This window comes from Exiguobacterium sp. s145, from assembly GCF_018618835.1.
In the GTDB taxonomy this organism is placed as follows: domain Bacteria; phylum Bacillota; class Bacilli; order Exiguobacteriales; family Exiguobacteriaceae; genus Exiguobacterium_A; species Exiguobacterium_A artemiae.
Genome location: NZ_JACSMV010000001.1, coordinates 57672 through 519044 on the forward strand (window position 1 = coordinate 57672; position 461373 = coordinate 519044).

At 47.2% G+C, this 461373-nt stretch carries 460 protein-coding genes, 2 tRNA genes, 1 other RNA gene, 2 pseudogenes, 1 riboswitch and 6 other annotated features (2 of these 472 running past the window's edge); of the genes and pseudogenes, 398 read left to right on the forward strand and 67 right to left on the reverse strand.

Annotation, left to right across the window (positions count from 1 at the left end):
• From pheS to KNQ07_RS00300, 4 genes are all read left to right on the forward strand, one after another.
• Nucleotides 1-725, forward strand: the 3' portion of a protein-coding gene (gene pheS / locus KNQ07_RS00285) for a phenylalanine--tRNA ligase subunit alpha (RefSeq protein ID WP_012371053.1). Its footprint begins 298 nt before the window's first position; 725 of the gene's 1023 nt are visible here — the last part of the coding sequence; its start codon lies beyond the left edge, outside the window; the stop codon is at nucleotides 723-725.
• A 12-nt stretch (nucleotides 726-737) separates the two neighbouring features.
• Nucleotides 738-3134: a phenylalanine--tRNA ligase subunit beta gene (pheT, locus tag KNQ07_RS00290; RefSeq protein WP_214763383.1), complete on the forward strand. Its 2397-nt coding sequence runs from the start codon at nucleotides 738-740 to the stop codon at nucleotides 3132-3134.
• 183 nt (nucleotides 3135-3317) lie between these two features.
• A complete protein-coding gene (locus KNQ07_RS00295) occupies nucleotides 3318-4745 on the forward strand; it encodes an ABC transporter permease (RefSeq protein ID WP_214763384.1) in 1428 nt (475 codons plus the stop codon).
• 4 nt (nucleotides 4746-4749) lie between these two features.
• Nucleotides 4750-5442, forward strand: coding sequence for an ABC transporter ATP-binding protein (locus KNQ07_RS00300; RefSeq protein ID WP_214763385.1), 693 nt, complete (start codon nucleotides 4750-4752; stop codon nucleotides 5440-5442).
• A gap of 171 nt (nucleotides 5443-5613) precedes the next feature.
• Here the strand turns inward: KNQ07_RS00300 and KNQ07_RS00305 are convergent, their stop codons facing one another.
• From KNQ07_RS00305 to KNQ07_RS00320, 4 genes are all read right to left on the reverse strand, one after another.
• Nucleotides 5614-6798, reverse strand: a complete 1185-nt coding sequence (locus tag KNQ07_RS00305; protein ID WP_214763386.1) for an MFS transporter — start codon at nucleotides 6796-6798, stop codon at nucleotides 5614-5616.
• Nucleotides 6795-7232: a MarR family winged helix-turn-helix transcriptional regulator gene (locus KNQ07_RS00310; RefSeq protein ID WP_012371048.1), complete on the reverse strand. Its 438-nt coding sequence runs from the start codon at nucleotides 7230-7232 to the stop codon at nucleotides 6795-6797. Before KNQ07_RS00310 ends, KNQ07_RS00305 begins: the two co-directional genes overlap by 4 nt.
• A 68-nt stretch (nucleotides 7233-7300) precedes the next feature.
• Nucleotides 7301-8704, reverse strand: coding sequence for a HAMP domain-containing sensor histidine kinase (locus KNQ07_RS00315; RefSeq protein ID WP_214763388.1), 1404 nt, complete (start codon nucleotides 8702-8704; stop codon nucleotides 7301-7303).
• Nucleotides 8688-9350, reverse strand: coding sequence for a response regulator transcription factor (locus tag KNQ07_RS00320; protein ID WP_012371046.1), 663 nt, complete (start codon nucleotides 9348-9350; stop codon nucleotides 8688-8690). The genes KNQ07_RS00315 and KNQ07_RS00320 overlap by 17 nt, the downstream gene beginning before the upstream one ends.
• Nucleotides 9351-9626: 276 nt before the next feature.
• Here KNQ07_RS00320 and KNQ07_RS00325 point away from each other — a divergent pair, with 276 nt between their 5' ends.
• Nucleotides 9627-11096: a UDP-N-acetylmuramoyl-L-alanyl-D-glutamate--2,6-diaminopimelate ligase gene (locus KNQ07_RS00325; protein ID WP_214763389.1), complete on the forward strand. Its 1470-nt coding sequence runs from the start codon at nucleotides 9627-9629 to the stop codon at nucleotides 11094-11096.
• 18 nt (nucleotides 11097-11114) lie between these two features.
• Here KNQ07_RS00325 and rnhC read toward each other — a convergent pair whose 3' ends face one another.
• Nucleotides 11115-12035 (reverse strand): ribonuclease HIII, encoded by a 921-nt coding sequence (gene rnhC, locus KNQ07_RS00330; RefSeq protein ID WP_214763390.1) that lies wholly within the window; start codon nucleotides 12033-12035, stop codon nucleotides 11115-11117.
• Between the two features lie 119 nt (nucleotides 12036-12154).
• Between rnhC and zapA the strand changes: the two genes are divergently transcribed.
• The 11 genes from zapA (at nucleotide 12155) to trxA (ending at nucleotide 23372) form a co-directional block, all read left to right on the forward strand.
• A complete protein-coding gene (gene zapA / locus KNQ07_RS00335) occupies nucleotides 12155-12391 on the forward strand; it encodes a cell division protein ZapA (RefSeq protein WP_012371043.1) in 237 nt (78 codons plus the stop codon).
• Between the two features lie 2 nt (nucleotides 12392-12393).
• The gene (locus KNQ07_RS00340; RefSeq protein WP_214763391.1) at nucleotides 12394-12942 is read left to right on the forward strand and encodes a CvpA family protein; all 549 of its coding nucleotides are present in this window, start codon (nucleotides 12394-12396) and stop codon (nucleotides 12940-12942) included.
• A gap of 45 nt (nucleotides 12943-12987) precedes the next feature.
• Nucleotides 12988-14703, forward strand: coding sequence for a DNA polymerase/3'-5' exonuclease PolX (gene polX, locus KNQ07_RS00345; protein ID WP_214763393.1), 1716 nt, complete (start codon nucleotides 12988-12990; stop codon nucleotides 14701-14703).
• Complete coding sequence (locus KNQ07_RS00350) at nucleotides 14704-17070, forward strand: endonuclease MutS2 (RefSeq protein ID WP_214763397.1); 2367 nt, start codon at nucleotides 14704-14706, stop codon at nucleotides 17068-17070.
• 11 nt (nucleotides 17071-17081) lie between these two features.
• On the forward strand, nucleotides 17082-17489 hold the full coding sequence (locus tag KNQ07_RS00355; protein WP_012371039.1) for a DUF350 domain-containing protein: 408 nt from the start codon (nucleotides 17082-17084) through the stop codon (nucleotides 17487-17489).
• A 184-nt stretch (nucleotides 17490-17673) separates the two neighbouring features.
• On the forward strand, nucleotides 17674-18567 hold the full coding sequence (locus tag KNQ07_RS00360) for a YitT family protein (protein ID WP_012371038.1): 894 nt from the start codon (nucleotides 17674-17676) through the stop codon (nucleotides 18565-18567).
• Nucleotides 18568-18736: 169 nt separating this feature from the next.
• Complete coding sequence (locus KNQ07_RS00365; RefSeq protein WP_214763398.1) at nucleotides 18737-20410, forward strand: AMP-binding protein; 1674 nt, start codon at nucleotides 18737-18739, stop codon at nucleotides 20408-20410.
• Nucleotides 20411-20481: 71 nt separating this feature from the next.
• Nucleotides 20482-21060, forward strand: coding sequence for a fatty acid metabolism transcriptional regulator FadR (locus tag KNQ07_RS00370; protein ID WP_214763401.1), 579 nt, complete (start codon nucleotides 20482-20484; stop codon nucleotides 21058-21060).
• 82 nt (nucleotides 21061-21142) lie between these two features.
• Nucleotides 21143-21916 (forward strand): electron transfer flavoprotein subunit beta/FixA family protein, encoded by a 774-nt coding sequence (locus tag KNQ07_RS00375; RefSeq protein WP_214763403.1) that lies wholly within the window; start codon nucleotides 21143-21145, stop codon nucleotides 21914-21916.
• Between the two features lie 15 nt (nucleotides 21917-21931).
• Nucleotides 21932-22894, forward strand: coding sequence for an electron transfer flavoprotein subunit alpha/FixB family protein (locus KNQ07_RS00380; RefSeq protein ID WP_012371034.1), 963 nt, complete (start codon nucleotides 21932-21934; stop codon nucleotides 22892-22894).
• A gap of 166 nt (nucleotides 22895-23060) precedes the next feature.
• Nucleotides 23061-23372, forward strand: a complete 312-nt coding sequence (gene trxA / locus KNQ07_RS00385) for a thioredoxin (protein WP_012371033.1) — start codon at nucleotides 23061-23063, stop codon at nucleotides 23370-23372.
• Between the two features lie 59 nt (nucleotides 23373-23431).
• Here the strand turns inward: trxA and KNQ07_RS00390 are convergent, their stop codons facing one another.
• Entirely contained in the window at nucleotides 23432-23809 is a 378-nt protein-coding gene (locus KNQ07_RS00390) for a VOC family protein (RefSeq protein ID WP_214763406.1), read from the reverse strand.
• Nucleotides 23810-23831: 22 nt separating this feature from the next.
• The gene (locus KNQ07_RS00395) at nucleotides 23832-25154 is read right to left on the reverse strand and encodes a dihydrolipoyl dehydrogenase family protein (protein WP_214763408.1); all 1323 of its coding nucleotides are present in this window, start codon (nucleotides 25152-25154) and stop codon (nucleotides 23832-23834) included.
• 82 nt (nucleotides 25155-25236) lie between these two features.
• Between KNQ07_RS00395 and uvrC the strand changes: the two genes are divergently transcribed.
• Nucleotides 25237-27021 (forward strand): excinuclease ABC subunit UvrC, encoded by a 1785-nt coding sequence (uvrC, locus tag KNQ07_RS00400; protein WP_214763412.1) that lies wholly within the window; start codon nucleotides 25237-25239, stop codon nucleotides 27019-27021.
• Between the two features lie 109 nt (nucleotides 27022-27130).
• Here the strand turns inward: uvrC and KNQ07_RS00405 are convergent, their stop codons facing one another.
• The 3 genes from KNQ07_RS00405 to KNQ07_RS00415 all read right to left on the reverse strand — a co-directional run bounded on the left by KNQ07_RS00405 (nucleotide 27131) and on the right by KNQ07_RS00415 (nucleotide 28496).
• Nucleotides 27131-27286 (reverse strand): hypothetical protein, encoded by a 156-nt coding sequence (locus tag KNQ07_RS00405; protein ID WP_214763414.1) that lies wholly within the window; start codon nucleotides 27284-27286, stop codon nucleotides 27131-27133.
• Between the two features lie 66 nt (nucleotides 27287-27352).
• Nucleotides 27353-27967 (reverse strand): PH domain-containing protein, encoded by a 615-nt coding sequence (locus KNQ07_RS00410; protein WP_026832382.1) that lies wholly within the window; start codon nucleotides 27965-27967, stop codon nucleotides 27353-27355.
• 109 nt (nucleotides 27968-28076) lie between these two features.
• Nucleotides 28077-28496: a YslB family protein gene (locus tag KNQ07_RS00415; protein WP_214763416.1), complete on the reverse strand. Its 420-nt coding sequence runs from the start codon at nucleotides 28494-28496 to the stop codon at nucleotides 28077-28079.
• Between the two features lie 224 nt (nucleotides 28497-28720).
• Here KNQ07_RS00415 and KNQ07_RS00420 point away from each other — a divergent pair, with 224 nt between their 5' ends.
• The 31 genes from KNQ07_RS00420 to KNQ07_RS00565 all read left to right on the forward strand — a co-directional run bounded on the left by KNQ07_RS00420 (nucleotide 28721) and on the right by KNQ07_RS00565 (nucleotide 64947).
• Complete coding sequence (locus KNQ07_RS00420; RefSeq protein ID WP_012371027.1) at nucleotides 28721-29338, forward strand: succinate dehydrogenase cytochrome b558 subunit; 618 nt, start codon at nucleotides 28721-28723, stop codon at nucleotides 29336-29338.
• Between the two features lie 19 nt (nucleotides 29339-29357).
• Entirely contained in the window at nucleotides 29358-31121 is a 1764-nt protein-coding gene (gene sdhA / locus KNQ07_RS00425) for a succinate dehydrogenase flavoprotein subunit (protein WP_012371026.1), read from the forward strand.
• The gene (gene sdhB / locus KNQ07_RS00430; RefSeq protein ID WP_012371025.1) at nucleotides 31121-31927 is read left to right on the forward strand and encodes a succinate dehydrogenase iron-sulfur subunit; all 807 of its coding nucleotides are present in this window, start codon (nucleotides 31121-31123) and stop codon (nucleotides 31925-31927) included. The genes sdhA and sdhB overlap by 1 nt, the downstream gene beginning before the upstream one ends.
• Before the next feature lie 60 nt (nucleotides 31928-31987).
• Complete coding sequence (locus KNQ07_RS00435; RefSeq protein WP_051525124.1) at nucleotides 31988-32449, forward strand: acyl-CoA thioesterase; 462 nt, start codon at nucleotides 31988-31990, stop codon at nucleotides 32447-32449.
• Between the two features lie 65 nt (nucleotides 32450-32514).
• Nucleotides 32515-32778 carry a phosphocarrier protein HPr gene (locus KNQ07_RS00440; RefSeq protein WP_012371023.1) on the forward strand — a complete coding sequence of 88 codons (264 nt, stop codon included), beginning with the start codon at nucleotides 32515-32517 and terminating at the stop codon, nucleotides 32776-32778.
• An 87-nt stretch (nucleotides 32779-32865) separates the two neighbouring features.
• Nucleotides 32866-33681: a glutamate racemase gene (racE, locus tag KNQ07_RS00445; protein ID WP_214763419.1), complete on the forward strand. Its 816-nt coding sequence runs from the start codon at nucleotides 32866-32868 to the stop codon at nucleotides 33679-33681.
• On the forward strand, nucleotides 33672-34424 hold the full coding sequence (gene rph / locus KNQ07_RS00450) for a ribonuclease PH (protein ID WP_012371021.1): 753 nt from the start codon (nucleotides 33672-33674) through the stop codon (nucleotides 34422-34424). The genes racE and rph overlap by 10 nt, the downstream gene beginning before the upstream one ends.
• Nucleotides 34421-35017, forward strand: a complete 597-nt coding sequence (locus KNQ07_RS00455; RefSeq protein ID WP_214763421.1) for an XTP/dITP diphosphatase — start codon at nucleotides 34421-34423, stop codon at nucleotides 35015-35017. Before rph ends, KNQ07_RS00455 begins: the two co-directional genes overlap by 4 nt.
• Nucleotides 35018-35023: 6 nt before the next feature.
• The gene (locus KNQ07_RS00460; RefSeq protein ID WP_214763424.1) at nucleotides 35024-35530 is read left to right on the forward strand and encodes a metallophosphoesterase family protein; all 507 of its coding nucleotides are present in this window, start codon (nucleotides 35024-35026) and stop codon (nucleotides 35528-35530) included.
• Between the two features lie 66 nt (nucleotides 35531-35596).
• A tRNA-Arg gene (locus tag KNQ07_RS00465) sits at nucleotides 35597-35670 on the forward strand.
• A gap of 114 nt (nucleotides 35671-35784) precedes the next feature.
• Nucleotides 35785-36297: a hypothetical protein gene (locus KNQ07_RS00470; protein WP_251139421.1), complete on the forward strand. Its 513-nt coding sequence runs from the start codon at nucleotides 35785-35787 to the stop codon at nucleotides 36295-36297.
• A 29-nt stretch (nucleotides 36298-36326) separates the two neighbouring features.
• Nucleotides 36327-37349 (forward strand): hypothetical protein, encoded by a 1023-nt coding sequence (locus KNQ07_RS00475; RefSeq protein WP_214763428.1) that lies wholly within the window; start codon nucleotides 36327-36329, stop codon nucleotides 37347-37349.
• A gap of 108 nt (nucleotides 37350-37457) precedes the next feature.
• Entirely contained in the window at nucleotides 37458-38750 is a 1293-nt protein-coding gene (tig, locus tag KNQ07_RS00480; protein WP_012371016.1) for a trigger factor, read from the forward strand.
• A gap of 233 nt (nucleotides 38751-38983) precedes the next feature.
• A complete protein-coding gene (gene clpX / locus KNQ07_RS00485; protein ID WP_012371015.1) occupies nucleotides 38984-40249 on the forward strand; it encodes an ATP-dependent protease ATP-binding subunit ClpX in 1266 nt (421 codons plus the stop codon).
• Between the two features lie 71 nt (nucleotides 40250-40320).
• A complete protein-coding gene (lon, locus tag KNQ07_RS00490) occupies nucleotides 40321-42630 on the forward strand; it encodes an endopeptidase La (protein ID WP_214763430.1) in 2310 nt (769 codons plus the stop codon).
• Nucleotide 42631: 1 nt separating this feature from the next.
• The gene (gene yihA / locus KNQ07_RS00495; protein WP_012371013.1) at nucleotides 42632-43213 is read left to right on the forward strand and encodes a ribosome biogenesis GTP-binding protein YihA/YsxC; all 582 of its coding nucleotides are present in this window, start codon (nucleotides 42632-42634) and stop codon (nucleotides 43211-43213) included.
• A 150-nt stretch (nucleotides 43214-43363) separates the two neighbouring features.
• Nucleotides 43364-46411, forward strand: coding sequence for a hypothetical protein (locus KNQ07_RS00500; protein WP_214763433.1), 3048 nt, complete (start codon nucleotides 43364-43366; stop codon nucleotides 46409-46411).
• Complete coding sequence (locus KNQ07_RS00505; RefSeq protein WP_214763437.1) at nucleotides 46412-47164, forward strand: response regulator; 753 nt, start codon at nucleotides 46412-46414, stop codon at nucleotides 47162-47164.
• On the forward strand, nucleotides 47161-48183 hold the full coding sequence (locus KNQ07_RS00510) for a HEAT repeat domain-containing protein (protein ID WP_214763441.1): 1023 nt from the start codon (nucleotides 47161-47163) through the stop codon (nucleotides 48181-48183). The genes KNQ07_RS00505 and KNQ07_RS00510 overlap by 4 nt, the downstream gene beginning before the upstream one ends.
• Nucleotides 48170-49618, forward strand: coding sequence for a glycosyltransferase family 2 protein (locus KNQ07_RS00515; protein WP_214763446.1), 1449 nt, complete (start codon nucleotides 48170-48172; stop codon nucleotides 49616-49618). Before KNQ07_RS00510 ends, KNQ07_RS00515 begins: the two co-directional genes overlap by 14 nt.
• A gap of 25 nt (nucleotides 49619-49643) precedes the next feature.
• Complete coding sequence (locus KNQ07_RS00520; protein ID WP_214763449.1) at nucleotides 49644-50792, forward strand: AI-2E family transporter; 1149 nt, start codon at nucleotides 49644-49646, stop codon at nucleotides 50790-50792.
• A gap of 204 nt (nucleotides 50793-50996) precedes the next feature.
• Nucleotides 50997-52337 carry a glutamyl-tRNA reductase gene (hemA, locus tag KNQ07_RS00525; RefSeq protein ID WP_214763456.1) on the forward strand — a complete coding sequence of 447 codons (1341 nt, stop codon included), beginning with the start codon at nucleotides 50997-50999 and terminating at the stop codon, nucleotides 52335-52337.
• Between the two features lie 82 nt (nucleotides 52338-52419).
• A complete protein-coding gene (gene hemC, locus KNQ07_RS00530; protein WP_214763459.1) occupies nucleotides 52420-53346 on the forward strand; it encodes a hydroxymethylbilane synthase in 927 nt (308 codons plus the stop codon).
• Nucleotides 53312-54022, forward strand: a complete 711-nt coding sequence (locus KNQ07_RS00535) for a uroporphyrinogen-III synthase (protein ID WP_353048618.1) — start codon at nucleotides 53312-53314, stop codon at nucleotides 54020-54022. Before hemC ends, KNQ07_RS00535 begins: the two co-directional genes overlap by 35 nt.
• Entirely contained in the window at nucleotides 54019-55008 is a 990-nt protein-coding gene (gene hemB / locus KNQ07_RS00540; RefSeq protein ID WP_012371004.1) for a porphobilinogen synthase, read from the forward strand. Before KNQ07_RS00535 ends, hemB begins: the two co-directional genes overlap by 4 nt.
• Complete coding sequence (gene hemL / locus KNQ07_RS00545) at nucleotides 55005-56315, forward strand: glutamate-1-semialdehyde 2,1-aminomutase (protein ID WP_214763461.1); 1311 nt, start codon at nucleotides 55005-55007, stop codon at nucleotides 56313-56315. Before hemB ends, hemL begins: the two co-directional genes overlap by 4 nt.
• A 55-nt stretch (nucleotides 56316-56370) precedes the next feature.
• Nucleotides 56371-56600, forward strand: a binding site (T-box leader).
• Nucleotides 56601-56642: 42 nt separating this feature from the next.
• The gene (locus KNQ07_RS00550) at nucleotides 56643-59285 is read left to right on the forward strand and encodes a valine--tRNA ligase (RefSeq protein WP_214764728.1); all 2643 of its coding nucleotides are present in this window, start codon (nucleotides 56643-56645) and stop codon (nucleotides 59283-59285) included.
• 56 nt (nucleotides 59286-59341) lie between these two features.
• On the forward strand, nucleotides 59342-60592 hold the full coding sequence (locus tag KNQ07_RS00555) for a bifunctional folylpolyglutamate synthase/dihydrofolate synthase (protein ID WP_214763466.1): 1251 nt from the start codon (nucleotides 59342-59344) through the stop codon (nucleotides 60590-60592).
• A gap of 72 nt (nucleotides 60593-60664) precedes the next feature.
• A complete protein-coding gene (locus KNQ07_RS16065) occupies nucleotides 60665-61486 on the forward strand; it encodes a hypothetical protein (RefSeq protein ID WP_251139422.1) in 822 nt (273 codons plus the stop codon).
• 53 nt (nucleotides 61487-61539) lie between these two features.
• Nucleotides 61540-64242 carry a DUF5057 domain-containing protein gene (locus KNQ07_RS00560; RefSeq protein WP_483297836.1) on the forward strand — a complete coding sequence of 901 codons (2703 nt, stop codon included), beginning with the start codon at nucleotides 61540-61542 and terminating at the stop codon, nucleotides 64240-64242.
• A 15-nt stretch (nucleotides 64243-64257) separates the two neighbouring features.
• Entirely contained in the window at nucleotides 64258-64947 is a 690-nt protein-coding gene (locus KNQ07_RS00565) for an ankyrin repeat domain-containing protein (protein ID WP_214763469.1), read from the forward strand.
• Nucleotides 64948-64993: 46 nt separating this feature from the next.
• Here KNQ07_RS00565 and KNQ07_RS00570 read toward each other — a convergent pair whose 3' ends face one another.
• The 3 genes from KNQ07_RS00570 to KNQ07_RS00580 are packed head-to-tail and all read right to left on the reverse strand — an operon-like array spanning nucleotide 64994 to nucleotide 67672.
• On the reverse strand, nucleotides 64994-66562 hold the full coding sequence (locus KNQ07_RS00570) for a type II secretion system protein (RefSeq protein WP_214763476.1): 1569 nt from the start codon (nucleotides 66560-66562) through the stop codon (nucleotides 64994-64996).
• Nucleotides 66563-66579: 17 nt separating this feature from the next.
• Nucleotides 66580-67185, reverse strand: a complete 606-nt coding sequence (locus tag KNQ07_RS00575) for a PilW family protein (RefSeq protein ID WP_214763481.1) — start codon at nucleotides 67183-67185, stop codon at nucleotides 66580-66582.
• A complete protein-coding gene (locus tag KNQ07_RS00580) occupies nucleotides 67148-67672 on the reverse strand; it encodes a prepilin-type N-terminal cleavage/methylation domain-containing protein (RefSeq protein WP_214763483.1) in 525 nt (174 codons plus the stop codon). Before KNQ07_RS00580 ends, KNQ07_RS00575 begins: the two co-directional genes overlap by 38 nt.
• Nucleotides 67673-67848: 176 nt before the next feature.
• Between KNQ07_RS00580 and KNQ07_RS00585 the strand changes: the two genes are divergently transcribed.
• The 23 genes from KNQ07_RS00585 to KNQ07_RS00695 all read left to right on the forward strand — a co-directional run bounded on the left by KNQ07_RS00585 (nucleotide 67849) and on the right by KNQ07_RS00695 (nucleotide 88602).
• Complete coding sequence (locus tag KNQ07_RS00585) at nucleotides 67849-69210, forward strand: G5 domain-containing protein (RefSeq protein WP_214763492.1); 1362 nt, start codon at nucleotides 67849-67851, stop codon at nucleotides 69208-69210.
• Between the two features lie 27 nt (nucleotides 69211-69237).
• Nucleotides 69238-69552 carry a hypothetical protein gene (locus KNQ07_RS00590; protein WP_214763494.1) on the forward strand — a complete coding sequence of 105 codons (315 nt, stop codon included), beginning with the start codon at nucleotides 69238-69240 and terminating at the stop codon, nucleotides 69550-69552.
• Between the two features lie 8 nt (nucleotides 69553-69560).
• Nucleotides 69561-71225 carry a GspE/PulE family protein gene (locus KNQ07_RS00595; protein ID WP_214763497.1) on the forward strand — a complete coding sequence of 555 codons (1665 nt, stop codon included), beginning with the start codon at nucleotides 69561-69563 and terminating at the stop codon, nucleotides 71223-71225.
• A complete protein-coding gene (locus KNQ07_RS00600) occupies nucleotides 71222-72265 on the forward strand; it encodes a type IV pilus twitching motility protein PilT (RefSeq protein WP_214763503.1) in 1044 nt (347 codons plus the stop codon). Before KNQ07_RS00595 ends, KNQ07_RS00600 begins: the two co-directional genes overlap by 4 nt.
• Before the next feature lie 4 nt (nucleotides 72266-72269).
• Nucleotides 72270-73487 (forward strand): type II secretion system F family protein, encoded by a 1218-nt coding sequence (locus KNQ07_RS00605; protein WP_214763505.1) that lies wholly within the window; start codon nucleotides 72270-72272, stop codon nucleotides 73485-73487.
• Nucleotides 73488-73625: 138 nt separating this feature from the next.
• Nucleotides 73626-74105, forward strand: a complete 480-nt coding sequence (locus KNQ07_RS00610; protein WP_214763509.1) for a type II secretion system protein — start codon at nucleotides 73626-73628, stop codon at nucleotides 74103-74105.
• Between the two features lie 57 nt (nucleotides 74106-74162).
• On the forward strand, nucleotides 74163-74921 hold the full coding sequence (locus tag KNQ07_RS00615; protein ID WP_214763511.1) for a prepilin peptidase: 759 nt from the start codon (nucleotides 74163-74165) through the stop codon (nucleotides 74919-74921).
• A gap of 18 nt (nucleotides 74922-74939) precedes the next feature.
• Nucleotides 74940-76685 (forward strand): type IV pilus biogenesis protein PilM, encoded by a 1746-nt coding sequence (locus tag KNQ07_RS00620; protein ID WP_214763516.1) that lies wholly within the window; start codon nucleotides 74940-74942, stop codon nucleotides 76683-76685.
• Nucleotides 76682-77413, forward strand: a complete 732-nt coding sequence (locus KNQ07_RS00625; protein ID WP_214763517.1) for a hypothetical protein — start codon at nucleotides 76682-76684, stop codon at nucleotides 77411-77413. The genes KNQ07_RS00620 and KNQ07_RS00625 overlap by 4 nt, the downstream gene beginning before the upstream one ends.
• Nucleotides 77414-77520: 107 nt before the next feature.
• A complete protein-coding gene (locus KNQ07_RS00630; protein ID WP_214764729.1) occupies nucleotides 77521-78099 on the forward strand; it encodes a Maf family protein in 579 nt (192 codons plus the stop codon).
• Between the two features lie 47 nt (nucleotides 78100-78146).
• The gene (gene radC / locus KNQ07_RS00635) at nucleotides 78147-78779 is read left to right on the forward strand and encodes a RadC family protein (RefSeq protein ID WP_214764730.1); all 633 of its coding nucleotides are present in this window, start codon (nucleotides 78147-78149) and stop codon (nucleotides 78777-78779) included.
• Between the two features lie 161 nt (nucleotides 78780-78940).
• Nucleotides 78941-79975 carry a rod shape-determining protein gene (locus KNQ07_RS00640; protein ID WP_012370984.1) on the forward strand — a complete coding sequence of 345 codons (1035 nt, stop codon included), beginning with the start codon at nucleotides 78941-78943 and terminating at the stop codon, nucleotides 79973-79975.
• A 14-nt stretch (nucleotides 79976-79989) separates the two neighbouring features.
• Entirely contained in the window at nucleotides 79990-80874 is an 885-nt protein-coding gene (gene mreC / locus KNQ07_RS00645) for a rod shape-determining protein MreC (RefSeq protein WP_012370983.1), read from the forward strand.
• Entirely contained in the window at nucleotides 80867-81370 is a 504-nt protein-coding gene (gene mreD, locus KNQ07_RS00650) for a rod shape-determining protein MreD (protein WP_214763519.1), read from the forward strand. Before mreC ends, mreD begins: the two co-directional genes overlap by 8 nt.
• Nucleotides 81371-81373: 3 nt before the next feature.
• Nucleotides 81374-82048, forward strand: a complete 675-nt coding sequence (locus KNQ07_RS00655; RefSeq protein WP_012370981.1) for a septum site-determining protein MinC — start codon at nucleotides 81374-81376, stop codon at nucleotides 82046-82048.
• Between the two features lie 50 nt (nucleotides 82049-82098).
• A complete protein-coding gene (gene minD / locus KNQ07_RS00660; RefSeq protein ID WP_041261996.1) occupies nucleotides 82099-82902 on the forward strand; it encodes a septum site-determining protein MinD in 804 nt (267 codons plus the stop codon).
• A gap of 64 nt (nucleotides 82903-82966) precedes the next feature.
• Nucleotides 82967-84304: a ribonuclease E/G gene (locus tag KNQ07_RS00665; protein ID WP_214763521.1), complete on the forward strand. Its 1338-nt coding sequence runs from the start codon at nucleotides 82967-82969 to the stop codon at nucleotides 84302-84304.
• Nucleotides 84305-84382: 78 nt separating this feature from the next.
• Nucleotides 84383-84452, forward strand: a sequence feature (ribosomal protein L21 leader region).
• Between the two features lie 15 nt (nucleotides 84453-84467).
• On the forward strand, nucleotides 84468-84776 hold the full coding sequence (rplU, locus tag KNQ07_RS00670; protein ID WP_012370978.1) for a 50S ribosomal protein L21: 309 nt from the start codon (nucleotides 84468-84470) through the stop codon (nucleotides 84774-84776).
• 3 nt (nucleotides 84777-84779) lie between these two features.
• On the forward strand, nucleotides 84780-85118 hold the full coding sequence (locus KNQ07_RS00675) for a ribosomal-processing cysteine protease Prp (protein WP_012370977.1): 339 nt from the start codon (nucleotides 84780-84782) through the stop codon (nucleotides 85116-85118).
• Between the two features lie 14 nt (nucleotides 85119-85132).
• Nucleotides 85133-85411, forward strand: coding sequence for a 50S ribosomal protein L27 (gene rpmA / locus KNQ07_RS00680; RefSeq protein ID WP_012370976.1), 279 nt, complete (start codon nucleotides 85133-85135; stop codon nucleotides 85409-85411).
• A gap of 69 nt (nucleotides 85412-85480) precedes the next feature.
• Nucleotides 85481-85966, forward strand: coding sequence for a Spo0B domain-containing protein (locus KNQ07_RS00685; RefSeq protein WP_012370975.1), 486 nt, complete (start codon nucleotides 85481-85483; stop codon nucleotides 85964-85966).
• Nucleotides 85967-85981: 15 nt separating this feature from the next.
• A complete protein-coding gene (gene obgE, locus KNQ07_RS00690) occupies nucleotides 85982-87277 on the forward strand; it encodes a GTPase ObgE (RefSeq protein ID WP_012370974.1) in 1296 nt (431 codons plus the stop codon).
• Between the two features lie 41 nt (nucleotides 87278-87318).
• Nucleotides 87319-88602 carry a hemolysin family protein gene (locus KNQ07_RS00695; protein ID WP_214763523.1) on the forward strand — a complete coding sequence of 428 codons (1284 nt, stop codon included), beginning with the start codon at nucleotides 87319-87321 and terminating at the stop codon, nucleotides 88600-88602.
• 80 nt (nucleotides 88603-88682) lie between these two features.
• Here the strand turns inward: KNQ07_RS00695 and KNQ07_RS00700 are convergent, their stop codons facing one another.
• Both KNQ07_RS00700 and KNQ07_RS00705 read right to left on the reverse strand, forming a co-directional pair.
• On the reverse strand, nucleotides 88683-89225 hold the full coding sequence (locus KNQ07_RS00700; RefSeq protein WP_214763524.1) for a transcription repressor NadR: 543 nt from the start codon (nucleotides 89223-89225) through the stop codon (nucleotides 88683-88685).
• Between the two features lie 20 nt (nucleotides 89226-89245).
• On the reverse strand, nucleotides 89246-90337 hold the full coding sequence (locus tag KNQ07_RS00705; protein WP_214763525.1) for a cysteine desulfurase family protein: 1092 nt from the start codon (nucleotides 90335-90337) through the stop codon (nucleotides 89246-89248).
• A gap of 97 nt (nucleotides 90338-90434) precedes the next feature.
• Between KNQ07_RS00705 and KNQ07_RS00710 the strand changes: the two genes are divergently transcribed.
• The 16 genes and pseudogenes from KNQ07_RS00710 to KNQ07_RS00790 all read left to right on the forward strand — a co-directional run bounded on the left by KNQ07_RS00710 (nucleotide 90435) and on the right by KNQ07_RS00790 (nucleotide 110163).
• Nucleotides 90435-91865: an L-aspartate oxidase gene (locus KNQ07_RS00710; RefSeq protein WP_214763528.1), complete on the forward strand. Its 1431-nt coding sequence runs from the start codon at nucleotides 90435-90437 to the stop codon at nucleotides 91863-91865.
• Nucleotides 91834-92676, forward strand: a complete 843-nt coding sequence (gene nadC, locus KNQ07_RS00715; RefSeq protein ID WP_214763531.1) for a carboxylating nicotinate-nucleotide diphosphorylase — start codon at nucleotides 91834-91836, stop codon at nucleotides 92674-92676. The genes KNQ07_RS00710 and nadC overlap by 32 nt, the downstream gene beginning before the upstream one ends.
• A complete protein-coding gene (nadA, locus tag KNQ07_RS00720) occupies nucleotides 92666-93763 on the forward strand; it encodes a quinolinate synthase NadA (RefSeq protein ID WP_214763532.1) in 1098 nt (365 codons plus the stop codon). Before nadC ends, nadA begins: the two co-directional genes overlap by 11 nt.
• A gap of 215 nt (nucleotides 93764-93978) precedes the next feature.
• On the forward strand, nucleotides 93979-94572 hold the full coding sequence (ruvA, locus tag KNQ07_RS00725) for a Holliday junction branch migration protein RuvA (protein WP_012370967.1): 594 nt from the start codon (nucleotides 93979-93981) through the stop codon (nucleotides 94570-94572).
• A 4-nt stretch (nucleotides 94573-94576) separates the two neighbouring features.
• Nucleotides 94577-95572, forward strand: coding sequence for a Holliday junction branch migration DNA helicase RuvB (gene ruvB / locus KNQ07_RS00730; protein ID WP_214763533.1), 996 nt, complete (start codon nucleotides 94577-94579; stop codon nucleotides 95570-95572).
• A gap of 2 nt (nucleotides 95573-95574) precedes the next feature.
• The gene (queA, locus tag KNQ07_RS00735; protein WP_012370965.1) at nucleotides 95575-96618 is read left to right on the forward strand and encodes a tRNA preQ1(34) S-adenosylmethionine ribosyltransferase-isomerase QueA; all 1044 of its coding nucleotides are present in this window, start codon (nucleotides 95575-95577) and stop codon (nucleotides 96616-96618) included.
• On the forward strand, nucleotides 96615-97760 hold the full coding sequence (gene tgt, locus KNQ07_RS00740) for a tRNA guanosine(34) transglycosylase Tgt (RefSeq protein ID WP_026827829.1): 1146 nt from the start codon (nucleotides 96615-96617) through the stop codon (nucleotides 97758-97760). The genes queA and tgt overlap by 4 nt, the downstream gene beginning before the upstream one ends.
• 71 nt (nucleotides 97761-97831) lie before the next feature.
• Nucleotides 97832-98122, forward strand: coding sequence for a preprotein translocase subunit YajC (gene yajC, locus KNQ07_RS00745; protein ID WP_012370963.1), 291 nt, complete (start codon nucleotides 97832-97834; stop codon nucleotides 98120-98122).
• A gap of 153 nt (nucleotides 98123-98275) precedes the next feature.
• Nucleotides 98276-100487: pseudogene (gene secD, locus KNQ07_RS16070) on the forward strand (protein translocase subunit SecD).
• 69 nt (nucleotides 100488-100556) lie between these two features.
• The gene (gene recJ, locus KNQ07_RS00760; protein WP_214763537.1) at nucleotides 100557-102866 is read left to right on the forward strand and encodes a single-stranded-DNA-specific exonuclease RecJ; all 2310 of its coding nucleotides are present in this window, start codon (nucleotides 100557-100559) and stop codon (nucleotides 102864-102866) included.
• Nucleotides 102845-103363: an adenine phosphoribosyltransferase gene (locus KNQ07_RS00765; protein WP_012370959.1), complete on the forward strand. Its 519-nt coding sequence runs from the start codon at nucleotides 102845-102847 to the stop codon at nucleotides 103361-103363. The genes recJ and KNQ07_RS00765 overlap by 22 nt, the downstream gene beginning before the upstream one ends.
• Before the next feature lie 139 nt (nucleotides 103364-103502).
• A complete protein-coding gene (locus tag KNQ07_RS00770) occupies nucleotides 103503-105701 on the forward strand; it encodes a RelA/SpoT family protein (protein ID WP_214763538.1) in 2199 nt (732 codons plus the stop codon).
• Nucleotides 105702-105714: 13 nt separating this feature from the next.
• Complete coding sequence (gene dtd, locus KNQ07_RS00775) at nucleotides 105715-106152, forward strand: D-aminoacyl-tRNA deacylase (RefSeq protein ID WP_214763542.1); 438 nt, start codon at nucleotides 105715-105717, stop codon at nucleotides 106150-106152.
• Nucleotides 106153-106208: 56 nt separating this feature from the next.
• Nucleotides 106209-106432, forward strand: a binding site (T-box leader).
• 40 nt (nucleotides 106433-106472) lie between these two features.
• The gene (hisS, locus tag KNQ07_RS00780) at nucleotides 106473-107753 is read left to right on the forward strand and encodes a histidine--tRNA ligase (RefSeq protein ID WP_251139424.1); all 1281 of its coding nucleotides are present in this window, start codon (nucleotides 106473-106475) and stop codon (nucleotides 107751-107753) included.
• Nucleotides 107750-109516 (forward strand): aspartate--tRNA ligase, encoded by a 1767-nt coding sequence (aspS, locus tag KNQ07_RS00785; protein WP_012370955.1) that lies wholly within the window; start codon nucleotides 107750-107752, stop codon nucleotides 109514-109516. The genes hisS and aspS overlap by 4 nt, the downstream gene beginning before the upstream one ends.
• A gap of 59 nt (nucleotides 109517-109575) precedes the next feature.
• Nucleotides 109576-110163: a DNA-3-methyladenine glycosylase gene (locus KNQ07_RS00790; protein ID WP_012370954.1), complete on the forward strand. Its 588-nt coding sequence runs from the start codon at nucleotides 109576-109578 to the stop codon at nucleotides 110161-110163.
• Nucleotides 110164-110248: 85 nt separating this feature from the next.
• Here the strand turns inward: KNQ07_RS00790 and KNQ07_RS16205 are convergent, their stop codons facing one another.
• Complete coding sequence (locus tag KNQ07_RS16205) at nucleotides 110249-110371, reverse strand: hypothetical protein (protein ID WP_012370953.1); 123 nt, start codon at nucleotides 110369-110371, stop codon at nucleotides 110249-110251.
• Between the two features lie 140 nt (nucleotides 110372-110511).
• On the opposite strand from KNQ07_RS16205, the gene KNQ07_RS00795 reads away from it, so the two are divergent.
• From KNQ07_RS00795 to KNQ07_RS00805, 3 genes are all read left to right on the forward strand, one after another.
• Entirely contained in the window at nucleotides 110512-111714 is a 1203-nt protein-coding gene (locus KNQ07_RS00795) for a DASH family cryptochrome (protein WP_214763544.1), read from the forward strand.
• 67 nt (nucleotides 111715-111781) lie between these two features.
• A non-coding RNA gene (ssrS, locus tag KNQ07_RS00800) (6S RNA) lies at nucleotides 111782-111971 on the forward strand.
• A gap of 97 nt (nucleotides 111972-112068) precedes the next feature.
• Nucleotides 112069-112833, forward strand: a complete 765-nt coding sequence (locus KNQ07_RS00805; RefSeq protein WP_214763546.1) for a tRNA threonylcarbamoyladenosine dehydratase — start codon at nucleotides 112069-112071, stop codon at nucleotides 112831-112833.
• 36 nt (nucleotides 112834-112869) lie between these two features.
• Here the strand turns inward: KNQ07_RS00805 and KNQ07_RS00810 are convergent, their stop codons facing one another.
• A complete protein-coding gene (locus KNQ07_RS00810) occupies nucleotides 112870-114183 on the reverse strand; it encodes a replication-associated recombination protein A (protein ID WP_214763548.1) in 1314 nt (437 codons plus the stop codon).
• Nucleotides 114184-114246: 63 nt separating this feature from the next.
• Here KNQ07_RS00810 and cymR point away from each other — a divergent pair, with 63 nt between their 5' ends.
• From cymR to KNQ07_RS00830, 4 genes are read left to right on the forward strand one after another with little or no spacing between them, the layout of a single operon-like run.
• Nucleotides 114247-114654, forward strand: a complete 408-nt coding sequence (gene cymR, locus KNQ07_RS00815; protein ID WP_041261991.1) for a cysteine metabolism transcriptional regulator CymR — start codon at nucleotides 114247-114249, stop codon at nucleotides 114652-114654.
• A 14-nt stretch (nucleotides 114655-114668) separates the two neighbouring features.
• Complete coding sequence (locus KNQ07_RS00820) at nucleotides 114669-115799, forward strand: cysteine desulfurase family protein (protein WP_214763550.1); 1131 nt, start codon at nucleotides 114669-114671, stop codon at nucleotides 115797-115799.
• 12 nt (nucleotides 115800-115811) lie between these two features.
• A complete protein-coding gene (mnmA, locus tag KNQ07_RS00825; protein ID WP_214763553.1) occupies nucleotides 115812-116936 on the forward strand; it encodes a tRNA 2-thiouridine(34) synthase MnmA in 1125 nt (374 codons plus the stop codon).
• A gap of 13 nt (nucleotides 116937-116949) precedes the next feature.
• Nucleotides 116950-117606, forward strand: a complete 657-nt coding sequence (locus KNQ07_RS00830; protein ID WP_012370946.1) for a tetratricopeptide repeat protein — start codon at nucleotides 116950-116952, stop codon at nucleotides 117604-117606.
• Nucleotides 117607-117662: 56 nt separating this feature from the next.
• Here the strand turns inward: KNQ07_RS00830 and KNQ07_RS00835 are convergent, their stop codons facing one another.
• On the reverse strand, nucleotides 117663-118211 hold the full coding sequence (locus tag KNQ07_RS00835) for a VOC family protein (protein WP_214763555.1): 549 nt from the start codon (nucleotides 118209-118211) through the stop codon (nucleotides 117663-117665).
• A gap of 116 nt (nucleotides 118212-118327) precedes the next feature.
• Between KNQ07_RS00835 and recD2 the strand changes: the two genes are divergently transcribed.
• The 14 genes from recD2 to KNQ07_RS00905 all read left to right on the forward strand — a co-directional run bounded on the left by recD2 (nucleotide 118328) and on the right by KNQ07_RS00905 (nucleotide 132971).
• Nucleotides 118328-120553, forward strand: coding sequence for an SF1B family DNA helicase RecD2 (recD2, locus tag KNQ07_RS00840; RefSeq protein ID WP_214763558.1), 2226 nt, complete (start codon nucleotides 118328-118330; stop codon nucleotides 120551-120553).
• A 42-nt stretch (nucleotides 120554-120595) separates the two neighbouring features.
• Nucleotides 120596-120813, forward strand: a binding site (T-box leader).
• 61 nt (nucleotides 120814-120874) lie between these two features.
• Nucleotides 120875-123517, forward strand: a complete 2643-nt coding sequence (gene alaS, locus KNQ07_RS00845; RefSeq protein WP_214763561.1) for an alanine--tRNA ligase — start codon at nucleotides 120875-120877, stop codon at nucleotides 123515-123517.
• 34 nt (nucleotides 123518-123551) lie between these two features.
• Nucleotides 123552-123821 (forward strand): IreB family regulatory phosphoprotein, encoded by a 270-nt coding sequence (locus KNQ07_RS00850; protein WP_026827846.1) that lies wholly within the window; start codon nucleotides 123552-123554, stop codon nucleotides 123819-123821.
• A complete protein-coding gene (ruvX, locus tag KNQ07_RS00855; RefSeq protein WP_214763563.1) occupies nucleotides 123818-124240 on the forward strand; it encodes a Holliday junction resolvase RuvX in 423 nt (140 codons plus the stop codon). Before KNQ07_RS00850 ends, ruvX begins: the two co-directional genes overlap by 4 nt.
• A gap of 12 nt (nucleotides 124241-124252) precedes the next feature.
• Nucleotides 124253-124540, forward strand: coding sequence for a DUF1292 domain-containing protein (locus tag KNQ07_RS00860; RefSeq protein WP_012370940.1), 288 nt, complete (start codon nucleotides 124253-124255; stop codon nucleotides 124538-124540).
• Nucleotides 124527-124820 carry a DUF1292 domain-containing protein gene (locus KNQ07_RS00865; RefSeq protein ID WP_012370939.1) on the forward strand — a complete coding sequence of 98 codons (294 nt, stop codon included), beginning with the start codon at nucleotides 124527-124529 and terminating at the stop codon, nucleotides 124818-124820. The genes KNQ07_RS00860 and KNQ07_RS00865 overlap by 14 nt, the downstream gene beginning before the upstream one ends.
• An 81-nt stretch (nucleotides 124821-124901) precedes the next feature.
• Nucleotides 124902-126050, forward strand: a complete 1149-nt coding sequence (gene mltG, locus KNQ07_RS00870) for an endolytic transglycosylase MltG (RefSeq protein ID WP_012370938.1) — start codon at nucleotides 124902-124904, stop codon at nucleotides 126048-126050.
• A 72-nt stretch (nucleotides 126051-126122) separates the two neighbouring features.
• The gene (locus tag KNQ07_RS00875; RefSeq protein ID WP_214763564.1) at nucleotides 126123-126764 is read left to right on the forward strand and encodes an O-methyltransferase; all 642 of its coding nucleotides are present in this window, start codon (nucleotides 126123-126125) and stop codon (nucleotides 126762-126764) included.
• 20 nt (nucleotides 126765-126784) lie between these two features.
• Entirely contained in the window at nucleotides 126785-127432 is a 648-nt protein-coding gene (gene udk, locus KNQ07_RS00880; protein ID WP_012370936.1) for a uridine kinase, read from the forward strand.
• Nucleotides 127433-127488: 56 nt separating this feature from the next.
• Nucleotides 127489-127962, forward strand: a complete 474-nt coding sequence (greA, locus tag KNQ07_RS00885) for a transcription elongation factor GreA (RefSeq protein ID WP_012370935.1) — start codon at nucleotides 127489-127491, stop codon at nucleotides 127960-127962.
• Between the two features lie 58 nt (nucleotides 127963-128020).
• Nucleotides 128021-128725, forward strand: a complete 705-nt coding sequence (gene mtnN, locus KNQ07_RS00890) for a 5'-methylthioadenosine/S-adenosylhomocysteine nucleosidase (protein WP_131502701.1) — start codon at nucleotides 128021-128023, stop codon at nucleotides 128723-128725.
• Nucleotides 128726-128836: 111 nt separating this feature from the next.
• Complete coding sequence (locus KNQ07_RS00895; RefSeq protein WP_214763570.1) at nucleotides 128837-129781, forward strand: beta-ketoacyl-ACP synthase III; 945 nt, start codon at nucleotides 128837-128839, stop codon at nucleotides 129779-129781.
• Between the two features lies 1 nt (nucleotide 129782).
• The gene (fabF, locus tag KNQ07_RS00900) at nucleotides 129783-131021 is read left to right on the forward strand and encodes a beta-ketoacyl-ACP synthase II (RefSeq protein ID WP_214763572.1); all 1239 of its coding nucleotides are present in this window, start codon (nucleotides 129783-129785) and stop codon (nucleotides 131019-131021) included.
• Between the two features lie 303 nt (nucleotides 131022-131324).
• On the forward strand, nucleotides 131325-132971 hold the full coding sequence (locus tag KNQ07_RS00905; protein WP_214763574.1) for a peptide ABC transporter substrate-binding protein: 1647 nt from the start codon (nucleotides 131325-131327) through the stop codon (nucleotides 132969-132971).
• 137 nt (nucleotides 132972-133108) lie between these two features.
• Here KNQ07_RS00905 and trpS read toward each other — a convergent pair whose 3' ends face one another.
• Both trpS and KNQ07_RS00915 read right to left on the reverse strand, forming a co-directional pair.
• Complete coding sequence (gene trpS / locus KNQ07_RS00910) at nucleotides 133109-134110, reverse strand: tryptophan--tRNA ligase (RefSeq protein ID WP_214763576.1); 1002 nt, start codon at nucleotides 134108-134110, stop codon at nucleotides 133109-133111.
• A gap of 52 nt (nucleotides 134111-134162) precedes the next feature.
• Nucleotides 134163-134367, reverse strand: a binding site (T-box leader).
• Nucleotides 134368-134422: 55 nt separating this feature from the next.
• Entirely contained in the window at nucleotides 134423-134803 is a 381-nt protein-coding gene (locus tag KNQ07_RS00915) for a DUF3899 domain-containing protein (protein WP_214763577.1), read from the reverse strand.
• Nucleotides 134804-135074: 271 nt separating this feature from the next.
• Here KNQ07_RS00915 and KNQ07_RS00920 point away from each other — a divergent pair, with 271 nt between their 5' ends.
• From KNQ07_RS00920 to KNQ07_RS00940, 5 genes are all read left to right on the forward strand, one after another.
• Nucleotides 135075-136691, forward strand: a complete 1617-nt coding sequence (locus KNQ07_RS00920) for a peptide ABC transporter substrate-binding protein (RefSeq protein WP_214763578.1) — start codon at nucleotides 135075-135077, stop codon at nucleotides 136689-136691.
• A 339-nt stretch (nucleotides 136692-137030) separates the two neighbouring features.
• Nucleotides 137031-137957 (forward strand): oligopeptide ABC transporter permease, encoded by a 927-nt coding sequence (gene opp3b, locus KNQ07_RS00925; RefSeq protein ID WP_012370926.1) that lies wholly within the window; start codon nucleotides 137031-137033, stop codon nucleotides 137955-137957.
• On the forward strand, nucleotides 137957-138988 hold the full coding sequence (gene opp3C / locus KNQ07_RS00930) for an oligopeptide ABC transporter permease (RefSeq protein ID WP_012370925.1): 1032 nt from the start codon (nucleotides 137957-137959) through the stop codon (nucleotides 138986-138988). The genes opp3b and opp3C overlap by 1 nt, the downstream gene beginning before the upstream one ends.
• Nucleotides 138989-139015: 27 nt before the next feature.
• On the forward strand, nucleotides 139016-140089 hold the full coding sequence (locus KNQ07_RS00935) for an ABC transporter ATP-binding protein (protein ID WP_012370924.1): 1074 nt from the start codon (nucleotides 139016-139018) through the stop codon (nucleotides 140087-140089).
• Nucleotides 140089-141042, forward strand: a complete 954-nt coding sequence (locus tag KNQ07_RS00940; RefSeq protein ID WP_214763580.1) for an ABC transporter ATP-binding protein — start codon at nucleotides 140089-140091, stop codon at nucleotides 141040-141042. Before KNQ07_RS00935 ends, KNQ07_RS00940 begins: the two co-directional genes overlap by 1 nt.
• Nucleotides 141043-141091: 49 nt before the next feature.
• Here the strand turns inward: KNQ07_RS00940 and KNQ07_RS00945 are convergent, their stop codons facing one another.
• Nucleotides 141092-141625 carry an HD domain-containing protein gene (locus KNQ07_RS00945; protein ID WP_214763584.1) on the reverse strand — a complete coding sequence of 178 codons (534 nt, stop codon included), beginning with the start codon at nucleotides 141623-141625 and terminating at the stop codon, nucleotides 141092-141094.
• A gap of 224 nt (nucleotides 141626-141849) precedes the next feature.
• Here KNQ07_RS00945 and KNQ07_RS00950 point away from each other — a divergent pair, with 224 nt between their 5' ends.
• The 3 genes from KNQ07_RS00950 to mecA all read left to right on the forward strand — a co-directional run bounded on the left by KNQ07_RS00950 (nucleotide 141850) and on the right by mecA (nucleotide 143356).
• Complete coding sequence (locus KNQ07_RS00950) at nucleotides 141850-141987, forward strand: hypothetical protein (RefSeq protein ID WP_012370921.1); 138 nt, start codon at nucleotides 141850-141852, stop codon at nucleotides 141985-141987.
• A gap of 174 nt (nucleotides 141988-142161) precedes the next feature.
• Nucleotides 142162-142560 carry a transcriptional regulator SpxA gene (gene spxA / locus KNQ07_RS00955; protein WP_012370920.1) on the forward strand — a complete coding sequence of 133 codons (399 nt, stop codon included), beginning with the start codon at nucleotides 142162-142164 and terminating at the stop codon, nucleotides 142558-142560.
• A gap of 160 nt (nucleotides 142561-142720) precedes the next feature.
• The gene (gene mecA / locus KNQ07_RS00960) at nucleotides 142721-143356 is read left to right on the forward strand and encodes an adaptor protein MecA (RefSeq protein WP_353048619.1); all 636 of its coding nucleotides are present in this window, start codon (nucleotides 142721-142723) and stop codon (nucleotides 143354-143356) included.
• A gap of 70 nt (nucleotides 143357-143426) precedes the next feature.
• On the opposite strand, the gene KNQ07_RS00965 is transcribed toward mecA, so the two are convergent.
• Nucleotides 143427-144149: an SDR family NAD(P)-dependent oxidoreductase gene (locus tag KNQ07_RS00965; RefSeq protein WP_214763588.1), complete on the reverse strand. Its 723-nt coding sequence runs from the start codon at nucleotides 144147-144149 to the stop codon at nucleotides 143427-143429.
• Nucleotides 144150-144210: 61 nt separating this feature from the next.
• Between KNQ07_RS00965 and cls the strand changes: the two genes are divergently transcribed.
• The 3 genes from cls to pepF are packed head-to-tail and all read left to right on the forward strand — an operon-like array spanning nucleotide 144211 to nucleotide 148609.
• Nucleotides 144211-145722, forward strand: a complete 1512-nt coding sequence (gene cls / locus KNQ07_RS00970) for a cardiolipin synthase (RefSeq protein ID WP_214763591.1) — start codon at nucleotides 144211-144213, stop codon at nucleotides 145720-145722.
• Between the two features lie 11 nt (nucleotides 145723-145733).
• Entirely contained in the window at nucleotides 145734-146801 is a 1068-nt protein-coding gene (locus KNQ07_RS00975; RefSeq protein WP_214763592.1) for a competence protein CoiA, read from the forward strand.
• 5 nt (nucleotides 146802-146806) lie between these two features.
• Nucleotides 146807-148609, forward strand: coding sequence for an oligoendopeptidase F (gene pepF, locus KNQ07_RS00980; protein ID WP_012370915.1), 1803 nt, complete (start codon nucleotides 146807-146809; stop codon nucleotides 148607-148609).
• A 169-nt stretch (nucleotides 148610-148778) separates the two neighbouring features.
• Here pepF and KNQ07_RS00985 read toward each other — a convergent pair whose 3' ends face one another.
• Together KNQ07_RS00985 and KNQ07_RS00990 are read right to left on the reverse strand one after the other, a co-directional pair.
• A complete protein-coding gene (locus tag KNQ07_RS00985) occupies nucleotides 148779-149570 on the reverse strand; it encodes a DsbA family protein (protein ID WP_214763593.1) in 792 nt (263 codons plus the stop codon).
• Between the two features lie 91 nt (nucleotides 149571-149661).
• Nucleotides 149662-150237, reverse strand: coding sequence for a CYTH domain-containing protein (locus tag KNQ07_RS00990; RefSeq protein WP_251139425.1), 576 nt, complete (start codon nucleotides 150235-150237; stop codon nucleotides 149662-149664).
• 105 nt (nucleotides 150238-150342) lie between these two features.
• On the opposite strand from KNQ07_RS00990, the gene yjbM reads away from it, so the two are divergent.
• The 3 genes from yjbM to KNQ07_RS01005 are packed head-to-tail and all read left to right on the forward strand — an operon-like array spanning nucleotide 150343 to nucleotide 152706.
• Nucleotides 150343-150993 carry a GTP diphosphokinase gene (yjbM, locus tag KNQ07_RS00995; protein WP_012370912.1) on the forward strand — a complete coding sequence of 217 codons (651 nt, stop codon included), beginning with the start codon at nucleotides 150343-150345 and terminating at the stop codon, nucleotides 150991-150993.
• A 10-nt stretch (nucleotides 150994-151003) separates the two neighbouring features.
• Nucleotides 151004-151807 carry an NAD kinase gene (locus tag KNQ07_RS01000; protein WP_012370911.1) on the forward strand — a complete coding sequence of 268 codons (804 nt, stop codon included), beginning with the start codon at nucleotides 151004-151006 and terminating at the stop codon, nucleotides 151805-151807.
• Between the two features lie 17 nt (nucleotides 151808-151824).
• Nucleotides 151825-152706: an RluA family pseudouridine synthase gene (locus KNQ07_RS01005; protein WP_214763596.1), complete on the forward strand. Its 882-nt coding sequence runs from the start codon at nucleotides 151825-151827 to the stop codon at nucleotides 152704-152706.
• A 45-nt stretch (nucleotides 152707-152751) separates the two neighbouring features.
• Here KNQ07_RS01005 and KNQ07_RS01010 read toward each other — a convergent pair whose 3' ends face one another.
• Complete coding sequence (locus tag KNQ07_RS01010; protein ID WP_012370909.1) at nucleotides 152752-153921, reverse strand: FtsW/RodA/SpoVE family cell cycle protein; 1170 nt, start codon at nucleotides 153919-153921, stop codon at nucleotides 152752-152754.
• 144 nt (nucleotides 153922-154065) lie between these two features.
• Here KNQ07_RS01010 and fabI point away from each other — a divergent pair, with 144 nt between their 5' ends.
• Nucleotides 154066-154839 carry an enoyl-ACP reductase FabI gene (gene fabI / locus KNQ07_RS01015; RefSeq protein WP_012370908.1) on the forward strand — a complete coding sequence of 258 codons (774 nt, stop codon included), beginning with the start codon at nucleotides 154066-154068 and terminating at the stop codon, nucleotides 154837-154839.
• A gap of 127 nt (nucleotides 154840-154966) precedes the next feature.
• The gene (locus KNQ07_RS01020; protein WP_012370907.1) at nucleotides 154967-155170 is read left to right on the forward strand and encodes a hypothetical protein; all 204 of its coding nucleotides are present in this window, start codon (nucleotides 154967-154969) and stop codon (nucleotides 155168-155170) included.
• 2 nt (nucleotides 155171-155172) lie between these two features.
• Here the strand turns inward: KNQ07_RS01020 and KNQ07_RS01025 are convergent, their stop codons facing one another.
• On the reverse strand, nucleotides 155173-155685 hold the full coding sequence (locus tag KNQ07_RS01025) for a YjcG family protein (RefSeq protein WP_012370906.1): 513 nt from the start codon (nucleotides 155683-155685) through the stop codon (nucleotides 155173-155175).
• A gap of 145 nt (nucleotides 155686-155830) precedes the next feature.
• On the opposite strand from KNQ07_RS01025, the gene KNQ07_RS01030 reads away from it, so the two are divergent.
• The 3 genes from KNQ07_RS01030 to KNQ07_RS01040 are packed head-to-tail and all read left to right on the forward strand — an operon-like array spanning nucleotide 155831 to nucleotide 157492.
• On the forward strand, nucleotides 155831-156376 hold the full coding sequence (locus KNQ07_RS01030; RefSeq protein ID WP_214763598.1) for a phosphatidylglycerophosphatase A family protein: 546 nt from the start codon (nucleotides 155831-155833) through the stop codon (nucleotides 156374-156376).
• Nucleotides 156376-157011: a phosphatase PAP2 family protein gene (locus tag KNQ07_RS01035; RefSeq protein ID WP_214763600.1), complete on the forward strand. Its 636-nt coding sequence runs from the start codon at nucleotides 156376-156378 to the stop codon at nucleotides 157009-157011. Before KNQ07_RS01030 ends, KNQ07_RS01035 begins: the two co-directional genes overlap by 1 nt.
• Nucleotides 156998-157492 carry an HAD family hydrolase gene (locus KNQ07_RS01040; RefSeq protein ID WP_214763602.1) on the forward strand — a complete coding sequence of 165 codons (495 nt, stop codon included), beginning with the start codon at nucleotides 156998-157000 and terminating at the stop codon, nucleotides 157490-157492. Before KNQ07_RS01035 ends, KNQ07_RS01040 begins: the two co-directional genes overlap by 14 nt.
• A 181-nt stretch (nucleotides 157493-157673) precedes the next feature.
• Here KNQ07_RS01040 and KNQ07_RS01045 read toward each other — a convergent pair whose 3' ends face one another.
• The 3 genes from KNQ07_RS01045 to KNQ07_RS01055 all read right to left on the reverse strand — a co-directional run bounded on the left by KNQ07_RS01045 (nucleotide 157674) and on the right by KNQ07_RS01055 (nucleotide 160051).
• A complete protein-coding gene (locus KNQ07_RS01045; protein ID WP_214763603.1) occupies nucleotides 157674-158546 on the reverse strand; it encodes a DegV family protein in 873 nt (290 codons plus the stop codon).
• Between the two features lie 228 nt (nucleotides 158547-158774).
• Entirely contained in the window at nucleotides 158775-159068 is a 294-nt protein-coding gene (locus KNQ07_RS01050; protein WP_012370900.1) for a hypothetical protein, read from the reverse strand.
• A gap of 251 nt (nucleotides 159069-159319) precedes the next feature.
• The gene (locus KNQ07_RS01055) at nucleotides 159320-160051 is read right to left on the reverse strand and encodes a hypothetical protein (protein ID WP_214763604.1); all 732 of its coding nucleotides are present in this window, start codon (nucleotides 160049-160051) and stop codon (nucleotides 159320-159322) included.
• A 122-nt stretch (nucleotides 160052-160173) separates the two neighbouring features.
• Here KNQ07_RS01055 and KNQ07_RS01060 point away from each other — a divergent pair, with 122 nt between their 5' ends.
• From KNQ07_RS01060 to KNQ07_RS01090, 7 genes are all read left to right on the forward strand, one after another.
• The gene (locus tag KNQ07_RS01060) at nucleotides 160174-160731 is read left to right on the forward strand and encodes a GNAT family N-acetyltransferase (RefSeq protein ID WP_012370898.1); all 558 of its coding nucleotides are present in this window, start codon (nucleotides 160174-160176) and stop codon (nucleotides 160729-160731) included.
• 8 nt (nucleotides 160732-160739) lie between these two features.
• Nucleotides 160740-161465 carry an alpha/beta fold hydrolase gene (locus tag KNQ07_RS01065; protein WP_012370897.1) on the forward strand — a complete coding sequence of 242 codons (726 nt, stop codon included), beginning with the start codon at nucleotides 160740-160742 and terminating at the stop codon, nucleotides 161463-161465.
• 133 nt (nucleotides 161466-161598) lie between these two features.
• On the forward strand, nucleotides 161599-162690 hold the full coding sequence (locus KNQ07_RS01070) for a virulence factor (protein ID WP_012370896.1): 1092 nt from the start codon (nucleotides 161599-161601) through the stop codon (nucleotides 162688-162690).
• A 357-nt stretch (nucleotides 162691-163047) separates the two neighbouring features.
• A complete protein-coding gene (locus KNQ07_RS01075) occupies nucleotides 163048-163260 on the forward strand; it encodes a hypothetical protein (RefSeq protein WP_012370895.1) in 213 nt (70 codons plus the stop codon).
• Nucleotides 163261-163351: 91 nt separating this feature from the next.
• Complete coding sequence (locus tag KNQ07_RS01080) at nucleotides 163352-163813, forward strand: BsuPI-related putative proteinase inhibitor (protein WP_012370894.1); 462 nt, start codon at nucleotides 163352-163354, stop codon at nucleotides 163811-163813.
• 38 nt (nucleotides 163814-163851) lie between these two features.
• A complete protein-coding gene (nadE, locus tag KNQ07_RS01085; protein ID WP_012370893.1) occupies nucleotides 163852-164667 on the forward strand; it encodes an ammonia-dependent NAD(+) synthetase in 816 nt (271 codons plus the stop codon).
• Between the two features lie 110 nt (nucleotides 164668-164777).
• The gene (locus KNQ07_RS01090; RefSeq protein WP_012370892.1) at nucleotides 164778-166058 is read left to right on the forward strand and encodes a protoporphyrinogen/coproporphyrinogen oxidase; all 1281 of its coding nucleotides are present in this window, start codon (nucleotides 164778-164780) and stop codon (nucleotides 166056-166058) included.
• A gap of 9 nt (nucleotides 166059-166067) precedes the next feature.
• Here the strand turns inward: KNQ07_RS01090 and KNQ07_RS01095 are convergent, their stop codons facing one another.
• Complete coding sequence (locus KNQ07_RS01095; RefSeq protein WP_012370891.1) at nucleotides 166068-166460, reverse strand: disulfide bond formation protein B; 393 nt, start codon at nucleotides 166458-166460, stop codon at nucleotides 166068-166070.
• Nucleotides 166461-166525: 65 nt separating this feature from the next.
• On the opposite strand from KNQ07_RS01095, the gene KNQ07_RS01100 reads away from it, so the two are divergent.
• The 5 genes from KNQ07_RS01100 to KNQ07_RS01120 all read left to right on the forward strand — a co-directional run bounded on the left by KNQ07_RS01100 (nucleotide 166526) and on the right by KNQ07_RS01120 (nucleotide 172137).
• Nucleotides 166526-167416 carry a transcriptional regulator CcpC gene (locus KNQ07_RS01100; protein ID WP_012370890.1) on the forward strand — a complete coding sequence of 297 codons (891 nt, stop codon included), beginning with the start codon at nucleotides 166526-166528 and terminating at the stop codon, nucleotides 167414-167416.
• Complete coding sequence (locus KNQ07_RS01105) at nucleotides 167400-168512, forward strand: N-acetyldiaminopimelate deacetylase (RefSeq protein WP_012370889.1); 1113 nt, start codon at nucleotides 167400-167402, stop codon at nucleotides 168510-168512. The genes KNQ07_RS01100 and KNQ07_RS01105 overlap by 17 nt, the downstream gene beginning before the upstream one ends.
• A 221-nt stretch (nucleotides 168513-168733) precedes the next feature.
• Nucleotides 168734-170122 (forward strand): cytochrome ubiquinol oxidase subunit I, encoded by a 1389-nt coding sequence (locus tag KNQ07_RS01110; RefSeq protein ID WP_012370888.1) that lies wholly within the window; start codon nucleotides 168734-168736, stop codon nucleotides 170120-170122.
• A gap of 12 nt (nucleotides 170123-170134) precedes the next feature.
• On the forward strand, nucleotides 170135-171157 hold the full coding sequence (locus KNQ07_RS01115) for a cytochrome d ubiquinol oxidase subunit II (protein WP_012370887.1): 1023 nt from the start codon (nucleotides 170135-170137) through the stop codon (nucleotides 171155-171157).
• Between the two features lie 311 nt (nucleotides 171158-171468).
• Entirely contained in the window at nucleotides 171469-172137 is a 669-nt protein-coding gene (locus KNQ07_RS01120) for a potassium channel family protein (protein WP_012370886.1), read from the forward strand.
• A gap of 43 nt (nucleotides 172138-172180) precedes the next feature.
• Here KNQ07_RS01120 and KNQ07_RS01125 read toward each other — a convergent pair whose 3' ends face one another.
• On the reverse strand, nucleotides 172181-172957 hold the full coding sequence (locus KNQ07_RS01125) for a Cof-type HAD-IIB family hydrolase (RefSeq protein WP_214763608.1): 777 nt from the start codon (nucleotides 172955-172957) through the stop codon (nucleotides 172181-172183).
• Between the two features lie 170 nt (nucleotides 172958-173127).
• Here KNQ07_RS01125 and KNQ07_RS01130 point away from each other — a divergent pair, with 170 nt between their 5' ends.
• Both KNQ07_RS01130 and rnjA read left to right on the forward strand, forming a co-directional pair.
• Nucleotides 173128-173346: a DNA-dependent RNA polymerase subunit epsilon gene (locus tag KNQ07_RS01130; RefSeq protein ID WP_012370884.1), complete on the forward strand. Its 219-nt coding sequence runs from the start codon at nucleotides 173128-173130 to the stop codon at nucleotides 173344-173346.
• Complete coding sequence (gene rnjA, locus KNQ07_RS01135; RefSeq protein ID WP_012370883.1) at nucleotides 173343-175010, forward strand: ribonuclease J1; 1668 nt, start codon at nucleotides 173343-173345, stop codon at nucleotides 175008-175010. The genes KNQ07_RS01130 and rnjA overlap by 4 nt, the downstream gene beginning before the upstream one ends.
• Nucleotides 175011-175066: 56 nt before the next feature.
• Here rnjA and def (KNQ07_RS01140) read toward each other — a convergent pair whose 3' ends face one another.
• A complete protein-coding gene (gene def, locus KNQ07_RS01140; protein WP_012370882.1) occupies nucleotides 175067-175606 on the reverse strand; it encodes a peptide deformylase in 540 nt (179 codons plus the stop codon).
• A gap of 377 nt (nucleotides 175607-175983) precedes the next feature.
• Between def (KNQ07_RS01140) and pdhA the strand changes: the two genes are divergently transcribed.
• The 5 genes from pdhA (at nucleotide 175984) to KNQ07_RS01165 (ending at nucleotide 181272) form a co-directional block, all read left to right on the forward strand.
• Entirely contained in the window at nucleotides 175984-177066 is a 1083-nt protein-coding gene (pdhA, locus tag KNQ07_RS01145; protein ID WP_012370881.1) for a pyruvate dehydrogenase (acetyl-transferring) E1 component subunit alpha, read from the forward strand.
• A gap of 3 nt (nucleotides 177067-177069) precedes the next feature.
• Nucleotides 177070-178047, forward strand: coding sequence for an alpha-ketoacid dehydrogenase subunit beta (locus KNQ07_RS01150; RefSeq protein WP_131502667.1), 978 nt, complete (start codon nucleotides 177070-177072; stop codon nucleotides 178045-178047).
• Between the two features lie 98 nt (nucleotides 178048-178145).
• Nucleotides 178146-179444: a dihydrolipoamide acetyltransferase family protein gene (locus KNQ07_RS01155; protein WP_214763613.1), complete on the forward strand. Its 1299-nt coding sequence runs from the start codon at nucleotides 178146-178148 to the stop codon at nucleotides 179442-179444.
• Between the two features lie 3 nt (nucleotides 179445-179447).
• Entirely contained in the window at nucleotides 179448-180860 is a 1413-nt protein-coding gene (gene lpdA, locus KNQ07_RS01160) for a dihydrolipoyl dehydrogenase (RefSeq protein ID WP_114595397.1), read from the forward strand.
• Between the two features lie 103 nt (nucleotides 180861-180963).
• Nucleotides 180964-181272: an SAV0927 family protein gene (locus KNQ07_RS01165; protein ID WP_012370877.1), complete on the forward strand. Its 309-nt coding sequence runs from the start codon at nucleotides 180964-180966 to the stop codon at nucleotides 181270-181272.
• 124 nt (nucleotides 181273-181396) lie between these two features.
• Here KNQ07_RS01165 and KNQ07_RS01170 read toward each other — a convergent pair whose 3' ends face one another.
• The gene (locus KNQ07_RS01170) at nucleotides 181397-182884 is read right to left on the reverse strand and encodes an aminotransferase class I/II-fold pyridoxal phosphate-dependent enzyme (protein WP_214763615.1); all 1488 of its coding nucleotides are present in this window, start codon (nucleotides 182882-182884) and stop codon (nucleotides 181397-181399) included.
• A gap of 132 nt (nucleotides 182885-183016) precedes the next feature.
• Here KNQ07_RS01170 and KNQ07_RS01175 point away from each other — a divergent pair, with 132 nt between their 5' ends.
• From KNQ07_RS01175 to KNQ07_RS01185, 3 genes are all read left to right on the forward strand, one after another.
• Nucleotides 183017-183289 (forward strand): UPF0223 family protein, encoded by a 273-nt coding sequence (locus KNQ07_RS01175; RefSeq protein WP_214763618.1) that lies wholly within the window; start codon nucleotides 183017-183019, stop codon nucleotides 183287-183289.
• A gap of 234 nt (nucleotides 183290-183523) precedes the next feature.
• Entirely contained in the window at nucleotides 183524-183712 is a 189-nt protein-coding gene (locus KNQ07_RS01180; RefSeq protein WP_012370874.1) for a hypothetical protein, read from the forward strand.
• Nucleotides 183713-183849: 137 nt separating this feature from the next.
• On the forward strand, nucleotides 183850-184629 hold the full coding sequence (locus tag KNQ07_RS01185; protein WP_214764733.1) for an inositol monophosphatase family protein: 780 nt from the start codon (nucleotides 183850-183852) through the stop codon (nucleotides 184627-184629).
• An 18-nt stretch (nucleotides 184630-184647) separates the two neighbouring features.
• Here KNQ07_RS01185 and KNQ07_RS01190 read toward each other — a convergent pair whose 3' ends face one another.
• Nucleotides 184648-184818: a DUF5325 family protein gene (locus KNQ07_RS01190; RefSeq protein ID WP_012370872.1), complete on the reverse strand. Its 171-nt coding sequence runs from the start codon at nucleotides 184816-184818 to the stop codon at nucleotides 184648-184650.
• Nucleotides 184819-185005: 187 nt separating this feature from the next.
• Between KNQ07_RS01190 and typA the strand changes: the two genes are divergently transcribed.
• The 3 genes from typA (at nucleotide 185006) to KNQ07_RS01205 (ending at nucleotide 188422) form a co-directional block, all read left to right on the forward strand.
• Nucleotides 185006-186853, forward strand: coding sequence for a translational GTPase TypA (gene typA / locus KNQ07_RS01195; RefSeq protein ID WP_012370871.1), 1848 nt, complete (start codon nucleotides 185006-185008; stop codon nucleotides 186851-186853).
• Between the two features lie 27 nt (nucleotides 186854-186880).
• Nucleotides 186881-187234, forward strand: a complete 354-nt coding sequence (locus KNQ07_RS01200) for a YlaH-like family protein (RefSeq protein WP_012370870.1) — start codon at nucleotides 186881-186883, stop codon at nucleotides 187232-187234.
• 138 nt (nucleotides 187235-187372) lie between these two features.
• Nucleotides 187373-188422, forward strand: coding sequence for a PQQ-dependent sugar dehydrogenase (locus KNQ07_RS01205; protein ID WP_214763621.1), 1050 nt, complete (start codon nucleotides 187373-187375; stop codon nucleotides 188420-188422).
• 28 nt (nucleotides 188423-188450) lie between these two features.
• Here the strand turns inward: KNQ07_RS01205 and KNQ07_RS01210 are convergent, their stop codons facing one another.
• Complete coding sequence (locus KNQ07_RS01210; RefSeq protein ID WP_012370868.1) at nucleotides 188451-188654, reverse strand: YlaI family protein; 204 nt, start codon at nucleotides 188652-188654, stop codon at nucleotides 188451-188453.
• A 116-nt stretch (nucleotides 188655-188770) separates the two neighbouring features.
• On the opposite strand from KNQ07_RS01210, the gene KNQ07_RS01215 reads away from it, so the two are divergent.
• Nucleotides 188771-189223: a PNPOx family protein gene (locus KNQ07_RS01215; RefSeq protein WP_214763625.1), complete on the forward strand. Its 453-nt coding sequence runs from the start codon at nucleotides 188771-188773 to the stop codon at nucleotides 189221-189223.
• A gap of 39 nt (nucleotides 189224-189262) precedes the next feature.
• Nucleotides 189263-190579 (forward strand): PhoH family protein, encoded by a 1317-nt coding sequence (locus tag KNQ07_RS01220; RefSeq protein WP_012370866.1) that lies wholly within the window; start codon nucleotides 189263-189265, stop codon nucleotides 190577-190579.
• Nucleotides 190580-190652: 73 nt separating this feature from the next.
• On the opposite strand, the gene KNQ07_RS01225 is transcribed toward KNQ07_RS01220, so the two are convergent.
• Nucleotides 190653-191114, reverse strand: a complete 462-nt coding sequence (locus tag KNQ07_RS01225) for a hypothetical protein (protein WP_214763630.1) — start codon at nucleotides 191112-191114, stop codon at nucleotides 190653-190655.
• 122 nt (nucleotides 191115-191236) lie between these two features.
• Between KNQ07_RS01225 and KNQ07_RS01230 the strand changes: the two genes are divergently transcribed.
• From KNQ07_RS01230 to KNQ07_RS01245, 4 genes are all read left to right on the forward strand, one after another.
• Entirely contained in the window at nucleotides 191237-191515 is a 279-nt protein-coding gene (locus KNQ07_RS01230) for an Fpa/YlaN family protein (protein ID WP_014970798.1), read from the forward strand.
• Between the two features lie 77 nt (nucleotides 191516-191592).
• A complete protein-coding gene (locus KNQ07_RS01235; RefSeq protein WP_214763631.1) occupies nucleotides 191593-192864 on the forward strand; it encodes an FtsW/RodA/SpoVE family cell cycle protein in 1272 nt (423 codons plus the stop codon).
• The gene (locus KNQ07_RS01240; protein ID WP_214763633.1) at nucleotides 192857-196291 is read left to right on the forward strand and encodes a pyruvate carboxylase; all 3435 of its coding nucleotides are present in this window, start codon (nucleotides 192857-192859) and stop codon (nucleotides 196289-196291) included. Before KNQ07_RS01235 ends, KNQ07_RS01240 begins: the two co-directional genes overlap by 8 nt.
• 103 nt (nucleotides 196292-196394) lie before the next feature.
• Nucleotides 196395-197750 (forward strand): cryptochrome/photolyase family protein, encoded by a 1356-nt coding sequence (locus tag KNQ07_RS01245; protein WP_214763638.1) that lies wholly within the window; start codon nucleotides 196395-196397, stop codon nucleotides 197748-197750.
• Nucleotides 197751-197813: 63 nt separating this feature from the next.
• Here the strand turns inward: KNQ07_RS01245 and KNQ07_RS01250 are convergent, their stop codons facing one another.
• Nucleotides 197814-198707 carry a COX15/CtaA family protein gene (locus KNQ07_RS01250; RefSeq protein ID WP_214763644.1) on the reverse strand — a complete coding sequence of 298 codons (894 nt, stop codon included), beginning with the start codon at nucleotides 198705-198707 and terminating at the stop codon, nucleotides 197814-197816.
• A gap of 324 nt (nucleotides 198708-199031) precedes the next feature.
• Between KNQ07_RS01250 and cyoE the strand changes: the two genes are divergently transcribed.
• The 9 genes from cyoE to KNQ07_RS01295 all read left to right on the forward strand — a co-directional run bounded on the left by cyoE (nucleotide 199032) and on the right by KNQ07_RS01295 (nucleotide 206327).
• Nucleotides 199032-199964: a heme o synthase gene (cyoE, locus tag KNQ07_RS01255; RefSeq protein ID WP_214763646.1), complete on the forward strand. Its 933-nt coding sequence runs from the start codon at nucleotides 199032-199034 to the stop codon at nucleotides 199962-199964.
• 65 nt (nucleotides 199965-200029) lie between these two features.
• Nucleotides 200030-201061: a cytochrome c oxidase subunit II gene (gene coxB, locus KNQ07_RS01260; protein ID WP_012370858.1), complete on the forward strand. Its 1032-nt coding sequence runs from the start codon at nucleotides 200030-200032 to the stop codon at nucleotides 201059-201061.
• A gap of 34 nt (nucleotides 201062-201095) precedes the next feature.
• Entirely contained in the window at nucleotides 201096-202964 is a 1869-nt protein-coding gene (gene ctaD, locus KNQ07_RS01265) for a cytochrome c oxidase subunit I (RefSeq protein WP_026827913.1), read from the forward strand.
• A 1-nt stretch (nucleotide 202965) separates the two neighbouring features.
• The gene (locus tag KNQ07_RS01270) at nucleotides 202966-203595 is read left to right on the forward strand and encodes a cytochrome (ubi)quinol oxidase subunit III (protein ID WP_012370856.1); all 630 of its coding nucleotides are present in this window, start codon (nucleotides 202966-202968) and stop codon (nucleotides 203593-203595) included.
• Between the two features lies 1 nt (nucleotide 203596).
• A complete protein-coding gene (locus KNQ07_RS01275) occupies nucleotides 203597-203926 on the forward strand; it encodes a cytochrome C oxidase subunit IV family protein (RefSeq protein WP_026827914.1) in 330 nt (109 codons plus the stop codon).
• A gap of 131 nt (nucleotides 203927-204057) precedes the next feature.
• Nucleotides 204058-204963, forward strand: a complete 906-nt coding sequence (gene ctaG, locus KNQ07_RS01280) for a cytochrome c oxidase assembly factor CtaG (RefSeq protein WP_214763648.1) — start codon at nucleotides 204058-204060, stop codon at nucleotides 204961-204963.
• An 18-nt stretch (nucleotides 204964-204981) separates the two neighbouring features.
• On the forward strand, nucleotides 204982-205443 hold the full coding sequence (locus KNQ07_RS01285; protein ID WP_012370853.1) for a DUF420 domain-containing protein: 462 nt from the start codon (nucleotides 204982-204984) through the stop codon (nucleotides 205441-205443).
• Nucleotides 205444-205455: 12 nt separating this feature from the next.
• Nucleotides 205456-206061 carry an SCO family protein gene (locus KNQ07_RS01290; protein WP_114595415.1) on the forward strand — a complete coding sequence of 202 codons (606 nt, stop codon included), beginning with the start codon at nucleotides 205456-205458 and terminating at the stop codon, nucleotides 206059-206061.
• 8 nt (nucleotides 206062-206069) lie between these two features.
• Nucleotides 206070-206327, forward strand: a complete 258-nt coding sequence (locus KNQ07_RS01295; RefSeq protein ID WP_012370851.1) for a hypothetical protein — start codon at nucleotides 206070-206072, stop codon at nucleotides 206325-206327.
• Between the two features lie 146 nt (nucleotides 206328-206473).
• Here the strand turns inward: KNQ07_RS01295 and KNQ07_RS01300 are convergent, their stop codons facing one another.
• Both KNQ07_RS01300 and KNQ07_RS01305 read right to left on the reverse strand, forming a co-directional pair.
• Complete coding sequence (locus KNQ07_RS01300; protein ID WP_012370850.1) at nucleotides 206474-206824, reverse strand: YugN family protein; 351 nt, start codon at nucleotides 206822-206824, stop codon at nucleotides 206474-206476.
• A 110-nt stretch (nucleotides 206825-206934) separates the two neighbouring features.
• Entirely contained in the window at nucleotides 206935-207702 is a 768-nt protein-coding gene (locus tag KNQ07_RS01305) for an ATP-grasp domain-containing protein (RefSeq protein WP_234944529.1), read from the reverse strand.
• Between the two features lie 101 nt (nucleotides 207703-207803).
• On the opposite strand from KNQ07_RS01305, the gene KNQ07_RS01310 reads away from it, so the two are divergent.
• From KNQ07_RS01310 to KNQ07_RS01330, 5 genes are read left to right on the forward strand one after another with little or no spacing between them, the layout of a single operon-like run.
• Entirely contained in the window at nucleotides 207804-208244 is a 441-nt protein-coding gene (locus KNQ07_RS01310) for a YlbF/YmcA family competence regulator (RefSeq protein ID WP_012370848.1), read from the forward strand.
• A 25-nt stretch (nucleotides 208245-208269) separates the two neighbouring features.
• A complete protein-coding gene (locus tag KNQ07_RS16210) occupies nucleotides 208270-208527 on the forward strand; it encodes a YlbG family protein (protein WP_214763652.1) in 258 nt (85 codons plus the stop codon).
• Nucleotides 208528-208581: 54 nt separating this feature from the next.
• Complete coding sequence (gene rsmD, locus KNQ07_RS01320) at nucleotides 208582-209151, forward strand: 16S rRNA (guanine(966)-N(2))-methyltransferase RsmD (RefSeq protein ID WP_214763653.1); 570 nt, start codon at nucleotides 208582-208584, stop codon at nucleotides 209149-209151.
• On the forward strand, nucleotides 209148-209642 hold the full coding sequence (gene coaD, locus KNQ07_RS01325) for a pantetheine-phosphate adenylyltransferase (protein ID WP_012370845.1): 495 nt from the start codon (nucleotides 209148-209150) through the stop codon (nucleotides 209640-209642). The genes rsmD and coaD overlap by 4 nt, the downstream gene beginning before the upstream one ends.
• Complete coding sequence (locus KNQ07_RS01330; RefSeq protein WP_214763654.1) at nucleotides 209639-210637, forward strand: SepM family pheromone-processing serine protease; 999 nt, start codon at nucleotides 209639-209641, stop codon at nucleotides 210635-210637. The genes coaD and KNQ07_RS01330 overlap by 4 nt, the downstream gene beginning before the upstream one ends.
• Here KNQ07_RS01330 and KNQ07_RS01335 read toward each other — a convergent pair.
• The gene (locus tag KNQ07_RS01335) at nucleotides 210610-211761 is read right to left on the reverse strand and encodes a tRNA(Met) cytidine acetate ligase (protein WP_214763659.1); all 1152 of its coding nucleotides are present in this window, start codon (nucleotides 211759-211761) and stop codon (nucleotides 210610-210612) included. The genes KNQ07_RS01330 and KNQ07_RS01335 overlap by 28 nt on opposite strands.
• A 155-nt stretch (nucleotides 211762-211916) precedes the next feature.
• Here KNQ07_RS01335 and KNQ07_RS01340 point away from each other — a divergent pair, with 155 nt between their 5' ends.
• The 35 genes from KNQ07_RS01340 to KNQ07_RS01510 all read left to right on the forward strand — a co-directional run bounded on the left by KNQ07_RS01340 (nucleotide 211917) and on the right by KNQ07_RS01510 (nucleotide 248346).
• Complete coding sequence (locus tag KNQ07_RS01340; RefSeq protein ID WP_012370842.1) at nucleotides 211917-212441, forward strand: YceD family protein; 525 nt, start codon at nucleotides 211917-211919, stop codon at nucleotides 212439-212441.
• Between the two features lie 47 nt (nucleotides 212442-212488).
• Complete coding sequence (gene rpmF, locus KNQ07_RS01345; RefSeq protein WP_012370841.1) at nucleotides 212489-212662, forward strand: 50S ribosomal protein L32; 174 nt, start codon at nucleotides 212489-212491, stop codon at nucleotides 212660-212662.
• An 87-nt stretch (nucleotides 212663-212749) separates the two neighbouring features.
• A complete protein-coding gene (locus KNQ07_RS01350; RefSeq protein WP_214763662.1) occupies nucleotides 212750-213571 on the forward strand; it encodes a ketopantoate reductase family protein in 822 nt (273 codons plus the stop codon).
• Entirely contained in the window at nucleotides 213568-213924 is a 357-nt protein-coding gene (locus KNQ07_RS01355) for a DUF3397 domain-containing protein (RefSeq protein ID WP_012370839.1), read from the forward strand. The genes KNQ07_RS01350 and KNQ07_RS01355 overlap by 4 nt, the downstream gene beginning before the upstream one ends.
• 25 nt (nucleotides 213925-213949) lie before the next feature.
• A complete protein-coding gene (bshC, locus tag KNQ07_RS01360; RefSeq protein ID WP_214763664.1) occupies nucleotides 213950-215509 on the forward strand; it encodes a bacillithiol biosynthesis cysteine-adding enzyme BshC in 1560 nt (519 codons plus the stop codon).
• Nucleotides 215510-215669: 160 nt separating this feature from the next.
• Nucleotides 215670-216608 carry a 16S rRNA (cytosine(1402)-N(4))-methyltransferase RsmH gene (rsmH, locus tag KNQ07_RS01365; RefSeq protein WP_214763670.1) on the forward strand — a complete coding sequence of 313 codons (939 nt, stop codon included), beginning with the start codon at nucleotides 215670-215672 and terminating at the stop codon, nucleotides 216606-216608.
• Between the two features lie 13 nt (nucleotides 216609-216621).
• Entirely contained in the window at nucleotides 216622-217008 is a 387-nt protein-coding gene (gene ftsL, locus KNQ07_RS01370) for a cell division protein FtsL (protein WP_012370836.1), read from the forward strand.
• Nucleotides 217005-219143: a penicillin-binding protein gene (locus KNQ07_RS01375; protein ID WP_214763674.1), complete on the forward strand. Its 2139-nt coding sequence runs from the start codon at nucleotides 217005-217007 to the stop codon at nucleotides 219141-219143. Before ftsL ends, KNQ07_RS01375 begins: the two co-directional genes overlap by 4 nt.
• A 104-nt stretch (nucleotides 219144-219247) precedes the next feature.
• Nucleotides 219248-220567 carry a UDP-N-acetylmuramoyl-tripeptide--D-alanyl-D-alanine ligase gene (locus KNQ07_RS01380; protein ID WP_214763679.1) on the forward strand — a complete coding sequence of 440 codons (1320 nt, stop codon included), beginning with the start codon at nucleotides 219248-219250 and terminating at the stop codon, nucleotides 220565-220567.
• Nucleotides 220568-220589: 22 nt separating this feature from the next.
• Nucleotides 220590-221552 carry a phospho-N-acetylmuramoyl-pentapeptide-transferase gene (mraY, locus tag KNQ07_RS01385; RefSeq protein WP_012370833.1) on the forward strand — a complete coding sequence of 321 codons (963 nt, stop codon included), beginning with the start codon at nucleotides 220590-220592 and terminating at the stop codon, nucleotides 221550-221552.
• 33 nt (nucleotides 221553-221585) lie between these two features.
• Nucleotides 221586-222935 (forward strand): UDP-N-acetylmuramoyl-L-alanine--D-glutamate ligase, encoded by a 1350-nt coding sequence (gene murD, locus KNQ07_RS01390; RefSeq protein ID WP_214763682.1) that lies wholly within the window; start codon nucleotides 221586-221588, stop codon nucleotides 222933-222935.
• Nucleotides 222932-224026 carry an undecaprenyldiphospho-muramoylpentapeptide beta-N-acetylglucosaminyltransferase gene (murG, locus tag KNQ07_RS01395; RefSeq protein ID WP_214763684.1) on the forward strand — a complete coding sequence of 365 codons (1095 nt, stop codon included), beginning with the start codon at nucleotides 222932-222934 and terminating at the stop codon, nucleotides 224024-224026. The genes murD and murG overlap by 4 nt, the downstream gene beginning before the upstream one ends.
• Before the next feature lie 61 nt (nucleotides 224027-224087).
• Nucleotides 224088-224867: a cell division protein FtsQ/DivIB gene (locus KNQ07_RS01400; protein WP_214763687.1), complete on the forward strand. Its 780-nt coding sequence runs from the start codon at nucleotides 224088-224090 to the stop codon at nucleotides 224865-224867.
• Nucleotides 224868-225096: 229 nt separating this feature from the next.
• A complete protein-coding gene (gene ftsA / locus KNQ07_RS01405) occupies nucleotides 225097-226401 on the forward strand; it encodes a cell division protein FtsA (protein WP_214763703.1) in 1305 nt (434 codons plus the stop codon).
• A 38-nt stretch (nucleotides 226402-226439) separates the two neighbouring features.
• Nucleotides 226440-227600 carry a cell division protein FtsZ gene (gene ftsZ, locus KNQ07_RS01410; protein ID WP_012370828.1) on the forward strand — a complete coding sequence of 387 codons (1161 nt, stop codon included), beginning with the start codon at nucleotides 226440-226442 and terminating at the stop codon, nucleotides 227598-227600.
• An 82-nt stretch (nucleotides 227601-227682) separates the two neighbouring features.
• Nucleotides 227683-228459, forward strand: a complete 777-nt coding sequence (gene pgeF, locus KNQ07_RS01415; protein ID WP_214763710.1) for a peptidoglycan editing factor PgeF — start codon at nucleotides 227683-227685, stop codon at nucleotides 228457-228459.
• The gene (locus tag KNQ07_RS01420; RefSeq protein ID WP_012370826.1) at nucleotides 228446-229117 is read left to right on the forward strand and encodes a YggS family pyridoxal phosphate-dependent enzyme; all 672 of its coding nucleotides are present in this window, start codon (nucleotides 228446-228448) and stop codon (nucleotides 229115-229117) included. The genes pgeF and KNQ07_RS01420 overlap by 14 nt, the downstream gene beginning before the upstream one ends.
• Before the next feature lie 201 nt (nucleotides 229118-229318).
• Complete coding sequence (locus KNQ07_RS01425) at nucleotides 229319-229642, forward strand: cell division protein SepF (RefSeq protein WP_233550664.1); 324 nt, start codon at nucleotides 229319-229321, stop codon at nucleotides 229640-229642.
• Between the two features lie 2 nt (nucleotides 229643-229644).
• On the forward strand, nucleotides 229645-229917 hold the full coding sequence (locus KNQ07_RS01430; RefSeq protein WP_012370824.1) for a YggT family protein: 273 nt from the start codon (nucleotides 229645-229647) through the stop codon (nucleotides 229915-229917).
• A complete protein-coding gene (locus KNQ07_RS01435; RefSeq protein WP_012370823.1) occupies nucleotides 229917-230690 on the forward strand; it encodes a YlmH family RNA-binding protein in 774 nt (257 codons plus the stop codon). Before KNQ07_RS01430 ends, KNQ07_RS01435 begins: the two co-directional genes overlap by 1 nt.
• A 26-nt stretch (nucleotides 230691-230716) precedes the next feature.
• Complete coding sequence (locus tag KNQ07_RS01440; RefSeq protein ID WP_012370822.1) at nucleotides 230717-231238, forward strand: DivIVA domain-containing protein; 522 nt, start codon at nucleotides 230717-230719, stop codon at nucleotides 231236-231238.
• Nucleotides 231239-231466 (forward strand) — a binding site (T-box leader).
• A gap of 57 nt (nucleotides 231467-231523) precedes the next feature.
• Nucleotides 231524-234259 carry an isoleucine--tRNA ligase gene (ileS, locus tag KNQ07_RS01445; RefSeq protein WP_012370821.1) on the forward strand — a complete coding sequence of 912 codons (2736 nt, stop codon included), beginning with the start codon at nucleotides 231524-231526 and terminating at the stop codon, nucleotides 234257-234259.
• 72 nt (nucleotides 234260-234331) lie between these two features.
• The gene (gene lspA, locus KNQ07_RS01450; RefSeq protein WP_012370820.1) at nucleotides 234332-234805 is read left to right on the forward strand and encodes a signal peptidase II; all 474 of its coding nucleotides are present in this window, start codon (nucleotides 234332-234334) and stop codon (nucleotides 234803-234805) included.
• Nucleotides 234806-235729 carry an RluA family pseudouridine synthase gene (locus KNQ07_RS01455; protein WP_012370819.1) on the forward strand — a complete coding sequence of 308 codons (924 nt, stop codon included), beginning with the start codon at nucleotides 234806-234808 and terminating at the stop codon, nucleotides 235727-235729.
• Between the two features lie 244 nt (nucleotides 235730-235973).
• Entirely contained in the window at nucleotides 235974-236504 is a 531-nt protein-coding gene (gene pyrR, locus KNQ07_RS01460) for a bifunctional pyr operon transcriptional regulator/uracil phosphoribosyltransferase PyrR (RefSeq protein WP_012370818.1), read from the forward strand.
• Between the two features lie 51 nt (nucleotides 236505-236555).
• Nucleotides 236556-237872 (forward strand): uracil-xanthine permease family protein, encoded by a 1317-nt coding sequence (locus KNQ07_RS01465; RefSeq protein ID WP_214763724.1) that lies wholly within the window; start codon nucleotides 236556-236558, stop codon nucleotides 237870-237872.
• A 138-nt stretch (nucleotides 237873-238010) separates the two neighbouring features.
• A complete protein-coding gene (locus KNQ07_RS01470) occupies nucleotides 238011-238910 on the forward strand; it encodes an aspartate carbamoyltransferase catalytic subunit (RefSeq protein ID WP_214764734.1) in 900 nt (299 codons plus the stop codon).
• A gap of 1 nt (nucleotide 238911) precedes the next feature.
• A complete protein-coding gene (locus KNQ07_RS01475; protein WP_214763738.1) occupies nucleotides 238912-240183 on the forward strand; it encodes a dihydroorotase in 1272 nt (423 codons plus the stop codon).
• Nucleotides 240176-241264, forward strand: a complete 1089-nt coding sequence (locus KNQ07_RS01480) for a carbamoyl phosphate synthase small subunit (RefSeq protein WP_214763745.1) — start codon at nucleotides 240176-240178, stop codon at nucleotides 241262-241264. The genes KNQ07_RS01475 and KNQ07_RS01480 overlap by 8 nt, the downstream gene beginning before the upstream one ends.
• Nucleotides 241257-244469, forward strand: a complete 3213-nt coding sequence (carB, locus tag KNQ07_RS01485) for a carbamoyl-phosphate synthase large subunit (RefSeq protein ID WP_214763753.1) — start codon at nucleotides 241257-241259, stop codon at nucleotides 244467-244469. Before KNQ07_RS01480 ends, carB begins: the two co-directional genes overlap by 8 nt.
• Nucleotides 244466-245197, forward strand: a complete 732-nt coding sequence (locus KNQ07_RS01490; protein WP_012370812.1) for a dihydroorotate dehydrogenase electron transfer subunit — start codon at nucleotides 244466-244468, stop codon at nucleotides 245195-245197. The genes carB and KNQ07_RS01490 overlap by 4 nt, the downstream gene beginning before the upstream one ends.
• A complete protein-coding gene (locus tag KNQ07_RS01495) occupies nucleotides 245194-246123 on the forward strand; it encodes a dihydroorotate dehydrogenase (RefSeq protein ID WP_214763763.1) in 930 nt (309 codons plus the stop codon). Before KNQ07_RS01490 ends, KNQ07_RS01495 begins: the two co-directional genes overlap by 4 nt.
• The gene (gene pyrF / locus KNQ07_RS01500; RefSeq protein ID WP_214763771.1) at nucleotides 246098-246796 is read left to right on the forward strand and encodes an orotidine-5'-phosphate decarboxylase; all 699 of its coding nucleotides are present in this window, start codon (nucleotides 246098-246100) and stop codon (nucleotides 246794-246796) included. Before KNQ07_RS01495 ends, pyrF begins: the two co-directional genes overlap by 26 nt.
• Nucleotides 246793-247437 (forward strand): orotate phosphoribosyltransferase, encoded by a 645-nt coding sequence (gene pyrE / locus KNQ07_RS01505; RefSeq protein ID WP_214763780.1) that lies wholly within the window; start codon nucleotides 246793-246795, stop codon nucleotides 247435-247437. Before pyrF ends, pyrE begins: the two co-directional genes overlap by 4 nt.
• 99 nt (nucleotides 247438-247536) lie before the next feature.
• Complete coding sequence (locus KNQ07_RS01510) at nucleotides 247537-248346, forward strand: GNAT family N-acetyltransferase (protein ID WP_214763783.1); 810 nt, start codon at nucleotides 247537-247539, stop codon at nucleotides 248344-248346.
• A gap of 80 nt (nucleotides 248347-248426) precedes the next feature.
• Here KNQ07_RS01510 and KNQ07_RS01515 read toward each other — a convergent pair whose 3' ends face one another.
• Both KNQ07_RS01515 and KNQ07_RS01520 read right to left on the reverse strand, forming a co-directional pair.
• Nucleotides 248427-249398 carry a zinc-binding dehydrogenase gene (locus tag KNQ07_RS01515; protein WP_214763794.1) on the reverse strand — a complete coding sequence of 324 codons (972 nt, stop codon included), beginning with the start codon at nucleotides 249396-249398 and terminating at the stop codon, nucleotides 248427-248429.
• A gap of 2 nt (nucleotides 249399-249400) precedes the next feature.
• Nucleotides 249401-249892, reverse strand: a complete 492-nt coding sequence (locus tag KNQ07_RS01520; RefSeq protein ID WP_012370806.1) for a lactoylglutathione lyase family protein — start codon at nucleotides 249890-249892, stop codon at nucleotides 249401-249403.
• A gap of 106 nt (nucleotides 249893-249998) precedes the next feature.
• Between KNQ07_RS01520 and KNQ07_RS01525 the strand changes: the two genes are divergently transcribed.
• The 4 genes from KNQ07_RS01525 to KNQ07_RS01540 all read left to right on the forward strand — a co-directional run bounded on the left by KNQ07_RS01525 (nucleotide 249999) and on the right by KNQ07_RS01540 (nucleotide 253041).
• Complete coding sequence (locus tag KNQ07_RS01525; protein ID WP_214763801.1) at nucleotides 249999-250298, forward strand: winged helix-turn-helix transcriptional regulator; 300 nt, start codon at nucleotides 249999-250001, stop codon at nucleotides 250296-250298.
• 40 nt (nucleotides 250299-250338) lie between these two features.
• Entirely contained in the window at nucleotides 250339-251028 is a 690-nt protein-coding gene (locus tag KNQ07_RS01530) for a metal-dependent hydrolase (RefSeq protein ID WP_214763811.1), read from the forward strand.
• Nucleotides 251029-251233: 205 nt separating this feature from the next.
• A complete protein-coding gene (locus tag KNQ07_RS01535) occupies nucleotides 251234-252133 on the forward strand; it encodes a DUF4097 family beta strand repeat-containing protein (RefSeq protein WP_214763827.1) in 900 nt (299 codons plus the stop codon).
• Nucleotides 252130-253041 carry an FUSC family protein gene (locus KNQ07_RS01540; protein WP_012370802.1) on the forward strand — a complete coding sequence of 304 codons (912 nt, stop codon included), beginning with the start codon at nucleotides 252130-252132 and terminating at the stop codon, nucleotides 253039-253041. The genes KNQ07_RS01535 and KNQ07_RS01540 overlap by 4 nt, the downstream gene beginning before the upstream one ends.
• A 58-nt stretch (nucleotides 253042-253099) precedes the next feature.
• On the opposite strand, the gene KNQ07_RS01545 is transcribed toward KNQ07_RS01540, so the two are convergent.
• Nucleotides 253100-254794, reverse strand: a complete 1695-nt coding sequence (locus KNQ07_RS01545) for an Rqc2 family fibronectin-binding protein (RefSeq protein WP_214763833.1) — start codon at nucleotides 254792-254794, stop codon at nucleotides 253100-253102.
• A gap of 168 nt (nucleotides 254795-254962) precedes the next feature.
• Between KNQ07_RS01545 and gmk the strand changes: the two genes are divergently transcribed.
• The 13 genes and pseudogenes from gmk to KNQ07_RS01605 all read left to right on the forward strand — a co-directional run bounded on the left by gmk (nucleotide 254963) and on the right by KNQ07_RS01605 (nucleotide 267737).
• Nucleotides 254963-255580 carry a guanylate kinase gene (gmk, locus tag KNQ07_RS01550; protein WP_188005445.1) on the forward strand — a complete coding sequence of 206 codons (618 nt, stop codon included), beginning with the start codon at nucleotides 254963-254965 and terminating at the stop codon, nucleotides 255578-255580.
• A 1-nt stretch (nucleotide 255581) separates the two neighbouring features.
• Nucleotides 255582-255785 (forward strand): DNA-directed RNA polymerase subunit omega, encoded by a 204-nt coding sequence (rpoZ, locus tag KNQ07_RS01555; RefSeq protein ID WP_012370799.1) that lies wholly within the window; start codon nucleotides 255582-255584, stop codon nucleotides 255783-255785.
• A gap of 56 nt (nucleotides 255786-255841) precedes the next feature.
• A complete protein-coding gene (gene coaBC, locus KNQ07_RS01560; RefSeq protein ID WP_214763846.1) occupies nucleotides 255842-257032 on the forward strand; it encodes a bifunctional phosphopantothenoylcysteine decarboxylase/phosphopantothenate--cysteine ligase CoaBC in 1191 nt (396 codons plus the stop codon).
• Nucleotides 257029-259353 (forward strand): primosomal protein N', encoded by a 2325-nt coding sequence (gene priA, locus KNQ07_RS01565; protein WP_214763855.1) that lies wholly within the window; start codon nucleotides 257029-257031, stop codon nucleotides 259351-259353. Before coaBC ends, priA begins: the two co-directional genes overlap by 4 nt.
• A gap of 11 nt (nucleotides 259354-259364) precedes the next feature.
• Nucleotides 259365-259796 (forward strand): annotated as a pseudogene (gene def / locus KNQ07_RS16075) (peptide deformylase); the annotation flags it as partial.
• Between the two features lie 33 nt (nucleotides 259797-259829).
• On the forward strand, nucleotides 259830-260750 hold the full coding sequence (gene fmt, locus KNQ07_RS01570) for a methionyl-tRNA formyltransferase (RefSeq protein WP_251139438.1): 921 nt from the start codon (nucleotides 259830-259832) through the stop codon (nucleotides 260748-260750).
• Nucleotides 260747-262087 carry a 16S rRNA (cytosine(967)-C(5))-methyltransferase RsmB gene (rsmB, locus tag KNQ07_RS01575; protein WP_214763871.1) on the forward strand — a complete coding sequence of 447 codons (1341 nt, stop codon included), beginning with the start codon at nucleotides 260747-260749 and terminating at the stop codon, nucleotides 262085-262087. The genes fmt and rsmB overlap by 4 nt, the downstream gene beginning before the upstream one ends.
• A gap of 24 nt (nucleotides 262088-262111) precedes the next feature.
• Nucleotides 262112-262846, forward strand: coding sequence for a Stp1/IreP family PP2C-type Ser/Thr phosphatase (locus KNQ07_RS01580; protein WP_214763886.1), 735 nt, complete (start codon nucleotides 262112-262114; stop codon nucleotides 262844-262846).
• Nucleotides 262847-262848: 2 nt separating this feature from the next.
• Nucleotides 262849-264774 (forward strand): Stk1 family PASTA domain-containing Ser/Thr kinase, encoded by a 1926-nt coding sequence (pknB, locus tag KNQ07_RS01585; protein ID WP_214763894.1) that lies wholly within the window; start codon nucleotides 262849-262851, stop codon nucleotides 264772-264774.
• Nucleotides 264775-264811: 37 nt separating this feature from the next.
• On the forward strand, nucleotides 264812-265717 hold the full coding sequence (gene rsgA, locus KNQ07_RS01590; protein WP_114595466.1) for a ribosome small subunit-dependent GTPase A: 906 nt from the start codon (nucleotides 264812-264814) through the stop codon (nucleotides 265715-265717).
• A gap of 1 nt (nucleotide 265718) precedes the next feature.
• Nucleotides 265719-266375 (forward strand): ribulose-phosphate 3-epimerase, encoded by a 657-nt coding sequence (gene rpe / locus KNQ07_RS01595; RefSeq protein ID WP_114595467.1) that lies wholly within the window; start codon nucleotides 265719-265721, stop codon nucleotides 266373-266375.
• Nucleotides 266376-266398: 23 nt separating this feature from the next.
• Nucleotides 266399-266505: riboswitch (TPP riboswitch) on the forward strand.
• A gap of 63 nt (nucleotides 266506-266568) precedes the next feature.
• Entirely contained in the window at nucleotides 266569-267129 is a 561-nt protein-coding gene (gene thiT, locus KNQ07_RS01600; RefSeq protein WP_214763902.1) for an energy-coupled thiamine transporter ThiT, read from the forward strand.
• Complete coding sequence (locus tag KNQ07_RS01605; protein ID WP_214763909.1) at nucleotides 267129-267737, forward strand: thiamine diphosphokinase; 609 nt, start codon at nucleotides 267129-267131, stop codon at nucleotides 267735-267737. Before thiT ends, KNQ07_RS01605 begins: the two co-directional genes overlap by 1 nt.
• A 60-nt stretch (nucleotides 267738-267797) precedes the next feature.
• On the opposite strand, the gene KNQ07_RS01610 is transcribed toward KNQ07_RS01605, so the two are convergent.
• On the reverse strand, nucleotides 267798-269201 hold the full coding sequence (locus tag KNQ07_RS01610) for an amino acid permease (protein ID WP_214763911.1): 1404 nt from the start codon (nucleotides 269199-269201) through the stop codon (nucleotides 267798-267800).
• Between the two features lie 141 nt (nucleotides 269202-269342).
• The gene (gene rpmB / locus KNQ07_RS01615; RefSeq protein WP_012370787.1) at nucleotides 269343-269531 is read right to left on the reverse strand and encodes a 50S ribosomal protein L28; all 189 of its coding nucleotides are present in this window, start codon (nucleotides 269529-269531) and stop codon (nucleotides 269343-269345) included.
• Nucleotides 269532-269814: 283 nt separating this feature from the next.
• Between rpmB and KNQ07_RS01620 the strand changes: the two genes are divergently transcribed.
• From KNQ07_RS01620 to rnc, 11 genes are all read left to right on the forward strand, one after another.
• Nucleotides 269815-270177 (forward strand): Asp23/Gls24 family envelope stress response protein, encoded by a 363-nt coding sequence (locus KNQ07_RS01620; RefSeq protein ID WP_026827974.1) that lies wholly within the window; start codon nucleotides 269815-269817, stop codon nucleotides 270175-270177.
• A gap of 25 nt (nucleotides 270178-270202) precedes the next feature.
• A complete protein-coding gene (locus tag KNQ07_RS01625) occupies nucleotides 270203-271876 on the forward strand; it encodes a DAK2 domain-containing protein (RefSeq protein WP_376778095.1) in 1674 nt (557 codons plus the stop codon).
• Between the two features lie 91 nt (nucleotides 271877-271967).
• The gene (gene sdaAB, locus KNQ07_RS01630; RefSeq protein WP_012370784.1) at nucleotides 271968-272630 is read left to right on the forward strand and encodes an L-serine ammonia-lyase, iron-sulfur-dependent subunit beta; all 663 of its coding nucleotides are present in this window, start codon (nucleotides 271968-271970) and stop codon (nucleotides 272628-272630) included.
• 4 nt (nucleotides 272631-272634) lie between these two features.
• Nucleotides 272635-273531: an L-serine ammonia-lyase, iron-sulfur-dependent, subunit alpha gene (gene sdaAA, locus KNQ07_RS01635; protein WP_012370783.1), complete on the forward strand. Its 897-nt coding sequence runs from the start codon at nucleotides 272635-272637 to the stop codon at nucleotides 273529-273531.
• Nucleotides 273515-275545, forward strand: a complete 2031-nt coding sequence (recG, locus tag KNQ07_RS01640) for an ATP-dependent DNA helicase RecG (RefSeq protein WP_214763915.1) — start codon at nucleotides 273515-273517, stop codon at nucleotides 275543-275545. Before sdaAA ends, recG begins: the two co-directional genes overlap by 17 nt.
• 85 nt (nucleotides 275546-275630) lie before the next feature.
• Nucleotides 275631-276200, forward strand: a complete 570-nt coding sequence (gene fapR, locus KNQ07_RS01645) for a transcription factor FapR (protein WP_214763916.1) — start codon at nucleotides 275631-275633, stop codon at nucleotides 276198-276200.
• Entirely contained in the window at nucleotides 276197-277192 is a 996-nt protein-coding gene (gene plsX / locus KNQ07_RS01650) for a phosphate acyltransferase PlsX (protein ID WP_012370780.1), read from the forward strand. Before fapR ends, plsX begins: the two co-directional genes overlap by 4 nt.
• 13 nt (nucleotides 277193-277205) lie before the next feature.
• Entirely contained in the window at nucleotides 277206-278126 is a 921-nt protein-coding gene (gene fabD / locus KNQ07_RS01655; protein WP_012370779.1) for an ACP S-malonyltransferase, read from the forward strand.
• Nucleotides 278123-278854: a 3-oxoacyl-[acyl-carrier-protein] reductase gene (fabG, locus tag KNQ07_RS01660; RefSeq protein ID WP_012370778.1), complete on the forward strand. Its 732-nt coding sequence runs from the start codon at nucleotides 278123-278125 to the stop codon at nucleotides 278852-278854. Before fabD ends, fabG begins: the two co-directional genes overlap by 4 nt.
• A gap of 69 nt (nucleotides 278855-278923) precedes the next feature.
• Nucleotides 278924-279163 carry an acyl carrier protein gene (gene acpP / locus KNQ07_RS01665; protein WP_012370777.1) on the forward strand — a complete coding sequence of 80 codons (240 nt, stop codon included), beginning with the start codon at nucleotides 278924-278926 and terminating at the stop codon, nucleotides 279161-279163.
• A gap of 58 nt (nucleotides 279164-279221) precedes the next feature.
• Complete coding sequence (rnc, locus tag KNQ07_RS01670; protein WP_012370776.1) at nucleotides 279222-279992, forward strand: ribonuclease III; 771 nt, start codon at nucleotides 279222-279224, stop codon at nucleotides 279990-279992.
• Between the two features lie 50 nt (nucleotides 279993-280042).
• On the opposite strand, the gene KNQ07_RS01675 is transcribed toward rnc, so the two are convergent.
• Nucleotides 280043-280243 carry a DUF1128 family protein gene (locus tag KNQ07_RS01675; RefSeq protein WP_012370775.1) on the reverse strand — a complete coding sequence of 67 codons (201 nt, stop codon included), beginning with the start codon at nucleotides 280241-280243 and terminating at the stop codon, nucleotides 280043-280045.
• Between the two features lie 126 nt (nucleotides 280244-280369).
• On the opposite strand from KNQ07_RS01675, the gene smc reads away from it, so the two are divergent.
• The 85 genes from smc to KNQ07_RS02100 all read left to right on the forward strand — a co-directional run bounded on the left by smc (nucleotide 280370) and on the right by KNQ07_RS02100 (nucleotide 366372).
• Nucleotides 280370-283939, forward strand: coding sequence for a chromosome segregation protein SMC (gene smc / locus KNQ07_RS01680; RefSeq protein WP_214763924.1), 3570 nt, complete (start codon nucleotides 280370-280372; stop codon nucleotides 283937-283939).
• Nucleotides 283936-284940 (forward strand): signal recognition particle-docking protein FtsY, encoded by a 1005-nt coding sequence (gene ftsY / locus KNQ07_RS01685; protein WP_214763931.1) that lies wholly within the window; start codon nucleotides 283936-283938, stop codon nucleotides 284938-284940. Before smc ends, ftsY begins: the two co-directional genes overlap by 4 nt.
• A gap of 101 nt (nucleotides 284941-285041) precedes the next feature.
• Nucleotides 285042-285362 carry a putative DNA-binding protein gene (locus KNQ07_RS01690; RefSeq protein ID WP_012370772.1) on the forward strand — a complete coding sequence of 107 codons (321 nt, stop codon included), beginning with the start codon at nucleotides 285042-285044 and terminating at the stop codon, nucleotides 285360-285362.
• Between the two features lie 11 nt (nucleotides 285363-285373).
• Nucleotides 285374-286726, forward strand: a complete 1353-nt coding sequence (ffh, locus tag KNQ07_RS01695; protein ID WP_012370771.1) for a signal recognition particle protein — start codon at nucleotides 285374-285376, stop codon at nucleotides 286724-286726.
• 95 nt (nucleotides 286727-286821) lie between these two features.
• Entirely contained in the window at nucleotides 286822-287097 is a 276-nt protein-coding gene (gene rpsP, locus KNQ07_RS01700; protein WP_012370770.1) for a 30S ribosomal protein S16, read from the forward strand.
• 89 nt (nucleotides 287098-287186) lie between these two features.
• Nucleotides 287187-287696: a ribosome maturation factor RimM gene (gene rimM, locus KNQ07_RS01705; RefSeq protein WP_214763942.1), complete on the forward strand. Its 510-nt coding sequence runs from the start codon at nucleotides 287187-287189 to the stop codon at nucleotides 287694-287696.
• Nucleotides 287693-288421: a tRNA (guanosine(37)-N1)-methyltransferase TrmD gene (gene trmD, locus KNQ07_RS01710; protein ID WP_012370768.1), complete on the forward strand. Its 729-nt coding sequence runs from the start codon at nucleotides 287693-287695 to the stop codon at nucleotides 288419-288421. The genes rimM and trmD overlap by 4 nt, the downstream gene beginning before the upstream one ends.
• A 112-nt stretch (nucleotides 288422-288533) precedes the next feature.
• Nucleotides 288534-288887: a 50S ribosomal protein L19 gene (gene rplS, locus KNQ07_RS01715; protein ID WP_012370767.1), complete on the forward strand. Its 354-nt coding sequence runs from the start codon at nucleotides 288534-288536 to the stop codon at nucleotides 288885-288887.
• Between the two features lie 100 nt (nucleotides 288888-288987).
• Nucleotides 288988-289527: a signal peptidase I gene (gene lepB / locus KNQ07_RS01720; RefSeq protein ID WP_012370766.1), complete on the forward strand. Its 540-nt coding sequence runs from the start codon at nucleotides 288988-288990 to the stop codon at nucleotides 289525-289527.
• 214 nt (nucleotides 289528-289741) lie between these two features.
• The gene (gene ylqF / locus KNQ07_RS01725) at nucleotides 289742-290608 is read left to right on the forward strand and encodes a ribosome biogenesis GTPase YlqF (protein WP_214763955.1); all 867 of its coding nucleotides are present in this window, start codon (nucleotides 289742-289744) and stop codon (nucleotides 290606-290608) included.
• Between the two features lie 59 nt (nucleotides 290609-290667).
• Nucleotides 290668-291420, forward strand: coding sequence for a ribonuclease HII (locus KNQ07_RS01730; protein ID WP_214763971.1), 753 nt, complete (start codon nucleotides 290668-290670; stop codon nucleotides 291418-291420).
• A gap of 13 nt (nucleotides 291421-291433) precedes the next feature.
• Complete coding sequence (locus KNQ07_RS01735) at nucleotides 291434-292312, forward strand: hypothetical protein (RefSeq protein WP_214763973.1); 879 nt, start codon at nucleotides 291434-291436, stop codon at nucleotides 292310-292312.
• Nucleotides 292309-292569 (forward strand): EscU/YscU/HrcU family type III secretion system export apparatus switch protein, encoded by a 261-nt coding sequence (locus KNQ07_RS01740; protein WP_214763980.1) that lies wholly within the window; start codon nucleotides 292309-292311, stop codon nucleotides 292567-292569. Before KNQ07_RS01735 ends, KNQ07_RS01740 begins: the two co-directional genes overlap by 4 nt.
• An 88-nt stretch (nucleotides 292570-292657) precedes the next feature.
• Nucleotides 292658-293818: an ADP-forming succinate--CoA ligase subunit beta gene (sucC, locus tag KNQ07_RS01745; protein WP_012370761.1), complete on the forward strand. Its 1161-nt coding sequence runs from the start codon at nucleotides 292658-292660 to the stop codon at nucleotides 293816-293818.
• 13 nt (nucleotides 293819-293831) lie between these two features.
• Nucleotides 293832-294746 (forward strand): succinate--CoA ligase subunit alpha, encoded by a 915-nt coding sequence (gene sucD, locus KNQ07_RS01750; RefSeq protein WP_214763987.1) that lies wholly within the window; start codon nucleotides 293832-293834, stop codon nucleotides 294744-294746.
• 64 nt (nucleotides 294747-294810) lie between these two features.
• Nucleotides 294811-295638, forward strand: coding sequence for a DNA-processing protein DprA (gene dprA, locus KNQ07_RS01755; protein ID WP_012370759.1), 828 nt, complete (start codon nucleotides 294811-294813; stop codon nucleotides 295636-295638).
• 47 nt (nucleotides 295639-295685) lie between these two features.
• The gene (topA, locus tag KNQ07_RS01760) at nucleotides 295686-297782 is read left to right on the forward strand and encodes a type I DNA topoisomerase (protein ID WP_214763995.1); all 2097 of its coding nucleotides are present in this window, start codon (nucleotides 295686-295688) and stop codon (nucleotides 297780-297782) included.
• Between the two features lie 3 nt (nucleotides 297783-297785).
• Nucleotides 297786-299090 (forward strand): FADH(2)-oxidizing methylenetetrahydrofolate--tRNA-(uracil(54)-C(5))-methyltransferase TrmFO, encoded by a 1305-nt coding sequence (gene trmFO, locus KNQ07_RS01765; protein WP_012370757.1) that lies wholly within the window; start codon nucleotides 297786-297788, stop codon nucleotides 299088-299090.
• A 171-nt stretch (nucleotides 299091-299261) separates the two neighbouring features.
• Entirely contained in the window at nucleotides 299262-300140 is an 879-nt protein-coding gene (locus KNQ07_RS01770) for a tyrosine-type recombinase/integrase (protein ID WP_214764003.1), read from the forward strand.
• A 13-nt stretch (nucleotides 300141-300153) separates the two neighbouring features.
• Nucleotides 300154-300705 (forward strand): ATP-dependent protease subunit HslV, encoded by a 552-nt coding sequence (gene hslV / locus KNQ07_RS01775; protein ID WP_012370755.1) that lies wholly within the window; start codon nucleotides 300154-300156, stop codon nucleotides 300703-300705.
• Nucleotides 300698-302068: an ATP-dependent protease ATPase subunit HslU gene (hslU, locus tag KNQ07_RS01780; RefSeq protein ID WP_012370754.1), complete on the forward strand. Its 1371-nt coding sequence runs from the start codon at nucleotides 300698-300700 to the stop codon at nucleotides 302066-302068. The genes hslV and hslU overlap by 8 nt, the downstream gene beginning before the upstream one ends.
• A 16-nt stretch (nucleotides 302069-302084) precedes the next feature.
• Complete coding sequence (gene codY / locus KNQ07_RS01785) at nucleotides 302085-302864, forward strand: GTP-sensing pleiotropic transcriptional regulator CodY (RefSeq protein WP_012370753.1); 780 nt, start codon at nucleotides 302085-302087, stop codon at nucleotides 302862-302864.
• A 249-nt stretch (nucleotides 302865-303113) separates the two neighbouring features.
• Complete coding sequence (flgB, locus tag KNQ07_RS01790) at nucleotides 303114-303476, forward strand: flagellar basal body rod protein FlgB (protein WP_214764735.1); 363 nt, start codon at nucleotides 303114-303116, stop codon at nucleotides 303474-303476.
• Nucleotides 303477-303479: 3 nt separating this feature from the next.
• On the forward strand, nucleotides 303480-303878 hold the full coding sequence (gene flgC, locus KNQ07_RS01795) for a flagellar basal body rod protein FlgC (protein WP_214764012.1): 399 nt from the start codon (nucleotides 303480-303482) through the stop codon (nucleotides 303876-303878).
• Nucleotides 303879-303894: 16 nt separating this feature from the next.
• Nucleotides 303895-304182: a flagellar hook-basal body complex protein FliE gene (fliE, locus tag KNQ07_RS01800; RefSeq protein ID WP_026828005.1), complete on the forward strand. Its 288-nt coding sequence runs from the start codon at nucleotides 303895-303897 to the stop codon at nucleotides 304180-304182.
• A gap of 28 nt (nucleotides 304183-304210) precedes the next feature.
• On the forward strand, nucleotides 304211-305779 hold the full coding sequence (gene fliF, locus KNQ07_RS01805; RefSeq protein ID WP_114595496.1) for a flagellar basal-body MS-ring/collar protein FliF: 1569 nt from the start codon (nucleotides 304211-304213) through the stop codon (nucleotides 305777-305779).
• A 4-nt stretch (nucleotides 305780-305783) separates the two neighbouring features.
• On the forward strand, nucleotides 305784-306791 hold the full coding sequence (gene fliG / locus KNQ07_RS01810) for a flagellar motor switch protein FliG (protein ID WP_114595497.1): 1008 nt from the start codon (nucleotides 305784-305786) through the stop codon (nucleotides 306789-306791).
• On the forward strand, nucleotides 306775-307500 hold the full coding sequence (locus KNQ07_RS01815; protein ID WP_114595498.1) for a FliH/SctL family protein: 726 nt from the start codon (nucleotides 306775-306777) through the stop codon (nucleotides 307498-307500). Before fliG ends, KNQ07_RS01815 begins: the two co-directional genes overlap by 17 nt.
• Nucleotides 307493-308806: a flagellar protein export ATPase FliI gene (fliI, locus tag KNQ07_RS01820; RefSeq protein WP_114595499.1), complete on the forward strand. Its 1314-nt coding sequence runs from the start codon at nucleotides 307493-307495 to the stop codon at nucleotides 308804-308806. Before KNQ07_RS01815 ends, fliI begins: the two co-directional genes overlap by 8 nt.
• A 13-nt stretch (nucleotides 308807-308819) precedes the next feature.
• Nucleotides 308820-309254 carry a flagellar export protein FliJ gene (locus KNQ07_RS01825; RefSeq protein ID WP_214764013.1) on the forward strand — a complete coding sequence of 145 codons (435 nt, stop codon included), beginning with the start codon at nucleotides 308820-308822 and terminating at the stop codon, nucleotides 309252-309254.
• The gene (locus tag KNQ07_RS01830; protein WP_114595501.1) at nucleotides 309251-309805 is read left to right on the forward strand and encodes a MotE family protein; all 555 of its coding nucleotides are present in this window, start codon (nucleotides 309251-309253) and stop codon (nucleotides 309803-309805) included. The genes KNQ07_RS01825 and KNQ07_RS01830 overlap by 4 nt, the downstream gene beginning before the upstream one ends.
• A 16-nt stretch (nucleotides 309806-309821) precedes the next feature.
• Nucleotides 309822-311018 carry a flagellar hook-length control protein FliK gene (locus KNQ07_RS01835; RefSeq protein WP_214764026.1) on the forward strand — a complete coding sequence of 399 codons (1197 nt, stop codon included), beginning with the start codon at nucleotides 309822-309824 and terminating at the stop codon, nucleotides 311016-311018.
• Entirely contained in the window at nucleotides 311011-311481 is a 471-nt protein-coding gene (locus KNQ07_RS01840) for a flagellar hook capping FlgD N-terminal domain-containing protein (RefSeq protein WP_114595503.1), read from the forward strand. The genes KNQ07_RS01835 and KNQ07_RS01840 overlap by 8 nt, the downstream gene beginning before the upstream one ends.
• Nucleotides 311481-312377: a flagellar basal body rod protein FlgG gene (gene flgG / locus KNQ07_RS01845; protein ID WP_014970679.1), complete on the forward strand. Its 897-nt coding sequence runs from the start codon at nucleotides 311481-311483 to the stop codon at nucleotides 312375-312377. Before KNQ07_RS01840 ends, flgG begins: the two co-directional genes overlap by 1 nt.
• Nucleotides 312374-312610: a flagellar FlbD family protein gene (locus KNQ07_RS01850; protein WP_026828015.1), complete on the forward strand. Its 237-nt coding sequence runs from the start codon at nucleotides 312374-312376 to the stop codon at nucleotides 312608-312610. Before flgG ends, KNQ07_RS01850 begins: the two co-directional genes overlap by 4 nt.
• Entirely contained in the window at nucleotides 312585-313034 is a 450-nt protein-coding gene (locus KNQ07_RS01855) for a flagellar basal body-associated FliL family protein (protein ID WP_026828016.1), read from the forward strand. The genes KNQ07_RS01850 and KNQ07_RS01855 overlap by 26 nt, the downstream gene beginning before the upstream one ends.
• Before the next feature lie 9 nt (nucleotides 313035-313043).
• Entirely contained in the window at nucleotides 313044-314027 is a 984-nt protein-coding gene (gene fliM / locus KNQ07_RS01860) for a flagellar motor switch protein FliM (protein ID WP_012370738.1), read from the forward strand.
• A 1-nt stretch (nucleotide 314028) separates the two neighbouring features.
• Entirely contained in the window at nucleotides 314029-315159 is a 1131-nt protein-coding gene (fliY, locus tag KNQ07_RS01865; protein WP_114595504.1) for a flagellar motor switch phosphatase FliY, read from the forward strand.
• A 12-nt stretch (nucleotides 315160-315171) separates the two neighbouring features.
• Entirely contained in the window at nucleotides 315172-315537 is a 366-nt protein-coding gene (locus tag KNQ07_RS01870; protein ID WP_012370736.1) for a response regulator, read from the forward strand.
• 14 nt (nucleotides 315538-315551) lie between these two features.
• Nucleotides 315552-316028 (forward strand): flagellar biosynthetic protein FliO, encoded by a 477-nt coding sequence (locus KNQ07_RS01875; RefSeq protein ID WP_251135899.1) that lies wholly within the window; start codon nucleotides 315552-315554, stop codon nucleotides 316026-316028.
• On the forward strand, nucleotides 316025-316693 hold the full coding sequence (fliP, locus tag KNQ07_RS01880) for a flagellar type III secretion system pore protein FliP (RefSeq protein WP_114595506.1): 669 nt from the start codon (nucleotides 316025-316027) through the stop codon (nucleotides 316691-316693). Before KNQ07_RS01875 ends, fliP begins: the two co-directional genes overlap by 4 nt.
• A gap of 11 nt (nucleotides 316694-316704) precedes the next feature.
• Nucleotides 316705-316977: a flagellar biosynthesis protein FliQ gene (fliQ, locus tag KNQ07_RS01885; RefSeq protein ID WP_012370733.1), complete on the forward strand. Its 273-nt coding sequence runs from the start codon at nucleotides 316705-316707 to the stop codon at nucleotides 316975-316977.
• Nucleotides 316974-317741, forward strand: a complete 768-nt coding sequence (fliR, locus tag KNQ07_RS01890; protein WP_214764042.1) for a flagellar biosynthetic protein FliR — start codon at nucleotides 316974-316976, stop codon at nucleotides 317739-317741. The genes fliQ and fliR overlap by 4 nt, the downstream gene beginning before the upstream one ends.
• Nucleotide 317742: 1 nt before the next feature.
• Complete coding sequence (gene flhB / locus KNQ07_RS01895) at nucleotides 317743-318834, forward strand: flagellar biosynthesis protein FlhB (protein WP_114595508.1); 1092 nt, start codon at nucleotides 317743-317745, stop codon at nucleotides 318832-318834.
• Nucleotides 318835-318848: 14 nt separating this feature from the next.
• Nucleotides 318849-320873 (forward strand): flagellar biosynthesis protein FlhA, encoded by a 2025-nt coding sequence (flhA, locus tag KNQ07_RS01900; protein ID WP_214764049.1) that lies wholly within the window; start codon nucleotides 318849-318851, stop codon nucleotides 320871-320873.
• Nucleotides 320874-320876: 3 nt separating this feature from the next.
• Nucleotides 320877-321944 carry a flagellar biosynthesis protein FlhF gene (locus KNQ07_RS01905; RefSeq protein WP_214764057.1) on the forward strand — a complete coding sequence of 356 codons (1068 nt, stop codon included), beginning with the start codon at nucleotides 320877-320879 and terminating at the stop codon, nucleotides 321942-321944.
• Complete coding sequence (locus KNQ07_RS01910; protein WP_114595511.1) at nucleotides 321941-322795, forward strand: MinD/ParA family protein; 855 nt, start codon at nucleotides 321941-321943, stop codon at nucleotides 322793-322795. The genes KNQ07_RS01905 and KNQ07_RS01910 overlap by 4 nt, the downstream gene beginning before the upstream one ends.
• A 21-nt stretch (nucleotides 322796-322816) precedes the next feature.
• On the forward strand, nucleotides 322817-324805 hold the full coding sequence (locus tag KNQ07_RS01915; RefSeq protein ID WP_214764067.1) for a chemotaxis protein CheA: 1989 nt from the start codon (nucleotides 322817-322819) through the stop codon (nucleotides 324803-324805).
• Nucleotides 324806-324816: 11 nt separating this feature from the next.
• Nucleotides 324817-325245: a chemotaxis protein CheW gene (locus KNQ07_RS01920; RefSeq protein WP_114595513.1), complete on the forward strand. Its 429-nt coding sequence runs from the start codon at nucleotides 324817-324819 to the stop codon at nucleotides 325243-325245.
• Nucleotides 325238-325846: a chemotaxis protein CheC gene (locus KNQ07_RS01925; protein WP_114595514.1), complete on the forward strand. Its 609-nt coding sequence runs from the start codon at nucleotides 325238-325240 to the stop codon at nucleotides 325844-325846. The genes KNQ07_RS01920 and KNQ07_RS01925 overlap by 8 nt, the downstream gene beginning before the upstream one ends.
• Nucleotides 325839-326321: a chemotaxis protein CheD gene (locus KNQ07_RS01930; protein ID WP_114595515.1), complete on the forward strand. Its 483-nt coding sequence runs from the start codon at nucleotides 325839-325841 to the stop codon at nucleotides 326319-326321. Before KNQ07_RS01925 ends, KNQ07_RS01930 begins: the two co-directional genes overlap by 8 nt.
• 13 nt (nucleotides 326322-326334) lie before the next feature.
• The gene (locus KNQ07_RS01935) at nucleotides 326335-327108 is read left to right on the forward strand and encodes a FliA/WhiG family RNA polymerase sigma factor (RefSeq protein ID WP_114595516.1); all 774 of its coding nucleotides are present in this window, start codon (nucleotides 326335-326337) and stop codon (nucleotides 327106-327108) included.
• A gap of 11 nt (nucleotides 327109-327119) precedes the next feature.
• Nucleotides 327120-327575, forward strand: coding sequence for a hypothetical protein (locus KNQ07_RS01940; protein ID WP_214764069.1), 456 nt, complete (start codon nucleotides 327120-327122; stop codon nucleotides 327573-327575).
• A gap of 129 nt (nucleotides 327576-327704) precedes the next feature.
• Complete coding sequence (rpsB, locus tag KNQ07_RS01945) at nucleotides 327705-328439, forward strand: 30S ribosomal protein S2 (protein WP_012370721.1); 735 nt, start codon at nucleotides 327705-327707, stop codon at nucleotides 328437-328439.
• 82 nt (nucleotides 328440-328521) lie between these two features.
• On the forward strand, nucleotides 328522-329403 hold the full coding sequence (gene tsf, locus KNQ07_RS01950; protein WP_012370720.1) for a translation elongation factor Ts: 882 nt from the start codon (nucleotides 328522-328524) through the stop codon (nucleotides 329401-329403).
• A gap of 110 nt (nucleotides 329404-329513) precedes the next feature.
• Nucleotides 329514-330233 (forward strand): UMP kinase, encoded by a 720-nt coding sequence (pyrH, locus tag KNQ07_RS01955; protein ID WP_012370719.1) that lies wholly within the window; start codon nucleotides 329514-329516, stop codon nucleotides 330231-330233.
• A gap of 1 nt (nucleotide 330234) precedes the next feature.
• The gene (gene frr, locus KNQ07_RS01960) at nucleotides 330235-330792 is read left to right on the forward strand and encodes a ribosome recycling factor (protein ID WP_012370718.1); all 558 of its coding nucleotides are present in this window, start codon (nucleotides 330235-330237) and stop codon (nucleotides 330790-330792) included.
• Nucleotides 330793-330875: 83 nt separating this feature from the next.
• The gene (locus KNQ07_RS01965) at nucleotides 330876-331613 is read left to right on the forward strand and encodes an undecaprenyl pyrophosphate synthase (protein WP_012370717.1); all 738 of its coding nucleotides are present in this window, start codon (nucleotides 330876-330878) and stop codon (nucleotides 331611-331613) included.
• Between the two features lie 19 nt (nucleotides 331614-331632).
• Nucleotides 331633-332433, forward strand: coding sequence for a phosphatidate cytidylyltransferase (locus KNQ07_RS01970; protein WP_214764082.1), 801 nt, complete (start codon nucleotides 331633-331635; stop codon nucleotides 332431-332433).
• A gap of 12 nt (nucleotides 332434-332445) precedes the next feature.
• Nucleotides 332446-333600 (forward strand): 1-deoxy-D-xylulose-5-phosphate reductoisomerase, encoded by a 1155-nt coding sequence (locus tag KNQ07_RS01975; protein ID WP_214764091.1) that lies wholly within the window; start codon nucleotides 332446-332448, stop codon nucleotides 333598-333600.
• Nucleotides 333601-333613: 13 nt separating this feature from the next.
• Nucleotides 333614-334855: an RIP metalloprotease RseP gene (gene rseP, locus KNQ07_RS01980; RefSeq protein ID WP_214764098.1), complete on the forward strand. Its 1242-nt coding sequence runs from the start codon at nucleotides 333614-333616 to the stop codon at nucleotides 334853-334855.
• Between the two features lie 29 nt (nucleotides 334856-334884).
• Entirely contained in the window at nucleotides 334885-336585 is a 1701-nt protein-coding gene (locus KNQ07_RS01985) for a proline--tRNA ligase (protein ID WP_214764105.1), read from the forward strand.
• Between the two features lie 124 nt (nucleotides 336586-336709).
• Nucleotides 336710-341005: a PolC-type DNA polymerase III gene (locus KNQ07_RS01990; protein WP_214764112.1), complete on the forward strand. Its 4296-nt coding sequence runs from the start codon at nucleotides 336710-336712 to the stop codon at nucleotides 341003-341005.
• A gap of 129 nt (nucleotides 341006-341134) precedes the next feature.
• Complete coding sequence (gene rimP, locus KNQ07_RS01995; protein ID WP_012370711.1) at nucleotides 341135-341602, forward strand: ribosome maturation factor RimP; 468 nt, start codon at nucleotides 341135-341137, stop codon at nucleotides 341600-341602.
• Nucleotides 341603-341618: 16 nt separating this feature from the next.
• Nucleotides 341619-342746 (forward strand): transcription termination factor NusA, encoded by a 1128-nt coding sequence (gene nusA / locus KNQ07_RS02000; RefSeq protein ID WP_214764120.1) that lies wholly within the window; start codon nucleotides 341619-341621, stop codon nucleotides 342744-342746.
• A gap of 3 nt (nucleotides 342747-342749) precedes the next feature.
• Entirely contained in the window at nucleotides 342750-343019 is a 270-nt protein-coding gene (gene rnpM, locus KNQ07_RS02005; RefSeq protein ID WP_214764127.1) for an RNase P modulator RnpM, read from the forward strand.
• Nucleotides 343012-343314, forward strand: a complete 303-nt coding sequence (locus tag KNQ07_RS02010) for a YlxQ family RNA-binding protein (RefSeq protein WP_012370708.1) — start codon at nucleotides 343012-343014, stop codon at nucleotides 343312-343314. Before rnpM ends, KNQ07_RS02010 begins: the two co-directional genes overlap by 8 nt.
• Nucleotides 343315-343329: 15 nt before the next feature.
• Entirely contained in the window at nucleotides 343330-345498 is a 2169-nt protein-coding gene (gene infB / locus KNQ07_RS02015; protein WP_012370707.1) for a translation initiation factor IF-2, read from the forward strand.
• 36 nt (nucleotides 345499-345534) lie between these two features.
• A complete protein-coding gene (gene rbfA / locus KNQ07_RS02020) occupies nucleotides 345535-345876 on the forward strand; it encodes a 30S ribosome-binding factor RbfA (protein WP_012370706.1) in 342 nt (113 codons plus the stop codon).
• Between the two features lie 51 nt (nucleotides 345877-345927).
• On the forward strand, nucleotides 345928-346836 hold the full coding sequence (gene truB, locus KNQ07_RS02025) for a tRNA pseudouridine(55) synthase TruB (RefSeq protein ID WP_214764140.1): 909 nt from the start codon (nucleotides 345928-345930) through the stop codon (nucleotides 346834-346836).
• A gap of 17 nt (nucleotides 346837-346853) precedes the next feature.
• Nucleotides 346854-347783, forward strand: a complete 930-nt coding sequence (locus KNQ07_RS02030) for a bifunctional riboflavin kinase/FAD synthetase (protein WP_012370704.1) — start codon at nucleotides 346854-346856, stop codon at nucleotides 347781-347783.
• A gap of 123 nt (nucleotides 347784-347906) precedes the next feature.
• Nucleotides 347907-348176 carry a 30S ribosomal protein S15 gene (gene rpsO / locus KNQ07_RS02035; protein WP_012370703.1) on the forward strand — a complete coding sequence of 90 codons (270 nt, stop codon included), beginning with the start codon at nucleotides 347907-347909 and terminating at the stop codon, nucleotides 348174-348176.
• 135 nt (nucleotides 348177-348311) lie between these two features.
• Nucleotides 348312-350531, forward strand: coding sequence for a polyribonucleotide nucleotidyltransferase (gene pnp / locus KNQ07_RS02040; protein WP_214764152.1), 2220 nt, complete (start codon nucleotides 348312-348314; stop codon nucleotides 350529-350531).
• Between the two features lie 78 nt (nucleotides 350532-350609).
• On the forward strand, nucleotides 350610-351851 hold the full coding sequence (locus KNQ07_RS02045) for a M16 family metallopeptidase (RefSeq protein WP_214764159.1): 1242 nt from the start codon (nucleotides 350610-350612) through the stop codon (nucleotides 351849-351851).
• A gap of 64 nt (nucleotides 351852-351915) precedes the next feature.
• Nucleotides 351916-353379 (forward strand): UDP-N-acetylmuramoyl-L-alanyl-D-glutamate--2,6-diaminopimelate ligase, encoded by a 1464-nt coding sequence (locus KNQ07_RS02050; protein WP_012370700.1) that lies wholly within the window; start codon nucleotides 351916-351918, stop codon nucleotides 353377-353379.
• Nucleotides 353376-354635, forward strand: coding sequence for a lipid II:glycine glycyltransferase FemX (locus KNQ07_RS02055; RefSeq protein WP_214764166.1), 1260 nt, complete (start codon nucleotides 353376-353378; stop codon nucleotides 354633-354635). Before KNQ07_RS02050 ends, KNQ07_RS02055 begins: the two co-directional genes overlap by 4 nt.
• Nucleotides 354635-355297 carry a M15 family metallopeptidase gene (locus tag KNQ07_RS02060; protein WP_214764173.1) on the forward strand — a complete coding sequence of 221 codons (663 nt, stop codon included), beginning with the start codon at nucleotides 354635-354637 and terminating at the stop codon, nucleotides 355295-355297. The genes KNQ07_RS02055 and KNQ07_RS02060 overlap by 1 nt, the downstream gene beginning before the upstream one ends.
• 153 nt (nucleotides 355298-355450) lie before the next feature.
• Nucleotides 355451-357115 carry a ribonuclease J gene (locus KNQ07_RS02065; protein ID WP_214764178.1) on the forward strand — a complete coding sequence of 555 codons (1665 nt, stop codon included), beginning with the start codon at nucleotides 355451-355453 and terminating at the stop codon, nucleotides 357113-357115.
• 72 nt (nucleotides 357116-357187) lie between these two features.
• A complete protein-coding gene (locus tag KNQ07_RS02070; protein ID WP_214764186.1) occupies nucleotides 357188-359353 on the forward strand; it encodes a DNA translocase FtsK in 2166 nt (721 codons plus the stop codon).
• 231 nt (nucleotides 359354-359584) lie between these two features.
• Nucleotides 359585-360604 carry a BMP family lipoprotein gene (locus tag KNQ07_RS02075; RefSeq protein ID WP_214764193.1) on the forward strand — a complete coding sequence of 340 codons (1020 nt, stop codon included), beginning with the start codon at nucleotides 359585-359587 and terminating at the stop codon, nucleotides 360602-360604.
• 222 nt (nucleotides 360605-360826) lie between these two features.
• Complete coding sequence (locus tag KNQ07_RS02080) at nucleotides 360827-361546, forward strand: GntR family transcriptional regulator (RefSeq protein ID WP_012370694.1); 720 nt, start codon at nucleotides 360827-360829, stop codon at nucleotides 361544-361546.
• A 128-nt stretch (nucleotides 361547-361674) separates the two neighbouring features.
• Entirely contained in the window at nucleotides 361675-362748 is a 1074-nt protein-coding gene (locus KNQ07_RS02085; protein ID WP_012370693.1) for a BMP family lipoprotein, read from the forward strand.
• A gap of 65 nt (nucleotides 362749-362813) precedes the next feature.
• Entirely contained in the window at nucleotides 362814-364343 is a 1530-nt protein-coding gene (locus tag KNQ07_RS02090; RefSeq protein ID WP_012370692.1) for an ABC transporter ATP-binding protein, read from the forward strand.
• Entirely contained in the window at nucleotides 364340-365413 is a 1074-nt protein-coding gene (locus KNQ07_RS02095) for an ABC transporter permease (RefSeq protein WP_214764201.1), read from the forward strand. The genes KNQ07_RS02090 and KNQ07_RS02095 overlap by 4 nt, the downstream gene beginning before the upstream one ends.
• Nucleotides 365413-366372, forward strand: a complete 960-nt coding sequence (locus KNQ07_RS02100) for an ABC transporter permease (RefSeq protein ID WP_012370690.1) — start codon at nucleotides 365413-365415, stop codon at nucleotides 366370-366372. Before KNQ07_RS02095 ends, KNQ07_RS02100 begins: the two co-directional genes overlap by 1 nt.
• A gap of 100 nt (nucleotides 366373-366472) precedes the next feature.
• Here KNQ07_RS02100 and KNQ07_RS02105 read toward each other — a convergent pair whose 3' ends face one another.
• Nucleotides 366473-366721: a ferredoxin gene (locus KNQ07_RS02105; protein ID WP_012370689.1), complete on the reverse strand. Its 249-nt coding sequence runs from the start codon at nucleotides 366719-366721 to the stop codon at nucleotides 366473-366475.
• Between the two features lie 285 nt (nucleotides 366722-367006).
• On the opposite strand from KNQ07_RS02105, the gene KNQ07_RS02110 reads away from it, so the two are divergent.
• From KNQ07_RS02110 to KNQ07_RS02145, 8 genes are all read left to right on the forward strand, one after another.
• Nucleotides 367007-368020: a YpbB family protein gene (locus KNQ07_RS02110; RefSeq protein ID WP_214764208.1), complete on the forward strand. Its 1014-nt coding sequence runs from the start codon at nucleotides 367007-367009 to the stop codon at nucleotides 368018-368020.
• Entirely contained in the window at nucleotides 368017-369450 is a 1434-nt protein-coding gene (locus KNQ07_RS02115; protein ID WP_214764210.1) for a RecQ family ATP-dependent DNA helicase, read from the forward strand. Before KNQ07_RS02110 ends, KNQ07_RS02115 begins: the two co-directional genes overlap by 4 nt.
• 39 nt (nucleotides 369451-369489) lie before the next feature.
• On the forward strand, nucleotides 369490-369687 hold the full coding sequence (locus tag KNQ07_RS02120) for a hypothetical protein (protein WP_041261653.1): 198 nt from the start codon (nucleotides 369490-369492) through the stop codon (nucleotides 369685-369687).
• Between the two features lie 71 nt (nucleotides 369688-369758).
• Nucleotides 369759-370643, forward strand: coding sequence for a MerR family transcriptional regulator (locus tag KNQ07_RS02125; protein WP_012370686.1), 885 nt, complete (start codon nucleotides 369759-369761; stop codon nucleotides 370641-370643).
• A 59-nt stretch (nucleotides 370644-370702) separates the two neighbouring features.
• A complete protein-coding gene (locus KNQ07_RS02130) occupies nucleotides 370703-371293 on the forward strand; it encodes an adaptor protein MecA (protein ID WP_012370685.1) in 591 nt (196 codons plus the stop codon).
• A 177-nt stretch (nucleotides 371294-371470) separates the two neighbouring features.
• Nucleotides 371471-372418 carry a D-alanine--D-alanine ligase gene (locus tag KNQ07_RS02135; RefSeq protein ID WP_012370684.1) on the forward strand — a complete coding sequence of 316 codons (948 nt, stop codon included), beginning with the start codon at nucleotides 371471-371473 and terminating at the stop codon, nucleotides 372416-372418.
• A 131-nt stretch (nucleotides 372419-372549) separates the two neighbouring features.
• Nucleotides 372550-373815 (forward strand): Glu/Leu/Phe/Val family dehydrogenase, encoded by a 1266-nt coding sequence (locus KNQ07_RS02140; RefSeq protein ID WP_012370683.1) that lies wholly within the window; start codon nucleotides 372550-372552, stop codon nucleotides 373813-373815.
• A gap of 113 nt (nucleotides 373816-373928) precedes the next feature.
• Nucleotides 373929-374918 (forward strand): YpdA family putative bacillithiol disulfide reductase, encoded by a 990-nt coding sequence (locus tag KNQ07_RS02145; protein WP_214764217.1) that lies wholly within the window; start codon nucleotides 373929-373931, stop codon nucleotides 374916-374918.
• 60 nt (nucleotides 374919-374978) lie between these two features.
• Here KNQ07_RS02145 and KNQ07_RS02150 read toward each other — a convergent pair whose 3' ends face one another.
• The gene (locus tag KNQ07_RS02150) at nucleotides 374979-375947 is read right to left on the reverse strand and encodes an asparaginase (protein WP_041261650.1); all 969 of its coding nucleotides are present in this window, start codon (nucleotides 375945-375947) and stop codon (nucleotides 374979-374981) included.
• Nucleotides 375948-376098: 151 nt separating this feature from the next.
• On the opposite strand from KNQ07_RS02150, the gene prsW reads away from it, so the two are divergent.
• The 26 genes from prsW to KNQ07_RS02280 all read left to right on the forward strand — a co-directional run bounded on the left by prsW (nucleotide 376099) and on the right by KNQ07_RS02280 (nucleotide 397110).
• Complete coding sequence (prsW, locus tag KNQ07_RS02155) at nucleotides 376099-376758, forward strand: glutamic-type intramembrane protease PrsW (RefSeq protein WP_012370680.1); 660 nt, start codon at nucleotides 376099-376101, stop codon at nucleotides 376756-376758.
• Between the two features lie 25 nt (nucleotides 376759-376783).
• Nucleotides 376784-377440: a flagellar brake protein gene (locus KNQ07_RS02160; RefSeq protein WP_214764230.1), complete on the forward strand. Its 657-nt coding sequence runs from the start codon at nucleotides 376784-376786 to the stop codon at nucleotides 377438-377440.
• A 77-nt stretch (nucleotides 377441-377517) separates the two neighbouring features.
• Nucleotides 377518-378189: a (d)CMP kinase gene (gene cmk / locus KNQ07_RS02165; protein WP_012370678.1), complete on the forward strand. Its 672-nt coding sequence runs from the start codon at nucleotides 377518-377520 to the stop codon at nucleotides 378187-378189.
• Entirely contained in the window at nucleotides 378186-378785 is a 600-nt protein-coding gene (locus KNQ07_RS02170) for a lysophospholipid acyltransferase family protein (RefSeq protein WP_214764238.1), read from the forward strand. The genes cmk and KNQ07_RS02170 overlap by 4 nt, the downstream gene beginning before the upstream one ends.
• Nucleotides 378786-378878: 93 nt before the next feature.
• Nucleotides 378879-380012 carry a 30S ribosomal protein S1 gene (gene rpsA / locus KNQ07_RS02175; RefSeq protein ID WP_012370676.1) on the forward strand — a complete coding sequence of 378 codons (1134 nt, stop codon included), beginning with the start codon at nucleotides 378879-378881 and terminating at the stop codon, nucleotides 380010-380012.
• 122 nt (nucleotides 380013-380134) lie between these two features.
• The gene (der, locus tag KNQ07_RS02180; RefSeq protein ID WP_214764251.1) at nucleotides 380135-381445 is read left to right on the forward strand and encodes a ribosome biogenesis GTPase Der; all 1311 of its coding nucleotides are present in this window, start codon (nucleotides 380135-380137) and stop codon (nucleotides 381443-381445) included.
• 17 nt (nucleotides 381446-381462) lie between these two features.
• Nucleotides 381463-382488 (forward strand): NAD(P)H-dependent glycerol-3-phosphate dehydrogenase, encoded by a 1026-nt coding sequence (locus KNQ07_RS02185; protein ID WP_214764258.1) that lies wholly within the window; start codon nucleotides 381463-381465, stop codon nucleotides 382486-382488.
• 18 nt (nucleotides 382489-382506) lie between these two features.
• Nucleotides 382507-382704, forward strand: a complete 198-nt coding sequence (locus tag KNQ07_RS02190) for a DUF2768 domain-containing protein (protein ID WP_251135900.1) — start codon at nucleotides 382507-382509, stop codon at nucleotides 382702-382704.
• On the forward strand, nucleotides 382701-383435 hold the full coding sequence (locus tag KNQ07_RS02195; RefSeq protein ID WP_012370672.1) for a hypothetical protein: 735 nt from the start codon (nucleotides 382701-382703) through the stop codon (nucleotides 383433-383435). Before KNQ07_RS02190 ends, KNQ07_RS02195 begins: the two co-directional genes overlap by 4 nt.
• A gap of 85 nt (nucleotides 383436-383520) precedes the next feature.
• Nucleotides 383521-383793, forward strand: a complete 273-nt coding sequence (locus KNQ07_RS02200; protein ID WP_012370671.1) for an HU family DNA-binding protein — start codon at nucleotides 383521-383523, stop codon at nucleotides 383791-383793.
• A 142-nt stretch (nucleotides 383794-383935) separates the two neighbouring features.
• Nucleotides 383936-384514, forward strand: coding sequence for a heptaprenyl diphosphate synthase component 1 (locus KNQ07_RS02205; protein WP_012370670.1), 579 nt, complete (start codon nucleotides 383936-383938; stop codon nucleotides 384512-384514).
• A gap of 22 nt (nucleotides 384515-384536) precedes the next feature.
• On the forward strand, nucleotides 384537-385244 hold the full coding sequence (locus KNQ07_RS02210; protein ID WP_012370669.1) for a demethylmenaquinone methyltransferase: 708 nt from the start codon (nucleotides 384537-384539) through the stop codon (nucleotides 385242-385244).
• Nucleotide 385245: 1 nt separating this feature from the next.
• Entirely contained in the window at nucleotides 385246-386208 is a 963-nt protein-coding gene (locus KNQ07_RS02215) for a polyprenyl synthetase family protein (RefSeq protein ID WP_214764266.1), read from the forward strand.
• Nucleotides 386209-386302: 94 nt separating this feature from the next.
• Nucleotides 386303-386719, forward strand: a complete 417-nt coding sequence (gene ndk / locus KNQ07_RS02220; protein WP_214764275.1) for a nucleoside-diphosphate kinase — start codon at nucleotides 386303-386305, stop codon at nucleotides 386717-386719.
• A 139-nt stretch (nucleotides 386720-386858) separates the two neighbouring features.
• Nucleotides 386859-387632: a CheR family methyltransferase gene (locus tag KNQ07_RS02225; protein WP_012370666.1), complete on the forward strand. Its 774-nt coding sequence runs from the start codon at nucleotides 386859-386861 to the stop codon at nucleotides 387630-387632.
• 23 nt (nucleotides 387633-387655) lie between these two features.
• Nucleotides 387656-388810 (forward strand): chorismate synthase, encoded by a 1155-nt coding sequence (gene aroC / locus KNQ07_RS02230; protein WP_214764286.1) that lies wholly within the window; start codon nucleotides 387656-387658, stop codon nucleotides 388808-388810.
• Nucleotides 388807-389865, forward strand: coding sequence for a 3-dehydroquinate synthase (gene aroB, locus KNQ07_RS02235; RefSeq protein ID WP_012370664.1), 1059 nt, complete (start codon nucleotides 388807-388809; stop codon nucleotides 389863-389865). The genes aroC and aroB overlap by 4 nt, the downstream gene beginning before the upstream one ends.
• Nucleotides 389856-391109, forward strand: a complete 1254-nt coding sequence (gene aroA / locus KNQ07_RS02240; RefSeq protein ID WP_214764290.1) for a 3-phosphoshikimate 1-carboxyvinyltransferase — start codon at nucleotides 389856-389858, stop codon at nucleotides 391107-391109. The genes aroB and aroA overlap by 10 nt, the downstream gene beginning before the upstream one ends.
• Before the next feature lie 43 nt (nucleotides 391110-391152).
• The gene (locus tag KNQ07_RS02245) at nucleotides 391153-392415 is read left to right on the forward strand and encodes a tetratricopeptide repeat protein (RefSeq protein ID WP_012370662.1); all 1263 of its coding nucleotides are present in this window, start codon (nucleotides 391153-391155) and stop codon (nucleotides 392413-392415) included.
• 28 nt (nucleotides 392416-392443) lie between these two features.
• Nucleotides 392444-392971 (forward strand): ReoY family proteolytic degradation factor, encoded by a 528-nt coding sequence (locus KNQ07_RS02250; RefSeq protein ID WP_012370661.1) that lies wholly within the window; start codon nucleotides 392444-392446, stop codon nucleotides 392969-392971.
• Nucleotides 392972-393167: 196 nt separating this feature from the next.
• A complete protein-coding gene (locus KNQ07_RS02255; RefSeq protein ID WP_012370660.1) occupies nucleotides 393168-393608 on the forward strand; it encodes a DUF2487 family protein in 441 nt (146 codons plus the stop codon).
• Between the two features lie 104 nt (nucleotides 393609-393712).
• A complete protein-coding gene (locus tag KNQ07_RS02260) occupies nucleotides 393713-394219 on the forward strand; it encodes a ubiquinol-cytochrome c reductase iron-sulfur subunit (protein WP_026828085.1) in 507 nt (168 codons plus the stop codon).
• A 3-nt stretch (nucleotides 394220-394222) separates the two neighbouring features.
• The gene (qcrB, locus tag KNQ07_RS02265) at nucleotides 394223-394894 is read left to right on the forward strand and encodes a menaquinol-cytochrome c reductase cytochrome b subunit (RefSeq protein ID WP_012370658.1); all 672 of its coding nucleotides are present in this window, start codon (nucleotides 394223-394225) and stop codon (nucleotides 394892-394894) included.
• 41 nt (nucleotides 394895-394935) lie between these two features.
• Complete coding sequence (locus tag KNQ07_RS02270) at nucleotides 394936-395727, forward strand: menaquinol-cytochrome c reductase cytochrome b/c subunit (protein ID WP_214764312.1); 792 nt, start codon at nucleotides 394936-394938, stop codon at nucleotides 395725-395727.
• A 56-nt stretch (nucleotides 395728-395783) separates the two neighbouring features.
• The gene (locus KNQ07_RS02275) at nucleotides 395784-396383 is read left to right on the forward strand and encodes a DUF1405 domain-containing protein (protein WP_214764331.1); all 600 of its coding nucleotides are present in this window, start codon (nucleotides 395784-395786) and stop codon (nucleotides 396381-396383) included.
• A 46-nt stretch (nucleotides 396384-396429) separates the two neighbouring features.
• Complete coding sequence (locus KNQ07_RS02280) at nucleotides 396430-397110, forward strand: zinc metallopeptidase (RefSeq protein ID WP_012370655.1); 681 nt, start codon at nucleotides 396430-396432, stop codon at nucleotides 397108-397110.
• Between the two features lie 67 nt (nucleotides 397111-397177).
• On the opposite strand, the gene KNQ07_RS02285 is transcribed toward KNQ07_RS02280, so the two are convergent.
• A complete protein-coding gene (locus KNQ07_RS02285; protein WP_012370654.1) occupies nucleotides 397178-398065 on the reverse strand; it encodes a YitT family protein in 888 nt (295 codons plus the stop codon).
• A gap of 185 nt (nucleotides 398066-398250) precedes the next feature.
• Between KNQ07_RS02285 and bshA the strand changes: the two genes are divergently transcribed.
• From bshA to nth, 13 genes are all read left to right on the forward strand, one after another.
• Complete coding sequence (bshA, locus tag KNQ07_RS02290; RefSeq protein ID WP_214764340.1) at nucleotides 398251-399393, forward strand: N-acetyl-alpha-D-glucosaminyl L-malate synthase BshA; 1143 nt, start codon at nucleotides 398251-398253, stop codon at nucleotides 399391-399393.
• Entirely contained in the window at nucleotides 399380-400525 is a 1146-nt protein-coding gene (locus KNQ07_RS02295) for a CCA tRNA nucleotidyltransferase (protein WP_041261641.1), read from the forward strand. The genes bshA and KNQ07_RS02295 overlap by 14 nt, the downstream gene beginning before the upstream one ends.
• A complete protein-coding gene (locus KNQ07_RS02300) occupies nucleotides 400486-401457 on the forward strand; it encodes a biotin--[acetyl-CoA-carboxylase] ligase (protein ID WP_214764348.1) in 972 nt (323 codons plus the stop codon). Before KNQ07_RS02295 ends, KNQ07_RS02300 begins: the two co-directional genes overlap by 40 nt.
• A 238-nt stretch (nucleotides 401458-401695) precedes the next feature.
• A complete protein-coding gene (gene panB / locus KNQ07_RS02305; RefSeq protein WP_214764361.1) occupies nucleotides 401696-402535 on the forward strand; it encodes a 3-methyl-2-oxobutanoate hydroxymethyltransferase in 840 nt (279 codons plus the stop codon).
• Nucleotides 402532-403362, forward strand: a complete 831-nt coding sequence (gene panC, locus KNQ07_RS02310; protein WP_214764372.1) for a pantoate--beta-alanine ligase — start codon at nucleotides 402532-402534, stop codon at nucleotides 403360-403362. The genes panB and panC overlap by 4 nt, the downstream gene beginning before the upstream one ends.
• 2 nt (nucleotides 403363-403364) lie before the next feature.
• The gene (panD, locus tag KNQ07_RS02315) at nucleotides 403365-403748 is read left to right on the forward strand and encodes an aspartate 1-decarboxylase (RefSeq protein ID WP_012370648.1); all 384 of its coding nucleotides are present in this window, start codon (nucleotides 403365-403367) and stop codon (nucleotides 403746-403748) included.
• 100 nt (nucleotides 403749-403848) lie between these two features.
• Nucleotides 403849-406662: an ATP-dependent DNA helicase DinG gene (gene dinG, locus KNQ07_RS02320; protein ID WP_214764379.1), complete on the forward strand. Its 2814-nt coding sequence runs from the start codon at nucleotides 403849-403851 to the stop codon at nucleotides 406660-406662.
• Between the two features lie 61 nt (nucleotides 406663-406723).
• Nucleotides 406724-406894: a YpmA family protein gene (locus KNQ07_RS02325; protein WP_012370646.1), complete on the forward strand. Its 171-nt coding sequence runs from the start codon at nucleotides 406724-406726 to the stop codon at nucleotides 406892-406894.
• Nucleotides 406891-407358 (forward strand): hypothetical protein, encoded by a 468-nt coding sequence (locus KNQ07_RS02330; RefSeq protein WP_214764380.1) that lies wholly within the window; start codon nucleotides 406891-406893, stop codon nucleotides 407356-407358. The genes KNQ07_RS02325 and KNQ07_RS02330 overlap by 4 nt, the downstream gene beginning before the upstream one ends.
• 15 nt (nucleotides 407359-407373) lie before the next feature.
• Nucleotides 407374-408555, forward strand: a complete 1182-nt coding sequence (locus KNQ07_RS02335; RefSeq protein WP_012370644.1) for a pyridoxal phosphate-dependent aminotransferase — start codon at nucleotides 407374-407376, stop codon at nucleotides 408553-408555.
• 29 nt (nucleotides 408556-408584) lie between these two features.
• A complete protein-coding gene (asnS, locus tag KNQ07_RS02340) occupies nucleotides 408585-409874 on the forward strand; it encodes an asparagine--tRNA ligase (protein ID WP_285801119.1) in 1290 nt (429 codons plus the stop codon).
• A 71-nt stretch (nucleotides 409875-409945) separates the two neighbouring features.
• Complete coding sequence (locus KNQ07_RS02345; protein WP_012370642.1) at nucleotides 409946-410524, forward strand: DnaD domain-containing protein; 579 nt, start codon at nucleotides 409946-409948, stop codon at nucleotides 410522-410524.
• Nucleotides 410525-410527: 3 nt separating this feature from the next.
• Entirely contained in the window at nucleotides 410528-411196 is a 669-nt protein-coding gene (nth, locus tag KNQ07_RS02350) for an endonuclease III (protein WP_214764395.1), read from the forward strand.
• Nucleotides 411197-411241: 45 nt separating this feature from the next.
• Here nth and KNQ07_RS02355 read toward each other — a convergent pair whose 3' ends face one another.
• From KNQ07_RS02355 to KNQ07_RS02365, 3 genes are all read right to left on the reverse strand, one after another.
• On the reverse strand, nucleotides 411242-412132 hold the full coding sequence (locus KNQ07_RS02355) for a DUF3800 domain-containing protein (protein ID WP_261966304.1): 891 nt from the start codon (nucleotides 412130-412132) through the stop codon (nucleotides 411242-411244).
• A 395-nt stretch (nucleotides 412133-412527) separates the two neighbouring features.
• Nucleotides 412528-412773 carry a hypothetical protein gene (locus KNQ07_RS02360; RefSeq protein ID WP_214764401.1) on the reverse strand — a complete coding sequence of 82 codons (246 nt, stop codon included), beginning with the start codon at nucleotides 412771-412773 and terminating at the stop codon, nucleotides 412528-412530.
• A gap of 169 nt (nucleotides 412774-412942) precedes the next feature.
• A complete protein-coding gene (locus KNQ07_RS02365; RefSeq protein WP_214764403.1) occupies nucleotides 412943-413236 on the reverse strand; it encodes a DUF1798 family protein in 294 nt (97 codons plus the stop codon).
• A 74-nt stretch (nucleotides 413237-413310) separates the two neighbouring features.
• On the opposite strand from KNQ07_RS02365, the gene recU reads away from it, so the two are divergent.
• The 6 genes from recU (at nucleotide 413311) to gpsB (ending at nucleotide 421088) form a co-directional block, all read left to right on the forward strand.
• Nucleotides 413311-413925 (forward strand): Holliday junction resolvase RecU, encoded by a 615-nt coding sequence (gene recU / locus KNQ07_RS02370; protein WP_041261972.1) that lies wholly within the window; start codon nucleotides 413311-413313, stop codon nucleotides 413923-413925.
• Nucleotides 413926-413958: 33 nt separating this feature from the next.
• Nucleotides 413959-416652, forward strand: coding sequence for a transglycosylase domain-containing protein (locus tag KNQ07_RS02375; RefSeq protein ID WP_214764408.1), 2694 nt, complete (start codon nucleotides 413959-413961; stop codon nucleotides 416650-416652).
• 107 nt (nucleotides 416653-416759) lie between these two features.
• Nucleotides 416760-419024, forward strand: coding sequence for a DEAD/DEAH box helicase (locus KNQ07_RS02380; RefSeq protein WP_214764419.1), 2265 nt, complete (start codon nucleotides 416760-416762; stop codon nucleotides 419022-419024).
• Entirely contained in the window at nucleotides 419021-420202 is a 1182-nt protein-coding gene (locus KNQ07_RS02385; protein ID WP_214764426.1) for a ribonuclease H-like domain-containing protein, read from the forward strand. Before KNQ07_RS02380 ends, KNQ07_RS02385 begins: the two co-directional genes overlap by 4 nt.
• Nucleotides 420199-420759 (forward strand): SLOG family protein, encoded by a 561-nt coding sequence (locus tag KNQ07_RS02390; RefSeq protein ID WP_214764433.1) that lies wholly within the window; start codon nucleotides 420199-420201, stop codon nucleotides 420757-420759. The genes KNQ07_RS02385 and KNQ07_RS02390 overlap by 4 nt, the downstream gene beginning before the upstream one ends.
• 5 nt (nucleotides 420760-420764) lie before the next feature.
• Nucleotides 420765-421088 carry a cell division regulator GpsB gene (gpsB, locus tag KNQ07_RS02395; protein ID WP_214764442.1) on the forward strand — a complete coding sequence of 108 codons (324 nt, stop codon included), beginning with the start codon at nucleotides 420765-420767 and terminating at the stop codon, nucleotides 421086-421088.
• Between the two features lie 75 nt (nucleotides 421089-421163).
• Here gpsB and KNQ07_RS02400 read toward each other — a convergent pair whose 3' ends face one another.
• The gene (locus KNQ07_RS02400) at nucleotides 421164-421472 is read right to left on the reverse strand and encodes a hypothetical protein (protein ID WP_012370631.1); all 309 of its coding nucleotides are present in this window, start codon (nucleotides 421470-421472) and stop codon (nucleotides 421164-421166) included.
• Nucleotides 421473-421505: 33 nt separating this feature from the next.
• Nucleotides 421506-423080, reverse strand: a complete 1575-nt coding sequence (locus KNQ07_RS02405) for an FAD-dependent monooxygenase (protein ID WP_012370630.1) — start codon at nucleotides 423078-423080, stop codon at nucleotides 421506-421508.
• 80 nt (nucleotides 423081-423160) lie between these two features.
• Between KNQ07_RS02405 and yvfG the strand changes: the two genes are divergently transcribed.
• The 10 genes from yvfG (at nucleotide 423161) to KNQ07_RS02455 (ending at nucleotide 431949) form a co-directional block, all read left to right on the forward strand.
• Nucleotides 423161-423391, forward strand: a complete 231-nt coding sequence (gene yvfG / locus KNQ07_RS02410; RefSeq protein ID WP_233494521.1) for a protein YvfG — start codon at nucleotides 423161-423163, stop codon at nucleotides 423389-423391.
• The gene (locus KNQ07_RS02415) at nucleotides 423388-423999 is read left to right on the forward strand and encodes an NUDIX hydrolase (protein ID WP_214764444.1); all 612 of its coding nucleotides are present in this window, start codon (nucleotides 423388-423390) and stop codon (nucleotides 423997-423999) included. The genes yvfG and KNQ07_RS02415 overlap by 4 nt, the downstream gene beginning before the upstream one ends.
• A gap of 60 nt (nucleotides 424000-424059) precedes the next feature.
• Nucleotides 424060-424266 (forward strand): hypothetical protein, encoded by a 207-nt coding sequence (locus KNQ07_RS02420; protein ID WP_012370627.1) that lies wholly within the window; start codon nucleotides 424060-424062, stop codon nucleotides 424264-424266.
• 144 nt (nucleotides 424267-424410) lie between these two features.
• Entirely contained in the window at nucleotides 424411-425142 is a 732-nt protein-coding gene (locus tag KNQ07_RS02425) for an ABC transporter ATP-binding protein (RefSeq protein WP_012370626.1), read from the forward strand.
• On the forward strand, nucleotides 425139-426656 hold the full coding sequence (locus KNQ07_RS02430) for an ABC transporter permease/substrate-binding protein (RefSeq protein ID WP_214764446.1): 1518 nt from the start codon (nucleotides 425139-425141) through the stop codon (nucleotides 426654-426656). Before KNQ07_RS02425 ends, KNQ07_RS02430 begins: the two co-directional genes overlap by 4 nt.
• Nucleotides 426653-427537 carry a diacylglycerol/lipid kinase family protein gene (locus tag KNQ07_RS02435; RefSeq protein WP_012370624.1) on the forward strand — a complete coding sequence of 295 codons (885 nt, stop codon included), beginning with the start codon at nucleotides 426653-426655 and terminating at the stop codon, nucleotides 427535-427537. The genes KNQ07_RS02430 and KNQ07_RS02435 overlap by 4 nt, the downstream gene beginning before the upstream one ends.
• 201 nt (nucleotides 427538-427738) lie before the next feature.
• On the forward strand, nucleotides 427739-429085 hold the full coding sequence (locus tag KNQ07_RS02440) for a sodium-dependent transporter (protein ID WP_214764453.1): 1347 nt from the start codon (nucleotides 427739-427741) through the stop codon (nucleotides 429083-429085).
• A 273-nt stretch (nucleotides 429086-429358) separates the two neighbouring features.
• Nucleotides 429359-430105, forward strand: a complete 747-nt coding sequence (locus tag KNQ07_RS02445; RefSeq protein ID WP_012370622.1) for a 5-bromo-4-chloroindolyl phosphate hydrolysis family protein — start codon at nucleotides 429359-429361, stop codon at nucleotides 430103-430105.
• Complete coding sequence (locus tag KNQ07_RS02450; RefSeq protein WP_214764455.1) at nucleotides 430092-431312, forward strand: toxic anion resistance protein; 1221 nt, start codon at nucleotides 430092-430094, stop codon at nucleotides 431310-431312. The genes KNQ07_RS02445 and KNQ07_RS02450 overlap by 14 nt, the downstream gene beginning before the upstream one ends.
• A 64-nt stretch (nucleotides 431313-431376) precedes the next feature.
• Nucleotides 431377-431949, forward strand: coding sequence for a deoxycytidylate deaminase (locus KNQ07_RS02455; RefSeq protein ID WP_214764736.1), 573 nt, complete (start codon nucleotides 431377-431379; stop codon nucleotides 431947-431949).
• A 259-nt stretch (nucleotides 431950-432208) separates the two neighbouring features.
• Here the strand turns inward: KNQ07_RS02455 and KNQ07_RS02460 are convergent, their stop codons facing one another.
• On the reverse strand, nucleotides 432209-432691 hold the full coding sequence (locus tag KNQ07_RS02460; RefSeq protein ID WP_214764457.1) for a hypothetical protein: 483 nt from the start codon (nucleotides 432689-432691) through the stop codon (nucleotides 432209-432211).
• Between the two features lie 147 nt (nucleotides 432692-432838).
• Between KNQ07_RS02460 and KNQ07_RS02465 the strand changes: the two genes are divergently transcribed.
• Genes KNQ07_RS02465 through KNQ07_RS02475 form a run of 3 tightly spaced genes read left to right on the forward strand, consistent with a single transcriptional unit; the run spans nucleotide 432839 to nucleotide 435388 of the window.
• Entirely contained in the window at nucleotides 432839-434029 is a 1191-nt protein-coding gene (locus KNQ07_RS02465) for an HD domain-containing protein (protein ID WP_214764464.1), read from the forward strand.
• An 11-nt stretch (nucleotides 434030-434040) separates the two neighbouring features.
• Nucleotides 434041-435000 carry a CobW family GTP-binding protein gene (locus tag KNQ07_RS02470; protein ID WP_214764479.1) on the forward strand — a complete coding sequence of 320 codons (960 nt, stop codon included), beginning with the start codon at nucleotides 434041-434043 and terminating at the stop codon, nucleotides 434998-435000.
• Entirely contained in the window at nucleotides 434993-435388 is a 396-nt protein-coding gene (locus KNQ07_RS02475; protein WP_214764487.1) for a ribonuclease HI family protein, read from the forward strand. Before KNQ07_RS02470 ends, KNQ07_RS02475 begins: the two co-directional genes overlap by 8 nt.
• 41 nt (nucleotides 435389-435429) lie before the next feature.
• On the opposite strand, the gene KNQ07_RS02480 is transcribed toward KNQ07_RS02475, so the two are convergent.
• On the reverse strand, nucleotides 435430-436737 hold the full coding sequence (locus tag KNQ07_RS02480; RefSeq protein WP_214764493.1) for a hemolysin family protein: 1308 nt from the start codon (nucleotides 436735-436737) through the stop codon (nucleotides 435430-435432).
• A 116-nt stretch (nucleotides 436738-436853) separates the two neighbouring features.
• On the opposite strand from KNQ07_RS02480, the gene fumC reads away from it, so the two are divergent.
• Nucleotides 436854-438248, forward strand: a complete 1395-nt coding sequence (gene fumC / locus KNQ07_RS02485; protein WP_012370614.1) for a class II fumarate hydratase — start codon at nucleotides 436854-436856, stop codon at nucleotides 438246-438248.
• A gap of 78 nt (nucleotides 438249-438326) precedes the next feature.
• Nucleotides 438327-439847, forward strand: a complete 1521-nt coding sequence (locus KNQ07_RS02490) for a diguanylate cyclase (protein WP_214764501.1) — start codon at nucleotides 438327-438329, stop codon at nucleotides 439845-439847.
• 77 nt (nucleotides 439848-439924) lie between these two features.
• On the opposite strand, the gene KNQ07_RS02495 is transcribed toward KNQ07_RS02490, so the two are convergent.
• From KNQ07_RS02495 to KNQ07_RS02505, 3 genes are read right to left on the reverse strand one after another with little or no spacing between them, the layout of a single operon-like run.
• Nucleotides 439925-440410, reverse strand: a complete 486-nt coding sequence (locus KNQ07_RS02495) for a dihydrofolate reductase (protein ID WP_012370612.1) — start codon at nucleotides 440408-440410, stop codon at nucleotides 439925-439927.
• Nucleotides 440407-441201, reverse strand: coding sequence for a thymidylate synthase (locus KNQ07_RS02500; protein WP_214764508.1), 795 nt, complete (start codon nucleotides 441199-441201; stop codon nucleotides 440407-440409). The genes KNQ07_RS02495 and KNQ07_RS02500 overlap by 4 nt, the downstream gene beginning before the upstream one ends.
• A 58-nt stretch (nucleotides 441202-441259) precedes the next feature.
• A complete protein-coding gene (locus KNQ07_RS02505) occupies nucleotides 441260-441877 on the reverse strand; it encodes a hypothetical protein (protein WP_214764515.1) in 618 nt (205 codons plus the stop codon).
• A 210-nt stretch (nucleotides 441878-442087) separates the two neighbouring features.
• Between KNQ07_RS02505 and KNQ07_RS02510 the strand changes: the two genes are divergently transcribed.
• Entirely contained in the window at nucleotides 442088-443761 is a 1674-nt protein-coding gene (locus KNQ07_RS02510) for a glycoside hydrolase family 13 protein (protein ID WP_214764523.1), read from the forward strand.
• Nucleotides 443762-443888: 127 nt separating this feature from the next.
• Here the strand turns inward: KNQ07_RS02510 and KNQ07_RS02515 are convergent, their stop codons facing one another.
• From KNQ07_RS02515 to KNQ07_RS02525, 3 genes are all read right to left on the reverse strand, one after another.
• Nucleotides 443889-444248 carry a PilZ domain-containing protein gene (locus tag KNQ07_RS02515; RefSeq protein WP_214764530.1) on the reverse strand — a complete coding sequence of 120 codons (360 nt, stop codon included), beginning with the start codon at nucleotides 444246-444248 and terminating at the stop codon, nucleotides 443889-443891.
• An 81-nt stretch (nucleotides 444249-444329) separates the two neighbouring features.
• Nucleotides 444330-445028 carry a queuosine precursor transporter gene (locus KNQ07_RS02520; RefSeq protein WP_012370607.1) on the reverse strand — a complete coding sequence of 233 codons (699 nt, stop codon included), beginning with the start codon at nucleotides 445026-445028 and terminating at the stop codon, nucleotides 444330-444332.
• Between the two features lie 95 nt (nucleotides 445029-445123).
• The gene (locus KNQ07_RS02525) at nucleotides 445124-445603 is read right to left on the reverse strand and encodes a GNAT family N-acetyltransferase (RefSeq protein WP_012370606.1); all 480 of its coding nucleotides are present in this window, start codon (nucleotides 445601-445603) and stop codon (nucleotides 445124-445126) included.
• 215 nt (nucleotides 445604-445818) lie between these two features.
• Here KNQ07_RS02525 and KNQ07_RS02530 point away from each other — a divergent pair, with 215 nt between their 5' ends.
• Nucleotides 445819-446133, forward strand: coding sequence for a hypothetical protein (locus KNQ07_RS02530; RefSeq protein WP_012370605.1), 315 nt, complete (start codon nucleotides 445819-445821; stop codon nucleotides 446131-446133).
• Nucleotides 446134-446190: 57 nt separating this feature from the next.
• Nucleotides 446191-446973 (forward strand): class I SAM-dependent methyltransferase, encoded by a 783-nt coding sequence (locus tag KNQ07_RS02535; RefSeq protein WP_041261962.1) that lies wholly within the window; start codon nucleotides 446191-446193, stop codon nucleotides 446971-446973.
• Between the two features lie 54 nt (nucleotides 446974-447027).
• Here the strand turns inward: KNQ07_RS02535 and putP are convergent, their stop codons facing one another.
• Together putP and KNQ07_RS02545 are read right to left on the reverse strand one after the other, a co-directional pair.
• Entirely contained in the window at nucleotides 447028-448500 is a 1473-nt protein-coding gene (gene putP, locus KNQ07_RS02540) for a sodium/proline symporter PutP (RefSeq protein ID WP_214764539.1), read from the reverse strand.
• 338 nt (nucleotides 448501-448838) lie between these two features.
• Nucleotides 448839-450017 (reverse strand): MalY/PatB family protein, encoded by a 1179-nt coding sequence (locus KNQ07_RS02545; RefSeq protein ID WP_214764546.1) that lies wholly within the window; start codon nucleotides 450015-450017, stop codon nucleotides 448839-448841.
• Nucleotides 450018-450166: 149 nt separating this feature from the next.
• Between KNQ07_RS02545 and KNQ07_RS02550 the strand changes: the two genes are divergently transcribed.
• The 5 genes from KNQ07_RS02550 (at nucleotide 450167) to KNQ07_RS02570 (ending at nucleotide 453328) form a co-directional block, all read left to right on the forward strand.
• Nucleotides 450167-450364 (forward strand): hypothetical protein, encoded by a 198-nt coding sequence (locus KNQ07_RS02550; RefSeq protein ID WP_012370601.1) that lies wholly within the window; start codon nucleotides 450167-450169, stop codon nucleotides 450362-450364.
• 112 nt (nucleotides 450365-450476) lie between these two features.
• Nucleotides 450477-450547, forward strand: a tRNA-Thr gene (locus KNQ07_RS02555).
• Between the two features lie 94 nt (nucleotides 450548-450641).
• Nucleotides 450642-451505, forward strand: coding sequence for a helix-turn-helix domain-containing protein (locus KNQ07_RS02560; RefSeq protein WP_214764555.1), 864 nt, complete (start codon nucleotides 450642-450644; stop codon nucleotides 451503-451505).
• A 45-nt stretch (nucleotides 451506-451550) separates the two neighbouring features.
• Nucleotides 451551-452429, forward strand: coding sequence for a helix-turn-helix domain-containing protein (locus tag KNQ07_RS02565; protein WP_214764563.1), 879 nt, complete (start codon nucleotides 451551-451553; stop codon nucleotides 452427-452429).
• 23 nt (nucleotides 452430-452452) lie between these two features.
• The gene (locus KNQ07_RS02570) at nucleotides 452453-453328 is read left to right on the forward strand and encodes a helix-turn-helix domain-containing protein (protein ID WP_214764569.1); all 876 of its coding nucleotides are present in this window, start codon (nucleotides 452453-452455) and stop codon (nucleotides 453326-453328) included.
• Here KNQ07_RS02570 and KNQ07_RS02575 read toward each other — a convergent pair.
• Nucleotides 453325-453954 carry an FMN-dependent NADH-azoreductase gene (locus tag KNQ07_RS02575; RefSeq protein WP_214764578.1) on the reverse strand — a complete coding sequence of 210 codons (630 nt, stop codon included), beginning with the start codon at nucleotides 453952-453954 and terminating at the stop codon, nucleotides 453325-453327. The genes KNQ07_RS02570 and KNQ07_RS02575 overlap by 4 nt on opposite strands.
• A 155-nt stretch (nucleotides 453955-454109) precedes the next feature.
• Here KNQ07_RS02575 and KNQ07_RS02580 point away from each other — a divergent pair, with 155 nt between their 5' ends.
• On the forward strand, nucleotides 454110-455942 hold the full coding sequence (locus KNQ07_RS02580) for a putative bifunctional diguanylate cyclase/phosphodiesterase (protein ID WP_214764587.1): 1833 nt from the start codon (nucleotides 454110-454112) through the stop codon (nucleotides 455940-455942).
• A 478-nt stretch (nucleotides 455943-456420) separates the two neighbouring features.
• On the opposite strand, the gene KNQ07_RS02585 is transcribed toward KNQ07_RS02580, so the two are convergent.
• Together KNQ07_RS02585 and KNQ07_RS02590 are read right to left on the reverse strand one after the other, a co-directional pair.
• Nucleotides 456421-457107, reverse strand: a complete 687-nt coding sequence (locus KNQ07_RS02585; RefSeq protein WP_012370596.1) for an amino acid ABC transporter permease — start codon at nucleotides 457105-457107, stop codon at nucleotides 456421-456423.
• A complete protein-coding gene (locus tag KNQ07_RS02590; RefSeq protein ID WP_012370595.1) occupies nucleotides 457104-457946 on the reverse strand; it encodes a transporter substrate-binding domain-containing protein in 843 nt (280 codons plus the stop codon). The genes KNQ07_RS02585 and KNQ07_RS02590 overlap by 4 nt, the downstream gene beginning before the upstream one ends.
• A gap of 284 nt (nucleotides 457947-458230) precedes the next feature.
• Between KNQ07_RS02590 and gltB the strand changes: the two genes are divergently transcribed.
• Nucleotides 458231-461373, forward strand: the 5' portion of a protein-coding gene (gene gltB / locus KNQ07_RS02595; protein ID WP_214764601.1) for a glutamate synthase large subunit. 1336 nt of this gene lie beyond the right edge of the window; 3143 of the gene's 4479 nt are visible here — the first part of the coding sequence; it begins with the start codon at nucleotides 458231-458233; its stop codon lies off the right edge, out of view.

Genomic DNA, 461373 nt, shown 5'->3' on the forward strand with positions numbered 1-461373 from the left:
GTCCGAAACAGGTCGGTCAAGCCCATTTACTGCAACAAGTGACAGATGAAATCGAAGATATCTTTGTCGGTCTCGGTTATACGATTGCCGAAGGTCCGGAAGTCGAACAGGATCTGTTCAACTTCGAAATGTTGAACTTACCGAAAGATCACCCGGCCCGCGATATGCAGGATTCGTTTTACATCACGGATGAGATTTTGATGCGGACGCATACTTCACCGGTACAAGCCCGGACGATGCTCGCTTCAAAAGGTGAACCGATCCGGATTCTTTGTCCCGGAAAAGTGTACCGCCGAGACGAAGATGATGCGACACACTCGCACCAATTCATGCAGGTGGAAGGACTGGTCGTCGGTGAAGAGATTTCAATGGCAGACTTAAAAGGAACACTTGAAGCATTCGTTAAACAAATGTTCGGTGAAGCACGCGAAATCCGGTTACGTCCGAGCTTCTTCCCGTTCACGGAACCATCGGTCGAAGTCGATGTATCGTGCTTCAAATGTGGCGGTAAAGGATGCAACATCTGTAAACAGACAGGTTGGATTGAAATCTTGGGCGCAGGAATGGTTCACCCTCACGTGCTTGAAATGGCGGAATATGACAGTACGAAAATGTCTGGTTTCGCCTTCGGAATGGGGATTGAACGAATCGCCATGTTGAAATATGGTGTTGATGATATTCGCCACTTCTATACGAATGACGTTCGCTTCAGCGAACAGTTTTAAGGGGGAAAACAGATGTTAGTCTCAAAACAATGGTTGCAGGAATTTGTTGATGTTCGTCATAAGACAGGTCAGGAATTGGCTGACTTGATTACAAAAAGCGGGATTGAAGTCGAAGGTGTCGAGGTTCGGGACGCTGACTTGAACAATATCGTCGTCGGTCGTGTCCTGACGAAAGAAAAACATCCGGAAGCGGATAAATTAAATGTCACGACAGTCGATATCGGACAAGAAGAGCCGGTTCAAATCGTTTGCGGTGCACCGAATGTCGATGCCGGACAAGATGTCATCGTTGCCCGCGTCGGAGCCCGTCTGCCGGGCATTAAAATCAAGCGTGCCAAACTGCGTGGTGTTGTTTCGGAAGGAATGATTTGTTCCCTTGAAGAACTCGGTTTCGAGAAGAAGTACATCCGGGAAGATGAACAGGACGGCATTCATACGTTCCGTGAACCGGTCACACCCGGGCAAGATGTCCTCGAATTGCTTGGACTCCACGATGAAGTACTGGAACTCGGGTTGACGCCAAACCGTTCTGATTGTTTGAGCATGTATGGTGTAGCGCATGAAGTAGCCGGCATCTTGAACACTACACCTGTTTTTCCGTCTGTCGAAGTACCGGAAGCAGCATCGTCGACTGCAGTAACTGTTCAACTGGATTCGGAAGCCTGTACGTTTTATGCGGCCCGTGAAATTCGCGATATTACAATCGGGGAATCGCCGCTCTGGTTAAAAAATCGTCTAATCGCGAACGGAATCCGCCCGATCAACAACGTCGTCGACATCACGAACTTCGTTTTGCTGGAGACGGGGCAGCCGTTGCATGCGTTTGATGCCAACAAACTGGGGCAACAAATCGTCGTTCGCCAGGCAAAAGCCGGTGAAACGTTCCAAACTCTTGATGAAGTCGAACGGACACTTGATCCGTCGATGCTCGTCATCACAGACGGTGAACGTCCAGTGGCGCTTGCCGGTGTCATGGGGGGCGCGAATACGGAAGTGGATTCTGCGACGACGTCCATCGTCCTTGAGTCTGCCTATTTTGCACCGACATCGGTTCGGAAAACAAGCCGTGTTCTCGGTCTTCGATCAGATTCGAGCTCACGTTTTGAAAAAGGTGTCGATCCGCGTCGTGTCGTGTTAGCGCTGGACCGGGCCGCGATGCTGATTGCTGAACTGGCAGGAGGTACAGTATTATCCGGAACGGCTGAAGCCGGTACGCTTCAACTGGAGGATCATCTGATTGAAGGCAGTGTTTCGTACATCAATCACCGCCTTGGTATGGAAATCGAAGGAACGGTCATGAAGGATCTGCTCGAGCGTCTTGGTCTTGAAGTCGAATTGTCGGCAGATGCATTGACAGTCAGTGTCCCGACACGTCGTCAAGACTTGATGATTCCGGCCGATTTAGCGGAAGAGGTTGCCCGTCTTTACGGATATGATGCGCTGACGTCGAGCCTGCCGCGCGAAGCAAGCCGCGGTTTCTTACCAAAACGTAACCAACACCGTCGTAAGATGCGTCAGCTTCTTCAAGGTGCTGGTCTTTCACAAGCCATCACGTACTCGTTGACAAGTGAGCAACGTGCAATGCAATTCAATGAACAGCAAGATTTGCATCCGGTTAAATTGGCGATGCCGATCAGTGAAGCCCGTTCCACGCTTCGGACATCCTTGATTCCGGGACTGCTGGAAGTCGCACAACATAATGTGGCACGACAACATGCTGATCTTGCCTACTACGAACTCGGAAGTGTTTATCTGCAACGTGATGCCTCACTTGAGACATTACCGCTTGAACAGGAAATGCTCGCAGGCATCATGGTCGGTCTGGCAGAGCAACATCGTGTTCACGGAACGCACGTCAAAACGGACTTCTTTGTCATAAAAGGAATCGTCGAGACGCTGGCTGAGGCGCTTGATGTGCCGTTAACGTATGAAGCGGCAGCAATGCAGTCGATGCACCCGGGCCGGACGGCACGAATTCTCCTTGACGGGGAAGCGATTGGATTTGTCGGACAAGTTCACCCCGGCTTATCGAAAGAAGAATACGGTCTGAAGGAAGTCTATGTCTTCGAACTCGATGCGATGGCACTGCACTCTAAAGCAGCCCGTGTCTATCAGGAAATTTCACGTTTCCCGTCAATGACGCGTGACGTCGCGATTGTTCTCGACCGTTCTGTATCTGCGAGCGAAGTCGAAGCCGTCATCATGCAAGCTGCAGGACCATTATTGAAGCAAGTGGAACTGTTTGATGTCTATACCGGTGATAATGTTGGAGCGGATCAGAAGTCGTTTGCCTTCTCGCTCCGTTATCAAAATAAAGAACGGACACTCGTCGATGAAGAGGTCACGACAGCTCATCAACAAGTCATTGAAGCCCTTCAATCATCGTTTAAAGCCGAATTGCGTTCTTAATCGTTTATACCTTTTTAAAAGTGAATGATTACCCGGAAAAGGGAGCTGGATGAATCAAAATCCAGCTCCCTTTTTGATATGTCTATAAGCTATTTTTTTCTTCGCTTGAGATACAGTCGGACTACAGGTTGGCTACAGGTCCGCTCGATAAGATGAAGTCAGAAGAAAAAGGGAGGCTTATATATGAATTTTTTAAAACGGGCAGGAAAAAGTATTATTGCACGAAAAGGAAAGACGCTGATCATGCTGATCATCTTGACAGTGATTGGGTCACTTGTGCTATCCGGATTTGCCATCCAGGAAGCTGCAAAAAATGCAGGGGAAGAAGCACGAAAAGAACTCGGAGCGACCGTCACCCTTCAAGTCGACCGACAAAAACAGATGCAGGAACGACAAGCATCCGGAGAACGGGGACGACCTGAACAACAGGCGATTAGTCTGAAAGAGATTGAAGCGGTTGCTAATCTCAGCGAAGTCAAATCTGTCAATTACTTATCACAAGCAACCGCCACTTCCAGTAGTGTCGATCCAGTAACCAGTGAATCGACGGAAACGTCTGATTCCGAACAAAAAGGTCCTGGTACGATGGAGATGCCGGAAGGGATGACAACACCTGACTTTTCCCTGAACGGTGTCACGAGTATGGAACTGATAAATGCCTACACGGAAGGGACCTTAACAGTAGTCGAGGGGGAAGCGTTGACCACCGATTCACCTGAAAACAGTGTCGTCATTGATGAAAACTTAGCATCAGAAAACGATTTAAAGGTCGGGGATACGATTAAATTAAAAGCAACGACTACAAAACAATCTCAAAAATTGACGATTATCGGTCTGTCGTCATCGACGGAAGCGACATCCGATGCTGGTTTCCAGGCCGCCGGTTTCATGGATCCGATGAACCAGATGTATGTCTCGAATGATACGTTAGCTGATTTTGCGACAGAAGATGGAGAAGTCAGTGTATCGAGTGTTGTGTATACATTAAAAGATCCGGCAACGATTGCGACCTTTAAAAAAGAAGCGCAACTTGCAGCAAGTGATTTGGACTGGGATACGTATATGCTTGATGCCAATGATGCGGCTTATCAAAAGATGGTCGGACCAATCGAACAGGTTGCTTCGTTTTCTAAATCGGTTGTATATCTCGTCAGCATTGCAGGAGGATTGATTTTAGCGTTGTTGATTTTATTGTCTGTTCGTGAACGCCGGAAAGAAATGGGGATTTTACTTGCGATGGGTGAAAAACGTTCCAAATTGATGGGACAATTGTTGATTGAGACGTTTGCGGTTGCAGCGGTTGCTTTCCTGATCACATATGCAACAGGCGGCATGACCTCTCAGTTTATGACAGATCAACTGCTCAGCCGAGAAGTGACGGAAGCAACAAGTACGGTTGCGACACAAACCGGATTTGGAGGTCCGGGCGGTCCCGGACAACAAATGCTGAACAGTATCCCGCAAATCACCGAAATGACGACTAATATCGACTGGGTGACACTGATTCAGGTAATGGAAATCGGAAGCTTGATCGTCTTCTTGTCCGTTCTGTTCCCATCAGTCGCCTTACTGCGTATGAATCCAAAAGAAATTTTATTACGGGAGGATTAATCCAATGACTATCTTAAAAATGAATGATGTCTCGTATGCCTATACATCGGGAAGTAAGATTCAACATATCTTAAAAAATGTATCGATTGAATTTAAAGCCGGTCACTTTTACGCTGTTCTTGGCGAATCGGGATCTGGGAAAACGACTGCACTCAGTTTGCTGAGTGGTCTCGATTCACCTACCGAAGGACAAATTGAGTATGATGGACGAGACTTGCGAAAAATTGGTTTAACAAGATACCGCTCACGTCATGCTGCAACCGTATTTCAAGCCTTTAATTTACTGACATATCTGAATGCGATTGACAATATTATCGTGGCGCTGGAATTGAGTGGGAGAAAGGTCAAATCGAAAAGAAGTCACGCTTTAGATCTGCTCGCTCAAGTCGGACTAGATGAAACACATGCCGAGAAAAAAGTGCTTCAACTAAGTGGCGGTCAACAGCAACGTGTAGCTATTGCCCGTGCACTGGCAACGGAGGCGCCGATCATTTTGGCAGATGAGCCGACCGGTGCTTTTGATGAAAAAACAGCTGCCGATATCATTGAACTGTTTAAACGACTTGCACATGAATCGAATCGTTGTATTATTACCGTGACACATTCAGCGGAAGTTGCCCGTGCAGCAGATCATATCATCGAATTGAAACAACAACACTTCCGAATCAGAACAAATGCCGAGCCTCAGACGGTATGACCATTATTCCGGGAGACAGAATACACCGGCCATCTTCTTGTTCTTGACAGAACAGGAAGGCAGCCGGTGCTTTTTTGTATATACCCCAATTAGGTGAGAGGACTGCCGATTCTAAACGAAAAGAAAGTGGGAGGTGAACCACCGATCTTCTTTCCGGATAAAATCTAAACATCATGAAGCAAGTTCCTGCTCATGCGGTGGTTCGTTTCGACGATTGAAAATGAAGTAGATGAAACCACTTGTAAGAACGATGATACTGCAAAACAAAAACATGTTCGAGTAACCGATTTTGGCAGCAAGGCCCGACAGTAATAATGCGCCAAGACCAAATCCGCTGTCATAAGCCAAGAAAAAGGTAGAAATGGCTTTTCCTTTTTGATGTGGTGCAGCGTAGGTCAGCATGACCGTCTGGAGTCCGGGGAAAATCGAAGCAGATCCGATTCCGATGATGAGTGCAGCCAAAAGTAACCCGGGTAACGAAGGGAAAACGCCTAAGAGAATAAAACCTAGACTATACAGCAGGAAAGAAGGAAATAAAACGAAACCCGGTCCTTTTTGGTCAAACCATCTGCCGGCAAGCGGACGGATTGCTACCATGCCAAGTGCGACGAGGGCATAAAAGTAAGACGCGTAGGAAATGTGACCAATTGAATCCGTATACAATGAAATGAAAGCCGCTGTACTGGAGATGGCGACACCGGCTAAAACAGTGGCAAACAATAATAACGGACGGGATAAGAAAAGTGATTGATGAAGCCGGAAGACACGCGTATTCGGTACATGTTGACTCGTTAACGGTAAGCGAATCATCAGAACGAATGAAACGAATGCGAGCGATGCGACCGTGATGAAATAAAGGAAAAAGGCATCATGCTGAATCAAACTAAGTCCGATGACCGGTCCGAGAACAGAGGCAAGATTCATGGATAAAACAAAATACCCCATCCCTTCACCTTGACGGGTTTTCGGAATAAGTGTCGTTACGGCCAAGCTGATGGATGAAGACAACATTCCGAAGCTAAAACCATGAAAAATACGGACGATGATGAGATACAAAAAAGAATTCAAGGGAAGAACCAACAGATACAAAACACTCATCATTGTAAACAATGATGCAGAAATCAACAGCATCCGTTTGACATCGTGGCGATCAAGCCAATGACCAATCAAGGGTCGGGAACAAACGGTTGCTAAAATAAAGCTGGTGACGACCCAACCCAGTGCAGCCTGTGAAACATCAAATTGTTTAGCGGCAAGTAAAGGAAGTGAAGCATTGAGTAAATAAAACGTAATGAATAACAACAGATTGATCAATAAAGTCAGTACGTAATGACGATGAAATAAACGGTTTTTCAAAGTGAATCCTCCTGTTCATCTGGACGGTGTGTTGCGAGTAACTGTGTCATGACTGCCGCAATGATGCTTTGATCGTCGAATGATACAGATTGCAGAAATGCATGATGAGCCGACTGGACGGCCTGATCGATTTCACGATAAGCGTGACGGGCGGAAGGCGTTAAAGTAATCAGACGTTTACGTCCAGAACCCGTTCGCGTGATGTAGCCTAACTCTTCAAGACGTGCAACCGTCTTGGTGACGGCGGGTTTTTCAATGACTAAGTATTTGGATAAGGCAACTTGCGAGACGGGTTCGAGAATGGCGACCGCTTTGATTAACCCCCATTGTCCGGTGTGCAACGAAAAAGGCAGAAGCGCCGCATCGATGTCACGTTTTGCGAGGCGTGCTACTTTGGATAACTGTCCTAACAGATCTTCTTGAAACGTGGTCATATAAAAAACTCCTTTAAGTTAACTAGTTAACTTAAAGGAGTATACCGAATCGGTAACACGATGACAAGTTATTTTTCGGAAGGAAGCGGAAAGACGGCTTGAAACGTGACCTGATTGATTGAGCCGTTGATTTGAGTAATGATTTCGAGCCGGTCCATGATTTGACGAACGAGGAACAGACCCAAACCGCTCCCGCCATGAATCCGATTTCTGGATTGCTCCGAACGAACGAGAGGATCAAACCAGTTTGCGGTTTCACTTGTATCTTGAACGGTTGGTTCATTGGTAATCGTCAAGACGACAGCTGTATCCGTTGTGTCTGTCGAAATTTGGATGTTTCCCGTGACAGCGGTGTAAGAGACGGCGTTCATGAGGACATTATGAAGGGCACGACCCAACAAAGAAGGATCACTCTGAATCCAAGCATCATTTCCGGTTACTGTGACGTCCAGTCGACGCTCCGTAATCAGGTTCTCAAGTGGTCGTAGTTGTTGCTGTAGGATTTCATGCAGAGAGATATCATGTTTTTTGACTTCTATTTGTTCGACGCGGGCGACTTCAAGAAGTTCTGCAACCAATCGCTCCATATTTTCAATGACTTGTCCGGCGCGTTCCAAATAATAATCGCGATCCCGGTAAGCTCCTAGATTGAGTGACATCCCTTCAACCTGTCCTTTTATGATTGTTAACGGTGTCTTCAGCTCATGTGAGATGGCTAAAAATAAATTACGCCGTTCCGCATCACGTTGCCGATCTTTTTCAGATTCGAGACGCAAGCGTTCGTTCGAAGTATGCAGCGACTGCATCGTCGATTCCAGTTTTGTTGCCAGACGATTGATGTTTTCTGATAAATCGCCTAATTCATCGGACGAGGTATGGTGTGTCCGTACCGAAAAATTCAAGTGGGCGAGTTCTTTTGTAGCTTGATTGATCGTCAGTAAAGGGCGTGAAATGGTTCGAGAATACAAAAAAGCGGCTAATGCAGCAAGTAACAGCAACGGAAGAACGATATAGGGGGCAAGATTCAAAATCACACTTTTCACTTCATCAATCGGTTGAATCATTTGATTGGCCTCTAAAATCAAAGTCTGGTCAGTCAAGTCGAGCGTCAAGGATTCTTGAATCATACCTTTTGGCGCATTGTCAGAAACAGGACGCGCTTGCCGGAGAGGACTCCGTTCAAAGCCGGGTGCATAATACAACTGATTGGTTTCCGTCCAAAGAGAAAAACGAATTCCTTGATCCGATAGACGGTCGAGCTCCGTAATCAATTGGGCACTGGATTTTTTTTGAGCGGTCTGTTGGATCGTTAACATCGTTGTATGAAACTGATCTTCCCGGTAGCTTTGATAATAAGACGGTAATGTTGCATATAGAAAGCCGACAGTCGACAGGACGGCAATCATCAGCAAACTAACCGTTAATGAAAACAACTTCCACGTTATCCGATGGCGTTTAATTAGTCGCTTCAAGTTTATATCCGACTCCTTTTACGGTCTGAATGTAGGGAACGTTGATTTTTTTGCGAAGGTTTTTAATGTGTGTATCTAAAAAACGTGTATCCCCAAAAGCGTCAAATCCCCATAATTGTTGAATCAGTTGTTCTCGTTCCAGTACTCGACCTGGATTTTCCAACAATAAATGAAGGATTTGAAACTCTTTTAACGTCAAAATAACAGCGTTACCAGAAATTAAAACGTTATAGCTTGCCGGAAATAGGGTAATTTCACGGAAAGAGAGCTGTTCTTCGTCATTCGTCCGGATTCGTCGAATGACGGCTTCGATTCTGCGCAATAAAATGCGTAAGGAAAAGGGTTTGGCAATATAGTCATCGATCCCAAGGTCAAACCCTTTTACTTGATTGTCTTCATCTTGTAAAGCGGTCAAAAAGATAATCGGCGTTTGAGACGTTTTTCGAACCTGTTGCGCGACTTCAAAACCGTCCAGATAAGGCATCATGATATCCAGTATCATCAAATCGAATGTCGCTGACTGATGCAGCTTAAGTGCCTCCATTCCGTTAGCGGCACTTGTGACATGATAGCCGCTCGATTCAAGCAGTTCAGTTAAGAGTTCGCGGATATCAAATTCATCTTCCGCAATTAAAATATGTGTCATTTTTTTCACCTCATACTTAGTTGTACCATCATTATCTGAAGTTTAACTGAATTTAGCGAGAATTCTCCCACCTCTAAGCGTCTCAGGGCGAAGCCCAGCATAGGTGGGAGATGAATCGCCCTGTTTTTCAAGACTGAGATTGTTGGATACAATCAGTGTAACGAATCAAAAGGAAACTTCAATTTGCGAAGCAAATAAGTGGTGAGTAGTTCACCGGTAAAGCCCGTCAGAATACTGTCGCTGTTCGTTTAAACTCAGGAGGAGAGAACATACATCATGAATCGTTTAGATAAACACCTGTCCGAATTAATTGCGCCATTTCATCTCACATGCGAAGTAAATCCTTCCATCACGGGCATCGCAACAGACTCGCGTGAAGTGACAAAAGGCTGTCTGTTTATTTGTGTCCGCGGCTATACCGTTGATGGACACCGGTACGCTGAAGAGGCCGTTGCAAACGGAGCCGTTGCGATTTTAGCGGAAGAACCCATCGACGGAGTGGAAGTTCCCATCGTCCTATTACAGGATACAAAACATGCTGCCGGAAAAGTGGCGGATTTATTTTACGATCATCCGAGTCACAAGTTGAAGATTTATGGAATAACGGGTACGAACGGGAAAACGACGACGACCAAACTGACATACGATTTATTTCGTGCTGCCGGACAGAAGGCAGGGATGATCAGCACAATCGGAGCGATGATTGACGGAGAAATGATCGATACACCGAATACAACACCGGAAGCTATCATTTTGCATCGTCTGTTATACCAAATGGTCGAGCAGGGGGTCACCGATTGTGTACTCGAGGTTTCTTCGCACGCTTTAATGGAAGGTCGCGTGGAAGGGGTAAAGTTTCATGCCGCAGCGTTTACGAACCTGACACACGATCACCTTGATTACCATGCCTCGATGGAGGAATACGCGCAGGCAAAAGCCTTGTTGTTCAAACAAGTTGCAACGAGCGGAGGGCAAGCGGTCATTCTAAATGAGGCTGATCCGAAGAGTCGAGTCATGGAAAAAGCGGCAGAAGGCGTGCCTGTCATCTGGTACGCAACAAAAGCGCTGTCTGAAGCACCAATCACAGTGGAGTGGAAAGAGGAGACTGTCAGTGTCCGGATTGACGGGACAGTGACGGAAGTTCCTTTCTTTCTTCTCGGCGATTTCAATGCTGCGAATCTTGCGGCGGCCATCGGACTGATGCAGGCAGGTAACGTTAATATGTATCAGCTGATCCGCCATATACCGGAACTTCGTCTTCCGAAAGGACGTTTGGAACAGATTCCGTTTGAAGGGTGCGAAGTATACATTGATTATGCGCACACACCGGACGGATTGGAGAAGTGTTTGAAAGCATTGTCTGTTCCGGGCGAACCTTTATATATGGTGCTGAGTGCAGCAGGGGAACGAGATCGTTCCAAACGAGCGGTGATGGGACGGATTGCCGGTCAGTATTGCGAGGGAATCATCGTGACGGTACATGATCCGAGGCGGGAACAGCCGCAACAAATCATTAAAGAGCTTCTGGTAGAGATACCGCCTCGAAAAATCATCACCTGTCATGAGTCGCGAAAAGAAGCACTCCAGATTGCAGCAAAGGTTGCATTGACCGGGAAGCGGATGGTCATTGTCGGGAAAGGGCATGAACGGTTCGAACAGATTGGGACGGAGCACGTGCCGTTCGATGAAGTCAAGATTTTAACCGATGAACTGATTCGGTTATCCGGTCAGGAGACGGCCATGTAAAAAACCGACCATTTTTCATTATGGTCGGTTTCTTTTCTTAGCTAAAGCTTCCGCTTTTTTAGTATTGGCGAAATGATATTTTGTCCATTCCTGTAAACGTTCAGGACCGTATCTTAATAAGAGCGAAGCAGCGACCTGATCGACTTTTGCACCGGCACCTTTCGGGATCTCCGTCCCGGTCTGGCGGCTCAACTGATCCATCTCTTTTAAGAAGATGGCCCGTGCCAAAATTGAGGCGGCGGCGACGGCGACGTGGATTCCTTCCGCCTTCGTCGAAAAGTAGACGTTGTCCTTGACCTGGTTCGTCTCTCCGGAAAGATGTTTGTAGTAGACAGCTTTTTCAGCGAATTGATCAATCAGGATGGCTTGCGGCGGTTCATCCAGTCGAGTGAGTAATCCATTGAGCGCGGAATTATGAAGCAGGGCGGTCATCTTGCCCTGTGTCATCGTCCGTTGCATTCGATTGTAATCCGGATTGTGCAGGATCCGGTATTCATAAGGAATCACAGCATGCAAATCACGAGCAATCGTTCGGATTTCCGGATCGGAGACGTTTTTAGAGTCGCGGACTCCGAGCTCCCGGACCAGTTCGATTTTCGTTTTGTCAACGTAAGCGGCAACGACGACTAAAGGACCAAAAAAGTCACCTTTTCCGACTTCGTCACTGCCGACGACCGACCAGTTGGCAAATCCTTCTGGTAAAGAGCCGCTTGCCGGAGAAACGTTTTTTTTTGCTATCGGCGAACCGTAACGTACAGCGACAGTTTCAGCTTCCTGTCCTTGAAACATGACTTTTCCCGAGTTATAGACGGTCACGATACATCCGGCCGTTCGTGCGGCGAATCGTGCATAAGGCGGAGGCGAAACTTGATGACGCGTGAAATTTGAAATGACGGTTTCCTGTTTTTCTTTTGTTAGCTTTAAAACGACTGTTCCCATGACATGATCACCCTTTCGAAAATAAGCATACCATCCTTAAGTCGGATGGTGGACTTCTTTTCCTATTTCAAAAATGATGGTACTATATGAAAGAAGCAAAGTATGAGGAGGACAGGAAAATGGCTGATTCAGAAGGGTTGAACCGGACGACGATTCATATTGCAGGAAATGATTATACGATTGTCGGAACGGAGTCACCTGAACATGTTCGCGAAGTGGGTCTCCTCGTGGATACAAAAATTCGTGAAATCAGAGACCAGGCACCACAACTCGACGTGCGACAAATTGCTGTTCTAGCAGCTCTCAATATCGGTAGTGACTATGTCAAAATCAAAAAGAATTTGGGTGAACTTTAAACATGATTTCTCTTGTTATCTTACTGTTTTTAGCTTTAGGCACGATGACGGGTGTCCGTCGGGGTGTTGTGTTACAGGCAGGTCATTTATTAAGCCTGATCATCTCGTTTATTGTCGCTTTGTCGTTTTACGATGAGTTGGCCGAGAAGTTCAAGTTATGGATTCCTTACCCATCAACGCTGGATGATGCCGGAATTGATTTAACGATGTTCTCCATCCCGAGTTCGGTTGGTTTGGATGAAGTATTTTATAAAGCCTTTTGGTTCATCGTCTTGTTTTTTGCGACGAAAATCGTGTTATCGATTATCATCGCAATGTTTGATTCACTGACGAACATTCCAGTTCTCAAGCAGGTCAAAGGTCTCTTGGGAGGTATCTTCGGATTCATCGAGATGTATATCTTCATCTTCCTGGTTTTGTTCCTGGCAGCCTTTGCACCGGTTCAGTCCATTCAAGATGCCATTGCAGATTCAAGTTTAGCGTCATTTATGATTCAACATACACCGGTCCTCGCAGATTGGTTAATGCAAAAAGTCGGTTTGATAAAATAACGTGCTCCCGTTGAATGGGAGCTTTTTTTGAGGGGAGAATTGAACATGCGGACGACACAAGATGCGATTCGACATTTGGAACGAATTTCAGTTTATCTCGAAGTAAAAGGTGAAAACCCGTTTAAGATCAATGCGTTTCGAAAGGCAGCAAGTCTGCTCGAAGCAGCGGAACTTGATTTCATGGCGATCGAAGACTTTACAGCGATGAAAGGAATCGGAAAAGGAACGGCAACGGTCCTTGAGGAATTCCGTGAAACCGGAACGAGTACCGCATTGACGGAACTTGAGCAACAGGTCCCGGAAGGATTGATTGCCTTACTGAAGATTCCGGGACTTGGTGGAAAGAAACTCGCGAAACTGCATGAAGTCGGTGTCATTGATGCAGATTCCTTCGCTGAGAAACTGGCAGATGGTACAGTGGAAGCAATGCCGGGCTTCGGGAAAAAGACCGTGGAAAAATACAGTAAGGCACTGGAAACATTTGAGATACGGCCGGAACGGTTACCGTACGGTGTCATGCGAAAGAGTGTCAGTGAGCTGGAGCGGACGTTAGCCGGGATCGATCAAATCATCCGTTTTGAAGTCGGGGGCAGTTTCCGGCGCGCGGAAGAGACGTGTAAGGATCTCGATTTCATCATCTCGACGGACCATCCAAAAGAAGTGAAGGCGCAATTACTTGAAATTGAACAAATCGATGAAATCATTGCTGCCGGGGACACCAAAGTCTCAATCGTTTTGAAGCGGGATGATGCTTACATCGCAGTTGATTTCCGATTAGTGGACGACTTGGCATTTGCTTCGACGTTACATCACTTTACGGGATCAAAAGATCATAATGTCCGGATGCGGCAACTGGCGAAAGAACGCGGTGAAAGTATCTCGGAATACGGAGTCGAAACGAAAGACGGACTGTTCCAACCGAAAACGGAACAGGAACTGTTTGCCCGTTATGACCTGCCGTTCATCCCGCCGGAACTGCGGGTAGGACGTCAGGAGTTCGAAGCGGATTTAAATATGTTGATTCAGGAAAAGGACATTCAAGCAGATGTCCATATGCATACAACGTGGTCGGACGGTACGTTATCCGTTGATGAACTGGTTGATGCCTGTGCGGCATGGGGATACTCCTGGATGGCCATTACCGATCACAGTAAATATATGAAGTTCGTCAATGGATTGACGGAAGAACGATTGCGGAAACAGCGCGTCGAAATTGAAGCGGCACGAAAGAAACATCCGGAGATGACGATTTTATGCGGTGTTGAGATGGATATTCTACCGGACGGATCACTCGATTATGAGGATGACTTCTTAAAAGAAATGGATTACGTCATCGCTTCGATCCATTCGAAGTTTGATCAAACGGAAGAGGAAATCATGCAACGTCTTGAAAATGCCTGCCGCAATCCGTATGTCTCTTTGATTGCCCATCCGACCGGACGTATTATCGGACGCCGGGATGGATATGCAGTCAACATCGATCGACTGGTCGAACTGGCGGCTGAAACCGGGACGGCACTGGAAATGAATGCGAATCCCGGACGGTTTGATTTAACCGCCTCGTCACTGGCGAAAGCGAAGGCAGCTGGAGTCAAACTGATGATCAACACCGATACCCATCGTCCGGAAATGTTGGAAGATATGAAACTTGGGGTCCTTCATGCACGTAAAGCATATTTGGAACCATCTGATGTCATCAATACGTGGACTGCCAAAGAAGCACGTGCCTTTTTTGACCGAAAACGTTTAGGAGTGAAGTAAATGAATGCCAATGCACTACGTGTATTAGAATACGATAAATTAAAAGAACTACTCGCCAAACAAACCGCCAGTTCACTGGGGGCTCAGTTCGTGCGGAAAATGGAGCCGGCGGAAGATTTTGAGCAGGTGAAAGCGTTACTCGCTTTGACGACAGAAGCGACGACCGTTTACCGATTGCGCGACCGTTATCCATTTGGCGGACTGACGGATGTCCGCAGTGAAGTCAAGCGGGCGGAAATCGGATCTGTTCTCTCAACCAGTGAGTTACTTGCAGTGGCAGACGTCGTCTATTCCGGACGTCAAGTCAAGGCTTTCCAGGAACGTCTGCATGAAGATCATCCGGATCTCCGCTTACCGGCGCTTGACAGCCGGATTGAGCAGATTACAAAGCTGGTGGAAATCGAACAGGGTATTCGTCATGCGATTGATGACCAGGGAACGGTTCAAGACTCGGCAAGCGACAAACTTCGGGCTTTACGGAGTCAGCTTCGCTCACTCGAAGGTCAAGTCCGGTCGAAAATCGACGGCGTCTTACGCAGTAAGTCGAAGATGTTGTCCGATGCCATCGTCACGATGCGAAATGACCGTTACTGTGTGCCGGTCAAGCAGGAGTACCGTCAAGCCTTTGGCGGAATCGTCCATGACCAATCGGCATCCGGTGCGACACTGTTCATCGAACCGCAAGCCGTCGTTGCGGCCAACAATGAAATCCAGGAAGCACGCCTCAAAGAGCGGGCAGAAATCGAACGGATTTTAGCTCAACTTTCAGCGCTTGTCGGCTCAGTCGGCGATTCGCTTCGCATCAACGTCGACGTCCTGGCGGAGCTCGATTTCATCATGGCAAAAGCGTTATACGGACACACGATTCGTGCCGTCGAACCACGTTTAAATGAAAATCGCCACATCGTCCTGAAAGAAGCGCGTCATCCGTTCATTCCGGATGATGAGGTCGTTCCGATTACCGTGTCGCTTGGCGGGGAATTCACCTCACTCGTCATCACCGGACCGAACACCGGCGGGAAAACCGTCACGTTGAAAACGATTGGACTACTGCAATTGATGGTTCAATCCGGTTTATACGTTCCGGCAGCGGACGAGACGGAGTTGAGTGTCTTTGATGCGATTTATGCCGACATCGGAGATGAACAGTCCATTGAACAAAACTTGTCGACGTTTAGTTCTCATATGACGAACATCGTTTCAATGATGGGGAAAATTGATTTCATGAGTCTTGTCCTGTTTGATGAACTCGGTGCGGGAACGGATCCGACAGAAGGGGCGGCGCTTGCGATTGCCATCTTGGATGAAGTGAAACGACGCGGGGCGCGTGTCGCTGCGACGACTCACTATTCGGAGCTGAAAGCATACGGTTACAACCGGGAAGGTGTCGTGAACGCCTCGATGGAGTTTGATGTCGAGTCGCTTAGTCCAACGTACCGGTTACTGATTGGTGTACCTGGACGTTCCAATGCCTTTGAAATTTCGAAACGGCTTGGGCTAGAGGACCGTGTCATCGATGCGGCCCGTGATCAAGTTGGAACGGATGCGCAGTCCGTTGAAACGATGATCGGACGGCTGGAAGAAGCGAAACAACGTGCTGAATCCTTGGAACGGGAATTGCTGCAGGAACAACAACGATTGGTGGAAGAACGGGAAGAGTTCGAGCGGGAACAGGCGGAGATTCATCAAGAGAAAAATGAAATTCTCGCCAAAGCAGAAGAAAAAGCAACGCGTGCCGTCGAACGGGCACAAAAAGAAGCAGAAGCTGTCATTAAGCGCCTGAAAGAATTACGGGACGCGGGAGCTGTCAAAGAGCACGAACTGATTGAAGCCCGGAAACAGCTCGAGCAAGCGAAACCTTCGTTACAAGATCAACGGATTGCCAAGGTCAAAGCAAAAACCAATCAGGCTCCGGTCTTTGCCAAAGGCGAAGAAGTAAAAGTAACGACCTTTAACCAAAAAGGATATATCATCAATCAAAATTCAAATGGTGAATATACAGTACAGGTCGGAATCATGAAAGTAAACGTCAAGCCGAGTGATTTAGCCAAGGTCGGGGAAGTCAAATCGGCTTCGAAAACCAAAAAACGATCTGGCGGAACAAGTATCACGAAGCAGTCTGCTGCTTCAGCCGAGTTGGATTTACGCGGTGTCCGGGTCGAGGAAGGACTGGCAAAACTCGATCGGTTCATGGATCAGGCACTGCTGTCCAACTACGAACAGATTCGTGTCATCCATGGTCTTGGAACAGGAGCGATGCGTCAAGGAGTACAAGAATACCTTCGTGGAAACCGTCATGTCAAAACCCATCGCTTAGGCGGTCAGGGTGAAGGTGGACATGGTGTGACAATCATCGAATTGAAATGAGGCGCGGTTAGGTGAATATTTTTGAAAACGTCTATGTCTACACGACAGCTTTATATTCGGTTGCGGGACTGTTAATCATCATGGGGTTGGCACTTTTTGAGTTGACAACCCGGTACCGGAACTGGGAACATATCAAGAGTGGAAACATTGCTGTTGCTCTCGCGACCGGCGGGAAAATCATCGGTTTGGCAAATATCGTCCATTTTGCCGTCCAAAGTGAACAGCGTGTCGGGGCGATTTTTTTAGAAAGTGCCTTCGGATTTTTACTGTTGATTTCGACCTATTGGATTTTTGAATTCTTAACTCCGAATCTTCCGGTCGACCGGGAGATCGAAAAAGGAAATATCGCTGTCGGCATCATCTCCTGTTCGTTATCGATCGGGATGTCTTATGTGATCGGTTCAGCGTTAGTGGGGTGAACAGGTGTTAGAACGATTAGCGAAAATCATGTTTGGCGTATCGATTGCCTTTTTGGTCGTCGGTCTGCTGTGGGTTTTTATGAATTAAAAGAACTGGCTCTGCTAAGTGATTATTCCGTACTGAGATCGATTCAGTACGGAATTTTTATTGGCAGGACACAAAAAAATGAAGGAGGAGACGACTATGAACGTCAAAAAAACCAATACCAATGAAATACGGCGCCGCGCCTTTGAAGCGATGCAACTGATTTCCTGGAAAGATATTTTTTGGGTGATCATCGGTTCAGCTATCCTGGCGTTCGGCATCAACTACTTTACGATTCCGAATGATTTGTCAGAAGGAGGGTTGATCGGGATTACGGTCATCTTCTACTACCTGTATGGATGGGATACCGGCTTAGTCTCGTTACTTGCCAATGCGTTATTGTTTGTCGTCGGCTACCGCTTCTTAAGTCGGAAAACGATGATCTATTCCGTCATTTCCGTCGCGACGACCTCGTTCGTCTTGTCGTCAACGGCATCACTCGCGACGAGTTCCGACAACCGGCTGATCGGGACGGTCTATGCCGGAATCTTGATTGGTCTTGGAATCGGTCTTGTCATCCGGGCAGGCGGGACGACCGGCGGCGGTGTCATCATCGCTCGGCTAATGAATAAGTATTTGAACTTAGGGATTGCCGTGTCGATGTTCATCATCGACGTGACGGTCGTCGGAGCCTCCGGATTTTTGTTTGGGGAAGAAACGATGCTTTATACGTTGATTGCAATCATCATTGGTTCGTATTTGATTGATTTGGTCAGCGAAGGATTGAATGTCCGTGAAGCCGTGACGATCATCAGTCACCGCCAGGAAGAAATCGCGACGATTTTGACCGAGACACTCGGACGCAGTGCGACCGTCATCCACAGCCACGGTCATTTTACAAAACAGAAAAACGATATGTTATATATGATCGTCGACAAGCGCCAGCTCGCGCCACTGAAACAAATCGTCGAGGCAGCGGATCCGCGTGCCTTTGTCGTTATTCATAAAGTACGGGAAGTCATCGGGGAAGGATTTACCTATCCATCCCGTTAAACCGATTTAAAAGACCACTTGTGAAACAGCGCAAGTGGTCTTTTTGATGAGTTTCAAATATCTATTATTTGGAAAAAATGAAATTTATTTTAACAGAAGACTAGCCGTGTTAGCTGAAATACACGTATAATAAAAATGAATAGTAATTCAGTTACAGGGAGGGAATGGAATGGATTCAGCATGGTTAAAGGATTATCCGGAACAAGTACCTGCATCGATCAACTATCGTGAAGTACCGCTTTATCAAGCACTCGAGGAGGCGGCAAATGAATTTCCGGAGCGGAGAGCGCTTAGTTTTCTCGGGAAACGAATGACGTTCCAGGAAGTGCGCCATGAAGCGCGGAGCTTTGCAAAAGTCCTGCAGGATGCCGGTCTTGAGAAGGGCGACCGGATCGGTTTGATGTTGCCGAACTGTCCACAGTATATGATCAGTTACTACGCGGTGTTGTACGCCGGTGGAATCGTCGTTCAGGTCAATCCGTTGTATACCGACCGCGAACTGGAACAGATTTTGGACGATTCAGGGGCGAAGATGCTCGTCACACTCGATTTGCTGTATCCGAAAGCATCGCGTGTCAAAGCAAAGACGTCTTTAAAAACCGTTGTCACGACAAGCATTGCTGACTACCTTTCATTTCCTAAAAATAAACTGTATCCGATCAAGTCCCGTAAAGACAATAACATCATCATTGATACGACGGGATCCATTCCGTTTCTGTCTCATCGCGGAAGTACGATGATTGAACCGGTGAACATCAACCCAAAAGAAGATATCGCAGTGTTACAATATACAGGTGGAACGACCGGTGCGCCTAAAGGTGTTATGTTGACGCACTTTAATCTCAGTGCCAATGTCGAGCAGATCAGTCATTGGTTCTATAAATATTCTCGGGGAGACGGGCGGAAATTGTTGGCAGTCGTCCCATACTTCCATGTCTACGGAATGACGTGTAACCTGAACTTCGGTATGTTCAATGCGTACGAACAAATCATTTTGCCGAAATTCGACTTGGAACAGGTCCTGAAGACGATTGATAAAGAAAAACCGAGTCTGTTTCCCGGCGCTCCGACGATGTATGTCGGACTGTTAAATCATCCGAAACTAAAGAAATATGATTTATCCTCGATCGAAGCATGTATTTCCGGATCAGCACCGCTTCCGGTCGAAGTACAAGAGAAGTTTGAACAGGTGACAGGCGGACGGATCGTCGAAGGGTACGGCTTGTCGGAAACAAGTCCCGTGACGCATACGAACTGTATCTGGGATAAACGTGTTCCCGGAACAGTCGGAATTCCGGTTCCGGATACAATCGCTAAAATCGTTCAACCGGACGGAGAGACGCCTGCTGCACCTGGAGAGATCGGAGAGATTCTTGTCCGTGGCCCGCAAGTTATGAAAGGATATTGGAAACGTCCTGAAGATACACAGGCTGTTCTGCGTGACGGATGGTTGCATACGGGAGATCTTGGATATGTCGGCGAGGATCATTATTTCCGGATTGTCGATCGGAAAAAAGATTTAATTATCGCATCAGGATTCAATATCTATCCACGGGAAGTCGAAGAGATTTTGTACGAACATCCGGCGGTCAAAGAAGCGGTCGTCATCGGTGTACCGGATGCTTACCGGGGTGAAACCGTCAAAGCCTTCATCGTTCTGAAAGATGACGTGCAGACGACGGAAGAGGAACTGGATCAGTTTTGCCGGAAAAGTTTAGCATCATTCAAAGTGCCGAAACAATATGAGTTCAGACAAGAGTTGCCGAAAACGTTTGTCGGGAAAATCCTGCGTCGTGTCTTAGTCGAGGAAGAACGGACAAAACAACTGGAAGAAAGCAGTTGACAGCTCAAAATGACATGTTAGAATAAATATGAATGAACCATCATTCATTTTATGTGTTAGGAGATAGCCTTATGAAAAGAACGATGTCTAAGAGTGATCGCATCATTGATGCGGCAGTAAAGGTGATTGCGAAAAACGGCTACCACGGTGCCAAAGTGACAGCTATCGCAAAAGAAGCAGGCGTAGCGGATGGAACGATTTATCTTTACTTTAAGAACAAGGAGCACTTATTAATTTCTTTGTTCCAAGCCAAGATGGGCAGTTTCATCGAGTATTCGGAAGCACAGATCGCACATCATCAGTCAGCGACACAACAACTGGCAGGGCTCATCGAAGCGCACCTTGAACAGTTATCGGTTGATTATGATTTGGCTGTCGTCACGCAAATCGAGTTACGCCAATCGAATCAAGAGATGCGGCATAATATCGCAACGGTTTTAAAACCGTATCTTCATCTGATTGATCGTGTGATTCGAAACGGGATGGAATCGGGAGAGTTCTCAAACGAGCTGGATTATCGTTTGGCGCGGCAAATGGTGTTCGGCACGATTGACGAGGTCGTGACGAGCTGGATGGCGAGCGGATTTAAATACGAGTTGCTCGAAACGCGTCACGGGATTCATCGCATGTTAATTAAAGGGCTGAGTTAAGCCCTTTTCATGAAAAACTTTTTTGTAAGCGGATACAAAAATGATGGTGGTCAATAGAAGTTGATACGAGGGGGAACGAAGAATGGAAATCTACGTCTTGTTAAAACGAACATTTGATACGGAAGAAGCAATCCAGCTCGAAAATGGTCAAATCGAAGAGGATGGTGCGGAATTCATCATCAACCCTTATGACGAATATGCAGTCGAAGAAGCCATCCGTGTACGGGATGCCCATTCCGGAACCGTGACGGTCGTGACCGTCGGACCGGAAGATGCGGACAAAGAACTTCGGACGGCGCTTGCGATGGGAGCCGATCAAGCAGTCCGGATTTCGATTGAAGATGATATCGAAGAAGCCGATCATTATTCGATTTCAGAAGTGTTGGCCGGATATCTCAAGGAACAGACTGTCGATTTAATTATCGCCGGAAACGTCGCGGTTGACGGCGGAAGCGGACAAGTCGCTCCACGTGTCGCAGAACTGCTTGATATTCCGTACGTCACGACAATCACGAAGCTCGAGTTAAACGGAACGGATGCCGTCGTGACACGTGACTCAGAAGGGGATACGGAAGTCATTAAAACATCGTTGCCGTTGCTCGTAACAGCCCAACAAGGATTAAATGAACCCCGTTATCCAAGCCTTCCGGGTATCATGAAGGCGAAAAAGAAACCGCTCGAAGAACTTGAATTATCGGATCTGGAATTAGACGAGGACGAGTTGGCACCGCGTCTTGAGACGATTGAACGCTTTTTGCCGCCAAATAAAGCAGCCGGTAAAATTCTAGAAGGTGATTTGTCGACACAAGTCCAGGAACTCGCTTCATTATTACGCAACGAAGCAAAAGTTGTTTAAGGGGGAAGAAACGATATGTCAAAAGCACTTGTACTTGCAGAATCACGGGACGGGAATTTACGAAATGTGTCATTTGAAGCGATTGCAGCGGCAAACTTAGTTGCAGACGAAGTCGTGGTTGCCTTAATCGGACAAAATGTGGCGGCAGATGCCGCGCAACTCGCGACACGGGGGGCACATCAGGTTCTCGTCGTTGAAGACGAACGCTTGCAGCATTATACACCGGACGGGTACGGACAAGTCTTCATGCAGTTGTTGGAACGTGTTGCGCCGGACGTCATCGTCTTTGGTCATACCTCACTTGGTAAAGATCTGTCACCGAAAATCGCAGCGAAACTGCAGGCAGGATTAATCAGTGATGTGACGTCGATCGAAGGCAGCGGAGCAGATGCTTCTTTCATCCGACCGATCTATTCCGGAAAAGCCTTTGAAAAAGTAAAAGTTTCAGAAGGAAAAACGCTCTTCACCGTCCGCCCGAACAATATCGAGCCGTTGGCGGAAGGAACTTCAGAAGGAACGGTTGAATCCGTAACCGTTGAGTTGAAGGATCTGCGTACTATCGTTTCAGAAGTCGTCCGAAAAGCAACGGGTGGTGTCGATCTGTCGGAAGCGAAAGTCATTGTCGCAGGCGGTCGTGGTGTCAAGAGTTCAGACGGTTTTGCACCCCTTCAAGAGTTGGCGGATTTGCTCGGTGGTGCAGTCGGTGCATCACGTGGAGCGTGTGATGCAGACTATTGCGATTACGCGTTGCAAATCGGTCAGACGGGGAAAGTGGTCACACCGGACTTATACATCGCTTGCGGTATTTCCGGTGCGATTCAACATTTAGCCGGGATGTCGAATGCGAAAGTCATCGTCGCCATCAACAAAGATCCGGAAGCGAATATCTTCTCGGTCGCAGATTACGGAATCGTCGGCGATTTGTTTGATGTCGTGCCGTTACTAACGGCAGAATTCAAAAAAATGCTTGTTCATTAAGAAGCGGGGGAAGAAGCAAAGAGCAACTTCTTTGCTTCTTTTTTTGCGTATAACTTGTCTGAGCAGTTTCGTTTGCTGTAAGGTAGGGCTGTGCTATACTCAAGTCAGTAAAAAGATGGGTTGGATTCACAAGTCGATCCCGTCTAAAAATAGGAGGTTTTTCTCAATGGCAATCGTACACGCAACTAGCCAATCGTTTAAAGAAGATACACAAGAAGGTCTCGTTCTCGTTGATTTCTGGGCAACATGGTGCGGACCTTGTCGCATGCTTGCTCCGGTTCTCGAAGAACTTGATGCAGACATGGAAAACGTTAAAATTGTTAAAGTCGACGTTGACGCTAACCCGGAAGTCGCTGGAGCTTTCCAAGTCCAAAGTATTCCGACGCTCGTCTTATTCAAAGACGGTCAACCGGTCAACAAAACAATGGGCTTCATGCCTAAAGATGCTTTAAAAGAATTCGTTGAAACATCTAACTAATTCTAAACGCTATTCAAAAGGCATTCCGTCAATCGACGGAATGCCTTTTTTGTATTGAATCAACCTATCGGTGAACAAAGTTCAATCAGATGACCGTCCGGGTCAAGCACATAGGCGACTGTTTGCCCCCACGGTTTTTCAGTCGGAGGTAACACGGTTTGGTGACCTGCATTCTTGATCTGCTCATACACATGAGCGACATCTTCCGTCACAAAACCGAGCTCGATCGATTGTTGACCGGTTTTGTCCGGGATTTCATAGGGAATCATGGAACGGACGTCTTCTTTTGTGTTGAAGGCAAGAATTGTCGATCCGGTATCAAACTCCGTATAACTTCCGTGCTCCGCTTTAATCGGCAGACCAAGCAGACCGTGGTAGAACAGACGTGTTTTTACGGGGTCCGTAATGTAAAGAATCGTATAGCCGTAATCAACCATGTCAACTCCTCGCTTTCAGTTGTCAGTCTTCCAGTAATGATGCAATGTCAGATGCGGGTGTCGGATAAGCAAAACTCGTTTTCTGAAGAGCAGAGCTCGGAATCCGGTGCTGCATGGCAAACGAAAAATAGTTAGCCAGTTCGGCGGCATGCACACCGATGAAGTGAGCACCCAGAATCTGATCGTCTTCCCCAATCAATACTTTTGCCCGGGCGAACGGATCTTTGATCCGGACATTTGTTTGCCAACTCGAGGTATCAATTAATTTTCCGCGGTATCTTGTATTGTTTTGTTTTAGACTGGCTTCCGTCTGTCCGACTTTTGCCAGATTCGGCGTAGTGAAGACGATGCTCGGCACAGGAAGTAATTCCAGTCGGCGTGTATTACCCTCCAGCATATTACAGGCAGCTAGACGTCCTTCCGTTCCTGCAAAAGGAGTCAAGGCAGGATTTCCGCTGACTGCTACGTCACCTGCTGCATAGATGTTCGAAGCGGAAGACTGGAGGTAATCGTTCACATGTATGCCTTTTTCTTCATAGATGACACCGGCTTTTTCCAATTGCAAATGCTTGATGCTTGCGATACGGCCTGTCGCATTCAAGACGACATCGGCTTCCAGACGTGTTCCGTCAGAAAGCGTCAATGTCGTATCCGAGTAAGAAACCGCTTCTGTTTCATGAAGAATTTGAATGCCGAGTGCTTGTGTCGCTTCAAGCAAGACAGAAACCAATTCCTGCTCAAATTGTTTCAGGGCACTGGAACGAAGCAGAATCGTCACTTCAGCCCCAGCGATTCGTGCCAGGTGAGCGAATTCAAACGAAATGTAGCCTCCACCGATACAGACCAGACGACGGGGGACATCACGCAATTCCAAAAACTCATTGCTGTTGAGGAAACGTTCGCTTCCGGGAACGGATAACTCGCGTGGTCGGAGTCCTGTCGCAATCAAAAATTGTTCGGCTTCCAGCTCGATGTCATCGACCACAAGTTTTTTATTCGACAGGAAACGGGGTTCCCCGTGGTAATAGTCAATCCCCAACTCATCGTACTGATTTCGGGTTTGTTCCGGGATGGCGCGTGTGTATTCATTTTTCCGTTCCATCAGTTGACGCCAGTCGATGGAGACAAGCCCTTTCAGGCCGTAACCGAGTAAACGTTCCACGGCGTCCTTTGCTTCACTGCCGGTTAAAAGAATCTTTTTAGCATCACAACCGCGCTGAGCGCATGTTCCGCCCGGCGTGAAGTTTTCAATAATGGCAACGTTTAGTCCTTTTTCAGCAAATTTATAAGCCGCTTGGTTACCGGCTGACCCTGTACCTATTACAATGCAATCGTATGTACGCATTTTTTATCCCCCATGTGTCATAATCAATGTATGATATTTACCCTATAACGTAAAACTAGAAACGGTGGAAGGAGACATTTTTGTGAGTCATCAAGAACATATTAAGGCGAAATTATCCCTTTTACCTGACGAACCAGGTTGTTATCTGCATAAAAATCAATTTGGCGAGGTCATTTATGTCGGAAAAGCTAAAAATTTAAAGAATCGTGTCCGGTCTTATTTTACCGGTGCACACGATTTAAAGACAGAACGACTTGTCGCCGATATTCGGGACTTCGAATACATCATCACCGGAAGTGAGCTCGAAGCACTGCTTCTTGAGATGACACTGATTAAAAAATACGATCCGAAATATAACATCATGCTCAAGGATGACAAATCCTATCCGTATCTCAAAATTACGAATGAGACGTACCCGCGTCTGATTACGACACGGAAATTAAAAAAAGACGGCGGACATTACTTTGGTCCTTATCCGAACGCTTATGCCGCCAATGAAACTAAACGCCTGCTCGACCGGCTGTATCCGCTCCGTAAGTGCCAGCCGATGCCGAAGAAACTATGTTTGTATTACCACATCGGTCAGTGTCTCGGACCTTGTGAAATCCCTAATCTCGAAGGGGATCAAAAAGAGATCGTCTCGGAAATCCGCCGTTTCTTATCGGGAGAAACAAAAGAATTGGTCCAGTCGTTGCAACACAAGATGAGCGGTGCAGCGGAAGCAATGGAATTCGAACGGGCTGGAGAACTGCGCGATCAAATTCGGGCGATTGAATCGATCATGAACAAACAGAATATGATTACGGCAGATCTGACCTCGCGGGATGTCTTCGGAATTTATGTCGACAAGGGATGGATGTGTGTGCAGGTCTTTTTCCTGCGCGGCGGAAAAATGATTGAGCGTGATGTCTCGCTGTTTCCGATTTACGGGACACCGGCGGAAGAACTTGAAAGTTTTATCGTCCAGTTCTATGAAAAAAATATCAAGCCAAGCGAGATTTATGTCCCGCCCCTCGTCAATCAGATGCTGCTCAAAGAGGCGCTTAATGTACGTGTCCATGTGCCGGTACGCGGATCAAAACGCAAATTGCTCGATCTTGCGACGAAAAATGCCGAAAATGCAATCGGGGAACGGTTCGAATTGATCGCCCGGGATGAAAAGAAAACCGTTCAAGCCGTTCAGGAACTCGCTGATGCGATTGACGTCCATCCGCTATCGCGGATCGAAATCATTGATAATGCGAACATTCAAGGAGCGGATGCCGTCTCGGCCCTTGTCGTGTTTGAAGACGGGAAACCGCTCAAAAAAGAATACCGGAAATTTAAAATCAAAACCGTCAAAGGGCCGGACGACTATGAATCGATGCGGGAAATCGTCAGACGGCGCTACCGGCGTTTATTGCTCGAAGGCGCACGGTTGCCGGATCTTGTCCTGATTGACGGCGGGCTCGGTCAATTAAATGCGGCACTTGAAGTCATTCAAGATGAATTAGGGTTATCCCTGCCGGTCGGTTCACTGAAAAAAGACGATAAACACCGGACAAGTCAACTCTTATTCGGGGAAGGCGGGCAGTTGATTGAGCTCCATCCGCGTTCGAGTGCATTTTATTTGCTGCAACGTATGCAGGACGAGGTCCACCGGTTTGCCATCACGTTCCACCGTTCACTGCGCTCAAAAGGAATGACCCGCTCGCTGCTTGACGACATTCCTGGAGTGGGACCGAAACGTCGTCAACAACTGATCCGTCATTTCGGATCGATGCGGAGCTTAAAAAAAGCGAACATCGAACAGCTGACGGAGGCCGGTTTACCGGTCAAATTGGCAGAAACCGTAGCGGAATATCTCAGTCAGACGAATGAGGAATAAACTTAGAATTGAAGAAGCAGACAAAGAGGCGAACCCGGCTATCACTCAATAGCGGGTTCGCCTCTTTTTTGTAACCGGAAGAAAGCTGTACAATCCAAGCCGTATGTAATTATTTTGTGAACCACCAGATCAGAAATAATATAGCAGCGGTTACAAAGACAATCAAAAAGGCAGAGTGCTTTTTGGTGGCCTTTTTCTGAGAAGTTGCTACTGACACGCTGGTGATCAAAACAACGGCAATCGCGAACCATGTCCAAAAGCTCATTATTTACCTCCAGTCCCTATACACAATCAGGTACACCGAAAATTCGGTGTACCTGATTTAAATTGTTCAGTTATTGATATATTTTTCGTAGAACGAACCAAAGTCTTTTTGATTCCACTTGTAATAATGGCCTTGTAACCAGTCGAATGACTCCTGGGACAAATCTTTGAACGTTTGCGGTACGTTCATATCGCCTTGGCGTAAACCACCGAGAATCGTCACGGAATGATTCAGGGAATTGTTCGCGAACTCAAGCATCTTTTGTCCTTCGTATTGCTTTTCGGCAATGGCGAGAAGCGCTTTGTAGAGATCTTTCACATGTTCGAGCTGTTTTTTATCGACATCAATCGAATAATGTTTTCCGCCGATTTCGAACTTGATTTCGACATCAAGATCGACGGTACCGGCTGTTTCAAACATGACATGACGAATCGGATAATGTGCATATGGATAACGATAGAGGACACGTTTTGAACTGACGGCACTTTCGCCATCAAGATGGACAAGCGCCAGATTCGTAAAGCAGTACTCATCTGTTTTCGATTTGATTAAAAAATAAATTTTTTCGCCGTCTTCGTGTAAGACATAGTCATCTGCGGCGGCCTTGTCAAAATCGTCCGGGTGAATCACTTGCCCAATATCACTGAATCCTGTTAAATCGGCTGCGAGTTTCTTGAACATAAAAAATTCCTCCTTTGGTAGATGCGACTGAGTATTGATACGGCGATCAAACGAAAAAGGTTTCATGTTTCAAGAATTCGCGGTCCGACTTCAAACTCCTGTCCGGATTTCAAAGTGAGCGTTCAATCGGGTCTTTTGGATCGATCTCAATCAAGATATGTACGTGAGTTTTGTTTAATTCAGCATATCCTTCAGCGACGCAGCCGTTCAGTCGGGAGAATTGTTCCGCCAAAAACCCGGCTTCCAACTGGAAGTAGCCTGCCGGTCGGTCGAGACGCGTTGATTCAGGAGGGGTTAACAAAAAACTCAAAGAGTTCCCTTTTTGTTTTTTTAGTTCGAGATGTCCCCAACCAGCTTCTTGGAAAAAGGGAGGTGCTTCTTCGGCACTCAAGACCGGAAATTCACGTGCCAGTCGCTTTCCTGCCCAATAGATGACATGGCGGTAATCTGTTCCTAATAAATCCATCAGCACATAGTCACGAATCAGTTCGATTCCGAATGTGGAAGAGGGGGTTGGTACTGAATCCATCAACAATCACTCCTATCTCTGAAACTATTATAGCGGGGTAATTCTCCTCGGTCATTGTTTTCCTAAAAAAATTTGCAGTTATTTGCAGTTAAATGCAACAGCTCGGGTTGTCTTATAAAAAGGACAGGAGTAGAATAAGTGATGAAAAGACGAATTTCCTTATGAAAGCGCTTTTCTACCAAAATGCGCCAACGTTTGATTGGCAAACAAAAGGGGGGATTTGGATGGCGAATCATCGTGATTTCGTGGGGCGTAAAATACACTCACTGCTCGGCGTCATTCCAATCGGGTTATTTTTACTTTCTCATTTTACGACGAACTATTTCATCGTTCGTGGGGAGGAAGACTTTAATAAGGCTGCGGAAGTCGTGGGGAGCGTTCCGTATCGGTTGTTCTTGGAAGTGTTTGTCATCTTCATTCCAATCATCCTACACGGTATCTACGGTGTTTACATCGCGTTTACAGGTTCCGCGAACACAGGTCGTTATACATACTTCCGGAACTGGATGTATGTGCTACAACGCTTCTCAGGTATTTTCCTTGTCGTGTTCATCACATGGCACGTTTGGGAAACACGGATTGCCGCAGCAATGGGTACGGAAGTTGATGCGAGCATGATGCAAAATATCGTCGATAACGGATTCATGCTTGCCTTCTACATCGTCGGGATCCTGGCGACGACGTTCCACTTGGCAAACGGACTCTGGACGTTCTGCATCACATGGGGAATCACACAGTCACCCGCTTCTCAAAAAGCGATGTCTTATGTGGCAGCCCTCGTATTCATCGGATTATCGTTTGTAGGCGTACGCTCGATCTTGACGTTTGCAGGCGTGTTGTAAGGAAAGGGGAACTAACAACATGGCGAATAAGAATCTTGTCATCATCGGCGGAGGACTTGCCGGTTTGATGGCTACGATAAAAGCAGCAGAACAAGGTGTACCCGTCAAATTATTTTCTCTCGTGCCAGTCAAACGTTCACACTCCGTTTGTGCACAAGGAGGAATCAACGGGGCCGTCAATACAAAAGGAGAAGGTGACTCACCTTACCAGCATTTGGACGATACGGTGTACGGCGGTGATTTCTTAGCCAACCAGCCACCGGTTCAAAAAATGACGGAAGCGGCACCGAAAATCATCCACATGTTCGACCGGATGGGCGTCATGTTTAACCGGACACCGGAAGGATTACTTGATTTCCGTCGTTTTGGAGGAACATTGCATCACCGGACGGCTTATGCCGGTGCAACGACAGGACAACAATTGTTGTATGCACTTGATGAACAGGTCCGTAAATTTGAAGCGCAAGGTTTGGTAGAAAAATATGAAGGATGGGAATTCCTTCGTGCGATCATTGATGAAGAAGGGATTTGTCGTGGTGCGGTATGTCAAAACTTACGTTCGATGGAAATCGAAGCGTTTGCAGCTGACTCAGTCATTTTAGCAACAGGCGGTCCGGGTGTTATTTTCGGAAAATCAACCAACTCGGTCATCAACACAGGACAGGCAGCAGCAGCGGTTTACCGCCAAGGTGCTATTTACGCGAACGGGGAGTTCATTCAGATTCACCCGACAGCGATTCCGGGAGACGATAAACTCCGTCTCATGAGTGAATCGGCCCGCGGTGAAGGTGGACGTGTCTGGACGTATAAAGACGGTAAACCATGGTACTTCCTCGAAGAAAAATATCCGGCTTACGGAAATCTTGTGCCACGTGATATCGCGACGCGCGAAATCTTTGATGTTTGTGTCAATCAGAAGCTTGGTGTCAACGGGGAAAACATGGTCTATCTTGACCTTTCTCACAAAGATGCGAAAGAACTGGACGTCAAACTTGGCGGTATTCTTGAAATTTACGAGAAATTCGTCGGAGACGATCCACGAAAAGTACCGATGAAAATCTTCCCGGCAGTTCATTACTCAATGGGTGGACTATGGGTTGATTATGATCAAATGACGAATATCCCGGGATTATTTGCATCCGGCGAATGTGACTACTCGATGCACGGCGGGAACCGTCTGGGAGCGAACTCGTTGCTGTCTGCCGTCTACGGCGGAATGGTCGCAGGACCGGCAGCAATCGCCTACATGAACGATCTCGATCAATCCGTTCATGAGATGCCGGAAGAAGTCGTGGAAGCACACAAAATTGCTGAGATCAACCGTTTCAACGACATCCTCGCAATGGAAGGTACGGAAAATGCGTATCAAATCCACCGCGAACTCGGTGAAGTCATGACGGATAACGTCACAGTCGTTCGTTATAACGATAAACTCGAGCAGACGCTTGAGAAAATCAAGGAACTCCGCGACCGCTTCACACGCATTTCAGCGACGGACACAGCGCGTTGGAGCAACCAGGGTGCATCATTCATCCGTCAGCTCGATCATATGCTGGATCTTGCGGAAGCGATCACACTTGGAGCCTTGAAACGCGACGAGAGCCGTGGCGCCCATTACAAACCGGACTTCCCGGAACGTGATGACGAACGATTCTTGAAAACAACGATGGCCCGCTATACGAACGGTCATCCGGAAATCTATTACGAAGAAGTCGATACATCATTGATTCCACCGCGTAAGCGCGACTACAGCAAGAAGTCGAAGAAAGAGGTGAAGGCATAATGGCGACACCACTCGAACAGAAAACGAATCAAAAACCGGTTCAGTTCATCGTGCAACGTCAGGATGGACCGGACGGTAAAGCCTATGATGAAGCATTTGAAGTCCCTTACCGCCCGAATATGAACGTCATCTCGGCCTTGATGGAGATTCGTCGTAACCCGGTCAATGCAGCCGGAGAAAAAACGACGCCGATCAACTGGGACATGGGATGTCTCGAGGAAGTCTGCGGGGCGTGTTCAATGGTCATCAACGGAACACCCCGTCAGTCGTGTACGGCACTTGTCGACAAGCTCGAGCAACCGATTCGTTTGCAACCGATGCAAACGTTCCCGATTGTCCGTGACCTTCAAGTGGACCGTCAACGCATGTTTGACGCCTTGAAAAAAGTCAAAGCCTGGGTACCGATCGATGGTACGTACGACTTAGGTCCGGGACCGCGGATGCCGGAAAACAAACGCCAATGGGCATACGAGCTTTCAAAATGTATGACATGCGGTGTCTGTCTCGAAGCATGTCCGAACGTCAACGACCGGTCGAACTTCATCGGACCGGCATCGATTTCGCAAGTCCGTCTCTTCAATTCGCATCCGACCGGTGCGTTCCACAAGGAAGAGCGTCTTGAAGCCTTGATGGAAGACGGTGGAATCATGCAGTGCGGAAACGCACAAAACTGTGTGGAAGTATGTCCGAAAGGCATTCCATTGACAACATCCATCGCAGCGATGAACCGTCAGACGACATTGCATTCCTTCAAGAAATTCTTCGGCAGTGACGAAGGACGTACGGGAGAAGCAGTCAGTCGTTAAGACGAAAACGTAAAATTAAAGAAGGGGCGATGCTCCTTCTTTTTATATTTTAAGGAGGCAATGGTTGTGCGTGTACCCAGTTATATCAATGATTTAGACCAGTGGTTGGAACAGATGAAGCACGGCACGCGGCTGGATGTCGCGGTCCGCTTCGCTGAAACCGATGCTTACGGTCACATGAATAATCGAGTTCCGTTCGTTTATTTTGAAGATGTCCGGACGCTGATGCTCGAAGAAACAGGTTATTCGCTTGCTGACGACGGAATCGTCGTCGTAGCAGATGCGCAGTGTAACTACATCCGCCAAGTCTATCCGCGGGCCCGTCTTGCCGTCTATGCGTATCCGGTTCAGGTCGGAACGGCTTCGTGTGATGTCCATTACGCGGCGTTCAGCGAACAAGAGGAATTGATGTTTACAGGTCGGACCTCGATGGTCCAAATCGATCGTTCCGGAAATGCGTTTCCGTGGAATGAAGCCTATAAAAATTCCTTGCAGAATCGATTCGAATCCGTTATCATTTGATAATGAGTTCACATATTCGAAAACGACTCACTAGTACGTTATTAGTGGAGGGAGATTTCTTAATCATGGAAAAAACATTCAAAGTCATCGCGGATTCAGGCATTCATGCTCGTCCGGCAACACAACTCGTCAACACAGCTTCTAAATTCCAATCAGACATCAACTTGGAATACAACGGAAAGACTGTAAACCTCAAGTCGATCATGGGTGTTCTTTCACTCGGAATCGCAAAAGACTCAGACATCAAAATCGTTGCAAACGGTGACGATGCTTCTGAAGCTATCACGACTCTTTCAGATATGCTGACAAGCGAAGGTCTTGCTCAGTAATCCTTTATCGTACATTCTTGGACGCCGGTCTTGCACCGTCGTCCTTTTTTGTTACCATATGAGATGAGAGGAAAGTGAGGGGAAATCGTGAATAGATCAATTGGAGTATTAGATTCTGGGGTTGGTGGATTGACTGTCGCGCGTGAATTGATGCGTCAGCTGCCCCATGAACAAATCATATATGTCGGAGATACGTTACGGTGTCCGTACGGTCCCCGGCCGGAAGAAGAAATTCGTCAATTTACATGGGAGATGATTGATTTTCTGGTCGCTCAAGGTGTGAAATTGATTGTCATCGCCTGTAATACGGCGACGGCAGTTGTCCTAAAAGAAGCCCGACAAAAACTGTCGATTCCCGTCATCGGTGTCATCGATCCTGGAGCACGGGCGGCAGTCAAGGTTACACGCTCGAAACGGATCGGCGTCATTGGTACGAAAATGACGATTGAAAGCAATTCGTATGAGAAAGCCTTGCGTCACGTCGAAGGGCAGGTCGTCGTTGAGTCGCTTGCCTGTCCACCGTTTGTTCCGCTCGTTGAATCGTCTCAGACAAGTGGACCATATGTTGAACGTGTCGTCGCCAACACGTTAAAGCCGTTGCTTTCTTACGATATGGATACATTGATTTTAGGATGTACACATTATCCGTTACTGGCAGAAGTCATTGGACGAGTCATCGGACCAAACGTCCAGCTGATTTCTTCAGGAGACGAGACGGCGCTTGAAGTCAGTGCCTTGCTTGATTATAACGGCATCACGGCAGATCTTGATCGTATTCCGGAACATGTCTATCATGCGACCGGCGATACACGCTCTTTTGAACGAATCGCCAGTGACTGGTTACATCATCCGGTCCAAGCGAAACGGTTAGTGTTAGGAACGGAGGAAGAAAAATGCGTTTAGATCAACGGGCACAATCGGACATGCGGAAAATTCAGCTCGAGACCGATGTCAATAAGCATGCAGAAGGATCGGTACTGATATCGGTCGGGGATACACGTGTCTTATGCACCGCGACGGTGGAAGAAAAAGTGCCGCCGTTTTTACGGGGGAAACGTCACGGATGGATCAATGCCGAATATGCGATGTTGCCGCGGGCGACAGCACAACGGACGGGACGGGAAGCCGTCCGGGGAAAGCAGACGGGACGAACGATGGAAATTCAACGATTGATCAGCCGGGCGTTACGGTCCGTCGTCAATCTCGAAAAATTGGGTGAACGGACGGTTTGGATTGATTGTGATGTGCTGCAAGCAGATGGCGGGACGCGTACAGCGGCTATTACAGGCGGTTTCCTGGCACTTGTCTTGGCAGTCGACGGATTGATTCAAAGCGGTAAGCTGACGGATACCCCCATCAAAGAAGGAATTGCAGCCGTATCGGTCGGGAAAGTCGGGACGGAGTTATTGCTTGATCTCTGTTATGAAGAAGACGCAGCGGCAGATGTCGATTTGAATCTTGTCATGACCTCGTCCGGAAAAATCGTCGAACTGCAAGCGACAGGGGAAGAAGCAACCTTTTCTCGCAAAGAGATGCTCGATATGCTCGAACTTGGGGAAAAGGGTATTGAAGAACTCCTTCACGCGGCTGAACAATCGTTAGGGGCTTCGTGGTGGTATGTCGGAGAAGAGGTGGAGCACAAATGAAAATCATCGTAGCGACAAGAAATCCTGGTAAAGTCGGTGAGTTTCAAGCGATGCTTGGACGACTCGGATACGACGTCGAATCGTTACTCGATTACGACACGGCACCGGAAACGGAAGAAACCGGATCAACCTTTGAAGAAAATGCGGAACTGAAATCGAAAGAAGCAGCAGCTTATTTTGGTCACGCCGTATTGTCGGATGATTCCGGACTTGAAGTCGATGCACTGGACGGCGCACCGGGCGTCTACTCTGCCCGGTTTGCGGGAGAGGACAAATCAGATGCTGCCAATAACGCATTGTTGCTGGAAAAATTAGCGGACACACCGGCCGATCAACGGACAGCCCGTTTTGTCTGTGCCTTGTCATTGGCAAAACCGTCCGGTGAAACACTGACCGTCCGGGGAACAATGGAAGGTCAAATCGGATTTGAGCAGAAAGGGACAAACGGTTTCGGTTACGATCCGTTATTCCTGATCCCGGCGTTGAATCAGACGGCGGCTGAACTCACGAAAAGTGAAAAAGCGTCCATCAGTCATCGTGGGCAGGCTTTGAAAAAACTTGAAGCGGCATTAACTACTTTTTTGGGAGAGTGATTTTAAATGAAAGCGTTAATCGTAAGTGACAGCCATGGTCTCGATCAGGAGCTATTGACGATATTCAACCGCCACCAAGAAGCAGATTTCGCCTTTCATTGCGGGGACTCCCAACTGACAGGAACTACTGAATCGTTATATCCCTATCGTGTTGTCAAAGGGAACTGTGATTACGGGAATGATTTCCCGGACGAAGTCACCGAGGAACTTGGATCGTTTCGTGTCTTATGTGTCCATGGACACCGGCAAGACGTCAAATACAGCCTCGACCAGCTGGTGCACCATGCCGATCAAAAAGCGGCGGCAATCGTTCTGTACGGTCATTCGCATGTTGCGAAAGCAGAGCAGCGGGACGGGAAACTGTTCATCAATCCGGGCTCGATCCGGATGCCGCGCCATCGCCCGGAAAAGACGTATGCGTTGTTGACGGTTGAAAATGATCAATTCACAGTCGATTTTTATGATCTGACAGGTGAAAAAATCAATGCTTTGTACCTCGACGGTACACTTTAAAAAGAGTTTTACCAAATGTGATTGACACGAAAGAATTGTTTTAGTATAGTTTATTCGTGTTGACACGTCTCAATAGCTCAGCTGGATAGAGCAACGCCCTTCTAAGGCGTCGGTCGGGGGTTCGAATCCCTCTTGGGACACTATAATTAAAATAGAGACTTCCCTTATGAGGGAGGTCTCTTTTTTTTATCCGTTTTTTCGAGTATACTTAAGGTATCATGAACTTGAAAGGGATGATGAAGGTGTTAAAGAAAATGAGTGGAATCCTCGTACTGACCTTGGCTTTAGCCGGATGCAGCGAGGTTACAGATACAGTCGATCAGGCGAAACAGCAAGTGACGGACGTAAAAAACAGCGTTGATTATGCAGGTCAGTTGCAAGATATTGCCCAGGACACGTCCAAGGTGACATCTGAATTGTCGACGAAACTCGATCAAGCAGCGACTGAAGCGCGGGATGCCGCAAATCCGGAACAGGCCCTCGATCAGCAAATTGAAAAACTCCAGACTGACGGAACAGTTCAACAGTTGAACGAAGAATTAAACAAAATTGACGAACGGCTTGCTAATTTAGACACTCCGCCGGCGGAACTGAAGAACTTGAGTGAAAAATTGGAGCAGTACGTGAATCAATCGGAAGATATCACACGGTTGCTGGAAACCGATGTTTCCCTGGACACATTGAATAAAATGGGAATCGAACAGGCAGGACAGTTACAGGAAGCGATTACGAACTGGACGTCTTTACTGGATCCGTTCACGAAGTAAGGAAGTAAGACAGATATGAAGAAGGTGGGATGACCGTGAAGCAGTCGCAATCACGTTGGATGGAACAACCGTTGTCAGATGAGCGGAAGCGGCTCGCAAGATTGAGTCAGGACGAATTGGCAACTGAGCTGGGACGACTGAAAAGGTTAGAAACAGAAGAGGACATTCTCTATGTACTCTATACGATTCAGGAAGCCTTTCTGACAAACGATCGAGAGGCGGAGGCCTATCTGCAAGTGGTGAACCCTTTCCTTGAAGTGGACGGTGTCGAGCAACTGATCGCACTTTTCATGTACGAGAAGGGAGAGCGATATTCCTTTGACCTGGCCCTGCGGACAGCCTCTCCCTATCTTCCTTACGGTCTCGCCTTGAAATTAGACGAAATGACCCAGTCGCTATCGCGTAAGAGAGGTAACATCGGGCAGACGGATGATTCCTCGTATGTGAAGGTACGGGAACAATCCTCTTTACGGCCGGAGCCCGGTGACTGGGTGGCGCTTTACCGGCTCGGGACGATGGACGAACAGTTTCGTTTGATCGGACAACTCGATTTACAGACGAATCCTTCATTCGTCCGTTATCTCATCGAGGACTATTTCACGGGAGAAGATGTCAACGAACAGAGTGCTCTCGTCATCCAGACATTGCTTTCGCAACTCCCGGCGGATCGAGGACTCTTTCCTGTCCGGATCCGGATTCCGTCCATCCGGGTGGATCATGTATTTGAAAGTCCGGAACAACTCAAGAGACATATGACGAGACAGGCGCTTGAACTGCAGTCTTTCAGTAACGAAACCTTCAGGCTGAAGCGCATGGATCCATTTAAGGCGCTGTTGTTCATGAACTGGTATCAAATCGTCTTTCCGAGCGAAGTGTTGGAACAGGGAGACGGATGGCAGGATTGGGTGGATGCGGTCGAAGAATTGGCGGAATCCGACTTTGCCTCGGAAACTCCGCCACCTGACTTGAGCGGACAAGCGCAAAAGATTTATCAGGCTGTCCATTTCCTGTTACCGGAAGGAAAACAGTACGAGCAGGCCTTGCTTCTTTAATTCAAGGGAATGGCTCGTTCAACAGTGGTAATCCTCGGAACGATTGTGCTATAATGTGACTTGTTGTACACACACGTACGCTAATTGACATTTTTGGAGGGACTCAGCATGACTGCAAAATGGGAAAAACAATCAGGTAGCCTCGGCGTTCTCACGTATGAAGCGCCTGCTGAAGCATTTGATAAAGCGGTAGACCAAGCGTTCAAAAAAGTCGTTAAGACATTGAACACACCAGGTTTCCGTAAAGGAAAAATGCCACGCGCAATGTTTAACAAAATGTACGGCGAAGAAGCACTTTACCAAGATGCACTTGATATCTTATATCAAGACACAATCGAAGGTGCTGTCGTCGAATCAGGAATCGAGCCAATCGCGCTTGATAACATCGACGTCGAAACACTCGAAAAAGGAAAACCAGTTGAGTTCAAAATCACATTCGTGATTGAGCCGGACGCAACACTCGGTGAGTACAAAGGTCTTGAGTACACAGCAGTCGAAACAGACGTTACAGACGAAGATGTCGATGCTGAACTCAAAACAATGCAAGAGCGCGGTGCAGAGCTCGTCGTTAAAGAAGACGGCGCGATCGAAAATGGCGATACAGTCGTATTCGACTTCGCAGGTTTCGATGGTGAAAACCAATTCGACGGTGGCACTGCAGAAAACTACTCACTCGTCATCGGATCTGGAAACTTCATTCCAGGATTTGAAGAGCAGATGGTTGGTCTTAAATCAGGCGAGCAAAAAGATATCGACGTCACGTTCCCAGAAGAGTACCATGAAGCATCACTCGCTGGAAAACCAGTCGTATTCAAAGTAACAATCCACGAAATCAAAGCACAAGAACTTCCTGAATTGACAGATGAGTTCGCTAAAGAAATGGACGAAGAAGTTTCTTCTCTTGATGAGTTGAAAACAAAAATCCGTACACGTCTTGAAAACACACGTAAACAAGAAGCTGATGCTTCAATGCGTGATGAGTTGGTTGAAGCTGCGACTAAAAACGCAACAGTTGATCTTCCAGAAGTTATGGTTGAAAACGAAGTTGAACGTATGGTCCAGGAATTCACACAACGCATTCAGTCACAAGGAATTGACCTTAACATGTACTTCCAGTTAACTGGAACGACTGAAGAGGCAATGCGTACTGAAATGAAAGAACAAGCAGAAGAGCGCGTTAAAGCTCGTCTCGTTCTTAAACAAATCGTTGCAGACGAAAAAATCGAAGTTACTGAAGAAGAAGCGCAAGCTGAACTTCAATCGATGTCTGAACTCTACAACATTCCTGCAGATCAGCTTGAAACGATGCTTGCACCACAAGGCGGACTTGATACACTTAAAGGTGATCTTCAGTTCCGTAAAGCGATCGACGTTCTCGTTGACAACGCAAAAGCAAAATAAGCAAACAACCGAACAGGATCGACTTCAAGACCAATTTCTGGTCTTGGAGTCGATTTTTTTGTACGATAGGTCAAACAAGGACAAACAAAAATATATTTTTCAAATCAAACTGTAAAACGCTCATCCAAGATTTGAAAGAGTTTCCTTGTTCATGCTACAATCATAAATAGTAAAACGTGAGAATAGATGCGAAACGGATCTATACAAATTCCACGTTAAAGGGGTGGACCTTTATGTTTAAATTTAACGAAGAAAAAGGTCAGCTAAAATGTTCTTTCTGCGGAAAGACACAAGAGCAAGTGCGCAAACTTGTTGCTGGACCTGGCGTTTACATTTGCGATGAATGTATCGAACTCTGTAATGAGATCGTCGAAGAAGAGCTTGGTACAGAAGAAGAAGTCGAACTGAAAAACGTACCGAAACCGCATGAAATCCGTGCGACTTTAAATGACTACGTCATCGGACAGGAAAAAGCGAAGAAGTCATTATCTGTCGCGATGTACAATCATTATAAACGGATCAATGCCGGTGGACGTGCCGACGACGTGGAATTGTCTAAATCAAACATCGTCATGATTGGACCGACTGGTAGTGGTAAAACACTCCTCGCACAAACGATGGCCCGTATTCTGAATGTTCCGTTCGCAATCGCGGATGCAACAAGTCTGACGGAAGCCGGATATGTCGGGGAAGATGTTGAGAACATTCTCTTAAAACTCATTCAAGCTGCTGACTATGATGTCGAAAAAGCAGAAAAAGGTATCATCTACATCGATGAAATCGATAAAATTGCCCGTAAATCTGAGAACCCGTCGATTACACGTGACGTTTCAGGTGAAGGGGTGCAACAAGCACTTCTGAAAATCTTAGAAGGTACTGTTGCGAGCGTTCCGCCACAAGGCGGTCGGAAACATCCGCATCAAGAATTCATTCAGATCGATACGACGAACATCTTGTTCATCGTCGGTGGTGCCTTTGACGGGATCGACCAATCGATCAAACGTCGTCTTGGTAAAAAGGTCATCGGATTCGGAAATGATTCAGAGAACCGCAACCTGACGCAAAAAGAAATTCTTGCGGCTGCTTTACCGGAAGATTTACAGAAGTTCGGATTGATTCCGGAATTCATCGGACGTTTACCAGTCATGGCGACACTTGAGCCGCTTGACGAAGAAGCACTCGTCCAAATCTTGACAAAACCGAAAAATGCACTCGTCAAACAGTACAAAAAAATGCTTCAACTGGATGATGTCGAACTCGACTTCACAGAAGACGCACTCGTTGAGATTGCAAAACTTGCGATCGAACGGAAAACAGGAGCACGTGGTCTTCGTTCAATCATCGAAGAAACGATGCTCGATATCATGTTTGAAATTCCATCACGTGAAGATATTGCGAAAGTCATCATCACAGCAGAAACGTTGACTGGAAAACGCGGTCCAACGCTTGAGTTGAAGGATGGCACAATTGAACATGGTAAAGAAAAAGAAACGGCGTAACACCGTGACAAATCGGCTCGGAGGCTACTTGTACGCCTTTCCGAGTCTTTTTGTTTAGGAGGAGATTTTTGATGAAGACAAAACAATATCCATTATTGCCATTACGTGGTGTCGTCGCCTACCCTTTAATCGGTCTGACGATTGATGTCGGGCGTCCCGTCTCGCTCAAAGCATTGCTGGCGTCGAAAGAGCATGAAATTGATTTGGTTGTCGTCACGCAACGTGATCCGGAAGCGGAACCGTCCGTGGATGGCCTGCATACCATCGGGACACTCGTCCAGATTGCGAAAATGAGTGAACTGGGCAACGATACGGTTCGTGTCCGGGTCATTGGTAAAGAACGTGTCCGGATTGATCAGGTGACGGAAACAGATGAAGGTTATCAAGCGAGTATCGAACCGATTGAAAAAGCAGACATCAAGGGAGCGAAGCAGGAAGCGCTCGTCCGTTTGATCAAGGAACAGTTCGGACAATTGGTGTCACGCATCAAAGGGATTGGAACCGACGAACGACGTCGTTTTGAGACATACGAACGACTCGATTCATTGACGGATTACATCGCGTCGAAATTGCCGATCGACATCGCGAAGAAACAGGAATTCCTTGAAGAAAATGATCCGGTTGAACGCGGAGTCATGCTGCTTGATGTCATGAAACATGAATATGAAGTCGTCGAACTCGAACGCGAAATGCGTGAACGGACGAAAAAGACGATTGAACAGTCGCAACGCGAATACTATCTTCGTGAACAACTGAAGACGATTCAACAGGAACTTGGCGGAGAAGCAGTCTCGGCAGAAAGTGACGCCGTGAAGTATAAAGAAAAACTGGCACTGCTTGATTTGTCAGAAACGGCAGTCATCAATATCGAAAAAGAAATCAATCGTCTTTCCGTCGTGCCGGCAACGAGTCCGGAACACGGTGTAATCCGGAACTATCTCGAATGGTTCTTTTCCCTTCCATGGAACGAAGCGACGGACGACTTCTTGAACGTCGAAGCCGCATCGGAACAGTTGGATGAAGATCATTACGGTCTCGAGAAAGTAAAGGAACGGATTCTTGAGTACTTAGCGGTCAGACAACTGACGGACTCGTTACGCGGTCCGATTTTATGCCTGGCAGGTCCTCCGGGAGTCGGGAAAACGTCACTCGCCCGGTCGATTGCGACGGCGCTTGAACGCAAATTCGTTCGTGTTTCGCTCGGTGGCGTGCGTGACGAAGCAGAAATCCGAGGACACCGCCGGACTTATATCGGAGCGATGCCCGGCCGGATCATTCGCGGATTGAAACAGGCCGGAACAAACAACCCGGTATTCCTGCTCGATGAAATCGACAAGATGGCAAACGATTTCCGGGGCGATCCGTCTTCCGCGATGCTTGAAGTACTTGATCCGGAACAAAATAACAGTTTTTCCGACCACTACATCGAAGAGCCGTTTGATTTATCAAATGTCTTATTCATTGCGACGGCCAACGACGTCTCAAATATTCCGGGACCCTTGCTTGACCGGATGGAACTGATTCAAATCGGCGGCTATACAGAACAGGAAAAAACAGAAATTGCAATCCGGCACTTATTGTCGAAACAACTAAAAGAGCACGGACTGAAGAAAAGTCAGCTGACGGTCAAACCGGATGCCTTACAAGAAGTGGTTCGCCGGTATACGCGGGAAGCGGGTGTCCGGAGTCTCGAGCGCGTCATCGGTGCGTTGTGCCGGAAAGCGGCGAAGCAAATCGCTATGGGTGAAAAGAAACGGGTTACGGTCACAAAACGTAATTTACCGGACTTCTTAGGTAAACCGATTTACCGTTATGGTCAAAGTGAACTTGAAGATACGATTGGCGCGGTGACCGGTTTAGCGTATACTGCATTTGGGGGCGATACACTGACGATTGAAGTGAGTCTCGCTCCAGGTAAAGGAAAACTGCAGTTAACGGGGAAATTAGGAGACGTCATGCAAGAGTCGGCTCAAACAGCATACAGCTTCGTCCGGGCGAATGCAGAAGCGTTTAAAATCGATCCGAATTTCTATGAGACACAAGACATCCACATTCACGTTCCGGAAGGCGCAGTCCCGAAGGACGGTCCTTCAGCGGGGATCACGATCGCGACAGCATTGATTTCCGCTTTGACGAAACGTCCGGTGCGGCGTGATGTCGGTATGACCGGAGAGATTACATTACGGGGACGGGTCTTGCCGATTGGTGGTCTGAAAGAGAAGTCACTCGCCGCTCACCGTGCGGGTCTGACGACGATTTTGATGCCGCAAGACAATACACGTGATATCGATGATATTCCGGAAACGGTCCGGGATGGCATTCGTTTCATACCGGTCGCGACAATGGACCAAGTGCTCGAACATGCATTAAAAGGAGAGTAACATGAAAATTTATAAAGCAGATTTTATTACGAGTGGTGTTAATCCGGAACATTATCCGGAACCGCTCCTTCCTGAGGTGGCACTCGCCGGACGTTCGAACGTCGGAAAGTCGTCGTTCATCAACAAACTTGTTCAGCGAAAAGCACTCGCCCGCACATCCTCAAAACCGGGTAAAACACAAACGTTAAACTTCTTTAACATCAATGATGAAGTCATGTTTGTTGATGTACCGGGTTATGGTTATGCGAAAGTTTCGAAAACCGAACGTGAGGCATGGGGCAAGATGATGGAAAAGTATTTCACGACACGTGAAATCCTAAAGGGAGTCGTCTTGCTCGTCGATATCCGTCACGAACCTTCAGCGGATGATGTCATCATGTATGACTTCTTAAAATACTATGATTTATCGGTCATTGTCGTAGCGACGAAACTGGATAAAATCAAGCGTGGTCAACGCGATAAACAGATTGCGGCGATTAAACGGAAATTACAGTTTGACGGGCAGGACACATTCATTCCGTTTTCTTCAGAAACAGGTGAAGGTGTCGACGCAGCATGGGAAGCCATCTATCGTCATTTATGATTCAGATAAAAAGAAGCAACCGCCGGAAGGCAGTTGCTTCTTTTTTTATCCAAAATATCCCTTTCAGAAATAAACGCTTCCCATATATGCGGTAGATTGTTTTCACGTTACAATGGTAAAAACAAAAGTGACGGAAAGGGACGTGTAAAGATGAAGCGATATAAATGGATTGCCGCGATCGTAGTCCTTCTGATGCTGACACCGCTATTGATTTGGTTCATACAAAAGGAACGGACATTAAACGTAATCTTGTTTGATTACACGGTGGGAAAACAACAACGGGAACATGCAGGAACGACCTGGTTGTTGAATCATTTGAAAATCACGAAGGATGAAGGAAAGAATTATACATACACGGATTACATCAACCGGTATGACGGGACACAAGGTGAAGCGATGTTGAAACAAGCTTCCAAGGCCGATGTATTGCTGTTTACAGATACATATGGAAAATCCTACACGGTCGACGGGAAACAGCAACACCGTGGCGGACTGACAGCTGAGGATGTGGCACTTGCGACAGACGCGATTTCAAAAGGGAAGACAGTGGTCGCAGAGTTCAATACAGCAGCCAGTCCAACACCATCCGATCGTTCAAATGCGTTCCGGCAATTGTTCGGAACGGCATGGACGGGCTGGATCGGACGCTTTTTCCCGGACTTGACGAAATTACAGGGTCTCGATCAAACCGTCATTGATAAATTAAAGCTTCAGGCTAAGGATAAAGCGTTTAAATTATCCGGACCCGGATATGTTTTCATCAATGACTCGACGGAAGAAGTCTTTTTCGTCAATGATGAGACGCCTCTTTTGTACAAATGGGATAAAAATCAAGGATCCGCAAAGGATGAAGTCCGGTACAACTATTGGTTTGAAATATTGGAACTCGACGGGGGCGAACAACAGGCCCATTTTTCCTGGAAACCCTCCAAAAAAACACAAGCCATGTTACGCGAGCGGCAATTGCCTCTTGAATTCCCCGCCTATGTTACACAAGGAAGCGGCCATTATTTTGCAGGTGATTTCACAGATGTCGCTGATATTCCGCGCTACTATCGTTATGCCGGACTCGATTGGTTCCGTAAACAATTCATTCTCGACAGTGCAGACAGCGAAACGGCATTCTTTTGGAAGGTTTATGCACCGACCATCAGCCGTATCTTAAAGGAAACGAAAGTCGTGAAACAGCAGGCGGAGCAGGTTAAACCGCTGGCACAAACAAAAATCAACAACCAAACGGTCCGGACGCGGGCGCGCTCGGGTCAAGATACGCTTGAGATGTATCAAGACGGGAAATGGAAACCATATTTCGTCAAAGGAGTGAACGTCGGACTGGGCCGCCCGGGTGCTTTTCCGGGAGAACACGCCATCAGCCGTAATGAATACGACCGCTGGCTGAAGCAGATGGGTGAGATGGGCGTCAATACGATCCGGATTTATACACTTCATCCTCCCGCTTTTTATGATGCGTTAAAAGCGTACAATGAAACGGCAAAAACACCGATTTACTTAATGCAAGGCATGTGGGTTGAAGAAAAACCGTTTGAAGAATTAAAAAATGCCTTCGAACCGGAATTTTTAAAGATGACGGATACGGAAGCCAAACGGATGGTCGATGTCATACACGGGAATGCTGTCGTCAAGGAAGTTGTCGGTCATGCTTCCGGTACGTATACGTCTGACGTTTCACAGTACGTCTCTGCATTTGTGTTCGGGATCGAATGGTTACCGGACGCCGTCATCGGAACGAATAAGAAGAACAAGGGGCTTCGGTACGACGGCAAATACGTGACGACGACAAAAGACGCCTCGCCATTTGAATCATGGTTAGCCGGCCGGATGGACAGTGCGACACAGCATGAGCTCGATACCTACAAAACGACCCGGCCCATCGCAGCGACGAACTGGCCGACGACGGATCCGCTTGCGCATCCGAAGGAAGTGGAAGAAGAACAGGACCTGGTATCGATTGATTTCAACCATATCCAGGCCACAAAAGACTTTGCCGGCGGCGTCTTTGCCTCGTATCATATTTACCCGTACTATCCATCGTTCATCAAGGAAGAGTTTGGACGCAAAGCGGATACCGGATCAGAGTCGTACAGCCGTTATCTGAAGCGGATGAAAGACTATCATGATATGCCGTTACTCGTTTCCGAATTCGGCATTCCGAGTTCGCGTGGGAAAACCCATTTGGGTCCGAATGGATTTGATCAAGGGCATGTCAGTGAAGAAAATCAAGGAAAACTCGTAGCCAAGTTATATCAAGACATCGTCGAAACGAAGATGGCCGGCGGACTGGTCTTTATCTGGCAGGACGAATGGTTCAAACGGACGTGGAATACGATGGACTATGATGACGCTAACACACGTCCGCGCTGGTCAAATGTCCAAACGAGCGAGCAGCATTTCGGGATGCTTGGTTTCTTAAGAGCCGATATTACGATTGACGGTAAGATGGATGACTGGAAAGGCTATGCACCGGTAGCGGAAACGGACGGTCAAGCGATTTACATGACATCGGATGAAGCTTATCTGTATGTCCGGATCGACCGGAAAAAAGCCGAACCAACGACACTCGCCTTGTCGACGAAGCCGAATGACGGTAATCTGCAAGTCGGACCGTTAAAATTGGACGAAGGTGCCGAGTATCGTTTGACAATCGGCGATCAAGCGCGCCTGGATGTCGATGAACGGTATGACATCTTCCGCTACCATTACGGGTTGAAAAAACCGTTTGAGATGGTCAAGCCGCCGTCAGATAAACAAAACAGTGGAAACTTTAACCCGATCTACCAAATGCTCGATTATGCAAGAAGAGATCCGGTCACTAAAAAAATCATCAAGCCGGCCGTGAAGTGGGACACAGGTATTCTGCATGAAGGACCGCCGGAAAGTATTTTGACCGATATCTCTGACATCAAGCAAAAGCAGATCGAACTTCGGATTCCATGGATGTTATTAAATATGCGGGACCCGAGCAAACATGAAATCATCGGAGATTTTTGGAAAGATGGGCTTGAGGCGAAGATGATCACGGAAGGGATTGAAGTGACCGGCCAGATTGGAACAACGCGGATTCCGGAAAAAGACCGCGGTTTTTATAATTGGTCGGAATGGACGAATCCGCAACAGCGCGAGGCGCTAAAGCCGGTGTATCAAACGATGCAACAGGCGTTTAAAGAAGGAGTGAGATAAATGCGTCGGGAAGAGATGTGGAAATTAATCAATGCAACAATCGAACCGATTGATACAGAAACAAGCTCATCACATATCTTGTCCGAACAGGATGTGAACGAATCAACATCGGGAGTCATTTTTGTTCATACAATTGGTGTCATGCCGGAAACGGTCAATGACTTGATTGAAGAAGGGCGTTGTGCAAGAACGGATTTGTCTTATGCGGATGTCATTCTCGCCAGTCGACCGGTAGAGGAGGAACGGATTCCTGTCGTTTACCTGAATCCGGATATGAACGATGCCTCGTTCTATTTACTGGAGAATGCCCGGGAAATCGTACCAGCTGATCTGGCTAAGGATGTCTTGTTGGATCGAATTGTCCGGTATAAACGTGTTCAGCGTGTCGTCGATGCGGTAATCGTCACAGACGATCCGCATCTCAGACGATTGCTGGAACGCGAATTGACGAAAAGCTTTGAAACCCTCTCCCTGTATGAACGGGCAGAAGTATTTTTAGAGCAGCATGTGGCGACACGCCCGTATCTGTTGGTCTTTTCATCCGCACTCCCGCGAGCTGACGGACTGGAGTTATTATTACGTGCGAAGCAGGAAACCATCGTTCCGTTTCATGCCATCATGATTTCGATGTACAACCGGGAAAGAGATCATGTACTCGCGATTGAGCGCGGAGTCGACGGTATCATGACTTTACCGCTTAAAGTCGAAGAGTTTCGGGCCTGGGTCAGCAGACTAGAGGGGGTCCGCGGATGAAGTGGATTTTAGGTTTCATCTTCCTTCTGGTCGTCCTGCAAATCGGAGCACTCGTTTACCTGGTCCTTCAAAAAAACAAACGCGCGAAACAGGAAGAAAATCGTTTGACATGGCAATTGAACTTCCGGGACGAATTGTATGATTTTGCGACGGGAGAACAACAGGATATGCCAAAAATCGTATCCGGAAACGAAGATCTGGTTGAGCTTGAGCTGTTTGCCTTTACGAATCTGACAGCGACGGTTGCCCATCAAGAGCGTATCTACCAATACGTCGAGGCGAAGCTGTTGCCATACTATCATAAACAGATCCGGCACCGGCGGATTGACCGTCGTTTGAATGCGTACGAAGCGATTGCGCAATTCCACTTAAAGCCGGTTGCGACTGAACTGCATCAAAAACTGCATAAATCTTTATCGCCGGAAGAAGAAGATGTCATCATCCGGACGCTGGTCTCGATTGCTCCGGAACTGGCGATTGAAGAAGCGAAATTAAAAAGCGACATCAGTTTCTTTGGAGCTGTTCTCGCAGTCGGACGCAGCAAAGACTTAACGTTGTGGATTCAGGCGTTTGAGGATTTGACAGAACCCTTTCAGATGGCGATTCTCCAGTTGATTTATGATCGTGACGAAACGCGGTATGCAGATTTGGCACGAACAAAGACGGCAGATGCCAACCCGGAAATCCGAAAACGGGCACTCCGAGCGTTGACGCGTGTCGGGCTCGAAGAAGACTGGCAACTCTATACGCCTTATCTCGAGGATGAGACGAGTTGGGTCGAGCAGATGTTAGCGTTGCGCTTTTTAGAAAATGTGACACCAAAGGATTCCGTCGACTACATCCTGCCGTTCGTCGGCAGCCGTTCCTGGTGGGTACGGACCGCAGCCTTTGATGCCCTGCTTGCCTGTGGTGGTCTCGAACAGCTGGCGCTCGTCGCAAAAGATCATCCTGACCGTTATGCCAAACAAAAAGCGACGGAACGGTTAGCAAAGGAGATGAAACAACATGTTGTCATCTGAAACGATTCAAAATATCATTAACGTTTTATCCTGGACTGTTCTGATTTATATGATTCTCGTCATCATTTTTTATTCAACGTTGTATCTGATTTCGGCACAAATGGTCCGAAAACAACGGTTCCGACGAAAGGAAAGTTCTTATTTGCCATTAATGCGTTCTCTTTATACGCGGCCGGTCAGTGTTCTTGTTCCGGCTTACAATGAAGAGTATACAATCGTCACCAGTGTTCAGGCGCTGCTTGCACTCGACTACCCGGAACATGAAGTCATTGTCATCAATGATGGATCGAGTGACGGGACGATGGATGAGCTGTTTAAGACGTACGAATTGGAAAAGGAGTTACGTTTTCCCAGGATTCTGATTGGGTCGCAACCCGTCAAACACGTTTACCGTTCCCGAATCGATGCCCGTTTGATTGTCATTGATAAAGAGAACGGCGGGAAGGCGGATGCCTTGAATGCCGGAATCGACTACTCCAGTTATCCGTATTTCTGTTCGCTTGATGCCGACTCGATTCTTGAACGGGATGCTCTCCTGAAAGTCATGAAACCGATTGTAGAGTCCGATGAAGACGTCATTGCGACATGCGGGTCGATTTTCCTCGTCAACGGTTGTACGATCGAAGGTGGCGAAATCGTTGAGATTCGAACGCCGAAACAACGGATCGTATTGATGCAGATGATTGAGTACTTCCGTGCCTTCTTGTTCGGACGTCTTGGACTCAGCCGTTTTAATATGTTATTGATTGTGTCCGGTGCCTTCGGATTATTCCAAAAAGCAATCGTCGTTCAGGCGGGTGGATACAAAGAGGGGCTTGTCGGTGAGGACATGGAGCTAGTCGTCCGGCTGCATCGTTACATGAAAGAAAATGACATCGACAAACGAATTGAATATGTTCCGTCACCGGTCTGTTGGACGCAGGCGCCGGAGACGATGGAAGTCTTACGCTCGCAACGGAGCCGTTGGCACCGTGGACTGGCAGAAACGTTATGGACGCATAAACGGATGATTGGGAATCCACGCTACGGTTTCGTCGGAAGCGTCTCGATGCTATACTTCTTTTTAATCGAATTGCTGGGACCGATTGTCGAATTGATCGGGTACTTCATCATTCCGCTTAACCTGCTGGTCGGAACACTTAATTTTGAGTTCGGTGTTGTCCTGTTGACGGTGGCTTTGCTTTACGGTTCCTTGTTATCCGCTGGAGCCGTTCTGCTTGAGGAATGGACGATGCACCGATTTAAAAACGTCATGGAATTAATCCGATTGTACCTGTGGTCACTGACAGAATCGTTTTGGTACCGCCCGATCCTGGTCTTCTTTAAGCTGGGTGGATTAATTCAGTTCATGACGGGCCGCGGTCAATGGGGTAAAATGGAACGACAACGACTGGATGAAGTCGTGACGGAAGACGCAAAAGAAAAAACAAGTTGATTGTAAACGCGTAGGAGGACTGTTCGTGGATTTACTTCGAAACAAATGGTTTAAAGCCTTACTTTGGATTTTGACGATTTTCTTAGTCATCTGGGTCGGAACAAAAATCTCATTTTTATTCCAACCGATCAAAGTGATGTTAGCATTGATTTTCCCACCGTTGATTATCGCCGGTATCTTTTATTACTTCACTCTCGGGATTGTCGACACGCTGCAAAAGCGCGTCAAGAAACGGGGACTCGCGGTTCTGATCGTTCTGCTCGGATTTCTCGGTGTCATCACGATTGCCGTCGCTTCGATCGGTCCGATTTTGGTCGAGCAAGTGTCGGATTTCGTGACAAGCATTCCGAACCTGGTCGTCGAACTGCGGGACCAGACGCTGAATCTCCGGGACCAGTTGATGAACAACCGGTTCATCTCCAACTGGGTGCATGAAAATACCGCCATGTTTGATTCATGGACAAATGAAGCGACATCTTATATCGGCACGTTATTCAAGTCGGTGTCGACCTCTGTCGGGACGATCTTCGGGGTCATCTCTTCGACCGTCTTGATCATCGTGCTTGTGCCGTTCATTTTGGTCTACATGTTACTCGACGGCTATAAGTTTCCGAACTCAGTCGTCAAACTGTTACCGAAAAGCTATGAAACGGAAACCCGGAAAATTCTTCACGATATGCATGTGACGGTTAAACACTACGTGAACGGTCAAGTCATCGTCTCGTTGTGCGTCGGTCTGATGTCGTTGATCGGATTTTTCATCTCGGATATTCAATATGCGTTGCTGCTGGCATTGTTCTGTACGGTTACGAACATCATTCCGTATCTTGGACCGTATATCGGGGCTGTTCCTGCCGTCATCGTCGGATTCATCGATGATCCGATCAAAGCACTCTACGCTATCATTACGATTGTCGTCGCCCAACAGATTGAATCAAATCTGATTTCGCCGTATGTTCAAGGAAAGACGCTGAAGGTCCATCCTTTGACGATCATCATCGTTTTGCTTGTTGCCGGAAAGATTGGTGGCATCATCGGTGTCATCTTAGCGGTCCCGACTTATGCCGTGACGAAAGTCGTCGTTCAAAACATTGCCCGGATTTATCGTCTGCGCCAACAAAAGTTGGATGTTCAGATTGAGGAGTCACGGATCATTACCGATTCAACGAAATAAGAAAGACAAACCCTCTGCTGAATGATGAAAGCAGAGGGTTTGTACTTTGGCGCTGAGAGGGATATGGTAAGAAGATAAGTTTTCACAACTTCGACTCATTTTAGTTTATAAATTGATTGGAATCTTTTTTATAATGGTTATAATGTAGAGTAGAGAACGAAAGATAGATGAGAATGAAATCTTTGGACGTAAGGGGTAGAGCGCATGCATATCGTAGTTGTCGGTTTAAATAATAAGACGGCGCCTGTATCAATCCGCGAACAAGTCTCATTTGGGGAACATGAGATGAAGGGAGCGGTCGTTGCGCTACGTGACGAAAAAAGTATTTTCGAGAGCGTCATCGTTTCGACATGCAACCGGACGGAATTATATGTTGTTACGGATCAACCGCATACTGGGCGTTATTATACAAAACGTTTTCTGGCGAACTGGTTCGGTTTGACGATGGAAGAACTGGAGCCGTATTTGTTCATCCACGAAGGATTTGACGCAATGAAACATCTTTTCCGGGTGACAAGCGGACTCGATTCGATGATTGTCGGTGAAACACAGATTCTCGGGCAAGTGAAAACAAGTTTCTTTACGGCACAAAAACTCGAGACGACCGGAACGGTTTTCAATAAATTGTTTAAAGAAGCAGTCACGCTTGCGAAACGCGCGCATGCTGAAACGGGAATCGGTGAAAATGCCGTGTCGGTCAGCGCAGCTGCTGTCACGTTAGCGGAACAGTTACTTGGATCGCTTGAAGATAAATCCATTGTCGTCATCGGTGCCGGAGAAACAGGTGAATTAACGACACTTAACTTGTATGAAGCGGGCGCCCGTGATATCACTGTTTTCAACCGGACGCTGGCAAAAGCGGAAGAAGTGGCGAATCGTTTCGAAGGATCCGCACATTCGATAAACGAAATGCAATGCGGTCTGCTTCGGGCTGACATCGTTATTTCTTCAACCGGAGCAAAACGAGCAATCATCAAACGTGAAGACATTGCCGCAGCCCAATTGTTCCGAAGTGACCGTCCGTTCCTGTTGATCGACATTGCGGTTCCCCGTGATATCGAGCCGACGGCGGGTGACTTGCCAGGTGTCCACCTGTATGATGTCGATGATTTAACGTCAATCGTTCAGCAAAACATGGCGGAACGATTGAAGGAAGCAGCAAAAATCGAACAGCGGATTGAAGCTGCGATTGCCGAGTTCGAAGGATGGATGACGACACTTGGTGTCGTTCCGATTATTACGGAACTCCGCGATCAGTCGCTTAAAATCCAGCAAGAGACGATGCAGAGTCTGGAACGGAAACTTCCGAACATGACGAATCGGGAAAAAACCGTAATCGGTAAACACATGAAATCGATCATCAACCAACTGTTGCGTGAACCGTTGTCGTACATCAAAGATGCGGCAGCAAAACCGGATGCCGAGCAACGGATTGCTCAGTTCATGGATACGTTTGCATTGGACGAAGAATTGTTTGACGGTGCGGCCGAAGAAATCGTATTACAAGAAGAAACAGCAGCAGAACGGAAAGCTGTGAATCGGTGAACATAGACCGAATTGTGTTACAATAGAAAAGCATGGGGCGGACTTGTGCCGCCCCTTTATTATTGTACAGGGGGATTTCAGCATGCGAAAAATCATAGTAGGTTCACGAAGTTCAAAACTTGCGATGACACAAACAAAGTGGGTCATCGAACAATTGAAACAGGCAGGTGCACCATACGAATTCGAAATCAAGAATATCATCACGAAGGGTGACCGCATCCTTGACGTGACACTATCTAAAGTCGGTGGTAAAGGATTGTTCGTTAAAGAAATCGAACAACAGATGATTGACGAAGATATTGATTTTGCAGTGCATAGCATGAAAGATCTCCCGTCTGAGTTGCCGACAGGACTCATCATTGGGGCGACACCTGCACGGGTCGATGCGCGTGATGCTTTGATTACGAAAACAGGCGGTGGACTGGACTCGCTTCCGGAAGGCGCAGTCGTTGGGACAAGCAGCTTACGCCGTGGCTCACAATTACTCAAATTACGCCCGGATCTAAAAATCGAATCAATCCGCGGAAACATCGATACACGCCTTGAAAAGCTGAAGACAGGTCCGTTTGACGGCATTCTGCTTGCGGCTGCCGGTCTGCAACGGATGGGTTGGTCGGATGAAATCGTGTCGGAATACATTTCAACGGATGACATGATTCCTGCAGTCGGTCAAGGAATCTTAGCGATTGAATGCCGGGCAGACGATCAGGAAGTCCGCGACTTGTTGAATTTGATTCATGACCAGATGACAGAGAAAGTCGCTTTCGCTGAGCGCGCGTTTTTGGCAGCCATCGAAGGAAGCTGTCATGTACCTGTCGGTGGATTTGCGACCATCAACGAAGATTTGTCGACGACACTCGTCGGATTCCTCGGTTCAGTAGACGGACAGCAAATCCTGCTTGAACGGGAAACGTCACTTGATCCGATGCAACTCGGTCAAACGGTTGCGACGCGTCTTCTTGATGCAGGGGGTCGTGAAATTCTCGCATCTTTACCGGATGACCTGTAAACGACTGGTTTTGACGGGAAGCCGTCGACCGACTGCGGAGCAGGTGGAGCGTTTGACAGCACAGCGGATTGAAGTCGTCCATCATCCGGTCATCGAAACGATTCCGGTCGATTTTCAATTGCCGACGGAACTCGATTGGCTGATTGTGACGAGTCCGACTGGCGTCGAACGCATCCAGTCAGAGCTTCCGTCCTTGCAATATACGAAGATTGCAGTCGTCGGATCAAAAACGGCGGCGGCGTTAATCAAGCAGGGACGAACACCTGATTTCATCCCGTCCGCTTTTACAGGGGATGTACTGGTTGAAGAATTACGGCCGCTTCTCCGGACAGGACAACGCATCTGTTTTGCCCGCGGGAACCGGTCACGTCAAGAACCGCTCGAACGATTAAAGAATGCCATTGCGGCTGAAGTGTTGGAAGTCATCACGTACGAAACAAAGTTGCGGGTGATTCCACCTGATCTGTTGCAACAGACTGCGTATATTGGTTTACAAAGTCCTTCAGCTGTCGAAGCGATTGCTCCATTGCGTCAAGAGACGACGGCGACTTACGTGACCATCGGACCGATTACCGAGCAAGCCGCTCGACGTTTCGGTTTGACACCACTTTTGGTCGCTGCCGTTTATACACTCGACGGACTGATTGACTGTATTTTAGAGGAGGAACTGTTATGAATACATTAGAATTCGCACGTCATCGCCGCTTGCGGAATACAGCATCATTGCGCTCACTCGTCCGGGAAAATCATCTTCACAAAACGGATTTGATTTATCCGTTGTTTGTCGCAGAAGGAGAAGACATCAAACGGGAAGTCAGCTCGATGCCCGGCGTATTCAACCTTTCACTCGACCATCTTGAAGCAGAAATCAAGGAAGTCGTTTCACTTGGTATTGAATCGGTCATCCTGTTTGGTGTTCCGCACGATCACTTAAAAGATGAACAAGGGACCGGCGCGTTTCACGATCACGGAATCGTTCAAGAAGCGACGCGACTCGTTAAAAAAGTCGCACCGCAACTGACGGTCATCGCGGATACATGTCTATGCGAATATACGTCAACCGGACACTGCGGCATCGTCGCCGACGGAACGGTCGATAACGATGCGTCACTTCCGTTGCACGTCCAAACAGCAGTGTCTCAAGCGCGTGCCGGTGCCGACATCATCGCACCATCTTCCATGATGGACGGATTTGTCGCGGCGATCCGCCAAGGACTCGATGAGAATGGATTCAGCCATATCCCGGTCATGAGTTACGGCGTCAAGTATGCTTCCGCTTATTACGGACCGTTCCGTGATGCGGCAAACTCGGCACCTGGTGAAGGGGACCGCAAAGGGTATCAAATGGATCCGGCTAACCGTCGGGAAGCATTCCGTGAAGCGACAGCAGATGTCGAGCAGGGTGCCGACTTCATGATCGTCAAACCGGCTCTCGCCTTTATGGATATCATTCGGGATGTCCGGGAACGGGTAGACTTACCAATCGTCGCGTATAACGTATCGGGTGAATATGCGATGGTCAAGGCTGCTGCGTTAAACGGCTGGATTGACGAAGAACGTATTGTCATGGAAACGATGCTCGGCTTTAAACGGGCCGGAGCCGATTTAATCATCACCTATTTCGCGAAAGACATTTGCCGTTACTTGGAGGGGTCGAAATGAGCTTAACGAATCAAAACTCAAAATCAAAAGCCGCGTTTGAGCGGGCCTTACCGCTCATGCCGGGCGGTGTCAACAGCCCGGTTCGCGCGTATAAATCAGTCGGCATGACACCGATTTTTGCAGAACGTGCGCAAGGATCACGTCTGTACGATATCGACGGAAAAGAATACATCGACTATGTTTTATCATGGGGACCGATGATTCTTGGTCATGCTGATCCGATCGTGACGGCTGCCATTCAAGAGCAGGCGACACGTGGATGGAGCTACGGCACACCAACCGAAATCGAGTCGGCGATGGCGGAAGTCGTCATCAGCCGTGTCCCGTCGGTTGAAGTCGTCCGGATGGTCAACTCCGGAACGGAAGCGACGATGGCTGCGCTTCGTCTCGCACGCGGATATACAGGAAAAACAAAAATCCTGAAATTCGAAGGCTGTTATCACGGTCACGGCGATTCACTGTTGATTAAAGCCGGATCAGGCGTTGCGACACTCGGACTGCCGGATTCACCGGGTGTACCGGCACAAATTGCCAGTATGACATTGACAGTGCCGTATAATGACATGGATGCGGTTCGGATTGCATTTGAAAAACACGGCGACGATATCGCCGGTGTCATCGTCGAACCTGCAGCCGGAAACATGGGCTTCGTGCCACCACAACCGGGCTTCCTCGAAGGACTGCGCGAAATCACGGAACAGCACGGCACACTGTTGATCTTTGATGAAGTCATGACCGGTTTCCGCGTCGGCTTCAATTGTGCCCAAGGACATTTCGGTGTCACACCGGATATCACATGTCTCGGTAAGGTCATCGGTGGCGGTATGCCGGTCGGTGCTTACGGCGGACGTCGCGATATCATGGAACAAATCGCGCCGCAAGGTCCGATTTATCAAGCCGGTACATTGTCAGGTAATCCGCTTGCCATGGCGGCAGGACTTGCGACATTAACGCAACTGAAACCGGAACACTACGAAGAGTTTGACCGGAAAGCCAACCGTTTGTCGGAAGGGTATCTCGCAGCAGCTGCGAAATACAATATTCCATTGACGACGAACCGCGCCGGTGCGATGTTCGGTGTCTTCTTCACGGATCAGCCGGTGACGAATTTCGAAGAGGCGAAATCATCGAACCTCGACATGTTCCGCTCGTATTATCAAAAAATGGCGGCACGCGGTATCTTCTTACCGCCGTCACAATTTGAAGGACTCTTCCTGTCGACCGTTCATACGGACGACGACATCGAGCAGACGATTGCAGCAGTCGAGCTGACATTCAAGGAATTACAACTCGAATTTAATCGTTAAGCAGTTCTTGACGAGCCGTAGAGGTCTCGGATAAAATAAGGAAAGAATAATTTGGAAAACAGCGATGACGGGAAGAGTAGTCAACAACCGGACTGTATGAGAGAACACATCCACTGGCTGAGAGATGTGACAGGAAGTGCTGACGAAGGTCACCCCACGAGCTGGTTCTGTAAGCGACAGCAAGCAGAATCCGGATTGCCGCACGTTACGCGGACTAGAGGGCACTCTGCAAAGAGTGAACTAAGGTGGTACCGCGGAAGAGCAACGGCTTCTTTCGTCCTTAGATGAGGACGAGAGAAGCCGTTTTTATTATGGATTAAAGGAGCGATTCAGATGCAGGAATTATCAATGCCAACAAAATATGATCCGCAGGCAACGGAAGAAAAATGGTACGACTTTTGGATGAAAGGGGAATACTTCAAAGCCGATCAGGATCCGGAAAAAGCACCGTATACGATCGTCATCCCGCCACCGAACGTCACCGGGAAATTACACCTCGGTCATGCCTGGGATACAACACTTCAGGATATGCTGACACGGATGAAACGGATGCAAGGTTTCGACGTCTTGTACCTGCCGGGAATGGACCACGCCGGAATCGCGACGCAAGCCAAAGTCGAACAGAAGCTCCGGGCGGAAGGAAAGTCACGTCTTGAAATGGGACGTGAGAAGTTCCTTGAACAATCATGGGCATGGAAAGAAGAATATGCTTCAACAATCCGCGAGCAATGGTCGAAACTCGGACTCGGACTCGATTATTCACGGGAACGGTTTACACTCGATGAAGGTTTGTCGGAAGCGGTTCAAGAAGTGTTCGTTAAATTGTATGAAAAAGGCTTGATCTACCGCGGCGAATACATCGTTAACTGGGATCCGGCGACGAAAACAGCCATCTCGGATATCGAGGTCATTTATAAAGACATCGAAGGTGCTTTCTATCACTTCAGTTATCCGTTGACGGACGGAAGCGGTCACGTCGAACTGGCGACGACGCGTCCGGAAACGATGCTCGGCGATACAGCGATTGCCGTCAATCCGAAAGATGAGCGTTATGCACACCTCGTCGGAAAAACAATCACGTTACCAATCGTCGGCCGGGAAATCCCGATTGTTGCCGATGAGTACGTTGATATGGAGTTTGGGACAGGTGTCGTTAAAATCACGCCGGCCCACGACCCGAACGACTTTGAAGTTGGAAACCGTCATGATTTACCGCGTGTCCTCGTCATGAACGAAGACGGCACGATGAACGAAAATGCCGGCAAATATGAAGGTATGGATCGTTTCGAATGCCGTAAGCAGATTGTCGAAGATCTGAAAGAATCAGGTGTCCTGATCAAAGTCGAACCGCATCTGCATTCCGTTGGTCACTCGGAACGGTCGGACGCGATTGTCGAGCCGTACTTGTCGCTCCAATGGTTTGTTAAAATGGAACCGCTCGCTGAAAAAGCATTACAAGAGCAACAAGGGGAAGACAAAATCAACTTTATTCCGCAACGTTTCGAAAACACATATGTCCGCTGGATGGAAAACATCCGTGACTGGTGTGTCAGCCGTCAGCTTTGGTGGGGTCACCGGATTCCGGCCTGGTACCACAAAGAAACGGGCGAAGTCTACGTCGGCAAAGAAGCTCCGGCTGATCTCGAAAACTGGGAACAGGACAATGATGTGCTGGATACATGGTTCTCATCCGCCCTTTGGCCGTTCTCGACGATGGGCTGGCCAAACGAAGGTGCAGCTGATTATCAGAAGTACTTCCCGACGTCAACACTCGTAACGGGTTACGATATCATCGCTTTCTGGGTCTCACGGATGATCTTCCAATCGTATGAATTCACAGGCGAACGTCCATTCAACGATGTCTTGATTCACGGCTTGATCCGTGACTCCGAGGGACGGAAAATGTCGAAATCACTTGGTAACGGGATTGATCCGATGGATGTCATCGAGAAATACGGTGCGGATTCGCTGCGCTGGTTCTTAACGACCGGTTCAACACCAGGAAACGATTTACGTTTCTACTGGGAGAAAATCGAAGCGACATGGAACTTCTCGAACAAATTGTGGAACGCGAGCCGCTTTGCCTTGATGAACATGGATGGACTGACGCATGAGCAAATTGATCTGTCCGGTGAGAAATCACTTGCCGATCAATGGATTCTGACACGTCTGAACACGACGATTGATGATGTGACGCGTCTGTCAGACAAATATGAGTTTGGTGAAGCCGGTCGCGTTCTGTATCACTTCATCTGGGAAGACTTCTGTAACTGGTACATCGAGATGGCGAAGTTGCCGTTAAACGGTGAGGACGAAGCAGCGAAATTGACGACACGTTCGATTCTTGCCTATACGCTTGATCAAATCATGCGTCTGATGCATCCGTTCATGCCGTTCATCACGGAAGAAATCTGGCAGCACTTACCGCACGAAGGCGAAACAGTTACACGTGCCGCTTGGCCGACACGGAACGATTCACTGGATTTCCCAAAATCTGTTCCGGCATTTGAAGCCGTTCAGAACGTCATCCGTTCAGTTCGAAACATCCGGGCTGAAGTCAACGCACCGATGTCGAAACAAATTCAGTTGATGATTTCAACGAGTGACGATCAAGTCCAGCATGATTTAGAAACAAATCTGTCGTACTTGAAAAAGTTCACGAATGCGTCAGAATTGCTCGTTGAACGCAATATGACAGCACCGGAAAAGGCGATGAGTGCCATCGTGACGGGAGCAGAATTGTTCATTCCACTTGCTGACTTGATCAACATCGAAGAAGAAATCGCTCGTCTGAACAAAGAACTCGTCAAGTATACAAAAGAAGTCGAACGGGTCGAGAAAAAACTCAACAACCCGGGATTTGTCGGGAAAGCACCGGCACATGTCATTGAAGAAGAACAAGCAAAAGCACAAGACTATAAAGAGAAGCGGGCGGCAGTCGAAGTCCGGATCAGCGAACTCGCAAAATAATCTTAACAGTGGCTCAAGTTTTCTTGAGTCACTTTTTTTGAAGGAGTGAAGCAAGCGTGAGAACACGAGAAGATGTACTCGAATGGTTATCGGCGTTACTGGCATTTGGCATCAAACCGGGACTGAGTCGGATGGAAGCGGTACTGGCGGAACTTGCCATTGATCCGGATGCGATTCCGACGGTTCATGTCGCGGGAACAAACGGGAAAGGCTCGACGGTCGCCTTCTTACGGGAGATGGGGATGGCGCAAGGACTGCAAATTGGAACGTTCACCTCACCGTATATCATTCAGTTCGAGGAACGGATTATGCTGAACGGTGTACCGATCAGTGAAGCGGATCTGGTCAAGGCGGCAAATGCTGTACAGAAAGCAATCGTGAACATAGAATCGACAGTCGGTACTGTAACGGAATTTGAGGCGTTGACGGCACTTGCCTTTTATCATTTTGATCAAATCCGTCCTGACTTTGTCATCTATGAAGTCGGACTCGGTGGTTTGTACGATTCGACGAATGTCCTGAAACAACCCAAAGCCGCCATTATTACGTCGATTGGTCACGATCATCAAGCGATTCTCGGAGATACGCTCCAAGAGATTGCCCTACAGAAGTTCGGGATCATCAAACAAGGCACACGAGTGATTGCCGGGAAACTGCAGGAAGAATTGACAGTACCGTTGATGGCCTATTGTGGCGATCGGCAAGCGAGTCTGTCCTGGAGTCAGGAAGTGATCCGCCATTACCGACTGAGTGAGACCGGGACATGGGCGACGTATGAAGGCATTCCCGAGACACGTCTTGGACTTGAAGGGATACATCAAGTCCACAACGCGGCCAATGCCGTCGTCTGTGCGAAACAGCTTGGTTGGTCGAAGACGTCGATCCGGCGTGGACTTCGGAATGCGATTCATCCGGGACGGTTTGAAATCATTTCCCGTAAACCGCGGATCATTTTAGACGGTGCTCATAATCCGGAAGGCGTGACGGCACTTGTTGAACGCTTGAAGGAAGAGTCAAAACCGGTCGTCGTCCTGTGTTCGATTTTACGCGACAAGGACCGGGAAGCGATGCTGATGCAGTTACGGGAAGTAACGTCAGAGATTTACGAGACGACGTTTGATTTCCCGAGAGCAAGGACGCTTGAAGAATTGAAGACGGACGGAGCGAACGCGATGGAACTCGAACAATTTTTCAAAGAAGTGGATACGACGAACGAGACGCTGATTGTCACAGGATCCCTCTACTTCATCAGCACGGTTCGCACATTACTTAAGGCGCAGTCTTTTACAAAAAAGGGGAAACTGTAAAAGTCCTTGTATACTGATGGTGGGGTAATATAGTCCTAGATTTCATGATCTTACGACGAGGAGACGATGGAAATGCAACGTTGGGTACGTCTGTTTTTAGTCAGCTTATTGATATTTACTAGTATTACGTATATACAACCACCACATACAAAGGCTGCAGCCGGAGAAAAATTTAAGATTTTAGAGGTACGGGATGCCTGGTCAGCAACGAACCGGATTGATCCGAAGACCGTCATCACATCGATGCTGACGGGACTGGATGCGACTAAATACGAAATCAAGATCATGACGGTTAAGGAACTCAATGCCTCACGTTTTTCACTTGATGGAGCATTTGACGCGATCGTCTTTGATTCATCTGCATTTTCGGGTACAGATCGTTACTCGATGACGATTTCGGATACGAAAAAAAATCATAATACAAATAAAATTGAAAATGATATTACGAAGCTAAAAGCGAACGAAATTAAAAATGCATACCTAAAAAAAGGATTACCTGTTTTTTTACATCAAGATGTTTTCGCGCAAACCTCAAGTAATTTTAATTTGATTTTTAAAGATGTACCTGCCTATACCGACGTGGCCACGGTAATTACAAAATTAAAAGCACAGAAAATTGTCCGACCACGCCTCGAGAGTGTATCCATCCAACAAAATGGAGCAGCGCTGACTGGAGTCGATAAAGGACCGATGGCTGTTCCGAATGTACCAATCGATTTTTCATATACGACCAGTGTCGAAAATACGAATCAACTGGTGCAACTCTTCATCGATTTTGACAGTAACGATCAATTTGATGAATCTGAAAAAATAGATGAGAAACCGGCCGGAAAGACCGGCACGTTAACGTATAACTTTGATGCCCAAGTTATACGGGGCCACGAAACTGGATGATTCGTGTTTTGAGCAGCGACGGTTTAACCGACTATAAGACCGGAAGCTTTTTGATGAAGGACCAAGTTGCAGAAGCAAAGATTCTTCAGGTTACAAGAGATGCAGGTAAAGGATCGTTGAATACCTATTTAAGCGGTACTTATTTGGAAAAACCGGACTTTTATAAATTTAATATTGAAGTAACAGATTCAGCTAAGTTTTCTTCGGACTACGCAAACGTTGACTTGAATTCCAAGTACGATTTGTTGATATTTGGATTTCAGGATTCCTATGGTGCGGCGGCGGTAAGTGAAGCGGCTTCAAATAAAATTCTTGGATTTACAAATACCGGACAAGGGCTCATGTTGTCTCATGATACGATTTTTAGACCAAGTCAATCGGCGAATTCAGAATTGTTTTGGGAATCGAAGTTCGCAGGACTCGCAGGACAACAAAACTTTACGAATATGGGATATGCGGCTCCTCGTAAATCGACAAAAGCCATTAAACAAAATTTAGGGGTCATGACATCGTATCCCTTTAATCTTACTGATGAAATCGATATTGCCGAAACACATAACCAGTACTTTGGACTGGATCTCGAACAACCGGACTTAATTCCATGGTACAACATCCGGGAAAACAGCGTTGATGCAACTAATCAAGACGCTGGAAGAACCGTCGGTGATGCACGTAATCATTACTATATGTACACGAAAGGAAATGTGACCTACTCCGGAGCAGGACATACTTCTAAGTTTGATAAGGTTGGAGAAATGCAACTGTTCTCCAATACCATGTACCGTGCATTCATCGGTGCTAATCACAAACCGTTGATTAAAAATATTCTGCCTGATAATCAAGCCAGTTATTTAAGTAATGAGCCGCTTACGATTTCATATAAAGTGAATGACTATGATTTACGTGACCGCCAATTAAAAACACGGATTTATATTGATAATGAAAAAGTATTTGAGAACGATAAATTAAAGAATAACTCCTTTGTCAGTCAAACGTTTAATGGGAAACTGTCGGGTAAAACGTCAGCAGTCATCCGGATTGAAGCAGAAGATCAGCGCGGAGCGAAGACGATTGAGACACGAACGATTCAAGTCGTTCAACCGTCTGCTTCATCCCCATTCATCTTGTCTCGTTCGATCAACCCGGCTACCATTCCGCAAGGCGAAACAGCTGACATCACGTATACGGTCAAAACCAGTCCGATGCTTCAAAAAGATGCAATTGGAAATAACGGATATATCATGGGTCAATTTTCAGTTACAATGCAAAACATCTTATTCACTGAAAATTTCCCGGAAAATATTGATGTCGTTTCAGCGACTGGACTGGGTAACATTAAAATTGTAGGGAAAAAATTAACTGGAGATATTCCGGATATTGAATACGATGAAGCAATCGAAGGTGTCCATAAAGGATTGTGGGTTGCGCAACCGTCTGAACTTACATTTACCGTAAAAGTTCGAGCAAAAGATAGCGCCGGAACTCATCTGTTTGATAAAAAAGATAATACTGTCAGTTCAACAAAAACGATTTATCGGGATAAGAAAAATGGAAAAGACAAGTCGTCATCTGTTTCCAACGATACACAAGCTTTTCCGACGCTCGGGTATGCTTTATCAACACCTTATGCGACAGACGTAAAAATTCCGCCGGTCCGAATCGACCTCAATACACCGTCCTATAAAGTCTTGCCGGAGATCAGTCCAATCGGCAGTCAGTACGGAACGTTGAAATGGTCGATTGCAGACACAGACATTGCAACCATCAACCAAGAAGGAATCATTGTGCCGAAAAAAATCGGAACAACGGATATTAAATTGATTGTTCCTGTCGCGAATGGACGAGAACTTGTTGCGACGTCAAAATTAATCGTTAATGATGTGTTCGGAGGATTAGTTGTCCGTGATGTCCCGAGTGTCTTGTATGTCGGAGAAACGAAGTCGATGACCGGAGACGCCATCATGTTATCCGGAACAGATGCGCCGATTAAATGGATCATCACGAACACCCCGTCTGTCGAAGCCGCAGGCAAGGATACAGACATATTAAAACTGACAGGAATTAAACCCGGCACGATAACTGTACAAGCAGTCGTACCGGCGACGGCAGGGACAACCACTTATCTGGCACAATCGCAAGTTTATCCGATTGAAGTCAAGTTGCCGGAACTCGTTGTCAATCCAAGTAATTTGGAACTTTGGAAAGGAACGACTCAAAATGTGACGGCTACGTTTTCTCCGGATATCCGCCTACCGTTCGTTCTATCAAAAATCAGTGATGCAATCGAGCTGACAGCGACCAGTACTGGATATGTCGTCAAAGGGCTGACCGGAACACCAAACGGTCCAGTCGATGCGGTCTTACAATTAAAAGACTTCCCGGATACCCGTGCAATAACGAAAATCACGGTCCGTGAAAATCCAATCTCGTTGACAGCAAATGATTTGACGATGACTTTGCAGGACGACCAAAAACGACCGATTCTTAACTGGTTACCGGTTACTGCGACGGAACGTTTCTATCGTCTTGAAGTTTTGCAAGGAAAAGAATACGTCAAGACGGATGCAACTGCTCAAACACTGAAGGCACTTCGTCCGGGTGTTGCCCGAGTGAAGGTGACTGCCTTAAAAGAAGATAAGAGCGTTTTTGAAGTATTGAAAGACGGGGAAAAAGAGAAGCAACCGTTGACGACAACGTTTAAAGTCACGGTTTCATCCGATGGATCAACAGGGGAAAGTGACACCGATGTGTATTAAAAAGGAGCAAACGACGTGACGCGTAAAAAAATCATCAGCGTAGTCTTTCTGTTTCTGATTGGAATCGGAGGGATAACGTATTTTCTAATCGATTATCGAAACCAGCAAACATTTGAAGAGAGTCTCAAAACAAATGATGCACCCAAGTTGGAACAGGCAGCTGAAGCTGTCAATTTGTCTACAAAAGAGCGGAACCGATACATTCGAAAGTTTCAAGAGTCATTGGAGTACGAAAAGGCACTTGTCTTGCTTGACCGAGCCAGTGCCGGAAATCAACAAAACTGGTTCTATGTCGCACAATTTGCCTCGACCGATGTTGTCAAACAATGGTTAGCGGCTGGAGCTTCAACGAAACAGCTGAATAAAAACAAACAAAATGTGTTACATGTCGCAACCAGTATCAATCGTTCTGCCGAAGCCTATGCTGTACTCGTCAAACGAGCTTCCAAGCAGCAACTGAATCAACTTGATCGATTTGGTCACACCCCACTGTATTATGCGACAGTGGATCAAAATCAAGAGGCGATGGAGTTGCTCCTTGCAGCAGGTGCTGTACCGGATAAAGGAACAGATCCACCGATCTATGAGACCGTCAAACAAAACCGGATCGATCTATATGAATTGTTAGAAAAGAACGGGGCATCATCAACGGCGAAACAAATAAAAAAAATAGCGAAGAGTTACGGAGCAGAATCATTTAAGTAACGAAAAACACGACATCCTCATGAGAAGGGTGTCGTGTTTTTGTATGTCACGGAAGACGTTTGGGTGTCTCAACATATAATTGAACAGCTCGGCTGAGCGGTAACATGGCAGTTGGATTTTGAAGAACACTGGCATCGTACGTCAGACGCAGGCGTGATTTTTCGGCATCCGTCGATTGTTTGGCAGTCATCAATGTTTGAAGGGCGAGCACATCTTGCGGAAAGCTGTTTTCCGGTAAATCCAGCGTTCCACGGTAGGCGTTGATTTCAAGCTGACCTTTCGTGAAAATACCTCCGTGAAGATTCATCGTAGAACCGACGGAATAGATTCGGTTCAAGGCAGAATCATCACTGTATAAAAAGGCACTCATGTCCGGTTTTGATGTCTGTGGAGTTGAAAACTTGTTGACACGGTTAATCGTCAGGCTTCCTTTACTGAGAAGAATCAACGTATTTTGACTTGATGAACTGGCGATTCCTTGAATGTTTGCATCATCCAGTCGACTCGAACCCGTTGAAAATATCGTCGTCGCAAAGCTGACATTTCCTCGAATCAATAGATTACCTAAGACAATCATCGGACGTTTAATTTCAAGCGGTTGATTCACAGGATTTAAAGAGGAAATGGTTAAATTGCCGTCGATAATGAGCGGTTCCTTTGATTCCTTGACGATATCGTCAGTGATTGTCACAGTGTTATTTTCCGCAGGTGCGGGTCGAATCAACTGTTTTTCTGTACTGAGTTCGTTTAGGAAAGGACCTGTTAAAATCGCTTGTTTGATTGGTTGGGCACGCAAATAGCCCGGTAATGCCGAAAGGGAAGTCGTACTTGGAATATTTAAAAAATCGTTTAAAGCAAACTCGAAATCGAACGGAACCAAAGCTTCCTTTGTTGCGACCAGATCCGTCTTTACAGTTGGGTCAAATACACTCGTATCACAAGTAATGAAGTCACGACAGCTCAGTAAAGGTTGATCCTTTGGCTGAAAAATTTTAACCTGACCATCGATGTAAGAGCGGGCTGTTTTATCCGTGTAGGCGCCGGTCGCGCCATTATAGATGAAGTTCGGTGATGCGGAAACCTTCAGTGCTTGCCGGGAAAAGACATTGCCTTGAATTCGAGGAGCACCGTTTAAAATAACCTGATTGTCGGAGCCGAGAATGTAATATAAAAAGCTTGGAATCGCAGACAGATAAACGCGTTGCGAATATGTTTTTTGGACGGTCGGCTGATCGCCTTTCGTTTCTGCCACTTGTGCTGTTAAATCAAATGCCTTGACCCGGACATTTGAAGCACCTTCATTCAACTTGACTTCGACATTAGGCGCAGCAGTCGCAAGTTTTGCAATGATTTGATTGGTCGGATCACTGAATAATTCCTTCGAAGAACTGGTCGGGCTGGTTCCTGCTGTCGTTGCGACGATTTGCTGTAAAGCAGCAATCGCTTGATTCAACTCACTTTGTGTTGCTGACTCCACTTCAATATTTGTTCCGCGAATTTCTGTCAGCCGCGTAGATTGAAGACTGATACCAATCGTTGCAACCGCTAAGACGGATAGCACCGTCAGAGTTACTAATACAAATAATAAAGTATAACCTTCTTCGGATTTTCGCATGAGTCCTCCTTTCTGTCTTAAAAACCAATCGTACTTGTGAGTGTTTGTGTTTCTTCTTGATTGGTGGACTGAATGGTCAAGGTGATTGTCAAAATTCCATGGATGACATAAACTCCAGGGAACTCACCGGTCTTGATTGTGACCGTTTCTGGACTGGATAAGGTAAAGGTTTTTTTGAGGCTGGTCTGTTCATCAATAATCTCCGGTGCCCCCGAATAAATCATCGTCGTATTTTCCATTCGTTTTTCGACAAAAGAATAGGCAACCGGATCAATGACATCGTTCTGATTTGCATTGTAGGGGATGAAACCTTCGGACCGCTCCAATAAACCGGTTGTCCGACTGATATTCGGCAATGTTTTTTTATAAAATGATAATGTATTCGTTTGGTCGATCCGGATAGCATCAAATCCGGTGATTTCGTTTAATATTAAACCGACTGAACTGTCGGCTTCGCTTCGCAATTCACTAATGATACCGGTTGCTTGAAAACTTTTAGTTCCCGAAATAAATACGGTCAAGATGACAGCACTGAAAATGGCGGCAATGACGATGGCGACGAGCAGCTCGACGAGCGAAAATCCATCATTTCGTTGAGGGAAAACTTTGATTAAGCGTCGCATTGGTGATCGATCCTTTCAAAGACGTAATCGGCTCCGGTTGTCCATCCGGATAGACATAAATATAAAGATCGAGTAGATTCGGATCGTTTGTACCGTTTATCTTATGGGGGGTGACGCTGAACTTCACATCAAACGGTAAATTATTTATTTCCGCATCATTGAAGATTGAGTCACAAATAGCCGATACACCACATGACGGCGTGCTCGGCGTCGGGATTGCAAAAGCTCCGTTTTGATAAGTTGTTTGTTGCGCTTTGTCTTTCAGGTCACTGAAAACAAATGGACCGGATTCAGTTTCCAGTGCTTCCCGCCCGATGTAGGAGGCGGCATTTTTGGCTAAGTAATTCGCAAAAGTTAGTTTTGTACTATCTCTCGAAGCGGACAGAGACTGTGAAAAAATACTGATCAATGATACAGATATGATGGATAGGATCGTAATACTGACGAGTACCTCGATTAACGAGAACCCATCTTGCTGGTTTGACATAGACTCACCTCATGGTTAAATCAATAGGATATTTGGACCTGAAAATTGAAAAAAGGTATGTATTCACACATAGAGAAAGTATTTGTCAGGTAGGACTTATGTTTCATCATAATATTCATTATAATGGAAATACTAGACACCTGAAATGGTTATTTCATACGGAAAGGAAACAGATAATGATAAATTTAAAACGTTTTGCTGTGCATACGCTGTTATTGGTCGCCTTGATCGCACTTATCTATGTTCCTTCGTTTGCCTTGATTTCCTTTACGGGCAAAGCAACTGTTATTGAAAATTTTTCCGATACTGCCCGAATCGGCTCCGTTCCGGTCAGCGGATTGACACGAAAAGAAGCAAAGCCGAAAGTGCAGGAAGCTGTCACGTCCTGGTCTAAAAAAACACCACTGACGGTCGGGACAGGAGAAGAAACGTTACCGATCCCGACTGAACTCGTAACATTTAAGATTGAAGAATCCATCAAACAGTCTTCTTTAAAAAAGGGCGGGGCTTTACAAGTGACCGTCGATCAAGAAGCGATGGAAGCCTACCTTGCCTCACAACCGATTACATATACGGAAGAACAGGTCAAGACATTTAATGCCTGGTTGATGAAAACTAGCAAAAAGCTGGAAGAAGGAAACTTTGATCCGTCGGAAACGGCAGCGGCCATTGATCCGGCAGGAGAAGTCGTCTCGAGTGTCACGTTTACGACACGTTCAGCAGCAGAGGAACAGATGATTGACGCAATGGCACAAGTCGATATTAAGGCCGGTCAATTGATGAATGTGAAAACGTACGGAATGGATCCGATGGCTGCTTCTTTTATCGGCAGTAAACTATATGAATTATTTGCGAAAACGCCATTTGAGATCGTCGAACGGATACCGCATGCACAGTTACCGGATGATATCACGCTTGGTTATGACGTCAAAATTGATGAAAAAACAGATTTTGCCGTTCGCAACACACAAGCTGTCAATTATCAGGTCGTCGCGACGAAGAATGGAAGCGATGTCACGTTGGAACTACGCGGGAAACCATTCAAAGAAACCGTCACGGCCGTCCTTGAAGCGGAAAAAACGATTCCGTACCGGACAATCACACGGTATTCGGCAACACTGTCTGCCGGAACGAGCAGTGATACACAGTCCGGAGTCGAAGGGAAATCAATCGAATTGTATCGTGTGACAAAGTCCAATCAAGGAGAAGTTAAACGATTGCTGGCCCTTGATTTTTATGCGGCGACTCCAGCCGTTGTAACGAAAAGCAGTCAAGAGGAGTTACCGCCTGTCGTGACACCGCCGGCTGACGAACCGACAACGGACTCGACGGACGATACGACGAATGATGAAACAACCAATGATTCGACGGATAACTCAACAACTGACTCAACGGATGGAACAACAGACGGAACGACAACACCGGAAGAACCTGTGACACCGGACCAACCGACGACACCAGATACTCCGGACACACCGACGACAGGAGACCCGGCCTCTCCGGTCGAGGACGATTCGACAGAAGGCGCTGTCGGCTGATTCTGCTAAAAAGAAAAGAGGATGAATATGAACTGGACGGACTTAGCAATTGAACTCGGTATCATTATCGGTCTTGCGACCATCATTTGTGGATTGATGTTTGCAATTCAAATTCCTTTCATCACGACTACCGCAGCAAAAGTGATTCTTTCATTGACGGCACTTGTCTTGGTTACTTCGCTCTACTTACTCGTTAAGTTTGACTGGATTTCCAATCCTTTGATCATTGCCGGTTACATCGTATCAATTCTTGTTGTGACGGCGATTACGAGTGTCATTGATGAAAAAAAACAAAAACTGACACCACTGGATGAGGAAGAAACATGGCACGCGGAAGGATGACAATGTAAATGGCGATGAAACGAAAACGATTAGGTGAAATGCTGTTAGAAGAAAGCGTGGTGACGGAAGCACAGATCGAAGAAGCCTTATCCGTCAAACGAACATCGGAAAAACTCGGGGATACGTTGTTGCGGCTCGGTCACTTAACGGAACAACAGCTGATTGAAGCATTGCATCATCAATTAAAAATCCCTGTCATTCAACTGTATAACTATCCGGTCGATGTCGCGGTAACGAAATTGATCTCCAAAGAACTGGCGCAGCGGCATACGCTTGTACCGGTCTATCGAGAAGGGAACCGGTTGTTCATCGCGATGGCCGATCCGATGGATTTGATTGCGATTGATGATTTACGGTTGCAGACCGGATTGATGATTGAGGTGGGACTTGCGACACGCGACGAAATCCGGCGGACGATCCTAAAGTATTACGATATCGATTCATCCTTACGCGAATTACTCGAGTCGGACGAGATGACGATTTCCGATACATCACGTGATACGGTGACACGTGAAGATGCGCCGATCATCCGTCTGGTCAATCAAATCCTCGAGAACGGAATTTCCCAACGGGCGTCCGATATTCACATGGATCCTCAGGAAACGTCCCTGTCGATCCGGATTCGGATTGACGGTGAATTACGGACTGAAAATAATTACCCGAAACAGATTCAAAATATTTTGACGACCCGGATCAAAGTCATGAGCGAACTGGACATTACGGAATCCCGTCTGCCGCAGGACGGGCGAATTAAGTATCTCCATAACGGAGTGGCCTATGATTTCCGTGTTTCGACGTTACCAACCGTTTACGGTGAAAAAGTCGTCATTCGGATTCTCGACAGCTCGAACTCCAACATCTCGATTGCAAAAATCGGATTTAGCGAACGAAACGAGCAACAATTCCGTGACATGTTGAAACGACCGAACGGTATCATTTTGATCACCGGACCAACCGGATCCGGAAAATCCTCGACCTTATACGCCGCTTTAAATGAATTGAACGATGAGACACGGAATATCATTACAGTTGAAGATCCGGTCGAGTATCAAGTCGACGGCATCAATCAGGTCCAGGTCAACTCAAAAATCGGCTTGACGTTTGCGAGCGGACTCCGTTCGATTTTACGACAGGATCCGAACGTCGTCATGGTCGGGGAAATTCGGGATATCGAGACAGCCGAGATTTCAATCCGGGCTTCATTGACCGGTCACCTCGTCCTCTCGACGTTGCACACGAATTCCGCTGTCAGTTCGATCACCCGATTGATTGACATGGGCGTTGAACCGTTCCTTGTTGCAGCTTCGGTTACCGGATTGATTGCGCAGCGTCTCGTCCGGCGCGTTTGCCGTGACTGTGGTGAAGTCCAGCCGTTGTCGAAGCGGGAAGAAGAATTATTTGCGCAAGAAGGCATCACAGCGACGACCGTCATGCGGGGACGCGGCTGTTCATCGTGTAACATGACCGGTTATCGCGGACGTCTGGCAATCCAAGAAGTGGTCATGGTCGATGAAAGCTTACGACGGATGATCATGAATCAATCAACGGAGAGTGAAATCACGATGTATGTAAAATCACAAGGACAACGGTTACTGTTGGCCGATGGACTGTCCAAAGTCGCACAAGGCATCACGACGACCGAAGAAATTCTCCGGACGGTGATTTCCGAATGAGTACGATGGAGCGCGCCCAAATTGAAGATATTTTACGATCGTCGAAAGAAAAAGAAGCATCCGATGTCCATCTGACGGCCGGCTCACCGCCGGTCTTTCGAATCAACGGGATGTTAACCCCGTTCGGGACAGAAAAAATGAAACCGATTGTCATCGAAGGATTCGTTCGCTCGCTGATTACCGAGGAAATGTTTTTACAGCTAAAACAAGACCGGGACATCGATTTTTCGTTTGGTGTGACGGGAGTGGCGCGTTACCGCGTCAACTGTTTTTATCAACGCGGCGCATTGTCGATGGCCTTTCGGACGATTCCGACTGAAGTTCCGACGCTCGACCAATTGTCATTGCCGCCGGTCTTAAAACGTTTCCTGACGAAGCCGCACGGTTTGATTCTCGTGACCGGTCCGACCGGTTCCGGGAAATCGACAACCTTAGCTGCGATGATCAATGAAATCAATCAGACGATGTATAAGCGGATCATCACCCTCGAAGATCCGATTGAATATTTGCATAGTCATCAGAAAAGTCTGATTGACCAGCGGGAAATCGGGATTGATGCCCCGCGGTTTGCGACCGGCTTACGGTCTGCTCTCCGGCAGGATCCTGATGTCATACTGCTCGGGGAGATGCGGGATCTTGAAACAATTTCGACGGCCGTGACAGCTGCAGAAACCGGTCATTTAGTTTTTGCAACCGTCCATACGTCGACGGCGGCCTCGACGGTTAGCCGGATTATCGATGTTTTTCCGTCGGAGCAACAAGATCAAATTCGGGCGCAACTCGCAAACGTCCTGGCCGGAGTCGTTTCGCAACGACTGATGCCACGAACGGATGGGACCGGTCGGGTGGCGGCGCTGGAAATCATGGTTGAGACACCGGCCGTCTCAAACTTGATCCGGACCGGAAAGGAATATCAGATTCAATCTGTCCTGCAGACAGGGAAACAGTACGGGATGCAGACGATGCAGATGGCATTACAAGACTTAGTGAGTCGAGGTTTGATTCCAGCATCAGCCGCGACACCTTACATATCGGGGTGAATTAATGACAGTCTTCAAATATGAAGGTCGCACGATGACCGGTAAACGGAAAAAAGGCAAGATTACAGCACTGACGAAACGGGAAGCAGCAGAACGTTTACGGACCGATCAAATTGCCGTAACGTCACTTGAGAAACAGGAGTCCAAAGGCTTAAATACGGAGATTACATTTTTGACTGCGAAACCGAAAATTGAGCATCTCGTCATGTACGCCCGGCAGTTTGCGACACTCGTCCGGTCCGGGGTTTCGATTGTTAAAGCGACGGAAATCTTGCGGAAGCAGACTGATTCAAAACCGCTTGAGCGGGCACTTGTCGAAGTTGAAGATGATTTGCGGAGCGGCATTCAATTTTCGCAAGCAATTGAAAAACATCCCCGTGTCTTCGATACGTTTTTTGTCAGTATGGCGATGGCGGGGGAAGCCAGCGGAAACTTGGAAGAAGCACTGGATAATATCGTCACCCAGCTACAGAAACAATATGAAATCAAACGCAAAGTCATCTCGGCACTGATTTACCCGGCGGTCGTTTCAATCGTCGCAGTTGGTGTTGTCGTGTTCTTAATGCTGAACGTCGTCCCGACATTCGCCTCGATTTTTGATCAGCTCGGCAGTGAACTGCCGTTGATCACCAAAATCGTCGTGGCGGTCTCTGACTTTTTTGTTGCCTATTGGTGGGTCTTACTCTTGATTGTGTTTGGTTTACTCGGATTATTGTATTTTAACTTAAAAAATGAACGGCAACGTGTTGTCTTCGACCGGTTGTTGTTAATGATTCCGGTATTTGGTCCATTGATTCAAAAATCACAAATTGCGTTGATGACACGGGGACTGGCTGTCCTGCTGAATGCGTCGGTCCCGATTCTCGCGTCACTCGACATCACGGAACGGATTGTTACGAACCGGGTCATCCGCAAAGGAATTGCCGCTGCAAACGAAGCGATGTCACGCGGAATTCCGATGCACGAACCGTTGGCGAAAAACAAATACTTTCCGCCACTCGTCACACAGATGATTGCGATCGGGGAGGAGTCAGGACGGCTTGACTCGATGCTGACGGAAGTTGCCGATTTTTACGAAACGGAAGTCGAAACGACGACAGATCGCTTGAAGTCTATCATTGAGCCATTATTGATTGTTGTTTTGGCCGTCATCGTCGGTGTCATCGTCATCGCTGTCGTCGTCCCGATGTTCAAAATCTATTCCGATATTCAGGCCAGTTGACAACTGTAAAAACATTTACCTATCGTACAAAAAATACATTTTCTACAAAAAATATGGTGCTACTATAATAGTATTCATCTGGACAGTATGACCTATACGCCGGAAATAGTAAAAAAGTGCTAGGGAGGAATAGTAAACATGTTAGAACGTCTGAAAGAAATCTGGTTAGATGCAAAACAAATGCGCGATGAGCGCGGCTTGACATTGATCGAGTTACTCGTAGTTGTCGTTATCTTAGGTATCATTGCAGCAATCGCTGTCGTCGCCATCGGCGGATTGATTGAGAACTCACGTAAGGATGCACAAGTATCTAATGCAAAACAACTTGTTAGCGCAGCGAAACTAAAAGTGGCAGCTGATGCTGCTGGAATTAAAAAGGGTGACACACTTTATTTTGTTGGAGAAACAGGGACTGGAAATGTAAACGAATTAGATGAGTACATTGATTCTTTGAAAGATCCTATGAATAGTGATAAAGCTTACAAAGCAGCTTTCGTGACAGTTGATCAACAAGAAAATGGTAAATTTACTTATACCGTTACTATGACTGGTTCTAATGACACGGCATACTTTGACGGTGAATCGTCTTCAGACTTAAAAAGATCAGCCTTAGATTGAGTAACTTCCCCCCCATCTCGGGGGTTTTTTTCTGAACTTTTTTAAGGAGGGAACTGTATGATGACAGTCGTCTTTACCGTTTACTTTTTTCTGATCGGGATGCTCGTGACCTCATTTACGAACGTCGTCGGCTTACGAGTGCCGGTCGGGGAATCGATTGTCCGTCCGCGCTCGCATTGTCCGAACTGCGGTCATGTCCTCGGTCCGCTTGAACTGACACCGGTCATCGGTTATCTCGCACTCGGAGGGAAATGCCGGACGTGTCAGCTGCCGATTTCAATCAAGTATCCGGCACTCGAATTACTCGGCGGTATGTTATATGCGTACGCCTTTTATCAGTTCGGCTGGTCGATGCAATTCATCCTGTCGATTCTGCTGACGAGCCTGCTCAGTATCCTCGTCATGTCCGATCTTGCCTACATGTTGATTCCGAACAAAATCTTATTATTCTTTTTACCGATTAGTCTGATTGTTCGCTACCTTTCTCCCCTTGAGAACTGGTATAATCCAATTATTGGCGGATTCGTCGGATTCTTTCTATTGTTCGTGATCTTTCTTGCGTCACGACAAGGGATGGGGGCAGGAGACGTCAAGTTGTTTGGTGTGCTCGGGATTTTTTTAGGTCCGTTACACGTCGTCATCGCCCTGTTTGTTTCCGCGTTCGTCGGATCGATCATCGGACTGGGGTTACTCGGTTTCAAACGCGTTGAACGAAAACAACCGATTCCGTTTGTTCCCTCGATTGCAGTCGGAACATTACTGACATATTATTTCGCGGACGATTGGGTGAAGCTTTATCTCGATCTGTTCCTCTAGGAAAGGAAGAACATACATATGGCGCAAGCTCGGCGCAGAGGTACATATATTTACTTTAATTTCACAGATGTCGGGATTTTTGGAGCGGTCGTTAAAAAGGGTGTTATCAAACGACGAGGCGTCGTCTCGTTACCGCCCGGAACCCTTCAAGGGGGGTGGCTCCAACCGGAAGCATCGCTTGATCTGATTTTTGACAGCTTACTGGCGAAGTTAAAGGTTCCCCGCGGTTCGCAAGCGGTCTTGGCGATTGACGGATCACTCGTCCTGGCCCGGAAACTCGAAATTCCGGAGACGGTCGAGACGAATCAGATTCGCGGATATTTGTTTATGGAACTGGGACACAGCATCGTCCTGCCGTTTGAAGAACCGTATTTTGATTACACGCTGCTCGAAGAAGACGGTAAACGGGAAATCATGTTGTATGCGGCACCGAACGAAGCGTTAACACAGTACATGGAACTGTTCCGGAAAAAACATATCCGTCTCGTGGCAGCGGAGCCCCAGCCACTGGCAACGTTTTTTGGTCTCGATGCGCTGTATGAGGTCGAAGCCGACAGTAATCTATTGATTTGGAACGTCAACGCGACGAATCATCAGCTGATCATCATTGAAGACAAGATACCGCGTCTGATTCGTTCGGTCGATACGTTTGTCGCGAATGCCTGGGAAGTCGATGTCAACGAGGACCGGTTGCATTACCGGTATCAATCGGACGATGCCAACGTCGAATTCATCTTGGAAGAGATGTTACTGGAATTTTCACGTGTGCTTGATTTCTATCGCTTCTCGTTAGCACGGGACGGGCGGGAAATTAGCCGCGTCATGCTGACTGGAGATTTTCCGTTTCAAGAGGAGCTGGTCCGCCGGTTTGAAACGAACTTTGATGTCCGGTTGGAACAAGTACCGGATGTACTTGATGTGGCAGGTCAATCGATTCCAAAAGCTTACTTACCCCTCGTTGGATTAGCAACGGTCCATAAAGACCGGATTAACTTGTTGCCGGACAGTGATGTGGCTCCAAAGTTTTCACTGGTAGCTTCCCTCATCTTGTTGTTATTCGGCGGGATGGCCGGAGGATATCTCTACTGGCAGACCGATCAATTTGCCGATCGGATTGAAACCGCGAACAACCAGATTCAAATCGTCCGGACGCTACAATCGGAATCGGCCCAATCCGCCAAACAAGAAGTCGCGCAGCTCAAGCAGACAGTTGACGGGCTTGAAGCGACACCACGTCCAGCTGTTCCGGCTCTTGAACGGATTACACGGTATCTGCCGGAACGCGGTTATATCCTGCAGTTTGCCTATGGCGCCGACCATCTTGTCACGATGAATGCGCAGTTCGAGACACTTGAAGAGTTAAACGGGTTTTACCGTCAATTGTTGACGGATACGGCCTTCACCGGAGTGACGTTAACGAGTGTCACGACAAAAACGATGAATGAAGAGGCGGAAGTCGTCACATCGACGACAATTGATCCGACGACCGGTCAAGAAATTCCATCGACGACAATTACGCCGACGGATGATACGGAGACGGAAGAACCGCGCTATATCGGACAATTTGGTCTGACGGTCGTTCCGGCGGAAGTCATCAAAGGGGAAACGAACCAGGCGGATCCCGATGCGCCGAAGGAAGACGCGGCGACGGATGCAGTGGTCGATCCGGAAGCGGAATCGACGGAAACGGTTGAACCGCCGACAACCGACACAGAAGCGGGCGAACCCGTTTCGACTGAAGTAGAGGAGGTGGAAGAAAATTGAAACGATACAGTGGTCTCATTCTTCTTGCCTTGACGATTGTCTTGATCGTCGGAGGGCTCGCCTACTTCGGATATACAACATATACGACTTACCAAGAGCTGAATCAAACGGAAGCAACGCTTGAGCGGGAACAGATGGCGCTTGAAGCAGCGAAGGCGAATGAACAAAAAGTGGATGTTGCTGAATCCAGCTTTCTTCAAAAACAAGTACCGGTCGTACCGGCGAATGATGACGTGATTGATGCAATCAATGCGGCCAGTCAAATTGCCGGTGTGAAAGTCCAAGCTATCACGTTTGGCGCAACTGGAACGGAAGCAGCTCCTGCATCGCCGGTCCAGTCAACGCCTGCCGTCGATGGCGCAATGGCAACAGAATCCGAGACGGAAGCTGCCCAGACGGCAGAGACACCGGTTGCGACCACAACCGCGACGGCACTGCCAGCTTCTTTGACGGTCGAGGCTCCGTCCTATCTTGAACTGATGGCCTTCCTCAAACAGATCGAACGGACGGACCGGATTACGATTTTACGTCAAATTCAGCTAACCGGTCCGGATGAACCCGGTCCGGGAAGCCAGACGATCGTATTAGAGGACGAGATGATGTCCTTTACGGTGGAAATCGAAAGTTACTACCGTCCGGATTTGACACAGCTGATTCCGGATAAACAGACGCCTCTTCAAGAGACGACACCTAAATCGGATCCGTTTGTCGATGTTACAGATAATTAATCAAAAAACAGGTGTCGCTCTGACTCGGAGCGGCACTTGTTTTTCGTTATACTGAAAGTTGATTCCAGTAAGACTGGTCGAAAAAGAAGGAAAAGAGCGTGATACTGATGATAACGCAACACTCATTGATTCTGGCTTCGGCCTCTCCGAGACGGACTGAACTGTTACGGCAGATCGGTGTGCCCCATACGATACGGCCGGCGAATGTCCTGGAGGAAGCACCGTATCCGATGGCAGCCGAAGAGTACGTGATGTATTTATCACGGAAAAAAGCCCGCGCTGTCGCGAAGCCCGGTGAAATCGTCCTGGCGGCAGATACCGTCGTGGCACTGGATCAGCAGATTCTTGAAAAACCGGCAGATCAACCGGCTGCCCTCGAAATGTTCCGGCTGTTATCCGGACGGACACATGAAGTCGTGACCGGTGTAACCCTTTTACAGGATGAACGGGAGGAGACGTTTACGGTCACGACGACGGTCCGGTTCTGCAAGATCCCGGAAAGCTGGATGTTGTCCTATGCTGCGACAGATGAGCCGTATGACAAGGCGGGCGGATACGGAATTCAGGGGAAAGGTGGTCTGTTTGTCGAAGCGATTGACGGCGACTATTACAATGTCGTTGGTCTGCCGATCAATCCGATCAGCCGCCGTCTTGAGGCATTTGGAATCGAGCCGATGTTCGCGTAATTCCTTGTACAGAAAGGTCGGATGAAGTGATTGAATGGCCAAAGGATATGATTCAATTAAAAGGGTTGGCACAGGCGACGACTGTGGAATTATTGGCGTGTCTCGTCCGCAGCGGAACCCGGAACCGAAGTCCGCTTGAAATCGCCGAAGACTTACTTGAAATCTATCCGTCGCTGATCGAACTGGAAGCAGCAGGTGTCGGCGGACTGGAGAAGGCACCGGGCGTCGGAAAAGCAAAGGCGCTTCAAATCATGGCGGGTCTGGAACTTGGCCGTCGGCTCGTCACGGAACCGAAATGGGTCCGTCCGGTCGTCCGCTCACCGGATGATGCCGCGGAATTGCTGATGGAGGAGATGCGGTTGTACCAACAGGAACACTTCATCTGTCTGTATCTGAACACGAAAAACGAAGTGATCTCGAAGAAAACACTGTTCATCGGCGGACTCAATACATCGATTGTTCACCCGCGCGACATATTTCGGGAAGCCATCCGTTGTTCGGCGGCAAGCTTCATCGCCGTCCATAATCATCCGTCCGGTGACCCGACACCGAGCCGGGAAGATATCGAGGTCTCGGAACGAATGGTTGAAGCGGGCAGATTGATCGGAATCAGTTGCATCGATCACCTCGTCATCGGACATGGACAATTTATTAGTATGAAACAGCGGGGATTTATGTAAGAATAACGTCTGAGGGGGAACTGTGCTTCCTGACCTCAGGCGTTTTTACTTTTGTAATAACCATTGAACTGTAAACAAGCTGTAACGTTTTAACGCTTTCCAAGGAAGGCTTTTCCGTTATAATTAGTGAAGTGTATTCTCAGAGAGGGGTTTTTTGAATAATGTTTGGATCATTTAGCCGTGAAATCGGCATTGACTTAGGTACGGCAAATACGCTCGTTTATGTGAAGGGGCAAGGCATCGTCGTGCGCGAACCTTCTGTCGTCGCATTCCGTACCGATACAGGAAAGATTGAAGCAGTAGGTAATGCAGCGAAAAACATGATTGGACGGACACCGGGAAACGTGACGGCACGACGCCCGATGAAAGATGGGGTTATCGCCGATTATGAAACAACGGCTACGATGATCAAATACTTCATGGATCAAGCAACGAAGAAAAAAGGCTTATTCTCGTCTAAGACTAACGTCATGATCTGTGTACCAAGCGGCATCACATCCGTTGAAAAACGTGCGGTTGAAGATGCAGCCAAACTCGCTGGTGCACGCGAAGCTTATACGATTGAAGAACCGTTCGCGGCAGCAATCGGTGCCGGTCTTCCGGTTTCTGAACCAACGGGATCAATGGTCGTCGATATCGGTGGCGGAACAACAGAAGTTGCTGTCATTTCACTCGGCGGTATCGTCACAAGCCAATCGATTCGTGTCGGTGGAGATGAGATGGACGAATCGATCATTCGTTACATCAAATCGAAATACAACCTGATGATTGGTGAGCGGACGGCTGAAACGTTGAAAATGACGATCGGTTATGCGCGGATTGATGAAGAATCGGAAAACGAGACGATGGAAATTCGTGGACGTGATCTCGTGACGGGACTTCCAAAACAAATCGAAGTCACAAGTGCAGAAATTTGTGACGCGTTGTCGGATACGGTCGATGCAATTTTAGCCGGTGTCAAGCATACGCTCGAACAGACACCGCCGGAATTATCAGCAGACGTCATGGACCGCGGAATCGTCCTGACAGGCGGCGGCGCTCTTCTGAAAAACTTGGATGCTGTAATTGAAGATGAAACACGCATCCTGACACTCGTTGCGGAAAATGCGCTCGACTGTGTTGCAATCGGTACAGGTAAATCACTGGAGATGATGAATGTGTTGCGTTCGAAATCAGGCATCTCACAAAAAAGATAAGGACGGGATGAGCGATGAAGCGATTTTTAAATAATCGAAAACTGCTCATCACACTCCTTAGTTTTCTCCTTTTGGTGATTTTAATCGGAATCTCGCTTCAAGGACGTAACCAAACCCATTGGTATCAAAGCTTTGTCCGCGATACTGTCGGGGTTGGCCAACGTCTTTTTGCGACACCGATTGGCTGGATTGATGATACGGTCACTTCGGTTAAAGAAGTGCGCGATGTGTATAAGGAAAATGAGTATTTAAAATCACGACTGGGGGACTATGCCGGAAATTCCGTCAAAGTCCGCGATCTGGAACGTGAGAACAATGAATTAAAAGACATGTTGAAGTTAAAAGGGTCGATTCGTGATTACACGTTATTACCGGCAGAAATGATTGGTCGGACGTCATCCGAATGGCAACGCTTCGTTACGGTCAACATCGGTAAAGAACAAGGGGTGAAAGCCAACATGGCCGTCGTGACGGCAGATGGGTTGGTCGGCCGTGTCATTCAGACAAGTGCCTACACGTCACTCGTTCAGTTATTATCGGATACAAGCCGGACGAACAATGTCTCAGCTGTCGCTGACGATACAAAAGGAAAAGGGGTCTTCGGAACGATCGAAGGCTTTGACGAAGAGACGAATCTTTTGAAATTCACAAAGATTCCGAACGACGCCAAACTGAAAAAAGGTCAAATTGTTACGACATCCGGACTTGGTGGCAAGTATCCGAGCGGTATCGTCGTCGGTAAGATCGAACAAGTGAAATCGGATCAATACGGTGCTTCGAAAATCGCATACGTCAAACCGGCAGCAGACTTCGAACAGTTTGGTCACGTTTTCGTGATTCAACGCGAAGCGAAGGAACCTTTCGCTGAGACCGACAAGGGAGGGGACACTCGTGAATAACATCAAGTTGTTTTTCGCCGTGTTCCTTCTTTTTATCTTGGAAGGAACACTGTTCGCAGGTCCGCTCGGAGACGGCTCTCCTTACGTCATTCATGTCACGCTGATTGCGTTGATGTTTTTGGGGCGTTACGGAAAAATCGAACAGGCGCTTGGTTTTGGACTGCTGTTAGGTCTGTTATATGATTTCGTCTACTCGGATATCATCGGAATTTATTTATTTGCGCTATCTGCCATTCCGCTTTTTAGTAGCTTCGTGCTAAAATATGTAAAGGAGAACGTATTAACGATTATCGTCACCTTTACGTTCAGCGCTATTTTGTTTGAACTGGATATTTATTTCTTCACGGCTTCGGTCGTAGGGGTCGGTGTTCCCTTCAAGGAACTCGCGACACAAATCATTCCAAGGAGTCTCATTGCGCAGTTAATTGGGATCATCGTGCTGTATTATCCGATGACACGACTGGTGCAATCCACATTTGATGAGAAAAGAGGATGAGTCATGATTGAGCGTAAGCGTTATGTAACGATGAAAGGTCATCGTGGTGGCCTCGCCGTCTATGTAAATGAAAGGTGCAGTGTGGATGAATTTCTTGACGATTTAGAATTGACGCTTGCCGACAAATCCGTCGAGAACGGACGCGCCGTTCCGATTACCTTCTTCTTTGGTCGCCGTTATGTCGACGAAGGCGTTGTGACGGCCGTCGAGTCCATCGTCGCGCGTCATGATTCATTTTCATTTAATGGGTACGACAGCGAGTGTCTGACGAAGGATGAAGCAAAAGCCCTGTACGGGGAACGAACATTTCATTACTTCGGCGGCACGGCCCGCAGCGGGCATGTCGTAGACGTTGAAGGATCGATTGTCGTCATTGGCGACATCAATCCGGGAGCCGTCGTTCACGCAACCGGCAGTATTTATTGCCTCGGTGCGTTACGGGGGACGGTTCATGCAGGAAAAGGCGGGAATCATCAGGCTGTCATTGCTGCCAGTGTCTTACAACCGAAATGGATTTCAATTTCTGATTTTGTTTATGAAGATCCGGACGATGCGCCGATTCAGGCACTGGACATGGGCTGTGCGTTTGTCGGGGAAACAGGAGTAGAATTTTCTCGTCTTCAAACCGTTCCGCTTGCGCGGATGGATCAATTTGCGATTGATAGTGAAAGAGGGTGACAGATATGGAACAAGTGAAAGAACAGGTACATAAAGATGCGAAAACGCATGTGGGACGTGCCATCGTCGTCACATCTGGTAAAGGTGGCGTCGGTAAGACGACGACAACGGCTAACATCGGGACGGCACTTGCGCTGATGGGGCATTCGGTTTGTCTCGTTGATACAGATATCGGTCTTCGGAATCTAGATATCGTTCTTGGCCTCGACAACCGGAGTATCTATAATATCGTTGACGTCGTGACCGGACAGTGCAAACTGCATCAAGCCCTCGTCCGTGACAAACGTTTTGAAGAAATGTATCTGTTACCTGCTGCCCAGTCCAAGGATAAATCATCCGTCACACCGGAACAGGTAAAAGGCATCATTGATTCGTTGAAACTCGAGTATGACTTTGTTTTGATTGACTGCCCGGCAGGAATCGAACAAGGATTCATGAATGCGATTGCCGGTGCAGATGAAGCGGTCATCGTCACGACACCGGAAAAAGCAGCGGTTCAGGATGCAGACCGGATCATCGGAATGCTGGAGCGCTCGGAACGTCAAATCGTACCGAAGCTCGTCGTCAACCGTGTCCGTTCGCATATGATGGCGTCTGGAGATATGCTCGATATCGACGAAATCATGCGTATTCTGTCGATTGATCTGCTTGGTCTGATCGTCGATGATGAAGAAGTCATCGCGGCTTCACATCGTGGTGTACCTGTGACGATGAATCCGGATAACCGGGCTGGTCTCGGCTACCGGAACATCACCCGCCGGATTCTCGGAGAGTCTGTTCCGTTGCTCGACATCATGGAACAGCCGCAAAAAGGATTTTTCGTGAAACTTAAAAAAATGCTTGGCATGAAATAAGATGGGGAAAAATAGACTAGAAGGGTTTTGATGCTTCTAGTCTATTTTTCATGGAGGAATGAAGATGAAATGGATTAGTGAACAGACTCCGTCCCTGGAACGGGTGGCATTGGTCGAAGGAGGACGGGTCGTCGAGTACCATGAACGGATGCGGGATGAGATTCGGGTCGGTACGTTGCTGCATGCCAAAGTCGATCGGTTGCATCCGACACTGGAAGCGGCATTTTTGATTGCGACGGATGGGACGCCGCTTTATTTACCGATCAATGAGACGCTCGAGACGTTACGCCGTTATCCGGAAGTTCCGACAATCGGCCAAGCCGTTCAGGTCGGTCAAACCTTACTCGTACAGGTGGTGAAAGAAGGGGCTGCGCCGAAACAGCATAAAGTCACACAAAACATCACCTACGGCGGACGGTTTCTCGTCTATTTCCCGTATGGACGCCGTGTACGCTTCAGCCGCAAACTGGATCTCGTCGTCCAGCAGCAGCTGGCGAAAGTGATTCCGGTAGCGGAAGAAGAAGGGATTTTATACCGGACAGAAGCGGCACAAGCCGAGGTCGGAGTGTTGATGACGGAATTAAAGCAATTGCGTGCGCGTCATCAACACATGCTACAGCAGGCGACGTTGGAACAGGATGAGCCGTTGATCATTCAGGAAGCGAAACGGTTAAGTCATGTCGCCGAAGCGCTTGTCACGACCAGAGCGGAGAAAGAGCGGCTCGAGCAGATGGGGTTGCAAGTCGAGCGTCCGATCATCAAAGGGCGCCTGCCGGTCATGGAACAGGTCGACCGGGCGATTGAGAAGGCACTGGACCGGGTCGTTTGGCTTGATGGTGGTGCTTACCTGTTGATTGAAGAAGTCGAGACGATGACCGTGATTGATGTCAACAGCGGGAAAACGGTTTCCGTCAAAGAACAAAAGCGGACATTTGATCAAATCAATGAAGCAGCTGCTGTTGAAATCATGCGGCAACTCCGTTTGCGGAATATTAGCGGCATGATTGCCGTCGATTTTTTAAGGGGTTCCAGTAAAGGGCAGACACGGGTGACGCAACTGTTGAAGGAACGGGCCGCACATGAGTCAAAACAGATTGAAGTATACGGTTTTACGAAGATGGGATTATGTGAATTGACGCGTCAGCGGCACGGAAAGTCCTTATTCGAACGGTCCCGGGATCACGGTCAGCCGTCTAGGATTGCCATCCACCGGCAACTCGAACCGCGGCTGATGGAACTGGCAACTCATGCGGAGGCGGCGGTCGTGCGTGCTCCGCTCGCTTTGCTCAGTCCGTTGCTTCTTGCCGAAAGTCCTCTCGAATTGCTTCTGGTAGAAGGCGAACCGGGGATTCTGTTTACCGGCACGAAAGTCGATTGTGACGATTTCGTCAAAAGACAATAAGAATAAAGGAGAACGTTATTGACAACAGTCAGCATCGTTTGGTATTCTGAATAACGTTAGTTCGTTTGGAAAGCACCCAAATGACTACAACCGCACAGACCGGGTTTTAAAGCATCCGCTGCCCGTGATGGCGAGTCTGAGTTCCTAAGAGGAGGTGCACGTAATGTACGCAATTATTAAAACTGGTGGTAAACAAGTTAAAGTCGAAGCTGGCCAAGAGATCTACGTTGAGAAATTAAACGCAGACGTCGACAGCACAGTAGAATTCGGCGAAGTCTTGATCCTTGGTGGTGACGATGTTAAAGTCGGCGCTCCACTCGTAGAAGGTGCGAAGGTCGTAGCAACGGTCATCAAACACGCTCGCGCGAAAAAGATCACAGTCTTCAAAATGAAAGCTAAAAAGAACTACCGTCGTAAGCAAGGTCACCGTCAACCTTACACGAAGGTCCGCATCGAGAAAATCGAAGCGTAAGCCATGATACGTGTCAAGATTCGACGAGATGAAGCGGATTTGATCCGTTCCATCGAAGTGACAGGACATGCCGAGTTCGCTGAGCCTGGTTTAGATTTAGTCTGTGCCGGCACATCAAGTGTGATCTTCGGGGCATATAATGCCATCGAATCACTGCTCGGGCAGGTCCTGCTCCTTGAAATGGCAGAACAACAAGAAGGTGGCTACTTTTACGTAGAACCGTATGCTGACTTAGCACCGGATGTCAGTGAACGCACCCAATTGTTACTGGAAGCGATGTTGGTCCAACTCGGAACCATCGCCGACAGTTACGGTGAGTTTATCCAACTTGAACAAATATAGGAGGTGGATTCCACATGTTGAAACTTAATCTTCAGTTCTTCGCATCGAAAAAAGGGGTAGGTTCGACAAAGAACGGTCGTGACTCGCAATCGAAACGCCTTGGGGCGAAACGTGCAGACGGTCAAACTGTTTCTGCTGGTTCAATCCTCTACCGCCAACGCGGTACGAAGATTCACCCAGGTATGAACGTCGGACGTGGTGGCGATGATACACTTTTCGCAACTGCAACTGGTGTCGTTCGTTTCGAACGTCTCGGACGCGACAAAAAACAAGTCAGCGTTTACCCAGCATAAGTGATCGATGAAGCAGACTCTAGCCACTTTCAGGGGTTAGGGTCTGTTTTTTTTAGGAGGGAACGACTGATGAAGGATGAACAGGTACTGGATCTTTTGAAGTCACTTCGTCACGAATGGTTGAATCGGTTACAACTTGTTCGTTCATATAGCGCGATGGGTGACGAGGCGGCTGTTGAATCGATTTGTTCAATGTATCGGGAACAAGCGTCGCGAGAAGGACGTCTTTCTCTGATTGGACTACCGAAAACGGCACTCGCACTGCAACGAGCAGATTGGACAGGCCTAACTGTCGAATATGATGTAATCGAAATACCAAAGCAGATCGAGGATTCACGCTTGGCGTCTATTCTTGAAGCTGCGTTTGACATGATAGAAGTGGGGAATGGAGAAGTATCCGTGACCTTCCATGAGGGCGTGACCATCGAGATCTATCGGGATCTACTAGATATGTCGCGCCTTAAAGATCTAGTGACGCCGATGGAGATCGAGTCACAGACAGAACATGAGTGTGTGATTGAAATCGAAAGTCTTCCTGTCGAGGAAGAAAAGTAATAGGAGGGATCTGACATGTTTGTCGATCAGGTAAATATTTATGTAAAAGCAGGAGATGGAGGACGCGGGCAGGTAGCGTTCCGTCGCGAGAAATATGTTCCAGACGGCGGACCAGCCGGAGGAGACGGTGGGCATGGTGCTCACGTCGTTCTCGAAGTGGATGAAGGACTTCGGACGTTGATGGATTTCCGTTACAAACGTCATTTTAAAGCCGTTCAGGGTGAAAACGGGATGTCGAAAGGCATGCACGGACGTAAAGCCGAGCACCTTGTCGTTAAAGTCCCACCCGGCACCGTCGTGTATGACGATGATACGGATGCAGTCATCGCTGACCTTGTTCATCACGGACAACAAGCCATCGTGGCAAAAGGCGGACGCGGCGGACGTGGTAACTCACGTTTCGCAACACCAGCGAACCCGGCTCCGGAACATGCAGAGAATGGTGAACCCGGTGAAGAGAAATACTTGAAACTCGAATTGAAAATGCTCGCAGATGTCGGACTTGTCGGCTTCCCAAGTGTCGGGAAATCAACGATGCTGTCGATCGTCTCAGCAGCCCGTCCGAAAATCGGGGCGTATCACTTTACGACGATTACGCCGAACATCGGTGTCGTTGAAACGGAAGACAGCCGCAGCTTCGTCATGGCCGATTTACCGGGTCTGATTGAAGGGGCAAGCGAAGGTGTAGGTCTTGGTCACCAGTTCCTCCGTCACGTCGAGCGGACGAAAGTCATCGTGCACGTCATCGATATGAGTGGTATGGAAGGACGCGATCCGATTGACGATTACAATATCATCAACAAGGAGCTTGCGGACTATAACCTTCGTCTGACAGAACGACCACAAGTCGTTGTCGCCAACAAAATGGATATGCCGGATGCGGAAGCGAATCTCGAAGCATTCAAAGAAGCATTCCCGGATCTTGAAGTGTTTGCCATCTCGGCTGCAACACGCCAAGGGTTACGCGACCTCTTGTTCCGCATCGCTGATCTTGTTGATGCGACGCCGGAATTCGGTCTCGAAGAACTCGAAGAAAAAACAGCGACACCACGTGTCGTTTACGGATATGAAGCACCGGAAGCCGGATTTACGGTTTCGAAAGATGAAGATGATTGCTTCGTCATCAAAGGACCACGGATCGAGAAGCTGTTTACGATGACAAACTTCATGCGTGAAGAATCCATCAAACGCTTTGCCCGGACGTTGCGTCAAATGGGTGTCGATGAAGAACTTCGTAAGATGGGTGCGATTGACGGCGACGTCGTTCGAATCCGCGACTTCGAATTCGAATTCATCGAGTCTTCGTTCTAAAATACAACAAGTTCATTTGAGAAATGGAGTGTGAGAGCATCGTGGACCCACTTCCCGCGATTCAGTTCATCTGGTTTTTCGTCCTGCTTGTCATCTCGGCCTTTTTCTCCTCGTCTGAAACCGCCTTGTCGAGTGCAAACCGGTTACGGATTTTGCATCAGTCGGAGGAGGGGAGCCGTCGTGCGACCCAAGCTCTTCGTCTGTTGCAACGGTATGAGGAGACGCTGACCGCTATCTTAATCGGAAACACCTTGTCTAACCTCGGTGTCGCGATGATCGGTGGCTGGTTGGCGATGACGGTATCGACGGATCTATTGGTACAAATCAGTATTGTTTTTCTGACGTTTCTGTTCATCTTGTTATTTGGGGAGCTCATTCCTAAATCCTATGCTCGGGAACATGCGGAAACGTATGTGTTTTGGATCAGTGGTCCGCTGCATGTCTGTCTGAGTCTCTTTAAACCGGCGATTTTCCTGTTTCTGAAGTTACGACAGGTTGCGTTGTTGCTGATTGGGGCCGATCCGAAAGGACCGCTTGTCACCGAACAGGAATTACGGGCTTTAGTCGATATCAGTGAAGAAGAAGGTGTCATGGACGAAGCGGGAGCAGAAATCGTGCATCGGGCGGTTGACTTTAAGAATGTCACGGTCGAAGAAGCACTGACACCGCGAACGAATATTCAGGCAATCGACATTGATGCCGGTTTTGATGAAATTTTACGTGAAGTGCAAAAAGGCGGATTCTCGCGTTTGCCGGTCTATAAGGATTCGATTGATCACATCATCGGAGTTTTATCAGAACGTGACTTTTTACGGGAATTCGTCAAGCACGGACGTGTCGAAATTCGCGAATTGATTCGTCCGGTTTCGTTTGTCGTTCCGCAAACCCACATCATTGATTTGCTACCGGAATTAAAAGTCAAACAGTCACATATGGCTGTTGTACTCGATGAATTCGGAGGAACAGCCGGTTTGATTACACTGGAGGATATTCTCGAGGAACTGGTCGGAGAAATCTGGGATGAACATGATGAATCACTCGAGTACACGAAACAGGTGAGCCCGAACCGGTATGAATGTCTGGCGGAATACGACATCGAAGATTTTTGTCATCAATTTGACTTGGCGATGCCGGAAACGGAAGCACAGTCGCTTGGAGGCTGGATTATGGAAGATGTCGGTCATATTCCGGAAGTGGGGACTCAGATGGTGTATGGACCGTTGACCTTGACTGTCCTGCACGTCGAAAACCGTCGGGTCCGAACCGTTTCAGCCGTATTCTCACAACATGAACCATCAGAAGGAACGGACGATTTAAACGTCTGATCTGCATAACAAAAGGCCCGTTCCGATTAGGAATGGGCCTTTTTGTTATGAAAGGATGTATTTAAAAGGCATCCTCGTGATTAAACATCGAGTTCTGAAACAAGAATACCCAAACGGTCGAGCGCATCGATTGCGGCATTTAACGCTTCTTCGTTATCCGCTTCCAGCGTATGAATGTGGACACCATCCGTCAAAGTGGATAAAGGGGTCGCCTGCGTTTCTTCCAGTTGTTCGATCAACGCCCGGACATCGCGGCGGCTTTTCAGCATCAATTCTCCTGTTAAAAAGCCGTAGACGGGATGTTCGACGATGACATCACGGATGATGACACCTTCATCGACGACGGCGTCACACTCTGCTTTTAATTGATCACTAGCGTGCCGGCAAACGACTTTTCTCATATGGCGGGATTCGTCAAGCTCCGGATGATTTAATAGATATCCCCGGGCAGTCGCAACGACAGGATGTCCTTTTGCTTTTAGCAATGATAAATCCTGCACGATGACCTGGCGGCTGACACCTGCCTGCTTCGCCAACTTCGTTCCTGTGACGGGTTGTTCGCTTTGTTGAATGATTTCTAACAACTCTTGCCGGCGTTCTTCTCCGGACTGTCTTCTTCCCATGATTATTCCTGCCTTTCCAATTAATCTGATTCCTCCAGAGAACATAGAACATCGATACATCGCTCTACTTCCTCGGCTGTTGTCATCCGACCGAAACTGAGTCGAATCAATCCATGAGCCGCCGACTCATCAAAACCAATCGCCCGTAAAGTCGAGTTGGGGCCATTTTCACCTGCACGGCAAGCGCTTCCCGCCGAGACGGCAATTCCGGCACGGTTCAGGGCGAGGAGGACGAATTGACCATCCCGTTGTTTCGTATGAATGGCACAAATCGAATGAAGTTGCTGAGGGGACTCAATGATTTGATAATAAGCAGCTGGAAGTCTTTTTTTTAGCATACCACGAAATCTTTTGCTCGATGCCTGGATCTGTTGATTTTCCTGAAGATAACGGTGACATGCCATCATGAAAGCAGCAATTCCCGGGACATCGACGGTTCCCGGCCGGATTCCGAATTCGTGGTGCGCCTCATAATAGGGACTGAACAGGGGATGACGCAAATAGACGGCACCGAGTCCTTTCGGTCCATACACTTTATGACTGCTGATCGTATAAGCTTCGACGTCGGTCAAATCAACCGGGTTCTTCAAAAAGCCTTGAATCCCGTCACAGTGGAACAGAATACCTTTTTTTCGGCAAAAGGCGGCAATCGCGGCAATCGGAAAGATGAATCCTGTTTCTGAGTTTACCTGCTGGATAGAGACGACACCGACCTCTTCCGTACACACTTGTTCGAATAAGTCCCAGTCGAATTCACCGGTCGTCTTTAAATCGAGTGCCTGCCAATGGACTGCCCACCGTTGCAAAGGAAGTAAAACGGAATCGTGTTCCGATTTAAGTGTCAAGACAGTTGTCTTATTGGTTTGGCGGAGAAGATGGCTTAAAGCGATGTAATTAGCTTCAGACCCGCTGCCCGTAAATATAATCGTTCCTTCCGTTACACCGAGCCATTGCATTAATTTATTCCGTGCCTGTTCCAGCAGTTGAAGGGCGTCTTCTCCCGTGTCATGGAGCGAAGAACTGTTGCCGTAGAACCGTTCTGCCGTGTCCCGATACTGTTCGATGGCATCCGGGTGCATAGGTGTCGTTGCCGCATGGTCTAAATAAATCATCAATTATCGTATCCTTTCATCTTGTCACTCAGCTAAAAATATGCCAAACTTATTGTCAAGTCAATAGTAAATATAAATGTACAGAGGTGTTTTTCATATGTCTTTACATAAAACAGAAGAAGTGGATGTTTTAATCATCGGGACAGGACTAGCCGCCGTCTCGGTTGCCCTGCATCTTCCGGCTGATCTGAATGTCATTCTTGTCTCAAAAGGAACAAGGACAGAAACAAATTCGATGCGGGCGCAAGGCGGAATTGCGTCAGCGTATCTCGAAGCCGACCATGTCAGCCATCAAGCGGATACGAAACAGGCGGCAAAAGGGCGGACCGATGAAACGATGATTTCTTTTATCACCGCAACCGGAAAGCAGGTGATTCCGGAACTCGAAGCGTTTGGTGTTAGGTTTGATCGACAGGTGACAGGAGCATACGCTTTAGGTCAGGAAGGGGCACACTCGAGACCACGTATTTTTCACAGTGGAGGAGACCGGACGGGCGAACGTATCATGACGCAACTGTTTCGACAGCTCAAGCATCCTGTCAGGGAAAACACGGTCATCACGGAATTGTTGACTGATCACCGACAGGTTGTTGGAGCACGGGGATATCAAGGTGAAACACCGATCGTCTTTTCAGCTCGGTCTGTCATCCTGGCGACAGGAGGCATCGGCGGACTGTTTGCAGCCTCGACGAATGAACCGAGCTTGACCGGTGACGGTTTAGCTTTGGCTGCTCAAGTTGGCGCCAGTCTATCTGATTTAGGTTATATCCAACATCATCCGACCGTTTTGTTGCATGACGGCGTCAGTCACGGTTTGATTACGGAAGCTTTACGTGGCGCCGGTGCCTTTTTGATGACGGCAGACGGCCGGCGCGTGATGGCGGATCATCCGCAAGGCGACTTGGCGGCCCGGGATGAAGTGGCGATGAGAATCACGACAGTACGAGAGCGGGAAGCAGTCTATCTCAATACGACGCCTGTCGAACATTTGCAAACACGATTTCCAACATTTGTTGAAAAATGTGAAATATTGAACATATCACCTGATATCGTCGAAGTAACGACCGGTGTGCACTTTTTAATGGGCGGGATCAAAACAGATCGTCTCGGACAGACGACTGTTCCGGGACTGTACGCAGTCGGGGAGGTCGCTTCAACAGGTTTGCACGGAAAAAATCGATTAGCCTCGAACTCACTTCTCGAATGTTTTGTGATGGGCAAAGAACTGGCGTTACGGCTCCAGTTACCGCCCCGTCTGCCGTTGCCTGAAAAACAGTTTAAAGAACATGAAGAGAAGGTGGCACTTGACCCATCATGGACAGAAGCGCTGGCCGTTCATCTCGATGAAACCGTACTTAAACAAACGCTCGAAACCTTCATAAACCAACCCGAGGAACGGGCGACAGGACGGGACGCTGAACTGAGGCGTCTGCACCTGATGACGGCAAAGCTGTTGCTTGAAGGTGCAATTCAACGATTAAAAGGAGACCGACAACATGAACAGATGGTATCTACGACGACAGCTTGAGGATTTTTTGGTGGAAGACATCGGGCATCAGGATGTGACGAGTGAGGTGTGTTTAACCGGCGATGAACTAGGAACCGGTCACTTCATGACGAAAGAGGACGGTATTTTTTGCGGCGAAGCGGTATTGGTCGAACTAGCACGACTGCTGGGAGTCGAACACAAAACACTTGTCCGGGACGGAGAATCGATATCTCAAGGACAAGTCGTTGCGAAGTGGACCGGGCGGTTACAAGCGATTTTAACGGGAGAGCGGGTCGCATTGAATCTGATTCAGCGGACGTCCGGAATCGCGACCTTGACGCATCGGGCCGTCCGTCTGGTCGCCGGGAACGTCAGGATCGTGGATACCCGTAAAACAACACCGGGACTCCGGATGCTTGAGAAACATGCCGTTCGAGTCGGGGGCGGATTTAATCACCGCGGCCGACTCGATGACGCCGTCATGATCAAAGATAATCACATCACTGTCGCCGGTTCGATTACAGCGGCAGTCCGTCGGGCGAAAGCGCAAGTCGGTCATACGACACCAATTGAAGTCGAAGTCGAGACCGGTGAAGAGGTCAAGGAAGCAGTCGAAGCAGGAGTTGACATCATCATGCTCGACAACCGGACACCGGAAGAAATCAAACAGTTCCGGTCATGGATTCCGAAATCGATCACCGTTGAATTGTCCGGCGGGATCACGTTAGATACGTTGCCGGCCTATAGTGAATGCGGGGCAGATTACATCTCACTCGGCGCATTGACCCATTCGGCACCAGCGTTAGACATCAGTATGAAAATTGCGGGAGGAAAAAAAGATGAGTCTTGATTTATTTACAGAGCAGGGAATCCCTAAAACATATTCAGAAAAAACAGATGCAGAATTAGTGGCGATCATCAAAGGGATTAAAGAACGGATGGGCTCACGATTATTTTTACCGGCACATCATTATCAAAAAGATGAGGTCGTTCAGTTCGCTGATGCGACCGGAGATTCACTCCAACTCGCCCAACTGGCGAAACAGATGACAGACGCAGAATATACTGTTTTTTGCGGCGTCCATTTCATGGCAGAGACGGCGGATATGCTGACGGATCCAACGCATACGGTCGTCTTACCCGATATGCGGGCCGGTTGTTCCATGGCTGATATGGCGAACGGATTTCAAACGGAACGGGCATATGAGATACTGACGAACCGGTTGGACCGATCGATTCTCCCGCTGACCTATGTCAATTCAACGGCCGAAATCAAAGCGTTTGTCGGGCGGCATGGCGGAGCGACGGTCACGTCCTCGAATGCCGTTCAGATGGTCGAGTGGGCACTCGGGGAACGCGAGATTCTTTTTTTCCTGCCTGACCAACATCTCGGGCGAAATACGGCACATGCTTTGGGGATTCCCCTGGAACAGATGGCAGTCTGGGATCCGATTGCGGATCGGCTGATATTCGACGGAGCGGATGAGGACATCCGGGTCGTCCTGTGGAAAGGACATTGTTCCGTCCATGAGAAGTTTACGGTCGGACAAATTGAACAGTTCCGTCAAGCGGACCCCGAGCGGAAAATTCTTGTTCATCCGGAGTGTTCCTTTGAGGTCGTGGCAGCGTCGGACCTGAACGGTTCGACAGCCTATATCATCGATCAAATCAAACGGGCGGAACCGGGGACGAAATGGGCGATCGGTACAGAGATGAACTTAGTCCAACGACTGGCGAACGATTATCCGCAACTCGATATCGTCTCCTTGAATCCCTTCATGTGTCCCTGTCTGACGATGAACCGGATTGATTTACGACACCTCGCCTGGTCGCTCGAACAAATCGAAGCCGGTCAGCCGGTCAATATCATCACCGTTGATCCGGAAACGACGCGATATGCGGTACTTGCACTCGAACGGATGCTTGAACGTTCTTGATCGTCCGAAAAGAAAAGTCAATCTGAACCATTTACGCACTACGAACCAGAGAAAGGAATGTCGCATTCCGTTTTTCTGGTTCGTTTTTTTAGTAGTTTAGAAGAGATGAATTTCCATCGTGACCGTCTTCCGTTTAAAGAATTACGTTTTGAAGAGCCTCCTCGTTATATGCTACAATAACACGAGAGTTTGTTAATGGATGGGAGCGTTCTAAAGTGATAGAATTCGTACGCGGCGAAGTCGCTTATGTCTGTGCGGAATTCGTGACGATCGAGGTCGGGGGGATTGGCTACAAAATCGTAGCACCGAACCCGTTTTTTTATCGGACCGGAGACGAACAGGTTATCGTATATACGTATCATTATGTCAGAGAAGACCAGGAAGTTTTGTTCGGATTCCGTTCAAGACGGGAACGGGCGCTGTTCACAAAATTGCTTGGCGTAACGGGAATCGGTCCTAAAGGATCACTCGCCATTGTGGCGTCCGGAGACGTCGATGCGCTTGTTGAAGCGATTGAGCAGGAAAAGGAAAGTTATTTGATCAAGTTCCCCGGTGTCGGCAAAAAGACTGCGAAGCAGATGACCCTTGATTTAAAAGGGAAGTTGGCAGAGCTCGCACCGGATTATATTCCGAGCGAAGGATTATTTGCCCAAGGAAATGCGGAATTAAATGAAGCATGTGAAGCGTTGACGGCACTCGGATACAGTGAACGGGAAGTCGAAAAAGTCAAAAAAGCACTTCAAGGTGAAGTGTTGTCGACGGATCAATATGTGAAGCGGGCGTTGCAGTTGTTATTGAATGTGAGGTGAGAACGTGGAAGAACGGATTTTGTCAGAATCCGCACATGCGGAAGATCAGGAAGAGTGGAGTTTGCGTCCTCAGACACTTGATCAATATATTGGTCAAGAGAAGGCAAAAGGCAACTTAAGTGTCTTTATCCAAGCGGCAAAAATCCGTCAGGAAACACTGGACCACGTACTTTTATACGGTCCTCCCGGTCTTGGTAAGACGACGCTTGCGACAATCATTGCCAATGAGATGGGGGTCGGTATCAAGACGACAGCCGGACCGGCGATTGAACGTCCGGGCGATTTGGCTGCTATTTTATCTTCGCTCGAACCGGGAGATGTCTTGTTCATCGATGAGATTCACCGGTTAAGCCGGTCGATTGAGGAAATTCTTTATCCGGCGATGGAAGACTATTGCCTCGATATAGTCATCGGTCAAGGCGAACTCGCCCGCAGTGTGCGGATTGATTTACCGCCGTTTACCCTCGTCGGAGCAACGACGCGGGCCGGTATGTTATCGGCTCCGCTTCGTGACCGGTTTGGAGTGACGCTGAAACTCGAGTACTATACGATGCCGGAATTGTCGGCGATTGTTACACGGACGTCCCGCTTGTTTGGTTTTGAAGCGGACCGGATGGCAGCGGAAGCGATTGCGCTCCGTTCCCGGGGAACACCCCGTGTCGCCAACCGTCTGTTGCGGCGTGTCCGTGATTTTGCACAAGTCGCACACCAAACGGCAATCGATGCGACACTTGCGACGGGCGCCCTTGATCGTCTGCATGTGGATGCACTCGGGCTGGATGACGTCGATCACCGTCTGTTACGTTCGCTTGCCGAACGTTTTGCCGGCGGACCGGTCGGCCTTGAAACGATTGCTGCGACGATCGGTGAAGATGCCCAGACGATTGAAGATGTCTATGAACCATACTTGCTGCAGCAAGGATTTTTACAACGTACACCACGCGGTCGTGTTTTGACGCCGTTTGCGCGGCAACATTTAGGATTGAAAGAAGGAAACTAAAGATGGATGTAAATTTATTTGATTTTCATTTACCGGAAGAGCAGATTGCGCAAGTGCCTTTGCTCGATCGGACAAGTTCGAAGCTGATGGTCGTCAACCGGGAAACCGGCGCCCTTCGGCATGAAAAATTTCATGATATCGTCTCGTATTTTAATGCGGGGGATACTCTTGTCATCAATGATACAAAGGTCTTGCCGGCACGCCTATTTGGTGTCAAGGAAGAGACCGGCGGCAAAATCGAACTGTTGTTACTCAAACAGACAAGCGATGACGTCTGGGAGACACTCGCGAAACCGGCGAAACGCGTCAAACCGGGAACCGTCCTGTCCTTTGGTGACGGATTGCTCCGCGCGGAATGTGTCGAAGCACTCGACGACGGCGGACGGATCCTGAAGTTCTCGTATACAGGGATTTTTTATGAAGTACTCGATCAACTCGGGACGATGCCGTTGCCGCCTTATATCCACGAGCAGCTTGAAGATCAGGATCGTTACCAGACCGTTTACGCCCGGGAACGGGGAAGTGCGGCAGCTCCGACAGCCGGTCTTCACTTTACGCCGGAACTGTTGCAGGCCCTGACGGATAAAGGGGTTCAGCTTGCGCCGTTGACGTTGCACGTCGGACTCGGGACATTCCGTCCGGTCTCTGTTGATGACGTCGACAGTCACAAAATGCATAGTGAATACTACGAGTTACCGGAGTCTTCCGCAAAGATTTTACGCGAGACCCGCAAAAACGGCGGACGGATCATTGCTGTCGGAACGACTTCGACACGAACGCTTGAGACCGTCATCCGCGATCATGGGGATTTTGTTGAAGCTTCCGGTTGGACGGATATTTTCATCTATCCTGGTCAGGAAATTAAAGGAATCGACGGATTGATTACGAACTTCCACTTGCCGAAGTCGACGTTGATCATGCTCGTATCCGCTTTATCGACCCGCGAACACATATTACATGCCTATGAAGAAGCTGTTGCGCAAAACTACCGATTCTTTAGTTTCGGAGACGCAATGTTCTTAACGAGAGAGGAATTAAACCGATGACAAAACATGCAGTAACGTACGAACATATCAAGACTTGTAAACAATCTGGTGCGCGGTTAGGAATCGTCCATACGCCGCACGGCAGCTTCGAGACTCCTGTTTTCATGCCGGTCGGGACACAAGCGACGGTCAAGACAATGGCGCCGGAACAGATCAAAGACATGAACGCGAACATCATTTTGTCAAATACGTATCATTTGTGGGTCCGTCCGGGACATGATGTCATCAAGGAAGCCGGCGGTCTCCATAAATTCATGAACTGGGACGGTGCGATTTTAACCGATTCGGGCGGATTCCAAGTCTTTTCACTCGCTGATTTGCGCAACATCACGGAAGAGGGTGTCAACTTCCGCAACCACTTGAACGGAGACAAACTATTCCTGTCACCGGAAAAAGCGATGGAAATCCAGAATGCCCTTGGTTCGGATATCATGATGGCCTTTGATGAGTGTCCGCCATTCCCGGCTTCTCACGAATACATGAAAGCTTCAGTCGAGCGGACAAGCCGCTGGGCGGAACGTTGCCTTGAAGCTCATGAACGGCCGCAGGATCAAGCCTTGTTCGGGATTATTCAAGGCGGAGAGTATGAAGATTTGCGCCGCCAAAGCGCACGCGATCTCGCATCGCTTGATTTCCCGGGTTATGCAGTCGGCGGTCTGTCGGTCGGAGAGCCGAAAGACGTCATGTATCGTGCCCTTGATTTCACGACACCACTCATGCCGGAAGACAAGCCGCGTTATTTGATGGGCGTCGGTTCGCCGGATGCCTTGATCGAAGGAGCCATCCGCGGGATTGACATGTTTGACTGTGTCTTGCCGACCCGGATTGCCCGCAATGGTACGTTGATGACATCAAGCGGACGTCTCGTCGTCCGGAATGCCAAATACGCGCGTGATTTCCGTCCGCTCGACGAAAAGTGTGATTGCTACGCCTGTAAGAATTACTCGCGTGCTTATATCCATCACTTAATCCGGGCACAGGAAACATTTGGTCTTCACCTTTGTTCGACACATAATCTTCACTTCCTCGTCAAGTTGATGGAAGGCGTCCGTCAAGCGATTCGCGAAGATCGTCTGCTTGATTTCAAAGACGAATTCTTCGAAGAATACGGTTATAATTTACCGAACGCGAAGAATTTCTGATAAATGGTCTGACAATTCTATTCTTTTTACGGTATAATGAACGTGATTTGAATGAAAAGGAGCTGACTCAGATGCAACAATTATTGACATTCCTCCCGATGATCTTGATCTTCGTGGTGTTTTATTTCTTGTTGATTCGTCCACAGAACAAACGCCAGAAGCAAGTGCGTGAGATGCAAACCCAGTTATCACGCGGTGACTCGATCGTAACGATCGGTGGCCTTCATGGGGTCGTACAAAAAGTAGATGAGACGACAGTCACATTGAAATCGGGTAACGCTCAATTGACGTTCAACCGTAGTGCGGTCGCAGAAGTTACGAAAAAAACTACGACTGTCATGGACGACGAAATCGTCGAATAAGGCTAGAAAAAGACGCTTTCCGAATTCGGAAGCGTCTTTTCTGTTTTTATATGAGAAAAACGATTGCTAAGATTACCAATTCTTATGTAAGCTAGGATAGGATAAGAAAGTTGTCTGAAAATATACTGGGATTGAGAGAAAGGACAATGTAGCATGATTAAGAAGGGAAAACTGGCCACGTTCTTCATCATCGTTGCCGCGCTGCTCGTTTTGATTGGCACGACATCGAATTGGCTCTTAAAAGACACAAAACTCGGTCTGGACTTAAAAGGCGGATTTGAAGTGTTGTATGAAGTACAACCGTTGAAAAAAGGTGACGTCATCGATGCCAATGCGATGAGCGCAACACTGACGGCAATCGAAAACCGGGTCAACGTACTGGGTGTCTCAGAGCCGGATATCCGGATTGAAGGAGACAACCGGATTCGTGTTCAACTAGCCGGTGTCAAAAATCAGAGTGAAGCCCGTCAGATTCTATCCTCGACAGCCGAATTGTCATTCCGGGACATCAACGACAAAGTGTTACTTGATGGTTCAGACTTAAAGGCTAAAGGCGCAAAAGTCGGATACGATCCGCAAACAAATGCACCGCTCGTCGAACTGACAATGAAGTCGAAAGAAAAATTTTATGAAGTGACACAACAAGTATCAAAAATGCAACCGCCCGCCAATCGTCTTGTCATTTGGCTCGACTATGAGAAAGGCGATACGTACGAAAAAGAGATTCAAAAAGAAAACTCTAAAATTGTCTCCGATGCATCGGTCCAACAGCCGATCAACTCGGATAAAGCCATCATCTCCGGTGGTGACATTACAGCAGAATACGGGAAGCAACTATCCTCCATCTTAAACGCCGGAGCACTACCGGTTAAGCTGGATGAAATCTACTCGACGTCTGTCTCGGCCGCATTTGGTCAAGATGCCCTCGACCAGACTTTGTTTGCGTCGATGATCGGTGTCGCAGCCGTCTTCTTGTTCATGTTGCTGTTTTACCGGGTATCCGGTTTCGTATCGATCATTACCTTGTTGTTCTACATCTATCTCGTCATGATCTTCTTTAACGGAATTAACGCCGTCCTGACCTTACCGGGAATCGCGGCCCTTGTCCTTGGAGTCGGGATGGCGGTAGATGCCAACATCATCACGGCAGAACGGATCAAAGATGAACTCCGAAGCGGGAAATCTGTCTTGTCTGCTTTCAAAGCCGGTAACCGCCGCTCATTTGGTACGATTCTTGATGCCAACTTGACGACGTTGATTTCTGCAGGCGTGTTGTATTACTTCGGAACGAGTACCGTCAAAGGATTCGCGATCATGCTGATGGTCTCGATTGCCGTCACGTTCGTCACGAATGTTTTCATCTCACGTTACCTGATGCAACTTCTCGTCAGCAGCCGATGGTTTGATAAGAAGAAAACCTGGTTTGGCGTAAAGGAGAGTGAAATTCGTGAACTTTAATCCTACGAAATTTGATTATGTAAAACACCGGAACATTTACTTTATCATCACGATGGCCCTTGTCGTCATTTCTGTTTTGTTGCTCACACTCCGCGGCCTGAACCTCGGAATTGACTTTACAGAAGGAACACGGGTTGAAATTTCTTCAACGAACACGATTAAGGAATCAGAGGTTCGTTCCGTTATCGAAGATGCCGGAATTGACGCAGCGGAAATTAACGGTGTTCAATTTGCGCAAGGCGGCAAGCTCGCGAACGTGACGTTCGTCGGAGAATTCGATCAGCAACAAATCTCGAAAATGAAACAAGCGATTGAAGCGAAATACAAGAAAGAACCAAGCATCTCGACTGTATCTGCCCAGGTCGGTCAGGAGATTGCCCGTAATGCAATTTATGCCGTTTTACTGGCGTCGCTTGGGATCGTCATCTACGTCTCGTTCCGTTTCCAACCGTTATACGGGATTGCGACTGTTCTTGCGTTGCTCCATGACGCCTTGATGATCATCGCCTTCTTCTCGCTGTTCCAGATTGAAGTCAATCTGTACTTCATCGCAGCGATCTTGACCATCATCGGGTATTCGGTCAATGATACGATTGTTACGTTCGACAGGGTTCGGGAAAATCTCGCCCATGCTGAAAAAGGCGGCCGACAAGTGACGTTCAGCGAATTGTCGCATATTGTCAACGAATCGATTCAACAGACAATCATTCGTTCAATCAATACTGTCGTCACAGTCATCATGACGGCAGCGGCGCTCTATATCTTCGGCAGTGAAGCGATTCGTGGATTCAGCCTTGCCTTATTGGTGGGTCTGATCATGGGGATGTATTCTTCAATTTTCATCGCAGCCCAATTGTGGCTCGTCATGAAAGGCCGGACGCTCAAATCATCTAAACAAGCCTCATGACCTGACCCGTGTTAGCTATCGCTAACGCGGGTTTTGTTCTATAATGATGGAGTTGATTGGAGGGATTGGATGTATCATTCAAAGAAAACATGGATCGACAAAGACGTCGATTCGCTTAAAATAGACGAGTTAGCCGACCAGGTGAACGTATCCCGGCAAGTTGCGCACTTGCTTGTTCAGCGGGGATTTGATACCGCCGATCAAGCCAAGGCATTTTTGGAAACGGATCAAACGGCATTTCACGATCCTTTTTTGTTCCAGGATATGACCAAAGTGATCACCCGAATTCAGCAGGCGGCAGATGAAGGTGAAATGATTTTGATTTACGGCGACTACGATGTTGACGGTGTCAGTTCCGCTGCGATTTTATGGCATGCGCTGATTGAAATCGGTGCGATGGCGGAATGTTATATCCCGAATCGTTTTACGGAAGGTTATGGACCGAACGAGGCGGCGTTCCGCTGGGCAGCAGAAGAAGGATTCGGTCTCGTCATCACGGTCGACTGCGGGATTTCCGGCATCGAGGAAGCGGCTGTTTTAAAAGAACTCGGCGTCGATTTAATCATTACCGATCACCATGAAGCAAAAGATGTCCTGCCGGACGCTTTTGCTATGATTCATCCGGGTGTCGATTCCAACTATCCGTATTCGAAGCTCGCCGGAGCCGGTGTAGCCTTTAAGGTCGCCCACGCGCTGCTTGGGCGTGTACCGGAAGAATTGCTTGATTTGGCTGTACTCGGAACGATTGCCGATTTAGTCCCGCTTATCGGCGAAAACCGTTTGCTTGCAGCAAAAGGAATTGAAGCATTGAATGCCAGTGAACGGCCTGGCATCCTGGCGTTACGGAAAGTCTGCAGTCTCGTCGAAGACGAACTGACGGAAGAATCGGTCGGATTTGCCTTTGGACCCCGGATCAATGCGGCCGGACGTCTTGACTCGGCGATGCCAGCGCTTGAGATGCTGCTTGCGGAAACGATGGAAGAAGCGGAACCGCTCGCCGAGCAACTCGATCAGCAAAACAAGCAACGGCAGGATATCGTCAAAAAAATTGCCGAAGAAGCGACGGCACTCGTGGAGCAACATTATCTGTCCGATCGTGTTTTAGTCGTTGATTCCGATCAATGGAATCCCGGTGTCGTCGGAATCGTCGCATCCCGGCTCGTTGAAAAGTACCATCGTCCGGTCATTCTGTTGTGTCACGATGCAGAAAAAGGGACGGCTAAAGGATCAGGACGTTCGATTGTAGCCTTTGACCTCTTTGCCGAGTTGAATCAGACGGCTGACATCTTACCGCACTTCGGAGGACATCCGGCGGCTGCCGGGATGACATTGTCATCAGAAAACGTCCCGGTGTTACGAGAACGGTTGAATGCCCAAGCGGCAAGTCTGCCGGACGAAGCGTTTATCGCCACGACGGAGATTGATTTACGTTTACGTGTCTCGGATGTCTCGATTGGCTTGATTGAAGAAATGGGACGGTTGTCTCCGTTTGGTATGGGAAATCCGTCGCCGCGTGTCGTCGTCGAAGGCGCCAACATTCGGGACTTGAAACGAATCGGGCGTGATTTAACGCACTTGAAGGTTCTTGTGACGGACGGGAAAACGGAACTCGATGGTATCGGATTCGGGTTTGGAGATGCCGTTGACGAAGTATCATCGCTCGCTGAAGTTTCATTGATGGGGAGTCTGAACATCAACGAATGGAACGGTTTCCGTAAACCGCAACTGATGATTCAGGATCTGGCCGTCGTGGATTATCAATTGTTCGATTACCGCGGTGGGAAAAAACCATTAACGGATTTATTTGAACTTCCGCACGACACGACGACATTTGTTGCATTTTCGGAAGAAACACAATCCAAATATGCCGAGCGTCCGCTGAACGGAGAGGCGAAGGCAAATGTTGTCTTTTTGGATTTGCCCGAAGAAGAAGCAGCTTTCTTGCCGTATTTAAAAGATGCCGAACGGATTTACTGTGCGTTTAAGGATGAAGGGTACTATTTCGAGACGATTCCGTCACGGGAAGAGTTTAAACATTATTTCAATTACTTTGCGAAATGTCCCCGTGACGAGCTCCGAATCGGGCTTGTTCGTTTGTCGAAATCGCGAAAATGGTCGAAACGTTCGATTAACTTTATGCATTCAGTGTTTTCGGAACTTGATTTTCTTGTTACAATGGAGGACGGGCTGCCGGGTGTAAACCCGAATGCTGAAAAACGGGACTTGACGGAAGCAACGACGTACAAGCGTCATGAGGAACGTCAACGTCTTGAGCAACAATACATTTATTCGTCACTCGCTCAGTTGAAAGAGCGTTTTGATACTTTGGTAGAAGCGGCGAAGCAGGAGGAAATGACATGGAGTTCAAACAGCATATAAAAGAGGTCGAAAACTGGCCGAAAGAAGGAATCAGTTTCAAAGATATCACATCCCTGATGCAGAACGGTCCTGCTTATAAGCAGTCAGTCGATGCATTGATCGACTATGCCCGTAAGCAAGGCGCGGACGTCATCGCCGGACCGGAAGCACGCGGATTCGTTGTCGGATGCCCAGCAGCATACGCGATGGAAATCGGATTTGTTCCAGTTCGTAAAGAAGGAAAATTACCGCGTGAGACAGTCCGTGTCGAGTATGGTCTTGAGTACGGGAAAGATGTCTTGACGATGCACCACGATGCAATCCAACCAGGACAACGCGTCGTCATTCTCGATGACCTACTGGCAACAGGCGGCACGATCGAAGCGACAATCAAAATGATTGAGCAACTCGGTGGAACGGTTGCCGGAATCGGATTCCTGATTGAACTTGACGGTTTAGGCGGACGTGAAAAATTAGAAGGATACGATATTTTATCCTTGATTCGTTACGCAGATTAATGAATAAGCAATACCTTCTCGGCAGTGGTCGGGGGGGTATTTCTTTTTATTTTGACATATTATCAAAATTTCACGATAATAGAGGATATATATTAGGGATTCAGCGTAATCAATCCCGGGGACTGGGTGAGGATAAGGGATGACAAATAAACAAATCGTAAATGTAGAAGACCTTCTCGCTCGATGTGCGGAGTACATGACAGAGGCAGAAGTCAAAGATATCGAACGTGCCTATCAATTCGCAAAAGACGAGCATGAAGGACAATTTCGTCGATCGGGTGAACCTTATATCATTCACCCGGTTCAAGTGGCTGGGATACTGGTAGATATCGGACTCGACGCGACGACGATTGTTGCCGCTCTTCTTCATGATGTCGTCGAAGACACTGACATTACGCTGGAAGAACTCACGGAACGATTCGGAGCAGATGTCGCGATGCTGGTCGATGGCGTGACGAAACTCGGGAAGATCAAATACAAGTCCAAACGAGAAGAATTGGCAGAAAATCACCGGAAGATGTTTATTGCGATGGCAGAAGACATCCGCGTGATTTTGATCAAGTTAGCCGACCGCCTGCACAACATGCGGACGCTTCAACATATGGTCAAAGAGAAACAAGTCCAAAAAGCAGAAGAAACGCTTGAAATCTTTGCGCCGCTCGCGCATCGACTCGGGATTTCGACGATTAAATGGGAACTCGAAGACATCAGTCTGCGTTACATCAATCCGCAACAATACTACCGGATTGTCTCGATGATGAAACAAAAGCGGACGGAACGCGAAGCGCTCGTCACGTCTGTCATCGATGAAGTCAACGAAGTACTCGAAGAAGTCGAGATCGCAGCCGAGGTGGATGGTCGTCCGAAACATATCTACTCGATCTACAACAAGATGCAGAACTCGAAAAAAGAATTCAGCGAAATCTATGATTTGATGGCCGTGCGAATCATCGTCGACTCCATCAAGGATTGTTACGCGGTTCTCGGAATCATTCACACCCAATACAAACCGATGCCGGGACGCTTCAAGGACTATATCGCGATGCCTAAACCGAACATGTACCAGTCGTTGCATACAACGGTTATCGGGCCGAAGGGTGAACCGCTTGAAGTGCAAATTCGGACACGCGATATGCATTTCATCGCCGAATACGGAATTGCCGCACACTGGGCTTACAAAGAAGGAAAAGAGCAAGAGGCGAAGTCAGGTTTTGAAGATAAAATCGCTCACTTCCGTGAAATTCTGGAGTTACAAAAAGATACCGCCGATGCGGAAGAATTCATGGAGTCGGTCAAAGTCGACTTCTTCAGCGATATGCTGTACGTCTTTACACCAAAGGGTGACGTCATCGAATTGCCGAAAGGGTCGGTGCCGATTGATTATGCCTACCGGATCCATACGGAAATCGGACACCGGACGATTGGAGCAAAAGTCAACGGACGGATGGTGCCGATCGATTACAAACTGAAGACCGGTGACATCATTGAAATCGTTACGTCGAAACACAGTTATGGACCAAGCAAGGATTGGCTCAAGATTTGTGTATCGAGTCAGGCGAAAAATAAAATCCGTCAATGGTTCAAACGGCAACAACGGGAAGAAAACGTCTCGAAAGGTCGGGAACTGATTGAGGCGGAAGTAAAAAAACTCGGCTTTGAACCAAAGGATGTCATCAACGATAAGACACTTGAGGACGTGACACGGAAGTTCAACTTCGGTCAAGAAGAAGATATGTATGCTGCCGTCGGATATCACGGTCTGACCGCTGCCCAAGTCGCGCATAAATTGACGGAAAAATTGCGCAAAGACAAAGAGTCAAAAAATCTTGAATTAAACGAAGCCATCAGTGAAATGAAGACGTTTGACCGACCGAAGAAACAAAATCCGGAAGGCGTTCGTGTCAAAGGCATCGACAACATGCTGGTCCGCATGAGCCGTTGCTGCAACCCGGTTCCGGGTGATGATATCGTCGGGTATATTACCCGCGGTCGCGGTGTTTCGATTCACCGGTCCGATTGTCTGAATGTGATTCATGAACAGAATCCGGAACGGTTGCTTGAAGTCGAATGGGAACATGAAGGCAAGACGGTCAAGAGTTATAACGTCGAAATCGAAATTTCCGGTTTTGACCGGGCGGGTCTGTTAAATGATGTCCTCCAATCGGTGTCCGCGATGAACACGAATATCGTAGCTGTCAGCGGTAAGGGAGACGACAGCAAACAGGCCAAGATTTCAATGACGATCGCAATCGACAACGTCAATCACCTGCAAAAGGTCGTCGATCGAATTAAACAAATATCAGACGTGTATGCCGTGCATCGCGTCATGATGACATAAGGAGCGGATAGAAATGCGAGTCGTATTACAACGGGTCAAAGAAGCAAGCGTGACGGTCGAAGGGGCGGTTGCCGGTCAAATCGATCAAGGATTTCTTTTACTCGTCGGGGTCACGCATGACGATACGCTGGAGCAAGTCAACTGGTTGGCGGACAAGATTGCCGGGTTACGTGTGTTCGAGGATGAAGAAGAACGGATGAACCGGTCGCTTCAGGATGTCGAGGGGAAGATTTTATCGGTGTCCCAGTTCACCTTATACGGAGACGTCAAAAAGGGCCGTCGCCCTGCTTTTACAGAAGCGGCCAAACCTGATGTTGCAAATGAGTTGTATGAAGCGTTCAACGCTCGTTTACGTCAGCAGGGAATCATCGTCGAGACCGGACAGTTCGGAGCGATGATGGACGTTGCGCTCGTCAATGACGGACCGGTGACGTTGATTCTTGAAAAGTGACCAAAGTCTTGACAGGATCTTTTGGACGAGGCAATATAAAGGATAACAGAACGAATTAAGAACCGATGACGAAGAAGAGTAATTTAGATCTCGGCTGCATAGAGAGTCGCTCCCCGGCTGAAAGGGCGATCAGACGAACTAGATGAAAGACCCTTTTGAGGTATTTTCCTGAAACGAACAGAGTAGGGGAAATCGTAGGCAGGCGTTAACTGCACCGAGTGGCTGAGATTTTTCAGCAACCAGGGTGGTACCACGGGATCTTTAAGTTCTCGTCCCTTTGCGGACGAGGGCTTTTTTTGTATTCAAAAGGAGGAATTAGGATGAAATTACCACGCGGAACGTTTGATGTACTTCCCGGTACAGTGGAACGTTGGCAGTATATTGAAAACCAATTGCGGGAGATCAGTAAACGGTATAACTACAAAGAAATCCGGACACCGATTTTCGAAGAAACAGAGCTGTTTAAACGCGGTGTCGGTGAGACGACGGACATCGTTCAAAAAGAGATGTTCATGCTTGAAAAGCGCGGCAAAGAACAATTTACGCTTCGTCCGGAAGGGACGGCAGCAGTCGTTCGGTCATTCGTGACGAATAAACTGTACGGTGCTGCCAATCAGCCCGTCAAACTCTTTTACATCGGACCGATGTTCCGTTATGAACGCCCGCAAGCCGGACGTTTCCGTCAACTGCACCAATACGGTGTCGAGGCACTCGGCAGTGAAGAGCCGGCCATCGATGCAGAAGTCATCAGCCTGGCGATGAGCATTTACCGCTCATTCGGACTGAAAAAACTGAAGCTCGTCATCAACTCGCTCGGAGACAGCGAAAGTCGTGCCGCACACCGGGAAGCACTCGTCAACCACTTTAAGCCGGTCGCTCACGAGTTATGTCAGGATTGTCAAAACCGTCTGGAAGCGAATCCGCTTCGCGTACTCGATTGTAAAGTCGACCGGAATCACCCGAGTATGGCGACAGCCCCATCGATTCTCGACTTTTTGAATCCGGCTTCGAAAGAGTACTTCGATCAAGTCCTGTTGCACCTGGATGCGCTTGGTATCGAATACGTGATTGATCCGACCCTTGTCCGCGGACTGGATTACTATAATCACACGTCATTTGAAATCATGTCGGAAGCAGAAGGGTTCGGCGCGATTACGACACTTTGCGGGGGCGGACGTTATAACGGACTCGTTGAACAAATCGGCGGACCGGCCACACCGGGAATCGGATTTGGAATCGGAATCGAACGTCTGTTGATGGCGCTTGAAAATGAAGGGGTCCTGCCGGAAATCGATGATGCAATTGATGTCTTCATTGTCGCGCAAGGCAACGATGAAGTTGAAAAAACGGCAACACGCCTGTTGCAGTTGATGCGTCTTGAAGGACTTGCCGCAGACCGTGATTATCTCGGACGGAAGTTTAAGGGGCAATTCAAAGCGGCAGACCGTTTGAAAGCCCGTTTCACCGTCATCCTCGGAGACGAAGAAGTCGAGCGCGGAGCGGCTGCGTTAAAAGACATGTCGACCGGCGAACAGATTGATGTACCATTATCTGCTGTTGCCGATACGATTGTCGCGAAATTAAAGGAGGAAGTACAATGATCGGACGTACACACATGAACGGAACCGTAACAGAGGAAACGATCGGCCAAGCCGTTCAACTAAAAGGATGGGTCCAAAAACGACGTGACCTCGGGGGATTGATTTTCCTCGATCTTCGTGACCGGACCGGTATCGTCCAAGTCGTCTTCCAACCGGAAAACGAACAGGCACACCGTTTGGCGGAATCGATTCGCTCGGAATACGTGCTCGACATCAAAGGGACAGTCGTCCAGCGTGAAAATCCGAACCCGAACATCCCGACCGGCCAAGTCGAAGTCGTCGCAGACGAAGTCATCATCTTAAACGCTTCGAAAATGACGCCGTTCCCGATCAGTGAAGAAGCGGAACAGACATCGGAAGACCTTCGTCTGAAATACCGCTACCTGGATCTCCGTCGTCCGTCATTACAGGAAACATTCCGTCTGCGTTCGAAAGCTTCGAATATCATGCGGAACTTCCTCGACGAACAGGACTTCCTCGAAGTTGAAACACCGATCTTAACGAAATCGACACCGGAAGGCGCGCGTGACTATCTCGTTCCGAGTCGTGTTCACCCGGGTGAGTTTTACGCCTTACCGCAATCACCGCAGTTGTTTAAGCAATTATTGATGGTATCCGGCTTTGAGCGGTACTTCCAAATCGCCCGTTGTTTCCGTGATGAAGATTTACGGGCCGACCGTCAACCGGAATTCACACAAGTCGATATTGAAACAAGTTTCATGGACGTCGAAGATCTGTATGCGATGATGGAATCGATGATGACGCGTGTCATGAAAGAAACACTCGGAAAAGACATCACGACGCCGTTTCCGCGGATGCCGTATGCGGAAGCGATGAGCCGGTTCGGTTCAGATAAACCGGATACGCGTTTCGGTCTTGAATTGATTGATGTCGCGGAAGCCGTCACAGGAGCTGGCTTCAAAGTCTTCGACATGGCGCTTGAATCAGGTGGCGAAGTCAAAGCCTTGAATGTCAAAGGGGCAGCCGATCAGTTCTCCCGTAAAGACATCGATAAATTACAAGAGTTTACAGCAATTTATGGTGCCAAAGGCCTTGCTTGGGTTAAAGTGACCGCTGACGGACTGAACGGGCCGATTGCGAAGTTCTTTGATGAGGCAGCAACAGCCCGACTCGTCGAAGCGACGACAGCGGAAGCTGGTGACTTACTTGTGTTCGTCGCGGCAAAAGCATCAATTGTTGCCGACAGTCTGGGTGCCCTTCGTCAAAAACTAGGAAAAGAACTCGGCTTGATTGACGAAACCGTCTTCAACTTCCTGTGGGTAACGGACTTCCCACTCGTGACGTTTGAAGAAGCGGACAGTCGTTTTTATGCGAACCACCACCCGTTCACGATGCCGCGTCGGGAAGATCTCGATAAACTCGAGACAGACCCGGGCAGTGTCCTCGCTGTTGCCTATGACCTTGTCTTGAACGGTTATGAGCTCGGTGGCGGATCACAACGGATTTACGAACGTGATATTCAAGAGCGGATGTTTAAATTGCTTGGCTTCACGGAAGAAGAAGCAAACGAACAATTTGGTTTCCTGATGGAAGCATTCGAGTACGGCACACCACCGCACGCCGGTATCGCACTTGGTCTTGACCGTCTGATCATGCTGCTTGCAGGCCGGACGAACTTACGCGATACGATTGCGTTCCCGAAAACAGCTTCTGCGAGCGATCTGTTGACAGCGGCACCAAGCCCGGTTTCAGACGCACAATTGAATGAACTGTCGATTCGGACAGCAGTCAAACAATCATAATACCAACAGATTTCCTTCGATCCTGAAGGGAATCTGTTTTTTTATAAGGGGGACTGAAGATGGAACGGATATTTTTTGAACGGTCACCGGTTGAGGTGGCACCAGAATTGTTAGGGAGTCTGTTGACGGTCGAACACGTTACGATGCGGATTGTCGAAGTGGAGGCGTACCTTGGTCCGCACGATCAAGCCGCCCATTCCTACAGTGGACGACCGACAAAACGGACCGCGCCGATGTTTGGCCCGGCCGGTCATATCTATGTGTATTTCACCTATGGCATGCATCATTGTTTGAACATCGTCTGCGGGGAAGTCGGACAAGGATATGGGATTTTGCTTCGCGGAGCGGAAATCATCACCGGACACGATTTAGTTGCTGACCGCCGTTTTGGGAAGCCGTATGCGGAACTGACCAAAACCGAGCAAAAAAATCTCGTCAACGGTCCCGCTAAATTATGTCAGGCCTTCGGATTGAGAACGGACGATTCAGGTGCTGATCTCTACACGGATCACCGGTTTCAGATTGAGAACGGTCAAGCGACTGAAATCGTCCAGACGACGAGGATCGGGATTCCGAATGCGGGAGAAGCAACAGCGTATCCATGGCGGTTTTACGAACGGGAAAGCAATGGGGTCAGTAAAAAATAAACCGTATAAAAAAGATGTACCGCTGATGGATACATCCTGGCATCAAAAAACGTGTTTCTCTAAGAAGAGAAACACGTTTGCTGTTTTATCGTTTTGGTGTGTTGATTGATTTTTTAGATTGTTGCTTTTTATAGAATTTGTAGACGATCGGTCCAACCGTCGTAGCAAGCGTGATCAATGTTCTTAATTTCCCTTTTTTAGCAGCCATGAAATGTTTCACTCCTTAGTAAGTTGTACTAATCATATTCCACGAAAACAAAAACTTAAAACCTTTCTAGCACATTGGTTCTTTGCGAAAGGAAGTAAGATTGAGATAGTACGGGTAGAAAAGAGAAAGGAGCTGAGGATATGGCAGGAGTTGTATGGTACCGAAAAGATTTGCGGGTCGACGATCATGAGGCATTGACACGGGCATGCGAGGAACAGAAGACAGTCCGTGCTGTGTTCGTTCGGCAGACAGCAGACGGTCGCGGCAAACAGCAGATGACATTTGAAGAGGAAACCTTAAAGTCCTTAAAAGAACATTTGGCACAACTCGGCATTGAACTGACGATTTTACAAGGGGAGACGGTTGAACAACTGACATCGTTCATTCAACCGGAGGACGTCGTTTATTTTCACCGGATGACGGGTGAATACGAAGTACGACAGGAAAGCGAAGTACAGAAGCGTTTTACCACGCGAATGTATGAGACTCAGACGCTCCACCTCCGGGAAGATATTGGCAGTGATGAACTGAAACGTGTCTTTACGGCCTTCCGGAAAAGAGTCGAACACGATGGCCGCTTCGCGGAGCCAATCGAAGCACCCGGAAAGATACGGTATGTCGAACCGTCGCAAACGAGAGCCGTTAATGACCCGCGAACCGCGTTCCCGTTCATGGGAGGCGAGGCGGCCGGCAGGAACCGATTAGCAGCGTATCTGGAACAACCGATTTTTACCTATAAAGAAACACGGAACGGTTTTGACGTTGATGATTCTTCCAAACTCTCCGCCTGGCTTGCCAACGGTTCACTGTCTCCGCGACGGGTCATGGCAGAATTGCAACGGACGGAACGGGAACACGGCGCGAATGAATCGACCTACTGGTTATACTTTGAATTATTGTGGCGGGACTTCTTCCATTTGACGATGCGCGAGACGGGACACCGGCTGTTTCGCTCGAGCGGTTTAAAGGACGGTCGTTTGACGTGGAAGACGGATCAGGCGGCAATCGATTCGTGGATGGCCGGCGAGACGGGAGAACCGTTTGTCGATGCCTTCATGCGGGAAATCAAGGAAACCGGTTGGATGTCGAACCGGGGACGTCAAATTACAGCTAGTTATCTGATTCATGACTTGAAACAGGATTGGCGGATCGGCGCGCGATACTTTGAACAGCAGTTGATTGATTACGATGTTGCCTCCAATTACGGAAACTGGGCTTATATCGCGGGAGTCGGAAATGCGACCCGGACACCCCGGTTTAACCCTGAATTTCAACAACAAAAATACGATCCGAACAAAGCATTTATCCGACGCTGGATGTCAAGTGAAACGACTGAAAAATGACCAAATTTTAAGGGGCGGAACCAGTTGCATTTCGATAAGGGGAATGCTATATTAAATGCAACAGATGGGGTTCCTGAGATGTACGAGAGCCGCCTTTTATCTTTGAGCCACTCTTTTTTGATAGGGAGTTTGACGTTCCAACTAGTAGTACATGCCTCGTAACACAGCAGGAGGACGTACGAATAGGAATCGGATAAGACACCCACCTGCGCAGCAGGTTCAAAAATAAGGTATCGACACGGCACTTCGGGTCCCATCGTTTCTTTTTTAGATGAATCACACCATACGTCGCATGACGTTTTTTTTTATGATATAATTCCGAGTAAAACAGTATGAGTATTGTGAGGTTATGAGATGTTAAATCAATTTTCACGTAATGAACTGGCAATCGGTAAGACCGGACTTGACGCATTGGCATCCAAGTCTGTAGCGATCTTAGGAATCGGCGGCGTCGGCTCGTTTTCGGCGGAAGCCCTGGCGCGCAGCGGTGTCGGACGTTTGATTTTGGTGGATAAAGATGATATTGATATCACAAACGTCAATCGTCAGATCCATGCGTTGTTGCCGACGGTCGGTCAGCCGAAAGTCGATGCAATGGCGGATCGCCTGATGCAAATCAACCCGGATTTAGAAATCGTCCGTTTGAAAATGTTCTACAACGAAGAAACATATGAAACCTTTTTCGCAGAAAATCCGGATTATGTGATTGATGCTTCGGATACCGTCTCGTTTAAGATTCATTTGATCAAAGAGTGTAAAAAACGTCAGATTCCAATCATCTCGAGTATGGGAATGGCGAACAAGATGGATCCGACACGAATCAAGATCGTTGATATTAAAGATACGACTTACGATCCACTCGCAAAAGTGATCCGGACGCGCCTGCGTAAGGAAGGGATCCATAAAGGAGTCCCGGTCGTCTTTTCGGATGAACCACCGGTCAAAATCATCGAAGAAGTTCGTCAAGTCGTCGGAAACGATGAAGCCGTGATTCGAAAAGCTAAAATGCCGCCGAGTTCAAACGCGTTTGTCCCGTCGGTCGGTGGATTGATTGCGGCAAGTTATGTCATCAATGAGATTGTCCGGGAAGCCGGCGTCGTCATCGAACGTGTCCGTTAAAAAAAGCGACCTGTTGAGGTCGCTTTTTCTCATCGTTTACGGTTGTTTTTTCCAAAAGTCGAGCCGGGCCTGCAATTGTTTTTCGAACCCGCGGGGACTTGGCTTGTAAAAAACGGGCTTGGTTCGTGCCAAATTTTCCGGCCAGTAGTTCTGTTTGACATATGCATGCGGAAACTGGTGTGGATACTGATATTCGACACCATTACCAAGTGCTGCAGCACCTGCATGATGAGCGTCCCGTAAATGCGGTGGAACCGGACCGCCGTCCGATCGACGGACGAGTTCGAGTGCCTGATCAATCGCGGTAATGACCGTGTTTGATTTCGGTGCCGTCGCAAGATACAGCACCGTTTCGGCGAGCGGGATCCGTGCCTCCGGAAAACCGATGTATTCACAGGCCCGGGCACAGGCGTCCACAATCAGCAAAGCTTGCGGATCCGATAATCCGATATCTTCTGCCGCGTGGACATAGAGGCGACGGACGATGAAGCGGGGGCTTTCCCCGGCCTCAATCATGACGGCAAGCCAGTACAGGGCAGCATCGGGATCCGAGCCGCGAATCGATTTGATAAAAGCCGAGATGACATCGTAATGCCGGTCTCCGTCCTTATCATATTTCAAGGCTTTTTGCTGAATCGATTCTTCCGCTACGGCAAGATCAATCGTAATTTCACCGTCAATTTCCGGTGTCGTTAAAACGGCGAGTTCGAGTGCGTTGAGCAGTGCCCGGTAATCCCCGTCCGACAGTTTGACATAATGATCGACCGCTTCTTCTGTGACGGTAATCGGATATTTGCCGAGACCACGTTCCGTATCATGTAACGTCCGGTGGAGGACGACCCGTAAATCATCTGTCGTCGGCGTTTCAAACCGGAAGACAGTTGCCCGCGATAACAGAGCGGCATTGACTTCAAAACTTGGATTTTCCGTCGTCGCGCCAATCAGCGTGATCGTTCCGGCTTCGAGTGCAGGCAGTAAAGCATCCTGTTGCATTTTATTGAAACGATGAATTTCATCCAAAAATAAAATCGTTTTTTGTTGATCAAACTGCAGTCGGGATTCGGCTGCTTTTAAAACTTCACGCAACTGATCCAGTTTTGCCGTGACAGCATTCAGCTGTTCGAATGCCGATTTCGTATAACTGGAAATGACACGGGCAAGCGTCGTTTTTCCGGTTCCCGGTGGTCCGTAAAAAATAACCGTCCCAAGCCGGTCGGCGAGAATTGCCCGGCGCAACAAGGTTGATTCTCCGATCAAATGGCGTTGGCCAACGATTTCGTCCAGTGATTGAGGGCGCATCCGATTGGCGAGCGGACCGGCCGGAGAATGTGATTCAAATAAATTAGCCATAGGTAGCGTTCCTTCTTTCAACTTTTAGCTACTACTATACTAGAAAGGATGTCTTTTCGCATGATGAAAATCTCGACAAAAGGCCGTTATGGTCTGACAATCATGATTGCACTCGCCAAAGGAGGCGAGGCAAAGCCGTTGTCTTTAAAAAAAATTGCCCAGATGTACGACCTGTCTGAACATTATCTGGAGCAATTGATTGCCCCGCTCCGAAACGGCGGTCTCGTCAAAAGTGTCCGCGGAGCATACGGTGGATATAAATTAGGCCGTTCGGCCGAAGAAATCACAGCAGGGGATATCATCCGTCTGCTTGAAGGTCCGCTTGTCGTCGTTGAAGGCGATAATTGTGACGAAGTGACGAAACGAAAATTGTGGGATAAAATTCAAAGTGCCGTCGATCAAGTTTTGGATACGACGACATTAAAAGATTTAGCCGAAGAAGATGACACGGGTTACATGTTTTATATATGAGAGGTGAAAAAACGATGATGTATTTTGATCACGCGGCAACAACGCCGATGCGGCCGGAAGTTTTGGAAAAGATGACGCCTTACATGCTCGAGCAATTCGGGAATCCGTCAAGCGTCCATGCATTCGGACGGACGGGACGGGCTGCGATTGACACGGCGCGAAGAATGATGGCAACGGAACTGAACGCCAAACCGACGGAAATTCTCTTTACGAGCGGCGGCACGGAGTCGGATAACTATGCCATCATCGGTGCCGCGATGCAGTATCAGTCGAAAGGCCGTCATGTCATCACGACACGGTTTGAACACCATGCCGTGCTCCATGCGTTCGAGGAACTGGAAAAGCGGGGATTCGACGTGACGTATCTTGAAATACCGGAGTCCGGCATCATAACGGAAGAGGCGTTACGGGCAGCCGTTCGGCCAGATACGATTCTAGTATCGATCATGTTCGGAAACAATGAGGTCGGAACGGTCCAGCCGATTGCGGCATGTGGTCGTTTCCTCCGGGAACAACAGATTATTTTCCATACCGATGCCGTCCAAGTCTTTGCGAAGTCGCCGATTGACGTGGAAGCGATGCAAATCGATTTGCTGTCGGCATCAAGTCATAAAATCAACGGACCAAAAGGCGTCGGCTTATTATATATCCGTTCTGCCGTCAAACTGGCTCCTCAATCGTATGGCGGGGAACAGGAACGAAAGCGTCGTGCCGGAACGGAAAATGTTGCCGGTATCGTCGGTTTTGCGGAAGCAGTCCGGCTGACGGCAACGGAACGCGAAAAACAGTTTGAACAGTATCAACTGTTGCGGCGTACATTGCTCGAACGGCTTCGTTCCTCAACGATTGAGTTTGAAGTCAACGGGACAGACGGATTGCCGCAAGTTCTCAACCTGTACTTCCCGGACGTCGAGATCGAACCGTTTTTGATTATGCTCGACATGCGGGGGATTGCCGTTTCGAGCGGAAGTGCCTGTACGGCAGGATCGGTCGAACCGTCACATGTCCTGTCAGCAATGTATGGTGAAAATCCGCGGACGAAACAATCGGTCCGGATCAGCTTTGGCCGGGGAAACGACGTGTCACAAGTCGAACTGCTCGCGCAAGGCCTGATAGATGTCGTAAAATCGTTTCAGAACAATTAAGAGGTGAAAATAATGAATACACGCGCTAAAGCACCGGAGGAAACAACGGTCGTCGTCGGTATGTCCGGCGGTGTCGATTCGTCCGTTACGGCTTATTTATTAAAAGAACAAGGATACAACGTCATCGGGATTTTTATGAAAAACTGGGACGATACAGATGAAAACGGATTTTGTACAGCAACGGAAGATTATGAAGATGTCATCGCCGTCGCCAATCAAATCGGTATTCCCTATTATGCGGTCAATTTCGAGAAAGAGTACTGGGACAAAGTCTTTACGTATTTCTTGGATGAATATAAACTCGGCCGAACACCGAATCCGGACGTCATGTGTAATAAAGAAATCAAGTTCAAGGCATTTCTTGACCATGCGATGCGCTTAGGCGCCGATTTCGTCGCGACAGGTCATTATGCCCGTGCCGTCTATGAAGACGGGGAGCATAAATTATTGCGCGGCGTCGATACAAACAAGGATCAAACGTATTTCCTGAACCAACTGTCGCAGGATCAGATTGCGAAAGCGATGTTCCCGATCGGACACATGGAAAAATCAGAAGTCCGGAAAATCGCCGAGGAAGCGAACCTTGCGACGGCCAAGAAAAAAGATTCAACCGGTATTTGTTTCATCGGGGAACGGAACTTCAAACAGTTCCTCAGTCAGTATCTGCCGGCACAACCGGGTGAAATGCGGACACTCGACGGTAAAACAATGGGGCGTCATGACGGTCTGATGTATTACACGATGGGACAACGTCACGGTCTTGGAATTGGTGGAGACGGTGAGCCGTGGTTCGTCGTCGGGAAAAACCTGCAAGACAACATCTTGTTCGTTGAGCAAGGATTCCACAATGAATTGCTTTATTCAGAAGGATTATATGCCTCTGACATCAGCTGGACGGCAACGATGCCGGCCGGAACAGAATTCCGCTGTACGGCGAAGTTCCGTTACCGTCAGACGGATACACCGGTCACGGTCCGTGTCCTCGACGGCGGACGTCTAGACGTTGCATTCGACGAACGGCAACGGGCGATTACTCCCGGACAAGCCGTCGTCTTTTATGACGGAGATGTCTGTCTCGGCGGAGCAACGATTGACGATGCCTACAAAGCAGGTCAAGCATTAACGTATCTTGCATAAGGGAGAGATTGGGATGAATTACAACGAAGTCGGATTCCGACATTTAGAATCGGGTAATTATGAATTAGCGGCTCAAGCTTTTAATGATGCCATTGAAGAACAGCCGAACGACCCGACCGGTTACGTCAACTTGGGGACATTACTCCAATCGATGGACGATGCCGACCGGGCACTCCGGTTTTACGATAAAGCCTTGACGATTGATCCGACGTTCGCCAGTGCCCATTATGCCAAAGGCGCCTTATACTTCTCGGCGGATTTATTGGTAGAGGCGGAAGAGTCATTACGTCTTGCTTTGCTGCACGGACTCGATGATGCCGATCTCCATTTCATGCTCGGTCTGACGTATCAAAAGCTCGGGGATCCGGTTCGGGGGATTCCGCGTTTGAAACAGGCGACGGAACTGAACGGGGTGGATGTCGAAATCGCCTTCCAGTATGGTCTTGCTCTTGCTCAGAACGAGCAGATCGAAGAAGCGGCTGAAATTTTCGAACAAGTTCTGTTGCTCGAAGAAACACATACGGATGCCCGTTACAACTATGCCATCGCACTGGCCTTTTTAGGTCAGCAGGAAGCATGTTATACAGAGCTCGAAACCGTTCTTGCCTATCAACCAAACCATACGCTGGCGCAGGATGCCAAAGCGAAAATGGATGCCTTACTAAAATAACCAGGAAAAGACTCTGCTGTCGACGGCTTGTGGCAATCGATACAGCAGAGTCTTTCTTAGTGCCCGATTTCGCGGACGATGCGAAGCGGCGGACCGGAAAATTCCTCATAGGCTTCATCCATATTTTTCGTATAAAGCTCAATAACATTGTTTTCCGTATCTTTAAAATAAGCCGAGTATTCCTTGTCATTAGACGTCTCTTGTTCATCCCATTCCCGAATCTTGACGTCAATCGATGCACCCCGAAGCAAATCAAGTGCTTCGTTAAATTCGTCTTTCTCAATATAAAAGGCACAGTGGACATGAACGCCGCCTTCATCATACAGACTGTCCCACTCTGTCACGGGAAGGTTTTTGACGGTCCGTTCTTCCATCATAAAGTCCCGTTTGAGCCAAAGCCCGAGACGGGTGTTTCCTCCGATGTACAACCATGTCGCCCAAATCCCATCCTGTTTTTCCTGTTCATGACTCGGCTCTGCATCTTCCGGTGCCCATTGTTCAACGATTGGAATACCGAGCGTTCCGTTCCAAAAGGCGACGGCCCGGTCCATGTCCTGCACTTCTAAAACTAATTCACATAATCCTGCGATCGGTAAACGTCCCATGTTTGTTCCTCCATTCAGATAATATATCAAGGAATGTTTCCCTCATTTAAAATCCCTTAAACGAGTGCTATGATAATAACTGAGTAACGGAGTCCAGAAAGAGAGCAGGTGGAGTGATGGAGCACCCCCATCAAGTAGTCGGTCGTATCAAACGTGTGCTTTTTTCCTCCGAAGAAGAAGCCCATTCCATCGTCCTGATGGCGATCAAGGAAAAAAACTTTGAACTAAAAGAAACGGAGCTTGTCGTTACGGGAACCGGTGTCGGAATCGAACTCGGCGGAACGTATCAAGCGTTCGGACGGTTGATTGATCATCCGCGATTTGGCAAACAACTAAAAGCAGAGTTGATCCGGCGTTCGGTCCCGATGACGAAACACGCTGCCGTCCGTTTTTTGACGAACGGATCGTTTACCGGCATTGGTCCGAAAACAGCGAAAAATATCGTTGATGCGCTCGGTGAAGATGCCATTGACATCATCTTAAAGGACAGTAAAGCACTCGATCGTGTCCCCGGGTTAAAACAGAAGCAGGCGGATGTCATCTTCAGCCGGCTCGCGACCTTATACGGTGTCGATCAACTGATGCTTTTTTTAGCACCGTTTGATGTCACCCCAAAACTCGCAGCAAAGATTTATGCAGCGTACGAAGGGGATGCGATGGCGAGAATTCGTGAAAATCCTTATTCCTTGATGTATGAGGTCAGCGGAATCGGTTTTAAGACGGCCGACCAAATTGCCTCGCATCTCGGACTTGTCGGATTGCATCCGGAACGGGTCGCGGCATCCATCATGCATATACTGGAGCAGGAAGCGGGAGAAGGGCATGCATTCGCGACGGTCGAATCCCTGTTACAGCGGGCACCGCGTCTACTCGGTGAGGATCCGGGTGAACGCCTGGAACAAGCCATCGAGCTGTTGCTGACGGAAGATAAGGTCAAACTCGAAGAAGGTTGTTTGTATCTGCCGACGATTTTCTATGCGGAAGTCCGGGCGGCAAAAGAGTTGGCCCGTGTCATGGCGAACGGATCCGAGCAGGAAGTCGATGTGGCGACAATTTTGTCAGCCATCGGTCAACTCGAAGAACGGTTTGGTATGGAATACGCCGTTCAGCAACGGGAGGCGATTGAGCTTGCGGTCAAGGCACCGCTGATGGTCCTGACGGGCGGACCCGGTACGGGGAAGACGACGGTCATCAAAGGGATTTTGCATGCGCTTCAGGAAATCCATGATTGGCCGCTTGAAAAAAGTCAGGTCAAGTCAGGCGAAGTCTATCCGTATGTGCTCGTCGCACCAACCGGACGGGCGGCCAAACGGCTGTCGGAAGCAACGGACGTTCCGGCGATGACCATTCACCGCTTATTAAAATATGACGGGACGAACTTCCAGCTGGACGAAGACCAACCGATTGCCGGTAAAGTACTGATCATCGATGAATCGTCCATGATCGACATCTATCTGTTATCGAGTTTGTTACGGGCCGTGCCAAACGGCATGAAGATTTTATTCGTCGGCGACCGGGACCAGCTGCCGTCGGTCGGTCCGGGACAAGTCCTTGCCGACTTGATGGATACGGACGGTATTCCGGTCGTCCGGCTCAACGTCGTCCATCGGCAGGCCGAAGATTCCTCGATTCTCCGGTTGGCCCACGATTTAAAAAACCGGGTCACGTCAGCTGATTTGCTGGCCCCTTTATCCGACCGTCGTTTTTATTCGCTTGCTCCGCAGGAATCGTTGCGCGGTATCGCGGCTTTTGCAGAAAAAGCACTGGCGAAAGGATATTCGAAGTTTGACGTTCAAATTTTAGCGCCGACGTACCGCGGACAGGTGGGCATCGACGAATTGAATATCGTTCTGCAAAAAGTCTACAATCCGGAAGCGCCGAAAAAACGGGAAGTCAAACAGGGGACACGGATTTACCGGAGCGGAGACAAGATTCTTCAGCTCGTCAACAATGCGGAAGAGAATGTCTACAACGGTGACATCGGTGAAATCGTCAATATCTTCTTTGCGAAGGAGAACGTGGATAAAGTCGATAAAATCATTGCCCGGTTCGATCAGACGGAAGTTGAATATAACCGGAGTGACTGGGATCAATTTACGCATGCTTACGCGATTACGATTCATAAAGCGCAAGGATCGGAGTTTCCGATTGTGTTGATGCCGGTCTTTTTCACCGGTGCCTTCAAGCATTCCCGGAATCTCATCTATACAGCCGTCACTCGGGCCAAAGCCAGTCTGCTGTTGTTCGGAGATCCCCGTGCCTTCCATAAAGCATCACAAGAGGAAGAGCCGCGCCGGCGGACACGGCTCATTGAACGGCTCGGCGGTATGACAAAGACTTGACTGAATGCATCAGATAGGTAATAATCACGGTAGATGAATGGACGCAAAACGTTGATGGAAGACAAGTAAATCGTAGTTTTCATGACCAGAGAGAGATGGAATTGCTGGAACCATCTTCATGACGATTCGATTGAAGCTCCTTCCGGAGTCGAGTGCAAACACTTGCGGTTAATCTCCGTTAACGGATTTTTCGAGGTAAAGGGAGCAGTTGTCTTTACGAACGAGGGTGGTACCACGAGAGCGATGCTTTCGTCCCTTTTCAGGGATGAATGTATCGTTTTTTTTGCGTTCAGGACAAATTAATCAATGGGGGTATTTTCGATGAAACCATTAAAACCGTTGACGGGTGCACAAATCCGTCAAATGTATCTCGACTTTTTCCAGTCTAAAGGGCACGCAATCGAACCAAGTGCATCACTCGTTCCAATTGAGGATCCGACGTTACTTTGGATCAACTCAGGTGTTGCTACGTTAAAAAAATATTTTGACGGACGGGTCATTCCGCAAAATCCACGGATTGTCAACGCACAGAAATCGATCCGGACGAACGATATCGAAAACGTCGGGAAAACAGCACGTCACCATACTTTTTTTGAAATGCTCGGAAACTTTTCGGTCGGCGATTACTTCCGCGAAGATGCGATCAAATGGGGCTGGGAACTCTTGACGAGTGATGAATGGTACGGTCTTGATCCGGATCGTCTTTCTGTAACGATTCACCCGGAAGACGATGCTGCCCGGCAAATCTGGCTCGAACTGGGTGTTCCGGCCGAGCGCATCATCCCGCTTAAAGATAACTTCTGGGAAATCGGTGAAGGTCCTTCCGGTCCGAACACGGAGATTTTCTTCGACCGTGGACCGGCTTTCGGAGATGATCCGAACGACTCTGAACTCTATCCGGGCGGCGAGAACGAACGATACCTTGAAATCTGGAATATCGTGTTCAGTCAATATAATCATGACGGACATGGCAACTATACAGAATTACCGCGTAAAAACATCGATACCGGAATGGGTCTTGAGCGGATGGCGAGCGTCATGCAGGACGTACCGACGAACTTTGACACGGACTTGTTCATGCCGATCATCCACAAAACGGAAGAAATCAGCGGTAAACGTTATCGCGAAGACACAAAACTGGATGTCGCGTTCAAAGTCATCGCGGACCATATCCGTACGGTTGCTTTTGCCATCGGAGACGGAGCGTTGCCTTCGAACGAAGGACGCGGTTATGTCTTACGCCGACTGCTCCGTCGTGCTGTCCGTTATGCAAAAATGCTCGGAATCGAACGTCCGTTCATGTACGAACTCGTTGATACAGTCGGCAGCGTCATGGTCGATTTTTATCCGCAAGTTCCGGAAAAAGCAGATTTCATCAAACGTGTCATCAAAAACGAGGAAGAGCGATTCCACGAGACACTGCATGATGGTCTTGCCATCCTGAACACAGTGGCACAAGCAGCCAAAAATAACGGCGAACATGTCATCAGCGGAGAAGATGCTTTCCGTTTGTATGATACGTACGGTTTCCCGCTCGAACTGACGGTTGAATACGCGGAAGATCATCAGATGTCCGTCGATGAAGAAGGGTTTAAACTGGCGATGGATGAGCAACGGAAACGTGCCCGTGCTGCCCGTGAAGACGGCGGTTCGATGCAACAACAATCAGAAGTATTGGCAACTTTGACTGTTCCAAGTCAATTCGTTGGTTATACGGACCTTGAGACGGATGCAAAAATCATTGCTTTGTTGCATGATGGAGAACGAGTGACAGAAGTCGCTGCCGGCGAAGAAGCACAATTGTTGCTTGATGTTACACCGTTTTATGCAGAGAGTGGCGGAGAAGTGGCAGACTCAGGAACGATTACGGGTCCGGATTTCGTCCTCGATGTCAAAGATGTTCAAAAAGCACCAAACGGTCAAAATCTGCATACCGTTGTGGTCCGGACAGGGATTGCTTTAGCTGATGCATCCGTTCATGCCGCGGTCGAAGCATCATCGCGTCAAGCCATCACGAAAAACCATACGGCAACCCACTTGTTGCATAAAGCGTTGAAAGACACACTCGGAACACACGTCAACCAAGCTGGTTCACTTGTTTCAGCGGATCGTCTGCGCTTTGACTTCTCGCACTTTGGAGCAGTGACGACTGAAGAATTAGCAACAATCGAACAGGATGTCAACCAAGCAATTTGGGCATCACTTGCAGTCGAAATTGAAGAAATGAACATTGCTGATGCAAAAGCAAAAGGGGCAATGGCACTATTCGGTGAAAAATACGGCGAGACGGTTCGTGTCGTTTCGGCTGGAACCTATTCGATCGAACTCTGTGGCGGAATCCACGTCCGCAATACAGCAGAAATCGGTCTGTTCAAGATTGTTTCCGAATCAGGCATCGGAGCCGGCACACGACGGATCGAAGCTGTTACAGGAGCAGGCGCTTACCATGTCATGAACGGTCACCTGCAGACACTCGAGCAGGCAGCACGTGTCCTGAAAACGAAAACGACGGAAGTACCGGGACGAATCGAAGCACTTCAAGTTCAGCTTCGCGAAACGGAACGGGCACACGAATCATTGCAGGCAAAACTTGCAAACATCGAAGCGGCGTCACTTAAAGATGATGTCGAGCAGATCAACGGCGTCCAGGTGCTTGCGAAGCAAGTCGACGTCTCGGATATGGATGCCCTTCGCGGCATGATGGACGAACTGAAGTCAAGTCTCGGTTCGGCAATCATCGTCCTCGGTAGTGCGCAGGGAGACAAAGTCAACCTCGTTGCGAGTGTCTCAAAAGACTTAATCGATCAAGGGTACCATGCCGGTAAATTGATCAAGGAAGTAGCCACACGTTGCGGCGGCGGTGGTGGCGGTCGTCCGGACATGGCACAGGCCGGCGGAAAAGATCCTGCAAAATTAAACGAAGCTCTTGCGTTTACTTCACATTACGTGCAATCACTGGCATAATAGAGAAGTAGTGTAAATGAAAGAGGTGATTAACGTGAGTCAGATGGATCAAACGATGAAATTTAATTTTCCAGAAGACGATAGCCAGGCGGCGACACGCGAAGTATTGCTGACGGTCTATCATGCTTTAGAAGAAAAAGGCTATCATCCGATCAACCAAATCGTCGGATATCTACTTTCCGGTGATCCTGCTTACATTCCTCGTCATAACGATGCACGTAATATGATCCGAAAGATTGAGCGTGATGAACTACTGGAAGAACTCGTGAAATCTTATCTATCGGAGAGTGGAGACAAAAAATGAAGCGTGCCATCGGACTTGATGTCGGTTCGAAGACGATCGGTGTTGCGGTGAGTGATTTGATGGGCTGGACAGCACAAGGCGTCGAAACCATCAAATGGACAGAACCTGAATACCCGGTCGCCTTCAAACGACTCGAGGCAATTATTAAGGAATACGGTGTCGAAATCATCGTCATCGGACATCCGAAAAACATGAATGGGTCAATTGGTCCCAGAGCTGAGGCGAGTGAAGCGTTCGCGCGTGAAATCGAAACCCAGATGGGCCTTTCGACTGTTCTTGTCGACGAGAGACTGACGACGATGCAGGCAGAACGTATGCTGATCGATGCCGATGTCAGTCGGAAAAAACGGAAACAAGTCATCGATAAGATGGCAGCAGTCATGATCCTGCAATCTTATTTGGATCGGGCAAATCGATAAGGAGGAAATGAGATGTCTGAAGAAAAACGGCAGTATCTCTTTCCTGATGAAGACGGTGGCGAACATCTTTTCGAAGAATGGTACCGTTATGTCAGTGAGCGAACCGGCAAGACCTATTTATTTCTCGAAATGATCGGTCATCCGGAAGAGGGCGCAGATGATTTAATCATTTGCGAAATCGACGAGTTTGGCGAAGGCGAAGATGATTTTGAATTGAGCCTGATTGATGAAAACGATGAGCAGACTTGGGATGAACTTGAGGCTGCATTAAAGGAGCGGATGAATGATGCAACAGAATGAACCTACACATTACGTAATTCCCGATGGGGAAGGCAACGAATTTAAATTTGCCGAGCGTTTACGGTATGAAAGCCCACGCTCAAGCAAAACTTACATTTTCCTTGAGCCGGTCGGCGCGGATTATGATGAAGCAGAAGAAGTCGACATCTTCGTTTATGAGTTAGAAGAGTACGGTGAAGGTGATGATGATTTCAACCTCGTTCCAATCGCAGAAGACGATGCAGAAACTTGGGATGAAATTGAAGAAGTCTTTAATACATTAGAAGACGAGCTTGACTAAACCGACTCGTGTATAAGGTGGTGTCGTCAGAGCAATGGCTCTTTCGATATCACCTTGTTTTAAGAGAAGAAGGAGGAACCGATGGAGAATGAATGGAAGAAAAATGCTGAAATTGAACAGAAACGTCGCCGGACATCGCGCCGGATAACGTTAATCATCCTTTCAGTATTGTTCACGATTTTCTTAGTAGCAGGAGCAGCCATCTACATCTTTTTAAAGAGTTCACTCGAACCGGTCAACGAAGAGGCGACGAAGTCTGTCAAGGTTGAGATTCCTTTAGGCGCCGGTACAAGTACGATTTCAAGCATTCTTAAAGAAAAAGATTTAATCGCGAACGAAACGATTTTCCGCTATTATGTCCGCTATAAGAATGAATCGTCATTCCAAGCCGGGACATACACGTTGACTCAAGCGATGACACCGGACGAAATCATCAATGAATTGAAGACCGGAACAGTCATGAAAGCAGCAGATGTCAAAATCACGCTCCCTGAAGGAATCACAATGGATCGTCAAATTGCCATCATCGCGAAAGCAACCGGTTTTAAAGCTGACTCCATCCGTAAATCCCTGACAGATGAGGCATATATTAAAACATTGATTGAAAAGTATCCGATGCTGACGGACGAAGTAACGAAGCAGGGCGTCCTCTATTCTCTCGAAGGCTATCTCTTCCCGGCGACATACGAATTCGACAAAGGAAAAAGCATCAATCAAATTGCCGAAACGATGTTAGATGAGATGGAAAAGATTTATGATGCGAATGCCGATGCCATTAAGAAATCAGGCATGACTTTCCATGAAGTGCTGAGTCTCGGATCCATGGTGGAGCGGGAAGCCGCGACACCAGACGATCGTCGTGAGATTGCCGGTGTCTTTACGAACCGACTGAACGACGGGATGAAACTCCAATCGGATCCAACGGTCTGGTACGGTACAGGGGAGAATACAGCATTGACGACATTAAAGGATCTTGAGAACAATTCGAAATACAATACGTACAAGTATGAGGGTATTCCGATCGGTCCGATTTCAACCGTCAGTGAAGATTCAATTCTTGCCGTCCTTAATCCTAAAAAGACGAAATACGTTTATTTCTTTGCCCGACCACCAAGTGATAAAAATCCACGCGGTCAGATTCTTTATGAGGAAACCTATGAGGAACATCAACGTAATGTTGTGAAGTACAAACCGGAATGGGTCGAATACGAAGCAAGTAAAGAGCAATGAACAGGAGGTTGATCGGGAACGGTATGTTCGTTCCCGGTCAACCTGTTTATGCGCAGAAGGAGTGAATTCCGAATGAATGATTTTACAGCGTATGTCGAAGGGATGATTCGGCCACGTGATCCCTTGTTACAGGAAATGGAAGCATACGCGAAAGAGCACCATATTCCAATCATCGAACTGACGGGATCGGAAGTTTTATTATCGTTGTTGACGTTACAACAACCGAAACGAATTCTCGAACTCGGCACAGCGATTGGGTACAGTGCAATTCGGATGGCTCGCGCCTTGCCGGATGCCCGAATTACGACCGTTGAACGAAATGCGAAACGATACGCCGAGGCCAAGATGTTCATTGAACGTTCGGACGTTGCGGACCGGATTGACATCGTTTTTGCGGATGCAGTAGAATTAGCCGAAACCCTTGACGAGCAATTTGATGCCGTGTTCATCGATGCGGCCAAAGGGCAGTATAAAAAATTCTTTAACGGTTATGGGCGATTGGTGCCAATAGGCGGAGTTTTATATACGGATAACCTGTTTTTGCACGGGGATGTCCTAGAGACGGATCCGAAGACTTTTGACCGGAGAAGACGGCGGCTTGTCCGTCTGGTCAAAGAATTTACGGCATGGATGATGGAGCAAGACCAATATGATACGACGATTTTCCCGCTTGGAGACGGTGTGTCCGTCAGCCGGAAAGTGAAGTCGGAATGAATGATGGAGGTACGAATTCAATGCAAAAACCGGTTGTAATTGGTGTGGCTGGAGGAACAGGTTCAGGAAAGACGACGGTCGCACGTTCACTTGTCGACGCATTCCCGAGTGAATCCATCGTCATGATCGAGCAGGATGCTTACTATAAGGACCAAAGTGAATTATCGATGGAAGAGCGCTATCAAACAAACTATGATCATCCGTTTGCTTTTGACAATGATTTGCTGATCGAGCATATCAAAGCGTTGCGCGAAAACCAGGCGGTTGAAAAACCGGTCTATGATTACGTTGCCCATACACGTGCAACGGAAACGATTCCGCTTGATCCACGTGACGTCATCATCGTCGAAGGTATTTTGGCGCTTGAAGACGAACGTTTACGGGAATTGATGGATATTAAAGTCTTCGTTGATACAGATGCCGATGTTCGGATTCTGCGCCGGATGCAACGTGATATGAATGAACGGGGACGGTCGATTGATTCCGTTGTCGAGCAGTATACGAAAGTCGTCCGTCCGATGCATCTCCAGTTTTGTGAACCGACAAAACGGTATGCAGACATCATTGTTCCTGAAGGTGGCGAAAACCACGTGGCGATTGACTTACTCGTCACGAAGATCCGTGCGATTCTCGATTATCGGTCTTCTCTTGATCAAAGAGGATATTGATTCCAAAAAAGATGTGAATATACTATACTAGTGGAATAAAAAGGAGCGTGACAAAAATGGCAGAAAAACAGTATTACATGACGCTTGAAGGTAAAGCGAATGTTGAAAACGAATTAAACGAACTGAAGTCAGTCCGCCGTAAAGAAGTTGTCGAAAATATTAAAATCGCCCGTTCATTTGGTGACTTGTCGGAAAACGCGGAATATGATTCAGCGAAAGAAGAACAAGCAATGGTCGAAGGCCGGATTGCTCAACTGGAAGAGATGTTACGCAACGTTGCCATCATCTCGGAAGATGAGAAGGATATCTCGGTAGTTGGTATCGGAACGACAGTTACATTCTTGATCCTTGAAGACAACGAAGAAGAAACGTATACGATTGTTGGTAGTGCAGAAGCAGATCCGTTCACCGGGAAAATCTCGAACGAATCACCGATTGCCAAAAGCCTGTTCGGCCACAGTGTTGGCGAGCAAGTTTCCGTTCAAGCACCAGGCGGAGATTTTGCTGTAAAAATTACATCAATCAAGTAAATACGAATTAACAGCAGCCGGAGCAATCCGGTTTTCTGTTTGAACGGGGGAAAAAGAGATGCCGATCGCAATTATCGGAGCAATGGAAGAAGAAGTAAACTTACTTCGAAATGAATTATCGGAACGAAAAGATACGGTCATTGCCAACTATCATTTTTATGAAGGGCTGTTGAACAGTGTACCGGTCGTCATCTTGAAATCCGGTATCGGAAAAGTCAATGCGGCAATCGGAACGACGTTGTTACTCGATCATTTCAAGCCAAGTGCCGTTATCAATACCGGATCAGCCGGCGGATTCAGAGCCGGTCTGAAAGTCGGTGATGTCGTCGTTTCGACGGAAGTCCGTCATCACGACGTCGATGTGACAGCATTCGGTTACGAGTATGGTCAAGTACCGGGAATGCCGGCTGCCTATACAGCGGATCCAAAATTGATTGCAACAGCGGAAGCTGTCATTGAACGAATGGATGCGATTCGGGTCGTCCATGGTTTGATCGTGACAGGTGATTCGTTCATCCATGATACGGAGCGTTCAAACCTTATTAAAACGAACTTCCCGGATGTCGCGGCAGTTGAGATGGAAGCAGCACCGATTGCACAAGTTTGCCATCAATTCGATGTTCCGTTCGTCGTGACACGTTCGATTTCTGACAGCGCCGATGAAGAAGCATCCCTGTCATTTGATGAATTCTTGGAGATTGCTTCGATTAATTCAGCGAAGATGGTCATGGAAGTCGTCCGCACATTAGCTGATTCAGAGTAATCTGGATTACGTAAAAGAAGGTCTCTCAACGGGAGGCCTTCTTTTCTCTTTGACAAAATGTGTTTAACGCTTTATATTAGTACCAGATACTAATTTCAAAGGAGCAATCATATGAATATCGGAATTGTAGGACTCGGTACATCATTACCCGAACATCGGATGACAAATGATGATTTAGCAGCGACACTCGATACGAGTGATGAATGGATTCGGTCACGTACAGGAATCGGCGCACGTCGGATTGCAGATGATGCAGTTGATGTCACGGATTTAGCGACGGAAGCAGCGGAAAAAGCATTAGCGGATGCCAATTTGACAGCAGACGACATCGGATTGATTGTTGTCGGAACGGCAACCGGACGTGCTTTCCCGTCGACTGCCTGTATCGTTCAGGAGCGAATCGGCGCACTCGGTGCGACAGCTTTTGATATCAGCGCAGCCTGCAGCGGATTCATTTTTGCCCTACAGACGGCTTCGAGTATGATGACGGCAACGGGATCAAAACACGCACTCGTCATCGGAGCAGAGAAGATGTCAAGCATCGTTGACTGGTCAGACCGGTCGACGGCCATCTTGTTCGGTGACGGTGCCGGAGCAGTTGTTCTCGGTCCAACCGAGCAACAAGGATTGAATGCCTTTGAACTGGGCACGGATGGCCGCGGAGCACATCTGTTATTTAAAAACTTGGATGGTCCGATTGAAATGAACGGTCGGGAAGTCTTTAAGTTCGCAGTCCGCAAGTTACCGGACATCGTGGAGAAAGTCATTCAAAAAGCGGACGGAACCCTGGACGAACTTGATTTACTGATTCCGCATCAAGCGAATTTACGGATTATTGATGCAGCACGTGAACGGCTTGGGATTGCAGAAGAGAAAGTGATCGTGACGATTGACGAACATGCGAATACATCTGCTGCGTCAATACCACTTGCACTAGAAGAGGCACGGCGACAAGGAAGATTGTCACCGGGGACGACACTTGTCCTCGCCGGATTCGGCGCAGGTTTGACATGGGGAGCAGCTTACATTACTTGGACTAAAGGGGAGAACACATAAAATGATGAGAAAACGTGTAGTAGTAACAGGTATGGGCGCACTGACGCCAATCGGTAATGATGTCGATACATTTTGGAATGCCTTAAAAGCCGGTGAAAACGGGATTCGTCCGATGGAACGTCTTGATATCGATGAGTATCCGACGAAAGTAACGGGAGAATTACAGAATTTTGATGTCACGGAATTCATTGAAGCCAAGGAAGCCCGGAAAATGGACCGTTTCGTTCATTATTCGCTCGTCGCAAGTATGGAAGCCGTCAAAAATGCTGATTTGGATGTTAAAGCCAATGCTGAACGTATCGGCGTCTGGATCGGATCCGGTATCGGCGGCGTCGAGACGATTGAAAAACAGGCGAAAATCTATTTTGAACGGGGCCATCGTCGTGTCAGCCCATTCTTCATCCCAATGATGATTCCAAACATGGCCAGTGGCCAAGTTTCGATTTATACAGGCGCAAAAGGACCGAATAACTGTTCCGTCACTGCATGTGCTTCCGGTACAAACGCGATTGGTGAAGCGTTACGTGTCATTGAACGCGGTGACGCGGACGTCATGATCGCCGGTGGAGCAGAAGCACCGATTACCAATCTTGCATTTGCTGGTTTTTGTGCCAATAAAGCGATGTCGACGAACCATGATCCAAACACGGCAAGCCGTCCGTTTGATGAAGGCCGTGACGGATTCGTCATGGGAGAGGGTGCCGGAATCCTGGTACTTGAAGAGTATGAACATGCAATCGCCCGCGGTGCCAAAATCTATGCAGAAGTCAGCGGATACGGATTAACAGCCGATGCTTACCATATCACAGCACCAGATCCAGACGGTGACGGCGGAGCGCGCGCAATGGCGATGGCGATTAAAGATGCAGGTATCGAACCGGTTGCCGTTCAATACATCAATGCACACGGAACGAGTACACCGATGAACGATGTGTTAGAGACGAAAGCAATTCATACAGTCTTCGGCGAACATGCTGAAAAATTAGCCATCAACTCGACGAAATCGATGATTGGTCATTTGCTCGGCGGTGCCGGTGGAGTGGAAGCCATCGCAACGATTAAATCGTTGCAAGAGCAAATCGTTCACCCGACGATTCATTTAGAACAACCGAGCGAAGGGTGTGATCTCGATTACGTACGCGAGGGAAGCCGGTCATGGGATCTTGAGTATGCACTCAGTAACTCTCTTGGATTCGGTGGTCATAATGCTTCACTTGTCTTTAAACGATATCACGCATAATCTTGTGCGGAATAGAAGCAGAAAAACGATTTAACGGTTCGGATGACCGTTAAATCGCTTTTTTTATATAAAGAAATTCTGCTTTATTTTATAAAAAACAAAATAAAAATCTAAAAATTCCACTTATTTTCAAATTGTTTTGAAAAAATATTTAGAAAAATCGGATAAAAGGTTTGCAAAATTATCAGAACATTGTAAACTATTTGTAACGAGAGGTTTTGGTCGAATAAAAGTTACGACTTTTTTTTTCGCTCAAAAACCTTAGATTACTAGCTTTGGAAATTTTAGGGGGGTCATCGTATCATGAAAAAGAAAAGTTTTGCACTGGCTACATCTGTAGCCCTCGTTTCAAGCGCGTTCCTCGCAGCTTGTTCGACGACTGATTCAAATGACACATCATCGGGCGACAAAGGTTCGGACAAGAAATCAAGTGAGCAGACACTAAACTTGATCGAAAGTGCTGATATTCCAACGCTTAACCCAACAACTTCTACGGATGCCGTGTCGTTCAACGTCTTGAACAACACAATGGAAGGTCTTTATCGTTTAGATGACAAGCAACAGCCGACACCGGGTATTGCTGAAAGTCACACAGTTTCTGACGATAAATTGACTTACACATTCAAGCTACGTGATACAAAATGGTCGGACGGTACACCAATCACAGCAAAAGACTTCGAATATGCTTGGAAAGAAGTCTTGAACCCGGATAATGCTTCGCAATACGCGTATGTTTTCTACAACATCGAAGGTGCTGAAGAATATAACACGAAAAAAGGCGAGCGTGATGCGGTTGGCGTCAAAGCAGTTGACGACAAGACATTCGAAGTAAAATTAAAAGCACCAGCTGATTACTTCCTCGGTTTAACTGGATTCGGACCATTCATGCCGAAATCAGAAGAACTTTCGAAAAAAATCGGTAAGGACTTCGGTTCAACAGCTGACAAATCACTTTACAACGGACCATTTAAATTAACAGAATGGACACGTGAACAAGGCTGGAAAATGGTTAAAAACGATAACTACTGGGATAAAGACAGCGTGAAGCTGAACACGATCAACGTTAAAGTCGTTAAAGAAGTTGCGACAGGCGTTAACCTTTATGAAAAAGGCGACATCGATCGTGCTGGTCTTTCTTCAGAGTTCGTTGCCCAGTTCCAAGACAACAAAGAGTTCAAAACTAAAGGGGAGTCAACAATCTTCTACCTTTACTTGAACACGAAAGTCAAAGCTTTGAACAATGAAAAAATCCGTCGTGCCATCGACATGGGTTACAATAAAAAAGGAATCACGGACGTCATCTTGGCGAACGGTTCGCTTCCTGCAAACTACCTTGTACCAAAAGACTTCGCGAAAGATGCTGACGGAAAAGACTTCCGTGAAAAGTACCCGACATTCAACGAGTACAATGCAGACGAAGCGAAAAAACTATGGGAAGAGGGCTTAAAAGAAATCGGTCAAAAATCGGTTGAACTTGAGCTCCTTAACTACGATAGTGATGATGCGAAGAAAATCGGTGAGTTCTTGAAAGGTGAGCTTGAGAAGAACCTTCCAGGCATGAAAGTCACAATCAAGCAACAACCGTTCAAAAACAAATTGGATCTCGAAAACAAAGGCGACTTTGAATTCTCGTTCGCCGGCTGGGGTCCTGACTACCAAGATCCAATGACGTTCCTCGATCTCTTCTTGACTGACGGACCATACAACCGTGGTAAATGGTCAAACAAAGAGTACGATAAACTCATCAAAGATGCACAAACACAAACAGATGCAGCAAAACGTTGGTCTGAACTTCAAGAAGCAGAGAAAATCCTTCTTGATTCAGCAGCGATCTCGCCTGTTTATCAGCGCGGACGCGCATTCCTCGTTAAACCATACGTTAAAGGTGTTGTCGAACATAACTTCGGCGCAGATTTCTCTTACAAATGGGCTTCTATCGAAGGAAAATAAGTATGATAAGCGTTCCCTTAACCGGGAGCGCTTTTTTTAGTTAAAAAGTGGCTGACGCAACAGTCGATTTTTTCAAAAAAAATCCGGGTGGCAGAATTGGAATCTGCCACCCGGATTTCAGTAAAAGATAACTGAAATTATTTTTTTACTTTTGCCCGTTTACGCTGAAGGCCCATCGCTTTTTCGACTTTCGCCAATTTTCGTGAGGCAACCAGTTCCGCTTTATCGCGCCCTTGATCAAGAATTAAATCAAGTTCTTCTGAATCAATCAGCTCGTGATACCGTTGCTGGATTGGTTCGAGTTCCGCTACGATGACTTCCGCAACATCTGCTTTAAACACACCGTAGTTTAATCCGTCATACTTCGCTTCCAAGTCTTTAATGGAATTACCGGCAAGCAGCGAATAGATTTCAAGTAAGTTCGAGACGCCGGGTTTGTTTTCCCGGTCAAATCGGACGATGCCTTCTAAATCCGTGACGGCAGACTTAATTTTTTTCCGAATGACATCCGGTGCATCAAGCATTGAGATATAACCTTTTGGATTCGTATCCGTTTTTGACATTTTTTTATCAGGAGACGTTAAGCTCATGATACGGGCACCTGTTTCAGCGATGACCGGTTCGGGCATTTTAAACGTTTCGTAGTATCGGCTGTTGAAGCGCTGTGCCAAATCACGTGTCAATTCAATGTGTTGTTTTTGATCGTCACCGACCGGCACGAGTTCTGCATCATACAGCAGAATGTCCGCCGCCATCAAGGTCGGATAAACAAACAATCCGGCACCAATCCGGTCTTTTCCTTGCGATTTGTCTTTATATTGCGTCATCCGTTCCAATTCACCCATACCGGACAGGCATGTCAGCATCCAACCGAGTTGCGCATGCGCTTTGACCTCCGACTGAACGAAAATGGTTGATTTTTCAGGGTTTAATCCACTTGCGATGTACAATGCAGCCAGTGCCCGTGTATTGTTCATCAGTTCGACCCGGTCAATGTCGACTGTAATCGAGTGTAAATCGACGATGCAGTAATAGGCATCATGTTCATCCTGAAGATTCACAAAGTGTTTCATTGCTCCGATGTAGTTACCGAGCGTGACCGTACCCGTTGGTTTGATGCCTGAAAAAATGGTTTTCATGAGATTCCCTCCAAAAAATGAAATAAAAAAGATGACTCGTCCCTTGAAATTATCAAGGGACGAGTCATCGCGTTGCCACCCAAGTTGCTAGAACACTAGCCGCTCATTTGCTGTAACGGGCAGACCCGTCTGATTCTACATGATTTCGAATCAGCCACTCCGAAGTCCATTCCATCTGTTCCGACTGTCCATTTCCACCATCCATGGACTCTCTGTAAGTGGTGATCAGATGTACTACTCTTCTTCACTGTGTTCTCTATAACGTTATCTTCACTTTATCACATGTCTATTCAAAACGTCATTAAAATTCAATCAAATGAACGACAAAAGCAATGAAACGACGATGCAGATAAAACCACTGGAGAGATACGGAACTGTCCGGTTGGAAGCCCGTTTTTGTTTTGCTTCCAAGAGTTCACTTTCTTCGTCCTCGTCTTCGTAATAATCACCGTCGACTTCGCGTAATTTTGCTTCACGTTGCTTTTTGAAGCCGGCAGTGACCCCTTTAAAAAATCCATTGGCAGACATATTAGAGAAAAATCCAATCGCGAGTAACAGAAAACCGGCAATGAATAAACCGCCGGACAGGTGATACATCAGGGAGTGGGTCGCATCGGCAACAACGGCCCAAATCGTGTAAATCGTTGTTAAAATCAAGGCAATCAAAAGCGGGCGAAATAGTTTGGCAGACATGATGAACCTCCTACGGCAAGATGATGATTTCATTATACGCAAAGTCAAGGACAGTTACGACTCTGTATTATTCAGAGCGTGTAAAATAGCAAATAGTGTGACTATTCACTTGACGTTATTGTTATTCTCACATAAAATCAATTTATCACTTCGTTTAAGATTTTGAAACTAGGTCAATGCGTTTTGGGGAACGTTGAGGCAGTTTCGACGAGATGTCTAAAAATCGTTTAGTTGTAGCGGTTTTTAAAAAAGAAAAGGAGATGACTCACCGATGAATAAAAAAACAGTCGGTCTCGCGTTATCAGTTATGCTTGCAGGAAGCGTTGTTCTTGCAGGGTGTTCAACAACAGGTGACGGAGATAAAGATGCAGGTTCTTCTAACGGGAAAAAGGTCTTACGTCTAACAGATACTTCTGATATTACGACGGTCGACCCGGCACAAGCAACAGATGCTGTTGCCTTCAACATGATCGGCAACACGATGGAAGGTCTTTACCGTCTCGATAAAGACGGAAAAGCGATTCCGGCACTTGCTGAAAAAACAGATATCTCAAGTGACAATCTCACATACACATTCACACTTCGTGATTCGAAATGGTCGGACGGAACTCCTGTCAAAGCACAGGATTTCGAGTTTGCATGGAAACGTGCCGTCGATCCTAAAACGGCTTCCGGTTATGCGTATATTTTTGATACGCTTAAAAACGGATCTGACGTCTCACAAGGTAAAAAACCGGTTGATGAGTTAGGTGTTAAAGCCATTGATGATAAAACTCTCGAAGTTAAGCTCGAGCGTCCGGCACCGTATTTCCTTTCACTGACATCATTCGGAACGTATACACCGATCAGCGAAGATTTCTATAACAAAAACAAAAAAGATTTCTCGCTTCAACCGGATAAATTACTTTACAACGGTCCTTTCGTTTGGACTTCTTGGAAAACGGATTCAAAACGTGTTCTGACGAAAAACGAAAACTACTGGGATAAAGACAACGTGAAATTGGATGAAGTATCAATCCGCGTCGTCAAAGACAACTCAACTGTTGCGAATCTCTATGATACGGATGAAATCGATTATGCCGGATTGACATCTGAACAAGTAGCAACATATGAATCAAAACCTGAGTTCAAGACAGCACTCCGTTCATCGATTGCTTACTTGAAATTCAACAACGAAGACGCAACAATGAAAAACGTCGATGCACGTAAAGCAATTGCCCGTGCGATCGATCCGAAAGGGATTACGGATACGTTACTTGCGAACGGTTCGATCCCGACAACAAGCTTCATTCCGAAAGAATTCATCAAAGATGACGCAGGGAAAGACTACACAAGCGACATCAACTGGTTCGACCGTGATGGAAAAGAAGCAGCTGACCTTTGGAAAAAAGCAAACGGTAACAAGAAAACGACAATCGAACTCCTGTCATTTGACAGTGAAGATGCGAAAAAAGTCGGTGAGTACATGAAGGGACAAATCGAGAAAAACCTTCCGAATGTTACCGTCTCAATCAAACAACAACCGTTTAAAAACAAACTTGACTTAGAAGCGAAAGGCGACTATCAGATGTCGTATGCACTTTGGGGTCCTGACTACCAAGATCCAATGTCAAACTTGTCGATCTTTGAATCAACAAACAGTCAAAACGACGTGAAGTATAAATCGTCTGCTTACGATAAATTGTTGAACGCTGCCAATGAAGAATCAGATGTTGCAAAACGTCTTGATCTCTTTAAGCAAGCAGAATCACAATTGATTGAAAAAGATCAAGCCATCGCGCCGATCTATCAAGCAGGAGCTGCTTTCTTGAGCCGTCCGTCTGTCAAAGACTTTAACCGTCAAGTCTTTGGTGCTGACTTCCAGTACAAGTACGTTGATGTGAAGTAATTGAAAATCGGAGCGTCCTTGAGAACGTTTTCAAGGTACGCTCCTGTTTTATATACGTTTTTTCTGAATGGAAACTCATTTTGTTATCAGAAATGTGAACTTTTCGTAAAAAATGGGTTCTAATTACTTTGTTAGCAAAGTATAATGGAATCAAACGAAAAATTCTGAAATATTGGTTAACTGTGAAAAAACAGTAACCAGGGGGGCGTCAATCAGTCCAAGATAAAAAAGAATTTTAATTTTTACAACAAAATTCTTGAATGTTCCGACAATTTTGGGTCATACTGATTTTATTGATGTTTCGAAAAAAACAGAAAATCTTTATAGGGGGTGCCATCTATGGGCCGTTATTTAGCTCAACGCCTTGTTTACGGCGTACTGACGTTTTTACTCATCGCTTCGTTCACTTTCTTCCTAATGGATCTGTTACCAGGTTCACCGTTCCAAAACCAGGAAAAACTTTCTCCTGAACAGTTGGATATCCTGCGGGATAAATACAACTTGAATGATCCGCTTCCACAACGCTATGCAGCGTACATGGTTAACTTGGTTCAAGGGGATCTCGGCGTATCATTTAAATATGACAGCCGTCCAGTAACAGATTTAATCATGGAACGAATTGGACCATCAGCTCAACTAGGTGTTCAAGCCCTCGTGCTCGGTGTATTGCTTGGTCTTGTTCTCGGTGTTGTTGCGGCTCTCCGCCACAATACAGCAGTTGACTACGGTGCGATGTTTATTTCGGTACTTGGGATTTCCGTGCCATCATTCGTATTTGCGTCACTTCTTCAATATTATATCGGAGTGAAATGGGGCGTATTGCCAGTAGCCTTCTGGGAAAGTCCAGCACATACGATTCTTCCGACGGTATCCTTATCGCTTGGAGTAACGGCCTCGATTGCCCGTTTCGTTCGAACGGAAATGCTTGAAGTCACCGGTCAGGATTACGTGACACTCGCTAAGGCAAAAGGCCTAGATGGTCAATCAATCACTTGGAAACACATGGTGCGTAACGCTTTGATTCCAGCAATCACGATTCTTGGACCAATGACAGCAGCCTTGATTACCGGAACATTCGTCATTGAAAAAATCTTTGCGGTACCGGGTCTTGGTGAGTTGTTCGTTTCATCCATCACACAAAATGACTATACGGTTATCATGGGGACAACACTGTTCTTCTCGGCAGTCTTTATCTTTATGATCTTGCTCGTCGATATTCTATATGGTGTCGTCGATCCACGGATTCGTTTGGGGGGTAGCAAATAATGGCAGAACAAAATTCAAACGCAAAAGCGGAGCAGTTCGATTCCTCGTTGTTCCAACCAGTAGAATTTAATGAACAAGCGGGTGAGCGGATTGCCGGAAAAAGCTTAAACTTCTGGCAGGATGCATGGACACGGCTTCGCAAAAACAAAGCGGCGATCCTGTCGCTCGTTATCATCGTCATCATCGCATTGTTATCACTATTCGGACCAATGTTATCCGGTAGAGATGCTTATACCCAAACGATTACTCAAGCTAAACTTCCACCAAAAATCACTGGTCTCGAATGGGCTGGTTTTGACGGAATGGCGACACTTGGTGAAAAGCCAATCGATTTTTATGAAACAAAACAAGTCAAAGATACATTCTGGTTCGGTACGGACCATCTCGGACGTGACTTATGGTCACGTATCTGGGAAGGAACACGGATTTCACTCTTCATCGGTCTTGTCGCAGCAATCATTGACGTTCTAGTCGGTGTCACGTACGGCGGTATCTCTGCTTACTACGGTGGACGCGTCGATAACATCATGCAACGGATTGCGGAAATTCTGACAGGGATTCCGAACTTGATCTTAATCATTTTGTTCATCTTAATTCTTGAACCGGGAATCACGACGATCATCCTCGCGATGACGATCACCGGCTGGATCGGGATGAGCCGACTCGTCCGCGGACAAATCCTGAAACTTAAGAACCAGGAATTTGTTCTTGCAGCACGTACACTTGGTGCTTCTAGCGCACGTTTAGTATTCAAACATTTGATTCCAAATACACTCGGTACAATCATCATTTCATTGATGTTCACGATTCCAGGTGCGATTTTCTTCGAGGCTTTCCTAAGCTTCATCGGTCTTGGTCTTGCTCCACCGCAACCATCACTGGGTACATTGATCAATGAGGGATACAAAGAATTAAAAACATTCCCTTACTTGCTCGTCATCCCATCGACAATCCTCGTACTTGTCATGATCAGCTTTAACATGCTAGCCGATGGATTACGTGATGCGTTCGACCCACGTCTGCGTCGCTAACGGAAATAAGAGAGGAGTTCATCCACAATGGAAACTATTTTATCAGTACGCGACCTGACTGTCGCTTTCCATACGTATGCTGGGACGGTTCAAGCCGTCCGCGGCGTATCGTTTGATTTAAAAAAAGGTGAGACACTTGCCATCGTTGGTGAATCCGGTTCAGGTAAGTCGGTTACATCAAAAGCCATCATGCGTTTGATTCCGAATCCTCCTGGGGAAATCACAAAAGGTGAAATCATGTTTGAAGGCCGTGATTTGGTCAAACTCTCTGATAAAGAGATGCAGAAAGTCCGTGGTCGTGATATCGCGATGATCTTCCAGGATCCGATGACATCATTAAACCCGACGATGACCATCTTCAAACAGATTGCAGAAGGTTTAAAACGTCACCAAGGATTGACAGGCGATGCAGCGAAAAAACGGACGCTTGAATTACTGACACTCGTCGGAATTCCGAATCCGGAAGCGCGCCTAAAACAATATCCGCACCAATTGTCAGGTGGGATGCGTCAACGGATCGTTATCGCAATCGCACTGGCTTGTAATCCTAAAGTCTTGATTGCCGATGAACCGACGACAGCACTCGATGTTACGATTCAAGCACAGATTCTTGAGTTGTTAAAAGACATCCAGCAAAAAACAGGTACAGCCATTATCTTCATCACGCACGATTTAGGTGTCGTAGCGAACATGGCAGACCGCGTAGCGGTAATGTATGCTGGGAAGTTGATTGAAAAAGGAACTGTCGATGAGATTTTCTATGAGCCGCGTCATCCTTATACATGGGGACTTCTTGGATCCATGCCACGACCGTCTGACGATCGTTCGCAGGACTTGCCGGCAATTCCTGGTACACCGCCGAATTTATTGCACCCGCCGGTCGGTGATGCATTTGCACCACGTAATCAGTACGCAATGAAAATTGATTTCGAGAAAGAACCTCCGTTCTTCCCGATCACAGATACTCATGAAGCGGCAACTTGGTTGCTACATCCGCAAGCACCGTATGTGGAACCACCAGCAGCCATCCGCGATCTTGCGCTGAAGTATCGTCCAGATAGCACATTCGCGAAATCGCTTCTGAAAGGCGGTCTAAAGTAATGGAGAATCGTAATAAATTACTTGAAGTAAAAAACCTGAAACAACACTTTAATATCGGTCGTGGTCGTGTCGTCAAAGCAGTTGACGGTTTATCATTCGATATTTATGAAGGCGAAGTCCTTGGGCTTGTTGGAGAGTCCGGTTGCGGAAAATCGACAACAGGACGTTCGATCATCGGTTTATACGATGCGACAGACGGAGAAGTTCTTTTCAAAGGTGAAAATGTTCATGATAAAAAATCACGTAAAGAGAAATTGAAATTCAACCGTTCGATGCAGATGATTTTCCAAGATCCATATGCATCGTTGAATCCACGGATGACAGTCGGAGATATCATCGCGGAAGGAATCGATATCCACGGTCTTGCAAAATCGAAAGACGAGCGAAACAACCGTGTCTACGATCTTCTTGAAACAGTTGGTTTAACAAAAGAACACGCGAGCCGTTATCCGCATGAATTCTCAGGTGGACAACGTCAGCGGATCGGGATTGCCCGTGCGTTAGCCGTCGAACCAGATTTCATCATTGCCGATGAGCCGATCTCTGCACTCGACGTATCGATCCAGGCACAGGTCGTCAACTTGATGAAACAATTGCAACGTGATCGCAGTCTGACGTATCTGTTCATTGCCCATGATTTATCAATGGTTAAATACATCTCGGATCGAATCGGAGTCATGTATCAAGGTCACCTCGTAGAATTATGTGATGCGGATCGTCTTTACGAGAACCCGGTCCATGCGTATACGAAATCCTTGTTGTCAGCGATTCCACTTCCGGATCCGGAGCATGAGCGGACACGTAAGCGGATTATCTATGATCGGCCGACAGGCGGAGCGGTCGGGAAATCGAATGAAGATTCGAGTATCCCACCATTACGCGAAATCGAGCCGGGTCATTATGTCTCGATGACAGATGCAGAACTTGAAGCGTATCAAGCGCAACTTGTGTAATTAAACCAAATTAAAAGGCATTCCTGAATATATTCGGGAATGCCTTTTTTTAATTTTCGGAAGCAATACGGGGAAGGTTGTTAAAGCGGTGGACAACCGAGTCAAGAGCATGCAGTCGATTGACGGCTTCTTCGAATGGAATCTTCTCATAATGATGAAGACCACCCGGTTGTTCTTCGAGCGTATCTGCATCATGGACTAATTGTTGTAACGGAGTCCGGTTGATTGTACCTGGTGGTAAATAAGAATCTGTATGCAAGAGGACAGCAAGAGCGATTTCTTTTGCTCGTTCTGGCTCTTCACCAAGCCGGATCAGTAACTTATGCGCGCGTTCTGCTCCTTTGATTGCATGAATATCATTTTGACGGTAGAGATCATAATTCCATGTGCCGTCCGTATACCATTCGTAATGCCCGATATCATGAAGCAAGGCAGCCTTCGTTGCCGTATCCGCATCAAGACCGCGTTGAGTAGCAAGTGTCAAAGCTTGTTCAGCTACAGAAATAGCATGATTCAAGCCGGACCGTTCTAAATATTTTTGGGCAATCGGGTGTTCAATGATGGTGACAAGGGTAACTGACATAAAGAAATAACTCCTTTCACGAGTAAGTATTTCTATACACTCTACGTGAAATTGAAAAGAATTGCAACTGTTTGTCTCATGTCTATCGACAATCTCACATAATTAATTGACACAAGTAGGAATAGAAATCGGGTAAACGTGGTATACTAAGTAATGTAGAAGATGAAAAAATTAGCTTTCGTTGGTTAACTGTTCTTTTTTCGGACCGAGTGAGGTGTCGGAGTATGAAAGAACGTGATAAAAAGAAAAAGTTGAAAAAGCGCCTTTTGCGGGACATTTTCGAAAAAAAATTAAAAGAGATTAAACTCCCGAAAGCAAAAGAGACGATTTCTCAACCCTTTGATCACACACCAGCTTGCTGAAGCCACCTGGTGGCTCTGGCAAGTTTTTTTACGAAAAGTTCTTTCATCTCAAAACATATTGGGTTTTCTTTCAGTTGAAATCAATGTAAACTATCAAGTAATAGAATCATCAGCTGCTGTGTAATACATTTACGCAGGGGAAATGATGTGAAATCAGGGGGAGGATGTTTTTCAATGGTAACACTCTATACTTCACCAAGCTGTACTTCTTGTCGTAAAGCGCGCGCATGGCTTGAAGAACATGAAATCCCATTTGTGGAACGTAATATTTTCTCGGAACCATTATCGCTTGATGAAATTAAACAGATTCTTCGTATGACAGAGGACGGAACGGATGAAATCATTTCGACCCGTTCAAAAGTCTTTTCAAAACTAGATGTATCGGTTGAAAATTTATCATTACAACACTTGTATGATTTAATTCAAGAATATCCAGGGTTGTTACGCCGTCCGATTTTGATTGATGAAAAGCGTCTTCAAGTTGGATACAATGAAGATGAAATTCGCCGATTTTTACCACGTAAAGTTCGTACATTCCAACTATTGGAAGCACAGCGCCTTGTCAACGAATAATATACACCGAGCACGCTGCTTTCTGAGCAGTGTGCTTTTTGTTACCGTCTAAAAAGGTTAAAATAGAGTTAACAAAGGAATATACCCTATATGTTGAATGATTCTTTTGAATCTATGTGAAGTGCTCGTTCGTATACTAGATAAGAGCGAGAGGAAAGGAGTGGACATATTGAAAATCGAACGCGTCAATGACAACACCGTCAAGTTCTTCATTACGTACACGGACATCGAACGCCGCGGCTTCGCCCGAGACGAGATTTGGTACAACCGTGAGCGTGGAGAACAGCTATTCTGGCAGATGATGGATGAAGCGAATGAAAAAGAGTCCATCTCCTTCGAAGGTCCACTATGGATACAAGTTCAGGCATTTGAAAAAGGTCTTGAAGTCACTGTTACAATCGCTAAAACAACGATTGACGGAGAACAAGTTGACGAAGATGAGTTAGATTCGTTACTTCGCTCCGCGATGTCTGATGCGGAAGAAAAAGAAACGGAACTCAGTCAAGATGTCTTATTTGAAACAACAGATTTCGAGCATATCATTGCCCTTAGCCAATATGCAGAAGCACCGATCTTCGAAGAAGTGAAAACGTCTCTTTATCAAAAAGACGGACTGTACCTGTTACATCTTCATTTTAAAGAAGAAACAGAAGTGGAAGAACAAGAAAATGTGATGAGCCTGATTGCGGAGTATTTAAACTTCAGTGAACAGACGATTCATCCGGTGGCAGAGTATGGAAAAGTCATCGTACCGAACGACGTATTTGCGTTCGTTCGCGAACAGTTCCCGAATTAACAGAATCAAACGCTACAACAAAGGACTGCTCCAATGTGTTTGGAAGCAGTCCTTTGTTGTGTAAAAAGAATCAAGTGAGAGTATAACCGCCGTCGACGATTAAGGTTTGACCGTTGATGTAGCTCGCTTTATCGGATAATAAAAAGCAGACGACTTCTGCGATTTCGGATGGATGAGCCGCTTCGCCGCGTAAATGATGTTTCATTGCTAAATCGAATTTATCTTTTCCACCGTATAAAGAATGGCTTAACTTCGTGTCGACAGGGCCAGGACAAATGGCATTAAAACGATACTTTCCGTGAAACCGGGCGGCATATGTTTTCGTAAGCGTAAGAAGAGCACTTTTGGAAGAAGCATACGGTAAGAGCATGGCAGGGAATTTAACATGTCCGACAATCGCGCTGTTGTTGACGATGGAGGCACCGCGACTCAGCCGTTTGACAGCCTGTTGAATGATTTGCTCCGGTGCATGATAATTGACTTGGAAGACTTCGGCTTGCTGTTCAGTCACCCGTTCTGGTGCGACCGGTTTTCCGAAAGTTCCGGCATTATTGAAAATACCATCGAGTGTCGGGAATTGTTCTTTTGTGTCTTCAAAAAATTGATTGATATCTGACGGGACGGATAAATCGACTGCAAAGAAGCGGATACGTCCTTCACCACGACTTTCCAAGCTGTTCCCGCGTTCCTCGTCTCGTCCAAGTGCAAGGACGGTATGTCCTTCTTGAGCCAATTGTAAGGCGGTCGCTTCACCAATTCCGCTTGTTGCACCAGTCACTAAATACGTTTTCATATTGAATCGTCCCTTCTACATAAAAGTGTGTCATCCATAACTAATCAAAGGAGGGGATACCATGTTAAGGCGTGTCCAATTACTTATGACGCTACTGTTGACGATTAGTCTGATTGGCTTTCTTTCCTATTACTGGAGTGTGTACATGGTAGGCTGGCTCTCAATCGTCATCATTCTTGTCGTACTGAGTGTTTTTGTCATCATTCTGCTTGAGAATCGGAACCCGGAACGAACGCTTGTCTGGGCGCTTGTCATGATGGCGCTTCCGGTTGTCGGTGTTTTCGTATATTTCACCTTTGGTCAAAATTATAGACGAAAAAAAATGTTTCGTCTGAAAGCGATGCTCGATGAAGAGTCTTACATTAAATATCGTACCCAGTTTGATCATGGAATACACAATCAAGTGTTCCGACATGGACATTATACGAAAGTTGTTAAACTTATCGACTCCATCAGTCGTCTGCCGATTTCGTATAATAGTCATACGAAAGTATTAACGAATGGACAAGAAAAATTTCCGCTATTATTAGCCGAGATTCGTCAAGCGGAACACCACATCCATTTGGAATACTATATCGTCCGCGATGACGAACTGGCGCTAGAGTTGCAGGAAGCATTAATTGAACGGGCGAAAGCCGGAGTGGAGATCCGTTTTTTGTATGATGCTGTCGGTTGTTTCTCGACGGATAAGTCTTACTTTAAAAAGATGGAGCTGGCGGGAATCGAAGTCCGTCCATTTTTCCCGGTCGTTCTGCCTTTCATCTCGAGTAAATCCAATTATCGGAATCACCGGAAAATCGTTGTTATTGACGGTACTGTGGCTTTCACGGGTGGAATTAACGTTGGGGACGAGTACATGGGAAAAGATAAGATGTTTGGATTTTGGCGGGACACGCATTTGCTCGTCAGGGGAGAGGCCGTCTCGGAGCTTCAATTGATTTTTCTTCAGGATTGGTACTATATGACGGGGGAACGGTTGTTTACACCGTATTATATGAAACCGCTCGAGGTCATGGAGGAGTCGATAGGAGGCGTTCAAATTATTGCGAGCGGACCGGATGAACCCCATGAAACGATGAAGTCCCTTTACTTCGGTTTAATTACGGAAGCCCGGAGTTCTGTCTACATTGCTTCTCCTTATTTGATTCCGGACGAGGATCTGATGACTGCCTTAAAGACGGCAGCGATGTCGGGGATCGATGTCCGAATCCTCCTGCCGAGTTTTCCGGATCACAAAGTCGTTTTTTATGCCAGCCGTTCTTATTTTGATGACTTGTTATTAGCAGGTGTGAAGATTTACGAATACAACAAGGGATTCATGCACTCAAAAGTTATCGTGGTCGATGATGCGATTGCGACGATTGGCACGGCGAATATGGATTTAAGAAGTTTTCACTTGAACTTTGAAGTAAATGCCTTTTTATACGGGACAAATTCCGTCCATGAATTAACACGTGATTTTTATGAAGACTTTGCCAATTCTTCACAGGTTGAGCGTCAAGTCTTTATTCAAAGGAGTTTCAGTCAACGTTTGATCGAGTCCATTTCGCGGTTATTCTCACCGCTGCTCTAAGGAGGAGTAAGATGTTTGAGGCGATGGATGAACAGGGAAATCGAATCAACAGCCAACTGGAGACCTTCCAATCGTTAACGGACAAACTACTGTACTGTCCCTATTGCCAAACGCAGCTTCGAGTCCGTCAAGGGAAGAGACGTCTTCATTTTGTTCATGTGACAGCATGTACCGGTGAATCGTCCGAACATCAATTTTGGAAAATGCGGCTTGCTGCCTATTTTGAAACGTTGCGATTCAAGGTCGAGATAGAAGCAGTCCGGGGACGAAGACGGTTTGATCTTTTAGTTGGGCCCAGAGAAATCGGGATCGAGATTCAGCGTTCAAAAATGAACGCTGAAGAATGGCAACGGCGATCGTTGATTGATCAGCAAGCGGGATACGAAGTCCGCTGGATTGGTTTTCATGAGTCGGGCGGACAGCTTCTTAAGCTTGACGGTTGGATGAAGGCGGCATTCATGAAAAATGGTTACATCGATTTAATCGAGCGGGGACGAATCGTCCGTTATGTACATCCGCTTCCGTTCGCACAACGTTTGGTATTCTGTCAACGTGTGCCTCTATCGGCAAAACAATTTCTCTTTCCGAGTCCGGTTCCCCGGCAATTCTTCGAACGGCCATGGACGACACTGATAAAAAAATATCGGCTTCGTCCGTTTTTTTCTTCGCTCCCTTCCCGATACGTGCAATCTCCTCTTTATTCCTCCAACCTCCAGGTTTCTACACTCCCGTCCTGGTGTTTTCTGCCCTTATCCCCGTTGCTGTGTTTATCTGTCCATCCGTTTGAGATTCAAGTAGCTGTTTATCTACGCTTACAAGGAACTTACCTCGCAGAGCAACTGCTTGCCTTCCTCACCGAATGTTTGACGCGGTCCAAGGTTTCATATGAGTTATCCAATCTTCACCTTCTGATTGACGAATGGATGGCTATGATCGACTTTCTCCAAAATCATCTGCCTGAACTTTTTCAAACCAATACTGTTGATTTGTCGACCCGTTTGGAAGAAGATCAAAAGTTAGCAGGTGCGCTTCGTTTGTTTGTCGAAAGGGAAACAGGTATAAATGAAGTAAAGGAGTGATTTAAATGGCAGAAGTATTAACACGAAAAGACGTCAAGCAGGAAGAGACGTGGAATTTAGAATCCATTTACGAAACGAATGAGAAATGGGAAGAAGAGTTTGAGTCAGTGAAAGCGATGCTTCCGCTACTCGTCGAGTATAAAGGACGCCTTGCACAGTCCGATGCAACTTTATTTGAAGGACTTCAACTTCGGGACGAAATCTCAAGACGGCTGCATAAGCTCTATACATATGCACATATGCGTTACGATGAGAACACGGCCGACAGCTTTTATCAGGCGATGAATGACCGTGCCCGGACGCTCGCTTCGCAAATTGGAGCGACGCTCGCCTTCATGACACCCGAGCTGTTGGAAGTTCCGGAAGAAACCATTGCTTCGTACTTGGATCAGAATCCGGATCTCGCCCTTTACCGTCATGCGTTCGATGAGTTGAACCGTGAGCGGGAACACGTCTTATCGGAAGCGGAAGAGGCGATTCTGGCAAAAGCAGGAGAAGTCCTTGGACAGTCGGGTACGACGTTTGGCATGCTGAATAATGCGGATATGAAATTCCCGAAAATCAAAGGCGAGGACGGGGAAGAGGCGGAATTGACACACGGGCGGTTCATCACGTTCATGGAGTCAAAAGATCGTTCCGTCCGTGAGGCGGCGTTTAAAGCCATGTATGGAACGTATAGCCAGTATACGAATACATTGGCGTCTACGTTAGCCGGTTCCGTCAAAAAAGATAACTTCTATGCTGAGGTCCGGAAATTTAAAACAGCACGCGAATCAGCGTTACATGGAAACACGATTCCGGAACAGGTATATGACGGATTGATCGAAGCGGTTCATGAACACCTTCCGTTGTTACACCGGTATGTTGCTTTACGTAAACGGATTTTAGGTGTCGATGAACTGCATATGTATGATATGTACACACCACTGGTCAGTGAAGTGGAAATGAAGATCTCGTACGAAGAAGCAAAACAGTTGATGGTGGACGGATTAGCGCCACTAGGACCTGAATACAAACATATTCTTGAAGAAGGTCTTGCAGAACGCTGGGTCGATGTCCGTGAAACACGGGGGAAACGGAGTGGTGCCTATTCTTCAGGCGCGTACGATACGCAACCGTTCATCTTGATGAACTGGCAGGATAACGTCAACAACTTGTTTACGTTAGCACACGAGTTCGGACACTCGGTTCACAGCTACTATACACGTCAGAATCAACCTTATGCCTACGGAGATTATTCAATTTTTGTAGCAGAGGTTGCGTCGACGACAAACGAAGCACTTTTAAATGATTACCTGTTAAAACGTGTGACAGATAAAAATGAGAAATTGTATCTCCTCAACAATCAATTGGAAACATTCCGCGGAACATTATTCCGTCAGACGATGTTTGCCGAGTTTGAACATCAAATTCATGAGGCAGCTCGACTTGGACAAGCACTGACACCTGAATTCTTAACGAAGACGTATTATGCACTAAATAAAACGTATTTCGGTGATGGTATTGTATTAGATGAAGAAATCGGTTTGGAGTGGGCACGTATCCCGCATTTCTATTACAATTACTATGTCTATCAGTATGCGACAGGCATTTCTGCTGCCGCAGCGCTGACTTCACAAATCCTAGAAGAAGGGGAGCCGGCGGTCGAGCGGTATATCAATAACTTCCTCAAAGCAGGATCAAGTGATTATCCGATTGAAGTTCTGAAAGCGGCCGGCGTTGATATGACGACGAAAGCACCGGTTGAAGCTGCTCTTCGTCAATTCGAACGGGTACTCGATGAATTTGAAGCATTACTCGGAGAATGACAATTTTGTGAATTAGTGAACAAAAGAGTGTCGGGAAGGTTGAGATTCGGTTATACTAATCATGTGAAGCGAATCACATTCCCCCTGATGATTCTCTTTTCCCCCATCCAGATTCAAAAAACGACAAAGAAGCTGCTTCTACGATTAACGTGGAAGCAGCTTCTTTGTGTTAAGCATGGGCAGAATCTTTTAAGTGACGCCACACTTTACCGTCACAATACGTCAGTGAAACACATTTTTGTTGAAGCAATAACTTTTTCAATTCGTGTTCAACCTGTGCTTCTGTTGCATCATAAATAAATGCGATTTCAGAAGTGGTTGCTGTGTCATACCGTCTCAAGAATTGTTCGAGAGGAGGTTTTGCCTGCTTCTCAAACGGTTGATCTAATAATTCGTTCAGAATCGATACATAAACCAAGTATTCGTAATGGCCTTCTGCTTTGATGGCTTCCTCATCCCCGACGAAAGCAAGCGTTGGGAGAATACGTACGTCCCAGTCTGTCACCAGTTCAGTCTCTTTTTCGAGCATTAATTGAATGGTATCTGATTCGATATCACGATGGAATTCCGCTAAATCCAGACCAAATTCCGTCAATGCTTCTGCTAACCGCATCAAGGAAGAACGCGAATAAGCGCTTTTTCCTTCGACGTTATGCAACATGCGTAAACGACGCATGAACCGCATACCAAATGTTTTTCCCTGCAATTCGATCGCCTTTAGAATCAGCAGTGGTGACATATCACACGCTGATCGTGAAGGTGCGCAAGGAATGGTTGCAATCGTCCGGAGACGGAATAAATGACCGTATTCTAATTCTAATTTCTTGAGAACGGGAATCAACCGTAAACCATCCGTTTGTGTGACGTCTAGAAAATGATAAATTTCTAGTGGTTTCGTCGGTTGTTGAATTGATGGTTCGTCCAATGAACAATATGATCCGTTGCATTGTTCGTATTCCATCCGTTCACCCCTTTTCTTTTAATATCGTTACCCTATTTTAGCAACGAAAAAAAAGAAAGAGCAAAGGTTTTGCTTGTACATTTCTACACGATTAACGTGTAAGCGCTTTACGATCCATGAAACGGACGATTTTATTTTTCGTTTCACGGACTGGAATTTCGTTTGTTTGCAACAGTTCTTCGAACGCAAGTTTGCCGGCTACGTAGTCCGTCACTTCGAATTCAAGCTCATAATCCGTCGTGCCTAAATACGTACTTTGATCCAACACCAACAACCCACTCGGCAATTGTTTTTCAAAACGTTCGGTTTCAAGACGGCCCAAATGTTCAAGCGAAGTCGTTAATTCAAACTTTTCCAATTGTTGATTCATCTCAGCAGAGTGAATCAGACCATACTGGAATAAATCTTCAGCCTCTTGTTCGGACAATGTCACATGTGTTTCCAGTAATCCATCGTCTTGCGGTTCTTTTAACGTCAACACCAATCCGGTTTTCTTTTCACGGATACGCAGAGCGGCACCATGATTGCGAAGTTCGAACGCCGGGGTATCGAAATAGTCATTTGCTTGCCACACAGAAGACCCGGATGTATTGTACCGTTCCATTAATTTTTTGTATTCAGATTCGTTTAACAGGTTTTTAAATTCAATTTCCATTTCTTGTCTCATTTCCGACCACACCTTTCTAGTTGAATGCTTGAAAATATGATACCATGAATGGTGTAGTGGAACGAATTGAACTAACAATTTAGACTAAAAGTGGTGACAATAACGATGACAAAAGAAAATTGGGACTTATTTCTTGCACCGTATCAAATCGCAGTGGATGAATTAAAAGTAAAATTAAAAGCCATTCGAAAACAATTTCAACAACGTGGGGAACATTCACCGATTGAATTTGTCACAGGACGTGTCAAACCTGTAAAGAGTATCTTACAGAAGGCTGAACGAAAATCGATTGATATCGAGTTGCTGGAACAGGACATGCAGGACATAGCAGGTCTCCGGATCATGTGCCAATTCGTGGATGACATCATCCATGTCTTAGAATTGTTGCGTTCCCGGGGAGACTTTAAGATTGTTGAAGAACGAAACTATATTACACAAAAGAAGGAAAGCGGCTATCGTTCGTACCACATCATCATTGCTTATCCGGTCCAAACGATTGAAGGGGAAATCCCGACACTCGTCGAGATTCAGATCCGGACACTCGCAATGAACTTTTGGGCAACGATTGAACATTCCTTGAATTATAAATACCAGGGAAATATTCCGGAAGAGACACGGGAACGCTTGCGACGTGCGGCTGAAGCGGCGTTTCTGCTCGATGCGGAGATGAGTCAGCTGAAAGTAGAGATACAAGATGCTCAAGTCGTTTTACATGAACGAGAGGCGACCGAAGCAAAGAATCGAGCAAAAGAGTAGGAGGATGACGATGCGTTTTGCGGTTACGGCGCGGGGCGATGAACGTTCCCATATGCTGAAGGAACAATTAGAACAGGCGTTGATCGAACGAGGAAGTCATCGAGACGTCGTTACTCCTGAAATCGTGATTTCAATCGGCGGGGATGGTACGATGCTGCAAGCTTTCCACTCTTATTTGGACCAGGTCGAGGAAATCACACTGGTCGGAATTCATACCGGACACCTCGGGTTTTATGCCGACTGGCGACCGGAAGAGATGGATGAATTGATTCAACATATCGCAGACGACAATATAGCGACCGTTGAATATCCGCTGCTTGAATTATCGATTGATTATGCTGATGGATCGACGAATAAACTGTTGGCATTAAATGAATGTACGATTAAAAGCTTTAATCAGACACTCGTCTGCGATCTGTCGATTCGTGGCGATTATTTTGAAACGTTTCGGGGAGACGGTCTATGCATCTCCACGCCGTCCGGCTCAACAGCTTATAATAAAGCGCTTGGCGGGGCAATCGTGCATCCGGCACTCGAAGCGATTCAGATTACAGAAATGGCATCGATCAATAATCGCGTGTACCGGACGATTGGTTCCCCGATGTTATTGCCGAAGCACCACGATGTCGAGATTCGACCGGTCAATCCGATTGATTTTCAATTGACGTACGATCATTATGCTTCGATTGTGCATCAAAACGTTAAATCGATTCGTTGTCGTGTATCGGATAAAAAGGTCAAATTCGCTCGATTCCGTTCTTTCCCGTTTTGGCAAAGGGTCCGGGAGTCGTTTTTAGCAGAAGAAAGAAGTTAATTAAAAGAGGTAACGTGATGGCATTTCAAATTGAACAACAAGTAACTTCCATTGAAGACGGATGGAGTGTCGGTCATTTTTGTACGACACGTCTTCATATTTCCCGAAAAATGTTAGTGTCGATTAAACACCACGGAGATATTTTGCGGAATGAACAACATGTCAACGTAAACGAACCTGTTCATGCAGGAGACCGGATTCATGTCCGGTTTCCGGAAGAACAGCCTGCACAGGATATGCATGCGACGAGCGGAGAACTCGATATTCTTTTTGAAGATGACTGGTTGCTGATTGTCAATAAACCGCCGGGAATGGCCTCGATTCCGTCTCGACTTCATCCGGAGCGGTCTTTATCGAATTTTGTTCTCGGTTATTACCGGCAACATCAGATCCCGTATGCGATTCATATCGTCAATCGGTTGGACCGGGATACAAGTGGACTGGTCGTTTTTGCGAAACATTCCCTTGCGCATCATCAGTTGAGTAAGATGCAACAGAACGGCTTGCTTGATCGCCGGTACGTCGCATTGATCGAAGGGACCATTCCGGCTCAAACGATTGACCTTCCGATCGGTCAAACCGATCATTCCTTCATGGAAAGAATGGTCCGGGAAGACGGTCAGCAGGCGATCACACATATCTTAACGAGTGAGCCGATCACGGCGTTTTCGCGTGAATTGTCCCGATTAACGATTAAATTGGAGACGGGCAGGACGCATCAAATCCGGGTCCATCTCGCAGCACTTGGTCATCCGTTAGTCGGAGATACGATGTATAAAGGGACACCATTGATTGCGAGACAAGCATTACACAGTGCGTCTGCGACGTTTCCGCATCCGGGGACAGGTGAGGTGATGACGTTCGTCGCACCGTTGCCGGACGACTTATGTCTTTCGTGAATACAAAAAGAGTGGCACCCGACTGGATGCCACTCTTTTTTGACGTTAATCTTCATCAAACATGGAGATGCGGGACTGTGAAGCGATGGCCATAATTAAGCCGAGTCCAACCAGGTTAACGATCATCGTCGACCCTCCGTAACTAATGAAGGGAAGCGGGAGACCGGTGATCGGTAAGACCCCCATCGTCATCCCGATGTTTTGGAAGATCTGGAATGTGAACATCGCGACGTATCCTGTCACGATATACGTTCCAAACGGATCTGCTGTTTCCAGCGCGATTTGAATCAACCGGTAGATGAATAGGAACAGGATAATTAGAACGACAGCCGCACCGATAAAGCCGTAGTGAGCTGAAATCGCAGTGAAGATAAAATCGGTGTGCAGTTCGGGAACCGATACTTGAAGTTTTCCGTACCCGACACCAAACATCTGTCCTGAACCGATAGCGTTAATCGACTGGACCAACTGATAGGAAAGGTCATCCGCATATTCAAACGGTTGTAACCAAGCCATGATCCGGTTCATCGCATGCCCCGGGAAGAAGGTGGCAAGTAAATCATTTTGGAAATAAAACAGATAAAAGAATCCGACGATTGCGACAGCCAACAAGCCGAACATCGTAAGTAACCATTTCCAGTTCAAGCCGGACAGTAACATGGCACAAGCCAAAATGACACAGAGGATCAAGCCGATTCCTAAGTCGGGTTGAATGATAATCAAAGCGAGTGGAAGCAATGTGAGAGCGACCATCTTGACTAAGAGCAGGAAGTCCCGCTCATGCTGGACGTACCGGGCGTTGTGTTCCGAGATGACGGCAGCGAGTGAGACAATCAAGAAAAACTTCATGAACTCAGCCGGCTGAACGGTTCCGATGACCGGGAACTGATACCAACCGTAGGCTCCTTTAATATTTGCGACCAACGGTGTCCCTCGTAAGACGACAAGACCAATCAGGGAGACAATTCCTGCCCCGTATAAGTACCAATGGAAACGTTTCAGTTGCTCATAATCGATGAGAATGACGACAGACAGTGCGATAAATCCGATGATATACCACTGAATCTGCTTAGCCATGAAATTGATTTCACTGATTGCCCCTTGTAAAAAAGGTTGCGCGGTATAGATTGCGATGACACTGACGACCATCAAACAACCGAGCAAAAAAAGCAACGTGTTATCATAACGTTGTGTAAATGATTTAAAACGGTTCATTCCATCCCTACTTTCTGTCTCTTTCTATATTACCGTAATTTATCAAAATCGCAATATCAAGAGCGATGGTTGACAGAAGCGTTACGTTTTTGTAACCTAGATATAGGTGTTATTACCAGGTACTAATTTAAGGGGGAACTCATAATGAATATTTATCCTTCGCTTGAGGGAAAGACGTATGTTGTAATGGGTGTCATCAATCAACGGTCAATCGCATGGGGAATCGCACGTGCTCTTGATGCAGCAGGGGCAAGTCTTGCCTTTACGTATGTCGGAGAACGTTTTAAGGCACCACTCGAAAAGTTAGGTCAAGAACTTTCACGACCGGCTACTTACTACACATGTGATGTGACGAGCGATGCTGAAATCGAACAGGTATTTGAAACGATTCATGCTGATCACGGGAAGATTTCAGGAATTGCCCACTCGATTGCTTTTGCCGATAAAGAAGCCTTGCGCGGTGAATTCTCGGGTGTGACACGTGAACAGTTTGCGCAAGCACTTGATATCTCGGCATACAGCCTGACAGCTGTCGTGAAAGCGGCAAAAGACTTCTTCACGGAAGATGCTTCTGTCATTACATTGACGTATCTCGGTGGCGAAAAAATGGTTCCGAACTATAACGTGATGGGCGTCGCAAAAGCGGCACTCGATGCAAGTGTCCGTTACTTAGCAGCAGAATACGGAAAGCAGGGCGTTCGCGTCAATGCGATTTCAGCCGGTCCGGTCCGGACGGTTTCTGCAAAAGGTGTCGGCGATTTCAATTCAATTCTTGAAAGTATCGAAGAGCGGGCTCCGCTTCACCGTAACGTCACGACAGAACAAATCGGTCAAAGCGGATTGTTCCTCTTGTCCCAAATGTCGAGTGGTGTCACAGGTGAGATTCTGCACGTCGACAGCGGTTTCCATATCTTATAATAAGATTTCGGGTACATTCTGAACGATACGGTACAGCTGAAACCAGGGGAAACTCTGGTTTTTTGTTTTTCTTAAAGCGATTTTGGGAATAACAGAATAATGAGCTGAAGTAGAGGGAGGACATCATATGTACCAGGTAGATTTTACGGTGGTCCAGTATGTGAACCGGCAAGTAAGGGTCGACTTGGAACGAAAGACAGAACCGGTCGCCCGTATCAATCCGATTAAACGTGTCGAGCCGTATCATGCCGAATTAGAAGAACAAGCTAATGCTTATGGGGTTTTGCCAGAACTAAAACTTCCCGGTCGCAAGTTCGACCGGGAAGTTTGATGTTATTGACCTGTAAATCGGAACGTTTCGTACACACTCCAAGAACCGTTTTCGAGCTCATACAGCAGAGCCATCTTAGTGACATCTTCTTGGAAGCGGATATCCTCCATCTTCAATCGTTCGAGAACGTCGAATAATTCGACATCGGATAAATCCTGACCGATTGTGATGTGAGGTAAGAAATCATACTTGGGTGTGTGACTCAAATCACCCGTGTGCAAAGCCTGATGTAATTGTTCCAATTCATCCGTCGGCATGACTTTTAAAAATAAGACATTATTCGTCGGGTGGAAAGAACGAGCTCCTTGAATGTGAAGTGAAACTGGTTTCGTTTGCTCCGCTACTTTGTTGAGAGCTGTTACGATGGAATCAAGTTCAGTATCATCGATATTGATCCGCTCCCGCATCGTAATGTGTGGTGTAATCAACGCATACTTGGAATCGTACCGTTTGCGGTATGAATTCGCAAAGTCCTGAATTCGTTTCGATGGAAACAAAACTACCCCGATGTTCATCGAAAATCCCCTACTTTCCCCTGAAATGATAACGCTTTACAGGATAATCATGACGGATTATCCGCGTGATGTCAAAGAAGTTTGAGGAGAGAGGAGCAATCCGTGTATACTTGTGAAGAACTTTGTCAGAGAGGTGGATTTTGTCATGAAAGAAAAAGCACATTCTAAAGAAGTAAAACAAGCAGCAATCGATAAGCTGCATGAGCGGGGCGTCACGATTCACGCGATTGCTGAAATCGTGTATCAAATGCAAGCACCATACACGATTGAACTGACGCTTGAAACATGTCTCAGCTCTGTAGAGCGTGTTCTCGAAAAGCGGGAATTGCAACATGCAATTCTTGTTGGGGCAGAACTCGATATTTTAGCCGAAAAAGGACTGTTGTCTGAATCGCTTTTATCCATCATTCGCAGTGATGAAGGTTTGTTTGGCGTGGATGAGACGATTGCGATCGGAGCCGTCAATACGTACGGATCGATTGCCGTCACAACATTTGGTTATTTGGATAAGGCGAAGGTCGGAATTATTAAAGAACTCGATACGAAGGTCAATGACGGACGGGTCAATACGTTCATGGATGACATCGTTGCCGCGATCGCTGCCAATGCGTCCGGTCGTCTCGCGCACCGATTGCGTGATAAAGAAGACTATTCGGCAGAAGAACTCGAACAACGGAAAGGGACGTATTGATGAAATTAAACCGAAAAGCATTAGTCGTTTCAGGCATTGCGTTCATCATTTTCATAGGGATTGCCATCTCGATCCGATTGACGGGATATTTTTTGTTTGACGCGCAACTGTCGAACCGTATGTCGAAACAAGTACCGGCTGACTATGTCAGTTGGTTCACGCAATTAGGCTCGGGAGTAGGGGCTGTGACGATGACCGTCCTGTTGACCGCCATCAGTTATTACCTGTGGCGTGATCGTGTAGGGAGTATTTGGTATCTGTCGAACTTTTTGGCAGTGGCTGTTCTCAATCAGGTCGCTAAAGTAATTTTTGTCCGGGACCGTCCGTCACTCAATGAGTTGGTCGGCGGAGTCGGCTACAGTTTTCCAAGCGGTCATTCTTCAATGGCTTTCGCGGTGTACGGTGGTTTTTTGATTCTGAGTTGGCGATTTTTAAACCGGTCCGGGAAAGTGATCTTAGGTATCTTTCTTAGTCTGTTGATCTTGGCCATGGGATCGTCCCGTATTATCTTAAACGTTCATTACTTCTCGGATGTAGTCGGTGGTTTTTGTTTTGCTTCCTTCATCCTTTGTCTGTCCTATGCCTTCATTTCACCGCGACGGAAACAAAAGGAGACGCATCATGTTACTACTTGATATCGATCACAGTCTGCTTTTTGATGAAGCCGCGATGAAAAAGATTGCCGTTCCTACTTTATTGGTAGAACGAGTGGGAGAAGAAAAACGGTTTATGACGATGCGGACGCATTTACGATTAAAGCGTCTGGTCGAAAAAAACGGCTTGATTCCATTTACGAGTCGTACGTTTGAGGCATTCCGTCAGTTGGAGTTGTTTCAAATCGATGCAAAGCCGAAATGGGCGATTCTCGAAAGCGGGAGGATTTTACTGAAAGACGGCAAACCGGATAAACGTTATGAAAACTGGTTGCGTCAACACAACGAAGAGGCTTCGCTTGAAACGATACTCCGTTACCTGGAGGAAGTGGAGCAGTTGAGTTGGACGGTATATCCGTCGGAAGCGTGGACGGAACGGATCCATCGTCCGCATCAGACGATTCCGCGGGAAGAGGACGAAGCAAAAATGCTGGATGATGTCTTTAAGCAGATGAAATTCTAATTCTAAATAACATTTACCGAATGAGGACACTTGATAAAAGGTCTCATTCGGTTTTTTTTGTCCGGTTTTGTTATGTGAATTATAAAAAAGATGATTCCGATATGGTATCGGAATCATCCCAAAACCGCCTGAGCAGCGGAACTATTTTAATGATAAGGTCTTCAATGGAAGATGTCGTCAATCATCGAGTGACCGTCAAATCATCGAACCAGTACACACCGACTGTTTCCGACCCGGCATGTGTCAGGATGGATGGACCGAATTGTGTAATCTCGATCGAGATCTGCGGGAGTTTCGTCTGCAACAGATCACGTAATTGTTCGGCGGAAGACCGCGCCAGTGTATGGCCGATGTAGAGGGTTTGATTGTATAATCCGAACTGTTCGATTTTAACAGCAATCTCGGATGACATTTCCTGAAATGCTTTTTTGATGGAACGTACTTTCTTAAACGGAACGAGTTTCCCGACCTCGTCGAACTTCACGATCGGTTTAATGTTCAGCATGTTGGCCAGCAAAAACTGACTGCTCGACACACGTCCACTTCGACGCATCGTCTCCATATTGCCGATAATCAGATAAAAATGAGAATGGTGTTTGAACTGTTCCAAGACCTGCATGACTTCTTCCGGCTGTTTTCCGGCTTGCGCCATTTCCATCGAAAGACGTAACATATTTTGTTGGTTGGCAGCACCGGTATAGGAGTCGATGGCATATAATTTAAAGCCGACAGCATCTGCAGCAGCGACAGAGCTGGCATAAGTACCGCTCAATCCGCTTGTGATGTGAACAGCATACGCATAATCATAACCTTCTGCCTGTAAACGTTCGTAAAGTTCAACCAACTCACCAAACGAAGGCTGTGAAGTCGTCGGGATGACAGAAGAGCTTTCGCGCATTTTTTGATCCAGTTGTTCGATCGACAGGTCAGTATATTCCCGATACGATTCCCCGTTGATGATGATGACTGTTGGTACGACATGGACTCCGAGTTTTTCAGCTTCCCCGGGTGGGAAAAAAGCCATACTATCGGTAATCCAAGCAATCTTATCCATTAAAGCGACGCCTCCAGTAGAATTTCATTTTTTTAATCATACCATGCGATGAAAGCGGCATCACTAACCAATCCGTTTTTCAGGAATAGAATCAAAGGAATCGTGTCTAATCGATGAACTGATGGAAAGTAGCTGACATTCAACAAAAAACACGCCACGGTTAGAACATCTCTAACCGTGGCGTGAGCAACATCTTGCAGTGATAATGAAATAAAGGAGTAAATGGTTTTAGCTAGACGCCATGAAGCGACTCTTTTTTTGTCGTCTTAATTTATGGAGGAGCCAAGCGTGAACGACTTCGCACGATTGACGAGGGAGGGTCAGTTCCACGAGCGGTTCTTGTTGCTGACCACGGATAATGAATAATCCTGTTTCTTCATCAATAGGTGAGATAGTCATTGAGCTCGCTTCATTCAATGATACCTTCAGTTCGCCGGTTGTCGCATCCTTCAATTTCAGGATGTTTCCATTCGTTGCAAACTTGGTGAATGAACCGATACCGTTCACTTTTAACTGATCCATGCTAAATTCCTCCTTCGGTTGATACAGACTTAAATTAAATCATCAGAAAATCAGTTCCAACTTCTAGCTTCCAAAAGGTTAATCTCATTATAACGAAGTCTGCAGCAGATACCAGTCTTAATTTATGTGAAAATTCCAACAAATTAGTAACGGTATTGTCATATAGAGGATTATGCAAAAAACGAGCAAAAATAGCAGTTTGAAAAATATGAAAAAACTATCCTGTTATTAAGTCATAAATAGGATTGGGATCATTGTAACTCCAAACTCCAGCTTTTTTTGCGGTGGATCAACTCGCCGCGCAAGACGATGGATTCTTTTTTTGTTTCCAGGTCTTCTTTCAGGACATGCATGTCTTCATATCGACCGGCGATATAAACTGGAATGGTCGTTTGACGTGTGAACATCGATTGCCGTGTATGCGTGAAATCAATTAAGATTCCTTCTTGCAGCAATTGCCGAAGATTAATGATGATTTCAGCTGTAAGTGGTGAGGCAGTCGGGATGCGGAGTTCCCGGCGGATTTTTTGTTGCAACAACGTTGACAGGACTTGTTCGATACTTGACCAATCTTTTAAATAAGCCGTTGCTTGTGTCCCGTTGTGCTCACTGAAATAGGCCCATTCATTGTCGACGGCAGTCATGAACGGACTGGGCATTCCACGTTTCATATGCATTAAAAATAACAGCTCTGCGATTTCAACATCTGTGAGGATATCGAGAGAATGAGAAGAACGGATATCGATGGCATTCAGGGGAAAACGTTCGACATCGCTCGATTGAACGAATTGTTCTACTTCATGGAACTCGACATAATGAAAGGCGGTCCGAGAAGAATGTTTGACAGATTTAAAAGCGGCTCCAGAAACGAGTAGAGGACTCTTTGAATCAATGGATGTGATAAAGTCTCCAAAAGTGACGCCGGACATCGTCAAACGATTGTTTTCGGCATCTTGATATAGATAGAGCAGGGAATTGGACATAAACAAGCGACTTCCTTTCGTGGTCAGGACATGAATAATTTCAATAGTAGCAAAACTTCTCAGCAGCGAAAAGGGTATTTCCTTCTGAAAACGGGCATAATATAGAAAAGAGGTGATTGGGTATGTGGGGGTTGAGAAAACCATTCCCGGAACTAAAAACAGAACGATTCATCCTGAGAGAGTTGGAAAACAAAGATGCACGGGACTTATTCAAGATTCTGTCGGATGACGAGGTCATGTATTATTACGGTTCTGATCCGCTGGTCACAGTGTATGAAGCCAAAAATGTCATCAGTTATTTTAAAGAACAGTTCACTCAAGGAAAAGCAATCCGGTGGGCGATTGCCGATCAACAAACGAATCAATTGATTGGAACGATTGGATTTCATAATTGGTTGACCCAGTATCACCGGGCTGAAATCGGATTTGAAGTCAGTCAGGACTATTGGCAACAAGGAGTGGCTTCGGAAGCAGCACGAGCGGTACTGACACACGGATTCGAAGATTTTGCTTTGCACCGGATCAGTGCTTTGGTTGCACCTGAAAACATTGCCTCCAATGCCTTGGTTCAAAAACTCGGTTTTCAGGCAGAAGGATTACTTGAAGACTATGCTTACAGTCATGGACGATTCATGGATTTAACGATATACCGAATGCTTGCATCGGAATGGAAAGGATGACTAGTTGAATGTCAAAACAACCACTTGTTTTATTACATGGTTTTGCCGGAGGAACAGATTATTTTAGTCGGGTTGAAGCGAGACTGCGTTTGTCATTTGATGTACTCGTACTTGCTTTACCCGGTCATGAGGGACAATCGGTCGGTCCTGATACAATTGAAGGATTTGCTGCATGGGTAATGAAGGATCTTGAACGAAGAGGTATCGAACGGCCCATTTTGATCGGTCATTCATTCGGGGGTTACATCGTCTCATCGATTGTCGAAACCTATTCGGAAAAAATCAGCGGATTTGGACTTGTCTATTCGACCGCTAAAGCAGATACAGACGACGCTAAACAAAAAAGAAATCAAAATATCAGCCGGGTTCAGGAAATCGGCGTGCGGGAATTCGTTGACGGATTAGTGCCCGGGTTGTTTGCAGAAGGAACAGATGCGATGATCGTCTCAGAAGCAAAGGAAATCGGCTACATGATGACGGTCGAAGGAGCCATTCGGGCGTTGACGGCGATGCGTGATCGAAGAGATTTGACACCAGTCTTAAGCCGGACAAGCGTTCCGGGAGTGATTATACATGGTGAGAAGGATCCGTTGATTTCAGAAGACAGTGCGTTTGCACCTCAAAACGAGCGGGTCATCAAGCGATCGACGGACAGCAGCCACATGGGTATGCTCGAGACACCGGATGCATTTTGTGAGATTCTAGAAGAAGTTTTCTCGGAAGAACATGCGTAAACGCAGTCTTGCCGATAAGCGTTCACCGCGTGGTGGGCGCTTTCTTGCTTCTTTTTGATAGGATCTGAAAACAAAAGCGTATGCGTTGCATTTTGAAACGAATTTCTGAATGATAAAAGGGGGAGGGATTAAGATGAAGATTATAGCAATTGAACCAACACCAAGTCCGAACAATATGAAGGTCATCGTCGATGAAACGTTTTCGGAGAAGGGACAAACATTTGAACATGCATTCGGTGCACCGGACCACGTCGCAAAATTACTAGAGATTCCAGGCATTAAATCAGTATATCAAGTCAGTGATTTTTTAGCTGTCGAACGGTTTCCGAAATATGATTGGCGGACGTTAGTCATCGAGATTCGTCGGTCGTTTGGTGAAATACTCAGTGATGTTGAAAGACATGAAACGGATGAGGCATTTGAGCCTGTTCATCTGTTTATCCAATTTATTTTAGGCGTACCGATGCAGCTAAAAGGAGTCAAAGGATTAGAAGAAAAACGTCACGGATTACCCGACCGGTTCCGGGAAGCCGCACTATTCGTTCAGCCTTATGTCAAAAATGTCATCAGTGACCGCCGGTGGGTTGAGCAAGCACCGCGTTACGGTGATTTGGATGAAAGTTTGGAGGAAGTGGCCCAAGAAATTGAAGTCGCGTATCCACCAGAGCGGATAGACCGTTTAAAAACCATCGCTTCTGGAGAAGAAGTGACATTTGACGGACAAGCGTTAACTTCGTCCGATTGGAAACAGCGTTTTGCAGCGCTTGACGAACTGCCAATCGAACTGGACTGGATTCCGGCCTATGCGAAGCTGCTTCAGGATGAAAAGATGCAGATCAGAAGACAAGCCGTAGTCAAACTTGGCATGTTTGAAGAAAATCGATTGGAACTATTGGACTATATTACGAATGCCTTGCATGATCCTTCAAGCAGTGTCCGACGAACTGCGGGAGATACGATTTCTGACTGGGCCTTGCCGGAGGCAGAAGTAATGATGATGGAAGCCTTGACGGATAAAAATAAACTGGTACGTTGGCGTGCGGCACGCTTTTTATTTGATGTCGGAACGGAACAATCGATTCCACGCCTAAAAGAAGCCGTACAAGATAAGGAATATGAAGTCGCGCTTCAGGCGGAACTCGCACTGGCCCGGATTGAAAGTGGGGAAGAAGCACTAGGTACGGTTTGGCAACAAATGAATCGAATGTCAGGTGAAAGTTCATAAGAACTTCAAATAAACGGTGTGCGAAGAACCATTCGACAAAATAACAAGTGAGATGTCTAGGTATATTTTCCCTTCTAACTAAGGGAAATGGGAAAAAATGAATATTATTTTGTAATGGTTTTGAAATGGAATTGAAATGTGTTGATAAAACGCCATTTTAAAGATGTATACAGCAACTATCTCGATGTTCCAAAAAATGGTTGTATTTTTTGGAATAAAGTTTTGACACGAAATGTCGAACGAGAATTTTCCGGTGTTTTTTCTGTTTTGATAAAGTGAAATCACAATAACTGATTCGAATTCAAACGGCTATTTTGGTTTGACTGACATCTGACATAACAAAGGAGATTCGGGGATATGATACTTTTTGCTGAAACAGACTTAGCGGTAGGGTACAAAGAACGCACAGCTTCAGGAGTGTTCGTGACGATTGAGACAGTGGACAGCCGGACGATTACACTTGTGGCACCTGCAACGGCAACGGACGCCATTTGCGATGAATTGTTTGTGACGGGGATCGAACAATTATTTTCTCCATCAAAAATGACAGCAACGATTCCGGTTGCTTAATTTATGAATTGAAGAGGCAGGATGAGGGCGAACCTTATCCTGCCTCTTTTTTGTGCTAAAATTGTTAAGTGAGAAGAGAGGGGGCGTTGTTTTGAAATGGATTATACGGATATCGTGTGTATGTGTCCTGACGTTGATTTTAGCCGGGTGTAACCAGCAGGAACAGGAAAAGCCAGCGACACAAGACGATGCGGTACAACCGATTGAAATCAAGGTGTCCGGCAAACTGCTCGAATCCAATACGGTTTTGGCTGTCGTGGAATTAAAGAATCCGAATGAGCAAGCATTGACTCTGACATTCCCGACATCCCAACGGTTTGAATTGAAAATCAAGGATGCGGATCAAAAAGTACTGTATACTTTTTCGCAAGAGCAGGTATTTACGCAAGCCATCGAACAAGAACGGTTTAAAGGACTGGAGACTAAACGGTACGAAGTAAAAGTCGAGCTTCCGCCTTCCAGTCATCCGACCCGGATCGAAGCGATGACCATCCGACAAGTGAAGGATCAATCGACGTCCATCACGAAAGCGGAAAGTGAGCTTTTGAACTAAGGAAGACATGATGAAAAATGAAGGAGTGTGACGGTTTCATGCAACAGGAAATCATTCAAGTGACGGGAGTCAAACCAGTCATTGACGCTGAAGAAGAGATTAAGCAACGCGTTCAATTCTTAAAAGAGTATCTTGTGCATACAGGAGCAAAAGGACTTGTTCTTGGAATCTCGGGAGGACAAGATTCTTCGTTAGCCGGTCGTCTTTGTCAAATCGCGGTTGAGGAGTTACGCAGTGAGACGAATCGCGATTATCAATTCTACGCTGTACGATTACCGTATGGTCAACAACAAGACGAGTCGGATGCCCAGCTTGCCCTGTCCTTCATCCGTCCGGATCATGCGTTACGCGTGGACATCAAGCCGGCCGTCGCTGCTTCCATGGCTTCTTTTGAACAAGCGACAGGAGACGTCTTGTCTGATTTTAGTAAAGGAAATACAAAAGCGCGGGAACGGATGAAAGTACAGTATGATATAGCGGCCCATTACGGCTGTCTCGTCGTCGGAACCGATCATGCAGCTGAATTCGTGACCGGGTTTTATACGAAACACGGAGACGGTGCTTGTGATTTGACGCCATTGACCGGTTTGAACAAGCGACAGGGAAAACAACTGTTGCGTCAATTACAGGCACCTGAAGGACTGATTGAAAAGGTACCGACAGCAGATTTAGAAGATAACCAGCCGGGGTTGCCGGATGAACAAGCACTCGGCATGACGTACAATGAAATCGATGACTACTTGGAGGGGAAAACCATCTCCGCTGAAAGTCAGGCTAAACTCGAAGCTCAGTATAAACGGGTTGGCCATAAACACCATATGCCGGTTTCACCCCTGGATACGTGGTGGAAATAAGGAATGACCTGCAGACGACAGCTGAAAGTGCTGTCGTTTTTTTCGTCTAAAAAGCGGGAAAAGAGTTAAAACAAACCATTGAGTAAGAGAGCCTGACTGGAGGGAACAGAATGGAATCGATAGCAGTCGTCGGTGGTGGACTGGCAGGGTTATCCGTTGCTGCCTTGCTTGCGAAACAAGGGAAACAGGTACAACTTTATGATGCCGCGATGTTAGGCGGCAGAGCGACCTCACAACGCATTAAAGGCTATACATTCAATTACGGGGCGCATGCGATATACGGGCGTGATCAGTCCGTCTTAAAGACAATCATAAAAAATCTGAAATTAGAGATTACCTGGCTGGACTTTTCTTCGGCAAAAGCAAAATATGAATTTTCCGGTCATTTAACGGCTGCTCCCGCCAATGCAATCGGTCTCTTAAAAACAGAAGTGATAGGCGGAACGGATAAACTTCGTTTCACATGGGAAGTCGTGAAAACCGTTCTCCGGCTTGAAAAAGGGGAGCCGGAGTTGTCAATTGGTCAATGGTTGATACGGGAAAAAACGGAGGAAGATGTGTCCCGTCTGATGCTTGATCTGGCCTCCAGCAATTTTTTTACGACCGAACCGGAAAACATTCCGTCAGTCGTCTATTTTGACTATTACCGCAAACTCTTTCGGACACGAAAGCCGGTCTCCTATATCGCCGGAGGATGGCAAGTTTTAATTGATGAACTGGAACGGGTCATCCAAGAACAAGGCGGAACCATCCATCGGAAAACTAAAATCACGGCGATTGAAGAATATGAACAAGGATATCAGTTACGTGACCGGAAAAAGACCGAATGGATTGTGAACCGGGTTGTCCTGGCGCTTCCTCCCCGGGATATGCGGAAACTGGCATTGCCGGCATCCGTTCAATCCTTCATCGAACCATTTGCGCAGTACGAACCGGTGGAAGTCCTCGTATATGATGTCGGGATCAGTCCATACCTCAAAACACCGTTTTCATATGTGTACGACCGTACACATCAACTGTTCGTAACGGATCTATCCCATTACGATCCGAGTATCGCGCCGAAAGATGGTCAAGTCTTACAGGTTGTTGCTTATCTTGCCCACCCAGAAGTCGGAAATCCGGATTATCTGGCGGAAAAGGTCCAACACATTCACCGGCTCCTTGATCAACATTATCCGACATGGCAGGAACGTCTCGTCGTCGAGCGGACAATGAAACGGGCAATCGTTCAAGAAATCAAATGGAAAATGGGCCAAAGCGGATTACCTAATTTTATGCAGGACGGACCAAAGGAGACGATGGCGTTTGTCGGGGATTGGTGTGAAGGAGAAGGGCAGTTATCGGAATTATCCTTCTCGAGCGCGTTGAACGTGGCAGCGACTTGGAAATAAAAAAAACGCTCATTGAGCGTTTTTTTTATTTGGATAAAAGGCGAGGATGACCAAAAGCGTAAATGCAATCAAACTCATCATCGGAATCGTCAGGAAGCCAAAATAATTGACCCATTTGATGAGACAACCATTTGTACAGAGCGCTTCGCCATCCGGTAATCGTTCGAGTACGACGTGGTAGGCCGCGACTGCGAACCCGAGTAATGTATACAAGCGAAGGAAAAATCCGTCGACCGGGCGATTGCGGAACAAGGATACGAGCAGATAGATGGCGGTCGTATACATGAACAGACGTTGCCACCAACATAATGGACAAGGAATGAATCCCCGGACCTCACTGAAATACAGACTGCCTAAAGTAGCGACCGTTGAGACGATCAACATAAAATGATACCGTGACATATGTACCTTCCTTTCTAACGTGTTAAACTAATGCCATCTTATATCATGAGGAGTCGAATCATACATTGCAAGTGTCGGAAATGGAAATGTTGATTACGTTGTCAGAAGAATTGAACATGAGACGGGCAGCCGAACGTCTTTTTGTATCGCAGCCTGCCCTCAGCCAACGTTTGGTCGCAATCGAGCGGCGCTGGGCAACCAAGCTGTTCATTCGTTCATCCCGTGGGCTGAGTATTACTCCGCAAGGCGAAAAAGTCATCGGTCTCGCCAAGGAGATGAACCGGAAAGAACTGGAGCTTAAAAGTGAATTGACGGCAGAAGAGGGAGCCGTTTACGGGACACTTCGGATTGCAGTCGCGTCCATTATGGGACAATACTGGCTTCCCCGTGTTCTGAAACGATTTGTCGAACGGTATCCGCATGTCCGTGTCCAATTGGTCACAGGGTGGTCAAGTGAAATGATGCGTCATATGCTGGAAGAACATTTTCACATCGGCATCATCCGCGGAAATCCCGATTGGAAAGGCGTGAAGGAACGGCTGTTTTCCGATCCGCTGTATTTAGTCGACAGTGAACTGACGTCGTTGGAACAGTTGCGGAAGACAGAACGTCCTTTTATCCAGTTCAAGAGCGATTCGACCTATTATCAGGAAATTTTAGAATGGTGGCAGGATCGTTTTTCGAGTCCGCCGGCCCGGACGCTCGTCGTCGACCAGATTGAAACGTGTAAACAGATGGCACTTCACGGGATTGGTTTTGCCATCTTGCCGGAATCGACGATCCATGAAGCGAGTGAAGTGATGCAGATTCCGCTCAAAACGTCATCCGGTAAAATTTTAAAGCGGGACACGTGGATTCTATCAACGGAGTCGATGCTTGAATTAAAACAAGTCCAAGCGTTTTGGGACATTGTCAAAGAAGAAGGAGGAAGTCAGTCAGATGGAATACGCAATTGAAATGCGCCGAGAACTTCATAAAATACCGGAACCTGGTTTTAAGGAGTTTAAAACGCAAGCATTTATCCTTGATCAAATCCGATCATACCCGGAAGATCGGGTCAGTTACGATACATTCGAAACAGGAGTATTTGTCCGTGTGAAAGGATTAACCGGAAATCGGACGATTGGATACCGGGCGGATATCGACGGATTACCGATTGAAGAAGCAACGGGACTGCCATTTTGTTCCGAGCATCCGGGGTTCATGCACGCCTGCGGCCATGATGTGCATGCATCAATTGCCCTCGGTCTGTTACGCCGAATCGTTGAACTGCCGGTCATGGATGATGTCGTTTTCCTGTTCCAACCAGCTGAAGAAGGTCCGGGTGGGGCAGAACCGATGATTAAAAGTCCGCTGTTTGAAAAATATCGTCCGAGTGAGATGTATGGTCTGCATGTCGCACCGGAGTATCCGGTCGGAACGATTGCCAGCCGTCCGGGTGTCTTGTTTGCGAGTGCACGGGAAGTTCATATCACGATTTATGGACAGAGCGGTCATGCTGCGTTCCCCCATTTGACGATTGATACAGTCGTTGCGCAGGCAGCGTTAATCATGCAGCTGCAGACGATTGTCAGCCGCTCGATCAATCCAATGAACTGCAGTGTCATCACGATCGGGAAAGTAGATGCAGGAATTCGGGAGAATGTCATTGCCGGTCGGGCGTTACTCGACGGAACGATGCGGGCGCTTAACGGAACAGATATGGAAAAGTTAGAGCAACGTGTCCGGGATATCATCCGCGGCATCGAAGCTTCATTCGGCGTCAAAATCGATCTGCAGTTCGGAAATCGGTATTATGAAGTCGTCAACGATCAACGCGTCGTTGATAAATTCTCATCCTTCGTCAAAATGAATGCGAATTACATTGAGTGTGATGCTGCCATGACGGGAGAAGATTTTGGTTTCATGTTAAAAGAAATTCCCGGCATGATGTTTTGGCTCGGGGTGAATAATGCAACATCCGGATTACATCAACCGACCTTGAATCCGGACGAAGAAGCCATCCCCTTCGTCATCAATTTACTGGATCATTATTTCCGCGAATACGTCTAAATAAAAGACGTGACAATCGGCCCTTTATTCATGAAAAAATGGATAAAGGGCTTTCATTTTATAGAAGAGAACAGTTTTCGAACGTTTTGTGAAATAAATCACGAGTATATGTGAACAATTTGTTACATCAAACATTTAAAACAGACACAAATGATTATGTTCTCTATGATACGGATATAAACAATATATAGAAGTACGTCTAGAAAGAGGGGGCTATACACATGTTCAATGATCCAGTCATGCTCAGTCGATTATTGACAGGGCTCACATTAGCATTCCACATCATCTTTGCGACGATTGGGGTAGGGGTTCCATTGATGGTACTCGCAGCTGAGTACATCGGTATTAAACGAAAAGATTCAGACTATATTCTTTTGGCACGTCGCTGGACGCGCGGTTATATCGTAACTGTAGCGGTAGGTGTCGTAACAGGAACAGCGATTGGTCTACAATTGTCGCTCTTATGGCCTTCCTTGATGCAAGTAGCCGGTCAAACGATTGCCTTACCGTTGTTCATGGAAACTTTCGCCTTCTTCTTTGAAGCGATTTTCCTCGGTATTTATCTCTACACATGGGACCGGTTTAAAAATCCATGGTTACACTGGTTAATCGGGATTCCCGTCGTCATCGGGGCGACATTATCTGCTTTCTTCATCACGACGGTCAACTCATTCATGAACTCGCCGGAAGGATTCAAAATCGTTAACGGAACGTTGACGCAAATCGAACCGTTGAAAGCGATGTTCAACACGGCGACACCAACGAAAGCAACGCACGTCATCGTATCCGCTTACTTGACGGTTGCCTTCATCTTGGCAGCAATCGCAGCGTTTCATCTGTTGCGCAAGAAAACTTTGTCGGCGGCAGAAACGGCTTATCACAAAAAAGCACTTCGCTTAACCGTCATGGCCGGCTTAATCTTTGCCTTCTCGACAGCATTGGTCGGTGATTTCTCCGGGAAATACCTGGCGAAATACCAACCTGAAAAACTCGCAGCGGCAGAATGGCATTTTGAAACGACAAACGAAGCCGAATTGATTTTCGGTGGTATTTTGGATGAACAGGCGGACGGCAGCTATGAAATTAAAGGTGCTGTCAAGATTCCGTATGCTTTATCCATTCTCGCAGGGGGAGCACCGGATACAGAGGTCATCGGTTTGAATGAATTCGCCAAAGAAGATCAGGCACCTCTGTTTGTCCACTATTTCTTCGATATCATGGTATCGATTGGCATGTACCTGGCTGCCATCTCAGCCTTGTTCATCTTGGCATTCCGACTCAAAAAGTTGAACCCGTACAACAAATGGTTACTGCGCGGTATTTTCATCGGTGGACCGCTTGCCATCGTCTCGATCGAAGCAGGATGGATGTATGCGGAAATCGGACGTCAGCCTTGGACGCTCTATGGTATTATGAGAACGGCTGATGCAGCGACGACTTCGACGGCTGTCGGACCGATGTTGATTTTATTCAGTTTACTTTATCTGTTGCTCGGAACGATTTGTACAGTCGTCTTGCTCCGGATGTTTAAAAATAATCCAGTCGGCAAAGAACTCGCGGACGATCATCACACACGTGGTGAAGCGATGTTTGCGGACGACAACAAATAAGGAGGGAACGAGTTGGACATTCAAACACTTGGAATAACCGTACTTTGGACGTTCCTTTATGGATATCTCATCGTTGCCTCAATTGACTTCGGTGCCGGTTTTTACGCGTTTTATTCAAAATATACGAAACGGGATCATCTGACGAACCGTTTGATTCTCCGTTATCTTTCTCCGGTCTGGGAAGTGACGAACGTCTTCTTCGTCTTCTTCTTCGTCGGACTTGTCGGATTCTTTCCGGATACGGCATATTATTACGGAACAGCTTTACTTGTTCCGGCTTCGATCGTGTTGGTATTGATTGCAATTCGCGGTAGCTTTTACGCATTTGCCAACTATGGTTCGAACGACAGCATGTTCTATACGTTCTTATACGGTGCGACAGGATTGCTGATTCCGGCAGCGATGTCGACGACACTGACAATCAGTCAGGGCGGTTTTATCCGGAAAACAAATGAGACAGTCGAATTCCTTGGGACGAAGCTGTTCACGAACTTTTATTCTTGGACGGTCGTTGCGCTTGCCATCGTATCGGTTCTTTATATCAGCGCGATGTTCCTGTTGTTCTATGCGGATAAAGCAAAGGATGAGAATGCAACACCATTGATTCGGAAATGGGCATTGTTCTGGAGTATTCCGACAATTGTTGTCTGTGCATTAGTCTTCTTCGGACTGAAGAATCAGGCAGCGTGGCATTATGAAAATATTTTAAACGGCAACTGGTGGTGGTTCGCAGCAAGTTTCCTATTCTTCTGCGTTGCTGTCACACTTGTTTACTTGAAGAAAAACTACGGGATTGCTTTCATCGCCGTGATGGCGCAATACGGTGTTGCCTGGTTCGGATACGGATACACACACCTTCCGTACATTCTTTATCCCTACATCGATATCAATAAAGCGGTCGTTAACGAAACGATGGCTACGGCACTTGTCGTCGTCTTCATCTTCGGACTGATGTTATTGATCCCTGCACTGTATTTGATTTTACGGTTGTTCCTGTTTGACAACGATTATGTCAGCGGGAAAAAAGCAAAATAAGTAGAACGTCTATCACGTAATCAGTTCGAGGCTGACTCAAAAGTCGGTTTCTCCAAAGAAAAGGGCGGCAGATTCAATTCTGCCGCTCTTTTCTCGTTTAATGTAGAACTCACGTACTTACGAGACTCCTACAGGAAATGGCGTGAAAGATCAAATGATTTCTTTTGAAGTCGACCCCTTTTTTTGATTAGATTTGTCGGTCGTTTTAAGGTGGGGAGAACCGAAAACTGTATTGTAAAAGCGTTCATAGTAATTTAGAAGTGAATCGGGTACACTACTACATGAAGCAGAAATGTGAAGGAGAGTTGAACATGAATGGAGAGTTTGCGGTAATCGGTTTAGGGCGTTTCGGGGGATCGATTGTTCGAGAGTTGTCGAAAAACGGATATGATGTTTTGGCGATTGATTCGGATGAAGAACGTGTGAATGAATATATGGGGATTGCGACGCATTCCGTCATTGCAGATACGACGGATGAGAACGTTCTAAAGAGTCTCGGAATCCGTAATTTTGATCATGTCATCGTTGCGATCGGGGAAAACATCCAAGCATCGATTTTGACGACTTTAATTTTAAAAGAACTGGGTGTCCAGTCGATTACGGTCAAGGCGACGAATGATTACCATGAAAAAGTGTTGCGTAAAATTGGTGCGGACTTCATCGTCCACCCCGAGCGGGACATGGGGGTCCGGATTGCCAACGGATTGATGAGTTCGAATATTTTAGATTATCTCGATTTATCACAAGAGTTCTCGATTGTCGAAATCAAAGTCAGTGACCGGATGGCGAACCAGACTTTGATTGATCTGGATTTACGAAGCAAGTACGGTGCGAACGTTGTTGCCATCAAGCGGGGCGAGAACGTCATGATTTCCTTACAAGCGGATGAATTGATTGAAAAAGGGGATTACCTCGTCGTCATTGGAGAAAACGATGACTTGGACCGCTTGGAGCGCGCCATTCATAAAGTGAAAAATTAATATCAAAAAAGGCTGAGGAATGATTCCTCGGCCTTTTGAGTAGTTAAATGAGTTGAAATTCCTTGAGACCGTGTTCGATGCCGTCTTCGAGAATATGTTTAGTGACGAAATCGGCGGCTGCTTTTGTTTCTGCAAGACCATTGCCCATCGCGATGCCGGTTCCGACATAACGCAACATTTCTAAATCATTTAACGCATCTCCGAAAGCAAACGTATCTTCGCGCCGGATATTGGTCAGCTTCAGAAATTGTTTGATGCCGTCCGCTTTGGATGAACCGACATTAATGACGTCCATTGCGTTCGGATGCCAGCGGATGAAGTCGAAGGCCTGATAGTTCTGAGTGTACTCGGCTTCTTCTTCAGCAGTACAATAGACAAGCGTCTGGAAGACATCATGTGTCGTAAACGCCTGGTCATTAAAAGCCGGTAAAGGAATATCCAGTTCGCCAAGTGACTCTTGGACTAACTGATCCGACGGTTTCGTTGAAAACCCCTGTGTTTCACCTAGATAAACAAGCGTATGACCATTTTTATGGGCCCGCTCTGTCAAATGCTTAAGATTTGCAATCGGTTGCGGACGTCTGTAAATGACCTCGTTCTGATGCACGACGATTTGACCATTGTACCCAATGATCGTATCGATATTGAGTAATTCGCGGACACCGGATAACATCGCCGGACCGCGTCCGGTTGCGATAGCTACATAGACACCATTTGCTTGTAATTGTTTAATTGCCTGTTTGGTCGACTCGGGAACAAAATGACCATCGTGAAGTAAGGTTCCATCGATATCGAAAAAGACGACTTTCTGATTTGCCATGGTTTCACCTTCTCTTTTTAATTGACTGTTCAGCCGGATACATGTGGAATTATAGCACAGCGTTAACGTTTACGCCGACCTTGGATTAGGAATAGGATGAAAAAATAGTAGGATATCGTGTATACTAATCTAAGGACAAAAAACAATGGACTGATAAGGAGTTGCTAAACATGATTTTTAAAGTATTTTATCAACCGCTTCGTTCAGAAGCCCCGGTACGGGAACGGACAGAAGTGATGTATGTTGAGGGAGAGAACATTCGTGAAGTGCGAACAGCGATTGACCACCTCATCAAAGAAATTAACGTCGAATTCATCCGTGAGTTAAGCGGCGAATTCCTTGAATATGAAAAACTAAGCCCAGACTATAAGGTTGAAACGTTCGCATGAAGTTCGTTAAAAACCATCAAGCAGCCGTTTTCGCACTCGGCGGCTTAGGAGAGATCGGGAAGAACACATACGTCGTTCAATTTCAGGATGAGATTATCGTCATCGATGCCGGTGTCATGTTCCCTGAAGATGAACTGCTTGGAATCGACTATGTCATTCCAGATTACACATACTTGATCAAAAACAAGGACAAGGTAAAAGGTGTCTTCATCACTCACGGTCACGAAGACCACATCGGGGGATTGCCGTTTTTACTCAAACAAGTCAACTTACCGATTTATGCCGGAAAGATTGCACTTGGTCTCATTAAAGTAAAACTCGAAGAACACGGTTTATTGCGGACGGCCGAGTTGCATGAAATTGATGAAGATTCAATCATCAAATTCCGGAAGACGAGTATTTCATTTTTCCGGACGACTCACTCGATTCCAAACTCGTTCGGAGTTGTCGTCAAGACACCACAAGGTAACATCGTCCATACCGGCGACTTTAAGTTCGATTTTACACCCGTCGGAGAACCGGCTGATTTAACAAAAATGGCGGAACTCGGCAAGGAAGGTGTTCTCTGTCTATTGTCTGACTCGACGAATGCCGAGATTGAAGGCTTTACGATGAGTGAACGTGTCGTCGGAGATACGATTTCAAACATCTTCCGTAAAGCAGAGGGGCGGATCATCTTCGCGACTTTTGCCTCGAACATCTATCGCTTGCAACAAGTCGTCAATGCATCAGTCGAAGCCGGACGCAAAATCGTCGTCTTCGGTCGGAGCATGGATAAAGTCATGATGATTGGTCAGGAGCTTGATTTCATCAAAGCACCAAAGGGCACAATCATTGAACCGAACGAGATGAAACGGTACAAGTCAAATGAACTGACGATTCTTTGTACAGGTTCGCAAGGGGAGCCGATGGCAGCCCTTAGCCGGATCGCCAACGGAACACACCGTCAGATTTCCATCATTCCGGATGATTTGGTCATCTTCTCGTCTTCTCCGATTCCAGGAAACGTTGTTTCCGTCGGGAAAACGATTAACCAATTGTATAAAGCCGGTGCAGATGTCATGTACGGTAAATTGAATGACATCCATACATCAGGTCACGGCAGCCAACAGGAACAGTTGTTGATGCTCCGTCTCTTGCAACCTAAATACTTCATGCCAATCCACGGAGAGTACCGCATGTTGAAAAAACACATGTCACTTGCGATGGATGCCGGTGTGCCGGAAGAAAACTGTTTCGTCATGGACAACGGTGAAGTTCTGGCACTCGATGCCAATGCAGCCGCCATTACTGGTAAAATCCAAGCGAATGCCGTCTATGTAGATGGAAAAGGAATTGGAGATATTGGTAATATCGTCCTGCGTGACAGACGGATTCTTTCAGAAGAAGGACTGGTCGTCGTCGTCGTCACACTTGATTCTAAAACGAATCGTCTTGTTTCAGGACCGGACATCATTTCTCGCGGATTCGTGTACATGCGTGAATCCGGTAACCTGATCAAGGATGCGGAACGTCTGTTGAAGCGTTCGCTTGAGCAATCTTTAGCGAACCGAAACACAAAATGGACGGATATCAAGCAAGTCATCAACGATACATTGACACCGTACCTGACTGAAAAAACACAACGTCATCCAATGATCATGCCGATCATCATGGAAGTATAAACAAAAAAGACATTTCCTTATTATGGAAATGTCTTTTTTGTTACTTCATTCTTATTTTAGAGAGACGAACCATACTCCTTGAAGGGTTCTTTCGGATCGATTCGATCGTAAAACATGATCCCATCCAAATGATCATATTCATGTTGGCAAACGACGGCCTTTAATCCTTTTAATCTTAATTTTACAGGATTTCCGTTATGATCGATGCCAGACAGGGTAATACGCATATAGCGCGGCACATGACCTTCGACTTCCCGGTCAACGGACAAGCAACCTTCTCCGCCGGCAAGATACGTTTGTTCAACGGAATGACTGACGATTTTAGGATTATAAATCCCGAACTCGAGAATGTCGTCCCCGTCTTGCAGACGAATGGCAAACATTCGTTTATTGACTCCGATTTGTGGAGCCGCCAGTCCAATCCCGCTACGTAAATCATATTTTTCGGCTAATTCATCGTCTTGACTGTTGGCGAGATATTCCATCATCAGACGCATCGTTTCCTTATCTTCCTCACTGAGAGGGAAGGTAACGTCGACAGAACGTTCGTGAAGCGAAGGGACATCTTCCCGAACGATCTCATTCATGGTAATCATGAACAGCACCCCTTTCATCTAAAAAAATTATAGCATATCAAAGGAGGAATATTAATAACTAACACAGTTGTGAATTGATGAATAGTACAGAAGTAAAGGCGTTCTTCATATGTGATGTCATTCACAAGAACATCCGCTAAAAAAAATAAAACATTTCCTTTGATTTTATAGGTGTTACAGTTTTATACTTGTAACGTAATGAACAAGACATGCTTGCGTGTCTCTTCATGTTAATACAGTTTACTCAACTGGATAGGTACACAGATATATGTTCAAGAAAAGGTCATACGGGACTTCATTTTTTGAACACTATTGGTATGTAGCAAGTCAGTAAGAGGAATATTTCGCTGAACACAGTGAAAGGATGAGGTGAAAAGATGAACTTAAACATGTTTAAAAACGTGGAAGAAAACTTTGAAACATTCCGCATTCTGGATGAGAAAGGTGAAGTCGTCAACAAAGACGCTATGCCGGACCTCTCAGATGAAGAACTTACGGAATTAATGCGTCGTCTCGTTTACACACGTATCTGGGACCAACGTGCAATCTCACTCAACCGTCAAGGACGTCTTGGTTTCTACGCGCCAGTCGCTGGACAAGAAGCGTCAATGATCGGTTCACAATTTGCTTTAGATAAAGATGACTGGATTCTTCCAGGATACCGTGATATCCCGCAAATGGTTTTCCATGGTTTCCCGCTTTACAAAGCATTCTTGTTCTCACGCGGACACATCACAGGCGGTAAGATTCCTGAGGGTGTTAACGTCTTAATGCCGCAAATCATCATCGGTGCACAAATCGTGCAAGCTGCCGGTGTTGCACTCGGCCTTAAGAAAAGTGGAAAAGAACAAGTCGCAATCACGTACACAGGTGATGGCGGATCGTCACAAGGTGACTTCTACGAAGGTATGAACTTTGCCGGAGCATTCAAAGCACCTGCGATCTTCGTTGTCCAAAACAACCGTTTTGCGATTTCTACACCGGTTGAAAAACAATCGATGGCGAAAACAATCGCTCAAAAAGCTGTTGCAGCCGGAATCAACGGAATCCAAGTTGACGGAATGGACGTTCTTGCCGTCTACGCAGCAACAAAACAAGCTCGTGTTGAAGCACTGAACGGTGTTCCGACATTGATCGAAACGCTCACATACCGTTACGGGCCGCATACGCTCGCTGGAGATGATCCAACACGTTACCGTACAAAAGATATGGATGATGAGTACCAAGCACAAGATCCACTCGTTCGTTTCCGTGCGTTCATGGAAACAAAAGGTCTTTGGAACGAAGACAAAGAGAACGAAGTCATTGAACAAGCGAAAGCGGATGTAAAAGAAGCACTCGCTCAAGCAGATAAAGAACCAAAACAAAAAGTAACAGACTTCATCAACGTGATGGCTGAAAAGTTACCACAAAACCTGCAAGAGCAGCTTGATGAGTATACAGCAAAGGAGTCGAAATAACCCATGGCACAAATGACGATGATCCAAGCGATCACTGACGCAATGCGCGTCGAGATGAAACGCGACGAGCAAGTTCTCTTGTTCGGTGAAGACGTCGGTAAGAACGGTGGGGTATTCCGTGCGACAGAAGGTCTTCAAGATGAATTAGGCGAAGACCGTGTCTTCGATACACCACTTGCCGAGTCTGGTATTGGTGGCCTTGCAGTCGGATTCAGCTTAACTGGTTTCCGTCCAATCATGGAAATCCAATTCTTCGGTTTTGTTTTCGAAGTATTTGATTCTGTAGCGGCACAACTCGCACGTTTACGTTACCGTTCAGGCGGCACGTACAGTGCACCTGTTACAATCCGTTCACCATTCGGTGGCGGTGTTAAAACACCTGAGCTTCATGCAGATAACTTGGAAGGATTAATGGCTCAGTCACCAGGACTTAAAGTCGTCATCCCTTCAACTCCGTATGATGCAAAAGGTCTTTTGATCGCATCAATCCGCGATAACGACCCAGTCGTTTTCCTCGAGCACATGAAACTGTACCGTTCATTCCGCGGTGAAGTGCCAGAGGGCGACTACACGATCGAACTTGGAAAAGCAGACATCAAACGTGAAGGTACTGACGTGACAATCGTAACGTACGGTGCAATGGTTCACGCGTCACTCAAAGCTGCTGAAGAGCTTGAAAAAGAAAACATCAGCGTTGAAATTATCGATTTGATGACAATCAGCCCGATTGACATCGATACAATCGTTGAGTCAGTCAAGAAAACGAACCGTGTTGTCGTTGTTCAAGAAGCTCAAAAACAAGCAGGTGTGGCTGCAATGGTCGCAACTGAAATTCAAGAGCGCGCAATTCTTGACCTCGAAGCACCGATCCTTCGTGTTACGGCACCTGACACAATCTTCCCGTTCGCACAAGGTGAAGATTCATGGCTTCCGGACCACAAAGATATCGTCGAAAAAGTAAAAACTGTTTACAACTTCTAAGAGTGAACCGGAAAAAAGGAGAGAGGCAATTCTCTCCTTGCTTCCGTTTTAAAGATAACAATCGACCAGAAGAGTGAAATAAAAGGAGGCTAATTCAAATGGGTTTATTTGAATTCAAATTACCGGATATCGGTGAGGGTATTCACGAAGGTGAAATCGTAAAGTGGTTCGTTAAAGCAGGCGACACAGTAAAAGAAGATGACATTCTTCTTGAAGTACAAAACGATAAAGCAGTCGTTGAAATCCCGTCACCAGTTGATGGCACAGTCAAAGAAGTAAAAGTCGACGAAGGCATCGTAGCCGTCGTTGGTGACGTATTGATCACGTTTGATGTGGAAGGCGAAGGTTCAGCTCCTTCTGAAGAAGAAGCACCGGAACAACCTAAAGCAGCAGACAACGCAAAAGATGTCCAAGACACAGATAAAAAAGTCGAAGACAAGCCAAATGAAGTTCAAATCCATAAATCAGAACGCGTTATCGCAATGCCTTCAGTGCGTAAATATGCACGCGAAAAAGGCGTCGACATCCGTGAAGTTCAAGGTTCTGGTGACAACGGTCGCGTTGTCAAAGAAGACATCGATGCATTTGCAAACGGTGGACAATCTTCAACTGCACCAGCAGCAGAAGAAAAAGCACCGGCAGCACAAGCTTCAGCATCTAAATCTGAAGTGAAACCGTATGTTGCAGCTCAACCTGAGCTCGAAACACGCGAGAAGATCAAAGGAATCCGTAAAGCGATTTCGAAAGCAATGGTCAACTCGAAACATACAGCCCCACACGTTACATTGATGGACGAAGTCGATGTTACGAATCTTGTTGCACTCCGTAAAAACTTCAAAGAAGTTGCGGCAGCACAAGGTACGAAATTGACGTATCTTCCATTCGTTGTAAAAGCATTGACTGCTGCAGCTAAAAAATACCCTGCAATCAACGCGTCAATCGACGATATGAACGAAGAAGTTGTTTACAAAAACTACTTCAACATCGGTATCGCAGCAGACACAGACAACGGTCTTGTTGTTCCTGTCGTCAAAGATGCAGACCGTAAATCAATCTTCGGATTAGCAGATAACATTAACGACCTTGCTGGTAAAGCACGTGACGGTAAACTTTCTGGGGACGAAATGAAAGGCGGATCGATCACAATCACAAACATCGGTTCTGCTGGCGGACAATGGTTCACACCTGTCATCAACCACCCAGAAGTTGCAATCCTCGGTATTGGCCGTATCGCTGAAAAAGCGGTCGTCAAAAACGGTGAAATCGTTGCAGCACCAGTACTTGCTTTGTCATTCAGCTTCGACCACCGTCTCATCGATGGTGCTACAGCACAAAACGCGCTTAACTTGGTTAAACGTCTGTTAAACGACCCACAACTTCTCATTATGGAGGGATAAGCAATGGTAGTAGGTGAATTCGCACAAGAAACAGATTTACTCGTAATCGGGGCTGGCCCTGGTGGTTATGTCGCTGCAATCCGCGGTGCGCAACTCGGACTTAAAGTAACAATCGTCGAACGTGAAAACGTCGGTGGTGTTTGTTTGAACGTCGGATGTATCCCGTCAAAAGCCTTGATCACAGCTGGACACAACTTCCAACATGCAAAAGGTTCAGATTCAATGGGAATCACATCTGAGAACGTCGCTGTCGACTTCTCAAAAGTTCAATCTTGGAAACAATCAGTCGTCAACAAATTGACTGGTGGTGTCGGTGGCCTTCTTAAAGGTAACAACGTTGAAACAGTCGTTGGGGAAGCTTACTTCCAATCTGAAGATACAGTTCGTATCATCAATGAAGATTCTTCTACACCTTACAAATTCAAAAAATGTATCATCGCAACAGGTTCGACTCCAATCGAACTTCCAGCTTTCAAATGGTCAAAACGTGTCCTTTCTTCAACAGGCGCTTTGAACCTTCCTGAACTTCCGAAAAAACTCATCGTCATCGGCGGCGGGTACATCGGAATGGAACTCGGAACAGCGTATGCTAACTTTGACACTGAAGTTGTCATCTTAGAAGGTACAAAAGATATCCTTTCTGGATTCGAGCCTGCAATGACGCAAGTCGTTAAGAAAAAGCTTAAACAAAAAGGAAACATCACGATTCACAACGAAGCACTTGCACAAAGTGTCGAAGAGACAGAAGAAGGCGTGAAAGTTACGTTTGAAGTCAAAGGTGAAACACAAACTGTCGAAGCGGACTACGTCCTCGTCACAGTCGGTCGTCGCCCGAACACATCTGATCTCGGTCTTGAAATGGCAGAAGTTAAAGTCAGCGAACGTGGACTCGTCGAAATCGACGATCAGTGCCGTACGTCGAACGAAAACATCTACGCTATCGGGGACATCGTTCCTGGGCCGCCACTTGCACACAAAGCTTCATTCGAAGCAAAAATTGCTGCTGAAGCAGCTGCTGGACATCCGGCATACCTCGACTACAGCGCGATTCCTGCGGTTGTCTTCACAGACCCAGAACTCGCAACAGTCGGTTATACGGAAGCACAAGCAAAAGAAGAAGGACTCGACTATGTTGCGTCTAAATTCCCTTACGCTGCAAACGGACGTGCTCTTGCACTCAACGAGCCAGACGGCTTCTTGAAAATGATCACACGTAAAGCAGACGGTCTCTTGATTGGTGCTCAAATCGCCGGTACAGGCGCATCTGACATGATCGCAGAGATGGGACTCGCAATCGAGTCTGGTATGACAGCTGAAGATATCGCACTCACAATCCACGCGCACCCTTCACTCGGTGAAATCGCAATGGAAACTGCTGAAGTTGCAATCGGTAGCCCAATCCACATCATGAAATAAGCCAAAAAACCTTAAGCGGGGAGCCGACCGCTTAAGGTTTTTTTGTGTCGTTTAATCTGTCTTTAAAACAGGAAAAGGATAAAAAAAGAAAGGGTGAGACAAGATGGAATCTCAACTGTCGCCACTTGAAGAACTGTATCATGTCTCAGAAACGGATAAAGTCAGGTTTATCGGGATGACAACGGAACAAGCGCGGTACGATTTTGGTGTCGTCTTTACCAAACAGTTTTTCGGGAAGGTGTTAGTTGTCAGTCTCACGAGCGGCCGGGCCGCTTTACTCGATCATACAGATGTTCTCGAGGCGGATGCCATGACGCGTCTGCTCGGGATCGAACCGGTGGATGCCGAGGCGGTCGGAGAATTTTTAGCGACGCTGTTGCCGGATGTACCGAGTTATGAGCAGGCAGATTAAACGAGGTTGACTTCTAAAAGAATAATTCCTGTTTAAACGAGACAAGGGGGCAGATTCGGAATCTGCCCCCTTTATCTATTGGAGAAGCTGACTTTTAGGGTCAGCCGCTTATTATGAACGAAACTTAACGAATTGCATTCGATTGTTGAATGACTTTAATGGTCTCAAGTGTATGATCTTCGAGTCCTTGGACAGGAAGACCGGCTTCGATATTTTCTTTGATGTACGCTAAATTGTCTGTCGTAATCATTTCACCCGGAATGAAAATCGGAATGCCGGGTGGATAGACCATCATGAACTCTGCCGAAATCCGGCCGACAGCGTCTGCAAGTGGAATGGTTTCCGTTTCTTCATAAAAAGCATCACGCGGACTGAGAGCGAGTGCCGGAATGTCGGGTAAGACGATCGAGTGAGAAGATGTTTTAGCCCCTGTATCCCGATGACGCTCTACGAGATCAGCCATTCCTGCAAGCAAGGCATCAATCGTCTCTTCCGAATCACCGGAAGTGATGATCAGCAAGATGTTGTTTAAGTCGGACAGTTCCACTTCGATGCGATGTTCGTCCCGTAAAAATTCTTCGACAAGATGACCGGAGATGCCGAGTCCTTTGACGGAAATCAGAACTTTTGTCGGATCAAAGGCAAATGTCGCACTGGAATGAAGGTCCGATTCACCAAATACTGCGAGATAAGGAAGTTTTGCCAGTCCCATCCGCATCCGTGTCGCCAGTTCGAGCGCGCGACGGTTCATCGCTTCTCCGTTGATCGCGAGATGCCGGCGGGCGCAGTCGAGTGATGCCAGTAAAAGATACGACGTAGAAGTCGTCGTCAACATCGACAGGACAGCTTGTACTTTATCCGGCGAGACGAGACCGCGGCGGACATTCAAGACGGAACTGCCGGTAAGTGATCCTCCTAATTTATGAACACTTGTCGCAGCAAGATCTGCACCAGCCTGCATCGCAGAAAGCGGCATATCATCGTGGAATGCGATGTGAACGCCGTGTGCTTCGTCGACGAGAACGGGGATGCCTTTGCTATGAGTAAGGGTGACGATGCTTTCTAAGTCACCTGCAACACCGAAGTACGTCGGATTGATGACGAGGACCGCTTTAGTATCCGGGTGAAGACTGAGGGCACGCTCGACGGCGCTTGGTGTGATACCGTGAGCAATACCGAACATTTCGTCAAACTCCGGGTGAATGAAAATCGGGTGCGCTCCAGAAAGAACGATAGCCGACATGACCGATTTATGAACGTTCCGAGGAACTAGAATTTTATCATCCGGACCGACGACACTCATGATCATGGCCATGATGGCGGTCGAGGTTCCTTGAACGGAGAAAAATGTTTCGTCTGCATGAAAGGCTTGGGCTGCTAGTTGATGAGCATCCTTGATGATTCCTTTCGGATGATGTAAATCATCGAGTGGCGCGATATTGATTAAATCGATATCAAGCGCGTTTTGACCGATGAATGATCGAAAAGCAGGATCCATCCCTTGGCCATTTTTATGACCGGGAATATGAAATTGAATTGGTTGACGTTTCGCATGCGCAAGCAGCGCATCGAATAAAGGTGTATCGAGCTGTGTTAAGCTTTTTGTTTGCACCAGATTTCCCCCCTTAAAACCGAATAAAAAAACAATCAAACAAGCTAACTATAACAAGTTTTCATAAGGTTGCAACTGTTTTATGTTCGATTTCGTTGTAAAATAGGAAGCGTCAAGAAAGGAAGTGTCACAATGGCGGTCAATTATCCCATTAATCCGGACTGGTCGACGGACGAAATCGTAACAGTCATCCAATTTTTTAATACGGTCGAAGAGGCTTACGAAAAAGGAATCGATCGAACGTTCTTTTTAAATGCCTACCAGGATTTTAAAACCATCGTCAATTCAAAGTCGGAAGAAAAACAGCTTGATCAGTTTTATTTTGAAGAGACTGGATGTTCGAGCTACCGTGCAGTTCAGCAGGCAAGAAAACAAACCGATGCTTTGTTACGTTTGAAAAAGTAACGAAATCCGTATCATCAAACAACCTCTTTTCTGACTGTCCAGAAGAGAGGTTGTTTGTTTAGAAAAAACAAAAACTGGTTATATACTACATACAAGACGATATCGTACAACTGTAAAATTTAAAAATAGACACTTTACATCTAAGTTAAATCGTACTATTATGGATTCAATCCACTAATTAGTCGCAATTGTCTGATAACTAAGTTTTTTATCCCGCGAAGGAGTGTGGTTACTGTGAAACAAGTGATTGAAGCATACAAAAGAAAAGATGCAGAAAAACGCATTCCTGTATTGCGCCTTGAAATCGATTATGAACTTGCGACTTTACATGATGCAATTGTAGCAAGTGATACGGAAGCGATGGGCGCCAGTAAGGAACGTCTTGAAAAATACCGCCAAGAGATGGTTCGTCTTGAAGCGTAATCAAGATGATCTTCTTAAAATAGAATAAACGATAATAAAATAATCCCAAAATCAACCAGCGAAATTTTTGTTGGTTGATTTTTTTTGTTATCATGAAAAGGTAGGACGGTCTAAAGGAGACGGAAAGGGTGAGTCGGATGCAAGGGATTGAGTTACATGCGATCGATCTAATCAAGCGGGCGGGAAAGTATATTCGTCAAAAGATGGATCAAGCGTATCATATAGAAGAAAAAACAAATAAAAGTGATCTTGTCACGGAAATTGATCAGCATGTGGAGGATTTACTGATTCGAGGAATTTTGGATCGGTATCCGGATCACCATGTGTACGGAGAAGAAGGACGAATCGTTCGTCCGGATACGTTAGAAGGCACGGTCTGGTTCGTGGATCCGATTGACGGGACGATGAACTTCATTCGTCAAAAACGGTTATTCGCCATCTCGATTGCCATTATGGTAGAAGGAGAATTACGTTACGGATTCGTCTATGACGTGATGGCAGATGAACTGTTTCATGCCATTAAAGGGCAGGGGGCTTACGAAAACGGAACCCGGCTTGCACCAATCAAGGAAAGACCGGTCAATGAAGCGATTATCTGCATGAATGCGACATGGGTGACGGCAAACCGGCGAATCGATTCCAACCTGCTCGCGCCTCTTGTCCGTGATGCGGTCGGTGTTCGGGCAGTCGGTGCGGCTTCACTCGAACTCGCCTGGGTTGCGGCAGGTCGGGTCGACGGATATATTACGATGCGGAACATGCCGTGGGATTATACAGGGGGACAAGTCTTGATTGAAGAACTCGGCGGACGTGTCGGGACAATCGAGGGAGCGGACATGACGTATCTTGAACAAACGAGTGTATTGGCAGGAAGCCGGCAATTCGTTGAGGATGTCTTAACGTACGTGCAAAAATAAAACGCCCCTAGAGGGCGTTTAAGCTTGTTTACGTAAACGAGCTTTCAAGACGAAGCCTACTCCCATTGTTCCGATAGTTAAAAGAAGTGAGACGACAATCATAAGAACGTTTTGCTCCGCGATAAAAATACCGATGGCAGCCATTGAACCGACTGCGATAATGGCTAACAATAAAAAAAGAATCCGCATTTGTCATTTCCCCCTCACGATACATAAACTCGTCTTTAGTTTAGCGTGAATCAGGGACAATGAAAAGGCTTTCGCTGTCATCTTCAATCGAAGTGATTGCCAACTACCAGTCAACCTGTGCTATACTCTTAAAGTTGACCGAAAGTATTAATGGATTATTTAAATGAACAGAAAGAGGTACACACCTATGACAACATTAGTAAGAAACGATTTACGCAACGTCGCGATCATCGCCCACGTTGACCATGGTAAAACGACACTCGTCGATGAGCTTTTAAAACAATCTGGAACATTCCGTGCGAATGAACTAGTCGAAGAACGCGCAATGGACTCAAATGATATCGAGCGTGAGCGCGGAATCACGATCCTTGCTAAAAATACGGCAATTGATTACAAAAATACACGTATCAACATCGTTGATACACCAGGTCACGCCGATTTCGGTGGTGAAGTAGAACGTATCATGCGTATGGTTGACGGCGTTATCCTCGTTGTCGATGCACGTGAAGGCTGTATGCCACAAACACGTTTCGTATTGAAAAAAGCACTTGAACAAGGTCTTCAACCAATCGTCGTCGTCAATAAAATTGACAAACCGATGGTCCGTCCACTCGAAGTTGTTGACGAAGTCGTCGACCTCTTGATCGATCTTGGAGCAGATGAAGATCAACTCGAATTCCCAGTCGTTTATGCATCGGCAGTCAACGGCTCAAGTTCATTTGACCCTGAACTTGAAAATCAAGAAGATACAATTACAAACGTTCTTGATTTGATTCTTGAACACACACCGGCTCCTGTTGACAACAGCATGGACCCGTTACAATTCCAAGTTACAATGCTCGACTACGATAACTATCTTGGTCGTATTGGAGTAGGACGCGTTTTCCGTGGAGAAATCAAAGTTGGAGACAGCGTTTCGCTTTCTAAACTTGATGGATCAATCAAAAACTTCCGTGTTACAAAATTATTCGGATACTTTGGTCTGAAACGTGTTGAAATTGAAGCTGCAAAAGCTGGAGATTTGATTGCAATCGCAGGTATGGAAGATATCAACGTCGGTGAAACGGTTTGCCCGACTTCACACGTCGATCCACTCCCATTACTTCGTATTGATGAGCCGACTCTTCAAATGACGTTCATCGTTAACAACTCGCCATTCGCTGGTCGTGAAGGTGACCTCGTCACTTCGCGTAAAATCGAAGAGCGTCTTGAAAAAGAACTTGAAACAGACGTTTCGCTCCGTATCGAAAACACAGATTCGCCGGACCGCTGGATCGTATCTGGCCGTGGTGAGCTTCACCTCGGGATTTTGATTGAAAACATGCGTCGTGAAGGATACGAAATTCAAGTATCTAAACCGCAGGTAATCATCAAAGTTGAAGACGGCGTTAAAGTTGAGCCGTTTGAGCGCGTTGTCATTGATACACCTGAAGAGTACACAGGTGGTGTCATGGAATCGATCGGTCTCCGTAAAGGTGAACTGACGAACATGCAGACAATGGATAACGGACAAACAAAAATGGAATTCATCGTTCCTTCACGTGGATTGATCGGATACCGGAATGAATTCTTATCTGCAACACGTGGATACGGAATCATGAACCACACGTTCGAAGAATACCGTCCGTTCATCAATGCAGACATCGGTGGACGCCGCAGTGGAGTTATGGTCTCAATCGAGACGGGTAAAGCGACTGCTTATGCAATCTCTGCACTTGAAGACCGCGGAACAATCTTCATCGAGCCAGGTCTTGAAGTTTACGAAGGAATGATCATCGGTGAATGTAACCGTGACGTCGACCTCGCTGTTAACGTTGTTAAAGCGAAACAATTGACGAACATGCGTGCATCTGCGAAAGATACAACAAACGTTCTTAAACGTCCACGTGTCTTCTCACTTGAAGAATCATTAACATTCCTGAATGAAGATGAGTACTGTGAAATCACACCGCAATCAGTTCGTCTTCGTAAACAAGTATTAAACAAAAACGAACGTGAAAAACAAGACAAGCGCCGTCGTCTTGGTAAAGACTGAGCTCTTAACACGTAAGGGGGACTGGCAATGACTGCACAACCTGCCGTTGCTTCTGATTTCTCGAAATTTGATATTCCTGCCGTTGCGAAATTGCTTGGTGTGGGAAGTGACCCGAACAACTTGAGTGCCGGATTTAATGCACTGATGATTACGGTCGTCATCTTGACGTTAATCGTTTTTAAATTAGGTTTTGCGAAAGAGTTAGCCTGGTGGAAATCACTGATTGTCTATTTGTTACTCGCGGTATTTTCTGCTGCTTTAACACTCGTCTTTTGGACATGGCCGATTCCTGAAGTCTTACTTGCGATGGTCGTCATTCTCGGAATTTACCGATTCCGGATGTGGATGGTCAAACGTGAGCGAGAACGAACTGCTTCTTGATCATAAATCAATAAAAAAGTCCCGTTTCCTTTTGGAAGCGGGACTTTTTTGTGTGAAATGAAGGGAAACGTAATCCGTGTTCGATTGCAGGAATAGTTTGCGGCAGGTTCGGGAAAAAAACAGCAAGAGGTGATTGAGATGATAAACCGAAGCTTAGGCATTTCGTGTGGTCTTGTGATTGTATTAGCCGGATGTTCGGAAACGACTACTAAAGATTCATCAAAAACAGTTCCCAAAACATCGGAAACGGTCAAAAGTGATATCATTTTTAAAAATTTAAGGACACCATGGAATATTGAGAAAAACCAAGAAGTGTTTTATATTACCGAACGGGAAGGGACAATTGTCAAAGGCACTGAAGGAAACTACAGCCGGACGGATCTCGAACTGACCGAACCGGTTGTTGCGCAAGGGGAAGGCGGACTGCTTGGGATGGCGCTTGATCCGGACTTCTCAAAGAATCGAACAGCATATGTCTATCATACGTATGAGAAGGATGGCGCGCTCTGGAACCGCATCATAGCGATTAAGGAAGAAAAGGAATCCTGGAAAGAACAACGGGTACTGCTCGATAAGATCCCCGGTGCCACGATTCATAACGGTGGCCGCATCGAAATAGGACCGGACGGATTGTTGTATGTCACGGCCGGAGACGCGGCAGTCCCTGAAAACGCTCAAAAACTCTCTTCGTTATCCGGAAAAATTCTCCGGATGAAACTCGATGGAAAACCGGCGGACGGGAATGTAAAAGAGTACATCTACAGTTACGGTCACCGGAATCCACAAGGTTTGGTGTTTGTCGACCAAACCCTGTATGCAACGGAACACGGACAGAACGGACACGATGAAATTAACCGGATCGAACAAAAAAATTACGGGTGGCCGTTGATTGAAGGAACGGAAAAGCAACAAGAGCTCGTCACACCTTGGTATGAAGTGGGCGAAAAATCAGTTGCGCCGAGCGGAGTAGCGGAACAAAACGGGAAACTGTATTTCGGGACGCTGGTCGGTCAAAGTCTCCGGTCGATTGAGACGGAGTCGTCGAAAGTGGAACAAATCGTGACGGATCGCGGGCGCATTCGGGACGTGATGACGGACGGGAAGGAACTTTATTATGTGACGAACAATACAGATGGACGAGGAAATCCGTCGGATGAAGACGATGTGCTGGTTCGTCTTAAGCCATAAAAAAACTACTTTGATCATTCAAAGTAGTTTACCATCTTTTTTTAGTTGTCGCCCATGTCGGATAAAGATTAAAATGTCCGGTTTCTTGGCGCGCGATGGTCCGCTCAGTGACACGTTCATGACATTCATCGCATATGTAGACGCGTACCGGTTTATTTCGCAGTCTTTTTGCTGTAAAGGACCAATCATCGATGGTTTCTCGTTTATCGCAGATGGTGCATTTGACACGCATGGGAGGTCCCCCTTTTTTTCTTAGTATATCATATTTAAGAATTGTTCAACTTGAAAAAGGGATGCGAATATATAGTATCGAATAGTAATAAAATAAGGAACAGAGGGGGTGGTACCATGGCAAATAAAGTGGAACATCGTCTGAGTGAACAGCAGATGAAGGCATTAACAGATTTACCGCTTGTGTTTTTAATCACACATGATCAGAGCAAAAGCTGGCCGATTACACATGCCATCAGTTGGGTGTATGCAAAAGACGAAACAACGATTCGCTTTGCGATTGAAGCAGATTCATTACTTGTCAAAACGTTAGCTGACCATCCTGTTTTTACACTTATTTTCTTTGCTGATCAGTCGACGTACAGTTTAACATGTACGGATGTCGCAGCCTGGGAAACGACAGCACGCTTACCGTTAAAGGTAGCGCTCTATGAAGGACAGATAAAAGAGGTCCGCGATATCTTATTCTACGGAGCCGCTGTGTCGGACCGGCCGCGTGTGCATAAAACGTACGATGAAGCAGCCGCGATGCAACTTGATCAACAAATTCAAGACATTTTAAAAGGATAACATTCATCAAAACTCGACTCTAAAGGAGCGAACGATGGAATGAAAAAAATATATGTGCTCGATACCAATGTCATGCTACATGATCCATTGTCTCTGTTTCAATTTCAAGAGCACGATGTCGTGATTCCGGCCATAGTCTTAGAAGAATTGGACGGAAAAAAACGAAATATGGATGAAGTCGGTCGAAATGCCCGGGAAACGGCACGGATTTTGGATCAATTGCGGGAAACGGGACACCTCCATGCCGGTGTTCCACTCGGGAACGGCGGAATTCTTCGGGTCGATATTGGAGATTCCATCAGTGAAGTGTCACCGTTTACGCATGAGTCCAACGACAATAAGATTCTGGAACTCGCCTGGTCGATTCACCGGGAACAAAAAGAACAGCAAAGCGGACGGGATGTCATCCTTGTTTCAAAAGATATCCTCGTCCGGGTTAAAGCGGATGCTTACGGATTAGTCGCAGAAGACTATTTGACCGATCACATCGCTGATCTGACCGGACTATATACGGGTTTTGTGGAATTGACCGTCGACCAAGAATACATCGATGCGTTTTATCAGGATAAACGATTATCGGTCGATGTTCTTCCGGAAAAAGTACATCCGAATCAATTCGTCATTTTAAAAAGTAATATGTCAAAAGCATCGGCAATTGCCGTCGTCGATCAGGAATTGCCGATCATCCGGGCTTTATCACTCGATATCGATCAAGTCTGGGGTGTCGTTCCGCGGAACGTTCAACAGCGGATGGCATTTGAACTGTTGCTTCGGGATGATGTGCCGCTTGTCACACTTGTCGGGAAAGCGGGAACCGGAAAAACATTACTGGCACTCGCAGCAGGGCTGTTACAGGTGGAAGATGAACACCGGTATAAAAAATTAGTTGTTGCCCGTCCGGTCGTACCGATGGGGAATGATATCGGATATTTGCCGGGAGAAATGGAAGAAAAGCTCCGGCCCTGGATGCAACCGATTTATGATAACTTGGAACATCTGTTCAATACGAGTTCCGGTGATGAGCTGGGGAACATTTTGGCAGGAATGAAATCGATTCAACTGGAAGCCCTGACTTACATCAGAGGTCGGAGCATGCCGGGACAATTCATCATTATCGATGAAGCGCAAAACCTGACGAAACACGAAGTGAAGACGATTTTGACCCGTGTCGGTGAAAACTCGAAAATTGTATTGGTCGGTGACCCGCAGCAAATTGATCATCCGTACCTGGATGAATATTCAAACGGATTGTCTTATGCAGTCGAGCGGTTGAAAGGTGAAAAGATGACAGGACATGTCAAACTGGTGAAAGGCGAGCGGTCAAGTCTGGCTCGTTTGGCAGCCGACTTGCTGTAAGCTCAACTACAAAAAAAGCCGTTCTGTTTCCTTCAAGTCAGAAGAAACAGAACGGCTTTTTGTCGTTTCCGGATTACACGACAGTGATGCGAGTAACGGAGCGGACGATTTGATCACGATAAAGCAGATGGACAGGACCGTCGCTTAAAACTTTTCCGTCTTTTGAAAACTGTAAGTACAGTTCCGGTAACGTACTGAGATTGAGCTCGACTGTTTCTGTTCCTTCAAAGCTTAGCGCGGAGGCACCTTCAAGTGTCTCGGCATTTTGAATGAACGGTGCAAGCGGCATGGCAAACGTTCCCCGTAAGGCAGCATCTTTTTCTTCGCGCGTCATCGGTTTGTTGTGGTCCGTTCGACTGCCCTCTGTGATCCCTTTATCCCAAGCAGCCCCCATCTTGGCATAATAGGCTTCTTGTGCGTTATCCCCGACTTCTTTTCCAATATGGTCGACTTCAATCTTCCGTTCATCGAAGATCCAAACCGTCGGGTCGATTGTGAGTGGATAGCGGACGTTACCTGTAATCGGAAAAATCATCATTATTCCCCCTAAATGTATGAGTCGTGCAAATCCATTATACCGAAACGTTGAATTGTTGGCGAAAGTAAGGTAAAGTTTAGCTATAACAGGAACGCGTCATTTGATGAGGAGGGATTGGATTGTCAACTGAAATCGGGACAGTTCATCGCCAGCGCGCTCTTGAGCTACTAGAAGCGGATGCCCATAAAATCCGCCGGTTGATCGAGGTCCAGCTTGCGAATTTAACGATGCCACAATGTCCTCTTTATGAGGAAGTATTGGATACACAAATGTTCGGATTGTCACGCCAAATTGATTTTGCCGTTCGTCTCGAACTGATTGATGCGAGTGAAGGGAAACAATTACTCGACTCATTAGAACAGCAATTATCTGATTTACATGATGCGGAGACGTGCTGATTTTCTACTCAAACGTGAAATGCGGCGTTTGGGTATTTTTTTTTAGAACTAGGAATTAGAAAAAGGACGTGTACATAATGCAATCGAAGTTTAAGGAAAAACGTGCGTTTTTTGATTATCGCCTCTTCTTCACGATGCTGATCCTGATGGCCATCAGTACGGTGATGGTCTACAGTGCCAGTGTCTGGAACGGCGGCGATTACGCGAATACCTCATTTTTTGAAAAACAATTGATGTTTGACGTGATGGCGATTGTTGTCTTTTTGTTTGTCGCTCATTTAAATCATGAGACGTTCCGAGGACCGCTCGCTCGGTTGGGTTTATATCTCATTACATTCGGGATGTTGACGGCAACTCTGTTTGCTGCCCCGTTGAACGGAGCACGTGCCTGGTTAAATTTTGGGATTTTTTTGATTCAGCCGATTGAGCTGTGTAAATTTGTACTTGTCATCGGTCTCGCCAACTACTTTGATCAAAAACATAAAGGACAGATGAACGGTGTGATTGGGATTGTCCATCATTTCATTCATCGGCAAATCGCACCCGATTCATCCGGCAAACGGATTTTGCTTAGTTTTACGGACTGGATCTTGATTCCGATGACCGTGTTGTTGGCTCCTTACGCCATTATTATCCGCATGCAGCCGGATGACGGAGGATTGTTTATCCTTCTTTTGATTTCGGCCATGATTCTTTTTGCAGTCGGCTTGCCGCGCGGGTATATCGCTGTTGCCATCGTATTTGCATCAGGAGTAGGTCTGTATGCCTGGAACAATTTTTCCGCCAATCAGATGGAACGGATTCAAGCCATCTTCAATCCATTTTTAGATGCCGAAGGAAAAGGGTATCAACTGATTAATTCGGTCATCTCGATCGCTCATGGAGGATTCTTCGGAGTCGGTTTGGGGAACAGCTTTCAAAAGTACGGTTATCTGCCGGAGCCGGAGACCGATTACATCATGTCAATCATCTCGGAAGAACTCGGATTCGTCGGGGTTCTCGTTGTTCTCGGACTGTTGTTCTTTTTAATGTGGCAAGGGGCGCTGATTGCCCGGCAATCTGCTTCGATTTATTCGAGTATGGTGGCGTTCGGCATTTCGTCGATCATCTTTATCCAAACCGGTATCAATATCGGGGCGATGTCCGGTCTGTTTCCGGGGACGGGTGTGACGTTACCGTTTATCAGTTACGGCGGGTCTTCACTGCTTGTCATGAGTACGATGCTTGGGGTCGTGGCAAATATTTCGATGCAAAACAAGCACCGGATAGCGTATCATAAAGAAGTACAGGAAGCACGAAAGATGAGTGCTACGAGTTCATTACCTAAAGGGGGAGCATCAGTTGACTAAAATCAAAAAGATTCTTGTCGCCAACCGCGGAGAAATCGCGATTCGCGTATTCCGTGCGGCAACCGAACTCGGGATTCGGACAGTCGCTATTTATTCACGAGAAGATATGGGGTCGCTTCACCGGTACAAAGCCGATGAAGCGTACCGAATCGGTGAGGGAAAAAAACCGATCGAAGCATACCTTGATATCGAAGGAATCATCGAGACTGCCAAGAAGGCACAATGTGATGCAATCCATCCAGGTTACGGATTTTTGTCAGAAAATATTGAACTCGCTACTCGCTGTCGGGAAGAGGGGATTATCTTTATCGGTCCCCGAGAAGAACATCTCTACAGCTTCGGTGATAAAGTCCGTGCGCGGACGACAGCCATCGAAGCCGGTTTACCCGTTATTCCGGGAACGGACGGTCCGATCACATCGATTGATGAAGCGTATGCTTTCGCTGAAAAAGCCGGTTATCCATTAATGGTCAAAGCTTCTCTAGGCGGCGGCGGACGCGGGATGCGTGTCGTCCGGACAGAAGAAGAGTTGCCGGAAATGATTGAGCGGGCAAAATCGGAAGCTTTAAAAGCATTTGGTTCAGATGAAATTTACGTTGAAAAATTGATTGAACGTCCGAAACATATCGAAGTTCAAATCATCGGGGATGCCCACGGCAATATCGTTCATTTGTTTGAACGCGATTGTTCCGTGCAACGCCGTCACCAAAAAGTCGTCGAAGTCGCGCCGTGTGTCACGTTATCGGACGAAGGACGCCAAAAGATCTGTGAAGCAGCGGTAACGTTGATGAAGCATGTCGGCTATGAGAATGCCGGTACGGTTGAATTTTTAGTGACACAAGACGAGTCCTTCTATTTCATCGAAGTCAATCCGCGTGTTCAAGTCGAACATACGATTACGGAAATGATTACGGGCATTGATATCGTCCAGACACAAATTCGAGTCGCGGAAGGGGAATCACTACATAGTGACCTGGTGGGTATTCCTGCGCAAGAAAATATTCAAATGTTAGGTTTCGCCATTCAGAGCCGGATTACGTCCGAAGACCCGGAGAACGGCTTCCTGCCGGATACGGGAAAAATCAAAGCATACCGTTCACCAGGCGGTTTTGGCGTTCGTCTTGACGGCGGAAATGCCTATGTCGGTGCTGAAATCTCGCCTTATTACGATTCCTTGCTCGTTAAGATTTCGACACACGGCTTAACATACGATCAAGCCGTTGCTAAAATGAGCCGAAACTTAAGCGAGTTCCGGATCCGGGGAATTAAAACCAACATCCCATTCTTAAGTAATGTTCTGAAGCACCACGCGTTCATCAGCGGAGATTACAATACATCGTTTATCGACGACACAAAAGAATTGTTCATCTTCCCGAAACGACAAGACCGTGGTACGAAGTTGCTGACATATATCGGAGAAGTATCCGTCAACGGTTTCCCGGGAATCGGCAAGATTGAAAAACCGCTTGCCCGCGACGTCCGGATTCCGAAAGATCTTCCGGCTGACTATCAAGCAGGTGCGAAAGCGATTCTTGATACGGAAGGCCCGCTTGGTGTCATCAACTGGCTGAAAGCACAAGAACGGGTTCAATTGACAGATACGACTTTCCGTGATGCGCATCAGTCGTTGCTTGCGACACGGATGCGGACAAAAGATTTAGTGGCAATTGCCGAGGCGGAAGCCAAACTGTTGCCGGAACTGTTCTCAGTAGAGGCCTGGGGCGGTGCAACGTTTGACGTGGCATACCGTTTCCTGTCAGAAGATCCGTGGGTTCGTTTGATGCAGTTGCGTGAAAAGATGCCGAATGTGTTGATTCAGATGTTGTTACGCGGAGCCAATGCAGTCGGCTATAAAAACTATCCGGACAATGTCATTCATGCATTCGTCAAGGAAGCCGCGCAAGCGGGTGTTGATGTGTTCCGGATTTTCGACAGCTTAAACAATCCTGAATCCATTCAGCTGGCCATCGATGCCGTCTTGCCGACGGGTAAAATCGCAGAAGCAGCAGTTTGTTATACAGGCGACTTGTTTGATGCGAACCGTCCGAAATATCATCTTCCGTATTACGTTAAACTGGCGAAACAACTCGAAGCGAGCGGTGCCCATATCATTGCCATCAAAGATATGGCAGGTCTGCTGAAACCGGAAGCTGCCTACGCATTAGTCTCGGCGTTAAAAGATGCTGTTGATTTGCCGATTCATCTGCATACGCATGATGCAAGCGGGAACGGCATTTACACGTATGCCCGAGCTGTTGATGCCGGTGTCGATATCGTTGACGTCGCCGCTTCAAGTATGGCGGGACTGACAAGTCAGCCTGCCGGAGGAAGTCTGATTCATGCCCTCAGTGGTCACAAGCGTCAACCGCTCGTTTCGGCACAAAAATTTGAGGAAGTGTCGGATTACTGGCAGGATGTGCGCCACCTCTATCAAGCATTTGAACTTGATATGTTAGCACCGAACCCGACGGTCTATGATCATGAAATGCCGGGCGGTCAGTATTCGAATCTTCAACAACAAGCGAAAGCCGTTGGACTCGCGGATCGCTGGTCGGAAGTCAAAACGATGTATGCCCGCGTCAACATGTTGTTCGGCGACATCGTCAAAGTGACACCATCTTCGAAAGTCGTCGGTGATATGGCCTTGTTCATGGTCCAACACCATCTGACGGAAGAAGATGTTCTGGAACGTGCCAGCAATCTTGACTTCCCGGATTCTGTCGTCGAATTGATGAAAGGCGAGCTGGGTACGCCACCGGACGGTTTCCCGAAACAAGTCCAAGCGGCAATCCTTAAGGGCGTTGAGCCGTTGACGGAACGTCCAGGGAAAATGATGGAGCCACTCAATTTTGATGCCATCAAACATGAGTTGTTCGAGAAACTGGAACGTCCGGTAACGGAATTCGATGCTCTGGCATATGCCTTGTATCCGAAGGTATTCCTTGATTACAGTTCGTATGTCACACGTTACGGGGATATCTCCGTTCTCGATACGAGTACGTTCTTCCACGGCATGCGTCTCGGGGAAACAATCGAAGTCGAAATCGAGCGTGGAAAAACACTGTACCTGAAGTTGATTCAAATCGGTCAACCGGACGATCACGGTGTCCGTGTCATCTACTATGAGATGAACGGCGTCCCGCGTGAAGTCGAAGTAAAAGATATCAGCATCAAAGAAAGTTCGTCGAGCCGTCCGAAGGCCGATCGTTCGAACCCGAAACAGATCGGTGCTTCGATGCCCGGCAGCGTCTTGAAGGTCCTGGTCGAACCCGGTACCCGGATTCGTAAGGGAGAGCAGCTGCTTGTGACGGAAGCAATGAAAATGGAGACGACGATTCAAGCACCAGAAGACGGTGAGGTTAAATCGGTTCATGTCAAAGAAGGCGAAGCTATCGCGAGCCAAGATTTATTGATTGAATTCGTGTAATGCATAATATGTAACGCAGGATAAATACAGGGTGACGAAAACAGGCAAAACGCATGGCGGATTGCCTGTTTTTCGTTCATCGTTAGTTGATGGAGGAATGAATATGAATATCATCTGTTGGATTCGAAGTGATTTTCGGCTCGAGGACAATCATATGCTGGCACGAGCGGTCGACTATCTTGAAAAGGACGAACAGGCAAATGTCGAGTTCGTTTTCTGGGTGAACCCGGACTACATCGGAGAGTATGATGCGAGGCAACAGTATTTTTTTCAGGCACTCGAACATTTCGCAAAAAACTGCAAGACCCATGATATGCCGATCCGTTTCATTGAAGGACAGGAAAAGGATTTTCTCGAAGCAACGGAAATCGCTGATGTTCTGTTGTTTAACGCCGAGTACGTCGAACCATTCAAGAGCCGTGACGACGGCATCATGAAAAAACGGGGCGATAAAAAAACGGAACGGTTGCTTGACCGCCATCTGCTTCATCCGCATGCCGTCAAAAAAAATGACGGATCCTATTACAAGGTATTTACACCGTATAAAAATGCTTTTTTGAAGAAAGATGTCGATAAACCGTATCCGGTCAAGCTGAATCTTTTAAAGGAACGTTATCACAAACGGCGGCAGAACAATGCCTTTATGCTGGATTATTTTAAGCGGGCGGCATCAGACACCGACTTCGCGGTCGGGGAAGAAACGGCTCGAAAACGTTTACGATCATTCCTTAAAAATAATTTATCTGCTTATGAGGAGCAACGGGATCTGCCGGCCGTCGACGGAACAAGCCTGATGTCCCGATATCTGCGGACTGGTGAAATCGGAATTCGGACGATTTTTGATGCGGTCCAGCAGGAACAGGATTCAAAAGGAAAACAGACCTATCTGACGGAATTGATCTGGCGGGAATTTTACTACACGATTCTCATGCATTATCCGGAATCCAAACGACTGCCGGTTAATGAACAGTATACGAAGATTGAGTGGGAAACGGATGAGAAGGGATTCAAAGCCTGGGCAGAAGGGAAAACCGGGTACCCGATCGTCGATGCAGCGATGCGTCAGCTCAATACGACTGGATGGATGCATAACCGCCTGCGAATGATTGTCGCATCTTTTTTGACGAAGGATTTATTAGTCGACTGGCAAAAAGGAGAACGCTACTTCCAACAGAAACTGGTGGACTATGAAGCAGCGTCGAATATCGGCGGGTGGCAGTGGGCGGCATCCGTCGGTACGGACGCTGTGCCGTATTTCCGTGTCTTCAATCCGACGACCCAGTCGAAGAAATTCGATAAGGATGGAACGTTCATCCGTACCTATTTGCCGGAACTGAAGGATTTGCCGAAAACATCGATTCATGAACCGACGGAACAACAACGAAAAGACTACGATTATCCGATGCCGATTGTCGAGCACGATATGGCCCGGAAACGAGCGATTGCCCGTTTTAAATAAAGCGTATAAAAAAGGGAGGCGGATAGTTGAAAAATCCGCTTCCCTTTTTAGTTGAAGGTTTAATCAGCGCAGTCTAGAATCCTTTTTTCGGGTCCGGAACGCATGGTAAGCGAGATACGAAATGACTCCGAAGTAGCAGGTGATCAGGAACGCATGTAATAAAGGCACATACGTCGCATGTCCGCCGAGCACGATCCAGGCACCGGTTGCGACCTGACACGAGATGAAGAAAGTTGCGAACAGCATACCTGTCCGTGATGTCCGGTGTTTGAGGCGAATCGCCGTATAGTGAACAAACAACGTATAGAAGAACAGCAGTCCGGCCAGAATCCGGTGAATCATCTGAACCCAGGCTTCAAACGTCATCGTCGGTTGCGAACAGACCGGCCAGCCGACACACGCATACGTCGCGCCGACGTGGCGGACAAAAGCGCCGGTATAGACGACGACTAATGTATAAACCAACAAGCCGTACAGCAGTTTACGCAAGAACGCTGGGACCGATTCCCTGAATTCTTGACCGGGTCGTTCCATGATTAAAATCGTCAAGATGAGTAAGGAAGCAAAAGAAATCAAGGAAATACCGAAATGTAAGGCCATGACGAGATCGGACTGTTGCCAGACGACAGCGCCCGCACCAACGATTGATTGAATCAACATAAAGATAAAGGCAAGGAAAGCAAAAATCTTTATATCGAGACGATCTTTGAAAGCGACGAGTGTCCACAGGCATAAGGCAATGATCAATAAACCAACGACTCCCGTCACAGCGCGGTGACTATACTCAATCATCGTTTCGACACTAGGGTTAGTCGGAATCAGTTCACCGTGACAAAGCGGCCAATCGGTTCCGCATCCGTTTCCGGAATCCGTTTTCGTGACAGTTCCTCCCATGAGAAGAACAATCATCATTGTGAATGTGACAAATGCTGAAAAAATCGAAAGTTTTCGATTCAAACGCAGCCACCACCTTTCTAGGAAAAATACATGATACTTGAAATACCTAGCAATAGTATCGCATAAAAAATATCGAAACGCTTGCAATCTTTTAGAAGAACGCTATTCTAATATTAGGTAAATATGGTGAACTGTGAGGTAAATCACATACATTTCACATTTTGTTCATTATGTCGAAAGTATTTTCATACGTCATGACCTTGAATATGTGGTATCTTTTATAGAGAAAAGGACGTTTCGTGGCGTGTCTGTGTTATTTCTGTGAAGAAAATACGTGTATCCTACGTACAGAAAGAGCACAGGCGGTTAGAAGGAGGAAACAACATGGCGAAAGTAAACGGGGAGACCCTGGACATCATGATCGAGCAGTCGGATCAGCCGACGTTCAAGGACTATGTCTCCCTAGCAAAGATGGGAATCGTTCGTGCGAATCTCATCACTGTCTTCGCAGGTTATGTCGTGGCAGCATCATACTTAACGGATGATGTTCTACTCTACTTGTGGCAGACGAAGTTGACATTATTGTGGACGCTTCTCGGAAGTGGTCTGGTCATTGCCGGTAGTTGTTATCTCAATAACTACATCGACCGTGACATCGATTATAAGATGGAGCGGACGATGGGGAGACCGAGTGTAACCGGTAAGATGGACGGGCAACGGATATTGGCATTAGGACTTGGCATACTGGCTACCGGTACCGTCCTGTTGCTGATCGTTAACCATGTCGCGGCAGTTTTCGGATTGATCGGTTCGTTTGTCTACGTCGTCATCTATACGATGTGGTTGAAGCGGACACATACGATCAATACAGTCGTAGGTGGTATTTCAGGAGCAGTGCCACCGATCATTGGATTTGCGGCAGTCACTCCGACACTTCATATCGATGCATGGATTTTGTTTCTCATCATGTTCGTATGGCAACCGCCTCACTTCCTTGCGCTCGCCATGAGACGGACGGAAGAGTACCGCGCTGCCGGTATTCCAATGTTACCTGTCGTCAATGGTTTTGCGATCACGAAACGACAAATTGTATGGTGGATTGCAGTTTTACTCCCATCATCACTTCTCCTTGCGCACTACGGCATCATTTATATGCTGGTCATGGCTGTGCTCGGCGGATACTGGCTCTACATGGGACTGAAAGGTCTCAAAATCAAGGAAGAACAAGCTGAGATTAAGTGGGCTTCGAAGATGTTTTTCTTCTCGCTCTTTTATTTCACGGCTTGGATCGTGACGGTCGTACTCGTTTCTCTCTAAAACGATTTGACATACTTCACGGACACCATTGAAGAAAGAAAAAAATTGGGGAAAAGAAAGTGGGGATGGTTGTGAAAAAATCAGGAAAAATGCTCTTCCGGCTTCTTCCGATCGGTTTGATGGCATTATTGTTATCAGGTTGTGGAATCCCGGAATTGTCCGCACTACAGCCTCGCGGGGAAGGCGCACAAATGCAACTTGAAATCATTAAGCTCAGCTTATGGGTCATGTTGTTTGTCCTTGCGATTGTAGCAGTCATCTATATTTACGTACTTATGAAATTCCGTCGTAAAGCTGGAGACAACACTGTTCCGAAACAAGTGGAAGGAAATCATACACTTGAAATCATTTGGACAGTCATTCCGATTCTCTTGTTAGTCGTTCTTGCCGTACCAACCATCAAAACGACGGTTGAATTAGCAGATGCGAAAGAAGCGAAGAAAAATGAAGTCATCAACGTTACAGCCAACTTGTACTGGTGGGAGTTCGAATATCCAGACAAAGGTGTTTCAACAGGACAAGAACTCGTTATTCCAGTCGGAAAACGTGTCGCTGTCAACTTAACTTCAAAAGACGTCATCCACTCATTCTGGGTACCGGCTCTTTCTGGTAAGACAGATACAAACCCGGGTCTCGATAACGAGATGTGGTTACAAGCACAAGAAGCCGGAACATACTACGGTAAATGTGCCGAGTTATGTGGACCTTCACATGCATTGATGGACTTCAAGGTCATCGCGCTTGAGCAAGATGATTACGATGCATGGCTTAAAGACATGAAATCAGCTAAAGAAGCAGAAACAAAACAATTGGATGCAAAAAACAAAAAGAACTGGACGACTGGCGAGCAAGTTTACGCACAAAACTGCCTCAGCTGTCACGGTGGCGGGAAAGTCGCGCCAAGCTTAACAAACTTTGGTGATCGTCAGCGTATCGCTGGATACCTCGACCATGACAAAGAAAATCTCGAAAAATGGATTCGCAATCCGCAAAAAGAAAAACAAGGAACAAAAATGCCTGGTTTCTCTGAAGATAAGATTAGCGATGAAGAGTTAAGCGAACTTGCAGACTACCTATTGGACAAAAAGCTCCAATAATATTTAAGGGGGAATCATAGTGGGGACACATACTATGGGTATGCCGAAGAAAAAAACCGGCATCATGGACTGGCTAACGACAGTCGACCATAAAAAAATCGGGGTTCTCTATATCATCTCTGGATTGTTTTTCCTTCTGGTTGGTGGCGTAGAAGCCTTAATGATTCGTTTTCAATTGATTAAACCGATGAACGATTTCGTCAGCGGTGAATTATTTAACCAGTTGATCACGATGCACGGTACGACCATGATCTTCCTGGCAGCCATGCCGATGTTGATCGGCTATATGAACGCTGCTGTTCCGCTTCAAATCGGAGCACGTGACGTTGCGTTTCCGTTTTTAAACGCACTTGGTTTTTGGTTGTTCTTCTTCGGGGGAGTTTTGTTGAACCTGTCATGGTTCTTCGGCGCAGCTCCGAACGCAGGGTGGACAGCATATGCTCCGCTTTCAACTGTTCCGGAATCTCTCGGTGTTGATTTCTACTCACTCGGATTACAGATTTCTGGTTTCGGTACACTCATGGGGGGGATTAACTTCCTCGTTACGATTTTGAACATGCGTGCACCAGGTATGAAACTGATGCGGATGCCATTGTTCACATGGACAGCATTCGTTGCATCAGCATTGATCGTTTTCGCATTCCCGCCACTTACGGTCGGATTGTTCCTCTTGACGTTTGAGCGTCTGTTCGGGGCACATTTCTTCGATCCGGCAGCCGGTGGTAACATCGTCATCTGGGAACACCTTTTCTGGATTTTCGGTCACCCGGAAGTATACATCTTGATCTTACCGGCCTTCGGGATCTTCTCTGAAATCATTCCTACATTTGCCCGTAAACGTCTCTTCGGTTACACGACGATGGTCTTTGCGACAATGTTAATCGGTTTCTTAGGATTCATGGTTTGGGTTCACCACATGTTCACAGTCGGACTTGGTCCAGTTGCGAACGCAATCTTCGCGGTTGCGACAATGGCGATCGCCGTTCCGACCGGGGTCAAAATCTTCAACTGGCTCTTTACGCTATGGGGCGGTAAATTGACGTTCCCAGTTGCGATGCTCTATTCGGTTGCCTTCATCCCATCATTCCTTGTTGGTGGTATGACAGGGGTTATGCTTTCTGTTGCTCCTGCCGATTATCAGTATCATGACAGCTACTTCGTAGTTGCCCACTTCCACTACGTTATCGTTGGTGGGGTTGTCTTCGGCCTCTTCGCAGGTCTGTACTACTGGTTCCCACTCATGTTCGGGAAACAGCTCAACGAGTTCTGGGGTAAAATTCAATTCTGGTTGTTCTTCATCGGCTTCCACTTGACGTTCTTCCCGCAACACATTCTCGGTCTGACTGGTATGCCACGTCGTGTCTTCACGTACTTGCCAAACCAAGGCTGGGAAACAATGAACTTACTGTCATCAATCGGAGCAGCCTTCATGGGTGTCTCGACAATCGTTCTTGTCGTATCCATCGTTGCAGCATTGATGTCAAAAGAATACGTTAAACGTGACGTCTGGGGCGACGGTCGTACCCTCGAGTGGACGCTTCCTGTTCCAACTCCAGAGTACAACTTTGCACAGATTCCACTTGTTAAAGGTCTTGACACATACTGGCTCGAAAAAATGGCTGGAAACAAAACGGTTTCGGTTTCGGAAGAAGTCGGCGATATCCACATGCCGAACAACTCGATCCTGCCATTCGTCATGTCAGTCGGTTTATTCCTTGCCGGTCTCGGATTCATTCTTCGCCTTGACTACGGTACAGTAGGTCTGATCATCGCCTTGATCGGTCTTGCGATGACACTCTTCGCAATGTTCCTCCGTTCTTGGATTGACGATGAAGGATACTACATCCCGAAAGCGGAAATCGAAAAAGATCTACGCCTTGAAGCTGAAAAGGAGGCGAAGTAAGATGGGACATCATTCAGTACCAAACAACCCGATCACGGGTATTCCGGATCATGTTGAAAAAGCAACACTTGAGGGTAAGAATAAATATGTAGCCTTCTGGTTCTTCCTTGGAGGAGAGACGACATTGTTCGCTTCTCTCTTCGGGACGTACATCGGTTTGCACAACTCTGGTGCAAAAGAAGGATTACGCAGTTACGATATTTTTGAAATGGGTCTTGTCTTCATCATGACGATGCTCCTTCTCACAAGCTCACTGACAAGTGTTCTTGCGATGATGGCGATGAAACGTAATGATGTCAAGAAAATGAAAATGTGGTTGATCATCACGCTTGCACTCGGTTTAGGGTTCCTGAGCGGTGAGATCTATGAATTCAATCATTATTACCACATTGGTCACACGTTTACTTCAAGTGCTTTTGGATCAGCCTTCTACACACTCGTTGGTTTCCACGGAGCACACGTTTTGTTCGGTCTCCTCTGGATTTCGACATTGTTGATCCGGAACTGGAACCGCGGCATCACGGTTGTCAACGCACCGAAATATTATGTTTCAAGTCTTTACTGGCACTTCATTGACGTCGTCTGGGTCTTTATCTTCTCAGTCGTCTACCTCATGGGGATGGTGAAATAAGATGGAAAAACACGAGCCGCAATTAACACGTAATCAAGTTGAACTCGAGATGAAAGCAGATCGCAGCCGCGAGATGCAGTTACAACTCACAAGTTTTGCTTTGATGATTTTTCTCACACTGATTGCTTTTGGTGCGGTCATGGCAGAACTCATGCCACACTGGGCAGCTGGTGGATTTTTAATCATCATGGCAATCGTTCAAGTTTACTTGCAACTTTATATGTTCATGCACATGAACAATAAAGGCAACACTTGGATCAAAGTCATGATGGCACTCGGCGTCTTCGTCGCCTTGACGATTGTCGCGACACTCCGTCTTTTGATCTGGTAATCAATTGTGACCATTCTGCTAACGTTTAGCAGGATGGTCTTTTATTTTGGAATCGTTTTATGAGAAACCTTTACAATGAAATAGGGGAACGGTAATCTTAATCTGTAGGAAAAAGGAACGGGGTGAAAAACATGTTAGGCAATTTAAGGGGATCCTTATCACAATTCGACTGGACCGTTTTATGGAGTCCATACTATGCATTACTTTTAATTGGTATATATGTTTTATACGCTGTATTGACGGAAAAAATCCGTCGACCTGATGAAGCGGAGACGACATTAGGACAAAAGTTTTCGATGCTTGCGGCTTTGTTTGTCTATTACATCGGTTTTGGCAGCCCGCTTGATGTCTTGGCCCATATCACGTTCTCTGCTCATATGTTGCAGATGGTCTTCGTGTACATGGTGGCACCGCCGCTCTTGATGATTGCGATTCCAGGGTGGGTGTTCAAACGGTTGTTTGAGGTACCGTATCTTGGACGGACATTACGATTTTTCATTTTGCCGTTGATTGCACTGATTTTGTTTAATTCACTGTTTACGTTTTATCACATGCCCTTCATCTTTGATTACGTCCTGACGAACTATACGGTGCACCGGATTTTCCACGGGACATTGATTTTCCTCAGTATGACGATGTGGTATCCGATTATCGCACCGGTCAATGAAGAAGACAGCTTGTCGGATTTGAAGAAAATGGTTTATATCGTCGCCAATGGTGTTTTGTTGACGCCGGCGTGTGCGTTCATGATCTTTAGTCAAAGTTTCCAGTACGACGCCTATCAGGATCCGGCAACATTCGCAAAAGTATTAGCATACTGTATGCCGAATAATGATTTGAATGGACTCAACATGGAACGGCTGTTCGGAACAACAAAAGATTTGCTCGAAGACCAGCGTTTTGGTGGGGTTCTCATGAAACTTGGTCAAGAGTTAGTGTATGGGCTGTTCTTTGGTCTGACATTCTTTACTTGGGTCAGACGTTCTAAAAGTACTGCTGTCGATGAAGGTATGTCCTTCTCGCCAAAAGCGGATTAAATTGGGGGAAGTTGGAACATGAGTTATTTGCCGTTGATTTGTGTCTCGTTGATTGTCATCAGTGCGATTTTTGTCGCAATCGGTTGGTTTTTGATTGCGCAGACACGCCGAAATATGAAAGCACACCAATTCGTGATGACGATTGCTGCTGCATTAGCCTTACTATTCTTCATCATGTACGCGTTACGGACGATTCTGCTCGGTAACACGGCGTTTGGAGGACCGGATACGGTCAAACCGTACTACACAGGATTTTTGATTTTCCACATTTTGCTCGCGACATCAGGTGGTGTCCTTGGACTGATGGCTCTGTTCTTTGCCTATAAGAAAAACTTTGCAAAACACCGTAAAATCGGTCCGAAAGCATCGGTCATTTGGTTTTTAACGGCGATTACAGGTGTGATCGTCTACTGTCTGTTATACGTGGTCTACGAGCCGGGAGAGACAACAAATGTGTTCCGGGCCGTCTGGAACCATTAAGGAGGTCTTGATTTGAAGAAAAACAGTTATTTGACTGTCGCCGCAGTCGTGTTGATTTTAGTAGCTGCAGCAGGCGGGTATTATTACTTCTTCATGAAAGAAAAATTACCCGTCATCGCGGAGCCGACACCATTTGAATTGACGAATGCAGTCGATGGGAAACAGTTTAGTTCGGAAGATGGAAAAGTCAAAGTACTGACGTTTTTCTACTCGAACTGTCCGGATATCTGTCCGTTGACGTTAAACGATTACCGTAAACTCGAAAAGCAGTTACGTGCGGAAGAGTTGTACGGAACAGATGTCGAACTGGTCGCGGTCACGGTCGATCCGAAAGTAGATACACAAAAAGTATTGAAAAAGTATGCTTCGAACTTTGAAGCAAATGCAGAAGGCTGGAAAGTGTTGACGGGAGATGATGTCGTCATTGATCGTCTGACACGCCAATTGAATTTCTATTATTCAAAAGCAGAAAGCGGCTTAGTCACACACGGTACGCAGATGTTCATACTCGACCGGGATAATAAAGTCCGGGCAATCTCTTCAATGGCAAAAACGACAGACGAACCGGTCGACTTAGAGGAAGTAATGACATCGGTCAAACAACTTGCGAAGGAGTGAATTCCGTGATGGAACAGCAGTATCAAGTAACGGGCGCAGTAACGGTCTCGGTTCAAGCGATTGAAGAACTTTTACTCTGTACAGTCCTTGATTTCGGTGCGACGGTAGCCCGGATCAAACGGTTATCCGGAGATTCGGTTTCGTTCAGCTTGAAAGTCCAGGTCGACGCCACACGGCTTCCGGACTTGTATCACTATTTGCGTGAACAAGTAAACATCCAATTAGGGGAAGATGTGTTGGACTATCTTCAGTTGGTAGCCAAGTAACCGGGACTCCTCGATTTCAGTGGGATATCCGTAAAAAGTAAAGGAGGCACTTTCTCGATTCGTGAGGAGGTGCCTCCTTTTTAGATAATTGTTACGCAATAAAAAAATCAAAATCCACGAAAGGTGAATTTTGATTCGTTGAGTGCTTATTTTTCGAGTGTTTCAAGCAATGCAGTTAAGCGGCGCTCGCAGTCTTTGACGATCTCAGGAGGGAACTCCTCATCGTATTCGACGCCGTGCGGATAGTAATGTTTTCCGAGTAACGGTGTCAACATCCGAACGACTGCTTGACGGTCTTCGATCTCACCTTGGATGGCATAGACCGGAATACGGAGGTAAAATACCTCGCCCGTCGATTGTTTTTCGTATTTCATGTCATACATGGCACGCTCATAATCCCATTGTCCTTCGCGGACGAAACGGTGATGCGCCATAATCGTTTCGAGTAACCCGAACTTCATTTCCTTATTTTCGATTCCGAACTGTTCAAACTTCATGTGTGAATCCCCCTATACCCCAGTTTGCTAGTGTACACTAGTCTTTCCAAGCTATCATACCATAATGAAACTACCGATAAAGAAAAAGTTGTGAAGTCAATTTGAAGAATTCATGAACTTCCGTATTTTCGCTCAACGTATTCAAGAATCGTATCCGGTGCATGGATGCCGAGGTGATTTAATCCTTCTCCGCCGAAGAAAACGTTAAATTCAAGCACATAAATATGACCGTCTCGGAAAATGAGATCAAATCCGGCATGATCGATATCGAGTTGCTTGGCGAGAGTCAGCACAAAATCAAGTGCCTCCTGTGGAATGTTCTCGAAATCAAGGACACCCCCTTGAGCGACGTTATTCAAAAACTCGGTACCGCCGACCCGCCAATAAGCAGCGAGAACCTGATCGCCGACGACGACGACACGTAAATCCTTTTCATTCGGAATATATTCCTGTACATAAAACGTATCATGTTGCGCCACGTATTTATCCCAGTCCGCGTCATTTTTGATCAGATGGACGCCTTGACCCATGGAACTGCGGACGGTCTTGGCGACGAACGGAAAACTGAACTGATCGAGCACACGGGAAATCGTGAATTCGTTTTTTCCGTAAATTTCTGTCCGGGGAATATTGTCGGGAATAACGGTTTTGAAAATCCGTGTCATTTCGATTTTATCGTGCCCTAAATGGAATGTTGCCGCTGACGGGAAAATCGGTTTTTTCATTCCGTAGATAATAGAATGGATCTGCCAATATTCCGGAAACAAGATAACATCTGCCTGGGCGATTTTATTTAATGAATCAAAATGATAATCCGACTTCGCATGCTCGGTTTTGATACCAATCGTCCGGAACATGTTAAATGATAAAAATTGCATACAATTCATTCCTTCCTTCTGAACAAATTATACACAATTCAGCGTGCTAGGAGCGAGATAAATGTTATGATATGATGGTTAAGTTAAGGAGGAGATTCGTTGTGATTTATTCAGATAAAACAATCGACCTCATCAACGCAGCGGAAGACCTTGCATACTCTCTCTCGCAAAGCGAAACAGGTCAAGCATATAGATTAGCAAAACAGGCACGTGCAAACTCAAGACAAGCACAGGACGTCATTCGTGATTTTAACCGCATTAAGGAAGAATACGAATTGGTGCAACGATTTGGCCGGTATCATCCGGACTATCAAACCATCACAAAAAAAGTGCATGAAATTAAACGTGCGCTTGATTTACAGGAAGAAGTCGCACAGTTTAAGAAGGCGGAGAAGCAATTGGAAACGCTCCTCGGACAAGTCAGTCTCGTCCTGGCCGGACAAGTCTCTCCTCAAATCAAAGTACCGACCGGAAATCCATTTTTCGATCAGGGATGCGCAGGCGGGTGTTCGACTGGCGGAAGCTGCAGCTGTAGCGGTTAAGAACGACACAAGGGAGGAACGGTGTGTGATCAAGGATCGAATCGGACTTATCGTCTATGTCAATGCGTTGAAGGCCTCACGTCAATTGCGTCGGTTCGGAAATGTCTATTTCACTTCAAAACGGGAACGGTACGTTTTCCTATACGTTGATTTGGAACGGCATGAACAGATAGTTGAACGGATTACGGAACTGCCGTTTGTCGAGATCGTCATTCGATCAGAACGGCCGTTCATCAGCGAAACGTATGCGAATAAAAAAGGTAAGATACAAGAAGAAGTCTAACAGGTAGAGCGATGAGGTCATCCTCGTCGCTCTTTTTTGAAAGGATGAGAAGGCATGCGGGTCATATCAGGAGAACGAAAAGGTACACGAATCAAAGCGGTTCCGGGAGATCAGACACGACCGACGACAGATAAAGTCAAGGAATCCTTATTCAATGTCATCGGACCGTATTTTGACGGAGGGAAGGCGCTTGATTTATTTGCAGGAAGCGGAGGTCTCGGAATCGAAGCTTTATCCCGGGGATGCGATGAAGCTGTTTTTGTCGATCAACATTTTAAAGCGGTTCAAACGATTAAAGAAAATTTACAAACAACACGTTTGACGGAGCGGAGCCGTGTCTTAAAAAAAGACGTGACGGTGGCCTTGGCGGAACTGGCGGGCGAATCGCCCTTTAAATTGATTTTTCTCGACCCCCCGTATGCGAAGGAGCAACTCGCCGAGCAAGTGGCCTACATAGAGCAACATGACATGCTGACGGACAACGGCGTTATTGTTTGTGAACATGGATCAGAAACGGAGTTACCGGATGTCATCGGCCGTTTGCAGGTCATCAGACGGCTGCAGTATTCTACGGTCATCTCGATTACATTGTATGAATTTACAGAACTGGAGGAACAAGCATGAAACGAATCGCTATCTGTCCCGGGAGTTTTGATCCCATCACGAACGGGCATCTTGATATCATTGAACGAGCAGCGCCGATTTTTGACGAAATCATCGTTGCCGTATTAAACAATTCCTCCAAGCAACCGTTGTTTTCAGTTCAGGAACGGATGGAGCTGATTTCAGAAGTGACGGAACATTTACCCCATATCAAAGTCGATGCTTTTAACGGGCTACTTGTTGATTATGCTTCGACGGTCGGAGCGGATGTCATCGTCCGTGGCTTGCGCGCCGTGTCGGATTTCGAGTATGAGATGCAAGTCGCGTCCATCAATAAAAAAATGAATGATCAAATCGAGACGTTATTTATGATGACGAACAACCAGTATTCATTTTTAAGTTCATCGATCGTCAAGGAAGCAGCCAAATACGGAGCATCGGTTGCCGGTCTCGTGCCTCCTGCCGTCGAAGAAGCATTACGTCATAAATACAGCGAAGGAGAATTAAGATGAAGGCTTGGAAACCGGCACTGGCTGCTGTTCTCGCAGCGATGATTGCTTTTTTTGTTCCGCTTCCGTATTTCATTTCCTATCCCGGGGACGCGACATCGACAGAGCAGCTGATTGACGTCAAAGGGGCGACAAAAGAACCGGGTGACCTGATGATGCTGACGATTGCCCAGCGGCGGGCGACACCCTATTTTCTCGTAGAGAGCCTGTTTCTGCCGTTTGCGGACCGTTCGAGCGTCAGTGACTATCTATATGACGGCGAGTCGGATGCGCAGTATGAGAAACGTCAGAAGCTTTACATGGAAGAAGCCCAACATAACGCGACGATTGAAGGGTATGAACTTGCAGGGAAAAAAGCGACGGTCGATTTCAAGGGGATTTATGTCTCGGGAATCATTCCGGATGGTCCGGCAGATGGGAAGTTAAAAGCCGGGGATCAGATTACGACGGTTGGCGATAAAGCGATTACTTCGTTGGGCAGTTTCATGAAAACGATCAGCAGCAAAAAAGCAGGAACGAAAGTAAAGCTGACATACCTACGAAACAAAAAACAACGACAGACGAGCATTACCGTCAGTCAGCTGACAAAGGGATCGGAGCGGGTCGGACTGGGAATTTATGAGCCGCTTCCGATATCTTCCGTAAAGACAGATCCGGAAGTCGATTTTAACGTCAAGGATGTCGGCGGTCCATCGGCCGGAATGATGTTCACGCTCGAAATTTATGATCAACTGACGAAAGGCGATTTAGCCAAAGGATATAAAATTGCCGGAACCGGTACGATTGAAGAGGGCGGAAAAGTCGGTCCGATCGGCGGAGCGTGGCAAAAAGTTGTCGCGGCAGACGAAGCCGATGCAGAAATCATGTTTGTCCCGGCGGGTGAAAATTACAAAGAAGCAAAACCGTCAATCCAAAAAATCGAGACGAGTATGAAACTCGTCCCGATCAAGACAGTGGAAGATGCACTGGATTATTTGGAAACACTGCCGGCAAAATGAGCGAAGCGGCGATGTTCTTCAAGCCTGTCATAACGAGCCAAGGGCACAGCGTATGCTGCTGTGACTTGGCTTTCTTTGATGAGCCAGGGATGTTTCTCGAATGTCGAAATGACCGGAATACGCTGTTTGATTTCGCGTAAGGCGAGACGTCCTTTGTCATTGAAGGCCAATGGACGGACGTAGTCGATCCGGTCGAATGCGATATTTTCGAACTCGCTTGATTTAGATGACGTCAACAGGTAGATCAGGACACGCTGCAGGCTGGTCCGGGTGTAACGACGTGTTTTAACAGCCGTCATGAAGTTATCGAACGTCTCGTTTTTACGTGCTCCTTCAATCAAGCGCGGGGCCAAAGAGGAATCGATCCCGTTAAATTGCATTAAATCATCGAGAGGGGTTGTCAGAAGGCGGTGGCGGATAAAAGGATAGTAGGGCTCGAATGAAGCAAAGACCGCATTCCGCAACGTCTCAGCGGTCAGTTCCGGTAAACCGATCAATGAGTGATGCGTTGCGTGATAAGCACGGATTGCCGTGGCACTCATGATGTCACCAGTGGAAAGATCATGGTAGCCGCTCCCGATGCGTTTTGTCGTGTGCAAGGTGATCGTCGAGGCAGCCCGGGCGTAATAATATCCGAGTGTATTATTTGGTGTCGTCAAGTCCAGTGTCGTCGTCATCTCCCGGAATGCTTGACTGGCGGCTGTTGCAGACGATAATCCACGGGCTAACCCTTCCTGCATCAGTTCTTGATAACGCGGAGTCGCTTCCTGGTTTTCGGCAGCAGCCTCGATGAACGGCTCCAATTGACCGCATTCACTCCCGAACGATAAACTTTCCGCACCGATCGTCTCGGCAATCGTGACTCCCCCGAGGGCGAACCGGTCGGCCCGTTGGACGGCGAAATAAAATGGAAGTTCGAGGACGAGATCGATTTCGCCGCTCGCGACAGCCGCCTGCGCCCGGGTCCATTTGTCTGTAAAAGCCGGTTCACCGCGCTGTGTGAACGTTCCGCTCATGATGGCGACAATCAAATCAGCGCCTGTTTCTTGACGTGCGATTTTTGCTTGATAAAGGTGTCCATTGTGAAACGGATTGTACTCAGAAATAATTGCAGTCATTCTCATGAAACTTTCTCCTTTGCAAACCGAATTAAGTGCGGTAATATGGATGAAGACGTCCAAAAGTGTTCGTTCTCTAGCGATTTCAGTGTAAAGAAAAAACATTGACAAAACAAGATGTCCTCTCTATAATTCATATTGTTGCAATTGAGGTGATTCGGATGAAATGGTCCCTGATGCAATTGAATAAATTGCGCAATCTGGGTCAACTTCAGGTTAACGAGACGATTGAGCTTCCTGAGCTTATCGCCCTCCATCCGGATATCCGGGCGGTGCAACCTGTGCACGTTCGTGCAAATGCATCGTTTACATCGAATCAATTAATATTCAATCTCCGGATTACAGGTGAAATGACGCTTCCGGATGCCCGGACGCTGAGTGACGTCGCGTACCCGTTCGAGATTGAATCCATCGAGTCGTTCCTGCTCGAGGTTGATGCTGTTCCGAGTGATTCGGACGACATCAACTTACCGAACGGGAATACGGTTGATCTTCAACCACTCGTGCAAGAATTGATTTTACTTCATGTGCCAGTGCAAGTGCATGGGGATGATGAAGAAAATCAGTTGGTTCAAGGGGAAGGCTGGACGGTTCTCTCTGAAGAAGCGCCAGAAGAAGCTGAACCAAAAATTGATCCGCGACTTGCGGGTCTCGCTCAGTTCTTTAAAAAAGATCAGGATTCCTAATCTTTTCATGAAAAGACGAGTGTATTTTTTCAAGGAGGTGGACAACGATGGCAGTACCATTCCGCAGAACGTCGAAAACACGCAAACGTCTTCGCCGTACTCATTTCAAACTCCGTGTACCAGGTATGGTCGAGTGCCCAAACTGTGGTGAAATGAAACTTTCACACCGCGTTTGTAAAGCATGTGGCTCGTACAAAGGTAAAGAAATCGTCAGCAAGTAAGCTGAATGATCGGTATAAAAGCGACCCTAGAATCGAGCAATCGGTTTGACAGGTCGCTTTTTTTGATGAAAGAAGGAGCGTGGACAGATGAGTCAAGTAGGAATCATCGGTGCCGGATCGATTGGATTATTAATCGCGTCCTACCTTGCAGAACAGCACAGTGTGACACTCTATACGAGACAAACGACAGGTCATGAAATCAAGATCCTCCGGGATAATCAAGTCAGCCGACCTGTAGAGGTGCGGCCGCTTGAACAATTCGAGTCACAAGACTTGGTGTTCGTGACGACAAAGTCGTATGATATAAAAAGTGTGATGCCTTATCTGACGAACGGAAAGATGCCGGTCATGTTCTTACAGAACGGGATGGGGCATGTGAAAGAAGCGGAGCAAGTACCGCAGGCGTTGTTCGGGATCGTCGAGCATGGTGCCATGAGAACGGGACAATACGCGGTCCGACATACCGGAATGGGACGGATCCGCTACGGGCGGGTACCCGTCGCGATGCTCGAGGCGACACCGTTGCAGTTTGAGTATGTTCCGGACATCGCGCAGGTCATGTTAACGAAATTATTCATGAACGCCGTCATCAATCCATTAACTGCCTATTACCGGATTACGAACGGTCAATTACTGGAAGCACCTTACGCTGAAAAGGCACACGGTATTTTTGAAGAGTTGCGGAACGTCTTTCCGGAGCATCCGATCAGCTATGAAGAAATCGAACAGGTCATCAGACGAACCGCGCTGAATCGTTCGTCGATGCTTCAAGATATAGAGCAGGGAAGACAAACAGAAATTGAGCCGATTGTCGGTTTTGTCCTGGAACACGCGGTGAATCCGACACCCTTACTGACTTTTTATTTTAATCAGATTAAATCTCAGGAAAAAAGAGGGGATTCGATGTGACGTGGTTTATTATTTTTCCAATCTTCAGCTTAGTTAGCTTATACCTTATTTTTTTGATGGTCTTTCGCCAACACGGAAAAGCAGTCCGGTTGGCGCTTGATTTAGGTACATTCATCGTATTGTATGGAATTCACGTCGCCTTGATTGCCCTGACCGGTCAAAATTATTTAGGGTGGCTGTTAATCGCCGTCCTCTTGATTTTTGCAGTCAATGCCTTATGGCAACGGATCAAAAAGGTGGATGTGGATTATATACAGATGATTCGACACAGTTGGCGGATTACGATCTTGATTGCTCTTCCGGTTCAGTTGACGCTGTTTGGAATCGGAATTCAACAACTGTTCATTCATTGATTTTGTCAGAAAGAAGGGATTTTGTTTGAAGGTACAATCATTTGACGCCTTGTATGATGAAGATTCATTGATGCAGAAAGCTTCCCGTCAAGAATTTTCGAAATACGTTGATCATATTGGAACAGAAGGAATGCAGGCAAGAAGCGGCCTGTTGCAAGAAAGGCAGTATCCGCATCTGAATGCGCTTGTCGATGAATTGATGCGGCAAAACCCCCGGCTGAACGACAGCCTGAAGGAACGTCTTGAACTGTTGCGGACAGGTGAGGCGCAAGTCGTGATCACCGGTCAGCAAACGGGAATCTTCGGCGGTCCGATGTATGCCGTTTATAAATTGCTGACCTGTCTAAAGGTTGCGCGCCAAACGGAAGAACTGCTGAATCGTCCGGTTCTCCCAATTTTCTGGCTCGCAACCGAAGACCATGATTTTGATGAAATCAATCATCTGATTGTACCGACACATGATTTCCGGACACGGAAACTGGCAATCCAAGCACCGGATTCGATTTCGCGTTCCGTCAGTCGGCTGGCATTTGACCAGACGGCCGTCAATGAAATCGTTCGTCAGGCACTATGTACCGAACAGGAAACACCGTATACAAAAGAGTTACTGGCACTGTCGGACCGGTTAATCGAATCGAGTACGACATACGGAGAGTTTTTTGCTTCGTTCCTGGGAGAACTTGTCGATCACGATATCATCTTTTTTGATGCAGATACGGAAGCAGTCCGCCAGCTTGAAATTCCGTTTTTCGAACGACTGATTCAGGACAATGCTGAAATCCGGCAAGCGTTATCGAAAGGCATCCAAGAAACAACCGAATTGCCGGATACCTTTTTAAACGAAGAAGCAGCCCATCTGTTTGTGGAGGACATCGGACGTGATTTATTGTATCCGGGACAAGATTTTGTGACGAAACAAGGGAAGACCTATACGGAGCTTGAGCTGTTGGCATTACTGTATGCAAGTCCGGAACGTTTTTCAAACAGTGTCGTCACACGTCCGTTGATGCAGGATTACTTATTCCCGACACTTGCTTACATCGGAGGACCGGGAGAAATTGCATACTGGACAAGATTACGCCCGTTGTTCCATCATTTCGATTGGACGATGCCGGTGCTGATCCCACGGATGGGAGCCGTCATGTTACAGGCACGGGACGAGAAAGGACTTCGGCGTCATGGTCTGAGTCTCGAACAAGTGCTTCATACAGGCGTGCCGCTCGCACCATTTGACGCGGCGGCAATAAAACGGCATTTGCATGACGCAACCCTCTTAGGAACAGTCCTGGTCGAGGAAGTCACGCGGATCGAACAACAGGAGTTACGTACGACGGCTGTCGCAACGAAACTGAACAAACAGCTTCAACTTGCCGTAGAGACGATCGTCGATCAAAAGCGGCGTCTCCATGAACAGGCGAATCGTTCGGACCGCGCCTTGCAGTATCAGTTGGCACCCGATCATGCACCGCAGGAACGGATTCATTCGATATTGCCTTGGCTGAACCGATACGGTTTGAATTTAGTTCAGACCTTACGGATGCACTATGAACAAACCGAGGCGGAACAATTGAAAATTATGCTCTAAACCTGCGAAATAAGCAGGTTTTTTTGTTTTTTTAACGAAAGATACACAAAAGTTCAAAAAATCAAGGAAACTGTCTCATTTTCGTAACGTTTTCAAGAAAGAATATGATACATTGAAAAAGAGTAACGTCCAGTTTGGACAGTGAAAGGTGAGGCAGCACATGTTTGAGCATGAAACAGTATTAAAATGGGAGTCCATTAAAGGGCTGAATATCAAACCTGACGGGATTTATGTCGATTGTACGTTGGGTGGAGCAGGACACAGTGAAGAAATCGTCAAGCAGTTGACGACAGGACATCTGTACGCGTTTGATCAGGACGATGTCGCACTGGCACATGCAGCAGAACGTCTCGCGGCGTATGAAGGTCGCTTTACTTTAATAAAAAGTAATTTCGTACATTTAAAAGAGGAATTAGAAGCACGATCCGTAACAAAAGTGGACGGGATTTTATTTGATCTCGGCGTATCTTCTCCACAACTAGACGAAGGCGAACGTGGATTCAGCTACAACTTTGACGCCCGACTGGATATGCGAATGGACCAAACGTCACCGCTGTCTGCGTATGAAGTCGTCAATGAGTGGCCGTATAACGATCTTGTTCGGATTTTGTTTACATATGGGGAAGAAAAGTTCTCCAAACAGATTGCCCGCAAGATTGAGAAGGCACGTGAGATTGCACCGATTGAAACGACATTTGAACTGGTCGAGTTAATCAAAGATGCGATTCCGGCACCAGCCCGCCGTAAAGGAGGGCATCCGGCCAAGCGGACGTTCCAAGCGATCCAGATTGCCGTCAATGACGAACTGAATGTTTTTGATCGAGCCGTGTATCAGGCGATTGATTTACTCGCTGTCGGTGGGCGCTTATGCGTCATCACTTTCCATTCGCTCGAAGACCGGATGTGTAAGCAAGCATTCAAAGAAAAGTCATCTTTACCTGAGCTTCCGCAAGGATTGCCGATGATCCCAAAAGAATTTGAACCAGAACTGCGTCTGGTGACAAGAAAACCGATTACAGCAGGAGACGATGAACTCGATGATAATCGCCGGTCACGCTCCGCCAAATTACGAATTGTTGAAAAAATGAAGGAAAGTTGAGAGGAGCATTCAAATGGCAGAACCACTTCGTAAACCGATGCAATCCATGGAACCTGTTCGGCAGCAACCTATCCAAGAACCACGTAAGACGGAAGATATCGCACGTCGTGTTGCGGTTCGTCCAAAATATCGTTTGTATCCATTTGAAAAGTTTTTGTACAGTGCGATGATTGGCGGAATTGTCCTCTTTGGCAGTGTGACGATTGGTGCTCATAACGAAGCTTACAATGTCAGTCGCGATCTCGCGAAAGAAAACCAAGTGACGCAAGAGATGAAAAAAGAGAATGAACGTCTTCAACTTGAAGTGACCAACTTAAGCTCTCCAGAACGCATTTACAAGATTGCGAAAGAACAAGGTCTTGATATGCGAAAAGGGAACATTAAGGTGATTCCTAAATGAATCCACTATCTAAATCCCGACGGAGAGTAGCCTTTGTCATGTTGATATTTGCTGCTCTCTTTTTGGTGTTCATTTCACGCTTTTTATACTTATCGACGACAAAAAAATTCCACGGAGAAGACATGTTGGTCTACGCGGAAAAAAAACGTTGGGAGTCGCAATCGACATTATCGGCAGAACGTGGAGAAATTTTTGACCGGCTCGGTTCACCGATTGCGATCAACATCCCGTCCTATCACTTAGTGGCAATCTACCGGTTGGGCGGAGTGAAGGATCCGGACGAGACAGTGGTCGATTTCAAGAAAACAGCGACCGGACTGGCGCCGATTTTAGGCATGTCGGTGAAAGAGCTGGAAACGTATCTGATTGAAAATAAAGATCGGTCTCAAATCGAATTCGGTAAAAAAGGGAATGACTTGACGGTTGATCAGAAAGAACAGATCGATCGGTTGAAGTTGCCCGGAATTCGATTAATCGAGGAACCGAAACGCTATTATCCGAACGGAATTTTCCTGTCGGATACGCTAGGATTCGTCCAAAAAATTACAGAAGATAACGGGCGGGTTGTCTTAAAAGGACAGATGGGCATCGAAAAACAATACGATGAGGCCTTACGTGAATCGTTTGGCTCCCGTGTCTTTGAAAAAGATCGCAGTGGCGGAGAGTTGGTTCAAGGTACGTCAAAAATCTCAAATGAGCCGAAAGACGGATCCAATCTGTATCTGACGATTGATCACCGGATTCAGCAGGCGCTTGAGAAGCAGATGCAGAAGATGTACAACGAATACAAACCGAAAAATGCGACCGGAATCGTCATGGACGCCAAAACAGGTGAAATTTTGGCAATGACGGATCGTCCGTCATTTAACCCGAATTTACGTGATATGACGGATTTTACGAACTTTGCCGTCTCGTCTCGATTTGAACCCGGATCGACGATGAAGATTTTCACGTTGGCTGCTGCCATCGATGCAGGGGTCTTCCGTCCGAACGAACCTTATAAATCAGGAAGTTACAATTACAAGGGGACCGTCATTAAAGACTACAATGATGTCGGCTGGGGAACGATTCCGATGATTGAAGGGGTTTATCACTCCTCAAATGTCATGTTCTCGATTCTGACGGCTGAAAAGCTTGGAATCGAGCGCTATAAAGACTATTTCAAGAAGTTTCATTTCGATCAAAAAACGGGTATAGATATCTCGGGTGAAGTAAACAGTCAATCTGATCTGTCAAAACCGCTGAATACGCTGATTACATCGTGGGGACAATCGACGGCGGTAACGCCGATGCAAATTCTCCAAGGGGCGACAGCGATTGCCGGAGACGGTGAAATGGTCAAACCGCATATTATCCAAAAAGCGGACCATACGGACAAAGCGCCGTATAAAGCCAAGACAGAAGTAGTCGGAAAACCGATTTCCGCGGAAGCGGCAAAAGCGACCCGGGAAGCACTGGACGGTGTCGTCAACAGTAAAATCGGAACCGGACAGATGTACAAGCTGAAAGATTACCGTGTCATCGGGAAAACAGGGACGGCCCAGATTTCCGAGAACGGGAAATACATCCAAGGGCAGTTCATCCACTCCTTTATCGGAATGGCGCCAAAGGATGATCCGGAATTGATCATGTATATCGCGGTCGATCGGCCGTCGAAAAATGAATCGTCGGTTTCCGGTCCAAGCATCATGAGTCCTGTCTTCAAAAGTGTTATGAATACAGCATTACAGTATCGAAGCATTAAACCGGCGACTCAAAAAGAGTCGGTGGATGTCAAAGCGAAAATCATTCCGAGCTACATCGGGAAAAGTATGAATCAGGCGGAAGAGATGGCGAAAGAGCAAGGTGCCGTACCGGTCGTGTTAGGTGACGGGGTCGAAGTCGTCTCCCAAATTCCGACCCGCGGACAGGAATTCGTCAGCGGGGAACGTGTCCTCTTCAAAACAGGACGGACGTTTAAGATGCCTGATATCACCGGGTGGTCACAACGGGATGTCAAAAAGCTTGTCAGTCTCTATAATTTAAAGTTAGACGTGATTGGTAAAGGTTTTGTAACCAAACAATCGGCGCGAACTGGTACACTAGTGAAAGAAAATGGAAAGCTGACGGTGGAACTCGCTGAACCAAAAGAGTAAGAAACAGCGGTCTCCTGATTTCTGCAGTGAAACGAGGACGGACCGGAGTCATTCGTTGACTTCTGTTCGTCCTCGTTTTCTGTAATCGAGTGGAGGAAATAGTGATGGTGACAATTGCACAGATTGCCCAGTGGCTGGGCCTAGAAGAAACCGATACACGGGCTTTAAGAAATTTTGCGACAGATTCAAGAAGTATGCTGACAGAAGGATTGTATATCCCGATCCAGGGAGCACGCGTCGACGGACATACGTTCATCGAGGGAGCAGTTGCTCAAGGGGCCATCGCCACGTTGTGGAAAAAAGGTATTCCGCTTCCGGAGATGGACATCACGGTGCTTGAAGTCGAAGATCCGTTACAAGCGTTACAACTCATCGCCAAACGGTACTTACAACAAGTGGCCCCGAAAGTTATCGCGATTACAGGATCAAACGGCAAGACCTCAACGAAAGACATGATTGAAAGTGTCTTGAAACAGTCATTTCGAACGCACAAAACGGCAGGAAACTTTAATTCGGATATCGGAATGCCTTTGACAATCTTGATGATGCCGATCGAGACGGAAGTCGCCGTTCTTGAAATGGGAATGAACGGGTTTGGAGATATCGAGCTGTTATCGAATCTTGCCGAACCGGATATTGCACTCGTGACGAACATTGGGGAGTCCCATGCCGAGCAAGTCGGCGGACGAACTGGAATCGCCCAGGCCAAACTGGAGATTCGCTCAGGCTTAAAACCGAACGGTCATCTCTTCGTAGATGGCGACGAGCCGTTGTTAGGAGAAGTGCCGGCTGAACGGATCGGATATCATGCGACCAATACGTACGTCATCGAACAGGCGGAAGCGACGTTCATCGGAACGACGTTTAAATTTGACGGGACGACGTTCAGCATACCGGTCCTCGGTAAACATCAAGTCCGGAATGCAGCATACGCGATTGCGACAGCAAAAGCACTGGGACTTACCGATGACGTCATCCAGGCAGGATTGAATGACGTACAATTGACACCGATGCGGATGGAACGTTTAATGTACGGGCAAACGGCCATCATCAACGATGCCTATAATGCCAGTCCGACATCGATGAATGCGGCAATTGAAACGATTGCAACGCTCGACGGATTTACGAATAAGGTCGTTGTCCTCGGTGATATGTATGAACTCGGTCAACAGGAACGTCTGTTGCATGCCTCTGTCGGGAAGAAGATTGCACTTCCTGTATCCCATGCTATCCTTGTAGGGGGGAAAGGGCGTTATATTGCGGATGGAATTGCAGATCCGACCGTCCAAGTCCAATTTGCGGACACGGTCGAAGAGGCAGCGCGTCTGCTCCAACCTTTGCTCGGCCAGCAAACCGTTATTTTGCTGAAAGCGTCGCGTGGACTGGCACTGGAACAAATTTTTACATTTCTAAATGAAACTTAATCCTTAAAAGTAGGTGTTTGCAATGATCACATTATTCATCAGTTTAATTATTGCGTTTTTGGTTGTCGTCCTCGTGATGCCAAAAGCGATTCCTTTTTTACACAGTCTTAAATTCGGTCAAGAGATTCGCGAAGAAGGTCCGGATTGGCACCAAGTGAAATCCGGGACGCCGACAATGGGTGGAATCGTCATATTGCTGGCGATGATCGGCAGCCTGCTTGTGCTCTTAGTGATGGGAGATCTGGACCGGAGCCATCTGTCGTTATTGTTCTTGACGCTTGCTTACGGAGCGATCGGTTTTATCGATGACTATATCAAAGTCGTTAAAAAACGTAATCTTGGTTTAAACTCAAAACAAAAATTAATCGGACAAATTGTCGTCGGTCTTTTGTTTGTCTGGTTGAGCGGCGGATTTTCGAGTCAAGCTACGTACCTGGCGATTCCTTTTACGACATGGTCGATTGACTTCGGTATTCTGTATCCGCTCGTCGCGTTATTCTGGCTCGTCGGATTCTCGAATGCGGTCAATCTGACGGACGGACTGGACGGACTCGTATCCTTTACGGCGATTCCGACATTCCTGTTCTTTGGTCTTTACGGTTGGTTTATCGCGGATGAGCCGGGGGTTGCCTTGTTTGCCTTTTCAGCTGTCGGTGCGTTGATCGGATTCCTTGTGTTTAATGTCTATCCAGCTAAAATCTTCATGGGCGATACGGGATCACTGGCTTTAGGAGCGGCGCTTGCCGGTTTATCGATCTTATTGAAACTGGAATTACTGTTAGTACTGATCGGCATTGTATTCGTTGTCGAGACATTATCGGTCATCCTGCAGGTTATTTCCTTCAAGACGACAGGGAAACGGATCTTTAAAATGAGTCCGATTCACCACCATTTCGAAATGGTCGGGTGGAGTGAGTGGCGTATCGTCGGAACATTTGCTTCGATTAGCTTAATCGTGGCGTTAATTGCCTATCTGTTCGTGTAATTGAAATTCGTGGTCAAGAAAGTGAGCGATTTAATGATGAAGAGTTCTGAGCTGGAGAAGAAAAAAGTATTGGTCCTTGGGACTGCGAAAAGCGGAATTGCGGCAGCGACCTATCTTGTGAAGGCAGGCGCTGTCGTGACGGTGAACGATGGTGGGACGCCTTCGGAAAATGACGTCCAAACGCTTGAATCCTTGAAGGTCGAAACCCTCTTCGGAAGTCATCCGTTATCCTTGTTGGATGGAACAGACTTAATCGTAAAAAACCCGGGGATCCCTTATCAGATTCCATTGTTACAGAAAGCACTGGAGCTTGGCATCCCGGTTTGGACGGAAGTGGAATTGGCTTATCGTTCAACAAAAGCGGACTGGGTGGCGATTACAGGATCAAACGGCAAGACAACGACGACGACGCTCGTTCATGAACTATTAAAACGGGGATCAAAACGTGTTCATCTGGCGGGGAATATCGGTTTCCCGGCAGTTGAGGTTGCCCAGCAGGCAGAAGCAGGCGATGTCATCGTCATTGAGTTGTCCAGTTTTCAATTGATGGGCATCGAATCCTTCTGTCCAGTCAGTGCGGCGTTCCTGAACCTGTCGCCGGCTCATCTTGATTACCATGGGGATGTTACATCTTATGCGGCAGCCAAAGCACGAATCTTTTCAAACATGGATGAAGCCGGACGACTGGTCGTCAATGCGGATGACGAGGAAGTCATGCGCCTAAGCGAAACAGCAGCAGCCGAACGGTTGACGTTCTCACGTCGCCAAGATGCGTATGCACACATCGAAAACGATATGATTTTTGTCGGTCAGACAGAAATTCTCCCGGTCCGTGAGCTGGCGCTCGGCGGTGGTCATAACCTCGAAAACGTCCTGGCTGCCTTGACATTGATTGAACCGTTCGGGATTTCCCTGACAGCGATTCAAGACGTCTTGCGGACGTTTGGCGGAGTAGCACACCGGACAGAATACATCGGTGAGTTTGCCGGACGAAAGGTCTACAATGATTCAAAAGCCACGAACAATGTTGCGACGGAAGCAGCACTGTCCGGTTTTCAATCGTCGATCATTTGGATTTGCGGTGGACTCGAACGCGGTGCAGATTTAACACCGTTGAAAAGTGTGATGACCCATGTCAAACATGTCATCGGACTCGGGGAGACCGGTCAACGCTTCGCCGATTTAGCGACCGAGCAACAGATTGCTTCGACGGTGACACGTGAGATGGAAGAAGCCGTTGCCACGGCATTTGATGTCTCGAAACCCGGGGATATCATTTTGCTGTCTCCGGCATCGGCCAGTTGGGACCAATACAAAACGTACGAAGAACGCGGCGAACATTTCATCCGTTCTGTCCAAAAAGTAGGAGGAATGATGAAATGAGAATCGTAGTTTCAGGTGGAGGCACCGGTGGACATATCTATCCGGCGTTGGCGATGATTCGAGAAATTGAACGTCGGACGCCATGCGAAGTGTTGTACATCGGAACAGAGAATGGACTCGAAGCAGATATCGTCCGTCGAGCGGGTATTCCTTTCGAATCGATTGAAATTTCGGGAATCCGCCGTTCCTTATCGTTTGAAAACGTCAAGACCGGTTTCCGCTTTTTAAAAAGTGTTGTCCGCGTCCGGAAGCTTTTGCGCGACTTCCAACCGGATATCGTGGTCGGAACGGGTGGTTTCGTCTGCGGTCCGGTTTTATACACAGCAGCGAAGATGGGATATAAAACACTCGTCCATGAACAAAACAGTTTACCGGGAATCACGAATAAGTTCCTGGCGCGTTATGTTGACCGAGTGGCCTTGTCCTTTAAGGGATCTGGTCATCATTTCGGCAAAAATGAAGGGAAGACGATTTTAATCGGGAATCCCCGTGCTTCGGAAGTTGCGATGCTGCAGATTGATCCAGTCGAAGAAAAACAAAAATACGGTTTTGAACAAGATCGTCCTCTGATTGTCGTTTACGGCGGCAGCCGGGGGGCACCAGCCATCAATAAAGCAGTCGTCGACATGATTCCCAAGCTGACAGAAACTGACTGGTCGTTATTGTTCGTCACGGGACAGGTGCACTACGAAGACATTCAGGCTCAGCTCGGCACATTACCCGACCGGATTCAATTGCGTCCGTTCATTTATGATCTGCCGTTAATTTTAAAAGCGAGTCAACTTGTCATCTCGCGTTCCGGTGCAAGTACGTTAGCTGAATTGACGACGCTCGGTTTGCCGAGTATCTTGATTCCAAGCCCGTACGTGACGGAAAATCATCAAGAAGTGAATGCTTCGTCACTCGTCGAGACAGGAGCCAGTCTGTTGATTCGGGAATCCGAGTTGACGGGAGACCGATTGTTCGACGCTTGTACGAAAGCAATTGCCGATCAAGCGGACATGTCAAAAGCGTCACTTGCGCTTGGTATGCCAAATGCGGCAAGTGATCTGGTCGATGAATTATTACGGTTGATTCAGCAAAAAAACTAAAGCATTGCAGGAATAGACCGATAAGGTACTGAAATTAAACATAATGGAGGGAGAGGCTTACGTGAAGGAACAACAACCGGCCAGACAGCCGAAGATGGATGCGACTGTCCGCAGCTTAGAAGATAAAATTCCATATGTCCGTGAGCAGCGTCGGAAAAAGGCGAACCGGCGTTTAATCTATGTCCTCATCCTGATCGGTCTATTGATTGGTGTCGTCTTCTATCTTCAATCGAGTTTCTCGCGTGTCGCGACATTTGATGTCACTGGCACCGTGAACGTCAAGAAGGAAAACATCATTCAAGCATCACGTATTAAGGTGAAGGAGACACATGCTTTCAATGTGTCGGAAGAAGCCGTGTTGGAACGGATTGAAGATGTTCCGGGTATTCGCGAAGCGACGATGAAAAAAACGTTTTTACACCATTATGAAGTGGATGTCGTCGAAGAAAAAGAAATCGCGTATGCCAAAGACAAACCGGGCGCCCGGATCGTCTTAGCGGACGGAACGATTATTCCCGGAAAGTCGAAGGAAGAATTGTTTGATGCACCGATTCTAACCGGATTTACGGATCAGTCCTTGGAACGTCTGACAAAGGAACTCGTTAAAATCGAGCCGAAAGTCCGGAGCCGGATTTCGGAAATCGTAGCCAATGACCAGACCGACAAAGGCGGATTAAAGTTATTCATGACGGACGGAAATACCGTCTTATTGAGTACATCGGCTTTTTCTAACTCGTTGAATGAATATGTCAAAGTGATTTCTGCATTGCCAAAAGGTAAAACAGGAACGATTACCATTGATGGTGGTATCTATTTCAAACCATATAAAGGTAAAAAATAGTAAATAACACCCTGTATTAGACGGGTTTGACAAACGTTTGTTTTCATTAGTAGGAAAGCGGACACATCGTCATCAAATCGTAATCTATTAGATGGGTAAGTTAGACAATAACTTCTTTTCGTGAGGTTTTTTATAGTGTAGACTTAAACGAGAAGAAGATTGTCTCGATTCCTGTAAATATAAACAGGAACGACAGGATTAGTATTATGAAAGTGGAGGTGTCACTCCCATGGAAACGAAAGGTACGATTGCCGCACTAGATATTGGGACATCGGAAGTGAAACTCATCGTCGGTGAACTTCTAGGTGGAACACTGAATGTCTTAGCGGAAGGGTCTGCACCATCTGCAGGCGTCAAGCGAGGTGTCATCGTCGACATCGATCAAACAGTAAATGCCATTAAACAAGCGGTTGCAGAAGTGGAGCGCACACTCGGTGAACCGATTGGTGAAGTATATGTAGCAATTTCCGGTGAGCACATCCAAGTCAAGGATTGCCAAGGGATGACATCAATCAAAGGGGAAGATAACGAAATCACGGATGATGATGTGAAGGATGTCCTTCATTCTGCCATGGTGATGCGGATTCCAAACGAATTGAGCGTTGTCGATGTTTTACCTAAAACGTTTACTGTCGATCAGCAGACGGAGATCACAGATCCACGTGGCATGATCGGTTATCGTCTAGAAGTGACAGGGAAGCTGATTATCGGAGCGAAGACGATTCTACATAGCATCAAACGTTCCATCGAACGAGCTGGGTTGGAACTTGCGGGGTATGTGCTGGAAAGTTTGGCCGTCTCACGAATTGCAGCTTCGATTGATGAATTGGAACTCGGTGTCGGAATCGTTGATATCGGACATGAAACGACCACTCTTTCAATTTACGAAAAAAATGATTTAGTGTACTCAACGACACTTTCGTATGGCGGAGATCATCTGACACGCGATTTGACGTATAAAATGAATTGTAAATACCAAGATGCAAAACTCGCCAAAGAAGAATATGGTGTCGCACTGGAAGCACTCGGAGACCCGGAAGAGAAAGTTTCCTACGTGACGATTAACGGAGAACACTGTTTCGAACCACAGACGGAGATCGGTTTTGTACTGGAAGCCCGTCTGGAAGAGATTTTTGAAATGATCCAGAAACGAATGACACAAGCCGGATATGCACAAATGAACAGCGGCATCATTCTTTGTGGCGGCAGTTCTTCCTTACCAGGAATTGACCAACTCGGTAAGCGGATCTTTAAACAAAGCGTGAACGTGTATCAACCAGCCAGCTTAGGGATTCGTCATCCGAAATATGCTGTCGCTGCCGGAATGTTACGCTACGTGCTGTCACGCAGTGCCGTTTCGAAGTCAGGGTTTGACCGGGCGGACGAAAAGGGAATAGCCGCACAAGGACGTGAGCAAGAAGAGTTACTTGCACACCCTTCCCAACCTTCAGTACGCGAAGAGCGACCACAGAAGGAACAGCCTCCAAAAGAGCGGAAGTCATTCAGCAGTTTCTTTGAGAAATTTTTCGGCTAAATAAAAAATTATCAGTAAAAAAATAGGGGGCCCCTTTTATGTTGCATTTTGATGAAATGATGGACCAAGTAGCTAAAATCAAAGTCATCGGAGTAGGTGGCGGTGGTTCAAACGCTGTCAACCGAATGATTGAACATGGTGTCCAAGGCGTAGAATTCATCGCTGTCAATACGGATGCACAAGCTCTAAACATGTCACAGGCGGATGTAAAACTTCAACTGGGAGCAAAACTGACACGTGGTCTTGGTGCCGGAGCAAATCCGGAAATCGGTAAGAAAGCTGCCGAAGAAAGCCGCGAACAGTTGACAGAAATTCTATCTGGTGCCGATATGGTTTTCGTAACAGCAGGAATGGGTGGCGGTACCGGAACAGGTGCAGCACCGGTCATCGCTGAAATTTCTAAAGAAATCGGTGCGTTGACAGTAGGTGTCGTCACAAAACCTTTCATGTTCGAAGGCCGCAAACGGATGCAACATGCTGTTTCAGGCGTGCAGAACTTTAAAGAAAAAGTCGATACACTCATCGTCATTCCGAATGATAAATTGCTTGAAATCGTCGATCGTAACACGCCGATGCTTGAAGCCTTTAAAGAAGCCGATAACGTGCTTCGTCAAGGTGTTCAAGGGATTACGGACTTAATCGCCGTTCCGGGTCTCATTAACTTGGACTTCGCGGATGTTAAAACGATCATGACGGAAAAAGGTTCAGCATTGATGGGTGTCGGTGTTGCAACGGGTGAACACCGTGCGACAGAAGCCGCGAAAAAAGCGATTTCGAGTCCATTGCTTGAAACATCGATCGAAGGTGCAAAAGGCGTCTTGATGAATATCACCGGTAGTGCGAACTTGAGCCTTTACGAAGTAACGGAAGCTGCTCAAATCGTTCAAAGCGCTGCGGACGAAGAAGTCAACTTAATCTTCGGATCAGTCATCAATGACAACTTGGAAGACGAAATCATTGTTACGGTCATCGCAACGGAATTCGAAAACGAGCCACTCGATTTTGAAATCCCGTCAGCACAAGAAATGATGAAAAACCTGCTCAAGAAAAAGCAGGCGTCGACACCATCACCAGTAGCTGAAGAACCTAAACCGCAAGTCGAAGAGACACCTATTAGCTCGAACCAAGAATCAGCAAAAGGGTCAGATGTCGAAGAGACGATGGATATTCCTTCTTTCCTTCGCCGGAATAATCGTTAATTCGATATTCCCGGGACACGACTGCTAGATCAAGAGGTGTCGCGTAAGCGACACCTCTTTTTTTAAAAAAGGATGGGATGAGATGTTTGGTCAATGGATAAAATGGGATACCCCGACAGGAACGGTCCGTGCAGCGTTTACGACAAAGTTTTCAGCACCTCACGGTCAAGGCAACTTAGGACTGCATGTAAAAGATGATCCGGAAGGTGTCATTAAAAATCGTGAAGTCATCGTGCGGCAACTGGATTTAGCCCTGGAAAACTCAGTATGGGCTGAACAGGTGCACGGCAATCATGTCGAGCAAGTAACGACCCTCGAGTCCGGTCGTGGAGCCGCAGATTACGAAACGGCAATCAAGGGTACAGATGGACTGGTGACAACGGATTCAAACGTCTTATTGATGATGCTGTTTGCAGACTGTGTGCCGCTCCTTTTCTGTGATCCGCGGACCGGTATCATTGCAAACGTTCACGCTGGCTGGCGCGGAACGGTTGCCAACATCGTCGAAGCCACATTGACAAAGATGGAACAAGCCGGTGCCGAACGTTCTTCGATTCAGATGGTGATCGGACCCTCGATCCGGGAATGTTGTTATGAAGTAGATGGTCCTGTTCTTGAGGCGGTTGACCAACTGAACTTGGAAGAGTCTCCTTATACTAAAAAAGAAGACGGAAAAGCTATGTTATCACTTCAAAAAACCAATGCCATGTTAGCCGAACGCAGTGGTGTCGGTGATGTGCTGGATACAGGAATCTGTACGAACTGCCAGGCGGAAGACTACTTCTCCTATCGTCATGGGGATCATGGTGGACGGTTTGCCAGTTTGATTGTAAAGGAGTCTCTCGATGTCAATTTCTGAAAATGTACAACAAGTCCGACAAAACATGAAACAGGCGTATGAAAAGACCGATCAAAAAAAGCAGGTACAATTGATCGGCGTGACGAAATCAGTTTCAAGTGAAGTGGCGGCGGAGTTGCTGGCGGCAGGTATAACGGCACTGGGTGAGAATCGTCCGGAAGGATTGACCGACAAACAAACGGTCTTAGGACGTGAGGCCTGTGAGTGGCATTTTATCGGAACACTGCAGACCCGTAAAGTCCGGCAAGTCATTGATCGGATTGACGTGTTACATTCCTTGGACCGCTTGCATCTTGCGGAAGAAATCAATAAACGTGCCAAGCAGCCAGTCGATTGTTTTGTGCAAGTCAACGTTTCTGGTGAAGAATCCAAGCAGGGGATTGATCCGGAAGATGTTCACTCATTTTTGCATGAGGTAGGACAATATCCGATGGTCCGTGTAATCGGACTGATGACGATGGCTCCGTTGACAGAAGACGAACAAGTACTCCGTTCTGTTTTTCGTTCACTTCGTGTCTTGCGAGACGAAGTGGCAACCCGTCAACTCCCGCATGCACCGTGCACGGAATTGTCGATGGGGATGTCATCGGACTATCAGATTGCCATTGAAGAAGGCGCGACATATGTCCGAATCGGTACGACGTTAGTCCAGTCATAAATTGCCTAGATATACGAAAGGAGAATTGATATGGGATTCAAAACAAAAATGCAAAATCTATTTCTCGGTAATACAGACGATTTAGATGAACTCGAATATGAAAATGATGCTACAATAAATAAAGGTAGAGGTGCATCACAGCAAGAATATGACGAGTATTATGAGGATTCTACCCCTACTGTTACTCAAAAGGAGGACCCTGTGAGACAATCGAACATCGTACCCATTCATACAAAAAAGGCGAAATCACAAGTCATTCTCAGTGAGCCGCGTGTGTTTAACGAAGCACAGGAAATCGGCGAACATCTTCGTCAAAATCGTGCTGTCATCGTGAACATGCAACGGATGTCTAAAGATCAATCACGCCAAATGATTAATTTCCTGTCAGGTGTCGTGTTTGCTCTTGATGGAACGATTACGACTATCAGTCAAAATACACTCCTCTGTGTACCGAACAACGTCGAGCTGGCCGGAAGTATCTCAAATCTGCTCGGTGAAGATGATATCAACCATAAGGGGTGGTAAGCATGGATTCGCAAGTCATGTACGCAATCGGTCGTACACTCAGCACGTTACTTCAATATTACAGCTACGTCATGATTGCCTATATTTTATTATCGTGGTTCCCAAATGCACGTGAATCACGATTCGGTCAAGTCCTGGCCATGTTAGTCGAACCTTTCCTCGCACCGTTCCGACGGATTATCCCGCCCATCGGAGGTATGCTTGACATTTCACCTATCGTTGCCTTTTTAGTGCTTAATTTGGCACAGGCAGGCATTCGAGCGATCTTCTTCTAATGAGCGTTTATGATCATTATCGCGGACATGAGCGGGAGTTCGTCGATCTCGTCCTAAACTGGATCGACCATGTCGAAGCGACCTACACATTTAAAGTGACAGACTTTCTGGATCCGCGTGAACAACAGATTACCCGAGAACTTGTCGGAACAAAATGTGCCCTCTTTTTTGAGGGCGGTTTTGAAGGTGCGGAACGACAGCGTGCCCTCATTGCCCCTGATTATTACGAGCTTGATGCCAACGATTTTGATATCGCCATTTATCGTATCCATTATCCCACAAAATTCGTCGAGCTCTCGCATCGCCAGGTGACAGGGACATTACTAAACGTCGGATTAAAACGAGGGAAATTCGGTGACGTCGTCATCCAAGATCAACTCGTCCAGTTCGCCGTCGCGAAAGAAGTGGCTTCTTATATTGAAGCGAACGTCGATCGTGCGGGGAAAACCAAGATCCGGTTGTCACTCGTGGATTCAGAAGAACAGTTGAAAATCAAGGATCAAGAATGGCAGGAAGAACTGGGATTTGTCAGTTCGCTCCGTTTTGATACGGTCGTCAGTGAAATCCTTGGATTTTCAAGACAAAAAGCGCAAAGCCTGATTAAGCAGGGTGAAAGTAAAGTCAATTATAAAATCGTTGAAGATCCGAGCTTTTTGTTAGAGGAAGGCGATTTGCTGTCACTTCGCGGAACGGGACGTGTCAAGTTGATTGCCGTACTCGGTTCAACGAAACGGGACCGGATCAAACTGCAATACGGTCTGCTAAAAGGATAACCAACAAGCTGAGGGAGGATTTCATCATGCCATTGACGCCACTTGATATTCACAATAAGGAATTTACACGTAAGTTTCGCGGCTATGACGAAGATGAGGTCAATGAATTTCTTGATCAAGTCATCAAAGATTTTGAATTGTTGCTCCGGGAAAACCGTCAACAGCAAGAAGTCATTCAAAACATGCAGTCTCGTGTCGATTACTTCAGCTCGATGGAGGAAACGCTAAACAAATCCATCATCGTGGCACAAGAAGCGGCAGAAGAAGTCAAAGCGAATGCGACGAAAGAAGCGAGCCTCATCGTCAAACAAGCAGAACGGGAAGCCGAACAACTGCAGGATGCGGCACAGCGCCGAGCGCAGCGGACTGATTTTGAAGTCGAACAGATGCGTAAAAAAATCGAATTGTACCGTAATCGATTCAAAGTATTGATCGACGCACAGATGGAATTGTTGACGAGCCACGACTGGGATGCATTTGATAGTTCGACCCGGGGTGTGCTTGACGAGATTCCGGCAGTTGCGTATAATGACGACGATGTCGTATAAGTTAAATCATTGAGAAGGACACGTCTTTTATCTAAATACTGTCAGCGAATCGGGGACCGGTGTGAGCCCGATCAGTCAAGGATAAAAGGTATCCCCTTTGAGTGTGGAACTGAACCTGTTCAGTAAGTTCCACCGTTTCGCCTCCGTTATCAGGCTCTTAAGTGGTAATCCGTTTTTCAGGGTTGCTAGTAGGGTGGTACCGCGAGTTCAAGCCAACTCGTCCCTATCAGGGGATGTGTTTGGCTTTTTTTGTACGCAAAATTCAGATAAGTGAGGGAATGCCAGATGGAATACAAAGATACGTTATTGATGATGAAAACGGAATTTCTAATGCGGGGAAACCTGCCGAAACGTGAGCCGGATATGCAGGCACGTTGGAACGAGATGAACCTGTATGAAGCCGTCCAGGAGAAAAATGCCGGCAAGCCGACATTCATTCTTCATGATGGTCCTCCTTACGCTAACGGAGACATCCACATGGGACACGGATTAAACAAAGTCTTAAAAGACATCGTCGTCCGTTACAAGTCGATGAACGGGTTCCGTTCTCCGTATGTACCGGGTTGGGATACGCACGGACTTCCGATCGAAACAGCGCTTCAAAAAGCGGGTGTCGACCGGAAGTCGATGTCGGTCGCAGAATTCCGTGAGCTGTGTGCCAAATATGCATTAGAGCAAGTCGATCACCAACGGGAACAATTCAAGCGTCTTGGTGTTCTCGGTGACTACGACAATCCATACATCACGTTACAACCGGAATTCGAAGCGGCACAAATCCGTCTGTTCGGTGATATGGCGAATAAAGGATACATCTATAAAGGGAAAAAGCCGGTCTACTGGTCGCCGTCTTCGGAGTCTGCTCTCGCAGAAGCAGAAATCGAATATCAGGATAAACGTTCGGCTGCAATCTATGTGGCGTTCCAAGTCATGGACGGAAAAAACATCCTGGAGCCGACAGATCATTTCGTCATCTGGACGACAACACCTTGGACGATTCCGGCGAACCTCGGGATCTCTGTCAGCGGTGAGTTGACGTATGCTCGGATTGAGCACGAAGGAAAAGGCTATATCGTCGCCGAAACACTCGTACCGGAAGTCATCGAAGCCCTCGGCTGGGAAGGTGCGACGATTGGTCGTGTCTTCGACGGAGCCGACTTTGAATACATCAAAGCGAAACATCCGCTCTATGACCGCGAATCACTTGTCATGCTCGGCGATCATGTCACGGCAGAAGCGACGGGTGTCGTTCATACTGCGCCTGGACACGGGGAAGATGACTTCCGAATCGGTCAAGCGTACGGTCTTGATGTCCTTTGTCCGGTCGACGACAAAGGGGTCATGACGGCAGAAGCACCTGGTTTTGAAGGATTATTCTATGAAGATGCCAACAAAGAAATCGGTGTGGCACTAGAAGAAGCCGGTGCATTGTTAAAACTGTCGTTCATCAAACACTCGTATCCGCACGACTGGCGGACGAAAAAACCGGTTATCTTCCGGGCGACACCACAGTGGTTTGCTTCGATCAAAGATTTCCGGGCGGAGATCCTCGATGAAATCAAAGAAGTTCAGTGGGTACCGGAGTGGGGCGAAACACGTCTTCACAACATGTTCAAAGACCGCGGAGACTGGGTCATTTCCCGTCAACGCGCGTGGGGTGTCCCATTGCCGATCTTCTATGCTGAAGACGGTACGGAAATCGTCACACCGGAAACAATCGACCACATCGCCAATCTGTTTGCCGCTCACGGATCAAATGTCTGGTATGAGCGCGAAGCCGTTGATCTGTTACCGGAAGGCTTTACGCATCCGGCAAGCCCGAACGGCATCTTCAAAAAAGAGACGGATATCATGGACGTCTGGTTCGATTCCGGCTCATCCCATGCCGGTGTCCTCGCGACACGTCCGGAACTCGAGCGTCCGGCTGACTTGTACCTGGAAGGGTCTGACCAATATCGCGGATGGTTCAACTCGTCTCTTTCGACATCCGTCGCAACGACAGGGAAAGCACCTTATAAAGCGGTCGTCAGTCACGGATTCGTCCTTGACGGTCAAGGGCGGAAGATGTCGAAATCAATCGGAAACACGATTGCACCAATCCAAATCATGCAACAGTTCGGAGCGGAAATTCTTCGTCTTTGGGTGGCTTCCGTCGATTATCAATCAGATGTCCGTGCTTCAATGGACAACTTCAAACAAGTATCGGAATCTTACCGGAAAATCCGGAATACGGTTCGCTTCCTGCTCGGAAACCTCGACCAGTTCGATCACACGACGCACCGTGTGGCATTTAAAGACTTGCCGGAATCGGATCGCTTCATGCGGACGAAACTCGATCAACTTGTCGGTAAAGTAAAGGCAGCGTACGATGCGTACGACTTCATGGCGGTCTATCAACTGTTGCATAACTTCTGTGTCCTGGACTTGTCTTCGTTCTATCTCGATTACACGAAAGATATCTTGTACATCGAAAAAGAAGATGCACCGGCGCGTCGTGCCGTTCAAACAGTCATGTATGATACCGTCGTCACATTGTTACAACTGATGGCACCGGTCTTACCGCATACAGCCGACGAAGCGTGGGAATTCGTTCCCGGCGTCGAGACGGCGAGTATTTTCTTGACGGATCTTCCGGAAGCACCGGAAATGACGGAAGAAGGTCTTGCATTGATCGCGAAATGGAACAGTTTCCTCGTCTTCCGCGATGATGTCCTAAAAGCACTCGAAGAAGCACGTGCCGAGAAACTTGTCGGGAAAACGCTCGAAGCGAAACTCCTGCTTGCACCGAATGACGAAACGAAAGCGTTGCTTGCGACAATCGATCACCTCGAACAACTATTGCAAGTTTCGCAAATCGAGTTTGTCGCTTCGGCCGAGAAATCGTACGGAACGACAGGCATCACTGTTCTGAAAGCAGACGGCGAAAAATGTGAACGCTGCTGGACATATTCGACTGAACTTGGACAAGATCCGGCTCATCCGACACTTTGCCCACGTTGTACTGAAGTCGTCAATTCTTTATAATGAATCAGGGAGGGGCAGCTACGGCGACTTCGTAGCGGTCCCTCATTATTTTTGGATGTGGAGGAAAAAAGAATGTGGCTTTACTTAGCGATTGCTGCTGTACTCGTCGGAGTGGATCAATTGACGAAATGGATCGTCGTCCAACAGATGACGATTGGTCAAGCGATTGAGATCATTCCCAATTTCTTTTATTTAAATTCATACCGGAATCGTGGTGCCGCCTGGGGAATGCTTGAAGGGAAATTCGGTTTTTTCTTCGTCATTACGCTGGTCGTCGTCATCGGGCTGATTTATTTTCTTTACAAAGAAGGCACAAAAAACAAAGTATTTGCTTGGAGTGTCGCCTTGTTACTCGGCGGTGCGGTCGGAAATTTCATCGACCGGATGGCCCGTGGAGAAGTCGTCGACTTTTTTCATTTTTATCCGTTCGGGTATAATTTCCCGATTTTTAATGTCGCAGACGTCAGTTTGACGTTTGGTGTTATTTTGATGCTGATCAGCGTCATGTTTGAAGAGCGTTTGACTAAGAAGGGAACGATTGATTAAATGAATGAACAAAATGAATGGGCTGTTAAAGCCAATGGTGCTACCGGTCGAATTGATAAATGGTTAGCTGAACAACAAGACTGGTCCCGGTCACAAGTCCAGGACTGGTTAAAAGCGGGTCACGTCGAAGTAGACGGACGGATCGTGAAACCGAACTACAAGATGTCTGGAACAGAAGAAATCCTTGTTCGCATCCCAGAAGCGGTCGAGCTTGAAGTCCTACCGGAAGATATCCCGCTGGATGTCGTCTATGAAGACAGCGACGTCATCGTCATTAATAAACCAAAAGGGATGGTCGTGCATCCGGCAGCCGGTCACGTATCGGGAACACTCGTCAATGCCTTGCTCCATCATTGCCAGGATTTGTCCGGCATCAACGGCGTCAAACGTCCGGGGATTGTCCACCGGATCGATAAAGACACATCAGGTCTCTTGATGGTCGCTAAAAATGATTTGGCTCATGAATCGTTGGCGCAACAATTGAAAGACAAAACGACAGAGCGTCTTTATATCGCACTGGTCCACGGCGAGATTCCACATGAACTCGGGACGATTGAAGCACCGGTCGGCCGTGACAAAAATGACCGTCAGCGGATGACGGTAACAGATAAAAACTCGAAAGCAGCTGTGACACATTTCCGTGTTCTCGAACGGTATGAAGGCTTTACGGTCGTCGAATGTAAACTCGAAACAGGACGGACGCACCAAATCCGTGTCCACATGCGTTACATCGGTTTCCCGCTTGCCGGAGATCCGAAATACGGCCCACGTAAAACGATGAAAATGAACGGTCAAGCGCTTCACGCTGCGGTTCTTGGATTCAAGCATCCGCGGACCGGCGAGATGTTGCATTTCGAAGCACCGTTGCCGGAAGAGATGACGTTTGAGATCAGCCAGTTGAAAAAACTTGAATTAGAGTCTTGACGTTTTTCTAATAAAACGGTAGAGTATCACCTAGAGAGCGATGCGAGACATCTGCCTCAAACAATCGGTCGTCCGCGTTGACGATCCTACCCATAGCACACCTTTAAACGAGTCCGGAGAGGCTACGAAAGGGAGACACTTCATTTGTGTAGATACGTGCAGTTTCGGCTGCCCAACACTTATTGTCTTCAACAACCTCCTGCGACTTAGCGCAGGAGGTTTTTTTTGCAGAAAGGAGCACCTCATGAAACCATCCGTCATTTTAGATGAAGCGGCAATCAGTCGTGCGTTGACACGCATCGCCCATGAAATCATCGAACGCAACAAAGGAATCGACCAACTGATGATTGTCGGCATCAAAACACGCGGGGAGACACTCGCCCGTCGTTTGGCCCGCCGGATTGAAGAAATCGAAGGAAAGCCGGTCTTGCTGGGTGTCGTCGACATCTCGATGTACCGGGATGACTTATCGAAAAAAAGTCTCGAGCCGGAAATCAAAGGAACGGATATGCCGGAGACGGTGACCGGAAAAATCATCGTCCTCGTCGATGACGTCCTGTACACCGGACGAACCGTCCGCGCCGCAATGGATGCGCTCGTTGACCATGGTCGCCCGAGTATGATCCAGCTCGCAGTCCTCGTTGACCGGGGACACCGGGAACTGCCGATCCGCCCGGATTTCATCGGGAAAAATGTCCCGACCTCACGTGAAGAACAAGTTGTCGTCGCTTTATCCGAAGTCGATGACGCTGATCAAGTATTCATCAAACGTTAAACACAAATACCTTTAACGTGGTCCAGAGAGACCAGAAAGGGAGTTATCCTCATGCAAACACACAAACCAGTTCTCGATGTACAAGAACGACCAAAACATCCTCTTCAGTGGCTGATGCTCAGCCTCCAACATGTCTTCGCGATGTTTGGCGCGACGGTCCTAGTTCCGTTATTAACGGGATTAAACACATCCGTCGCCCTCGTCGCAAGCGGAGTCGGCACGTTGATTTTCCTCGCCGTCACCCGCTTTAAAGTTCCGACGTACTTAGGTTCAAGTTTCGCTTATATCGTCCCGATCATTGCCGTCAGTGAACGCTGGGGTGTCGAAGACGCACTTGTCGGCGGAATGGTTGCCGGACTTGTCTACGGAATCGTTTCCCTCGTCATCACGTATACAGGTGTCGGCTGGTTAATGAAACTGTTGCCGCCGGTCGTCATCGGCCCCGTCATCATGGTCATCGGATTATCGCTTGCTCCAACAGCCGTCAACATGGCAATGAACGGAGCGGACGGGAAGTACAACGGTACCTTCCTGCTCGTCGCCTTGACGACACTCGCTGTCACCTTGCTTGCGATGACGTACTTTAAAGGAATATGGAGTACCGTCCCGATTCTGTTCGGTATCCTGACCGGATATCTGGTCGCCGTCGCTGCCGGGATTGTCGACTTCACGTCACTGAAACAAGCGAGCTTCTTCCAGGTGCCGAACTTTACGGTGCCATTCCTCGACTACTCGCCGACACTAAACTGGGCGGCACTTGCGCTCATCGTTCCGGTCACACTGGTCACATTGACAGAGCATATCGGAGAACAAAAAGTGACATCACGGATTATCGGGCGCGAGACGCTTCTTGATCCGGGGATGCACCGGACGGTTCTCGGGGATGGCCTGGCGAAGACGATTGCCTCGATCCTCGGCGGTCCGCCGGTCACGACGTATGGTGAAAACAACGGCGTCATGGCCATCACCCGCGTCTACAGTGTCTTTGTCCTCGGAGGCGCAGCAGTTCTTGCCATCAGTTTTGGTTTCCTCGGCTATGTGGAAGGGTTCATCAAGACGATACCGACACCTGTCATGGGCGGCATCAGTATCCTGTTGTTTGGGGTCATCGCCTCGAACGGTCTGCGGACACTGGTCGAAAGTAAGGTCGATCTTGCCGATAAACGAAACCTGACGATCACAGCGGTCATTCTGGTCATCGGGATTGGTGGAGCTGCCCTCAAAATCGGCAACTTCTCGCTTGAAGGTATGGCACTGGCCACGATCTTAGGAGTCCTTCTGAATTTGATCTTGCCGAAAACAAAGGTCGAAACGGCAGAACACGAACAAGAAATACCACAATCGAAACGAGCAGCTAACGACTTTTAAGACGTTCCAGAGAGAACGATAAAGTGGAGGCCCTTCAGAAACAGGTGGCGACATCTGTCTTCTTCAGCGCACCTTCACATCAGAAGGTGCGCTTTTTTGCGGCCCAAAGGAGAGAATAACATGCAGACACGACAACGGATTGCCCATTTTACGAGTCTTGACGCATTAGCGACAGAAGACATCGAACAGTTGATTGAGCGGGCACTGCAGCTGAAACAAGGCGCACCTGTCCGACCGCTTCCGACGAAAACCGTCGCCAACTTATTTTTCGAACATTCGACACGGACTAAATGTTCGTTTGACATGGCGGAACATCATCTCGGACTGCATGTACTGCCGTTCGAAACGGCAACTTCATCCGTCCAAAAAGGGGAAACGTTGCTGGATACGTGCAAAACGTTACAAGCAATCGGCGTGGATGCCCTCATCATCCGACACGGAGAGACCGGTTATTATGAACCATTACAACAACAGTTGTCGATTCCAATCATCAATGCCGGAGACGGCAGCGGGCAACATCCATCGCAATCACTGCTCGATTTGATGACGATGTATGCGGAATACGGTCATGTCAGCGGAAAAACGATCGTCATCTGCGGTGATCTCCGGCACAGTCGGGTTGCCCGTTCAAACGCACACGTCTTGCAACGCTTAGGAGCGACCGTCATCGGTTCCGGACCGAGGGAATGGTTTGACGAGACGATGGGTATCACCTACCGGGAGATGGACGAGGCGGTGGCGACGAGTGACATCATCATGCTGCTCCGAGTCCAGCACGAGCGGCATACGGATGGCCGTCCGTTTGCAGCGAAAGAGTACCACGAACGGTACGGATTGACGGAACAACGGATGAAGCGCATTCGACCGGAAGCAATTGTGTTACATCCGGCACCGGTCAACCGTGGTGTTGAGATTGCCGACGAATTGGTGGAGCATCCACAATCACGTATCTTTGATCAGATGACGAACGGTGTGTTTGCCCGAATGGCGATTTTGGAACGGGCATTTGAGACAGCAACGATAAAGGAGATGATCTAAAATGGCGATTCGAATTGATCATGCAACATGGTATAAAAACGGGGAACTGCAAAAGTCGAGTATTCGCATGGAGGACGGGGTCTTTACGGATCTTGATGCGACACCACTTGAAACGGATCAGGTGATTGATGCCATGGGATACACGGTGGCACCTGGATTTGTGGATGTTCATGTTCATTTACGCGAACCGGGCGGCGAACATAAAGAGACGATTGCGACCGGAACAGCGGCAGCGGCAGCCGGCGGATTTACAACGATTTGTCCGATGCCGAATACGCGACCGGTTCCGGACGACCGCGAGACGCTGGATGCGCTCTTTAAAAAGATTGAAGAAACGGCATCTGTCCGTGTTTTCCCTTATGCGGCGATTTCAAAAAATCAGCTAGGGCAGGAACTCGTCGCATTTGAACAACTGACTGATGCCTTTGCCTTCACGGACGATGGAGTCGGCGTCCAAAGTGCCGCCGTCATGCGGGAAGCGATGACACGTGCTGCCGCCGTCCCAAAAAGTATCATCGCCCATTGTGAAGATGATTCGCTGAAAGCAGGCTGTGTCCATGAAGGGGCATACAGTGCACGGGAAGGATTGCAGGGAATCCCGTCACTTGCAGAAAGCATTCATATCGCCCGGGATGTCTTGATTGCGGAAGCGACCGGCTGTCATTATCATGTCTGCCACGTCTCGACAAAGGAATCCGTCCGGGTCATCCGGGATGCGAAACGGGCGGGAATTCGGGTGACGGCAGAAGTTACGCCGCACCATTTAGTATTGACGGAAGACGATATCATCGGACGCGATCCGAACTTCAAGATGAATCCACCGCTTCGGAGTGAAGCGGATCGCCAAGCGTTGCTTGCAGGACTGCAAGACGGAACGATTGATTGCATCGCGACAGACCATGCGCCGCATGCCGCGGAGGAAAAAGCACTCGGCATCGAACGGGCACCGTTCGGGATTACTGGATTTGAAACGGCCTTTCCGTTGCTCTATACGAAACTGGTCGAAACCGGCATCTTTACGCTGAATCAGTTGTTCGACTGGATGTCACGTAAACCGGCCGATTTGTTTGACTTACCGTTCGGACGGATTGAAATCGGGGCGCCCGCCGATCTTGTCCTGCTTGATCTCGAGACGGTCCGGACGGTACAACCGGACCAGTTCCTCTCAAAAGGAAAAAATACTCCGTTTGCTGGAGCAGCACTAACCGGTTATCCGGTCTTGACATTCGTCGGTGGAGAAATCGTATTCAAGGGGGAAAAAGCACATGTCTAAACGGACGTTGATTTTAGAGGATGGAATGGTATTTGAAGGAGAAGCGTTTGGTTCAAGCGAGGTGACGATGGGAGAGGTTGTCTTCCAGACCGGGATGACCGGATACCAGGAGATGTTATCCGATCCGTCTTACTGCGATCAAATGATTGTGTTAACGAATCCTTTGATCGGCAACTATGGAATGAACCGTGACGACTATGAAACGACCCGGCCGCTTGCGAAAGCACTGATTGTCCGGGAAGTCTGTCACACGCCATCGAACTTCCGCTCGCAGACGTCTCTTGCGACAGCTTTGGAAGAATTCAACATTCCCGGATTAACCGGCATCGATACGCGGCAACTGACACGACATCTGCGGTCAAAGGGTGTTATGCGGGGATTGCTCGTTGACGGTACGTACGATTTGACCGAGCAACTGGAGCGGCTCAAGCAAATGGCGCTTGCGACCGATCAGGTAAAACGGGCTTCGACGGAACGGGCCTATGTCATTCCAGGTGCCGGTCCGAGAATCGTCCTGGTCGATTTCGGCGCGAAACTGGGCATTATCCGCGAGCTCGTCCGACGCGGCTGTGAAGTCGTCGTCGTTCCGCACGACGTGACGGCAACAGACGTCTTGCGTTACGTCCCGGACGGTGTGATGTTATCAAACGGTCCCGGGAATCCGAAAGATGTCCCGACCGCCATTCCCTTGATTCAGGAACTGACGGGACAAGTCGTCATTTTCGGTATCTGTCTCGGTCATCAACTGATTGCCTTAGCACATGGCGCAGACACATTTAAGCTGCCGTTCGGTCACCGGGGAGCGAATCATCCAGTCGAAGATCTTCGGACGGGACAAGTCAGCATCACATCACAAAATCATGGATATGCCGTGGAGGAACAGTCGCTTGCCGGCTTGAATCTCAAGTTGACGCACCGGGCGATCAATGATGGAACCGTCGAAGGAATCCGCCATACGACACACCCTGTCTTTTCGGTCCAGTATCATCCGGAAGCCTCTCCCGGACCGATGGATGCCAATGATTTATTCGATCAGTTTTTAACAGAAATCACGAACCAACAGGAGGTCTCTCATGCCTAAACGTCAAGATATTCAAAAGATTCTCGTCATCGGATCCGGTCCAATCGTCATCGGACAAGCAGCAGAATTTGATTATGCCGGAACACAAGCCTGCCAAGCCCTGAAAGAGGAAGGGTACGAAGTCGTTCTCGTCAACTCGAATCCGGCCACCATCATGACGGATCCGACTGTAGCGGATCGGGTCTACATCGAACCGTTGCAAGCAGAGTTTGTTGCCCGCATCATTCGGAAAGAACGTCCGGATGCGTTACTCGCGACACTCGGCGGACAAACGGGACTGAATCTCGCCGTTGAACTGGATCGACTCGGTGTGCTCGCCGAATACGGCGTCGAACTGCTCGGGACGAAACTGACGGCAATCGAGGAAGCGGAAGATCGTGATTTGTTCAGAAAATTGATGTTTAAACTCGGACACGGTGTACCGGAAAGTGAAATCGTGCATACAGTCGAAGAAGCCGAGCAGTTCTGTGCGAAGATCGGTCTGCCGATCATCATTCGACCGGCCTATACACTCGGTGGAACCGGCGGCGGTATCGCCGAAACGATGGATGAGTTCATCCGGATTGTCGAAGGTGGACTGAAAGCCAGTCCGGCGACCCAAGTCTTGCTGGAAAAATCGATTGCCGGCATGAAAGAAGTCGAGTTCGAAGTCATGCGGGACGCGACGAACCAGGCAATCATCGTCTGTGCGATGGAAAACTTTGATCCGGTTGGTGTCCACACGGGGGATTCAATCGTCTTTGCCCCGACACAAACGTTATCCGACCGTGATTATCAGATGATGCGGAATGTATCGCTTGATATCATCCGTGCACTCGGAATCGAAGGCGGATGTAACATCCAGTTCGCACTCGATCCGGTCAGCTTCACGTATTATGTCATTGAAGTCAATCCGCGGGTCTCACGTTCGTCAGCACTGGCTTCAAAAGCGACGGGGTATCCGATTGCCAAACTGGCTGCCAAGATCGCCGTCGGGTATGCCTTATCCGAATTAAAAAATCCGATTACGGAAACGAGTTTTGCCTCGTTCGAACCGGCACTCGACTATGTCGTCGCCAAAATTCCCCGCTGGCCGTTTGATAAATTTGAATCGGCCGACCGGACGCTCGGTACCCAGATGAAAGCGACAGGTGAAGTCATGGCAATGGGCCGGACGATGGAGGAAGCTTTGCTGAAAGCGGTTCGTTCGCTTGAAATCGGACAAGCGGACTTACACATGAACCGTTTTGCCGAGATGAATGAAGCCGACCTGCACCGTCATATCATCAAAGCGACAGATGAACGCCTGTTTGCCCTGTATGCCGGCATCGAACGTGGTCATACCGTCGAACAATTGCACGAATGGACGAGCATCGACCGGTTGTTCCTGGAAAAACTGCAGCATATCCACCGGATCGAACAAGACATCGTCAAGCAGGGATTGACATCGGAACGTCTCCGCCATGCGAAACGTTACGGTTTCAGTGACCAGATGCTGGCCCGGATCACGCAACAGACCGAGTCAGCGATCCGGCAGATCCGCAACGAATCCGGACTCCATCCCGTTTATAAAATGGTCGACACGTGTGCTGCAGAATTTGCATCCGACACACCGTATTACTACGGGACATACGAAGTCGAAAATGAAGCGGTTCCGACGACACGATCGTCGATTCTTGTTCTCGGTTCCGGACCGATCCGGATTGGACAAGGGGTGGAATTCGATTACGCCACCGTCCATTCGATCCAAGCGATTCGCGAAGCCGGATACGAAGCCATCATCGTCAACAATAATCCGGAGACGGTTTCAACCGATTTTTCGATTTCCGACCGGCTCTATTTTGAACCATTGACGACGGAAGACGTACTCGAAGTCATCCGAAACGAACAGCCAATCGGTGTTATCGTCCAATTCGGCGGTCAGACGGCGATTAATCTCGCGGAATCACTGGAAGCCGAGGGCGTGAAGATCCTCGGAACGTCACTTGAAGATCTCGACCGGGCAGAAGACCGGAAACAGTTTGAAGCAGCCCTGACACAGCTCGATATTCCGCAGCCTCCCGGAAAAACAGCCGTTACAGTCGCAGAGGCAACAGCAGCGGCAAGCGAGCTTGGCTATCCCGTCCTCGTCCGCCCGTCGTATGTCCTTGGTGGACGCGCGATGGAAATCGTCTACGGAGAACAAGAACTGGAGCATTATATGAAACATGCCGTCATCGCCTCACCGGAACGTCCGGTGCTCGTCGACCGTTACTTGACGGGAATGGAGCTTGAGGTGGATGCGATTTGCGACGGAACAGATGTCGTCATACCGGGCATCATGGAACATATCGAACGGGCCGGCGTTCACTCGGGTGATTCGATCGGGGTCTATCCGCCGCAACGGGTACCGCAAGCGATCAAGGCGTTGATTGTCGATTACACGACACGCATTGCCAAGGCCTTCCGGATCAAAGGATTGCTCAATATCCAATTTGTCTTTGCTGACGGAGAACTGTATGTGCTGGAAGTCAACCCGCGGGCAAGCCGGACTGTTCCGTTCATCTCAAAAGTGACAGGGTTGCCGGTGGCACGTCTCGCGACGAACGTCATCTTAGGCGATACACTTGCGTCTTACGGATTGACGAGCGGTGTTTTACCGGAAGAAAAACTGGTTTCTGTTAAAGTACCGGTCTTCTCCTTTGCGAAGCTGAAAGAAGTGGATCCGTCGCTTGGACCGGAGATGAAGTCGACCGGCGAAGTCATCGGAACGGACCGGACACTTGAAAAAGCCCTCTACAAAGGACTGCTTGCTTCCGGAATGGCGATTCCGGAACACGGCCGGGTGCTGCTGACAGTCGCGGATCAGGACAAACAAGAGATGCTTGATCTCGCCAAACGCTTTACGGCACTCGGGTTTACGCTGCTTGCCACGACCGGAACAGCCAGTGTCCTGGAAGAACACGGATTGCGTGTTCAAGTCGTCGGCAAACTCGGTTCGGAACAAGGATCGATGCTCGAATGGATTGAAAAAGCAGAAGTCGAATATGTCATCAATACGATGAGCCGGGATTCACAAGTCACGAAAGACGGTTTCATCATCCGCCGGGCGGCAGCAGAAAACAATGTCGTCTGCCTGACTTCTCTCGATACAGCGGAAGCGTTGTTGCGGGTCATTGAAAGTCTGTCCTTTGAAGCGAGCGCGATTCAGCCGTTCGATTATATGAAAAAGGCGGTGACTCGATGATTCAACTCCTGACAGTTGTTTCACGCCGGGAAATCGCAAAAGGCGCGACAGAGTTAATCTGTCGCCGGCCTGACGCGACGGCTATCGAACCAGGTCGATTCATGCATTTACGGGTTGGCCCATTGTTACGGCGTCCCATCTCGATTGCCAACGTGGAAGGAGATTTAATCACGTTTTTATTCAAAGAAATTGGTCAAGGCACAAAAGAACTGGCCCGTCTCCGTGCCGGCGATCAAATCGATGCGCTCGGTCCGCTCGGAAACGGATTTCCGGTCGAACACGTTGCGCGTGAGGCAAAGATCGTGTTGGTCGGGGGAGGGATCGGTGTTCCGCCGCTCTACTATACAATGCGTCGGTTGGTAGAACGGGGGATTGCCTGCGAAGCGATTTTAGGATTTGATACGGCAGACAGCGTCTTTTATGAAGCCGAGTTTCAAAAGCTCGGTCCGACGACCGTGACGACTGTCGACGGGACAGCAGGTATCGCAGGATTCGTAACCGCTGCGCTCGACAGCAGCCGGTTTGATACGTTATTCGCCTGTGGACCGGAACCGATGTTACGTTCGATCCAGCAGGTGCCGGTCGAACACAAGTTTTTATCGATTGAGAACCGGATGGGATGCGGTATCGGAGCCTGCTTCGCTTGTGTCTGTCCGACACCGGACGGGCATTATGTCAAAACCTGTTCTGATGGTCCGGTCTTCCGGGCGGAAGAGGTGATCCTATGAATCGTTTGCAAGTGGCGTTACCTGGTTTGAATTTGAAAAACCCGATCATTCCGGCATCCGGATGTTTCGGATTCGGCGAAGAGTTTGCCAAGCTGTATGACTTATCGGTGCTTGGCGGCATCATGATCAAAGCAGCGACCGGAGAAGAACGGTACGGGAATCCGACACCGCGTGTCGCGGAAAGCGGAATGGGTATGCTGAATGCGATCGGCTTACAAAATCCCGGAGTGGAAGGAATCATTGCACAGAAGTTACCATTCCTCCGTCAGTTTGATACCGAAATCATCGCAAATGTAGCCGGTTCAACGCCGGAAGAATACGAAGACGTCACAAGACGGATCAGCCGGGATCCGGTCGTCAAAGCGATTGAACTGAATATCTCCTGCCCGAACGTCAAGTCCGGCGGATTACAATTCGGAACAGATCCACAGATGGCAGCCGAGCTGACGAGACGTGTCAAGGCGGTTTCCGAAAAACCGGTTTATGTCAAATTATCGCCGAACGTCACATCGATCGTCGAGATGGCCCAAGCGGTTGAACAGGCGGGAGCGGATGGACTGACGATGATCAATACACTGGTCGGGATGCGGATTGATGTTCGGACGGGTCAGCCGATTTTGGCCAACCGAATCGGTGGTTTATCCGGACCGGCCATTAAACCGGTCGCCGTCCGGATGATTCACGACGTCGCCCAAGTCGTCACGATTCCCATCATCGGGATGGGCGGCGTCATGGAAGTGGATGATGTGCTGGAGATGATTTATGCAGGAGCATCGGCAGTAGCAGTCGGTACGGCCAATTTCGTCAATCCGTTCATTTGTCAGGAATTGATTACGGATTTACCAAAACGGATGGACGAGTTGGGCATCGACCACATCATGGATATCAGGGGGAAAGCATATGGAGCAACTTTACATCGCGCTTGATTTTCAGTCAGCCGATCAAGTCGAACGGTTTTTAGAAAAATTGGCACCACACCGGCCGGCACTTAAAGTCGGGATGGAGCTGTATTATGCGGAAGGTCCAGCCTTTGTCCGTCATTTGGTCCAACAAGGACATGATGTCTTTCTCGATTTAAAAGTCCATGACATTCCGGAGACTGCCCGGCGGACGATGCGTGTCATCGGTCAGCTAGGTGTTGAACTGACAAATGTCCACGCAGCAGGCGGGAAAGCGATGATGGAGGCAGCTCTTGCCGGATTACGCGAGGCGTCGCCCAAGACACGGCTGATTGCCGTCACCCAACTGACCTCAACGGATCAAGACATGTTAACCGATCTGATGATTCCGCATGCCATGGACGAAGTCGTTGCCCGTTATGCCCGCGAAGCTGACCAGGCCGGTCTTGACGGAGTCGTGTGCTCGGCTCTGGATACGACACACATCATAGCAACCTGCCGCTCCGGCTTTCAACTCGTCACGCCGGGAATCCGGCCGAACGGAACGGATGCGAATGACCAAAAACGGATTGCGACAGTAACGGATGCACGCCTTAACGGGGCAACGGATCTCGTCATCGGACGTGCCATCACACAGGCAAAAGATCCGAAAGTCGTTTATGAAGCACTGCTCTCAGAATGGAAGGGGATTAAACAATGAATCAACTCGCACAGGCATTACTTGAAATCGAAGCGGTCACGTTGGCACCGATGGCTCCTTATACATGGGCAAGCGGATTACGGTCTCCGATTTATTGCGATAACCGGCTGACATTGTCGAGTCCGGCGGTTCGGACTTTGATTGCCGACAAATTGGCGGAACGAATCCGCCCGTTAAACGCCGACGTCATCGCCGGGACGGCGACAGCCGGTATTCCGCATGCGGCGCTCGTCGCGGAACGACTTGGTCTCCCGATGGTGTACATCCGGGGAAGTGCCAAGGGACACGGGAAAGGAAATCAGATTGAAGGGCGTTTGCAGGCCGGACAACGTGTCGTCGTCGTCGAAGACTTGTTGTCGACAGGGATGTCTTCGATTGAAGCGACGCAAGCCGTCGAAGCCGCCGGTGCTTCGGTCATCCGGATTCAGGCGATCTTCTCTTACGGCATGACCCGACTGAAGGAAAACTTGACGGCCGCTGGAGTGGAAGCCGATGCTTTACTGACGTTCACGGAATTACTGGAGACGGCTGTCGAGACCGCCTATATTTCAAAAGAAGAGCAGGAAGGATTACAAACCTGGTCGATTGATCCGGTGAAGTGGAGTGAATCTTTCCTGATCGGAACGAAACAGAATTCATAATCAGGAAACTCACCCGAGCATGGCGGAAAAGATTCGATTCGTCCGTCATGTGTTCTTTTTTTTGATACACTGAAAACAAAGAAAAGGAGCTGTTTTCAGATGTTGACCCATTATCGTGATTATGAGAGTTTCAAACAGGTGGCGATTCCGTTGCTTGAGCGACGACCCGATGTCCATCAGTTACCGCTCGGGATACTCGAACGGGGAGATGTGCCGATTTTAATGGCGATTGCGGAAGAAGGGGACCGGACGATCGTTGTGCTGCAAACGATTGAAGAACAGGCCATCTTATCAGGTGATGTCTTTACATACGAAGGAATCCGAAAATTATCGCGGATTTTAAACTGTCCCGGATATGTCGGAGAGCGGGCGATCATCGAGCCGTTGCTTGCTTCGCACAGTCCGTTTCAAGTTAAGATGGATCAAGGGATTTATACATTGACGACGGTCATTCCTCCTGTGACGCTTGACTACGAATTCCGATTGATCGAGGAACGGTTTGCACCACAGGCTGTTGCGTTCGGTTGGTCGTTCATACAGGAGACCGGTGCCCTGCCGGCGACGGAACGCAGTCGTTTGAAGAATGAGCAAACGATACGTAAACACATTGAAGCCGAAACATTATTTGGTTTGTTTGACGGGGAACAGTTATTGGCAATGGCTTCATCGAGTCGGCCAACTGCTTCCGGTGTGACGATTTCCTATGTCTTCACCCCACCAAAATGGCGAAAACAAGGGATTGCGTCTTATCTCGTGGCCTGTCTGTCCGAACATCTGTTACAACAGTATCCGATGGTATCGCTCTACACGGACTGGTCCAATAAAACATCAAACAAAATCTATCAGGCAGTCGGATTTGAACTCGCCGGACGTTCCATGCAAATCACGAAACGTCCGAAATACCAATGACCGGCTGACGACATACAAACAAAAAGCAGAGATACTCTCCTTGAATGAAGGAAAATATCTCTGCTTTTTGTATACAGATTTTAGAATGTTGCGATGAGCTTTCCGCGGACATGTCGTTCAGACAGCCGCTGTAAGCCTTTGACGAGATCTGCCGCCGGAATCTCTTCCGTAACGAGCGGGTCCAGTTCTTTTGCAGCAACCAGTTTCAAAAGCTCATCTGCCATATGACCGAGATTCCGGATGGCCCGGTCGTCTTCGCTTGCATAAGCAGCAGCGAGTGCGACTTCATGGATGGATGGTGAGAGCGTAAACGGTTTAACGACCGATTGATCGGGACCGCCGGCGATGAAAGCCAGTTGTCCGGAAAAAGCGAGTCGTCCGAGATCAGCGGTCGCTTCATCTCGACCTACTGTATTGAAAATCAGATCCGCACCACGACCGTCCGTCCAGTCGCGGATGACTTCCGTCACATTTTCTGTTTTATAGTCGATGGCAAGATCAGCACCAAGCTTCTTGACCCAGTCATGATTCTCTGTCGAGGCCGTCGTCGCGACGGCAAGTCCGAGTCGTTTCGCGAGCTGAATCCCGATTCCGCCGACACCACCGGCTCCGGCATGAATCAGGATGGTCTCTTTACCTGTCGTGTTCATCTTTTGAATGATGGCTTCATAGGCTGTCATACCGGCGCAGAGAATGGCAGCTGCCTCCGAAAAGCTGACAGCATCCGGAATTTTCGCCAACGCACGGGCATCGACGACGGCATATTCCGCAAATGCCCCGTTTTTTTGAAGATTCGTATGAACGGCGATACGTTCTCCGACTTTGATACCCGTGACATTCGGTCCTGTTTGTTCGACGATACCGGTTAAATCGACACCCGGCACATGCGGATACGTCCAGGCCGGATTTTTGATTGCTTTGTAATCGACGGGGTTCAAGGCAACTGACTTGACGCGGATCAACGCCTGACCTGCACCGGGCGTCGGCGTTTCGATCTCCTCGAACGTCCATTGATTAATTGCTTCACCTGTGTGGTTTAACCATGCTTTCATCATTAATACGCTCCTTCCGAATACGTCAGTTCATATGAGTGGGAATACAGTTCGACCAGGTTACCGAACGGGTCTTCGCAATAGACCATCCGGTAAGGTTTTTCACCCGGATAATATTCGCGGATCGGCATCCGTTGTTTACCACCATGGGCAACAATTTTTTCGACCATGCCCTCGATATCCGGATCCTGAATGGCGTAATGAAAAATGCCGGTCTTCCAGAATTCGAAATTGTTGTCTGGTTGTTCATTGTTCGGGAATTCAAATAACTCGATTCCGACCCGGTCGCCGGTCGCCATATGAGCAATCCGGAATTTTCCCCAGCCGGCTCCAAAGACATCCGTACACATGACCCCGATCGGTGAGTCATCCTCGACGACGTCCGACGGTTCCATGATGATATACCAGCCCATCACCTCCGAGTAAAATGAGATAGCTTGTTCTAGATTCGGAACAGACAGTCCGATGTGTGAGAAATTACGTGGGTACGTCATAACATCCAACTCCTTTGCTTTTTGGTTTACGATTACGATAACTTACGATACACTCGACTGCATAGTACGCACTTTGAAGTAACTACCTGAAGGAGAGACAAAAGCAATGACGACAGAACAGTTCCCAGTCAATCGGGCGCTCGCCATCATCGGCGGAAAATGGCGTCCACAGTTATATTGCACGTTAGAAGATGGTCCGAAACGTTTTTTAGAGCTGCAACGCGCAATTCCCGGTATTTCACGGAAAGTGTTGACCGATCAATTGAAAGAACTTGAACGGCTCGGAATGGTCGAACGGATTGAATTCGACGAAGCTGTCTTACATGTCGAGTACCGGTTGACAGATGCCGCTTGTACGCTGCAACCTGCGATAAAAGGTTTATGCGCCTGGGGAGAAGGGAACTAAATTCTTTGTTGATACCACTAATCTCAGGAGGTCCTTTTAGATGAAACTGACTTATCACGGGCAGTCTACTGTCACGATCGAAACGAACGGGCACCACATCGTCATTGATCCGTTTTTCAGCGGCAACGATCAGGCGATGACAAAACAGGAAGACGTCAAAGCAGACTTTATCCTGTTAACGCATGCGCATGCCGATCATATGCTGGATGCCGAAGACATCGCCAAAGCGACAGGCGCGACGATTGTCGCGACACATGAACTGGCGACGTACCTGAGCTTTAAAGGATTGAATGTTCATCCGATGAATCTCGGCGGACAGTTTGAGTTTCCGTTCGGAAAAGTCAAAATGACGCAGGCGTTCCATTCTTCAAGCATCATCGATGAAGAAAAACAGACGATCACGTACATGGGAATGCCGGCCGGCTTCTTATTGACGATTGAAGATAAAGTCATCTATCATGCGGGAGATACGGCACTGTTTGGTGATATGGCGCTCTACGGTGCACATTACGACATCGATCTTGCGTTCCTGCCGATCGGTGATAACTATACGATGGGTCCGGATGATGCCTTGGTGGCAGCAGACATGTTGCAGGCGAAAACGGTTGTGCCGGTCCATTACGACACGTTTGATCTCATCAAGCAGGATGCCGCGGCTTTCTGTGCGAATTTGGAAGCGCAGGGCCAAACCGGTCAAGCCTTGAAAATCGATGAGTCAATCGAACTGTAATTAACAGTGCAAACCAGTCAGACCGGTTTGCACTGTTAAAAACGAATCATTCTTCCGGAAGCTTGGAAAGAATGATTCGTTTTTTGTCATGCTCCATCTTCCGCCCGATGGTATTATGTGAACAATTTCGTATGATAAAGAAGGAATGTTGACAGACGAATCATAAATTCGGAATAATGGGAGAGAATTGGATGGAGGTAGACCAATGGAGGAGAACACAAGCAGAACAGAACGAAAGCGGAAACAATCATCGTTTACGCGACTAAAAGACAAACGGCGGAAAATGACGGCTTCATTCGACCGGATCGGTGCCCGTAAACCGATTCGCCGCCCGCTCATCGTCTACGGTTCGGTTATCTTAAGTCTGATGATTTTATATACGGTGACCTTATTTTTGACGACGGATTCCTTATCAAGGGGAGAAGCGTTTAAAACAACAAACCGGTATAAAACGCTTCAGATCGACGCACCGAACGGTACAATCAACTTTGTCCGGAGTACGGACGGAAACGTTCAATTGAAATTGGTTGATAGTGCGTCAAGTCAAAAACGATTAAAGATCGGGACGTCAGGAAATACATTGACAGTGACAGGGCGAGACGGATTTGCCGCACGACTCGGGAACCGTCCGAGTGAGAAGCCGGGTGATTTTTCGATTCAAGTCGGATTACCGAACTACATGAATCGAATCGATGTTGACGCTCGGTCCATTAAAGGAATGGGTGTGTATGCGAAATCAATCCGGATGTCGGCTGAGATGATGGATATAAACAAAATGGATGCCGACGATATCGTCCTGACAGCTCAAGGTAACGTCAAAGCAACGAATATGAATGCCGTCCATGCGGAAGTAACTGCAGAATCGGTTAACTTATCCGAATACGGTGCCAAACTGGATTTATCCGTCTCGACGATTGACGGCCCAGTTCGATTGAAACCAACAAAAGCGGCCGGAACGATTGCCGTAACGACGGAAGGTGACATCAAAGCTTCAGACCGGTATACGAAACGAAAAGACGACGATACCGCTTTATTTGAGTTGTCGAAACAAGAAAAACCGGAAGTGACTGTCGAGAGTGAAGTCGGGCAGGTGACGCTCGAGTGAAATTCCAATTTCGGATTGGTCTCCGGACAATCAAGACCGGAATCGCTGTAGCGATTGCCCTCAGTTTTTCTTGGTATGTCTTCGGAATTTATTCCGGTATGGGAGCGGTTGCCGCAATCGTCGCCATGCAACCGACGATTCACCGGTCGTTTAAAATCGTCTTCAACCGGATTTTAGGAACGATTCTCGGTTTAGTCTGTGGACTCGCGGTCGTCGCGACCCTCGGAGCGAATCCATTGACGATCGGGTTGGCCGTCATCGTGTCGCTTGTCTTCAACTCGATGATTGGGCGGACCGACATGTCGACGTTTGCCGCTTTTGCGATCGTGCTGATGTTTGAAAGTCCGACAGCTGACTATGTCCATTACGCGTTGACGCGGTCATTATTGACGGTCGTCGGTGTCTTATCCGCTGTCGCCGTCAACTATATCGTCTTCCCGCCGCACTACGAAGACCGCTTGTTGTTGTTCGTCAAAAAGACGACCAAACAATTGATGGAGGACTGGCGCAGTCTGGTCAAAGACGATGCGAAATTACTGACGGTCCGTAAACAGGTCTTAAAACATGAGGAAATGATTATCATGCTGCAGGAGGATCAGAAATATCCGCTTGTCGCCAGCGGTCAGAGTAAAGCATTCATTCAATTGAAGCAGCTGGTTGATCTGGAGGACAAACTTCTGTTACTGCTTGAAAGTATCGCCAGTCATCGCGACTTGCCGATGTCGGACGAACAGGAGAAGATACTCGGACAAGAAATCGATTTTCTGCTCAGCCATCATTATGATGTGATTTTTTCACACGACCGGGATCAGCCGATGTTCAGCTTTGACCAGGAAGTCAGTGAAGTGGACGATATCATCAACGGTCATTTGCTCGATTACCGAGAACAGCTGGAAAAAATGAAATAAAAAAACGTCGTCCTCGTGAATCTTTTTCAATTGAAAAAGAGCGAAGACGACGTTTTTTTTAAGGTGTCCGCAATGACTGGACAAGATCGGCATCTGGAGTGACGTAAAGTGTCGTTTGATCCGTATAGATGACGAATCCCGGTTTGGCACCACTCGGTTTTTTGACGTAACGGAGTTCTGTGAAATCGACCGGCACCTGGCTCGATTCCCGGGCCTTGGAATAATAGGCGGCGACCACCGCGGCTTCTTTTAATGTGGTCTCATCCGGCTGGTCACTGCGGATGATGACATGTGAACCGGGGATATCTTTTGTATGCAACCATGTCTCGGACCGGCGTCCGAATTTAAACGTCGCATAATCATTTTGTTTGTTGTTTTTGCCGACAAAAAATGGAATCCCGGTCGAAGATTGGTAGGCCTCAAGTTTAGGGATAAGAGGTTTCTTTTTCTTTTTGCTGCGTTCCCGGACGTATCCTTCTTCGACGAGCTCTTCCCGCATCTCTCGAATATCCTCCGGAGAAGCGACATCGAGTTGTGCCAGTAGCGACTCAAAATAATTGATTTCGAGCTGGTTTTTCTCGAGCTGCTTCGCGACTTCGATTTTAGCAGTCTTCAGTTTGTTGTAACGTTTGTAGTACCGCTGGGCATTTTCGTTCGGTGAAAAGCGGGGATCAAGGGCAATCGTAATTTCCTTCCCGTCTTCGTCATAATAATCGACGACCGTCGCCTCTTTCATACCGCGTTCGAGCTGATACAGGTAGGTCGTTAATAATTCGCCTTTGTGTTTCAATTCGTCCATCTTTTCGGTAGCAGCCAGGTCACGTTCGAGTTTCGTACGTTTCAGAATATTTTTATCATATTCGCTTTTGATGAAACGCTCCAAGTCAGCCGCCTGTTGTTTGACGCGATCCCGATTTGATTTCTGGTGGAAAAACGCATCGAGGACGTCTCCGCTTGTCGCAAAGGTCTTTTCTTCAACGATTTCCCCGTAGTGCAACGCGACAGGGGAGAAACGTTCCTTCCCGTTTGCGAGACGCTGGAAATAATAAGGACCCGTCAGTTCATCCAGAACGGAGTGAATGGCCTCTGCAAGCGATGTCCGGTTCGAAAGACCGGCCCGCGACACGATTTCAGCAGTGATTTGCGGTGAAAAACCACTGAACAAACCTAATAACTGACGGTCAATCTTTCCGGCGTTCCAATCAATCCGGTGTAACGTCTGTTCGATGTCGCCGGTCAGAGGATCGACTTTATCTTGTTCCGGCGGCAAGTGATACTGCAGACCCGGCATGATGGTCCGGAATGTATTTTGGCTGAGCGGAAGATGTTTGATCGCATCCAAGATTTTATCCTGTCCATCTGTCAGGAGGATGTTGGAATGGCGGCCCATCAGTTCGATGTACAGTTTTTTCGCTTCTTCATCCCCGAGTTCATTTCGTGAGCGGACACGCATTAAAATGACCCGGTCACGTCCGAGCTGCTCGATTGATTCGATGAAGCCGCCTTCGAGATGCTTTCGGAGCATCATACAAAACATCGGCGGTTCGCTTGGATTGCTCGTCGACTCCGATGTCAGATGAAGCCGCGCGTACATCGCATTGGCCGATGCGAGCAACATCACGTTTTTTCGTTCTGCCCGGACACTGAAAATTAAATCGAGTGCATACGGTTGGTGTATTTTATTAATCCGTGCCCCAACGAGCGGTTGGAGTTCCCGGACGACACGTGTTGTCATTAGTCCGTCAAAAGCCATGATATTACCTTCTTTCCTGATTTCGTTTCCACTTTCTAAAGGTAACAGAAAGTGCCCGGTTATGGTATGATTAAGCAGTCGAGCTGAAAAAGACCACTTGCGAACTTCCTGTCTCTACTGCTAATATGAAACAATGTGAAGTTTGTTAGATGGAGGGGTTCTGAAGTGATTTTTAAAGAGCGTGGCTTATTACTCGTATTGTCTGGTCCGAGTGGTGTTGGTAAAGGAACGGTTTGCCGTGCCTTGCGCGAAGATGAAGACAATAATTTGCACTATTCTGTGTCATGTACGACACGCAAACCGCGTGAGGGAGAAGTGGATGGTGTCCATTATTTCTTCAAGACACGTGAAGAATTCGAAAGTATGATTGCCAATAATCAATTGCTCGAGCATGCGGAATTCGTCGGCAATTACTATGGTACACCCGTCGATTGGGTCAACAAAATCTTGGATGAAGGAAAAGATGTCATCTTGGAAATTGAAGTACAGGGTGCGATGCAGGTGAAGGAACATTTTCCGGAAGCTGTTTTTCTGTTTTTGGCTCCGCCAAGTTTACAGGAACTTCGCAACCGTCTTGTCGGGCGTGGAACAGAATCAGAAGAGGTCATCAAACAACGTCTTCTTGTCGCGAAAGAAGAGATTGAAATGATGGATGCTTATGATTACGTCGTCACGAATGACGAGATCCACAAAGCATGTGACAGAATTCAAGCAATCGTCACTGCAGAACATTGTAGCCGGGAACGCGTTGCGTCCTTGTATAAAAAAGCCATGGAGGTCAAATAACATGTTATATCCATCAGTAGACAAGCTTCAAAAGACGGTCCCTTCGAAATACACAATCGTGACGGTCGCAGCAAAACGTGCGCGTCAAATCCAAGACGGGAAACGCGTGAAAGTAGCGAACCCGAAATCATACAAACCAGTCGGAAAAGCGCTCGAAGAACTCTTTTCTGGTGAAGTCGTGGTTACGAACCAACCGCAAGACTAATTTTGAAGCAGCCACTCCTCATTGTGGCTGTTTTTTTCAATAAGGAGGAATTCATCATGCTAACGAATCGTAACATCCTATTATGTGTCGGAGGCGGAATCGCTTCATATAAAGCAGCGGCCTTGGCATCGAAACTCGTTCAGGCCGGAGCGAACGTTCAAGTCGCGATGACGAAGAATGCCCAACAATTCGTCGGGAAAACGACGTTTGCCGCCTTGACGCGAAAACCGGTCTATGATGATGTCTTCATCGAGCATGATGCATCCAAGATTGCCCACATCGATTTAGCAGATGAAGCTGATTTGATCGTCGTGGCTCCTGCGACGGCCAATCTGATTGCGAAACTGGCGCACGGAATCGCCGATGATTTCATTACGACGACGATTTTAGCGGCGACGTGTCCGGTCGTTGTTGCTCCGGCGATGAACGTCAATATGCTCGAACATCCGGCGACGGTACGAAATATGGACCGGCTGATGGCAGACGGAGTCCATTTGATTGCACCCGGCGTCGGGAATTTGGCATGCGGTTGGGTCGGAAAAGGGCGGTTGCCTGAACCGGAAGAGTTGGTCGAGACATTATCCGGTCTTTTCGAAACCAAGAAACTGGAAAACCGCCATGTCCTGGTCAGTGCCGGTCCGACGGTGGAACGGATTGATCCGGTTCGTTATTTGACGAACGATTCATCTGGAAAGATGGGTATCGCGCTTGCGGAAGCGGCCCGGGATGCTGGAGCAACCGTCACACTTGTTCACGGTCCGGTCCGTGGGACAGTGCCGACCGGTATGACGACGATTGCTGTCGAATCCGGTCAGGAAATGCTCGAAGCGATGTTAGCCGTCTATGACAAACAAGACCTGGTCATCATGGCAGCGGCGGTCGCAGATTATCGCCCGACTGTCCAATATGATCGCAAACAAAAGAAAATCGACGGACCGTTACGGATTGAACTGGAAGAGACGACTGATATCTTACGAACATTGGGTGAGCGGAAGACAAATCAGATTTTAGTTGGTTTTGCAGCAGAGACGGAAAACCTGGAAACACATGCGCAACAAAAACTGATTCGAAAACAGGCGGATTTCATCGTCGCAAATGATGTCTCCCGTGCGGACATCGGTTTTTCGAGTGATGAAAATCAAGTCACGGTCTACGGTAAAAGTAATGAAGCCGTCCATTACGATCAACAAGCGAAGACCCGATTAGCAACCGCATTAATCGAACAGTTCGCGGAGGCCTTACGATGATTGCTGAAGTCATCGTCGATGTCGCGGCGGCGACGGTCGACCGGCCCTTTGACTATGAAGTACCGGGTTTATGGCGTGATCTCGTCGTTCCCGGTATGCGTGTCGAAGTGCCGTTTGGTCCGCGGGCGTTGCTCGGAATCGTCGTAGCCGTGAAGGACGAGACGGATCTCGCGCGCATCAAACCGATTGTACGCGTTCTCGATGAGACACCGACGTACACGGAAGAATTGCTCCAACTATCGAGTTACCTGTCCGAGACGACCCTTTGCTATCAGGCAACGGCACTACTTGCGATGTTGCCCGCTGCTTTGAAAGTCAGTTATGATAAACTGATTTTGGCGGAAAATCCGCGGCTGATTCACTGGAACCAGAAGAAAATCAGCCAGTTTCCGAGTGAGGTCCAACAACAGATATTAGTGGCTGCCCAAAATGGGGATATCCGACTGCAACCGATCGTCAAAGAAAAGAAGACGTCCAAAACCGACAAGCGGATTCGTCTGCTCGATTCGACGATTGAATTATCGAAACAAGCGACAAAACAGATTCTGCTCCGTGAGTATCTGATGGCACGTCCGGAAGTGTTATGGAGTGAAGTGATGCATGAACTGGATTTGACTGTCAGCATTCTGAACAGTTTAGAGAAAAAAGGTGTCATTACGGTCGAGACAATTGATGTAAATCGCAATCCGTACGAACATCTCGTCCAAGATATCTTTGTTCCGTCCACCCTGACAACCCATCAGCAGGATGCGGTCGATGCGATCACGGCACCGGAAGAGACGAGTACGTTTTTACTCCACGGGGTGACCGGCAGCGGGAAAACGGAAGTCTATCTGGAATCGATTCATACCATGCTTGAACGGGGACGCCAAGCCATTCTGCTCGTACCGGAGATCAGTTTGACACCGATGATGGTCAAACGTTTTAAACGACGGTTCGGAGACCGTGTCGCCGTGTTGCACAGCGGGTTGTCGTTAGGTGAAAAATACGATGAATGGCGCAAAATTTCGCATGGAGAAGTGGACGTCGTCGTCGGAGCACGATCTGCGATTTTTGCACCATTGACGAACATCGGTGTGATCATTTTAGACGAAGAACATGAGACGACCTATAAACAAGAAGAAAATCCGCGGTATCATACCCGGGACGTGGCAACATGGCGAGCGGCATATCACAAATGTCCCGTCGTCCTTGGAAGTGCGACGCCGATTCTAGAAACGTATGCACGTTCTCAGAAAGGGGTCTATCGTTACCTCCCTCTAACAGAACGATTCGGAGGCGAACTTCCACCGGTCGAGATCATCGATATGCGAAAAGAACTGGAACGCGGCAATCGAACACCGTTCAGCCTGCCTCTTGTCGAAGGAATCAAACAACGCATCGAACGGGGCGAACAGACGGTCCTGCTCCTCAATCGACGGGGATACACGACGTTTGTCCTGTGTCGGGATTGTGGTGAAACGCTTCAATGCCCACATTGCGCCGTCAATCTGACCTATCATCAACACCAGGATTGTCTGAAATGTCATTATTGTGGATTTGAAGCAGCCATGCCGAAAACCTGTCCGTCCTGTGAATCGAAAAAAATTCGGCAGTTCGGTACCGGGACGCAAAAAATCGAAGAAGAACTGACCCATTTGATTCCGGAAGCCAAAATCATCCGCATGGATCAAGATACGACGTCACGCAAAGGCGCGCATGAAAAATTGCTAAATGCGTTTGAGCGCGGTGAAGGAAACATCCTGCTCGGAACCCAAATGATTGCCAAAGGGCTTGATTTTCCGAACGTGACACTGGTCGGTGTCATTGCGGCGGATGCAACACTCGGGATTCCTGATTTCCGGGCGAGTGAACGAACGTTTCAACTGATTACGCAAGTTTCAGGTCGTGCCGGCCGGGGAGCGCTTGCCGGACAATCGATTATTCAGACTTATAATCCGGATCATTACGTCATCCAGACGGCGAAACGGCACGATTATGAAGCATTTTATAAACGGGAAATGCAATTGCGTAAGTTGGGTGGTCACCCCCCCTTCTGGTTTTTGGGATTAATCACGATTTCTGCGGCTCATCCGCTCGAAGCACAAGCGGAAGCGGAAGCGATTGCCGGACAACTCCGGCATCTGGAATCAGACGATTTAATTGTCAACGGTCCGCTCGAAGCACCGCTGGCACGACTAAAAAACATGTACCGATACCAGGTGATTCTAAAACATAAAGGTCAAGAAGAAGTGCGGGAGGCACTCCGTGCGATGCTTGCATTACGCATCAAACAAAAAGTCCAAGTAACAGTGGATTTGAATCCATTTGTATTCATGTGAGGTGGCAAACTATGTACAAAGTTGTGGAAGTACCAAATGAAGTGTTGCGTCAAAAATGCCAACGTGTAACGAAGTTTGATAAGAAATTAGGAAAAATGATTGATCGGATGTTCGATACGATGTATGAATATGACGGCGTCGGATTAGCAGCGCCACAAATCAACCAACCGATTCGTGTCGCTGTCGTCCATACGGATGATGAGACGGGACCAATCGAGCTGATTAATCCGGAAATCATCGAAGCAACCGGATCGGAAATCGACGACGAAGGCTGTTTGAGCATGCCGGGGATTTTCGGACCCGTGGAACGCTTTGAACAGATTGTCGTCAAATCACAGGACCGTCTTGGACGAAGTGTCAAAATTAAGGCGAACGGCTTTTTTGCACGGGCCATCCAGCACGAAATGGATCATTTGGACGGTGTGTTGTTCACGGACAAATTAGTGGAGACGGAAGCAACGCCTCGTGTCGTTTTCATGGGAACACCAGAGTTTGCTGCAAATACACTCCGGGAAGTGATTGACGCCGGATATAACGTCGTCGGTGTCGTTTCCCAGCCGGACAAACCTGTCGGACGCAAACGTGAAATCAAACCGACACCAGTGAAAGAAGTGGCATTAGCTCACGATATTCCTGTCTTACAACCCGCTAAAATCCAGGAAGACTATCAAGGCTTGCTCGACTTGAAACCGGACCTGATCATTACGGCTGCTTACGGACAAATCGTTCCGATGGCAGTGCTCGAAGCCCCACAATACGGCGCGATTAATGTCCACGCGTCCTTATTGCCGAAGTATCGCGGCGGAGCCCCGATTCACCAGGCGATTATCGACGGGGAAACAGAAACAGGGGTCACGATCATGTATATGGTCGACAAGCTGGATGCTGGAGATATGTTATCAAAAATCATCGTACCGATTGAAGAGCGTGACACGGTCGGAACGATGTTTGACAAGCTCAGCGCTGCCGGTGCCAAAGTATTAATCGAAACATTACCGCAGTTGATTGCAGGCACGTTGACACCTGAAGCACAACGGGAAGAAGATGTTACGTTTTCTCCGAATATCAGCCGGGAACGGGAACGACTCGATTTTTCACGTTCCGGAGAAGAATTATATAATCAAATCCGCGGCATGAATCCATTCCCGAGCGCCTATACGCTGCTCGGTTCAGATCGCCTGAAAGTATACTTTGCTGAAAAAGTGCCGGGTCGCGGAAGCGCAGGCGAAATCATTGCCTTGGAAGCGGATGGACCTGTCGTTGCAACCGGTTCAGACACAGCCTTGAAGTTAGTCGACGTACAGCCGGCCGGTAAAAAACGGATGGACGGTGCGACGTTCATGCGAGGTGTCGGACAGACACTGACGATTGGACAGAAAGTAGGCGAACAAGCATGAATGTCAGAGATGCAGCAGTCACAACTTTATTAAAAATTGGCCAGGGTGGCGCTTTTTCGACGATTTCCGTCCACCAGATGCTTGAAAAACGTGCCATTTCAAAAGCAGATGTCGGCTTATATACGGAACTGGTGTACGGAACGCTCAGCCGTGAATTGACACTCGACTATATTTTAGAACCGTTCTTAACGAAACAAAAGAAGCTCGATCCATTCATGCGTCCGTTATTACGAATGAGCGTCTATCAACTGTTTTATCTCGACCGGATTCCGGATCATGCCGTCATCAACGAGGCAGTCGAGATTGCCAAGACACGCGGTAAACCGCATATTGCGAAAGTCGTCAACGGTGTGCTGCGGAACGTCCTTCGACAAGGAAAACCTGATTTCTCAGCGATTCCTTCAGTGGTCGACCGAATCAGTATCGAAACAAGCCATCCGGCATGGCTCGTCGAACGGTGGATTGAATTATTCGGAGAAGAAGAAACATGGCAGATGTGCCGACTGAATAATGAACCGGCACCCGTCACCGTCCGTGTCAACCGGACCCGGACAGACCGAAAAGAAGCAATCGTATTGCTGGAAGAACAAGGGGTCATTGCAAAACCGGCCCATGCGGCACCAGACGGACTGGAAATCATCAGTGGCAGTGTGCAACAGACGGATCTGTTGGAACGCGGTTACTTGTCGCTCCAAGATGAAAGTTCGATGTTGGTCGCTGCCGCTCTAGGTGCACGACCGGCGGATTATGTCTTGGACAGCTGCGCGGCACCGGGCGGAAAAGCGATGCATATCGCGGAAGGTTTGGCGACGGGATCATTAGTCGCACTGGATCTTCATCCGCATAAAGTAAAATTATTAGAAAAGCAGGCAACTCGTCTTGGACTCCACAATGTGCAGGCGGAGGCACTGGATGCCCGTCAGGCAGGTACACGTTTTGAAGCGGCATCATTTGACCGAATATTGGTCGATGCACCATGTTCCGGACTCGGTGTCATTCGCCGGAAACCCGATATCAAGTGGACGAAACGTCCGGAAGACTTAACGCAGTTGCCGGTTATTCAGCGACAAATTCTGGAAGCGGTTCTTCCGCTGGTCAAACCGGATGGAACATTCGTCTATTCGACCTGTACGATGGATCCGCTCGAAAATGAGCAGCAAACGGACTATATTCTCAGCCAAGGATTTGTTTTTGACGAGACATTCAAAACACGGATGCCGGAAGCCGTTCAATCGCTGATTGGTCAACGGGCTGAATTGAAATTACTCCCGACATCACTTGGTACAGATGGTTTTTATATCGCTGCATTCAAAAAAGTGAATGAACCAACAGGATAATAAAAAACGATGAGGAGGACGGGTATGGAGTTAGCTTATTTGACGACGACTGGAAAGGTCCGTTCAAAAAATGAGGACACGGTCTTATTGGTAGGCGATGCGACACAAGGATTAGCTGTCGTCGCTGACGGCATGGGGGGACATGCAGCCGGTGAAACGGCGAGTGCCATCGTCAAGCAGATTTTTGCCGAAGCATATGCAGATATGCCAAACCGCCCGATGGAGTTATCTTCCTGGATTGAACGATTAGTGAAAGAAGCCAATGCGCAGATTCAACGTTTTTCTCAAGTCGAAAATTTGTCGATTGTCGGCACGACGATGGCCTGTGTCTGCTGGTCGGATGATTTACTTGTCATTGGACACGTAGGGGACAGCCGCGTCTATGCCCTGGAAGCAGGACAATTAAAACAGCTGACGGATGACCATTCCTATGTCAACATGCTCAAACAATTAGGGGAATTATCGGAAGCAGAGCTTGAAAATCATCCCCGTCGTAATGTCATTACACGATCCGTCGGTTCGAACGAGTCCGTGGATGTCGACATTCAAGTCCGGGATGCACCGGACTATGATATCGTGTTAGTGTGCAGCGACGGCTTGTCGGATGAGGTGCCTCATGAAGTCATCGAGCAGTTGCTTCAAGAAGATGCACCGCTCGATACGATTGTCGAACGTCTCGTATCCGAGGCGAATGACCGGGGAGGCGCAGACAACATTACGATTGCTGCAATCCGTTTTAAAGAAAGAGAGAGGATCTGAATATGCGTTACGGAGATCGATTGAACGACCGCTACCGCATAGAACGGTTAGTTGGAAATGGCGGGATGGCAAACGTTTATCAGGCATATGATGAAATCTTGAATCGAACTGTCGCAATCAAAATTTTACGTACAGAGTTTTCGCATGATGAACAATTCATCCGTCGATTTGAACGAGAGGCACATGCTGCGACGAGTTTAAATCATCCCAACATCGTCGCGGTTTATGACGTAGGAGAAGAAGAAGCGATTTATTATATCGTAATGGAATATATTGATGGCATGACGCTGAAAACGTATTGTGAAGGGCGGGCACTGCCGGTCGCAAAAGCGATTGACATCATCAGCCAAATTTGTGATGCAATTGATCATGCCCATGCACACAGGATTATTCATCGCGATATCAAACCGCAAAATATGCTGGTACGTGAGGATGGGACTGTCAAGGTGACCGATTTCGGCATTGCGGTCGCCATGTCGAATGCGACCCTGACCCACACGATGTCAGTCCTCGGATCCGTGCATTACTTTTCGCCGGAACAGGCAAAAGGAAAATTTGCGGATGAAAAATCAGATATTTATTCGCTGGGAGCCGTTTTGTACGAACTCGTGACGGGGCAAGTGCCGTTTGAAGGCGATTCACCGGTTGCTGTCGCCCTGAAACATCTGCAAGATACCGCCCGTCGTCCGACCTCGTTAAATCCGGCTGTGCCGCAAGCTTTAGAAAATTGCATCATGCAAGCTCTCTCAAAAGCGCCGCATGATCGGCAACAAACGGTTGCTGCCTTCAAAGAAGACATGGTGACCGCGATGTCAGCTGAACGGGCCAATGAAGGCATTCGCGGGGACGATTTGATGGAAAAGACGATGGTGCTCAGCCCTGTGTCCCTGCCAACAGCCGACATTGAACACACAGCACCGGTTCCGAAGGTCGCTACCGTCATGCCGAAACCAGAAAAGAAAAAGAAACGTGCGTGGTGGATCATCTTATTGTTGTTATTCATAATGGGCGGAGCCGCAACGACTTTTGCCATGTGGCCTGACCCGAAGGTCGTCGTACCGGATGTAACAGGCAAGGATGCCGACGAGGCGGAAACGAAGCTTGAAAAAATGGGATTCGTCGTGGAATCGACCGAACGCTCAAGTGATACGGTGGAAGAAGGGTTCGTCATCAGTCAGTCACCGCGTGAACAGGCGACGGTTAAAAAAGGATCGACGGTGGATTTGATCGTTTCGACAGGAAGCGATCCGGTCGAGGTGCCGGACGTCTCAGATGAGACAGAGAAAAAAGCGATCGCCATCTTAAAGGACAGCGGTTTTGAAAAAGTGGATGTCGAACGGGAAGAATCGGAAGACATCAAACGTGGAAATGTCATCCGGCAGTCGATTTCAGCTGGAACGGAAGTCATCGCGAAAGAACAGATGATTACCATCACGGTCTCAAACGGATCCCCCGTATTCGTTCTGAAAGATTTGACCGACTTATCGAGTGCTGAAGCAAAAGCTTATTTGGATGAGATGGGACTGGACGGAACGTTTGAACAGGAGTTCTCAAGTGAGGTCGCGCTCGATCAGGTCATTCGTCAATATCCGCAAGCCGGTGCGCAGGTCGAACCAAACGATTCGGTCACGGTCTTTATTTCTCGCGGAGAGGAAGAAAAGACCATCACGGCGACGTTCCCCGAGAAAGTAGCCTATGATGGCGTTAGTGAAGACGGGGAGCCTGCTCCACGTCAACTCGTCCGGATTGAGACGGAAGATGCCAAAGGAAAACGAACCGTCATCGAAGAATCGATTGATCAGGATGAAACATTTGATGTTCCCTTGACGATTGATCCGGGAGAAGAAGGCAAGATTACGATTTATAAAGATGACGAAGTGTACCGGGCGAAGACGATTACGTACAATCAGGCAAAATCACAAGAATAACGAGCAGGACGTTAATCCTGACAAAGGAGGGCATAGGATGGCAGAAAATCGAATTGAAGACAATCGGGATGGAACGATTATCCGTTTACAGGGTGGATTTTATGATGTCATGACGCCTCAAGGTGAAATCCGTTCACGGGCACGCGGTAATTTCAGAAAACGGGGCATCAGCCCTGTCGTCGGCGATGAGGTCGTGTTACACATCGAAAGTGAGACCGGATATATCCTGGAAGTAAAGGACCGTCAAAATTTCCTGGTCCGCCCGCCAGTTGCCAATATCGATCAAGCGTTGTTGGTCGTATCGGCAGCAGAACCTGATTTTTCTGCCCATCTGTTGGACCGGTTTTTAGTGTTGATTGAAGCAAAGGAAATTCAACCGATCATCATCTTGACGAAGATGGACTTGTTACAAGGTGAAGCCGAACAAGGGGTATTGGAAGCAATTTCCGCTTACCGGACCATTGGATATCACGTCATCGAAACGTCAAGTGAGACATTGGCCGGAGTCGAATCCGTCCGTCCGTTGTTAAAAGATAAAACGAGTGTGCTGGCCGGACAATCCGGTGTAGGGAAAAGTTCGTTGTTGAATGCCTTGGAACCTTCGTTGGCACTCGAAACGAGTCATATTTCGAAGGCGCTTGGTCGTGGACGCCATACGACCCGTCATGTGACATTGATCCCGCTTGGCGAAGGATTGATTGCAGATACCCCGGGATTCTCGAATCTTGATTTTCCGCACGAAATGGAACTCGAGGAGTTACGGTGGTGTTTCCCTGAATTTGTTGCTTTACAGGACGAATGCAAGTACCGTGGCTGTCTGCATTTGAATGAGCCTGGTTGTGCCGTTAAACAAGCCGTCGAGGCCCAGGAAATCATGGCTTCCCGGTATACGAATTATGGTATGTTTGTAGAGGAAATCAAGAATCGGACGCGGAGGTATTAAGATGATTAAAATCGCACCATCAATCTTATCAGCAGATTTTGCAAATTTAGAGCGGGATGTCAAAGCCGTAGAAGCAGCAGGTGCCGATTATATCCATTTCGATGTCATGGACGGTCAATTTGTTCCGAACATCTCATTCGGACTTCCTGTCTTAAGCAGTTTACGTCAAAAAACAGATATGGTTCTCGACGTCCATCTCATGATTGATCGTCCGGAAAACTTTGTCGAAGCCTTCGTTGCAGCAGGGGCTGATATCGTGACGTTCCACGTCGAGGCGACGAATCACGTCCACCGTGTCCTGCAACAGATCAAAGCAGCCGGTGCGAAAGCGGGTGTCGTGCTCAATCCGCATACGCCGCTGTCGACGATCGAACACGTGCTCGAGGATGTGGACATGGTCTTATTGATGACAGTCAATCCGGGATTCGGCGGACAAGCGTTCATTCCGGGTGTCATGAAGAAATTAAATCAACTGGCTGCAATGAAAGCGGAACACGATCTATCGTTTGAGATTGAAATCGATGGCGGAGTCAATGCGGAAACAGCGAAATTATGTATTGAGAATGGGGCAAACGTACTTGTTGCAGGTTCCGCCATCTACAATGCACCGGATTATTCAGAAGCAATCACTAGTATTCGGAATGCCGCTCACGTATAATAAGAGCAGAATCAAAATTGAATGAAGACCGCAAGGGGTGTCGCGTCAAGCGGCTGAGAGAAGTGATTGGACTTTAACCCTTCGAACCTGTTCCGTTCAGACGGACGTAGGGATGTGGCGCACGCAGGCAGTACGGCGTTCGTCGTACTGCCTTTTTGCCGTCCTGCGATTTTATTTTTAGGAGGAAAAAAGGATGAAACGGCTACAAATGTTAATGGAAATTGCAATCTTTGCAAGTCTTGGTGTGGTGTTCGATTTATTAATCCCGTTTAAAATGCCGCAAGGGGGTTCGGTCAGTTTGGCGATGCTGCCAATCTTCGTCATGGCCTTTCGTCATGGTGTCATCGGTGGGGTCGTGACGGGAGCGCTCGTCGGAACGATTCAACTGATGTTCGCTCCGCAAATTCTGACAGTCGTTCAGCCGTTACTCGATTATACGATTGCGTTTGGAGTCGTCGGACTGAGCGGACTATTCGCACGGCAAGTCAAAAAAGCAGCAGCAGCCGGGAAGAATGGCCGTTTGATGGCAATTGTACTAGGCGCGACATTGCTTGGTGCAGGTTTACGTTATGTCTGTCACGTCATCAGCGGAATCGTCTTCTTCGCTGAATATGCGGAAGGTCCGGTCGTTTCGTACTCGTTGATCTATAACGCGACGTATATGGTTCCATCGTACCTATTATGTGGTATTGTCGCAGGACTTCTGTTTACGACAGCGCCCCGACTTCTTCGTTACTCGGCACGAGGTGTCTGATGCGGGTCGTGATTGTAGCGGCCGGTCCGACAGAAGACATCCCGTCCCTGAAACCGTTTCTGGATGAGAAGACGGTTGTCATCGCCGTTGACGGAGGTGTCACCGAATTGGCACAGCAAGGTCTCGCTTTTGACTTGGCGATTGGTGACTTTGATTCGCTCGGATACAAACCGGAAGGAGCGATCATCCACCCGGCTGAAAAGGATGAGACCGACTTGGAACTGGCTTTACGCCATGTCAGTCAACAGTATGAAGCAACAGAAGTGTTCATATTCGGTGCGACCGGAGGACGACTTGATATGACGCTTCAAAACGTCTATTTGCTAAAACAATTTCCGGCAGTTCGCTTGATGACGAAGCGGGAAGAGGTTCGTTTCTTACAGCCGGGGACGTATGAGATCGAGGCAGATGGATTTCACTATCTCTCTTTCATCCCGCTCGTTCCGACACGTCTGACCCTCCGCGGGGTCAAGTATCTGTTGACGAATCATGACGTGCCGGTCGGCGGATCATTGACCGTCAGCAATGAATGGACACAGCACGGAGTGGCGAACGTGACGGTGCATACCGGTGAAGTGATTGCTTTACGAAGTTTGTTAGACCACTAAAAAACGTGATCGGCTTTAGGATATCCTAAAAGTCGATCACGTTTTTTTGTAGTTTTGTTTTTAAGATTCCAATGTCGAGCTGGCTGCCTGACGTTCGGTTTGAGCCGCAATATGTTTTCCTTTGACAAACAGATGGTAAGAGGCCCACGTCAAGACGAAGAACGGAACGCCGATATACAGCGCAATCCGTTGATCCGCTTGGAAAGCCAGGCTGATCAGTACAAGCATGTTCAAAGAAAACGAGATAATCGGCAAGACCGGGAAGAACGGGGTCTTGAATTTTAATTCGCTGACAACATGTCCCTCTTTGATGAATTGACGACGGAAGGCAATCTGCGAGGCGGAAATCGAAATCCATCCGACTTGTGCCCCGAGTCCGGCGAGTGATAACAGCCAGATGAAGACGGTATCTTCCGCGAAAAAGGCGGTCAGAAGCGATAACATCGCAAACAGCATCGTAAAGCATAACGCCCGCATCGGTACACCACGCGAGTTGACGATGGCAAGTTTTTTCGAGATCATACCTTCTTGAGACATCGACCATAACATCCGGGTAGCAGCGTATAATCCTGAGTTCCCGACCGACAGTAAGGCAGTCAGAACGACGATGTTCATCAAATCGGCCGCGTACGGAATCCCAATCGCATCAAAGACCATGATGAACGGACTGCTGATACCGCCAGCTGTTTCATAAGGAATTAAGGCGCCGACGATTGTAATCGAAAGAACAAAAAAGATGAACGTCCGCCAAACCGTATTGCGGATCGCTTTCGGAATCGATTTTTCGGGATCGTTCGACTCTCCGGCCGCAACCCCGATCAATTCCGTCCCCTGGAACGCGAAGTTGACGGCGATCATCGTCGTCAAGACTCCGAGCGCACCGTTCGGGAACAATCCGTTTGAAGTAAAGTTGGCGAATAAACTTTCCGGTCGTGCTGCCGTCATCTCAATCCAGCCAAACCAAGCCGCTCCTCCGAGCGCGATGAAAAATAGAATGGCCAGGACTTTCAGGCTCGAGAACCAGAATTCAGCCTCCCCAAAGGCTTTGGCAGATACGGCGTTAAGTCCGAATAAAATGACGGTGAAGATGGCACACCAGATGACGATAGGGGTGTTCGGAAACCACCGATCCATCAGACTTCCGGCTGCCGTGATTTCAAGTGCCACCGTCACGGCCCATCCGAGCCAGTAAATCCAGCCGACGGCAAATCCGATACCCGGTCCGATGAAACGTGTCGTATACGTTTGAAATGATCCGGAAACCGGCATATGGACAGCCATCTCTCCTAAACATAACATTGTCAGATACATAATGGTCCCACCCACGATGTAACTGAGGACCGCCCCGAGTGGTCCTGCTTGCGAAATCGTTAATCCGGAACCGAGGAACAGTCCCGTACCGATAATCCCTCCGAGTGAAATCATGAAGAGATGCCGGCTTGTCATTTCTCTTTTTAACTGCATGTCTGACCCTTCCCCCTTGAAAAAAATAACTGCTCACTTATTGTAAGCGTTTTCAATTATTCAGACAATTAGTTTATAAGAAAAATAAAAAAAGAACAAAAAAAGAACCGGAAGGGAAGATTCCCATCCGGTTACTGCGCCTTATACGCGTTCGACTTTACCTGATTTGAGCGCTCGAGCTGAAACCCAAACCTTTTTAGGTTTACCGTCAACGAGAATACGTACTTTTTGTACGTTGATTCCCCAAGTGCGTTTCGTTTTGTTCAATGCGTGTGAACGGTTGTTTCCCGACTTCGGCGATTTCCCAGTAACGTAGCATTTACGTGCCATGTGTTCCGCCTCCTTTTATGTTGTTTTGCGTTCGTCCTAATAGACACTTTGCTATCTTAGCATGCTGTTAAGACGGTTGCAACATAAAAAAAGTAGCTGACAAGAAAAAAACTTGACAGACAACCTCAAAATTTAAAATAATGAATGAGGATGATGGTAAAAGTTCATTTGACCGCTACTATTTTTCACATATTCATTGTATAGTCAGTACGGCGACTTTTCAATAGTAGGTCCTTATAGTAGAATTATGGGAAGAACACAATTAACAAAGGGGGCTACTCAGGTGGCGATCGAGATGAAAACGACCTATGGAAAAATTGATGTAGACAACGATGTCGTTGCGCAACTTGCAGGCGGAGCGGCGATGGAATGTTTTGGTGTCGTTGGTATGGCGTCCCAGTCACAAATCAAAGACGGGCTGGCTGAACTGCTGAAACGCGAAAACTTTGCACGCGGTGTCATCGTACGTCAGGTATCGGAACAAGTTCACATCGATATGCATATCATTGTTAGTTACGGTACGAAAATCTCAGAAGTCGCAAACAACGTCCAGAGCCGTGTGAAATATTCACTCAGCCAGGCACTTGGTTTAGAAGTGACATCTGTAAATATTTTTGTCCAAGGAGTCCGCTTGACGAATGTCTAAGGCGGGAATAGAGGAGGAAACTTTAGTGAGTGTAGATCGTTTAACAGGAGCGCAACTGGTCAAGATGATTCAGAATGGCGCAGCGAATCTCTATCAAAATGCGGATTTTGTCGATTCGCTGAACGTTTTCCCGGTCCCAGATGGTGACACGGGAACAAACATGAATTTGACGATGACGTCGGGTTCAAAAGAAGCAGCCAAAACAACAACAGACTCGGTCTCAGAAGTTGCCACGGTCTTTGCACGAGGTCTTTTAATGGGAGCGCGCGGAAACTCAGGCGTTATCTTAAGCCAATTGTTCCGTGGTTTCTCAAAATCAATCGAAGGAAAAGATGCGATTGATACAAAGGAATTCGCAGATGCCTTACAAAAAGGGGTCGATACAGCTTATAAAGCAGTCATGAAACCGGTTGAAGGAACGATTTTGACGGTAGCACGCGAGACAGCTGTCGCAGCGATCGCCCAGTCCGAGACAACAACGGATTTACTCGAACTGATGCGCGGTGTCGTTGAAGCTTCAAAAGTGTCACTCGAAGGGACACCGGACTTGTTACCTGTACTTAAAGAAGTCGGCGTCGTCGATTCCGGTGGTCAAGGACTGGTTTGTATCTATGAAGGATTCCTTGCGACCCTCGAAGGGAAAGAGCTTGAGAAACCGCATGCGCCTGTCATGGAAGCACTCGTCGAAGCAGAGCATCACAAATCGGCTCAAAGCTTCATGTCAACGGAAGAAATTCATTACGGTTACTGCACGGAAATCATGGTTCGTTTCCAGGACGATAAATTAGCAGATACGCCGTTCAGTGAAGAAGCATTCCGGAACGAACTCGCGGAATTCGGTGATTCATTACTCGTCGTTGCAGACGAAGAGTTACTAAAGGTTCATGTTCACGTGGAAACACCGGGTGAAGTCATCACGAAAGGTCAACGTTTTGGTGAACTTGTTGCCGTCAAGATTGAAAACATGCGTCAACAGCACTCGACGATCCTCGAAGAAGAAGGCGTCAATCAAGTGGCGGCTCCGGTTGCGACAAAAGCAAAAGCCCAGTCAGCGCTTGTAACGGTAGCAATGGGTGAAGGAATCAGCGAACTCTTTAAATCACTTGGCGTCAGTATCGTCATCGAAGGCGGACAAACGATGAACCCGTCAACGGAAGACATCGTCAAAGCAATTGAAGATGCCCATGCGGAACACGTCTACGTGTATCCGAACAACTCGAATATCATCATGGCAGCAGAACAAGCGGCATCAGTTGCTTCTTGTGGTGTGACGGTCGTGAAATCGAAGACCGTTCCTCAAGGATTGGCGGCAACGATCGTCTACAATCCGGAAGCGACGGTCGAAGAGAACGAGCGGCACATGATGGATGCAATCGCAGCCGTCAAATCCGGTCAAGTGACGTATGCCGTCCGTGATACGAGCATCGACGGAGTTGAAATCAAGAAAGATGATCATATGGCGATTGCCGAGAAACAAATCGTTGCAACGGATCATTCAAGCCTTGGCGCCGTCAAAAAGCTAGTTGATACACTGGTCACGGAAGACGATGAAATCATCACTGTCTTGTTCGGTGAAGGGGTTTCGCAAGATGAAGTCGACGAACTCGTCGCTTATATCGAATCGGTTAATCCAGACGCAGAAGTGGAAGTTCATGACGGAAAACAACCGCTCTATTCTTACATTTTAAGCGTCGAATAATATAAAACGTGAACGTACCTTTTCACATATCCCACCATCTGCGATAATAGAGGTGGGATTTTTGTTTAGTTGAAAGAGAGGGGAAAAGAAGATGAAGTATCGGAGTGTATTTGATATCATCGGTCCAATCATGGTCGGACCATCCAGTTCGCATACGGCGGGGGCAGCACGGATTGGATTGATGGCGGGGAAATTGTTTGGCGAACAGCCGACGGATATTACGATTACGTTTTATGGGTCATTTGCAGACACGTACCGGGGACACGGAACGGACGTCGCCATTATCGGCGGTGTCCTCGGCTATGATACGTTTGACGACCGGATTCCGGAATCAATTAAAATTGCGGAACAAAAAGGAATCCGGATTCATTTTGAAACGAGTGAGGCATTGACGGATCATCCGAATACGGCACGTGTTCATTTGACGGATGGACAGGCGGAGTTTGAACTCGTAGGCATTTCAATCGGCGGGGGAACGATTGAGATTACTGAGTTGAACGGAGTGCCATTGAAGCTGTCAGGCGGTGGACCGGCCCTGATCGTCCTGCACCATGACCGCTTTGGGGCGATCGCAGCCGTCACAAGTATTTTGGCCGATTATGAAATCAACATCGGTCACATGGAAGTATCGCGGCACGAAAAAGGCAAGCAGGCATTAATGGCGATCGAAATCGACGACCGCATGCCGACTGCTGTACTCGAAGAAATCAACCGTTTACCACAAGTCGAGCGTTCTGTCATGATGGGAGAGTGAAGAGATGTTTAAATCCGTAAAAGAACTCGTCGCACTGGCGACTGAAAAAAATGTACCGATTTCAGAAATCATGATTGAACAGGAAATGACGGTCCGGCACCTCGAACGTGATGAAGTCCTCGGGATGATGGAACGGAATCTTGAAGTCATGGAAGCAGCAGTCGAACGGTCACTGACAGGAGATGGTGTCGAATCGGTTACTGGTCTGACCGGTGGCGATGCTGTGTTGTTACAGCGATACCGGGCAAGCGGGCGAGGATTATCCGGCGATCTGTTGTTAGACGCCGTCAGCAAGGCGATTGGCACAAATGAAGTCAATGCGGCCATGGGAAAAATCTGTGCCACACCGACAGCGGGTAGTGCAGGCGTCGTTCCGGGAACGTTATTCGCAGTTCGGGAACGTTTGAATCCGAGTCGCGAACAGATGCTGCGTTTCTTGTTTACATCCGGTGCGTTCGGTTTTGTTGTAGCGAACAATGCGTCCATTTCCGGCGCGGCAGGCGGATGTCAGGCGGAAGTCGGTTCGGCAACGGCCATGGCAGCGGCGGCAATCGTTGAAATGGCAGGTGGAACACCTGATCAATCGGCCCACGCGTTTGCGATTGCCCTTAAGAATATGCTCGGACTCGTCTGCGATCCGGTTGCCGGACTTGTCGAAGTACCATGTGTGAAACGAAATGCCATGGGCGGAGCGAACGCGCTTGTTGCAGCCGATATGGCGTTAGCCGGTATCACGTCACGGATTCCGTGTGACGAAGTCATCGGAGCGATGTATGAAATCGGTCAAATGATGCCGTCCGCCTTACGGGAAACCGCGAAAGGCGGACTCGCCAACACACCGACGGGGCGTTGGCTCGAATCAAAAATCTTTGGGGAACTCTCGAATGAATCCATCAAATAAAGTAACCGCCTTAAAAGGAGTCGGGCGCGATTTAGCCCGTAAACTCGAAGAAATGGATATGCTGACGATTGCGGACGTGCTTGAGCACGTCCCGTTTCGTTATGACGATTTTGTGACCGGCAGTCTGACAGAGGCAATCCATGAAGACAAGGTGAAATTCACAGGACAGGTTCAATCGGAAGCGCTTGTCCGGTATTACGGAAAAGGAAAAAACCGACTCACGTTCCGCTTGCTTGTCGAAGACCGTTACAGCGTCACCGTGACGATGTTCAACCGTGCCTTTTATAAAGATCAGTTGAAACTCGGGGAAGAAGTGACGGTCAGCGGCAAATGGGATTTACACCGGATGACGATATCAGCGACAGAATTACAATTCGGAGCGATTGAAGGAGAATTGACACCGGTCTATTCGCTCAAAGGGGACATGCGGATGAAGACGTTCCGGCGGGTCGTCGAACTGGCTTTTGCCGAATGCGAAGCGCTCGAGGAACGTATTCCAGAAAACATTCGTAAGACATATCGAATACTGGACCGGATGACGATGTTGCGTCGGTTGCACTTCCCGACAACCCGGCAAGATTTGACGACTGCCCGAAGAAGTTATGTGTATGAAGAATGTTTGTACTTCCAACTGAAGTTACAGACGTTACGTCTCGGGAAACGAAAGGGACAAGGTCTTGCTTTACCGTTGTTCCAGCAAGAAATCGATCAATTCATTGCCACGTTACCGTTTCCGCTCACCGGAGCACAAAAGCGGGTGACGGACGAAATTTTGGCTGATATGCATCGACCGGAACGGATGAACCGGCTTCTCCAAGGAGACGTTGGAAGCGGAAAAACGGTCGTGGCGGCGATTGCCCTCTTTGCAGCGGTCCGTGCGAATAAACAAGGGGCCTTGATGGTGCCGACGGAAATTTTAGCGGAACAGCATGCCTCTTCGCTTGCACCGCTCCTCGAGCCGCTCGGCATTAAAGTCGGATTATTGACGAGTTCCGTCAAAGGAAAAAGCCGGCTCCTTCTGCTGGAAGCGTTACGGCAAGGGAAAGTCGATGTATTGGTCGGGACCCATGCCTTGATTCAAGATACGGTCGTCTTCAAGGACCTTCATCTCGTCATCACGGATGAACAACACCGGTTTGGAGTCGAACAACGAAAACGCCTGCGGGCGAAAGCAGAACAGGCAGATGTTCTTTACATGACAGCGACACCGATTCCACGGACGCTAGCGATTTCTGTGTTTGGCGATATGGATGTCTCAATCATTGACGAGATGCCGGCAGGAAGAAAAGAAATTGAAACTTATTGGGCAAAACCGGAACAAATGGAACGGGTTTTCGGATTTGTCGAAAAAGAGTTACTGCTCGGTCATCAAGCGTATGTCATCACGCCACTGATTGAGGAATCTGAATCGCTTGATGTTCAAAATGCCATTGAACTGCACGTGCTTTTGACGGAACGGTTTTCCGCACAACGTGTCGGATTGATGCACGGTCGGCTCAGTTCGTCCGAAAAAGACGACGTCATGCAGGCCTTTAAGGAAAATCAAGTCCAAGTTCTCGTCTCGACGACCGTCGTCGAGGTCGGCGTCAACGTTCCAAACGCATCGATCATCGTCATTTACGACGCGGAACGCTTTGGACTGGCACAATTACACCAGTTGCGCGGTCGGGTCGGTCGGGGCGCAACCCAGTCTTTTTGTATCTTGATCGCCGATCCGTCTTCCGATACCGGAAAAGAACGGATTAAAACGATGACGGAAACGAACGACGGATTTAAGTTGGCAGAAAAGGACCTTGAGTTACGCGGAGCCGGAAACTTTTTTGGGACCGAGCAAAGCGGCTTGCCCCGGTTTGTGTTGACCGATCCGGCACTCGACATCCAGGTGATGGAGACGGCGCGAAACGACGCGGTTCGTCTGCTCCGTTCCGATGCCTTTTGGCAACATCCGGAGTACGCGGTTTTACGCCGATATATCGAACAGCAGGGACTACTGGACGGAGAAAGAATCGAATAATACTTGAAAGTGAACAACAAGGGATATATACTACTATTAGTACCAGGTAATAATGGTAGTTATCCTTCTTGTGGGAGGAACGTACATGCGGGTACCTAAAAAAGAGCGACAAACTGAACTACAGCATACAATTGAACAAAATCCGTTCATTACGGATGAAGCATTAGCCACTCATTTCAATGTCAGTATCCAGACCATTCGACTGGACCGGATGGAAATGAAGATTCCGGAATTACGTGAACGGATTAAACACGTCGCGACGGAACGGCTAGATGATGTGCGTACATTGACTGAAAATGAAGTCATTGGTGATATGATTGACCTGAAACTAGATACATCGGCAATTTCGATTTTAGAAATCCTACCGGAACACGCGTTCAGCCGAAATGCCATTGCCCGCGGACATATTTTGTTTGCCCAAGCCAATTCATTAGCCATCGCCTTGATTGATGATGAACTGGCTTTGACGACAAAAGCCAACGTCCAGTTTACACGGTCCGTTCACGCCGGTGAACGTGTCGTGGCAAAAGCATTCGTCAGTTCGCACCGGCAGGATGGCCGATCGGACATCAACGTCGAGAGTTTTGTCGGCGATGAGTGTGTGTTCATCGGTGAATTTACGGTGTATCGAAGTAGTAAGGAGGAGTCAAAATGATTTTAGCAGTAGATGCAATGGGAGGAGATCATGCTCCACGCGCCATCGTAGAAGGAGTCGTTCAATTTTTAGCAGAGCGTCCGACGGAACAAATTGAAATCCGTCTGGTCGGCGACGAATTGAAATTACGTTCGTATGACATCAAGGATCCGCGTGTGAAAATCGTTCACGCCGCATCCGTCATTACCGGAGAAGACGAACCGGTCCGAGCAATCCGTCGCAAGAAAGACAGCTCACTCGTGGTGGCTGCAAACCTGGTGAAATCAAATGAAGCAGATGCTTTGATTTCAGCAGGCAACACGGGTGCACTCATGACAGCCGGATTGTTCGTGATTGGTCGGATTGAAGGGATTGACCGTCCGGCATTAGCGCCGACGTTCCCGACACGAAATGGAAAAGGGGTCGTCATCTTGGATGTCGGTGCCAATCCAGACGCAAAAGCCGAACATCTTTTGGATTATGCGATCATGGGGTCGGTCTACGCAGAACAAGTCAGAGGAATCAAACAACCGAAAGTGGCCTTGCTGAATATCGGATCAGAAGCCGGTAAAGGGAATGCCCTGACGAAAGAGACCTATCCTCTGCTTGAGACCGCGCCCATCCATTTTGTCGGGAATGTCGAAGCGCGAGAAGCGATGAGCGGGGAAGTGGATGTCATCGTGACGGAAGGCTTCGCCGGAAACACGCTGTTAAAGAGCACAGAAGGCGCCGCCAGTATGATCATGGGCGTCATGAAAGAACAATTCATGAGTTCATTCAGTTCAAAAATCGCGGCTTTGATTTTAAAACCGAAGCTGAAAAAAATGAAACAACTGCTTGCTTATGAAGAATACGGCGGAGCCGGATTATTCGGGATTGCCGCTCCGGTCATCAAAGCCCACGGTTCGAGTAATGCCTACGCGTTCAGCAGGGCGTTGGTACAAGCAGAGCAGATGGTCGAACAGCAGGTAGTTACAAAAATCATCGAGGCAAAAAAAACGAAAGAAATCTAAAGGGGTGAGACGGATGGGTAAAACGGTTTGGATGTTCCCAGGTCAAGGATCACAAATGCCAGGAATGGGACAAACACTTCTCCATCATGAAGAGTCACGTCAAGCATTGATGGACCTCGGGACACGGATTGGTCTTGATTTAACGGATCTGTTGACGACAGGGACAAAAGAAGATTTGAAACCGACGGAAATCGCACAACCTGCCATCGTTGCACACAGTACGTTGCTTGCGAATCGTTATGCGGCGCTTGGTCATCGGCCGGACTTCGTACTCGGACATAGCGTCGGAGAGTACAGTGCACTCGTTGCCGCATCTGTCTTAACGGCAAGTGAAGCAGTTTATCTCGTACGCGAACGAGGAAATCTGATGAATCAAGTGACGGGCGGGACGATGGCAGCTGTCATCGGTTTAAACGACGTCGAAGCAGCCCATCATGCTGTCGAGTCCATTGCGGCAACGGGAGAAATCGTTCAAATCGCCAATTACAACTGTCCCGGACAATTCGTGATTTCAGGACAAGTTGCAGCTGTCGAGACGGCGACTGCGAAATTAAAAGAGTTGGGCGCGAAACGTGTCCTGCCGCTTGATGTATCAGGAGCATTCCACTCGTCGTTAATGACACCGTTTGCCTCACGGTTCGAAGATATCTTAGTTTCTTCACCATTCCAGGCGGCAAAAACGAAATTCATCTCGAATGTCGACAGTGATTTCCACGATCAGCCGGATGAGTTGATCCGTTTACTTGTCCAACAATTGTATTCACCGGTTCGTTTTGAAGCCTGTGTGGAAAAATTGATTGCAGAAGGTGCGGATACATTCATTGAATTCGGTCCTTCGTCACCGCTCAGCGGTCTCGTCAAGCGGATTAAAAAAGACGTCAAGATTGTCAGCATCACGACACTTGAACAATTGGAAGCGGAGGCGATTCGTTGAATAAGGTAGCACTCGTCACCGGCGCCTCACGTGGAATCGGAGCCGCTATCGCCAAACGGTTGGCGGCAGACGGATTCCGGATCGTCGTGAACTACGCCGGGAATACAGCAAAAGCAGAAGAAGTTGTTTCGGCTATCGTCGATGCGGGCGGTGAGGCCATCGCCGTCCAGGCAGACGTGGCTGATGCCGAGCAAGTCAAGGCATTGCTGAAAACGGCACTGGATACTTACGGTCAGTTGGATTGTGTCGTCAACAATGCCGGAATCACGCGTGACGGTCTGTTAATGCGAATGAAAGAAGCAGATTTCGATGCGGTTCTAAACACCAATTTAAAAGGTGCCTTTCTTGTGACACAAGCGGCGACGCGGCCGTTGTTAAAAACGAGCGGTCGTATCATCAATATCGCTTCCGTCGTCGGCATTACCGGTAATCCCGGTCAAGCCAACTATGTAGCGGCGAAAGCGGGACTGATCGGATTTACGAAGTCGGTCGCACGTGAACTGGCAAGTAAAGGCGTTACGGCAAATGCGATTTGTCCCGGTTTCATTGAAACCGATATGACGGATGAATTGACAGAAGCGCAACGTAATCAGACGCTCGATCAAATTCCGTTAAAACGATTTGGTCAGACGGACGATATTGCATCGCTCGTCAGTTTCATCGCATCAGACAATGCCCGTTACATCACTGGTCAAACTTTGGCAGTCGATGGCGGCATGACAATGTAAGTGAACTGTGGTAGTACTTTGCCAAATTGGCAATCATCTTATATACTCAACTCATGGAGGGATTTTAAAATGACAAAAGAACAAATTTTAGTAGACGTGCAAGAAGCAATTGCAGAGAAATTAGGTAAAGAACAGAGTGAAATCACACTCGACAAATCGTTTAAAGACGATCTCGGAGCAGATTCACTTGAAGTTATGGAACTCGTCATGGATCTCGAAGATAAATTCGAAATCACAATCGAAGATGACCAAGCAGAAAACTTAAAAACAGTCGGCGATGTCGTTAGCTACATCGAAACACAAGTCTAATATATGAAGCTGAACCCACCGCGTATTTGCGGTGGGATTTAGCTGTTTAGGAGGCATTATGACAAATCAAAAAGGACGTCGTGTCCGAAAAGGACCTTATGTAAAGCGACGCAAAGACTCACGGGCTTTGGCGCAAATTGAACAGAAGTTCGGACAGCTCCAGGAACGGCTGGATATTCATTTTGCGAATGTAGAACTATTGAAGCAAGCATTTACACATTCTTCGTTTGTGAATGAGCAGCGTGAATCAGACGGGGATAATGAACGTCTTGAATTTCTGGGTGACGCGGTACTTGAATTGACAGTCTCCCGTTATCTCTTTCAACACTACCCGGAACGTTCCGAGGGGGAATTAACAAAGCTGCGTGCTGCCATTGTCTGTGAGCCGTCACTGGTCCAGTTCGCGAATCATTACGAGTTTTCTGAAATGATTCTACTTGGTAAAGGAGAGGAACTGACAGGGGGAAGAAATCGTCCGGCACTACTCGCGGATGTATTTGAAGCCTTCATCGGTGCCTTATACCTCGATCAAGGGATTGAAGCTGCAGAACGATTCCTCGCCGAAGCGGTTTTTCCGAAAGTGGCGTCTGGATTTTTTGAAGAACAAACTGATTTTAAAAGTCAGCTCCAAGAAGCGATCCAGCGGGTCGGACTGGGACAAATCGAGTATGAAATCATCGAAGAACGCGGACCAGCACACAGTCGGGAGTTTATTTCACGCGTGCACATCGCGGATAAGCTGGAAGGCATCGGGACCGGCCGCTCGAAAAAAGAAGCAGAACAGCAGGCTGCCAAACAAGCCTTGCTTGAACTGAAAAACAGCTTTTGACATGAAAAAAGGCACCCATTTCAAAATGGAGTGCCTTTTTGTGAGGAATCTTAAACAGTTTTCAGTGATTTCAGTTCATCGACGATGGCATCGACTTCTGCCAATGTCAACGACTCACGCATCATGACGAAATCATAAATCTCTTTTAAATCGTCATTTTTTGTTCCGTCGAATTGTTCCGCCTTGATGACGCCTTTGTTAATGATGTTCAATTTATCCAGGATCTCTACGATCATTTGTTCAATTGTCATGTCTTAAAATCTCCTCTTCATCTCTTTAAGCCTAACATTACCATAAAAGCTACCATTTTGTAGACCTTTCGGCTATGGTAAACTAAAAGAAAATCAAAAAGAAATTTAAACATATGGGTGGTCAAGATGTACTTAAAACGAATTGAAATCAATGGCTTCAAGTCATTTGCTAGTCGGACGGAGCTCGACTTCCTTCCGGGAGTCACGGCTGTCGTCGGACCAAATGGCAGCGGGAAGTCCAATATATCGGATGCAGTGCGTTGGGTGCTCGGTGAGCAGTCGGCTAAATCATTACGTGGTGCGAAGATGGAAGATGTCATCTTTGCCGGAAGTATCTCGGAACATCGGAAACAATTTGCGGAAGTCACACTTGTGCTCGACAATGAATCGGGGACGGTCGCTTTGCCGTATCAAGAAATCAATGTAACGCGGCGTGTCACGCGAAACGGAGACAGTGATTACTTCTTAAATAAAAAACCGTGTCGTTTAAAAGACGTGCTTGATTTATTCATGGATACCGGGTTGTCCCGCGATGCGTTTGCCATCATCGGTCAAGGACGGGTCGAACAAGTCATTTCCGGGAAACCGGAAGAACGGCGCTCTGTCATCGAAGAGGCAGCCGGTGTTTTGAAATACCGGAACCGTAAAAAACAAGCCGAAAGAAAGCTAACGGATACAGAAACGAATCTTTCCCGTGTCGATGATATTCTGTACGAATTAGGTGGACGAATTGAGCCGTTACGGGAACAAGCGTCACTGGCAAAAGAATTTTTAGTAGCCCGTGAACGATATGACTTCTTGGAACGGGGAATCATCGCGACCGAAATCGAGCAGTATATGACGCAACTCACTGACGTGTCGACGGAAATCGAATCCTGCCAAGCCCAACTGCTTGCGGAGCAGGAGCGGCTACAAGAAACAGTAGCGACAAGGGAAACACAAGAAACATCGTTAGAAGAGAAGCGGCGCTTAGAAACAGAAATGCAGGACCGCCTGCGGCTCGTATCGACGAAACTCGTTGAAATCGAAGGGGCTTTAAACCTCGCGAAAGAACGGGAAAAGCACGGAGCGGAAATGAAGGCGCGTCTCGAACAGGAAGTAACGGTTGCAGAACAACGGGTAGCACAAATCGAACAAGAAGAACAGACGGTGCTGAAGCAACAGCAAGAGACACAACAATTGTACCTTCAAACCGTCGCAAAACGAGAACAAGCCGATGCCGCCTTATCTTACTCCGACCGGGACTTTGAAAAAGAAGCCGAACAATTGCGTTCGGAAGCGTTTGAAGTAGCGAGCCGGTTGGCAGCGACGACCAATGCATACCATCGGGCGCAACAAGATCTGTTACATGCCGAAGAGCAGCAACGGAGTTTTTCGGAAAACGTCGGCTCAAAACAAACGGATCGTTCGACGTATGAAGCCGAAACCATTCGTCTTGCAGAACAGGTAGAAGAATTACGGAATCGCTTGGAAACATTGCGTCAGGAAGAAAAGACACAGCAAGACCAGTATCGCCAGCAACAGGAGACGTTGCGCCAAATGGAACAATCGATCATCGACCTTCACCGACGCCGCGATAAGACCGAAGACCGGATTGAATTTCTGGAATCCGTCAAAGCCGACTACAGTGGTTATTTTGGAGCCGTCAAAACCGTCTTAAAACAGCGGGACCGGATTGCCGGTATCCACGGTGCCGTCGCGGAACTGATCACCGTTCCCGCCCGCTTCGAGGCGGCGATTGAGACCGCACTGGGCGGCGCGATGCAAAACGTCGTCGTCGATACCGATGTGACGGGACGGAAACTGATCCAAGAGTTGCGCCGGCTGAATGCGGGGCGTGCGACATTTATGCCGCTCTCGTCGATTCAGCGCCGGGAACTGAGTGCTTCCGTTCAACAAAGCGTGTCAGGGATGCCAGGATATCTCGGTGTCGCAAGTCAACTGGTCACGACGCGGGAAGACTTTACGAAATTAAAAGATAATCTGCTTGGGACGACACTCGTTGTCGAATCACTTGAACAAGCCAATGCCATCGCCCGTTCCACCGGACACCGTTACCGGATCGTGACGCTCGAGGGTGACGTCGTTAACGTCGGCGGATCGATGACGGGAGGCAGTCGTAAAAAAGGAACACCGCTCTTCAGCCAATCCCGTGAACTGGAAGAGTTGCAGGCGGGATTGAAACAAGGTCAAGCTGTCATTCGTGAACAAGAGCGTCGGCGTGATGAAATGAAAACAGCCATGCAACAACTCGTCGGCTCGCTGGAAACAAATACCCGTGATATTCAATTAGTTCAAGCACAGTTGGAAAGTGTTCGCGAAGCCTATACGGATGCGAAGCGCAGTCTAGCTGTCACATCTTCTGAATTATCGGTCCACGACGGTCAATTGACCCGTCTCGCTGAACAAGCGGCAGAGGCGAAGTCCATCATCGTGGCATCAGAGCGGGACATGGAACGGTTAACGAACCGGCAAGCGGAATTGCGGCAAGCAATCGATCAACTGAAGGAAGCACAGTCACGCGGAGCAGTTGCGGTCGAAGAATTAAAGCAACAGCAAGCGGAAGCCTTGCTTGAGGAACGGACTGTCAGCATGACACATGACCAAATCGACCGTGAGGTAACACGCCTCCGTGAGACATTGAGTCATGCAAAATTAGAACGAAGTCATAAACGCCGTGATCTGAAGCATGTCCTGGAAGGATTCGACGAAGCGAAGATTGATGCCCTGCACACTGAGAAAACGCAGATGCAACAGGAACAAACTTCAGTCGAACGCGAATTGACGCATGTGACGGCAGAAATTCAGCAGGCGGCAGAAAACTTACGTCTGTTACGGATTCAGGAAGCGAAACTGGCAGAAGCCCGGCAAGCAACGACACAGCGTCTCGATCAAGCCCGGCTTACTCAGGGACGGCTCAGTACACGCCTTGAGACCCGTCATGAGACACTTGAAGAAATGGGGCTGGTTGCCGAGTTGATTCAACCGCTGACGATCTCTTTCGAGGAGGCAAAGGAAGAATTGCATCTTCTGAAACGACAACTCGAGGAAATCGGGATTGTCAATCTTGGTGCGATTGAAGAGTTTGCCGAAGTCGATCAACGTTTTACGTTCCTGTCCACGCAACGCGACGATCTGGTCAGTGCGAAGACCGATTTATATGCGGTCATCGAAGAAATGGACCGGGAAGTCATCCGGCTGTTCAAACAGACGTACACAGCGGTCCGGGAACATTTCCGGGAAACGTTCCGCGAACTGTTTGGCGGCGGAGAAGCCGACTTGATTCTCGTCGACCCTACAGATCTGTTGACAAGCGGTATTGATATCGTGGCTAAACCGCCCGGTAAAAAGTTACAGAACCTGTCCTTGTTGTCGGGCGGAGAACGAGCACTGACAGCGATTGCTTTATTGTTTGCTATCTTAAAAACACGACCGGTTCCGTTCTGTGTTCTTGATGAGGTCGAAGCAGCCCTCGATGAGGCGAACGTCGCCCGATTCGGAGAGTTCGTTCATCAACTGGCACGTGAGACCCAGTTCATCATCATCACCCACCGTAAGGGAACGATGGAGTCAGCTGATGTCCTGTATGGTGTGACGATGCAACAAAACGGTATTTCCGAAGTATTATCCGTTAAACTGGAAGAAGCGAGACGGACATTAAGCGAAGAAGTAGAACCAAAGGGGATAAAAAAATGAGTTTCTTTAAAAAGTTAAAAGACCGGTTGACGACTTCGACACAAGAAGTGACATCGAAGTTTACGGAAGGTTTGACGAAAACACGGGACGGACTGGCGAATGCCGTCAATGATCTCGTCTACCGCTTCCGGGAAGTCGACGAAGATTTTTTCGAAGAGTTGGAAGAAGTATTGATTCAGGCCGATGTCGGTGTCACGACGACGATGGATCTTGTCGAAAAGTTAAAAATTGAAGTCAAACGTAAAAACGTCAAGGATACAAAAGAAGTGCGTGACGTACTTGTCGAAGTTGTCGCCAACATGCTGGTGGAAGAAGAAGAGTCCGAACTTGATCTCAGTCATGAACTCAATGTGATCTTATTTGTCGGTGTCAACGGCGTCGGGAAAACGACGACAATCGGTAAACTGGCGAATCGTCTGAAAAACGAAGGCAAAACGGTAATGCTCGCAGCCGGCGATACATTCCGGGCCGGTGCAATCGACCAACTTCAAGTCTGGGGTGAACGTTCCGGTGTTCCGGTCATCCGTCAGGGAGAAGGATCGGATCCGGCGGCAGTCATCTATGATGCTGTCCAGGCCGCAAAAGCACGCCGTGTCGATGTCCTGATTTGCGATACGGCCGGCCGTCTGCAAAACAAAGTCAATTTAATGAATGAACTTGAAAAAGTAAAACGTGTCATCGAACGGGAAATTCCGGGAGCACCGCATGAAGTATTGCTTGCGCTTGACGCGACGACGGGTCAAAATGCAATGGTTCAAGCCAAAGCCTTTAAACAGGCGACCGATGTCAGCGGAATCGTTCTGACGAAGCTTGACGGAACGGCGAAAGGCGGAATCGTTCTTGCGATTAAGAATGAGCTGGATCTGCCGGTGAAATTCGTCGGTCTCGGTGAAAAAATCGATGACTTACAACCGTTCGATGCCGAACAATTCGTCTATGGATTATTCGGGGATGTCTTTGAAGAAAAAGAAACAGTCGAAGAAGTCCGAGAAGAGGACTGACCTCGATTTCCTTGTAAAGAAAAAAACTTGACAACACACTGTGAGGGCTGTACTATACTATCTGTAAAGGAATTTCACTTAACAACCGTGGAGGTGCTCGAATGACACTTGATAAGACGAACCGGATGAATTATCTGATTGACTTTTATCAGGAGCTTTTGACGCCGAAACAACGGAATTATATGTCACTCTATTATCTGGATGACTTTTCGTTAGGTGAGATCGCCGATGAGTTTGAAGTCAGCCGACAAGCAGTCTACGACAACATAAAACGTACGGAAGCGATGCTTGAACAATATGAAGAACGACTGGGTCTGTTTGCAAAGTATGAACAGAGAAAGTTACTCCTTGATCAGTTAAAGCAACTTGACCTTCCGAGCGAAGCTCACGTGACCATTGCGGCACTTGAGCAATTAGAGTAGGGGGCAATTTCATGGCATTCGAAGGATTATCGGAACGGCTTCAAGCCAGCCTCGCTAAAATGCGGGGTAAAGGTAAGATTTCTGAAGCGGACGTAAAAGAAATGATGCGTGAGGTCCGCCTTGCGTTATTAGAAGCTGACGTCAACTTCAAAGTCGTCAAACAATTCGTAAATGATGTGAAAGAACGTGCAGTCGGGCAAGATGTCATGACGTCTCTCACACCAGGTCAGCAAGTCGTCAAAATCGTCCATGACGAATTGACGAAACTGATGGGGTCAGAAGTTTCTCCGTTGACGTTATCGAACCGTCCGCCAACCGTCATCATGATGACCGGTTTACAAGGGGCAGGTAAGACGACGACGGTCGGAAAACTCGCGAATCATTTACGGAAGAAACAAAATCGCAGTCCACTGCTCGTCGCAGCGGATATTTACCGACCGGCTGCGATCAAACAGCTCGAGACGTTAGGGAAACAACTCGAACTGCCGGTTTTCTCAATGGGAGATCAGGTCAGTCCACAAGAGATTGTTACGAACGCTCTCGACTATGCAAAAGAGCATCACCACGATATCGTGTTGATCGATACGGCGGGACGCTTACATATCGACGAGGACCTGATGCAGGAACTGGTTGATGTGAAAGAAATCGCCAAACCAAATGAAATTTTCCTTGTCGTCGATTCAATGACGGGTCAGGACGCTGTCAATGTCGCGCAAAGCTTTAATGAAAAGCTGGGTGTGACAGGTGTCGTCTTGACGAAGCTCGACGGGGATACTCGAGGCGGAGCAGCACTCTCCATCAAGGCAGTCACCGGAGCACCGATTAAATTCGTCGGTCTTGGAGAGAAGCTGGACGCAATCGAGCCATTCTATCCGGAGCGGATGGCGTCACGGATTCTCGGCATGGGAGATATGCTGACGCTGATTGAAAAAGCGGAGTCTCAAATGGACGCAACACGCGCCAAAGAGCTCGAAGGCAAAATGCGCGATGCATCGTTCACGTTTGACGATTTCATCGAGCAGTTACAGCAAGTGAAACAGATGGGTCCTTTGGATGAGTTGTTAGGAATGATTCCGGGTGCCGGTAAAGGAAAGATGAAGGGTCTGAAAAATGCCCAAATCGATGAGAAGCAACTCGTCTATGTCGAAGCGATTATTCAATCGATGACAAAACGAGAGCGGACTGAACCGGAAATTCTCAATGCCAGTCGTCGGAAACGGATTGCGCGCGGCAGTGGTCGCAGCATTCAAGAAGTAAACCGATTGATTAAGCAATTTGAAGACATGCGGAAGATGATGAAACAATTCTCCGGCCAAATGGGCAAAGGGAAAAAGAAAGGCGGCTTTGGCCTCCCATTCTTCTAAAAGTCTTTTCACTTTTGCTGGAACGTTGTATACTAGTGAAGTTGTCAATTTGACTAAACGAAAAAAAATTATTTATTATTTGGAGGGACTTACGAATGGCAGTTAAAATTCGTCTTAAGCGCATGGGCGCAAACAAATCACCTTTCTACCGTGTGGTAGTAGCAGACTCACGTGCACCACGTGATGGTCGTTTCATCGAGCAAATCGGATACTACAACCCGGTTGCTAAACCAGAAGCAGAAGTAAAACTTAACGAAGAGCTTGCTCTTAAATGGCTCGCTGAAGGTGCTAAACCTTCGGACACAGTTCGTAACCTCTTCTCAAAAGCTGGTATCATGGAGAAATTCCACAACGCGAAACTCGCGAAGTAAGACTATTGGAGGTGAGCGAAAGCTTACCTCCTTTTTGTATGGCAAAATAATAACAAGAAATAAGACTTGTGGATAAGGAAGTGAAACAGATGGAATGGTTGGAAGTCGCAAAAATCGCCAACACGCACGGTTTGAAAGGCGAATTGAAACTCCTCGCAAGCACGGATTTTCCGGAACAGCGTTTTAAAGTCGGTAATGAGGTATTTCTTGAGTCGAACGGAATCTACACGCCGTTTACGATCAGCAGTTACCGCAAACATAAACAATTCATCATGGTGACGTTCAAAGGCATGCAACACATCAATGATGTCGAGAAATATAAAGGCTTGAAACTGTATGTGCATCCGGAAGCCTTACAAGAGCTCGGAGAACATGAATTTTATTACCATGAAATCATCGGCTGTACCGTCTTTGACGGTGAGGATGAAATTGGTGTCGTATCCGAGATTCTCGAGACGGGCGCAAACGACGTCTGGACGATCAAACGTCCCGGCAAAAAAGATGTGCTGATTCCCTATATCGAACAAGTCGTCGCTTCAATTGACGTCGAAGCCAAACGGATTCAAATCACACCGTTACCGGGTTTGATAGAAGGATGAACATCACGGTCCTGACGCTATTTCCGGAAATGTTCACGGCACTGAATCACTCGATTGTCGCCCGTGCGCAAGAGGAGAAACGGATTGAACTCAACTATGTCAATTTCCGGGACTACTCGACGAATCGTCATGGTCGTGTCGATGATTCCCCCTACGGCGGTGGGGCAGGCATGTTATTGATGCCCCAACCGATTTTTGACGCAATCGCCGACTTGCCTGAAGCAAAACGGCGTATCATTGCGTTGACACCAACAGGGCGTCGGTTTGATCAACGTCTTGCGGAAGAATGGTCCAAAGAAACGGATCTTGTCTTTTTATGCGGTCATTATGAAGGGTTCGACCAACGGGTTCATGATGAACTGGTGACAGATGAAGTCTCACTTGGCGATTTTGTTCTGACCGGCGGCGAACTTGCAGCCATGACGATGATTGATGCGACGGTTCGCCTGTTGCCGGATGTTCTCGGAAAGGCCGCGAGCCATGAAGACGACTCGTTTTCGACCGGTCTGCTCGAATACCCGCATTACACACGGCCGGCTGATTTTCGCGGTTTGACGGTCCCGGAAGTTTTATTGTCGGGTAATCATGCCCGGATTGAAACTTGGCGCCGTGAACAGGCATTGAGACGGACGCTTGAGCGGCGACCGGATTTACTCGAAACGGCCGACCTGTCCGAGACCGACCGCCGTTACCTGCAATCAATTTCAGGATTGTCAAACGACTGAAACTGTGATAAGTTAAAACATGTGGCAAAAGCCACCTATTAACGATGTTCCGCTGTTGGATGCCAGAGGCAAATGAAGATACGAACATTGGTGAAAAAAGGAGAAATCATTCATGAACACACAACAATTGTTCCGTGAAATTACACAAGAACAAATCAAGTCAGACGTCCCTGCATTCCGTCCTGGTGATACAGTCCGCGTCCACGTTAAAGTCGTCGAGGGAACGCGTGAGCGGATCCAGCTTTTCGAAGGCGTAGTCATCAAACGTCACGGTGGCGGCATCAGCGAAACGTTTACAGTTCGTAAGATTTCTTACGGAGTTGGCGTTGAGCGTGCATTCCCGCTTCACTCACCACGTGTTGCGCAAATCGAAGTCGTTCGTTACGGTAAAGTCCGTCGTGCGAAACTTTACTACCTCCGTAACCTTCGTGGTAAAGCGGCTCGTATTAAAGAAATTCGTCGTTAATCATGTGAAAAAGTGGCTTGTCTCCGGACAAGCTTCTTTTTTTTATCGTTTATGCGTATACTAGGTTTAGGCAAGAGATTGAGTTGAAGGAGTGGAACGCGTGAAGGAGTTATTTAGTTGGATTAAGGCGCTGGTCGTGGCGCTCGTAATTGCGTTCATCATCCGAACGTTTTTATTCGTCCCGGTTATTGTGGACGGCGAATCGATGATGCCGACCTTACACAATTCGGACCGAATGATTGTCAATAAGGTTCCTTATTATTTCAATGAACCGGAACGGGGGGACATCGTGGTCTTCCATGCGACAGAAACACGGGACTACATCAAACGTGTGATTGCTGTTCCAGGTGATACGATGTACTACAAAGATGATACGTTATACGTCAACGATAAAAAAGTCGAGGAACCTTATCTGAATGAATTTAAGGCACAGATGAACGGTGTTCCTTTAACAGAAGACTTTACATTGGAAGAAAAAACAGCACAAAAAACGGTTCCAAAAGGAAAAGTATTTGTGATGGGGGATAACCGTCAAAACTCGAAAGACAGCCGGGATATCGGTTTTGTGGATGAGGATCAAATCGTCGGTACGACGAATTTCGTCTTCTATCCGTTTAATGATGTCCGGTCCGTTGATTGATGAAGGAGATCCTCTTTCAAGAAACGAAGTTCACAAAATGTGGACTTCGTTTTTTTGTTCGGACGGGGACAGGGTTCTTTTCTGTCGAAAAGTTGCGTATACTAGAGAATGGATCGTTTCTCTCGAACAGACAGTGGATCGGTAACACGGGACACGACGTATATATCGTTCATTATTAGCAGTCCAAGCACTATGAAAACTTGAGGTGGAAGAAATGACAATACAATGGTTCCCGGGACACATGGCGAAAGCACGCCGTGAAGTGACGGAAAAATTAAAATTGATTGATGTCGTCATCGAATTAGTCGACGCACGTTTACCGATGTCGAGCCGTAATCCGATGGTCGAACAAATCACAGCAGGCAAACCACGACTGATCGTCCTGAATAAATCAGATATGGCGGATGCCCGGCTGACGGAAAAATGGATGCATGCACTCCGTAAAGACGGTGTCGACGTCATCGCCGTGGATGCGAAGCACAGTAAAGGGTTGGGTCAGATTCATGAAGGTGCCTTACGCTTGATGAAAGACAAACATGACCGGATGCGGGATAAGGGACGGAACCCGAGTGCGATTCGCGCGTTGATCATCGGGATTCCGAACGTCGGAAAATCAACCTTGATCAATCGGTTGGCCGGACGGAACATCGCAATCACAGGCGACCGTCCAGGTGTAACGAAACGTCAACAATGGATCAAAATGAAAACAGGTGAAATGGAACTACTCGATACACCGGGAATTCTTTGGCCGAAGTTCGATGACCAGCTTGTCGGTTACCGTTTAGCGGCGACGGGTGCCATTAAAGATGATATCCTGAATATCGATGATATCGCCTTGTTTGCAATCCGAGAGCTCAAGTCCCGTTATCCGGAGCAACTGAAAGCCCGTTATCGGTTACAGGATGTGTCAGGTGAAGCCGTCGAAGTGCTCGAAGCGATCGGTAAAAACCGCGGTTTCGTAACAGGCGGTTATGTCGACTTTGAACGGACAAGTGAAATGTTGCTTCATGAGCTACGGACGGAGAAAATTGGTCGTGTCACGCTCGAGACCGTCGAAGAGTGCGCAACCGTCACAGAATAAGACAGGCTTGGGTTTCTCATGATGAGAAATCCAAGCTTTTTTCAAAAAGGAGCTACGTCATGAACATAACGGAAATCAAAACCCGATTGGCACACGTTTCGCAGGAAGAATTGGAACAAATTAAAAAGGAATTCGCCGAAGATGGCCGAAAAGGTGTTGTCACGGCCTTGAAACAAGCAGAACGCCGATTGTTACAGGAAGAGCAGCAACGTGTCCAGTTCCAGGAACGGTCCCTGTTCGAAGACCGGTACCGTGCACAAGGGCATCAGCGAATTGCCGGAGTGGATGAAGTCGGCCGTGGACCGCTCGCCGGTCCCGTTGTCGCAGCAGCCGTCATCCTGCCGGCCGGCTTTTATCATCCCGGATTGACGGATTCAAAACAGATGTCCAAAAAGCAACGAAGCGCCGCTTATCAACATATTCAGGAGGTCGCAGAAGTCGCAATCGGTATCATCGAGCCGGAAGAGATCGACCGGATCAACATCTATCAGGCCTCGAAGCAAGCGATGCAACAGGCTGTTGCTCAGTTGACACCGGATGCCTTGTTAGTGGATGCAATGACACTCGATGTCGATCTTCCGCAAGAGTCCCTGATCAAAGGAGATGCGCGGAGCGTCTCGATTGCAGCGGCGAGTGTCATCGCTAAAGAAACACGGGATACGATGATGGAACAATACGCCGTTCTCTATCCGGAGTACGGTTTTGATCAACATGCCGGGTACGGGACAGCACAACACTTACAGGCACTCGATCGTGTCGGGGTGACACCGATTCACCGGAAGACATTTAAACCGGTCCTCGACCGACTTTAGGAGGTAAACCATCGTGCAGATTGAACATCGGGCCTTACTGCCTTTTAAAATCATTGATGCGACCAACCAACCGTTGCGTGAAGGGGCCAACGTCATCGGCAAAGTATTGAAGCTGCTTCCGGACGGTCTGATGGAACTGCAGGTTGGTCAACGTGTCTTGACGGCAGGAACGACAGCCGAGCTGAAAGAAGGTGCGACCTACCGTTTTACCGTCACGAGCACAGATGGACAACCGGTTCTAAAAATCGTAGCAGAAGAGTCCGCACCAAATAAGGCGACAGTCTTACCGGCCTTTAACCGGTTAACCCACTTTTCGAATGACTCGATCCCGCAAACGACGCGGGATGTGTTGCAACAGCTGGGGCAAAAAGTGATGGAAGGATCCGGAACGGCATTTAAACAAGCAATCATCGAATTGGTCCAACTCGCTCGGCATGCGGACGGCATGACGGAAGGACAATTGGACCGGAAGACCAGTGATCAAGTGCTCGCCCAACAAGTCATTCAAGCAACGAATGAAACCGGGCGCGGTATTTTTTTGTTTCAATTACCGCAATTCGGTCCTTTTGAGGAAGTCGATATCACAATGGAAGCGCCGTTTGATCAAAAAGAATTTAATCCCGATCACGCCCGCATCGCTTTTTACTTAAAACTGCCGAAAACCGGTGAAATCGCATTGGATTTATTAATTACGGATCGAAAGATTGCGATTTCCGTTTTTCATCCGGATGAGCGGATAGCAACGTTCATGTCCCATTATCAGCCGACTATCGAGCAGCGTCTGCACGAGCAAGGGTATGATTTGATTCGTTTTGAACAGATCGAATCGGAAAAAGAACGGATTTCATTTCAACCGACGGATCGAAACGGAAGGGTGGACTATCAGATATGAAAAAAGCCATCGCCTTATCGTATGAGGAACAGATGCAGGCGCCTAAGGTCGTCGCGAAAGGATCGGAACGGGTCGCGGAACGAATTCTTGAAGAGGCGTTACAGCACAACATTCCAATCCGTGAAGACGCGACACTGATTACATTGCTCGATGCCGTTCAAGTCTCGGAACAAATTCCAAACGAATTATACGGAGTCATTGCCGAGTTGTTTGCCTTTTTATATCAGCTCGATCAAACGGAAATTTTGAAGAAATAAATGCTTTCGGTCGATAACGATAGACAGCGCTTCCAATTTTAACTACAATGAAAGAGCCGAAACTAAAGGGGTTAAGGGGGATTTTTTCATGAATGTACATGAATATCAGGCAAAAGAGTTACTTCGTTCGTACGGTGTACCTGTTCCGAACGGAATTGCAGCATTTACAGTCGAAGAGGCAGTCGATGCAGCAGAACAATTGTCAGGTCCGATCAAAGTCGTAAAAGCACAGATTCACGCAGGGGGTCGCGGTAAAGCCGGTGGTGTTAAATTGGCTAAATCGCAAGAAGAGGTGAAAGAATTCGCGACAGAGTTACTCGGCAAAACACTCGTCACGCATCAAACAGGTCCAGAAGGTAAAGTCATTCAACGTCTTCTTGTTGAAGAAGGTTGTGCGATTGACAAAGAATACTATCTCGGGATTGTCCTTGACCGTGTAACGGGACGTGTCGTCATCATGGGTTCAAGTGAAGGCGGAATGGATATCGAGGAAGTCGCAGAAGCAACTCCGGAAAAAATTATCAAAGAAGTAGTGGATCCGGCAGTCGGCTTACAAGCTTTCCAAGCGCGTAAACTGGCGTTTGCAATGGGTGTTCCGGTTAAGCTTGTCAACAAGTTCGTCGGCATGGTGACGAAATTGTATACATTCTTCGTCGATAAAGACTGTTCAATCGCTGAGATCAATCCACTCGTCACAACAAAAGACGGTGATGTTTTGGCACTTGATGCAAAACTGAACTTTGATTCAAACGCGTTATACCGTCATGCCGATGTCGTTGCACTTCGTGACGAAACGGAAGAAGATCCACGCGAAGTGGAAGCTTCTAAAAATGACTTAAACTATATTGCACTTGACGGAAACATCGGATGTCTCGTCAACGGTGCAGGACTTGCCATGGCGACGATGGATATCATCAAGCACTTCAGCGGCGATCCGGCAAACTTCCTTGATGTCGGCGGCGGTGCGACGAAAGAGAAAGTAACAGAAGCCTTTAAATTGATTTTGTCGGATGAGAACGTCAAAGGAATTTTCGTTAACATTTTTGGTGGAATCATGAAATGTGACGTCATTGCAGAAGGTATCGTTGCAGCAACAAAAGAAGTGGGCTTAGAATTGCCACTCGTCGTCCGTCTCGAAGGAACAAACGTCGATGCCGGAAAACAAATTCTCAAAGATTCAGGTCTAGCGATTACAGCAGCTACATCAATGGCAGACGGCGCAGAAAAAATTGCTGCGCTCGTGAAGTAAGGGGGAGCTAAGGATGAGTATTTGGGTAAATGAATCAACAAAAGTCATCATTCAAGGAATTACAGGGAATCAAGGAATGTTCCATGGTGAACAGATGATTGCTTACGGAACGAACCTCGTCGGTGGTGTGACACCAGGTAAGGGCGGCACAGAAGTATTGGGCGTACCGGTCTTCGATACAGTCGCTCAAGCAGTCGAAAAAACAGGTGCCAATGCTTCCATCATCTATGTACCGCCTGCATTTGCAGCGGATGCCATCATGGAAGCAGCGGATGCGAACATCGCCTTGATCATCTGTATCACGGAAGGAATTCCGGTTCTTGATATGGTCAAAGTAAAACGTTACCTGGACGGAAAACCCGTTCGCCTGATTGGACCAAACTGTCCGGGTGTGATTACACCGGGCGTTGCGAAACTCGGAATCATGCCTGGATACATTCATACACCAGGTCACGTCGGTATCGTTTCTCGTTCTGGAACGTTGACGTACGAAGCGGTCCATCAATTGACGACAGCAGGAATTGGTCAATCAACTGCAGTCGGAATCGGTGGCGATCCGGTCAACGGAACAGACTTCATCGATACGCTCAAAGCGTTTAATGAAGATCCGGAAACAAAAGCCGTCATCATGCTTGGTGAAATCGGTGGAACGGCGGAAGAAGAAGCGGCAGAGTGGGTCAAAGCCAACATGACGAAGCCGGTCATCGGATTCATCGGTGGACAAACAGCGCCTGAAGGCAAACGGATGGGTCATGCCGGTGCCATCATTTCAGGTGGTAAAGGAACTGCTGCAGAAAAAATCAAAACACTTCGTGCCAACGGAATCGAAGTGGCAGAAACACCAGCAATCATTGGTGAGACGTTAATTCGTGTCATTAAAGAAGCCGGTATTTACGATGAATGTGTCACAGGTTCAACTGTGAACTAAACAAGATGTCAGCTGTCCTGATCTAATCAGGACGGCTTTCTTCTATATAAAAGGAGCGTAATGAATGGAGAGAGAACTGTATGCACGTTTTGCGACTTGCCGGGTTCCGTATTCAATCGTTGTCTTGATCGAGCAGTACGGTCTTTTACCGGTAGAGGATTTGCCTGTGTCGAGATCCATCAAAAACCGCTATCAGCAAGCCCTACAATTGGATCAAGTCCCAACGAACCTTCTTGTTCCGGGAGATCCGTATTTCCCAATGCCGTTACTTCAGATTCCTCAACCCGTCTATGGACTTTTCTTCAGTGGTGATCCTTCCTTATTGAGACAGCCGATGATCAGTATCATCGGAAGCCGTCAACCTTCTCCTTCTCACTCAAAACGTCTATCTTTCTTACGTCCATTTTTTGAATCGCCGTTCGTTACCGTGTCGGGTGGCGCACTTGGTATTGATTCTCTCGTACACCGTCTTTCCCTCAAACATCATCAGGCGACGATTGCCGTACTAGCGAGCGGGTTTGACTTTTTGTATCCTGCAAGGCATGCGCCGTTGTTTCAACGGATTCAACAAGACGGACTGCTTTTATCGGAATATCCTGCTCCTACCCCCGTCAAAAAACATCAATTTTTAGAAAGAAACCGGATCATCTCAGGTTTGGCATCAGGATTGATCATCGTCGAAGCGACACGGAAAAGTGGGACGATGAATACAGCCGGACATGCGCTTGAACAAGGAAAAGACGTGTACTGCATTCCGGGATGTCCGACGGAAAAACACTTTCAAGGAACAAATCAATTGATTGCAGAAGGCGCGATTCCACTCTTAAATCCGGAAGAAGTTTCAAAAAGTATCTTGATGAACGTTGACAAATGGGAATCGAGACTACTATGATAAGTGAGATTAAAATACGAGTACGCCTCTAATAGGGAGCGATTGTAATGGCAAAATATTTAGTAATTGTCGAATCACCTGCAAAGGCAAAAACCATCAAACGTTATCTCGGTTCAAACTATACCGTGAAAGCTTCGATGGGACATGTCATCGACTTACCGAAAAGTCAAATGGGTGTTGACGTAGAACATGACTATGAACCAAAGTATATTACGATTCGTGGTAAAGGGCCGGTTTTAAAGGAATTGAAAACGGCCGCTAAAAAAGCACAAAAAATTTATCTCGCAGCCGACCCGGACCGTGAAGGGGAAGCGATCGCTTGGCACTTAGCGAAAGCCCTCGGTGTCGATGAATCGACAGAATGCCGGGTTGTCTTTAATGAAATCACAAAAGACGCCATCAAAGATTCGTTCAAGAGACCCCGCAAGATCAACTACGATCTTGTCGATGCACAACAGGCACGGCGTATCTTGGACCGTCTTGTCGGTTACAGCATGAGTCCGTTACTTTGGAAGAAAATTAAAAAAGGTTTGTCAGCAGGACGTGTTCAATCGGTTGCCGTGAAGATGATCATCGACCGCGAACAGGAAATCAACGCCTTTTTACCGGAAGAATATTGGACGATCAAACTGGAGCTTGATGCAAACGGCGAAAAGCTGGAAGCGAATTTTTACGGAATTGACGGAAAGAAACGTGAACTGCACTCGGAAGAAGAAGTCAATGAAGTATTGGCTAAACTATCCAAGTCCTTTACGGTCGATTCCGTGACGAAAAAAGAACGCCGGCGTAATCCGGCCTTGCCGTTTACGACGAGTTCGCTCCAACAGGAAGCAGCCCGTAAGCTGAACTTCCGTGCCAAAAAGACGATGATGATTGCCCAGCAGTTATATGAAGGAATCGAGCTCGGAAAAGAAGGGACAGTCGGTTTGATCACCTACATGCGAACAGACTCGACACGAACTTCTGAAACGGCGAATCTCGAAGCGCACGGCTTCATTGAAAATGCGTACGGAAAAGAATATATCGCTGTTGAGAAACGGAAAGAGAAAAAAGCGGCAAATTCGCAAGATGCCCACGAAGCCGTTCGTCCGACGTCGACGATGCGTGATCCGCAGCTTGTCAAATCGTATTTGTCCCGGGATCAGTTCCGGTTATACAAATTGATTTGGGAACGGTTTGTTGCCAGTCAGATGGCTCCGGCTGTTCTCGATACTGTAAAAGTGGATTTGGTTTCAAACGATGTCATGTTCCGCGCAAACGGTTCAACGGTTAAATTTGCTGGATTCATGAAAGTCTATATTGAAGACACAGATGATGAGACGGTAACGGACGTCAAGGACGGATTATTACCGCCGCTTGAAGACGGAGAAGTCTTGGAACAGGAAATGATTGAACCGAAACAGCATTTTACGCAACCACCACCGCGGTATACAGAGGCACGCCTCGTCCGGTCGATGGAAGAACTCGGAATCGGTCGTCCGTCGACCTATGCCCCGACACTGGATACGATTCAAAAACGCGGCTATGTGACGCTGGAAGAGAAAAAATTCCTGCCGACTGAACTCGGAGAGCTGGTCATCGACATGATCAGTGATTATTTCCAAGAATTTATCACCGTTCAATTTACGGCGGATATGGAAGCCTTACTTGACGCGATTGAAAAAGGTGACATGCAGTGGACCGAAGTCGTTGATCCGATTTATAAATCGTTCGAAAAACGACTGACGCGTGCCGAAGCCGAAATCGAAAAAATCGAAATCAAAGATGAACCGGCCGGAGAAGATTGTGAAGTCTGCGGTCACGCGATGGTCATCAAGATGGGCCGTTACGGCAAATTCATGGCGTGCTCGAACTTCCCGGAATGTCGGAACACCAAACCGATTCAAGTTGAAATCGGTGTCAAATGTCCGACTTGCGGAACAGGTGAGATCGTCGAACGCCGGAGTAAAAAAGGCCGTTTGTTCTACGGTTGTTCCAATTATCCGGAATGTGAATTCGTCTCATGGGATAAACCGGTCGAGGAACCATGTCCGGTGTGTAGCAGTATGATGGTACAAAAGAAAATCAAGAACGGTGTGAAAGTAGAATGTACGTCTTGCGGACATCATGAAACACGCATCGATCAGGAGCAAGAGGAGGAATGACCGATGAAACGGGTAACCGTAATCGGCGCCGGACTCGCAGGTTCTGAAGCAGCATGGCAACTTGCGAAACGCGGTGTACAAGTAGATTTATATGAAATGCGACCGGTGAAGCAGACACCTGCTCACCATACGGATCAGTTTGCCGAGCTCGTCTGCTCGAACTCACTGCGGGCGAATCAACTGACGAATGCAGTCGGCGTATTAAAAGAAGAAATGCGACAACTCGACTCACTCATCATGAAAGCAGCTGACTTGGCAAGTGTGCCGGCAGGCGGAGCACTCGCTGTCGACCGGCATGACTTTGCCGGATATGTGACGGAAACATTAAAAAATCATCCGAACGTCACGGTTCATCATGAAGAACTTGAAGCGATTCCGGAGGGTCCGACCATTGTCGCAACAGGTCCTCTCACAAGTGCCGCTTTGTCGGAATCACTAAAGCAGTTTACCGGAGAAGATTATCTGTACTTCTTTGATGCTGCCGCACCGATTCTTGACGGCGATACGATTGACCGCGATAAGGTCTATTTAAAGTCACGTTACGATAAAGGAGAAGCGGCTTACTTGAACTGTCCGATGACAGAAGAGGAGTTTACGCATTTCCATAACGAGTTGATCAAAGCGGAAGTCGTTCCTTTAAAGGAATTCGAGAAGGAAATCTACTTCGAAGGGTGTATGCCGTTTGAAGTACTGGCGTCACGCGGACCGAAGACACTGTTATTCGGACCGATGAAACCGGTTGGTCTCGAAGATCCGAAAACCGGTAAACGTCCGTATGCCGTTGTTCAATTGCGTCAGGATAACTCAGCCGGGACACTGTTTAACCTGGTCGGTTTCCAAACGCATTTGAAGTGGGGCGAGCAAAAACGGATCATCCGTTTGATTCCGGGTCTTGAAAATGCCGAAATCGTCCGTTACGGTGTCATGCACCGGAACACGTTCGTCAATTCACCGAACCTGTTGCAACCGACGTATCAAACGCGGACACGTCATGACCTGTTCTTTGCCGGTCAGATGACGGGTGTCGAAGGATACGTTGAATCGGCGGCATCGGGTTTGACGGCAGGAATCAATGCGGCACGTCTCGTCAATGAGGCTGAACCGGTCGCTTTCCCGAAAGAGACGATGATGGGTGCAATGGCACATTACATCACGACGACGGAAGGAAAGAACTTCCAGCCGATGAACGCAAACTTCGGATTGGTACCGGGACTTGTCGGACAGACAGGTCGTATGAAGAAACCTGAAAAATACGCGCTCCTTGCCGAGCGGGCATTAGAAGCGATTAAAGACTTTACCGATATGTAAGTGGGATGGGGGAGAAGGCGCAATTCAGCGTTCTTTTCTCCCATTTCTTGATTTGTCATAAAAGCGTGATAATTTTGTCATTTTTCCGATTTTTGGTCTATTGTCAGACTACTTACGGTGTGCTATGCTAAGGGCGATTCGAGTATGAAATGGTTAGAAGGGGGCTCATCCATGGGAGTAGACTCAGAGTTTGACGTACTGCGAAAATCGTTTTTACGGTATGTACACATCGAACGTCAATTATCTCCAAATACGGGCCGTTCTTATGATCAAACACTTCGACAATACGCCGCTTTTTGCCTCGATCATCAGCTGGGATCGATTGAATTGGCAACTGCACGGCGTTATTTGTTTGCTCTTTATGACCAAAAAGCATCTAAATCAACGATCGCTCAAAAAGTATCTTGTTTGAAACAGTTCGGCCGTTTTGTGACACGGGATACAAATGATGTGAATCCATTTGAAGGATTGAAGGCACCAAAGCGTGTCCAAACGCTGCCGACGTTTTTAGTCCCATCAGAATACGAACGATTTTTAGAAGTCTTCCGAACGTCGGATGCATTAGGTGTACGGAATGTGGCATTGATTGAGTTGCTATATGCAACAGGGATGCGTGTCAGTGAATTAGCCGGATTGAACGTAAAAGATTTAGATTCGGACTTGGAATATGTTCATGTATACGGAAAAGGACGAAAAGAACGGATCACACCGATTGGGTCATTTGCGAGAAAAGCCTTGACCGACTATTTGGCAGAACGACAACCGACCGAGGACGAAGAACAAGCCGTTTTTCTTTCTCGTTCAGGCCGTCGTCTGACAACGGACGGAATTCGGAAAATCTTAAAAAAGGCAGACCCCTTTTTATCGAAACATGTGACACCACATGCTCTACGACATAGTTTCGCGACCGACTTACTGGAACGTGGAGCAGATTTACGAGCGGTGCAAGAATTGCTTGGGCATGCTTCATTATCGACGACAGGGCAATATACACACGTCACGACGGAGCGGCTACGACATGTTTATCAGCAAGCGCATCCGCGTGCCTAAGGGAGGAAATAGGATGTTTCATGCAACGACGATTTTTGCGATTCAACATAACGGTCAATCTGCCATGAGCGGAGATGGACAAGTGACTTTCGGTAATCAGGTCATCATGAAGAAAAGTGCAAAAAAAGTCCGGCGTCTTTATGGTGGAAAAGTGATTGCAGGATTTGCCGGAAGTGTAGCTGATGCGTTTACGCTATTCGAAAAGTTTGAAGCAAAACTTGAGATGTACAACGGGAACCTGCAACGGGCAGCCGTGGAATTAGCAAAGGAATGGCGCGGCGATAAAATGTTACGCCAACTCGAAGCCTTGTTGCTTGTCATGGACGGAACACATTTACTGCTTGTTTCCGGTAACGGAGAAGTAATCGAACCGGATGACGGCATTTTAGCCATCGGTTCAGGCGGCAACTATGCTCTCGCGGCGGGTCGTGCACTTGCTCGGCATGCCGGACATATGACGGCTGAGCAAATCGCCCGTGCAGCTCTTGAAACAGCAGGTGAGTTATGTGTATTCACAAATGATCAAATCATTTTAGAGACGATTGGGGGAAGTGCAGATGCATGAATTTACACCGAGACAAATCGTGGAAAAACTAAATGAACATGTCATTGGTCAGGCGGATGCAAAACGAGCCGTCGCGATTGCACTTCGAAATCGTTACCGCCGGCAACTGCTCGATCCGAGCCTGCGTGATGAAGTGACACCAAAGAATATCCTGATGATCGGACCGACGGGTGTCGGGAAAACAGAAATTGCCCGTCGGCTTGCTAAACTGGTCCGCGCACCATTCGTTAAAATTGAAGCGACGAAGTTTACAGAAGTCGGTTATGTCGGTCGGGACGTTGAATCAATGGTCCGTGATCTAGTCGAAGCTTCACTCCGCCTCGTCAAGGATGAGAAAAAGGAAGCTTTAAAAGAACGGGCTGAAGCGGTCGCGAATGAACGGATTGTGGATGCACTTGTCGGTAAAAAAGCGTCGACAGGTCTCGGTGGAGGAAATCCGTTCGAGATGTTATTCGGTGGCACCCAAAAACCGCCTGAACAAGAAACTGCGAATGACACCGCCGATCGCTCTGTCATTCGACAACAGCTGTTCCAAGGTCAACTAGAAGACCGCATGATTGATGTGGACATTGAAGAACGTCAAATGGATTTGTTCTCCGGTCAACAAGGCATGGAAGGTCTTGCGAATCTGCAGGATATGCTCGGGCAAGTCATGCCGAAAAAAACAAAGAAACGCCAGCTGAGTGTCAAAGAGGCACGTCCGATTTTGACGGCAGAAGAAGCGGAACGATTACTCGATTTAAATGAAGTCCACGATGAAGCTGTTCGTCGTGCTGAACAGATGGGAATCATCTTCGTCGACGAAATCGACAAGATTGCAACGAAGGGGCAAGATAGTGCCGGTGTATCACGTGAAGGCGTACAGCGTGATATCTTACCAATCGTCGAGGGATCGACTGTCGTGACGAAGTATGGTCCTGTGAAGACGGATCATATGTTATTCATTGCAGCCGGTGCTTTCCATATGGCAAAACCATCTGATTTGATTCCGGAGTTGCAAGGACGTTTTCCGATCCGGGTGGAACTCGACAGTCTGACCGAAGATGACTTCGTTAAAATTTTGACTGAACCCAATCAAGCATTGTTGAAACAATATAAAGCTTTGCTTGGAGCGGAGCAAGTCCATGTCACGTTTACCGAAGACGCGATTCGTCAAATTGCACGGATTGCGGCACAAGTGAATGATGAAACAGATAATATCGGTGCTCGCCGTTTATATACCATTATGGAGCGTGTATTAGAAGAATTATCGTTTGAAGCGGCAGAGATGCCAGAGACAGACGTCACCATCACACCACAATATGTCATGGACCGCGTCGGAAAAGTAGCAGATGATCGTGATTTAAGTCAGTTCATCTTATAAGTGGAGGAAGAAAATCATGAATTTATTGGCAAAAACACGAAAGCTTAACACGATGTTACAACAAGAAGCAAGCACACATGTCGACTTTAAGGTCATGGCAGATCGTTTAAGTGAAGTCATGGAATCAAATACCTTTATCGTCAGCCGTCGTGGAAAGTTATTAGGAATTGCGATTAAACAACAAATCGAGAATGCACGGATTCGTGGATTCCTTGAAGAGCGTCAGTTTCCGGAAGATTATACAAAAAAATTGTTTAATGTGACGGAAACGACAGCAAACATCGCAATCGACAGTGAGCATACAGCTTTCCCGATCGATAACCGCGATATGTTCGAGACATCCAAAACGACGATCGTTCCGATCATCGGTGGCGGTGAGCGACTTGGAACACTTGTCCTTGGCCGGATGCTCGAAGATTTTAATGAAGAGGACTTAGTGCTTGCGGAATACGGAGCGACAGTTGTCGGAATGGAAATCTTACGTGAGAAAGCCCATGAAGCGGAAGATAAAGCGCGGAAGAAAGCCGTCGTTCAAATGGCAATCAATTCTTTATCCTATTCGGAACTTGAAGCGATCGAACATATCTTTGAAGAGTTGGACGGAAACGAAGGGTTGCTCGTAGCCTCTAAAATTGCCGATCGTGTCGGCATCACGCGTTCAGTTATCGTGAATGCTCTGCGGAAACTTGAAAGCGCCGGCGTCATCGAGTCCCGTTCACTTGGTATGAAAGGGACATATATCAAGATTTTAAATGACAATTTCCTCTATGAGTTAGAACGCATTAAATCGAACTAAAAAAAGGAAAAAATAGAATTTAAAAGAAGACCTAGTAAAGTACTAGGTCTTCTTTTTTTTATAGGTATTATTTATCATTTTTATAAGAAAAGGGTTTAAAAAGCGAAATATTAACATCTCATTACCCTATTTTTCAAAAAACTTCTTTTCAAACATTGACCTATTTGTTTCAATTATTTCAGATATGTTACTAACCGCTTACGGTATAATACAAAGTTTTACGAGATAAATAGAGGTGGAGGTTGAATGATGAACTGGCTTGGTTCAGATTATGCAACAATGACACAGGCTGTCGATCGGACGGTGGCAGCGCAGAAAGTAATTTCAGCAAATATTGCGAACGTCGATACGCCCGGGTATAAAGCAAAACGTGTCGTGTTCAGCGATGTATTGGACTCCGAAATGAGAATGAGTCTAAAACGGCACGCAACAATCGGCACTTCAGGAAGCATCGTCGAACAATCGTCTGCTATGCGTAACGATGGCAACGGGGTGGATATTGACCTCGAAATGTCTGAATTATCACGCAATCAAATTGAGTACGAAGCACTGGTCGAACAATTGAACCGAAAATTTTCCGGAATTCAATCTGTCATCCGGGGAGGACGTTAAATCATGAGTATGTTTTCAGGTTTTCATACATCGGCAACAGGACTGACGGCACAGCGGCTGCGACTCGATACCGTCTCTGCCAACATCGCCAATGCCCAGACGACACGCGGTGAGCTGGTTAACGGAGAGTGGCAACCGTATGCGCGTAAACTGGCCGTCTTAAAAGAGACAGGTGCCGGTGTGACAGTCAGCGAGATTCGAAAAGATCAGGAACCATTTAAGCTGGAGTACAATCCGAATCATCCCGATGCGGATGAACTCGGATACGTTAAAATGCCGAACGTGGATTTATTGAAGGAAATGGTCGATATGATGGGGGCGACGCGTTCTTACGAAGCCAACGTCACGGCATTGAATGCGACAAAAGCAATGTTAGTCAAAGCGATGGAAATCGGCAAGTAATGAAGGAGATGACACGATGGCGATTCAACCGATTCAAAGCATGCAGATGGTCTTACCGTCTCAATCTGTTGCCAAAACGACACCAAGTGATTTCAGTGAAGTATTGAGTCAGGCCATGAACGGTCTGAACGAGGCGCAACAAGCCTCTTCGCAAGCACGAGTCGATCTTGCGACTGGAAAAACGACAGACTTACATAACATCATGATCAAAACAGAAGAAGCATCGCTTTCTATGCAACTCGCTATCGAAGTCCGGAATAAAGGCATCGAAGCATACCAAGAAATGATGCGTATGCAACTGTGATTGTTGAGGAAAGCGTGGGAGATGTTTGATGAATGAAGGACTAAAAACGCGCTTTGGCGCATTAAAAACGACATGGCAGGAATGGTCGCTCGTCAAAAAAGCAACGATCATCGGAATGATCTTATTTCTAATTGCAGCTATCATTGTTGCAGCCATTTGGTTAAGTAAACCAACGATGACACCACTGTACTCAAAGTTGTCACCGCAAGAGGCTGGGCAAGTGACTGAGAAATTAAATGAAGATGGTGTACAGTCCGAAGTCGTCAGTGGGACAGACGGTGTAACGATTCTTGTACCGGAAGAAAGTGCCGAAAACTTAAAAGTGGAGTTGGCGACAGCCGGAATACCTAAATCAGGTCAAATCGATTATTCCTTCTTCAGCGAAAACGCCGGATTTGGAACAACAGATAAGGAAATGAACATTCTCGAGCGGGACACGATGCAGACGGAATTAGAAAATCTGATTACGCAAGTCAACGGGATTGATGCTGCGAAGGTCATGATTACCTTACCTGAAAAAAGTGTTTTCTTATCAGATAAAGAAGAGACATCAACTGTCTCGGTCGTCTTGACATCAAGCGCCGGCAGCGACTTGAACCAGCAGACGGTTCAAGGTCTGTATCATCTGATTGCGAAAAGTATCCCGAATTTAAAAGAAGAAAACATTACCATCATGGATCAGTACTTTACGTATTATGAGCCGGGTAAAGGAGCACAGACTGCAGGCGGAACGGATCCGATGCAATTGAAGAAAACGACGGAAAAAGATTTACGCCAACAAATTCAGCAGATGCTGTCAGTCGTTCTCGGTCCGCAAAAAGCATTGGTTTCTGTTACGGCAGATGTCGACGTTACGCAACGGCAAGAGGAACAAAAATTAGTCGAACCGGTTGATCCTGATAAAATCGAGGGAATCGTGACATCGGCAGAGAAAGTCGCTGAAGCGTATACGGGAGCGGCCAATGAAGGAACTGCAGGAACGGGTGAGAATGAGACCATTAACTTCCCGCAAGGTACGGGTACGGCAGGGGACACAAGTGAGAAGACACATGACATCATCAATTACGAAGTCAATCGAATTACAAAACAGATTACCGGTGCACCGTATGAAATTCGGGATTTGGGAATTCAAGTCATCGTTGAGCCACCTAAAGGACAAAATCAAATTGATCCGCAACTTCAAACAGATTTACAGACGATGATGTATTCGATCATTCGTACTTCACTGACGAAGACAGATGCGAAGACGACCTTAACCGATGCAGAGCTTGCGAATAAAGTCGTCGTCATGTCAAGACCGTTTGCCGAGACGCCGAAACAGACAGTAACAACGGAAACAACACCAATGTGGGTCTGGTTTGCATTAGGTGCCGCAGCACTGGTTGTAGTAGGAGCCATCTTCCTAATGTTGCGTAGAAGAAAAACAGCTGAGATTGAAGAACTGGAAGAGTGGACACCAATCGAGACAGAGATTCCTGAACTGTCGACAGAGGACACAAGTGAAGGAGCGGTCAAACGGAAACAGCTTGAGAAGCTTGCCGCATCCAATCCGGATGAATTTGCGAAGTTGTTACGCACCTGGTTAGCGGAGGATTGATGAGATGAAGAAATTAGAGATGAGTAGTCGGGAAAAAGCCGCAATTTTAATGATTTCGCTTGGTCCGGAAGTCGCGGCCAGCGTATATAAACATTTGTCGGAAGAAGAAATGGAGTGGCTGACATTACAGATTTCGAGCATGAAACGGATTGATCCGGATGAGAAGCTCGAAGTGTTAGTAGAATTCCATGAATTAGCGACAGCACAAAATTATATCACGCAAGGTGGTATCGGATTCGCCAAATCCGTGTTGGAAAAAGCATTAGGTGAAGAGAAGGCGATGGAACTCATTTATCGTTTGACGTCGACGCTTCAAGTGAGACCGTTTGAGTTTGCCCGCAAAGCGGATCCGAAACAATTGCTGAACTTCATTCAAAATGAACATCCGCAAACGATTGCCTTGGTCTTGGCACATCTGGATCCGGTCAAATCGGGACAAATTTTATCAGAACTTCCGGCAGAAGCCCAGTCAGATGTCGCCCGACGGATTGCAACGATGGACCGGATGAATCCGGAAATCATCAGTGAAGTCGAACAAATTCTTGAACGGAATCTATCGCAAGCGGGCATGCAGGATTATGCCCAGTCTGGTGGAATCGAGGCGGTTGTTCAAGTCTTGAACGGTGTTGACCGGACGACGGAACGAACGATTCTCGATACGCTTGAAATTCAGGATCCGGAATTGGCGGAAGAAATCAAGAAACGGATGTTTGTCTTTGAAGACATCGTTACACTCGATGCCCGAGCTATTCAACGGATTATCCGGGAAGTTTCGAATGAAGACTTGTTGCTTTCGCTCAAGGTGTCTTCAGACGACGTGAAGGAAATGGTATACCGCAACATGTCCCAACGAATGGTCGAATCGTTCAAAGAGGATATGGAATTCATGGGACCTGTCCGATTACGGGATGTCGAAGAAGCACAAAGCCGGATTGTCGGCATCATCCGTCGCCTAGAAGATATGGGTGAGATCGTGGTAGCCCGTGGTGGAGGAGATGATATCGTTGTCTAACGTCATTAAGCGTCAAGTTGTTTTCGACCGGACGCAACGAACGATTTTCCATCAGACGGAATCCGAGCAGGTGACTGAAACCGAACCGCTTGTTTCTTATGACGAGATGATGCGGGAAGGACAAGTCCAACTAAAGCAACAGCAACTGTTGATCGAACAACAAGAACAAATACGGCGGGCAGCTTTGGAGCAAGAGCGGCTCCGCGTGCTGGAAGAAGCGAGACAACAGGGTTACGAAGAAGGTTTTCAGTCGGGTCAACAAGCTGGACGAACACAATACGAACAACGGATTGAGGAAACGAACCAGCTTGCGAACAGGCTCGAACAGATGTTTTCAGAACGAGTCCTCCTGATGGAAGATGAATTGTGTGCACTGGCCCTTCAATTGACGCATCAGTTTATGGAGCAGCTTCACGATAAGGATGAAGAAGCACTTTATCAGACGATTCAACAGTTGATTCTTCAATTTAGAGATCGTGAAAAATTAATTGTCTATACATCAGCTGAAGACTTTGAACGGGTTGTCTTACTGGATGAACGGTTACAGACCATTTTAGGAGGGACGGCAACGATCCGTTTACGGATTGATCCCGAGCTTGATGCACGAGATTTCCGGATTGATTCAGAGAATGGTGCCATCACGGGTGGATTGTCAATCGGTTATCAACGATTAATGGAGCAACTCACCGAGGTGTTACACGATGTATAAACTCAAACAGTTACAAGCAGCGATTCGAGATATTCGTCGGGAAGAACTTGTCGAGCATTCTGGTAAAGTCGTTCAAGTCATTGGTTTGATGATTGAATCACGTGGTCCGACAGCTGTTGCCATCGGCGAGCGGTGCTTGATCCGGATTCATCGTGGAGACGAGATTGAGGCAGAAGTCGTTGGATTTCGAGAAGGACATGTACTATTGATGCCATATGGTGAAACGACGGCCATTGCACCGGGATCGATCGTCATCGCAACAGGAAAACCGCTTCATGTTCCTGTCGGAGATGATTTGATCGGGAAAGTCCTGGATGGTCTCGGACGATCATTAGACGGGAAATCACTGGCGCATTTACGGACGACTTCAATTGTCCGTAAACCACCAAGTCCACTCGATCGTCCGCGGATCGATCAAGTGTTATCAACAGGGATTCGTGCCATCGACGGCTTATTGACCGTCGGACAAGGGCAACGAGTCGGACTATTCGCAGGGTCGGGTGTCGGTAAATCGACATTACTCGGTATGATTGCCAAACGATCAACGGCTGATATCAATGTCATCGCCTTAATCGGTGAACGGGGCCGTGAAGTGAAGGAATTCATTGAGGCGGAGTTAGGTGAGGAAGGCATGAGCCGTTCGATCATCGTCGTAGCGACGAGTGACCAGCCGCCACTCGTTCGACTCAAAGGAGCGTATACGGCAACGGCGATCGCTGAATATTTTCGGGATCAAGGAAAAAATGTCGTATTGATGATGGACTCCGTCACACGTTTTGCCATGGCTCAGCGTGAAATTGGTCTGGCGACCGGCGAACCACCTGCTTCAAAGGGATATACACCGAGTGTGTTCGCCTTGCTTCCACAACTGTTGGAACGAAGCGGTAAAACGACAGAAGGTTCCATTACGGCATTTTATACCGTCCTGGTTGACGGTGATGACATGAACGAACCGATTGCGGATGCGGTCCGCGGGATTCTAGATGGTCATTTTGTCCTCGACCGAAATCTCGCAAACAAAGGGCAATATCCGGCAATCCATATCTTACGCTCCATCAGCCGGGTCATGAATCAAATTACTTCGACCGAACATAAAGATAGTGCGATTACGTTCAGACAGTTACTGTCGACATACCTCGATGCCGAAGATTTGATCAATATCGGCGCGTATAAAAGCGGTACAAACCCCGACATTGATCGGGCTGTTGAAAAATATCCTGAATTAATCGGATTTTTAAAACAACGTGTGGAAGAAAAAAGCCATTTTGAAGATGGAATGAGCCGTCTGATTTCGACAATCCGTTAAAGGAGGTGCACGAATGAAAACCATATATGAACGCATCATTCCTTTAGCGGAAGCGGAAAAGGATCGTGTTTCAAAATATACTGCTGAAAAAAAGAAACAATATGAAATTGAGGTCGAGAAATTGTACCATCTTCTCGTTCGTTATGAAGCTTTTTTAAAAGCACAAAATGAAACAGGAACGGTTGAGCTGCTTGCTTCTCAATACCGTGAACGTGCACGCGATGTCGTCAAACAACAGATTGAACGCCAGCAATTATATGTTACCCAGGCGAAAAATCAGTATGAGCGGGCTCAAATCGATTTAAAAGAGGCTTTGATTGAAGAAAAGAAATTTACACGACTGCAATCAAATCAATTAGAAGAAAATCGGCGGACACTCGCTTTGGTGGAACAGAACCAAATGGATGAATTAGCATTATTGCAGTTTGGAAGAAGGCGAACGACATGAGTGAGAACAAGTCATCAAAACAATGGATTTTGCCCTTATTAATCATCCCGTTGTTATTGTTATTATTTACAGCCTATCTCGTATTAAATTACGCTAATGGGCGTCCGATTTTTTCATTACCTTTCGCATCGGAAGAAGTGACGGATTCAAAAGTAACGTCTTCGAAAAATTCAGAGATCGAACAACGCTTGAAATTAGCCAATGCTGAAATCAAAAAACTACGGGCGAAGACAACTGATCAAGCAGAACTCATCCAAGCAAAAGAACAGGAAGTCGTCCGGTTGATTGCGGAACGGGATCGGTTGAAAAACACGCCGGCTACACCTGCAACGACAGGGACAGATAAGTCTGCTTCGAAAAAGACTGCTGATGTGACAGATGTCTATGCGGAGATGACGCCGAAGGATGCAGCCAATATTTTCAACGAATTGAGTCCGACGGAAGTCGTTTCAATCATTAAAGAAATTGATGCTGAACAACAGGCAGCCATCATGGCAAAGATGGATCCTAAAAAAGCTGCAGCGTTGACACAATTGTTGGCAGTCCAATAAGGGGTGAGAAAATAAGATGAACTTGACGGATGTACAGCAAGCACAAATAGCTAAACCGGTTACGAAGTGGAACGGGAAAGAGCTCCCGGCGAATGGCGTTGGAAATTTTGCTTCGTTACTTCAATACTTAGTGCAACCTCTAGCTGAGGGCGTACAGAACCCTTCACTGGATCAACAGGCAATACCGACTGAAGGGGAGACGAATCTCGAAGTCAAACCGCTGTTGGAACAATTGACCGCACAGCCGGAAAAAGTGTTACAACTTCTGGAGCAACCTGAAGTAGAAGATATAATACATGATCCTAAAAAAGCGACGGAGCTGATTCAGTTCATTAAGACGATACAAGACGGACAGCCGGGAAAAGCGATGGAGTTATTCGAACAATTCCCAGCTTCCCTCCAACAAGTACTTGCAACGGTGATGTTGACCGTCGTCGCTAAGGAACATGTGAAAGGAAATGACTTACCGGCAGGACTAAATGCTCCGGTCATTCAGGCGACTGATGTTTCAGGGACTGTTGGACCGTTTCCGGTAATGCCAGTTGTAACGGCGGTTTCAGCTGTACCGCAAACTAATCCGACGTTAATGAATGCTCCGGGTACTAAAAAAGAGGCAGTGATGCCTTTGCTTTCAAATCGCCTTGTCTCATCTGAACAAACGACACCAACACTGAAAACCAATGTCATGACTAAAAAGGTGATTGAATCCATTCAGGTAGCTGCCGATCCGGAAGGGAAAGAACAACCATCACCGTTGACCGGATTGAAATTTGAACGTATGAACGGTGCATTAGGGGTAGGGGTTCGGCCATCCGTCATGCAACCAAATGTCGATGAACAACTCACGTCCCGGATTGAAGCGGCGATGAAACAAGCACCATTTTTAAAAGGTGCGGACGGTTCGACACGCATGTCGATCCGCTTATATCCAGAACAGTTGGGTGAAGTCGTCATCCAGTTGGATAAAAAAGACGGTTTATTGACAGTAAAGCTTTTCGCGGCGACAGAACAAGCAAAACAAATGCTGGATCAGCAACTCGGAAAGCTACATACATCGTTGCAGCCGCAAGCACCACTCGTCAAAGTCGAAACCGGGATGTTGGCATCGAGTGTCAAAGACTTTGAACAAGGTTTGCCGCAAGAACGACGGGAACGCCAGCAAGAAGAACCTGCACCGTACGAAGAAGAACTAGAGGAGGATGAAGATGACTGATTCCATCAAAAATGATGCGTCGTCCTATCAGTTACCGGAGAAAACGAAAGTACCATCCAGTAACTCGATGGACAAAGACATGTTCATGAAAATCCTGATTGCCCAATTGTCCAATCAAGATCCAACGGCACCGATGGAAGACAAGGAGTTCATTTCGCAGATGGCTCAGTTTTCTTCTCTTGAACAGATGCAAGCGATTGGCAAAGGGATGGATACGATGATGCTCAATCAGCATGCGGCGGCTCTGATGAACTACAGTAATTTAATTGGAAAAAGTGTCAGCTATGAAGGTGAGACTGTCACGAAAGATGCAACGGGAGCAGATGTGACATCGACCGGTAAAGTGACGGCAAACGTCCTCAGTGTAAAGCGTGACGGGGTCGATGTCATTGCCGAGTTATCAAACGGAAAAAGTGTCAGTGTCTACGAATTGACTGAAATTAAAACAAAGGAGGAAAAATAATGTTACGTTCAATGTATTCAGGAATCAGTGGGTTAAAGAACTTCCAAACAAAGTTAGACGTCGTCGGGAATAACATCGCCAACGTCAATACATTTGGTTATAAAAAAGGTCGTGTCACGTTTAAGGATCTTGTCAACCAATCAGTTGGTTCCGCATCAGGTAATGGTGGAGGTGTCGGTGGGACAAACCCGAAACAGGTTGGACTCGGGGCCTCGATGTCGACGGTCGATAACGTTTACAATCAAGGAGCGTTACAAAATACAGGTCGAACGCTTGATGTCGGGATTTCCGGTGAAGGATTCTATCAAGTCTTGACGGCAGACGGTGTGCGTTATTCTCGTTCCGGTAACTTTTATACAGATCTTCAAGGAAATATCGTAACGGGAGATGGAAATTATCTCGTAGGATTGTCTGATCCACCGCCTGCCAACCCTGGACAGCCACCTGCCGATCAAGCAAACCTACCTGCCAACCAATACGATGCTCAAGGTCAAATCACAAACAAAGTAAATAATGGCTACATGAAGTTACAAATTCCGACTGGAGCACAGAACCTTGCAATCGGAAAAGATGGACTAGTCACATTCGTTGACGGAACGGGTAACTTGCAACGAGTTGGTTACGTATCAATGGCAAATTTCGCTAACCCGGGTGGTCTTGAAAAATCAGGAGTGAATTTATTTGCCGCTTCTCAAAACTCCGGTATCGCAGCGACTGGAACACCAAGCACAAACGGTCTTGGTCAATTAACATCCGGTACACTCGAGATGTCGAACGTCGACTTATCGGAAGAGTTTACGGAAATGATCATCGCCCAACGCGGATTCCAGGCGAACACCCGGATCATTACAACATCAGATCAGATTTTAGAAGAACTCGTTAACTTGAAACGATGATTACTTTAACGACATTACGTGAAACACCGCTTGTCTTAAATGCAATCTTAATCGAAGCGGTCCGGTCGACACCCGATACGACGATCCAGTTGGTCGGGGGACAGACTTATGTCGTCAAGGAAACGTTAGAAGAGGTAAAAGCAGCCACAATCGATTTTTACCGACAAGTCGGTTTAACGGGCTTGAACAGTGCTAGGAGGCTCGAAGATGGCAGAAGAAAAGAAGAAGAGTAAGTTGAAATTACCACTCATCATGGTTGTCGTTGCGATTATGATGGTAGGTGCCGGCTATATGCTTTCAAAATATTTGTTGACGAGTGATCCGACTGAAGCGAAAGTCGAACAGCCGACAGGTGCGGAACTCGAAGAGCGAAGCTTTCAAACAGATGATTTGACGACGAACATTGCAGACGAACGATTCTTAAATGTTCAGTTTACAATCGTCACGGATGATGCAGCGACGCGGGAAGAACTTGAGTTACGCAAGTTTCAAATCAACAATATCATCTTAGGGGATTTAGCTTCGATGAAAAAACAAGATTTAGATTCTAAACAAGACATGGCGAAACTCGAAGAAAAATTACGGGGGCAATTTAAAAAACTCCTGCAAGAAGGCGATGTTCAACGTGTCTACACGACGAAAAAAATCATCCAGTGAGGTGGCCGCATGAGCGAAGTATTATCACAACATGAAATTGACGCCCTGCTATCAGCCATTTCAAGCGGAGATATGGAAGTTGAGGAAATACGCAGTCAAGAAGAAGAACGTCGTGTGAAAGTGTATGACTTTAAACGGGCGTTACGATTCTCAAAAGACCAGATGCGAAACTTAACGCGAATTCATGAACAGTTCGCCCGAGTCTTGACGACCCATTTCTCAGCACAGCTCAGAACATATGTCCAGTTTACGGTCAATACGGTCGAGCAACTGCCATATGATGAATTCATTCATTCCATTCCGAACATGACCTTAATTAATTTAGTGAATCTTCACCCGTTAGACGGACGGGTCATCTTCGAAGTAAATCCGAACATCGCTTATGCGATGCTCGATCGATTGCTCGGCGGACCGGGTGAAGGTATGAATAAGATTGAGAACTTGACGGAAATCGAAACCCGGATCTTGACGCAGTTATTCAAACGCGCTTTTGTTCAATACGGGGCAGCGTGGGAATCGATTGCCGAAATCGAAGCCGAGTATGATGATTTGGAAATCAATCCACAATTTCTTCAACTCGTCTCACCGAATGAAACGGTCATTCTCGTCTCGATTTACGTGACGGTCGGAGAAGTAAGCGGAACGCTTAATGTCTGTCTGCCGTTCGTGACACTCGAACCAATCATTCCGAAACTATCGAGTCACTTTTGGATGCAACAAGAGAAACGAAAGTCAGCCGATAACCAAGAGTCAGAACATATGCAAACACAGTTGATGGGATCAATCGTCGATTTGAAAGCAGTGCTCGGCCAGACGGAACTTTCGTTTGGAGAATTGTTACACCTCGAGGTAGGCGATTGCCTGTCCCTCCAGACACGTACATCCGATCCGGTTGAATTGTTCGTCGATGATCGGAAAATGTTCAAAGCGCGGCCTGGTCTGAACGGGAAGCATCTCGCTTTACAAGTCTTACAACGAATTGAGGAGGAATAACATGAGCGATATGCTTTCGCAAGATGAAATCGATGCATTATTACGTGGAACCCCATCGGCTGAAGAACCAACCGATACCAGTTCAACGGATGATTTACATCAATTGGATGAGATGGAAATTGATGCGCTTGGAGAAGTCGGGAACATCTCGTTAGGAAATTCCGCGACAGCCCTTTCTGCATTGTTGAATCAAAAAGTCGAAATCACGACACCACACGTGCGGATGATTACGATGGAAGAATTGCGGAGTCGTTATCCGATTCCCCACGTCGCTCTTCGCGTTGGATATACAGAAGGATTCAAAGGAGAAAACGTTTTGATTTTGACACAACGGGATGCTTCCGTCATTGCGAATTTAATGATGGGCGGCGATGGTGTCGTTGATGAGAGCCTTGAGATGGAACCGATTGCGCTGTCTGCCGTTCAGGAAGCGATGAACCAGATGATGGGAGCGGCTGCGACCTCGATGTCGACCGTGTTCTCAATGCGCATCGATATCTCGCCTCCAGCGGTCGAAATTTTTGATTTCTCGCAAGAAAAAACAATTGTGGACAGCTTCTCGTTATGGGAAAGCATGGTCATCATCGAATTTGATTTGAAAATCGGAACGCTGATCGACTCAAAAATCGTCCAATTGGCACCACTTGAATTTTCCAAACAATTGATTCAGAAATTATTCAATGCCAGTACGACAACGAGTGAACCGGCACCCGCAGTTCAAGTCCCTGCACCAGAACCGGTCCGGGAACAGCCGGCTGCGTCTCAGCCGCAGCCGGAACCCCGGTATGAAGCACCACCCGAACACAAAAAGGAGCCGGTTGGCGTCAGTCCTGTTCAGTTCGGTCAGTTTTCTGAAGTGCAACAAGAAGGTCCGCCCGGCAACATCGGCATGCTCTACGATGTACCGTTGAATGTCACAGTCGAACTGGGACGGACGCGCCGGTCAGTCCGGGACATTTTGGAATTAACACAAGGTTCCATCATTGAACTGGATAAATTAGCAGGAGAACCCGTTGACGTGTTCGTCAATAATACATTGATTGCAACGGGAGAAGTCGTCGTCATCGAAGAAAACTTCGGTGTCCGGATTACAGAGATCGTCAATACAAAAGAACGTCTGCGGATGTTCTAAGGAGGAAATAGGATGAGTGCAAAAGTTTTGATTGTAGATGATGCAGCTTTCATGCGAATGATGATTAAGGAAATTTTATCGAAAAACGGCTATGACGTCGTCGGTGAGGCTGAAAACGGACGTGAAGCCGTTTCGAAATATAAAGAGTTAACGCCGGATCTCGTCACACTTGATATCACGATGCCGGAAATGGACGGGATTTCAGCATTAAAAGAAATCAAAGCCTTCAACCCGGCTGCCAAAGTCATCATGTGTTCGGCGATGGGACAACAATCGATGGTCATCGATGCGATTCAAGCCGGAGCAAAAGACTTCATCGTCAAACCGTTCCAGGCAGACCGTGTACTCGAAGCCGTTTCGAAAACCATTTCATCATGAGAAGACTGACCTGTTTGACCTGTCTTCTCCTGTTCCTGCTGACGCATCAGGTCGGTGCCGAAACAGTGGAAGAGAAGCTCAACCCATCTAAGAAAAATGAACCTACAACACAACAGGTCGACGGGTCATCGACAGTCGTCACGGTCGTAAAAATCGTCGTGACACTCGCAGTTTTGATTGGTGGATTCCTGCTTGCTGTCCGTTTCATCAATGAACGGACAAAGGGAGTCCGTCAATCGAGCCGACTGTCGCATCTCGGTGGTGTCCCGCTTGGCAAAGATCGATCCGTTCAGCTCGTGAGGGTTCACGGTAAGATTTATGTTGTCGGTGTCGGTCAAAACGTTGAATTGCTTGATACGATTGAAGAAGATGACGAATGGTTAGCAACGGATACATCCGAGAGCCCACCACATACGTCAGCCGCATCTCCGTTTCTGGAATCATTTAAGCAACAGCTCGATCAGTTCCAGAAGAAACGAGGACGGTCATGACGACGATTGAAAACTTGATCTCCTTGGATACGCCGTCCGGGACGGCAACTTCCATCAAATTACTGGTCTTACTTACGCTTTTATCATTAGCACCGTCGTTACTGATTTTGATGACATGTTTCACACGCGTCATCGTCGTCTTATCCTTTGTGCGTTCTGCTTTAGGAACACAACAAACACCGCCGAACCAACTGCTTGTCGGACTGGCGTTATTCATCACATTGTTCGTTATGGCGCCTATTTTAACGGAATTGAACACGACGGCCTTACAACCGTACATGGACGACAAAATCAGTCAAGAGGAAGCCTTTGATCAAGCCGGAGGAACGATGAAACGTTTTATGTCTCAGTACACACGGAGCAATGACTTAGAACTCTTTTTGAAATATGGCAATTACGAGAAGCCGGAGAAGGTGGAAGATATTCCGCTCGTCGCGTTAGTGCCGGCCTATGCCATCAGTGAGTTAAAGACGGCGTTTCAAATCGGATTTATGATTTTCATTCCGTTCCTCGTCATCGATATGGTCGTTTCGAGTGTCTTGATGTCGATGGGGATGATGATGTTACCACCGGTCATGATTGCCTTACCGTTTAAATTATTATTGTTCATTTTAGTAGATGGTTGGCATTTAATTGTCGAATCACTACTCGTCAGCATGCGATAGGGAGGGACGACATGACGCAGGAAATGATTATTCAATTAGCCAGTTCGGCCGTATGGACCTTGTTAAAGGTGTCAGCTCCGCTCTTGCTCGTCTCACTCGTCGTTGGACTTCTCGTTAGCATCTTGCAGGCGACGACTCAAATTCAAGAGCAGACCTTATCGTTTGTTCCGAAGATTGTTGCCGTTTTTTTAGCACTCGTCTTTTTCGGTCCATGGATCATGGAAGAACTCAAAACGTTTACGATTGAAATCTTCAAACAGATTGCCGAGGTTTCGCGGAAATGACGTTACTGTCCTTTGTCAGTGTTTTTTTACTTGTATTTGGTCGACTGGTTGGATTTTTAGTGGCTGCTCCTTTGTTTTCATCGAAGCAGTTACCCGCTCAGCATAAGTTGGCAATCGCTGCCGGACTTGCCTATTTTGCCAGTTATGCGGTCAAGACGACGGTTCAAGTCGATGACATCGATTTCTTTTTTCGAATGGGAACAGAAGTCGTCATTGGGCTCTCCCTCGGTTTGCTCGCCAGTTTTTTACTGTATGCGCCACAAATGGCCGGATCAATCATTGATTTACAGATGGGGCTGGCGATGGCATCGGCATATGATCCGATGTTTGGTGGTCAATCGCCGATCGTCGGCCGATTTTTTTACATGTTGACACTGCTCGTGTTGCTGGCATCAGATATGCATTTGATTTTACTAGATGGCATCTATACGAGTTTTAAAATCTTTCCGCCCGGTAGTGCGATTAACGTTTCCGGAGAAGCTGGCATGAGCTTAGTCGTTCGTGTCGTCGGGCTCGCGATGCTCACGGCTCTTCAAATGGCGATGCCACTTGTGGTCGCCCTGTTTTTAGTTGATTTGGCGCTTGGGTTTTTAGCGAAAACCGCACCCCAGTTCAATATTTTTGCGATTGGATTTTCTGTCAAGTTATTGATGGGTTATGCGATTTTGTTTTTACTCGCCGGAGCAACCATTACCGGGATTTCTCGATTTGTTCCCTTATTACAAGACGTATTGTCCGATGCGATTCAATTACTAGGAGGTTGAGATGGGAAAATATACATTAACGCTTGACCTCCAGTATTTTGCGGGCGAAAAGACGGAAAAGGCATCCCCTCGAAAACGTGATGATTCTCGAAAAAAAGGTCAGGTCGCAAAGTCGGCTGATTTAACAAGCAGTTTGATGTTGTTCGGAATGTTCCTGATTTTATTTTTCTTTGGTCCGTTTCTAGGGAAACGGTTCGTCATGGTATTAGAAGATGGACTGAGTGCTCAAACGGTCTTAGTCGCTGTCGAAGAAGGACGCGTCCAGGAAGTCATGATTGAAATGCTGGTCCAAATGAGTATTTTGGTTGCACCCTTCTTTTTGACAGCAGTCGTCATCGGCATTTTAGGGAATTTTGTGCAGATTGGAGCATTGCTCAGTACAGAATCGATTCAACCGAAACTCGACCGGATCAATCCGCTGCAAGGCGTCAAACGAATCGTCAGCATGAAAGCATTAATTGAATTCTTAAAATCGGTATTTAAATTACTTGTCATCGGTGTGACGAGTGGAACAGTCTTATGGAATAACAAAGTAGAAATTTCACGTTTGACGTCAGAACCGATTGGTGACGCCTTGGCGATTATCGGTCATCTGACGTTCCTGTTGGGGATTTCAGTCAGTATCGCGTTGATCGTCCTTGCTGTCCTTGACTTTGCTTATCAAAAATTCGATTTTGAAAAGTCGATTCGGATGAGTAAACAAGACTTAAAGGATGAGCATAAGAATACAGAAGGGGATCCGCAAATCAAAGGGAAAATCAAACAGCAACAACGGGAAATGGCGATGCGGCGGATGATGCAGGAAATACCGAACGCCGATGTAGTCATTACGAACCCGACCCATTACGCCGTAGCGATTCAGTATGATGACGGCAAACATGCCGCACCTATTGTCGTCGCCAAGGGAGTGGATGCTGTCGCATTCCGAATTCGGGAGAAGGCGACAGCAGCTGAGATCCCGATTATTGAAAATAGACCGCTCGCACGAGCATTATTCGCAAAATCAGAAATAGGAATGGCAGTGGATGAATCATTTTATCAGGCACTCGCTGAAACACTCGCCTTTGTCTATCAAATGAAACAAGCGAAATGAAAGGATGAAGCATCATGACCATTTCAACACGAGATTTATCTGTCCTGCTAGGCGTCATTATGATTGTCTTCATGCTCGTCATTCCACTGCCAGGATTTTTACTCGATTTTCTTATCATCATCAACATTTTGATTGCCTTAATGGTCTTACTTGTCGCGATGAACGCGAAGGAAGCATTGGAATTTTCTGTGTTCCCGACCCTCTTGCTGATCGTGACTCTGTTCCGATTGGCACTAAACGTCTCGACGACCCGATCGATTCTCTCGAACGGGAACGGTGGAGAAGTCATTGAAGCATTTGGTAGTTTCGTTGTCGGCGGAAACGCTCTGGTTGGATTCGTCGTCTTCCTGATTCTTGTATTGATTCAGTTTTTGGTCATCACGAAAGGATCGGAGCGGGTATCGGAAGTATCGGCCCGGTTTACGCTCGATGCGATGCCCGGAAAACAGATGGCGATTGATGCCGATTTGAACTCCGGTATGATCGACGAATTACAAGCCCGGACACGCCGCCAAAAAATCCAGTCGGAAGCCGATTTTTACGGCGCGATGGATGGAGCTTCGAAATTCGTCAAGGGAGACGCGATTGCCGGAATCATCATCGTCGTCATCAACTTGATTTTCGGAATGATCATCGGTGTCGTCCAACAAGGGTTACCGATGACCGAATCAATCAGCTTATACACCTTGTTGACGGTCGGTGACGGTCTTGTCAGTCAAATTCCGGCCTTATTGATTTCTGTCGCAACCGGAATCATCGTTACCCGCTCGACTTCTGACGGTAACTTAGGGGAAGACATCATCGGTCAGCTCTCACGGACACCGCTCCTCGTCATGATTGGAGCTGGTGCCATCTTCCTGTTAGGTCTTTTTACAGCGATTCCCGATTACGTGACGATTCCTGTCGCGGCAGCAGCGGCCTTCTTCGCTTGGCGATTGACACGAACGTCAAAAGCAGCTCAAGAAGAAGTCGCTGTCGAAGAGGCACCAACTGAAAACCTGCGATCGAGCGAATCCGTCATTTCCCTCTTGAACGTCGATACGATCGAGTTTGAATTTGGCTATGGTTTGATCCCGCTCGCCGATGAAGCGCAAGGTGGGGATTTACTTGACCGGGTCGTCATGATCCGGAGACAGTTGGCACTTGAACTTGGATTCGTCTTACCGACAGTCCGGATTCGTGACCATCTGCAACTCCCGCCGAATCACTACCGGATTAAAATCCGCGGAAGTGAGATGGCAACCGGCGAACTGCTGCTCGATCATTATCTGGCAATGAGTCCGGGTGTCGATGATCCGGAAATCCAAGGGATCGAGACGGTTGAACCCGCGTTCGGGATGCCGGCCTTATGGATTGATGAACGGACGAGAAGCCGGGCTGAGATGTCCGGATATACAGTCGTCGACCCGCCATCTGTTGTCGCCACACATTTGACGGAACTTCTGAAAAAACATGCGGCCGATTTACTCGGCCGAGAAGAGACAAAACAACTGGTCGATCATTTAAAGGAATCACATCCGATTTTAGTCGACGAAGTGACACCGCAATTGTTGTCGATCGGCGAGCTGCAAAAAGTGTTCGTGCAGTTGTTAAAAGAAAAAATCTCGATTCGAAACTTACCGCTTATTTTTGAGACACTCGCTGATTATGCGGCTGTGACGAAAGATAGTGATTTGTTAGCTGAATATGTCCGTCAAGCATTAGCCCGACAAATTACGGAACAAGTCTTACAAGGAGACGTATTACACGTTGTGACGGTATCGAGTGAACTGGAGATGGAGATTCAGTCAGCGATTCAAAAAACGGAGTTCGGCAATTATTTGGCGCTTGATCCTGATAAGGCAACACATTTCATTGAGTCATTAAATGAATTGACGGCAGAATTCGAACGGTACGGAGCTCAGCCAATCGTTTTGGCATCACCAAGTATTCGGATGTTTGTTCGTCAATTAACAGAACGTTATTTCCCGGATGTACCTGTTCTGTCTTATAACGAATTGATTCCGACAATTGAAGTCAAGAGTATTGGGGTGATTTAACACATGATGGTAAAACGAATTATCGCAAATTCTGTCAGCGAAGCGATGGAACTGGTTAAACAAGACTTAGGAAATGATGCCATCATTTTGAACACACGACAGATCAAAGTGGGCGGTTTGTTCGGCTTATTTGCACAAAAAAAAGTGGAGCTCGTCGCCTCGGTCGAAGAACATCCGGTCGAAAAAATAATACAGCCTGTAAAACAGGTTACGGCTGAGCTGCAACCAGCTAAATCAGTCGTTCAAAGTCATCCGTCAATGATCGAGCCGCTTAGTCCGAAGATTGTCTCGTTCGCTTCACGGCGGTTGCCGGAAGCGCTGAGCTCATACGAAGTTTTGCTCGCTGAACCTGCCCTGCAGCGTGAAGCGGAGGCACTCTATGATTTATTGGTGTCCACTTACTACAAGACCAATGATGTGAGACAGGTCGAACAAGCCTTCATCGCGACTGTGACTGCTCCTATTCAAGTCACGACGGCAACTTCCCGTTTCATTATGGTGACCGGACCGACGGGAGTCGGAAAAACGACGACCCTTGCCAAACTGGCTGCTTATTACCGTCTTACGAAACAACAAACCGTTGGATTGATTACGACGGATACATATCGGATTTCAGCCATCGAACAATTGCGGACTTATGCCGACATCATCGATATTCCGTTACGCGTCGCCTATGATTTACAAGAATTCGAACAAGCAAAAGTCGACTTATCCGACTGTGACGTCATCCTGGTCGACACGGCGGGAAGAAATTTTCTTGACGCGGGTTATGTCGAACAGTTAAAAAAGCGGCATGATTTTTCAGAGACGGATGTATTTCTTGTACTCAGCTTAACGTCGAAGTACCGCGATTTAGAACAGATTCAACAACGGTTCGATCAAGTCCCGTTGTCCGGATTCATTTTTACCAAAGCCGATGAGACAACAGATTTGTGGTCGATTTACGGACTGACGAAAAAGACACAGTTGCCTGTGTTTTGTCTGACGACAGGACAAGAAGTACCTGAAGACATCATCTGGCCGACAAGTGCAGAAGTTTCCCGAATGATTGTAGAAAGAGGGTTAAGATGATGCCAGAAGATCAGGCACGAGCGTTAAGATCAAAAGTTTCCGTACGGCAGACCAAAACCATTGCAATCGTCAGTGGTAAAGGCGGGGTCGGAAAAACGAATGTCGCGGTGAATCTGGGTGTCGCGCTATCGTTGCAAGCCAAAAAAGTATTAATCATTGATTTGGACATCGGCATGGCGAATGTCGGTGTGCTGCTCGGAAAATCGTCTAGAGTTTCATTGATGGATTGTGTCAAGGAACGGTCACCCTTGACCCAAGCCGTCGTCGAAGCGACGCCGGAACTGCATTTCATTCATGGCGGGAGCGGATTCACAGAATTAATGGATCTGACGGATCACGATGTTGAATTCATGATGAGCGAGTTTCGGTTTTTCTATGAATATGATTTCGTCTTACTCGATCTGGGTGCCGGAGCAACACATCAGACTTTTGATTTCATCAGCAGTGCGGATGAAGCATGGCTGGTCGTGACGCCTGAACCGACGTCAATCATGGACGGATACGCTTTCGTCAAACTTGCGCATCACCACGCACATGAACTTCCTGTCGCAGTCATCGTCAATCGGGCAACGAACGGCCAAGAAGCGCTTGAAACATTTGACCGTCTACAACAGGTCAGTCAGAATTTTTTGGAAAAATCGTTGCGCTTCGTCGGTTTTTTGCCGGATGATCCGACTGTCATGAAGGCAGTCAAAGCCCAACGACCATTTTATGTATTTGATCGGACGAGTGATGTCAGTTGGCGACTTGATCATATTACGACATCGCTGACGGGGCTTCAGGTCCAGGAACAGAAATTTTTAGACCGGTTACTGAATCGTTTGAAAAAACGGCATAACCGTGTCCGCTAACCATAAAGGAGGATACGTTCCATGGATTTAAATGAATATTTAGGATTGTTTCTTGATGAATCGATTGAACATTTACAAGCCATTAATTCGAGTTTGCTGATTTTTGAACAACGACTCGACGATGAAGCCGTCATCGATCAAATTTTCCGATCCGCTCATACGTTAAAAGGGATGGCCGGAACGATGGGGTATGATGCCATTGCCGATTTAACACATGAAATGGAAAGTGCACTTGATTTAGTCCGTTCGAAGACACAACCTGCCACACCCGAATTGATTGATGTATTATTTGTCGCAGCTGAACAGCTGGAAACGATGGTCGAGGACATCAGTCAGGGTGGTACCGGAAAGCTGGATGTGGCAACAACCGTCGTTCGTTTGAAACAGTTTATCAATACAGATTCGGAACCAAGTCAGGATACGGACAAACCCGCAGCAACAGTCATGAAAAACTTTGAGTGTGATGTCTATTCTGAGTCGGTTGTCCGTCAATCGATGGCTTCCGGTTATCAAGCCTATGTCATTACGGTGGAGTTATCGGCGGATGTCATTTTAAAGGCGGCCCGGGTGTATATGGTATTTGACCGGTTGCAAAACCTTGGGGATGTCATCTTGTCGAATCCGACTTCGGATGAACTGGAACAAGAACAATTCGAGACCCGTTTTGATGTCTTGTTCGTGACGATGAAATCTGCTGAAGACATTCAAAGTGAAGTCAAAGCCGTTTCGGAAGTCGCTCAAGTGTTGATACAGCCATTCGAAGTGCCGGTCGAACCAGCAGCAGCGGCGACGTTGCTCGAGCCGGTTGAAACGCCGGTCGTCAATCCGGCGACGGATACTTCGAACGAGACACAAACACCGGTTGCGGCAAAAACGATTCGTGTCAACCTCGAGCGGATTGATCGATTGATGAATCTGTTTGAAGAATTCATCATTGACCGTGGACGCCTCGAGCGGATTGCGGCAGAAGCCGGTTCTTCTGATTTGACGGAGACGGTTGAACGGATTAAACGCGGAACAAATGAACTGCAGTCACTTGTCCTAACGTTACGGATGATGCCGATTGAACAAGTCTTCAATCGTTTCCCGCGGATGGTACGTTCGGTATCGAAAGATGTCGGTAAAAACATCAAGCTCCACATTACAGGAGCGGAAACAGAACTCGACCGGACGGTCATTGATGAAATTGGGGATCCGCTCGTCCACTTGATCCGAAATGCAGTCGATCATGGAATTGAAAGCAAAGCTGACCGGATTTTAGCAGGAAAAGCAGTCGAAGGAAATCTGTCACTCCGGGCTTACCATTCCGGAAACCGTGTGTTCATCGAGATTGAAGATGACGGCGCAGGCATTAATCAGGAACGGGTGACGAAAATTGCCCTTGAAAAAGGATTGTTGACGGAAGAAGAGGCAGCGTTGTTGACACCGGAAGAAGCATCGATGTTATTGTTTGCGCCTGGATTCTCGACGGCAGAAACCGTCACCGACTTATCAGGCCGTGGTGTCGGGCTGGACGTCGTTAAATCGAAAATTGAATCGCTCGGTGGAGAAGTCTTCGTCGAGACGAAACGCGGAGAAGGAACGATTTTCAGAATCAGTTTACCGCTGACGTTATCGATTATTTCTGCGATGCTCGTCAAATTGGGAGAAGAAACATATGCGATCCCGTTGACAGCCATCCTTGAAACGACATCGCTGAAGCAGGACGCCATTTTACAAGCCCACCGGGAAAAGGTATTCGATTTCCGTGGCCAGCTTGTTCCATTGATTTCATTAAATCAAGTATACGGATTACCGCATGCGGAAGCAGACGCCTATTCTGTCGTCGTCGTCCGAAGCGGCGAGAAATTAGCAGGGTTGATAGTCTCAGAACTGATAGGACAACAGGAAATCGTCATGAAACCGCTAGGCAGTTATCTTGAGGGGATTCGTGCGATTTCAGGTGCGACGATTCTGGGTGACGGACAAGTTGCGTTAATCATTGACAGCAATGCACTGTTACGAAAGTGAGGGAATGAAGAATGGAACAAAAATGGGTCGTCTTTCAATTAGAAGAAAATGCATATGGAATTGATGTGCAATCGGTTCGTTCAATCGAACGTGTCATTCCGATCACACGTATCCCAAATGCCGCATCTTATGTCAAAGGTGTCATCAACTTACGCGGAGTCGTTACACCCGTGATTGATTTGCGGACACGTTTAGGATTTGAGTCCGTCGAGGAAACAGAAGAAACACGGATCATCATCGCAACACTGGAACATGGAGATGCAGGATTCATCGTGGATTGTGCAAATGAAGTCGTTGAAGCAGCAGATGTCCGGATTGAACCGCTGGCAGATTCAAAACAAGACGAGACCAACTATTTAACGGCCATCGCTAAAGGGGAAGATCAACTGTTCTCTTTACTCGAGCCAAACCGTTTATTTGAAGAGATTATCCATGCTTAATCGAATGGAACAGGATGTCTTTCGAGAAATTGGTAATATCGGGGCGGCACATGCGGCAACCGCTTTATCCACGTTGCTGGGGCAACCGGTTGAAATCGAAGTCCCTTCAGCGGACTTGGAAGGGTTCTCGACCATCATTGAGCGGGTCGGAGGTGCTGAAGCTTACACAGCAGGAGCACTCCTTCGATTTTCTGGGGATATTAAAGCATCCTTATTATTTTTAATGCCACTCAAGGATGCTGAGAAACTCGTTTCTCAGTTATTGCAACAGCCATTTCAATTTTTTTCGGAACACCATGCACTTGGTGTTTCAGCATGGGAAGAGATCGGGAATATTTTGATCGGCGCTTATGCCCGCTCGATTTCCGATTGGCTGGATTTATCCGTCCATGTCACGGTCCCGGCCTCTGCTTTTGATATGGTGGGAGCAATTTTGGAAGTTGCCTTACTTGAGTCAACAAAATTTGGTAACATGGCAGTATACATCGATACACGTTTATCCAGTTCAGGTAATGATTTGAATGGTCATTTATTGTTACTACCTGAAGAAGGTGCCTTTGATTCGGTCTTTCAACGATTGGGTGTGGATATTGATGGATGAAGTCGTTCGGATTGGAATTGCAGAATATGCAGTCAGCCAAAAACCGATCATTCTTCGGACGGCTGGTTTAGGTTCTTGTGTCGGTGTCATCATCTACGACCAAGAGCGTGGGCTGTCGAGTATGGCACACGTGATGTTACCGGACTCGTCAATCAGTCGGAATATCGCACTGGAAATCGGAAAGTTCGCCGATACGGCAGTCGTCGAGTTGGCACGTCGTCTTCGTCATAGTGGAGCAATTCGTCTCCGGGCAAAAATTGCCGGTGGTGCACAAATGTTTCAATTTAAATATGAACACGAATCGATGCGAATCGGTGAACGAAATATTGCGGCGGTAAAATTGGCTTTACGAAAAGCGAACGTCCCACTCGTTGCGGAAGACGTTGGTGGAACAAATGGTCGAACGATCGAGTTCCATTCTCAGACTGGTCGGTTAGTCATCCGGACAGTCAACGTCGGAACGCTGGAAATTTAGAGGAGGAATGGTCATGCGTGAGGAATTACAACAACTTTGGAATCAATGGCTATCGACGCGTGATGTAGCGGTAGCTGACCAGTTACTGCTAAATTATGAACCTCTTGTGCACTACCACGTTCAGCGTCTCAGCGCGACACTTCCGAAGAGTGTCGATCGTGATGAATTAAAAAGTCTTGGGATGATGGGATTGTATGATGCCCTTCAAAAATTCGATCAAAATCACAACAATAAATTTGATACGTATGCAGCATTCCGTATTCGCGGCGCCATTTTGGATGGCTTACGGAAAATTGACTGGTTACCCCGGTCGTTACGCGAAAAATCAAAGCGGGTCGAAGCCGCTGTCGAGATTTTAGAACAAAGTCTTCAACGGACCCCGACGATTGATGAGGTTTCATCGATTGTTGATATGAATCCGGAAGAAGTCAAGACGGCACTGGCTGAGAGCTATTTTGCGAATATTCTATCGATCGATGAAGCCGTGACACTTCAAGACGAAGGAAAAGCGATGGCCGTTTCCTATCTGGATCCGGATGCAGCAACACCTGAGGATACGCTTTTGATGCGGGAACTGATTTCGAAATTGGCGGAAGAAGTGGAGCAATTATCCGAGAAGGAACAATACGTCGTATCCCTCTTTTACTTTGAAGAACTGACATTGACGGAAATCGGGGAAGTCCTTGGTTTATCTACTTCACGAATTTCGCAGATTCACTCGAAAGCGCTCCGAAAACTGAAACAAGCGTTAGGGAGTGCTTATCTTTCTGACCGCGTCGCGATGTGAAAGGACATACCATGACACTTTTTTATATTTTGCTAGCAGCACTCATTTGTTACGGTCTTTTGTTATTGTTTAAGCAACAAGCCCTTTTGAAGGACCGCGTCACACACCTTGAACGACAGAAGCAGGAAACGGAAGAAATTCTGTTACAATTCATGCAACAGGTGAATGAGCTGACGGAAGGGGAGGTAATATCCCGCCCGTCGACTCCGGTCGGACAAGAATGGAAAGGCGAGATCATTGTAGCTGAAGAATCAGAGCGATCCGATTATCCGTCTGCACCGGTAAACGTACCTGGAAATGAGGACAAACCGGACGACCGGGTAGAAGAACCGCCTCTATTGGATGTTAAAGATCAACTCGAAAAAGGTGCTGATTTAGATCAGTTGGCACGTTCATTGAATCGGGGAGCAGGAGAAGTCGCACTGATTGCTAAACTTTCTCGGAAAACGAAGGTTGCCCGGCGTTAAACTTTATGCTATATTAGTCTACGGTGTTAATTACGCACGCATGTATCGCCGGCTGCGGTGCCTTTAATAGGTTAGCTGGAACAACGATCATCGCGGAGGACATCCAAAACCCAAAAGGAGGAATTCATCATGGCAGTAATCTCGATGAAACAATTGTTAGAAGCTGGTGTACACTTCGGTCACCAAACACGCCGTTGGAACCCAAAAATGGCAAAATACATCTTCACAGAACGTAACGGAATCTACATCATTGACCTACAAAAAACGGTTAAAAAAGTAGACGAAGCTTACAACTTCATCCGTGAAGTAGCGTCTGAAGGCGGAAACGTTCTTTTCGTTGGTACGAAAAAACAAGCTCAAGACACTGTGAAAGAAGAAGCGATCCGTGCAGGTCAATACTTCATCAACGAACGTTGGTTAGGTGGAACACTCACGAACTTCTCTACAATCAAAAAACGTATCAACCGTTTAAAACAACTCGAAAAAATGGAAGAGAACGGTACATTCGAAGTTCTTCCTAAAAAAGAAGTCATCATTCTTAAAAAAGAAATGACTCGTCTTGAGAAATTCCTCGGCGGTATCAAAGATATGCCAGGCGTTCCAGATGCACTCTTCATCGTTGACCCACGCAAAGAGCGTATCGCGATTGCAGAAGCACACAAACTCAACATCCCAATCGTTGCGATCGTTGACACAAACTGTGATCCAGACGAAATCGACTACGTCATCCCAGCAAACGACGATGCGATCCGTGCAGTCAAATTGCTTACTGGTAAAATGGCTGACGCAATCCTCGAAGTTAAACAAGGCGAAGATAACGTAGCACCTGAAACTACTGAAGAAGTAGTAGCAGACGCTGAGTAATTCGTGATGCCAGGTGATAAAGGGAATTGACCTTTTATCACCTTTTTTTTGAAAATAAGGACCTTATAAGGAGGAATATCGAATGGCTATTACAGCAGCTATGGTAAAAGAACTTCGTGAAAAAACTGGTGCAGGGATGCTTGACTGCAAAAAAGCACTCGTCGAAGCTGATGGGGATATGAACGCAGCAATCGACTTCTTGCGTGAAAAAGGAATCGCGAAAGCGGCAGCTAAAGGCGACCGCATTGCAGCAGAAGGCTTGACAGCTGTTGCAGTTAACGGAAACAAAGCAGCACTTGTTGAAATCAACTCAGAAACAGATTTCGTTGCGAAAAACGAACGTTTCCAATCACTCGTTCAAAACATTGCAGATGCAGTACTCCGCAATGGTTCTGAAACGGCTGAAGCAGCACTTGCTTCTGAATACGAAGCAGGAAAAACAATCGACACATACATCTCAGAAGAAGCATCAACAATCGGAGAGAAAATTTCACTCCGCCGTGTAGCTCTCTTCACTAAAGAAGACAATGCAGCATTCGGTTCTTACCTCCACATGGGCGGTCGTATCGGTTCTGTCGTCGTCGTCGAAGGTACAACAGACGAAACGGTTGCAAAAGATATCGCAATGCACATCGCTGCAGCACGTCCGCTTTACGTCGACCGTTCTTCTGTAACAGAAGAAGAAAAAGCACGTGAAGAAAAAGTTTTGACAGAGCAAGCACTCAACGAAGGTAAACCTGCTAACATCGTTGAAAAAATGATTGCTGGTCGTATGAACAAATTCTACGAAGAAATCTGCCTCGTTGACCAAACATTTGTCAAAGATCCAGACTTCAAAGTTGGTAAATACGTAGAATCTAAAGGCGGAAAAATCGTTTCATTCGTACGCTTCGAAGTTGGAGAAGGTATGGAGAAACGTGAAGAAAACTTCGCTGAAGAAGTAATGAACCAACTTAAAAAATAAGAATCAGGATTTCCTGATGACAAGAGAAGGAACACGTATGCTTCAATCCACTTTCGTGTGGAAGTGGGTCGTGTTCCTTTTTTACGGAATTTAGCAAGGGGGACATAGTCATGCAACCGAAATATAACCGGATTGTGTTAAAATTGAGCGGAGAAGCGCTCGCAGGAGATCAAGGGTTCGGAATTCATCCTGGTATTGTCAATTCGATTTCGAATCAGATTAAGGAATTAGTCGAATTGAACGTAGAAGTCGCAGTCGTCGTAGGTGCAGGAAACATTTGGCGCGGTAAGACGGGAGCGGAGCTTGGGATGGACCGGGCAAATGCCGATTATATGGGAATGCTTGCGACCGTCATGAACTCGCTCGCTTTACAAGATAGCCTGGAGTCCGTTGGTGTCGAAACACGTGTTCAGACGTCGATTGAGATGCGACAAGTCGCTGAACCATACATCCGCCGCCGGGCAATGCGTCATCTTGAAAAAGGACGGGTTGTTATCTTTGCAGCCGGAACAGGAAATCCTTATTTCTCAACAGATACGACAGCAGCGCTTCGGGCAGCTGAAATCGAGGCGGAAGTCATCCTGATGGCGAAAAACAACGTCGACGGTGTCTATTCAGCTGATCCAAACGTCGATCCGGACGCGAAGAAATTTGAGACATTGTCTTACCTCGATGTTCTTAAAGACGGCCTTCAAGTTATGGATTCAACGGCAACATCACTTTGTATGGATAATGATATCCCGCTCATCGTCTTCTCGTTGATGGAAGAAGGAAACATTAAACGGGTCGTCACCGGTGATGAAATCGGGACACTTGTAAGGGGGAAATAACATGTCACAAGCAATCATGAAACAAGCAGAAGAGCGGATGGAGAAAGCACATCTGTCATTAAAAAAAGAACTTGCAACATTACGTGCAGGACGTGCAAACGTCTCAATCCTTGATCCGGTTCAAGTGGACTACTACGGTTCACCGACACCGCTCAATCAAGTCGCAAACGTCAATACGCCGGAAGCGCGTTTGATTTTGATTACACCATGGGATAAATCGATGGTGACAGAAATCGAAAAAGCGATTCAACGTGCAGACCTCGGACTGGCTCCTTCTTCAGACGGAACAGTCATTCGTTTGGCGATTCCGCCACTGACAGAAGATCGTCGGAAAGAACTCGTGAAACTTGTCAAGAAGTACACGGAAGAAGGAAAAGTTGCACTTCGGAACATCCGTCGTGATACGAACGAACAATTGAAAAAGCAAGAAAAAGATGGCGTATTGACGGAAGACGATCTGCGCGGTTACACGGAAGATGTTCAAACTTTGACGGATAAATTCGTTAAAGTACTTGATCAAACTGCCGCGGATAAAGAACAAGAAATTATGGAAGTATGACACGCTATATCGTCAGGTTGGGGACTCTTTGTCACACGAAGAGTCCCTTTCTTCTTAAACTAAACGAGGGGAGGAAGAAGTAAATGTTTCAATGGTTAAATCAGACTAAAGAAGTAATTGAACAACAAGTTCCTGAACACATTGCGATTATTATGGATGGAAACGGACGTTGGGCAAAAAAACGAGGCCTTCCCCGGATCATGGGGCATCGTGAAGGGATGAAATCTGTCCGGGAAGTTGTTCGGACGGCAAATGAATTAGGTGTGAAAAGTTTGACGTTATATGCTTTTTCGACCGAAAATTGGACGCGTCCTGAAGAAGAAGTCAGTTTCCTGATGAAACTGCCGGCCCAGTTTTTAGAATCCGATTTAAAGGACTTAAATGAACGTAATGTCAAAGTCGAAGTGGCGGGAGAAGTATCACGTCTGCCGATTTATACGCGGGAAGCCGTTCAACAAGCGAAAACAGATACAGCAAACAATACAGGACTTCGGCTGATTTTCGCCCTCAATTACGGAGGACGGGATGAAATCGTCCAAGTCATGCAGAAAATTGCTGAAAAAGTCCAGGCCGGTTTGTTGCAACCCGACATGATTACAAATGAAATCATTGAACAGGAATTGATGACAGGTTCGATGACGGATGTTGATCTCGTCATCCGGACGAGTGGGGAACAACGACTTTCAAACTTTTTATTATGGCAAGCTGCCTATGCCGAATTTTACTTTACCGATGTCTTATGGCCCGAGTTCCGGCGTGACCAGTTCTTAGCGGCAATTGAAGACTATAATCAACGGACCCGTCGTTTTGGCGGAGTCTGACTAAACGAGGACATTTCTTATGAAAACACGAATTATTACAGGAATCTGGGCAGGTGCCATCTTTTTAGGTTTGCTTTATCTAGGAGGACTCCCATTCCTTGCTTTTATGGCAATCTTGACACTCATCGGGTATACCGAACTGGTTAAAATGCGGCAATTGTCGTTCAAGTCGATTCCGGTCCTGTTGTTTGGAGCAGGTACATTACTTCCGTTCATCAGTTTGTACGAACAGGCAAGCGACCAGTTGCTGTCACTGGGACTGACACCGATTGCTTGGGGAATGTTGATTGTCTTGATCGGGTTATTTTGGACAGTATTCTCAAAGAACGTGTTCACTTTTGACGATGTCGCCTTCCTGTTGCTGACTGCTGTGTATGTCGGTGTAGGATTTGCATCGTTTACGTACATTCGTCTGCTTGAGAACGGATTAATCTTTTCTTTACTGATTATTCTGCTGATCTGGTTTACGGATTCGGGTGCTTACTTCGTCGGAAAAAGTCTCGGGAAAACAAAACTGTGGCCGGCAATCAGCCCCAATAAGACGGTTGAAGGGGCACTTGGCGGTGTTGTTCTTGCCATTCTGCTCGGAGTAGTCTTTGAGCTGATTCATCCAACAGTTGGCATGGGAACAGTTGTATTATTGGCACTGATCGTTGCCGTAGTCGGCCAACTTGGGGATTTAGTTCAGTCCGCGTACAAACGTCATTACGGCGTAAAAGATTCCGGAGCATTATTACCCGGACACGGTGGGATTCTTGACCGGTTCGACAGTATGATCATTGTGTTTACCGTTCTGATCGTACTCGGTATATTCGGATAAGGAGGAAAAATGATGAAACAGGTTAGTATCATTGGGGGAACCGGATCGATCGGCACCCAGACGTTAGATGTCATCGCAGCAAATCCGGACCGTTTCCAACTGGTCAGCTTTGCGTTCGGGAAAAACATCGAGGTTGCTTTACCCTGGCTGAATCGTTTACGTCCGGAGCTGGTAGCGGTCTTAGACGAGACTGTAAAAGAGCAATTGGAAGCAGTACTTGACTATTCGCCGACAGTACTTGTCGGGGAGGACGGATTGATTGCTGTTGCGACAGCTGAACAAGCGGATATCGTCATTACAGCCGTCGTCGGTGCAGTAGGTCTTCGACCGACATTGGCCGCAATCGAAGCGGGAAAATCAATTGGATTGGCAAACAAAGAGACATTGGTGACTGCCGGACACCTCGTCATGAAAAAAGCACGCGAAAAAGGTGTCGCGATTCTTCCGGTCGACAGTGAACATGCTGCCATCTTCCAGTGCTTGAATGGTGAACGGCGTCAGGATGTTCGACAAATCATTTTAACTGCATCGGGCGGCAGTTTCCGTGACCAAACACGGGAACAGTTGGCAAACGTGACGGTGGAACAAGCGCTGAATCATCCGAACTGGTCGATGGGTGCAAAAATCACGATTGACTCGGCGACGATGATGAACAAAGGGTTTGAAGTCATCGAAGCGCACTGGTTATTTGATGTGACGTATGACGAAATTGATGTGGTCCTCCACCGAGAATCCATCATCCACTCGATGGTCGAATTCAATGACGGTGCAGTGATGGCTCAACTCGGAATGCCGGACATGCGTGAACCGATTCAATATGCCCTTACATATCCGTCCCGCCTTGAAATCAAAGGGGGAGAACGGTTAAACTTAAAACAAATCGGACGCCTGAATTTTGCGGAAGCTTCATTTGAACGGTATCCACTGCTTCGTCTTGCGTTTGAGGCAGGACGTGCCGGCGGATCGATGCCTTCCGTGCTCAATGCTGCGAACGAACAAGCTGTCGACCGTTTTTTAAAAGGGGAAATCAGCTTTTTAGAAATTGAAGCGAGCGTTGAGGCGGCTCTTCAAGCACATGAAAACATCGAAGATCCGTCTTTGGACCAGATTTTGGAGTCGGATCGTTGGGCCCGTGCGTTTGTTGCTTCTCTCTCACTCGCTAACTAAGGATGGGATAACAATGACGACCTTTATATCAATCGTATTGATGTTCGGTGTACTTGTTGCCGTACATGAATGGGGTCATCTCGTTATGGCCAAACGGGCAGGAATTCTCTGCCGTGAATTTGCCATCGGATTTGGTCCGAAAATTTTTTCTTTTTTCAAAAATGAGACACTGTATACGGTCCGCCTGTTACCAATCGGCGGATATGTCAAAATGGCTGGTGAAGAACCGGAATTCGTCGAAGTCAAGCCCGGTCAGACAATCGGATTGGGACTTCGTGACGGTGTCGTCGAAACGATGTATCTGGATGCTTCGCGTCCGGAAGCAGATCAAGTCGTCACCGTTGAAAAAATTGACTTGCTGCACAAGTTAGAAGTCATTGCGTTACAAGATGAAGTGTCGACACGTTATCCTGTCTCGAAGACTGCTTTTCTTGTCGAGGGACAAACGAAAACACAGATTGCGCCTTACGATCGGACGTTTGGATCAAAATCCGTGTTCAAGCGTGTCTTAGCCATTGCTGCGGGTCCGGCAATGAACTTCGTCCTCGCGTTTGTCATTCTGTTCGGCTTGGCATTGTATAACGGTTCACCGACTGGGGACAGTGTCATCGGAACGGTTCAAAAAGGTTCTCCGGCCGACAAGGCAGGTCTTGTCGAAGGAGACCGGATCGTTTCCGTCAATGGGACAGAAACGGATAAATGGACGGATTTACGGGCAGGTTTCCAAGATCAGGCCGGAAAAAAGACGACGGTCGTCTATGAACGAGACGGTCAGGAACAAACGACGTCCATCACACCGAAAGTCCAACAGCAAGGTGATCAAAAAGTCGGAATCATCGGTGTGACGAATGAAACAGAAAAATCATTCGGAACTGCTTTACAGACAGGGGTTTCTGAAACATGGCGGATGTCGACCTTAATCGTCGGAGCGGTCGGAGATCTCGTAACAGGTGTCGTCGGCGTCGATCAATTATCCGGTCCGGTCGGGATTGTCAAAATGACGGATCAAGTCGCAGACAGCGGATTTTCTATGTTGCTGACGTGGACTGCATTACTTTCAGTCAACTTAGCAGTATTCAACTTGTTACCACTACCTGCTTTAGACGGCGGTCGATTATTATTCCTATTTTTAGAAGCGTTGCGCGGGAAACCTGTCGATCCACAAAAAGAAGGACTCGTCCATTTTGTCGGATTTGCACTGTTGATGCTTTTGATGTTAGTCGTCACATGGAACGATATCCAGAAGTTCTTTTAAATTATTAGTCAAAGGGGTTCACGACTCACATGAAACAATCCAAATTATTTATGCCAACTTTACGTGAAGTACCATCCGATGCAGAAGCCATCAGTCATCAGCTTTTGTTACGGGCAGGGTTCATGCGCCAAAATGCAGCTGGAATCTATTCTTACCTTCCACTGGCAAAACGTGTTCTGTCAAAAATCGAGACGATCATTCGTCAAGAAATGGAGGGCGCTGGTGCGCAAGAATTGTTGATGCCAGCCATTCAACCGGCAGAACTATGGGAAGAAACCGGACGCTGGGATATTTACGGTCCTGAACTGATGCGTTTGACTGACCGTCACGATCGACGGTTTGCGCTGGGTGCGACACATGAAGAGTTGATTACGTCCATCGTCCGTGATGAGCTGAACTCCTATAAAAAATTACCGGTCAACTTGTTCCAGATTCAAATGAAGTACCGGGATGAGCGCCGTCCACGGTTCGGATTACTCCGTGGCCGTGAGTTCATCATGAAAGATGCGTATTCATTCCATTCAACGCAAGAGAGTTTGGAAGAAGAGTATCAAAACATGTTTGACGCCTATACAAAAATCTTCACGCGTGTCGGACTTGAATTCCGTCCGGTCGTTGCAGATTCCGGTGCAATCGGTGGAAGTGGCACACATGAGTTCCATGCGTTAGCTGCAATCGGAGAAGATACGATTGTCTACTCCGATCAGTCGGATTATGCCGCGAACTTGGAAATGGCAGAATCAGTCGATCAGTATACGAAACAGGATAAAACACCGGAAGCGCTCGCAGAAGTCCACACAGGAGACGCCAAAACAATTGAAGCAGTCAGTGCAGTGCTTGAATTACCGGAACAGGAGTCCATTAAGACCGTTGTCTTCAAGACAGAACAGGGTCTCGTGATGGCACTTGTTCGCGGTGATCATGAAGTCAACGACATTAAGCTGAAAAACTATCTCGGAGCACTCGATATCATGATGGCGACGGATGAAGAAATCGAACAGGCCCTCCATTCGACGCCGGGCACGCTCGGACCGATTGGAGCCGACATGAAGATTGTAGCGGATTATGCAGTTCGGGCATTGACGAATTCGGTTTGCGGCGCAAACAAGTCGGAAACACATTACGTGCATGTCGATCCAAGCCGTGATTTTGAAGCGGAGTATACGGATTTACGATTCGTCGAAGAAGGGGACGTGTCGCCAGACGGACAAGGGCACGTGAAGTTCGCCCGCGGAATCGAAGTCGGACAAGTCTTTAAACTCGGAACTCGTTATTCAGAAGGCATGAATGCGACCTTCCTCGATGAAGGCGGAAAAGCCCAACCGTTGATCATGGGTTGCTACGGAATCGGCGTTTCGCGAACGATGTCTGCCGTCGTCGAACAACATTACGACGAGCGGGGAATCATCTGGCCGAAAGCGATCGCACCATTTGATGTTCATTTGATTGCCGTTAACGGTAAAAATGCAGAACAGTTGGAAGTGGCAGAAACGGTTTACCGTGAACTGACGGCTGCCGGATTCTCGGTCCTCTTTGATGATCGTAAAGAACGCGCCGGTGTCAAATTTGCCGACGCAGACTTGATCGGACTGCCTGTCCGAATCAATGTTGGTAAAAAAGCACCGGACGGTATCGTGGAACTGAAAGCACGACGCGGTGGTGAAGCAGAGGAAATTCAACAAGCAGATCTTCTTGAAGCTGTTCGTTCGCTTTATGAAGGTTTACAATAAGTAATGGGAACGGTCACTTTTCGTAAAGTGACTGTTTTCTTGTCTCACACCCATTCGCCCCTTGGGCAATCTGCAAGAGGAGGAGGAGTGGCTGTCATGGTGTGAAGCAACAACGACAGCACAAATGCGAGTGGATACACAACAACGCATGGCGCTCTTGATGAGCGATTTAGAATTACCGACCGGCATCGTCGAAGAGTTTTTTACAGATGCTTCCCTTGAAAAATTACGGGTCCAAAAAGCAACTGCAACGTGGACTTTCCATATTCGGTTGACACAAATTTTACCTCAGAACGTCTATCAAATGTTTAACAGTCGGTTGAAGAGCCGTTATCAACAGTTTGCAGAGGTCAAACTGCTGCTTGAATCCGAGCAACGTCCCGATGCCAAACTGTTTATTGATTATTGGCCGTATATCGTCGAAGACCTGGCCGATGCTTCGTCAGCGATGCGGAGTCACCTGAGTCGGGTTCTACCAGAATACCGGGACAATAAATTGTTTATTCCAGTCCGCAGTGAACCGGAAGCCGGATTTTTGAAAAACGATCTGTGCAGTGAAATGCAATTGTTATACGGGGCATATGGTTTCCCGAAATTCGTGTGTGAACCGGTCGTCCAGATGGACCAGACCGAGCAGGAAGAGTTGCGGAACCAGGTGAAGCAGGAAGATATTGATGAAGCAAAACGGATGCTTGAACTGCAATTCAAACGGGAACAATCCCGTGACGATGATGAAGGTCCGATTGATATCCGGATTGGAAAACCGATTCAGGACGAAGTCGTACCGATCAAGACGATTCAAGATGAAGAGCGCCGGATTGCCATCCGCGGACTTGTTTTTGCGGCGGAAAGCCGTGAACTCCGCAGCGGGAAAACAATTTTTACCTTTAAACTGACCGACTATACGGATTCACTTGTCGTCAAAATGTTTGCCCGGGACGAGACGGATGTCAAAATCTTGTCGGCGATCAAAAAAGGCATGTGGATTCAAGTGGCGGGTCGTGTCGAGTTTGATACGTTCTTACGTGACTTATGTATGATGATTGCCCAATTGTCCGAAGTCAAAATGGAATTGCCGGCTGATCCTTGGGCCGGTGAAAAACGGGTCGAGTTGCATGCTCATTCCCAAATGAGTCAGATGGATGCCGTCATGAACGTGACGAAGTACGTCGAACGGGCGGCTGCCTGGGGACATCCGGCAGTTGCCATCACGGATCATGCCGGTGCTCAGAGTTTTCCGGACGCGTATTATGCCGGAAAGAAAAATGATATCAAGATTTTATACGGAATTGAAGCGAACGTCGTCAACGACGGGGTACAAGTCGCTTATCATCCGGTGGATCAAGAATTAGAAAAAGCAACATTCGTCGTCTTTGACGTTGAGACGACCGGATTGTCTGCCATGTATAACAAAATCATCGAGCTCGCTGCCGTCAAGATTTATGATGGTGACGTCATTGACAAGTTTGAAGCTTTTGCTGATCCGAAACATTTATTGTCGGCGACGACGATTGACTTAACGGGAATTACCGATGAAATGGTCCGCGGAAAACCGGATCCGGAACAAGTCGTCAAGGAATTCATGGACTGGGCCGGCGACTCGATTCTCGTTGCCCATAATGCGTCCTTTGATATCGGCTTCTTGAATGCGACACTGCGGTCCGGTAACCATGAAGAATCCACGTTACCGGTCATCGATACGCTGGAACTGGCACGTGTCTTGATGCCGAGTCTCAAGAATCACCGGCTGAATACGCTCGCGAAACGCTTTGACATCGAATTGACCCAGCATCACCGGGCGATTTACGATGCGGAAGCAACCGGCTACTTGATGCTCAAACTGCTACAGATGGCAGATGAGATGTTTAATATGAAAACGCACCTTTCGCTGAACCGGGAAATGGGGAAAGACATCTCGCGGGCTCGTCCGTATCATGCGACGGTCTATGCGAAAAACCGGACCGGGCTCAAAAATCTGTATCAATTGATTTCGCTTGCGCATACGAAGCACGTTCACCGGGTCGTCCGGACGCCGCGTTCGCAACTGGTTGCACACCGGGACGGATTAATTATCGGTTCCGCTTGTGATAACGGGGAAGTGTTTGATGCTGCCCTTAACAAGTCGGACGAAGATTTAGCGAAGGTCATGCGTTTTTATGATTTTATCGAAATTCAGCCGCCGGCGATGTACGGTCATTTGATTGAACGGGAAATCGTTCAAAATGAACTGGAGCTACGGGAACTGATTAAAAAAGTTATCCGCGTGGCGGAAGAAAATGATATCTTGCCGGTTGCGACAGGAAACGTCCATTATCTCGACAGACATGACGCAACATACCGGGAAGTCTTGATTCGGACCCAAGGTGGCGCCAATATGCTTAATATGCGAAAACAACTGCCGCCGGCTCATTTCCGAACGACGCAGGAAATGATGAGCGACTTTAAGTTTTTAGGACCGGATGTATCGGAACGACTCGTCATTACAAACAGTCAGCAAGTCGCCGACTGGTTTGAAAATATCGATATCATCCCAAAAGATCTGTTCACTCCGAAAATCGAAGGGGCCGATGAAGAAGTCCGCTCACTGTCGTATGATATGGCGCATCAGATTTACGGTGATGTGTTGCCGGAAATCGTCGAGGCCCGATTGGAAAAAGAACTCAAGTCGATTATCGGACATGGATTTGCCGTCATCTATCTGATTTCGCACAAACTTGTCAAGAAATCACTTGATGACGGATACCTTGTCGGTTCGCGGGGGTCAGTCGGGTCAAGTCTTGTCGCGACGATGACGGAGATTACGGAAGTCAACCCGTTGCCGCCGCATTATGTCTGTCCGAATTGTAAGGAATCGGAATTCTTTGATGACGGATCGGTTGGTTCCGGATTCGACTTACCGGATAAAACGTGTAAGACGTGTGATGTGCCGTTAATTAAAGACGGGCATGACATTCCGTTTGAGACCTTCCTCGGATTCAAAGGGGATAAAGTCCCGGATATCGATTTGAACTTCAGCGGAGAATACCAGCCGAAAGCCCACGCCTATACAAAAGTTTTGTTCGGGGATGATTATGTTTACCGTGCAGGAACGATTGGTACAATTGCTGAGAAAACGGCATATGGGTATGTCAAAGGTTATCAGTCGGAAAATGACCTCAATTACCGGAATGCCGAAGTCGACCGGCTCGTCAGCGGAGTGACCGGTGTCAAACGGACGACCGGACAGCACCCAGGGGGAATCATCGTTGTTCCGGACTATATGGACATTTATGATATCAGTCCGATCCAGTTCCCGGCGGATGATATGGGATCCGAGTGGAAGACAACTCACTTTGACTTCCATTCGATTCACGATAACCTGTTGAAACTCGATATTCTCGGACATGATGATCCGACGATGATCCGGATGCTACAGGATTTATCGGGACGTGATCCGAAAACGATTCCAGTCGACGATGCCGAAGTCATGAAGATCTTCAGTTCGACAGAATCAATCGGCGTGACGCCGGAACAGATCGATTCGAAAACCGGAACACTCGGAATTCCCGAGTTCGGAACTAAATTCGTCCGGCAGATGCTCGAAGAAACAAAACCGACGACGTTTTCAGAGCTCGTCCAGATTTCCGGTCTGTCCCACGGAACGGATGTCTGGCTCGGTAATGCCAGTGAACTGATTTATAACGGAACATGTGAACTAAAAGACGTCATCGGGTGCCGGGATGATATCATGGTCTACTTGATTTACGCCGGTCTTGAACCGTCGCTGGCCTTTAAAATCATGGAGTCGGTCCGTAAAGGGAAGGGTCTGTCGATTGAGATGGAAGAAGCGATGATTGAGAACCATGTCCCGCTCTGGTACATCGATTCGTGTAAAAAAATCAAGTATATGTTCCCGAAAGCCCACGCTGCAGCCTATGTATTGATGGCTGTCCGGATTGCCTATTATAAAGTCCATCATCCGATGTACTACTATGCTTCTTACTTCACGGTCCGGGCCGGTGATTTTGATATCGGTGCGATGAATAAAGGGTCGGCCGCGGTCCGGAAAGTGTTGCAGGACATCAAGGACAAAGGATTTGAAGCGACAGCGAAAGACAAAGGACTCTACACCGTCCTTGAAATTGCGCTTGAAATGATCGAACGTGGTTTCACCTTCAGCAAAGTTGATTTGTATAAATCGAGCGCATCCGAATTTCTGATTGACGGAGACGCGTTGCTACCGCCATTTGATGCCGTCACCGGACTCGGGACGAATGCAGCGAAACAGATTGTCGAAGCCCGAAAAGGTGGCGAGTTCTTATCGAAAGAGGATCTTCAAAAACGGGCGAAGTTATCCAAATCGATCATCGAAACACTCGATAATCTCGGGTGCCTCGAAGGTCTTCCGGATGAGAACCAGCTCTCGTTATTTGACCTCTAAAGCCTTGTGAATGCTTGCTTAAGACGGTGCATTATGCTATATTGAGTAAGGAAATGTTTTTTATACTACGACTTGGAAGGAGTAGGGGGACCTGCTCCTTTCTTGTTGGTTTTTTGAAGGAGGATGAAGATGACGAACGTAACTGAGAAGGTCGAACAACTCGCAAAACCGATCGTAGAACGTGAGGGGATGGAGCTTGTCGACGTCGAATTCGTCAAAGAGGGGGCGGATTGGTTCCTACGTGTCTCCATCGATAAAGACGGTGGCGTTGACCTGGAAGACTGTGTCAACATCAATGAAAAGTTGTCGGAAGCATTGAACCAGGATGATCCGATCGACGAACCCTACTATTTAGATGTTGCGAGTCCAGGTGCCGAACGACCACTCAAAAAAACTGAGGATTTCGAGAAGGCAATCGGGAAACATGTCTATATCAAAACCCATGACCCGGTTAAAGACGCAACAGAATTCGAAGGCACATTACTGACTTATTCTGAAGAAATGCTGGAACTCGAAGTCCGTGTGAAGACACGTAAATTGAAAATTGAAATACCGGTGAACAAGATCGCGATGGCGCGGCTTGCGGTAGTGTTCTAAGGAAAGGAAGAGAACGATGGGACCACAGTTACTTGAAGCAATCGAACAAATCGCTAAAGAAAAAGAGATTGATAAGAATATCATCATCGATGCGCTCGAACAGGCATTGATTTCCGCTTACCGTCGCAACTTTGGAAAAGAGTCGGAGGCAGTAAAAGTCGAGTTTGATCAACAGACAGGAGATATCCGTGTCTTCGCCTTGAAAGAGGTCGTTGAACGCTTGACGCAGCCGGAAGAACAGCTTTCACTCGAGGAAGCACACGAAATCGATCCGACGTATGAACTCGGTGATTTCCACAAAGTTGAAGTGACACCAGGTGATTTTGGACGTGTTGCAGCACAAACGGCCAAACAAATCGTCACACAAAAGATGCGCGAAGCAGAACGGGAACGCATTTACAATCATTTCGCCGACCGGGAAGATGAAATCATGACGGGGATGGTCGAACGTCAAGATGCGCGTAATCTATACGTTAACCTCGAAGGTATTGAAGCGGTCTTGACGACACACGAACAGATGCCGAATGAACGTTTTGGAATTCGGGAATACATCAAAGTATACGTGACGAAAGTCGATCCGATGGTCAAAGGATCAGGCGCATCGATTCTCGTATCGCGGACGCACCCGGGCTTATTAAAACGACTGTTTGAAATCGAAGTACCGGAAATCGCGAGCGGCGAAGTCGAAGTGAAGTCGGTGGCACGTGAAGCCGGCGACCGTTCGAAAATTGCCGTTGCTTCTGACGAAATCGATCCTGTCGGCGCATGTGTAGGTCAAAAAGGCGCACGTGTTCAACGCATCGTCAACGAATTGAACGGTGAAAAGATTGATATCGTCCGTTATTCAGATGATCCGAAAGAATACGTTGCCAATGCTTTAAGCCCGGCACAAGTTGTTGCTGTATACGTCAACGAACCGGCTAAAGCAACAATCGTCGTCGTCCCTGACTTCCAATTGTCACTCGCAATCGGAAAACGCGGTCAAAATGCCCGTCTGGCTGCCAAGTTGACAGGATGGAAAATCGACATCAAGAGCGAATCAGAAGCAGAATCGATGGAATTGAAGGATGTCTTCATGAAAGTCGAACCTGCGACAGCAGAAGCAGTTGACGTGGAAACGGTCCAAGTCGAAGGCGAGGAATAATTCGTGCAAAAAAAGGTACCATTACGCAAATGTGTCATCACACAAGAAATGCGTCCTAAAAAAGAGTTAATTCGGGTCGTCCGGACACCTGACAGTGAGGTTGTCGTCGATCTTAATGGTAAAATGAATGGGCGAGGCGCCTATTTGACGAAAGATGCAACTGTCATTGCGACAGCCAAAAAGAAGCGCACACTCGATCATCATCTGAAAGTCAAGACAACAGATGAGTTATATGATCAATTGCTTGCGATCGCGGGAGGTACACATGAGTAAATGGGAATCGCTCCTTGGTCTCGCGAACCGAGCGCGGAAAGTGACGACTGGAGAAGAACTCGTACTGAAAGAAGTACGGGGAGGACAAGCCAAACTCGTCCTCTTAGCAGCAGATGCGGGGGCTGCCACGCGTAAGAAAGTGACGGATAAATGTACAAGTTATCGTGTTCCGTACATCGAAGTCGGAGATCGAAACATTCTTGGACATGCACTTGGGAAAGATGCGCGTGTAGTCGTATCAGTCAACGAAGCCGGATTTGCGAAAAAGCTAACGGAACTCCTCTCGAACGATTAACTGGAGGTGGATCTTTTGGGTAAACGTGTATACGAATTCGCGAAAGAACAGAATGTAACGAGTAAGCAGGTCATCGCCCAGCTCGAAAAACTGGAAAAACCGGTCAAGAATCACATGGCGGTTTTAGATGAACAGACAGTACAGCAACTCGACAAAGTATTTAATCCCGAGAAACATCGGGTCCAAAAAACGGAGGCTCCAAAACAAGTGAAATCAGACAATAAACCGAACAGACCAGGAACAACTAACAAACCAGCAGGGAACCAATCACGCAATTCAAAAGGCGGACGTCCAGAATTCGGAAACCGTAATAACCGCGGTGGAAAACGTCGTCCCCAGAAGAAAGTAGAACCACGTAAATTGGAAGTAGCAGATCCAAATTCAAAATCAAGCCAACGAAAAGCAGCACGTCGGGCGCAAGAAGAAGCAATGGCGAACGTCGTTCAATATGCAGACAACTTAACAGTCGGCGAATTGGCTGAAAAAATGGATAAAAAACCAAACGAACTCATCATGAAATTGATGGGAATGGGCGTTATGGCGACCATTAACCAAGATCTCGATGATGAGACAGTTGAATTGCTTGCTTCTGACTTCGGATTTGAAGTCGAGAAAACGGTTCAAGTCGATGAAACAGACTTCGATGCATACGAATTGAATCTCGATAACTACGAATTGTCAGAACGTCCACCGGTCGTTACGATCATGGGACACGTCGACCACGGTAAAACGACATTGCTGGACTCGATCCGAAACACGAAAGTCACAGCAGGCGAAGCCGGCGGAATCACACAGCACATCGGGGCTTACCAAGTTGAAATCGAAGGGAAAAAAATCACATTCCTCGATACACCAGGTCACGCCGCGTTTACAACGATGCGGGCACGTGGAGCAGATGTCACAGACATCGCAATCATCGTCGTCGCAGCGGATGACGGTGTCATGCCGCAAACGGAAGAAGCCATCAGCCATGCGAAGGCAGCCGGTGTTCCAATCATCGTTGCAGTCAACAAGATGGATAAAGAAGGCGCTAACCCGGACCGTGTCAAACAAGAATTGACGGAATTCGAACTCGTTGCCGAGGACTGGGGCGGCGACACGATCTTCGTACCGGTTTCAGCACTTAAGGGAGACGGAATCGACGAGTTACTCGAAATGATTCTGCTTGTTTCGGAAGTCCAAGAATACAAATCAACACCGGATATGCACGGACGCGGAACAGTCATCGAAGCGAAACTCGACAAAGGACGCGGACCAGTCGCGACATTGCTTGTCCAACACGGAACACTTCGTGTCGGCGATCCAATCGTTGTCGGTCATACGTTCGGTCGTATCCGGGCCATGGTCAACGATATCGGTCGTCGTGTCAAAGAAGTCGGTCCATCGACACCAATCGAAATCACAGGATTAAACGACGTGCCAAAAGCCGGCGATCAATTCTTTGCGTTTGAAGATGAGAAAAAAGCCCGTCAAATCGGGGAAGCACGTTACCAACGCGAAATCGAGGCACAACGCCGCGATTCAGCGAAAGTCAGCTTAGAAGATCTCTTCGACCGGATCAAAGAAGGCGAAGTCAAAGATCTTAACATCATCATCAAAGGTGACGTTCAAGGTTCTGTCGAAGCACTTGCCGGTTCACTCAAGAAAATCGATGTCGAAGGCGCGAAAATCAACATCGTCCACTCAGGTGTTGGTGCGATTACAGAAGGTGACGTCATCTTGGCTTCAGCAGCCAACGCGATCATCATCGGCTTTAACGTCCGTCCGGATGGTAACGCTAAATCGATGGCAGACCAAGAGAAGGTTGAGATTCGCCTTCACAAAATCATCTACAATGCCATCGAAGAAATCGAACAAGCGATGAAAGGTCTTCTTGATCCTGAATTCGTTGAGAAAATTATCGGTCAAGCTGAAGTTCGTGACGTCATCAAAGTCTCGAAAGTCGGAACGATCGCAGGTGGTTATGTCACAGAAGGTAAGTTAACACGTGCTGCAGGTGTTCGTGTCGTCCGTGACAGCATCGTTATTTACGAAGGAAAACTCGATACGTTGCGCCGCTTCAAAGACGACGTTAAAGAAGTCGCAGCCGGTTACGAGTGTGGAATTAAGATTGAACGGTACGACGACATCAAAGTCGACGATGTCATCGAAGCGTTCATCATGGAAGAAGTAAAACGTAAGTAACAGAACGGATCAGAATCCGAACTGGAGGGATATAGAATGAGCGTACGTTCCAATCGTGTAGCAGAACAGGTGCGTAAAGAAATTACGCAAATGTTGATCAAAGATGTGAACGATCCGCGTGTCAAGGCGGTTACGGTAACTGGTGTTGAAGTCACAGGCGACTTACAACAAGCAACGATCTTTTATTCGGTGCTCGGTGATGAAACAGTGCGCGAAGAAGCGCGCGTTGGTCTTGAAAAGTCAAAAGGGTTCATGCGCAAAGAAATCGGATCACGCATCCGTTTACGCAAGACACCTGAATTGCTGTTTGAGATCGATACATCTGTCGAGTATGGATCACGGATTGATGAGTTGCTCCGGAACTTGAACAAGGATTAACAAGACGAGGGCAACCACAGGTGTGGTTGCCCTTTTTTAGGAGGGAAAAAGATGGAACCCATAGGAGTATTACCGCTGGACAAACCGGCAGGCATGACGAGTCACGACTGTGTCTTTCGACTGCGCCGGCTCTTTCAGACAAAAAAAGTCGGGCATACCGGAACACTTGACCCGGAAGTGACAGGTGTCTTACCGATTTGTCTCGGACGTGCTACAAAACTTGCACGTTTCATTACAGACGAAGGAAAGAGATATGTGGCAGAAGTGACGATCGGATATGCGACGACGACCGAAGACGCCCACGGTGAAATCGTCCGCGAAACACCGGTCACGCCCGCGTCAATTACGGAGCAACAAGTAGATGAAATTCTACAGCAATTGACCGGACAGATTGAACAGACTCCACCATATTATTCGGCGGTCAAAGTGAACGGGAAAAAATTGTATGAATATGCCCGTAAAGGCATCGAAGTGGAACGTCCGACCCGAACAGTTCAAATTGATACGTTGGAACGGACATCCGGGCTGACCTTTGCAGACGGACTCTGCCGGTTTCAAATCGAGATTACTTGCGGAAAAGGAACCTATATTCGGACGCTTGCCGTTGAAATCGGTGAACGGTTGGGTTATGCGGCTCATATGAGTGAGTTGCGCCGGACGAGTTCAGGAATGATGTCTGAAACAGAAGCAGTGACGCTAGCTACGCTTGAAGCCTGTGAGACTGTCGAAGAGCGGATGCAGTACGTCTTACCGATTGAACAAGTCATTCAAAAGTGGCCGCGGTTGACTGTAAATGCCGAGACGGCGGCTCGTGTATTGAATGGGGCAAAATTACCAGGCATTCCGGTCGAATTTGAACGATTTACTGTCTATAATGAAGAGGGCATTCCTTTAGCGATCTACCGGCTTGATTCCGAGATCAATATGGGACGCGTTGAAGTCATGTTACAAATCGATTAGGATCGGAGCGATCAGGAATGGACATCATTCACTTAACATACCCAGAACAACCAACAGAAGATCCGGCGGTCATCGCACTCGGATTTTTTGACGGTGTTCATCTTGGACACCAACGTGTTTTACAAACCGCAATTGAAAAAAGCCGTGAGCTCAATCTGCCAGTAGCAGTGATGACGTTTGATCCTCATCCGAAACAAGTTCTTGGCAACGGGACGGAACAGATTCTCTACATTACGCCACTTGACCGGAAACTCGAAAAAATGGCACAACTCGGCATTGACCGGGTATATGTCATCGAATTTACAGTCGCTTTTTCCGAACTGTCTCCGCAAGATTTCGTCGATCATTATTTAATTGCTGCCGGAGCACGCCACATTGTGGCCGGATTTGATTATTCGTATGGACGGTTCGGGGCAGGCAAGATGGCGACGCTTGATTTCCACAGCCGTGGACGATTTGATCATACGACGGTTTCCGAACATCAGGCAGACGATGAAAAGGTCAGTTCGACACGGATTCGTCGTTTGCTTGCGGATGGAGCGGTCGCGGAAGCAGCTCTGTTATTAGGGGAACCGTATCAAACGAAAGGGATTGTCATTCACGGTGACGCCCGAGGTCGGCAGATTGGTTTTCCGACGGCCAACATCCGTCCGGAATTTGCCTATGTCATTCCGAAACTTGGGGTCTATGCGACGTTCGTCCATCTTGAAGACGGGCGCAAGTTTCCGGCGATGACGAATATCGGACGGAGACCGACGTTTTATGAGACGGGAGAAGTCAGCATCGAAACCCACTTGCTTGCCTTTGACGAGGATTTATATGGACAAGAACTGAAACTCGAGTGGATGGCATACTTACGCGATGAACGTGCGTTTGACGGGATTGAAAGCTTAAAAACACAGCTTGCCCAAGATAAAATTCATGCGATGCAAGCATTAACGGTTTGACAGACGATGACGGGTTCGTTATGATGAGTCAGTACGAATACGTACAGCCGGTTGGCTTGGCATCAGGTCTCACCATCCGATGCTCGGCAATACGGTCATTCAAAAGATGGAGGTGGAGTGACAATGGCACTCACTAAAGAACGTAAAAACGAAATTATCGAAGCTTATGCTACGAAACAAGGCGATACTGGTTCGCCGGAAGTACAAGTTGCTGTTTTAACTGAACAGATCACAACTTTAAACGATCACTTACGTACACACAAAAAGGATCACCACTCACGTCGTGGTCTCTTGAAAATGGTTGGTCGTCGCCGTAACTTGCTCACATACCTTCGTAACAAGGATGTTTCACGTTACCGTTCATTGATCGAGCGTCTTGGTCTTCGTCGCTAATCCGAACAGACCAACAAGGAAGCAGGAGCATCGTCTCCTGCTTCTTTTTTTTGCCGATTCATGGACATTTGGCGCAAGAACATCCATAATTAGATTTGAATGAAAAAACGGATAGAAGTGAGAGGGGATTTGTGCATGTCACAAACAAAGCAGACGTTTTCGACCGAACTCGGTGGACGTCCATTAACAATTGAAATCGGTCAACTGGCCAAACAAGCAAACGGAGCAGCATTGATCCGTTACGGTGAGACAGCAGTCCTTGCGACGGTCGTCGCATCCAAACAACCAAAAGACTTAGATTTCTTCCCATTAACTGTGAACTATGAAGAAAAACTATATGCAGCAGGTAAGATTCCAGGTGGTTTCCTAAAACGTGAAGGACGTCCGGGTGAAAATGCGATTTTGACATCACGTTTGATTGACCGTCCGATCCGTCCGTTGTTCCCAGACGGTTTCCGTCATGATATCCAAGTCGCAACGACAGTTTTGTCTTCTGACGAAGATAATTCACCGGAAGTGGCAGCAATGATTGGGGCATCGATTGCTTTGTCGATTTCAGACATTCCATTTGACGGTCCGATTGCCGGCGTGACGATTGGTCGTGTGAACGGTGAGTTCATCATCAATCCGACGATGAGTCAAGCATCTGAAAGTGATATCGACCTTCAAGTTGCCGGAACGAAACATGCGGTCAACATGGTAGAAGCCGGAGCAAAAGAAGTTTCGGAACAAGCAATGCTTGAAGCGATTCTCCTCGGACATGACGTCATTAAGGAATTGATTGCGTTCCAAGAAGAAATCGTCGCAGCAGTCGGACAAGAAAAGTTCGCTTACACGGTTGCTTCGTTTGACGAAACACTCGTCAACCGCTTGAAAGCAGAGGCGCTTGCAGAAGTCACGACAGCCGTTCAAGTCGAAGAAAAACAAGCACGTGATCTTGCTATCAATGAAGTCATTTCGAAATACATCGATCAGTACGCAGCGGATGACTCAATTACGGAAGCTCAATTAGCTGAAGTATCCGGTGTCTTAAATAAATTCGTTAAGACAGAAGTCCGCCGCTTGATCACAGAAGATAAAGTCCGTCCAGATGGTCGTGGTCTTGCTGAAATCCGTCCGCTTGATTCGGAAATCGGACTGTTGCCACGGGCACACGGTTCAGGTCTGTTCACACGCGGTCAAACACAAGTCTTGTCCGTCGCAACGCTTGGTGTTGCTGGAGATGCACAAATCATTGACGGTCTTGGACTTAAAGCAGAGAAACGTTTTATGCACCATTATAACTTCCCGCCGTTCTCTGTCGGGGAAGCTCGTCCGATGCGCGCACCAGGTCGTCGTGAAATTGGTCACGGAGCACTCGGTGAACGTGCCTTGTTACCGGTTCTTCCGTCAGAAACAGATTTCCCGTACACGATTCGTCTCGTTTCGGAAGTCCTCGAATCAAACGGTTCGTCTTCACAGGCGTCAATTTGTGGATCAATTCTTGCGATGATGGATGCGGGTGTGCCGTTGAAAGCACCGGTTGCCGGAATTGCAATGGGCTTGATCAAAGAAGGCGAAAATTACTCAATCTTGACAGATATCCAAGGAATGGAAGATCACCTCGGCGATATGGACTTTAAAGTTGCTGGAACAAAAGATGGTGTGACGGCTTTGCAAATGGATATGAAGATTGGCGGAATCACGCGTCAGATTTTAGAAGAGGCGCTTGAACAAGCACGTCTTGGTCGTTTACACATCCTGGAACACATGAATTCAGTCATTGCTGAACCACGTGTCGAGTTGTCTAAATATGCACCAAAAATCGTCACATTGAAAATCAATCCTGATAAAATCCGTGATGTGATTGGGCCCGGCGGTAAAGTCATCAACGGTATCATCGATGAGACAGGTGTCAAAATCGATATCGATCAAGACGGTACAGTCTTTATCGCGTCAACGGATCAAGACGGTATCAACCGTGCGCGTCAGTTGATTGAAGATATCGTTCGTGAAGTCGTCATCGGAGAAGAATTTGACGGTACGGTTCGCCGCGTCGAAAAATTCGGAGCTTTCGTCGAATTGTTCAAAGGGAAAGATGCCCTCGTGCATATCTCGGAACTGGCGCTTGAACGTGTTGGTCAAACCGAAGATGTCGTCAAATTAGGCGATAAATTGAAAGTACGTGTCACGGAAGTCGATGATAAAGGACGTGTCAATGCGTCGCATAAAGTCCTTCTCGTGGAAGGTATGAGTCCAGAAGATCGTGCCGCATATGATGAAAAGAAAAAAACAGAGCGTGACAGCCGCCCGCCGCGTCGGGATACTGGATCTCGCCCACCACGTGACGGACAACGTCCACCACGTCGTAACTAATGAAAACAAAGGTGGCTCAACGGTGCGAATACGTGCACCGCGGGCCACCTTGTTTCATATTTCAAGGAGGAATGAACGATGGTCGAAAGACTCGTATTAGAGAACGGCGTTCGAATTGTCAGTGAACGGATTGAGAACGCCCGAAGTGTGGCAACCGGAATTTTCATTAAAGCTGGTTCACGGACGGAAACAAAAGAAGAGCATGGAATCAGCCATTTGATTGAACATATGATGTTTAAAGGAACAAAAAAACAATCGGCAAAAGAAATTGCCGTTTATTTTGACCGCTTGGGTGGTAATATTAATGCATTCACGAGTAAAGATCAGACCTGCTATTATGTGAAGACATTGGACGAACATGCCATTACGGCGTTTGATGTTTTGGCAGACATGTTTTTGGAGTCAACCTTTAATGAAGAGGAACTCGAAAAAGAAAAACGTGTCGTGATTGAAGAAATTAAAATGTATGAAGATACACCGGACGACCTTGTACATGAACTGTTAGCCGTTGCGGCTTACGGAGAAGACGTGATGGCACGCCCGATTCTCGGTACAGAGGAGAGCGTCAAACAACTCAGCCGGCAAATGATTGTCGAATACCTGCAAGAAGCCTATGCACCGGAACAAATCGTTATTTCCGTTGCAGGACATGTGACAGATGAACTGATTACACAAATTAAAAATCGATTCGGTTCGTTGCAGTCAAGTGGCAAGATCCGACAAATTACTGAACCTGTCTTAAAAAGTGACGCGTTACGAAAAGAAAAAGACACGGAACAAGTGCATGTCTGTTATAATTTCCGGGCGATTCCGTCTGCTGACGACCGTTTACCGACGCTTGCCTTACTCAATAATGCATTTGGGGCGACGATGTCGAGCCGTCTGTTCCAATCGATTCGTGAAGACCGCGGATTGGCCTATTCCGTTTTTTCGTACTATACGACGTTTGATGATCATGGAACGTTTACGATTTATGTCGGGACATCAAAAGAAACGTTGGAAGAAGTCGAGACGGTTCTTTCGGCGGAAATCAAACAGTTGCTCGAACATGGTCTGACAACGAAAGAGCTGGAAGACGGCATCGAGCAGTTAAAAGGATCATTGATTTTAGGAAATGAGAGTATATCGAGTCACATGAACCGTAATGCCCGGAATGAACTCCATCTTGGCATGCATCCGACATTAGAAGATGTTCTTACGGAAGTGGAGCAGATTACGCCTGCTGACGTTCAAGAAATGATTGCGTATATCTTTAGTGAACCGCCGGCGAAAGCATACATCTTGCCGGAAATCGATGAGGCAGACCTTGAAACCGAGTGAGGCTTACCCTACACTGAAATAGCATGTAATTGAAAAACAAGTTGTTGAGAAAGAAGGAATACCCTTGAATTTAGCTGAACTAATCGAAGTCATTCAGACTCAAAAAACGGAACGTATGGTAGAGGCAGTCGTGACCTCCTTAACAACCGATTCACGTGATGTGAAGCCGGGAACGTTATTTGTCGCCATTAAAGGTTATACAGTGGATGGACACGATTATGCCAAACAGGCCGAAGCACAGGGGGCTGTCGCCATCGTGTCAGAACGGTTGCTCGATGTGACGATTCCTGTCATTCTTGTCCGGAGTACAACCCGAGCGATGGCAGAACTTGCCGGGAAGTTTTATGATTATCCTTCTGAAAAGATGCGGATGATCGGAATCACTGGAACGAACGGAAAAACAACGACGACGACCATCGTACGTGACGTCTTGGCTCAGCTGGGGCGGAAAACGGGAATCATTGGTACCGTTGAAGTCAAAATTGGGGACCGGGTCGTCCCGAGTCGCAACACGACACCTCAAAGTTCGGAATTACAGGCCTTTTTCCATCAGATGCATCAAGAGGGCGTCGAAGACGTCATCATGGAAGTTTCTTCGCATGGATTAGAGCTCGGTCGTGTGACCGGAACGGATTTTGATGTTGCTGGGTTTACGAATTTGACGCACGACCACCTGGATTTCCATAAGACGTTCGAGAACTATGCACGAGCAAAAGGTCTGCTCTTTGCGCAACTCGGACAACGGTTGTCGGATAAGAAAGTAGCAGTCTTGAATGCAGATGATGAGATCAGCCATTTATTTGAGATGATGACGGGTGCCCGCGTACTGACATATGGCATTGAGCAGCCGGCCGACTTACAGGCTAAAAATATTACACAAACCCTTCAGGAAACGACCTTTACGATGGTCTATCAAGAGCAGGCAGTCGAATTGACCGTTCAGTTCATCGGTCGATTCAATGTCTATAATTTACTGCTTGCAACGGGTATCCTGCTGTCAATCGGCTACAGTTTAACTGAGATTTCGAATGCGATCACTCAGATACAGCCGGCAAAAGGCCGGATGCAACGATTGCCGATTGACGGGTACAACATTTATGTGGATTATGCCCATACGCCGGACGGCATTGAACAATGTCTGAAAGCACTGGTCGATGTTCCGAAAGAAAACATTATCTTCTTGATTGGAACAGGCGGTAATCGCGATGTGACGAAACGGCCGATGATGGGTCAACTTGCATCGACGTATGCGGGAACTGTCGTCATCACGACGGACGATCCCCGTTTTGAATCGTATGAGTCGATTACATCCGGTATCGCCTCCGGAATGCTTCACGATCAATTCGTTGAAATCGGAGACCGGGAAGAAGCGGTCCGCTATGCAGCGAGCCTCGCCCGTCCGGATAACATCGTCATCCTGGCAGGAAAAGGGCATGAAAAATATCAAATCATTGGGGATGAGAAAACACCCCTCGACGAAGAAGCACTCGTCAAAGAGATGATACGCCAATTGGAGGAAAAGAAGTGACTTATCAACAACTTGAAATTGAACAGGCTCAGTTTGAACAGTTTGTAAAAACCCATCCTAAAGGAGACCTCTTGCAGTTACCGGCTTGGGGATCCGTCAAGGCAGCGACCGGCTGGACACATGAACGGATTGCGGTCGGGACAGCGAGTGGTCAACTGGTCGGGGTCGCACTGTTATTGTTTAAAAAAGTTCCGAAATTACCGTTTACGTTATGTTATGCTCCGCGCGGATTTGTCGTCGATTATACAGATCAGGCAGCTGTTGCCGCATTACGGGATGCAGCGATCCAAGTCGCGAAAAAGCGAAAAGCAATCACAATTAAACTCGATCCAAACGTTGATCGGACGGAATATCCGAATTTACTTCAAGAAATGAAGGCGTTAGGGTTTAAGCACAACGGATTCGGAGGCGGATTTGATTATGCGCAACCGCGTTTTACGATGGAGACAAGTCTTGAAGGGTCGGAAAAAGAAATCTTTGACCGCTTCCATTCGAAGTTCCGTTACAATGTCCGTTTGGCCGAACGAAAAGGAATCGTGTGTTACGAAGCATCACGGGAAGAGTTGAAAATATTCGCCAACCTGATGGTCGAAACGGGTGAACGCGACGGGTTCTCCATCCGCGGTCTTGATTACTTTGAAAATCTATACGACCATCTTCGTCCAACCGGAGACGCGGCATTGTTTTTGACGAAATTGGATGTCGTCCGGGCGCTTGAAAATACGGAAGCGGCCTTATTACAAGCAGAGAAGGAATTGGTGAAGATTCATCGTCAACTTGAAAAAGAAACGGTCGAGAAAAAAATCAACAGTTTGAATAATCGACTGGAACAAACGACTACTCAGATTGAAAAAGCAGAGAAGTCGAAAACTGAATTGATGGCGATTGCGGCAAAACACCCGAACGGAGTGATTCTGTCGGGCGGTTTGTTGACGTTAGCCGGTCGACGGTCGTATTACCTGTATGGTGCGTCGTCAAACGAATACCGTGAGTTCATGCCGAACCATTTAATGCAGTGGACCATGATGCGTCATGCAAAAGCGCACGGCGCCCTCTCATACGACTTTGGTGGTGTCAGCGGGTCAACGGATCCGGATGACCACTATGCCGGATTGTATGCCTTTAAGTCCGGTTGGGGCAGTGAAATGATTGAAAAAATCGGAGAGTTTGACTATGTCCTGAACAAGCCGTTGTATCTGTTGCTTGAAACAGGATTACCGATTCTTCAAAAAATCCGGAAGAAGTTACGCCGCTAATGAAGCGGGGAACAATCTTCATTTGGATTTTGTTCCTGCTGGTCATGTTTGCCATCGGCTCCTTTCTGGCAGCGTCGACTAATCGCATGCCAAGCATTTTAATCGATCAGCCGGAGCTGGGACTGGAGAGTTGTCCCCGCGACCGCGCTGGTGAGAACCGTCTCATCAACGACAGTTCGGATCAGTTAAAGCAACTTCATCCGGCAGTCCGTGCAGGTGCCAAGGATTTGATTCGTCTCAGTCATTCCTGCTACAACATCGACATCCGGATCACCCAAGGATACCGGACGAAAAAACAGCAGGACGCATTGTATGAACAAGGACGCTCGCAAGCCGGAGAAGTCGTGACGAACGCCCGGGGCGGGGAATCGATGCATAACTATGGTTTAGCGATTGACTTCGTTCAAATGATAGACGGGGACATTTCTTACGATTTAGAGTATGACGGAAATCAATCCGGTAAAAGTGACTGGCGTGAGGTCGCTGCTGTCGGAAAGGCGCTTGGCTTTGAATGGGGAGGGGATTGGAAACGTTTTGTTGACTATCCGCACTTCGAGATGACATTCGGCTATTCCTTGAATGAACTTCAAGCAGGTGAAAAACCGGACAGGCAGGAAAAAGCGAACCGAACAGAAGAAATCGAGAAGCTGTTGAATCCGTAAAACGAACATCGTGTGGACCGAAAGAAGGTCCGCGCGATGTTTTTTTTCGTTTTCACCATCCCTGTTGTTGGCAGAATGGCAAAGTTCGGCTAGAATAGTGATAGTGATAAGTGGACGGCTCACGAAAAGTGAATACAAATAGGAGGTCATATCGTGTCAAAGAAAAAGACGGAAAAGGTAAGCGTCTTTGCTCTTGGTGGCGCCGGTGAAATCGGTAAGAACATGTACGTCGTCGAACTCGACGAGGACATCTTCGTAATCGATGCCGGATTAATGTTCCCAGGAGATGAGATGCTTGGAATTGATAAAGTCATTCCAGACATTAGTTATTTAAAAGAAAACAAAGAGCGGATCCAAGGGATTTTCATCACGCATGGACACGAGGACCATATTGGTGCCCTCAGTTATGTCTTACGGGACTTAAAAGTGCCGGTGTATGGAACACGCTTAACACTGGGTTTAATTGAAATTAAATTAAAAGAAGCCGGTTTATTGAAAAAGGCAGATCTTCGTCCAATTGATGCCAAGACGAAATTAACCGTAGCAGGTCATTTCATTACATTTTTCCGTGTCAATCACTCGATTCCGGATGCAGTCGGGGTATGTATCCAAACATCGCAAGGGGCAATCGTACACACGGGAGATTTTAAATTTGATTACACACCGGTTGATGGAAAACAAGCTGATTTCGGAAAAATTGCCGCAATTGGTCAGCGGGGAGTCCTTTGTCTCTTATCAGACTCAACTAACGCTGAACGTCCCGGAATGTCCGGATCGGAATCAACGGTCGGGTCGGAACTCAACGACGTCATCTACGAGGCACCGGGTCGCGTGATCGTTGCGTCATTCGCATCAAACGTCCATCGTCTGCAACAAGTCTTTGTAGCGGCAGAAGCGAACAACCGTAAAGTGGCCGTTGTCGGTCGCAGTATGGTCAATATCGTCGAAGTGGCACAACGCCTGAACTACTTGCGTTTCAAACAAAAGACGTTGGTCGAACTGTCGGAGATCAATCGACTCGATGACAATCAAGTCGTGATTTTAACAACGGGCTCGCAAGGCGAACCGATGGCAGCACTCACACGTATGGCACGGAATGCACACAAGCAGGTCAACATCCGTTTGAATGATACAGTCGTCGTTGCGGCGTCTCCGATTCCCGGGAACGAAAAATCCGTTTCGAAAACGATTGATTTGTTGTTCCGTGCCGGTGCAAACGTCATCTATAACCAGCGGAAAGTTCATGTATCCGGTCACGGACATGCCGAAGATTTGAAGTTGATGCTGAACTTGATCAAACCAAAATTCTTCGTCCCGATCCACGGGGAATTCCGGATGCAGAAGGCACACAGCCGTTTAGCACAAACAGTTGGTGTCAATGCAAATAACATCTTCATCATTGAAAATGGGGATGTCGTCGAGTTCGAGAAACGTAAAGCCCGGATGTCACGTAAAGTGAATGCCGGAAACGTCTTGATTGACGGAATCGGTGTCGGTGATGTCGGAAACATCGTGTTACGCGATCGTCGTCTTCTGTCGCAAGACGGTGTCGTCCTTTGTGTCATCACGATCAGCCGTAAAAACAAAACGATCGTCTCCGGACCAGAAATCATTTCACGTGGATTCGTCTACATGCGTGAATCAGAAGATATGATCAACGAAGCGAACCGGATTGTTGCCAAGCAACTGCAAGGTAAATTAACAGGTGAGCTTGACTGGACGGAAATGAAGTCATTGATTCGTGACAAGTTAAGTTCGTATCTTTATGAACAAACGAAACGTCGTCCGATGATTTTACCGATCATCATGGAAATCTAACAAAAAGGAGCGACTCAGGGAGGCCGATGGATGGTCAGCTGAGTCGTTTTTTTATCAGGAGGTCAGAAAAAGATGGCAACGACAAAAAAAGGACCGGTCCGGAAAACCCCGCCGCGAAAACGTACACCGGCTAAAAAACGGCCACCAGCGAAAAAGCAACGTCAGCCGATTCAATACCGTACATATGCAGCCATCATTGCGGTCTTATCGCTGCTTTCGTATGTATTGGCACTTGGACAGTTTGGACGTGTCGGAGAAGTACTGGCCGAGTTTGCGAAAGATCAGGTCGGACAGTTTGGTTCACTCCTGTACGGATTGATTGGCGGACTGCTGTTGCTGATTTTGTCGAATCAACCACGGTTAAACAAATGGGCCTGGTCGTTTTTGATTCTCGGCGGATTAATCTGGATTGACTTGCTGCTTGGTCAACCGCGCGGAGCCATGAATGCGTGGTTGTATCAAGGTTCGTCCTATTATATTTCGAGTTTTGGCGCATTCATGATCGGTTTATTTCTGATTGTGGCAGGGATTCATTTGCTGCAACCGACGTTTTTCAGTGAACTGGCTTTAGGAATCAGAGAACGGATTCAAGAATTCCAGCAACGTGAACGGCAGACTGTCGTCAAAGAACGTCCTGAGAAAAAGAAACCAGACCGGTCAGAAGCGGTGGTGCAACCGGTCAATGATAAGAAGACACTGAAAAGACAGGCCATTGAAGAAATTGTGGCGGAAGAAGCTCCTGTCAATCTTCAGGACGTCCCGATTATCGGCTTTGCAGATCATGTCGAACCACAGGCAAAAGAGACACAAGGACCATTGACGATGACGGAGACGCCGGACGGCTATCAGTTGCCGTCGCTTGATTTACTGGCAGAACCTGTCACAAAAGATTTATCAGGAGAAAATAAACGATTAAAAGACAATGCGACAAAATTGATTGCGACGTTAAAATCTTTCGGAATCGGAGCAAAAGTCTTGAAAATTCATCTCGGTCCCAGTGTGACGAAATATGAGATTGAACCGGATCAAGGCATCAAACTGAGTCGAATTACCGGACTAGCCGATGATTTGGCGCTTGCGCTCGCCGCAAAAGATATCCGGATCGAAGCACCGATTCCCGGTAAGGCTGCCGTCGGAATCGAAGTTCCGAACCGGGAGGTCGCCATGGTTTCCCTACGGGAGGTCTTAGGTGCAGAGAGTGTCCAGGCCGATCCGGACCGCTTGCTCGTGGCACTTGGTCGAAGTATTTCCGGTGAGACGGTCACGGCGAAACTGAATAAGATGCCGCACGTCTTAGTCGCCGGCTCAACCGGATCGGGAAAATCCGTCTGCATCAACGGGATGATTGTCTCAATTTTGATGCGGGCCCGCCCGGATGAAGTCCGGTTGATGATGATCGATCCGAAGATGGTTGAATTGAATGTCTACAACGGTATTCCCCATCTGCTGGCACCGGTCGTGACCGATCCGAAGAAAGCTGCTCAAGCGTTAAAACAGGTCGTATCGGAGATGGAACGGCGTTATGAAATCTTCAGTCAGAACGGGGCGCGGAATATCGAAGGATACAATGCCCTGATTGATAAGATGAACGCCGAAGAAAAAGTCCATCAACGTCTGCCGTACATCGTCGTCATCGTCGATGAGTTAGCCGATTTGATGATGGTTGCCTCAAACGAAGTCGAAGATGCCATCATGCGTCTTGCCCAGATGGCACGGGCAGCCGGAATTCATATGGTCATCGCGACGCAACGACCGAGCGTTGACATCATTACCGGTGTCATCAAGGCAAACATCCCATCGAGGATTGCCTTCAGTGTCTCGAGCGGGACGGATTCCCGGACGATTCTTGATACGAGCGGGGCAGACAAACTACTTGGACGAGGAGATATGCTGTTGCTTGGAAACGGCATGAATAAACCGGTCCGTGTCCAAGGGGCGTTCTTGTCGGATGAAGAAGTCGAAACAATCGTCAACCATGTCATCTCCCAGCAAAAAGCCCAATATGTTGAAGCGATGATTCCAAAGGATCTTCCGGAAGGGGAGACGGAAGTCGACGATCCGCTATATGATGAAGTCGTCCAGTTCATTTTGACGCAAGAAACAGCGTCAACTTCGATGATCCAACGGAAATACCGGATTGGTTACAACCGGGCCGCCCGTCTGATTGATGCACTAGAAGAAAATGGTTTAATCGGTCCGTCGGAAGGCTCAAAACCACGCCGCGTCATGGGTCACTAATAATCGGAAAGAGGATAAAGCCGGGTGCTTTATCCTCTTTTTGACGGTGAAAACCAAAAAAAGAAAACTTAAACCGTTTTCATGAAAATAGTTGTCAGACGTCTGTTGATTTTGCGCGAAATATTTGTCATACTCAGTCATATGAGTTGGCGTACCCGATAAAAGGTACGTGAGCGACTTTTTCACAAATAGATAATGAAAGCGCTCACATAATAGGAAGAGGAGTTGGCGATGATGAAAAAACAGTATGCATTCGTATCAATGATGACTGTTGCGACAGTCGGATTAGCAGCATGTGGAGGTTCAGCAGACAAAGATTCGAGTAAAAAGGATGAATTTTCTGTAGCAATGGTTGCCGATAAAGGCGGAATCGACGACAAGTCGTTTAACCAATCAGCATGGGAAGGTCTTCAGGCATATGGAAAAGAAAATCAGCTCAAGAAAAATGAAGGCTACTCTTATCTTCAATCGAAATCCCAACAAGACTACCAACCGAACTTGTCTCGACTTGCACGAAGCGGGGAAGACTTAGTGTTCGGAATCGGGAATACCTTTAACGAAGACATCGAAACGGTATCAAAACAATTCAAAGACACACAGTTTGCCATCGTGGATAATGTCGTTCCGGGTAAAAACGTCACATCGATTACATTCAAAGAGAATGAAGGCGCGTATCTTGCGGGAATCGTCGCCGCAATGCAGACGAAAACGGATCATATCGGTTTTGTCGGCGGCATGAAGATGGATGTCATTGAACGGTTCCGTGCCGGATTTGAGGCAGGTGCAAAATCTGTGAATCCGAAAATCAAAGTCGATGTACAATACGCAGAAGACTTTGCAGCTCCGGAAAAAGGACAGGCGATCGCAGCCGGAATGTATGGAAAAGGCGCAGACATTATCTTCCCGGCAGCCGGCGGAACAGGGAACGGTGTCTTCACGGAAGCGAAAAACCGTAAGAAAAACGGGGAAGACGTTTCAGTCATCGGAGTCGACCGGGACCAAAAAGAAGAAGGTATGCCGGAAGACGTAACGTTGACATCGGTTATCAAACGCGTGGACCGTGCAGTGGAAGATACAGCGAATGCAGCCAAAGACGGAAAATTAACGGGTGGAAAAACAATCCGTTACGGTTTAAAAGAACAAGGTGTCGATTTAGTGGAGTCAGACAAGTTGTCAAAAGAGACGTTGAAAAAAGTTGAACAAGCGAAAAAAGCTGTCATTAAAGGGGAAACAGTTGTCCCTGAACAATAAGCGGTAAGAGAAAAGAGGGTGTTCTTAGGTAGAATGCCCTATTTTCTTCCAAACTTATTTACGTTATGAAAAGGGTTACAAAAGCGCCAGAAGTCAGACTTCTAACCTGTTACAAAATGATTGCAGGATTGAGTCCGGCATCATATACTTATCTTGGCTGGAGTTCTCATACGTCAGAAGTCTGAGCACTGGTTACAACTAGATAGAGGATGGAGATGCGTCATGTCGATTAAATTAGATCATCGTTTGCTTTATTTACGTGTGATTGAAAAAATCAAGTCTGACATCGATGACGGCGTTTACAAGGAAGGCGAAAAGCTACCTTCAGAGTTTGAACTTTCAAAGCAACTTGGCGTTAGTCGAGCGACTCTTCGAGAGGCTTTACGAATTCTTGAAGATGAGAACATCGTCATCCGTAAACACGGTGTCGGTACGTTTATCAATGCAAGACCACCGTTTACTTCAGGGATTGAGGAGCTTTACAGTGTTACAGAGATGATTGCACGTGCAGGTATGATTCCGACCTCAGAAGTATTGTCATCAGAAATGGTGCAACCAACTGAACGTGATCGAGAACGTTTTCAGTTAGGACCGGATGAACTGGTTTATCGAATCGAACGAATCCGACTTGCGGGAGATGTTCCTGTCGTCTATTGTGTCGATAAGATTCCGAGCCATTATATTAAAAACGAAGAACAGTTTACGTCCTCGACGTCACTGTTTGACGCACTAGAAAAAGAATTAGGGCGCCGTGTCACTCATGCGGTTACGCATATCGAGCCGCGGATTGATCCAAAGATCGCTGAACAATTACATACGGACCAACCGTTACTCGTACTGCGCCAGACGCATTATGATGAGCTTGACCGATCCGTTCTTTATTCAGCGAACTATTTCCGTGCGGACAAGTTTGATTTCCATGTCATCCGTAAGCGTGTTTAACCACTCGTTTTAGGGGTTTTACTGAAAGCGCTTTCCGCCTACCTACGTAACGCTCCTCATCACCAGCCTCAGGTGCTTGACGTAGTCAGGAACTTTGTATGACCATATTCGAAAGGGGATTATTTCAGATGAAAAAGAAGTCACTTCTCGCATTAGCAGCAACAGGTTTAGCAATGAGTTCGGTACTCGCAGCATGTGGTGGTAACGATGATTCGAAAGATTCAAGCGGCGGAGACAAAAAAGAAGGCTTCAAAGTAGGTATGGTTACAGATACAGGCGGTGTTGACGATAAATCGTTCAACCAATCAGCGTGGGAAGGAATTCAAAAATTCGGTAAAGACAACGACTTAAAAGAAGGTACTGGCTACAAGTATCTTCAGTCGGCAAAACAATCGGATTACCAACCGAACCTTCAGCAATTGGCGCGTGCGAAATATGACTTGATTCTAGGTATCGGATTCTTGATGGCAGAAGATATCGGTAAAGTTGCTGATCAATTCAAAGACAACAACTTTGCACTTGTTGATATGGTCGTTGACAAACCAAACGTTGCGTCAATCGTCTTCAAAGAAAACGAAGGATCATTCCTCGTTGGTGTTGTTGCCGGTTTGACAACGAAATCAGACAAAGTTGGTTTCGTCGGTGGTGTTAACTCAGACTTGATCAAAAAGTTCGAAAGTGGATTTAAAGCCGGCGTTAAAGCCGTCAATCCAAAAGCGGATATCCAAGTTCAATACGCAGAAGATTTCAACGCTGCTGAAAAAGGACAAGCAATTGCTTCAGGTATGTACGGTAAAAAAGTTGACGTCATCTATCACGCTGCCGGTGGAACAGGACAAGGTGTCTTCACGGAAGCGAAAAACCGTAAGAAAAACGGCGAAGATGTTTGGGTAATCGGTGTTGACCGTGACCAAGTAGAAGAAGGTATGCCGGAAAACGTTACATTGACTTCGATGGTCAAACGTGTTGATACAGCAGTTGAACAAGTAGCAAAAGATACAAAAGACGGTAACTTCCCGGCTGGTAAAGTTGTTGAGTTCGGTCTTAAAGACGGCGGAGTTGATATCGCGCCATCACAAGACAATATTGCGAAAGACGTCTTGACGAAAGTGGAAGACTACAAAAAACAAATCATCGCTGGTGACATCAAAGTTCCGTCTACTGACGACGAGTACAAAGAATACGAAGCGTCACTGAAATAAAATGGAAGCGGGGGTCGCTAGTACTGCGGCCTCCCCTTTTAAACTAAACATGGGAGTGGATTTTCTTGGAATACGTCATTGAGATGCTAAACATACGAAAAGAGTTTGGCAGTTTCGTCGCAAATGATAACATCACGCTCCAGCTTCGGAAAGGTGAGATTCACGCTTTACTTGGTGAAAACGGTGCCGGAAAATCGACGCTGATGAACGTCTTATTTGGTTTGTATCAGCCTGAGGCTGGAGAGATTCGTGTACGTGGTGAAAAAGTGAATATTACGAGTCCGAACGTTGCGAATGATCTGGGAATCGGAATGGTACACCAACATTTCATGCTCGTTCAAAATTTCACGGTAACAGAAAACATCATCTTAGGTGCTGAGCCGAAAGCCGGTTTGAAAATCGACCGAGCAGCAGCGCGGGAAAAAGTCCGTCAAATTTCGGAACAGTATGGTCTTGCCGTTGATCCAGATGCAAAAATCGAAGATATTTCGGTCGGGATGCAACAGCGTGTTGAAATTTTAAAAACACTATACCGCGGTGCTGATATTCTAATCTTCGATGAACCATCTGCTGTTTTAACCCCACAAGAAATCAAAGAATTGATTCAGATCATGAATCGCTTGATTGCTGAAGGGAAATCGATTATCTTGATTACCCACAAATTGAAGGAAATCATGGAAGTCGCCGATCGTTGTACAACGATTCGTCGTGGTAAATACATCGGAACAGTTGATATCGATGAAACAATGACCCAATCAAGATTAGCCGAGATGATGGTAGGGCGGGAAGTAAACTTTAATGCGGAGTATTCCAAGGCAACTCCACAAGAACTGGTGCTCGACATCAAAGACTTGGTTGTCAAAGACAGTCGCGGCATCAAGGCAGTAGACGGATTAAACCTCGATATCCGAGCCGGTGAAATTGTCGGGATCGCTGGAATCGACGGAAACGGACAAACGGAATTGATCGAAGCCATTACCGGTTTGCGTAAAGCGGACAGCGGAGAGATTTTCCTCAATAACAAATCCATTAAAAACTTAAAACCACGAAAAGTGACGGAAGCCGGAGTCGGACACATCCCGCAAGACCGTCATAAGCATGGACTGGTCCTCGATTACTCAATCGGTCACAATATGGTATTGCAAACGTATTATCAAAAACCGTATTCAAAAGCAGGCATCATGAACTACGGTCAGGTCATGGATAAAGCAAAAACCTTAATCGAGAAGTTCGACGTCCGAACTCCAAGTCCGGAAACATTTGCCCGCGCTCTGTCAGGCGGAAACCAGCAAAAGGCGATCATCGCCCGGGAAGTGGACCGTTCACCTGACTTATTGATTGCAGCACAGCCGACCCGTGGATTGGACGTCGGTGCCATTGAATTCATTCACGAACAATTGGTACTCGAACGTGAAAAAGGCCGCGCCGTTCTTCTGATTTCATTTGAACTAGAAGAAATCCTGCAAGTATCGGACCGGATTGCGGTTCTTTACGAAGGACGGACAGTCGCCTTCCTTGATCCAAAAGAAACAAACGAAATCGAACTTGGCTTCTTGATGGCCGGCGGTAAGAAAGAGGAGGTCGGTCGTTCATGAAACTAGAACGTTTTTACGGAACATTGATTCCGATTCTTTCCATCATCTTGGGAATGGTTGTCGGTGCGATTGTTATGCTCGCCGGCGGTTACAATCCGGTTGACGGATTTGATCAATTGTTTTACGGCATATTCGGGGAACCGTACAGCATCGGTGAAACATTACGAGCTGCTGCCCCGTTGATTTTTGCAGGTCTTGCTGTTGCCTTCGCTTTCCGGACTGGATTGTTTAACATCGGAGTCGAGGGACAAGTATTGGTCGGCTGGATGGTTGCAGTCTGGATCGGGATTGAGTTTGATCTTCCGACAGCGATTCACCTGCCGCTTGCTTTAATCGGAGCAGGACTCGCAGGAGCACTGTGGGCATCGATTCCGGGTATCCTAAAAGCGAAATTCCATGTCCACGAAGTTATCACATCCATCATGATGAACTATATCGCACTGTACGTGACAAACGATATTCTTCGGAATGTCATCGGGATTGAAAACGAACGGACGGAATCAGTAAAAGAATCCGCTTCGCTTGCGTCACCTTTCCTGCAAGAGTTGACAGATTTCTCACGTCTGCATAATGGGATTTTCATTGCCGTGATCGCAGCACTCGTCTTCTGGTTCATCCTTTGGAAAACGACGCTTGGTTACGAATTACGGGCCGTTGGATTCAACAAGAGTGCCGCAGAATATGCCGGTATGGGCGTCAATAAGAACATTGTTCTTTCGTTCGTCATCTCAGGTGTATTTGCCGGACTCGCAGGAGCAATGGAAGGTTTGGGGACATTCCAGAATATGACGTTAAACGCTTCATTCACGGGTGTCGGATTTGACGGGATTGCCGTTGCCTTACTTGGTGCCAACAATCCGATTGGTGTCGTACTCGCCGCCTTGCTGTTTGCCGGTCTGAATATCGGTGGTCTTTCGATGCAACAAATCGGAATCCCGCCGGAGTTAATTAAAATCATCATCGCGTTTATCATTATCTTCGTCGCTTCTGGATATGCGATCCGTCTCTTGATCGAGAAATTCACGGTCAAGAAATCCGAAGATAAAAAAGTGAAAGGAGCCGATAAATAATGGGCTTTTTAGAAGTACTGTATATTATCGTACCGATCGCACTTGCCTATTCGGCTCCGTTGATCATTGCGGCACTCGGCGGAATTTTCAGTGAGCGCTCCGGTGTCGTCAATATCGCACTTGAAGGACTAATGGTCATGGGGGCGTTCTCGGGTATCGTCTCAGCCTTGACGTTATCGAAAATGGGCTTAGGTGCTGCCAGTCCTTGGATTGCCATGCTGATTGCAATCATCGTTGGAGCAGTGTTCTCCTTGTTCCTCGCGATTCCGGCCATTTTGTTCCGGGCCGATCAAACGGTTCTTGGAGTAGCGATTAATATGTTAGCAGTCGGTCTCGCGATTTTCCTTGTCCGGGCATTCTACGGAAAAGGGCAGACCGATTCGATTCCGAACCGGATTTCGAAAGAAAACGTTCCATTTTTATCGGATATTCCGGTACTGAAGATGTTTTTTGCCAACGTCTATTACACATCGTACATTGCGATTGCTTTAGCATTCGTTGCATGGTACGTCATCTTTAAAACACCGTTTGGTCTTCGTCTTCGTTCAGTCGGGGAACACCCGATGGCAGCGGACACGATGGGAATCAACGTTACAAAAATGCGTTTCATCGGTGTCATGATTTCAGGTGGTTTCGGTGGTCTTGCCGGCGCTGTTTACGCGACGTCGATTTCACTGAACTTCAGCGTGACGACGATTCTTGGACAAGGTTTCCTCGCTATTGCAGCGATGATTTTTGGGAAATGGAATCCACTCGGAGCGATGGGAGCGGCCCTGTTCTTCGGATTCGCTCAAGCGATTTCGATCATCGGGCAACAGTTACCGCTTCTTGATCAAATTCCACAAGTTTACTTGTTGATTGCACCATATTTGTTGACGATTCTTGCCCTTGCCGGTGTCGTTGGACGGGCGGATGCACCGAAAGCTGTTGGTGTACCGTATATTAAAGGAAAACGCTGACGTTTTCTGAGAATCACTTTTCTGCGCTTGTCGCGGGAAAGTGATTTTTTTACGACAAAAAAAGATCTGCTCGTGTAAGAGCAGACCGGTGAAGCGAATATTATTCGTATTTAAGTGCGTCGCCTTCGAATGATTCATCTGCGACTTTGATTGAATCCGTCGGGCATCCTTCGAATGCATCGATCATATCATCGAATAATGCTTCTGGAATTTCAGCTGTTCCCTTGTTATCATCTAAAATGACGTAAGCCAAGCCCTCATCATCGTAATCATAAATATCTGGGGCAGCTGCGCCACAAGCACCACATGCGATACATGTGTCTTTGTCAACAATTGTAAATTTAGCCATCGGTCATTCTCCTCTCGATTCGAAAACATTGGACACTAAGTACTGTTCTCATCTATAAGTCATTGTATCGGACTCATGCGCGCATTTCAATGAGGAAGAGGCAGAAGTATGTGAATAAACCGATTGTCGGAGCGAAATCACCTTTTCTGTTTCTTTAATCGATTCAACATGGCATAAATCTGATTGGAAATGTAAAATAAGAACAAGTGTACGAAACAGGAACCAGATGTATCCTGATGATAAACTAAAGTTAAAACGGGTGATGTAACGGAGGGGAGGGCTGACATGGAAAAAACGATTGTGAGACAGGTAGTACTGGAAGCCATTAGTCGATTACAAAATGAACGGACGGATCGAAGCTTGTTCCATCTGCTGCAAGGAAAGCGGTCCGCTACTTCCTTACAAGATGCACACTTTTATGGACTGGAAGCAGTTTTTGGAATGCTTCCATTAAAAAAAGACCGGTTTGAGCAAGTCTTACACGAACTGGAGCATGCCGGATGGATTAAGCGGGAACAGAATCTGCTGATGACAGATGCCGGAAAAGCACAACTTGGTTCTCCTTTTCTACTGGATGACTTAGGTGGAGAACTGCGCGGCTATCCGATGCAGTTGTGGAAACGGGTCAGTCTGATGATCCAATCAATCGTTTGTCTGGATGAAAAAACCTTTTTTATTCCGGTGCAACAAGACAGCGGCGTAAAGGAATGGGTCAAACAACAAATCCGTCAGGTAGATGAACGGTCCGTCTGGAAAGCGGCCGTCTATCAGGAACTGAATCAGGCGTTACATCAATTGACAGAACGAGAAGCGATTCTGATCACTTACCGGTTGTCGGGATTAAAGACAGGATTATCGTTTCCTCAATTGAGTGAACGGCTGGGAACGGATTTACTTTCACTCCAGTTGGAATTCGTGATTGCATGGCGAAGATGTTTACGTGTCTTGCCTGAAGACAGTCTGATTTTATCTTTAGGAAACGACATCAATCATTTCAAAATGACACAGTCTGCGCAAAAAACCTGGGATCTGCTGAAACAGGGCTACACGGTTCCGCAAATTGCTGAACGACGGCGTTTGAAAAAAAGTACAATGGAGGATCATCTGGTGGAAATTGCGATGTATGCTCCCGTTTTCCCGATCGAGCAGTTTGTTGCTGCTGCACAGTATGAAGAGGTCATTCAAATCACCGACCGGCTCCAAACGTTTTCGCTGAAACGGATCAAGCAAGAGTTGACACAGGAAATGGACTATTTTCAAATTCGTATCGTTTTAGCAAGAAAGGTGGTTCATTCATGATGGAGGAAGTATTAAAACGAGTCTTTCGGTATGGTGCGTTTCGAGACGGACAGCGGCAAATCGTCGAGTCGGTCCTCGACGGTCACGATACAGTCGCCATTCTGCCGACAGGAGGCGGGAAATCAATTTGTTACCAACTGCCGTCTTATCTGCAACCGGCCGGATTGACGGTGATTGTATCCCCGTTATTATCGCTGATCGAAGACCAAATCATGCAGATTAAACGCCGCGGGGAACGAGCCGTCGCTAAGTTGACGTCTCTTGAATCCCGCGATCAAAAGGAAGAAATTTTACGTCATCTGAATCAATTGCGTTATTTGTATCTGTCACCCGAACAATTGGCCGCCCCGCAAATTCAACAGCGATTAGCGGAAATTAAAATTAATCTGTTTGTCGTTGATGAAGCTCATTGTATCTCGCAGTGGGGACATGAGTTCCGGACGGACTACGCTAAACTGGGTGAGATTCGTCAACGACTCAGCAATCCAACTTGCTTAGCCTTGACGGCAACGGCAACGGCACAAGTCGAACAAGACATCATTCGGGGACTGGCGCTGACGCAAGCGAAGCGGATTCGCCATTCCGTCAACCGGCCGGAAATTCAACTCATCGTCGAGCAAACCGAGCCGAGTAAAAAAGATGAGGTCTTGAGCCGACGATTGGAAACCGTCAATCGTCCATGTGTCATTTATACGACGACACGCAAAGAAGCAGAACGGATTGCATCGATTGTTCCTCAGGCCGCTTATTATCATGCCGGTCTTGAACCGGAAGATCGCCAACTGATCCAACAACAGTTTCTGCACGACGAAATCGACTGTCTCGTCTGTACCAGTGCTTTTGGTATGGGGGTCGACAAAGGGAACGTCCGGACGGTTATTCATTACACGATGCCGGCGACGATTGAAGCCTATATGCAGGAAATCGGTCGAGCGGGACGGGACGGGCAACCGTCGACCGCAGTATTGCTTTATGCACCGGGAGATCAGCAACTTCAACAATTTTTAGTGGATAAACAATATGCGTCTCTGCTTTGGATTGATCAAGTGACGCAATACCGCGGACGAGGGGAGTCGTTTGAGGCGATTGAGCAACGCCTGCATCTCGATCCGGACGATCCAGCTTATCGTCTGCTAAAAGGTCAGCTTACGGAAGGGAAAACAAAATCCCAAATCATCGAGTGGCAGGAGGAACGGAAAAAAATACGTTTACGTGAACTCATGCAAATGATAAATTATATTCAAAATACGTTTTGCCGCCGAGCATTCATATTGGAACATTTTGACGAACGTCCCGTTGTACAAGACCGGTGTTGTGACAATTGCGGCACGAGTACGATGGATGAACCTGTCGTCCGGACCGGTTTTGCCCAACTGGACTGGAAGAACCGGCTAGAAGAAGTCTTTTTTTCATCCCGTCCTTCAGTGTAAACTAATAGTAGTCCTTATTTTTTAGAAAAGGTGATGAAATTGAGTAAACAGGATCAACGAAAAAATCGGCAAGATGAACAACAACGCACGTCATTACCTCCTCGATCCTCAAGAATCGAACACGTTCGCAATGAACGATTAAAACAACCATTTGCTAAAAATCCACTCGCGATTACACTCACAGTTTTGATGATTACAATTATCATTGCCTTTGTCTCCATCGGTTTCATGATGTAAGCGCACATTATGAACGGAGATTTTTTTCCTTTACGGGTATACTAAAGGGAAGAAGAAAGGAGGCACGGTGCATGGATCGTGGGAAATATAATATCAAAGCAGTTGCTGCATTGGTGGGACTCAATCCGACGACCATTCGTGCTTGGGAACGGCGGTATCAAGTATTGGATCCGGATCGGAGCGAATCAGGCCATCGTATTTACAGTGATAACGATGTTGCCAAGCTGCGTTGGATCGTTGATAAACAAAAAGAAGGGCTGTCGGTTTCAAAAGCCATTCAATTATATGAAATGCCCGTGAATCGAACGGAGGTTCCGATTGATTATGGAATCGAGCTGCGGGATCAATTGTTCGAAGCACTGACGAATTTCGAAGAACGACATGCCCATGACATTATGAACAAAGCATTTTCGATGTTCAGCTTTGATAAGGTCATCCAAGACATCGTCGGTCCGTTGTTACATGAAATCGGGATGCGATGGGAAAAGGGAACGATTACGATTGCCCATGAACATTTCGCGACCGCTTTTTTACGGGCACGTCTCTCGACATTGTCTCTTCAAATGCCGATCAATCCATTTTTACCACGCATCTTGTGTGTCTGCGCGCCGGAAGAAGAACATGAACTCGGATTGCTGTTTTTTACGCTGTACCTCCGTCAGAGCGGATTCGATGTCATCTTCCTTGGAGCGGGTATTCCTGTACCGGATCTTGTAACAGTGACGAAACAGCTGACGCCTCGAGCAGTCGTGCTATCATGTACAATCTCGGATCATTTGAAGGACTTAGATGAAGCAATTGACCAGATTCAAAAGCAGGCACCACAAACGGAAATTGGTTTAGGCGGCTATGCCGTTGAGCAACATCCGGAAAAGTACGGAGATATGTTACTTGGATCCGATGACAACGCTTGGAAAAGTTGGTTAAGTCGACTCACTCCGACAACTGGTGTATAGTGTGAGTCATATCGAACGGAGAGCATTTGTACTCTGCCGAGTAACTGGAGGAGTCTAACATGAGGTTTGAGCAATTTAAGCAAGGTCATTTACGGGTCTTCGTATCAAAACAAGAACTGTCGGTCCATGACGTTCGACCGGAGACATTGGCTGTCGGCAAAGGCCAGGCTTTATTACGTAATTTACTGGAAGAAGCTGAATCGAATTATGGATTTCATGCAGTCGGGACACTCGACTTTTTTGTAACATTTTTCCCGAACGACGGTATGTTGGTCGACGTTCGGCGTGAAGGTGCCCTGCCGGAAGAAACGTTTGAGGAATTTGATCAAGTTGAGATTCGGATGACGGTCGATATCGTCCATCATGTCCTCTATCAACTCGACCAATTGGAAGATGTCATTCAGGCGAGTCATGGTTTGGCACGTCACATCGATCAAACGGAAACGGGTGGCACACTGTATTTCTTCGAAGACCGCTATTATTTATACTTCCAAGAACAAATGAAGCAACATGTCGAGCAGACTGTAACGACGATTTTGTCGGAATACGGTGTACCCAGTCCGAAAAGTCCGCTCGTGATGTCCGAATACGGAAAAACCATCCTGTTGGAACAAGCCGTTCCAACAATGATCGCAAGCTTTACACCTTGATTCCGATGACTGTCGTTAACGGGAATTTTCAAGATGTAACTAAAAAGTCACTTCACCGAACGCAATCGGGAAGTGACTTTTTATATGTCCGGACGGTGGTTGCGACCAATTTGTGTTTTTTCATACAAAAAGTGATGGTATGATAAGCATTGAACGTAAGATGAAGGAGTGAACAAGATGAAAGTGGCAGTATTGTTTGGCGGAATTTCCGGTGAACGGGAAGTTTCATTAAATAGTGGGAAATCGGTAATTAATGCGCTGGAAAGTAAAGGGCATGAAGTCGTTGCCGTCGACTTTCATCCAGAGCGTGCAGAAGAAATTTTAAATCTACAAGTAGAGGCCGCTGTCATTGCCCTTCACGGCAAATATGGTGAGGATGGCCGTGTCCAGGCGCTGCTCGAGATGGCGGGTATTCCATATACCGGTTCAGGAGTGTTGGCATCCGCGTTAGCGATGGATAAAGCGCGCTCTAAGGTACATTTTGAAAAGGCGGGAATCCGGATTGCACGTGATGTCTTGGTCGAGCGTGGAGATGACATCGAACAAAAAATTAAACAGTGGGACGCCCAGTTTCCTTGTGTCGTCAAACCGGCCCAAGAAGGTTCTTCGAATGGGTTGACGATTGCGATGGATGAGCAGATGTTACGTCAAGGTATTGAACTGGCTTTCCAGGCGGATGATGCCGTCTTGATTGAACAATTCATCAAAGGACGTGAAGTGACGGTACCGGTTCTCGGGGCAAAAGGACAAGAAAAAGCATTGCCGGTCATCGAGATTATCCCGAAAAATGAATTCTATGACTATGAGTCGAAATATGCCATCGGCGGATCGGAGCACATCTGTCCGGCACAGTTCGATGAGAAGACGACGCAAACATTACAGGAATGGGCTGTTTTGGCCCATCAAGTATTAGGATGCGCCGGCTATTCCCGGACCGATTTCCTCGTTCCCGATGAAGGGGCACCGGTTATTTTAGAAACGAATACGTTGCCGGGAATGACATCTACGAGTCTGTTCCCGGATGGTGCTCGGGCCGTCGGAATCGACTATCCGGAACTTGTGGAAACGTTTATTGAACTGGCAATCACACGTCATGAAAGCGAATCGGCCAGTAGAAAAAACTGAAAATGAAGTAGATGGTAGAAAGCGCTTACAAATATGATGGGAACCCCTTTCATTACGGCTCGGAAAAAGGTATACTTTATCCGAACAAGGAAACGGCATAGGGGATGCCACTTATGGGGAGGAACGTTGGAATGATCACTGACCAACAACACGCAAATCATCGCAAGAATGTACTCGAAGCAACACAAGAAATCGTCAAGGAAGCTCTTGAGAAGCTGGGTTATCCAGACGAAATGTATGAATTGTTGAAAGAACCACTTCGGATGCTGACGGTCCGGATTCCGGTTCGGATGGATGACGGATCGACAAAAATCTTTACCGGATACCGTGCCCAGCACAATGATGCGGTCGGTCCGACAAAAGGCGGAATTCGTTTCCACCCGAATGTCACGGAAGTCGAAGTCAAGGCCTTGTCCGTCTGGATGAGTCTAAAAGCGGGAATCGTCGATCTGCCTTATGGTGGTGGTAAAGGCGGAATCATTTGTGATCCGCGTGAGATGAGTTTCCGTGAGATTGAACGATTAAGCCGCGGTTATGTCCGTGCCATCAGTCAAATCGTTGGTCCGACGAAAGACATTCCAGCACCGGACGTCTTTACGAATTCACAAATCATGGCTTGGATGATGGATGAGTACAGTCGAATCGATGAATTCAACTCACCAGGCTTCATTACAGGGAAACCATTAGTCCTTGGTGGTTCGCATGGTCGTGAGACGGCGACGGCAAAAGGTGTCGCCATCATGATTCGTGAAGCGGCTGCTAAAAAAGGAATTACACTTGAAGGAGCACGTGTTGTCGTTCAGGGATTCGGTAATGCCGGAAGCTTCTTGTCGAAGTTCATGCATGATCTTGGTGCAAAAGTCATCGCCATTAGTGATGCGTACGGTGCGTTACATGATCCGAACGGTCTTGATATTCCGTATCTGCTCGATCGCCGGGACTCATTTGGTACCGTCACGACACTTTTCAAAAATACCATTTCGAATAAAGAGTTGCTTGAACTGGAATGTGACATTTTAGTACCGGCAGCCATCGAAAATCAAATTACAGAAGATAACGCCCATGACATTAAAGCAAGTATCGTCGTCGAAGCAGCGAACGGTCCAACGACTAACGAAGCGACGAAAATTTTAGCGGAACGTGATATCTTGATTGTTCCGGATGTCCTTGCTTCGAGTGGTGGCGTTACCGTCTCTTACTTTGAATGGGTGCAGAATAACCAAGGATATTACTGGACGGAAGAAGAAGTTCATGAAAAACTTGAAAAAGTGCTTGTCAATTCCTTTAACCAGGTGTATCAGACGGCACAGACAAGAAATGTCGACATGCGACTTGCGGCATACATGGTCGGTGTCCGGAAAATGGCGGAAGCATCACGATTCCGCGGTTGGGTTTAATCTCAGTCAGCTCACTTCGTCTAGAAGTGGGCTTTTTTGTATGGTTATTTCTTTCTTCGACGGGAAAGATTTGCTAAGATGAAAAAAAAGCAAGTGGAAGAGGCGAAAGAGATATGTTGGATTGTATCGTCATCGGCGCAGGACCTTGCGGATTATCCGCGGCAATTGAAATGCAGGACCTTGGACTGACTGTCGAAGTCATTGAAAAAGGAAACATCGTGGAAGCGATTTATCAGTATCCGACACACCAGACATTTTTTTCAAGCAGTGAAAAATTAGAAATCGGCGGTGTGCCTTTCATCAATAAAGAATTAAAACCGAAACGGCAAGATGCCCTTGTCTATTACCGGGAAGTCGTGCGGCGAAAAGAGGTCACTGTGCGACCGTTTGAGACGGTTCAAGACGTCGCACGTATCGAAGGTGGGTTTAACGTGACATCGCTCCGGAACGGGCAAGTTGTGACGCGGACGGCCAAATCAGTGGTGCTGGCGACCGGTTACTACGGATTGCCGAACCTGATGAACATTCCGGGCGAAGACTTACCGCATGTTTTCCATTACTTTAAAGAAGGCCATCCGTTTTACGGTCAGGATGTCGTCGTCATCGGCGGAAAAAATTCGAGTGTCGATGCGGCCATCGAGCTCGAAAAGGCAGGCGCCCGTGTGACGATGCTGTATCGCGGGGAATCCTATAGTCCGTCCATCAAACCGTGGGTCCTGCCGAATTTCGAATCGTTGGTACGGGCAGAAAAAGTAACGATGGTGTTTGACGCGACGATTGATGAAATTACAAATACGGAAGTGCGATATTCCGTTCATAGTGAACAATCGGCTGTCAAAGCAGATTTTGTATTTGCGATGACAGGATATACACCGGACATCGGTCTTTTCGCCGATGCGGGCATCGAAATCGATCCGGAAACAGGGATTCCCGCATTTGACGAAACGACGATGGAGTCGAACGTTCCGGGAATCTACATTGCCGGTGTCGTGGCCGCTGGTTATGATGCCAATAAAATCTTTATTGAAAACGGACGATTCCACGGCGGGTTGATTGCAGACAGTCTCAAACACCGCCTGAAACCGGAAACAGCTCGACCGTGATTCATAAGCAATAAAAGGGAGAGGCCTCTAGGGAAGCCTCTCCCTTTTGCCTGCATAATTTTATTCGACGCGGAAAGATTCTTCCAAAGCATGATGATTGGCACCGATTTCAAGTTCAATCATTAACTTCAACCGTGCTTTTTGAGAATTCAATCCATTCGAGAAGATCACGCCCAGTTCTTTTAACTGTTGACCGCCTCCCGTATAGCCGTATACGTCCTGGACAATCCCGTTAAAACAACGGCTGACGATGACGACAGGCATCTGTTCGGTTAACGACTGGATCGCATCGACCAGGCTAGGCGGCACGTTTCCTTGACCGAGAACTTCGAGCACTAGACCGTCGTATCCGAGTTCGCTGATCGCAAGCAGTAAGTCCGGTTCCATCCCGGCATAGACTTTCAAGACAGCGACACGTTTACTCAATTGTGTCACCATATGAGTCGGTTTAAGAAGCGGAGTATTAAATAAGTACACGTGATCTTTTGTGACCATCCCTAAATTTCCAAAATGGACGGATTTGAACGTATCGACTGAAGAAGTATGGGTTTTCGTGACATTAAACGCCGAGTGGATTTCTCCGTTAAAGACGACGAGGACGCCTTTGTCTTGAGCAGCCGCACTGACGGCAACCCGTAAGGCGGTAATCAAATTAAATTCACCGTCTGATCCGACTTCGTTAGACGAACGCATGGCACCGGTCAAGACGATTGGGATAGGAGCTCCGATTGTGAGCTGGAGAAAATAAGCGGTTTCTTCCAATGTATCTGTGCCGTGCGTGATGACGACTCCGTCATATCCACCGGTCTGTAACTCCTCTTTGATGAAATGAGCCAGCCGCAACATGATTTCCGGTGTGATATGTGGAGACGGCAGGTTCGAGAAGTGACGCGTCGTAATGTCGGCGATATCGGTCGCACGTGGCAACGAGGCGTCCAGAGGATTGATCTCATTCGGTAAAACGTGACCGGAATGATTTTGCGCCATCGCGATGGTGCCTCCGGTATGAATCAAAAGTAATTTTTTCATTAAACAGTTGTCGTCGGATAACGAACAACCTTCACCTTCTTTCCGGTCATTTTCATTAACATTGTACCCTTTTTTTCAAGAGAAACAATGGGTGCGGTTTTCTTTTCCGTGAGAAACCTTTATTCTAAGAGAATAGGAAGGGGGAGGAGACGTGTTACCAATCGTTTTCTCAGGAATTGCCCCAGGAATTGCATTGCTGACATATTTTTATTTACGCCACGAACACGAGTCAGAACCCGTAGGCTATATCCTACGTAGTTTTATTTTCGGGATACTTCTTGTTTTTCCTTTAATGTTCGTTGAATACATCATCCAAAGTGAATTTGGTGGACTCGAATCGATTCAATTGGTTCGTTCGGCCGTGACGGAAGAGTTTGCAAAATGGTTTGTTGTCTTTTATACCGTGTATATTCACCAACGGTTTAATGATTATTATGACGGAATCATTTATGCCGTCGCTTGTTCCTTAGGATTTGCGACACTGGAAAATATTTTATATTTAATGGTCAACGGGACGGTTGAACATATGGTTTTCCGTGCCTTGTTACCGGTCTCAGGGCATGCTTTATTTGCAGTCATCATGGGATTTTTTATGGGAAAAGCCAAGTTCTCGACGCATCCGTATCGTTGGCTAGCCTTATCAATTTTCGTTCCGATGATTGTACACACTATCTTTAATTTGTTAATATTGGAAAATGGTGGTATATCGGTTGTGCCGATTTTATTTATGATCGGATTATGGATTGTCGGCCTGTATCAAATTCGAAGCGCCAATCGCTTGAACCAACGACACAACAGAAAAAGTAACTGAATAGAATGGGCTGGGAGAGAGTAAGATGATAGAAACTGGAGATTTAGTCATGTTGACTAACCAAGAGGACCGTCAAGGACGGACGAAAGTGACGGCCGTGACCAACCGGTTAATCTGGATCGAGGCACCGAGTGAAGTTTCGACGTTAAAAACCTTTATTTTATCGGATCAGGAACAAGTTGGATTTTATTTTTTTAAGGAAAAAGGAAAGCTGTATGGATTTGAGACCGAAGTCGTCGAACGTCAAAATGATCCGTTAAGAGGTCAGCGGTATGCGTTACGCCGGCCGAAGGAAGAAATGATCCAGCGTGTTCAGCGCCGGCAGTTCGTCCGGGTGCCTCAATTGTTGGATGTAGCAGTTCACCCGCACAAAACAGCGTTTGAACCGTTCACTTCCGTCACGCTCGATTTATCGGCAGGCGGTATTTTAGTATTGGCAAATCAAATTCCGATCGAAGTAAAGGATGAGCTCGAATTAACCTTCATACTGCCGACGGGAGACGGTGTGACACATACGGTTGATGTATTGGCAGAACTTGTTCGTGTTGACCCGCGAGAGACGCGGTATGAACTGGCCTTTCAATTTACCCGGATCAATGACCGGAGTCGGGAACTGGTCTTACGGCACTGTTACCAAGCGCAAATGAAAAACTCACGGCGTGGAACGAACCCATTCACGTAAGCGTATTTTTTTGCTATGATAACGGTCGATACTATACACCACTTACGTTGGTGAAGATGGAAGGAACGAAGTCACTCATGAAGAAGATTCAAATTGCCTTAGACGGACCTGCAGGTGCCGGGAAAAGTACGATTGCCAAACAGTTAGCATCACATCTTGATTATGTTTATATCGATACGGGAGCCATGTATCGTGCGGTCACACTGGCTGCATTGGAACAAGGACTTGATTTAGAGAACGGACCGGTTCTTGGAGAATTGATGAAATCACTTGATATCCGACTGACGCCGGGCGAACAGGGACAACGTGTGTTCATCGGAGAACGGGAAGTGACGGATGCGATTCGGACAAATGAAGTCACGAACAATGTTTCATTTGTCGCCCGCCAAGCAGAAGTCCGGTCAGCACTGGTCATCGCACAACGTAAACTGGCGGAACGGGGAGGCATCGTCATGGATGGACGTGACATTGGGACGGTCGTCTTGCCGGAAGCCGAGCTGAAGGTCTTTTTGACGGCATCGGTCGAAGAACGGGCCAGCCGCCGTCACCGGGAGAACATTGCCCGTGGAATGGACAGCGATTTAAAGGGGTTACAGGATGAAATCGCGCTGCGCGACAAGCGGGACAGTGAACGAACGGTCTCACCGCTCAAACAGGCAGATGATGCGATTTATCTCGATACGACAGAACTGAACATTGATCAAGTCGTTGCGCGGCTGACTGAACTGGCAGAGGGTGCTTTAAAATGAAACGAAACGAATTTGTCTATCGGCTTGCACGATTCATCGTTCTGATCATTGCCAAAACGGTGTTTCGTTTAAAAGTGACAGGTAAGGAAAATATTCCGTCGGACGGATCGCTTTTAGTCTGTGCCAATCACAGTTCCAACTGGGATCCGGTGTTCTTGGTCAGTGCCATTCCGACAAGTCGCTCTGTCCGCTACATGGCGAAAGAGGAATTGTTCAACATTCCGGTTCTCAAACAAATCATGATTTCAGCCGGAACGTATCCGGTCGGTCGCGGACAAGGCGATCGCCAAGCGTTGAAGCGGACGATTGAATTGCTGAATTCGGATGAAACGGTCGGGATTTTCCCGGAAGGAACGCGGTCAGCTCCCGGCGAGTTTACATCTGCTCAACCCGGCGTCGGATTCTTTGCTTTACGTTCGCCGGCCCAAATCTTACCGATCGCCATCATCGGCGATTACCGTCCGTTCCGCCGGATGCGTGTTGCCATTGGAAAACCGGTTGATATTTCGGATTTAAGAGATCAACGGGGAGCGGCAAAAGCAATTTCCGAACGGATTTTGGAAGAAATTAAAACCGTCTACTTCAATCACGCGTAATGCCTTGACAAATAGTCAGAATTGTAAGAAGTTAGAAGAAGGTTAAACGTATTCATACGTTTCTTGTACTCATCGTGAGGAGGTTGTGTTGGAATGGTCGAAGAAATGAAAGATATGCCTGATTTTGAAATTCATCGGGACCAGGTAGTAACCGGAACGGTCGTGAAGATTGAAGACAAGCAAGCACTCATTGATATCGGATATAAGACAGAAGCAATCCTGCCGATTAGCGAAGTATCGAGTCTCCATCTGGATGACATTCAAGGTGCACTCAAAGTCGGTGATGAACTACAAGTAAAGGTCAAGAAAATTACAGATGAAGAAGTAGTCGTTTCCAAACGTGAAGTCGATGCCTTACAGGCATGGGAAAAAGTTGAGGCGAAATACGCATCGGGTGAAATTTTTGAAGTCGTTGTGAAAGATATTGTCAAAGGCGGACTGGTCGTCGATATTGGTGTCCGCGGATTCATTCCTGCTTCGCTTGTCGAACGCCACTACGTGGAAGACTTTTCGGATTATATCGGTCGGACGATTGCCGTTAAAGTCGTCGAACTGGATCAAGAAAAAAATCGTGTCATTCTTTCGCATAAAGCCGTTGTCGAAGGCGAACTGAATGCAAAGAAAAAAGAGACACTGGAACATCTTGAAGTCGGACAGGTGCTAGAAGGAACCGTCCAACGTCTGACGGACTTCGGAGCATTCGTTGACATCGGCGGTGTTGACGGGTTGGTTCACATTTCAGAAATGGCACATCACCGCGTGGAACGTCCGTCGGATATCGTGACGGAAGGACAAAAAGTTGAAGTGAAGGTCCTTGGTGTTGATCGGGACACGGAAAAAGTCAAACTCTCGATCAAAGAAACGCAACCGGGTCCATGGCAACAGATGGAAGGCAAAATTGAAGCGGGAGACATCGTCAAAGGACGTGTCCGCCGGATCGTTCAATTTGGTGCTTTCGTTGAGCTGGCACCTCAGGTCGAAGGATTACTTCATATTTCGCAAATTGCCAACCGCCATATCGGCTCGCCGTCCGAAGTGCTTGAAGAAGGTCAGGAAATTGAAGCAAAAGTTCTCGAGGTTCATCTCGCGGAACATAAGATTTCCTTATCGACACGTGTGCTTGAACAGGAAGATTCGTCGAATGATGACTACTCTCAGTACACGGATCAAAACGAAGGATTTTCGGTAGCCGATCTTTCTGAGAAGGAATCGGATACAAAAGAATAAGGCAGTAAAAGTGAACACGAAACGTGTTCACTTTTTTATGTTCCGATAGATATGGTATAAAACCGCTTCATTTGGTACAATAGAACGGCTATGAAGCGAGAGAAGAGAAAGAAGGTGTTGGGATGGCAATTCCAGTAGTGGCGATCGTAGGTCGCCCAAATATCGGAAAGTCGACGATTTTTAACCGGGTGATTGGAGATCGGGTTTCGATCGTAGAAGACAAGCCAGGTGTTACCCGCGACCGTATATACGGAACTGGAGAATGGCTGAATCGTCATTTTCATTTGATTGATACAGGTGGAATCGAAGTCGGGGATGAGCCCTTACTTCAAATGATGCGTCATCAGGCGGAGCTCGCCATTGATGAAGCGGACGTCATTATCTTTATGGTCAACGGCCGTGAAGGGATTACGGCAGCGGATGAAGAAGTGGCGAACATGTTATTCCGTTCAAATAAACCGGTTGTCGTCGCTGTTAACAAAGTGGACAATTTTGAAATGCGCGATTTAATGTATGAATTTTATTCGCTCGGATTCGGTGATTTATATCCGATTTCCGGTACACACGGTTTAGGACTCGGAGATATGCTCGACCGCGTGCTTGAACTGGCACCGGATAAAGAAGATATCGAGTACGATGAGGATACGATTAAATTTGCTTTAGTCGGACGTCCGAACGTCGGAAAATCAAGCATGACGAATTCGATTCTCGGTGAAGAACGTGTCATCGTTTCGAGTATCGCTGGTACGACACGCGATGCGATTGATACACCGTTCTCACGGGATGAGGAGGAATATGTCATCATCGATACAGCCGGTATGCGTAAACGCGGAAAAGTCTATGAATCAACAGAACGATTCAGTGTTATGCGTGCACAAAAAGCCATCGAACGGGCAGATGTCGTCTGTGTCGTATTAGATGGTGAAGAAGGAATCATCGAACAAGATAAGAAAGTCGCCGGTTATGCCCATGAAGCAGGCCGTGCCATCGTCATCGTCGTCAACAAATGGGATGCCGTTGAAAAAGACGATAAAACAATGAAAAAAATGGAAGAGGAAATTCGCGAAGAATTCCGGTTCCTTGATTATGCCCCAATCGTTTTCGTCTCTGCGAAAACAAAACGTCGTTTACAAACGTTACTTCCTGTCATCAAACAAGCAGCGAAGAGCCATGCCCAACGTATTCAGACAAGTGTCTTGAATGATGTCATTGTAGACGCTGTAGCGATGAATCCTGCACCAACGGATAAAGGGGTTCGTCTGCGGATTAACTATGCAACACAGGTCGCTTCCCGTCCGCCGACATTCGTTTTATTCGTCAATGATCCGGAATTGTTACACTTCTCATACAAACGTTATCTGGATAACCGGATTCGTGAAGCCTTTGATTTTACAGGAACACCGATTCGGATTCTGGCACGTCAAAAACAATAAGGACAAGGTGAATCATGATGAAAAAAATTGCAGTCATTGGAGCCGGGAGTTGGGGAACCGCACTCTCGCTCGTTTTAGCCGATAACGGTCATGAGGTCATTCTTTATGGTCGGGATCAAAAAAATGTTGATGCCATTAATCAAAATCATGAAAATACGCAGTTCTTACCAGGTGTGACGTTGCCGGAATCACTTTGGGCAACTACTGTTTTAAGCGAAGCTGTCGAAGGGGTATCCCATATCTTGATTGTGACGCCTTCTTCTGCGATTCGTTCTGTATCGCGTCAATTAAACGAATTGTTGACGGAACCGGTCGTGTTGATTCATGCCTCAAAAGGGATTGAACCGAAAACACACTTACGGTTGTCAGAATTGATGGAGCAGGAAATCGATGCCTCCAAACGTTCGGCGATTTGTGTGTTGACCGGTCCATCCCATGCGGAAGAAGTCGCATTACGTAAGCCGACGACCGTAACGGTTGCTTCCACTGACATGGAAGAGGCAGGACGAGTGCAGGAATTGTTTACGAATGATAACTTCCGTGTCTATTTAAACGCCGATATTATCGGAGCAGAACTGGGCGGAGCGTTCAAAAACATCATTGCCTTAGCAGCCGGAATGGCTGATGGATTAGGGTACGGTGATAATGCCAAAGCAGCCTTGATCACCCGCGGGATGGTCGAAATTGCCCGACTAGGCACATTGTTCGGTGCAAATCCGATGACGTTCACCGGTTTAACGGGAATGGGCGACTTAATCGTGACCTGTACATCGGTCCACAGTCGGAACTGGCGCGCCGGAAATGCGATCGGCCGGGGCGAAAAACTTGAAACCGTTCTTGAGAACATGGGAATGGTCGTCGAGGGCGTCCGGGCGACACAAGCCGCTTACGATTTAGCAGAAACGAAACAATGTGAGTTACCCATCACGACAGCGCTCTATCATGTCTTATTCGACGGACATACTCCGGCAGAAGAAGTACAGAAATTGATGCGCCGTCCGCAGAAAAATGAGATTGAACATCTGTTTACGATGAAAGATTAACGGAGTGGGGTGGAAACCTTGAGTCCTGGATTACTAAAAATGTGGATTTCGTTTGCCGGGATTGGTTTGTTTGCGATCAGTGTCTTATTGGTCACAATCAGTCGGACGAAATTATCCGGTGCTTGGCAATTCTTGATGTCGACCATTGCTTTTCTTTGTTTTATCGTGGCATCGATCATCATGGTCTTTATCGTCATGGCAGGTCCGAGTGCATGAAAAAACTTTTAATAGTCTTTATGCTGATTCCGGTCATGTTGTTGTCGGGCTGTTTATTTCCGGACAGTCAAAAACCGTCGAATCGGGTTCCGTATCCGGAACAAATTCGAACGGTTCAAAATGCAGTAGACGCCTATCAAAAAGATACCGGCGTTTTGCCGATTAAAACAAGAGAAGCGGATACACCATTAATGGAACGGTATCAAATCGAACTCGGACGTCTGATTCCACGCTATATGAGCGACCCTCCTCCCAACAGTTTTGAAGGGGGCGGGACCTTCATTTATTTACTCGTGGATGTCGAGAAAAAGCCGACGGTTAAATTGATGGACTTGCTTGTAGCAGAAGAACTTCAAAAGCTTCAAGTCCGCATTGATACGTACCGTAAGAAAAATGACAAATATCCTTTCAAAGGTTCGATCGGGAAAAATCAGTTTACGCTTGATTATAAGAAGCTGTTTATTAAAGAGGAACCGAAAGTACCGAGTCCGTATTCCGATGAAAAACTGTCGATCTATGTAGACGGTCAGGGGCAGTTGTTTATCAACTATTTGCCTGAACTTAAAAAAGCGGTCGAAACAGCGAAGAAAAAGCCGAAAGTCGGCCAAGATATTCGGCATTTGCTCTACGATGAGCAACCATTTGTTCCTGCATACTCCCAAAGTTACACAATCAACAAAAAAGGCGAACCTGTGTTTTCTGAGAAATCGATCGAAGAATCAGAAAATTAATGGGGATTCTAACGAAAATGTTGTAATATCAACGTTTATAAGGTATGATTAGCCTCGAAGAAGTGATTGGGAGGGGGTGAACGTAATGAACAAAACTGAACTCATTCAAGCAGTTGTCGAAAAATCAGGTCTGACTAAAAAAGACGTGACGAAAGTTGTCGAATCAACATTCGAATCGATCACTGAGACACTTCAGTCTGGAGAGAAAGTCCAATTGATTGGCTTTGGTAACTTCGAAGTCCGTGAACGCGCAGCTCGTAAAGGTCGCAACCCACGTACAAAAGAAGATATCGAAATCCCAGCAAGCAAAGTACCGGCTTTCAAACCAGGTAAAGCATTGAAAGATGCTGTTAAGTAATTCGGCTACATAGTCGTTCGAGGAATTCCTCGGACGGCTTTTTTTGTGGACATTGAGAGACGAGAAAACGAACTGATTATGGTATATTAAAAAAGAAGAAAATCCATCAACGAGATGGCACTGGAGATCGGGGGGTAAAAGCATGAATCATCAAGAGCTGCTCGTGGAAGAAATGATCACCGCACTCACTACAAAACAAACGACACAATTGGCTCGGCATGTGGATTTCCCTTCCATCAATCGTGAACAAATCAGTTGGTTGATCGATGTCGCCCAAAATGAAACGTTGGCTTGGCAATCACTTGTCAAAGGTGTGCATTATGCACAGGTGGCCTTACTGTTACATGAACGTGTCGGAGAGACCAAAAGAGGTTCGAAAGAACGACAACTGCTGGTTCTGGCGGGAGATTTATTTTCGAGCTACTTCTTTGAAGAATTGGCGTCCCTTCCCCAAACGGCACTCGTAACACTCGGGCGGACCGTTCAGCATGTGAACGAAGCGAAATGTGCCCTTCATGAGGAAAACTACGATTCAACCGAAGAGTATGTCTTATTATGGTTAAAGGCAGAATTCGGATTGGTTCAAGGACTAGCAGCGATTAGCGGAAGAGACTGGTTGACGGAGGACGGACAACGTTTGATTCGTCAACGGGCACAAAGCTTACAATCAAGTGCTCAACAACTGTTATTATCTCATCTGGAACAGATGGCAGTAGCGTAATATCTTCGAAAGGGTGAACTGCGTGCAGACACAAGAAAAAGAGAAAAAAGTATATGAAGTGTTTCAATCGATTTCAAGCAATTATGATCAAATGAACTCCATCATCAGCTTCCGCCTTCATAAATTGTGGAGAAAAGAAACGATGCGCCGGATGAACGTATTTCCAGGTGCAAAGTGTCTCGACTTATGTTGTGGAACCGCTGATTGGACGATTCAGCTTGCGAAAGCAGCCGGTCCGACCGGTGTCATCAAAGGACTTGATTTTTCCGAGAACATGCTGAAAGTTGGTGTCGAAAAAGTTGAAGCGCTTGAGATGAAAAATGTCGAGTTGATTCACGGGAACGCGATGGAGCTTCCGTTTGGCGATCATTCGTTTGATTTCGTGACAATCGGATTTGGACTGCGGAATGTACCGGATTATTTGCAGGTCATCAAAGAAATGCACCGTGTCCTAAAACCGGGCGGGACGGTCGTCTGCCTTGAGACAAGTCAACCGACAGCACCGCTGTTTAAGGAAGCTTACTCCCTGTATTTCGGAAAAATCATGCCGCAGGTTGGTCGTTTGTTTGCCAAATCCTACGATCAATACAACTGGTTGCAAGAGTCAACTGAAGTTTTCCTTGATCGTGTCGAACTGAAACAACTGTTTGAACAAGCCGGATTCATGCAAGTGGAAGTCAAAGCATTTGCAGGTGGGGCGGCTGCAATGCACCTCGGAAAGAAGTGGTGAGATGTCACTGCATTCTATTTATCGAGACGTAACCAAAGAAGTAAATTTAGTGGATCAATTTTTGATCCGTCATATCGCATCGAGCGATCCGACCATCGATGCTGCCGGACAACAATTGCTTCAAGCAGGCGGTAAACGCATTCGGCCGGCCTTTGTGTTGCTCGCATCAAAGTTCGGTCAGGCCGATCGTGATGAGCTTGTGCGTGTTGCAGCCAGTCTTGAACTGGTCCATATGGCTTCACTTGTCCATGATGATGTGATTGATGACGCTGAACTGCGGCGCGGCAAACCAACCGTCATGCAACACTTTGATGAAGAAGTTGCACTCTATTCCGGTAACTTTTTATTTGGTGAGGCAGTTAAACTGATTGGGGAAGTTGGCAAACCGGAACTGGTTCAGGTGATGGTCCATGCGATGCGTGAAATCTGTGAAGGCGAAATCGAGCAGATTTACGATCAGTATGACTGGGAACAATCGATCAAACGGTATATTAAACGGATCGAGCGGAAAACGGCCATCCTGATTGAAGCCAGCTGTCATCTCGGGGCGATTGTCGCGAACTGTTCACCGGAAGATACGAAGGCGTTACGACAATTTGGGCGTGACATTGGTCTAGCTTTCCAAATTGCAGATGATTTGCTTGATTTTACAGCGAAACGGACTGAACTTGGAAAACCTGTCGCAGAAGATTTGCGTCATGGTCATAAAACATTGCCTGTATTTTATGCGTCGGAAGATCGAGAATTTTTCCGGGAATTACAAAAGATTCGTTCAATGCCGAGTCATGAAGAGGTGGCTCCTTTACTGGACCGGTTGCAACGATCAGATGCGTTGGAACGAACGCAACAAACCGTTGATTTATACATTCGGCGGGCGATTCTCCGCTTGAATCATCTCCCGAAATCATCAGCGAAACGGTCCTTGGAAGAAGTCGCCCGGTATGTCGGGAAACGTAAAGGTTGAAAAAATGTAAAAAATTTCTTGCCGCTTGTCCATTTACGCAGTAAACTTACTATGTAAGCGCTTTTTTATCTGTATTTCATAGGGGGAACTAGTAATGGAGCAAACGTTTTTAATGGTAAAACCGGATGGCGTTGAACGAGGTTTGATTGGGGAAATCATCGCTCGTATCGAACGTAAGGGATTCGTAATTCGTGAAATGAAAATGATGCAGGTGACTGAAGAATTAGCACAGGCTCATTACGCGGAACACACAGAAAAACCATTTTTCGGAGAGTTGGTCACTTTCTTGACATCTGGTCCTGTCGTCGCACTTCGTGTTGAAGGCGAAGATGTAGTCACGGTTTCGCGGATGATGATTGGTAAAACGAAACCGACGGAAGCACTACCGGGAACGATTCGGGGCGATTTTGCAAACACGATGAGCGAGAATGTCATTCACGGTTCAGACAGTGTTGAAAGTGCCGAGCGTGAACTCGGTCTTTGGTTTCAAGGACAACCGTTAAACGTTTGAGGTCAGCAAGACGATTGAGCAACTGCTCAATCGTCTTTTTTGTTTTTTGGAAAGGAAATGGCTTTATGCTAAGATAGAAAATAAGACAGGGAGTGCCTGAAAAGCAATCCCACCAGAGAGAGGATTTGTGAGGTGGACTATGCAGGACTATGAGCTTTTCATCCAACGTTTCTTGAAAAAATCAGGAATTGATTTAGGACAATATAAAGAAGCCCAGATGAAGCGGCGATTAACAGCATTACGTGATAAAAAAGGATACAGTACATTTGCTTCTTATATGCAGGCGATGGAAAAAAGTTCAACTTTGTATGAAGAATTTTTGGATCGGATGACGATTAACGTCAGTGAGTTTTTCCGGAATCCGATTCGATGGCAGCAACTGGAGCAAGATATCTTGCCGGTGTTGCAAGCCCGTGCCCACGGACGGATTCGGACGTGGAGTGCCGCCTGTTCGACAGGTGAAGAGCCGTATTCGTTGGCGATGATCCTAAACGAAAAGCTCGATCCGGCACAATTTACGATTCAAGCAACGGACTTAGATGAGTTAGTCCTTGAGAAGGCAAAACAAGGCCGCTACGGAGCGTCCGCTCTGAATGAAGTGGAAGCAGGACGGAAAAAACGTTATTTCATCGAACAAGAACAACAGTTTGAAGTCGTTCCTGAAATCAGACGTCTCGTTCGATTCAGTAAACATAATTTACTCGGTGACCGGTATGATACAGGATTTGATTTGATCATCTGCCGGAATGTCTTGATTTATTTTACTGAGGAAGCCAAGGCACATGTCTATCGGTCATTCGTCGACGCTTTAAAACCGGGGGGCATTTTGTTTGTCGGCGGAACAGAACAGATTTTCCAACCGGAACGATTTGGCTTAAAAATGAAACAAAGCTTTTTTTATGAAAAAATCTAACGGATAGAAGGGGATGAGGCAACATGCGTTACATGACAGCAGGTGAATCACACGGTAAAGGATTATCGGTCATCATCGAAGGAATCCCTTCTGGTCTCATCATTGATTTTGATCAAGTGCAACGTGAGATGACACGACGTCAAGGTGGTTACGGTCGTGGACGGAGAATGCAAATCGAACAGGACGCGGTGGATGTCCGCGGGGGGATCCGGCACGGCTATACGACGGGCGCACCGATCAGTCTGTTCATTGAGAATAAAGACCATACGCACTGGACGAAAGTCATGCAGGCCGAACCGTTGCAGGAGGAACTGGAACGTCCGCGGACACTGACACGTCCACGCCCGGGTCATGCTGATTTGGTCGGCGGATTAAAATACGGACACCGGGATTTACGCGATGTCCTGGAGCGTTCGTCCGCCCGGGAAACGGCAGCGCGTGTCGCGGTCGGTGCCATTGCCAAACAACTGCTCGGTCAACTGGGGATTGATGTGTTTTCTCATGTCCGCTCCATCGGAGGCATCGATGCGGATTTCGTCAACCCGATGGAGTACCGGGAAGTGATTGAGACGTCGCCTGTTCGCTGTGCCGACGAAGCGGCAGCAGAGCGGATGATGGCAGCGATTGACCAAGCTAAAAAAGACGGGGACACATTAGGCGGAGAAGTCGAAGTCGTCGTGACAGATATGATGCCGGGAATCGGCTCCTTTACACAAAATGAGACGAAACTTGACAGCCGGATCGCCCGTGCCGTCATCAGTGTCAATGCGATGAAAGCAGTCGGGTTTGGCGACGGATTTGATTTGGCGCGCAGAAAAGGTAGTACGGTCCAGGATGAAATCCTGCATGACGAAACCGGGTATTTCCGTAAGACGAATCATCTGGGCGGGATTGAAGGCGGAATGTCGACCGGAATGCCTATTCGGGTCCAAGTGGCGATGAAGCCGATTCCGACGTTATATCGTCCTCTCCAGTCCGTCGATATCGAAACAAAGGAGCCATTCGTCGCTCAGGTCGAACGCAGTGACGCCTGTGCCGTTCCGGCGGCAGCGGTCGTACTGGAAGCCGTCGTAGCCGTCGAGATTGCGGCAGCTGTTCTTGAGATGTTCGGTACATCGACGCTTGACCGCCTGAAACAGGCTGTCACAGCTTACCGGGAGGAGGTGCGTCTCTTTTGACGCATCTGACTATCCGGGCGAGCCGTCCTTATTCCGTCTATGTTGAACCGGATGCCATCCGACGGATTCATGAAGTGAAACAAGCGCAGGAAGCGGATCGGTTCTGGATCATTACGGATCAGACCGTGGCGGATCTGCATATGGCGTCAATCCGCCGTCAACTTGAGAATGTTTTTCCGGTGACGGCTCAGCATGTCAGTACCGTCGAGCCGGGGGAAGGAAGTAAATCCTTATCCGTCTATCAACGGTTGCTGGAAGAAGGAATTGAGCAGGGTGCAACACGAAAGACGATGATTCTTGCCGTCGGAGGCGGTATGATCGGTGATTTAGCGGGATTCGTTGCAGCGACTTTCCTACGTGGTGTTCCTTTCCTTCAAATCCCGACGACATTGCTCGCACATGATTCGAGTGTCGGCGGAAAGGTTGGATTAAACTTACGTTGGGGTAAGAACTTAGTAGGTGCTTTTTATCAGCCGTCTGCCGTTTTATACGATCCGGCCTTTTTACAAACGTTGTCCGACCGCGAATGGAGAAGCGGTTTTTTTGAATTACTGAAGCATGGATTATTGGCGCGTCCGACTTTTGCGGAAGAGCTGATCGGACTGGGACTTTCAGATATCAAACAATTACCGCTCGCTGACTGGATTTCAGCCGGCATACAGGTGAAACAGCATATCGTAGAACAGGATGAACGGGAAACCGGCATCCGTGCCTTTTTAAACTACGGGCATACTTTCGGCCATGCCGTCGAATATGCGAGTGAGGATCTGTCCCACGGAGAAGCAGTCGGGATCGGGCTGGTTTTTGTATCAATCCTTGAAGGCAACGAATACCAAACCAACCGATTGGTCGAGCTGATTCACCGGCTTGGTGTTGTGTTACCGGAACGTCAACCGTTTGAAAGATACTTGGAATTGATGAAACGCGACAAAAAAAATGATGTATCGATTCGATTTGTAGTAAAAGGTCAAGATGGATTTTCTTTGGAAGCAATCGATCAGAAACGTCTAAAGAATGCATATGATCAAACAGTGAGGTGTTTACATTGGGCTTAAGAGGGACGGTACGTGTACCGGGCGATAAATCGATGACCCATCGTGCTTTTTTGATGGGTGGAATCGCAGAAGGAACAACAGTGATTTCGAATGCCTTGTTAGGGGCAGATTGTCTGGCGTCACTCGCAGCAGTCGAGGCACTTGGCGCACACGTTCAGCAGACGGAACAAGAAATTCGGATTACCGGGACCACTGCTCTAAAGGCAGCAACGATTGACTGCGGTAATTCAGGAACGACGATTCGTTTACTGAGCGGTATTTTGGCAGGTAGTCAGGAAACGTACACCTTGACAGGAGACGAGTCATTGCAACGACGGCCGATGGACCGGGTGACCGTCCCGCTTGCGACACTCGGAGCGGACATTGAAGGGACATACGCGCCGCTGACGATCCATGGTCAACCGCTTGTCGGGACAACCTATACGTTGCCTGTTGCGAGCGCTCAAGTCAAAAGTGCGGTTTTACTGGCCGGATTGTTTGCGACCGGCGAGACGATAGTTGTCGAACCGATTCTGTCACGGGACCATACAGAACGGATGTTGCCGAAATTCGGAGCCGACCTGACTATTCAAGAACAGGAGCAGGGACGGAAAATCCGTCTGCAAGGACCGGTCCGCCTGCAAGCCACAGAAATCGACATTCCGGGTGATCCTTCTTCTGCTGCTTTTTGGTGGGCGGCAGCTATCTTAGGAGCCGACAGTCGGATCACGACGGAACATGTCTTGATGAATCCGACCCGGACAGGATTTTTACAAGTCTTACGGCAGATGGGAGCCAGTGTCGAAATCACGAACCGTCGGGAAACGGCGGGGGAAGAGACGGCTGACATGACGCTGATGACGACTTCCCTGCAAGCTGTAGCGATTGAAGGGGAGCAAATTCCTTCGTTGATCGACGAAATTCCGTTGCTTGCCCTGCTTGCGACACAAGCCGAAGGACGGACCGTCATCCGGGATGCAGCGGAACTGCGTGTTAAAGAGACGGACCGGATCGAGACGGTCGTTTCGACGCTGCGAAAGATTGGTGCGCAGATTGAAGCGACGGAAGACGGCATGATTATTGACGGACCGACACCACTTGTCGGAGCGACGGTCGACAGTGCAGGAGACCATCGTCTGGCGATGATGCTGACGATTGCTGCGACATTACAGCCGGAAATCGAGGTCCTTGGGAATGAAGTAGTTGAAGTCAGCTACCCGACGTTTTATGATGATTTAAAGACACTGCAACAAACGAATCCCTGAAAAGATCTCGAACAGTGAAATAGAGGAAAGTGAGGCGTTTGCCTTGAACGAACACGTATTAAAAGAAATAGTCGAGAGTCTCGAACACGGTCATACGTCTGAAGCGTTAGTCGCACTCGAACAACTCGAAAAAACAGGAACGGACGAAGATCGTCTGGCGGTGGCTGATTTGTACATCGAATTAGGATTATCCGACCGTGCCGTCGATCTGTTGGCTCCGTTGTACGTCGATTACTCAGGGAATGCCGGTGTGGCCTTATTGCTTGCCGAATGTTACATCGATCTCGACCGGGAAGAAGAGGCCATCACCGTCCTGGAACAGGTGGATGTGACGGATATCGAAAATGGTCCCCGGACGTTGGTCCTGCTCGCCGACTTGTATCAGTCGCAAGGACTTGATGAAGTAGCATTGGCCAAATTAAAGGAGGCCCGGGAATTAGCACCAAATGAACCGTTGCTTGCTTATGGACTGGCTGAACTGTATATGACACTCGGTGCATTTGATCAAGCGGTTCCTTTGTTTGCTGAAATTGCGGCTGATCCGGTGTTGCGGGAAGAATTGCCGCTGGATGCCCTCTATGCGGAAGCATTGGCCATGATCGGGGAGTTCGAAGAAGCGATTCCACTGTATGAACGCGCCGTGGCGGAACGGTCGGATCTGCATACATTGTTCGGACTCGCGATGACGGCTCACCGGGTCGGACAACATCAAAAAGCGGTCGAGACATTCCAGCAATTGATTGCTCAGGATCCTGATTATACGTCGGCGTATGTCCCGTACGCGGAAAGTCAGGCTGAACTCGGACTGACGAAAGAAGCGCTTAATGTCATCAAACAGGGAATCGAGCGCGACGATTACAACGATGAGTTGCGAACGATGGAAGCATTGTTCCTCTTGAAACTTGGAGACCGGGAAGGCAGTGTGAAAGCATTGCGTGAAGCCCTGGCCCTCAATCCGGAATCGCTCGTCGCGGCCGAAAGACTGCTTGCACTGCTCGCGGAAGATGAAGATCACGATGCGACGCTTGAGACGATTTCCGCCATCGAAGAACATGTGACGGCACCGATTCTGACCTGGTACCGGGCACGCTCCTTATATGCATTAGAAGAGTATACGCAAGCGATGGAGAAATATGCGCAAGTAGAGGCTGCTTTTGCGGATGATGCGTTATTCTTAAAAGAGTATGGATATGCGCTCGTGGAAGAAGGACGCCGGGACGAAGGGCTGATCTTATTACGCCGGGCGGCTGCACTGACACCGGAAGATGCCGATTTAGTCGACTATGTCGAACGAATGGATGGATGACTTCACTGGAGAAGGGAGTAGGATTAAGATGACAGAGAGAAAGCAGCGTTTCTTGCGCCGCATCTTGACCTATTATACGTTGAAACGTCGGGAATCAAAGTGGATCATCGATTATTGGCTTCGAAACGATTCGAAGCTCGAACAGGTTCACTTTGTTCAAAATGCCATGTTTGCGCCAAAAGCAATGATCATTACGACCTATGGATTTGATGCAGACCCGTTTCTCTTTAAAAAAGGAGAGGTCAAAACGACCGATCCGGAAAAAGCCTACCATGATATTCGATTGACGGATGAGCCGCTTTATATCGAGTTGAACTTTCAAGGGATGATGATGGATGACGAGTACCTCTCGCTGTTGGAGGAAAATCCGTTCCGACCGGAAGTAGCCGTTGAACCGAAACTGGCCGATGCTGCGATGAATTTCATTGCGGCGACGGTCAACCGTCAAGAAGAAGAACGTTTGGTCCGGTTGATCGACGAGGCGCTTGACGCCCGGGATAAACATCGTTTCCAATCGCTTTCGGACGAATTGCGAATCATCCGCAGCCAACTCTGATCGAAAAATCGAGTCGTTTGCCTTCCTTCGACTGTACTGAAGGGAGGCTTTTTTTCGAAATCGAAACTAAGGGGAAAATATGAAGAAAAATTGTAGCTAATTTCATAAAACGTTCACATTAAAGAAGCAGTAACAAAAGCGGATATGATACATTAAATGTGACGAAATGTAAGTGAACAGGAAAGGGGGGAATGACTTGCGTTTCAAACCATCCGATGTTCAAAGGACAAGAAACGAACAAGCGTATATCGATACGTTGATTGTCCCATTGATTCCCGTCGGATTCGACGAAGCGATGCATGCTTTCTCGGAATGTGCAGATATGACGATGACCGTCGCGACGGAAGTCGAACGGCAATTGTCGGGACGGGCGATGCTTGTACCGGCGATGACGTATATCGGTGAACCGTCCATCGACCAGCTTACGAGTTGGCAACAGGCGGCATCTTCAGAACAGTTTCGATTTGTGACGTTCATTACTGCCGATTTACGGTGGAAAGAGACATCGGTCACGGACATTATTTATGTCCCGCGTTTATCGCTTGAGACGATGAGCCGAGATCAACAAGGTCAGATGGTCGGGAATTTTGTCGGGCAAGTCTTAGAGCAGTTAGGAAACCGCTGGACCGCGCTATGAAGCGGTTGACGCAATGATTTTATTAAGATACTATTACCATGTGAGAAATTTGTGTGAAGTACCGTGGTCTTGGGGCACAGTGTACATCACGAGGGGGGATCGAGATGGCTCAAAACGGGTCTAACGTAACACGTCGTCAATTCTTGACGTATACATTGACTGGAGTCGGCGGCTTTATGGCGGCGACGATGGTCATGCCGATGGTCAACTTCGCAGTTGATCCAGTCCTGAAGAAATCAGGAGCAGGCGATAAAGTAAAAGTAATGAAGTTGTCGGACATCACGACAGAACCAAAACGGGTTGACTTTAAAAAACAAACACAGGATGCGTGGTATGAGTTTGAAGAAACGTTATCTGCGTGGGTGTTTAAAAATGATAAAGGCGAAGTGTTAGCTTTATCACCGATCTGTAAACACTTAGGATGCCAGGTCAGTTTTGGAGCGGATCCGACGCACCCAGAACAATTCTATTGCCCATGTCATTTCGGCCGGTATACGAAAGACGGCGTCAACGTACCAGGTACGCCTCCGACGAAACCGCTTGATGAATATGAAAAGCAAGAGAAAGATGGTTTCCTTTACCTAGGTAAACCAGTCGAAAGAGGTGCGTAAGCGATGATGCAAAAAATTTATGATTGGATTGATGAGCGCGTTGATATCACGCCGCTTTGGCGGGATATTGCCGATCATGAAGTTCCAGAACACGTTAACCCGGCCCATAACTTCTCAGCATTCGTTTATTGTTTTGGCGGGTTGACATTCTTTACGATTGTCATCCAGATTCTTTCAGGAATGTTCCTGACAATGTATTACGTACCAGATATCATCAATGCGCATGCGTCTGTGTACTATCTTCAAAATGAAGTAGCTCACGGTCAAATCGTCCGTGGTATGCACCACTGGGGCGCATCGGTCGTCATCGTAATGTTGTTCTTACATACATTACGTGTCTTCTTCACAGGTTCATACAAAAAACCACGTGAATTGAACTGGGTTGTCGGTGTACTGTTGTTCTTCGTTGTCTTAGCACTTGGTTTGACAGGATACCTGTTGCCATGGGATATGAAAGCATTGTTCGCGACGAAAGTTACGATTCAAATCGCGGAAAGTATTCCTGTCATCGGTGGTATTGCAAAAACACTCCTGGCGGGTGGAGAAATCGTCGGTGCAAGCACAATCGCTCGATTCTTTGCGATTCACGTCTTCTTCCTTCCTGCAGCATTGTTCGTCTTGCTCGGGGCCCACTTCATGATGATCCGGAAACAAGGGATCTCTGGACCACTTTAAACCGACACTTATTATTAGACAACTAAAAGGGGGAGAACACGATGCATCGTGGTAAAGGAATGAAATTCGTCACCGATTCACGGGTGTCGATCAACAACCGGATGCCGAACAAGTCAAAAGACTATTCGGAGTATCCAGGTCGGACGGAAGCGTTCTGGCCAAACTTCTTGCTTCGCGAATGGATGGTAGGAGCGGTCTTCTTGATCGGCTTCATGACCTTGACAATCGTTGAAGCAGCACCGCTTCAAAATATTGCTGACCCGACGAATACGTCGTACATTCCACTTCCGGACTGGTACTTCCTATTCCTCTATCAGCTCTTGAAATACCAATTCGCGGCTGGTCCGTACATTTTAATGGGAACGGTCATCCTGCCTGGTCTTGCGTTTACAGCATTGCTCGTAGCGCCATGGCTTGACCAGGGACTCGAACGTCGCCCGGCAAAACGTCCGATCGCCGTCAGCATGATGTTACTTGCAATCGTATCGATCGTCTTCTTGACATGGGAATCGGTTCAGACAACACACTGGGATACTATCCACAAACAAGGTGAGTTGACAATGAACGAAGGTCCAAAAATCGATACATCAGCAAAAGGATTCGAGATTTACTCGAACCAATCATGTGTCAACTGTCACGGTAAGAACCTCGAAGGCGGCGCAGCAGCTCCAGCCCTCGTCGGGACGAAAAAGACAGAAAAAGAAATTTATGATATCGCAATCAAAGGTGTCGGTTCGATGCCTGCTGGACAGTTCAAAGGTTCAGATGCCGAACATAAAGAACTTGCTAAATTCATCGCTTCATACGGTGAAGGCGGAGAAAACAATAAATAAGACAACCGGCCGGGGGAATTTTCCTCCGGTTTTTGTCTATCATGAGGTGACAATACATGCCGTTCATTCATCTGTTAAAACATAAAGCTGTACTTTGGCCGCTCGCTTTGATTAATTTGGGCGGAACATTATACGGCTATTACTGGTATCAACCCCAACTGGCGCAGTCGAAGTGGTACTATTATCCGTTCATTCCGGACAGTCCGACAGCCTCGCTCTTTTTTACGATTATTGTCTTTTTATGGATTTTCAACCGCCGTTCCCGTTTATTTGAAGCCCTTGCCTTTGTGACGTTAATCAAATACGGGGTGTGGGCGGTCGTCATGAATGCCTTGATGTTACGGGAACTCGGGACGGAGAATTCTTATTTGGCGGCCATGGCGTTGATGTTGATGGTCTCGCACGGGGCGATGGCGTTTCAGGCATTGCTTTACGCGCCGGTCATGACGTTTCGGGTCAAAGAGCTGCTCCTTGTCGCAATTTGGGTCGTCCATAACGATGTCGTCGATTACGTTCTCGGACAGTGGCCGCGGTATCCGGCACTCGCCGAACATATCCAGTGGATCGGGTACGGCTCGTTTTGGCTGACTGGATTATGTCTTTTGATGGGATATTGGTTTGTGGCACGCGATTCGATTGACAATAAGGTCGCTTGAACATAAAATAAGACTATAATCTTTTTTTATGAAAGGAAGCGACGACATGGCGAACTATTTGATTTATCTGGCCATCATCATCATCGTGCCGATTTGGGCGCAGATGCGTGTCAGAAAAACGTACAAGAAATATCAGGAAGTTCCGATTCACAGCGGCGTGACCGGAGCACAGGTCGCAGATTTCATCATGAAGCAAAACGGAATCACGAATGTGCGTCTAGAACCAATCGGCGGAACGATGTCCGATCATTACGATCCAACGAATAAAGTCGTCCGTTTGTCAGAAGATGTTTACTACGGTTCGACTGTCTCAGCCGTCTCGATTGCTGCCCACGAAATCGGGCACGTCATTCAAGATGCAACCGACTATGGCATGATGCGGGTTCGTCACCGGATTGCGCCAGTGGCTTCGATCACGTCCAACTTATCGTTCCCGTTGTTACTGATCGGTTTCCTCGCCGGAATGAGCGGACTTGCCATGCTTGGGGTCATCCTGATGCTCGGAGCCGTCATCTTCCAACTCGTCACGTTACCGGTCGAGTTTGATGCGTCGAACCGGGCGATGGCCCAGTTGACGGAACACGGAATCATCGATGCGGAAGAAGAGCGCGGCTCACGCCGTGTCTTGAATGCTGCAGCTTGGACATACGTTGCTGCGACACTCGTCGCGATTGCTGAGTTCGTCCGTTTGGCTTTGATTGTCTTTGCACCGTCAAGTGATGACTAACTAATCGAATCGAAAAAAAATGACGAGAAGTCCGCAATGGATTTCTCGTCATTTTTATTGTCATTGATTACGTTTCTTTAATCGGGACCCGGTTTTCATCAAAGGTAAACCCTTCACCGGTCACTTCATAGACATCGTGCAGAGTGATGAACGCGTGCTGATCGATTGATTTGACAAGTGTCTTCAACCGTGTGATTTCATTGCGGGCGACGACGACGTACAAGACTTCCAAGTCGCGTCCCGAATAGCCACCTTTGGCGATCAGGCGGGTCGTCCCGCGGTTCATCGTCGCATGGATACCGTCTGCAATTTCCGTCCGTTGATCGCTGATGATCATCGCGGCTTTTCCGGCATAGGTGCCTTCTTGCATCCAGTCAATGACCCGGGCTCCGACGTAGACGGCAAGTAATGTATACATCGCCTGTTTATAGTCGAGATAGCTCAGTGAAGCGACGATGACAAAAAAGTCGAAGACCATAAACGTTCTGCCGATCGACCAACCAAAATACCGTTTGGTCAAGCGGGCGATGATATCGACCCCGCCGGTCGTCCCGCCATTATTGAAAATGATACCGAGCCCGACACCGATGAAAACCCCGGCAAACAAGGCTGCGAGAACCATATCGTCTTTCAAGAAAATTTCAAGCGGAGAATATTTTGCAATCAATCCATACCAAATCGAGAAACTGAACGTTCCGATCAATGTATAGACGAACGTCGTCCGTCCGAGCAGTTTATAACTGACGAGAAATAACGGAATGTTGAGCAACAAGTTCGTAACGGACGGGGAAAAACCGAACAGTCCTTTTAAGATCAAGGTGATTCCTGTAAATCCTCCTTCTGCCAACTCATTTTGCACGTTAAAATGATAAATACCAAAAGCGAAAATAAAGGATCCGATCAAAATCCAGATGATGTTTTGAATACGAATCGGAAACTGAAATGGGGGTGCCATCTGATTGCTCCTCTCTACATGACTCTTTCTCTAGGGTAACGGCAGACGTCAAAAAAGACTAGCTTTTCTGACGAAAATCGTTCGAAAAGTGGCGGATGTAGTTTTTAGTCGGCAATTTGATTACAATGAGCAGGGACAAGACATTACTTACAGGACATTATTTAATGAGGAGAGAGTGACTAGATATGAAAAAAGCGATTGGGATTCTCTGTTATCCATCGGTCGGCGGCAGTGGTGTCGTGGCGACGGAACTCGGAATGAAGTTAGCGGACCGGGGGCATGATGTTCATTTCATCACCTCGAGCATTCCGTTCCGCTTGACGGAATATCGTCCGAACATTACCGTTCATTTGGTTGAGGTGAATCAATATTCGGTCTTTAAATATCCCCCGTATGACATTACCCTGGCGTCAAAAGTCGCGGAAGTGATCGATCTGTTTGATCTTGACATCATTCATGCGCATTACGCGGTCCCGCATGCGGTATGCGCGGAACTTGGACGGAATATGGCGAAGAAAAAAGGGGTTGGTGTCGTGACGACCTTACACGGGACAGACATTACCGTCATCGGTCAGGACTTGGAAATGCAACCGGCCATCCGGTACGGAATCGAAAGTTCAGATGCCGTCACGGCGGTTTCAGAAAGCCTGGCCCTCGAAACGAACATAACATTAAACGGACAGTATGCGATCGAAGTCATCCCAAACTCGATTGACGAAAGTATGTATTATCCGATGCGGGATGAACGGTTGAAGCGGCATTACGGTATCGAGCCGGATGAAATCGTCGTCATTCATATTTCGAATTTCCGACCGGTCAAACGAATCGACGATACGATTGCCGCGTTTGCAATCGCTTCAAAAGACCGGGCGATGCGGTTATTGTTGGTCGGGGACGGTCCGGAAATGGGACAGACGAGACGCCGGGCAAAGGAACTCGGAATTTACGAAAAAATCATTTTCGCCGGGAAACAGGAGCATGTCGCTCAGTTGCTGGCGATCAGCGATATTCATTTACTGTTGTCGGAAAAAGAAGCCTTCGGACTGGTTGTTCTTGAGGCGATGGCCGTTGGTGTCCCGAGTGTCGTCTCGAGCGCCGGAGGATTACCGGAAGTGATTCAGGACGGAAAAACAGGATTCATCGTTCCGACGTATGATGTCAAGACGGCAGCGGACCGAATCGGGAAGTTGGCTGATGACGCGGCCTTGCGGGAAGAATTGGCGGAGGAAGGAATCCGCGATACCCGGAGACGGTTTGATTCCAATCAGGTCGTTCGTGCTTATGAACTGTTATATGAACGGGTGTGTGCGCAATATGAAAATGCTTGAGTCTGCGAATCAGATCATCCAAACGATTGAAGCGGCAGGCGGCGAAGCCTATATCGTCGGGGGAGCGGTTCGGGATATGTTGCTTAAACGCGAACCCGGAGATTATGACTTGGCAACGTCGCTGCTTCCGGAAGCGGTCATGCACCTGTTTCCGGTCGTGATTCCGACCGGACTGGATCACGGAACCGTCACGGTTGTCCTTGATCATGTACCGTTTGAAGTGACGACCTTTCGTTCGGAAAGTACGTACAGTGACCGGCGGCGTCCGGACGAAGTGACGCTAGGTGTCAGCCTGGAGGAAGATCTGACGCGCCGTGATTTCACCATCAATGCGATGGCGCTGAAGCCGACCGGTCTCGTCGATCTGTTCGGCGGTCAAGCTGATCTGGCGACGAAAGTCGTCCGGACAGTCGGTCGGGCGGAAGACCGGTTTGATGAAGATGCCCTGCGGATGATCCGGGCGTTCCGTTTTATGAGTCAGTTGGAGTTTACACTCGATCCGGAGACAGAACGGGCCATCGAAAATAAAAAACAGCACCTTTCATCCGTTGCCGTCGAACGGATTGCCATTGAATTTGAAAAACTGCTGTTAGGTCCCGGACGCAAAGCTGCTTTAGCGGCGATGCGTCGGACGGGAATCGGACACTATATGCCGCACATGAACGATGTGATACTGCATCAGTTGATGCTGTTGCCGTTTAATGGGGTGTCGCCGGACGACGTATGGACGCTCGTTTTGGTGGCCGGACTCCATCCCGAATCTTTACGGGCATGGAAACGGTCTAAAAAACAAGAGGGACGGGCAAAGACATTCGCTCCCCTCGTTCATGAACAGACGTTATCCGATTGGCAACGTTACCGGCTGTCGGATGAAGAGTTGGACCATTTGAATCAGATGACGGGGTACCGTCACGAAGGCCGGGCGTCCTTGCCGATTCGGCGCCTACAAGACTTGACGGTCAACGGACGGGACATGATGGACCTTGGTTTACGAAAACATCAGATTAAAGAAGCACTCCATCATTTGGAGCAGCAAGTCGTGCACCGTCAGTTGGATAATGAACGCGAGATTCTGTTAAAGGAAGTGATGAATTGGAAAAATCAACACGGGACCGGGTCCTCCAGGCATTGATGCAGGCTGACTGGATATCCGGTCAAGAGTTGGCGGATCAATTTAATATTTCACGTACCGCTATTTGGAAACAAATTGCGGCATTGAAAGAGGACGGCTATATCATCGAAGCCCATAAGAAAACCGGGTATCATTTGGCGGATCGGGGTGACCGGTTGACACCGCTTGCGATTCAGCAGTATGTACGAACGGACACTTTGGGACAACAGATCATTCATCTCGAACAGACGGAAACCACCCAACGGATTGCGCATGAGCAGGCGCAACAAGCGGCAAGTGAAGGGACGTTAATTGTCTGTGACTTTCAAACCGACGGACGGGGACAACTTGGACGGACCTGGCACGAGACGCGGAGTGCAGGTATTGCAATGAGTTTAATTTTGCGTCCCACAGCACCGCTTCACCAGGCCGGGCAATTGACCTTACTTGCCGGAATCGCTTTAGCCGAGACATTACGGACACTAGACGTCCCGGCGACGATTAAATGGCCAAACGATTTGTTGATTGCCGGAAGAAAAGTTGCCGGAATCCTAACGGAAATGCAGACGGAAGCCGATCGCATCAATTCCGTTATCATCGGAATCGGTATCAATGTCCACCACACGCAATTTCCGGAACTCTTATCGGATCGGGCGACCTCTTTACATTTAGCAACCGGAAAATTAATCGCCCGCGCTGAAATCGTCGGATTGTTTTTAAACACGTTTGAACCGATGTACAAGAAATGGTTGACAGAAGGATTCGCATCGTTTGTCCCGGCATGGGAGAAATACGCCGACCGGTTAAACGATTTAGTGACGTTGCGGACCCGGCAAGAGACCGTGACCGGAATCTTACGCGGAATTCAGGCGGACGGTACCTTACAAATTGAAACAGAGACAGGACTGAAAGCATTTCATTCCGCCGAACTGGTTTACTGGACGGAGATGTAAGCTCGGACGTTTGCAGTCTGCTTTTTGAATCATGTATAATAAGTGCGAGGATGATAGCCACTTGGAGTCATACCGGTTAGAGGCTTATATTCATATTGTTTATTTGACTGCCTTGATCCTACTCGGACAGGGACAGAAGGATGATTTTGCACTTATTCATGCCTTCTTTCCTATGCTATTTTTTAGGAAGGAAGGCATTTCCTTTTGTCCTCTCTAAACTACGAAGGAGAGAACACACATGCATACGATGACACCTTTACTAAAAAAACAACAGGCGGGCGAAAAACTCGTCATGCTCACAGCGTACGATTATCCGTCCGCAAAATTAGCGGAAGCCGGACACGTCGATTTGCTGCTGGTCGGGGATTCGCTCGGGAATGTCATTCTCGGATATGATTCGACGATTGCCGTGACAGTAGACGATATGGTCCATCACGCAAAAGCTGTCCGTCGCGGAGCACCGGCAACCTTTATGGTCGTTGACATGCCGTTTGCCAGCTATCACGGTTCGTTTGACCGGACGCTTGAGGCGGCAGCCCGTATCTTCCAGGAAAGCGGAGCAGACGCCTTGAAACTCGAAGGGGCCGGAGACATCCTGACAACGATTCGTCGTCTGACGGAGGCCGGTATGCCTTGTGTTGCCCACTTGGGGCTGACACCACAATCGGTCGGAGTGCTCGAAGGATTTAAAGTTCAGGGGAAATCGCTTGCAGCAGCGGAACAGTTGATTGCCGACAGTTTGGCCGCAGAACAAGCGGGAGCGAAGATGCTTGTTCTTGAGTGTGTACCGCATCCGCTGGCGAAACGTGTTCAGGAACTCTTAACGATTCCGGTAATCGGAATTGGGGCAGGTGCCGATGTTGCCGGACAAGTATTGGTCTACCATGATATCTTGACGTACGGTGTCGGACGGTTGCCAAAATTCGTTAAAGCATATGCCGACTGGAACACATCCGGTACGGAAGCGATCGCCCGTTACGTCGAAGACGTCAAAAACGGGACGTTCCCTGAACTCGCCCACTCGTTCCTGATGGATGAAGAACTGATCGGGGGGTTATATGGAGGATTTAAAGAATGAAAATCATGCAGAGTGTGACACAATTGCGCGAAGCATTGGCAGGACAGACATCGGTCGGATTCGTTCCGACGATGGGCTTCCTGCATGAAGGGCATGCTTCCTTACTCGAACAGGCACGGCAGGAGAATGACATTGTCGTATTAAGTATCTTTGTCAATCCGACACAATTTGGTCCAAACGAAGATTTAGACCGTTATCCGCGGGACGAACAGCGTGATCAGCAATTGGCCCAAGCTGCCGGTGTCGATTATCTCTTTTATCCGACGAACGACGTCATGTATCCGCTTGATATGGCGCGGGTGACGGTTCGTTCGGGTGATGACGTCTTATGTGGCACGTCGCGACCGGGACATTTTGACGGGGTCTTGACGGTCGTCAGTAAATTGTTTAATATTGTCCAACCGACGCGTGCCTATTTCGGATTAAAGGATGCACAACAACTGGCATTAATTGAAGGGTATGTCACAGATTACTTCGTCCCGGTCGAAATCAAGCGGTGTCCGATCATTCGTGAAGCGGATGGACTGGCGAAATCGTCGCGAAATGTCTATCTGTCGGAAACGGAACGGAAGCAGGCACCGGGTATCCAGCAGGCGCTCCAACAAGCCAAACAAGCGCTCGATGCCGGAACGCCGCTCGAAACGGTTCTGGAGCAAACACGGGCGTCGCTTCACTTTGAAGGCACGACGATCGATTATGTCGAAGCTGTCGCCTATCCGACACTCGGTCCGGTCGATGCGACTACGGACACGATTTTACTGGCGGTTGCCGTTCAATTTGAATCGGCCCGATTGATTGATAACTTACTATATACGAGAGGAGCATGATCATGTTACGTACATTCATGCATGCAAAATTACACAAAGCCCGTGTCACGGAAGCGAATCTGCATTACGTCGGTTCGATTACGATCGATGAAGATTTACTGGACGCGGTCGGGATTCTTGAAAACGAGAAGGTCCAAGTGACGAACAATCAAAACGGGGCCCGGATTGAAACATACGCCATTAAGGGAGCCCGTGGTTCTGGTGTCATTTGTCTGAACGGAGCAGCAGCCCGTCATTTCCAAATCGGTGATGAAGTCATCATCATGGCTTATGCGCAATTGACGAACGAAGAAATTGCGACACATGTTCCGAAAGTCGCGGTTCTTGATCAAGAGAATTCGATTAAGCAGATGTTATCGCAGGAAATCGCACATACGATCTTATGATTTTGAGGGACCCGAGATACATTCGGGTCTCTTTTTTGTTAAGATGGAACTTGAGATGCCATATACTTAAGATATGGATGGTTAAAGGTGGAGATGAGTCGTGGAAAAGAAGTTTGTTGTAGTGGATTTAGAGACGACCGGACATTCGATTAAATCCGGCGATGAGATGATTGAAATCGGAGTGGCAGTAATTGAAGACGGTCAGATTACAGATCGTCTGTCGGCATTTGTCCGTCCACAAAAACCGATTCCGCCGTTTATTTCTCAATTGACCGGCATTACGGATGAGGATGTGGCACAGGCGGAATCATTCGCGACCATTGCACCGCGCGTACTTCAATTACTCGATGGTGGTGTGTTCGTCGCACATAATGTGCAGTTTGATCTGACCTTTTTGAACGAAGCTTTGGAAGAAGAAGGCTATTTGCCGTATACGGGTCCTGTCATCGATACAGTCGAGTTAGCGAGGATCTTGCTGCCGACTGCTGAAAGTCATTCGTTGTCGCATTTGACGGAAGCGTTACAGTTGACGCACCACGAAGCGCATCGTGCCGGGAGCGATGCAGAAGCGACGGCGGAACTGTTGCTTCATTTATTTACCCGTCTACAGGATTTACCGCTCGATACGTTACGCCACTTACGTCGGCTGGCCGGAAAACTGTTTAGTGCGATTGAACAGGAGATTGATCAGGCGATTCAAACGGTCGGACTGGAGCCGGATGACCGGTTTGATTCTTTTCGTAAGCTGGCTTTAAAGAAGCGAACCGAACCGGAAGAATGGGACACACGGACCGAGCTGGAACCGTTCAGTCCGTTCGTTGACCGATTGAACGAAACCGTGTTTCCGCAACTGTTCCCTGGGTACGAACCGCGTACGGGACAGCTTGAAATGATGCGTCATGTTTATCAATCGCTTGACCAAGAAACACCGCTACTTGTCGAGGCGGGGACGGGAACTGGGAAATCCCTCGGCTATCTTGTACCGGCGGCGCATTATGCGATTGAACATGAGACGCCGATTATCGTCAGTACCCACACGATTCAATTACAGGAACAGTTATTTGCCCGGGATTTGCCGCTTTTACGCCAACTGTTTGAAGCACCGGTCGACATTACCTTATTAAAAGGGCGCAGTAATTACATGGATTTACGCAAGTTTGAGTTTTTCCTCAGCGAAACGGAAGAACCGTATAATTTTACGTTGGCGAAAGCCATCTTGTTGGTCTGGTTGACACAGACGGAAACAGGCGACCTGGAGGAAGTCAGTTTACCCGGAGGGGCAGCGCAAGGAAATATCGCCATTAAGCAGCTGATCCAGTCGGACAGTCAGTCGCAACTCGGACGATTTGATCCCTGGTACAGCCGGGACTTTTTCCATCATGCCGTCCGGCGGGCGAAACAGGCGACGATCATCGTCACGAATCATGCCTTGTTGTTCAGTGATATTCAATATGAAGCCGGTGTCCTACCAAAGGGATGTCCGTTGATTTTGGATGAGGCCCACCAAATCGAAGAAGTGGCCAGTCATCATTTCGGTCTGGTTTTTGACGGTCATTCCTTTGACCGGATATTCAGACAGCTCGGATTCTCTTCCGATAAAAAACTGTTGACGCGGCTGATCAGTCTATCGGATCAATACGACTTGACGGAACTGGTCGAAGCGCACAGTGAAACGATCGATGAGACATTGACAAAATTACTCGAAGAAGCCGACGGACTGTTGACAATCATTCAAGCGTACGGTTTGGAACTGGCTTCCCGGAAAGAACGGCGGGAAGGACGTGTCACCGTTCGCTTCAAACGACTTGATCAGTCGATGCGGGCGGTGCAGGAGAGCGCGAAACGTGTGGAACTGGTTTTACGGCGTCTCCGCCAGGCAATCCGGGCAATTCATAAATTGTTCCATGATCAACGGGAACATATGAGTTACCGGGAACGGTCCGTCGTGGCGGATTTAAAGACGGTGATCGGTCAGTTGGAAGAAGTCGAACAAGCGATCTTTGAGACGATGCTCGCCCCGCATGATGAGACCGTCTCCTGGATTGAAACAACGGCTAAAAATCGGAAACTGACGCGGATTTATACGCAACCGATTGATATTTCAGATCGTCTGCATCGGGAAGTTTTTTCGAAACGGACCTGTATCTTAACGTCCGCGACTTTGACGGTATCAAATAAATTTCAGTTCATCGAACAGCGGCTAGGGCTGTCGGAGCTCGAGACACGGCGGTTCATCGTTCCGTCGCCGTTCGGATACGCCGAAAAAGTCCGACTGATGATTCCGACGGACTTACCGTTATTACAAGATGTACCGCAAGCCACGTATTCTGAAGTCATTGCGGATGCCATCATCCGGATTGCCGAAGTGACGGAAGGCCGGATGTTGGTGTTATTCACATCAAACGAAATGTTACGCCAAACACATGATGCAACGAAAATGGCATTGCCGGAACGGTTTACGTTACTTTCCCAAGGGATCACCCAAGGATCACGGCAGCGTCTGATGAAACAATTTAAACAACTTGATGCCTGTATCCTGTTCGGTACAGCGAGCTTTTGGGAAGGGGTCGATGTTCCGGGTGACGACCTGAGTTGTCTCGTCATCGTGCGACTGCCGTTTGCACCACCCGATCAACCGATTGTGCAGGCGCGTTCAGAACAAATTGAACAACAAGGAAAATCGTCGTTCTTCGAATACAGTTTGCCGCAAGCCATCATTCGCTTCAAACAGGGATTCGGCCGCTTGATCCGGACGACGAATGACCGGGGTGTCGTCTTCGTCTTTGACCGCCGTATCGAGACGACCCGTTACGGAAAACGATTTGTCACAAGTCTGCCTAAAGTGCCGCTTTTGGCTAAACCGCTCGACGAATTAACGGCCGAGTTGGAATTGTTCTTAAATGAGACGGATTGAGTCTGTTAAAATAAGCATTATCGCATTATAATAGATGTAGAAAAATGAGGGAGGATATAAGATGGATTCGAAAATCGAGACGCTAGCAACCGTCAAGGTCAACCGCCATGACGATACGTACAAGATTGTAGACTTATTGAATCGCACGCTGAAAACAGAAGATTTGATGTTTGGTCTGGCACTGGACGAAAAAGATAAGGAGCAGATGGTCTTTACCATCTACCGCACATGAAGTGGAAGATCGTCATCGGTCTGATCGGCTTCATCCTTCTGATTACGCTGATTGGGACGGGCGTGTATCAATTCACCGTCGCTGAAGCGAAAGAACGTGAACAAACCGTCGCCATTCAAGCGGAAGCACGCTTGAAAAAAGAATTGGCGCCGAAACAGATTCAATTTGACCATGTATTTAACGGAAAAACCCAGTATAGTGTCTTTACGATTGAACAAGATGGTCAAGCGTTACGGGCATTCGTTCCGAAGACAGGAAAAATCGAGACGAGACGTGTCAAAGATGGAATGAAGATTGCCGATGTCATTCGACAAGCGGGTAATCCGGAAAACATCGTTTCAGCGAAATACGGTTTTGAAAACCGGGCGCTGATTGAAATTGTCACCAAAACGGCGACCGGCTACGACTATTCGTACTATACCTATCAAGAGGGATCCTTCATCAAACGATTACGGATCAATTAAAAAGGAGTGGACAGGATGTTATCGAAACGGGTACAACAACTGACACCGTCAACGACACTGGCGATTACTGCAAAAGCGAAAGCATTGCGTGAAGAAGGACAAGACATCATCGGACTCGGTGCAGGCGAACCGGACTTCAACACTCCAGAATTTATCATTCAAGCGGCCTTCGCAGCTGCGGAAGCGGGCGATACGAAATATACCCCGTCCGGCGGAACGGTTGCCTTGAAAGATGCCATCATTGAAAAAACACGCCGTGATTTGTGGGTATCCTATGACCGTTCGGAAGTCATGGTCGCGTCAGGCGCGAAACATGCCTTGTCGACGTTGTTCCAGGCGATTTTAGATCCGGGCGACGAAGTCATCGTCCCGGCCCCTTACTGGGTCAGCTATCCGGAACAAATCAAACTGAGTGACGGTGTGCCGGTCATTCTTGAGACGACGGAAGCCTCGCGCTTTAAAGTGACGCGTGATCTACTCGAACAGCACATCACACCGAAGACAAAAGCGCTTGTCTTAAACTCTCCTTCAAATCCAACAGGGATGGTCTATACGAAGGAAGAGCTTGAGATGGTGGCAGAAGTAGCGATTGCCCATAATCTGTTGGTCATCAGCGATGAAATTTATGAAAAACTGTTATACAACGGCGTGACGCACTTATCAATTGCAACGTTACCGGATATGCGTGAGCGGACAGTCATCATTAACGGCGTTTCGAAATCGCACGCGATGACGGGCTGGCGGATTGGTTATGCCATCGGACCGAAAGACATCATCAGCGCGATGACAAATCTCGCCAGTCATTCGACGTCGAATCCGACATCGATCGCCCAAGCAGCATCTGTCGCTGCCTATGCGGAAGGGGATGCACCGGTCGAGGCAATGCGTGTCGTGTTTGAAGAACGGTTGGAACAGATTTATGACCGCTTGATTCAGATTCCGGGTTTGACCTGCCTGAAGCCAGAAGGTGCCTTTTACCTGTTCCCGCACGCCTTACAGGCAGCAAAAATGTGCGGATTCTCAAATGTCGATGACTGGTGTACGGCTGTGTTATCCGAGGCGAAAGTCGCCTTGATTCCGGGCTCAGGCTTCGGAGCACCAGAATATGTCCGGTTATCGTATGCGACAGACCCGAAACGGGTACTCGAGGCATTAGACCGGATTGAAGGATTTATCACGGCGCATACTGCCGTTTAATAGAGAGAGGATGTTGACTTTTGAAAGCAATGATTCGGGATGTAGAAAAACACGTAGGTGAAGAAATCACGATCGGTTGTTGGCTCGCGAACAAACGATCAAGCGGGAAAATCGCGTTTCTTCAATTACGGGATGGTTCAGGGTTCATGCAAGGTGTCGTTGTCAAAGAAACAGTCGGTGAAGAACTGTTTAAGACGGCTAAAGGATTGACGCAGGAAACATCGATGTGGGTAACGGGTACAATCAAATCGGACGGCGGACGGACTGCCATCGGCCATGAAATGGAAATCACAACGATTGAAGTGATTCATGAAGCAGTCGATTATCCGATTACACCAAAAGCTCACGGAACGGACTTCCTCATGGATAACCGTCACCTCTGGTTACGGTCAAAACGTCAGCATGCCGTCATGGTCGTTCGGAACGAATTGATTCGGGCGACATATGAATTCTTTAACCAGGAAGGATTCATCAAAGTCGACCCTCCGATTTTGACAGGAAGTGCACCGGAAGGAACAACGGAATTGTTCCATACGAAATATTTTGATGAAGATGCGTACTTGTCGCAATCAGGACAACTGTACATGGAAGCGGCCGCAATGGCACTTGGAAAAGTCTTTTCGTTTGGTCCGACTTTCCGGGCGGAAAAATCGAAAACACGCCGTCACTTGATCGAGTTTTGGATGATGGAGCCGGAGATGGCGTTTTACGATCATGACATGAACCTCGAAGTCCAGGAAAACTATGTATCGCATCTTGTTCAGTCGGCGTTGAAAAACTGCCGTCCGGAACTCGAATTGCTTGAGCGCGACCTGACCGTTCTTGAAAACATCCAAGCGCCGTTTCCGCGTGTGAAGTATACGGAAGCGATTGATATGTTGAAAGAACAAGGATTTGACGACATCGAGTTCGGAGATGATTTCGGAGCACCACACGAAACGGCAATCGCCAATACATTTGCCCGTCCTGTTTTCATCACACACTGGCCAAAAGCCATCAAACCGTTCTACATGAAGGAAGATCCGGAAAACCCGGGCTTCGTGTTATGTGATGATTTGATTGCGCCGGAAGGCTACGGTGAAATCGTTGGTGGTTCACAACGGGAAGAAGACTTCGAGAAGTTACTTGCCGGCATGAAAGAACATGATTTGGATGAAACCGGTGCTTATAAATGGTACTTGGAAACACGTAAATATGGATCAGTGCCGCACAGTGGTTTTGGACTCGGACTCGAACGGACAGTCGCCTGGATCACAGGAGTCGAACACGTCCGGGAGACGATTCCATTCCCACGTCTGCTGAACCGGTTGTATCCGTAATAGTGATCGAAATCGACCCATCCCTCGGACGGGTCGATTTCTTGCTTACTTTAAAGAATCGAGGAAGTATCATGGATCATAATTTAATTCAGCTTTTTGAGGAAGGAACGGTTGTCCTCCCTAAGCGATTGTTCACAGAAGCAAAACGTCTTGGCATCAGTTTCGTCGAGTTTACGCTGATCGGACAATTGTTTGCCTGCCGTGCCGAAGGGATGGAGATGCCGTCACCAGAGGAACTCAGCAACCGGCTTGGACTCTCGGAGACGGAAACGATCGAGACGACACTTGGATTGCTTCAAAAAGGATTACTCGCGATGGAAAACGTCGCCGGTTCGGAACGCTATTCGCTGGTGCCGCTCTATGAAAAATTGATGGCACCCCCGGAACAGGAAGCACCGAACTTCGATACGATCAATCCATCGGTCTTCCAACATTTTGAGCGCGAACTTGGGATGATGTCCCCGTTTCAGATGGAACAGATCATTCAGTGGTTGACGATTGAAAACATTGCAGAAGAGCTTGTCTTGGCCGCATTACGGGAAGCCGTTTATCATAACGTCCGGAAAATGACCTACATCAATCAGATTTTGCGGACATGGGAACGGGAAGGGATCAAGACGCTCGAAGATTTGGCAACGAGAGGGGGCTGACACATGTTACGAAAAGCAGATATTGATCGAATCGAATCGACACTTGAAGAGATGTTTCCGGAAGCGTTTTGCGAACTGATTCATCAAAATCCGTTTGAACTGGTCGTTGCCGTGGCCCTCAGTGCGCAAGCGACCGACATTTTGGTCAACAAAGTGACGCCGGGTCTGTTTGCCGCTTATCCGACGCCAGACCGCTTGGCGGCAGCGCCGGTGGAAGAGATTGAAGAAAAGATTAAGCGGCTTGGTTTGTATCGCAATAAAGCCAAAAACATCAAAGCGTTAGCGGAGCAATTGCTGGTTCTTCATGGTGGGGAAGTCCCAACCGATCGGGCGGGACTTGAAGCGTTACCGGGTGTCGGCCGGAAAACGGCGAACGTCGTATTGTCCGTTGCCTTTGATGTGCCGGCCTTTGCAGTCGATACACATGTCGAACGGGTCTCGAAGCGTCTTGGGATTTGCCGCTGGAAAGACAACGTTATGAAAGTGGAACAGACACTAATGAAACGGTTTAAGCGGGAACGGTGGTCGAAGTTGCACCATCAGTTCATCTTTTTCGGACGGTATCACTGTAAGGCACAACGACCGAACTGTCTTGAGTGTCCATTGCTCGATATGTGTCGGGAAGGGAAAAAGCGGACGAAAGGGTTACTGCCGCCTCTTGAGGGAAAATGACAAAACAGCGTCCTGCCATTTTCGGCAGGACGCTGTTTATTTGTATCATCCGTTCCACGGTGTATCGGACCACTCGCGGCGCTTTTTCGTAATCGGAACCTTTTTGAAACCCCAGTTTCGGAAATCTTGGTCCGGACTGTCACGGCGGATATAAATCTTATTTTTGATGGCTTTAAAAATTCGGTTTTCGTCCCCATAATGGACAAACCGCGGTTTTACCTCAATCACGCCGCGGCGGACGCGGGAGAGAGGGAGACAGACAAGATCAGCAATCTCAAGACCGGATTGGTAGAGGCCGCTATCTTTTTCAGCAAAAATAAATCCTTTGATTTTTTGACGGCTTTTCTCCACGTCCAGATGAACGGTACCGGAATTGAAAATATCAAAAAATGCTTTTTGAATCAATAGGTTCTGATAATCGTCCCGGCTTTCGAGTACAACACGGGCGCTTGTCGCTTCCGTCTCCTCGAGAAACGCGTAAAACGATTTCATCAAATGGGCAAATGCAACGACGTATGGATCTTTTGGTGTCGAATAGAATTCCTGCAATTTTTGTTTATCGACTTCGACACTGACAATCGTACAGTCGATATCGACCAAGAAGTCCGGCAAAGCGACCCAAAAATGACGTAACATATCAATCGTAATCCCGTCTTCTTTTCCATATGGGTGTTCCGCCTTTAAGATTTCTTTCAGGTGCAACGGAATATGCGGATCTTCGAAAACAGACGATTTGAATTCCATTAATCGCTTGCGTAATGGACTTGGTTCGCCGGTTTCGTCGGAATCAATAGCGTATTTATACTCCATCAAGACCCCGGTCAGATTAAACTGGGTATTTCCTTTTGGCGTGCCCGTCTCATCGACGAACATGACATATTTTTTAGCTGTTGGATTTGTAGCCCTAGGAAATCCTTTGACATCAACGTTTTTCACGTTTCTTGGTTCTCTTTTATTCAAGCGAATCTCCTCCAATTGCACACATACTGCACACTTTTATTAAAACCAAGCACATTTATTACCTCTTTATGTAACTTTACACTGACACGGCTATATAAATCCATGGTTATTACATAACTTGTATACCTGAATCTTTCCAGGACGACTCTTGATGATCGGGTGGTCAGATAATCAATGTGGCCGGTAGTAGGGTTCGTTATTTTATATTCGTCATGGAGCCTGTCCTTCCTGCATGACGAAACACGTTTCTTGTTGATTTCAATCAGCGGATTTCACAAGAGATAATGATTCTACAGGATAGACGATGGAAAAGAGAAAAATTTATGGGAGATTTATCATACAAAAAAGCCGTCATCTAGACGGCCCGGGTGTTACCATTCGAATCCTTCATCACTGTAAGATCCATTGGAATTGAAGAAACGTTCTTCTGTTTTACCGTTTACGGTATTCGTATAAATGACATAGACATCGAGATGATCAAATGTATCCGCCATTTTTTTAGCTGCTTTACGAGCATCGGCCTCGTTCGTAAACGATTCCGTCTTACTTGCTTGACGATGGGTTTCTACTCCATTGTCTTCATAACCTTCTACTGACCAGACTTTTTTTGATGACATAAACAACATCCTTTCATAGCAAAGGGCATAGGTAACGCTTTGCTGTTTTTCATTATGCTTTGTTTGATTGAAATCCGTCAAATTATCATCCTGATAGTTCAAGATCCTATCAAAACATAGAATTATGAAACGTTCGAAATTTTCTATCTGAAAACAGACGTCCTCAGACTCATTGCATCAGTTGATCGATATAACGGACAGACTTGATCGTTTCATTAAAGCGTTTTAAACTGGTTTTTGGCTGGAACGCTTGGACGGACAGTTGCTTCAGCTGATCGACGGCACTCTCGACCATTGCCGGACGTAAATAGGGGCTATTTTGTGCGTTCTGTTGCCAGTCGGCAATTAAAATGTCGGCTTTTGCGACGAAGGGTACAACCTCTGCCTGAAAGTCATATTCCTGCCCATTGCGGCCAGCCTGATAAATACGTTCTATCTCTTGAAGTAACGGTTCTATTGTCATTTGTTTTTAACTACTCCTCTCGGCCGATACGATACAATCACATATCATGGTACAATAAACGCGTTAGGAGGGGAATCCTTTTGAATTACCCGAATGGTAAGAAATTTCAGAAGCCTGCTGAGCCGCATGGTCTGGCGATTCAGAAAGCCCGCACGACAGGTTCGACCTTTTCGAACCGGGGGATGAAGCTTGAAAAATTGATTAATGAAAGTAATATGTTTTATCTGACCCATAATCGGGCAATCATTCACAAGAAACCGACTCCTCTTCAAATCGTTCAAGTCGATTATCCGAAACGGTCCGCTGCAGTCGTCAAGGAAGCCTACTTCAAACAACCGTCAACGACCGATTACAATGGAGTATACCGTGGAAAATACATTGATTTCGAAGCGAAGGAAACCAACCATAAAACGTCGTTCCCGCTGAAAAACTTTCATCTCCACCAAATCGAACATATGCGCCAATGTATTGCACATGGAGGAATTTGTTTTGTCATCATTCGATTCAGTATGTATAATGTGCAATATGTGTTGTCTGCCGAGCATCTGTTCCCCTGGTGGGAGCAACTGGAAACGGGCAGAAAATCGATTCCGCTAGACGAAATCGAACGGCATGGAAAAAAACTCGAGACAGGTGCGTTTCCTGCGATTGATTATTTACCGGCAGTGGACGAGTTATATTTCACTTGAGAAACTTTACAGATTGAAGGAGAAGGATAGCGTATGGAAAGAAGTCGTGTCGCACGTCGTGAAGAAACAAAGACGTCAGCCAAGCAAACGAATCGGACAAAGCGTCCGAAAAAGAAAAAATCAGGTGGGTCCGGTGGTAAAGGTCCGCTTTGGAAAAAACTTCTATTAATCGCGACAGGATTATTTATCCTGATGCTGATAGCAGGGGGCGGATTTGCGGCCTATGCTGTTGCGACCGCACCGGAGCTTGATGAGTCGAAGTTACGGGATGCCCTGCCGCTAAAAATTTACGCGAGCAACAAAGAAGAAATTAAAAAGGGCGGGACGAGCCGGGAATATGTCTCGATTAAAGAAGTACCGGATGTCGTTAAAGACGCATTCATTTCGATTGAAGACCGGCGTTTCTACCAGCATAACGGAATCGATTTCCGACGGTTAGGCGGCGCCATCATTGCTAATATCACCGATGGTTTCGGTTCTGAAGGAGCTTCAACGATTACGCAACAGGTCATCAAACAATCATTTTTAAGTTCAGACAAGACCATTACTCGGAAAGTTCAGGAACAATGGTTGGCAATTCGTCTGGAGCGGGACTATACGAAAGAACAGATTCTTGAGATGTATTTGAATAAAAACTATTACGGTCAAGAATCTTACGGAATTCAGACAGCATCAAAAGCCTACTTCAACAAGACAGTCGATAAGCTGAACTATGCTGAAGCAGCGATGCTTGCAGGACTTCCGCAACGTCCGTCCGCATACGATCCGATTCAAGGAGATCCGAAGTTAACGAAATGGCGTCAGACGCAAGTCTTGAACGCGATGTTAACGACCGGCGTCATCACAGAAAAGCAACGAGATAAAGCAGTCGATCAACCGATTTCGAAATTGATCAATCCGGTACCAAAATCGAAAGACGACGCGGCTTACGACAGTGTCATCTTTGACATGGTGTCGCAAGAGTTAGAAGATGTTTTTGGTCTAGAAGGTAAAGATATTTACGGTCAAGGATTAAAAGTGTATACGTCGATCGATAAGCCGATGCACGATTATATGAACGAAGCAATCAAAAAAGACCAAGTCGTCCAGTTGCCGGATTACGCGGAAGCAGCAGCGACAGCGGTCAATACACAAACAGGTGAGATTTTAGGAATCGTCGACGGGAAAAAGCCCGGTACGGGTACTGCGCGACGTAACTTTGCTAAAGAACCGCATCAACCCGGTTCATCGGCAAAACCATTTTTCGCATACGGACCAGCCATTGAAAATGAGAAATGGTCGACAGCTAAAATGCTGACGGACCAGGAAACAGAAGTAAACGGTAAAAAGATCGGTAACTATTATGACGGGTACCGGGGCACCAACACGATTCGCTACTGGCTGAAGATTTCTGCTAATACGCCTGCTATCCAGACGTTCCAACAAATTGGCGGCGATACCGTCGAAAGCTTTGCCGCTAAGTCCGGATTGGGCTTAGAAAAAGATGAATCGATTTCACCGGCGTATGCGATTGGCGGGATGAAACACGGATTCAACACGACGCAAATGGCCTCTGCCTATGCGACGCTTGGTAATGGCGGAGACTACATCAAACCGCACATCATCAAAACGATTGAATACAGTGACGGCTCAAAAATCAAATCACCGGTCAAACCGAAAAAAGCCATGGAAGATTATACGGCTTACATGCTAACCGATATGTTACGTGATGTTCTGAAACCAGGCGGAACGTTCCCGAGTGCTGCCCTTGCGTTCGACGCAGCGGGTAAAACCGGAACAACCAATGCTTATAAAGATGTTTGGTTTGCCGGTTACACATCTGACGTCTCGATCAGTGTCTGGACTGGAACAACGAAGTCGGGCAACAACAACGGTGCCGGTTTAAGCGGACCGACCAACAGTACGATGGCACAAAACATCTGGAAAGATTTTGTCACGAAAACACGTGACCGGACACCTGCTCCGTTCGAACAACCGAGTTCTGTCCTCAGTATCGGTGAGGAACTTTACGTAAAAGGGACAAAAGAGCCGGTTGTCGAAAAAAAGGCAGTACCAGCTCCGACTGGCTTACAAGCATCCTACAATGAAGACTCGGAGTCTGGTGAACTGACATGGAGTTACAACGATTCGGCACTTCGGACGAACGGCTATGACAGTGTATCGTTCGAAGTATCGATGACCGATCCCGATGGAAAGCAATCGGTACTCGGTACCAGCTCAACGAACCGGATCGGAATCAATCGACTTGATCCGGGACGGACAACATTTACAGTCGTTGCGAAAGCATCCGGAGAAAAGTCCGGTCCTGTATCAACGACGGTAACTGTGGCAGACGTTGAAGCAGATCAACCGACAACGGACGAGCCGACAACGGACGAGCCGACAACAGACGAGCCGACAACAGATGAACCGACGACGGATGAACCGACGACGGACGAACCGGCAACGGACGAACCAACGACGGATGAACCAACGACGGATGAACCGTCGACGGATGAACCAACGACGGATGAACCAACAACGGACGAGCCGACGACGGATGAACCAACGACAGATGAACCAACAACGGACGAGCCGACGACGGATGAACCAACGACAGATGAACCGGCTGCAAGTGACGGAGCATCTACTCAGTCAAACCGGGGGAATTCGTCGAACGGCAATCAAGGCCGAGGACAAGATAATGCGCCTGCCGATCAACAGTCCGAATCGGAAACACAGCAATAAATGAGTCAATGGATCAGGAGAAGAAGATAAGACCGGAGAAACGGGTGTGTTTCTTCGGTCTTGCTTCTCTTTTTTTGTATAATGGAGGTCAGGAAGGAAGTGGGGCAATGGAATCCAAACAATCACTTGTCACCTATTTAGAAGAACTAAAAGCCGATCGTTCGTTTATGGAACGTGTCACATATATGAAAACGATGGAAGCGACTGCCGGACGGTATGCACCGTTTCCAAAAGAAATGCCGGAACGGTTGCGTCAAGCGCTCGAAAACAGAGGCATTACGTCATTGTACCGCCATCAGGAGTTAGCATTTCGAACCGTCCAAAGCGGTGCTTCGACGGTGATTGTAACACCGACTGCATCAGGAAAAACCTATTGTTTTAACTTACCGATTTTATCGCATCTTTTAGCGAATCCGAATGCAAGGGCCCTGTATCTGTATCCGACGAAAGCGTTGGCCCAGGATCAAAACAGTGAATTGTTGGAACTGATTGATGAGATGGAAGCATCCATCCGTTGTTTTACCTATGACGGGGATACATCACCGACGATTCGGACAAAAGTTCGAAAAGCCGGGAATATCGTGATTACGAATCCGGATATGCTTCATTCCGGAATCCTGCCGCACCATACGAAATGGATCGAACTGTTTGAAAATCTGTCGCATATCGTCATTGACGAGCTGCATACGTATCGAGGGGTATTTGGAAGCCACGTCGCCAATGTTATCCGGCGGTTACGACGGATTTGCCGGTATTACGGCAGTGATCCGATTTTCATCATGACAAGTGCGACGATTGCCAATCCACAAGAACTGGCGGAACGGTTGACCGAAAAAAAAGTCCAATTGATTGATGACAACGGGGCTCCGACCGGCCGAAAACATTTTATCGTCTACCAACCGCCGATTGTCAATGCACAACTCGGCATACGCCGTTCGGCAACACTTGAGACGAAACAATTGGCATCACGTTTTATTAAAAAGAAGTTTCAGACGATTGTTTTTGCGAGGTCGCGTGTCCGGGTCGAAGTCTTATTAACCTATCTTCGTAGTCTCATCCGATTCGAATTAGGGCCGAAGTCGATTGAAGGCTACCGGGGCGGTTACCTGCCGAGTGAACGGCGTGATATTGAAAGACGATTGCGTAAAGGAGAAATCACGGGAATTGTTTCGACCAATGCGCTCGAGCTCGGAGTGGATATCGGGCAACTGCAGGTCTGTATCATGAACGGATACCCGGGAACGATTGCTTCGCTGTGGCAACAAGCAGGCCGGGCCGGACGCCGTCAGGATGATGCGCTCATCATTTTGGTTGCCTCATCCGGGATGCTCGATCAGTATGTTGCGGAACGTCCGGAATTGTTTCTAAATCAGTCACCGGAAGCCGCGCGACTCGATCCGGATAATCTGATCATTGCAGTCGATCATATTAAATGTGCGGCATTCGAACTGCCGTTTCGTCAGGGGGAGTCATTCGGAACACTGGAGACGGAGGACATTCTCGAGTATCTCGTCGAAGAACGTGTCTTACATCAACGTGGGGAACGGTATTACTGGATGAATGATGCGTTTCCGGCTCACGGTATTTCTTTGCGCTCGAGTGATCAGGAAAATGTCATCATCGTCGACCAAACCGAGGTTCCGAATCGGGTCATCGGCGAAATGGATACGTTCAGTGCGATGACGCTATTACACGACGAAGCCATCTATTTACATGGGGCTGACCAATACCAAGTCGAAGTACTGGATTTCGAAGAGAAAAAAGCATTCGTGCGTGCAGTCGACGTCGATTACTATACGGATGCTAATTTTTCGGTCGAACTGTCTGTTCTCGATGAGGATGACAGCTATACGAATGGAGACTTCAGTGTCGCCCGAGGGGATGTCAGTGTCCGCGGGATGGCGACGATGTTCAAGAAAATCAAGTTCGGAACACATGAAAATATCGGATCGGGTCCGATTCATCTTCCGGAAAGAGAAATTCATACGACAGGCGTCTGGTTTTCTTTACCGGAAGAAGCGTCCTCAAGCACGGAACTGGAACAAGTCATCGAAGGCGTGGCAAACAGTCTGCGTAGGGTCGCACCATTGTATTTGATGTGTGATGCAAGCGATGTCTTCGTCGTACCTCAAGTCAAAGCGACGCACACGCAAAAACCGACAATCTACCTGTATGACCGTTATCCGGGAGGGGTCGGACTTGCCGAATCCATCTACAAACAACGTGGCATCATGCTCCGGGCCGCACGGGATTCGATTGAGACCTGCCCTTGCCAGGATGGTTGTCCGGCATGTATCGGAATGATCGGCTTGGCAGATGAAAAAGAGCGGACGGTCAGAATGCTAGCTGAAATGGAGAAGGAACTATCATGAAAAATAAGTTGAGACGGATGTTGAAGACGACAGAGAATGAGCCGACAGCAAGCCCGTCAACCAATGAGGCGCAAAAGACAACAGCGGAACAAACCGCCTGGCTGGACCGAGGAGCAGACATTCTTACGTTTGAAGACGAATGGATTGTCCGGTTGGACCACCGGTATGCTCTTGAGGAAAAACATGGACACCGGTCATATGCGGAAGTATTTGAATCGTTGCAGTTGCCGCATCCGCCGCTTGCACTTGATGTCCCGCTCGAACAAGTCATTTTTTTTGATACGGAGACGACCGGCTTAAAAGGAACGGGAACAACGATTTTTTTACTGGGATTCGCCCGTTTTGAAAAAGGTCAGCTGCTGATGCGGCAGTATTTTTTACCGCACCCGCATTATGAAGCAGCACTTTATCATCATTTCCTGCATGATATCGGAGAAGATGTCCGTTTCATCACGTATAACGGAAAAAGTTTTGATTGGCCGCAGATTAAGACCCGGCACGTCTTCGTCCGGGAACGTGTTCCCCGTTTGCCGAAAGTCGGCCACCTGGATTTACTGCATGTCTGCCGGCGGATGTTCAAAGGATTGTACGATTCATTCCGTTTGACGGCGATGGAAGAACGGATTGGATTTGAACGTACCGATGATTTGCCCGGATTTCTTGCGCCGATGCATTATTTTCAATATGTCGAACACCAGAATCCGGCAATCATGGAAGGGGTGCTTGAACACCATCTGCATGACTGTCTGACTTTGGTGAGTTTGTATGACGAATGCAACCGGCTCGTGACCCATCGTCAGGAAGCACCGTCACGTGTACGTGAGAACATCGGCATCTGGTTAGCCGATTTAGGTATTCATGAACAATCGGCGGAGCATTTCGGACAGGCGGACGAATTGACGGCCGAAGGTTGGTTGCGTCAAGGGCGGTTGTATAAAAAACTGCAGCAACACGAAAAAGCCAATACTTGTTTTGAAAAAAGTGATACCTATGAAGGATTCATCGAACTGGCAAAATGGGCCGAGCACATTGCCAAACAACCATCCGTTGCTTATGATTATACTGAACGAGCCAAACGTCTATTAGAAAATCGACAGTTGTTAGCTTCGCGGCGAGAACGATTATTTGCCGAGCTAAATCATCGGAGCTTACGCCTGCAAAGGAAGTGTCGCGAATGAACGTCGTCGCAGTAACCGGATATAAACCGACAGAACTCGGGATCTTTGATCAAAAACACCCGGGAATCAACATCCTGAAAGCCGCCTACCGGGAACGGATGATCCGCCTGATTGAAGACATGGGAACAACCTGGTTCATCACCAGCGCTGCACCGGGATGTGAACTTTGGGCGTGTGAAGTCGTTTTGGAACTCAAACACGACTATCCGGAAATCCGTTTAGGTATCCTGCTTCCTTTTTTGGAACAAGAGTCAAAATGGAAAGAGCCGGTTCAAGCCCAGTATCTGGCCGTGCTGAATCAAGCGGATTTCGTGGATGCCATCAGTCAAAAACCGTATGAAAATCCATCCCAGTTCCGAAATAAAACGGAGTTCATGATTCAAAAAAGTCAAGGATTGTTATCTGTTTATGATGAAGAGCACGGCGGATCTGCCAAGTATTTAGTGGAACGTGCTAAACTAGAGATGGAACGTTCGGATTATCAATTGTTTCTGATTACGCAAGATGATTTAGCGATGATGGAGCAAGATCAGAACTACAATGAACAGTGGGAGTGAAGCATATGTATAAGCCGTTATTGACAGCAGATGATATTTACAAAAAAGAGTTCAAAACCGGATTACGTGGATATGTGATTGAAGACGTCGATGGTTATCTCGATCAAGTCATCAAGGATTATGAAGGATTCGAACGAGAAATCGAGCGGTTGACAAGAGAATTGGCAGAGGCGAAATCTTCATCATCTTCTATCGGTTTCAAACGGGATGAGCGGCGATCAGAACCAGAAGTGACAGCGCCACCTTCGAATTCGTCAAATTACGATATGTTACGCCGAATTTCTAATCTTGAAAAAGCAGTTTTCGGACGTCCTCATCAAGAAGATTAATCTTGTCTTACTTAAAAAACACGTCACTATGTAATAAAACACGGAATCTCCGGACGGAGATCCCGTGTTTTTGTGTTACGTCCGATGCAGAATCACTTCGGCTTCGGGCAACTCTTCTTTTAAGACATACAGCGCCACCCGATCGTCTAAATCTTTACTGAAGCGACGGAACAAAAATGAGGTTTTGACGCCTCGTTCCATCCGGACATGAAGTCCTGCTTGTTCGAGCCGATCGTGATCGCGTGCCAACCGTTCTCCTTTTTCACCAAACTCTTCGCCGAGCAAGACCCAACGTAAGGATTCTTTTGTACGTCGTGTAACGATGAAGAGAAAGCATAAAACAAGTACAACAATCAATAGAATTCGAATCGTGTTAAAGTCCATATAAAAACCTCACCTCATCTTTATCATACGTCCTTAACGGGCATAAAGTAAACGTTCAAGATAACGTGAGAAGGATTGAATCTTTAAACCCTGCTGGCGGTAAGCAATGTATCCGTCCGGGCGAATCAAATACAGGCCGGCTTGTTTAATCCCAAACTTTCGTGCCAGTTCGCCGCCCTGATCGACGACGCCGTCATCTTTCAGTTCCTGGTGAATCGAAACGGTTTCGAACAGGTCCGGATACGAATAGGCCAATTCTTTAAACGGCAACAGTGTCTGTTCACCGGCTTCACGCGGCAGGAACAGCAGGAGCAGGAAGTTACGATCTGCCCGTCGCAACAACAGTTCATTTTTTTTCGTGCGCGGATTGACAACTTCACTGTACGGCATCGGTTCTCCCGGACGCGGCGTCAAAAGCGGGAAATTGCCTTGTGTGACAAACAACCGCGATGATTGATAATTACTGTTGAGTTGTGCAATCCGGTTCGTGACGTAATGGTGTAACGGTGTAATCTTTAAACTGTTTCGAATGACTTTTTCCTGAAGCGGCAATAAGAAGGGAACATTGATCTGTAACAGCTCAGTCGCAAGGTTCGTAGAACGTAAAATACCGCGCGCTGCTTCGCGTCGCTCGACGCTGTACGAATCAAGTAACGGGAAACTGGCTTTAAACCGGTGGACGCACCACAGTTTCCAGGCTAAATTCATCGCATCGGCAATGCCGGTGTTCATTCCTTGTCCGCCAACCGGTGAATTGATATGCGCGGCGTCACCAATCAAATAGATCCGGTGGTGTCCAAACTTCTCGATGATTCGATTATGAACGCGGAACATGGAATACCAATGGACTTTCTTTAAAGTGAACGGCACCTTCGCCCGATTTTTTAAGAAGTCTTCGATAGCGGAATGGTCGGTCGGAACGGTACCATTCGTTAAATTACCGGTAATTCGGAAAAGATTCGACTGTAGCGGGAAGGATTCGATGACACCGTGATCAGAGAAGAAAATATGCACTTCTTCCGATGACAACGGCCAATCGACTTCAATGTCGGCCAGTGCCCAGGATTCTTTAAAAGATTTCCCGCTGAACGGGAGTCCGAGTTCACGCCGGACAAAGCTGTTGGCCCCATCTGCCCCGATGATGAAGGAAGCATCGACCGTTTCCGTGACATCATGTTTTCGAATCGATGCGGTGACGAATGTCGGAAATTGTGCGAAGCCGGTCAACTCAGTTTCACGTTCGACCGTATGACCGTCTTCTTTTAGACGTGTCTCAAGAATTCGTTCTGTTTCACTTTGCGGCAACAAGGTGACGAAAGGAAACGGTGTATTTAAATCCGTAAAGTCAAGTTTTGCCTGCCAGGCACCATTGACATATAAGTTACCTTGATTGATTTTAATGGCGTTCTCCATTAAGGCATCGGCTACACCAAGACGTGCGAACAACTCGAGTGATCGTGCCTGAATACCGATGGCTTTTGAAACGACAGATGGACCGCTTGCGCGTTCAATGATCCGAAACGTCAGTCCGTAACGCGATAAGGCAAGCGCTAATGTCAAGCCGGTCGGTCCTGCACCAATAATCAATACATCTATTTTTTTCTTCACGGATAGCCCCCCTTATTTTACTTCTTAGCCGAAACTCGCTACCATTAAACTATCGACTGGACGGCAAACCGTCTGAAAGGATGAGAGCAGTGAACGAGCAATTATTTACGACAGAACGTCTGATGAGTAACTTCAGAGAATACATGCAACAAAATGAAGCGTACATGACAAAAATCCAAGCATTAAACGCCTATTACAAGGTCGTCGCCGGATCGATTCTGGCGGATCGTATCGCCAAAAATGCCGATTTGATCGTTCGGATGCGTCATCTCGAAGAAGCGTATCAGAAAGTGGCGCAGGAAACACGATGAAAGAAATTCGATTACATGACGTCAAACGCGTGTTTGCGTCTTCTACGGAACAGCTTCCTAAAAATGCCGCAGCCGTTTTACTCCCACTAGTAGAGCGGGACGGGGAAGTGCATCTCTTATTCCAAGTACGGGCGAAGACGTTGCGTTCGCAACCGGGAGAAATTGCATTTCCCGGCGGTCGGATTGATCCCGGAGAACAGCCGAGAGCAGCGGCAGTGCGGGAAACAACGGAAGAATTGAATATTCGCGAAACTGAAATTGAAATCATCGGAACATTGGAACCGCTCGTCACGCCCAATCGTTCCATCATCTATCCGTATCTCGGCATCCTGACAGCGGAGGATATTCAGCCGTCGCCGATGGAAGTCGACCATATCTTTTATGTGGCGCTTGCCGACTTGCTTGCAGCAGAACCGATTCAAGGTGAAATGGAGTGGCGGATTCGTCCCGGTAAAACCGTTCCAACGGATCGTCTGGCGAACCGGGATGCATATGTCGACCGGACATATAAAACAGTCGAACATTTTTACGAACATGAAGAGTATTTGATTTGGGGACTGACTGCGAAGATTTTACGGCAGATGTTACGTACCTTGACGCAATACTAGCTTTTTCACAGGTTCTTTTATATGATTAAGACTATCTGAACGTGTCAGGAGATGAAGAAGATGGAAGAAGAAGAGTTATTTGATTATATCGTCGGTGATATGGTAAAAACAAAAGAAGGTTGGGTGGCGGAAGTCACGGCTGTATTAACAAATACGGTAGTAGGCGATCTCTCGCATACAAAAAACTTCGAATCTCTTGGGTTTGAATTTGAGAAACAAGTTTTAATCAAATCAGAGATTGAATTATTAGAGCGTAAGACAAAATAAACAGTAAACCGGACAGAATCTTCTGCCGGTTTTTTTGTGTCTTCCAATCGTGTAAAGCAGGTTTCAGAACGGTTAAATCAGGGAAATTTTACAAAGATAATAAAGAATAGACTTGACTACATTAAGGTGCTGGAGGGATCGTACGTGATTGAATTTAAAGCAGTTGGAAAAACATATCCAGATGGAACGAAAGCGGTCCGCGATTTAAACTTTACAGTCGATCAGGGGGAAATCTTTTGTCTGATCGGTCCGTCCGGTTGCGGGAAAACGACGACGATGAAAATGGTCAATCGATTGATTGATCATACGGAAGGGCAAATTTGGATCAACGGTCAACCGATCATGTCAATCAATGAACACGAGTTGCGTCGTCAAATTGGTTACGTCCTTCAGCAAATCGCCTTATTTCCGCATATGACGATTGAAGAAAACGTAAGTGTCGTTCCGCATTTATTGAAGTGGGACAAAAAGAAGGTCGAAGAACGTGTCCATAACCTCTTCCAGTTAACCGGTTTAAATGAGAATTTAAGAAAAAAATATCCGGGGGAACTTTCGGGCGGCCAGCAACAGCGGGTGGGTGTCATGCGGGCTTTGGCGGCAGAACAAGACGTCATCTTAATGGATGAACCGTTCTCAGCCCTTGATCCGATTTCAAGAGACCAATTACAAAACGATTTGTTGCGCTTAAACGCAGAACTCGGGAAAACCATTTTATTCGTCACCCATGACATGAATGAAGCGTTAAAGCTCGGCAGCCGGATCTGTTTAATGAATGACGGCGAGATTGTTTTGATTGGGACAAAAGAAGAGATTTTGGCCAGCAAAGATGAATTTGTTCAAGAATTCATGGGTCAAGTCAGGGGGACTGTCCAATGACAGGATTGTTTGAGACGTACCAAGACCGAAAGACGGAATTGTTGCAGGCGTTGATTGAACATATTCAACTGTCTGTTTTATCACTGGTGATTGCCTGTGTGATTGCCATTCCCCTCGGTATCTATCTGTCGCGCCACAAAAAGTTCAGTGAATGGTCGATCGGGGTCACTTCAGTCATCCAAACGATTCCTTCACTCGCGTTACTCGGTCTGATGATTCCGCTCGTCGGCATCGGGACAGTCCCATCCGTCATCGCTCTTGTTTTATATGCCCTTCTTCCAATCGTCCGAAATACGTATACGGGCTTAGCGGAAGTAGACCCTTCACTGAAGGAAGCAGCGCGGGCTTGCGGGATGACACCGATGCAGAGTTTGATGAAAGTTGAGCTTCCGCTTGCCTTGCCGGTCATGATGGCCGGGATTCGGACGGCGATGGTTCTGATTATCGGGACGGCTACGATTGCCGCCTTGATTGGAGCCGGCGGACTTGGTTCGATCATCCTGCTTGGGATTGACCGCAATGACAATTATTTGTTATTACTCGGTGCGATTCCTGCCGCCTTGCTCGCTCTTTTGTTTGACGGATTGTTAAGACAGACAGAAGTCGCGACTAAAAAACGTCAAACCGGTCGACTTGTGGTCGCTCTAGCCTTGATTGCAGCATTAATCATTACACCATTCGCCCTCGGAAGGACGGAACAACCGGATCTGGTCGTTGCCGGTAAATTAGGGGTCGAACCAGAAATTCTAATGAATATGTATAAACTGGTCATTGAAGATCAGACGGATTTGAACGTTCAAGTCAAACCGAACTTCGGGAAGACGACATTCGTCTATAAAGCCTTACAGTCCGGTGATATTGATTTGTATCCGGAATTCACGGGCACAGTGCTTGCCAGTCTGACGAACGAAAAGCCGGTCTCGAACGATAAACAAGCTGTTTTTGAGCAGGCACGCGATGGTCTTGCTAAACAAAAGCTGGCACTGTTGCCTCCGATGAACTATAACAACACCTATGCTGTCGCCGTTCCGAAAAAGGTGGCAGACCAATATCAATTAAAGACGATTTCCGATTTACAGCAAGTAGCGGATCAATTAAAAGCCGGATTTACATTAGAGTTTAAAGATCGGCAAGACGGCTATAAAGGAATTCAAGAAAAATACGGTGTCAATTTCAAAGAAGTGGTGACGATGGAACCGAAACTACGTTATAAAGCCGTCCAGTCGGGTGATATTCAAGTCATCGATGCGTATTCGACCGATCCGGAAATCGCCAAATATAACATGGTTGTGTTAGAGGATGATCAGCAACTATTCCCGCCTTATGAGGGGGCTCCTCTTCTTCGACAAGAGACGTTAGACGAATATCCGGAAGTCGAACAGGCATTAAAGCAGTTGGATGGAAAAATTTCCGACAGCGAGATGTCAAAAATGAATGAAGCGGTCGCTTATGGCGGGAAAACAGCCAATCAAGTCGCACGCGACTATTTACAGAAAGAAGGAATTCTGAAATGAGATTGCTATTGATCAGTAACCCGACGGCCGGGTCCAACCGCGCCGGACTTTTACAGGATGTGATTGATCCGTTGGCAGCGATGTTTGACGAAATCGTCATTCGGCAAACTGCCAAAGTCCTTGATGCCTTACATTTTGCAGAAGAAGCGGACGGTTTTGATGCCCTCGTCGTCATCGGCGGGGACGGGACTGTTTTTGAAGTCATCAATGGAATCGCGAAACTTGAGACCCGTCCGGTTCTCGGTATCATTCCGGGTGGTACGTGTAACGACTTTGCCCGGACGCTCGGATTACCAATGGTGCCACGGTTAGCTGCCGGAATGATTGCGACCCAGCAAATCGTCGAAGTCGATCTCGGGCAGGTCAATGATACGTACTTCTTGAACTTCCTTGGTTTAGGTCTGATTGCGGAAGCTTCCATCGGAATTGATACAGAAGAAAAAGCCCGTCTCGGTAAGATGGGATATTATCTCTCAACGATTCGATCCAGTATGGAGGCAGAACCGTTTTCTTACGAGCTCAAGTTAGCGGAAGGTCAAAAAATGACGGGAGAAGCCGTGCTGATTTTAGCTGCGAACGGGGAATCACTGGGTGGCATCGGAACCAATCTGTCAGAAGGCGCTTATAACGACGGAAAACTTGATCTTGTCATCGTTGATGAAGTGAACTTGACGACAATCCGCGATGTCATCTTACAAAAAATAGGTCTGGCGACAGAACCGTCGTTTACACATATTTTGACAAGCGGCTTCACGTTAAAAACCGACTCTCCGAAAGTCATTGATACGGATGGAGAAAAAGCGATGCATTCGCCGATCGAAGTCAAAGTATTACCAGAGTTTTTGAAGATGTACAGTGGACGGATTGATGCATTAACATGAAACGAATCATCAATTAAATAAAGTGTTTTCGGATCGAAGTTCCTCATACGGACTTCGATTTTTTTTAGGATGAAACATCGTTAATTCAGTGCGAATATGCGGTTATGCTTTGACGCTTTAAAGAAAATGTTTGATAAAGGATGACTTCCTGGATGAACTTTTGTACAATGGAAAAGTATTTTTGAAAAGGAGGGTGAGCACATGAAGGGAAATGCATGGGCTTCAAAGATTGGATTTATTTTGGCGGCAGCTGGATCAGCGATCGGGCTGGGCGCAATTTGGAAGTTCCCATACACAACGGGAACAAACGGAGGCGGGGCATTTTTATTATTATTTTTGGCCTTTACGCTTTTGCTCGGATTACCGGTATTGATTGCCGAATTCTTAATCGGGCGGACGAGTGGCAAAACCGCCTTACGAGCTTTTTCAGAGCTTGGTCATAAAAAATATACGTTTATTGGTTGGCTCGGTGTTATCGCGTGTTTTCTGTTGCTCTCATTTTACAGTGTCATCGGCGGTTGGGTTCTCATCTATATCGTGCTAGGGTTTTCCGGAAATTTAACGTCGATGAATGGGGCGGACTTGGGTGAATTATTTGCGACAGTCTCCGGTTCGCCCGGTTATGCCATTACAGGACAGTTAATTTTTCTGATCATTACGTGTGTGATTGTCTTACGCGGAGTGCAGGCCGGTATTGAAAAAATGAGTAAAATCATGATGCCTTTACTTTTCCTCTGTTTCATCGTTCTTGTCGTTCGTTCGTTGACACTCGAAGGAGCAGGCGCGGGAGTCCGCTTCTTCATCGAACCTGACTTCTCGGCCCTGAACCGGACATCGGTCCTTAGTGCGTTAGGGCAAGCGTTCTTTTCTTTATCGTTAGGCGTATCAGCGATGCTGACTTATGCTTCGTACATGAAGGAACGGGGACAAATCAATCGTTCCGCGATCTGGATCGTGTCGTTGAATGTGGTCGTCTCCTTGCTTGCAGGATTCGCCATTTTCCCGGCTGTTTTCGCATCCGGTCTCGATCCGGCGGAAGGCCCTTCGTTATTGTTCATCGTCTTGCCGACGGTGTTTAGTCAAATCCAATTCGGATCGTTGTTCTTGGTCCTGTTTTTCCTCTTGTTCGCATTCGCATCGATTACTTCATCTATTGCGATGCTTGAAGTGGTGGTGTCCGCTATTACGGACCGGAAAGAAACCGCGACGTTCCGGGATAAAAAACGAAATACGATCATTGCCACGATATTAATCGGGGTAATCGGTATTCCATCCGCTCTTTCATTTGGTATGGCAGCTGACATCACATGGATGGATAAAACGGTTTTTGACTGGATGGACTTTACCGTTTCCAATCTCCTGATGCCGATTGGTGCCTTGTTGATTTCATTTTTTGCCGGATTTAAATTGGATCGCGCTCTAGTCGAACAAGAACTTGTCACAAGTCCGCTGATGAAACGGATTCTTCCGTTTTGGCGTTTCAGTATTTGTTATTTAAGTCCGCTCGCCATTTTGATTATCTTGATTTGGCCGCTGTTTGGTTCTTAAGAAAAAAATAGTGACAAGTCTAGTTAAAAGCCCGTCTGCAATGTTTTGCGGACGGACTTTTTTTGTTGCCGGTATGATGGCAGAAATCAAACTTGAGACGGATGTCACGCTCGATAGATTATGGTGAAATAAGAAATAGAGAGGACTAACATTTCTCTAAAACGGGAAACTTTTTGTTATATGATGCGTAATGGTAAGATATAAGTAACAAATAATTAAAGTGCAGACAGTGAAGACAGAATAGAAGAAACAATCAAAAGGGGTGGTGATGAGGTGAAGTCTTCTACATGGTGGATCTTTGGTTCCATCGGTCTGATGTTCGTATTTCTTCAAGTGGCGGATGCCTTGAATTTTTCCGGCATTTTTATTGCACTGGGTCTCTGGTTCATTTGGAGCGGTTATCGTGCAAAACCGGGAAAACGGTATCGGACTGAACGGAAATCAACGGAATTAAAACGAAAAAATGTGAAAAAGAAACTGTTGCTTGATGATGAAGATGAGTTTGTCGGAAGTGTCATCTTAAAACCGGAACAAGCAACGCGAAGGTTCGATGAAACGGATGATTTAGAGCTTCAGGTCTTACAGCGGACGGTCGAAGAAGGATTTGCTAAACTTCAATCCTTCGATAAAATCATTCCGGCGATCCGGGATAGTGAAGTCCGCTCTGAAATGCGGATTGTTTCCCGGGAAGCCCATGTCCTGTTTGAAGAATTGTTCACGGCGCCGCGTGAAGTCAAAAAAGTCCGTGATTTCTTTACATTTTATCTGGATTCGCTGCTCTCGATTTCAGAAAAGTTTGCGGATCTCGAACGGCGAGGAGCGCAAGTTCAACTTGACACACGGGAACAGTTGCAATCCAATCTTAAACTGATCGCCGAGAAGTTAAAACAACAGCAATCGTTGTTGTTAGAAGGCGATACAGTAGACTTAGAACGTGAATTGTTAACGATTGAAAAGGTTTTGGCACAAGAGTCAGAACAACGAAAACAGGAGGAGAGTTATAAACATGACCCATTCTGATAACAACAGTTGGCAACAATGGCCGGAAGAAGAATCAACGACACAACCGACAATTTCGGATCCGTCCGTTGACTTGAACCTTGCGGAAGCGACATCCCGTCCGGCTGCACCGGTCCGGCCGGTCGAAGACATGATCCCGAGTGACGTTCCGGCAGAACAACGCCAAAAAATTGAACGGTTGCTCCAAGTCATCGATTTAAACAAATCAGATGCCGTCATGCAGTACGGGGCACCGGTTCAACGCGAATTGTCACAGTTTTCAGATCAAGTGTTGAGTGAAGTGAAAATGAAAGACGGCGGCGATGCCGGCAAACTTTTGTCGGATTTAATGCAACGGGTCCGTCAGATGGATCCGGATACATTACAGGAAAAGAAAAGTTTCTGGTCCAATGTTCCGGTCATCGGCCGGGCGAAGAAAAAAGCAGAGACGTACTTTTTACAGTACGAAAAAATGAGTGCTTACCTGGAAGAAGTCGTTCATAATCTGGATCGTTCAAAATTCGGTTTGATGAAGGATATCACGCTGCTTGATCAGATGTATCAAAAAAATAAACGGTACTTCGAAGAACTGAACCTCTACATCGCTGCAGGGGAAACAAAGATTAAACATGTCAGAGAACATGAAATCGAACCGTTACGTATGGAAGTCGAACGGTCACAGGATCAGACGCGGATACAGGAACTCAATGACATGATTCAGCTCGCTGATCGATTTGAAAAGAAAATCCATGACTTAAAACTGTCACGGACAATTAGTTTACAAATGGCTCCACAAATTCGTGTCATTCAACAAAACAATCAGATTTTAGCGGAGAAGATTGAATCAGCGGTCGTCAATACGATTCCACTTTGGAAAAACCAAGTCGTTCTCTCGCTCAGTCTGTCGCGGCAAAAAACAGCCCTGCAGATGCAAAAAGACGTCACGAATACGACGAATCAATTGTTGGAACAAAATTCACGACTGCTCAAAGATTCATCGATCGAAATTGCAGAAGAAAACGAAAAAGGAATCGTGTCTGTTGAGTCCTTGAAAGTGGCGCACCAAAACCTGATCGAAACGTTGGATGAAACGCTTCGCATTCAACAGGACGGAAAACAAAAACGTCGTGATGCGGAACACGAGCTTGAACGAATGGAAAATGAATTGAAGCAAAAAGTCATGGAAGTGGCTTCAAAAAATCGCGAATTACCAAACCGCCCTTACTAAGGAACACATTTATGTGTTCCTTAGTGGTTTTTTTAAAATAGTTATTCAGGGGGAAAACGTTATGATGAAAAAACAACATCAATGGGATACGACCTGGCTTTTGTTTGCACGGATGATGGCGGATCGCCATTCAAAGTGTGCGTCAAAGTCCGTTGCTTGTGTCATCGTCAAAGATGAGAAACCGATATCGATTGGAATCAATGGAACACCGAGTCAGCACGTGAATTGTAATGAAATCTATTTAAAGCAGGACAACATCCTGTATAAAGCAGAATCTGAAGGAAAGACCGATGCCTTGTCAATCGTACATAACGGTCAAGTATTTTACCGCTGTAACAACCAAGAAGAACACCACGAATGGTCGAAGATGAACGAGATTCATGCTGAAATCAATGCACTCGGAAAACTTGCGGCCGACTCGACGAGCGCCCGCCATGCGACAGCCTATGTGACACACAGTCCCTGTCATGCCTGCAGCTTAGCCTTGATCGCCTCGAAGATCGATCGTGTCGTCTATTCAACAGGCTACGAATACGGGGATGGTTTGACACTGATGCGTCAAAGCGGGATCGAAGTTCTTCATCGTCCGTTAACAGAAGAATATTTTCTTGAAAGAATTTTCGATAAAGACTTGTAAACGCTTCCATTGCATTGTATTATGAAATTAAGCATTGCCATGGTAATTATTCACTCTTCCATTCGGGATAACTTCAGACGAAGTTATCCCACTTTTTTTTGAAAAATAAATTGACATATTTCCAATATTCTGCAATGATGTATATAGAATATGACGAAGCGGAATGCCGCATTTTCATTAGAAATGTCCATCAAGGAGCTGGAATGCCAGGTCGTTGAAAAAAAGTCCTGACTCATTTGAGTCAGGACTTTTTGTATGCTTAATGCAGGATGGCCCAGGAAGTTTGAAGGCGCTCAGCTCGAACACGTGCTTTTTTCGCCGTCGCGCCGGCTAACACGGTCATCAAACGTTGACAGAGAATGTCGGGTTGTGTTTGATGAAGAAACAGTTGCTGGATGAACCGTGAGAAAACGACATCGTTCGTTGCAAGTTGCCGTTTTAATGTCTCATGGGACATGCGATCGATTTCTACCGTATCAAAGCCGGCACCCGGATTAAATGACGAGACAATCAACAGCTTAACAGGGGTTGCTTCAAGTGATAAACCAAGTGCCTCCACTTGTTGGCATGCTAAGATCATTTCTTGATCAATGAGTTGATGTAATAAACAAGGATTTTTCAGAGCAAGCGGATCATAAACCGAAACGGCTTGACGAAGCTGTTCACGAGTGACAATAGTTTGTTCCGGTTCCAGTTCTGAAGCTTGAACGGTGTCATAACAAGTCGATAATGAAAAAATCATCCGGTAATCCTCCTTATCATGGATAATTTGTCTTCACTTGTCATTTTAAATCATAAATGAAGCGCTTACAATGAATGTTTTAGCATATGCAGGAATCAGGAAGATTTGTTATCATGAGAGGCAGAGTAAATGAGAGGAGTGTTGACGATGATTCGATTATTTAAAGCGATTCCCGAGCTTGAATTGCCGGTTTACAGCGGAGAAGATTATCCGGTCGACGGAACTGAGAAGACGACCGGCTTTCTGATCTCGAACCATGTTCCTGGAGAACAGGTGGAAGAAACCTTGCTTGTCGCATCAGCTGAAATTAAAACAAGTCAGACAGGTCGTGAATGGTTACAGTTCACCTTCAACTCTCCAAGTGGTTCCTGCAAAGGGAAACAATGGTTGAACCAGGGAACAGCAGAAGAGGTGATGCGTCCGTATCTTGAAACCGGAATCGTTCATGTCTCGGCCAAGGTAGATGAATATCCCGTTGATTCTGGAAACAAATCTTTAACGGTCCAGCGGGTGAAAGCCGTGCACGATCAATCGGGTACTGCCTATTTACCGCAAATGCCAGCAGGTGAATCCGCAAAAGACTACCGTGATCAATTGATCGGACTGATTGAGAAAATGGAGACACCACTCCGGCAAGTCGCACATCGTGTGGTATCGGCCTATTGGGACGATTTTTCGACTCGTCCGGCAGCCTTGTATCATCATCATGCCTATATCGGTGGATTGTTAAAGCATACGGCGTGTATGATGACGATTGGTTTTGGCATCTGTCAATCGGAACGGCCCGATTTGACGCTGTTACAATGTATTCAGGAAGCCGAAGCGGATCACAAAAATGATTTATTCCAAGCAGGTGAACGGGACATGCGCCAATTTGCCTGGGACGACAGCTTTGATGCGTTGTATCAGTCTGCACGTTCGATTGCCCTGTTAAACGAACGACCGCATCAGGATGAATTACTGTTGGGTATTTTATTGCACGATATCGGAAAAATCTTTGAATATACCCACCTTGGGGCAAGCGGTGACCGTTTTTCCCGTCTGGTACAAACGGAACCGGCCAGTGAAAAATTATCCGGGATCGCTCTAGATCCGAACGGTGTGTTGGTTGGTCATATGCCGTACGGTTGTTTTGTCCTGGAACAAGCACTACAAGCAGAAGCTGTCCGGCTTCCGGTTGATCAGTATCACCGGTTGATGCATATGATTTTATCCCATCATGGTAAAAAAGAGTGGGGCTCAAGCGTTACCCCGCAGACAACGGACGCCTGGTATTTGCACGCCATCGATTTACTCGATGCGCGAAAAGAAAAATGGCGCCAGTCGCAGTTAACATAAGGAGTGAACCTATGTCTGAACGTATTCAAACGACCCTCGTCACCGGCTTTTTAGGCGCAGGGAAAACGACATTATTAAACCGGATTGTTTCGAATCCGATTGAAAAAGTAGCACTACTCGTCAACGAAGTCGGTGCGGTAAACATTGATGAAGCCTTGATCGAGCGAAGTGACGAAGAAGTCATCGAACTGACGAACGGTTGCATTTGCTGCTCCATTCGCGGGGACTTACGGGAGGCGTTACTTCGGATTGCGAAAAAAAGACGGCATGGTGAAATGATTTTTGATCGTTTGATTGTGGAAACGACAGGGATTGCCGATCCGGGCCCAATCCTACAGACGTTCTATTTTGAACCGGTAGTCGAACAGCAGTATCAAATATCAAGTGTCATTACGGTCGTCGATGCTTATCAACTGGAGCGGCAGTTAACATTTGAAGAAAACGTCCGCCAAATCGGATTTGCTGATACTTTGTTGCTGAACAAAACCGATTTGATTTCGGTGAATGATGTGACGGTTGCCATTAAACGTTTATCCGAACTGAATCCAACGGCATTAATTTTGCCGACGGTCGAGTCTGACACGCCGATCGAACAGTTATTTGAAACGTTCCATTTTCCGAAACAGGAAGAAGAACGGTTGGCCCAACAAACGGATGGTTTGCAGAAGGCGGCTGATTCCTTTACCGCGTTAACGATTACAGAACCAGTCCCGTTGCATCGGCAACGTTTCGGTGCTGTCCTGCGAGAAATTCTTGAGGCGTATGCGGAAGATTTATACCGTTATAAAGGTATTCTTCATTTCTCGGATACGGATCGGAAGACCATTTTACAAGGAACGGGCATGATTTACGGAACGGCAACACGCGGTGAATTTGAAGGACCTAAACAAACAACGCTGGTCTTCATCGGAAAAAATCTAGATGAACAAGCGATTCGAAAAGGTGTAAAGGCGGCGAGAGAACATGGTTGAGTTGTATTTTGACGGAGCGGTCCGTCCCTCAAATGATGATGCGGCAGTCGGTATTTTCTGCAAAAACTCAGAAGGTCAGGTTATTGAACGGACATTTCGGATTACGGCTGAAAATAATCACGAAGCTGAATTCCAGGCATTTTTAAAAGCGGTCGAATTAGCCGAAGAATTAGTCACGCAAGGAGAAAGTGTGTTTTCTTTCCGGACGGATTCGGAAGCTGTTTCGTTGGCAGTCGAACGCGAGTTTGCCAAAAATAAGCGGATTCAGATTTATTTTGATCCGGCATTCGAACGGTTTTCCCGTTTACCGCTGGCATTCGTCAAATGGATTCCACGGTCGGAAAATAAAGCCGATCGAGTGGCAAAAGATGCTTTAAATGAACATTAATCAAAAAAACTGACCGGATCGCACAGATCCGGTCAGTTTTTTCATAGAGACGTCTCATCGACCGGATCTTCCAGTCGTTCGATTAAGATTTGATCGATCCGCCGACCATCCAAGTCAACGACTTCAAAACGATAACCGTCGCTTGTCACGTGACTTCCGCGAACCGGAAACTCGCCGAGCAGATATAAGACGAGCCCGGCGACGGTATGATAACTATTTTTTGCTTCGCCAGGTAAGTCTGTTTTAATACCGAGCACCCGTTTTAAATCATCGATATGCAGTAAGCCGTCTGCTAAATAAGACCCGTCCGTCCGCTGGACAAGTTCCGGTTCCTCTTCGACCGTCGAGATTTCACCGACAAATGCTTCCAAGATATCAAATAATGTAATCATTCCCAAAAAGCCGCCATATTCATCGAGCACAAAGGCAATGGAAACCGTTTCCTTGCGCATCCGTTCGAGCAGGACAGTTGCTTGCAACTGTTTCGGGACGATGAGCGGAGTGTGAATCATGGACTCGATGACAGCGATCGGCTGCTCGGAAGCTAGAATTTCCTTGGCATCGACGTATCCGACGAAGTGATCCAAATCACCGTGACCGACAGGAAGATTCCGGTGTTTTGCGCTTCGTAAATCAGCTAAAATCTCATCGGGAGAATCCGTCAAATCAATCCATTCCGTCACCGTACGCGGTTCCATCAATTCATACGCCAACTGATCGTGAAAAGCGAATACACGCGAGACTTGTTCTGCTTCTGACGTTGCGAACGTTCCTTCTTTTGTCCCGCGAATCAACAACTGTTTGACTTCATCTTCCGTCTCGTCTTCCGTTTGAAGCCGGTCAAGTCCGATCATCCGGAAAATAACGCTTGTTGACTTACTTAAGATGAAGATGAACGGCTTTAAGACACTTGAGAATATCCGCATCGGTTGTGCCAGAATCATCGTGACACGCTCCGGACTGACGAGGGCAATTCGTTTTGGGACCAGTTCACCGACGACAAGCGATAAATAAGTAATGATCGTGACGACGACGACATAGCCGATCGTACTGGCGTAAGGTGCCAGCCACTCAAAACCGGCGAGCCAGTCAATTAACGGAGCGGATAAAGCAGCACCGCCAAAGGCTCCGTTGATGATGCCAATCAAGGTAATGCCGACTTGAACCGTCGACAGCAAATCCGTCGGACGTTCCAAAAAGTCGAGGGCGACTTGAGCGGATTTTTTTCCATCGTCCGCATATTGTTGCAACTTGGATTTTTTGGAGGACAGTAAAGCCAGTTCCGTCATCGCAAAGATCCCATTCGCCAGAATTAAAAGTAAAACGATTGTTAAGTTAATCAACCACATCAAGCATTCACTCCTTTTCGATAACAAACTATTCCCCAAACCGGCCTCTATCATTCCCATTCGAGTCGGTTTCCGTTAAACTATTAATGTATCAGCAGATAAAGGGGGAAATGATTATGGAATACCGTTTAGAACATGACACGATGGGGGAAATTCGTGTCCCGGAAGCACAGGAATGGGGAGCACAAACACAACGCAGTCTGGAAAACTTTAAGATTGGCACGGAAAAGATGCCGATTGAAATCATTCGGGCATTCGCCGTTCTGAAAAAGGGCGCAGCACTAGCCAATCGTGATCTAGGGGTCTTGGATCAAGAAAAAGCGGAAGTGATTGCGGAAGTCTGTGACGAAATCATCGCCGGACAGTTCGATGCAGAATTTCCACTGGTCGTTTGGCAGACGGGTTCCGGTACACAATCGAACATGAACGTTAACGAAGTGGTTGCCCGGGTCGCAACACGGAAACTTGCCGAGCGGGGAAGTGACAAGGTCATCCATCCGAATGATGATGTCAATAAATCACAAAGTTCAAACGATACATATCCGACTGCGATGCATATTGCAGCGAAGACGATTGTCATCGATCAATTGTTGCCGGCAATCGATGCGATCCACGCAACGCTTGACGAGAAAGCCAAAGCCTTCTCAGACATCGTCAAAATCGGCCGGACCCATCTACAGGACGCCACACCGATTACACTGGGTCAGGAAATCAGCGGCTGGGTCCGTATGTTACAACTTTCGAAAAAAATGATTGAATTGACATTAGAACCGTTGACGGAACTGGCAATCGGCGGAACGGCTGTCGGTACCGGCATCAATGCCCATCCGGAATTCGGAGACCGGGCAGCTGAAAAAATGAGTGAAGAAACCGGAAAATCGTTTGTCAGCGCAGAAAATAAATTCCATGCCCTGACGAGCCATGATCAACTCGTCTTTTCCCATGGAGCCATCAAGGCACTCGCGATGGATGCGATGAAAATCGCCAATGACGTCCGCTGGCTCGCATCCGGTCCGCGTGCCGGAATCGGTGAGATTACGATTCCGGAAAATGAACCGGGAAGCTCCATCATGCCGGGAAAAGTTAATCCGACTCAAAGCGAGGCGTTGACGATGGTCGCTGCTCAAGTCCTTGGAAATGATGCGACAATCGGATTTGCTGCAAGTCAAGGGAACTTTGAACTCAATGTCTTTAAGCCGGTGATTATGTATAACTACATCCAGTCGGTTCGGTTATTGACGGATTCCCTTCAGTCGTTTAATGATCACTGTGCCATCGGAATCGAGCCGGAGCGGACTGTCATCGCTGAGAACGTCGAACGTTCCTTAATGCTTGTCACGGCACTCAATCCGCATATTGGGTATGAAAATGCAGCTCGGATTGCTAAAGCTGCGCACAAAGAGGGTACAACTTTAAAAGAGGCGGCACTTGCCACCGGTTTATTGACAGAAGAACAATACGATCAATGGATCGTTCCGGCGGACATGGTCCATCCGAACTTAAAAGCATAATCGAAAACGAGGGCCTTCCCTCGTTTTCTTTTCAGTCGAACGGATGATTTCGGCTGTATAGAAAGAGAGGGAAGACTCGTGGAAACAACCAAACAACAAATTGAAAAACAAATCGATCAGACGATTCTGATGGTCGAACGTTTACTCCGGATGGATACGGTTCCGAAATCGGAGTTGCTTGTTTTCGCACAATGGCTGAACCGATTCAGCGAATATGATCAAGCAAATTTCTTTGAGCGGCAGACAGCAGGCTGGGGAAGTGAATTGAACGGGGCAGCGGAAGAAGTCACGCATGAACAGATCGTGAAGCTGCTCGCACCGGTCATCGATCATTTGTCAGAACGGGGACGGAAGAAAGTCGTACGCAAGGAAATGATTCTTTCGGTCACGAAACGGTTTTTGGATAACATTCAATGGAAAAAAGCACTGGAGCATGAACGTTACATGACACGTTTTTTTGGTTCAATCGAAGATACACTGGAAGTCGGATACGATTTGCATGTCGATGCGATGCTGATTGATTACGAAATCATTCGCATGACAGAAGATACATTACTGAAGAAGCTGATTAGAAAATTGGAAACCGCGTTCATTCCGCTGATTTTGATTGGTCCGAATGACCCGACGGTCCGTCAGGTGTGTTATGCACTTGGAGCAGATGATTACTGGGATGAGACGGTAGGGATTGACGAACGTAAGATTCGCCTTCAACGGCTGCTACGGAAATTACGTGCCGTGTCTTCATCGATATTAGTTGATGAGTTAACGGGTGCCTTCAACCGGAAATACCTTCAAAATGCCTACCGGAGACGGACATCGCGGTTGGAACGCGATCATCAGCTGTTTGCTCTGGCCATTTTCGATTTAGACCACTTCAAACGAATTAATGATTTGCATGGACATCCAACAGGGGATCTTGTGTTGACCGAACTGGCAGCTTTGACGAAACAAGCTCTCCGACAAGACGACGAGTTGATCCGCTTCGGAGGCGAAGAATTTATGGTGCTGTTTAGTGCAGACAATTCGAAACATGCCGCAGAGATGATGGAAAGGGTTCGGTCACGAATTGAACGTCATACCTTTCCGAACGGGTTGAAAGTAACGGTTTCAATCGGATTAACGATCATCGATGATATTCTGATGGATTTAGAAGAGATGACGTCTGAAGCAGACGAAGCTCTCTATCAAGCCAAGCGAAACGGACGGAACCAGGTCATCCTGTACGCGACGGCAACTGCCAAGGAGAAGCTAGAGGTCGTCATTAAGGTCGAAAAGACGTTACTGCCATCTCTTTCACGGATTGAGCTACCGTTTCATCCGAAATACGATTTTAATCTTGTAGCTGACGATCAAAAAACAACCGGATCGATTCAGCTTTACGTGATGCCGCTCGAACGGCTGGCAACGTCAGATTTTAAGCTGGTTAAGCAGTGGAAGCAGGCGCGTGAGGCCTTCATTGACGTGATTGCGATTGCCGATGAAGAAAATCAACTGCTGGGACAGGCGCTGGAACGCGGCGTTACGGATTATTGTTTATCTCCGCTTGATCCACATCAGTTGGAAGAGCAGATTCGCCAATGGGTGATTCGCCTGCCTTAAAAAGACCGAATTAAAAAAGCATCCTGACTTCTTGGAAGTCGGGATGCTTTTTGCTTGAAACGTCAATCGAATGATGTTTATTCAGGAACACGATCAAATTGCTTAATCGTAAAAGCTTCTGCATGTTGCGTATCCACAGGGTGGTACGTCTCGGAGGAACAAACGAAATGATCGGGAAGAACGGGATAGTAAACATCCCCTTCGATGTGGGCATCGATTTCAGTCGCATAAATCCGCTCGATAAGAGGCAGTGTCTGCTGGAACAATTCGCCGCCGCCAATTAAAAAGACTTCCTCGTCCGACTCCGCGTAATCCGCCAGTCTGTCTAAGTCATGCCAGATGGTGATGCCTTCCGCATGAAAGTCCGGATCACGTGTGATGACGATATTCTCGCGTCCCGGTAATGGGCGTCCGATTGAGAGGAAGGTTTTTCGACCCATGATGACCGGTTTGCCGTAAGTCGTTTTCTTGAAATGGGCTAAATCAGCCGGCAAGTGCCAAGGCATCTCGTTATCCCGTCCAATGACCCGGTTTTTTGTATAGGCAACGATATGCGAAATCATACGGCGACGACTCCTTTAATATGCGGATCAGGGTCGTAGCCTTCGATGATGATATCGTCAAACGTAAAGTCTTCAATGCGCTCGACTTCACGGGCAAATCGAATCGTCGGCAAAGGTTTCGGATTCCGGCTCAACTGGAGATTCACTTGATCCAGATGGTTCGAATAAATATGGGCATCTCCTAAAGTATGAACAAAATCGCCGACTTCAAGTTTACAGACATGAGCAATCATGTGCGTCAACAAAGCATAGGAAGCAATATTGAACGGGACTCCAAGGAAGACGTCCGCCGACCGCTGATAGAGCTGACAAGACAGTTTTCCGTCTGCTACGTAAAACTGGAACAACAAATGGCAGGGCGGTAAGGCCATCTCCTCCAGTTGTCCGGGATTCCAGGCACTGACAATCAAACGACGGGAGTCCGGATTGACTTTGATCTGTTCAATCACATCCGCTAATTGATCGACGGTCGTTCCATCCGGTTTCGGAAAAGAACGCCACTGGGCACCATAAACCGGTCCGAGATTACCGTTTTTGTCCGCCCACTCGTTCCAAATACGGACACCGTTCTCTTGTAAATAAGAGATGTTCGTTTCACCGGAGATAAACCAGATCAATTCATGAATGATCGACTTCATATGTAACTTTTTTGTCGTCACCATCGGAAAACCATCCTGCAACGAGAACCGCATTTGATGACCAAAAATACTGATGGTTCCGGTTCCCGTCCGATCTTCTTTTTTTACGCCGTTCGTTAAAATTTCCTGACAAAGTTGATGATACTGTTTCATGAATAATGTCCCCCTATGAAAGCTATCTTCCTATTGTAGCCGAATCCGTTCGGTCGAATCAACCGTTGGAGGAAGTCGGAAGATGACGGCGGAACAGATAACTGAACAGTCCGAACAACGGCACGAGGTCCCGCCAACCGAGCCGAGTATTCTGGCGCGCCCGAATACGGTGTAACATAAACAGCTGTAAAATATAAAACATCACCAAATCGACAGTCATCGTCCGAACGAATTGATTTGTCATGAAATAGACTTGGAAAATAGACCAGTCTGAACGTGCTAAAGCTAACCAGATGATGACGGCTGAAAGAACAGCCAGCAGTGCGACAACGTAAGGGATGAACTTCCGACGTCGAAACGGCAAAAACGTTTGACGCGGGATGGCGAGTGCTAGATACGGCATGAGGATAAATGATCCTAACGCAAAGGCGCCAAAACTTGCTAACATCGGGGAAGGTTTCAAGAAGCGTTTTTCATCTAAAAAGAGCATGAAAAAGGCTGCTGGATAGATACCAAGTAATGTGAATAAACTGAGTGCAGACGTATCAAACTGGCTTTGATCAAACCGTAAAAAGGATAGGAGAAAACCGGAAGGAAAGACTCTGTTATTCCCAAACAGTAAGATGAAGACAATGGCGATAGCCCAAACTAGAAACAATAAGTAACGACGATACATGTTGGTACGCCTCCTCTCTTAAATCATTTTCCTCAATCGGAAAAATTCAAACGTGAAACGATAGGTTCAGTATACCTGATTCCGTACAAGGGAATCTTCTTGTCCTGGTTACAAGATTCGTGATACGCTAACGATGAAATAAATGGAAGCGCTTTTATTAAATGCGCAATCGATTGCGCAAATTGTTCACAAGAGGAGTCGATCAATCACATGGAACGTAAATGGTGGCACGACAGTGTAGTCTATCAAATTTATCCGCGGAGTTTCAATGATTCAAACGGAGATGGAATCGGGGATCTCGTCGGTATCATCGAAAAACTGGATTACTTAAAAGAACTTGGAATTGATGTCATTTGGCTGAGTCCCGTCTATGACTCACCAAATGATGACAACGGATATGATATTCGGGATTATGAGGCCATCATGAGCGAATTCGGAACGATGGCGGACTTTGATCTTCTGCTCGATCAGGCGCATGAGCGGGGAATTAAAATCGTAATGGATTTGGTCATCAACCATTCGTCGGACGAGCACGCCTGGTTTGCAGAGTCACGAAAGAGTAAGGACAATCCATACCGGGACTATTACATTTGGAGAAGCGCCAATGAAGACGGGACGCTCCCGAACAACTGGGGCTCGATTTTTTCCGGACCGGCTTGGGAACTGGATGAGGCGACAAACGAATATTACTTGCACCTGTTTTCTAAAAAGCAACCTGATCTGAACTGGGAAAACGAAAAGTTGCGTCAAGAAGTCTATCAGATGATTACGCGCTGGTTGGATCGCGGGATTGACGGCTTCCGAATGGACGTCATCAACTTAATTTCGAAGACACCCGGTCTTCCGGATGCGACGGTTCCTCCCGGTGCTCTATACGGGGACGGCGGACAACATTATATTAACGGACCAAGAATTCATGAGTTTTTAAAAGAAATGAATGACGCTTCTTTCGGTAATTACGATGTCTTGACGGTTGGTGAAATGCCGGGGGCGACGACTGACGACGCCATTCTTTATACAGATCCGGAACGCAAAGAAGTCAACATGGTCTTTACGTTCGAACATATGGACTTGGATTCCGGTCCGGGCGGAAAATGGGATGTAAAACCCTTTGACCTTCAGAAACTGAAAGAAAACTTCACGAAGTGGCAAGTCGCCTTACACGAAAAAGGGTGGAACTCGCTGTACTGGAATAATCACGACCAACCACGCGTTGTCAACCGATTCGGAAATGATACGACGTATCGCGTCGAATCCGCTAAAATGTTAGCGACCTTACTCCACTTGTTAAAAGGAACTCCCTACATTTATCAAGGGGAAGAAATCGGCATGACGAACGTTGCCTTTGAATCGATTGAGGACTATGAGGATATCGAAATCCGTAATATGTGGAAAGAACGGACCGAGCAAGGGGCTTCACCGGCAGAGTTATTGCGTGCTGTCCATGTGAAGGGACGGGACAATGCCCGGACACCAATTCAATGGGATGCGACGGAGCATGCCGGATTTACGACGGGTACACCCTGGTTAAAAGTTAATCCGAACTATCCGACCATCAATGTCGAACAGGCCTTGGAGGATCCGGATTCCATCTTCTATTACTACAAACAGCTGATTGCGTTACGTCATCAGCACGATGTAATCGTATACGGTGAATATGCCTTGATTTTAGAAGAGGAAACGGACATCTATGCGTACACAAGAACATATGAAAATGAAACATGGTACATTTACTGCTCCTTCAGTCAGGAAGAAGTAACGGTTCCGCTGTCTCACGATACTTCTGATCCGGTCATCGGAAATTACAGTGAATCACCGGCAGGATCAAAAGAAGAATTGGTTCTTCGACCGTATGAAGCAATCGTCTACCGGACGACGCGGTAAAAATGAAATGCAAGTACTAAAAATCAGGGTGACGGACATTATGTCCGTCACCCTGATTTTTAATCGTTGAAGGCCGTTCTTTCTCAAAAGAGAGAACAGATCCTTCTCGTTCTAAGTAAAACACGAGTCATTCAAGACGTCGTTTTGACGAATTGTTGATCATATCGATAATCTGTTGTTGTTCCTCTTTCATCGTTTCGAGCAGTATGCCGTACAAACGTTGGTCATCAAGCCATTTTTCATGTAAGATTCGTCCGTTCAGCTTCAAAGGTTCAAGGCCGGGTAAAAGAGAAAATTCAACGACGATTGACATCGAACGATCAATCGGCAGTTTCAGTGGTGTTGCAATCGCCATACCACTCGGGGAGAGATTATGAATTTTCATCGATCCGACCGGTGTCCGCCGTCCCTCTTTGACGAGATAGAATTCACCGGAAACCGGTTGATCAAATTGATACCGGAACGATTCGTTGCGTTTGATTTTCAAATGAACACCTCCTGATTCCCATTATCCGTTAAAAAAGAACAATCTTCTAGCGAAATGTAGAAAATCAGGAAGGTGTTTGCATTATGCGGCCAAATCTTTCGAAGGAGCAGTCGGATGAATCCGTTTGGCAATATACATGAAGGGAGTCGCGACCCAGGCAATGACGAATTTAGCGAGATAAGTGGTGATGAAAATCTGCCACCAGATATCAAACGGTAAATTGTGAAAGGCGATCGCACAAAACGTCAATGTATCAATTAATTGACTGAGGACGGTCGAACCGGTTGTACGTAACCAAAGTTTCTTTTCCCCCGTCTTCTGACGGATTTTCGAATAGATAAAGACATCAAACAATTGTGAGACAAGGTAGGCAGACAAACTGCCGAGCGCAATCCAAGGAAGTAACCCGAATAGAAGGTTCAATGAGTTTGACATGTCTTTTGCGAGTGTGTCATTGAGCGGCGTATACAGTAAACTGTATTGCATCAATAACGTTGTCGTAATCAATGAGAAAAAGCCCATATAGACGCCTTGACGCGCGACTTTCTTCCCGTACTTTTCATTTAAGATGTCGGTCGCCAAGTAACAGCTTCCGTACACGACGTTACCTAATGTGAAAATATAAGAATAAAGTTCGACTTGTTGTGTGACTTGGATATTGGCAATGATCGTTGCGATGGCAATCCACATCATCAGACCGGTTTTGCCAAACAGACGATAACTGAGTAATAATAATCCCATCGTAATTAAAATGGAAGGAAACCATAACCATTCGTTCATGTGAGAACTCCTTTCTGAATCATACAAACCAAAATTCTACGCTGTTTTTGATTTGATGTCAAAAAAAACCGACGCCGGATTGCGTCGGTCGAATTTCAAGGGCGTTGTAGGGCGTAACGTTTACGGCGACCCTTACTGAAGTAATCGTCCTGTTTGACGAATCCGTTCGTCTTCAAAATCTGAGAAGCGATCTCTTGATGGGGAGAGGTCGGCAGGATACGGGCACGCACTTCGTAAAGAGCCAATACGTTTGACTGCTCGAGTGCCTGTTTTACCGCCTTTGTTCCAAAACCTTGTCTACTGTAAGGATCGAATACCATCAAATCAAGTTGGAAATAATGCCCCATCTTTAATAAGAGTACGCGACCGATCAACTGTTCGTCGACGAGAATATCATAGTAGAAATCTTCGGCATAACTGTGTTCGACAGAATCGAAGGCACGTTCGGTTCCTAGCTCATGGTCGTATCCTTGAATTTCCTGACGAGATAATCCGTAAGCCTGTTCGCCGTACTTTAAAAAATGTTCGAATTCAGTCTGATCTACATGACGTAGTGTTCGACGTTTTAAATCCATGACGGTGTCCTCCTCTGATCGCATTTCACTCTGCTCATTTATTATAGCGACTTGAGGAAACAAATTGCAAAAGATAGCCGGAAGGAATCACGCACCCGGAAGAAACCGGGAAGAGCGAAAAAGCAAGTTGTAAACGGATTGTGATTGTTTCATTTCATGATGAATATGGTAAAGTAATGATGTAGACAACTGTATGCTGGAAGGGGTTGGAAAATGTGTTTACAGAACGCGATGGAATCAAATTACGCTTAGAACAAATCGAACGCTTATATTCTGATTTGAATCGGGAAGCGAAACAATTGACGGAGCGGTTACGCCAACTTGACGAACAAGGGGACGAAGTCCGTCACGATCTTGCCTTAAATAAAGAAGATCGCGATCATTTGAAATCAAGTATTGACGAGACGTTGCAGGCGTTATTACAACGGACGACTGTCGATGCTAAAGTCGAACAAGAAAAACAAGAAGATTTGATTTCTAAAAAAGCACTCATCGAAGACATCGAAGGGTTATTGAAGAAAAAGAAATAAGCTGGCGCAGGCTAGCTTATTTTTTTCTGGGAGTGAAACGGATTGGATAAACAAAAAGTGATCTTGACGACATGCTTAAGACCGACAGAGGATGTGAAGATCAGAAGACAACAACTTTTTGAAACAGAACAAAACATCGACTTTGCTGTCGTAGAACGAAAAAAAATGAGTCTGCCGGCACTTCACGAGCAACATCAGCTACCCGTTCTTGTCGTGGATAAAAACCGGTTGGAGTACTATCCGTCAGGAACGGACAGTTCCTTTTTCTTTCATCCGTCCAGTGCGGTTTTTCGGATCAAACAATTCGACCGCGACGGTCATGACCCCTTGATTGCGATTGCCCGATTGCAAGAGGGGATGACAGTCCTTGATTGTACGTTAGGTTTAGGAGCGGATGCAATCATCATGAGTCATGCGGTCGGCCGGTCAGGTCAGGTCACCGGTATAGAGAGTAATCCGGTCACGGCACTGATCGTCCGGGAAGGGTTGCGGCAGTGGATTGAAGGATATTCGCCAATCGTTGAGGCGATGCGTCGGATTAACGTTCAACTGACGGAACACTTCACATACCTCAAACAATGCACGAGTAATTCGGTGGATGTGATTTATTTTGATCCGATGTTTGAAAAAACGATTTCGGAATCCACACATCTAGACGGATTACGGCAATTGGCAAACTATGAACCGTTGACAGAACATGTGTTAGCTGAAGCGAAGCGTGTCGCGCGACAAAGAATCGTCTTAAAAGCTCATTTTGAGAGTGATCTCTTTGAACGGTACGGATTTGAGCGTACGAAACGAAAGTCATCCAAGCTGCACTATGGTGTTCTTGAATTATGACAGCAAGAAACCCCTCTGAGTCAGACTCAAAGGGGTTTTATCTGTTGCTTCAAATTATTCGATGGCTTCTTTTAATTCTTCTTCCATATCGTCAAATTTATCTTGAACCGATTCAACCGGTTGCTTCGTCAAGAGACTGACAACGACAGTAAAGAGTAAGCTGGTAAAGAAACCGGGTACCATTTCATACAGTGTCGTACTGAGACCGAGTTGGACCCAGACGATAACCGTAATGGCACCTGACAGCATACCGGCTAAGGCACCTTGCTTGGTCATCCGCTTCCAGTAGAGCGAAAGCAGGATGATTGGACCAAAGGCCGAACCAAAACCGGCCCAGGCATAACCGACGAGTGATAAAATCGTAGCTGACGGGTTCCAGGCTAATACAGAACCGATGACAGCGATGACTAAGACGGCAATACGTCCTGTTAAGACTAACTGTTTATCCGTCGCTTTTTTGTTTAAGAACGTTTTATAAAAATCTTCTGTTAAGGCACTTGATGTGACGAGCAACTGGGACGAAATCGTCGACATGATTGCAGCAAGAATCGCTGCCATCAGGAATCCAGTGATATACGGGTGGAACAGGACGTCAGAGAAGCGGATAAAGACCGTCTCCGGATCACCTAGACCGTTGCCTTGTCCTTCAAAATAAGCAATTCCGACAAGTCCTGTCATCATGGCACCAAGAATCGAGATAAACATCCAACTGATGCCGATCCGACGTGCATTTTTCAAGTCTTTGACTGAACGAATGGCCATAAAACGAACAATGATGTGCGGTTGTCCGAAGTAACCAAGTCCCCATGCGAGGAATCCGATGATTCCGAGGAATGTCGTTCCTTTCAATGGATCAAACAAAGTAGGGTCTAAGTTTTCAGCGTAGCTGTAGGCCCCGTCAATCCCGCCGACATCTGTCAACGCGACGACTGGTACTAGAACAAGCGCGATGAACATGATACAACCCTGGACGAAGTCGGTCCAACTGACTGCGAGAAAACCGCCAAACAATGTGTAGGCGACAACGACCGCAATCGTCAAGAGCATACCATAGTGGTAATCAAAGCCGAATGAGCTTTCAAACAATTTCCCGCCGGATACGATACCAGCTGATGTGTAGAACGTGAAGAATACGATAATGACGACTGCTGAAACCGTCCGTAAGACACGTGATGTATCTTTGAAACGATTTTCTAAGAAATCGGGAATCGTAATCGAGTCATTTGCCATTTCCGTGTAGAGACGAAAACGTGGCGCTAAAATCAGGTAGTTCACGTAACATCCGATCAGTAATCCTAAAGCAAGCCATAAAGCGGATACGCCAGTGGCATACATGGCACCAGGTAATCCCATCAACATCCAACCACTCATGTCGGATGCTCCGGCGGATAGAGCCGTAACACCGGGTCCTAAATCCCGACCGCCTAACATATAATCTTCTGTGTTTGTCGTTCGCTTGTAGGCAATGTAACCGATAGCAAGCATCATGACCAGATACAAGCTGATAGAAATCCATTCTTGCGTCATAACAATAAATCCTCCAATTTCAACTTTTTTTGCGCTGTTCATATCTTCGTCAAAATAAGCACAATCGATTCGTTCCCCACGTTACAAGGTCTAAAACAACAACGCAAGTCTTCACAAAGTCGTTAAAAGCGGCGTCAGCCCTCGTCCATCAAGGGGTTGGGACGGTTTTCGTCCCTGTTAAAGTTTAAACTTTCTGAATTCAGTCTTATGAACGTAACATGAAAGAAAAACCGTTGAAATAAATAACAGTGTAAAAAACGATACAATAGGAACTTTGTTTGCATGAAAAAACGATTCAAATGACGTGAAAGTCACTTGAATCGCGGGGTTCATCACTCTTAATCCGTAAAGACAATCGCTTCATAAGCCGTTCGAAGACGATTGAGTGCTTCATCCAATTGACTGCGCGGACATCCGAAGTTCAATCGCTCAAAGGCTGAAGCATTTTTTCCAAATGGTTGTCCGTGCGTCAAGGCGAGACCGGCCTGTTCCACTAACCATTCCGCCCGTTCCTTCGAATCAAACGGAAGTGCTCGGCAGTCAATCCAAAGCAGGAAGGTCGCGTCCGGCGCAACGACGGTGAGACGTGGCATTTCTGTTTGAATCCGCTTGACGGCATAGTTCCGGTTGTTCTCAAGATAAAGCAGCAATTCCCGTAACCACGCTTCACTTTCGGGGTCAGTATAAGCAGCAATGATGGCTGTCGCTGCAAAAGCATTAGGATGGACAAAGTTTGCCTGCTGTACCTGCTCGATTTTGAGTCGCAAGTCGACATTCGGTACAATCAGATAAGATGCATACAATCCCGGGATGTTAAATGTTTTAGAAGGTGCACTGACTAATATCACCTGATCATAATCAAAGGCAATGATCGGGTGATGGGTCGCTTCGGAAAACAGCAGGTCAGCGTGGATTTCATCCGATAACACATAGACGCCGTATTGTTTAGCGAGTGCAACCAACCGTTGCAATTCATCATAACTGAATACACGACCGGTCGGATTATGCGGATTACATAAAATAATCATGCGGGCGGTCTTCATTTGTTGTTCCAGCATGGAAAAGTCGATCTCATACCGGTCATTTTGCAAGCGGAGCGGATTTTCAATTAAACGTCGTCCGTTTGCTTCAATCACATAATGGAAAGGCGGATAGACCGGAGTCTGGATGATGATTTCGTCGTTTTCTTCAGTCAAGGCCAATACACTGTGTGCGAGGGCGGGCACAACACCGTTCGAATAAAGAATCGTCGCCGGATCAACCGATTGATTGTAACGTTTTTCAAACCAATGCTGAATCGCGTGTTTTGCTTCTTCTTCGAACAGAGAGTAGCCGAAGTTGCCGCTTGCAGCCCGTTTCGTCAAGGCTTTCGTAATGGAGTCGGCTGGGCGGACGTCCATATCCGCAACCCACATCGGAATTAGTTCATCCGATCCGAACAACTGTTTTAAACCATCCCATTTGACGGAACCGGTTTGTCTTTTTTCCAAAATTTCATCGAACATATGCTCATTCATTCTGATCAGTCCTTTCTCTAAAAAAGTTACCATATCTTCACAGTACCGAATGCCTCTTATTTCGGCAAGCTGGAAAAATAGAGGTTTTAAAAAATGAGCCCATGGGAAAACTCAATATCGTACACAAAAAAAAGGACGGGGTGGATTTTATGTTACATTCAAAAGTGTTAGTAGGACGATCACCAGAAGAACTCGAAGAACGACTTAACCAATTCTTTGAGGAAAACGGTGTCGGTTCAAATTCAATCATCACACTCAAATTCTCGACATTCGTCGCATCGAAAGCGGATGAACATTATTCTGTGCTGATTGTCTTTGATAACTCATTAACTAAAACAGTCCTTTAATGTATCATCAAAACGGTTAGGGGAAAGGGTTCCTCTAACCGCTTTTTTTCTATATTTGTGAAAAAGTTGAATTTCATATTGGATTACGTTATACTAATATTAGAAAAAACAGGCTTCCGTAGGTTAATGGCAGACCTCAGCAATGGTAATGCTGCAGTGCGAGTTCGATTCTCGCCGGAAGCATCAAAATAAACAGGTCTTCCGTCACAAGTCAATCACTTGAACGGGAGGCCTGTTTTTTTGTCCAGAACAGGAACAGATTGTGAAGGAGACATCCATGAATCAATTAAATGTTTCGATTGGTAACGAAATCAAACGGATCCGGCAAGAGCGGAATTGGACACAATCCGAACTATGTCAGGGAATTTGCAGTCAGGCAGAAATCAGTAAAATCGAGAATGGACGCAACTCACCCACGGTTGATTTGTTGCAACAAATTGCAGAACGTCTTAAAATACCAATCTCTTTCTTGTTCGAAAATCAGAAGCAAGAAGAAAGTGTAAAAAAATTAGACCATACATTGCTTCGATTGACTAGAGAAGGAAATTATGAGCAGATTCGATCGTACAAAATGATTACTGAAGATAGATTTGAAGAGACAATTTTGTTGTTGAAATATTATCAAATCATCAGTGACTATCGCTTAAACAATTTTGATCATAGGACAACATCCGTCCAACTTTCTCGATTAATTGAACAGAATGACATTAAATATAGTTATCCGGATTTATATTTAAGAACAAAAATGGGAATAGCAATTCTATACGCAGAAAATCAGGAGTATAAACAATCTGAAAAACTATATAAAGAGTTAGAAGAGACTCACTTTGATTTTAGTAATGAAAAAGTAGTAGGTCAGCAATTGAAAATCACTTATAATCATGCGAAACTGTTGTTTAAAATGGGAGACTTAGAAAAAAGTTTAACTGTTACATTAAAAGGTATTCGTTATAGTGTACTGCTAACAGATACTTCTTACATTGCACACTTTTATTATCAACTGGGTGAAGTTTTAGAAGAAATGTACGGGGATAATAAGGAAACGTGTCAAAGCTATGTCATTGCATATGAATTATTTAAAGCATTTCATATGAATCGATATGCTAATACCGTTAAAAAAAGTAAAACAAAATTTTTGTGACGAAATAAACTATGATGAATACTGACTAAAAGGGCTGTTTATTACATGACTTCACTCTCTAACTTGATTGGAAATCAATTAAGACGAATCCGGCTTGAACAACGATTTACTCAACAAGAAGTTTGTCAAAATATTTGTAGCCAAGCGGAATTAAGTAAAATTGAGCAAGGAAAAGTATCTCCAACAATCGAAACGATTCAAAAAATCGCAAATCGATTAAATATTTCGATTCTACAATTATTTGAGGAAGACACGCAAATGATGTTATTCCAAGAATATGATTATGAATGGACAAAACTCTATCGTAGTCAAAAATTTGATGACCTTATTGGTTCTGTTAAAGAAATTTTTAATACAAAGATAAATACGTCGATATATCTACTTGCTAAATATTTTGAACTGATTGGATTAGAAGGCAGAAAATCAATAGATTACCGATCGTGTATTTCAGAATTATCCTTTTTAACAGACCAGGAAGAAGTATGGTATGAGTCACCTTTAATGTATGTAAGAATTAAATTAGCTATCGCAAACTATTATTATTTGAATGATCAGTTTGTGCACTCAAGAAAAATTTACGAAACATTACTAGCGATGGACTATAATACGGAAGAATTAAAAAGCTTACGAATTAAAATACTGTATAATCATGCGCAACAATTATTTTTTCAAGGATACTATCGAGACGGAATGATAGTCACAGAATCAGGAATTTCTGAGAGTATAGAACGAAAAAATTCTTCTTTTTTAGGACACTTTTATTATCAACGTGCAAATTTCAAAGAAAAATTAAATTTTGATCTTCAAACAGTAAAAGAGGACTATTCCATGTCGTATACTTTGTTCACTGCACTTAATTTGGATCGTTACGTTGAGATTGTAGAAAAAGGAAGAAATGAGTATTTATTGTTTAAGTTCTTATGAGGTTTAATCAAGGGAGACAATTAATGAATTCACTACCGGTATCGATTGGAAATGAAATCAAACAGATTCGTAAAGAAAAAAGAATGACACAAAAAGAATTGTGCGACGGGATATGTAGCCAGGCAGAAATCAGTAAGATTGAAAATGGGCGTAACTCGCCAACGATTGATTTATTACAACAAATTGCGAAACGATTACGTGTACCCCTGTCAATGTTATTTCGTGATCAATACAAAAGTGAAGAATTCCGTGAATGTGACCGACTCCTTACCGGCTTGTTTCGAAGCCAGCAGTTTGATGAGTTAATAAATCAAACTGAGAAAATAAAAAGTCAGTCAACAAACAAGGAAATATTACTGTTGTTGGAGTATTTTGAAATTATTTGTAGTGAGAGAACTCAAAAAATAGATTTTCGATCAAGCATTTCTCGATTAGTGCATTTAACGGATACAGAAGAAGTTTGGTTCGAATCACCTCAAATGTATCTGCGAATCAAGATGGCAATTGCTAATTTTTACTTTGAAAACAAACAATTTGTTCACTCGGAAAGTGTTTTTGAAGACGTCTTAAGTCTGAAATTTGATACGATTGAATTAAAGAAAGCTAGAATTAAAATCATTTACAACCATGCTCAGCAACTGTCATTTCAAAAGAATTATGAAAAAGGTCTTCAAGTAGTAGCGACTGGAATCCAGGAAAGTCTTGCATTGGATGATGCTTCATTTTTAGGACATTTTTATTTTCAGCGCGGCTATTTCACTAAAAAAACAAATGGTAATATAAATGATGTTAAGCGAGATTTTACACTTTCCTATAGTCTGTTTAAAGCCTTTGAGATGCCAAGCTATGAACAGCTTGTCATAGATAGCCACGAAAAGTTTTTACTCTACAGATTTTAAAATGTTTCCCCGGCCTTCTCACATGCGGAGAGGGCTTTTTTAGTGAGTTCATCCGCGCGGTCCGGATATTGTTGGTGGCCTTCCAAAATGATCGTTTGAACATCTTCAATGCCGAAGAAACGGAGTATGTCGAGCATGTAACGAACGGCATGTTCGGAGTCCGCTTTATCGGATGTCGAATAGTCACCGCCGCGTGAATGCAGCAACAACACTTGTTTTCCTTTCACCAATCCGATCGATCCTTCTGCCGTATAACGGAATGTCTGACCGGCTTGCGCCAGATAGTCCATATAGTTATGGAGGGGAGCCGGAACGGTCAAGTTCCACATCGGGAAAGAGAAGACGATTTTGTCCGAGTCGAGAAATCCGGTCAGGTATTCTTGTAATTTTCCGATCGGAACATCGTCATCGGCATCTACCGATTCCCCGCGAAACAGTTTAGCGGCAGCGGAAGCGAGGCGTAAATCAAAAAAAGGTAACCGTTCCTCAAATAAATTGAGAACGACGATTTCGTCCTCCGGATGATGTGTCCGGTAGCTTGAAAGAAAGGCTTCATTCATATGGGAGCTGATCCCTTTCTTTTGATGGGTACTGTCATTGGCTTCGATAAATAAAAGACGGCTCATGATTTAACACTCCTTTCAATCTTTATTAGTCAATTACCCGAATGAAGACTTCTTTAGACGTGAGGAATTAAAACCAAATCAATGGAGGAATTAGGTTTTAATTCCAACTCGATAAGGAAAAGAAGAGGACGAAGTCACGGGAAGGAGAGAAGATTATGAAGGCACATGAACGTCCTTCATCGACGAATTTTCACTACCATCGCGAAGTAAACGCCAATTACCAGCTGTTCGGAATGATTATTTTTGTGCTGACTAGCTGTGGTTCCATTTTATATATCTTCTCGAGCAACATCAGTTCGTCTGGATTGCAGTGGTCTGAAGTGTGGCGTGCTTTTTTGATTTTTATTGTGGGTGGTGTACAGTTTCTGATTGGGAAAAGCAGTCTTAGCGACCGATGGAAACCGCATATGATGTCGAGTGTCTTCTTATTGATCCCGTTCATCAACTATCCGTATATAAACAATGGGGCACAGACTGTGTGGGCCGCATCGTTGTTATTTGTATTGGCCTCCCTGGTCGTCATTAACCGGACGATGTTACTGTATGCGACGGCAATCAGCGTTTTATCACTCCTGTACGTCTGGTTAAAAGCACCGGCAGGCATGTCAAACTTCAGTTCAACGGATCATATCGCACGGATCGGACTGATTTTGATTGCTACACTGATCAGTCTGTTGATTCATAGACAGTATGTTTCACGGCTGGAACGAAACATCGACTACTTAGCTCGATTGAAGGAACAAGCATTTTTTGATTCGGTCACGGAACTGGCGAACCGGTCTTTTTTTGTGATTGAAACGGAAAAAAAAGCGGTCGTGGGAGATATCATCTGTCTGATTGATTTGGATGATTTCAAGACAGTCAATGATGCATTCGGTTACCGAACGGGAGACCGGACGTTGCATATCATCGGAAAACGGTTGATGACGCGTTTTTCCGATTGTATCGTCGCTAAAGCGAGTGGAAGTGCCTTTTTATTACATGCGACGTCCGCGCAACCGGATCAGTTATGCGATGAGATTTTAGCCAGTATTTCTGAACGTGTCCAAATCGATTTTAAGCAAATCAATGTAACGGCAAGCATCGGGGTGTCATTCGTTAACGGGGAATCGATTGATCATGTCATCAATGATGCCGAGATTGCTTTATTTACAGCAAAGTCAAATCGTAAAAATACGTTTGCGATCACGGATCAGGTGACTCAAAATGAACGCAAACGAGCCATGCAACTGACACGTGATCTGTATGATGCTGATCTTGACCGGGACTTTTTCGTATTGTTTCAACCGCAAGTCAGCGCAACTAATCACTGCATCACGGGTGCAGAAGCACTAGTCCGGTGGAATCATCCGAAATACGGGTTGATTTCTCCGCTGGAATTCATTCCGTTGGCAGAACGGACACGATTCATCGAAACACTTGGAGGATGGGTAATGCGTAAAGCCTGCCTGCAAGGTCAGCAATGGTTGGAACAAGGACGAAAACCAATCACGATTGCCGTTAATGTCTCGCCTTCGCAGTTGCGTCAAGAAGACTTTACCGAAAAGGTATTGGAGATTTTACGATCAACCGGTTTTCCGCCTTACTTATTGGAAATCGAAATGACAGAACATATTTTTATCGAAGGAATGGCACAAATAATCGAGACATTAAATGAATTGCATCTCCACGGGATCCGGATTGCGCTTGACGATTTTGGAACCGGCTTTTCTTCGATGCAGACGCTCGTCGAATTACCTTTTGATCAGTTGAAAATTCCGAAAGAGATTGTCCGGGCGGCGATTGACTCGGAAGAAAAACGAGCCATCGTCAAGATGATCATTCAATTAGGAGATCGGTTGAAGATGACGATTGTCGCGGAAGGAATCGAAGCGATGGTGGAAGCGGAACTTTTGACAGGGTTAGGGTGCCAGACGCTTCAAGGCTATTTGTTCCATAAACCATTGGAAGCACTATCCGTCGAACCATTGCTCGACCAAAAAGCTTGAACTACCTCCACCAACGCTATGCTAAGAGGTGAAGGATTCCTGAGTTATCCGACCTATTGGTCTGAAATTTATCAAGCTAACCCCGTCGTCCCGACGGTTGGATTTTAATCTTGTCAGTTTCTTTTGTGCGGACGCTTACTCTGCTTGGTTTTCGCTACTTCGGTCATCTGCAAGGTGAACGTTGAAGATTTTACGTGACAGACGAACTTCCAGTCACAACCCTATACCTTCAGTTTTCAAAGAACACGACGTATTGTTTTTTTCCTGGTTTTAAGTGTTTTCAAACCGAAAACGTCGGGCAATTGACGTGTCGTAAGACACGCCTTGCCCGAAGGCGATTCATCTCCCACCTACGCTGGGCTTTGTCCGAGACACTTAGAGGTGAGAGTATTCTCGCCTAATTTTGATAAAAAAAGCTCAACCTGTTTTCTACAGACGTCCTCGTGACGAAAGTGAAAAACGGTTGAGCTTTTTTACGTTATAGATAGCGGGCGAAACGCCGTTCGAGCATTTCTTGTCCGGCGGCGATGACGGCACAGATTCCCCAGTAGATGAAGGCGATGACAAAATAAACTGTCATGTAGTCAAACTCCCGTCCGCCGACGATTTTTGCCCGTTGAAAAATCTCCGGCACCGTAATCATGGCAGCGAGCGAAGAGGCTTTTACCAAATCAAGAAGGACATTTGATAACGGGGGGATTGCCAGGCGGACGGCCTGCGGCAAGATAATGCCGACGAACACACGGTATCTGGAAAGCCCGAGCGATTGTGCCGCTTCTTGTTGCCCGCGATCAACGGACAAAAGTGACGAACGAATGATTTCAGCCATATAGGCAGCACTGTTCAGACTGAAACCGGCAATGGCAGCGGTTAAGGCATCGAGTTGAATGTTGATGACCGGTAAACCAAAGTAAAACATGAATAATAAGACGAGAATCGGTACACCGCGCATGAAGGAGATGTAGAGAGTGGCGACTGTCCGTAACAAACGTGATGCAGATAAGCGTGCCAAAGCAAGCAATAAGCCAAGTCCAAGACCAATCAACATGCTGAGTATCGAAATCCAAAGCGTATGACCGAGCCCTCCTAAGATGTAGGGAAACGCTTCTTTTGCTAATTCCGGGTTAAAGACAGACCGCCATTCAATCTCAGAGAAACTGTTCAATTCACGTCGACGAGCGTCGTCTTGACATCAGGCATTTTCGAGACGTCTTTGTTGGCATAGAATGTCTTCGACAATTTGGCGAGCGTGCCGTCTTCTTTCATTTCATCGATTTCAGCATTGATGTTCGACTGTAACTCTTTGTTGTCCAAGTCCATGATGAGTCCGACTTGGCTTGGGTTATAGGCAATATCAGGGTGAATCGTGATGTCGAAATCTTTGAAGAAGTCGACGGCAAGGCTCTGGAGATAATAATCGTTTAAGATGACGTCCGTCCGTCCGTTAGAGACATCACGTAAATATTGATCATTCGTGGCATTATCATATGTGACTTCCTTGGCACCGTATTTCTTGGCCACTTGCATGTACGTTGTCGTCGCTTCTCCAGCTGCTTTTTTCCCTTTTAAATCTTCGAGGGACTTGATGCCGGATAAATCACTTTTACGGACGATCGCTGTCCCGTACGTATATTTGTAAGGTTTAGAGAAGGCAAACTTTCCTTTACGTTCTTCCGTAATCGTAATATCGTTGGCCGCTAAATCCACTTGACCGGTGTTCACACTTGTCAGCATTCCGTCGAAAGACATTTCTTTGAAGGCGACTTTTAAATCAAGACGTTTTGCGATTTCTTTGACGACTTCGACATCAAACCCGGTCAATTTGTTACTTTTTTCTTCGTGGAAAGATGTCGGATAAAGGGTACCTGCTGTTGCAACGGTCAAGGTTCCTTCTTTTTTAATTTTATCGTATGCGGTCATTTGTTTTTCTTCCTGACCACATGCACTAAGGACCAGGGCCGTTCCTGCAATCAAGAGACCCGTCCATTTTACAGAGTTTTTCATTTTAATATTCTCCTTTTCCAAACAAGCACTGATAATTTATTTTCTATTTAAAAATACCACGGAAAAAGGAATTACGGCAAAAATGAACAGCCTCTTAAAAAATATTTTATTCAAAAAAATTATTCATCTATATGTAAGCGTTATCATCATGATGAAACGGTCTATCAAGGGATGAGAGAACTCAAATTTTGGAAATATACATGGTAGCGAATAAACATAAAAGAGTGTAAAGTATATTTTAACAGAATATACAGAAAATTTAGAACGGTTAGGAGCGTGGTAACATGTCATTTCATCAAATACCGCAGCGGCAAGGACTTTATGATCCGAGACAAGAACACGATGCGTGTGGAATCGGGGTTTATGCTCATCGGACGGGACGAGCCAGTCATGAAATCGTTCAAAACGCCTTGAAGATGTTGTGTCAGATGGAACATCGGGGAGGACAAGGAAGTGATGCGAAAACCGGCGACGGAGCCGGCATCCTCACGCAAATACCAGATCGTCTCTTCCGTCAAGCCTTACGAAATGTCCATCTGCCGCGCAGTGGGGACTACGGGGTCATGATGATGTTTTTACCGCGGGAAGACCGGTTGCGTCAACGGTTGGAACGGACTTTGGAATCAATCATCCTATCAGAAGGACAACGCTTGATCGAATGGCGGACGGTCCCGGTCACGAACACTGTGATTGGAGAAAAAGCCCGTCAAACGGAACCTGTTATCCGGCAATGCTTCATTGAGGCAAACAAAGTGGAAGGACTGGCGTTCGAACGGGCATTGTTCCTGATTCGCCGCTTATTTGAACGAGAAGCGGAGCAGCTTGGCATTGAACACTACGTCTTAAGCAGCTCAAGCGAAACGATCGTTTACAAAGGACTTGTGACAACCGATCAGCTTGGTTTATATTTTGATGATTTACAGGATGAACGGTATCAGTCCGGCTTTGCGATCGTTCACTCGAGATTCAGTACGAACACGTTTCCGAGCTGGAAACGTGCCCATCCAAATCGTTATTTAATCCATAACGGTGAAATCAATACACTACAAGGAAACGTCCGGGCGATGCGGAGCCGTGAAAACGGGTTGGCCAAGACGACGTACGGCCGTCGGGCGAAAGATGTCCTGCCAATTTTGGACGAATCGGGCAGCGATTCCTCGATGCTGGATAATGCGTTCGAGTTTTTGTATCTGTCCGGATTGACGCTTGCGGAAACCGCCTTGATGCTAGTACCGGAACCGTTTGAACACGCAGAGGTGCGACCGGCAAAACGGGCCTATTACGAATACCACAGCAGCATGATGGAGCCGTGGGATGGACCGTCGGCGATTGTCTTCACGAATGGGAAACAGATTGGCGCGACACTTGACCGGAATGGTCTGCGACCGGCACGGTATATGATGATGCGGGATGGTCATTTTATGTTGTCTTCCGAATCCGGTGTCTTACCAATTGCGGAACACGATATTTTATTTAAGAAACGGCTTGTTCCGGGAGAGCTGCTACTGCTTGATTTTGCATCCGGTCAATTGATTTCAGATGAAGAGGTTAAGCGTGAACTGGCGATGCGTCATCCGTATGCCGAATGGTTGGCAGAAGAAATGATTGCATTACCGGCAGACGTCAGAACGGAAGAGGTCTCGAATCTCGGAAAGTTACAACGTTTATTCGGTTATACACGGGAAGACATCGACCAATATTTGATTCCGCTCGTGGAAGAGAAAAAAGATCCGTTAGGGGCGATGGGAACGGATATCCCGCTCGCTGTCTTAAGTGAACGACCGCAATCCTTGTTCCGCTACTTCAAACAGTTATTCGCACAAGTGACGAATCCGCCGATTGATGCATTGCGGGAACAAATCGTCACGTCGACGATGACCTGGCTTGGTCAGCAAGGGGAATTGTTGACACCGAACCGGCAGAATTGCCGTCGGATTCGTCTCGCCTCACCGGTTCTCACGCCAGCGGAAGCAGCGGCGCTCAAACAGACGAAACTTGCCCACAAGACACTTTCGACAGTGTTTGACGGTCAGCTGGAGGAAGCGCTCGAAGCGTTACTCGAGCAAGCTGTCCATGCGGTCCGGGGAGGCTGTGAACTGTTGATTCTTTCTGACCGGAATGTCCGGCCGGGTGCTGTACCAATGCCGATTCTGCTTGTCACGAGCGCCATTCATCACCATTTGATCCGGGAAGGGTTACGGACGAAAGCCAGTTTGATCATCGAAGGCGGCGAAGTCCGGGAAGTCCATCATTTTGCCGCCTTAGTCGGATACGGAGCCGATGCCATTCATCCGTATCTCGTCTATGCGACGTTACAGGATGCGGTTGACGAAACGATGCCGGATTATGCCGAACGATACCGGTCGGCAGTGACGGAGGGTGTGGTCAAAGTCATGTCAAAGATGGGCATTTCGACGGTCTTCAGTTACCGCGGGGCTCAAATTTTCGAAGCGGTCGGTATTTCCGAAGAGGTCATCGACCGGTACTTCACGGGAACCGTCTCGCAACTCGACGGTTTGACCTTGGCATTGATTGAACAAGAAGCACTTCGTCAACATGAAGAAGGAGTCAAGCGGACACGGCTTGAGTCCGGCAGCGTTTTCCGCTATCGCCATGACGGCGAACATCATGCCTTCAACCCGGCAACGATTCATCTGTTGCAACATGCCTGCCGGACCGGACGGTATGATTTGTTTAAAACCTATTCTTCGCGGATCCAGGAAGAACCGGCGACGTTTTTACGTCACCTGATGTCTTTCCGGGAAACGACTCCGATTCCGCTTGCCGAAGTGGAACCGGTCAGTGAAATCGTCAAATATTTCAAGACAGGAGCGATGTCTTACGGTTCGCTGTCGAAAGAAGCACACGAAACGTTAGCCGTCGCGATGAACCGGCTCGGCGGTAAAAGCAACAGCGGGGAAGGCGGCGAAGAAGAGGAACGATACCAGTTAGATGAAAACGGGGATTCGCGGATGAGCCGGATCAAACAGATTGCATCCGGACGATTCGGTGTCACGAGTGATTATCTTGTCCATGCCGACGAACTGCAGATTAAGGTGGCGCAAGGGGCGAAGCCGGGAGAAGGCGGACAGCTGCCGGGTGAAAAAGTTTATCCGTGGATTGCGCGTGTCCGTGCCTCGACACCGGGTGTCGGATTGATTTCACCTCCGCCGCACCATGATATTTATTCAATCGAGGATTTGGCGCAGCTGATTCATGACTTGAAACGCGCGAATGACCGGGCGCGGATCAGTGTCAAACTGGTCGCAAAAGGCGGTGTCGGAACGATTGCTGCCGGCGTCGCCAAAGGACTGGCCGATGTCATCGTCATCAGCGGTCATGACGGGGGAACCGGTGCTTCACCGAAGACCAGCATTCAGCATACGGGATTACCGTGGGAACTGGGTTTGGCCGAAACCCATCAAAC

Coding starts and splice junctions, on each gene's coding strand:
- pheT (WP_214763383.1), top strand. CDS start 738: ATGTTAGTCTCAAAACAATGGTTGCAGGAATTTGTTGATGTTCGTCAT.
- KNQ07_RS00295 (WP_214763384.1), top strand. CDS start 3,318: ATGAATTTTTTAAAACGGGCAGGAAAAAGTATTATTGCACGAAAAGGA.
- KNQ07_RS00300 (WP_214763385.1), top strand. CDS start 4,750: ATGACTATCTTAAAAATGAATGATGTCTCGTATGCCTATACATCGGGA.
- KNQ07_RS00310 (WP_012371048.1), bottom strand. CDS start 7,232: ATGACCACGTTTCAAGAAGATCTGTTAGGACAGTTATCCAAAGTAGCA.
- KNQ07_RS00320 (WP_012371046.1), bottom strand. CDS start 9,350: ATGACACATATTTTAATTGCGGAAGATGAATTTGATATCCGCGAACTC.
- KNQ07_RS00325 (WP_214763389.1), top strand. CDS start 9,627: ATGAATCGTTTAGATAAACACCTGTCCGAATTAATTGCGCCATTTCAT.
- rnhC (WP_214763390.1), bottom strand. CDS start 12,035: ATGGGAACAGTCGTTTTAAAGCTAACAAAAGAAAAACAGGAAACCGTC.
- zapA (WP_012371043.1), top strand. CDS start 12,155: ATGGCTGATTCAGAAGGGTTGAACCGGACGACGATTCATATTGCAGGA.
- KNQ07_RS00340 (WP_214763391.1), top strand. CDS start 12,394: ATGATTTCTCTTGTTATCTTACTGTTTTTAGCTTTAGGCACGATGACG.
- polX (WP_214763393.1), top strand. CDS start 12,988: ATGCGGACGACACAAGATGCGATTCGACATTTGGAACGAATTTCAGTT.
- KNQ07_RS00350 (WP_214763397.1), top strand. CDS start 14,704: ATGAATGCCAATGCACTACGTGTATTAGAATACGATAAATTAAAAGAA.
- KNQ07_RS00360 (WP_012371038.1), top strand. CDS start 17,674: ATGAACGTCAAAAAAACCAATACCAATGAAATACGGCGCCGCGCCTTT.
- KNQ07_RS00365 (WP_214763398.1), top strand. CDS start 18,737: ATGGATTCAGCATGGTTAAAGGATTATCCGGAACAAGTACCTGCATCG.
- KNQ07_RS00370 (WP_214763401.1), top strand. CDS start 20,482: ATGAAAAGAACGATGTCTAAGAGTGATCGCATCATTGATGCGGCAGTA.
- KNQ07_RS00375 (WP_214763403.1), top strand. CDS start 21,143: ATGGAAATCTACGTCTTGTTAAAACGAACATTTGATACGGAAGAAGCA.
- KNQ07_RS00380 (WP_012371034.1), top strand. CDS start 21,932: ATGTCAAAAGCACTTGTACTTGCAGAATCACGGGACGGGAATTTACGA.
- trxA (WP_012371033.1), top strand. CDS start 23,061: ATGGCAATCGTACACGCAACTAGCCAATCGTTTAAAGAAGATACACAA.
- KNQ07_RS00390 (WP_214763406.1), bottom strand. CDS start 23,809: ATGGTTGATTACGGCTATACGATTCTTTACATTACGGACCCCGTAAAA.
- KNQ07_RS00395 (WP_214763408.1), bottom strand. CDS start 25,154: ATGCGTACATACGATTGCATTGTAATAGGTACAGGGTCAGCCGGTAAC.
- KNQ07_RS00405 (WP_214763414.1), bottom strand. CDS start 27,286: ATGAGCTTTTGGACATGGTTCGCGATTGCCGTTGTTTTGATCACCAGC.
- KNQ07_RS00410 (WP_026832382.1), bottom strand. CDS start 27,967: ATGTTCAAGAAACTCGCAGCCGATTTAACAGGATTCAGTGATATTGGG.
- KNQ07_RS00415 (WP_214763416.1), bottom strand. CDS start 28,496: ATGGATTCAGTACCAACCCCCTCTTCCACATTCGGAATCGAACTGATT.
- KNQ07_RS00420 (WP_012371027.1), top strand. CDS start 28,721: ATGGCGAATCATCGTGATTTCGTGGGGCGTAAAATACACTCACTGCTC.
- sdhA (WP_012371026.1), top strand. CDS start 29,358: ATGGCGAATAAGAATCTTGTCATCATCGGCGGAGGACTTGCCGGTTTG.
- sdhB (WP_012371025.1), top strand. CDS start 31,121: ATGGCGACACCACTCGAACAGAAAACGAATCAAAAACCGGTTCAGTTC.
- KNQ07_RS00435 (WP_051525124.1), top strand. CDS start 31,988: ATGGTTGTGCGTGTACCCAGTTATATCAATGATTTAGACCAGTGGTTG.
- KNQ07_RS00440 (WP_012371023.1), top strand. CDS start 32,515: ATGGAAAAAACATTCAAAGTCATCGCGGATTCAGGCATTCATGCTCGT.
- rph (WP_012371021.1), top strand. CDS start 33,672: ATGCGTTTAGATCAACGGGCACAATCGGACATGCGGAAAATTCAGCTC.
- KNQ07_RS00455 (WP_214763421.1), top strand. CDS start 34,421: ATGAAAATCATCGTAGCGACAAGAAATCCTGGTAAAGTCGGTGAGTTT.
- KNQ07_RS00460 (WP_214763424.1), top strand. CDS start 35,024: ATGAAAGCGTTAATCGTAAGTGACAGCCATGGTCTCGATCAGGAGCTA.
- KNQ07_RS00470 (WP_251139421.1), top strand. CDS start 35,785: ATGAGTGGAATCCTCGTACTGACCTTGGCTTTAGCCGGATGCAGCGAG.
- KNQ07_RS00475 (WP_214763428.1), top strand. CDS start 36,327: ATGACCGTGAAGCAGTCGCAATCACGTTGGATGGAACAACCGTTGTCA.
- tig (WP_012371016.1), top strand. CDS start 37,458: ATGACTGCAAAATGGGAAAAACAATCAGGTAGCCTCGGCGTTCTCACG.
- clpX (WP_012371015.1), top strand. CDS start 38,984: ATGTTTAAATTTAACGAAGAAAAAGGTCAGCTAAAATGTTCTTTCTGC.
- lon (WP_214763430.1), top strand. CDS start 40,321: ATGAAGACAAAACAATATCCATTATTGCCATTACGTGGTGTCGTCGCC.
- yihA (WP_012371013.1), top strand. CDS start 42,632: ATGAAAATTTATAAAGCAGATTTTATTACGAGTGGTGTTAATCCGGAA.
- KNQ07_RS00500 (WP_214763433.1), top strand. CDS start 43,364: ATGAAGCGATATAAATGGATTGCCGCGATCGTAGTCCTTCTGATGCTG.
- KNQ07_RS00505 (WP_214763437.1), top strand. CDS start 46,412: ATGCGTCGGGAAGAGATGTGGAAATTAATCAATGCAACAATCGAACCG.
- KNQ07_RS00510 (WP_214763441.1), top strand. CDS start 47,161: ATGAAGTGGATTTTAGGTTTCATCTTCCTTCTGGTCGTCCTGCAAATC.
- KNQ07_RS00515 (WP_214763446.1), top strand. CDS start 48,170: ATGTTGTCATCTGAAACGATTCAAAATATCATTAACGTTTTATCCTGG.
- hemA (WP_214763456.1), top strand. CDS start 50,997: ATGCATATCGTAGTTGTCGGTTTAAATAATAAGACGGCGCCTGTATCA.
- hemC (WP_214763459.1), top strand. CDS start 52,420: ATGCGAAAAATCATAGTAGGTTCACGAAGTTCAAAACTTGCGATGACA.
- hemB (WP_012371004.1), top strand. CDS start 54,019: ATGAATACATTAGAATTCGCACGTCATCGCCGCTTGCGGAATACAGCA.
- hemL (WP_214763461.1), top strand. CDS start 55,005: ATGAGCTTAACGAATCAAAACTCAAAATCAAAAGCCGCGTTTGAGCGG.
- KNQ07_RS16065 (WP_251139422.1), top strand. CDS start 60,665: ATGCAACGTTGGGTACGTCTGTTTTTAGTCAGCTTATTGATATTTACT.
- KNQ07_RS00560 (WP_483297836.1), top strand. CDS start 61,540: ATGAAGGACCAAGTTGCAGAAGCAAAGATTCTTCAGGTTACAAGAGAT.
- KNQ07_RS00570 (WP_214763476.1), bottom strand. CDS start 66,562: ATGCGAAAATCCGAAGAAGGTTATACTTTATTATTTGTATTAGTAACT.
- KNQ07_RS00575 (WP_214763481.1), bottom strand. CDS start 67,185: ATGCGACGCTTAATCAAAGTTTTCCCTCAACGAAATGATGGATTTTCG.
- KNQ07_RS00580 (WP_214763483.1), bottom strand. CDS start 67,672: ATGTCAAACCAGCAAGATGGGTTCTCGTTAATCGAGGTACTCGTCAGT.
- KNQ07_RS00585 (WP_214763492.1), top strand. CDS start 67,849: ATGATAAATTTAAAACGTTTTGCTGTGCATACGCTGTTATTGGTCGCC.
- KNQ07_RS00590 (WP_214763494.1), top strand. CDS start 69,238: ATGAACTGGACGGACTTAGCAATTGAACTCGGTATCATTATCGGTCTT.
- KNQ07_RS00595 (WP_214763497.1), top strand. CDS start 69,561: ATGGCGATGAAACGAAAACGATTAGGTGAAATGCTGTTAGAAGAAAGC.
- KNQ07_RS00600 (WP_214763503.1), top strand. CDS start 71,222: ATGAGTACGATGGAGCGCGCCCAAATTGAAGATATTTTACGATCGTCG.
- KNQ07_RS00605 (WP_214763505.1), top strand. CDS start 72,270: ATGACAGTCTTCAAATATGAAGGTCGCACGATGACCGGTAAACGGAAA.
- KNQ07_RS00610 (WP_214763509.1), top strand. CDS start 73,626: ATGTTAGAACGTCTGAAAGAAATCTGGTTAGATGCAAAACAAATGCGC.
- KNQ07_RS00615 (WP_214763511.1), top strand. CDS start 74,163: ATGATGACAGTCGTCTTTACCGTTTACTTTTTTCTGATCGGGATGCTC.
- KNQ07_RS00620 (WP_214763516.1), top strand. CDS start 74,940: ATGGCGCAAGCTCGGCGCAGAGGTACATATATTTACTTTAATTTCACA.
- KNQ07_RS00630 (WP_214764729.1), top strand. CDS start 77,521: ATGATAACGCAACACTCATTGATTCTGGCTTCGGCCTCTCCGAGACGG.
- radC (WP_214764730.1), top strand. CDS start 78,147: ATGATTCAATTAAAAGGGTTGGCACAGGCGACGACTGTGGAATTATTG.
- KNQ07_RS00640 (WP_012370984.1), top strand. CDS start 78,941: ATGTTTGGATCATTTAGCCGTGAAATCGGCATTGACTTAGGTACGGCA.
- mreC (WP_012370983.1), top strand. CDS start 79,990: ATGAAGCGATTTTTAAATAATCGAAAACTGCTCATCACACTCCTTAGT.
- KNQ07_RS00655 (WP_012370981.1), top strand. CDS start 81,374: ATGATTGAGCGTAAGCGTTATGTAACGATGAAAGGTCATCGTGGTGGC.
- KNQ07_RS00665 (WP_214763521.1), top strand. CDS start 82,967: ATGAAATGGATTAGTGAACAGACTCCGTCCCTGGAACGGGTGGCATTG.
- rplU (WP_012370978.1), top strand. CDS start 84,468: ATGTACGCAATTATTAAAACTGGTGGTAAACAAGTTAAAGTCGAAGCT.
- KNQ07_RS00675 (WP_012370977.1), top strand. CDS start 84,780: ATGATACGTGTCAAGATTCGACGAGATGAAGCGGATTTGATCCGTTCC.
- rpmA (WP_012370976.1), top strand. CDS start 85,133: ATGTTGAAACTTAATCTTCAGTTCTTCGCATCGAAAAAAGGGGTAGGT.
- KNQ07_RS00685 (WP_012370975.1), top strand. CDS start 85,481: ATGAAGGATGAACAGGTACTGGATCTTTTGAAGTCACTTCGTCACGAA.
- obgE (WP_012370974.1), top strand. CDS start 85,982: ATGTTTGTCGATCAGGTAAATATTTATGTAAAAGCAGGAGATGGAGGA.
- KNQ07_RS00700 (WP_214763524.1), bottom strand. CDS start 89,225: ATGGGAAGAAGACAGTCCGGAGAAGAACGCCGGCAAGAGTTGTTAGAA.
- KNQ07_RS00705 (WP_214763525.1), bottom strand. CDS start 90,337: ATGATTTATTTAGACCATGCGGCAACGACACCTATGCACCCGGATGCC.
- KNQ07_RS00710 (WP_214763528.1), top strand. CDS start 90,435: ATGTCTTTACATAAAACAGAAGAAGTGGATGTTTTAATCATCGGGACA.
- nadC (WP_214763531.1), top strand. CDS start 91,834: ATGAACAGATGGTATCTACGACGACAGCTTGAGGATTTTTTGGTGGAA.
- nadA (WP_214763532.1), top strand. CDS start 92,666: ATGAGTCTTGATTTATTTACAGAGCAGGGAATCCCTAAAACATATTCA.
- queA (WP_012370965.1), top strand. CDS start 95,575: ATGGATGTAAATTTATTTGATTTTCATTTACCGGAAGAGCAGATTGCG.
- tgt (WP_026827829.1), top strand. CDS start 96,615: ATGACAAAACATGCAGTAACGTACGAACATATCAAGACTTGTAAACAA.
- yajC (WP_012370963.1), top strand. CDS start 97,832: ATGCAACAATTATTGACATTCCTCCCGATGATCTTGATCTTCGTGGTG.
- recJ (WP_214763537.1), top strand. CDS start 100,557: ATGTATCATTCAAAGAAAACATGGATCGACAAAGACGTCGATTCGCTT.
- KNQ07_RS00765 (WP_012370959.1), top strand. CDS start 102,845: ATGGAGTTCAAACAGCATATAAAAGAGGTCGAAAACTGGCCGAAAGAA.
- KNQ07_RS00770 (WP_214763538.1), top strand. CDS start 103,503: ATGACAAATAAACAAATCGTAAATGTAGAAGACCTTCTCGCTCGATGT.
- dtd (WP_214763542.1), top strand. CDS start 105,715: ATGCGAGTCGTATTACAACGGGTCAAAGAAGCAAGCGTGACGGTCGAA.
- hisS (WP_251139424.1), top strand. CDS start 106,473: ATGAAATTACCACGCGGAACGTTTGATGTACTTCCCGGTACAGTGGAA.
- aspS (WP_012370955.1), top strand. CDS start 107,750: ATGATCGGACGTACACACATGAACGGAACCGTAACAGAGGAAACGATC.
- KNQ07_RS00790 (WP_012370954.1), top strand. CDS start 109,576: ATGGAACGGATATTTTTTGAACGGTCACCGGTTGAGGTGGCACCAGAA.
- KNQ07_RS16205 (WP_012370953.1), bottom strand. CDS start 110,371: ATGGCTGCTAAAAAAGGGAAATTAAGAACATTGATCACGCTTGCTACG.
- KNQ07_RS00795 (WP_214763544.1), top strand. CDS start 110,512: ATGGCAGGAGTTGTATGGTACCGAAAAGATTTGCGGGTCGACGATCAT.
- KNQ07_RS00805 (WP_214763546.1), top strand. CDS start 112,069: ATGTTAAATCAATTTTCACGTAATGAACTGGCAATCGGTAAGACCGGA.
- KNQ07_RS00810 (WP_214763548.1), bottom strand. CDS start 114,183: ATGGCTAATTTATTTGAATCACATTCTCCGGCCGGTCCGCTCGCCAAT.
- cymR (WP_041261991.1), top strand. CDS start 114,247: ATGAAAATCTCGACAAAAGGCCGTTATGGTCTGACAATCATGATTGCA.
- KNQ07_RS00820 (WP_214763550.1), top strand. CDS start 114,669: ATGATGTATTTTGATCACGCGGCAACAACGCCGATGCGGCCGGAAGTT.
- mnmA (WP_214763553.1), top strand. CDS start 115,812: ATGAATACACGCGCTAAAGCACCGGAGGAAACAACGGTCGTCGTCGGT.
- KNQ07_RS00830 (WP_012370946.1), top strand. CDS start 116,950: ATGAATTACAACGAAGTCGGATTCCGACATTTAGAATCGGGTAATTAT.
- KNQ07_RS00835 (WP_214763555.1), bottom strand. CDS start 118,211: ATGGGACGTTTACCGATCGCAGGATTATGTGAATTAGTTTTAGAAGTG.
- recD2 (WP_214763558.1), top strand. CDS start 118,328: ATGGAGCACCCCCATCAAGTAGTCGGTCGTATCAAACGTGTGCTTTTT.
- alaS (WP_214763561.1), top strand. CDS start 120,875: ATGAAACCATTAAAACCGTTGACGGGTGCACAAATCCGTCAAATGTAT.
- ruvX (WP_214763563.1), top strand. CDS start 123,818: ATGAAGCGTGCCATCGGACTTGATGTCGGTTCGAAGACGATCGGTGTT.
- KNQ07_RS00860 (WP_012370940.1), top strand. CDS start 124,253: ATGTCTGAAGAAAAACGGCAGTATCTCTTTCCTGATGAAGACGGTGGC.
- KNQ07_RS00865 (WP_012370939.1), top strand. CDS start 124,527: ATGCAACAGAATGAACCTACACATTACGTAATTCCCGATGGGGAAGGC.
- mltG (WP_012370938.1), top strand. CDS start 124,902: ATGGAGAATGAATGGAAGAAAAATGCTGAAATTGAACAGAAACGTCGC.
- KNQ07_RS00875 (WP_214763564.1), top strand. CDS start 126,123: ATGAATGATTTTACAGCGTATGTCGAAGGGATGATTCGGCCACGTGAT.
- udk (WP_012370936.1), top strand. CDS start 126,785: ATGCAAAAACCGGTTGTAATTGGTGTGGCTGGAGGAACAGGTTCAGGA.
- greA (WP_012370935.1), top strand. CDS start 127,489: ATGGCAGAAAAACAGTATTACATGACGCTTGAAGGTAAAGCGAATGTT.
- mtnN (WP_131502701.1), top strand. CDS start 128,021: ATGCCGATCGCAATTATCGGAGCAATGGAAGAAGAAGTAAACTTACTT.
- KNQ07_RS00895 (WP_214763570.1), top strand. CDS start 128,837: ATGAATATCGGAATTGTAGGACTCGGTACATCATTACCCGAACATCGG.
- fabF (WP_214763572.1), top strand. CDS start 129,783: ATGATGAGAAAACGTGTAGTAGTAACAGGTATGGGCGCACTGACGCCA.
- KNQ07_RS00905 (WP_214763574.1), top strand. CDS start 131,325: ATGAAAAAGAAAAGTTTTGCACTGGCTACATCTGTAGCCCTCGTTTCA.
- trpS (WP_214763576.1), bottom strand. CDS start 134,110: ATGAAAACCATTTTTTCAGGCATCAAACCAACGGGTACGGTCACGCTC.
- KNQ07_RS00915 (WP_214763577.1), bottom strand. CDS start 134,803: ATGTCTGCCAAACTATTTCGCCCGCTTTTGATTGCCTTGATTTTAACA.
- KNQ07_RS00920 (WP_214763578.1), top strand. CDS start 135,075: ATGAATAAAAAAACAGTCGGTCTCGCGTTATCAGTTATGCTTGCAGGA.
- opp3b (WP_012370926.1), top strand. CDS start 137,031: ATGGGCCGTTATTTAGCTCAACGCCTTGTTTACGGCGTACTGACGTTT.
- opp3C (WP_012370925.1), top strand. CDS start 137,957: ATGGCAGAACAAAATTCAAACGCAAAAGCGGAGCAGTTCGATTCCTCG.
- KNQ07_RS00935 (WP_012370924.1), top strand. CDS start 139,016: ATGGAAACTATTTTATCAGTACGCGACCTGACTGTCGCTTTCCATACG.
- KNQ07_RS00940 (WP_214763580.1), top strand. CDS start 140,089: ATGGAGAATCGTAATAAATTACTTGAAGTAAAAAACCTGAAACAACAC.
- KNQ07_RS00945 (WP_214763584.1), bottom strand. CDS start 141,625: ATGTCAGTTACCCTTGTCACCATCATTGAACACCCGATTGCCCAAAAA.
- KNQ07_RS00950 (WP_012370921.1), top strand. CDS start 141,850: ATGAAAGAACGTGATAAAAAGAAAAAGTTGAAAAAGCGCCTTTTGCGG.
- spxA (WP_012370920.1), top strand. CDS start 142,162: ATGGTAACACTCTATACTTCACCAAGCTGTACTTCTTGTCGTAAAGCG.
- KNQ07_RS00965 (WP_214763588.1), bottom strand. CDS start 144,149: ATGAAAACGTATTTAGTGACTGGTGCAACAAGCGGAATTGGTGAAGCG.
- cls (WP_214763591.1), top strand. CDS start 144,211: ATGTTAAGGCGTGTCCAATTACTTATGACGCTACTGTTGACGATTAGT.
- KNQ07_RS00975 (WP_214763592.1), top strand. CDS start 145,734: ATGTTTGAGGCGATGGATGAACAGGGAAATCGAATCAACAGCCAACTG.
- pepF (WP_012370915.1), top strand. CDS start 146,807: ATGGCAGAAGTATTAACACGAAAAGACGTCAAGCAGGAAGAGACGTGG.
- KNQ07_RS00985 (WP_214763593.1), bottom strand. CDS start 149,570: ATGGAATACGAACAATGCAACGGATCATATTGTTCATTGGACGAACCA.
- KNQ07_RS00990 (WP_251139425.1), bottom strand. CDS start 150,237: ATGAGACAAGAAATGGAAATTGAATTTAAAAACCTGTTAAACGAATCT.
- yjbM (WP_012370912.1), top strand. CDS start 150,343: ATGACAAAAGAAAATTGGGACTTATTTCTTGCACCGTATCAAATCGCA.
- KNQ07_RS01000 (WP_012370911.1), top strand. CDS start 151,004: ATGCGTTTTGCGGTTACGGCGCGGGGCGATGAACGTTCCCATATGCTG.
- KNQ07_RS01005 (WP_214763596.1), top strand. CDS start 151,825: ATGGCATTTCAAATTGAACAACAAGTAACTTCCATTGAAGACGGATGG.
- KNQ07_RS01010 (WP_012370909.1), bottom strand. CDS start 153,921: ATGAACCGTTTTAAATCATTTACACAACGTTATGATAACACGTTGCTT.
- fabI (WP_012370908.1), top strand. CDS start 154,066: ATGAATATTTATCCTTCGCTTGAGGGAAAGACGTATGTTGTAATGGGT.
- KNQ07_RS01020 (WP_012370907.1), top strand. CDS start 154,967: ATGTACCAGGTAGATTTTACGGTGGTCCAGTATGTGAACCGGCAAGTA.
- KNQ07_RS01025 (WP_012370906.1), bottom strand. CDS start 155,685: ATGAACATCGGGGTAGTTTTGTTTCCATCGAAACGAATTCAGGACTTT.
- KNQ07_RS01030 (WP_214763598.1), top strand. CDS start 155,831: ATGAAAGAAAAAGCACATTCTAAAGAAGTAAAACAAGCAGCAATCGAT.
- KNQ07_RS01035 (WP_214763600.1), top strand. CDS start 156,376: ATGAAATTAAACCGAAAAGCATTAGTCGTTTCAGGCATTGCGTTCATC.
- KNQ07_RS01040 (WP_214763602.1), top strand. CDS start 156,998: ATGTTACTACTTGATATCGATCACAGTCTGCTTTTTGATGAAGCCGCG.
- KNQ07_RS01045 (WP_214763603.1), bottom strand. CDS start 158,546: ATGGATAAGATTGCTTGGATTACCGATAGTATGGCTTTTTTCCCACCC.
- KNQ07_RS01050 (WP_012370900.1), bottom strand. CDS start 159,068: ATGGATCAGTTAAAAGTGAACGGTATCGGTTCATTCACCAAGTTTGCA.
- KNQ07_RS01055 (WP_214763604.1), bottom strand. CDS start 160,051: ATGTCCAATTCCCTGCTCTATCTATATCAAGATGCCGAAAACAATCGT.
- KNQ07_RS01060 (WP_012370898.1), top strand. CDS start 160,174: ATGTGGGGGTTGAGAAAACCATTCCCGGAACTAAAAACAGAACGATTC.
- KNQ07_RS01065 (WP_012370897.1), top strand. CDS start 160,740: ATGTCAAAACAACCACTTGTTTTATTACATGGTTTTGCCGGAGGAACA.
- KNQ07_RS01070 (WP_012370896.1), top strand. CDS start 161,599: ATGAAGATTATAGCAATTGAACCAACACCAAGTCCGAACAATATGAAG.
- KNQ07_RS01075 (WP_012370895.1), top strand. CDS start 163,048: ATGATACTTTTTGCTGAAACAGACTTAGCGGTAGGGTACAAAGAACGC.
- nadE (WP_012370893.1), top strand. CDS start 163,852: ATGCAACAGGAAATCATTCAAGTGACGGGAGTCAAACCAGTCATTGAC.
- KNQ07_RS01090 (WP_012370892.1), top strand. CDS start 164,778: ATGGAATCGATAGCAGTCGTCGGTGGTGGACTGGCAGGGTTATCCGTT.
- KNQ07_RS01095 (WP_012370891.1), bottom strand. CDS start 166,460: ATGTCACGGTATCATTTTATGTTGATCGTCTCAACGGTCGCTACTTTA.
- KNQ07_RS01105 (WP_012370889.1), top strand. CDS start 167,400: ATGGAATACGCAATTGAAATGCGCCGAGAACTTCATAAAATACCGGAA.
- KNQ07_RS01110 (WP_012370888.1), top strand. CDS start 168,734: ATGTTCAATGATCCAGTCATGCTCAGTCGATTATTGACAGGGCTCACA.
- KNQ07_RS01120 (WP_012370886.1), top strand. CDS start 171,469: ATGAATGGAGAGTTTGCGGTAATCGGTTTAGGGCGTTTCGGGGGATCG.
- KNQ07_RS01125 (WP_214763608.1), bottom strand. CDS start 172,957: ATGGCAAATCAGAAAGTCGTCTTTTTCGATATCGATGGAACCTTACTT.
- KNQ07_RS01130 (WP_012370884.1), top strand. CDS start 173,128: ATGATTTTTAAAGTATTTTATCAACCGCTTCGTTCAGAAGCCCCGGTA.
- rnjA (WP_012370883.1), top strand. CDS start 173,343: ATGAAGTTCGTTAAAAACCATCAAGCAGCCGTTTTCGCACTCGGCGGC.
- def (WP_012370882.1), bottom strand. CDS start 175,606: ATGATTACCATGAATGAGATCGTTCGGGAAGATGTCCCTTCGCTTCAC.
- pdhA (WP_012370881.1), top strand. CDS start 175,984: ATGAACTTAAACATGTTTAAAAACGTGGAAGAAAACTTTGAAACATTC.
- KNQ07_RS01150 (WP_131502667.1), top strand. CDS start 177,070: ATGGCACAAATGACGATGATCCAAGCGATCACTGACGCAATGCGCGTC.
- KNQ07_RS01155 (WP_214763613.1), top strand. CDS start 178,146: ATGGGTTTATTTGAATTCAAATTACCGGATATCGGTGAGGGTATTCAC.
- lpdA (WP_114595397.1), top strand. CDS start 179,448: ATGGTAGTAGGTGAATTCGCACAAGAAACAGATTTACTCGTAATCGGG.
- KNQ07_RS01165 (WP_012370877.1), top strand. CDS start 180,964: ATGGAATCTCAACTGTCGCCACTTGAAGAACTGTATCATGTCTCAGAA.
- KNQ07_RS01175 (WP_214763618.1), top strand. CDS start 183,017: ATGGCGGTCAATTATCCCATTAATCCGGACTGGTCGACGGACGAAATC.
- KNQ07_RS01185 (WP_214764733.1), top strand. CDS start 183,850: ATGCAAGGGATTGAGTTACATGCGATCGATCTAATCAAGCGGGCGGGA.
- KNQ07_RS01190 (WP_012370872.1), bottom strand. CDS start 184,818: ATGCGGATTCTTTTTTTATTGTTAGCCATTATCGCAGTCGGTTCAATG.
- typA (WP_012370871.1), top strand. CDS start 185,006: ATGACAACATTAGTAAGAAACGATTTACGCAACGTCGCGATCATCGCC.
- KNQ07_RS01200 (WP_012370870.1), top strand. CDS start 186,881: ATGACTGCACAACCTGCCGTTGCTTCTGATTTCTCGAAATTTGATATT.
- KNQ07_RS01205 (WP_214763621.1), top strand. CDS start 187,373: ATGATAAACCGAAGCTTAGGCATTTCGTGTGGTCTTGTGATTGTATTA.
- KNQ07_RS01210 (WP_012370868.1), bottom strand. CDS start 188,654: ATGCGTGTCAAATGCACCATCTGCGATAAACGAGAAACCATCGATGAT.
- KNQ07_RS01215 (WP_214763625.1), top strand. CDS start 188,771: ATGGCAAATAAAGTGGAACATCGTCTGAGTGAACAGCAGATGAAGGCA.
- KNQ07_RS01220 (WP_012370866.1), top strand. CDS start 189,263: ATGAAAAAAATATATGTGCTCGATACCAATGTCATGCTACATGATCCA.
- KNQ07_RS01225 (WP_214763630.1), bottom strand. CDS start 191,114: ATGATTTTTCCGATTACAGGTAACGTCCGCTATCCACTCACAATCGAC.
- KNQ07_RS01235 (WP_214763631.1), top strand. CDS start 191,593: ATGCAATCGAAGTTTAAGGAAAAACGTGCGTTTTTTGATTATCGCCTC.
- KNQ07_RS01245 (WP_214763638.1), top strand. CDS start 196,395: ATGAATATCATCTGTTGGATTCGAAGTGATTTTCGGCTCGAGGACAAT.
- cyoE (WP_214763646.1), top strand. CDS start 199,032: ATGGCGAAAGTAAACGGGGAGACCCTGGACATCATGATCGAGCAGTCG.
- coxB (WP_012370858.1), top strand. CDS start 200,030: ATGGTTGTGAAAAAATCAGGAAAAATGCTCTTCCGGCTTCTTCCGATC.
- ctaD (WP_026827913.1), top strand. CDS start 201,096: ATGGGTATGCCGAAGAAAAAAACCGGCATCATGGACTGGCTAACGACA.
- KNQ07_RS01270 (WP_012370856.1), top strand. CDS start 202,966: ATGGGACATCATTCAGTACCAAACAACCCGATCACGGGTATTCCGGAT.
- KNQ07_RS01275 (WP_026827914.1), top strand. CDS start 203,597: ATGGAAAAACACGAGCCGCAATTAACACGTAATCAAGTTGAACTCGAG.
- ctaG (WP_214763648.1), top strand. CDS start 204,058: ATGTTAGGCAATTTAAGGGGATCCTTATCACAATTCGACTGGACCGTT.
- KNQ07_RS01285 (WP_012370853.1), top strand. CDS start 204,982: ATGAGTTATTTGCCGTTGATTTGTGTCTCGTTGATTGTCATCAGTGCG.
- KNQ07_RS01295 (WP_012370851.1), top strand. CDS start 206,070: ATGGAACAGCAGTATCAAGTAACGGGCGCAGTAACGGTCTCGGTTCAA.
- KNQ07_RS01300 (WP_012370850.1), bottom strand. CDS start 206,824: ATGAAGTTTGAACAGTTCGGAATCGAAAATAAGGAAATGAAGTTCGGG.
- KNQ07_RS01305 (WP_234944529.1), bottom strand. CDS start 207,702: ATGCAATTTTTATCATTTAACATGTTCCGGACGATTGGTATCAAAACC.
- rsmD (WP_214763653.1), top strand. CDS start 208,582: ATGCGGGTCATATCAGGAGAACGAAAAGGTACACGAATCAAAGCGGTT.
- coaD (WP_012370845.1), top strand. CDS start 209,148: ATGAAACGAATCGCTATCTGTCCCGGGAGTTTTGATCCCATCACGAAC.
- KNQ07_RS01330 (WP_214763654.1), top strand. CDS start 209,639: ATGAAGGCTTGGAAACCGGCACTGGCTGCTGTTCTCGCAGCGATGATT.
- KNQ07_RS01335 (WP_214763659.1), bottom strand. CDS start 211,761: ATGAGAATGACTGCAATTATTTCTGAGTACAATCCGTTTCACAATGGA.
- KNQ07_RS01340 (WP_012370842.1), top strand. CDS start 211,917: ATGAAATGGTCCCTGATGCAATTGAATAAATTGCGCAATCTGGGTCAA.
- rpmF (WP_012370841.1), top strand. CDS start 212,489: ATGGCAGTACCATTCCGCAGAACGTCGAAAACACGCAAACGTCTTCGC.
- KNQ07_RS01350 (WP_214763662.1), top strand. CDS start 212,750: ATGAGTCAAGTAGGAATCATCGGTGCCGGATCGATTGGATTATTAATC.
- rsmH (WP_214763670.1), top strand. CDS start 215,670: ATGTTTGAGCATGAAACAGTATTAAAATGGGAGTCCATTAAAGGGCTG.
- ftsL (WP_012370836.1), top strand. CDS start 216,622: ATGGCAGAACCACTTCGTAAACCGATGCAATCCATGGAACCTGTTCGG.
- KNQ07_RS01375 (WP_214763674.1), top strand. CDS start 217,005: ATGAATCCACTATCTAAATCCCGACGGAGAGTAGCCTTTGTCATGTTG.
- KNQ07_RS01380 (WP_214763679.1), top strand. CDS start 219,248: ATGGTGACAATTGCACAGATTGCCCAGTGGCTGGGCCTAGAAGAAACC.
- mraY (WP_012370833.1), top strand. CDS start 220,590: ATGATCACATTATTCATCAGTTTAATTATTGCGTTTTTGGTTGTCGTC.
- murD (WP_214763682.1), top strand. CDS start 221,586: ATGATGAAGAGTTCTGAGCTGGAGAAGAAAAAAGTATTGGTCCTTGGG.
- murG (WP_214763684.1), top strand. CDS start 222,932: ATGAGAATCGTAGTTTCAGGTGGAGGCACCGGTGGACATATCTATCCG.
- ftsA (WP_214763703.1), top strand. CDS start 225,097: ATGGAAACGAAAGGTACGATTGCCGCACTAGATATTGGGACATCGGAA.
- ftsZ (WP_012370828.1), top strand. CDS start 226,440: ATGTTGCATTTTGATGAAATGATGGACCAAGTAGCTAAAATCAAAGTC.
- pgeF (WP_214763710.1), top strand. CDS start 227,683: ATGTTTGGTCAATGGATAAAATGGGATACCCCGACAGGAACGGTCCGT.
- KNQ07_RS01420 (WP_012370826.1), top strand. CDS start 228,446: ATGTCAATTTCTGAAAATGTACAACAAGTCCGACAAAACATGAAACAG.
- KNQ07_RS01430 (WP_012370824.1), top strand. CDS start 229,645: ATGGATTCGCAAGTCATGTACGCAATCGGTCGTACACTCAGCACGTTA.
- KNQ07_RS01435 (WP_012370823.1), top strand. CDS start 229,917: ATGAGCGTTTATGATCATTATCGCGGACATGAGCGGGAGTTCGTCGAT.
- KNQ07_RS01440 (WP_012370822.1), top strand. CDS start 230,717: ATGCCATTGACGCCACTTGATATTCACAATAAGGAATTTACACGTAAG.
- ileS (WP_012370821.1), top strand. CDS start 231,524: ATGGAATACAAAGATACGTTATTGATGATGAAAACGGAATTTCTAATG.
- lspA (WP_012370820.1), top strand. CDS start 234,332: ATGTGGCTTTACTTAGCGATTGCTGCTGTACTCGTCGGAGTGGATCAA.
- KNQ07_RS01455 (WP_012370819.1), top strand. CDS start 234,806: ATGAATGAACAAAATGAATGGGCTGTTAAAGCCAATGGTGCTACCGGT.
- pyrR (WP_012370818.1), top strand. CDS start 235,974: ATGAAACCATCCGTCATTTTAGATGAAGCGGCAATCAGTCGTGCGTTG.
- KNQ07_RS01465 (WP_214763724.1), top strand. CDS start 236,556: ATGCAAACACACAAACCAGTTCTCGATGTACAAGAACGACCAAAACAT.
- KNQ07_RS01475 (WP_214763738.1), top strand. CDS start 238,912: ATGGCGATTCGAATTGATCATGCAACATGGTATAAAAACGGGGAACTG.
- KNQ07_RS01480 (WP_214763745.1), top strand. CDS start 240,176: ATGTCTAAACGGACGTTGATTTTAGAGGATGGAATGGTATTTGAAGGA.
- carB (WP_214763753.1), top strand. CDS start 241,257: ATGCCTAAACGTCAAGATATTCAAAAGATTCTCGTCATCGGATCCGGT.
- KNQ07_RS01490 (WP_012370812.1), top strand. CDS start 244,466: ATGATTCAACTCCTGACAGTTGTTTCACGCCGGGAAATCGCAAAAGGC.
- KNQ07_RS01495 (WP_214763763.1), top strand. CDS start 245,194: ATGAATCGTTTGCAAGTGGCGTTACCTGGTTTGAATTTGAAAAACCCG.
- pyrF (WP_214763771.1), top strand. CDS start 246,098: ATGGAGCAACTTTACATCGCGCTTGATTTTCAGTCAGCCGATCAAGTC.
- pyrE (WP_214763780.1), top strand. CDS start 246,793: ATGAATCAACTCGCACAGGCATTACTTGAAATCGAAGCGGTCACGTTG.
- KNQ07_RS01510 (WP_214763783.1), top strand. CDS start 247,537: ATGTTGACCCATTATCGTGATTATGAGAGTTTCAAACAGGTGGCGATT.
- KNQ07_RS01515 (WP_214763794.1), bottom strand. CDS start 249,398: ATGAAAGCATGGTTAAACCACACAGGTGAAGCAATTAATCAATGGACG.
- KNQ07_RS01520 (WP_012370806.1), bottom strand. CDS start 249,892: ATGACGTACCCACGTAATTTCTCACACATCGGACTGTCTGTTCCGAAT.
- KNQ07_RS01525 (WP_214763801.1), top strand. CDS start 249,999: ATGACGACAGAACAGTTCCCAGTCAATCGGGCGCTCGCCATCATCGGC.
- KNQ07_RS01530 (WP_214763811.1), top strand. CDS start 250,339: ATGAAACTGACTTATCACGGGCAGTCTACTGTCACGATCGAAACGAAC.
- KNQ07_RS01535 (WP_214763827.1), top strand. CDS start 251,234: ATGGAGGAGAACACAAGCAGAACAGAACGAAAGCGGAAACAATCATCG.
- KNQ07_RS01545 (WP_214763833.1), bottom strand. CDS start 254,794: ATGGCTTTTGACGGACTAATGACAACACGTGTCGTCCGGGAACTCCAA.
- rpoZ (WP_012370799.1), top strand. CDS start 255,582: ATGTTATATCCATCAGTAGACAAGCTTCAAAAGACGGTCCCTTCGAAA.
- coaBC (WP_214763846.1), top strand. CDS start 255,842: ATGCTAACGAATCGTAACATCCTATTATGTGTCGGAGGCGGAATCGCT.
- priA (WP_214763855.1), top strand. CDS start 257,029: ATGATTGCTGAAGTCATCGTCGATGTCGCGGCGGCGACGGTCGACCGG.
- fmt (WP_251139438.1), top strand. CDS start 259,830: ATGGGAACACCAGAGTTTGCTGCAAATACACTCCGGGAAGTGATTGAC.
- rsmB (WP_214763871.1), top strand. CDS start 260,747: ATGAATGTCAGAGATGCAGCAGTCACAACTTTATTAAAAATTGGCCAG.
- KNQ07_RS01580 (WP_214763886.1), top strand. CDS start 262,112: ATGGAGTTAGCTTATTTGACGACGACTGGAAAGGTCCGTTCAAAAAAT.
- pknB (WP_214763894.1), top strand. CDS start 262,849: ATGCGTTACGGAGATCGATTGAACGACCGCTACCGCATAGAACGGTTA.
- rsgA (WP_114595466.1), top strand. CDS start 264,812: ATGGCAGAAAATCGAATTGAAGACAATCGGGATGGAACGATTATCCGT.
- rpe (WP_114595467.1), top strand. CDS start 265,719: ATGATTAAAATCGCACCATCAATCTTATCAGCAGATTTTGCAAATTTA.
- thiT (WP_214763902.1), top strand. CDS start 266,569: ATGAAACGGCTACAAATGTTAATGGAAATTGCAATCTTTGCAAGTCTT.
- KNQ07_RS01605 (WP_214763909.1), top strand. CDS start 267,129: ATGCGGGTCGTGATTGTAGCGGCCGGTCCGACAGAAGACATCCCGTCC.
- KNQ07_RS01610 (WP_214763911.1), bottom strand. CDS start 269,201: ATGCAGTTAAAAAGAGAAATGACAAGCCGGCATCTCTTCATGATTTCA.
- rpmB (WP_012370787.1), bottom strand. CDS start 269,531: ATGGCACGTAAATGCTACGTTACTGGGAAATCGCCGAAGTCGGGAAAC.
- sdaAB (WP_012370784.1), top strand. CDS start 271,968: ATGAAGTATCGGAGTGTATTTGATATCATCGGTCCAATCATGGTCGGA.
- sdaAA (WP_012370783.1), top strand. CDS start 272,635: ATGTTTAAATCCGTAAAAGAACTCGTCGCACTGGCGACTGAAAAAAAT.
- recG (WP_214763915.1), top strand. CDS start 273,515: ATGAATCCATCAAATAAAGTAACCGCCTTAAAAGGAGTCGGGCGCGAT.
- fapR (WP_214763916.1), top strand. CDS start 275,631: ATGCGGGTACCTAAAAAAGAGCGACAAACTGAACTACAGCATACAATT.
- plsX (WP_012370780.1), top strand. CDS start 276,197: ATGATTTTAGCAGTAGATGCAATGGGAGGAGATCATGCTCCACGCGCC.
- fabD (WP_012370779.1), top strand. CDS start 277,206: ATGGGTAAAACGGTTTGGATGTTCCCAGGTCAAGGATCACAAATGCCA.
- acpP (WP_012370777.1), top strand. CDS start 278,924: ATGACAAAAGAACAAATTTTAGTAGACGTGCAAGAAGCAATTGCAGAG.
- rnc (WP_012370776.1), top strand. CDS start 279,222: ATGACAAATCAAAAAGGACGTCGTGTCCGAAAAGGACCTTATGTAAAG.
- KNQ07_RS01675 (WP_012370775.1), bottom strand. CDS start 280,243: ATGACAATTGAACAAATGATCGTAGAGATCCTGGATAAATTGAACATC.
- smc (WP_214763924.1), top strand. CDS start 280,370: ATGTACTTAAAACGAATTGAAATCAATGGCTTCAAGTCATTTGCTAGT.
- ftsY (WP_214763931.1), top strand. CDS start 283,936: ATGAGTTTCTTTAAAAAGTTAAAAGACCGGTTGACGACTTCGACACAA.
- KNQ07_RS01690 (WP_012370772.1), top strand. CDS start 285,042: ATGACACTTGATAAGACGAACCGGATGAATTATCTGATTGACTTTTAT.
- ffh (WP_012370771.1), top strand. CDS start 285,374: ATGGCATTCGAAGGATTATCGGAACGGCTTCAAGCCAGCCTCGCTAAA.
- rpsP (WP_012370770.1), top strand. CDS start 286,822: ATGGCAGTTAAAATTCGTCTTAAGCGCATGGGCGCAAACAAATCACCT.
- rimM (WP_214763942.1), top strand. CDS start 287,187: ATGGAATGGTTGGAAGTCGCAAAAATCGCCAACACGCACGGTTTGAAA.
- trmD (WP_012370768.1), top strand. CDS start 287,693: ATGAACATCACGGTCCTGACGCTATTTCCGGAAATGTTCACGGCACTG.
- rplS (WP_012370767.1), top strand. CDS start 288,534: ATGAACACACAACAATTGTTCCGTGAAATTACACAAGAACAAATCAAG.
- ylqF (WP_214763955.1), top strand. CDS start 289,742: ATGACAATACAATGGTTCCCGGGACACATGGCGAAAGCACGCCGTGAA.
- KNQ07_RS01730 (WP_214763971.1), top strand. CDS start 290,668: ATGAACATAACGGAAATCAAAACCCGATTGGCACACGTTTCGCAGGAA.
- KNQ07_RS01740 (WP_214763980.1), top strand. CDS start 292,309: ATGAAAAAAGCCATCGCCTTATCGTATGAGGAACAGATGCAGGCGCCT.
- sucC (WP_012370761.1), top strand. CDS start 292,658: ATGAATGTACATGAATATCAGGCAAAAGAGTTACTTCGTTCGTACGGT.
- sucD (WP_214763987.1), top strand. CDS start 293,832: ATGAGTATTTGGGTAAATGAATCAACAAAAGTCATCATTCAAGGAATT.
- dprA (WP_012370759.1), top strand. CDS start 294,811: ATGGAGAGAGAACTGTATGCACGTTTTGCGACTTGCCGGGTTCCGTAT.
- topA (WP_214763995.1), top strand. CDS start 295,686: ATGGCAAAATATTTAGTAATTGTCGAATCACCTGCAAAGGCAAAAACC.
- trmFO (WP_012370757.1), top strand. CDS start 297,786: ATGAAACGGGTAACCGTAATCGGCGCCGGACTCGCAGGTTCTGAAGCA.
- KNQ07_RS01770 (WP_214764003.1), top strand. CDS start 299,262: ATGGGAGTAGACTCAGAGTTTGACGTACTGCGAAAATCGTTTTTACGG.
- hslV (WP_012370755.1), top strand. CDS start 300,154: ATGTTTCATGCAACGACGATTTTTGCGATTCAACATAACGGTCAATCT.
- hslU (WP_012370754.1), top strand. CDS start 300,698: ATGCATGAATTTACACCGAGACAAATCGTGGAAAAACTAAATGAACAT.
- codY (WP_012370753.1), top strand. CDS start 302,085: ATGAATTTATTGGCAAAAACACGAAAGCTTAACACGATGTTACAACAA.
- flgB (WP_214764735.1), top strand. CDS start 303,114: ATGAACTGGCTTGGTTCAGATTATGCAACAATGACACAGGCTGTCGAT.
- flgC (WP_214764012.1), top strand. CDS start 303,480: ATGAGTATGTTTTCAGGTTTTCATACATCGGCAACAGGACTGACGGCA.
- fliE (WP_026828005.1), top strand. CDS start 303,895: ATGGCGATTCAACCGATTCAAAGCATGCAGATGGTCTTACCGTCTCAA.
- fliF (WP_114595496.1), top strand. CDS start 304,211: ATGAATGAAGGACTAAAAACGCGCTTTGGCGCATTAAAAACGACATGG.
- fliG (WP_114595497.1), top strand. CDS start 305,784: ATGAAGAAATTAGAGATGAGTAGTCGGGAAAAAGCCGCAATTTTAATG.
- KNQ07_RS01815 (WP_114595498.1), top strand. CDS start 306,775: ATGATATCGTTGTCTAACGTCATTAAGCGTCAAGTTGTTTTCGACCGG.
- fliI (WP_114595499.1), top strand. CDS start 307,493: ATGTATAAACTCAAACAGTTACAAGCAGCGATTCGAGATATTCGTCGG.
- KNQ07_RS01825 (WP_214764013.1), top strand. CDS start 308,820: ATGAAAACCATATATGAACGCATCATTCCTTTAGCGGAAGCGGAAAAG.
- KNQ07_RS01830 (WP_114595501.1), top strand. CDS start 309,251: ATGAGTGAGAACAAGTCATCAAAACAATGGATTTTGCCCTTATTAATC.
- KNQ07_RS01835 (WP_214764026.1), top strand. CDS start 309,822: ATGAACTTGACGGATGTACAGCAAGCACAAATAGCTAAACCGGTTACG.
- KNQ07_RS01840 (WP_114595503.1), top strand. CDS start 311,011: ATGACTGATTCCATCAAAAATGATGCGTCGTCCTATCAGTTACCGGAG.
- flgG (WP_014970679.1), top strand. CDS start 311,481: ATGTTACGTTCAATGTATTCAGGAATCAGTGGGTTAAAGAACTTCCAA.
- KNQ07_RS01850 (WP_026828015.1), top strand. CDS start 312,374: ATGATTACTTTAACGACATTACGTGAAACACCGCTTGTCTTAAATGCA.
- KNQ07_RS01855 (WP_026828016.1), top strand. CDS start 312,585: ATGGCAGAAGAAAAGAAGAAGAGTAAGTTGAAATTACCACTCATCATG.
- fliM (WP_012370738.1), top strand. CDS start 313,044: ATGAGCGAAGTATTATCACAACATGAAATTGACGCCCTGCTATCAGCC.
- fliY (WP_114595504.1), top strand. CDS start 314,029: ATGAGCGATATGCTTTCGCAAGATGAAATCGATGCATTATTACGTGGA.
- KNQ07_RS01870 (WP_012370736.1), top strand. CDS start 315,172: ATGAGTGCAAAAGTTTTGATTGTAGATGATGCAGCTTTCATGCGAATG.
- fliP (WP_114595506.1), top strand. CDS start 316,025: ATGACGACGATTGAAAACTTGATCTCCTTGGATACGCCGTCCGGGACG.
- fliQ (WP_012370733.1), top strand. CDS start 316,705: ATGACGCAGGAAATGATTATTCAATTAGCCAGTTCGGCCGTATGGACC.
- fliR (WP_214764042.1), top strand. CDS start 316,974: ATGACGTTACTGTCCTTTGTCAGTGTTTTTTTACTTGTATTTGGTCGA.
- flhB (WP_114595508.1), top strand. CDS start 317,743: ATGGGAAAATATACATTAACGCTTGACCTCCAGTATTTTGCGGGCGAA.
- flhA (WP_214764049.1), top strand. CDS start 318,849: ATGACCATTTCAACACGAGATTTATCTGTCCTGCTAGGCGTCATTATG.
- KNQ07_RS01905 (WP_214764057.1), top strand. CDS start 320,877: ATGATGGTAAAACGAATTATCGCAAATTCTGTCAGCGAAGCGATGGAA.
- KNQ07_RS01910 (WP_114595511.1), top strand. CDS start 321,941: ATGATGCCAGAAGATCAGGCACGAGCGTTAAGATCAAAAGTTTCCGTA.
- KNQ07_RS01915 (WP_214764067.1), top strand. CDS start 322,817: ATGGATTTAAATGAATATTTAGGATTGTTTCTTGATGAATCGATTGAA.
- KNQ07_RS01920 (WP_114595513.1), top strand. CDS start 324,817: ATGGAACAAAAATGGGTCGTCTTTCAATTAGAAGAAAATGCATATGGA.
- KNQ07_RS01925 (WP_114595514.1), top strand. CDS start 325,238: ATGCTTAATCGAATGGAACAGGATGTCTTTCGAGAAATTGGTAATATC.
- KNQ07_RS01930 (WP_114595515.1), top strand. CDS start 325,839: ATGGATGAAGTCGTTCGGATTGGAATTGCAGAATATGCAGTCAGCCAA.
- KNQ07_RS01935 (WP_114595516.1), top strand. CDS start 326,335: ATGCGTGAGGAATTACAACAACTTTGGAATCAATGGCTATCGACGCGT.
- KNQ07_RS01940 (WP_214764069.1), top strand. CDS start 327,120: ATGACACTTTTTTATATTTTGCTAGCAGCACTCATTTGTTACGGTCTT.
- rpsB (WP_012370721.1), top strand. CDS start 327,705: ATGGCAGTAATCTCGATGAAACAATTGTTAGAAGCTGGTGTACACTTC.
- tsf (WP_012370720.1), top strand. CDS start 328,522: ATGGCTATTACAGCAGCTATGGTAAAAGAACTTCGTGAAAAAACTGGT.
- pyrH (WP_012370719.1), top strand. CDS start 329,514: ATGCAACCGAAATATAACCGGATTGTGTTAAAATTGAGCGGAGAAGCG.
- frr (WP_012370718.1), top strand. CDS start 330,235: ATGTCACAAGCAATCATGAAACAAGCAGAAGAGCGGATGGAGAAAGCA.
- KNQ07_RS01965 (WP_012370717.1), top strand. CDS start 330,876: ATGTTTCAATGGTTAAATCAGACTAAAGAAGTAATTGAACAACAAGTT.
- KNQ07_RS01970 (WP_214764082.1), top strand. CDS start 331,633: ATGAAAACACGAATTATTACAGGAATCTGGGCAGGTGCCATCTTTTTA.
- KNQ07_RS01975 (WP_214764091.1), top strand. CDS start 332,446: ATGAAACAGGTTAGTATCATTGGGGGAACCGGATCGATCGGCACCCAG.
- rseP (WP_214764098.1), top strand. CDS start 333,614: ATGACGACCTTTATATCAATCGTATTGATGTTCGGTGTACTTGTTGCC.
- KNQ07_RS01985 (WP_214764105.1), top strand. CDS start 334,885: ATGAAACAATCCAAATTATTTATGCCAACTTTACGTGAAGTACCATCC.
- KNQ07_RS01990 (WP_214764112.1), top strand. CDS start 336,710: ATGCGAGTGGATACACAACAACGCATGGCGCTCTTGATGAGCGATTTA.
- rimP (WP_012370711.1), top strand. CDS start 341,135: ATGACGAACGTAACTGAGAAGGTCGAACAACTCGCAAAACCGATCGTA.
- nusA (WP_214764120.1), top strand. CDS start 341,619: ATGGGACCACAGTTACTTGAAGCAATCGAACAAATCGCTAAAGAAAAA.
- KNQ07_RS02010 (WP_012370708.1), top strand. CDS start 343,012: ATGAGTAAATGGGAATCGCTCCTTGGTCTCGCGAACCGAGCGCGGAAA.
- rbfA (WP_012370706.1), top strand. CDS start 345,535: ATGAGCGTACGTTCCAATCGTGTAGCAGAACAGGTGCGTAAAGAAATT.
- truB (WP_214764140.1), top strand. CDS start 345,928: ATGGAACCCATAGGAGTATTACCGCTGGACAAACCGGCAGGCATGACG.
- KNQ07_RS02030 (WP_012370704.1), top strand. CDS start 346,854: ATGGACATCATTCACTTAACATACCCAGAACAACCAACAGAAGATCCG.
- rpsO (WP_012370703.1), top strand. CDS start 347,907: ATGGCACTCACTAAAGAACGTAAAAACGAAATTATCGAAGCTTATGCT.
- pnp (WP_214764152.1), top strand. CDS start 348,312: ATGTCACAAACAAAGCAGACGTTTTCGACCGAACTCGGTGGACGTCCA.
- KNQ07_RS02045 (WP_214764159.1), top strand. CDS start 350,610: ATGGTCGAAAGACTCGTATTAGAGAACGGCGTTCGAATTGTCAGTGAA.
- KNQ07_RS02060 (WP_214764173.1), top strand. CDS start 354,635: ATGAAGCGGGGAACAATCTTCATTTGGATTTTGTTCCTGCTGGTCATG.
- KNQ07_RS02070 (WP_214764186.1), top strand. CDS start 357,188: ATGGCAACGACAAAAAAAGGACCGGTCCGGAAAACCCCGCCGCGAAAA.
- KNQ07_RS02075 (WP_214764193.1), top strand. CDS start 359,585: ATGATGAAAAAACAGTATGCATTCGTATCAATGATGACTGTTGCGACA.
- KNQ07_RS02080 (WP_012370694.1), top strand. CDS start 360,827: ATGTCGATTAAATTAGATCATCGTTTGCTTTATTTACGTGTGATTGAA.
- KNQ07_RS02085 (WP_012370693.1), top strand. CDS start 361,675: ATGAAAAAGAAGTCACTTCTCGCATTAGCAGCAACAGGTTTAGCAATG.
- KNQ07_RS02095 (WP_214764201.1), top strand. CDS start 364,340: ATGAAACTAGAACGTTTTTACGGAACATTGATTCCGATTCTTTCCATC.
- KNQ07_RS02100 (WP_012370690.1), top strand. CDS start 365,413: ATGGGCTTTTTAGAAGTACTGTATATTATCGTACCGATCGCACTTGCC.
- KNQ07_RS02105 (WP_012370689.1), bottom strand. CDS start 366,721: ATGGCTAAATTTACAATTGTTGACAAAGACACATGTATCGCATGTGGT.
- KNQ07_RS02110 (WP_214764208.1), top strand. CDS start 367,007: ATGGAAAAAACGATTGTGAGACAGGTAGTACTGGAAGCCATTAGTCGA.
- KNQ07_RS02115 (WP_214764210.1), top strand. CDS start 368,017: ATGATGGAGGAAGTATTAAAACGAGTCTTTCGGTATGGTGCGTTTCGA.
- KNQ07_RS02125 (WP_012370686.1), top strand. CDS start 369,759: ATGGATCGTGGGAAATATAATATCAAAGCAGTTGCTGCATTGGTGGGA.
- KNQ07_RS02130 (WP_012370685.1), top strand. CDS start 370,703: ATGAGGTTTGAGCAATTTAAGCAAGGTCATTTACGGGTCTTCGTATCA.
- KNQ07_RS02135 (WP_012370684.1), top strand. CDS start 371,471: ATGAAAGTGGCAGTATTGTTTGGCGGAATTTCCGGTGAACGGGAAGTT.
- KNQ07_RS02140 (WP_012370683.1), top strand. CDS start 372,550: ATGATCACTGACCAACAACACGCAAATCATCGCAAGAATGTACTCGAA.
- KNQ07_RS02145 (WP_214764217.1), top strand. CDS start 373,929: ATGTTGGATTGTATCGTCATCGGCGCAGGACCTTGCGGATTATCCGCG.
- KNQ07_RS02150 (WP_041261650.1), bottom strand. CDS start 375,947: ATGAAAAAATTACTTTTGATTCATACCGGAGGCACCATCGCGATGGCG.
- KNQ07_RS02160 (WP_214764230.1), top strand. CDS start 376,784: ATGATAGAAACTGGAGATTTAGTCATGTTGACTAACCAAGAGGACCGT.
- cmk (WP_012370678.1), top strand. CDS start 377,518: ATGAAGAAGATTCAAATTGCCTTAGACGGACCTGCAGGTGCCGGGAAA.
- KNQ07_RS02170 (WP_214764238.1), top strand. CDS start 378,186: ATGAAACGAAACGAATTTGTCTATCGGCTTGCACGATTCATCGTTCTG.
- rpsA (WP_012370676.1), top strand. CDS start 378,879: ATGGTCGAAGAAATGAAAGATATGCCTGATTTTGAAATTCATCGGGAC.
- der (WP_214764251.1), top strand. CDS start 380,135: ATGGCAATTCCAGTAGTGGCGATCGTAGGTCGCCCAAATATCGGAAAG.
- KNQ07_RS02185 (WP_214764258.1), top strand. CDS start 381,463: ATGAAAAAAATTGCAGTCATTGGAGCCGGGAGTTGGGGAACCGCACTC.
- KNQ07_RS02195 (WP_012370672.1), top strand. CDS start 382,701: ATGAAAAAACTTTTAATAGTCTTTATGCTGATTCCGGTCATGTTGTTG.
- KNQ07_RS02200 (WP_012370671.1), top strand. CDS start 383,521: ATGAACAAAACTGAACTCATTCAAGCAGTTGTCGAAAAATCAGGTCTG.
- KNQ07_RS02205 (WP_012370670.1), top strand. CDS start 383,936: ATGAATCATCAAGAGCTGCTCGTGGAAGAAATGATCACCGCACTCACT.
- KNQ07_RS02215 (WP_214764266.1), top strand. CDS start 385,246: ATGTCACTGCATTCTATTTATCGAGACGTAACCAAAGAAGTAAATTTA.
- ndk (WP_214764275.1), top strand. CDS start 386,303: ATGGAGCAAACGTTTTTAATGGTAAAACCGGATGGCGTTGAACGAGGT.
- KNQ07_RS02225 (WP_012370666.1), top strand. CDS start 386,859: ATGCAGGACTATGAGCTTTTCATCCAACGTTTCTTGAAAAAATCAGGA.
- aroC (WP_214764286.1), top strand. CDS start 387,656: ATGCGTTACATGACAGCAGGTGAATCACACGGTAAAGGATTATCGGTC.
- KNQ07_RS02250 (WP_012370661.1), top strand. CDS start 392,444: ATGACAGAGAGAAAGCAGCGTTTCTTGCGCCGCATCTTGACCTATTAT.
- KNQ07_RS02260 (WP_026828085.1), top strand. CDS start 393,713: ATGGCTCAAAACGGGTCTAACGTAACACGTCGTCAATTCTTGACGTAT.
- qcrB (WP_012370658.1), top strand. CDS start 394,223: ATGATGCAAAAAATTTATGATTGGATTGATGAGCGCGTTGATATCACG.
- KNQ07_RS02270 (WP_214764312.1), top strand. CDS start 394,936: ATGCATCGTGGTAAAGGAATGAAATTCGTCACCGATTCACGGGTGTCG.
- KNQ07_RS02275 (WP_214764331.1), top strand. CDS start 395,784: ATGCCGTTCATTCATCTGTTAAAACATAAAGCTGTACTTTGGCCGCTC.
- KNQ07_RS02280 (WP_012370655.1), top strand. CDS start 396,430: ATGGCGAACTATTTGATTTATCTGGCCATCATCATCATCGTGCCGATT.
- KNQ07_RS02285 (WP_012370654.1), bottom strand. CDS start 398,065: ATGGCACCCCCATTTCAGTTTCCGATTCGTATTCAAAACATCATCTGG.
- bshA (WP_214764340.1), top strand. CDS start 398,251: ATGAAAAAAGCGATTGGGATTCTCTGTTATCCATCGGTCGGCGGCAGT.
- KNQ07_RS02295 (WP_041261641.1), top strand. CDS start 399,380: ATGAAAATGCTTGAGTCTGCGAATCAGATCATCCAAACGATTGAAGCG.
- panB (WP_214764361.1), top strand. CDS start 401,696: ATGCATACGATGACACCTTTACTAAAAAAACAACAGGCGGGCGAAAAA.
- panC (WP_214764372.1), top strand. CDS start 402,532: ATGAAAATCATGCAGAGTGTGACACAATTGCGCGAAGCATTGGCAGGA.
- panD (WP_012370648.1), top strand. CDS start 403,365: ATGTTACGTACATTCATGCATGCAAAATTACACAAAGCCCGTGTCACG.
- KNQ07_RS02325 (WP_012370646.1), top strand. CDS start 406,724: ATGGATTCGAAAATCGAGACGCTAGCAACCGTCAAGGTCAACCGCCAT.
- KNQ07_RS02330 (WP_214764380.1), top strand. CDS start 406,891: ATGAAGTGGAAGATCGTCATCGGTCTGATCGGCTTCATCCTTCTGATT.
- KNQ07_RS02335 (WP_012370644.1), top strand. CDS start 407,374: ATGTTATCGAAACGGGTACAACAACTGACACCGTCAACGACACTGGCG.
- asnS (WP_285801119.1), top strand. CDS start 408,585: ATGATTCGGGATGTAGAAAAACACGTAGGTGAAGAAATCACGATCGGT.
- KNQ07_RS02345 (WP_012370642.1), top strand. CDS start 409,946: ATGGATCATAATTTAATTCAGCTTTTTGAGGAAGGAACGGTTGTCCTC.
- nth (WP_214764395.1), top strand. CDS start 410,528: ATGTTACGAAAAGCAGATATTGATCGAATCGAATCGACACTTGAAGAG.
- KNQ07_RS02360 (WP_214764401.1), bottom strand. CDS start 412,773: ATGTCATCAAAAAAAGTCTGGTCAGTAGAAGGTTATGAAGACAATGGA.
- KNQ07_RS02365 (WP_214764403.1), bottom strand. CDS start 413,236: ATGACAATAGAACCGTTACTTCAAGAGATAGAACGTATTTATCAGGCT.
- KNQ07_RS02375 (WP_214764408.1), top strand. CDS start 413,959: ATGGAAAGAAGTCGTGTCGCACGTCGTGAAGAAACAAAGACGTCAGCC.
- KNQ07_RS02380 (WP_214764419.1), top strand. CDS start 416,760: ATGGAATCCAAACAATCACTTGTCACCTATTTAGAAGAACTAAAAGCC.
- KNQ07_RS02385 (WP_214764426.1), top strand. CDS start 419,021: ATGAAAAATAAGTTGAGACGGATGTTGAAGACGACAGAGAATGAGCCG.
- KNQ07_RS02390 (WP_214764433.1), top strand. CDS start 420,199: ATGAACGTCGTCGCAGTAACCGGATATAAACCGACAGAACTCGGGATC.
- gpsB (WP_214764442.1), top strand. CDS start 420,765: ATGTATAAGCCGTTATTGACAGCAGATGATATTTACAAAAAAGAGTTC.
- KNQ07_RS02400 (WP_012370631.1), bottom strand. CDS start 421,472: ATGGACTTTAACACGATTCGAATTCTATTGATTGTTGTACTTGTTTTA.
- yvfG (WP_233494521.1), top strand. CDS start 423,161: ATGAGAGCAGTGAACGAGCAATTATTTACGACAGAACGTCTGATGAGT.
- KNQ07_RS02415 (WP_214764444.1), top strand. CDS start 423,388: ATGAAAGAAATTCGATTACATGACGTCAAACGCGTGTTTGCGTCTTCT.
- KNQ07_RS02420 (WP_012370627.1), top strand. CDS start 424,060: ATGGAAGAAGAAGAGTTATTTGATTATATCGTCGGTGATATGGTAAAA.
- KNQ07_RS02430 (WP_214764446.1), top strand. CDS start 425,139: ATGACAGGATTGTTTGAGACGTACCAAGACCGAAAGACGGAATTGTTG.
- KNQ07_RS02435 (WP_012370624.1), top strand. CDS start 426,653: ATGAGATTGCTATTGATCAGTAACCCGACGGCCGGGTCCAACCGCGCC.
- KNQ07_RS02440 (WP_214764453.1), top strand. CDS start 427,739: ATGAAGGGAAATGCATGGGCTTCAAAGATTGGATTTATTTTGGCGGCA.
- KNQ07_RS02450 (WP_214764455.1), top strand. CDS start 430,092: ATGACCCATTCTGATAACAACAGTTGGCAACAATGGCCGGAAGAAGAA.
- KNQ07_RS02455 (WP_214764736.1), top strand. CDS start 431,377: ATGAAAAAACAACATCAATGGGATACGACCTGGCTTTTGTTTGCACGG.
- KNQ07_RS02460 (WP_214764457.1), bottom strand. CDS start 432,691: ATGATTTTTTCATTATCGACTTGTTATGACACCGTTCAAGCTTCAGAA.
- KNQ07_RS02465 (WP_214764464.1), top strand. CDS start 432,839: ATGATTCGATTATTTAAAGCGATTCCCGAGCTTGAATTGCCGGTTTAC.
- KNQ07_RS02470 (WP_214764479.1), top strand. CDS start 434,041: ATGTCTGAACGTATTCAAACGACCCTCGTCACCGGCTTTTTAGGCGCA.
- KNQ07_RS02475 (WP_214764487.1), top strand. CDS start 434,993: ATGGTTGAGTTGTATTTTGACGGAGCGGTCCGTCCCTCAAATGATGAT.
- KNQ07_RS02480 (WP_214764493.1), bottom strand. CDS start 436,737: ATGTGGTTGATTAACTTAACAATCGTTTTACTTTTAATTCTGGCGAAT.
- fumC (WP_012370614.1), top strand. CDS start 436,854: ATGGAATACCGTTTAGAACATGACACGATGGGGGAAATTCGTGTCCCG.
- KNQ07_RS02495 (WP_012370612.1), bottom strand. CDS start 440,410: ATGATTTCGCATATCGTTGCCTATACAAAAAACCGGGTCATTGGACGG.
- KNQ07_RS02500 (WP_214764508.1), bottom strand. CDS start 441,201: ATGAAACAGTATCATCAACTTTGTCAGGAAATTTTAACGAACGGCGTA.
- KNQ07_RS02505 (WP_214764515.1), bottom strand. CDS start 441,877: ATGTATCGTCGTTACTTATTGTTTCTAGTTTGGGCTATCGCCATTGTC.
- KNQ07_RS02510 (WP_214764523.1), top strand. CDS start 442,088: ATGGAACGTAAATGGTGGCACGACAGTGTAGTCTATCAAATTTATCCG.
- KNQ07_RS02520 (WP_012370607.1), bottom strand. CDS start 445,028: ATGAACGAATGGTTATGGTTTCCTTCCATTTTAATTACGATGGGATTA.
- KNQ07_RS02525 (WP_012370606.1), bottom strand. CDS start 445,603: ATGGATTTAAAACGTCGAACACTACGTCATGTAGATCAGACTGAATTC.
- putP (WP_214764539.1), bottom strand. CDS start 448,500: ATGACGCAAGAATGGATTTCTATCAGCTTGTATCTGGTCATGATGCTT.
- KNQ07_RS02545 (WP_214764546.1), bottom strand. CDS start 450,017: ATGAATGAGCATATGTTCGATGAAATTTTGGAAAAAAGACAAACCGGT.
- KNQ07_RS02550 (WP_012370601.1), top strand. CDS start 450,167: ATGTTACATTCAAAAGTGTTAGTAGGACGATCACCAGAAGAACTCGAA.
- KNQ07_RS02560 (WP_214764555.1), top strand. CDS start 450,642: ATGAATCAATTAAATGTTTCGATTGGTAACGAAATCAAACGGATCCGG.
- KNQ07_RS02565 (WP_214764563.1), top strand. CDS start 451,551: ATGACTTCACTCTCTAACTTGATTGGAAATCAATTAAGACGAATCCGG.
- KNQ07_RS02570 (WP_214764569.1), top strand. CDS start 452,453: ATGAATTCACTACCGGTATCGATTGGAAATGAAATCAAACAGATTCGT.
- KNQ07_RS02575 (WP_214764578.1), bottom strand. CDS start 453,954: ATGAGCCGTCTTTTATTTATCGAAGCCAATGACAGTACCCATCAAAAG.
- KNQ07_RS02580 (WP_214764587.1), top strand. CDS start 454,110: ATGAAGGCACATGAACGTCCTTCATCGACGAATTTTCACTACCATCGC.
- KNQ07_RS02590 (WP_012370595.1), bottom strand. CDS start 457,946: ATGAAAAACTCTGTAAAATGGACGGGTCTCTTGATTGCAGGAACGGCC.